This is a genomic window from Alkalihalobacillus trypoxylicola, from assembly GCF_001590785.1.
Lineage (GTDB): Bacteria > Bacillota > Bacilli > Bacillales > Bacillaceae_D > Alkalihalobacillus > Alkalihalobacillus trypoxylicola.
The window spans coordinates 1-461,373 of the sequence record NZ_LTAO01000012.1; the positions used below are offsets into that span (position 1 = coordinate 1).

At 35.4% G+C, this 461,373-nt stretch carries 469 protein-coding genes, 4 tRNA genes, 2 other RNA genes, 8 pseudogenes, 5 riboswitches and 2 other annotated features; of the genes and pseudogenes, 343 read left to right on the plus strand and 140 right to left on the minus strand.

All coding sequences use genetic code 11. The annotated features are described in order from the left end of the window. Window positions 1-553 precede the first annotated feature (553 nt). From AZF04_RS07085 to AZF04_RS07095, 3 genes are all read left to right on the plus strand, one after another. Entirely contained in the window at window positions 554-1,072 is a 519-nt protein-coding gene (locus AZF04_RS07085) for a YfiT family bacillithiol transferase (protein ID WP_061948143.1), read from the plus strand. 389 nt (window positions 1,073-1,461) lie between these two features. Continuing rightward, window positions 1,462-1,656, plus strand: coding sequence for a helix-turn-helix transcriptional regulator (locus AZF04_RS07090; RefSeq protein ID WP_061948144.1), 195 nt, complete (start codon window positions 1,462-1,464; stop codon window positions 1,654-1,656). A gap of 2 nt (window positions 1,657-1,658) precedes the next feature. After that, window positions 1,659-2,096 carry a hypothetical protein gene (locus tag AZF04_RS07095; RefSeq protein ID WP_153017229.1) on the plus strand — a complete coding sequence of 146 codons (438 nt, stop codon included), beginning with the start codon at window positions 1,659-1,661 and terminating at the stop codon, window positions 2,094-2,096. Window positions 2,097-2,721: 625 nt separating this feature from the next. On the opposite strand, the gene AZF04_RS22025 is transcribed toward AZF04_RS07095, so the two are convergent. From AZF04_RS22025 to AZF04_RS07115, 5 genes are all read right to left on the minus strand, one after another. Next, on the minus strand, window positions 2,722-3,099 hold the full coding sequence (locus tag AZF04_RS22025) for a UPF0715 family protein (RefSeq protein WP_082795377.1): 378 nt from the start codon (window positions 3,097-3,099) through the stop codon (window positions 2,722-2,724). A gap of 181 nt (window positions 3,100-3,280) precedes the next feature. Beyond that, window positions 3,281-3,628, minus strand: coding sequence for a hypothetical protein (locus AZF04_RS07100; protein ID WP_061948146.1), 348 nt, complete (start codon window positions 3,626-3,628; stop codon window positions 3,281-3,283). A 38-nt stretch (window positions 3,629-3,666) separates the two neighbouring features. Further along, a complete protein-coding gene (locus AZF04_RS07105) occupies window positions 3,667-4,014 on the minus strand; it encodes a hypothetical protein (protein WP_061948147.1) in 348 nt (115 codons plus the stop codon). Between the two features lie 511 nt (window positions 4,015-4,525). Continuing rightward, on the minus strand, window positions 4,526-5,131 hold the full coding sequence (locus AZF04_RS07110; protein WP_061948148.1) for a DUF2812 domain-containing protein: 606 nt from the start codon (window positions 5,129-5,131) through the stop codon (window positions 4,526-4,528). Next, a complete protein-coding gene (locus AZF04_RS07115; protein WP_061948149.1) occupies window positions 5,128-5,460 on the minus strand; it encodes a PadR family transcriptional regulator in 333 nt (110 codons plus the stop codon). The genes AZF04_RS07110 and AZF04_RS07115 overlap by 4 nt, the downstream gene beginning before the upstream one ends. Before the next feature lie 635 nt (window positions 5,461-6,095). Here AZF04_RS07115 and AZF04_RS07120 point away from each other — a divergent pair. Further along, the gene (locus AZF04_RS07120; RefSeq protein WP_061948150.1) at window positions 6,096-6,488 is read left to right on the plus strand and encodes a RidA family protein; all 393 of its coding nucleotides are present in this window, start codon (window positions 6,096-6,098) and stop codon (window positions 6,486-6,488) included. Window positions 6,489-6,581: 93 nt separating this feature from the next. Here the strand turns inward: AZF04_RS07120 and AZF04_RS07125 are convergent, their stop codons facing one another. From AZF04_RS07125 to AZF04_RS07135, 3 genes are all read right to left on the minus strand, one after another. Beyond that, complete coding sequence (locus AZF04_RS07125; protein ID WP_061948151.1) at window positions 6,582-7,166, minus strand: hypothetical protein; 585 nt, start codon at window positions 7,164-7,166, stop codon at window positions 6,582-6,584. Window positions 7,167-7,234: 68 nt separating this feature from the next. Next, window positions 7,235-7,918, minus strand: coding sequence for a PadR family transcriptional regulator (locus tag AZF04_RS07130; RefSeq protein WP_061948152.1), 684 nt, complete (start codon window positions 7,916-7,918; stop codon window positions 7,235-7,237). A gap of 703 nt (window positions 7,919-8,621) precedes the next feature. After that, complete coding sequence (locus AZF04_RS07135) at window positions 8,622-9,260, minus strand: DUF1349 domain-containing protein (RefSeq protein ID WP_082795379.1); 639 nt, start codon at window positions 9,258-9,260, stop codon at window positions 8,622-8,624. Window positions 9,261-9,886: 626 nt separating this feature from the next. On the opposite strand from AZF04_RS07135, the gene AZF04_RS21150 reads away from it, so the two are divergent. Beyond that, window positions 9,887-10,045, plus strand: a complete 159-nt coding sequence (locus tag AZF04_RS21150) for a hypothetical protein (protein WP_156479544.1) — start codon at window positions 9,887-9,889, stop codon at window positions 10,043-10,045. Between the two features lie 248 nt (window positions 10,046-10,293). Further along, window positions 10,294-11,487, plus strand: coding sequence for a hypothetical protein (locus tag AZF04_RS07140; protein WP_061948153.1), 1,194 nt, complete (start codon window positions 10,294-10,296; stop codon window positions 11,485-11,487). Between the two features lie 100 nt (window positions 11,488-11,587). Here the strand turns inward: AZF04_RS07140 and AZF04_RS21750 are convergent, their stop codons facing one another. Both AZF04_RS21750 and AZF04_RS22030 read right to left on the minus strand, forming a co-directional pair. After that, entirely contained in the window at window positions 11,588-11,713 is a 126-nt protein-coding gene (locus AZF04_RS21750; protein ID WP_268753413.1) for a hypothetical protein, read from the minus strand. A gap of 58 nt (window positions 11,714-11,771) precedes the next feature. Then, window positions 11,772-12,185 (minus strand): UPF0715 family protein, encoded by a 414-nt coding sequence (locus AZF04_RS22030; RefSeq protein WP_082795380.1) that lies wholly within the window; start codon window positions 12,183-12,185, stop codon window positions 11,772-11,774. A 133-nt stretch (window positions 12,186-12,318) separates the two neighbouring features. Between AZF04_RS22030 and AZF04_RS07145 the strand changes: the two genes are divergently transcribed. Continuing rightward, window positions 12,319-12,906 (plus strand): hypothetical protein, encoded by a 588-nt coding sequence (locus AZF04_RS07145; RefSeq protein ID WP_061948154.1) that lies wholly within the window; start codon window positions 12,319-12,321, stop codon window positions 12,904-12,906. 148 nt (window positions 12,907-13,054) lie between these two features. Here the strand turns inward: AZF04_RS07145 and AZF04_RS07150 are convergent, their stop codons facing one another. After that, window positions 13,055-14,056, minus strand: coding sequence for a serine hydrolase domain-containing protein (locus AZF04_RS07150; RefSeq protein ID WP_235599942.1), 1,002 nt, complete (start codon window positions 14,054-14,056; stop codon window positions 13,055-13,057). A 314-nt stretch (window positions 14,057-14,370) separates the two neighbouring features. Here AZF04_RS07150 and AZF04_RS07155 point away from each other — a divergent pair, with 314 nt between their 5' ends. Next, window positions 14,371-14,766: a VOC family protein gene (locus AZF04_RS07155; protein ID WP_061948156.1), complete on the plus strand. Its 396-nt coding sequence runs from the start codon at window positions 14,371-14,373 to the stop codon at window positions 14,764-14,766. Between the two features lie 111 nt (window positions 14,767-14,877). On the opposite strand, the gene AZF04_RS07160 is transcribed toward AZF04_RS07155, so the two are convergent. Further along, window positions 14,878-15,672, minus strand: a complete 795-nt coding sequence (locus tag AZF04_RS07160) for a phosphotransferase (RefSeq protein WP_061948157.1) — start codon at window positions 15,670-15,672, stop codon at window positions 14,878-14,880. 185 nt (window positions 15,673-15,857) lie between these two features. On the opposite strand from AZF04_RS07160, the gene AZF04_RS07165 reads away from it, so the two are divergent. From AZF04_RS07165 to AZF04_RS07175, 3 genes are all read left to right on the plus strand, one after another. After that, entirely contained in the window at window positions 15,858-16,205 is a 348-nt protein-coding gene (locus AZF04_RS07165; RefSeq protein ID WP_061948158.1) for a hypothetical protein, read from the plus strand. A 40-nt stretch (window positions 16,206-16,245) separates the two neighbouring features. Then, window positions 16,246-16,806, plus strand: a complete 561-nt coding sequence (locus AZF04_RS07170) for a sugar O-acetyltransferase (RefSeq protein WP_061948159.1) — start codon at window positions 16,246-16,248, stop codon at window positions 16,804-16,806. Window positions 16,807-17,005: 199 nt separating this feature from the next. Next, window positions 17,006-17,857, plus strand: a complete 852-nt coding sequence (locus AZF04_RS07175; RefSeq protein WP_061948160.1) for an SDR family oxidoreductase — start codon at window positions 17,006-17,008, stop codon at window positions 17,855-17,857. A gap of 711 nt (window positions 17,858-18,568) precedes the next feature. On the opposite strand, the gene AZF04_RS07180 is transcribed toward AZF04_RS07175, so the two are convergent. Continuing rightward, window positions 18,569-18,916, minus strand: a complete 348-nt coding sequence (locus tag AZF04_RS07180) for a hypothetical protein (protein WP_061948161.1) — start codon at window positions 18,914-18,916, stop codon at window positions 18,569-18,571. An 851-nt stretch (window positions 18,917-19,767) separates the two neighbouring features. On the opposite strand from AZF04_RS07180, the gene AZF04_RS21155 reads away from it, so the two are divergent. Both AZF04_RS21155 and AZF04_RS07190 read left to right on the plus strand, forming a co-directional pair. After that, window positions 19,768-19,926: a hypothetical protein gene (locus AZF04_RS21155; protein ID WP_156479545.1), complete on the plus strand. Its 159-nt coding sequence runs from the start codon at window positions 19,768-19,770 to the stop codon at window positions 19,924-19,926. A gap of 355 nt (window positions 19,927-20,281) precedes the next feature. After that, window positions 20,282-21,556 carry an alpha/beta fold hydrolase gene (locus AZF04_RS07190; protein WP_061948163.1) on the plus strand — a complete coding sequence of 425 codons (1,275 nt, stop codon included), beginning with the start codon at window positions 20,282-20,284 and terminating at the stop codon, window positions 21,554-21,556. 113 nt (window positions 21,557-21,669) lie between these two features. Here AZF04_RS07190 and AZF04_RS07195 read toward each other — a convergent pair whose 3' ends face one another. Further along, on the minus strand, window positions 21,670-21,873 hold the full coding sequence (locus AZF04_RS07195; RefSeq protein ID WP_061948164.1) for a hypothetical protein: 204 nt from the start codon (window positions 21,871-21,873) through the stop codon (window positions 21,670-21,672). Window positions 21,874-22,698: 825 nt separating this feature from the next. Here AZF04_RS07195 and AZF04_RS07205 point away from each other — a divergent pair. The 3 genes from AZF04_RS07205 (at window position 22,699) to AZF04_RS07215 (ending at window position 25,218) form a co-directional block, all read left to right on the plus strand. Beyond that, the gene (locus AZF04_RS07205) at window positions 22,699-23,430 is read left to right on the plus strand and encodes a Stf0 family sulfotransferase (RefSeq protein ID WP_235599943.1); all 732 of its coding nucleotides are present in this window, start codon (window positions 22,699-22,701) and stop codon (window positions 23,428-23,430) included. 212 nt (window positions 23,431-23,642) lie between these two features. After that, a complete protein-coding gene (locus AZF04_RS07210; RefSeq protein ID WP_061948167.1) occupies window positions 23,643-24,218 on the plus strand; it encodes a TetR/AcrR family transcriptional regulator in 576 nt (191 codons plus the stop codon). Window positions 24,219-24,246: 28 nt separating this feature from the next. Next, complete coding sequence (locus AZF04_RS07215) at window positions 24,247-25,218, plus strand: SDR family NAD(P)-dependent oxidoreductase (RefSeq protein ID WP_061948168.1); 972 nt, start codon at window positions 24,247-24,249, stop codon at window positions 25,216-25,218. A gap of 9 nt (window positions 25,219-25,227) precedes the next feature. Here the strand turns inward: AZF04_RS07215 and AZF04_RS07220 are convergent, their stop codons facing one another. Continuing rightward, a complete protein-coding gene (locus tag AZF04_RS07220; RefSeq protein ID WP_061948169.1) occupies window positions 25,228-25,905 on the minus strand; it encodes an HAD family hydrolase in 678 nt (225 codons plus the stop codon). A 168-nt stretch (window positions 25,906-26,073) separates the two neighbouring features. Between AZF04_RS07220 and AZF04_RS07225 the strand changes: the two genes are divergently transcribed. The 4 genes from AZF04_RS07225 (at window position 26,074) to AZF04_RS07235 (ending at window position 28,673) form a co-directional block, all read left to right on the plus strand. Then, window positions 26,074-26,286: a WYL domain-containing protein gene (locus AZF04_RS07225; protein ID WP_061948170.1), complete on the plus strand. Its 213-nt coding sequence runs from the start codon at window positions 26,074-26,076 to the stop codon at window positions 26,284-26,286. A gap of 77 nt (window positions 26,287-26,363) precedes the next feature. After that, window positions 26,364-26,492 (plus strand): hypothetical protein, encoded by a 129-nt coding sequence (locus AZF04_RS21755; RefSeq protein WP_268753414.1) that lies wholly within the window; start codon window positions 26,364-26,366, stop codon window positions 26,490-26,492. A 128-nt stretch (window positions 26,493-26,620) separates the two neighbouring features. After that, the gene (locus AZF04_RS07230) at window positions 26,621-27,487 is read left to right on the plus strand and encodes a ComEC/Rec2 family competence protein (protein WP_235599944.1); all 867 of its coding nucleotides are present in this window, start codon (window positions 26,621-26,623) and stop codon (window positions 27,485-27,487) included. Between the two features lie 346 nt (window positions 27,488-27,833). Beyond that, window positions 27,834-28,673, plus strand: a complete 840-nt coding sequence (locus AZF04_RS07235) for an AraC family transcriptional regulator (RefSeq protein ID WP_045485430.1) — start codon at window positions 27,834-27,836, stop codon at window positions 28,671-28,673. A gap of 153 nt (window positions 28,674-28,826) precedes the next feature. On the opposite strand, the gene AZF04_RS07240 is transcribed toward AZF04_RS07235, so the two are convergent. After that, entirely contained in the window at window positions 28,827-30,014 is a 1,188-nt protein-coding gene (locus AZF04_RS07240) for a DUF418 domain-containing protein (RefSeq protein ID WP_061948171.1), read from the minus strand. A gap of 162 nt (window positions 30,015-30,176) precedes the next feature. Here AZF04_RS07240 and nfsA point away from each other — a divergent pair, with 162 nt between their 5' ends. The 4 genes from nfsA to AZF04_RS07260 are packed head-to-tail and all read left to right on the plus strand — an operon-like array spanning window position 30,177 to window position 33,507. Next, window positions 30,177-30,920: an oxygen-insensitive NADPH nitroreductase gene (gene nfsA, locus AZF04_RS07245; RefSeq protein ID WP_061948172.1), complete on the plus strand. Its 744-nt coding sequence runs from the start codon at window positions 30,177-30,179 to the stop codon at window positions 30,918-30,920. A gap of 1 nt (window position 30,921) precedes the next feature. Next, a complete protein-coding gene (locus tag AZF04_RS07250; protein ID WP_061948173.1) occupies window positions 30,922-32,097 on the plus strand; it encodes a pyridoxal phosphate-dependent aminotransferase in 1,176 nt (391 codons plus the stop codon). A 13-nt stretch (window positions 32,098-32,110) separates the two neighbouring features. Continuing rightward, the gene (locus tag AZF04_RS07255; protein ID WP_061948174.1) at window positions 32,111-32,734 is read left to right on the plus strand and encodes a fumarylacetoacetate hydrolase family protein; all 624 of its coding nucleotides are present in this window, start codon (window positions 32,111-32,113) and stop codon (window positions 32,732-32,734) included. A gap of 44 nt (window positions 32,735-32,778) precedes the next feature. After that, window positions 32,779-33,507 carry a glycerophosphodiester phosphodiesterase gene (locus AZF04_RS07260; protein ID WP_412459199.1) on the plus strand — a complete coding sequence of 243 codons (729 nt, stop codon included), beginning with the start codon at window positions 32,779-32,781 and terminating at the stop codon, window positions 33,505-33,507. Window positions 33,508-33,840: 333 nt separating this feature from the next. On the opposite strand, the gene AZF04_RS07265 is transcribed toward AZF04_RS07260, so the two are convergent. Then, window positions 33,841-36,255, minus strand: coding sequence for a glycogen/starch/alpha-glucan phosphorylase (locus AZF04_RS07265; RefSeq protein WP_061948701.1), 2,415 nt, complete (start codon window positions 36,253-36,255; stop codon window positions 33,841-33,843). A gap of 420 nt (window positions 36,256-36,675) precedes the next feature. On the opposite strand from AZF04_RS07265, the gene AZF04_RS07270 reads away from it, so the two are divergent. The 14 genes from AZF04_RS07270 (at window position 36,676) to AZF04_RS07335 (ending at window position 61,272) form a co-directional block, all read left to right on the plus strand. Next, entirely contained in the window at window positions 36,676-37,134 is a 459-nt protein-coding gene (locus tag AZF04_RS07270; RefSeq protein ID WP_061948175.1) for a chemotaxis protein CheX, read from the plus strand. A gap of 481 nt (window positions 37,135-37,615) precedes the next feature. Next, the gene (locus AZF04_RS07275) at window positions 37,616-39,157 is read left to right on the plus strand and encodes a bifunctional GNAT family N-acetyltransferase/carbon-nitrogen hydrolase family protein (protein ID WP_061948176.1); all 1,542 of its coding nucleotides are present in this window, start codon (window positions 37,616-37,618) and stop codon (window positions 39,155-39,157) included. A gap of 67 nt (window positions 39,158-39,224) precedes the next feature. Further along, window positions 39,225-39,647: a FixH family protein gene (locus tag AZF04_RS07280; protein WP_061948177.1), complete on the plus strand. Its 423-nt coding sequence runs from the start codon at window positions 39,225-39,227 to the stop codon at window positions 39,645-39,647. Window positions 39,648-40,123: 476 nt separating this feature from the next. Then, window positions 40,124-41,323, plus strand: coding sequence for an ROK family transcriptional regulator (locus AZF04_RS07285; RefSeq protein WP_235599946.1), 1,200 nt, complete (start codon window positions 40,124-40,126; stop codon window positions 41,321-41,323). A 56-nt stretch (window positions 41,324-41,379) separates the two neighbouring features. Further along, window positions 41,380-43,014 carry a glycerol-3-phosphate dehydrogenase/oxidase gene (locus AZF04_RS07290; RefSeq protein WP_061948178.1) on the plus strand — a complete coding sequence of 545 codons (1,635 nt, stop codon included), beginning with the start codon at window positions 41,380-41,382 and terminating at the stop codon, window positions 43,012-43,014. Window positions 43,015-43,079: 65 nt separating this feature from the next. Continuing rightward, window positions 43,080-44,819 carry a phospho-sugar mutase gene (locus AZF04_RS07295; RefSeq protein ID WP_061948179.1) on the plus strand — a complete coding sequence of 580 codons (1,740 nt, stop codon included), beginning with the start codon at window positions 43,080-43,082 and terminating at the stop codon, window positions 44,817-44,819. A gap of 143 nt (window positions 44,820-44,962) precedes the next feature. After that, on the plus strand, window positions 44,963-46,123 hold the full coding sequence (locus AZF04_RS07300; protein WP_061948180.1) for a galactokinase: 1,161 nt from the start codon (window positions 44,963-44,965) through the stop codon (window positions 46,121-46,123). 12 nt (window positions 46,124-46,135) lie between these two features. After that, window positions 46,136-47,122 (plus strand): UDP-glucose 4-epimerase GalE, encoded by a 987-nt coding sequence (galE, locus tag AZF04_RS07305; protein ID WP_061948181.1) that lies wholly within the window; start codon window positions 46,136-46,138, stop codon window positions 47,120-47,122. A gap of 21 nt (window positions 47,123-47,143) precedes the next feature. Continuing rightward, window positions 47,144-48,667, plus strand: a complete 1,524-nt coding sequence (gene galT / locus AZF04_RS07310; protein ID WP_061948182.1) for a UDP-glucose--hexose-1-phosphate uridylyltransferase — start codon at window positions 47,144-47,146, stop codon at window positions 48,665-48,667. A 353-nt stretch (window positions 48,668-49,020) separates the two neighbouring features. Further along, window positions 49,021-50,439 carry a SpoVR family protein gene (locus AZF04_RS07315; protein ID WP_061948183.1) on the plus strand — a complete coding sequence of 473 codons (1,419 nt, stop codon included), beginning with the start codon at window positions 49,021-49,023 and terminating at the stop codon, window positions 50,437-50,439. Between the two features lie 735 nt (window positions 50,440-51,174). Then, complete coding sequence (locus AZF04_RS07320; protein WP_045485406.1) at window positions 51,175-52,926, plus strand: ABC transporter ATP-binding protein; 1,752 nt, start codon at window positions 51,175-51,177, stop codon at window positions 52,924-52,926. A 15-nt stretch (window positions 52,927-52,941) separates the two neighbouring features. After that, the gene (locus AZF04_RS07325; protein WP_153017231.1) at window positions 52,942-54,753 is read left to right on the plus strand and encodes an ABC transporter ATP-binding protein; all 1,812 of its coding nucleotides are present in this window, start codon (window positions 52,942-52,944) and stop codon (window positions 54,751-54,753) included. A 582-nt stretch (window positions 54,754-55,335) separates the two neighbouring features. Beyond that, window positions 55,336-57,792 carry a septation ring formation regulator EzrA gene (locus AZF04_RS07330; protein ID WP_061948184.1) on the plus strand — a complete coding sequence of 819 codons (2,457 nt, stop codon included), beginning with the start codon at window positions 55,336-55,338 and terminating at the stop codon, window positions 57,790-57,792. A gap of 510 nt (window positions 57,793-58,302) precedes the next feature. Further along, window positions 58,303-61,272 (plus strand): septation ring formation regulator EzrA, encoded by a 2,970-nt coding sequence (locus tag AZF04_RS07335; RefSeq protein ID WP_061948185.1) that lies wholly within the window; start codon window positions 58,303-58,305, stop codon window positions 61,270-61,272. Window positions 61,273-61,304: 32 nt separating this feature from the next. Here AZF04_RS07335 and AZF04_RS07340 read toward each other — a convergent pair whose 3' ends face one another. After that, window positions 61,305-61,991, minus strand: coding sequence for a PspA/IM30 family protein (locus tag AZF04_RS07340; RefSeq protein WP_045485400.1), 687 nt, complete (start codon window positions 61,989-61,991; stop codon window positions 61,305-61,307). Between the two features lie 1,072 nt (window positions 61,992-63,063). Between AZF04_RS07340 and AZF04_RS07345 the strand changes: the two genes are divergently transcribed. From AZF04_RS07345 to AZF04_RS07355, 3 genes are read left to right on the plus strand one after another with little or no spacing between them, the layout of a single operon-like run. Beyond that, window positions 63,064-63,765, plus strand: coding sequence for a response regulator transcription factor (locus AZF04_RS07345; protein ID WP_061948186.1), 702 nt, complete (start codon window positions 63,064-63,066; stop codon window positions 63,763-63,765). Then, window positions 63,762-65,129, plus strand: coding sequence for a sensor histidine kinase (locus AZF04_RS07350; RefSeq protein WP_061948187.1), 1,368 nt, complete (start codon window positions 63,762-63,764; stop codon window positions 65,127-65,129). The genes AZF04_RS07345 and AZF04_RS07350 overlap by 4 nt, the downstream gene beginning before the upstream one ends. Continuing rightward, a complete protein-coding gene (locus tag AZF04_RS07355; RefSeq protein WP_061948188.1) occupies window positions 65,126-65,818 on the plus strand; it encodes a PepSY domain-containing protein in 693 nt (230 codons plus the stop codon). The genes AZF04_RS07350 and AZF04_RS07355 overlap by 4 nt, the downstream gene beginning before the upstream one ends. Before the next feature lie 41 nt (window positions 65,819-65,859). Here AZF04_RS07355 and AZF04_RS20410 read toward each other — a convergent pair whose 3' ends face one another. Then, entirely contained in the window at window positions 65,860-66,006 is a 147-nt protein-coding gene (locus tag AZF04_RS20410) for a YycC family protein (protein WP_064504082.1), read from the minus strand. Window positions 66,007-66,145: 139 nt separating this feature from the next. Here AZF04_RS20410 and AZF04_RS07360 point away from each other — a divergent pair, with 139 nt between their 5' ends. Both AZF04_RS07360 and AZF04_RS07365 read left to right on the plus strand, forming a co-directional pair. Then, entirely contained in the window at window positions 66,146-66,934 is a 789-nt protein-coding gene (locus tag AZF04_RS07360; protein WP_061948189.1) for a PepSY domain-containing protein, read from the plus strand. A 337-nt stretch (window positions 66,935-67,271) separates the two neighbouring features. Further along, entirely contained in the window at window positions 67,272-68,483 is a 1,212-nt protein-coding gene (locus AZF04_RS07365; protein ID WP_045485389.1) for an aminotransferase-like domain-containing protein, read from the plus strand. Window positions 68,484-68,853: 370 nt separating this feature from the next. Here AZF04_RS07365 and htpX read toward each other — a convergent pair whose 3' ends face one another. Beyond that, complete coding sequence (gene htpX / locus AZF04_RS07370) at window positions 68,854-69,741, minus strand: zinc metalloprotease HtpX (RefSeq protein WP_061948704.1); 888 nt, start codon at window positions 69,739-69,741, stop codon at window positions 68,854-68,856. Between the two features lie 14 nt (window positions 69,742-69,755). Beyond that, window positions 69,756-70,307: a LemA family protein gene (locus tag AZF04_RS07375; protein ID WP_061948190.1), complete on the minus strand. Its 552-nt coding sequence runs from the start codon at window positions 70,305-70,307 to the stop codon at window positions 69,756-69,758. Window positions 70,308-70,594: 287 nt separating this feature from the next. On the opposite strand from AZF04_RS07375, the gene AZF04_RS07380 reads away from it, so the two are divergent. Continuing rightward, complete coding sequence (locus tag AZF04_RS07380) at window positions 70,595-70,801, plus strand: alpha/beta-type small acid-soluble spore protein (protein WP_061948191.1); 207 nt, start codon at window positions 70,595-70,597, stop codon at window positions 70,799-70,801. Window positions 70,802-70,861: 60 nt separating this feature from the next. After that, window positions 70,862-71,110 carry a hypothetical protein gene (locus tag AZF04_RS07385; RefSeq protein ID WP_061948192.1) on the plus strand — a complete coding sequence of 83 codons (249 nt, stop codon included), beginning with the start codon at window positions 70,862-70,864 and terminating at the stop codon, window positions 71,108-71,110. 46 nt (window positions 71,111-71,156) lie between these two features. Here AZF04_RS07385 and AZF04_RS07390 read toward each other — a convergent pair whose 3' ends face one another. From AZF04_RS07390 to AZF04_RS21390, 3 genes are all read right to left on the minus strand, one after another. Then, window positions 71,157-72,254, minus strand: a complete 1,098-nt coding sequence (locus tag AZF04_RS07390; RefSeq protein ID WP_045485381.1) for an ABC transporter ATP-binding protein — start codon at window positions 72,252-72,254, stop codon at window positions 71,157-71,159. 133 nt (window positions 72,255-72,387) lie between these two features. Beyond that, complete coding sequence (locus AZF04_RS07395) at window positions 72,388-73,275, minus strand: helix-turn-helix domain-containing protein (RefSeq protein WP_061948193.1); 888 nt, start codon at window positions 73,273-73,275, stop codon at window positions 72,388-72,390. Between the two features lie 316 nt (window positions 73,276-73,591). Continuing rightward, window positions 73,592-73,768, minus strand: a complete 177-nt coding sequence (locus AZF04_RS21390) for a hypothetical protein (RefSeq protein WP_169802515.1) — start codon at window positions 73,766-73,768, stop codon at window positions 73,592-73,594. 344 nt (window positions 73,769-74,112) lie between these two features. Here AZF04_RS21390 and AZF04_RS07400 point away from each other — a divergent pair, with 344 nt between their 5' ends. The 13 genes from AZF04_RS07400 (at window position 74,113) to AZF04_RS07460 (ending at window position 86,912) form a co-directional block, all read left to right on the plus strand. Then, the gene (locus AZF04_RS07400) at window positions 74,113-75,255 is read left to right on the plus strand and encodes a DUF445 domain-containing protein (RefSeq protein ID WP_061948194.1); all 1,143 of its coding nucleotides are present in this window, start codon (window positions 74,113-74,115) and stop codon (window positions 75,253-75,255) included. Window positions 75,256-75,339: 84 nt separating this feature from the next. Next, window positions 75,340-75,693, plus strand: a complete 354-nt coding sequence (locus tag AZF04_RS07405) for a YlbF/YmcA family competence regulator (RefSeq protein ID WP_045485375.1) — start codon at window positions 75,340-75,342, stop codon at window positions 75,691-75,693. Between the two features lie 335 nt (window positions 75,694-76,028). Then, window positions 76,029-76,871 carry an HAD family hydrolase gene (locus AZF04_RS07410; RefSeq protein WP_061948195.1) on the plus strand — a complete coding sequence of 281 codons (843 nt, stop codon included), beginning with the start codon at window positions 76,029-76,031 and terminating at the stop codon, window positions 76,869-76,871. Window positions 76,872-77,096: 225 nt separating this feature from the next. Beyond that, window positions 77,097-77,369: a hypothetical protein gene (locus AZF04_RS07415; protein ID WP_061948196.1), complete on the plus strand. Its 273-nt coding sequence runs from the start codon at window positions 77,097-77,099 to the stop codon at window positions 77,367-77,369. Between the two features lie 32 nt (window positions 77,370-77,401). Next, complete coding sequence (gene yidC / locus AZF04_RS07420) at window positions 77,402-78,157, plus strand: membrane protein insertase YidC (RefSeq protein WP_061948197.1); 756 nt, start codon at window positions 77,402-77,404, stop codon at window positions 78,155-78,157. Window positions 78,158-78,280: 123 nt separating this feature from the next. Then, window positions 78,281-78,664, plus strand: coding sequence for a hypothetical protein (locus AZF04_RS07425; RefSeq protein ID WP_061948198.1), 384 nt, complete (start codon window positions 78,281-78,283; stop codon window positions 78,662-78,664). A 575-nt stretch (window positions 78,665-79,239) separates the two neighbouring features. Further along, window positions 79,240-79,923, plus strand: a complete 684-nt coding sequence (locus AZF04_RS07430) for a response regulator transcription factor (RefSeq protein WP_045485365.1) — start codon at window positions 79,240-79,242, stop codon at window positions 79,921-79,923. Then, window positions 79,920-81,317, plus strand: coding sequence for a sensor histidine kinase (locus AZF04_RS07435; protein ID WP_061948199.1), 1,398 nt, complete (start codon window positions 79,920-79,922; stop codon window positions 81,315-81,317). Before AZF04_RS07430 ends, AZF04_RS07435 begins: the two co-directional genes overlap by 4 nt. A gap of 106 nt (window positions 81,318-81,423) precedes the next feature. Beyond that, window positions 81,424-82,383, plus strand: a complete 960-nt coding sequence (gene yhaM, locus AZF04_RS07440) for a 3'-5' exoribonuclease YhaM (RefSeq protein WP_045485363.1) — start codon at window positions 81,424-81,426, stop codon at window positions 82,381-82,383. 372 nt (window positions 82,384-82,755) lie between these two features. After that, the gene (locus AZF04_RS07445; RefSeq protein WP_235599960.1) at window positions 82,756-83,616 is read left to right on the plus strand and encodes an ABC transporter permease; all 861 of its coding nucleotides are present in this window, start codon (window positions 82,756-82,758) and stop codon (window positions 83,614-83,616) included. Window positions 83,617-83,665: 49 nt separating this feature from the next. Beyond that, window positions 83,666-84,550, plus strand: coding sequence for a carbohydrate ABC transporter permease (locus AZF04_RS07450; RefSeq protein WP_061948200.1), 885 nt, complete (start codon window positions 83,666-83,668; stop codon window positions 84,548-84,550). A 44-nt stretch (window positions 84,551-84,594) separates the two neighbouring features. Continuing rightward, entirely contained in the window at window positions 84,595-86,283 is a 1,689-nt protein-coding gene (locus AZF04_RS07455; protein WP_061948705.1) for an ABC transporter substrate-binding protein, read from the plus strand. A gap of 347 nt (window positions 86,284-86,630) precedes the next feature. Continuing rightward, window positions 86,631-86,912, plus strand: a complete 282-nt coding sequence (locus AZF04_RS07460; RefSeq protein ID WP_061948201.1) for a sporulation YhaL family protein — start codon at window positions 86,631-86,633, stop codon at window positions 86,910-86,912. Window positions 86,913-87,163: 251 nt separating this feature from the next. On the opposite strand, the gene AZF04_RS07465 is transcribed toward AZF04_RS07460, so the two are convergent. Continuing rightward, window positions 87,164-88,078 (minus strand): peptidylprolyl isomerase, encoded by a 915-nt coding sequence (locus AZF04_RS07465; protein ID WP_061948202.1) that lies wholly within the window; start codon window positions 88,076-88,078, stop codon window positions 87,164-87,166. A gap of 242 nt (window positions 88,079-88,320) precedes the next feature. Here AZF04_RS07465 and AZF04_RS20615 point away from each other — a divergent pair, with 242 nt between their 5' ends. Further along, complete coding sequence (locus AZF04_RS20615; protein ID WP_081766675.1) at window positions 88,321-88,404, plus strand: YjcZ family sporulation protein; 84 nt, start codon at window positions 88,321-88,323, stop codon at window positions 88,402-88,404. A 76-nt stretch (window positions 88,405-88,480) separates the two neighbouring features. Next, a complete protein-coding gene (locus AZF04_RS07470) occupies window positions 88,481-88,570 on the plus strand; it encodes a YjcZ family sporulation protein (RefSeq protein WP_061948203.1) in 90 nt (29 codons plus the stop codon). Between the two features lie 80 nt (window positions 88,571-88,650). Here the strand turns inward: AZF04_RS07470 and AZF04_RS07475 are convergent, their stop codons facing one another. After that, the gene (locus AZF04_RS07475) at window positions 88,651-88,830 is read right to left on the minus strand and encodes a hypothetical protein (protein ID WP_045485358.1); all 180 of its coding nucleotides are present in this window, start codon (window positions 88,828-88,830) and stop codon (window positions 88,651-88,653) included. Between the two features lie 167 nt (window positions 88,831-88,997). Between AZF04_RS07475 and AZF04_RS07480 the strand changes: the two genes are divergently transcribed. Beyond that, the gene (locus AZF04_RS07480; protein ID WP_061948204.1) at window positions 88,998-89,567 is read left to right on the plus strand and encodes a YpmS family protein; all 570 of its coding nucleotides are present in this window, start codon (window positions 88,998-89,000) and stop codon (window positions 89,565-89,567) included. Window positions 89,568-89,619: 52 nt separating this feature from the next. Here AZF04_RS07480 and AZF04_RS07485 read toward each other — a convergent pair whose 3' ends face one another. Further along, complete coding sequence (locus tag AZF04_RS07485) at window positions 89,620-90,216, minus strand: HTH-type transcriptional regulator Hpr (RefSeq protein ID WP_045485356.1); 597 nt, start codon at window positions 90,214-90,216, stop codon at window positions 89,620-89,622. Window positions 90,217-90,404: 188 nt separating this feature from the next. Further along, window positions 90,405-90,746: a YtxH domain-containing protein gene (locus tag AZF04_RS07490; RefSeq protein WP_061948205.1), complete on the minus strand. Its 342-nt coding sequence runs from the start codon at window positions 90,744-90,746 to the stop codon at window positions 90,405-90,407. Window positions 90,747-90,828: 82 nt separating this feature from the next. On the opposite strand from AZF04_RS07490, the gene AZF04_RS07495 reads away from it, so the two are divergent. After that, on the plus strand, window positions 90,829-91,029 hold the full coding sequence (locus tag AZF04_RS07495; protein WP_061948206.1) for a hypothetical protein: 201 nt from the start codon (window positions 90,829-90,831) through the stop codon (window positions 91,027-91,029). 21 nt (window positions 91,030-91,050) lie between these two features. On the opposite strand, the gene serC is transcribed toward AZF04_RS07495, so the two are convergent. Then, a complete protein-coding gene (serC, locus tag AZF04_RS07500) occupies window positions 91,051-92,136 on the minus strand; it encodes a 3-phosphoserine/phosphohydroxythreonine transaminase (protein ID WP_061948207.1) in 1,086 nt (361 codons plus the stop codon). A 274-nt stretch (window positions 92,137-92,410) separates the two neighbouring features. Between serC and AZF04_RS07505 the strand changes: the two genes are divergently transcribed. After that, entirely contained in the window at window positions 92,411-92,875 is a 465-nt protein-coding gene (locus AZF04_RS07505) for a GNAT family N-acetyltransferase (protein ID WP_235599962.1), read from the plus strand. Window positions 92,876-93,110: 235 nt separating this feature from the next. On the opposite strand, the gene AZF04_RS07510 is transcribed toward AZF04_RS07505, so the two are convergent. After that, entirely contained in the window at window positions 93,111-93,542 is a 432-nt protein-coding gene (locus AZF04_RS07510) for an HIT family protein (protein ID WP_061948209.1), read from the minus strand. A gap of 200 nt (window positions 93,543-93,742) precedes the next feature. Between AZF04_RS07510 and AZF04_RS07515 the strand changes: the two genes are divergently transcribed. Genes AZF04_RS07515 through AZF04_RS07525 form a run of 3 tightly spaced genes read left to right on the plus strand, consistent with a single transcriptional unit; the run spans window position 93,743 to window position 96,473 of the window. Continuing rightward, window positions 93,743-94,480, plus strand: a complete 738-nt coding sequence (locus tag AZF04_RS07515) for an ABC transporter ATP-binding protein (protein WP_061948210.1) — start codon at window positions 93,743-93,745, stop codon at window positions 94,478-94,480. A 4-nt stretch (window positions 94,481-94,484) separates the two neighbouring features. Next, a complete protein-coding gene (locus AZF04_RS07520; protein ID WP_061948211.1) occupies window positions 94,485-95,705 on the plus strand; it encodes an ABC transporter permease in 1,221 nt (406 codons plus the stop codon). A gap of 24 nt (window positions 95,706-95,729) precedes the next feature. Next, window positions 95,730-96,473, plus strand: a complete 744-nt coding sequence (locus tag AZF04_RS07525; protein ID WP_061948212.1) for an EcsC family protein — start codon at window positions 95,730-95,732, stop codon at window positions 96,471-96,473. A gap of 105 nt (window positions 96,474-96,578) precedes the next feature. Here the strand turns inward: AZF04_RS07525 and AZF04_RS07530 are convergent, their stop codons facing one another. Next, the gene (locus AZF04_RS07530; protein ID WP_045485339.1) at window positions 96,579-97,292 is read right to left on the minus strand and encodes a cytochrome c biogenesis CcdA family protein; all 714 of its coding nucleotides are present in this window, start codon (window positions 97,290-97,292) and stop codon (window positions 96,579-96,581) included. 271 nt (window positions 97,293-97,563) lie between these two features. Between AZF04_RS07530 and AZF04_RS07535 the strand changes: the two genes are divergently transcribed. From AZF04_RS07535 to AZF04_RS07565, 7 genes are all read left to right on the plus strand, one after another. Beyond that, window positions 97,564-97,959, plus strand: a complete 396-nt coding sequence (locus AZF04_RS07535) for a LiaF transmembrane domain-containing protein (RefSeq protein ID WP_061948213.1) — start codon at window positions 97,564-97,566, stop codon at window positions 97,957-97,959. A gap of 20 nt (window positions 97,960-97,979) precedes the next feature. After that, the gene (locus AZF04_RS07540) at window positions 97,980-98,624 is read left to right on the plus strand and encodes a PspA/IM30 family protein (RefSeq protein WP_061948214.1); all 645 of its coding nucleotides are present in this window, start codon (window positions 97,980-97,982) and stop codon (window positions 98,622-98,624) included. A gap of 120 nt (window positions 98,625-98,744) precedes the next feature. After that, window positions 98,745-99,617 carry a DUF4097 family beta strand repeat-containing protein gene (locus tag AZF04_RS07545; RefSeq protein WP_061948215.1) on the plus strand — a complete coding sequence of 291 codons (873 nt, stop codon included), beginning with the start codon at window positions 98,745-98,747 and terminating at the stop codon, window positions 99,615-99,617. Window positions 99,618-99,635: 18 nt separating this feature from the next. Beyond that, complete coding sequence (gene liaF / locus AZF04_RS07550) at window positions 99,636-100,517, plus strand: cell wall-active antibiotics response protein LiaF (protein ID WP_045485328.1); 882 nt, start codon at window positions 99,636-99,638, stop codon at window positions 100,515-100,517. Further along, a complete protein-coding gene (locus tag AZF04_RS07555) occupies window positions 100,514-101,563 on the plus strand; it encodes a sensor histidine kinase (protein ID WP_045485326.1) in 1,050 nt (349 codons plus the stop codon). Before liaF ends, AZF04_RS07555 begins: the two co-directional genes overlap by 4 nt. Before the next feature lie 3 nt (window positions 101,564-101,566). Then, window positions 101,567-102,199 (plus strand): response regulator transcription factor, encoded by a 633-nt coding sequence (locus tag AZF04_RS07560; protein WP_045485480.1) that lies wholly within the window; start codon window positions 101,567-101,569, stop codon window positions 102,197-102,199. 168 nt (window positions 102,200-102,367) lie between these two features. Next, window positions 102,368-104,515, plus strand: a complete 2,148-nt coding sequence (locus AZF04_RS07565; RefSeq protein ID WP_061948216.1) for a transglycosylase domain-containing protein — start codon at window positions 102,368-102,370, stop codon at window positions 104,513-104,515. Window positions 104,516-104,728: 213 nt separating this feature from the next. Here the strand turns inward: AZF04_RS07565 and AZF04_RS07570 are convergent, their stop codons facing one another. After that, on the minus strand, window positions 104,729-105,181 hold the full coding sequence (locus AZF04_RS07570) for a GNAT family N-acetyltransferase (RefSeq protein WP_061948217.1): 453 nt from the start codon (window positions 105,179-105,181) through the stop codon (window positions 104,729-104,731). A gap of 855 nt (window positions 105,182-106,036) precedes the next feature. Then, on the minus strand, window positions 106,037-107,239 hold the full coding sequence (locus tag AZF04_RS07575; protein ID WP_061948218.1) for an EAL domain-containing protein: 1,203 nt from the start codon (window positions 107,237-107,239) through the stop codon (window positions 106,037-106,039). Window positions 107,240-107,549: 310 nt separating this feature from the next. Here AZF04_RS07575 and hemE point away from each other — a divergent pair, with 310 nt between their 5' ends. The 7 genes from hemE (at window position 107,550) to pheA (ending at window position 114,516) form a co-directional block, all read left to right on the plus strand. After that, window positions 107,550-108,584 carry a uroporphyrinogen decarboxylase gene (hemE, locus tag AZF04_RS07580; protein ID WP_082795411.1) on the plus strand — a complete coding sequence of 345 codons (1,035 nt, stop codon included), beginning with the start codon at window positions 107,550-107,552 and terminating at the stop codon, window positions 108,582-108,584. Between the two features lie 29 nt (window positions 108,585-108,613). After that, window positions 108,614-109,546, plus strand: a complete 933-nt coding sequence (hemH, locus tag AZF04_RS07585; protein WP_061948220.1) for a ferrochelatase — start codon at window positions 108,614-108,616, stop codon at window positions 109,544-109,546. Continuing rightward, a complete protein-coding gene (gene hemY, locus AZF04_RS07590) occupies window positions 109,547-110,956 on the plus strand; it encodes a protoporphyrinogen oxidase (protein ID WP_061948221.1) in 1,410 nt (469 codons plus the stop codon). A gap of 160 nt (window positions 110,957-111,116) precedes the next feature. Next, complete coding sequence (locus tag AZF04_RS07595; RefSeq protein WP_061948222.1) at window positions 111,117-111,650, plus strand: Spo0B C-terminal domain-containing protein; 534 nt, start codon at window positions 111,117-111,119, stop codon at window positions 111,648-111,650. Window positions 111,651-111,661: 11 nt separating this feature from the next. Further along, window positions 111,662-112,942: a GTPase ObgE gene (obgE, locus tag AZF04_RS07600; protein ID WP_061948223.1), complete on the plus strand. Its 1,281-nt coding sequence runs from the start codon at window positions 111,662-111,664 to the stop codon at window positions 112,940-112,942. A 231-nt stretch (window positions 112,943-113,173) separates the two neighbouring features. Then, window positions 113,174-113,617 (plus strand): ACT domain-containing protein, encoded by a 444-nt coding sequence (locus AZF04_RS07605; RefSeq protein ID WP_061948224.1) that lies wholly within the window; start codon window positions 113,174-113,176, stop codon window positions 113,615-113,617. Window positions 113,618-113,631: 14 nt separating this feature from the next. Further along, window positions 113,632-114,516, plus strand: a complete 885-nt coding sequence (gene pheA, locus AZF04_RS07610; protein WP_082795410.1) for a prephenate dehydratase — start codon at window positions 113,632-113,634, stop codon at window positions 114,514-114,516. A gap of 59 nt (window positions 114,517-114,575) precedes the next feature. Here pheA and AZF04_RS07615 read toward each other — a convergent pair whose 3' ends face one another. Both AZF04_RS07615 and AZF04_RS07620 read right to left on the minus strand, forming a co-directional pair. Then, window positions 114,576-115,136, minus strand: coding sequence for a transcription repressor NadR (locus AZF04_RS07615; protein ID WP_412459200.1), 561 nt, complete (start codon window positions 115,134-115,136; stop codon window positions 114,576-114,578). Further along, the gene (locus tag AZF04_RS07620) at window positions 115,087-116,244 is read right to left on the minus strand and encodes an IscS subfamily cysteine desulfurase (RefSeq protein WP_061948226.1); all 1,158 of its coding nucleotides are present in this window, start codon (window positions 116,242-116,244) and stop codon (window positions 115,087-115,089) included. Before AZF04_RS07620 ends, AZF04_RS07615 begins: the two co-directional genes overlap by 50 nt. 105 nt (window positions 116,245-116,349) lie before the next feature. Between AZF04_RS07620 and nadB the strand changes: the two genes are divergently transcribed. From nadB to yajC, 12 genes are all read left to right on the plus strand, one after another. Next, complete coding sequence (nadB, locus tag AZF04_RS07625; RefSeq protein WP_061948227.1) at window positions 116,350-117,951, plus strand: L-aspartate oxidase; 1,602 nt, start codon at window positions 116,350-116,352, stop codon at window positions 117,949-117,951. Next, a complete protein-coding gene (nadC, locus tag AZF04_RS07630) occupies window positions 117,917-118,750 on the plus strand; it encodes a carboxylating nicotinate-nucleotide diphosphorylase (RefSeq protein ID WP_061948228.1) in 834 nt (277 codons plus the stop codon). Before nadB ends, nadC begins: the two co-directional genes overlap by 35 nt. Before the next feature lie 2 nt (window positions 118,751-118,752). After that, a complete protein-coding gene (nadA, locus tag AZF04_RS07635; RefSeq protein WP_061948229.1) occupies window positions 118,753-119,865 on the plus strand; it encodes a quinolinate synthase NadA in 1,113 nt (370 codons plus the stop codon). 1,007 nt (window positions 119,866-120,872) lie between these two features. Continuing rightward, window positions 120,873-122,267, plus strand: a complete 1,395-nt coding sequence (gene safA / locus AZF04_RS07640) for a SafA/ExsA family spore coat assembly protein (RefSeq protein WP_061948230.1) — start codon at window positions 120,873-120,875, stop codon at window positions 122,265-122,267. A 298-nt stretch (window positions 122,268-122,565) separates the two neighbouring features. After that, a complete protein-coding gene (locus tag AZF04_RS07645; RefSeq protein WP_061948231.1) occupies window positions 122,566-123,477 on the plus strand; it encodes a YhcN/YlaJ family sporulation lipoprotein in 912 nt (303 codons plus the stop codon). A gap of 96 nt (window positions 123,478-123,573) precedes the next feature. Further along, window positions 123,574-124,110: a BofC C-terminal domain-containing protein gene (locus tag AZF04_RS07650; protein WP_061948232.1), complete on the plus strand. Its 537-nt coding sequence runs from the start codon at window positions 123,574-123,576 to the stop codon at window positions 124,108-124,110. A 132-nt stretch (window positions 124,111-124,242) separates the two neighbouring features. Continuing rightward, window positions 124,243-124,857, plus strand: a complete 615-nt coding sequence (gene ruvA / locus AZF04_RS07655; protein WP_061948233.1) for a Holliday junction branch migration protein RuvA — start codon at window positions 124,243-124,245, stop codon at window positions 124,855-124,857. 39 nt (window positions 124,858-124,896) lie between these two features. Beyond that, the gene (gene ruvB, locus AZF04_RS07660) at window positions 124,897-125,895 is read left to right on the plus strand and encodes a Holliday junction branch migration DNA helicase RuvB (protein WP_061948234.1); all 999 of its coding nucleotides are present in this window, start codon (window positions 124,897-124,899) and stop codon (window positions 125,893-125,895) included. Then, the gene (locus AZF04_RS07665) at window positions 125,895-126,113 is read left to right on the plus strand and encodes a DUF2905 domain-containing protein (protein ID WP_061948235.1); all 219 of its coding nucleotides are present in this window, start codon (window positions 125,895-125,897) and stop codon (window positions 126,111-126,113) included. Before ruvB ends, AZF04_RS07665 begins: the two co-directional genes overlap by 1 nt. Window positions 126,114-126,188: 75 nt before the next feature. After that, window positions 126,189-127,229: a tRNA preQ1(34) S-adenosylmethionine ribosyltransferase-isomerase QueA gene (gene queA, locus AZF04_RS07670; RefSeq protein ID WP_061948236.1), complete on the plus strand. Its 1,041-nt coding sequence runs from the start codon at window positions 126,189-126,191 to the stop codon at window positions 127,227-127,229. A 35-nt stretch (window positions 127,230-127,264) separates the two neighbouring features. Further along, the gene (gene tgt / locus AZF04_RS07675) at window positions 127,265-128,404 is read left to right on the plus strand and encodes a tRNA guanosine(34) transglycosylase Tgt (protein WP_045485774.1); all 1,140 of its coding nucleotides are present in this window, start codon (window positions 127,265-127,267) and stop codon (window positions 128,402-128,404) included. A gap of 44 nt (window positions 128,405-128,448) precedes the next feature. Then, on the plus strand, window positions 128,449-128,712 hold the full coding sequence (gene yajC / locus AZF04_RS07680) for a preprotein translocase subunit YajC (RefSeq protein ID WP_045485772.1): 264 nt from the start codon (window positions 128,449-128,451) through the stop codon (window positions 128,710-128,712). A gap of 48 nt (window positions 128,713-128,760) precedes the next feature. On the opposite strand, the gene AZF04_RS07685 is transcribed toward yajC, so the two are convergent. After that, window positions 128,761-129,138, minus strand: a complete 378-nt coding sequence (locus AZF04_RS07685; protein ID WP_045485769.1) for a TIGR04086 family membrane protein — start codon at window positions 129,136-129,138, stop codon at window positions 128,761-128,763. 186 nt (window positions 129,139-129,324) lie between these two features. Here AZF04_RS07685 and AZF04_RS07690 point away from each other — a divergent pair, with 186 nt between their 5' ends. Then, window positions 129,325-129,987, plus strand: coding sequence for a DUF421 domain-containing protein (locus AZF04_RS07690; RefSeq protein ID WP_045485766.1), 663 nt, complete (start codon window positions 129,325-129,327; stop codon window positions 129,985-129,987). 9 nt (window positions 129,988-129,996) lie between these two features. Here AZF04_RS07690 and spoVB read toward each other — a convergent pair whose 3' ends face one another. After that, the gene (spoVB, locus tag AZF04_RS07695; protein WP_061948237.1) at window positions 129,997-131,553 is read right to left on the minus strand and encodes a stage V sporulation protein B; all 1,557 of its coding nucleotides are present in this window, start codon (window positions 131,551-131,553) and stop codon (window positions 129,997-129,999) included. A 140-nt stretch (window positions 131,554-131,693) separates the two neighbouring features. Here spoVB and AZF04_RS07700 point away from each other — a divergent pair, with 140 nt between their 5' ends. From AZF04_RS07700 to AZF04_RS07750, 12 genes are all read left to right on the plus strand, one after another. After that, window positions 131,694-131,966, plus strand: coding sequence for a post-transcriptional regulator (locus tag AZF04_RS07700; protein WP_045485761.1), 273 nt, complete (start codon window positions 131,694-131,696; stop codon window positions 131,964-131,966). A gap of 109 nt (window positions 131,967-132,075) precedes the next feature. Further along, on the plus strand, window positions 132,076-133,398 hold the full coding sequence (gene secD / locus AZF04_RS20620) for a protein translocase subunit SecD (RefSeq protein WP_081766691.1): 1,323 nt from the start codon (window positions 132,076-132,078) through the stop codon (window positions 133,396-133,398). After that, the gene (gene secF / locus AZF04_RS20625) at window positions 133,388-134,329 is read left to right on the plus strand and encodes a protein translocase subunit SecF (protein ID WP_082795338.1); all 942 of its coding nucleotides are present in this window, start codon (window positions 133,388-133,390) and stop codon (window positions 134,327-134,329) included. Before secD ends, secF begins: the two co-directional genes overlap by 11 nt. Window positions 134,330-134,710: 381 nt before the next feature. After that, window positions 134,711-135,013: a LapA family protein gene (locus tag AZF04_RS07710; RefSeq protein ID WP_061948238.1), complete on the plus strand. Its 303-nt coding sequence runs from the start codon at window positions 134,711-134,713 to the stop codon at window positions 135,011-135,013. Window positions 135,014-135,085: 72 nt separating this feature from the next. Beyond that, window positions 135,086-137,455 carry a single-stranded-DNA-specific exonuclease RecJ gene (recJ, locus tag AZF04_RS07715; RefSeq protein WP_061948239.1) on the plus strand — a complete coding sequence of 790 codons (2,370 nt, stop codon included), beginning with the start codon at window positions 135,086-135,088 and terminating at the stop codon, window positions 137,453-137,455. Window position 137,456: 1 nt separating this feature from the next. Then, window positions 137,457-137,972, plus strand: coding sequence for an adenine phosphoribosyltransferase (locus AZF04_RS07720; protein ID WP_045485754.1), 516 nt, complete (start codon window positions 137,457-137,459; stop codon window positions 137,970-137,972). A gap of 502 nt (window positions 137,973-138,474) precedes the next feature. After that, complete coding sequence (locus AZF04_RS07725; protein ID WP_061948240.1) at window positions 138,475-140,661, plus strand: RelA/SpoT family protein; 2,187 nt, start codon at window positions 138,475-138,477, stop codon at window positions 140,659-140,661. A gap of 20 nt (window positions 140,662-140,681) precedes the next feature. Continuing rightward, window positions 140,682-141,122: a D-aminoacyl-tRNA deacylase gene (gene dtd / locus AZF04_RS07730; RefSeq protein ID WP_061948241.1), complete on the plus strand. Its 441-nt coding sequence runs from the start codon at window positions 140,682-140,684 to the stop codon at window positions 141,120-141,122. 584 nt (window positions 141,123-141,706) lie between these two features. Next, on the plus strand, window positions 141,707-141,889 hold the full coding sequence (locus AZF04_RS07735; RefSeq protein WP_061948242.1) for a hypothetical protein: 183 nt from the start codon (window positions 141,707-141,709) through the stop codon (window positions 141,887-141,889). Between the two features lie 54 nt (window positions 141,890-141,943). Continuing rightward, window positions 141,944-142,171: a binding site (T-box leader), on the plus strand. A gap of 67 nt (window positions 142,172-142,238) precedes the next feature. Beyond that, on the plus strand, window positions 142,239-143,525 hold the full coding sequence (gene hisS, locus AZF04_RS07740) for a histidine--tRNA ligase (protein ID WP_045485736.1): 1,287 nt from the start codon (window positions 142,239-142,241) through the stop codon (window positions 143,523-143,525). Then, a complete protein-coding gene (gene aspS, locus AZF04_RS07745; protein ID WP_061948243.1) occupies window positions 143,522-145,300 on the plus strand; it encodes an aspartate--tRNA ligase in 1,779 nt (592 codons plus the stop codon). Before hisS ends, aspS begins: the two co-directional genes overlap by 4 nt. 67 nt (window positions 145,301-145,367) lie before the next feature. Beyond that, window positions 145,368-145,484: riboswitch (SAM riboswitch) on the plus strand. Between the two features lie 76 nt (window positions 145,485-145,560). Then, entirely contained in the window at window positions 145,561-146,793 is a 1,233-nt protein-coding gene (locus tag AZF04_RS07750) for a homoserine dehydrogenase (protein ID WP_061948244.1), read from the plus strand. Here AZF04_RS07750 and AZF04_RS07755 read toward each other — a convergent pair. Continuing rightward, on the minus strand, window positions 146,770-147,081 hold the full coding sequence (locus AZF04_RS07755) for a hypothetical protein (RefSeq protein WP_235599947.1): 312 nt from the start codon (window positions 147,079-147,081) through the stop codon (window positions 146,770-146,772). The two genes, AZF04_RS07750 and AZF04_RS07755, sit on opposite strands and share 24 nt — an antisense overlap. Before the next feature lie 155 nt (window positions 147,082-147,236). On the opposite strand from AZF04_RS07755, the gene ssrS (AZF04_RS07760) reads away from it, so the two are divergent. The 5 genes from ssrS (AZF04_RS07760) (at window position 147,237) to AZF04_RS07780 (ending at window position 151,760) form a co-directional block, all read left to right on the plus strand. Then, window positions 147,237-147,418: non-coding RNA, 6S RNA (gene ssrS / locus AZF04_RS07760), on the plus strand. A gap of 211 nt (window positions 147,419-147,629) precedes the next feature. Further along, window positions 147,630-148,391, plus strand: a complete 762-nt coding sequence (locus AZF04_RS07765) for a tRNA threonylcarbamoyladenosine dehydratase (RefSeq protein WP_061948245.1) — start codon at window positions 147,630-147,632, stop codon at window positions 148,389-148,391. Window positions 148,392-148,883: 492 nt separating this feature from the next. After that, the gene (locus AZF04_RS07770) at window positions 148,884-149,600 is read left to right on the plus strand and encodes a (Fe-S)-binding protein (RefSeq protein WP_061948246.1); all 717 of its coding nucleotides are present in this window, start codon (window positions 148,884-148,886) and stop codon (window positions 149,598-149,600) included. 16 nt (window positions 149,601-149,616) lie between these two features. Further along, complete coding sequence (locus AZF04_RS07775) at window positions 149,617-151,044, plus strand: LutB/LldF family L-lactate oxidation iron-sulfur protein (RefSeq protein WP_061948247.1); 1,428 nt, start codon at window positions 149,617-149,619, stop codon at window positions 151,042-151,044. Further along, window positions 151,044-151,760 carry a LutC/YkgG family protein gene (locus AZF04_RS07780; RefSeq protein WP_061948248.1) on the plus strand — a complete coding sequence of 239 codons (717 nt, stop codon included), beginning with the start codon at window positions 151,044-151,046 and terminating at the stop codon, window positions 151,758-151,760. The genes AZF04_RS07775 and AZF04_RS07780 overlap by 1 nt, the downstream gene beginning before the upstream one ends. Window positions 151,761-151,816: 56 nt before the next feature. On the opposite strand, the gene AZF04_RS07785 is transcribed toward AZF04_RS07780, so the two are convergent. Continuing rightward, a complete protein-coding gene (locus tag AZF04_RS07785; RefSeq protein ID WP_061948249.1) occupies window positions 151,817-152,458 on the minus strand; it encodes an RsfA family transcriptional regulator in 642 nt (213 codons plus the stop codon). Window positions 152,459-152,764: 306 nt separating this feature from the next. On the opposite strand from AZF04_RS07785, the gene AZF04_RS07790 reads away from it, so the two are divergent. Beyond that, window positions 152,765-154,915 carry an ATP-binding protein gene (locus AZF04_RS07790; RefSeq protein ID WP_061948250.1) on the plus strand — a complete coding sequence of 717 codons (2,151 nt, stop codon included), beginning with the start codon at window positions 152,765-152,767 and terminating at the stop codon, window positions 154,913-154,915. Between the two features lie 75 nt (window positions 154,916-154,990). Here AZF04_RS07790 and AZF04_RS07795 read toward each other — a convergent pair whose 3' ends face one another. Beyond that, a complete protein-coding gene (locus AZF04_RS07795) occupies window positions 154,991-156,286 on the minus strand; it encodes a replication-associated recombination protein A (protein WP_082795337.1) in 1,296 nt (431 codons plus the stop codon). 441 nt (window positions 156,287-156,727) lie between these two features. Between AZF04_RS07795 and cymR the strand changes: the two genes are divergently transcribed. The 22 genes from cymR (at window position 156,728) to AZF04_RS07905 (ending at window position 177,168) form a co-directional block, all read left to right on the plus strand. Further along, window positions 156,728-157,147, plus strand: coding sequence for a cysteine metabolism transcriptional regulator CymR (cymR, locus tag AZF04_RS07800; protein WP_045485711.1), 420 nt, complete (start codon window positions 156,728-156,730; stop codon window positions 157,145-157,147). 559 nt (window positions 157,148-157,706) lie between these two features. Beyond that, entirely contained in the window at window positions 157,707-158,867 is a 1,161-nt protein-coding gene (locus AZF04_RS07805; protein WP_061948251.1) for a cysteine desulfurase family protein, read from the plus strand. 71 nt (window positions 158,868-158,938) lie between these two features. Further along, a complete protein-coding gene (mnmA, locus tag AZF04_RS07810; protein ID WP_061948252.1) occupies window positions 158,939-160,036 on the plus strand; it encodes a tRNA 2-thiouridine(34) synthase MnmA in 1,098 nt (365 codons plus the stop codon). 142 nt (window positions 160,037-160,178) lie between these two features. After that, window positions 160,179-160,841, plus strand: a complete 663-nt coding sequence (locus tag AZF04_RS07815) for a tetratricopeptide repeat protein (RefSeq protein ID WP_061948253.1) — start codon at window positions 160,179-160,181, stop codon at window positions 160,839-160,841. A 7-nt stretch (window positions 160,842-160,848) separates the two neighbouring features. Then, entirely contained in the window at window positions 160,849-163,152 is a 2,304-nt protein-coding gene (recD2, locus tag AZF04_RS07820) for an SF1B family DNA helicase RecD2 (protein WP_061948254.1), read from the plus strand. A 59-nt stretch (window positions 163,153-163,211) separates the two neighbouring features. After that, the gene (locus tag AZF04_RS07825) at window positions 163,212-163,685 is read left to right on the plus strand and encodes a PRC-barrel domain-containing protein (RefSeq protein WP_061948255.1); all 474 of its coding nucleotides are present in this window, start codon (window positions 163,212-163,214) and stop codon (window positions 163,683-163,685) included. Window positions 163,686-163,697: 12 nt separating this feature from the next. Beyond that, a complete protein-coding gene (locus AZF04_RS07830) occupies window positions 163,698-163,892 on the plus strand; it encodes a hypothetical protein (protein ID WP_045485694.1) in 195 nt (64 codons plus the stop codon). 20 nt (window positions 163,893-163,912) lie between these two features. Continuing rightward, entirely contained in the window at window positions 163,913-164,101 is a 189-nt protein-coding gene (locus AZF04_RS07835; RefSeq protein ID WP_061948256.1) for a DUF3918 family protein, read from the plus strand. A 129-nt stretch (window positions 164,102-164,230) separates the two neighbouring features. After that, window positions 164,231-165,316 carry an AI-2E family transporter gene (locus AZF04_RS07840; protein WP_061948257.1) on the plus strand — a complete coding sequence of 362 codons (1,086 nt, stop codon included), beginning with the start codon at window positions 164,231-164,233 and terminating at the stop codon, window positions 165,314-165,316. Window positions 165,317-165,701: 385 nt separating this feature from the next. Further along, a complete protein-coding gene (gene alaS / locus AZF04_RS07845) occupies window positions 165,702-168,341 on the plus strand; it encodes an alanine--tRNA ligase (RefSeq protein ID WP_061948258.1) in 2,640 nt (879 codons plus the stop codon). An 87-nt stretch (window positions 168,342-168,428) separates the two neighbouring features. Further along, window positions 168,429-168,701: an IreB family regulatory phosphoprotein gene (locus tag AZF04_RS07850; RefSeq protein ID WP_045485690.1), complete on the plus strand. Its 273-nt coding sequence runs from the start codon at window positions 168,429-168,431 to the stop codon at window positions 168,699-168,701. Continuing rightward, window positions 168,698-169,114, plus strand: coding sequence for a Holliday junction resolvase RuvX (ruvX, locus tag AZF04_RS07855; RefSeq protein ID WP_061948259.1), 417 nt, complete (start codon window positions 168,698-168,700; stop codon window positions 169,112-169,114). Before AZF04_RS07850 ends, ruvX begins: the two co-directional genes overlap by 4 nt. A gap of 13 nt (window positions 169,115-169,127) precedes the next feature. Further along, window positions 169,128-169,412 carry a DUF1292 domain-containing protein gene (locus AZF04_RS07860; protein WP_144203066.1) on the plus strand — a complete coding sequence of 95 codons (285 nt, stop codon included), beginning with the start codon at window positions 169,128-169,130 and terminating at the stop codon, window positions 169,410-169,412. A 193-nt stretch (window positions 169,413-169,605) separates the two neighbouring features. Continuing rightward, a complete protein-coding gene (mltG, locus tag AZF04_RS07865; protein ID WP_061948260.1) occupies window positions 169,606-170,757 on the plus strand; it encodes an endolytic transglycosylase MltG in 1,152 nt (383 codons plus the stop codon). A gap of 69 nt (window positions 170,758-170,826) precedes the next feature. Beyond that, window positions 170,827-171,465 carry an O-methyltransferase gene (locus AZF04_RS07870; RefSeq protein ID WP_061948261.1) on the plus strand — a complete coding sequence of 213 codons (639 nt, stop codon included), beginning with the start codon at window positions 170,827-170,829 and terminating at the stop codon, window positions 171,463-171,465. 12 nt (window positions 171,466-171,477) lie between these two features. Beyond that, window positions 171,478-172,413, plus strand: a complete 936-nt coding sequence (locus AZF04_RS07875) for a peptidase U32 family protein (RefSeq protein ID WP_061948262.1) — start codon at window positions 171,478-171,480, stop codon at window positions 172,411-172,413. Between the two features lie 14 nt (window positions 172,414-172,427). Next, complete coding sequence (locus tag AZF04_RS07880; protein ID WP_061948263.1) at window positions 172,428-173,672, plus strand: peptidase U32 family protein; 1,245 nt, start codon at window positions 172,428-172,430, stop codon at window positions 173,670-173,672. After that, window positions 173,672-174,307 carry a uridine kinase gene (gene udk, locus AZF04_RS07885; protein WP_153017234.1) on the plus strand — a complete coding sequence of 212 codons (636 nt, stop codon included), beginning with the start codon at window positions 173,672-173,674 and terminating at the stop codon, window positions 174,305-174,307. Before AZF04_RS07880 ends, udk begins: the two co-directional genes overlap by 1 nt. 202 nt (window positions 174,308-174,509) lie before the next feature. Continuing rightward, a complete protein-coding gene (gene greA, locus AZF04_RS07890; protein WP_045485657.1) occupies window positions 174,510-174,986 on the plus strand; it encodes a transcription elongation factor GreA in 477 nt (158 codons plus the stop codon). A gap of 171 nt (window positions 174,987-175,157) precedes the next feature. Continuing rightward, window positions 175,158-175,820: a YrrS family protein gene (locus AZF04_RS07895; protein ID WP_061948265.1), complete on the plus strand. Its 663-nt coding sequence runs from the start codon at window positions 175,158-175,160 to the stop codon at window positions 175,818-175,820. Window positions 175,821-176,143: 323 nt separating this feature from the next. Further along, on the plus strand, window positions 176,144-176,839 hold the full coding sequence (gene mtnN, locus AZF04_RS07900) for a 5'-methylthioadenosine/S-adenosylhomocysteine nucleosidase (protein ID WP_061948266.1): 696 nt from the start codon (window positions 176,144-176,146) through the stop codon (window positions 176,837-176,839). A 92-nt stretch (window positions 176,840-176,931) separates the two neighbouring features. After that, window positions 176,932-177,168, plus strand: a complete 237-nt coding sequence (locus tag AZF04_RS07905) for a YrhC family protein (RefSeq protein WP_045485650.1) — start codon at window positions 176,932-176,934, stop codon at window positions 177,166-177,168. A gap of 203 nt (window positions 177,169-177,371) precedes the next feature. Here AZF04_RS07905 and AZF04_RS07910 read toward each other — a convergent pair whose 3' ends face one another. Further along, window positions 177,372-177,932 (minus strand): hypothetical protein, encoded by a 561-nt coding sequence (locus tag AZF04_RS07910; protein WP_061948267.1) that lies wholly within the window; start codon window positions 177,930-177,932, stop codon window positions 177,372-177,374. A 214-nt stretch (window positions 177,933-178,146) separates the two neighbouring features. Beyond that, window positions 178,147-178,365 carry a hypothetical protein gene (locus AZF04_RS07915; protein WP_061948268.1) on the minus strand — a complete coding sequence of 73 codons (219 nt, stop codon included), beginning with the start codon at window positions 178,363-178,365 and terminating at the stop codon, window positions 178,147-178,149. 1,019 nt (window positions 178,366-179,384) lie between these two features. Between AZF04_RS07915 and AZF04_RS07920 the strand changes: the two genes are divergently transcribed. Next, the gene (locus AZF04_RS07920; protein ID WP_082795368.1) at window positions 179,385-180,875 is read left to right on the plus strand and encodes an MDR family MFS transporter; all 1,491 of its coding nucleotides are present in this window, start codon (window positions 179,385-179,387) and stop codon (window positions 180,873-180,875) included. 52 nt (window positions 180,876-180,927) lie between these two features. On the opposite strand, the gene AZF04_RS07925 is transcribed toward AZF04_RS07920, so the two are convergent. Together AZF04_RS07925 and AZF04_RS07930 are read right to left on the minus strand one after the other, a co-directional pair. Continuing rightward, window positions 180,928-181,551 (minus strand): NUDIX hydrolase, encoded by a 624-nt coding sequence (locus tag AZF04_RS07925; RefSeq protein WP_061948270.1) that lies wholly within the window; start codon window positions 181,549-181,551, stop codon window positions 180,928-180,930. Between the two features lie 816 nt (window positions 181,552-182,367). Further along, window positions 182,368-183,357 carry a lipoate--protein ligase gene (locus AZF04_RS07930; protein ID WP_061948709.1) on the minus strand — a complete coding sequence of 330 codons (990 nt, stop codon included), beginning with the start codon at window positions 183,355-183,357 and terminating at the stop codon, window positions 182,368-182,370. A gap of 254 nt (window positions 183,358-183,611) precedes the next feature. Between AZF04_RS07930 and AZF04_RS07935 the strand changes: the two genes are divergently transcribed. Then, on the plus strand, window positions 183,612-184,784 hold the full coding sequence (locus AZF04_RS07935) for a M20 family metallopeptidase (RefSeq protein WP_061948271.1): 1,173 nt from the start codon (window positions 183,612-183,614) through the stop codon (window positions 184,782-184,784). A 68-nt stretch (window positions 184,785-184,852) separates the two neighbouring features. On the opposite strand, the gene AZF04_RS07940 is transcribed toward AZF04_RS07935, so the two are convergent. Both AZF04_RS07940 and AZF04_RS07945 read right to left on the minus strand, forming a co-directional pair. Beyond that, entirely contained in the window at window positions 184,853-185,227 is a 375-nt protein-coding gene (locus tag AZF04_RS07940; RefSeq protein WP_061948272.1) for a DUF2500 domain-containing protein, read from the minus strand. 172 nt (window positions 185,228-185,399) lie between these two features. Further along, window positions 185,400-186,533 carry a zinc-dependent alcohol dehydrogenase gene (locus tag AZF04_RS07945; RefSeq protein WP_061948273.1) on the minus strand — a complete coding sequence of 378 codons (1,134 nt, stop codon included), beginning with the start codon at window positions 186,531-186,533 and terminating at the stop codon, window positions 185,400-185,402. Window positions 186,534-186,707: 174 nt separating this feature from the next. On the opposite strand from AZF04_RS07945, the gene AZF04_RS07950 reads away from it, so the two are divergent. From AZF04_RS07950 to AZF04_RS07960, 3 genes are all read left to right on the plus strand, one after another. Further along, a complete protein-coding gene (locus tag AZF04_RS07950) occupies window positions 186,708-187,364 on the plus strand; it encodes a spore coat protein (RefSeq protein WP_061948274.1) in 657 nt (218 codons plus the stop codon). Window positions 187,365-187,450: 86 nt separating this feature from the next. Beyond that, window positions 187,451-187,900 (plus strand): DUF2243 domain-containing protein, encoded by a 450-nt coding sequence (locus tag AZF04_RS07955; protein WP_061948275.1) that lies wholly within the window; start codon window positions 187,451-187,453, stop codon window positions 187,898-187,900. Continuing rightward, window positions 187,884-188,681 carry a cytochrome c oxidase assembly protein gene (locus tag AZF04_RS07960; RefSeq protein ID WP_061948276.1) on the plus strand — a complete coding sequence of 266 codons (798 nt, stop codon included), beginning with the start codon at window positions 187,884-187,886 and terminating at the stop codon, window positions 188,679-188,681. Before AZF04_RS07955 ends, AZF04_RS07960 begins: the two co-directional genes overlap by 17 nt. 600 nt (window positions 188,682-189,281) lie before the next feature. Here the strand turns inward: AZF04_RS07960 and AZF04_RS07965 are convergent. Then, window positions 189,282-190,136, minus strand: a complete 855-nt coding sequence (locus AZF04_RS07965; protein ID WP_061948277.1) for a manganese catalase family protein — start codon at window positions 190,134-190,136, stop codon at window positions 189,282-189,284. A gap of 149 nt (window positions 190,137-190,285) precedes the next feature. On the opposite strand from AZF04_RS07965, the gene AZF04_RS07970 reads away from it, so the two are divergent. The 4 genes and pseudogenes from AZF04_RS07970 to AZF04_RS07985 all read left to right on the plus strand — a co-directional run bounded on the left by AZF04_RS07970 (window position 190,286) and on the right by AZF04_RS07985 (window position 193,847). Next, complete coding sequence (locus tag AZF04_RS07970; protein ID WP_061948278.1) at window positions 190,286-191,125, plus strand: MBL fold metallo-hydrolase; 840 nt, start codon at window positions 190,286-190,288, stop codon at window positions 191,123-191,125. Between the two features lie 98 nt (window positions 191,126-191,223). Next, window positions 191,224-191,655, plus strand: coding sequence for a DUF2512 family protein (locus AZF04_RS07975; RefSeq protein WP_061948279.1), 432 nt, complete (start codon window positions 191,224-191,226; stop codon window positions 191,653-191,655). A gap of 282 nt (window positions 191,656-191,937) precedes the next feature. Beyond that, a pseudogene (locus tag AZF04_RS07980) lies at window positions 191,938-192,365 on the plus strand (NUDIX hydrolase). 306 nt (window positions 192,366-192,671) lie between these two features. After that, window positions 192,672-193,847: a GTP-binding protein gene (locus AZF04_RS07985; protein ID WP_061948280.1), complete on the plus strand. Its 1,176-nt coding sequence runs from the start codon at window positions 192,672-192,674 to the stop codon at window positions 193,845-193,847. A 55-nt stretch (window positions 193,848-193,902) separates the two neighbouring features. Here AZF04_RS07985 and AZF04_RS07990 read toward each other — a convergent pair whose 3' ends face one another. After that, window positions 193,903-194,067, minus strand: coding sequence for a gamma-type small acid-soluble spore protein (locus AZF04_RS07990; RefSeq protein WP_061948281.1), 165 nt, complete (start codon window positions 194,065-194,067; stop codon window positions 193,903-193,905). A 205-nt stretch (window positions 194,068-194,272) separates the two neighbouring features. Here AZF04_RS07990 and sigK point away from each other — a divergent pair, with 205 nt between their 5' ends. After that, window positions 194,273-194,995 (plus strand): RNA polymerase sporulation sigma factor SigK, encoded by a 723-nt coding sequence (sigK, locus tag AZF04_RS07995; protein ID WP_045485624.1) that lies wholly within the window; start codon window positions 194,273-194,275, stop codon window positions 194,993-194,995. A gap of 203 nt (window positions 194,996-195,198) precedes the next feature. On the opposite strand, the gene AZF04_RS08000 is transcribed toward sigK, so the two are convergent. From AZF04_RS08000 to AZF04_RS08015, 5 genes and pseudogenes are all read right to left on the minus strand, one after another. Continuing rightward, window positions 195,199-195,984: a CPBP family intramembrane glutamic endopeptidase gene (locus AZF04_RS08000; protein WP_061948282.1), complete on the minus strand. Its 786-nt coding sequence runs from the start codon at window positions 195,982-195,984 to the stop codon at window positions 195,199-195,201. A 125-nt stretch (window positions 195,985-196,109) separates the two neighbouring features. Beyond that, entirely contained in the window at window positions 196,110-196,922 is an 813-nt protein-coding gene (locus tag AZF04_RS08005) for a MerR family transcriptional regulator (RefSeq protein ID WP_061948283.1), read from the minus strand. Between the two features lie 296 nt (window positions 196,923-197,218). Further along, the gene (locus AZF04_RS21160) at window positions 197,219-197,398 is read right to left on the minus strand and encodes a hypothetical protein (protein ID WP_061948284.1); all 180 of its coding nucleotides are present in this window, start codon (window positions 197,396-197,398) and stop codon (window positions 197,219-197,221) included. Between the two features lie 62 nt (window positions 197,399-197,460). Next, a complete protein-coding gene (locus AZF04_RS22035) occupies window positions 197,461-197,565 on the minus strand; it encodes a hypothetical protein (RefSeq protein WP_412459201.1) in 105 nt (34 codons plus the stop codon). A 35-nt stretch (window positions 197,566-197,600) separates the two neighbouring features. Further along, window positions 197,601-197,873 (minus strand): annotated as a pseudogene (locus AZF04_RS08015) (recombinase family protein); the annotation flags it as partial. A gap of 113 nt (window positions 197,874-197,986) precedes the next feature. Between AZF04_RS08015 and AZF04_RS08020 the strand changes: the two are divergent. The 10 genes and pseudogenes from AZF04_RS08020 to AZF04_RS08045 form a co-directional block, all read left to right on the plus strand. After that, a pseudogene (locus AZF04_RS08020) lies at window positions 197,987-198,376 on the plus strand (ATP-binding protein); the annotation flags it as partial. Window positions 198,377-198,386: 10 nt separating this feature from the next. Beyond that, on the plus strand, window positions 198,387-198,476 hold the full coding sequence (locus AZF04_RS21760; RefSeq protein WP_327020389.1) for an ATP-binding protein: 90 nt from the start codon (window positions 198,387-198,389) through the stop codon (window positions 198,474-198,476). 64 nt (window positions 198,477-198,540) lie between these two features. Then, the gene (locus AZF04_RS08025) at window positions 198,541-199,107 is read left to right on the plus strand and encodes a phage antirepressor (protein ID WP_268753421.1); all 567 of its coding nucleotides are present in this window, start codon (window positions 198,541-198,543) and stop codon (window positions 199,105-199,107) included. A gap of 13 nt (window positions 199,108-199,120) precedes the next feature. Next, window positions 199,121-199,288, plus strand: a complete 168-nt coding sequence (locus AZF04_RS21165; RefSeq protein ID WP_156479519.1) for a hypothetical protein — start codon at window positions 199,121-199,123, stop codon at window positions 199,286-199,288. After that, window positions 199,285-199,464 (plus strand): DUF1653 domain-containing protein, encoded by a 180-nt coding sequence (locus AZF04_RS08030; protein ID WP_061948287.1) that lies wholly within the window; start codon window positions 199,285-199,287, stop codon window positions 199,462-199,464. The genes AZF04_RS21165 and AZF04_RS08030 overlap by 4 nt, the downstream gene beginning before the upstream one ends. A 16-nt stretch (window positions 199,465-199,480) precedes the next feature. Continuing rightward, window positions 199,481-199,684 carry a hypothetical protein gene (locus tag AZF04_RS08035; protein ID WP_061948288.1) on the plus strand — a complete coding sequence of 68 codons (204 nt, stop codon included), beginning with the start codon at window positions 199,481-199,483 and terminating at the stop codon, window positions 199,682-199,684. Between the two features lie 195 nt (window positions 199,685-199,879). Continuing rightward, window positions 199,880-200,050 carry a hypothetical protein gene (locus AZF04_RS21170; RefSeq protein ID WP_156479518.1) on the plus strand — a complete coding sequence of 57 codons (171 nt, stop codon included), beginning with the start codon at window positions 199,880-199,882 and terminating at the stop codon, window positions 200,048-200,050. A gap of 291 nt (window positions 200,051-200,341) precedes the next feature. Further along, window positions 200,342-200,542 (plus strand): XtrA/YqaO family protein, encoded by a 201-nt coding sequence (locus tag AZF04_RS08040; RefSeq protein ID WP_061948289.1) that lies wholly within the window; start codon window positions 200,342-200,344, stop codon window positions 200,540-200,542. 1 nt (window position 200,543) lies between these two features. Next, complete coding sequence (locus AZF04_RS21175) at window positions 200,544-200,690, plus strand: hypothetical protein (protein ID WP_156479517.1); 147 nt, start codon at window positions 200,544-200,546, stop codon at window positions 200,688-200,690. After that, window positions 200,681-201,046: a hypothetical protein gene (locus AZF04_RS08045; RefSeq protein WP_153017235.1), complete on the plus strand. Its 366-nt coding sequence runs from the start codon at window positions 200,681-200,683 to the stop codon at window positions 201,044-201,046. The genes AZF04_RS21175 and AZF04_RS08045 overlap by 10 nt, the downstream gene beginning before the upstream one ends. A 501-nt stretch (window positions 201,047-201,547) precedes the next feature. Here AZF04_RS08045 and AZF04_RS08050 read toward each other — a convergent pair. Together AZF04_RS08050 and AZF04_RS08055 are read right to left on the minus strand one after the other, a co-directional pair. Next, window positions 201,548-201,769 carry a hypothetical protein gene (locus tag AZF04_RS08050; RefSeq protein WP_061948291.1) on the minus strand — a complete coding sequence of 74 codons (222 nt, stop codon included), beginning with the start codon at window positions 201,767-201,769 and terminating at the stop codon, window positions 201,548-201,550. Beyond that, window positions 201,751-202,284, minus strand: a complete 534-nt coding sequence (locus AZF04_RS08055; protein WP_061948292.1) for a hypothetical protein — start codon at window positions 202,282-202,284, stop codon at window positions 201,751-201,753. The genes AZF04_RS08050 and AZF04_RS08055 overlap by 19 nt, the downstream gene beginning before the upstream one ends. A 301-nt stretch (window positions 202,285-202,585) precedes the next feature. On the opposite strand from AZF04_RS08055, the pseudogene tnpA reads away from it, so the two are divergent. The 3 genes and pseudogenes from tnpA to AZF04_RS08070 form a co-directional block, all read left to right on the plus strand. After that, window positions 202,586-202,909 (plus strand): annotated as a pseudogene (gene tnpA / locus AZF04_RS08060) (IS200/IS605 family transposase); the annotation flags it as partial. A 650-nt stretch (window positions 202,910-203,559) separates the two neighbouring features. Continuing rightward, on the plus strand, window positions 203,560-204,021 hold the full coding sequence (locus tag AZF04_RS08065; protein ID WP_061948293.1) for a VOC family protein: 462 nt from the start codon (window positions 203,560-203,562) through the stop codon (window positions 204,019-204,021). Window positions 204,022-204,223: 202 nt separating this feature from the next. Further along, a complete protein-coding gene (locus AZF04_RS08070) occupies window positions 204,224-204,409 on the plus strand; it encodes a hypothetical protein (protein WP_061948294.1) in 186 nt (61 codons plus the stop codon). 196 nt (window positions 204,410-204,605) lie between these two features. On the opposite strand, the gene AZF04_RS08075 is transcribed toward AZF04_RS08070, so the two are convergent. Further along, entirely contained in the window at window positions 204,606-205,274 is a 669-nt protein-coding gene (locus AZF04_RS08075) for an O-methyltransferase (RefSeq protein WP_061948295.1), read from the minus strand. A gap of 108 nt (window positions 205,275-205,382) precedes the next feature. Here AZF04_RS08075 and AZF04_RS08080 point away from each other — a divergent pair, with 108 nt between their 5' ends. The 5 genes from AZF04_RS08080 (at window position 205,383) to AZF04_RS08100 (ending at window position 209,430) form a co-directional block, all read left to right on the plus strand. Then, the gene (locus AZF04_RS08080; protein WP_061948296.1) at window positions 205,383-206,282 is read left to right on the plus strand and encodes a LysR family transcriptional regulator; all 900 of its coding nucleotides are present in this window, start codon (window positions 205,383-205,385) and stop codon (window positions 206,280-206,282) included. A gap of 150 nt (window positions 206,283-206,432) precedes the next feature. Next, a complete protein-coding gene (locus AZF04_RS08085) occupies window positions 206,433-207,410 on the plus strand; it encodes a M23 family metallopeptidase (RefSeq protein WP_061948297.1) in 978 nt (325 codons plus the stop codon). Window positions 207,411-207,458: 48 nt separating this feature from the next. Then, complete coding sequence (locus AZF04_RS08090) at window positions 207,459-207,947, plus strand: GNAT family N-acetyltransferase (protein ID WP_045485601.1); 489 nt, start codon at window positions 207,459-207,461, stop codon at window positions 207,945-207,947. Between the two features lie 82 nt (window positions 207,948-208,029). After that, entirely contained in the window at window positions 208,030-208,488 is a 459-nt protein-coding gene (locus tag AZF04_RS08095; protein WP_153017237.1) for a hypothetical protein, read from the plus strand. A gap of 126 nt (window positions 208,489-208,614) precedes the next feature. Further along, entirely contained in the window at window positions 208,615-209,430 is an 816-nt protein-coding gene (locus AZF04_RS08100; protein ID WP_061948299.1) for an ATP-dependent DNA ligase, read from the plus strand. Window positions 209,431-209,716: 286 nt separating this feature from the next. On the opposite strand, the gene AZF04_RS08105 is transcribed toward AZF04_RS08100, so the two are convergent. After that, window positions 209,717-210,673 carry an arsenic resistance protein gene (locus AZF04_RS08105; RefSeq protein WP_061948300.1) on the minus strand — a complete coding sequence of 319 codons (957 nt, stop codon included), beginning with the start codon at window positions 210,671-210,673 and terminating at the stop codon, window positions 209,717-209,719. Between the two features lie 31 nt (window positions 210,674-210,704). Next, complete coding sequence (locus AZF04_RS08110; RefSeq protein ID WP_061948301.1) at window positions 210,705-211,103, minus strand: hypothetical protein; 399 nt, start codon at window positions 211,101-211,103, stop codon at window positions 210,705-210,707. A 125-nt stretch (window positions 211,104-211,228) separates the two neighbouring features. On the opposite strand from AZF04_RS08110, the pseudogene AZF04_RS08115 reads away from it, so the two are divergent. Both AZF04_RS08115 and AZF04_RS08120 read left to right on the plus strand, forming a co-directional pair. Beyond that, window positions 211,229-211,534: pseudogene (locus AZF04_RS08115) on the plus strand (sigma factor-like helix-turn-helix DNA-binding protein); the annotation flags it as partial. Between the two features lie 167 nt (window positions 211,535-211,701). Beyond that, a complete protein-coding gene (locus AZF04_RS08120) occupies window positions 211,702-212,664 on the plus strand; it encodes a peptidoglycan recognition protein family protein (RefSeq protein ID WP_061948302.1) in 963 nt (320 codons plus the stop codon). Between the two features lie 199 nt (window positions 212,665-212,863). On the opposite strand, the gene sda is transcribed toward AZF04_RS08120, so the two are convergent. Together sda and AZF04_RS08125 are read right to left on the minus strand one after the other, a co-directional pair. Beyond that, on the minus strand, window positions 212,864-213,010 hold the full coding sequence (gene sda / locus AZF04_RS20630; RefSeq protein WP_082795310.1) for a sporulation histidine kinase inhibitor Sda: 147 nt from the start codon (window positions 213,008-213,010) through the stop codon (window positions 212,864-212,866). A gap of 242 nt (window positions 213,011-213,252) precedes the next feature. Next, the gene (locus AZF04_RS08125; protein WP_235599948.1) at window positions 213,253-213,576 is read right to left on the minus strand and encodes a CotD family spore coat protein; all 324 of its coding nucleotides are present in this window, start codon (window positions 213,574-213,576) and stop codon (window positions 213,253-213,255) included. Between the two features lie 182 nt (window positions 213,577-213,758). Between AZF04_RS08125 and AZF04_RS08130 the strand changes: the two genes are divergently transcribed. The 6 genes from AZF04_RS08130 to AZF04_RS08150 all read left to right on the plus strand — a co-directional run bounded on the left by AZF04_RS08130 (window position 213,759) and on the right by AZF04_RS08150 (window position 219,414). After that, a complete protein-coding gene (locus AZF04_RS08130; protein ID WP_061948303.1) occupies window positions 213,759-214,487 on the plus strand; it encodes an alpha/beta fold hydrolase in 729 nt (242 codons plus the stop codon). Window positions 214,488-214,580: 93 nt separating this feature from the next. Continuing rightward, the gene (locus AZF04_RS08135) at window positions 214,581-215,888 is read left to right on the plus strand and encodes a serine hydrolase domain-containing protein (RefSeq protein ID WP_061948304.1); all 1,308 of its coding nucleotides are present in this window, start codon (window positions 214,581-214,583) and stop codon (window positions 215,886-215,888) included. Between the two features lie 138 nt (window positions 215,889-216,026). Further along, window positions 216,027-216,905, plus strand: a complete 879-nt coding sequence (locus AZF04_RS08140) for a DMT family transporter (RefSeq protein ID WP_061948305.1) — start codon at window positions 216,027-216,029, stop codon at window positions 216,903-216,905. A 33-nt stretch (window positions 216,906-216,938) separates the two neighbouring features. Beyond that, the gene (locus AZF04_RS08145; protein ID WP_061948306.1) at window positions 216,939-217,499 is read left to right on the plus strand and encodes a hypothetical protein; all 561 of its coding nucleotides are present in this window, start codon (window positions 216,939-216,941) and stop codon (window positions 217,497-217,499) included. A 73-nt stretch (window positions 217,500-217,572) separates the two neighbouring features. After that, window positions 217,573-217,716, plus strand: coding sequence for a hypothetical protein (locus AZF04_RS21395; protein ID WP_169802516.1), 144 nt, complete (start codon window positions 217,573-217,575; stop codon window positions 217,714-217,716). An 825-nt stretch (window positions 217,717-218,541) separates the two neighbouring features. Next, a complete protein-coding gene (locus AZF04_RS08150) occupies window positions 218,542-219,414 on the plus strand; it encodes a cation diffusion facilitator family transporter (protein ID WP_061948307.1) in 873 nt (290 codons plus the stop codon). Between the two features lie 268 nt (window positions 219,415-219,682). On the opposite strand, the gene AZF04_RS08155 is transcribed toward AZF04_RS08150, so the two are convergent. The 6 genes from AZF04_RS08155 to AZF04_RS08185 form a co-directional block, all read right to left on the minus strand. Beyond that, complete coding sequence (locus AZF04_RS08155; protein WP_061948308.1) at window positions 219,683-220,957, minus strand: ATP-binding protein; 1,275 nt, start codon at window positions 220,955-220,957, stop codon at window positions 219,683-219,685. A 422-nt stretch (window positions 220,958-221,379) separates the two neighbouring features. Beyond that, window positions 221,380-222,696: a hemolysin family protein gene (locus AZF04_RS08165; RefSeq protein WP_061948310.1), complete on the minus strand. Its 1,317-nt coding sequence runs from the start codon at window positions 222,694-222,696 to the stop codon at window positions 221,380-221,382. A 75-nt stretch (window positions 222,697-222,771) separates the two neighbouring features. Next, on the minus strand, window positions 222,772-223,200 hold the full coding sequence (locus AZF04_RS21765; RefSeq protein WP_327020390.1) for a MerR family transcriptional regulator: 429 nt from the start codon (window positions 223,198-223,200) through the stop codon (window positions 222,772-222,774). A gap of 59 nt (window positions 223,201-223,259) precedes the next feature. Next, window positions 223,260-223,448, minus strand: a complete 189-nt coding sequence (locus tag AZF04_RS08175) for a hypothetical protein (RefSeq protein WP_061948311.1) — start codon at window positions 223,446-223,448, stop codon at window positions 223,260-223,262. Window positions 223,449-223,821: 373 nt separating this feature from the next. Then, the gene (locus AZF04_RS08180; RefSeq protein ID WP_061948312.1) at window positions 223,822-225,210 is read right to left on the minus strand and encodes an MATE family efflux transporter; all 1,389 of its coding nucleotides are present in this window, start codon (window positions 225,208-225,210) and stop codon (window positions 223,822-223,824) included. Window positions 225,211-225,241: 31 nt separating this feature from the next. Further along, a complete protein-coding gene (locus AZF04_RS08185) occupies window positions 225,242-225,817 on the minus strand; it encodes a TetR/AcrR family transcriptional regulator (RefSeq protein WP_061948313.1) in 576 nt (191 codons plus the stop codon). Between the two features lie 180 nt (window positions 225,818-225,997). Between AZF04_RS08185 and AZF04_RS08190 the strand changes: the two genes are divergently transcribed. From AZF04_RS08190 to AZF04_RS08200, 3 genes are read left to right on the plus strand one after another with little or no spacing between them, the layout of a single operon-like run. Next, window positions 225,998-226,378 (plus strand): ArsR/SmtB family transcription factor, encoded by a 381-nt coding sequence (locus AZF04_RS08190; RefSeq protein WP_045485555.1) that lies wholly within the window; start codon window positions 225,998-226,000, stop codon window positions 226,376-226,378. Window positions 226,379-226,383: 5 nt separating this feature from the next. After that, on the plus strand, window positions 226,384-228,537 hold the full coding sequence (locus AZF04_RS08195) for a heavy metal translocating P-type ATPase (protein ID WP_061948314.1): 2,154 nt from the start codon (window positions 226,384-226,386) through the stop codon (window positions 228,535-228,537). Further along, window positions 228,518-228,904, plus strand: coding sequence for an OsmC family protein (locus AZF04_RS08200; RefSeq protein WP_061948315.1), 387 nt, complete (start codon window positions 228,518-228,520; stop codon window positions 228,902-228,904). Before AZF04_RS08195 ends, AZF04_RS08200 begins: the two co-directional genes overlap by 20 nt. A gap of 202 nt (window positions 228,905-229,106) precedes the next feature. Here the strand turns inward: AZF04_RS08200 and yunB are convergent, their stop codons facing one another. Further along, the gene (gene yunB / locus AZF04_RS08205) at window positions 229,107-229,943 is read right to left on the minus strand and encodes a sporulation protein YunB (RefSeq protein ID WP_061948316.1); all 837 of its coding nucleotides are present in this window, start codon (window positions 229,941-229,943) and stop codon (window positions 229,107-229,109) included. Window positions 229,944-230,292: 349 nt separating this feature from the next. Here yunB and AZF04_RS08210 point away from each other — a divergent pair, with 349 nt between their 5' ends. From AZF04_RS08210 to AZF04_RS08220, 3 genes are all read left to right on the plus strand, one after another. Continuing rightward, complete coding sequence (locus tag AZF04_RS08210; protein ID WP_061948317.1) at window positions 230,293-231,126, plus strand: STAS domain-containing protein; 834 nt, start codon at window positions 230,293-230,295, stop codon at window positions 231,124-231,126. Window positions 231,127-231,281: 155 nt separating this feature from the next. Next, window positions 231,282-231,467, plus strand: a complete 186-nt coding sequence (locus AZF04_RS08215) for a DUF4177 domain-containing protein (RefSeq protein WP_045485541.1) — start codon at window positions 231,282-231,284, stop codon at window positions 231,465-231,467. Window positions 231,468-231,771: 304 nt separating this feature from the next. Further along, a complete protein-coding gene (locus AZF04_RS08220) occupies window positions 231,772-232,995 on the plus strand; it encodes an RtcB family protein (protein ID WP_061948318.1) in 1,224 nt (407 codons plus the stop codon). Between the two features lie 60 nt (window positions 232,996-233,055). Here the strand turns inward: AZF04_RS08220 and AZF04_RS08225 are convergent, their stop codons facing one another. Then, complete coding sequence (locus AZF04_RS08225; RefSeq protein ID WP_061948319.1) at window positions 233,056-233,751, minus strand: lysophospholipid acyltransferase family protein; 696 nt, start codon at window positions 233,749-233,751, stop codon at window positions 233,056-233,058. A gap of 292 nt (window positions 233,752-234,043) precedes the next feature. Between AZF04_RS08225 and AZF04_RS08230 the strand changes: the two genes are divergently transcribed. From AZF04_RS08230 to AZF04_RS08255, 6 genes are all read left to right on the plus strand, one after another. Continuing rightward, window positions 234,044-234,994: a LacI family DNA-binding transcriptional regulator gene (locus AZF04_RS08230; RefSeq protein WP_235599963.1), complete on the plus strand. Its 951-nt coding sequence runs from the start codon at window positions 234,044-234,046 to the stop codon at window positions 234,992-234,994. 89 nt (window positions 234,995-235,083) lie between these two features. Then, complete coding sequence (locus AZF04_RS08235) at window positions 235,084-236,178, plus strand: Gfo/Idh/MocA family protein (RefSeq protein WP_061948321.1); 1,095 nt, start codon at window positions 235,084-235,086, stop codon at window positions 236,176-236,178. A 48-nt stretch (window positions 236,179-236,226) separates the two neighbouring features. After that, entirely contained in the window at window positions 236,227-236,982 is a 756-nt protein-coding gene (locus tag AZF04_RS08240) for a sugar phosphate isomerase/epimerase family protein (protein ID WP_061948322.1), read from the plus strand. Window positions 236,983-237,373: 391 nt separating this feature from the next. Continuing rightward, window positions 237,374-237,862: a hypothetical protein gene (locus tag AZF04_RS08245; protein WP_061948323.1), complete on the plus strand. Its 489-nt coding sequence runs from the start codon at window positions 237,374-237,376 to the stop codon at window positions 237,860-237,862. An 82-nt stretch (window positions 237,863-237,944) separates the two neighbouring features. Further along, a complete protein-coding gene (locus tag AZF04_RS08250) occupies window positions 237,945-238,679 on the plus strand; it encodes a cupin domain-containing protein (protein ID WP_061948324.1) in 735 nt (244 codons plus the stop codon). Window positions 238,680-238,838: 159 nt separating this feature from the next. Continuing rightward, window positions 238,839-239,333 (plus strand): GNAT family N-acetyltransferase, encoded by a 495-nt coding sequence (locus tag AZF04_RS08255; protein WP_061948325.1) that lies wholly within the window; start codon window positions 238,839-238,841, stop codon window positions 239,331-239,333. 173 nt (window positions 239,334-239,506) lie between these two features. On the opposite strand, the gene AZF04_RS08260 is transcribed toward AZF04_RS08255, so the two are convergent. Further along, a complete protein-coding gene (locus AZF04_RS08260) occupies window positions 239,507-239,977 on the minus strand; it encodes a GNAT family N-acetyltransferase (RefSeq protein WP_082795308.1) in 471 nt (156 codons plus the stop codon). Window positions 239,978-240,145: 168 nt separating this feature from the next. Between AZF04_RS08260 and AZF04_RS08265 the strand changes: the two genes are divergently transcribed. From AZF04_RS08265 to AZF04_RS08280, 3 genes are all read left to right on the plus strand, one after another. Continuing rightward, window positions 240,146-240,682: a ribonuclease H-like YkuK family protein gene (locus tag AZF04_RS08265; RefSeq protein WP_061948326.1), complete on the plus strand. Its 537-nt coding sequence runs from the start codon at window positions 240,146-240,148 to the stop codon at window positions 240,680-240,682. A 1,161-nt stretch (window positions 240,683-241,843) separates the two neighbouring features. After that, on the plus strand, window positions 241,844-242,575 hold the full coding sequence (locus AZF04_RS08275; RefSeq protein WP_061948328.1) for a class I SAM-dependent methyltransferase: 732 nt from the start codon (window positions 241,844-241,846) through the stop codon (window positions 242,573-242,575). 46 nt (window positions 242,576-242,621) lie between these two features. After that, the gene (locus AZF04_RS08280) at window positions 242,622-243,041 is read left to right on the plus strand and encodes a hypothetical protein (RefSeq protein ID WP_061948329.1); all 420 of its coding nucleotides are present in this window, start codon (window positions 242,622-242,624) and stop codon (window positions 243,039-243,041) included. A 209-nt stretch (window positions 243,042-243,250) separates the two neighbouring features. Here the strand turns inward: AZF04_RS08280 and AZF04_RS08285 are convergent, their stop codons facing one another. Beyond that, complete coding sequence (locus tag AZF04_RS08285) at window positions 243,251-243,577, minus strand: hypothetical protein (protein WP_061948330.1); 327 nt, start codon at window positions 243,575-243,577, stop codon at window positions 243,251-243,253. A 916-nt stretch (window positions 243,578-244,493) separates the two neighbouring features. Here AZF04_RS08285 and thrS point away from each other — a divergent pair. After that, complete coding sequence (gene thrS, locus AZF04_RS08295; protein WP_061948332.1) at window positions 244,494-246,431, plus strand: threonine--tRNA ligase; 1,938 nt, start codon at window positions 244,494-244,496, stop codon at window positions 246,429-246,431. A 312-nt stretch (window positions 246,432-246,743) separates the two neighbouring features. On the opposite strand, the gene AZF04_RS08300 is transcribed toward thrS, so the two are convergent. Then, on the minus strand, window positions 246,744-247,082 hold the full coding sequence (locus tag AZF04_RS08300) for a YolD-like family protein (protein WP_061948333.1): 339 nt from the start codon (window positions 247,080-247,082) through the stop codon (window positions 246,744-246,746). Next, window positions 247,079-248,308 carry a DNA polymerase IV gene (locus tag AZF04_RS08305; protein ID WP_061948334.1) on the minus strand — a complete coding sequence of 410 codons (1,230 nt, stop codon included), beginning with the start codon at window positions 248,306-248,308 and terminating at the stop codon, window positions 247,079-247,081. The genes AZF04_RS08300 and AZF04_RS08305 overlap by 4 nt, the downstream gene beginning before the upstream one ends. A 304-nt stretch (window positions 248,309-248,612) precedes the next feature. Here AZF04_RS08305 and AZF04_RS21545 point away from each other — a divergent pair. Then, window positions 248,613-249,362: pseudogene (locus tag AZF04_RS21545) on the plus strand (peptidoglycan recognition protein family protein); the annotation flags it as partial. Between the two features lie 48 nt (window positions 249,363-249,410). Further along, a complete protein-coding gene (locus AZF04_RS21550; RefSeq protein WP_235599964.1) occupies window positions 249,411-249,788 on the plus strand; it encodes a peptidoglycan-binding domain-containing protein in 378 nt (125 codons plus the stop codon). A gap of 30 nt (window positions 249,789-249,818) precedes the next feature. Here the strand turns inward: AZF04_RS21550 and ytxJ are convergent, their stop codons facing one another. From ytxJ to pssA, 8 genes are all read right to left on the minus strand, one after another. Next, on the minus strand, window positions 249,819-250,208 hold the full coding sequence (ytxJ, locus tag AZF04_RS08315) for a bacillithiol system redox-active protein YtxJ (RefSeq protein WP_061948336.1): 390 nt from the start codon (window positions 250,206-250,208) through the stop codon (window positions 249,819-249,821). Window positions 250,209-250,902: 694 nt separating this feature from the next. Next, window positions 250,903-251,850, minus strand: a complete 948-nt coding sequence (locus AZF04_RS08320) for an ABC transporter substrate-binding protein (protein WP_061948337.1) — start codon at window positions 251,848-251,850, stop codon at window positions 250,903-250,905. Next, complete coding sequence (locus tag AZF04_RS08325) at window positions 251,847-252,608, minus strand: ABC transporter permease (protein ID WP_061948338.1); 762 nt, start codon at window positions 252,606-252,608, stop codon at window positions 251,847-251,849. Before AZF04_RS08325 ends, AZF04_RS08320 begins: the two co-directional genes overlap by 4 nt. Before the next feature lie 65 nt (window positions 252,609-252,673). Continuing rightward, the gene (locus AZF04_RS08330; protein WP_061948339.1) at window positions 252,674-253,453 is read right to left on the minus strand and encodes an ABC transporter ATP-binding protein; all 780 of its coding nucleotides are present in this window, start codon (window positions 253,451-253,453) and stop codon (window positions 252,674-252,676) included. Further along, complete coding sequence (tenA, locus tag AZF04_RS08335; protein ID WP_061948340.1) at window positions 253,443-254,120, minus strand: thiaminase II; 678 nt, start codon at window positions 254,118-254,120, stop codon at window positions 253,443-253,445. Before tenA ends, AZF04_RS08330 begins: the two co-directional genes overlap by 11 nt. A gap of 1 nt (window position 254,121) precedes the next feature. Then, complete coding sequence (locus AZF04_RS08340) at window positions 254,122-255,399, minus strand: acetylornithine deacetylase (RefSeq protein ID WP_061948341.1); 1,278 nt, start codon at window positions 255,397-255,399, stop codon at window positions 254,122-254,124. Between the two features lie 171 nt (window positions 255,400-255,570). Further along, window positions 255,571-255,674, minus strand: a riboswitch (TPP riboswitch). A gap of 132 nt (window positions 255,675-255,806) precedes the next feature. Beyond that, a complete protein-coding gene (locus AZF04_RS08345) occupies window positions 255,807-256,079 on the minus strand; it encodes an HU family DNA-binding protein (protein WP_045486111.1) in 273 nt (90 codons plus the stop codon). A 288-nt stretch (window positions 256,080-256,367) separates the two neighbouring features. Then, window positions 256,368-256,907, minus strand: coding sequence for a CDP-diacylglycerol--serine O-phosphatidyltransferase (gene pssA, locus AZF04_RS08350; RefSeq protein WP_045486108.1), 540 nt, complete (start codon window positions 256,905-256,907; stop codon window positions 256,368-256,370). Window positions 256,908-257,090: 183 nt separating this feature from the next. Between pssA and AZF04_RS08355 the strand changes: the two genes are divergently transcribed. After that, window positions 257,091-257,867, plus strand: a complete 777-nt coding sequence (locus AZF04_RS08355; protein ID WP_061948342.1) for a phosphatidylserine decarboxylase — start codon at window positions 257,091-257,093, stop codon at window positions 257,865-257,867. Window positions 257,868-257,910: 43 nt separating this feature from the next. Here the strand turns inward: AZF04_RS08355 and mnhG are convergent, their stop codons facing one another. Genes mnhG through AZF04_RS08390 form a run of 7 tightly spaced genes read right to left on the minus strand, consistent with a single transcriptional unit; the run spans window position 257,911 to window position 263,770 of the window. Beyond that, on the minus strand, window positions 257,911-258,366 hold the full coding sequence (mnhG, locus tag AZF04_RS08360) for a monovalent cation/H(+) antiporter subunit G (protein ID WP_064504088.1): 456 nt from the start codon (window positions 258,364-258,366) through the stop codon (window positions 257,911-257,913). After that, window positions 258,344-258,643 (minus strand): Na(+)/H(+) antiporter subunit F1, encoded by a 300-nt coding sequence (locus AZF04_RS08365; RefSeq protein WP_045486102.1) that lies wholly within the window; start codon window positions 258,641-258,643, stop codon window positions 258,344-258,346. The genes mnhG and AZF04_RS08365 overlap by 23 nt, the downstream gene beginning before the upstream one ends. Then, window positions 258,640-259,122 (minus strand): Na+/H+ antiporter subunit E, encoded by a 483-nt coding sequence (locus AZF04_RS08370; protein WP_081766700.1) that lies wholly within the window; start codon window positions 259,120-259,122, stop codon window positions 258,640-258,642. The genes AZF04_RS08365 and AZF04_RS08370 overlap by 4 nt, the downstream gene beginning before the upstream one ends. Before the next feature lie 7 nt (window positions 259,123-259,129). Next, a complete protein-coding gene (locus tag AZF04_RS08375) occupies window positions 259,130-260,614 on the minus strand; it encodes a Na+/H+ antiporter subunit D (protein ID WP_082795298.1) in 1,485 nt (494 codons plus the stop codon). Then, a complete protein-coding gene (locus AZF04_RS08380) occupies window positions 260,604-260,945 on the minus strand; it encodes a Na(+)/H(+) antiporter subunit C (protein ID WP_045486099.1) in 342 nt (113 codons plus the stop codon). Before AZF04_RS08380 ends, AZF04_RS08375 begins: the two co-directional genes overlap by 11 nt. Beyond that, window positions 260,945-261,367 (minus strand): Na(+)/H(+) antiporter subunit B, encoded by a 423-nt coding sequence (locus AZF04_RS08385; RefSeq protein WP_045486096.1) that lies wholly within the window; start codon window positions 261,365-261,367, stop codon window positions 260,945-260,947. Before AZF04_RS08385 ends, AZF04_RS08380 begins: the two co-directional genes overlap by 1 nt. After that, the gene (locus tag AZF04_RS08390; protein WP_061948713.1) at window positions 261,368-263,770 is read right to left on the minus strand and encodes a Na+/H+ antiporter subunit A; all 2,403 of its coding nucleotides are present in this window, start codon (window positions 263,768-263,770) and stop codon (window positions 261,368-261,370) included. A 332-nt stretch (window positions 263,771-264,102) separates the two neighbouring features. Between AZF04_RS08390 and AZF04_RS08395 the strand changes: the two genes are divergently transcribed. After that, window positions 264,103-264,369 carry a hypothetical protein gene (locus AZF04_RS08395; RefSeq protein ID WP_061948343.1) on the plus strand — a complete coding sequence of 89 codons (267 nt, stop codon included), beginning with the start codon at window positions 264,103-264,105 and terminating at the stop codon, window positions 264,367-264,369. Between the two features lie 151 nt (window positions 264,370-264,520). Here the strand turns inward: AZF04_RS08395 and AZF04_RS08400 are convergent, their stop codons facing one another. Beyond that, entirely contained in the window at window positions 264,521-264,661 is a 141-nt protein-coding gene (locus AZF04_RS08400; RefSeq protein ID WP_045486083.1) for a sporulation histidine kinase inhibitor Sda, read from the minus strand. A gap of 431 nt (window positions 264,662-265,092) precedes the next feature. Here AZF04_RS08400 and AZF04_RS08405 point away from each other — a divergent pair, with 431 nt between their 5' ends. Genes AZF04_RS08405 through AZF04_RS08445 form a run of 9 tightly spaced genes read left to right on the plus strand, consistent with a single transcriptional unit; the run spans window position 265,093 to window position 270,992 of the window. Then, window positions 265,093-265,614, plus strand: a complete 522-nt coding sequence (locus AZF04_RS08405) for a YqeG family HAD IIIA-type phosphatase (RefSeq protein ID WP_045486080.1) — start codon at window positions 265,093-265,095, stop codon at window positions 265,612-265,614. Next, on the plus strand, window positions 265,611-266,729 hold the full coding sequence (gene yqeH, locus AZF04_RS08410) for a ribosome biogenesis GTPase YqeH (RefSeq protein ID WP_061948344.1): 1,119 nt from the start codon (window positions 265,611-265,613) through the stop codon (window positions 266,727-266,729). The genes AZF04_RS08405 and yqeH overlap by 4 nt, the downstream gene beginning before the upstream one ends. 16 nt (window positions 266,730-266,745) lie before the next feature. After that, on the plus strand, window positions 266,746-267,597 hold the full coding sequence (gene aroE / locus AZF04_RS08415; RefSeq protein WP_061948345.1) for a shikimate dehydrogenase: 852 nt from the start codon (window positions 266,746-266,748) through the stop codon (window positions 267,595-267,597). Then, window positions 267,584-267,874 (plus strand): ribosome assembly RNA-binding protein YhbY, encoded by a 291-nt coding sequence (gene yhbY, locus AZF04_RS08420; RefSeq protein ID WP_045486071.1) that lies wholly within the window; start codon window positions 267,584-267,586, stop codon window positions 267,872-267,874. The genes aroE and yhbY overlap by 14 nt, the downstream gene beginning before the upstream one ends. A gap of 30 nt (window positions 267,875-267,904) precedes the next feature. Next, window positions 267,905-268,486, plus strand: a complete 582-nt coding sequence (locus tag AZF04_RS08425; RefSeq protein ID WP_045486068.1) for a nicotinate-nucleotide adenylyltransferase — start codon at window positions 267,905-267,907, stop codon at window positions 268,484-268,486. Further along, on the plus strand, window positions 268,464-269,042 hold the full coding sequence (gene yqeK, locus AZF04_RS08430; protein ID WP_045486065.1) for a bis(5'-nucleosyl)-tetraphosphatase (symmetrical) YqeK: 579 nt from the start codon (window positions 268,464-268,466) through the stop codon (window positions 269,040-269,042). The genes AZF04_RS08425 and yqeK overlap by 23 nt, the downstream gene beginning before the upstream one ends. 2 nt (window positions 269,043-269,044) lie before the next feature. Beyond that, a complete protein-coding gene (gene rsfS, locus AZF04_RS08435) occupies window positions 269,045-269,395 on the plus strand; it encodes a ribosome silencing factor (RefSeq protein WP_412459204.1) in 351 nt (116 codons plus the stop codon). Next, the gene (locus AZF04_RS08440) at window positions 269,395-270,255 is read left to right on the plus strand and encodes a CvfB family protein (protein WP_045486060.1); all 861 of its coding nucleotides are present in this window, start codon (window positions 269,395-269,397) and stop codon (window positions 270,253-270,255) included. Before rsfS ends, AZF04_RS08440 begins: the two co-directional genes overlap by 1 nt. Next, the gene (locus tag AZF04_RS08445) at window positions 270,252-270,992 is read left to right on the plus strand and encodes a class I SAM-dependent DNA methyltransferase (protein ID WP_061948346.1); all 741 of its coding nucleotides are present in this window, start codon (window positions 270,252-270,254) and stop codon (window positions 270,990-270,992) included. The genes AZF04_RS08440 and AZF04_RS08445 overlap by 4 nt, the downstream gene beginning before the upstream one ends. A 63-nt stretch (window positions 270,993-271,055) precedes the next feature. On the opposite strand, the gene comER is transcribed toward AZF04_RS08445, so the two are convergent. Next, window positions 271,056-271,877, minus strand: coding sequence for a late competence protein ComER (gene comER, locus AZF04_RS08450; RefSeq protein ID WP_061948347.1), 822 nt, complete (start codon window positions 271,875-271,877; stop codon window positions 271,056-271,058). A 388-nt stretch (window positions 271,878-272,265) separates the two neighbouring features. Here comER and AZF04_RS08455 point away from each other — a divergent pair, with 388 nt between their 5' ends. The 4 genes from AZF04_RS08455 to AZF04_RS08470 all read left to right on the plus strand — a co-directional run bounded on the left by AZF04_RS08455 (window position 272,266) and on the right by AZF04_RS08470 (window position 277,236). Next, window positions 272,266-272,811 (plus strand): helix-hairpin-helix domain-containing protein, encoded by a 546-nt coding sequence (locus AZF04_RS08455; RefSeq protein ID WP_161485258.1) that lies wholly within the window; start codon window positions 272,266-272,268, stop codon window positions 272,809-272,811. Between the two features lie 101 nt (window positions 272,812-272,912). Then, window positions 272,913-274,208, plus strand: coding sequence for a homocysteine synthase (locus AZF04_RS08460; protein ID WP_153017238.1), 1,296 nt, complete (start codon window positions 272,913-272,915; stop codon window positions 274,206-274,208). 137 nt (window positions 274,209-274,345) lie between these two features. Then, complete coding sequence (locus tag AZF04_RS08465) at window positions 274,346-274,924, plus strand: ComE operon protein 2 (protein WP_061948350.1); 579 nt, start codon at window positions 274,346-274,348, stop codon at window positions 274,922-274,924. A gap of 47 nt (window positions 274,925-274,971) precedes the next feature. Next, window positions 274,972-277,236, plus strand: a complete 2,265-nt coding sequence (locus AZF04_RS08470; protein WP_235599965.1) for a DNA internalization-related competence protein ComEC/Rec2 — start codon at window positions 274,972-274,974, stop codon at window positions 277,234-277,236. A gap of 76 nt (window positions 277,237-277,312) precedes the next feature. Here AZF04_RS08470 and AZF04_RS20635 read toward each other — a convergent pair whose 3' ends face one another. Beyond that, window positions 277,313-277,450, minus strand: a complete 138-nt coding sequence (locus tag AZF04_RS20635; RefSeq protein ID WP_045486040.1) for a YqzM family protein — start codon at window positions 277,448-277,450, stop codon at window positions 277,313-277,315. A gap of 1,117 nt (window positions 277,451-278,567) precedes the next feature. Here AZF04_RS20635 and holA point away from each other — a divergent pair. Continuing rightward, on the plus strand, window positions 278,568-279,581 hold the full coding sequence (gene holA, locus AZF04_RS08475; RefSeq protein WP_061948352.1) for a DNA polymerase III subunit delta: 1,014 nt from the start codon (window positions 278,568-278,570) through the stop codon (window positions 279,579-279,581). A 43-nt stretch (window positions 279,582-279,624) separates the two neighbouring features. On the opposite strand, the gene rpsT is transcribed toward holA, so the two are convergent. Continuing rightward, the gene (gene rpsT / locus AZF04_RS08480; RefSeq protein ID WP_045486035.1) at window positions 279,625-279,891 is read right to left on the minus strand and encodes a 30S ribosomal protein S20; all 267 of its coding nucleotides are present in this window, start codon (window positions 279,889-279,891) and stop codon (window positions 279,625-279,627) included. 212 nt (window positions 279,892-280,103) lie between these two features. On the opposite strand from rpsT, the gene gpr reads away from it, so the two are divergent. The 15 genes from gpr to AZF04_RS08555 all read left to right on the plus strand — a co-directional run bounded on the left by gpr (window position 280,104) and on the right by AZF04_RS08555 (window position 297,490). After that, window positions 280,104-281,240, plus strand: a complete 1,137-nt coding sequence (gpr, locus tag AZF04_RS08485) for a GPR endopeptidase (protein ID WP_061948353.1) — start codon at window positions 280,104-280,106, stop codon at window positions 281,238-281,240. 166 nt (window positions 281,241-281,406) lie between these two features. Next, a complete protein-coding gene (spoIIP, locus tag AZF04_RS08490; RefSeq protein ID WP_045486029.1) occupies window positions 281,407-282,561 on the plus strand; it encodes a stage II sporulation protein P in 1,155 nt (384 codons plus the stop codon). Between the two features lie 18 nt (window positions 282,562-282,579). Continuing rightward, entirely contained in the window at window positions 282,580-282,942 is a 363-nt protein-coding gene (locus AZF04_RS08495) for a hypothetical protein (protein ID WP_061948354.1), read from the plus strand. A gap of 144 nt (window positions 282,943-283,086) precedes the next feature. Continuing rightward, complete coding sequence (gene lepA, locus AZF04_RS08500) at window positions 283,087-284,907, plus strand: translation elongation factor 4 (protein WP_045486024.1); 1,821 nt, start codon at window positions 283,087-283,089, stop codon at window positions 284,905-284,907. A 369-nt stretch (window positions 284,908-285,276) separates the two neighbouring features. Continuing rightward, window positions 285,277-286,449, plus strand: a complete 1,173-nt coding sequence (gene hemW / locus AZF04_RS08505) for a radical SAM family heme chaperone HemW (protein ID WP_061948355.1) — start codon at window positions 285,277-285,279, stop codon at window positions 286,447-286,449. A gap of 128 nt (window positions 286,450-286,577) precedes the next feature. Further along, complete coding sequence (gene hrcA, locus AZF04_RS08510) at window positions 286,578-287,600, plus strand: heat-inducible transcriptional repressor HrcA (RefSeq protein WP_061948356.1); 1,023 nt, start codon at window positions 286,578-286,580, stop codon at window positions 287,598-287,600. A gap of 84 nt (window positions 287,601-287,684) precedes the next feature. Further along, window positions 287,685-288,272, plus strand: coding sequence for a nucleotide exchange factor GrpE (gene grpE, locus AZF04_RS08515; RefSeq protein WP_082795233.1), 588 nt, complete (start codon window positions 287,685-287,687; stop codon window positions 288,270-288,272). 40 nt (window positions 288,273-288,312) lie between these two features. Then, window positions 288,313-290,151, plus strand: coding sequence for a molecular chaperone DnaK (gene dnaK / locus AZF04_RS08520; RefSeq protein WP_061948358.1), 1,839 nt, complete (start codon window positions 288,313-288,315; stop codon window positions 290,149-290,151). 235 nt (window positions 290,152-290,386) lie between these two features. Continuing rightward, window positions 290,387-291,505 carry a molecular chaperone DnaJ gene (gene dnaJ, locus AZF04_RS08525; protein WP_045486012.1) on the plus strand — a complete coding sequence of 373 codons (1,119 nt, stop codon included), beginning with the start codon at window positions 290,387-290,389 and terminating at the stop codon, window positions 291,503-291,505. 29 nt (window positions 291,506-291,534) lie between these two features. Next, the gene (prmA, locus tag AZF04_RS08530; protein ID WP_061948359.1) at window positions 291,535-292,467 is read left to right on the plus strand and encodes a 50S ribosomal protein L11 methyltransferase; all 933 of its coding nucleotides are present in this window, start codon (window positions 291,535-291,537) and stop codon (window positions 292,465-292,467) included. Between the two features lie 24 nt (window positions 292,468-292,491). Beyond that, entirely contained in the window at window positions 292,492-293,238 is a 747-nt protein-coding gene (locus tag AZF04_RS08535; protein WP_061948360.1) for a 16S rRNA (uracil(1498)-N(3))-methyltransferase, read from the plus strand. A 5-nt stretch (window positions 293,239-293,243) separates the two neighbouring features. Then, window positions 293,244-294,593 (plus strand): tRNA (N(6)-L-threonylcarbamoyladenosine(37)-C(2))-methylthiotransferase MtaB, encoded by a 1,350-nt coding sequence (gene mtaB, locus AZF04_RS08540; RefSeq protein WP_061948361.1) that lies wholly within the window; start codon window positions 293,244-293,246, stop codon window positions 294,591-294,593. A 144-nt stretch (window positions 294,594-294,737) separates the two neighbouring features. Continuing rightward, on the plus strand, window positions 294,738-295,697 hold the full coding sequence (locus AZF04_RS08545) for an alpha/beta fold hydrolase (protein WP_061948362.1): 960 nt from the start codon (window positions 294,738-294,740) through the stop codon (window positions 295,695-295,697). A 65-nt stretch (window positions 295,698-295,762) separates the two neighbouring features. Continuing rightward, the gene (gene deoC, locus AZF04_RS08550; protein ID WP_061948363.1) at window positions 295,763-296,440 is read left to right on the plus strand and encodes a deoxyribose-phosphate aldolase; all 678 of its coding nucleotides are present in this window, start codon (window positions 295,763-295,765) and stop codon (window positions 296,438-296,440) included. Window positions 296,441-296,515: 75 nt separating this feature from the next. Further along, a complete protein-coding gene (locus AZF04_RS08555; RefSeq protein WP_061948364.1) occupies window positions 296,516-297,490 on the plus strand; it encodes a DMT family transporter in 975 nt (324 codons plus the stop codon). A 14-nt stretch (window positions 297,491-297,504) separates the two neighbouring features. On the opposite strand, the gene AZF04_RS08560 is transcribed toward AZF04_RS08555, so the two are convergent. Beyond that, window positions 297,505-298,446, minus strand: a complete 942-nt coding sequence (locus tag AZF04_RS08560) for a Na/Pi symporter (protein WP_061948365.1) — start codon at window positions 298,444-298,446, stop codon at window positions 297,505-297,507. A gap of 229 nt (window positions 298,447-298,675) precedes the next feature. Between AZF04_RS08560 and rpsU the strand changes: the two genes are divergently transcribed. The 15 genes from rpsU (at window position 298,676) to recO (ending at window position 310,712) form a co-directional block, all read left to right on the plus strand. Beyond that, window positions 298,676-298,849 carry a 30S ribosomal protein S21 gene (gene rpsU / locus AZF04_RS08565; RefSeq protein WP_003323311.1) on the plus strand — a complete coding sequence of 58 codons (174 nt, stop codon included), beginning with the start codon at window positions 298,676-298,678 and terminating at the stop codon, window positions 298,847-298,849. A 20-nt stretch (window positions 298,850-298,869) separates the two neighbouring features. After that, the gene (locus tag AZF04_RS08570; protein ID WP_061948366.1) at window positions 298,870-299,313 is read left to right on the plus strand and encodes a GatB/YqeY domain-containing protein; all 444 of its coding nucleotides are present in this window, start codon (window positions 298,870-298,872) and stop codon (window positions 299,311-299,313) included. A gap of 161 nt (window positions 299,314-299,474) precedes the next feature. After that, the gene (locus AZF04_RS08575) at window positions 299,475-300,806 is read left to right on the plus strand and encodes an NfeD family protein (RefSeq protein WP_061948367.1); all 1,332 of its coding nucleotides are present in this window, start codon (window positions 299,475-299,477) and stop codon (window positions 300,804-300,806) included. 14 nt (window positions 300,807-300,820) lie between these two features. Further along, window positions 300,821-301,843 carry a flotillin-like protein FloA gene (gene floA / locus AZF04_RS08580; protein WP_061948368.1) on the plus strand — a complete coding sequence of 341 codons (1,023 nt, stop codon included), beginning with the start codon at window positions 300,821-300,823 and terminating at the stop codon, window positions 301,841-301,843. Between the two features lie 40 nt (window positions 301,844-301,883). Next, the gene (locus AZF04_RS08585; RefSeq protein WP_061948369.1) at window positions 301,884-302,465 is read left to right on the plus strand and encodes a hypothetical protein; all 582 of its coding nucleotides are present in this window, start codon (window positions 301,884-301,886) and stop codon (window positions 302,463-302,465) included. 143 nt (window positions 302,466-302,608) lie between these two features. After that, window positions 302,609-302,890 carry a sporulation protein YqfC gene (gene yqfC / locus AZF04_RS08590; RefSeq protein WP_061948370.1) on the plus strand — a complete coding sequence of 94 codons (282 nt, stop codon included), beginning with the start codon at window positions 302,609-302,611 and terminating at the stop codon, window positions 302,888-302,890. 27 nt (window positions 302,891-302,917) lie between these two features. Beyond that, on the plus strand, window positions 302,918-304,105 hold the full coding sequence (gene yqfD, locus AZF04_RS08595; RefSeq protein WP_061948371.1) for a sporulation protein YqfD: 1,188 nt from the start codon (window positions 302,918-302,920) through the stop codon (window positions 304,103-304,105). A gap of 5 nt (window positions 304,106-304,110) precedes the next feature. Next, window positions 304,111-305,076, plus strand: a complete 966-nt coding sequence (locus AZF04_RS08600; RefSeq protein ID WP_045485968.1) for a PhoH family protein — start codon at window positions 304,111-304,113, stop codon at window positions 305,074-305,076. 43 nt (window positions 305,077-305,119) lie between these two features. After that, the gene (locus AZF04_RS08605; RefSeq protein ID WP_061948372.1) at window positions 305,120-307,315 is read left to right on the plus strand and encodes an HD family phosphohydrolase; all 2,196 of its coding nucleotides are present in this window, start codon (window positions 305,120-305,122) and stop codon (window positions 307,313-307,315) included. Further along, window positions 307,312-307,782 carry an rRNA maturation RNase YbeY gene (gene ybeY / locus AZF04_RS08610; protein WP_045485962.1) on the plus strand — a complete coding sequence of 157 codons (471 nt, stop codon included), beginning with the start codon at window positions 307,312-307,314 and terminating at the stop codon, window positions 307,780-307,782. Before AZF04_RS08605 ends, ybeY begins: the two co-directional genes overlap by 4 nt. Next, entirely contained in the window at window positions 307,766-308,173 is a 408-nt protein-coding gene (locus tag AZF04_RS08615) for a diacylglycerol kinase family protein (RefSeq protein ID WP_061948373.1), read from the plus strand. Before ybeY ends, AZF04_RS08615 begins: the two co-directional genes overlap by 17 nt. Before the next feature lie 23 nt (window positions 308,174-308,196). Beyond that, entirely contained in the window at window positions 308,197-308,598 is a 402-nt protein-coding gene (locus AZF04_RS08620; protein WP_061948374.1) for a cytidine deaminase, read from the plus strand. After that, window positions 308,588-309,496, plus strand: coding sequence for a GTPase Era (gene era / locus AZF04_RS08625; protein ID WP_061948375.1), 909 nt, complete (start codon window positions 308,588-308,590; stop codon window positions 309,494-309,496). The genes AZF04_RS08620 and era overlap by 11 nt, the downstream gene beginning before the upstream one ends. A 276-nt stretch (window positions 309,497-309,772) precedes the next feature. Beyond that, complete coding sequence (locus AZF04_RS20640; protein WP_082795232.1) at window positions 309,773-309,922, plus strand: YqzL family protein; 150 nt, start codon at window positions 309,773-309,775, stop codon at window positions 309,920-309,922. Window positions 309,923-309,962: 40 nt separating this feature from the next. Further along, entirely contained in the window at window positions 309,963-310,712 is a 750-nt protein-coding gene (recO, locus tag AZF04_RS08630) for a DNA repair protein RecO (protein WP_061948376.1), read from the plus strand. Between the two features lie 363 nt (window positions 310,713-311,075). On the opposite strand, the gene AZF04_RS08635 is transcribed toward recO, so the two are convergent. Continuing rightward, complete coding sequence (locus AZF04_RS08635; protein WP_061948377.1) at window positions 311,076-311,966, minus strand: manganese catalase family protein; 891 nt, start codon at window positions 311,964-311,966, stop codon at window positions 311,076-311,078. A gap of 26 nt (window positions 311,967-311,992) precedes the next feature. Then, window positions 311,993-312,211: a YuzF family protein gene (locus AZF04_RS08640; protein ID WP_045485938.1), complete on the minus strand. Its 219-nt coding sequence runs from the start codon at window positions 312,209-312,211 to the stop codon at window positions 311,993-311,995. Between the two features lie 463 nt (window positions 312,212-312,674). Between AZF04_RS08640 and glyQ the strand changes: the two genes are divergently transcribed. The 9 genes from glyQ to AZF04_RS08690 all read left to right on the plus strand — a co-directional run bounded on the left by glyQ (window position 312,675) and on the right by AZF04_RS08690 (window position 322,993). Beyond that, window positions 312,675-313,562 carry a glycine--tRNA ligase subunit alpha gene (gene glyQ / locus AZF04_RS08645; RefSeq protein ID WP_061948378.1) on the plus strand — a complete coding sequence of 296 codons (888 nt, stop codon included), beginning with the start codon at window positions 312,675-312,677 and terminating at the stop codon, window positions 313,560-313,562. After that, window positions 313,555-315,636 carry a glycine--tRNA ligase subunit beta gene (gene glyS / locus AZF04_RS08650; protein ID WP_061948379.1) on the plus strand — a complete coding sequence of 694 codons (2,082 nt, stop codon included), beginning with the start codon at window positions 313,555-313,557 and terminating at the stop codon, window positions 315,634-315,636. Before glyQ ends, glyS begins: the two co-directional genes overlap by 8 nt. A 73-nt stretch (window positions 315,637-315,709) precedes the next feature. Then, complete coding sequence (locus AZF04_RS08655; RefSeq protein ID WP_045485930.1) at window positions 315,710-316,528, plus strand: pyruvate, water dikinase regulatory protein; 819 nt, start codon at window positions 315,710-315,712, stop codon at window positions 316,526-316,528. 285 nt (window positions 316,529-316,813) lie between these two features. After that, window positions 316,814-317,302: a YaiI/YqxD family protein gene (locus AZF04_RS08660; protein ID WP_061948380.1), complete on the plus strand. Its 489-nt coding sequence runs from the start codon at window positions 316,814-316,816 to the stop codon at window positions 317,300-317,302. Between the two features lie 21 nt (window positions 317,303-317,323). Continuing rightward, window positions 317,324-319,138 (plus strand): DNA primase, encoded by a 1,815-nt coding sequence (gene dnaG, locus AZF04_RS08665; RefSeq protein ID WP_174522646.1) that lies wholly within the window; start codon window positions 317,324-317,326, stop codon window positions 319,136-319,138. Between the two features lie 50 nt (window positions 319,139-319,188). After that, entirely contained in the window at window positions 319,189-320,307 is a 1,119-nt protein-coding gene (rpoD, locus tag AZF04_RS08670; RefSeq protein ID WP_061948382.1) for an RNA polymerase sigma factor RpoD, read from the plus strand. Window positions 320,308-320,660: 353 nt separating this feature from the next. Continuing rightward, a complete protein-coding gene (cccA, locus tag AZF04_RS08680) occupies window positions 320,661-321,038 on the plus strand; it encodes a cytochrome c550 (protein WP_061948384.1) in 378 nt (125 codons plus the stop codon). 124 nt (window positions 321,039-321,162) lie between these two features. Continuing rightward, window positions 321,163-321,870 carry a tRNA (adenine(22)-N(1))-methyltransferase gene (locus tag AZF04_RS08685; protein WP_061948385.1) on the plus strand — a complete coding sequence of 236 codons (708 nt, stop codon included), beginning with the start codon at window positions 321,163-321,165 and terminating at the stop codon, window positions 321,868-321,870. Window position 321,871: 1 nt separating this feature from the next. Further along, on the plus strand, window positions 321,872-322,993 hold the full coding sequence (locus tag AZF04_RS08690; protein WP_061948386.1) for a Nif3-like dinuclear metal center hexameric protein: 1,122 nt from the start codon (window positions 321,872-321,874) through the stop codon (window positions 322,991-322,993). Window positions 322,994-323,312: 319 nt separating this feature from the next. On the opposite strand, the gene AZF04_RS08695 is transcribed toward AZF04_RS08690, so the two are convergent. The 3 genes from AZF04_RS08695 to vrrA form a co-directional block, all read right to left on the minus strand. After that, window positions 323,313-324,260 carry a 4-hydroxy-3-methylbut-2-enyl diphosphate reductase gene (locus AZF04_RS08695; RefSeq protein ID WP_045485909.1) on the minus strand — a complete coding sequence of 316 codons (948 nt, stop codon included), beginning with the start codon at window positions 324,258-324,260 and terminating at the stop codon, window positions 323,313-323,315. Between the two features lie 105 nt (window positions 324,261-324,365). After that, a complete protein-coding gene (locus tag AZF04_RS08700; RefSeq protein WP_045485906.1) occupies window positions 324,366-324,860 on the minus strand; it encodes a CarD family transcriptional regulator in 495 nt (164 codons plus the stop codon). A gap of 104 nt (window positions 324,861-324,964) precedes the next feature. Continuing rightward, entirely contained in the window at window positions 324,965-325,705 is a 741-nt protein-coding gene (vrrA, locus tag AZF04_RS08705) for a VrrA/YqfQ family protein (RefSeq protein ID WP_061948387.1), read from the minus strand. 171 nt (window positions 325,706-325,876) lie between these two features. Between vrrA and AZF04_RS08710 the strand changes: the two genes are divergently transcribed. Beyond that, complete coding sequence (locus AZF04_RS08710) at window positions 325,877-327,235, plus strand: DEAD/DEAH box helicase (protein ID WP_061948388.1); 1,359 nt, start codon at window positions 325,877-325,879, stop codon at window positions 327,233-327,235. A gap of 21 nt (window positions 327,236-327,256) precedes the next feature. Further along, window positions 327,257-328,153: a deoxyribonuclease IV gene (locus AZF04_RS08715; protein WP_061948389.1), complete on the plus strand. Its 897-nt coding sequence runs from the start codon at window positions 327,257-327,259 to the stop codon at window positions 328,151-328,153. 369 nt (window positions 328,154-328,522) lie between these two features. On the opposite strand, the gene AZF04_RS08720 is transcribed toward AZF04_RS08715, so the two are convergent. Further along, a complete protein-coding gene (locus tag AZF04_RS08720) occupies window positions 328,523-328,786 on the minus strand; it encodes a DUF2624 family protein (protein ID WP_045485898.1) in 264 nt (87 codons plus the stop codon). 176 nt (window positions 328,787-328,962) lie between these two features. On the opposite strand from AZF04_RS08720, the gene AZF04_RS21555 reads away from it, so the two are divergent. The 5 genes from AZF04_RS21555 (at window position 328,963) to AZF04_RS08745 (ending at window position 332,580) form a co-directional block, all read left to right on the plus strand. Further along, window positions 328,963-329,421 (plus strand): nitrogen regulation protein NR(II), encoded by a 459-nt coding sequence (locus AZF04_RS21555; protein WP_061948390.1) that lies wholly within the window; start codon window positions 328,963-328,965, stop codon window positions 329,419-329,421. Between the two features lie 14 nt (window positions 329,422-329,435). After that, window positions 329,436-330,086 carry a sensor histidine kinase gene (locus AZF04_RS21560; protein WP_061948391.1) on the plus strand — a complete coding sequence of 217 codons (651 nt, stop codon included), beginning with the start codon at window positions 329,436-329,438 and terminating at the stop codon, window positions 330,084-330,086. Window positions 330,087-330,324: 238 nt separating this feature from the next. Continuing rightward, window positions 330,325-331,023 carry a transglycosylase SLT domain-containing protein gene (locus AZF04_RS08735; protein WP_045485892.1) on the plus strand — a complete coding sequence of 233 codons (699 nt, stop codon included), beginning with the start codon at window positions 330,325-330,327 and terminating at the stop codon, window positions 331,021-331,023. Window positions 331,024-331,146: 123 nt separating this feature from the next. Next, a complete protein-coding gene (locus AZF04_RS08740; protein ID WP_061948392.1) occupies window positions 331,147-331,932 on the plus strand; it encodes a metal ABC transporter ATP-binding protein in 786 nt (261 codons plus the stop codon). Window positions 331,933-332,160: 228 nt separating this feature from the next. Further along, a complete protein-coding gene (locus tag AZF04_RS08745; RefSeq protein WP_061948393.1) occupies window positions 332,161-332,580 on the plus strand; it encodes a Fur family transcriptional regulator in 420 nt (139 codons plus the stop codon). A gap of 218 nt (window positions 332,581-332,798) precedes the next feature. Here the strand turns inward: AZF04_RS08745 and AZF04_RS08750 are convergent, their stop codons facing one another. Further along, the gene (locus AZF04_RS08750; RefSeq protein ID WP_045485883.1) at window positions 332,799-333,377 is read right to left on the minus strand and encodes a nucleotidase; all 579 of its coding nucleotides are present in this window, start codon (window positions 333,375-333,377) and stop codon (window positions 332,799-332,801) included. A 162-nt stretch (window positions 333,378-333,539) separates the two neighbouring features. Between AZF04_RS08750 and AZF04_RS08755 the strand changes: the two genes are divergently transcribed. Further along, window positions 333,540-334,043 carry a hypothetical protein gene (locus AZF04_RS08755; RefSeq protein ID WP_045485880.1) on the plus strand — a complete coding sequence of 168 codons (504 nt, stop codon included), beginning with the start codon at window positions 333,540-333,542 and terminating at the stop codon, window positions 334,041-334,043. 43 nt (window positions 334,044-334,086) lie between these two features. Here the strand turns inward: AZF04_RS08755 and ispG are convergent, their stop codons facing one another. Beyond that, window positions 334,087-335,190: a flavodoxin-dependent (E)-4-hydroxy-3-methylbut-2-enyl-diphosphate synthase gene (gene ispG / locus AZF04_RS08760; protein ID WP_045485878.1), complete on the minus strand. Its 1,104-nt coding sequence runs from the start codon at window positions 335,188-335,190 to the stop codon at window positions 334,087-334,089. 101 nt (window positions 335,191-335,291) lie between these two features. After that, complete coding sequence (locus AZF04_RS08765; protein ID WP_061948394.1) at window positions 335,292-335,639, minus strand: hypothetical protein; 348 nt, start codon at window positions 335,637-335,639, stop codon at window positions 335,292-335,294. Window positions 335,640-335,757: 118 nt separating this feature from the next. On the opposite strand from AZF04_RS08765, the gene AZF04_RS08770 reads away from it, so the two are divergent. The 3 genes from AZF04_RS08770 (at window position 335,758) to AZF04_RS08780 (ending at window position 338,847) form a co-directional block, all read left to right on the plus strand. Beyond that, window positions 335,758-336,963, plus strand: a complete 1,206-nt coding sequence (locus AZF04_RS08770; protein ID WP_061948395.1) for an MFS transporter — start codon at window positions 335,758-335,760, stop codon at window positions 336,961-336,963. A 162-nt stretch (window positions 336,964-337,125) separates the two neighbouring features. Then, on the plus strand, window positions 337,126-338,043 hold the full coding sequence (locus AZF04_RS08775) for a DUF1002 domain-containing protein (protein WP_412459202.1): 918 nt from the start codon (window positions 337,126-337,128) through the stop codon (window positions 338,041-338,043). A gap of 132 nt (window positions 338,044-338,175) precedes the next feature. Next, window positions 338,176-338,847, plus strand: coding sequence for an NfeD family protein (locus tag AZF04_RS08780; protein ID WP_045485869.1), 672 nt, complete (start codon window positions 338,176-338,178; stop codon window positions 338,845-338,847). A gap of 74 nt (window positions 338,848-338,921) precedes the next feature. Here AZF04_RS08780 and AZF04_RS08785 read toward each other — a convergent pair whose 3' ends face one another. Further along, complete coding sequence (locus AZF04_RS08785; RefSeq protein ID WP_061948396.1) at window positions 338,922-339,710, minus strand: DUF1189 domain-containing protein; 789 nt, start codon at window positions 339,708-339,710, stop codon at window positions 338,922-338,924. A 212-nt stretch (window positions 339,711-339,922) separates the two neighbouring features. Between AZF04_RS08785 and AZF04_RS08790 the strand changes: the two genes are divergently transcribed. From AZF04_RS08790 to AZF04_RS08825, 8 genes are all read left to right on the plus strand, one after another. Continuing rightward, window positions 339,923-339,997 (plus strand) — tRNA-Asn (locus AZF04_RS08790). A gap of 6 nt (window positions 339,998-340,003) precedes the next feature. Next, window positions 340,004-340,077, plus strand: a tRNA-Met gene (locus AZF04_RS08795). A gap of 24 nt (window positions 340,078-340,101) precedes the next feature. Beyond that, window positions 340,102-340,178 (plus strand) — tRNA-Ile (locus AZF04_RS08800). Window positions 340,179-340,188: 10 nt separating this feature from the next. Further along, window positions 340,189-340,278: transfer RNA gene (locus tag AZF04_RS08805), tRNA-Ser, on the plus strand. Between the two features lie 259 nt (window positions 340,279-340,537). Next, the gene (locus AZF04_RS08810) at window positions 340,538-341,146 is read left to right on the plus strand and encodes a superoxide dismutase (RefSeq protein WP_061948397.1); all 609 of its coding nucleotides are present in this window, start codon (window positions 340,538-340,540) and stop codon (window positions 341,144-341,146) included. A 187-nt stretch (window positions 341,147-341,333) separates the two neighbouring features. Continuing rightward, window positions 341,334-342,629 carry an MFS transporter gene (locus AZF04_RS08815; protein ID WP_061948398.1) on the plus strand — a complete coding sequence of 432 codons (1,296 nt, stop codon included), beginning with the start codon at window positions 341,334-341,336 and terminating at the stop codon, window positions 342,627-342,629. A gap of 78 nt (window positions 342,630-342,707) precedes the next feature. Beyond that, window positions 342,708-342,887: non-coding RNA, 6S RNA (ssrS, locus tag AZF04_RS08820), on the plus strand. Between the two features lie 97 nt (window positions 342,888-342,984). After that, on the plus strand, window positions 342,985-345,063 hold the full coding sequence (locus AZF04_RS08825) for a peptidoglycan D,D-transpeptidase FtsI family protein (RefSeq protein ID WP_082795230.1): 2,079 nt from the start codon (window positions 342,985-342,987) through the stop codon (window positions 345,061-345,063). A 35-nt stretch (window positions 345,064-345,098) separates the two neighbouring features. Here AZF04_RS08825 and AZF04_RS08830 read toward each other — a convergent pair whose 3' ends face one another. Then, complete coding sequence (locus AZF04_RS08830) at window positions 345,099-345,440, minus strand: hypothetical protein (RefSeq protein ID WP_061948400.1); 342 nt, start codon at window positions 345,438-345,440, stop codon at window positions 345,099-345,101. A gap of 404 nt (window positions 345,441-345,844) precedes the next feature. Here AZF04_RS08830 and AZF04_RS08835 point away from each other — a divergent pair, with 404 nt between their 5' ends. From AZF04_RS08835 to AZF04_RS08880, 10 genes are all read left to right on the plus strand, one after another. Further along, window positions 345,845-346,552 (plus strand): DUF4912 domain-containing protein, encoded by a 708-nt coding sequence (locus tag AZF04_RS08835; protein WP_082795229.1) that lies wholly within the window; start codon window positions 345,845-345,847, stop codon window positions 346,550-346,552. A gap of 14 nt (window positions 346,553-346,566) precedes the next feature. Next, window positions 346,567-349,353, plus strand: a complete 2,787-nt coding sequence (locus AZF04_RS08840) for a 1,4-alpha-glucan branching protein domain-containing protein (RefSeq protein ID WP_061948402.1) — start codon at window positions 346,567-346,569, stop codon at window positions 349,351-349,353. 13 nt (window positions 349,354-349,366) lie between these two features. Continuing rightward, window positions 349,367-351,766: a sugar phosphate nucleotidyltransferase gene (locus AZF04_RS08845; protein WP_061948403.1), complete on the plus strand. Its 2,400-nt coding sequence runs from the start codon at window positions 349,367-349,369 to the stop codon at window positions 351,764-351,766. Between the two features lie 97 nt (window positions 351,767-351,863). Next, window positions 351,864-352,424, plus strand: coding sequence for a hypothetical protein (locus tag AZF04_RS08850; protein WP_153017239.1), 561 nt, complete (start codon window positions 351,864-351,866; stop codon window positions 352,422-352,424). 89 nt (window positions 352,425-352,513) lie between these two features. Continuing rightward, complete coding sequence (gene rpmG, locus AZF04_RS08855; RefSeq protein WP_045485842.1) at window positions 352,514-352,663, plus strand: 50S ribosomal protein L33; 150 nt, start codon at window positions 352,514-352,516, stop codon at window positions 352,661-352,663. Between the two features lie 121 nt (window positions 352,664-352,784). Further along, window positions 352,785-353,351 carry a 5-formyltetrahydrofolate cyclo-ligase gene (locus AZF04_RS08860; RefSeq protein WP_061948405.1) on the plus strand — a complete coding sequence of 189 codons (567 nt, stop codon included), beginning with the start codon at window positions 352,785-352,787 and terminating at the stop codon, window positions 353,349-353,351. A 627-nt stretch (window positions 353,352-353,978) separates the two neighbouring features. Then, entirely contained in the window at window positions 353,979-354,995 is a 1,017-nt protein-coding gene (locus AZF04_RS08865; protein WP_061948406.1) for a ThiF family adenylyltransferase, read from the plus strand. Between the two features lie 570 nt (window positions 354,996-355,565). Beyond that, entirely contained in the window at window positions 355,566-356,948 is a 1,383-nt protein-coding gene (gene nhaC / locus AZF04_RS08870) for a Na+/H+ antiporter NhaC (RefSeq protein WP_061948407.1), read from the plus strand. A 34-nt stretch (window positions 356,949-356,982) separates the two neighbouring features. Continuing rightward, complete coding sequence (locus AZF04_RS08875; RefSeq protein WP_061948408.1) at window positions 356,983-357,204, plus strand: hypothetical protein; 222 nt, start codon at window positions 356,983-356,985, stop codon at window positions 357,202-357,204. A 93-nt stretch (window positions 357,205-357,297) separates the two neighbouring features. Continuing rightward, entirely contained in the window at window positions 357,298-358,857 is a 1,560-nt protein-coding gene (locus AZF04_RS08880) for a rhomboid family intramembrane serine protease (RefSeq protein ID WP_061948409.1), read from the plus strand. Here AZF04_RS08880 and AZF04_RS08885 read toward each other — a convergent pair. After that, entirely contained in the window at window positions 358,854-359,738 is an 885-nt protein-coding gene (locus AZF04_RS08885; protein WP_061948410.1) for a hypothetical protein, read from the minus strand. The genes AZF04_RS08880 and AZF04_RS08885 overlap by 4 nt on opposite strands. A gap of 92 nt (window positions 359,739-359,830) precedes the next feature. On the opposite strand from AZF04_RS08885, the gene AZF04_RS08890 reads away from it, so the two are divergent. After that, window positions 359,831-361,282, plus strand: coding sequence for a spore germination protein (locus AZF04_RS08890; RefSeq protein ID WP_082795414.1), 1,452 nt, complete (start codon window positions 359,831-359,833; stop codon window positions 361,280-361,282). 294 nt (window positions 361,283-361,576) lie between these two features. Here AZF04_RS08890 and AZF04_RS08895 read toward each other — a convergent pair whose 3' ends face one another. Beyond that, window positions 361,577-361,978, minus strand: a complete 402-nt coding sequence (locus AZF04_RS08895) for a YueI family protein (protein WP_061948412.1) — start codon at window positions 361,976-361,978, stop codon at window positions 361,577-361,579. A gap of 138 nt (window positions 361,979-362,116) precedes the next feature. On the opposite strand from AZF04_RS08895, the gene AZF04_RS08900 reads away from it, so the two are divergent. From AZF04_RS08900 to AZF04_RS21915, 13 genes and pseudogenes are all read left to right on the plus strand, one after another. Beyond that, window positions 362,117-362,626: a hypothetical protein gene (locus tag AZF04_RS08900; RefSeq protein WP_061948413.1), complete on the plus strand. Its 510-nt coding sequence runs from the start codon at window positions 362,117-362,119 to the stop codon at window positions 362,624-362,626. 87 nt (window positions 362,627-362,713) lie between these two features. Continuing rightward, window positions 362,714-362,923 (plus strand): YqgQ family protein, encoded by a 210-nt coding sequence (locus AZF04_RS08905; protein ID WP_061948414.1) that lies wholly within the window; start codon window positions 362,714-362,716, stop codon window positions 362,921-362,923. A 17-nt stretch (window positions 362,924-362,940) separates the two neighbouring features. Next, window positions 362,941-363,912, plus strand: coding sequence for an ROK family glucokinase (locus AZF04_RS08910; protein WP_061948415.1), 972 nt, complete (start codon window positions 362,941-362,943; stop codon window positions 363,910-363,912). 125 nt (window positions 363,913-364,037) lie between these two features. After that, window positions 364,038-365,453, plus strand: coding sequence for an aspartate ammonia-lyase (aspA, locus tag AZF04_RS08915; RefSeq protein WP_061948416.1), 1,416 nt, complete (start codon window positions 364,038-364,040; stop codon window positions 365,451-365,453). A 781-nt stretch (window positions 365,454-366,234) separates the two neighbouring features. Continuing rightward, a complete protein-coding gene (locus tag AZF04_RS08920) occupies window positions 366,235-367,341 on the plus strand; it encodes a YqgU-like beta propeller domain-containing protein (RefSeq protein ID WP_061948417.1) in 1,107 nt (368 codons plus the stop codon). Between the two features lie 52 nt (window positions 367,342-367,393). Continuing rightward, window positions 367,394-367,503, plus strand: a riboswitch (TPP riboswitch). A 75-nt stretch (window positions 367,504-367,578) separates the two neighbouring features. Continuing rightward, window positions 367,579-368,202 (plus strand): thiamine phosphate synthase, encoded by a 624-nt coding sequence (gene thiE / locus AZF04_RS08925; RefSeq protein ID WP_061948418.1) that lies wholly within the window; start codon window positions 367,579-367,581, stop codon window positions 368,200-368,202. Between the two features lie 8 nt (window positions 368,203-368,210). Continuing rightward, window positions 368,211-368,408 (plus strand): sulfur carrier protein ThiS, encoded by a 198-nt coding sequence (gene thiS, locus AZF04_RS08930; protein ID WP_061948715.1) that lies wholly within the window; start codon window positions 368,211-368,213, stop codon window positions 368,406-368,408. A gap of 2 nt (window positions 368,409-368,410) precedes the next feature. Continuing rightward, window positions 368,411-369,184 carry a thiazole synthase gene (locus tag AZF04_RS08935; protein WP_061948419.1) on the plus strand — a complete coding sequence of 258 codons (774 nt, stop codon included), beginning with the start codon at window positions 368,411-368,413 and terminating at the stop codon, window positions 369,182-369,184. A 29-nt stretch (window positions 369,185-369,213) separates the two neighbouring features. Then, window positions 369,214-370,323: a glycine oxidase ThiO gene (thiO, locus tag AZF04_RS08940; RefSeq protein WP_061948420.1), complete on the plus strand. Its 1,110-nt coding sequence runs from the start codon at window positions 369,214-369,216 to the stop codon at window positions 370,321-370,323. Window positions 370,324-370,335: 12 nt separating this feature from the next. Then, a complete protein-coding gene (gene thiD / locus AZF04_RS08945) occupies window positions 370,336-371,136 on the plus strand; it encodes a bifunctional hydroxymethylpyrimidine kinase/phosphomethylpyrimidine kinase (RefSeq protein WP_061948421.1) in 801 nt (266 codons plus the stop codon). 133 nt (window positions 371,137-371,269) lie between these two features. After that, the gene (locus tag AZF04_RS08950; RefSeq protein WP_061948422.1) at window positions 371,270-371,860 is read left to right on the plus strand and encodes a hypothetical protein; all 591 of its coding nucleotides are present in this window, start codon (window positions 371,270-371,272) and stop codon (window positions 371,858-371,860) included. Window positions 371,861-371,877: 17 nt separating this feature from the next. Further along, window positions 371,878-372,567 (plus strand): annotated as a pseudogene (locus AZF04_RS21910) (DUF1385 domain-containing protein); the annotation flags it as partial. Window positions 372,568-372,636: 69 nt separating this feature from the next. After that, a complete protein-coding gene (locus AZF04_RS21915) occupies window positions 372,637-372,954 on the plus strand; it encodes an MTH1187 family thiamine-binding protein (RefSeq protein WP_061948716.1) in 318 nt (105 codons plus the stop codon). A 308-nt stretch (window positions 372,955-373,262) separates the two neighbouring features. On the opposite strand, the gene AZF04_RS08960 is transcribed toward AZF04_RS21915, so the two are convergent. After that, a complete protein-coding gene (locus AZF04_RS08960) occupies window positions 373,263-373,694 on the minus strand; it encodes a GNAT family N-acetyltransferase (RefSeq protein ID WP_045486957.1) in 432 nt (143 codons plus the stop codon). A 56-nt stretch (window positions 373,695-373,750) separates the two neighbouring features. Next, window positions 373,751-374,485: an alpha/beta hydrolase gene (locus AZF04_RS08965; protein WP_061948423.1), complete on the minus strand. Its 735-nt coding sequence runs from the start codon at window positions 374,483-374,485 to the stop codon at window positions 373,751-373,753. Window positions 374,486-374,626: 141 nt separating this feature from the next. Here AZF04_RS08965 and AZF04_RS08970 point away from each other — a divergent pair, with 141 nt between their 5' ends. After that, window positions 374,627-375,178 carry a phosphatidylglycerophosphatase A family protein gene (locus tag AZF04_RS08970; protein ID WP_045486962.1) on the plus strand — a complete coding sequence of 184 codons (552 nt, stop codon included), beginning with the start codon at window positions 374,627-374,629 and terminating at the stop codon, window positions 375,176-375,178. A 67-nt stretch (window positions 375,179-375,245) separates the two neighbouring features. Then, entirely contained in the window at window positions 375,246-375,428 is a 183-nt protein-coding gene (locus AZF04_RS08975; RefSeq protein WP_045486966.1) for a hypothetical protein, read from the plus strand. A gap of 543 nt (window positions 375,429-375,971) precedes the next feature. Here AZF04_RS08975 and fumC read toward each other — a convergent pair. Beyond that, on the minus strand, window positions 375,972-377,384 hold the full coding sequence (fumC, locus tag AZF04_RS08980; RefSeq protein ID WP_061948424.1) for a class II fumarate hydratase: 1,413 nt from the start codon (window positions 377,382-377,384) through the stop codon (window positions 375,972-375,974). A 247-nt stretch (window positions 377,385-377,631) separates the two neighbouring features. Between fumC and AZF04_RS08985 the strand changes: the two genes are divergently transcribed. The 4 genes from AZF04_RS08985 to AZF04_RS09000 all read left to right on the plus strand — a co-directional run bounded on the left by AZF04_RS08985 (window position 377,632) and on the right by AZF04_RS09000 (window position 381,379). Beyond that, complete coding sequence (locus AZF04_RS08985) at window positions 377,632-378,585, plus strand: ABC transporter permease (protein ID WP_061948425.1); 954 nt, start codon at window positions 377,632-377,634, stop codon at window positions 378,583-378,585. Continuing rightward, window positions 378,575-379,522, plus strand: coding sequence for an iron chelate uptake ABC transporter family permease subunit (locus AZF04_RS08990; protein ID WP_061948426.1), 948 nt, complete (start codon window positions 378,575-378,577; stop codon window positions 379,520-379,522). The genes AZF04_RS08985 and AZF04_RS08990 overlap by 11 nt, the downstream gene beginning before the upstream one ends. Then, the gene (locus AZF04_RS08995) at window positions 379,516-380,274 is read left to right on the plus strand and encodes an iron ABC transporter ATP-binding protein (protein ID WP_045486977.1); all 759 of its coding nucleotides are present in this window, start codon (window positions 379,516-379,518) and stop codon (window positions 380,272-380,274) included. Before AZF04_RS08990 ends, AZF04_RS08995 begins: the two co-directional genes overlap by 7 nt. Window positions 380,275-380,395: 121 nt before the next feature. Then, on the plus strand, window positions 380,396-381,379 hold the full coding sequence (locus tag AZF04_RS09000; RefSeq protein WP_061948427.1) for a siderophore ABC transporter substrate-binding protein: 984 nt from the start codon (window positions 380,396-380,398) through the stop codon (window positions 381,377-381,379). A gap of 252 nt (window positions 381,380-381,631) precedes the next feature. On the opposite strand, the gene msrB is transcribed toward AZF04_RS09000, so the two are convergent. From msrB to AZF04_RS09020, 5 genes are all read right to left on the minus strand, one after another. Continuing rightward, on the minus strand, window positions 381,632-382,066 hold the full coding sequence (gene msrB, locus AZF04_RS09005) for a peptide-methionine (R)-S-oxide reductase MsrB (protein WP_061948428.1): 435 nt from the start codon (window positions 382,064-382,066) through the stop codon (window positions 381,632-381,634). 7 nt (window positions 382,067-382,073) lie between these two features. Then, the gene (gene msrA / locus AZF04_RS09010) at window positions 382,074-382,607 is read right to left on the minus strand and encodes a peptide-methionine (S)-S-oxide reductase MsrA (protein WP_061948429.1); all 534 of its coding nucleotides are present in this window, start codon (window positions 382,605-382,607) and stop codon (window positions 382,074-382,076) included. Between the two features lie 187 nt (window positions 382,608-382,794). Further along, entirely contained in the window at window positions 382,795-382,938 is a 144-nt protein-coding gene (locus AZF04_RS20655; RefSeq protein WP_081766727.1) for a YvrJ family protein, read from the minus strand. 8 nt (window positions 382,939-382,946) lie between these two features. Beyond that, window positions 382,947-383,168, minus strand: coding sequence for a DUF2922 domain-containing protein (locus AZF04_RS09015; RefSeq protein WP_045486986.1), 222 nt, complete (start codon window positions 383,166-383,168; stop codon window positions 382,947-382,949). Between the two features lie 22 nt (window positions 383,169-383,190). Further along, entirely contained in the window at window positions 383,191-383,397 is a 207-nt protein-coding gene (locus tag AZF04_RS09020; protein ID WP_061948430.1) for a DUF1659 domain-containing protein, read from the minus strand. A gap of 247 nt (window positions 383,398-383,644) precedes the next feature. Between AZF04_RS09020 and AZF04_RS09025 the strand changes: the two genes are divergently transcribed. From AZF04_RS09025 to AZF04_RS09050, 7 genes are all read left to right on the plus strand, one after another. Next, window positions 383,645-385,423 carry a PAS domain S-box protein gene (locus AZF04_RS09025; protein ID WP_061948431.1) on the plus strand — a complete coding sequence of 593 codons (1,779 nt, stop codon included), beginning with the start codon at window positions 383,645-383,647 and terminating at the stop codon, window positions 385,421-385,423. A gap of 262 nt (window positions 385,424-385,685) precedes the next feature. Further along, a complete protein-coding gene (locus tag AZF04_RS21400; protein WP_169802502.1) occupies window positions 385,686-385,859 on the plus strand; it encodes a hypothetical protein in 174 nt (57 codons plus the stop codon). Window positions 385,860-386,120: 261 nt separating this feature from the next. Continuing rightward, entirely contained in the window at window positions 386,121-386,924 is an 804-nt protein-coding gene (locus AZF04_RS09030) for a transporter substrate-binding domain-containing protein (RefSeq protein ID WP_061948432.1), read from the plus strand. A 36-nt stretch (window positions 386,925-386,960) separates the two neighbouring features. Next, complete coding sequence (locus tag AZF04_RS09035; protein WP_061948433.1) at window positions 386,961-387,617, plus strand: amino acid ABC transporter permease; 657 nt, start codon at window positions 386,961-386,963, stop codon at window positions 387,615-387,617. Continuing rightward, window positions 387,610-388,332 (plus strand): amino acid ABC transporter ATP-binding protein, encoded by a 723-nt coding sequence (locus AZF04_RS09040; RefSeq protein ID WP_061948434.1) that lies wholly within the window; start codon window positions 387,610-387,612, stop codon window positions 388,330-388,332. Before AZF04_RS09035 ends, AZF04_RS09040 begins: the two co-directional genes overlap by 8 nt. A 133-nt stretch (window positions 388,333-388,465) precedes the next feature. Continuing rightward, window positions 388,466-389,455 carry an aromatic acid exporter family protein gene (locus AZF04_RS09045; RefSeq protein ID WP_235599950.1) on the plus strand — a complete coding sequence of 330 codons (990 nt, stop codon included), beginning with the start codon at window positions 388,466-388,468 and terminating at the stop codon, window positions 389,453-389,455. Window positions 389,456-389,489: 34 nt separating this feature from the next. Beyond that, entirely contained in the window at window positions 389,490-390,002 is a 513-nt protein-coding gene (locus AZF04_RS09050) for a L,D-transpeptidase (protein WP_061948435.1), read from the plus strand. A gap of 63 nt (window positions 390,003-390,065) precedes the next feature. Here the strand turns inward: AZF04_RS09050 and prli42 are convergent, their stop codons facing one another. Continuing rightward, the gene (prli42, locus tag AZF04_RS20975; protein ID WP_153017240.1) at window positions 390,066-390,155 is read right to left on the minus strand and encodes a stressosome-associated protein Prli42; all 90 of its coding nucleotides are present in this window, start codon (window positions 390,153-390,155) and stop codon (window positions 390,066-390,068) included. 84 nt (window positions 390,156-390,239) lie between these two features. On the opposite strand from prli42, the gene mce reads away from it, so the two are divergent. Together mce and AZF04_RS09060 are read left to right on the plus strand one after the other, a co-directional pair. Continuing rightward, entirely contained in the window at window positions 390,240-390,656 is a 417-nt protein-coding gene (gene mce / locus AZF04_RS09055) for a methylmalonyl-CoA epimerase (protein WP_061948436.1), read from the plus strand. 76 nt (window positions 390,657-390,732) lie between these two features. Continuing rightward, on the plus strand, window positions 390,733-391,851 hold the full coding sequence (locus AZF04_RS09060; protein WP_061948437.1) for a M20/M25/M40 family metallo-hydrolase: 1,119 nt from the start codon (window positions 390,733-390,735) through the stop codon (window positions 391,849-391,851). An 80-nt stretch (window positions 391,852-391,931) separates the two neighbouring features. Here the strand turns inward: AZF04_RS09060 and AZF04_RS09065 are convergent, their stop codons facing one another. Next, a complete protein-coding gene (locus AZF04_RS09065; RefSeq protein WP_061948438.1) occupies window positions 391,932-392,129 on the minus strand; it encodes a hypothetical protein in 198 nt (65 codons plus the stop codon). Window positions 392,130-392,532: 403 nt separating this feature from the next. On the opposite strand from AZF04_RS09065, the gene AZF04_RS09070 reads away from it, so the two are divergent. From AZF04_RS09070 to AZF04_RS09100, 7 genes are all read left to right on the plus strand, one after another. Beyond that, window positions 392,533-394,161 carry a Na/Pi cotransporter family protein gene (locus tag AZF04_RS09070; RefSeq protein WP_061948439.1) on the plus strand — a complete coding sequence of 543 codons (1,629 nt, stop codon included), beginning with the start codon at window positions 392,533-392,535 and terminating at the stop codon, window positions 394,159-394,161. Window positions 394,162-394,550: 389 nt separating this feature from the next. Next, window positions 394,551-395,783 carry a DNA polymerase IV gene (locus tag AZF04_RS09075; protein ID WP_061948440.1) on the plus strand — a complete coding sequence of 411 codons (1,233 nt, stop codon included), beginning with the start codon at window positions 394,551-394,553 and terminating at the stop codon, window positions 395,781-395,783. Window positions 395,784-395,870: 87 nt separating this feature from the next. Beyond that, window positions 395,871-398,051, plus strand: coding sequence for a hypothetical protein (locus AZF04_RS09080; RefSeq protein ID WP_061948441.1), 2,181 nt, complete (start codon window positions 395,871-395,873; stop codon window positions 398,049-398,051). Then, complete coding sequence (locus AZF04_RS09085; protein ID WP_045487022.1) at window positions 398,048-398,347, plus strand: EscU/YscU/HrcU family type III secretion system export apparatus switch protein; 300 nt, start codon at window positions 398,048-398,050, stop codon at window positions 398,345-398,347. The genes AZF04_RS09080 and AZF04_RS09085 overlap by 4 nt, the downstream gene beginning before the upstream one ends. A 58-nt stretch (window positions 398,348-398,405) precedes the next feature. Continuing rightward, a complete protein-coding gene (gene fliS, locus AZF04_RS09090; protein ID WP_174522648.1) occupies window positions 398,406-398,828 on the plus strand; it encodes a flagellar export chaperone FliS in 423 nt (140 codons plus the stop codon). 15 nt (window positions 398,829-398,843) lie between these two features. Continuing rightward, window positions 398,844-400,223 (plus strand): flagellin N-terminal helical domain-containing protein, encoded by a 1,380-nt coding sequence (locus AZF04_RS09095; protein WP_061948442.1) that lies wholly within the window; start codon window positions 398,844-398,846, stop codon window positions 400,221-400,223. Window positions 400,224-400,335: 112 nt separating this feature from the next. Then, window positions 400,336-400,779 carry a YaaR family protein gene (locus AZF04_RS09100; protein ID WP_061948443.1) on the plus strand — a complete coding sequence of 148 codons (444 nt, stop codon included), beginning with the start codon at window positions 400,336-400,338 and terminating at the stop codon, window positions 400,777-400,779. Between the two features lie 622 nt (window positions 400,780-401,401). Here the strand turns inward: AZF04_RS09100 and AZF04_RS09105 are convergent. Next, window positions 401,402-402,001, minus strand: a complete 600-nt coding sequence (locus AZF04_RS09105; protein ID WP_061948719.1) for a CPBP family intramembrane glutamic endopeptidase — start codon at window positions 401,999-402,001, stop codon at window positions 401,402-401,404. A gap of 47 nt (window positions 402,002-402,048) precedes the next feature. On the opposite strand from AZF04_RS09105, the gene AZF04_RS09110 reads away from it, so the two are divergent. Next, on the plus strand, window positions 402,049-402,516 hold the full coding sequence (locus AZF04_RS09110; RefSeq protein ID WP_061948444.1) for an SRPBCC family protein: 468 nt from the start codon (window positions 402,049-402,051) through the stop codon (window positions 402,514-402,516). A gap of 99 nt (window positions 402,517-402,615) precedes the next feature. Here the strand turns inward: AZF04_RS09110 and AZF04_RS09115 are convergent, their stop codons facing one another. Together AZF04_RS09115 and cbpB are read right to left on the minus strand one after the other, a co-directional pair. Further along, window positions 402,616-403,584, minus strand: a complete 969-nt coding sequence (locus tag AZF04_RS09115; protein WP_061948445.1) for a DMT family transporter — start codon at window positions 403,582-403,584, stop codon at window positions 402,616-402,618. A gap of 113 nt (window positions 403,585-403,697) precedes the next feature. After that, window positions 403,698-403,841, minus strand: a riboswitch (FMN riboswitch). Window positions 403,842-403,916: 75 nt separating this feature from the next. Beyond that, window positions 403,917-404,354: a cyclic-di-AMP-binding protein CbpB gene (cbpB, locus tag AZF04_RS09120; protein WP_061948446.1), complete on the minus strand. Its 438-nt coding sequence runs from the start codon at window positions 404,352-404,354 to the stop codon at window positions 403,917-403,919. Window positions 404,355-404,488: 134 nt separating this feature from the next. On the opposite strand from cbpB, the gene AZF04_RS09125 reads away from it, so the two are divergent. The 6 genes from AZF04_RS09125 to cysC all read left to right on the plus strand — a co-directional run bounded on the left by AZF04_RS09125 (window position 404,489) and on the right by cysC (window position 408,765). After that, a complete protein-coding gene (locus AZF04_RS09125; protein WP_061948447.1) occupies window positions 404,489-404,731 on the plus strand; it encodes a hypothetical protein in 243 nt (80 codons plus the stop codon). A gap of 159 nt (window positions 404,732-404,890) precedes the next feature. Beyond that, complete coding sequence (locus AZF04_RS20660; RefSeq protein WP_081766724.1) at window positions 404,891-405,037, plus strand: YezD family protein; 147 nt, start codon at window positions 404,891-404,893, stop codon at window positions 405,035-405,037. A gap of 112 nt (window positions 405,038-405,149) precedes the next feature. Continuing rightward, the gene (locus AZF04_RS09130) at window positions 405,150-405,863 is read left to right on the plus strand and encodes a phosphoadenylyl-sulfate reductase (RefSeq protein WP_061948448.1); all 714 of its coding nucleotides are present in this window, start codon (window positions 405,150-405,152) and stop codon (window positions 405,861-405,863) included. 18 nt (window positions 405,864-405,881) lie between these two features. After that, window positions 405,882-407,027 (plus strand): sulfate adenylyltransferase, encoded by a 1,146-nt coding sequence (gene sat, locus AZF04_RS09135; protein WP_061948449.1) that lies wholly within the window; start codon window positions 405,882-405,884, stop codon window positions 407,025-407,027. A 26-nt stretch (window positions 407,028-407,053) separates the two neighbouring features. After that, window positions 407,054-408,130, plus strand: coding sequence for an inorganic phosphate transporter (locus AZF04_RS09140; RefSeq protein ID WP_061948450.1), 1,077 nt, complete (start codon window positions 407,054-407,056; stop codon window positions 408,128-408,130). A 26-nt stretch (window positions 408,131-408,156) separates the two neighbouring features. After that, window positions 408,157-408,765: an adenylyl-sulfate kinase gene (gene cysC, locus AZF04_RS09145; RefSeq protein WP_061948451.1), complete on the plus strand. Its 609-nt coding sequence runs from the start codon at window positions 408,157-408,159 to the stop codon at window positions 408,763-408,765. A gap of 452 nt (window positions 408,766-409,217) precedes the next feature. On the opposite strand, the gene AZF04_RS09150 is transcribed toward cysC, so the two are convergent. From AZF04_RS09150 to AZF04_RS09160, 3 genes are all read right to left on the minus strand, one after another. Continuing rightward, window positions 409,218-410,990, minus strand: a complete 1,773-nt coding sequence (locus AZF04_RS09150) for a S8 family peptidase (RefSeq protein WP_061948452.1) — start codon at window positions 410,988-410,990, stop codon at window positions 409,218-409,220. A gap of 124 nt (window positions 410,991-411,114) precedes the next feature. After that, a complete protein-coding gene (locus AZF04_RS09155; RefSeq protein ID WP_061948453.1) occupies window positions 411,115-411,897 on the minus strand; it encodes a divergent polysaccharide deacetylase family protein in 783 nt (260 codons plus the stop codon). A 115-nt stretch (window positions 411,898-412,012) separates the two neighbouring features. Then, window positions 412,013-412,315 (minus strand): MerR family transcriptional regulator, encoded by a 303-nt coding sequence (locus AZF04_RS09160; protein WP_045487057.1) that lies wholly within the window; start codon window positions 412,313-412,315, stop codon window positions 412,013-412,015. A gap of 286 nt (window positions 412,316-412,601) precedes the next feature. Here AZF04_RS09160 and cobA point away from each other — a divergent pair, with 286 nt between their 5' ends. The 5 genes from cobA to AZF04_RS09185 all read left to right on the plus strand — a co-directional run bounded on the left by cobA (window position 412,602) and on the right by AZF04_RS09185 (window position 417,497). Further along, window positions 412,602-414,074: a uroporphyrinogen-III C-methyltransferase gene (cobA, locus tag AZF04_RS09165; RefSeq protein WP_161485259.1), complete on the plus strand. Its 1,473-nt coding sequence runs from the start codon at window positions 412,602-412,604 to the stop codon at window positions 414,072-414,074. A gap of 2 nt (window positions 414,075-414,076) precedes the next feature. Continuing rightward, window positions 414,077-414,862 (plus strand): sirohydrochlorin chelatase, encoded by a 786-nt coding sequence (locus AZF04_RS09170; RefSeq protein WP_061948455.1) that lies wholly within the window; start codon window positions 414,077-414,079, stop codon window positions 414,860-414,862. Next, on the plus strand, window positions 414,855-415,484 hold the full coding sequence (locus tag AZF04_RS09175) for a precorrin-2 dehydrogenase/sirohydrochlorin ferrochelatase family protein (RefSeq protein ID WP_061948456.1): 630 nt from the start codon (window positions 414,855-414,857) through the stop codon (window positions 415,482-415,484). The genes AZF04_RS09170 and AZF04_RS09175 overlap by 8 nt, the downstream gene beginning before the upstream one ends. A 76-nt stretch (window positions 415,485-415,560) precedes the next feature. Beyond that, the gene (locus AZF04_RS09180; protein WP_052340192.1) at window positions 415,561-415,857 is read left to right on the plus strand and encodes a hypothetical protein; all 297 of its coding nucleotides are present in this window, start codon (window positions 415,561-415,563) and stop codon (window positions 415,855-415,857) included. A gap of 266 nt (window positions 415,858-416,123) precedes the next feature. Further along, window positions 416,124-417,497: an aspartate kinase gene (locus AZF04_RS09185; protein ID WP_061948457.1), complete on the plus strand. Its 1,374-nt coding sequence runs from the start codon at window positions 416,124-416,126 to the stop codon at window positions 417,495-417,497. A gap of 25 nt (window positions 417,498-417,522) precedes the next feature. On the opposite strand, the gene AZF04_RS09190 is transcribed toward AZF04_RS09185, so the two are convergent. The 4 genes from AZF04_RS09190 to proB all read right to left on the minus strand — a co-directional run bounded on the left by AZF04_RS09190 (window position 417,523) and on the right by proB (window position 422,029). Then, on the minus strand, window positions 417,523-418,353 hold the full coding sequence (locus AZF04_RS09190) for an ion transporter (RefSeq protein WP_045487074.1): 831 nt from the start codon (window positions 418,351-418,353) through the stop codon (window positions 417,523-417,525). Window positions 418,354-418,747: 394 nt separating this feature from the next. After that, the gene (gene proC / locus AZF04_RS09195) at window positions 418,748-419,578 is read right to left on the minus strand and encodes a pyrroline-5-carboxylate reductase (protein ID WP_082795241.1); all 831 of its coding nucleotides are present in this window, start codon (window positions 419,576-419,578) and stop codon (window positions 418,748-418,750) included. A gap of 9 nt (window positions 419,579-419,587) precedes the next feature. Further along, window positions 419,588-420,835: a glutamate-5-semialdehyde dehydrogenase gene (locus AZF04_RS09200; protein WP_061948458.1), complete on the minus strand. Its 1,248-nt coding sequence runs from the start codon at window positions 420,833-420,835 to the stop codon at window positions 419,588-419,590. Between the two features lie 63 nt (window positions 420,836-420,898). Next, the gene (gene proB, locus AZF04_RS09205) at window positions 420,899-422,029 is read right to left on the minus strand and encodes a glutamate 5-kinase (protein WP_061948459.1); all 1,131 of its coding nucleotides are present in this window, start codon (window positions 422,027-422,029) and stop codon (window positions 420,899-420,901) included. A gap of 59 nt (window positions 422,030-422,088) precedes the next feature. After that, window positions 422,089-422,302, minus strand: a binding site (T-box leader). Window positions 422,303-422,428: 126 nt separating this feature from the next. On the opposite strand from proB, the gene AZF04_RS09210 reads away from it, so the two are divergent. The 3 genes from AZF04_RS09210 (at window position 422,429) to AZF04_RS09220 (ending at window position 426,576) form a co-directional block, all read left to right on the plus strand. Next, a complete protein-coding gene (locus AZF04_RS09210) occupies window positions 422,429-423,211 on the plus strand; it encodes an SDR family NAD(P)-dependent oxidoreductase (protein ID WP_235599951.1) in 783 nt (260 codons plus the stop codon). Between the two features lie 502 nt (window positions 423,212-423,713). Beyond that, window positions 423,714-425,561 (plus strand): asparagine synthase (glutamine-hydrolyzing), encoded by a 1,848-nt coding sequence (asnB, locus tag AZF04_RS09215; RefSeq protein WP_045487087.1) that lies wholly within the window; start codon window positions 423,714-423,716, stop codon window positions 425,559-425,561. A 277-nt stretch (window positions 425,562-425,838) separates the two neighbouring features. Beyond that, window positions 425,839-426,576 (plus strand): SDR family NAD(P)-dependent oxidoreductase, encoded by a 738-nt coding sequence (locus tag AZF04_RS09220; RefSeq protein ID WP_061948460.1) that lies wholly within the window; start codon window positions 425,839-425,841, stop codon window positions 426,574-426,576. A gap of 53 nt (window positions 426,577-426,629) precedes the next feature. On the opposite strand, the gene AZF04_RS09225 is transcribed toward AZF04_RS09220, so the two are convergent. Both AZF04_RS09225 and AZF04_RS09230 read right to left on the minus strand, forming a co-directional pair. Beyond that, window positions 426,630-428,159 carry a hypothetical protein gene (locus tag AZF04_RS09225; RefSeq protein WP_061948461.1) on the minus strand — a complete coding sequence of 510 codons (1,530 nt, stop codon included), beginning with the start codon at window positions 428,157-428,159 and terminating at the stop codon, window positions 426,630-426,632. Window positions 428,160-428,207: 48 nt separating this feature from the next. After that, complete coding sequence (locus AZF04_RS09230) at window positions 428,208-428,801, minus strand: xanthine phosphoribosyltransferase (RefSeq protein ID WP_061948462.1); 594 nt, start codon at window positions 428,799-428,801, stop codon at window positions 428,208-428,210. 91 nt (window positions 428,802-428,892) lie between these two features. After that, window positions 428,893-428,994: riboswitch (purine riboswitch) on the minus strand. Between the two features lie 153 nt (window positions 428,995-429,147). Here AZF04_RS09230 and AZF04_RS09235 point away from each other — a divergent pair. Further along, entirely contained in the window at window positions 429,148-429,435 is a 288-nt protein-coding gene (locus AZF04_RS09235; RefSeq protein WP_061948463.1) for a holin, read from the plus strand. A 339-nt stretch (window positions 429,436-429,774) separates the two neighbouring features. On the opposite strand, the gene AZF04_RS20665 is transcribed toward AZF04_RS09235, so the two are convergent. Beyond that, on the minus strand, window positions 429,775-429,861 hold the full coding sequence (locus tag AZF04_RS20665) for a YjcZ family sporulation protein (protein ID WP_081766753.1): 87 nt from the start codon (window positions 429,859-429,861) through the stop codon (window positions 429,775-429,777). Window positions 429,862-430,124: 263 nt separating this feature from the next. Between AZF04_RS20665 and AZF04_RS09240 the strand changes: the two genes are divergently transcribed. Beyond that, window positions 430,125-430,649, plus strand: a complete 525-nt coding sequence (locus tag AZF04_RS09240) for a PTS sugar transporter subunit IIA (protein WP_061948464.1) — start codon at window positions 430,125-430,127, stop codon at window positions 430,647-430,649. Window positions 430,650-430,736: 87 nt separating this feature from the next. Then, window positions 430,737-431,303 carry a DUF2179 domain-containing protein gene (locus AZF04_RS09245; RefSeq protein ID WP_045488353.1) on the plus strand — a complete coding sequence of 189 codons (567 nt, stop codon included), beginning with the start codon at window positions 430,737-430,739 and terminating at the stop codon, window positions 431,301-431,303. A gap of 264 nt (window positions 431,304-431,567) precedes the next feature. Here AZF04_RS09245 and AZF04_RS09250 read toward each other — a convergent pair whose 3' ends face one another. Beyond that, window positions 431,568-432,494, minus strand: a complete 927-nt coding sequence (locus tag AZF04_RS09250; protein ID WP_061948465.1) for a translation initiation factor eIF-2B alpha/beta/delta subunit family protein — start codon at window positions 432,492-432,494, stop codon at window positions 431,568-431,570. A gap of 194 nt (window positions 432,495-432,688) precedes the next feature. Here AZF04_RS09250 and AZF04_RS09255 point away from each other — a divergent pair, with 194 nt between their 5' ends. Next, window positions 432,689-433,327 carry an SDR family oxidoreductase gene (locus AZF04_RS09255; RefSeq protein ID WP_061948466.1) on the plus strand — a complete coding sequence of 213 codons (639 nt, stop codon included), beginning with the start codon at window positions 432,689-432,691 and terminating at the stop codon, window positions 433,325-433,327. A gap of 428 nt (window positions 433,328-433,755) precedes the next feature. On the opposite strand, the gene AZF04_RS22040 is transcribed toward AZF04_RS09255, so the two are convergent. The 3 genes and pseudogenes from AZF04_RS22040 to AZF04_RS09270 all read right to left on the minus strand — a co-directional run bounded on the left by AZF04_RS22040 (window position 433,756) and on the right by AZF04_RS09270 (window position 436,954). Continuing rightward, a complete protein-coding gene (locus AZF04_RS22040; protein ID WP_153017245.1) occupies window positions 433,756-433,878 on the minus strand; it encodes an IS3 family transposase in 123 nt (40 codons plus the stop codon). 10 nt (window positions 433,879-433,888) lie between these two features. Next, window positions 433,889-435,241 (minus strand): annotated as a pseudogene (locus tag AZF04_RS20675) (IS3 family transposase). 516 nt (window positions 435,242-435,757) lie between these two features. After that, the gene (locus tag AZF04_RS09270) at window positions 435,758-436,954 is read right to left on the minus strand and encodes an MFS transporter (RefSeq protein WP_268753415.1); all 1,197 of its coding nucleotides are present in this window, start codon (window positions 436,952-436,954) and stop codon (window positions 435,758-435,760) included. 118 nt (window positions 436,955-437,072) lie between these two features. Between AZF04_RS09270 and AZF04_RS09275 the strand changes: the two genes are divergently transcribed. Then, window positions 437,073-437,960: an AraC family transcriptional regulator gene (locus AZF04_RS09275; RefSeq protein WP_061948467.1), complete on the plus strand. Its 888-nt coding sequence runs from the start codon at window positions 437,073-437,075 to the stop codon at window positions 437,958-437,960. Window positions 437,961-438,144: 184 nt separating this feature from the next. Here AZF04_RS09275 and AZF04_RS21405 read toward each other — a convergent pair whose 3' ends face one another. Beyond that, entirely contained in the window at window positions 438,145-438,315 is a 171-nt protein-coding gene (locus tag AZF04_RS21405; RefSeq protein ID WP_169802529.1) for a hypothetical protein, read from the minus strand. A 427-nt stretch (window positions 438,316-438,742) separates the two neighbouring features. Between AZF04_RS21405 and AZF04_RS09280 the strand changes: the two genes are divergently transcribed. Further along, complete coding sequence (locus AZF04_RS09280) at window positions 438,743-439,123, plus strand: YkvA family protein (protein ID WP_061948468.1); 381 nt, start codon at window positions 438,743-438,745, stop codon at window positions 439,121-439,123. 126 nt (window positions 439,124-439,249) lie between these two features. Here AZF04_RS09280 and rpsD read toward each other — a convergent pair whose 3' ends face one another. After that, window positions 439,250-439,852 carry a 30S ribosomal protein S4 gene (rpsD, locus tag AZF04_RS09285; RefSeq protein WP_061948469.1) on the minus strand — a complete coding sequence of 201 codons (603 nt, stop codon included), beginning with the start codon at window positions 439,850-439,852 and terminating at the stop codon, window positions 439,250-439,252. 435 nt (window positions 439,853-440,287) lie between these two features. Between rpsD and AZF04_RS20680 the strand changes: the two genes are divergently transcribed. After that, window positions 440,288-442,495, plus strand: a complete 2,208-nt coding sequence (locus AZF04_RS20680; RefSeq protein ID WP_235599968.1) for a sensor domain-containing diguanylate cyclase — start codon at window positions 440,288-440,290, stop codon at window positions 442,493-442,495. Window positions 442,496-442,567: 72 nt separating this feature from the next. Here AZF04_RS20680 and AZF04_RS09295 read toward each other — a convergent pair whose 3' ends face one another. Beyond that, window positions 442,568-443,059: a GAF domain-containing protein gene (locus AZF04_RS09295; RefSeq protein ID WP_061948471.1), complete on the minus strand. Its 492-nt coding sequence runs from the start codon at window positions 443,057-443,059 to the stop codon at window positions 442,568-442,570. A 211-nt stretch (window positions 443,060-443,270) separates the two neighbouring features. Here AZF04_RS09295 and refZ point away from each other — a divergent pair, with 211 nt between their 5' ends. Further along, on the plus strand, window positions 443,271-443,933 hold the full coding sequence (gene refZ / locus AZF04_RS09300) for a forespore capture DNA-binding protein RefZ (protein WP_061948472.1): 663 nt from the start codon (window positions 443,271-443,273) through the stop codon (window positions 443,931-443,933). Between the two features lie 3 nt (window positions 443,934-443,936). On the opposite strand, the gene hisJ is transcribed toward refZ, so the two are convergent. Then, window positions 443,937-444,749 carry a histidinol-phosphatase HisJ gene (gene hisJ, locus AZF04_RS09305; RefSeq protein ID WP_061948473.1) on the minus strand — a complete coding sequence of 271 codons (813 nt, stop codon included), beginning with the start codon at window positions 444,747-444,749 and terminating at the stop codon, window positions 443,937-443,939. Window positions 444,750-445,399: 650 nt separating this feature from the next. Between hisJ and ezrA the strand changes: the two genes are divergently transcribed. Together ezrA and AZF04_RS22045 are read left to right on the plus strand one after the other, a co-directional pair. Next, window positions 445,400-447,100 (plus strand): septation ring formation regulator EzrA, encoded by a 1,701-nt coding sequence (gene ezrA / locus AZF04_RS09310; RefSeq protein WP_061948474.1) that lies wholly within the window; start codon window positions 445,400-445,402, stop codon window positions 447,098-447,100. A 110-nt stretch (window positions 447,101-447,210) separates the two neighbouring features. Beyond that, the gene (locus tag AZF04_RS22045; protein WP_369691768.1) at window positions 447,211-447,303 is read left to right on the plus strand and encodes a putative holin-like toxin; all 93 of its coding nucleotides are present in this window, start codon (window positions 447,211-447,213) and stop codon (window positions 447,301-447,303) included. A gap of 187 nt (window positions 447,304-447,490) precedes the next feature. Here AZF04_RS22045 and AZF04_RS09315 read toward each other — a convergent pair whose 3' ends face one another. The 3 genes from AZF04_RS09315 to AZF04_RS09325 all read right to left on the minus strand — a co-directional run bounded on the left by AZF04_RS09315 (window position 447,491) and on the right by AZF04_RS09325 (window position 449,643). After that, window positions 447,491-447,853 (minus strand): hypothetical protein, encoded by a 363-nt coding sequence (locus AZF04_RS09315; protein ID WP_061948475.1) that lies wholly within the window; start codon window positions 447,851-447,853, stop codon window positions 447,491-447,493. Between the two features lie 202 nt (window positions 447,854-448,055). Then, entirely contained in the window at window positions 448,056-448,532 is a 477-nt protein-coding gene (locus tag AZF04_RS09320; RefSeq protein WP_061948476.1) for an SRPBCC domain-containing protein, read from the minus strand. 259 nt (window positions 448,533-448,791) lie between these two features. Continuing rightward, a complete protein-coding gene (locus tag AZF04_RS09325; protein ID WP_061948477.1) occupies window positions 448,792-449,643 on the minus strand; it encodes an aldo/keto reductase in 852 nt (283 codons plus the stop codon). Window positions 449,644-449,915: 272 nt separating this feature from the next. On the opposite strand from AZF04_RS09325, the gene AZF04_RS09330 reads away from it, so the two are divergent. From AZF04_RS09330 to AZF04_RS09350, 5 genes are all read left to right on the plus strand, one after another. Further along, window positions 449,916-451,058, plus strand: coding sequence for a cysteine desulfurase family protein (locus AZF04_RS09330; protein ID WP_061948478.1), 1,143 nt, complete (start codon window positions 449,916-449,918; stop codon window positions 451,056-451,058). Window positions 451,059-451,097: 39 nt separating this feature from the next. After that, complete coding sequence (gene thiI, locus AZF04_RS09335) at window positions 451,098-452,300, plus strand: tRNA uracil 4-sulfurtransferase ThiI (RefSeq protein ID WP_061948479.1); 1,203 nt, start codon at window positions 451,098-451,100, stop codon at window positions 452,298-452,300. A gap of 87 nt (window positions 452,301-452,387) precedes the next feature. Further along, complete coding sequence (locus AZF04_RS09340) at window positions 452,388-452,591, plus strand: alpha/beta-type small acid-soluble spore protein (protein ID WP_045481078.1); 204 nt, start codon at window positions 452,388-452,390, stop codon at window positions 452,589-452,591. A 108-nt stretch (window positions 452,592-452,699) separates the two neighbouring features. Further along, window positions 452,700-454,280, plus strand: a complete 1,581-nt coding sequence (locus AZF04_RS09345; protein WP_061948480.1) for an amidohydrolase — start codon at window positions 452,700-452,702, stop codon at window positions 454,278-454,280. A gap of 353 nt (window positions 454,281-454,633) precedes the next feature. Continuing rightward, window positions 454,634-454,879: a hypothetical protein gene (locus AZF04_RS09350; RefSeq protein WP_061948481.1), complete on the plus strand. Its 246-nt coding sequence runs from the start codon at window positions 454,634-454,636 to the stop codon at window positions 454,877-454,879. A 274-nt stretch (window positions 454,880-455,153) separates the two neighbouring features. On the opposite strand, the gene AZF04_RS09355 is transcribed toward AZF04_RS09350, so the two are convergent. Next, window positions 455,154-455,951: an NAD kinase gene (locus AZF04_RS09355; RefSeq protein WP_061948482.1), complete on the minus strand. Its 798-nt coding sequence runs from the start codon at window positions 455,949-455,951 to the stop codon at window positions 455,154-455,156. A 149-nt stretch (window positions 455,952-456,100) separates the two neighbouring features. On the opposite strand from AZF04_RS09355, the gene sppA reads away from it, so the two are divergent. The 6 genes from sppA (at window position 456,101) to AZF04_RS09385 (ending at window position 461,030) form a co-directional block, all read left to right on the plus strand. Further along, entirely contained in the window at window positions 456,101-457,102 is a 1,002-nt protein-coding gene (sppA, locus tag AZF04_RS09360; RefSeq protein WP_061948483.1) for a signal peptide peptidase SppA, read from the plus strand. 18 nt (window positions 457,103-457,120) lie between these two features. Next, a complete protein-coding gene (locus AZF04_RS09365; protein ID WP_235599952.1) occupies window positions 457,121-457,696 on the plus strand; it encodes an RDD family protein in 576 nt (191 codons plus the stop codon). 106 nt (window positions 457,697-457,802) lie between these two features. Next, on the plus strand, window positions 457,803-458,468 hold the full coding sequence (locus AZF04_RS09370) for a DUF2953 domain-containing protein (RefSeq protein ID WP_061948484.1): 666 nt from the start codon (window positions 457,803-457,805) through the stop codon (window positions 458,466-458,468). 16 nt (window positions 458,469-458,484) lie between these two features. Next, complete coding sequence (ytfJ, locus tag AZF04_RS09375) at window positions 458,485-458,922, plus strand: GerW family sporulation protein (protein ID WP_061948485.1); 438 nt, start codon at window positions 458,485-458,487, stop codon at window positions 458,920-458,922. A 286-nt stretch (window positions 458,923-459,208) separates the two neighbouring features. Beyond that, window positions 459,209-459,709, plus strand: coding sequence for a thiol peroxidase (tpx, locus tag AZF04_RS09380; RefSeq protein ID WP_061948486.1), 501 nt, complete (start codon window positions 459,209-459,211; stop codon window positions 459,707-459,709). Window positions 459,710-460,040: 331 nt separating this feature from the next. After that, window positions 460,041-461,030 carry a class I SAM-dependent methyltransferase gene (locus AZF04_RS09385; protein WP_061948487.1) on the plus strand — a complete coding sequence of 330 codons (990 nt, stop codon included), beginning with the start codon at window positions 460,041-460,043 and terminating at the stop codon, window positions 461,028-461,030. Window positions 461,031-461,373: the final 343 nt, after the last annotated feature.

Genomic DNA, 461,373 nt, shown 5'->3' on the forward strand with positions numbered 1-461,373 from the left:
GGAGATGACCCAGGCAGCTTAAATTCATTTTCAAAAATCAATAAAATGAAAATTGGATTCTTGCGTGATTCATGAGATAGGCTTTATGAAATTGATTCAGATACAAACTATTAAAAATAAATTTATCTTTTAATTATAATTTATTTATTGAATTCATTTTATAATCTTTAAACAAATAAAACTATAGTAAAAAAGGAAATGAATTTATAGTAAAAATAGAAATGATGTAAGAAAAGAGAAGACACACTTAATTAACTGAATCAGAATGAATGAGAGTATATACAACTAGTTCTCAGAAGGGCAGGATATGAACCTGGTACAAGGGTTGTTTCTTAGAACAATATATTATCGATTATTTTGATAAGTTCAAGTGAATCAATTTCATCATTCATATCTTATAATGAAAACCGAACGATTAGATTTTTGATTTTCACTTTAGGTAATGATGCTATACTTTTGAAAAGGCGAAATTCAATGAGATAGAATTACTTTTTTTTGAAATTTCATTTAGTTATCTCCAAAAATTACAAAGAGTTTTTAGGAGGAATAGTAGATGGATTTGAAATATCCAGTTGGAAAATTTGAATTTAATCATGAGATTACTAACCGTGTTACAGAGGATTGGATAAACGAGATTGAAGCTTTACCAAATTTATTACGGGGTGCTGTAAAAAACTTGGACAATGAACAGCTTGATACACCTTATCGCCTGGAAGGGTGGACTGTTCGACAGGTAATACATCATCTTGCAGATAGTCATATGAATGCCTATGTTCGCTTTAAATGGGCTCTTACAGAAGAAAAACCTGTAATTAAACCATATGACGAAACGGAATGGGCGGAACTTTACGATTATAAATTACCAATCGATATTTCACTATCACTGCTCGAAGCCTTGCATAAGCGCTGGACCCACCTTTTACTTAGTCTTACTCCTGCTGATATGGAAAAGACATTTATGCACCCAGAATCAGGAGAAGTTTCAGTAGGTAAAAATATTGGAATCTACGCATGGCATGGTCGACATCATCTTGCGCATATTACTTCTTTGTGTAAACGAAAGAACTGGTAAGAACTTTGTGAATGATTCCACTTAAGGTATGAGTGTTAGTTAACAAAACAAAACGTTGTTTCCTTGAAGATAATAATCACTATGTGTGGTAAGTGGTATCCAATAGGAGCCAACGTGTTGAAACTATGTCATCCGAACAAACCTTGCATGCACCATTCTATTTTTGTGCTTTACACCTTATTCGATGTTACTGTTTCACATCTTGATCATGTAAATTTGGACGTTTTTAAGAAGGTTCAAATTCTAGGTGTAAATTTTAAAAACATGAGAGAAACAAAGAACTCTTCTTAAAGGAAGGGTTTTTTGTTTGATATATATGACTAAATGTAAATTATAATTGACATTATGTGATTTTTTATATATTTTAAATACAGAAGGAGAGGTTTTCTTTGAAAAATATAAAAATGAAGAGTGCCCGAGCTGAAGCAGATTTATCTCAGGAAAAGTTGGCTAATATGGTTGGTGTAACTAGGCAAACCATTAATTTTATAGAAACTGGAAACTATAACCCAAGTCTAAAATTGTGTACAGCAATATGTAAGGCTTTAAATAAAACATTAAATGATTTGTTCTGGGAGGAATGATGGTGAATACCATTAAGTTTTTAAAAGAAAAGAAATTAACCGTAATTTTATTGTTACTTGTTAGCAGTGTTCTTTTTGTCGCTTGGTTTATTCTTGAAACAAGGAGTATTACGTATATTAATAATCAAGTGTTCTTAGCACTATCACTTATTCCCTTTAGTGTAGCGTTAGTCTCTTTCTTAAAAATATTTAAAATTAAAAAGGATCCAAAACTAATGGTTTTAGAAACAGATGAGAGAATTGTAGCCGAAAGAAATGAAGCAAATGCAAAAACTTTGAAAATACTTCAAGTGATTTTGTTACTAGCTTATTTAAGTTATACCGTTAGTAACCCTGAGGATATTTTTAAAACCCTAGGTTGGTGGGTAACGTTATGTATTTTGCTTTTATCTCTATTTATGCCATTGGTATTCCGCCATATTTCGAGAAAAAATTATTAATATTCAGGTTAGTTTTCAAATAATTCAAAAAATTTTCATTCAACAATAAAAAAAAGAGATTTTTAAACAATCAAATGTTCACACATACAGTGAGGTGAGAGTACATGATTAAAGGTATGTTTTTGTTAATAACCGTATTAACTACAGTTATTATTATAAAAAGAAAGAAACAAAAATAGAGGCGTCAGTCATCACAAACAAGGATATCTGGTTTTGACTGTGACTTCAAGGATTCAAATTATCGTATAAGTAATAAAGAAAAAAGGCAATAATTAGAATCATTTAACTTAGGCTTTTACTTCGAAATGAAGAGAGTGATGGAGTTTGTCTATAATTTTAAAATATACTCTAATAGTTGTAACTTTATTAACTTTACTATTGATCTTTTCTCTGTTTGTAAAATCGTATTTTAATTATCAATTAATTGATAATGCGACAAATACTTGTTATGAAACGAGTGGTATGCCAGTTGTATCGAAAGGCCGTTTTTTATTGAATTATTCATTTACATGTGATTATAGTCAGAATTAACGTATGGACTGACGAAATATTTGATCCTTGTTTTCTTTAAAGCTGAAAAAGAAAAAGTCTAAAGCTACAATGTAGAATAGACTTTTTTGAACTATCATAATATGTAATCCTCATCAAGAATGATAGAGTCTAGTAACCAAAAAACAATAGCATTATAGATACCCATTTTTAATAGCACTAATAAATCAGATGTTGTAATGGAGGAAAGACTTGTTATAAACAAAATAGAAAAAATGAATGAACCAATATAAGCAATAATAATATAAATAAAGAGATACTTAATAGAGAATCTTTTTGGTTTTATTCTAAGTATTATTTGTGTTGGTAAAGCAATTACAGAAAATGCGATAAAATAAAAAGAACATATGTAAATCAAAGCTAGAAAACTGAAGCCAGGAGTTAAAAAAATAAAATAATAAGTACTTGCCAATAAAGAAGAGCCTAATAGGCAAAGGAAAATAAGACCAATGATAAATAAACACCTCCTTTTTTAAAATTTTAGCTTTTATAAAATAGAATGGTTTTATCTACTTATCTAAAGGTAAGTCATAATAGTTTATTAATTAACTTTAAAACCCTCTACTGAGGGAGCTTCAATATAGTCAACTTCTTTTTGGTGAGTTCATTTTTTATTTAAATGACGCAAGAATTGATCATTGAATATTCTCCGGACTGTTTGTTCTCATGGAGTTTATGTAGTTTATCTCTACTAAATTAAACGTACTATTTTCAACCCTTTTTTCATACTCTGCAAAATACATAATGTCTTCTTTAAGTAAATTCCAAGTACTTTTGTCTTTAATAAAAATATCGAATTCTTCTATATAATAGTCGGACAGGTGCGGATTCACAACGGTGATATAAAAGTCGCCCTCATCATTTTCACTTTTTTCTATAATGGTTATGTAGGAAGCGATATTAGTGGTGTTTGCAAAGTACAAAAAAGTTATGAATAAAATAATGATGATAAAAACGATCATTCCCCATATCTTCAATTTCATAGAACTTCAAACCTTTCTTTTATTTATGAAAGAATCGATCATTGAATATTCTCCGGACTATTTGTTCTCATGGAGTTTATGTAGTTTATCTCTACTAATTTAAACGGACTATTTTCAAACCTTTTTTCATAAGTTGCAATATACATGATGTCTTCTTTAAGTAAATTCCAAGTGCTTTTATCTTTAATAAAAATATCGAATTCTTCTATATAATATTCAGGAAGATGCGGATTCACAACGGTGATATAAAAGTCGCCCTCTTCATTTTCACTTTTTTCTATGAGCGTTATGTAGGATGTGGAATTAGTTTTATATGTAAAGAACGCAAAAGCAGCAATTATTATAATAATGACAAGAATAATTATGCCCCAAATTTTTAATTTCATAGAAATTCAAGCCTTTCTTTTATTTTTCAATTATGGATACTAACATATTTTTACTGGTGGTGTAAAACTCTGTATGACTGTGGAAAGTCTTAATTTTTGAAGGTAAAAAAAGTATTTTGATAGATAGGGTGAAAGGATAGGAAAAATTAAAATTCTTTTGACAGTAAGGGATTAATAGATGAAATGGGAAAAATATTTTTAAGAGGATTTAAGTGACTAATTATGATGTTCTTCTTATTGTTCTATAAAAAAATCTCTTAGATAGACCATGTTTCTGTCTATCTAAGAGGGGAATGAGAACATACTATAAATACAGTTTATGATTAGTTTGTAGAGCTACTTAATTTAGATATGATTGATCAGTTTGATTTTATCTATTTACAGGTGTTTTTCCCATTACAATAAATTTAAACGATTCACCTTGATGACAATCCACTAACCCAAACGACTTCTTGATAAAAACTCCCTTCCCAGATGAAATTTAATTTAATGAATGTATGAATACACTATTCTATTTTTCCAGCTGCTGTTTAAATAATTTATTAGCTTTGAAAGCGAAAGAGAAATTAACCAGAATGGTGAAAGGAAATACCAGTAGGAGAAACAGTCTAATTGTAGAGAAGAATGTTTCAGGAAAAAAGGTTCTCCAAAATTCTGTCCAGTTTTTCCCCCATAATTCCGATGCAAATAAGGGAGTGCCATCATTCCAATTATTCATCTCTAGCGTGACTATGACTGCCCAAATAGGTAGGAGGCAATAGGCTATTGTTGTTAATTTGTCAGACAGTCGCTTATAACGTGCTGCCCGAGACTCACCGTCTGAAAAAATATCATCGCTTGCATGGTCTTTAATTTGCTTAAAGTACTGATGACCAGAACGGTAAGTGCCACTAATATGCTTCCAACCACTATCTTCAAACAAAGCAAGATAATCTTCGTAATCTTCATGTTTTTTGAAAACACGATAGTCAAGTTTAATTTTAGTGTTCTCTGGTTTGCTAGGAGTGAATTTGTAGCTCCATGAGGTTGATTTAATTAGTTGAAATCCCTGCTTGGCCATATCATTTAACCATTTTTCTTCACTGTTAAAATCATAAAAATGTTTGAATTTCTTCATCTATTATCCTCCTCTTCATTATTTAACAATGATGTGGTTACGTTAATCATATGTTGCATACGATTTTGGTCTAATTGGAGAATTTCACGTCCTTTTTCTGTTATTTCATAAACCTTACGCCGACTGTCTTTGCTAGCAATAGGCTGAATAAACTGTAGCTTCATTAAATTTTCAATGGCACCGTATAAGGTTCCTGCTGCCATTTTAACCTGACCATTACTGAGTTGATCAATTTTTTGAATAATTAAATAACCATGTGCAGGTTCGATAACGGCTAGTAAAATGTAATAGACTGTTTCGGTTAACGGTAACTGGCGGTTTCGCTCCATAATAATCCACCTTTTTAAATTATAATATACAGTTAAACTATATAGTTACACTATATACAGTTTAACTGTATAATGCAACTTGATAATAATCGTCTTTTGATAAGTTAAAGTTCATTGGCGATTTAAGCTGGAGAGGAGACTAATGATTTTACGTCAAACAGAGAGTTTGAATATGATATCATAGCCAATAAGCATCACAAATTAGTTGAAGCTGCAGCAGATGAATGGTTAGAATTAGAAACAGTTAGATAGGAGAAGACGTTATATTAATATTTGTGTGAATGCTGTAATGAGAAGGGGGATTTATGGAAGTAAGAATAAGGAGTTTGTAAATTAGACTTAATTTATGGTACCTTTTTTAAATAACTAAGTTCCCGTTAGTTTAAGAAATATCTGTTAACCGTATAATCTATTTGGTATAATTAACTTTGATAAATTTATCCTTAAATTTTTAAAATATATTGCCCTCATTATAAAGAAAGGAGTGTCCATACTATGAAAAAGAAAATGCTTTTGTTTTTATCAATGGGTTATGGATACTCAACTGCTGTTTTTTATTGATTAGATAATAATTGGTGAAGTATATCTAATATTGAGAAATTCGTAGAAAAAATATAGTGAGTGAGGTAATATTTATGGAAAAAATCATTAGAAATAACCCTGTATCAATGCCTGAGCCTGTTGGGAACTATAGTCATGTTACCAGGGTACCAAAAGGTGCTGGCTTAATTGTAACTTCTGGTCAAATAGGGACAGATATAAATGGTAATGTTCCTCAAAATATAAACGACCAAATAACGAACACTTTTGCTAATATGAAACAAGTTCTTGAATCAGAGGGGTTGTCACAAGATAGCGTTATTAAAGTTAATATTTGGGCTACAGAAGAAATAGACTGGGATTATCTATACCTTAAATGGGATGAATTTTTTGAGGATGAATATCCTTCTATGACAATTGCATATATTTCAGCATTAGGATTACCTGAATTAAAGATAGAGATAGAATTATGGTGTGCTGAAGTTTAAATTTTAGAAAAGGAACAGTTTTTTCACTGTTCCTTTTGGTTTACAAAGTGAAATTCTTGATCTAGTTTTCTTTTATATTTTTAATGCAAGATTTTATTTAGCTGTATGTATTTTGGTGAAAATCATTCTGCCTAAACCCATACATAGTGTCATAATAACAATAGATAAGATAAATCCAAGCCTCCAGCTTGCGGGACAATGGATAAGCATATAAATGATTAAAGCCACTATAAATAAACCGATGATAAAAATAGGGATTCTCAATTTAGAGTTGTATTGTTCGACTAATCTCATATCACTTGATAAGAAGATATTGCTAATTACCATATAAGTGGCAGCTTCGACCAAATGGAAGAGGGAAAAGGAATAGAGAAAAAAGATGAATAATGTGTTTTGTAAGTCTGTAAGCAGTAAAATAATAGATATTGGAATACCGAAGATTAGATTAACGACAATACCGCCAATCCCAACAATGTAGAGTTGTTTATGATTCAGTGATTTGGCCTTATCTTCGTTCACAGGTCTTGGTGTAGAAAAAAATAAGTAAAATGGCACATGAACTTTGAAAGGATTGTCTTTGCATTTGTATTTTGCGTACATAACCCCATGACCCACTTCATGTAGCCATATGACTGAATATAATGCAATATACCCAATAATTAAATATAATAACATCAATTATAAATCACTCCCATACATTACTTATTTCTTAAGAATAACTGCGATTATTTACCTTTTATTTAAAATTAAACTTCATCTACTATATCTGCAAAATACTTTAAGAGGACATCTTCAACTTCAGTAAAAGGAATAGAAGTGGTATTTTGTGATTCAACATTTTCAGTGCTAGGTGTCAGATAATCATCATTTTTTTCCCAAAGATATTTACAGTATTCAACTAAGCTTATGGTCTCTTCACACCATTTAATATATTGTTTTTCTTGTTCGATCCCACGCCTTAGAACGGCTGATGCCATTAAAATCCTTGCTGTCATCACGTTTCTTTCTTTTATACTTTCTAATTTCTCTTTTGACATTATCTTCATAATCTCTAATCGCTGCCGACGTTCTTTTTTTTGCATATTAAGCTTAAGAAGAACTTCATCAACTGGGATATTATCCAGAAAAAAGGTTTGCATGAGGAAAGAGTCTTTTATTTTAGGAATTTCGTTTGACTCAAGTAACCATTTTAATAAAACCTCTCTACCATCTTCTGTAATGGAATAAATCTTTTTATCTGGCTTCCCCATTTGTGGAATAAGCTTACTGCTTATTAAGTTCTCGTTTTCAAGCTTCTTTAATTCAGGATAGATTTGCGAGAGGTGAGTATGCCAAAAAATACTCATAATATCATGAAATTCTTTTTTAATATCGTAACCGCTAGCTTCCCATTTACTTAATAAACCAAGTGTGGCATAACGTAAAGACACTTTAATCATCCTTTCAACATTTAAAAATATAGTTAGTAAGACCAAATATTCTGACAGTTAGGTTGTTAGATATAGTTTATCTTATAATTAATTATATGTAAATGTTTATATATAATAATTTGTATATAAACTACTTGCGAACTATATTATCTCATTTGACAAAGGAGATAATAGGTGTTGAAGTAAAAGAAAAACCTTTTTGGGAGATAACGGCTCTATAATGGATGAAAAAGTAGATAGGGGAGATATATGAATTCAGAATGTAGTATTATTTATTTTAAAAAATCAAATCTAGTTAACACCCTATGAACTACTGGAAATTTAGCGAAATGAAATTAACTAAAAAACACTATTCTTATTACGATAACCTGCGAGTTTGCAAATATAAAAAGGGCATCCCTTTTTAAATAAGGGATGCATAATAAATATTTTTCGATTTATCATCTTAAAACATGCTTATTTTCTTGTTCACGAAAAGTCATACTATAAGATGTTTTCAAAAGTCTTATTAGCCATATAATCGTTACCCAACACTATCTAGGGACAAGATTTTATAAACGGACATTTAAGAAAAGAGTAAGCTACATACTGATAGATGCCAGAGGCATATTTCTTAAACTGAAAACTCCTTTTTAATAGGTGTATTTTGTTTAAATTACTTATCTAAAATAGTTGCTACCAGCTAAAAAATGTTAGAAAGAACTTACAAATACGCAGATGTTGGATCATTATCAAGCTCTGTTATTGTAATAAAATCAATGCGTACTTCTTGTTCTTTCCCTTGAGGACTGCAGGCATAGACTCCTGCTAAAACAGTTGATTTTACAGGCACGTCTAAATGAGCGATTCTAATTTGATTCCATTCCTCTCCATCCCAAGAAAAATCCACATAACAATTTTGCTCAATTTTGGATATGCGATAATATAGTTGTACTTCTTGACAGTCAACATATTGAGTAGACCAGTCCGAATAGCCTCTATTGGTAACAACTGCACCCAGTTTGCTTAAACCATTCGGTATGTATTCTAAAGAAGTTTTCACCCAAATATCTTTTGAAAATCTAATCATTAGTCCTGCTTGGTCATATTTTGATTTTGGCAAGACTTTAACTTTTGTTGTTATTCTAAAATTCTTGTTCGTTTTTGTATAGAGAAAATGTCCATTATCAACCTCAAGACCGTAGTGAGTTTTTTGCCAATAATCGGTTTCTTGATCGGTTTGGAAAACAAGTTGAGAAGTGTTTTTGTCTAAAAACCAATTCTTTGGTTCACATCTCCATGTAAGCATTTCATTTAAACTTTCATTATTAAAATCTTCTTTTAGTATCCAAGTTTTCTTCACTTTTTTCCTCCTAGTACTACCTACGTTTTATTTCACATTAACCAACCAAGTTTGTGACATAAGAATAGTATAACTCTCTTTAAAATGGTAAGTCATTTAATAATGGTTGATGCTCAGTAAGTTTGATCGATAGAATTACTTATCGCTTTCGTATCTTCATCCATTCTTTTATTTTCGGAGATTAATTATTCACTCATTACTTTAATTACTTTGAACTACCAATATTAGGGACTACTGAACTTACAACAACCACGATATTTGAAATAGTAGTTGTACTTGTTGTTGTTCCAGTCGTATTAATTATAATTTATACGATTAGTGAGGATGAAGCTTTCTAGTGCTAAAATTAATAAATAGTATATGAATCTCTATATAAGTCATTTAAAACGATGAAAATAAATAGGCATTCTTGATGATAATTCTTATAAAAGACTTCCCTTCATAATGTAGAAGTCTTTAAATTTCTTTAGTATATTTTACTATTTTTGATTTTGAACATTTTAAAATAGTTAGCATTTTTACATATTTATGTGTTTTTGATTAGTTAAATATGGGAATGAAATTAAAAAGTTTTTACTTAAGGCAGGTGGGTGTGTATTTCATATTTCAGGATGCTGACAAAGGTATTGGCTGGTGCATTAATAGGATTGATAATACTTTTAGCTTACCATTGGTTGGCTAATCCAACCGTATCAGTTCAAAGCACTGTAATGACGGGAATCATTGCTACGGCTTTAATTGCTGTTATAAGTATGATTTATGTATTCGTCAAAAATAAAAAGTGAGTGAATGTTCGTGAAATCCTTGAAAAAGGGTTTCTTTATTATTGTTTTTAAACGTATGTGTAGTATTATGTATATTCTGTATAAAACTATGTTACTATTTTGATGATTTTTGTTAGTGGAATTTAACAAATAAACCCATATTTATGCTACTGTTTAGAACATGTATTAATTTTCATATTTTTATATATTAATACTAATAAATAAAAATCTTTTAGATCAGTCATATGAGACAGCGGAGGAGAGCGATTATGAATAAAAAATGGAAATATGGCACGCTTGCAGTTTTATCTACGCTTTTATTAAGTGCATGTGGGGCAAATGAGGATTATACAGCATTAGAAAATGAAAGCATAGAAGACGAAGTGAGCGAAAGTGTTCAAGATGAAGAAAATGAAAGTGATCAAGAAGAAGAGAATGAAAGCACGCCAATGGAGGCTGGAGGATACAGCCTAACTGAAGAAATTGCTGTAGATGGACATGTTTCCGACCCGGTTTTTTACATAAGTGGAAATGGTGATACTGTACTATGGGCTGAGAAGCCAGGACAGTTTACGCAAATTGAAGGTTCAAAGGTTTGGGTTGATGGAGATACTAAAGAAGCTGATATACCGGAGCGTGACCCGGCGATCCAGCCAATGCTTTCTGAAAGCGGAATGATTGTCTATTCTCATTCTGATCGTGATAAACCAGTCGAGGAACGCTACTGGGTAGCCGAACTTAATCCATCAACTGGCGAACTAAATGAGTACTATATGGATAATGACTGGGATAATTATATTACGACGTTGGGGTCTAACTATTCAGAAAATCCGCGACAGGTTATCGGTATTCTTAATCATTATGATGAGGAAGTCGTACAAATGTATATTTGGGATATAGATGCAAATGAGATTAAGGAACTGGATGTGACAGAGACGGTAGCCAATGAAGTAGATCTTGATGAGCTAACAAGCTATCCTCACGGTGCCATTACAAATGATGGGACGGAGATGTATGCGACTGTTGCTGATGTTGGAATTTTCCACTATGACTTAGAGAACGATACTGCTGAATTTATCTATTCAGCTGAAGAAGGTTTCTTTTCAAATAATGAGAAATCAAAAACATCGATTCTTACAGCAGATGATCGTTTTATTCTATATGCAATCGTTGAAGAGCGTCAAATGACTCACTTTGCCTATGAGATTGAAACAGGTGAATCTGTGGAATTAGGGGAGGGTATTGCGACATACCCACTAGCAGATAGCAGCGTCATGATGTTCAACTATGATGATGAATTCATTCATTTTAATTTAGATGATGATACTTCAACAGTTGCTCACACACCGGAGCTAGGTGAAGATGACAAAATTGACAGCTTTACTGTTAGTAGAGATGGTTCGACACTTGCTTATGTTGTAAGGGATAACGACAAATCTGTTATCCGATTACAACAGCGATAAATACACATTAAAGATGAACGGTAACTCAAATATTGGACACTTAAAAAAGTGAACAATATTTGGGTTTTTTTATTGAAGTAACCTTCTGGTTCCAATAGAATTAATTAGATGTATAGCCAACATAAGCAATCATTAGTAAAAAAACAACAAAGCAAATTAGAAATAAAGCTAGGGTACTACAAAGAATATAAAAAATGACAGTACCAACCTCATTAGGTTCTTTCATCATAATCACCTCAATTTAAAGTTTTAGAACAGGAACCATTAATTTTCACAAAAATAATCTAGTCATCTAATACTATAATGGAGTCTAATAACCAATAAACAGTAGCGTTATATATTGACATCAATAATAGTTCAAAAAAAGTTGATATAGTAATAGAAGAGAAATCAAATAAGAATATGCTAGAGAAAATAAAAGTACCTACAATAGCGACGCCTATATAGACAGATAAATGCTTTAAAGAGTATTTTTGGGGATCTCTTCTAAGTAAAATCTGAGTTGGTACGGCAAACACCATAAATAAAATGAAGTATGTAGTAGCTATATAAATGAAACCCAAAATACTAAAATAAGGATATAAAAAGATGAAATAATAGACACTTGCAAAAATAGATGAGCCTAATAGACAAAGGAATATAAAACCAATGATAAATAAACACCTCACTATAATAAATATTCTAGGCTTGTCATACACACCTTATAAAGGCTTGAATTTCTTAAGTATAGTTTATAAATAAATATCCATTTTCACACACAAAATATGATTGACACATTCTTAAGACGCAAAGTTAAAAAGAAAAAAAGTGAACTTTTTAGGAGGAGTTAAGGTGTTTGTTTCCTTAAATGTATATATATCGAATAATGAGAGCTTTGAAACGGTATTACCAATTCGTATAAAGTCAATTCATAATAGAATCATTGAGTTAGCGTCCTATAAAGAGGCTAGTTTAAGCTCTGGTTATGACTTCTTTCCTTTATTAAAAAAATTAGTGAATGTTGCTTATTCTGATAGTCATTATTTTATATATCTTGAGACATATTCAAGTGAACTAGTAGAAGAGTTGCTGCAAAAAGAATCCTTACATTATACAATCTATCATGAAGGTGAAAATACGAAGATTTTTAAAGTTCGCATTCAGCGTATACGAGATTTAGAGATTATTTACCCAGCGTTAACTGTTTCTGGGCTTGATTCCTTATTTACTTTAGTTGTTCATGAGTTAGATGATGGTAAAATGCTCAACAAGTTAGAGGTTAGTATTACTGATGAAATGCAGAAGCCTGCTTTTACATTTCACTATGATTTACAAGGAATATTCATTTTAGGAACTGATGAATGGTTAGATAGTCGTTACATCAAAAATAATCTATTGTCTGATTCAGAAATTATAGATGAATTAACAATAAAACTATAATTTAATATAATCTCAGAAAATGAAGAACTAGCAATACTCTAGTGAAGCTTAATATTGAAACTTCTTAGAAGAATTATATATTTAAGGAGTGTGAGTTCTGGGGGAGTATTATTAATTTCTTTTTTTCCTTAAATTAAAACTTCACCCTCTATTGAAACATCGGCATAATGTGACTTCTAATCAATTCAATTCTATCCTTGGTGCGTGGCATAAAGCGAGAGGCAATGGCAATAACTATTTCTTTTTGGGGGCTTATGAAAATGATATTTCCGCCATCGCCTAAAGCCGCATAACCATCCTTTAAAATCCACCACAAGTAACCATAAGATAGCTCTCTCCATCGACTTTTTTCCATTGTACTGTCCACAATCCATTTGGTTGAGAGAATTTCTTTGCCATTCCACCTGCCTCCATTTAAATATAATTGCCCTATTTTGATCATATCTCTTGGGGATAAAGTAAGCCCCCAGCCAGCGGTATTCACACCCTTAGGATCAGCTATCCAACCAGTGACATATTTATCCTTAAGAAAAGCTAAATAATCTTCTTTATTTTGTATAAATGTAGGTTTAGGAGCGTCGATTCCTAAAGGCTTAAAAAGGTTCTGTGTAGCAAAATCACTCACAGATTGACCAGTTGCATTCGAAAGTATACCTGATAAAATATTTGTGCCAATCGTAGAATAGTTAAATTCACCAACTTCATTTTTTCCCCCTAGTAAATCTAATGCAGATTTTACCCAATCATCACTTGAATAAACCTTTGTATATGGCTCTGACTTGTATTTATAAGGGGCAGTCATCGTTAATAAATGCTTAAGGGTGATAAGTTGTATATATTTTTCGCCACGCCTAATTGTATAATCAGGAAAAAATTCTAATACTTTTTGTTCGATATTTTTTATATATCCTTTATCTATTGCAATACCAATAAGGATAGATGTAATACTTTTTGTTACAGATGCTACATGTACTAGATCATCCTTTGTATACCGATCAAAATATTTTTCATAAACTAAATGGACATTCTTAGAGATTACAATTCCTGTTATATTTGAATAATTTTTTGTGATTAAATCTTCAAGATTAGTAATAGATTCAGGATTCATCCATCCTTTTCGTATGGACATATTGACGTCAAATATATCCACACATTCCTTTCTTTAAATGACTCAATATTGATGTAATAAAGAATAATTTATTATAAAATTATTTTCAATCCTATTAAAAAATATATTTCTATTATGTTTTTAAATGAGTGACGGTAGGTAGTGACTCCCAAAGGATCAGCTAACTCTGACGACGCTCTGCATAGTCAGAGTTAGCTGAAGGCAAGCCATTGGGAAAGCATCTACCTAAAGTGAAAATCAAAAACCAAATCGTTCGGGTTTCATTATAAGATATGAATGATGATGTTATAAGCCTTGTTAAAAGGATAAAGTAATTAGGTAGAGGAAGTGCTCAAATGTCAAAAGGTCTTATTCACCATATTGAAATTTATGTTTCAGATTTAAAAAAATCAACCCACTTTTGGGGTTGGCTTTTAGAGGAATTAGGATATGAATCTTACCAAGTATGGGGAACTGGTCACAGTTGGAAATTAGGAGAGACCTATCTTGTTTTCGTACAAGTAGAAAAACGGTTTATGGACATTCCTTATCATAGATGTCGAGTAGGTTTAAATCATTTAGCATTCCATGCAAGTTCACGTCAACACATAAACGATATGACAAGAAAGCTAGAAGAAAAGGGTGTTGAAATTCTTTATAAAGATAAGCATCCTTTTGCTGGTGGAGAGAACCATTATGCCGTTTATTTCGAAGACCCCGACCGAGTTAAAGTTGAACTGGTTGCACCTTAACCAACAAATGTCCAGAGCTAACACCAAATTCAAATGATAATGTGAATAAGAATGAGCATGATGAGCGCGATGAAAAGCATTTAACTCGGCAACTGATTTTATACGGATGTCTTATACCCAATTTTCTCCTTCTTGGCTAATGAATGTAATATCTTGCTCATAATGTTGTAAGTGCCCTTCTTCTATCATTTTTTGAAAGGCTATGTCACCATTTCTTGCTTTTCTTTTAATCGTATTACATAAGCCTTTTAATCGAAGTAAAACCATTTCTATTAATCGAATATCTACTCTCTTAAGTCCGTAGGATTGAAAAAATAAATGAATTCTTTCTTTTTTAGTGGAAGCATCCTTTGAATGATAGTAGACAGCTTCCCCTTTTTCCGTATAGTATAGTCTGCTTAAAGGAACGCATGTGTATAAAGTGTAGGCGATATCCCAAAGTTTTGGGCCTGGTCCTGCTACATCAAAATCAATAATTCCTACTGGCGTTTTGTGAGCAAAAATAATATTGTATATGGCAAAGTCATTATGACAAATCACCTCAAATGGCAGAGGAGTGTTGTCGATTGGCTGCCAGCTTTCGTCAATGGGAAAGTCATTTACAGCATCATGATAGCCACGAAGCATTTTAGCTATTATTTCTAGAGCATCATTAGACCACATGTAATTTTTTATAGAACCGCTTCCAGCCTCTCCTTCGATATAAGATAATATTTCTCTACCGTTTTCATCAATACCTAAAAACGTAGGTGCATAATCATAATTTTTGCTTTCGAGGTGTTTTAGTAATTTATGAATATGGGTACTCTCTGGTTTCAATTCTCGTCGAACAGTATTTCCTTTACGGTAAACATTTGAGATATTTCCTCCAGCTAACCTTTTTTCGTTCTCAAATTGATGTTTCATGGAAAAATGCCCTCCCAGCTAGTAATTATATTAATAAAGGTGGATTTAAAATTACACCAAAATGGTATACTGTTCTTGAATAAAAGCATAGCACAGGTTTCATAGAAAGGAAGGTTTTGGTTATAAAAAAGATACTGATACATGTTTTTTTATTTATTTTACTTTTCATGACAGGTTGTGCAGGTATGTATAATCCTTCCTATGTTTTAGATGACCATTATTCAATCATGTACACCTCTGCGCATCAGGCAAACTTGATTTATGATGAAGAAGGAGAGCATCTAAGTGGTAAAAAAATAACTCAGGCTAAAATTGTAAGAGTAAATCTTGATGAAAATTATATTATTATGGAACGAGAAAAATTAGATAGTGATGGTAAACCTAATGGAGAATTAGATTATTTCATAGAAGATAAAAACCAGCGTGCTTTAGTTGGTGCGAGTTTGTCACAGTCTGAGTTTAATGAGTTACTAGCTGAATTAAATATTGAGCTGGAACTATTAAAGGTTACAGAGTTTGAAGAAATAGATTAAAGATAAAAAAATATTTTTTTATAGAAAGTAGGTACATCATATGAGAACAGAAAAAGAAAAAATGATAGCTGGAGAAATGTACGATCCCGCTGATTCAGAGCTAGTAAAAGACCGTGTAAAAGCGAGACGTATGGTGAGATTATACAACCAAACATTAGAAACAGAAGAAGAAATGCGTAAAAGTATGTTGAAGGAATTACTCGGTTCAACCGGAGAACATGTATATATGGAGCCGAATATACGCTTTGATTACGGCTATAATACACATGTAGGAGAAAACTTTTTTGCGAATTTTGACTGTACGATACTAGATGTTTGTGAAGTTCGTTTTGGAGATCATTGTTTACTAGCGCCAGGTGTACAAATTTATACTGCAACTCATCCAATTGACCCAATAGAACGAAATTCAGGTAAAGAATATGCGAAACCAATCGTTTTTGGAAATAATGTTTGGATTGGAGGAAGTGCAATCATTAATCCAGGTGTAACGGTAGGAGATAATGTTGTCATCGCATCAGGTGCAGTCGTTACGAAAGATGTTCCAGATAATGTTGTGGTAGGTGGAAATCCAGCAAGAATTATAAAAGAACTAAATACATAATTTTTTGAACGAAACCCTACGTGTTTGAGTAAAAACGAACATTTGGGTTTTTTTAATTATATTGATGAAGCTCCTAAAAAATAATTACGATCACTTATAAGTTGTAAACGTGTTGACAAAACGGTTACATGTAATTATTATAATTACATGTAATGATGTTTGTTTCAGGTTGAATAAATAACAAATGGAGGAATAGACGATGAAAATATTAGTAACAGGTGCAACAGGAAAATTGGGCTCAAAGATAGTAGAGTCATTATTAAAAATGATACCTGCAAGTGAGTTAGCGGTAAGTGTGAGAAACCCAGAAAAAGCAGAAGACCTTCGTAAACGAGGGGTAGAGGTTCGTTATGGAGATTTTGACCTTCCGGAAACCTTAGATACGGCTTTTAAGGGAATTGATCGCTTATTAATAATTTCGGCTGATGGGGATAATGAAACAAGAATTCATCAGCATACTAATGCTGTTCAAGCAGCAGAACGGGCACAAGTTAAATTTATTGCTTACACAAGTTTGGCTAATGCAACCGAAAGTCAAAATTTAATGGCTCCTCCCCATGTAGCGACAGAAGCAGCCATTGTGAAAACGGGTATTCCTTATTCTTTTTTAAGAAACAATTGGTATTTAGAAAATGAAATCAGTAGCATTCAAGGAGCTATAGCTGGAGCCACTTGGATTACTTCTGCCGGAAAAGGTAAAGTGGGCTGGGCATTGCAACAAGACTATGCAGATGCTGCTGCTGCCGTTTTAGTTGAAAGTGGTCACGAAAATACGGTGTATGAATTATCGGGTCCACTATTAACACAGGACGAATTGGTCTCTGCCCTTGGTAAAGTATTAAATAAAGAAATCCCTGTCCAACAAGTGAGTGACGAAGAATATGCAGAGATTATGAAAAGCTTAGGGTTACCAGAGTTTATCATTCCGTTATTAGTAGGAATTCAAGAAAGTATTCGGAATGGCTCATTAGATGTGGAAAGCAATGATTTTGAGAAAGTTCTAGGACGCCCAGTTACACCAATCAGTGATGCATTAGCTAAATTAATATAATAAAGAATGTAGTTACATTAGAGAAATTAAAAATGCGGTAGGTTTTATGTATTTAAGTGATTAAAAATAATAAAGAGAATGGGACAATACGCATGAATCAATGCATCCAAATATTGTAGGTGTCCAGCTGTTCGCTCCCGGTAATGGGATTGCGCGCTTTCCGCAAAAGGGCGTTGGACTAATCGTCTTGCTGGTGTCTTTCCACTTGTTCTTTCCTCTTGCATGAGTCGGCATTCTCATTCCTTCCACTTAATTAAGTAAAAGAGAGGTTTGCTAGCAGTAACTTCAAAAATGAGCTATTTGGGCACTGGAAAAACACATAATTTTCTATGGACTGAGGTGGCTGGGACAAAATCTGATTTAAAACATCACTTTAGAGAAATTCGAAAAAATGTGTAATGGATGCAAACATTAATAATGAACGATGAACCCTCCTTTTTTGGAAAAAGGAGGGTTTTTTGAACGAATAGATTCTCTATGAAAGACGTAAACTAGCGGACACAAGACACGGAGACTCCGGTGGGAAGTAGTGGCCATGCCGAAATCCACTCGCCACCCCACGGATGAAGTGTCTTGGGTGAGCGAACTGGCGGGGAGCTAGAATGGTATAATCAATTATTCGTGAGTTTTGTCTCTGCCTCCTTGTTTGTTTAGTAATAAAACTAGATTAAGTTTAAGGTCGGGTTCATAATTAAAGAAATTAGGCTTCAATTATTGCAATTCTTCCTTGTTATTTGATTTCATGGAGGAAATGTAGTCTATTTCTCTTAAAATATATGGACTATTTTTAAACTTTTTTGTAAAACTTGCGATATACATGATGTCTTCTTTCAGTAAATTCCAAGTACTCTTGTCCTTAATATAAATATCAAATTCTTCTTTATAGGCTTCGGATAGGTGCGGATTGACAACCGTAATATAAAGTTCACCTTCAACATTTTCGTTTTTTTCAATAATCGTTACATAGGAGACACCACTGTTACTGTTTGCAAAGAGAAAAAACACTGTAAGTAATACAACTATAATTAACAGGAAAGTGCCCAACATTTTTATTTTCATAAGTAGTTCAAACCTTTAACTAATTTATTATAAGATACTAGCATAATTTCATGAATTTGGTAAAATTCCGATGTGGTGAAGTTCTATGAAAAAAACACAGCATATAATAGGTGAGCTTGTGAGAGGAGCTGAGAAAGAAAAATAGGTAAAGGAGGAGAATAGTTCTTCGATAGTTTAATGATAACTACTGTGGAAGTAAGTTGGAAAGGACATATAACTAATGGAATTTTCCTATATTCCATTTTTACTATTTATACCTAATAGAAGGTGGAGAATGATAAAATAGGAATAATCATGAAAGACATCGTTATCAGTGAACTCGTTATGGAAAGAAGGTAATATATATGAATTGGTATCATCTCTATCTCGAATATTTCAAAAATAATATCTATCTGTATGTAATGCTAATCTTATTGTTAGTGTTAACAGTTGGGTTGTGGTATTGGATACCTTTTTATTTATTTACTGTGCTTTCTAATCTTACGCTCCATTTAATCATCTTTCACTTATTTTTAGGGTGCTTCTTTTCAATATTTCTTCTCAATATTAATTTAAAGGCTTCTAAAGCGTTTCATAAGCAAAAAAGTTATATTACCTTATTTCTAAAAATACAAGGAAGTACGATATTTTTATTTACAGTACTTGCGTTCATAGTGAATTATTTTTATTGGATCAGGTTTCTCTAAATGAATGAGAGTTTGTTTCCTTTGAATCAATACCTGTTGTTTACAAGAAAAGCTTAAAGGGTAATTTTAAATAACAAGGAAAATGATAGGTCTTATCTAATCGGGAAAATGGGAGATTTGCGTTAACCTTTCACTCTAACGATAAATGTTAATATGGAGGATGTTATGTCTTTAAACGCAGTCTTAATTGCAGTAGTTGCAGGAGTTTTAACTTTTATTTTAAGTTCACCGGATGTATTGAATCCCTTAATTATCACCAATATTTTATTAGGATTAATTGTCGGGAAATTGATTGATCAGAAGGGAAATAAAAGTAAATCATAATTTAAAATGAATAACCTCAATTAAGAAAACTGTTATTTCGCCCTTGGGATAACGGTTTTTTTGGTTCTTCTTGATATGAGTGAATTTCATAAAATTAACTTCTTGATTGAAACGGTAGGTAGTGACTCCCAAAGGATCAGCGCAGTCTGAAGATCCACTCTGGTGAAGCTCTGCGTAGTCAGAGTTAGCTGAAGACAAGCCCTTGGGAAAGCATCTACCTAAAGTGAAAATCAAAAACCAAATCGTTCGGTTTTTATTATAAGATATGAATGATGAAATTGAGTCATATAGTAAAGCTTATGAAACTTTTATTATTTGATAATCGTAAATATTAAAAAAGAAAGGGGATCAACAATTGAAAAAACCTTATATTGTCGTTCATCCTTTACATTCTAATTTTGATGAGGAGATCGAAATTTCTGTAAAAGGGTGTAATCCAAGTGATGAAATTTCCATATTAACCTACATACATGATGATCGAGACGAATTGTTTGTATCTGATGCTACATTTATCGCAAATAAAAATGGTGAAGTACATATAGCCAATGAAGCTTCCATTAAAGGGACCTATACTGGTATAGATAGAAATGGTATTTTTTGGTCTGCAAAACACGTAAAGAAAAAGCATGATGATTATTTCCTTAAAACGAATATAAATGCCTTAACTATTAAAATGCAGCTAAAGATACGTGATGAATTGGTACATGAAGTTGCATTCGAACGAAGCTTCTATAAAAACGATATTCATGTTGTTGAATTGAATCAAAATCATATAATCGGAACTTTGTATCTTCCAAAAGAAAAAGGCGATTACCCAAATGTTTTGCTTTTAGCTGGATCGGACGGTGGTAAGCTTGACCCCGCTGCCTCTTTACTTGCAGCAAAAGGTTATAATGTTTTAGATTTAGCTTATTTTAATCAAGATGGTGTTCCAAAGGATTTAGAAAATATCCCGTTGGAATACTTCTATAATGCCTTACAGTTTTTGAAGGAACAAACGAACAATCGAAGTAAAGTAATCGTTATTGGCTATTCAAAAGGAGCAGAATTAGCTCTTCTACTTGCATCAGAATATGATGAATTTTCTGCTGTTATTGCTGGTGCTCCAAGTGCATATATTACTTCAGGAATGAGGAATGGTATTTTTGCTCCAATCCCTTCATGGACTATAAATGATCAAGCAAAATCGTTCCTTAAAATGCAACATAAGTTCAGTAATATGCTACCCGTCCTTAAACAAATGATTTTAAAAAGGCCTGTTTCCTTTTTTAATGTGTGGGAAGATAGTTTAAAAAAGGATAACAATAGATTAGAGGATGCTAGAATCAAAGTAGAGAACATAAAGGCACCCGTTCTACTAATTTCAGGAGATAAAGATGGTATATGGCCATCCTCTACTTTTTCAAATGAAATCAAATCCAAACTTGACTCTATAGAGCATCTACAGTTCAAAGAGGGGGGACATTTTGTTTCATTCCCTTATGCATTACCCCATTTGCCAGCTAATGTTTATGAGCATTTGGGTGGGAGGACTATTATGGATTGCGGAGGAACAAAAGAGGCGAATGCCGATGCTGCTATTCAGTCATGGAATTATATACAAAATTTTATAAAAAAACATTCAGAGTAAGTAATGTGTGAGTAGTTTAATTTACATTTATCCCTATAATTAATCGCATTTCATGGTAGAAAAGCAGCCGGACGAAATAGAATCATAAAATGAATAAAATTAAACCCGTTTGCCTATTGAGAGTTAGACTTTTTCTTTTTTAATTTAATAACAATGGTAAAACCAATGGTTAATCCAATGGCTGTTATCAAGTGCTCCATCCAATTATGAACAAGACTATAGTCACCACTTTCTAAAAGATAACGCAAGAAATATGTAAGAAAAAATGTGGTAACAAATACAAATATAGCATTAAGCCAAAGATTATTTATAATCATAGTAACCTCCATAAAGTTCCAGCATTATCGTTCTTTACCCCTCTGCTATGGAATAAAACATGATGAATTTATTAATATGGTTCGAAAATAATGAATGATTCACCGTTAATTAGGCTATGTAAATCACAAAAATGTTCATACAGAAGTAATGAAAGGCATGTATAAATGAATCCGACTTTCTCTATGGAAATCATATCGCATTCCTAATGTCTTTTCTGGTCGAATATTTAACGGATACAGATTATTAAGGTTTTTTTGATAAGGATGGATGAATGAAGATCATGATGAAGTTTTTAAGATATTTCGCGTATTTACTCATTGTGAGTACAGTTAGTTATTACGTTTCAAAGTATATTACATATGATAAAAAATGGATAAGTATGGTTATAGGGTTTGTCATAATGTTCAGCGTAACTTTTTCATTGTTATGCTTAGAAACGTTTAAATTTAGTAAAAAAAAGAATAAACAGGTTTAATTTAACGAGCATTTTTTTGAGCTGGATGGTCATTTAACCGCCCTTACTAAAGTATTTTGAAAATCAAAACGGAACGATTAGGTTTTTGATTTTTACTTTAGGTAGATGCTTTCCCGAGGGCTTGTTTTCAGCTAACTCCGACTACGCAGAGCTTCGTCAAAGTGGATCTTCAAACGGCGCTCATCCTTTGGGAGTCACTACCTACTGTTACAATCAATAAGTTTATTAAAAATATTCAATAAATTTTCATAATAATTGTTCGGTTTTATTTACTTATAGAGCATTGATGAAATTCACTTACTTGATAGAAATTAATAACAAATGCTAATTCCAAAATAAGATTTAGGGAGTGAGGAGTTTGAAAAAACCTTTGAAAAGTTACACGATTTGGTTTTCTCAAAGAACTGGTTCTACGTTGTTAACTAAAGCGCTTACTTCGACAGGTATTGCCGGTAATCCGGCAGAGTTATTACATTTTAGAAACCCAAATAACATAACCCAGGACGGCATAGAAAAAATATGGGAAGAAGGCACGACCTCTAACGGTGTTTTTGGATTGAAAACAGATCTTAATCGAAAATGGATAACTAGTCTGAGAGAGTTTTACAAGCTGCCCATTGAAATGACAGAAGCTGAAGTATGGAGCTCAGCTTTCCCTAATTGTCAGCATATTTGGATGACTAGGAGAAATAAAGTGCGATTAGCGGTATCTTGGTGGCGTGCTATCGTTTCAGGTGAGTGGCATCGGAAACATGGAGAAAAACCAAAAGATGTAGATTTAATAGAAGAGTATAATTTTAATGCGATTCATCATTTATTCATTGAAAGTACTATGTTTGAGGCTTCTATAGAAGAATTTTTTACAGAGGCGAAAGTGGTTCCTCTGACTATCGTTTATGAAGATTTTATTCGAGACTATGAAGGAACAGTATTAAAAGTATTAAAATTTTTAAATCTCCCTACTCAAAATATCGATATTTCTCCTCCATATTTTGAGCAAATTGCAGACGATGTCTCAGAGCAGTGGGTTCAAAGATACAGAGAAGAATGTCAAAAGGGATGGGAGCATATCCGATGGTAAACGATAAGAGTAAGATATTTTGTTCATTATAGATCATGTAAATAACATTTATACCATACTAAAAAAAGACATTGTTTGCTAATGCAAACAATGTCTTTTTTGGAACAAAAATTTTAAATTTGAAAAAAGTATTGACTAGTCAAGTGTTCATTATATATCATATGTTATATAACGTATGATATATAATGTGTTGTATTGAAAAGAGGATGATTATGCCCCCGAAAAAGAAGTTTTCCAAAGAACAAATTGTCGATGCCGCTTTTGAAATAGCAAGAGTAGAAGGGTTAAGTAAAATAACTATTAGAAAGGTTGCTGACAAATTAGGAAGTTCGATTGCCCCGATTTATGTGAACTTCAATGATGTGGAAGAACTTATAAATGATGTCGTAAAAAAAATGATTACTATTAATCAACAAATGATTCTAGAACAAAATAGTGGGGATACATTTCGTGATATAGGTATTGCTAGCCTACGTTTTGCAAGTGAATATAGTGTTCTTTTTAACGAGTTAATGATGAAACAAAACGAGTATTTAAAGGACTATAACCAAGAGATAGGGAATGACCTTGTTTCAATGATGAAAGAGAGTGTTACCCTTGAAGGGTTTACAGATGAGGAATTAATGAATATTTTATTGAAAATGCGAATTTTCCAAGGGGGTCTTTCCATAATGGTCGCTAATGGGTTGCTTCCGAAAGATTTTACGAATGATAAAGTGGTAGAGCTTCTAGATAGCACGGCCGAGGATGTTATTGTAGCTGCGCGTTTACGTAAGAATAGTAAATGAACATAACCTTTAGAAAAGGAGCAATAGAATGAAAAATCGTATTGTTATGATTACAGGTGCAAACTCGGGGATTGGGAAGGCTGCTGCTAAGCAATTTGCTAAAGATGATTATACCGTTATTATGGCTTGTCGGAATATCGATGCTAGTCAAAAAGCTCGAGAAGAGATTGTTACATCTACACGTAATACTAAGGTTGAAGTGATGAAATTAGATATATCGTCATTCGAATCAATCTATCAATTTGTCAATGATTTTAATAGTAAATATGATAAATTAGACATCCTAATACATAATGCAGCTTATTTTAATCATGGAGCTAATCATACTCTTAGTAAAGAAGGAATTGAATTGACCTTTGCGACAAATGTAGTCGGTCCCTATTTACTAACAAATCTATTAGTGAAACAATTAAAAAAGTCTAGTGATGCAAGAGTACTTAATGCGGGTAGTAACATTATTAAGCACTTTTTTGATCCTAAAAGAGAGATCGATTTAGACAATGTAACGGGTGAATATAAAAGTAGTGAGAAATTTACTGTGTATAAGATGTACTGTCAATCGAAAATGGCATTGACTATGCTCACTTTTAAAATGGCGGAAGAATATAAGGCTGAAGGCATTAAAATCACTGCTTTACAGATTAACGGGGCAAAAATGTCAAAGGAAACATTACAGAAAATAACGCTAAAATATAGAATGGTGGCTTTACTCCAAAACTTATTTTTTCGTCCTCCTAGCTATATGGCCCATAATTATTATGAGATATGCACATCTGATCGATTTAAAGACAGTACAGGAATATTATTCAATGATAAATTAGAGATGATGACCCCAGCCTTAGAAGAATCACAAGGATTTATTAAGGATATGGTTCGTGTAATAGGTAAAAGTACATATCCAACTTATGCAGAAAATAAAGAAATGAGAGAAGAGATTATGAATGTATGCAAAAACCTGACAGAGTCAACTCTCAATCATCAAAGTAGCATATCAAAATAGCTCATACCATTATTCGATAATATGAAATAACTCATCTAATTGGCTAATCTGTAAGTCGCTTGAAAGAACTTCCTTTCCTCCATTGCGGTTTAACCATATAGCGGTGATAGGTAAACCTTCACAGCTTTGAATATCAGTGCGGTAATCATCTCCAACATAATAATGAGATTCTTTAGCTGACGTCGTTTCTTTGATTGATATTTCAAAGATTTGTGGATTCGGTTTTGCAAAGCCTATATCGCTAGCAAAGCCTAAGTAAGAAAAATAATGGATGATATTTGTTTTAATAAGCTTTTTTGTTTGCTGTTCTTTGTCTCCATTACTTATGATTCCTAATGGAATATTATGGTTCTTTAAACGTTTTAGACATTCTAAAACATCATCAAATAAAACCCAATGATTTTCATAGCTATTTAAATAGTACTGAAAAAATAAATCGGCTTCGTGTTCTTGTATTTCTTTAAAGAAATGAAGGATACGGAGTCTTTGCTGTTGTTTAAAGCTAATTTGTTTCTCTAAAAATAGATGAAAATATCTTTCGGATACGCTAAACCATTCTTTTTCAAAATGTTTATAGGTTTGAAACCTGTTGAGCTCATTTCGATACTTATTGAAAAAGTCTTCTAATGCTGACTTGCTAGCAAATCGATGATCGACTAAGGTATCATCGATATCAAAAAAAATCATCAAAAACACTTCCTTAAAATGGTGATGATAGCCTACAAATTTACATTCTAATTATAATCTATACCTTATTAACCAGCAAAATCCTTTCATTAAATCATTTTCACAAATCGCTTGAACGAGAACGTTTGTTCGTATTATAATGGATGTATGAGAGATGAGGTGTTTGTTTTGAAACAACAGTTAAAGCGAGCCATTTCTGATAATAAAATCATTGTCATGATTTATCTTGATCAAAAAGGAAATTTCAGTAAAAGAAAGGTGAAGGTTTTAAAGCTTAATCATTCTTATTTAATTGGATATTGTTATTATCGACAGCAAAAAAGATTATTCGCAATTGAGCAAATATTATCCATTGAATTTGTTCAAAGTAAAATAAGCTAAATGATGATTTTTATAAAGAAATTGGTTTTCTTTCTAAGATTAGAGGGTACACTCTTCTTTGGGAGGAGGTTCCCAATATGAATACAGATAAAAAAATGGATCTCTTAGTAGAATACTTTGAGAAAAAATATGAGAAGACATTAAAAAAAGTAGAAAAAGAACAAATTAAATTATTTTTATTACAAGAAAAAGTCATTAAAGATTAAGCATTTTTAATGGTTGTTGATAAATACCCCAAAACAAATTGAGCCAATTCTCTCTTGACAGTTTTACTTTCTTTCTTAATACTTAATCTTTTGTAAAAGATAGAAAAGCAGGGTAGAGGGGGATTTATTTGATAAAAAGATTGTCAGTATTACTAATAATTATGAGTACTATTTTAGTAGCTTGCTCGGTCTCAGATTTGGAGAGCTGGTTAATTGAAGATAGTGCGAAGGTTGTTCCAGTAGTAAATGGAGAAGCTATTTACCATTTTTTAGATGTCGGCCAGGGCGATAGTACGTTAATCCAATCTAATGAAGCAACGATTTTAATCGATACTGGTAGACATGATTCAGATGTCATATTTGAATATTTAAATCAGTTAGGTGTTATTGAAATTGATTTGTTAATACTTACACATCCTCACGCTGATCATATAGGAAATGCTGATCAGATTATTAGACAGTATAGGCCTAGTGAGGTTTGGATGGATGGTAATCAGGCCAGCTCCAAAACGTTTGAGCTTTTAGTTGATGCTTTGATTGAAACAGATACAGATGTTGTTGAGGCCCGTTCTGGTTTAGATGTAGAAGTAGGGGATTTTTTAATCGAAATTATTCATCCTACTCATTTAACGGGGGATTTTAATAATGATTCTATTAGCGGGATGATTACCTATGGAGAGCTTCGTTTTCTCTTTACAGGAGACGCAGAGGAGAGAAGTGAATTCGAGATGCTAGATAGCGGTTTTGATTTAGAGGCTGATATCTTTAAGGTTGGACACCATGGGTCTTCCACATCAAATACACGAGAATTTTTAGAGGCTGTTAATCCTGAAATAGGTATTTATTCAGCTAGTGAAAATAATTCATATGGTCATCCTCACATTGAGGTCGAATCGCTATTTAACGAATTAGGTATTGAATTTCTAGGAACAGCTGAACATGGCACCATCAAGATAGTCACTGATGGTGAAAACTATACGGTTGAGCTAGAATAGTAGTAAAGAACAGCAAAGAAGGTTTGTAACGGTTTTAATTTGAAACATCGAACAGATTTTTTTATATTTTTTAAAAAATAAAAATATAATTATTTAACTAGCTTACTTAAAAGTAGCTAGTTTTTTGAATTTTTTATGATTATTTCATTTTATTATATAAATGAGCATTTTATTATATATAAATGAAAATGAAAACGCTTTATAATATGAATAAGTCAATAAAACCGATACGGGATTTTTCATGAAAATATAAAACTATAATCTTTTACTAAATTATAAGGAGGGAAAGATATATTTTTTTGAGAAGTTAAAAACTATTTGGTTTTAAGGGGGAGGGAAAGGTAGGATGGAGCAAGTAAAAAAAAGATATTCTTTTTCAACATCAGAATCTTTTTTGCCATTATTTATTGAAAGTATAGGCTTTAATCCAACTGAATTCGATATAAAGCGACCTAATGGATACCCATATTTTCATTGGTTGCAAACGGTAGAGGGAGAAGGACGATTTAGTTATAATGATGAAGAAATTCTCTTATCAAAAGGTAAAGGAATCCTTCTTTTTCCGAATACACCTCATGAATATCATCCAAATGGGAGCGAATGGTCCACTATCTATGTTACTTTTGGAGGAGCATCGACTGAATCTATTCTAAAATCATTACAGATTAATCGTACGGCTGCCTATATGGAAACGGAAAAAGTCTCCTTTCAACAAATCGTCTTAGAAATGCTGCAAACGATTGAGCAAGAAGCTAGTTTTTCTCAATTTGAAAATTCTAGAGATTTGTACCATTTACTCATAATGATCAAAAAATTCGGGCAAATGAATAATCAACCGTCTTTATCACAGTCCTATGAGAAAATTAAGTCAGTTGTTAAATGGTTAGAAGAGCAGTTATCTGAAGATATTCGTTTGCCTGATATGGCTCAATATGCCAAAATGAGCTCACAATATTTAAATTTATTATTTAGAGAATCTTTCGGAATGAGCCCATACTCTTTTCTTATACAGCTTCGAATTAGAGAGTCGAAAAAATTATTGGTTTCCGATTCAGGACTTTCTTTAAAGGAGATTACAGAGAAGGTAGGATTTAAAGATGTGAGCCACTTTGTTGCTACTTTTAGAAGGAAGGAAGGGATTACTCCTAAAAAGTACCGAAACCTTCATAAAACAGCTACAACATAATAGAAGTATGGTTTCTCTAATGAAGATAAAGGTAGTGGGTAGGAGTATTGACTTTTAATCCTATCCGCTATTTCTTTTAAGAGTAATATGTAATAAAGCTGGTGACCGTTTCTGTTGAAAGGGTCGCCAGCTTTTTTTTGATGAAGCGTTTTTTTATTTATGCTTTTTAAATGGAGGAATGGATAAGTATGTGCCTGCTCTCCAAAGCCATTCGATCGGTCCAATTCTAAAATGGTTAAGATACCATTTACTGATGAGGATTTGAATGATAAAGAAGGCAATCGATACGAGCATGCCTAAGAAAAATCCGAGCTTGCCAAATAATGAAAATCCGTATCCATAAAATAGAGTAGTAAAAATGAGTGATTGAAGTAAATATTGACTAAGAGATAATCGTCCAACATATGCAAAAGGCTTGAGAATCTGGCTTCCTGTTTCAGTGTTCGCTAATAATGAAATAGAAGTCGCATAAAAAATGGCTGTCAATGGACCGCCGATATATGTCATCAATCCTTCGGCTGCGATACTATTTGAAAAAAGAAAGGGAACCTTAGAGCCAAAACCAATTAATAGAGTGAACCACCATATTCTTTTCAAAAGTTTTTTATGCTGATTTACTTCTATCAGCCATTTTTTTCTAGCTACAAAAGCTCCTAATAAAAACATCCCAATAACCGTCAAAACTGTCGCAGCCTCTAAAAATACGTCTTCCAAAATTCCTAGACCATAAAAGTCTGAATGTAAACGAAACATTAACACATCTACGTAGCTGCCATTTGTTAGAACTTCTTTTTCTTCTACTGAATACGTATAAAACTCAGAGCTTGTATCATTGAGATTAGTCTCTCCAGGAGCTATAGCGCTAAGTGACATAATTCCAAGAAATATGAGAGCAGAAATAAGAAGACCTTTAGCTTGAAACCTTAAAAAGAAGAAAAAGAGAAACGATGTTAAAGCATAAGAAACTAATATATCGCCTTCCCATATGTATACACGATGGAGAAGACCTATGAGTAATAAGAGGAGAGCTCGGCGCCAGTAAATAGCTGCAAAGCTACGGTTTTTTTGTTTAGAACGCTCTTGTAAAATAACCATTCCGTAACCAAATAAAAAGGAAAACAACGTATAGAAGCTCGTTCGAATAAATAAATACAAAAAGCCTTCGGTGAGCTGATCGAAGATACCGAGTGGATAAAAATCATGTAAAGAAGGAATGAGAAAAAGTCCGTATTGAAAATTCATCGTATTTACTAGTAATATCCCAAGTAAAGCAAAGCCTCTCATCATATCTAATGAGTGAATACGCTCGTTTGTATTTAGTGGATTTAATGTTTCTTTCATTTTAACACCCTTTTCATAGTAATCGTGCATTCAATAATAGATTAATAGAACAAAGGATGAGTGACAAGCACAAGTTGAATAATTAATTTAAATTTTATATATTTTCACTTTTTTTTGGTAAAATGAGATCGTATTCTTTATTAATTACAAGGAGTGTTGTTCATGTCAGGCCGTTTGTTTAACGAAGTCATTCAAAATCATCGTTCCATTAGACAATATACAGATCAACAAGTTAGTGACGAAATCATTAAAGACCTATTACAATCAGCAAAAAGTGCTTCTACGTCTCATAACGTTCAAGCGTACAGTATCATCATTGTTCGTGACGTACAAAAAAAGAAAAAGCTAGCCGAACTAACAGGAAATCAATCTTATGTAGAAAAGTGCCCCGTTTTCTTTGTTTTATGTGCAGATTATTATAGATTAAAAAAAGTAAGTGAGTGGCATAATCAACCTTTTGAAGTAAACGAATTAGAGCAGGTATTAGTTGGTGGTGTTGATACGGCGTTAGTGGCTCAAAATCTTTTGTTAGCTGCTGAAGCCTATGGATTAGGTGGAGTGATGATAGGTGGAATTAGGAATCAGCCAAAAGAGGTTGCAGAGCTCTTAAACCTTCCTAAGTATACGTTTCCTGTTATGGGTTTATGCATCGGCTATCCAGCTCAATCACCAGAGCTAAAGCCAAGACTGCCTGAATCAGCTACTATATTTTACGATGAATATAATGAAGACCAATTAGAACAAGCAATAAAAGAATATGATCAAGTAACAGAAGCCTATTACGGTGCAAGAACGAATAGTCAAAAGGGTGAACCTTGGTCGAAGCAAATGGCACAGCATTTGTCTAAGCCTAATCGAGCGCATTTAGAATCATTTATCAAAAATCAAGGCTTTTTAAAAAGCTAGTATGAAAATTTTTAAACAATCAGATACCTTAAATCAACTGCCCGATCAATTTTTTTCTAATTTAGTGAAGAAAGTAGTTACACTATCCAAACAATACGACGACGTGATAAATCTTGGTCAAGGGAATCCAGATCAGCCAACTCCCCCAGCAATCGTAGAAAAATTACAGCAAGCGGCTGAAAATCCGCTTTACCATAAATACTCTCCCTTTGAAGGGTTTTCCTTTTTAAAGGAAGCCGTCGCGGAGTATTATCAGCGCGAATATGGTGTCGAGCTTGACCCGTATGAAGAGGTAGCCGTATTAAATGGAACCAAAACAGGATTGGTAGAGGTTAGCCAATGTTTGTTAAACCCGGGAGATGGAGTTCTAATGCCAGACCCTGGATATCCGGATTATTGGTCAGGTGTAGCACTGGCAAAAGCAAAAATGATCCCGTTAAAGCTGTTAGAAGAAAATCAATTTCTTCCAGTATTTTCAGAGCTTAAAAAAGAAGATTTACAAAGTGCTAAGATGATGTTTTTAAATTATCCTAATAACCCAACTGGGGCGACAGCGACACCGAACTTTTTCAATGAAGTCATAAAAGTAGCTGATGAACATCATATATGCGTCGTTCATGATTTCGCATATGGAGCAATTGGCTATGATGGAAAGAGACCTATTAGCTTTTTACAAAACGACGGAGCCAAAGATGTAGGGATTGAAATGATGACTTTATCGAAAACATTTAATATGGCAGGCTGGCGAGTCGGTTTTGCAGTTGGAAATAGAAGTGTGATAAAAGCAATCGAGCTTCTACAAGATCATTATTATTGCAGCATTTTTGGTGGTATTCAGGAAGCGGCAGCACATGCATTATTAAATGAGCAAGATTCAATCCAAGAGCTGGTGGCTATGTATGAAGCAAGAAGAAATGTTTTAGTCAAGGAAGCATTAAAAATTGGCTGGGAAGTCATAGCGCCAAAAGGTTCCTTTTTTGCTTGGTTTAAAGTTCCAAAACCTTTTACCTCTGAACAATTTGCTGATATTTTGTTGAAGCAAGCTCATATAGTCGTAGCACCCGGTGTAGGTTTTGGACAATACGGGGAAGGTTATGTTCGGATTGGTTTACTAACAGATGAAAATATCCTAAAAGAAGCGATCGATCGAATGAAGAAGCTCAATATATTTCATTAAAAAGGAGAAAGTCATGGAAATCAAAAATATTTTTTGTATAGGTAGAAACTATGTGAAGCATGCAGAAGAGCTAGGTAATGAAGTGCCAAAACAACCTATTTTATTTTCTAAACCCACACATGCTTTAACTAAAGCCGATGGCAGGGTGTTATCATTTCCTAAACTATTAGGTGAGATTCATCATGAATTGGAAATCGTTTTACATATTCATAAAAATGTTGAAAAAGGCGACTTGATTGAAGATGTGGTTGATAAAATGGCTTTAGGTATAGACTTAACGTTAAGGGATCTGCAGTCGGAATTAAAAAGAAAGGGACAGCCGTGGTTAAGAGCTAAAGGATTTCGTGAATCTGCTATACTCACTGACTTTTGGGATTTTCCAGGAATTGAAGAATGTAAGAAGAATAGCTTCTCTTTAACGAATAATAGTGAAATCGTTCAAAAAGGAACAATAAACGAAATGATATTCTCCTTTCAAATGATATTAGATGAACTAATAAAAGCATTTGGAGTGAAGGCTGGAGATATCATATTTACAGGTACACCAGAAGGGGTAGGTCCCTTAGAAGACGGAGATGACTTTAGTTTATATTGGAACGAAAAAAAGGTAGGAAATTTTCTTGTCGATAGAAAATAAAAAAAACAATTTCAATTGTAGGCTAATAGATAGGAGTGGGTATTTTGAAAAATTCAGTCCAGATCTTTGCACATCGAGGCTTCTCTAGTCAATTTCCTGAAAATACAATGAGTGCTTTTCAAGCTGCTCAAGGTTTAAATGTAGATGGTATAGAACTAGATGTTCAATTAAGTAAGGATGGCGTTCCAGTTATTATTCATGATTTGACTTTGGAAAGAACGACAAACGGCAGTGGCTATGTACGTCAATCAACCGTTAAGGAGCTTAAGCAGTTATCAGCGGGCTGCCAATTTTCCGATTCTTTTATTAATGAAAAAATTCCAACTCTCGAAGAATTTTTGCTGTGGATGAGTGAACATTCTTTTGTATTAAATATAGAACTCAAGGGGTTTGTTCAAGATAGAAAAGAAATTATCCATTCGGTTACTTCATTAGTGAAGGGTTCTCAATTAGAGAAGCGAATTATTTTTTCATCATTTGATCATCGTGGTTTATATGATATAAAAGAGAAATTACCTAACATTGAAACGGCAATTCTAGCAATGGAACCACTATTTGAACCACAGTCTTACATGGAGAAAGTGGGAGCTAGTGCTTATCATTTCTATGCTCCAACTTTATTAGAAGATGAAGTGAGAGAATTACGTAAATACCTTATTTTGAGGCCATTCACGGTTAATCATTTGGAACAAATGAAGAACTTTATTCATTGGGGAGTAGCAGGTTTGTTTACTGATTTTCCTGACAGAGCATTGAACATTAAGGATTTGTGAAAATATGAAGATGCAGGGACAGTACGCATGAATAAAGAACTCCACCGATGTTAGGTGCCTGACTGTTTCGTTCCCCGAGGCACTCCGCGTCTGGTGAGGTGCAGGTGCTGAAGTGGATTTAGGAATTGCCTACTCATCCAACTGGAGTCTCCCTGACTTGTGTCCGCTAAGTTATGACAAAGAGGTTTATTCATATTTAACAGTCCCCCTTTTTTTATAAGAAGGGGGACTGTGCGTTATTTGTGTATTCATCCAAATACATATCATTTCAAATTTACTACATAAAAATGAGCCTTACGTCGATGACCTTCCTTACTAACCTTAGTCAGTTTTTTACATAGGGTGAATGTTCCAAATTTCGTTCGCATACTCTGAAATCGTTCGATCGCTAGAAAATTTTCCGGAGTGTGCAATGTTCGTGATACTTTTCTTATTCCATGAAGATTCGTTCCGATAAGTTTGTTCTACATGCTGATGTGCTTCTACATAACTATCAAAATCTTTTAAAACAAAATACTCATCATTATTATAAAGTAAAGAATAATAGATATTTTTGAATTCAACATCATCTTGGAAAAAGGATTGGTTGACTAAAGTATCCATTACAGCACTTAAACGCTGATCGCTATTATAAACATCTCTTGCTCGATAGTCTCCATTTTGTTGGTATTCAAACACTTCTTTAGAGTTTAATCCAAAAGTAAAAATATTTTTAGGACCGACCATATCTCTAATCTCGATATTGGCTCCATCCAGAGTACCTATCGTTAAAGCTCCATTCATCATTAATTTCATATTCCCAGTACCTGAAGCTTCTTTACTAGCTGTTGAGATTTGTTCACTAATATCAGCAGCTGGAATGATTTTTTCAGCTAAACTTACATTATAATTTTCTAAAAATATTAATTTTAATTTATCTTTTACAAAGGGATCGTGATTAATTTTGTCGGCTGCAGCGGTAATTAATTTAATTACTTGTTTGGCGAAATGATATCCTGGTGCGGCTTTTGCCCCGAATATAAAGGTCCTCGGGGTAAATTGTACATTTGGGTTTTCCTTGCATAACTGATACAAATGAAGAATGTGAAATAGGTTCAGTAGCTGTCGTTTGTAGCCATGTAATCGTTTGATGTGAACATCAAATAGAGAATTAGGATCAATCGTAATTTGATATTCATCTCTTATATACTTCGCTAATTTCTGCTTGTTCTTTAATTTTACTGAAGAAATTTCATCTTGGAGTGAAGAATCATCTGTATATTTAATAAGGTGAATGAGCTTTCTAGGCTCTTTTATCCATCCATCTCCTATAGTATTGGAAATAAGCTGCGCTAAAGAAGGGTTGACGTTTAACAACCAACGACGATGTGTAATTCCGTTTGTTTTATTATTAAAACGCTCTGGAAAAACACGGTAAAAATTTTTCATTTCACGTTTCTTTATAATTTCAGTATGCAGCTTGGCAACACCATTTATTGAATGACTACCAACAATAGCTAAATGAGCCATATGAATTTGTTCGTAGGAAATAATCGCCATATTAGCTATTTCATTACGCAATGCGGGATGCTCAAAATATATGGATTGGCAAAAGCGTTCATTAATTTCCTCAATAATCATATAAATTCGTGGTAATAAGCTTTTGACCATATGAACAGGCCATTTTTCTAATGCTTCTACTAAAGTTGTATGATTGGTATAGGCAACGGTTTGTATGGTGATGTCCCAGGCGTCATCCCAGCTTAATTTTTCAATATCCATAAGCAAACGCATAAGTTCTGGTATCACTAAACTAGGGTGAGTATCATTAATTTGAATGGCTATTTTTTGAGGAAATAAAAGGAAGTCGTTATGCTTCTTTTTGAAGCGTCTAATGATGCTTTGTAAGCCTGCTGAGACGAGAAAATACTGCTGCTTTAATCGTAATAGCTTACCTTCATAATAAGAATCATCTGGATAGAGAAATTCAGAAATTTGTTCTACCGAGCGCTTATAGTCTAAATAATGATAATAGTCGGTGCCTTTCTGGGAATGGAAATGAAAGCTATTCGGCATAGATTCAGCGCTCCAAAGCCTTAAAGAATTCACAAACTGATTATCATAACCAACAATCGGTACATCATAAGGTATAGCAAGAACCCTCTCGTAATCTGTATGCTCTACTTGAAGATGACCGTCAGCTGATTGGAGCTGAACGTTGCCAGCAAAATGGACCTCAATCGCTTTTTCAGAACGTTTTGTTTCCCACATATAGTCATCTTTAAGCCAATAGTCGGGTAGTTCGACCTGATAGCCGTTCACCATTTTTTGCTGAAATAAGCCGTATTTATAGCGAATCCCCATTCCGTGGCCAGGGAGATTTAAAGAGGCGAGTGAATCCAAAAAACACGCGGCTAAACGGCCGAGACCGCCATTTCCTAATCCTGCATCCAGCTCTTCAGAAAATACCTCTTCAGGCTTAAAACCGAGTTCTATTAAAGCTTCGACACAAATTTTTTCAAGTCCAGTATTAATGAGGTTACTTTCAATGAGTCGGCCAAGAAGAAACTCCATGGAGAAATAATACATTTGCTTTTCATCTTTTTCTCTTTGTTTATTTTGAGTTTTTTGCCAATTTCTCAATATCATATCTCTTAGTATTAAGCTTACGGTTTGATAGGCTTCTTTATTTGTTGCCTCCTCCATTGATTTACCAAAGGAAGTCGTAAGCTTATCTTGAAAGCTGCTAATAAATTCTTCGCGACTCATGACCAAGCGTAACACTCCTCTCCTAGCACTCCTTATTTTGTTGACAGGTTATTAAAACGTTCCTTTCCTAAGTATCGACAGGTGAGAAGAAGTAGGGATATGTCGATAGGCTACTAATTCGAGAGTGAACGTTTATTTCCTGCTTTTCTACTCTTTTCTTATGGTAAATAATCTACATTTTAGTAAGAGAAAGTAGCTTTTACATATTTATGTTGCAAAACCTGTTTACTATTCCGAATTTTAGCCGATAGTACAATTGTATCACTAACTAATTAACTATAAATCAGTGAAAAAAATACAATATTTATTGTTAAAACGTGTTATAGTAGGTACATAGTATGTTATGTCGAAATTTGTGGTAAAGTTTTTATATCTATATACCTATTTGTATAAAATATATATTTGAGTGGGGGAAAAGGAATGAACGTTAAGCATATTAACGCCATTTGTGATGCGACAAAGCAAATACTATCCAATCATTTTGGAGTTGTGGTAAAGCCACTATCTCCTTCAGCAAATTCTGGTGCTTTATTAGCAAATGATGTATCTGTTATTTTAGGAATAAAAGGACAGCTAAATGGTCAGATTATCTGTACATTTTCTCAACAAACGGCTTTTAGCATTGTTGGGGTTATGATGGGAGGATTAAAAGTAGAAGCTTTAGATGAAATGGGCTGGAGTGCAGTCCAAGAATTCGGAAACTGGGTTGCGGGTACAACCGCAACAGAATTATCGAAGGAAGGCTGTTTAATAGATGTAACACCACCAATTGTAAATGGAGGAGATTCTCAATACCATTCGAGTGTTCCGTTCATATCGATACCTTTAGAATCAGCGATTGGCGAAATAGGTGTACATATATCTGTAAAAGAAGCATAAGATTTCTTCAAAATATACTTAATGCTAAAGTGTTAAAGATTAATGAAATAAGCGAAGACAAAAGTAGATAAACAAACAAAACGAAGAACATTCCTAACCAGAGGGACGTTCTTCGTTCGTTTTTTAAAGGAAGTGAGCAGTCCGATGTTTAGGGAAGGAGGCTGAAGCGGAGCCGGAAAAAGGAAGCTCGTTCCAATAGTGCTCAACTCAGTATTTTTAACTCATTCATACCTCCAGCTCCGGCTTGTATAATTTCCCTAGATTTTAATGTGAATGTATCACCCTTCTATTGTCTATCGATACTTAATTCTTTGTCCCTTTATTTTATTCCAATAAAACAGTATTCAAAAGATAAGAAAAAGGGTAAACTCTTTTCGAGGAATATTCAATGATAACGAAAATATTTATACTTTATACTTCGTTCAGATGCATGTATAAATAATCAATCGTTCATGTTTGGAAAGAAGAGGAGTGGACACATATGTCATCAGAGATAGATGTTTCGAAATTTGAAAAGAAAATGATTATACGGGAAATACAAGAAAAAGATTTTACATCCATTATTCAAATGCAGAAAATTTGTTTTCCTAATATGGAGCCTTGGGAATATAGTCATTTAAAGAGTCATATTGATATTTTTCCAGAGGGTCAAATTTGTGTTGAATATGATGGTGAAGTCATAGGCTCTTGTTCAAGCCTAATCATTAATTTTGATGAATATGACGATCAGCATACATGGGATGAAATAACTGACAATGGCTATATTACAAATCATGATTCAGAAGGTTACAATTTGTATGGTATTGAAATCATGGTACATCCTTCTTATCGAAGAATGAAAATAGGAAGACGATTATATGAAGCAAGAAAGAATCTTGCTCGTGAACTAAATTTAAAAAGTATTATTATAGGAGGAAGAATTCCTAATTATTATAAGCATTCAAAAGACCTTTCACCGAGAGAATATGTGGAAGAGGTTACGATGCATAATATTTATGACCCCGTTTTAACTTTTCAAGTTATGAATGGTTTTTCGTTAAAAAGAATTAATCGTAATTACTTAGATGATGATCGGGCTTCTTTAAAATACGCCACATTAATGGAATGGAATAATATTGACTATCATCCAAAGGTACCTAAGAGGCAATTTAAAACCTCTTTTCCTGTAAGGATTACAAGTATACAATATGAGATGAAAAAGATATCATCATTTGATGATTTTGCCGTACAGTGTGAATATTATACAGATGTTGCTGCTAGCTATGTGTCTGATTTTGTTGTATTTCCTGAAATTTTCACCCTACAGTTACTTTCTTTCTTACCAGAAAAAAGCCCAAGTCAAGCGATTCGTCGTTTAACTGAATTTACGGAAGAATACATTGAGCTATTTACGAATTTAGCCGTTAAATACAATGTTAATATAATAGGCGGCTCGCACTTTGTGGAGGAAGAAGGAAAAATTTATAATATCGCTTATTTGTTCAGAAGAGATGGAACCATTGAGAAGCAATATAAGATTCATATTACACCAAATGAAAGAAAATTTTGGGGAATATCTGGTGGAGACAAGGTAAACGTTTTTGATACCGATTGCGGAAAAATAGCGATTCAGATTTGTTATGATATCGAATTCCCTGAGCTAGGTCGAATTGCCGTTGATAAAGGAGCCAATATTATTTTCACTCCTTTCTGTACCGATGATAGACAAGGTTATTTACGAGTGAGATATTGCTCACAAGCAAGAGCGATTGAAAATCAAGTTTATACGGTTTTATCAGGCACTGTTGGAAATTTACCTGATGTAGAGAATATGGATATTCAGTATGCACAATCAGGTATTTTCAGTCCTTCTGATTTTACATTTGCAAGAGATGGAGTAGTAGGTGAGTGTAATCCTAATATCGAAACGGTAGTAGTTGGTGATGTCGATTTAGAGATTTTAAGGCGTCATAGAAGAGCTGGTAGTGTTAATCAATTAAGAGATCGTAGACATGATATTTATTCAATCAATTACTTTCAATAAAAAAACGAATTCCTTTGTTTAATTCTCGCTTGTTATGACTAAGCTGAGAATGAAATGAGGGATTGGGATGGATTTAGAAAAAAAACGACTGGAAATTCCTTTTATATCTCCTATTCTTTTTCTTGGCTTAATTAGCCTTTTATTAACGATAAGTGTTATAACTAATAGCTCTATTGGAAAACAGGAGATAATGAACTGGGAGGTAAAGTTAGCTGATGAACAATTAATTTATCCAGTTGGAAAGACCTTTGAACTACACCTATTTGTTCTAGACGAAAATGGAGAACCATTGCCTGATGTTAATGTTATCACTGAGTGGTTTTTTAATGATTATTCGCATAAACAGGTAATGCACCATATTGAATCAGGACTTTTCGAAGCGGAAAAAAAGCTACCAGAAGAGGGAGAATGGACTTTATTAGTAGAAGTAGAATCTAAGAGACAATATTATGAGCAAGTACTTTCTATACAAGCTATTGAAAAGTATTGACCCCCCTTTACTAAATAAAGGAATGGTAAAGAACAGAAAGTCTATGTTTCAAGTAGGTCTGGACAAAACCTATTTTTAAATCATCGCTTTAGAGAAAATTGAAATGATGTGTAATGGATGCAAACATCAAGAACAAATCAGAACCCTCCTTACTGAGAAACAAGGAGGGTTTTTTTGAACGGGTAGATTTCTTATGAAAGACGTAAGCTAGCGGACACAAGGCAGGAGACTTTAGTGGGATGTGACCATGCCGAAATCCACTTTTTCAAAAAGTAGTTCAGCGCTATCCCACCGGACGCGAAGTGTCTTGTGGGAACGACTAGCCAGGCGCCTAAAATATTTGGAAGCATTGGTTTATGAGTATTGTATGGTCTCACCCTTTTTTAGAGCTGTAAAATGACTTTTCATTTTGTTTCTCTATTTCTCATAATTAAGGTAAAATGATTAAAAAGTAAGGTTTAGAAGGTGAAAATCTAGTGTCTTCCAGTAAAGGTAGTTTTCAATTAATGAAATCATTAAATAAGTCGCTGATCTTGAATGTTATTCGGCAAGAAAAACAAATTTCTCGTGCTGAAATTGCAAAAAAAACGCGACTTACTCCTCCGACCGTTACAAATATCGTCAATGAGCTTCTCGAAGTGGGTCTCGTAAAAGAATCGACAATGGGTGTTTCAAAAGGGGGACGTAAACCGATTTTACTTACAATAGATGAGAAGCATTCTTATATTGTAGGTGTAGATGTAGGTGGACATAAATTAAGAGCTATATTGACCGATTTAAATGGTAATAATCTCGTACACTATAGTCAAGAGTTACCAAAGAACTTAACAAATGACTTTTTCCTTCGAGTATTAACAGATGCTATTGATAAAGTACTAGCAGATAGTCATATTCCTATTGATAAAGTAATTGGAATTGGGGTGGGGATGCACGGCATTGTGGATAGTGAAAAAGGAATCTCCATTTTCGCTCCGAATTTTCAACTAGAACAAATTCCTATAAAAAAGCATATTGAACGGAACTTTTCATTACCCGTTATCGTAGAAAATGATGCAAGGGCTTTTGCCTTAGGAGAAAAATGGTTTGGTCAAGGTCTGGAGCATAGTACGATCATGTGCGTAAATGTTGGGGTTGGAATTGGAGCAGGGATTATTTTAGATGGGAAGCTATATAGAGGACACAATAGCTTAGCCGGTGAAATTGGGCATACGATGATTGATATAAATGGGAAGCTATGCACCTGTGGCAATGAAGGCTGCCTACAAACAGTCGTTGGTGGTGACAGGTTAATCGAACGTACTATCGAAAAGTTAAAAAAAGGCCAGAATTCTATTTTACAGAATAACAAAAATTTGACTGGCTATGATATTCATCAAGCAGCTATACAAAATGATCCATTAGCGGTAGAAGTATTAAGGGAAACAGGTACTTATTTAGGGATCGCATTAACGAATTTTATTCACTTATTTAATCCTTCACGGATTATTATTGGTGGTGGTGTTGCAAATTCGGGTGATTTTATCATGAAGCCATTAATTCATTGTGTAAAAGAACGTGCGTTAACGATTGAAGCCAAAAGTACTGAAATTGTTCGCTCGAACTTAGGAGAATACGGAACAGCTATTGGTGCTGTAACTCTTATTCTAGAAACTATTTTTGCGGTGAAAGATGATTAAATCCCACGTAAAGTCCTCGTTTAAACATCAATGAGAGGCTGGAAAGGACAAAAGAAATGAATCATTCTTTTTCAAGTGAAAACAGAGAAAATATGAAAAATGAAATGAAAACAGGCGTTATCGATTTATTAATCATCGGTGGTGGTATTGCAGGGGCAGGGATTTTATTAGATGCACAGGTAAGAGGGGTTTCATCGGTCATATTAGAGATGAATGACTTTGCTTCAGGAGCTTCTGGGCATTCTACTAAGCTATGTCACGGCGGTTTTAGACATACTAAGCAGTTTGATATGAAGAGATCGGCTGAATTAGCAAAAGAGCGCGCTATTATACACGAGAACGCCCCTCATTTAACGAGGCCTGAGCCGATGCTAATCCCTATATATAAGGAAGGTCCATTTGATCGCTGGAAGACTTCTATTGGCTTAAAGATGTTTGACCATTTAACAGATGTTAAAAAAAGAGATCGTGGAGAAATGTTATCCAAAAAACAAACGCTAAAGATTGAGCCTTCTTTAAATGGAGACCGCTTAAAAGGAAGTGGACTTTATATCGAGTATCGAATGGAGGATGCAAGGCTAACTCTTGAAATTATTAAGGAAGCGGTTAAGCGTGGCGCAAAAGCATTGAACTATATGAAGGTTGAATCCTTTATTTATGAAAATGGAGTAGCGATCGGAGTCATAGCGGTTGATTTAACATCGGGAGAGGCGATTAAACTTTATGCGAAAAAGATTGTCAATGCAACAGGTGCTTGGCTTGATCGATTAAGAGAGCAGGACCGTTCGCTTAATGATACTAAGCTAAAACTTGTTAAAGGGTTGCATTTAGTTTTTGACAGTAGCGTTTTCTCATTAAAATATGGGGTGTATTTCAAATCTAAAATGGACGATAAAATGATTTGCGCTGTTCCTTATCATAATAAAATTTATGTAGGAATGTCAGAAACAGATATTGAGGATGTAAGTGATGTAGCTAGTTATTCAGAAAGTGAGAGAGATTATCTCTTAGAAAATTTAGGTCACTTTTTTCCACAGCTGAATCTTGAAAAAGAGGATATTATTTCTTATTGGACTGGGGTACGTACATTTGTACAAAAATCCACAAAATCAAAAAATGATGAATATAGTAATCATGAAATTATCATTTCGGATTCAAAGATTATTTCTGTTATGCTTGGAACATTAACGGCTTATCGTATAACAGCTTCTAAAGTAGTGGATGGAATTTGTGAGCAGCTTAAAATAACAAACCCATCAGAAACAGAATCGATTACCCTTTCTGGAGGTCATGTAGGTGGTTCTGATTTATTCTCAAATTACGTCAAGAAGATGACAAAAGCAGGAAAAGAATTAGAACTGAGTGAGCAAAAAATAAATCAACTTGTTGAAAGATATGGCTCAAATATCGGGAATATTTTTGCGAAAATGAGAACGAATAAAAGGCATGCTAAAAGATGGGATTTACCATCTGATCTTTATGCAGAAATTCGATATGGAATAGAAGAAGAGATGGTGATGAGCCCGCTGGATTTCTTTAGTAGAAGAACAAGCTATCTTTATTTTGAGCCACATTATGTGAAGGAAAATTATAAAATGGTTCTACATTATTTTAGTGATTATTTCCATTGGTCACCAGAAAGGCTTCAAATAGAAACCAATCGTATGGAAGAAGCTTTAGCATCATCTTAGAGACATTCATTATTGAGTATGAAAATGATATAATAGCCTTTAAAAAGACAAAGGGAGGAAATGTAATGGAGTGGAAACTAGAATATGAAAAATGGAAGAAGCATAGTCAATTTGATAGTGAATTAAATGAAATGCTCTTAAAAATAGAAAAGAATGAAACAAGTTTAGAAGATTGTTTTTATAAAAACTTAGAGTTCGGAACAGGTGGAATGCGAGGAGAAATTGGTCCTGGACCTAATCGTATGAATGCCTATACGGTAAGAAAAGCGGCGGAAGGGCTTGCTCGTTATATTGAAGCAAATGGTAAGGATGCGGTGGAAAGAGGAGTTGTTATTGCCTTTGACTCGAGACATAAGTCTCCAGAATTTGCAAAGGAAGCAGCTTTAACTCTTGGTAAACATGGAATAAAAACCTATGTATTCCACGATCTTAGACCAACACCTGAGCTTTCTTTTGCTGTTCGCTATTTAAATACATATGCTGGAATTGTCATTACGGCTAGTCATAATCCTCCTGAATATAATGGATTTAAGGTATACGGTCCAGATGGGGGACAGCTTCCTCCAGGTCCTGCCGACGAGCTTGTTCGATATGTTAGTGAAATTGAAAATGAGTTAGAAATTAAAGTAGGAGATGAAATGGAGCTAAAGGGTGAACGCTTATTTCAAATCATTTCGGAAGAAGTAGATGATGCCTACAACGAAAAGCTTAAGACTATTGTTGTCAATCATGATATTATTGAACAATTTGGAAAAGACGTAAAAATGGTGTTCACACCACTTCATGGTACGGCTAATGTACCGGTCCGTCGTATCCTTGAAGATGTTGGTTTTGAACAATTGACCGTAGTTCCAGAACAAGAGTTACCTGATCCAAACTTTTCTACGGTTACTTCTCCTAATCCTGAAGAGCATGCTGCTTTTGAAATCGCCATCAAATATGCTGAAAATATCGATGCCGATCTTTTAATAGCTACAGATCCTGACGCTGATAGAGTAGGGCTTGCTGTTAAGGACAATAACGGAGAATATATTGTCTTAAGTGGAAATCAAACAGGAGCACTATTACTAGAATATTTATTATCACAAAAAAAGGAAGCTCAATCGCTTCCGGATAATGGAATTGTAATGAAAACGATTGTTACCTCAGAGCTAGGAAAAACGATTGCCAATAAATATGGTCTAAAATCAATCGATACATTAACAGGCTTTAAATTTATTGGTGAAAAAATTGCTCAGTTTGAAGAAAGTAAAGAACAAACATTTTTATTTGGGTATGAAGAAAGCTATGGCTATTTAATTGGTGATTTTGTACGAGACAAAGATGCTGTGCAGGCTTGTTTACTTGCTGCAGAGATGAGTGCCTATTATAAATCAAGAGGTAAAACCGTATATGATGGCCTATTAGAGCTTTATCAAAAATATGGATTTTACTTAGAAGGTCTTCAGTCCTTGACGTTAAAGGGTAAATCAGGTATAGAGAAAATTAATCATATTTTGACGAGCTTCCGTACGAATCCCCCAGAAGTAGTAGCAGGTGAAGCGGTCTTACAAATTGAAGATTATCAATCAAGTGAAACAACGCAAATGAGTAATGGTTTAGTAGAAAAAATAGAGTTGCCAAAATCGAATGTTTTAAAATATAAATTATCAAATGAAACATGGTTTTGTATACGTCCATCAGGTACAGAGCCAAAAGTTAAGTTTTACTTCGGTGTTAAAGAAGATGGCTTAGCAAAGGCTGAAGAAAAATTACAGCTTGTAAAAGAATCAGTCATGAATATTGTTCATGAGTATCTCTCATAGTTTAAAAAAACTCCTACAATTATTTACATATTTGTAGGAGTTTTTTGATAAAAATACAGCAAAACTTATACACACAAAAGAATAAAAATATGGTAGAATAAATTAATTAAATTAATTAATAAAGTTGAAGGCGAGGTTTTTTTATGGAAAATCAATATGTGGAGAAGTTTTTATCGATTTTTGAAGGTGAGCAGCAGGAAGTTCATACGTTTTTTGCTCCTGGAAGAGTCAATTTAATTGGTGAGCACACAGATTATAATGGTGGCTTTGTTTTTCCAGCAGCCTTAACGATTGGAACTTATATGGTGATTCGCTTGAGAGAGGATGGCTATTTTCATTTAGCTAGCGCCAATTTCGAACAGCGTATTAGCTTTCATCAATCAGATTTAACCTTTAAAAAAGAAGATGATTGGGGAAATTATCCAAAGGGAATTTTATCTCAATTTGAAGCATTAGATTTCGCTTTAACTGGAGCAGATATATATTATATTGGTCATATACCTAATGGTTCAGGCTTGTCTTCTTCCGCTTCAATAGGTATGGTTACAGCTTTTGCATTTAATGAATTGCTGAAGGGGTCTCTTAGCAGAGTAGAGTTAGCTAAATTATGTCAGCGCATGGAAAATCATTTCATGGGTGTGAATAGTGGAATTATGGACCAATTTGCTGTTGGTTTAGGGAAAGAAGACCACGCTCTATTTATAAACACTCACAATTTGGAATTTGAGGCTGTCCCTTTAACGCTAGGAAATTATAAAATTGTGATTTCAAATACGAATAAACGAAGAGGATTAGCAGATTCAAAATATAACGAAAGACGTTCTCAATGTGAGGAAGGTCTAAAGCAATTACAAGAGGGTGGAATACAAATCGAACATTTAGGTGCTCTAGGTCAAGATGAGTTTGAGAAGCATCAATCTTTGATTAAGGACTTATTAATATTAGCAAGAGTTCGCCATGTAATTACAGAGGATGAGAGAGTACTTAAAGCTGTAGCAGCTCTTAAATCAGGAGATTTATTGCAATTTGGTCAGTTAATGTGTGAATCACACGATTCATTAAGAGATGATTATGAAGTAACTGGATTAGAGTTGGATACTCTTTATACAATTCAAAAAGCTCAATCAGGTTGTATTGGGACGAGAATGACAGGTGCAGGCTTTGGTGGTTGCACAGTAAGCCTTGTAGAAGATAGTCATGTAGAAAGCTTTTGCCAAAATGTAGAGGCAGCTTATGAGAAGGAAATAGGCTATAAGCCTACGTTTTATTTAAGTGAAGCTGGTGAAGGTGTCAAACTTATATAGGGGGTTTTAACTATGGCAATTCTAGTAACGGGCGGTGCTGGTTATATCGGTAGTCATACCGTTTTATATTTAAAGGATCAAGGAGAAGAAGTGGTAGTTTTAGATAGTCTAGAAAAAGGTCACTTAGATGCTGTACAAAATACAACCTTTTATCAAGGTTTTATACATGATGAGCCTTTATTAGATCAGATTTTTACGAATCACCAAATTGAATCTGTTATTCATTTTGCTGCCTCTTCTTTAGTAGGAGAAAGTGTCGAGAAGCCTTTAGAATATTATCAAAATAATGTTTTAGGAACCTTTTCCTTAGTAAAGAAAATGGTTGAGCATGGTGTCAAGAATATCGTTTTTTCATCTACAGCTGCTACTTATGGAGAGCCTGACAATACCCCAATTGTGGAAAGTATGATGACCAATCCTACGAATCCGTATGGAGAAACAAAATTAGCGATAGAAAAACTATTAAAATGGTGTGAGCCAGCCTATGGATTGAAGTCTGTTTGCTTACGTTATTTTAATGCGGCTGGTGCCGATCCAAAGGGGACCATTGGAGAAGACCATCAACCTGAGTCACATTTAATTCCTATAGTTTTACAAGTTGCACTTGGACAAAGGGAGCATGTTTCTATTTTCGGTGATGACTATGATACCGAGGATGGAAGTTGTATACGTGATTATATTCATGTAATGGATTTAGCCTCAGCTCACTACTTATCCTTGAAGAAATTGAAAGAAAGCAATAAGAGCAACATATACAACTTAGGAATTGGAAATGGTTTTTCTGTCAAAGAAGTAATTGATGTTTGTAGACAAGTAACGGGCCATGAAATTCCTGCTCAAATTGCACCGAGAAGAGCGGGCGATCCAGCTGTACTCATTGCCTCTCCAGAACGTGCAAAGAAGGAGCTTAATTGGAAGCCTGAATATACACATTTAAGAGAAATCGTGACACACGCTTGGAATTGGCATGTAGCTCATCCGAATGGCTATAGCAAATAAGCTGGAGAAAGGAAGATATACATGAGTGTCAACATTTATGAGCAAATAGAACGCTTAATACAATTTGGTCAAAAAAAGGGTCTACTATCTAAATGGGATGTAGACGAAACCCGAAACCGTATATTAGCTGTTCTTCAGTTAGATGATTTTCAAACACAGAAAGTAGAGGATGAGGAGCTACAAAGTCCAGTACCTATTTTAGAGCAAATGCTAGATTGGGCAGTAAACCAATCTTTAATAGAAGAAAATACCGTTACTTATCGTGATTTGTTTGATACAAAAATTATGGGTTGCATGACTCCCAGGCAATCAGAGGTTATTCGTCATTTTAATGAAAACTATCATTCAGTTGGTCCAGAGAAGGCCACGGAGGATTTTTATGAACAGTCAAAAAATTTACATTATATTCGAACAGACCGTATCGCCAAAAATGAACATTGGTATACCAAATCAGATTATGGTGATTTAGAAATTACGATTAATTTATCAAAGCCTGAAAAGGATCCAAAAGCGATTGCAGCAGCTAAAAAGATGAAGACTAGTGAATATCCATTATGTTTACTTTGCAAGGAAAATGTCGGCTATCAGGGAAGAATCAATCATCCTGCTAGACAAAATCACCGAATTATTCCTGTTGATTTAATAGAGGAGCAATGGTATTTACAATTCTCTCCATATGTTTATTATGAGCAGCATGCGATTATATTTCGTGGTGAGCATGTGCCAATGAAAATTTCAAAGAAAACATTTGAAAGATTATTAATGTTTATTAAACAATTTGATCATTATTTTTTAGGGTCTAATGCAGATTTGCCTATTGTTGGTGGCTCTATCTTAAGTCACGATCATTTCCAAGGAGGCTATCATACTTTCCCAATGGCCGTTGCTGAGGTTGAACATAGCTTTGATTTAGTTCATTTTCCTGGAGTGACAGCTAGTATAGTTCGTTGGCCTATGTCAGTTATTCGTTTACAAGGAATAGAAATATCCGCCCTTATAGAGGCAGCTGATTTTATATTCAATCGTTGGAAACAGTATGAAGATCAATCAGTCGAGATTATTCCTTTTACTGGTGATGAACCGCATAATACGGTTACGCCTATAGCTAGAAAGAATAATGACACATATGAATTAGATTTAGTTTTAAGAAATAATCGTACATCTGGAGAATTTCCAGATGGAATCTTCCATCCCCATCAAGAGGTTCATCATTTGAAAAAAGAGAATATCGGGTTGATTGAAGTGATGGGACTTGCAGTTCTGCCGGGGAGATTAAAGGAAGAATTAGCCTTACTAGCTGAAGCACTTTTAGAGTCTAATCCAAAAACAGTCATTGAAAATCATCCAGATATTTCAAAGCATTTAGATTGGGGTCTTAAAATAAAAGAGCAATATCAGGGTCAGCTTAATGAAAATACAGTAATGGATATATTAAAAAAAGAAGTTGGCTTAACATTCGAGACAATCTTAGAGCATGCAGGTGTATTTAAACGGACTCAAGAAGGTACGGAAGCTTTTATTCGTTTTATGAAACACTTAAATTGAAAAATGATTGCTTAAATAAAACGGAAAGAAAGACCAAAGCGAAGAACATTCCTAACAAGAGGGTGTTCTTCGTTTATTTTTAAAAAGGAAAAGGAAAGGAGAATATCGAGACTATAAGGTAACAGTAAGTGTCTGAAAACTCTTTAGTGGCAGTTGACAGGGAAGGGTGCTGAAGCTCTGACCAGGAGAGCCAAAGTTTCTCCTGTAGCGATTTTGTTCTACATTTTAAATCAATTATTCGTCATTCTAAGACTTGTTTTTGGCCAAAATGTCTTCTTCTCTTGTTTTCCTTTTTCATCTTTTTGAATGTCACGACATAAAGTGTAAAAAGCGTGAACAAGGAGGGACTATTCATGACAAGCAGTGATTGGAAGGAGTTAGAGGGCGCGATTTCTGAAATTACAGAGATTGCCTCGGGATTTGGCCTAGATTTTTATGAAATGAGATATGAAATTTGTCCGGCTGAAATTATTTATACATTTGGTGCGTATGGCATGCCAACAAGATACTCACATTGGAGTTTTGGAAAACAATTTCATAAAATGAAGCTTCAATATGATTTAGGGCTTAGTAAAATTTATGAGTTAGTCATTAATTCTGATCCCTGCTATGCTTTTTTATTAGATAGCAACAGCTTAATTCAAAATAAACTAATTGTTGCTCACGTCCTTGCACATTGTGATTTTTTCAAAAATAATGTTCGTTTCTCAAACACTCGTAAAGATATGGTTGAAAGTATGGCAGCAACTGCTGACCGTGTCGCACATTATGAGCATGTTTATGGTAAACAAGAGGTTGAGAACTTTCTAGATGCTGTCCTTGCTATTCAAGAGCATATAGATCCTAGCTTAATTAGACCCAAATTATCTTGGAGTCTCGACCAAGAAGAAGAAGAAATCAAGCCGCGGCGAACAGAATATGATGACCTGTGGAATTTAGATAGGGAGAAGACTGCTACCGAAAGTCAGCAAGGGAAAAAGAAGAAAAAGAAATTACCACCTAGTCCAGAAAAAGATTTATTGCTTTTTATTGAGGAATATAGCCGGGAATTAGAGCAATGGCAACGAGATATTTTGACGATGATGAGAGAGGAAATGTTATATTTTTGGCCCCAATTAGAAACAAAGATTATGAACGAGGGGTGGGCCTCTTTTTGGCACTCAAGAATCTTAAGAGAAATGAACTTAACTAGTGATGAAACGATTGAATTTGCCAAGTTAAATGCAGGTGTTGTACAGCCATCTAAAACCTCTATTAATCCATATTATTTAGGACTCAAAATCTTTGAGGATATTGAAGAAAGATATAACAATCCTACCAAAAAAATGATGGAGGAGCAGGGGGTTACAAAGGGCTCAGGTAGAGAAAAGATGTTTGAAGTAAGAGAAATTGAATCTGATATGTCCTTTATCAGAAATTACTTAACAAAAGATTTGGTTTCCAGAGAGGACATGTATCTATTTCAAAAACAGGGAAGTGACTATAAAGTTATTGATAAAGAGTGGGGGCATGTTCGTGATCAGCTCGCCAATTCAAGGATTAATGGAGGCTTTCCTTATTTAGTAGTAGTAGATGGTGATTTTTTAAAAAGTGGTGAATTGTATATCAAACATGAATTTGAAGACCGAGAGCTCGATATCACTTATTTAGAGAAAGTGCTTCCTTATATTTATCAACTTTGGGGCAGACCTGTTCATTTAGAAACAACCGTAAATGAAAAACAAATGATTTATATACATGATGGGAAGAAAACACATCGAAAATACTTATAGGAATTAGGGGCTGTTCCAAAAGGTGAGGAAATAACCTTTGAGGGATTCAGTCCCTTTTTAAACGTATGAATAGGTTGATGATTTCAAAATAATCTAAGCTACATTTGAATGGAGCAGGCGTGGAAGTAGTATAGAAAAAGTCGGGATGAAACCTTTTACCAAAAATTGTATAAGAGGTGCTATAACCTGTTTGATTAGAAAAACTTGGACAAATTTCTAATGAAAAGAAAAAGTTCTAATAATAAATAGGGAATCAATCTCCATCTACATGTCATAAAAATAGAGAAAAAATCGAAGAAAATTTTTTCTGAAAAAAACAAGTAAAACTAATTGACAATTAAGAGTAATCTGTTAGGATATTTAAGAGTCAAAAACAATTGAGGAGAATTGTAGTGAATTTGATGTAATTTATTGAAAGTAATTATAATAATTTGAAAATAAAAAGAGGTGTTTAACAAATCTTATTATGTTGAAGTGTATCAGAGAATTAAAATTTATCAGCTCAACTGCTATGGAAAATTGTATAAGCTAAAGGAGTGGTCAAGGAAAGAACGGCAAATGCTTTTCGATCTGATTTCAGAAAATTAGCAAAAGACAATAGGTAACTATAACAGGATAAGGGTATGATGATGATTTCTTATTTATAATTACTTCGAGTCACTAAATTTCTTAGACAGGTCTGTTCATATGACAACACAGAATAGTTCGATTTTGTAAGAAAAGGTGGGGGGATTTGTGGACACTTTTAAACGTCTAAAAGAATTTTATTTACCATTTAAAAAGTACTTCTTCTGGTCGTTAATTTCTTTGTTAGGTGTAACGGGGATGACAGTAGTTTATCCAATTATTTTACAGCAAGCGATAGACTCTGTTTCATTAGGAGATTATAGCATTATACCTAGCTTAGTCATTGCTTTAATAATTGCTACGCTCATTAAAAGCGTAACAGCTTTTATTAATCAATATTATGGCGATTTATTTGGGATATCTTCCGTTTATCAACTTCGTAAAGTACTTTATAAAAAGCTTCAATTTTTACCTTTTAAATATTATGATAATGCTAAAACTGGTGACTTAATGTCACGACTAACGGCTGACGTCGAAGGATTTCGTTTCTTTTTATCCTTTGGTTTTGCTCAATTAGTGAACTTTGTCTTACTTGTCACCTTTAGTTTTGGCGTTATGTTTTTTTATTCAGTTCCATTAACTTTACTAACCATGGCCACACTACCTTTCTTAGTAGTAGCTGTTTACATGTTTGATAAACGTGTTCATCCTCGCTTTCGTTTAATTCGAAAATCGTTAGCAAATCTGAATACAAAGGTTCAAGAAAATGTCAGTGGTGTTCAAACAGTAAAGGCACTGTCTCAAGAAGAGGAAGAGTCGAAACGATTTGATTTAAAAAATGAAGATTATCGATCAAAGCACATCGATATTGCTCATGTTTGGGGTAAGTACTTTCCTTTCATGGAGATTATAGGAAATATGTCTTCTGTAATCCTAATTGGTTTTGGAGGATATTTAACCATCACAGGCAGTATGACTCCTGGAGAGTTTGTTGCTTTCTTTAGTTTAATTGGATTTATTGTGGGACCGATTATGCAATTGGGCTTTATTATGAATACGTTTTCTCAATCGAAGGCATCGGGTGAGCGGTTATTAGAAATTTTAGATGCTGAAGAAAGAGTGGATGAAAACAGGTTTGATAAAAATAAAGTTCGATTAATAGGTGAGGTCGAATTCGAAAACGTTGATCTCTTATATGATAAAGAGCAAAAAGCGCAAGCCTTAAAGGATGTTTCTTTTAATGTTCATAAGGGAGAAACGATTGGTTTAGTTGGAGCAACAGGTTCTGGTAAATCAAGTATTATTCAATTGATTACAAGATTTTATCAAAAATCAGCTGGAGAAATTAGAATTGATGGAAAACCAATTGAAGATTATTCGATGAAGCAGCTTAGAAGTAATATAGGAATTGTCTTACAAGAAACCTTCTTGTTCTCATCTACGATTAAAGACAACATTGCATATGGGAATAGTGAGGCTACAATGGATGAAATAATAGCAGCTGCCAAGAGGGCGGATGCACATGAGTTTATATCAGAGCTTCCAGAAGGCTATGAGACAGTCTTAGGTGAAAGAGGATTAGGTCTTTCAGGAGGACAAAAGCAGCGGATTGCTATTGCACGTGCGATTATTATGGATCCAGCCATTTTAATAATGGATGATGCAACAAGTGCTGTTGATATGCAAACAGAAGTGAAAATTCAGAAAGCGTTCCGTGAAGTAATGAAAGGAAGAACCACTTTTATTATAGCTCACAGAATTTCTTCTGTTAAACATGCCGATCAAATTATCGTATTAGATAAGGGGCAAATTGTAGAACGGGGTACACATGAGGAATTATTAGAAAATAACGGTGGAATTTATCGCCGTATTTATGATATTCAAAATCAAGATCAGCAGTATGTACTCCAACAGGCATAAGGGAGTGTAAGGTGAATGAGTGAAAAAGCAATGAAAGCTAGAAAAACTCGTTTTCATTATACGGTAGAAAATATTATTGAAAAACCGTTTAATTGGAAACAGATGACACGTTTATTACAATATATGAAGCCTTATGCGAAAACGTTATTACCTAAAACCATTCTGATGATGTTATTTGCTACGGCTGTTCGATTATTTATTCCTTTTGTAGCCGGTTTTATGGTAATCGAATATGCCATTATACCAGGTGATTATAGGATGCTTGCCATCCTTACGGGGATTGTTCTCGCGCTCTATATTTTATCTTATTTTGCTAATATGTTTCGAATCAAATGGATGAACGAGCTTGGACAACATATTATCTTTGATATTAGAGAAGCCCTTTTTAAGCATATTCAAAAATTGTCACATCGTTTCTTTGACCAACGATCTGCGGGCTCTATTCTAGTCCGAGTTATTAATGATGTCAATTCACTTCAGGATTTATTTACAAATGGTGTTATTAATTTAATTATGGATATCGTAATGCTATTAGGGATTGTGGTCATTTTATTCTCTTTAAGTCCTGAATTAGCTATTCTTGTGTTAATAATTGTACCTATCATGTTTTTTATTTCTACAAAACTTCGTAGGAAAATAAGACGTGCGTGGCAATTTGTTCGGGTAAGGCAATCTCTTTTAAATTCGCATTTAAATGAAAGTATTCAAGGTGTTCGCGTGACACAAGCATATGCACAAGAAAAAGAAAATATGGAGTTTTTTGAAGGTGTAAACCATGAAAACTTTAAAAGCTGGAAAAATGCTACGAAACAGAATGCATTATTTCGTCCGTTTGTAGAATTAGCCAGTGTTCTAGGAGCAGCTATTTTGATTTGGCATGGCTCTAATCTTATTCAAAGTGGGTTAGAGGTCGGAATATTTGTTTCGTTTGCTTTTTACTTAGGAATGTTTTGGGAGCCTATCTCAAGACTAGGTCAGGTTTATAACCAGCTTTTAGTTGGGATGGCTTCGTCAGAAAGAATTTTTGAGTTTTTAGATGAAAAGCCATCTGTTCCAGAAAAACCAAATGCAATAACTCTTGGTGATGTAAAGGGGAAAATGCAGTTTGAAAATGTTGAATTCGCTTATAATGAAAAACGTAAAGCTCTAAAAGGAGTGAACTTAACATTTGAAGCTGGTCATACAATAGCCCTTGTCGGTCACACCGGATCAGGTAAATCAACGATTGTTAATTTAATGAGTCGATTCTATGACCCAACAGCTGGAAGAGTATTATTAGATGGAAATGATTTGAGGGATCTTAAGTTAGATGAGCTGCGAGCTAATGTTAGTTATGTCCTGCAGGATACATTTATTTTTGCAGGGACCATCATGGAAAATATCCGCTTTGGGAAACCAAGTGCTACTGATCAAGAGGTAAAAGCAGCAGCTGAGGCCATTGGAGCTCAAGTATTTATTGAAAGACTAGAGAAGGGCTATGATACTGAGGTGGAGGAAAAAGGAAGTGTGCTATCAGTAGGGGAACGGCAATTATTATCCTTTGCTAGAGCATTACTTGCTGACCCTAAAATCCTTATCCTAGATGAAGCGACTGCTAGTATTGACACAGAAACAGAACTGAAAATTCAGGAGGGCTTAAAAAAGCTATTGCACAATCGTACAGCGATTATGATTGCACACCGCCTTTCTACAATTAGAGATTCAGACTTAATTATTGTTCTTGATCATGGTAGTTTAGTCGAACAAGGAACACATAATGAATTGATGGAGAAGCATGGAACGTATTATCAACTAGTCAAATCTCAGTTTTCAGCTATTAATGATTGATCGTATAAAGTAGAGTCTAAGACCCTTCGTATAAATAAGGAACTCAACAGATGTAAGTTCCTCTGGTCTTCCCTCCCTCAAGACACTACACGTGTCTGTGATGGGGTGGCGCCAAATTAACTTTTCTGAATGTAAGTGAATTCAGCAAGGCCTGCCCGCTAGAATACGACTTTTATAAAGATTCTACCAATTCAACAGGACTCTCCTTCTTTTGGTAAGAAGGAAGGTCCTGTTTTTATTTGCGTATGCATGTATTGCAAACCATTTCAAGTTTCACTACATGTAATAGTTTAAAAAAAGCTTTCGTCTCAGCTTTATTTGTTTTATACCTGAGTGAATTTCATTAGCTGAAAACAGGCCCTTGGGAAAGCATCTATCTAAAGTGAAAATCAAAAACCTAACCTCTGGGTTTTCATTTAAAGATAGGAATGATGGAATTATTTCATCTAATATTATGAAACGATTTAATCCATTTGTACGTATATAATAGAGCAAACATAGAGAAGTTCATTCTACATCTTTATTCAAGCTGTTTTTTGCTTTATGATGATAGTATGTAGTTAGAGGCATGGAGGCGACGTAATGAATCGAAGAGGTTTTATATTAACGTTTTTTATCATCCTGATTAGTTTTTGTATACCTTTTTATGCAGAAGCAGCATTAGAAATAAGTGATGATGGACAATTTTTTACATCAACAGAAATAAATAATCTAGAAAGTGATTTTCGAAATTCAGATTTCGATTATTTTTTACAAACAGTCGAAGCTGTAGAAGGTGACTCAATTGAACAGCAAGCGGAAAGCTTGTATGAGCAATTGGATGTTGATGCGGTTATTTTAATGTCACAGGAAGGAGAAATTTATTTATCTTCCTGGGAAGGGTCCACTATTGACCAGGTCATTAATCAATTAAGTAATTCGTATGACCCTTATGAGGCTTTATTAGATGATACATTTATAGAATACGCAAAAGATGGGGAATTTGCTCTTGGGATAGAGACGTTGGTTAATGAAATTGAAAATGCAGCATTAAATTCATCCGGTGTGAATCAATCTAATCAGAGCGATTCAGGAACTTCTGTTACAAGTTCAAGCTCTATTTCAGCATTTGATGTTATTTTATCACTGAGTATTGTAGCCGTGTTTATAGCTATAGTTATGGTCATATTTAGAATTCGCTCTAAAAAGAAAATCGAAAAAGAAATAGATGATTTGAAAAAGAGACAGCAAAAATTACTTTCTAAGGTCTTAAATCCTTATAATAAAGTTAGTGAAAGATTGAAGTTAGCGAAAGGTGATACAGAAAAAAGTCTCAATGTATTAAGCCAAGACTTTTTTGATATTTTACAAGGTGCAAAAGATAGAGAGCAGGCTTTAACAAGGTTGGGGATTCCTAAGAAATATATTGAACTGATAAAGGAAACAGAGCCTATTCAAGAGCAAACCCAATTAGCAGAACAGAGGCTACCTCAGCTAGAGCAACAGATGAAAGAGTTCTTTGAAAAGGAATTAATCATCACAAAAAATATCAAGGAAGCCATGGCTGAAATGGATGATTTACAAAAAGAATTTAAACAATTTACGAACAGCCGTAACGAATCTTACCCTGTTTTAGAAGAGAGAATATTGGTCTTAACGGAAAGAATTCAATCAGCTAAGTCAAAAGAGAGTGGCTTTGATTTTATCGGTGCAGAAAAAATATTAAATACTACTTTAAAGCCATTAGAAGAGCTGAAACAAGATTTTTTTTACTTAAAACAAATGGTAACAGAGGTTAAGCGGATCTCCGAACAAATAAAGGAGCATCAAAATCATTTGTTTAATAAAACCAATCAAGAAAAGCTTAACCATCTAAAGAATATTCTTACCCGCTACTACACTGAGGCCCAAGCCATTTTAGAAAAAATGAATGAAGCCATCACATTAGGAGACGTTTTTAAGATTAAATCCGATCATGATGGAATACAGGAACAATTAGAACAAGCAACAGAAACAGTGGAGAAGTGGATAGAAGCTCGAGATTTTAGCTTGCAGCAGGTCAAAAATTTGAATAAAGAAAAGGAGACGTTCAATGAACAAAGCTCCTCACTACAACAAGAATTGAATAAGCTTCAGTCTCATTATCATGACGATCATCGATTAGATTTAGAAGATTATCTAATGACGATGAAACAAAACATTGACCAGCTTGAAACACAATTACCTGCTATTCAACTACTTTTAGATGAAGTCGATCCTAATTATCTAGAGATAGCTAAACATTTAAAGCCTTTAGTGAGTAACCTTGAAGATTCAGAGCGTTTTAAAGAAATGATTCGTAATCGATTTGATGAATTAGAAGGCAGAAAACGTAGCCTCTTAAAAAGCACTTCTGAATTAAAAAGAAAAACAAATGCTTTACTAGAAAAGGCTCGTTCTGAAGCTCTTAATATTCAAACAGAAGCATTAACTACGATAGTGAGAGACTGTAAGAGCCTAGAGCAGGATATGGAGAGCACAGACAAACATTTAGTAAAAGCTGAAAATAAATTAGCGGAAATGAATGAAGGCTTTCAAAGAATTAACCGTATAGTGGAAGGTGCTTTGAAAGAAAAACGAGATGCGATGAGAGAGTGGCAATCTGTAAGTAGGTCTTATCGTGATGCGCAAAGTCAGTTTGGATTACTGTCTTCAAACTCTTACCAAAATAAATATTTAAGTAATGAGCAACAGGTAAAACGTTTGCTCTCAAAGGGAGATTATCGAGGTGCTATTGCACAAATGGCACTTATCAGCCAATTAACACAGACTATGAGAACTGACCATCAAAGAAGGCTGGACGAACAACGGCGCAGGCATAGTCAAAACTACACCTTTAGAAATAACAGCGGTTCTTCAGGCTTCGGTTCTAGAGGAGGCGGCTCAAGCTTTGGCTCTAAAGGAAACACTTCACGTGGAGGCGGTTCGAGCTTTGGTTCAAGAGGAGGAAGTTCACGTGGAGGCGGCTCAAGCTTTGGTTCACGTGGTGGACGCTCACGTGGCGGAGGTAAAAGGTTCTAAATAGGAACGGTTCGATTTCTATAAAGGTAGGGAAAATAAATAGCTGTTTTTAATAATCATCTCATATTACAAAACTTGAAATGATTTGTAATGGATGCAAAAATCAAGAAGTAACCATGAACCCTCCTTACTGTGAAAAAGGAGGGTTTTTTTGAAAGGATAGATTCCCTGTGAAAGGCGTAAGCTAGTGGACACAAGATACGGAGACACCAGTGGAAATAAGTGGTCATACTGAAATTCACTTTAAAAAAAGTTAGTTCTTGCGCCACCACTGGACGCGAAGTATCTTGGGAAAGCGAACAGACACGCACTTAAAATGAGTGGAGTTTTTCATTCTTGCGTATTGTCTCAGCCAATAATATTAAATGCTGTGATAAAAGTAACGTATTTTAATAAAAAGATTTAAATTCAGTAGGAATAAAAGATAAATATAAATATATTTACATAGTACATCTTTATTATTAAAGAGAGATGATTTATGATAATAGTAAAAGAATTAAGGGGGAAAAAATGAAAAAAAGGCATATTCTTGGCGGACTATTATTTTTGTTTGCTTTATACATAAGTAACCCAATGAATAGTATGGCAGCTTTAGTAATAGAGGAAGATGAAGAACTATTTTTTTCAACAGAAGAAATCGAATATTTAGAAGAAACCTATACCGACAGTCATTTTGATTATTTAATAAAATCAGTATCTCAAATGGAAAATGAGGCGATAGAATCAGAAGCAGAAATGATTTTTTTGGAAGCTAATGTAGATGCTCTTTTGTTAATCCATCAAAATGAGGTTCAATTCCAAACAGCGGCAGATTCTGCAATAGAGGATGCTATTTTACAAGGTCAAGGTTCAAATGCATATGAAGAAATCCTCAATGATACATTTATAAATGGTGCGGAGCAAGATGATTTTGTCCTTGCCGTGGAAAGCTTAATTAATGAAATAGAAGAAAGATTCGTCAATTTAGAAATGCCTAATGAATCCGGAGAAATGATTGAGGAAGAGACGATTGAAAGTGAAGCGATTACGATTCCAAGCACTGCAAATAATGGCCCGAATATAACGTGGTTTAGTACGATTTTATTTTTGGCTATTTCACTAGCTGTTCTTACCGGTGTGCGAATCGTGCTTAAAAAACAATCAGATAAGAAAAGAATAGCCGAATTGTCAGCACTGCAAGAAAGACAGAAGAAGTTACTCTCAGGAGTTTTACAGCCATACAATAACGTGAGTGAACGATTAAAGCTATCTAAAGGACAAACTGTTGTGGCATTGAAGCAGCTAGAAAAGCAGCTGTTTTATATTTTGACAAATGCAAAAGAACGAGACAATCACATAGAGGATTTATTAGGACAATCTTTAAAAACAGATGACTATGCGTTACAGGTAGAGAATATAGAAGTGGAAACGGAAAATGACGAGCGGTTATTTACTGAGTTGACAGAAGAAACAGATACTGTCATGAACAGCGAAAAGAAGGCTTCAGAGCAAATTAACCAATTAAAAGAGAATATAGGAACATTTGAAACAAAATTCCAATCCAGTATTGCTTCTCAAACAAACTCATTTTCTTTCATTTCTTCAACCTTAGAAGAGGTTAATATAGGGCTAAATAAGGCTGAGGAATTAGAGAAGCATCTCGATTATGTTGGAGCCTCTCAGTTATTGGAAACGTTAACTGAGCGTTTTAATGAGATGGACCGAGATTTTTCATTGCTTCAAGATTTAAAGGATTCTTTGTCTTCTATAAAACAGAATATGAATAAGCAAAAAGAGCTGTTAATGAATCAAATTGCTGATGAGAGTTTGCATACGATCGTTCATCAAGTTGAACAGGCCTTTATTAAAATAGAACAGGCTTTCTCAAACCTATCAAACGATGTAATGGAAGGGAAGGCTAAAGCAGCTGAGGATGAAAAACGTTTTATAGATAAACAATTAGAAGAAGTAAGTGAATTAGTAGAGAGTCTAATTTTCAAAAGAGATCATAGCTGGCTCAATTTAGAGAAGATGGAGCAAGAGCTTCTTTATTTTAAAGAAAAAGAGAGTGATTTTGATCGAGAATTGAATCGATTACAAAAGCAATATAATCAAGTGCATTGGCATGATTTACAATCTCTATTCTATGAGCTTAATAATCGGATACAGTCTATAAAAACCGTCATGGGTGAAGTAAAACGATCTCTTGATGAACAACATTATGAGGAAGCATATGAAGAAACGGAACGACTTAAATTTGAAATACAAGAAATAGATCAAATGTATGTCCAATGCTTTGCAAGATTTGAAGAGCTAGAAAGCGAAAGAAAACAATTGCTTGACCAAATGAATCATTTAGAAAGAGAAATTTCAAAGCTATTGCACACAGTTAATTTGGAAGCTATTCCTATGGACACCTTAGATATCTCGAGATTATTAAATCAAACGCAATTTGAGAAAAATGACTTACAGCAAGGGATTGTCCATTTAGGGGAATTTCAAGAAAAAGTAAGACAATTAGAACAGCAATATGAAAAATGGCTAGATGAATTAACTTTCTGGAAAAAGAAAAAAGCAGAGCTTGACCGCCAATGGTCCGTGGCAAAAAGAAGCTATGAAAAAGCGGAAAGACGTTATGAAAAGGATATGCCGATTCATAGCTATCGTAGAGAGTTTTCTTATTGTGAAAGAGAAATTCAGCGCCTACTAGCAGCTGGACAATATAATCAAGCTAGCAATCAACTTCAGCTTTTGGAGCAGATTCCTAGAGATATGAAAAAGGATTATGAACAATTCAATAGAGATATAAGGAGAAGCTCTTCTCGATATGAACAAGATGATTATTATGAAGAGGATCATAGGCAGTATGATGATCAGTATAAGCCTCTTCAGAAAAATTTAGACCAGAATATTCATCATGCGACGATATTGAATGCCACTCAAAATTCGGTCACATTTATTTCAGATGATAGAGACCATGATGGTTATCATAGACACTATGATGATAGAGATTATGAGGATGACTATAATCGTTCAAACAGAGACTATAATGATGCTAGAATTCAGAAGAGCGGTTCCAAACATTCTTCAAAAAGAGGTAGTTCAATAAGAAGCAATGATGGAGAACGAGCAGTTAAGCCTAAAGCCCGTTCAAAATCTAATGAAGCAGGAAAAAACTCAAAGGTTGCTCAAGTTAAAAAGGAAAAAGCTACTGCTCGTAATAAAACGAAGCGAGATTCAGGAGCAAGCTCCTTACGAGGTCAATCAACCACTGCAAAGTCAAGACCAACTTCAACAACTGGCGGAGCTAGTAGCTTTAAAGCGAAGTCTCCTACCCGTGGTGCTACTAGTAGCTTTAAAAGCGCAAGTACTAAAGGGAGCTCAAGTAGCGCTAAATCTAGTCCAAGATCTAGTTCAAGTTCAAGGGGAGGCTCAAGTAGCTTTAAATCAAGCACTAGTTCAAGAGGAAGCTCAAGCAGCTTTAAATCAAAGAAAAAATAAAAAAAGAAAAACCTCAAAGAGGTTTTTCTTTTTTAGTCATTAGCAGGCTCTTCTTTTTTACTGTTTAATTTAGCTTTTAGAGCCTCAAGCTCTGAGTCTACACTAGAGGTAGAGGTTAATGCTGCTAGTTCATCGTCTAATGAACGATTTACATTGCGAAGCTCTTCTGAACTAGCTGCTTCTGCTTCACTTTGCATAACCTTTTGTTCCATTCTGTCAAACCCAGCTTTTGAACCACCAACACCAGATAGTGAGCGATTAACTTTGGTTCTAGCTTTCGCGCTTTCTGAACGTGCTTTAAGAGAATCTTTTTTCATACGCATTTCTCTTAACTCTTCATTCATTTCACGTAACTTATCTTTAAGCTCTTCTGAAAGCTTATGAGCTTCTCCCCAAGATGCTTTTAAAGATTCTGCATGGTCATTGTGTTTATTTTTATCTTCTAATGCTTTTCTTGCAAGGTTCTCATCGCCAGCTTCAAGAGCTGCCATTGCTTGTTCCTCACGCTTGCTTACTAATGCAGCTGCTTCTTCGTATTGTTTGTTTAACAGCTTTTCATTGGCTATTTGCTTAGCTACAGCTGCTTCTACCTCTGCAATATCATTCTCCATATCAAGAATAAATTGATCTACCATTTTTACAGGGTCTTCAGCTTTGCTTAACAAAGAGTTGAGTTCAGACGAAACAATAGTACGTACTCGATTAAAAAAACGAAACATGTGCATCCCTCCAAATAATAATCAAACGATCACTTTTCCCTATTACAATGGGAATATACAGTGTTGTATGATACATGATATAGTTTCTATATTCCTTATTTTAACACAATGAAGGAAGTATAGGTTATTCTTATTATTACTTACGTTAGAAGTTTATAAAAGGTTTCATTATTTTTTTATCTAAATCAATTTCATCATTCATCTATTTTGGTTTTTGATTTTCACTTTAGGTAGATGCTTTCCCAAGGGCTTGTCTTCAGCTAACTCTGACTACGCTGGGCTTCGTCAGAGTGGATCTTCAAACGGCGCTCATCCTTTGGGAGTCACTACCTACCGTTTCAATCAACGAGAAATTTGCAAACATTCGTCTTTTAATGAAAACCGAACAATTTGGTTTTTGATTTTCACTTTAGGTAGATGCTTTCCCAAGGGCTTGTCTTCAGCTAACTCTGACTATGCAAAGCGTCGTCAGAGTGGATCTTCAAACGGCGCTCATCCTTTGGGAGTCACTACCTACCGTTACAATCTGCGAGTGAATTCGCAAGCATTCGTCTTTTAATGAAAATCGAGCGGTTAGGTTTTTGATTTTCACTTTAGGTAGATGCTTTCCCAAGGGCTTGTCTTCAGCTAACTCTGACTACGCAGAGCTTCGTCAGAGTGGCTCTTCAAACGGCGCTCATCCTTTGGGAGTCACTACCTACCGTTACAATCTGCGAGTGAATTCGCAAGCATTCGTCTTTTAATGAAAATCGAGCGGACCTACCGTTACAATCTGCGAGTGAATTCGCAAGCATTCGTCTTTTAATGAAAATCGAGCGGTTAGGTTTTTGATTTTCACTTTAGGTAGATGCTTTCCCAGGGGCTTGTCTTCAGCTAACTCTGACTACGCAGAGCTTCGTCAGAGTGGATCTTCAAACGGCGCTGATCCTTTGGGAGTCACTACCTATCGTTACAATCTGCGAGTGAATTCTCGAGCATTCAATGTATTTTCATAATAATTATCGGTTTTATTCACTTATAGAGCAATGATGAAATTCACTCATCTAATAAAAAAGTATGAAGAGGTGTTTGTATGCATCGAATTTTAATTATAGAAGATGAAAAAAAAATATCACGCCTGCTTCAATTAGAATTAGAGCATGAAGGATATCAAACAACCATGGCTAGTGATGGTTTAACAGGCTTAGAGCTTATTCAGAATGAAGAATGGGATTTAGTCATTTTAGACGTGATGCTGCCAGGGCTTAATGGAATTGAAGTACTGAGGAGAGTTCGAGTAAATAACCAGTCACTACCTATCATTATGCTTACAGCACGAGATAATGTCATTGATAAAGTAACGGGTTTAGATTATGGAGCAAATGATTATTTGACTAAACCATTTGAGATAGAAGAACTCCTAGCTAGAATAAGGGTTTGTTTAAGAACTCAAACTTTAATCGAAAAACCAATAAATCAAAACGAAAATAGTCATTATCAATTAAGTGATTTAGTGTTAAATGTTCCTAATCGGACCGTTTCAAGAGAAAACCAAGAAATTTCATTAACTCGTCGGGAGTATGACTTACTCCATTATTTATTACAACATGAGGAACAGGTAATGACTCGAGAGCAAATCATCGAACATGTTTGGGGCTTCGATTATTATGGAGATACAAATGTAGTGGATGTGTATATTCGTTATTTAAGAAATAAAATAGATAAGCCTTTTCATTCACCATTGATTCATACGATTAGAGGGGTAGGTTATGTCATAAAGGAGATTAAGAAATGAATTTATCGAGAAAACTAACATGGTTTTCGACGGGGTTATTACTTCTTCTATTAATCGTTGTGAATATTGGCATTTATTTTATGTTTTCTTATAATTCACAGCAAGCAGAATTAGAAAGAGGACTAAATCAGGCCCATATTATCTCTAAACAAATTTCAGAGCAGGCTACAGTAGAAGAGGCTACACAACTATTTGAGCTGTCAGTTGTCCACGATGGAGTTATTCGGTTAATTGCTGAAGACGGTTTGCCCTATTTACAAACGACTTTAAATTTATCTTTGCTACGCGATTTGCCCTCTATTTATACGATTAACGAGCAAAGTGAGTCTATGATTCATAAAAATGAAAGATATGGTGTAGCAAGAATCCCGATCATCTGGGCGGATGGATCCGTATTGACTTTAGAATATGTTGAAAGAATGAATATTCATGAGCAAACGATGCAGATGCTGAGGATTGTCCTAATCATAGCGACTGTTGCCATTTTAATTCCTACTTATTTTGCAGGAAAAGCGCTTAGTCGAATCATTGTAACACCGATTAAAAATTTAACGAAAACGATGGAGTCTATTCGTAAAAGTGGCACATTTAAAAAAATAACATTACAAAAAGAACAAGGAGATGAGCTTGTTCAAGTTGGTCATACATTTAATCATATGATTGAGTTGCTAGAACAAAATTTTAAAAATCAACAGCGTTTCATATCCGATGCTTCTCATGAATTAAGAACACCTTTAACGGTTATTGAAAGCTATGCAAAGCTTCTTAAGCGTTGGGGTAAAGCTAAGCCAGAGGTTTTAGATGAATCCATTGAGGCCATTTATTCGGAATCATTGAGAATGAAAAGCTTAACGAATCAGCTTTTAGATTCGATAAAAAATCAATCCTATCTAGATTCTCACGGTGAGTTTACTTCATCTATTGAAGAAGTATTGTCAGAGTGTATAAAAAATCTTAAGCAGGCCTATCAAAGGGAATTCAAATGGTCAGGGATAAAGGAAGGTTTATTGGTGCAATTGAATCCTTTGGAATTGAAACAAATATTTTATATTTTGTTTGAAAATGCGATTAAATATAGTGATGGAAATATTGAAGTGACGACAAAAAGAGAAGATCAATATGTGGTCATCTCTATTAAAGATCAAGGTATTGGAATTGAGCCGGATCACATCCCATTTATTTTCGAGCGCTTTTATCGTGTTGATGAAGCTAGAAGTCGAGATACGGGAGGAAGTGGGTTAGGCTTAAGTATTGCAAAAGGTCTTGTAGAAAAGTATAAAGGGGATATATTAGTAAAAAGTGAGCCAGGAAAGTTCACCATTTTTACGTTGAAATTACCTATTGGTAAGGGGGTTATCCAATGAAAAAGTGGATAATCATGATTGTAACCATAATGATAATCTTACTACTTGTTCTTATTTTATTTCCTTTTAATCACGAACTAAGCATGGAGGAAATCGAGGAGGTAGTATTAAAAAGGTACTCGGGTCAAATACAATCAATCGAATTAAGCGGCTCTGATTTATACGTTGTCCATTTACAGGTTCCAAGAGGAGAATATGAAATACAAGTCAATGCTCTTAACGGAGAAATCATTTCTCTTCAACAAGTGAAGACTGAAAATGAAATAGGGCAGGGTGAAAATGAAATGCAGGAATGGTCGGAAGACGAAATGATATCTTATTTGGAAAATGAGACGCAAGAGCCTGTTATCAGAATTCTTGAATCGAAGATAAATGAGCAAAATCGAATGATACAAATTAGAGCAGAACAAGTAGATGGTATAGCTTATATAGAAATAGATGCAAATTCTTTAGAAATGGTTCAATTTCGTAAAGAAAGAAAAGATCTTTCGTTTTTAACTGAGAATGAAATTACAGATATAGTTAGGACAGAACGGGATGAAGATATAGAAATTGAAGATATAGAATTAGAGGAGGATGGTGATTGGTACTATTATGAGATCGAGTTCGAGGATAAGGAAAGAGAACTTGAGTACATCATGATTATTGATGCTTTAACTGGAGAAGTGATTAGTACAGAAGAAGATTAATAAATAAAACAATAACGCTACTAATGTATAGGAGTCAGAATTTATTCTGACTCTTTTTCTTTCTTTTCCAGCTCTGCTAATTTAGCAATTAAAATATGCTGAGGCATATGCATAATTTGTTCAATTGGTATATTCAACGACTTGGCTAGTTTTTGTGCGGTTTCAGCCGAAATTTGTAATGGTCTCATCAATTAAAAACCTCCTTTCTATTATTTTACGAACTTCCCTGTTTTTCATCAATCATTTTCTCATCAAATTCTCATTTTATTTTCATATCGTACTCATATTCCTTCTTTATAGTTAAAGTATGAAAAGGAGGAAATAAAAATGAAAAAACTAATGATAATAGGTATGAGTCTCGTTTTTGTTGGTCTTACAGCATTTGTCGTATCTGCAAAGGAAGAAAGCCATTCACCCCTTTTGTTAAGCTCTGAGCTAGCAGTTAATCAAAATCAAGGTCATAATCAAAATGAAAATCAAGAGAACATCTCAAAAGAAGAAGCTTTAAAAATAGCTGAATCATTTGTAGACGGTAAGGTGAAGGATGTAGATTTAGAAAGAAATAGAGGACGTTATTATTATGAAATTGAAATGGAACTTAACGGTCATGAGGTTGATATTGATATTGATGCAAAAACAGGAGAGCTAATTAAGATAGACGGTGATTTATCAGAAACGTTTATGGGTGAGAGTGAAGAATTTGCTTCTGTTCAAAAAGCTACGGATGAAATCAAACAATTATTCCCTGATTCTATAATGGATGAAATGGAATTAAAGAAAGAAAAAGATGGAAACTTTTATTATGAAATTGAAATTGAAAACTTCGGTGAGGATGGAGAGATTTATTTAAATGCTCAAACCTTAGAGATTCTATATATCGATAGTGATATTAAACCATTTCTAAAAGGAGAACAAACGGTGGCTTATGAGATCGATCAACAAAAAGCAATCGAATTGGCTATTGAGCATGTAGGTGAGGGAGTAGTGGAAGATATAGAAATTACTTTTAAAAAGGGAAAAGTTGTTTATGAAATAGAGATAGAAGCAGGTGCGAAGGAAGTTGACATTTATATAGATGTAAATAATGGTGATGTGGTCCATGAAGACTGGGATTAACTTCTTACTAATAAGAAAGGTTTATTCTCAGTTGATAGGTGGGCTCATAAGCTTGTCGAGAGGTTTGATTAAAAACCAATCGGCAAGTTTTTTTATAATGACTAGGTTTATTATTTGAAATTGGAAATAAACTCTGCTAGCTCTAGGTAGATTGCTTATATCTCTTGTTTTGATTGAATGAATAATAAACCTTCCGAATAAAGTAGTGATATTCATTTCTAATTGTATTTGATCAAAAATTTAAAAAATGTTGTTATATTTATTGACAAATAAACGAAATAGGTTAGTATTGATTTAATATTCAAAAAATTAATCAATTAATAGAGGTGTCAGTCACATGAAATATGCCTTCGCAAAGCGAGTACGCCATTTACAATCCTCAGCAGTTAGAGATATCTTAAAGGTTGTTGGCCGAGGAGATATCATTTCCTTTGCTGGTGGTCTTCCAGATGATGAGTTATTTCCTTTTAAAGGAATTGAAGAAGCGTTCTCTCGAGTTTTTGCCGCAGGAAAAGGCTCGGCTTTGCAATATGCTGAAACCGAAGGGTATCGACCTTTACGTGAAAGTATTTTAGAAAGAATGGAAGTAAAAAAGGGAATTAAAAATTATTCAAATGATGAAATACTCATTACAACGGGTTCTCAGCAAGCTATAGATTTGTTTTCACGTATTATGCTTGGACCAGGAGATGTTATTTTAACAGAAGACCCAACCTATCTCGCTGCATTACAGGTTTTCCATTCATATGAAGCCAATGTAGTAGCGGTTGATTCCGACGATGATGGTATGCTCCCCGAAGATCTTGAATTAAAAATGAAACAATTAAAACCAAAGGCCGTGTATGTAGTGCCGACTTTTTCTAATCCAGCTGGTAGGGTGTGGTCGTTGGAAAGAAGAAAAGAGCTCGTAGGGTTAGCACATAAATATAATGTCGTTATTTTTGAGGATGATCCTTACGGTGAGCTACAGTTTTTAAAGGATGAGACCTATGTTCCTTTAGCAGCTCTAGATGATGGAAGCCATGTCCTATATACAAGTACTTTTTCTAAAATCGCAGTACCTGCCCTTCGTACGGGGTGGATTATGGGACCTTATCAAATTATCCGCATGATGTCACAGGCTAAACAAGCTAATGATTTGCATACAAATTCGTTATCTCAGCAAGCCTTGTATCAATTGTGTACGAATTTCGATTTAGATGGTCATATCGAGCATCTATCGAAAGTATATAAAGAAAGAATGGAAGTAATGGTAAAGTGTCTAACGCATTCAAACCTATCGGGGATGTCTTTTGTAAAACCAAAGGGTGGAATGTTTTTATGGATTGAACTGAGCGAGCGCTTGAACACCACTATATTATTAAATGAAGCAGTCAAAAATGGAGTAGCTTATGTACCCGGAGAGCCTTTTTATGCGGGCATTGCTAAAAAGAATACGATGCGGTTAAATTTTACTCATTCTTCTCCAGAAACGATTCAAAAAGGAATTCAGTCCTTAGTAACCGTTTTATCAAAAAATGTTGATGAGCAAGAGCATTTCTTTGTTTAGGAATTCGTAATGGATTTATTCTGAAAAATGAATGATCAGAGTAAAAAAAGAGGCAAAGTCAAAAGTCATCACATATATCGAACTTAAATTGATGTGAAATGAATGCAAACACAAATAACGAAAACAGAACGCTCCTTCTTTTCACAAGAAGGAGCGTTCTGTTGACTGTAAGATTCTCTATGAAAGACATAACTAGCGGACACAAGGCACGGAGACTACACTGGGAGGAAGTGACCATCCGAAATCCACTTAAAAAAAATTAGTTCAGCAGCACCCCACCGGACGCGTAATGTCTTTGGGGAGTGACTAACCTAGGTACCTAAAATGTGCGGAATCATTCATTTTGAGTATTGTTTTAGTATTTTTTATATTACATATTTTTAAGTCGATGAATCCGTTCTTGTGCAGGTGGATGAGTTGAGAATAAGTTTTTTGTTTTCTTTTTTAACGGGTCAGCAAAATATAAAGGAGCAGAAGTGCTTGATGCTTCTTTTACAGGTGCTGAGCTAGACGTAATTTTTTCTAATGCAGATGCTAATGCATAAGGATTACGAGTCAAATCAGCAGCAGATGCGTCCGCTAAGTATTCACGGTTTCTAGAAATGGCTAAACGAATAAGCGTCGCAATAATCGGTGCAAAAATAAGCAGAATAATGGCGAGAAGTTGAATAATCGCTCCAGCATTATTATCTTTACTGTTTCGTCTGCTATGCCTAGTATAATAAAGCATTCTACTGCCAAAATCACTAAGAAGAGCAACGACGGAGACAAGAGCTATAGCAATGGTAGCCAAACGGATATCATAATTCTTAATATGAGCGATTTCATGTGCTATTACACCTTCTAACTCTTCACGATTCAAGCGTTCTAATAAACCTGTCGTAACGGCTACAGCACCCTTATCAGGAGAGGTTCCTGTTGCAAAGGCATTGGGACTTGCATCCTTTATTATAAAAATCCTTGGCATTGGAATCTGTGCTGCAAGAGAAAGTCCTTCTACTGTATTCCAAAGAAACGGATTTTGATTCGTGCTTTTTATTTCATGTGCGTGATTCATTTTCATGACTATATTAGTGCTTGAGAATATCATCATTAAGGTGTATCCGAGCCCTAAAACCGCAGCAATCACCATGCCACTATAGTATTCACCTGTTTGAATATATGTAAATGCGGCACCAACCAATAACACAAAAAGGATAAAGCCCGCCACAATGACAATGGTTAATCTCTTATTTCTTTCAATTTGTCGATAAAGAATCATATCTGCCTCCGTTAAAATTGCACTTTAACATTTTTTCGTTCTTCTGGAGGAGTAGAAAGGACATCAGTTTTTGCAAATTGATGCAGAGATGCCACGAGGTTACTAGGAAAAGATTCAATCTTCGTATTATATTCACTAACCGTTTTGTTATAAAGCTGCCTAGCATAAGCAATTTTATTTTCGGTGCCTGTTAATTCTTCTTGTAACATTTTAAAGTTTTCATTGGCTTTTAAATCTGGATAATCCTCACGTAAAGCAAAAAGCTGCCTTAAGGATGAAGATAATTGATTATTCGCTTCCATCTGTTCTTCTCTTGTTGCACTAGTATCCCCCATTTGATTACGGAGAGAAACAATTTTAGCTAGCGTTTGTTCTTCATGCTTCATATAACCTTTTACCGTTTCCATAAGGTTAGGAATTAAATCATATCTTCGTTTTAACTGATTATCAATCTGAGCCCAAGACTGCTCAACCCAATTACGAAGCTTTACAAGTGAGTTATAATTTGCTATCCAAAAGATAATGAGTAATAAAACAATAATGCCTCCAATTATAAATCCCATCTTTATCATTCTCCCTTCTTAAGTTATGTACGTTATATATATCCATAAAGTTACAAAGTAAATTATACATGTAAAAAAGAAAGGTTGAGAAGAGATTTTTTGAAATTTTTAGAACAAGCTGTAAACAACCAAGAAATTGATAGGAAATAAGAGATTTTATTAGCTTTTTAGAGATATTGAAAGTTAAAAAAGATTTAAGATAAAATTTCCGTTTATTACTAATTAATTTCATACATAAGAAGCTAGAAAAAATACAAACTATGATTACATAAGGAGGTGAAAGAAACATGGCTAACAACAACAGCGGTAATTCAAATCAACTTGTTGTACCTGGTGCACAACAAGCTTTAGATCAAATGAAATATGAGATTGCTTCAGAATTTGGTGTACAATTAGGACCAGACGCTACTTCTCGTGCTAACGGTTCTGTTGGTGGAGAAATCACTAAACGTTTAGTACAAATGGCTGAGCAACAATTTGGTGGACGTCAATAATAAAAGTGGATGTAAGAGGTGAGTATGTCTCACCTCTTCTTATCTTTTTAGGAGGGGAACATGAGCATTTGTCCTGTTTGTAATGGATTTGTTAAAGTAAATAATATTTGCTCAGCATGTAGCCAAGCAGAATTAATTGATTATGGTCGGATAAGTGATTATGAGGATAAATATAGTGCGTACGAAGAGATTGAAATAAAGAAGATAAATAATCAACTATCTCATGATGCTGAGATGAAGCAATGTGCTCATTTTTTATATTGTCCAGAATGTAAAAAAACAAGCATGATATTAATAAATGAAAATTAAAAAGAACCCCATTATTTATTAATAGGGTTCTAAAATATGGTTATAATTAACGAATTCTTAGTTCAGAATCTGCATCGAAGAAATGTGCTTTATTCATATCAAAAGCTAATTCGATAGATTGACCATTTTGAATATCAGTGCGAGAGTCAACACGTGCAACAAAATCTTGACCTTCCACAGTAGAGTAAAGGATTGTTTCAGCACCAAGTAACTCAGCTACATCAATTTGAGCTTTTAATTTAGAACCAGGAGACGCTTCAATAAATACTAATTCATCATGGATGTCTTCAGGACGAACTCCTAATACTAATTCTTTATCTGTATATCCTTGCTCACGAAGAGTTGCTAATTTACCTTCTGGAACTTTAAGTGAAAATTTACCAACTTCAAAAAGGTCTCCGTTTAATTTACCTGATAGGAAGTTCATAGAAGGAGAACCAATGAAACCACCAACAAAGATATTTTCAGGATTATCATATACTTCTTTTGGAGAACCTACTTGTTGAATATAACCATCCTTCATAATAACAATACGTGTTGCCATTGTCATAGCTTCCGTTTGGTCATGCGTTACATAAATGGTCGTTGTTTGTAGACGTTTGTGTAATTTTGTAATTTCAGCACGCATTTGTACACGTAGCTTTGCATCTAAGTTAGATAAAGGCTCATCCATTAAGAATACTTGAGGGTCACGAACAATCGCACGTCCAAGAGCTACACGCTGACGCTGACCACCAGACATTGCTTTTGGTTTACGGTCAAGCATTTCTTCTAGTCCTAGGATTCTTGCTGCGTCTTTAACACGACGATCAATTTCGTCCTTTTTAAATTTACGAAGCTTAAGTCCAAATGCCATATTATCATAAACATTCATATGAGGATATAGGGCATAGTTTTGGAAAACCATCGCGATATCACGGTCTTTTGGTGCAACATCATTCATTCGTTTATCACCAATCATTAAATCGCCTTTAGAAATATCCTCTAATCCCGCAATCATACGTAAAGTTGTAGACTTACCACAACCAGATGGACCTACAAAAACAACAAACTCTTTATCCTCGATATCAAGATTGAAATCTGTTACCGCTTGCACATCACCGTCATAAATTTTATAAATATTTTTTAATTGAATACTGGACATAATATGTACCTCCCTTTAGTTGTTGATATTATTGTAAACTCTTTCATTTCCATTTCGCTATAGGAAGCTTGCACAAAGATTTTTTATTTTTTTGTGCAAATTGTACACGTTTTCATAACTGGTACGAATGGCTTTAGATTTTATAATGAATGAGCTGAAGCAATGAGGATAAAAAAGCAGCTTGAGGAAATTGTTTTATATCAATCCCCGTCTTATCAATAAATTTATCTATTCGATACTGCAGGCTATTTCTATGCATATGCAAGGCCTTTGCAGCGGAGGAAAGATTTAAGTGATTTTTTAAGTATACCGAAACACTTTTCAGTAATTCTTGATCCTCTAATAATTCTTTATTAAAAAAATGCTCAATGATCTCTGTTCGATCGTGACTTGGAATAAACGAAAGTAAGAAAATAGCTGATACTTCATGTTCATCAAAATATTGTTTCTTTTGATGGTGTCGTTTAGCTATTTCAAAGCACTTCTTTTCCCATAAAAATTGACTTTTAGAGTTAGAAGCCGCTGTCTGTGACCCCATTAATAAAGATAAATTCACATAAAAATCGGTTGACATTGCTTCTATTAAGCTTTGATATTCTACTTCATCATCTAATGTATCATCGATATGAATAACGATTCCATATGTTGGACTAATCCAAATGATCGAAGTAGTTTTTTCTAATAAACTATCCCAAATTTCATGAAAAGCTTGATAATCATCAATAGATTTATCTAATAAAAAGTGGATAAATCGAACTTGAGATTTAATTGGAGGTGAAGGACTATCATGAATGAGCCAATTTCTCCATTTTTCTTCTAGTTGAGATTGAGGGGCTGGAATAGTAATTGGTTCATTAAAAAGCTCTTTTAATAGAAGAACTTCTTTTTCGGTTAAAAGCTCTAGGTCAAAATGAATAACTTTTTCTTCAATCATTAATCGCAATGTATTGTTAGAAGCTTGTGAAGATGAATTTTTAATAATAGCACTATCAAATAAGCGTAGAAGTTTCTCTGTGTTCATTCATCTAACTCCTTTTTTAGATTCTCTAGTTTTCATTATAACAAAATGACCTTACAGGAGAAATGAAGAACATAAAAAGGCGAAGATATAAGTTGTTTTTAAATCATCTCATGTAGCGACGTTTGAAATAGTTATGTAAATGCATACACAGAAAAACGAACAGACCCTTCTCTTTTGCTAAGAGGGGCCTGTTGAAATGAAAGAACTTCTTTTAATCAATAACGTAACTTAACGAAGATAAGCGACTCCATAGAAATGAGATGACGATAAGAGTTAGTTTGGCGTCTTGGGTAAAGTGTACAGCTAAGTTATCTATTTATTTGTTTTTTTTCGGTGGGTCCTCTTTTTCTAAATCTCTGGCTTCCTCTATCCAACCAGCTTGATTCTCACTTACGGTTCCAGACCCTAATCCTTCGTTAATCATTCTTTCTATGTCCATAAAATATTCATCTCGTCCTTCATGCTGTGTATCCTTGTTTTCTTTATTGACCATATAATAATCCTCCCTTCTTTTTTATAGGATTGAACAGAACCCCCAATTTATTCTTGTTTGAGTGAATTTCATCATTGCTCTATAAGTGAATAAAACCGACGTTTTTTATAAAATATGTCTTGAAGCCCTTGGGAAAGCATCTACCTAAAGTGGAAATCAAAAACCTAATCGTGCAGTTTTCATATCAGATAGAAATGATTAAATTGTTTCGTTGTTAAAAAAGATAAAATAGTGAATGATAAAGGATGGTACCTCTTTTACTAGTAAGAAGCTTATTTTTTAAGTATAATAATCGAAGTATGTGTATCCCTCTGTTAACGGAGAATGTGAAGGAGTGAAATGCAGTGGGGGAATTTGGAATTATTTTATTTATGATGATTGTTGGTGCGGCTGTAGGAGGTTTAACCAATTTACTTGCTATCAAAATGTTATTTCGTCCTTATAAAGAAATGAAAATTGGCTCCATTGTCTTACCATTTACACCAGGTCTTATCCCGAAAAGACGATTAGATATAGCTAATCAACTGGGTCAGACGGTTTCGAAATATTTAGTTACTTCAGAAGGGATTGAACAGAAACTTAATAATCCGGCCTTTCAGCTTGAAGTGACCAAATGGGTACAGGTAGAGGTTGATAAACTTTTGAAAACAGATCTTCCGTTGTCCTTGATTCTAGAAAATAGCTTACATGTAAAGGAACCAAAAAAATGGCTTTCGAACAAACTGGAAGAATATTTAGGACAAGCGTATGACCGTATGCTTTCAAAGTATGAACACCTTACAATAGATGAGGTATTACCAGCCAACCTTCAAGAAAAGGTCGAAGACTGGATTCCTGCGCTTAGAGAAATGGTGCTTAATCAACTAAAAGAGTATCTGAGCAGCAGTGAAGGAAAAGAACGAATGAATCAGATGATCGAACATTACTTGCTTAATAAAGGTACAATCGGCAACATGCTTAAAATGTTTTTAGGAAATGATCGTTTAGTAGATAAAATTCAACCACAATTAAATAAATTATTGACTGATTCTCATACTGAGGAGATGGTGGAGCGACTTATTCGGAAAGAATGGAAGAAGTTAAGAATGAAGCCAATATCTCAACTAACTCAGTCCTTAAATAAAGAAAAAGTAATACAATCTTTTCTTCCAACAATTAAAGACGAGTTACCAGTATTTAAATGGTTAGATGAACCTTTATCAAAAGTAATAAAGCCCTATCAGCCACAAATTATCGAGCAGTATATCCCTTCATTTACCGCTTTTATTTTAAGACAGGTGAAAAAGCATTTGACAAGTATTTTAAAAAGCTTGCAATTAGATGTCATTGTAAAAGAGCAGGTAGAACAATTTCCTTTAGATAAGCTTGAAGAAATAGTCGTTTCCATTGCAAGGAAGGAATTAATGATGATAGCTTATCTAGGTGGAATTATAGGAGGGTTAATTGGGGTTGTTCAAGGACTAATTGTTATCCTATGGAGTTTTTAAGTTTAGACTGAATAGCTTAGAGATGATTTATTTTTTTATACATGTTATAGTCGGTAGGACTAATTTTTTGAGGAGGCCAATTCAATGGCAAATGTGTACGACAAAGCGCAGGAACTAAAGCAAGCAATTGCTGAAAGTGATGATTTTAAGGAGTTAAAATCATTACACTTACAAATTGATGAAGATGAAATTGCTAAAAAAATGTTAAATAATTTCCGTCAGCTGCAATTAGATTTACAAAGAAAGCAAATGCAGGGTGAACAGATTTCTGAAGAGGAAGTTCAAAAAGCACAGCAGCAATTTGAACTAGTTCAGCAACACGAACTAATTTCTAAATTAATGGAAGCAGAACAACGTTTAAGCGTTACAATTGGTGATGTGAATAAGGTTATCACTGAGCCTTTAGAAGAAATTTATGGTAACCCTGACGCACAATAAAATCATGTAATAGAAAGTCGTCATTTAATGATGACTCAGACCTTAGAAAAAATGCCTTTGAGAAAATGATTCTCAAGGGCGTTTTTGCGTCTATTTTCTGTTCGGGATACTGGGGATGAGTTTTTCCAGTGAAAGTTGTATCTACCATTGTGCTAATTCGTTCAATGCCCTTCTGCCGAAAATCTACCCAAGGTTCGGGGAGTGAGGAGCCATCTCGTAACAAAATAAAGGAGCTTTTGCATTCTCAACTTGTTCTAACCATTCTTTCTCATACATATCTATAATTAAGGAATTCTTATATTAACTAATATAGACACCTAGAGGAGGAAAACACTATGATTTACCGTATGTTGGCTTTAAACATAGATGGTGCCATCATTCAATCAAACTCTAAGATAAGCCGACAAACAAAAGCAGCCATTGATTATGTGAAGAGTAAAGGTGTAGTCGTGACCCTTGTGACTTCAAAACCTTTCTTGTATGCAGCAAAAATGGCGAAAATTTTAAAGGTAGATGGATATTTAGTAACGAGTGATGGAGCATTTGTTGCAAAAGAAAAGGATCAACCTTTTTATTACCAAAGAATAGAAGAAGTACAAGCTGAAGAGATGGTCGATATTTTGGAAAGATATGAATGTCATATTCGTTTATATCATGAAAATTATTCCTTAGGAAATAAAATGAAAGAAAAAAAGCAGTTATTGGCGAAAATGACTCTTGAATTAGATGAACCAAGGTTTTATCCATTAACTTTTGTAGATTCTGTCTATGAAAAGTTATTAGAACAGCCAATGGCGCCATTAAAAATTCAAGCACAGTTTTATCGAGAAAATGACCGTGAATTGGCGATTACCCAAATCAAGAAGATGAATCAATCTTTTTTAATAATGAAAGGCAAAAACAACCAATTGGAAGTTATGAACGAAGGGGTATCAAAAGCTCAATCTCTACGTATGTTAGCTCAATTTCTAGAAATAAAATTAGAAGACATGGTAGCAGTTGGTGTTTCAGAAAATGATATTGAAATGATACAACAGGCCGGTTTAGGAGTAGCAATGGGTAATGCTAGCCATAAAGTAAGAGAAGAGGCTGATTGGATTACAAGATCTACGGAAGAAGATGGAGTATCTTATATGATAAAAGAGGTTTTCAGAAAGCAATTGCGTGTTCAAATTTAATGGGTTAATTAATTTTCGTTACACATAAACGCCTTGAGATGTATCTCAAGGTGCTTTTTTATGGTGCTTGTCAATGAACAGAGGTTAAGAGGATAAGTTAGTTGAAAAAATGGATGATTATGAAGATTCCATATTGGGAATTTTTTGGAAGGGAAAAGTTGTTTTTGTATTTTAGGATAAATATGATAGGATATATTTATTAGTATTGAAGGGAGGGACGATAAAATGTTTGAATTAATTATGGATGCATTTTCATTTTGGCTTAGTATCCTTTTTACTGTTTGGGTAGTCACAGCATATGGAAGGTCTATTTTATATAAATTTGAATATGACTATTCATCTAGTTGGTCTAAGAAAAAACTACGGTTAAAGTCAAAGTTAACATCTTATTTACCTTTATCGCAAATCATTCAAAGATTATATCGTCCTAAAATCCCTTCCTTTCATGATCATCATAATGATAGTGATGAAGAAGACGCCCTTATTGGATTTACGTAAACGACTATCGTAAACCAATAAGGAGGATTATTGTGAGTAAAAAAATTAAATTAATATTATTAGGTGTATTTTTGCTGCTTCTTTTGACAGCTTGCGCTACCGATCAACCGATCAACGCTGAAACAACGGGGATTTGGAATCACTTTTTTGTCTATCCTATGTCTTGGTTGATTATACGTACAGCTACTATTTTTCAAGGTAACTATGGAGTGGCGATTCTTCTTGTAACACTTGTAATACGCTTCTTATTATTACCATTAGTATTAAAACAACAAAAAAGTACAAAGGCTATGCAGGTACTAAAACCTGAATTAGATGAAATACAAAAAAAGCTACAATCTAGTAAGGCTGATCCAAAAAAACAACAAGAATTACAAGCTGAAATGATGACACTTTATCAAAAACATGGAGTCAACCCTATTGCAGGATGTTTGCCGATGCTTGTACAAATGCCTATATTGATGGCCTTTTATTTCGCTATAATGCGTACGGAGGAAATAGGAGCAACGTCCTTTCTTTGGTTTAACCTTGGACAGCCTGATATGATTCTTCCTTTTGTTGCTGGTTTAACAACGTTAATTCAGTTAAATATGTCAGGCGCACAAATGCCTAAACAAATGAAACTAATTATGTATATTATGCCTGTTATGATTATATTTGCTGGATTATCGCTTCCATCAGCATTGTCACTTTATTGGGTCGTAGGAAATATATTTACGATTTTACAAACTTATTTTGTGATTGTGCTACCAAATAAACAGCAGCAGCAATCATTGACAAAAGCTTAATAGATGCAGAGAAACCTTCGGAATTCCGAAGGTTTTTATTTATGATCATCCACTAAATCGTCCAAACACCTATTTCTTTTTATTGAATACATTAAGATATCAGCCTATTTAAGGAGGAACAAAATGCAATATTATAATGATGTATCTCAATTAAAAATGCAATGTGAGCAATATATGAATCAGCCTGTTTCGGTACAATACCAAGGACAGCAAATAAATGGTGTGTTAGAGCATGTCGATCATGAACAAATATATTTAATGGTTTTAGTGGATGAAAATGGTCAATATATGGATTTAGCCCAAGCTATGCAGCATCAACAAATGAATGATGGGTACCCACATCAGCAATCTGGCCAAATGCATTCAAACTACCACCAGACTCGAAACCCATTTTTTCCTGGCCAAGGCTTTTATCCAGGTTATTTTCCTGGTTATTATAATCCAAGACCTAATTGGAATCGACTCGTTTTACCTTTGGCTGCATTAACAGCAATTGCACTTCTTTAGATTAAAGAGTTTGATTAAATCCGCAGAATAATTTATGTTGCAAGGTCAGAGTAGATAGACGGATAAGAACGTACGACTGACTATCCAATGGAAATAAGAAACTCCGGCTGTTCGCCCCACCCCGCTGGACTCAGAGTATCTTGGGGAAGTGAACAGCCGGGCACCTAACATTTGTGGAATCTTCCTTTCATAAGTATTGCCTCCTCCTCCTCTTGTTTTTTTGTGTATGCACCGATTACACCGATCTTCGTAATTACTTTATCTAAATAATTCCAGACTATGTGTAACAATTATTCAACTAGTCATACTATCCTATCAAGGCCATAAAAGGCCTCTCAATATAGTAGGTCATAATGTTTAAACTAATTTCATTAAAATACCACAATCAGCTATATAAATCCGCAGATATTGCATAAAATATTGTGATTTTGTTGAAAGTAGTGCGTTTTTCCTGTAGAAAAGGTATGATGAGTAGACAATTAACGTTTCAATAGCGTTCATAAGTGGAATACTAAATTTGATTGTTAAATGAAATAAAATCTAGGGGAACTTTTTTTTATTGAGGAGGATGCAAGTTGGGTGACTATCTCGTTTATTTAGTAGAAGATGAAGAAAATTTATCAGAAGTGATTAAAGCATATTTAGAAAAAGAGAATTGGCAAGTTAAGGTATTTAATAATGGACAGGATGCTGCTAACGCGGTTAATGATAAACCCCATTTATGGATATTAGATATCATGCTTCCAGGAATGGATGGATATCAATTACTTAAAATGATTAAACAAGATGAAGATACACCTGTTATTTTTATCTCTGCAAGAGATCAAGACTTAGATCGTGTTCTTGGTTTAGAAATGGGAAGTGATGATTATTTAGCTAAGCCGTTTCTACCACAAGAGCTTATTATACGTGCTAAAAAAATTATTAATCGTGTTTATGGTTCAGCAGGACAAGAGCAAAAGAAAATTGAAATCAATCAATATGTAGTCGACCCTATTGGACGTACCGTAGTGGATATGGAGGTCGGTGAAGAGGAATTAGTTGACCTAACGACAAAGGAAATGGATTTAGTACTTTTATTGACAGGAGATATTGGAAAAGCTTTCTCTAGGGATAAAATTATTGAATTTGTATGGGGAGACAATTACTTTGGTTCAGAACGTGCTGTGGATGATGTGGTTCGACGAGTTAGAAAAAAAATGCCTAGAGTACATCTAGAGACTTTATATGGTTATGGTTATCGAATACTGTCATCATGATTAAAGTAAATTTAACTCAACGGATATGGTTAGCGTTCATATCTCTCATTGTTTTACTTGCACTATCAGTAATCATTATTTATCCTATCTCTATAAAGGATACATTAACAGAAGAAACGTACCGAATGATAGAAAGAGAGCAGGATCGAATATTAACCTACCCTTTGTTTGATTTTATCGATCCACCACAGGACAGTGGACAGTTTTTTGAAAATGCTGAAACGGATTCGGTTGGTCACTTTTTCATCGAGGATACCCTTAGCAAAGGCGCGAAAGGAGATTTACCTCCTGCTGATATATTACGAGAAATGGCTACTAATGCCTTTAAGCAAGAATCAGTTAGAGGAAGATATGAGCTTCAATTTGATGGGGCCACAGCCTTTTATGTCATAAAAAAAGCGAATATTATTGGTTTACCAGCTTACCACATTTCTTATATGTGGGATTCTTATCGTGACCAAATGGTAAATAAGCTTTGGGAGCGTCTTTTATATTTGTTTTTACTAACAAGTGTTTTAAGTTTATTACCTGCTATATGGCTTAAGCATTATTTAAGACAACCTTTAATTATTCTCGGTAATCACCTAGAACAAATAGCGAATCGAGATTGGAAGGATCCGTTACAATGGAAAGGTGATGAAGATTTCCAACGTTTATCCGATCAATTTGAAAGAATGAGACGGAACCTAAATCATTATGATCGAGCACAAAAAACCTTTATACAGCATGCTTCACATGAACTAAAAACACCAATTATGGTGGTGAAAAGTTATGCACAATCAGTGAAGGATGGTATTTTACCAAAAGGAAACCTAGAAGAAACGATGGACGTAATTATAGAAGAAAGCAATCGAATGGAGCGAAGGGTCATTGATATGCTTTACTTTACTAAATTAGACTCTCTAAAGGAAGAAACGTTAACTCAAGAAGAGATCATTTTTGGATCATTAGCTTTCAATATTGAGGAACGTTTCCGTGCGCAAAGAGACGATGTGAAAATCTACGTAGAAAATTCAGATGTTCGTCTAAAGGGAGACCCGAAGCAATTAGAAGTTCTCCTTGAGAACTTAATAGAAAATGCGTTACGATATGCATTGACTTCGATATGGATTAGAGCAGAATTGAAAGAGGATACGATTATTCTTTCTGTTGAAAACGATGGAGAAAAGATTCCTGAACAGGATATGTCACAATTGTTTAACCCGTTTTATAAAGGCAATAAAGGGAAGTTTGGATTAGGCTTAGCGATTGTAAAAAGAATTTCCGAACTTCACAACGGACATCCTGAAGTGGAGAATACAGATTTAGGGGTTAAAATAAAGGTATTTTTACCTCATGTAGTCGAGGCTCCTAAACCAAAAGTCAAAAAGAAAAACAAAAAAAATGAAAAGTAAGCCCTTCTGTTCGAAAAGGAGGGCTTTTCTCTATCTAATGACAACCGCAAGAATAACTGACAAAATATGATATAATTATATCAACAATGTGTAATGAGGTGATAGGGTGAATAGAGGAATTAGGTATCATCAAGTAGGGGATAAAATAGAAAAGTATTTTTTAATCAAAACGGCTACGAAAGGGATTGCTAGTAATGGAAAACCTTTTCTAACATTAATCCTAGGGGACCATACTGGGGAAATAGAGTCTAAGTTGTGGGGTTGTTCCAAAGAAGACGAAGAAGCATTTGTAAGTAAAGTAATCGTACATTTAGTTGGGGATCTAATTGAATATCGTGGTCGAAATCAATTAAAGTTACAGAGCATAAGACCATCTAATGCGATTGATAATGTAAAAATCGCTGATTTTGTACGTTCGGCCCCTATGGCCCCAGAGGAAATGCTCGATCAAATTACTCAATATATTTTTGAAATGAAAAATCCAAATATACAACGAATCACAAGGCACCTATTAAAAAAGCACCAAAGCGATTTTCTCGAATCACCTGCAGCGACTAAAAATCACCATGAGTTTGTTTCAGGTTTGGCTTTTCATGTTGTATCCATGCTGCATATTGCTAAAAGCTTGTCCGAATTATATTCATCAATTGATACGGACTTATTGTATGCAGGAATTATTTTACACGATTTGGGGAAGGTTCGAGAATTATCGGGACCGATTGATACTGCTTATACACTAGAGGGAAATTTACTTGGACATATTTCAATTATGGTTAATGAAATCGACGAGGCTGCAAAAGAATTAAACATCGAAGGGGAAGAGGTTTTAATTCTTCAGCACTTAGTCCTGAGCCATCATGGAAAAGGAGAATGGGGAAGTCCTAAAGCTCCTTTAGTAAAGGAAGCTGAACTCTTGCATTTAATTGACAATATTGATGCGAAAATGAATATGATGGACCGCGCATTAGAACGAGTTCAACCGGGAGAATTTTCTGAAAGAGTAATGGCTATGGATCAACGGAGTTTTTATAAACCAACTTTTCATGAGCCACCATTAGATTTATAAAAAAAGCTATTTATGCATGTTCATTAACATGGCATAAATAGCTTTTTTTTGTGGAATTCACTTTTTTTGAACTGATTTTTTAACTAAATAGTGCGGTATTTTATGTAAGCGGTTACTTATATAATGAAATTGTATTTATAAGGTGATTTCAATTTAAAAATAAAGAAGGGATTACATTCACTATAACTCGTTGTGTAAGGAGAGATTTTTTATATGAATAAGAATCGAAATACTGTTGGTACTGAAACAAATCTACCTGTCACATCGACAAACTTAGGATTAGGAAAAGGAGGAAAAAAACCTCAGCTTTCTAATAATGTGAGTAGAAAAGGGTATTGGCACACGATAAAAAATCAAAAAATTCTGATTTTAATGTCATTACCCTTTGTGATTTGGTTGATTGTCTTTAGATATATCCCTGTAGCTGGCTGGACGATGGCTTTTCAGGATTATCGACCGCAGAATTCATTATTGGATCAAGAGTGGGTGGGCTTACATCACTTTCGTGAGCTTTTTAGGGAGCCAACCTTTTATCGAGCTTTAGAAAATACGTTAGGTATGGGGATTTTAGGAATCGTTTTTGGAACATTAGCGGCTATCGTATTTGCTTTACTCTTAAATGAAATAAGATTTATGTTCTTTAAAAGGATTACACAAACCCTATCTTACTTACCCCACTTTGTATCTTGGGTAATCGTAGCAAACATTGTGATTACGATGCTCTCTGTTGAGGGACCTATAAATGGATTTCTTATGAATCTAGGTATAATCGAAAGACCGATATCGTTCATGTCAAATCCAGATTTATTTTGGGGGATAGTAACCATCGCTGATGTTTGGAAGGAGACTGGCTGGAATGCAATTATTTATTTGGCAGCCATGGCAGGAGTGAATCCCCAATTGTATGAAGCGGCAAGGGTTGATGGAGCTTCAAGGTTACGCCAAATGTGGCATATAACCTTACCTAGTATTCGTCCGGTGATTATTATTTTACTGATTTTAAGCATTGGTAATTTAATAAATATAGGTTTTGAAAAACAAATGCTTCTAGGAAATAACATAGTAGCAGAAAAAGCATTAGTTATTGATTTATATGCTTTAAATTACGGTATTGGAATGTTTCGTTATTCGTTTGGGACAGCCATCGGGATTTTTAAATCGGTTATCAGTATTATTTTAATTTTAATTGCCAACTCTTTAGCGAAAAAATTTGGAGAAGGTAGAGTCTTTTAATGAATAACCATTTTAAAAGATAAAAGACATGCTAGGAGGAGCAGATATCATGGTAAATCGAAAAATTACGTCCTTTGATCTAGTGCTGCTCATTATTATGGTGGGCGTCATGATCATTACTTTGTATCCATTTTTAAATATACTCGCTATCTCATTAAACGATGCAACGGATACGGTAAGAGGGGGAATTCATATATGGCCAAGACAATTTACACTAGCTAATTATAGTGAAATTTTCGGAAGCAATGATCGTTTAATTCAAGCATTCGGTATGTCGGTACTTCGTACGGTAGTTGGAACCGTTACTGGGATTATTGCAAGCACAATGCTTGCTTATACATTAAGCCGTAGAGATTTTATTTTTAATCGATTTATAGGCTTTATATTAGTCATAACGATGTTTATTAGTGGTGGCTTAATACCAGAATATATGTTGATTCGTGAACTAGGCTTAATTAATAACTTTTGGGTATATATTTTGCCTATGTTAATTTCGGCTTTTAATGTCATCGTGATTCGCTCATTTATGGATGAAATCCCTATTGAGCTGACTGAATCAGCCAAAATTGATGGAGCGAATGATTTTACGATTTTTGCGAAGGTTATGCTACCACTTTGTATTCCTGTCATCGCAACTATTTCATTATTTTTAGCAGTAGGACAATGGAATAGCTGGTTTGATACGTATTTATACGCAAGGGCCAATATAGATTTAACGACCTTACAGTTTGAACTGATGAAAATCTTAGATAATGCGAATATATCAAGTGGTCAAATTACGACCCAAAACGCAGAAGTTATCGCTAATCAAACGAATCCAAATTCTATAAAAATGGCGATAACGATTATTGCAACGGTTCCTATTTTAGTTGTTTATCCATTTTTACAAAAGTACTTTGTTACTGGACTCACATTAGGAGCCGTAAAGTCTTGATATTAATGAAAATTAATATAAATGAAAGATTGGAGGAAAATAAAATGAAAAACAACTGGTTATGGATGGGCCTCTTTTTAGTAGCCATGCTCGTTTTTGTTGCTTGTAGTAATGAAACAGGAGGGGATGAGGAAGTAGAAGGTTCCGAGTCTCCTGAAAATTCTGAAGAATCAACGGGAGAAGAGCCTATCACATTAACGTTTTTTAATGCTGATGGTGAAGAAAAAGTATTTGATGATCGTGTTGCAGAGAAAATTACGGAAGCTACTGGTGTTGTATTAGAAATGGATTATCCGGTTGGTGGCAATGATGAGGCCATCCCACTTATGATCGCAAGCGGAGAGTATCCTGATTTAATTTTTGCAAAAGGTGACATTGGGAAGTTAATTGAAGCAGGTGGTGTTATTGCACTAGACGATTATATTGAAGAAAAAGGGGATAACCTCAAGACAATGTATGGAGAGCAACTAGACCGTTTAAGAAACTCTTTATCAGATCCAAGCATTTATACAGTAGGAACCTATGGAGTGGAAAATGCCTTTTGGGAAACTAGTGGTACCTTTCAAATACAGCTAGATGTATTAAGGGAACAGGGCTATCCAGAAATAAAGACATTAGACGATTTTGAAGCAGCACTTACGGATTATTATGAAAAAAACCCAGAAATAAATGGTCAACCTACAATTCCTATTTCTTTATTAGGTAGTGATTGGCGTTGGTTAATTACCGTTGGAAACCCTGCGGGATTTGCAGCAGGTATTCCTGATGATGGTCAATGGTATGTTAACCCTGACACAGGTGAAACAACCTATAAATTTCTAGAGCCAGAATTTAGAGAATATTTTAAATGGTTAAATGGCTTAAACGCAAAAGGGTTATTAGATCCAGAGTCATTTACTCAAACCTATGATACTTATATTGCCAAGCTTTCTTCAGGTCGAGTACTAAGTGTAGCTGATCAGAATTGGAATATAGGGGATGCTGACCAAGCATTAGTAGCTTCTGGATTGGAAGAAAGAACATATGCACCACTTCCTGTTACGTTAGGAGAGGAATACAAATCTCAAGGTTTAAAAGACTATGGTTTTGCAGGAGGTTGGGGTATTGCCATTTCCTCAACAAGTGAGCATCAAGAAAAGGCCTTTGAATTTTTAAATTGGATGGCTTCTGAAGAAGCACAAATCTTATTAAATTGGGGTATTGAAGGAGAAAATTATGAAATAGTGGATGGAGAGCGTGTGATGTTTGATGATGATCGACAAAGAATGAATTCAGATTCAAATTACTCCAAAGAAACAGGAGTAGGATATTATGTCTATCCTTTTCCGCAATGGGGGAATGGTTCTTTAGATTCTAATGGTCAGTCGATTACACCTCATTCTGAAGAAGACATTATAGAGAATTTTAACTCGGTTGAGAAAGAAGTTTTAGCTGAGTATGGAATGGACAACTGGATTGATTGGTTTCCAGCAACAGAAGAATTAGGTAGATCTGAGCACGGGACGGTTGCAAACTTTACCATTCCGCCAGGTGGGGATATTCAGATTATTCAGCAGCGCGCAGATGATATTACAGAACAAAGGATTACCCAAGCGATATTGGCAGATCCATCCGAATTCGACAACCTTTGGGATTCAATGCTTGATGAATTAGAAAGTGCGAGGATTGATACAGCAAACGAAGCAATGACACAAATGACAAAAGATATTTTGGAGTTATGGGGAACAAACTAGAGGTAACAGGAATAAAGAAACTGAGAAAAAGTAGATAGAACGACCAAACGAAGAGCATGCCTATAAAGAAGGTATTGTTCTTCTTTTTCTTTTAAAAGGAAATGAGCAAAAAAGGGATTCAAAGGTTTCTGACGGAGAGAAAGTGTATGAGGGCTCTAAAGTGGAAATATTTAAGACGGAGACTGAAGCTGCTCCTCATTGAAGACGGAGGAGTTTTTCTGTAGCGATTTCTTTAAATGGTTCGTCTTTCCTAAGCTGAATTATTATCATTTAGAGCGTATCTTTTTCGTTCTAAATTAGAAATACAAGCATATAGTATGATAATTAGAAGTTATGGGAGGGATAGTATGAACTCTTCAACTAAGACAAGCCAAAGGGTAGCTGTTGTATTATTAGTAGCCTTAATATTAGTTTTTATCTTTACTCAAACAAGCATTCTCTCAGTTTTACTAGCAAGTCCATGGTGGATTTATCTCGTTATAGCAGGGATTATTTTTAGTGGTTACATGAGTATGAGGTATATGCTAGAAGACCATGAGGTAGAAAACGAATATATTGAAAAAGAAGGTAGTGTTTTTATTGAGAGAATGGAAGCAGAACGAGAAAAAAGGAATGTAGAAAAGATATAATAAAAAAGGTTCGGGACAAGACTCTTGATTGAATTTATATCACCTATGTTTGATGCCCGGCTGTTCGTTCCCCCAAGACACTTTGAGTCCGGTGGGTGGCGCAGAACTTATCATTTTTTAAAAAGTGGATTTTGTTATGGCCACTTTCTTCTATTGGACCTTCTGTTCATTGTGTCGACTAGCTTACGGTTTTCATAGAAATAAACCCTCCTTCTTATGAAGAGAAGGAGGGTTCAATGTTCGTTATATGATTATTCTGCTGTTTCCTCGTTATCAGAATCAGCATCAAATAAGTCTTCGTATTGAGAATTTCTAACGTCAATATCTGCATTAGAAATAATTTCTTCTAAAACTTGATTCGGAGTTTTAGCTTGTTGAGCAGCAAGTGCTTCCTCGATTTCAGCTTCAAAATCCTCATAAGATTCTTTTCTGTCTGTTACCTTAATGATGTGGTATCCATATGGAGATTGAACAATCTCACTTACCTCATCAATGTCAAGTTCAAAAGCAGCTTCTTCAAATTCTGGTAGCATTTGACCAGTACCAAAGAAACCAACAGAGCCACCATTAGCTGCAGAGCCATCCGTAGAATGCTCTTGAGCTAATTCAGCAAAATCTTCACCATCGTTAATCTTTTCTAAGATTTCTTCTGCTTCCGATTCCTCTTCCACTAGGATATGACTAGCCTCAACTTGCAAGCTAAACATATCTTCATTTTCTTCAAAGTAAGCTCTTTTTTCTTCTTCTGTAATGTCTACATCTTGGCTACCTAAACGTTCGATAACAAGTGGCGGGATAATATATTCATCGATTAGTTGATCAATACTAGTCAGTTGAATATTAAATTGAGTGTTTAGCAAATCTAATAATGCCTCATCATCCTCAACTTGGTATGTACTTCTGAAATAATCTAGCTCTTCTTGAATTTCTTCATCCGTAATACCGGCAGTTTCTAATTGCTCATTTAGAAGCTTACGTTGTACCATTTCCTGTAAAGTAGCCTCTGCATAACGTTCTTTTAGAGTATTAACAAGTTGACCTTCTGTTATCTCTTCACCATTAACCACTACAACTGGAGTATCATCAGTTGCCGCCTCATCATTGTTACAGGCTGCTAAAACTGTGAACGCAGCTAGTCCAACTGCAGCAAGCATTTGCTTTTTCATTGAATTTCACTCCCCTAAGTAAGTAAAAAAAGTCATCAAAAGTGACTACAGCACCTACTATACCATAAATAGATATGAGATAAAAAGCTTTTTCTATATAAGTATATAAATGTCTTAACAATTATTGTAAAAATTAAGAAACAAAAAGAATTAGGTTTTCCCCCTAATTTGGGTAAAACGCCCAGTACAGAACAAAGGCATTTGCATAATATATCTTAACAAAGCAAAGAGGAGGTGTAATTATGTCTCACGCATACCAAGGTGGATTTGCGTTGATCGTAGTATTGTTCATCTTATTAATCATTGTAGGTGCAGCTTGGTTGTAAGCTGGCAAAGACATCTCTTTTTAGCAAGCACATATTTTTAAAATAAAAAACACTTAACATCAAGGAGGATTTTATAATGGGTCATTCATATGGAAATAGTGGTTTTGCGTTAATCGTTGTATTATTCATCTTATTAGTAATCATCGGTGCTTCTTGGGTTTGCTAATAACTAAATTAATATCAAAAGAGTGAGCTTAAATAAGCTCACTCTTTTTGGTTTTATCAGCTACTAAACGAACCATGCACTTACGTAAATAGAATTTTGAAATAAGTAGATGTTAATAAAATCGTCATCAAAATATTTATTGTTCTAAAGATTTGGGGGTGTTTTTCAATAGGTATTTCACGACGTTCGCAAAGTGCATCGGTCATCGAGTTAATAGAATATAAGATAAAGACCGCAAAAATGATGATATAGAAGACCATAGTCTCCCTCCAGTCTAGCCAATGTTATGATTAAACTTTATCAAATCTTATAAAAAAAAGATAGAGATAAACCTTTTTTTATCTTAAGCTATTAATATGAAGCAATTTGAAATAGGGGATAACGTATGAAATCATTCATATCGTTATAAATAAGGAGAGATGTTGGGATGACATGGAAAAGAGCTTTTTTTGGCTTAGTTTTATTTATTGTTCTCGCTTTTGTGGCTCTTTTTATTTTTATAAGGGTACAATTGCCGGATGTCCCAGAACAAACGGAAATACCGGTTCCTTCTATTGATGGAGAAATGGTCATGGAAATGACAAGTAGTCGTGAGAGAATCAATTATTTGATTCAAAGCTTTATTGAGGAGTCAAATGAGCCTTATCAATTATTTATAGGAGAACAATATGTAGAGTATCGTTCTTCCATACCAATCTTAGGCAATAATGTATCGTTTGTAGCACAAATGAGTCCTGAAATAACCGATTCTGGAGGATTACTATTATATGTTGAGAATATTCAATTAGGATTATTCCAGCTTCCAGCTAGTACAATCCTTTCTTGGATTGACGGACAGTCAGAATTTCCAGATTGGGTTTACGTAGAAGCTGCCAATGAACGCTTACGTATTGAAATATCTGAATTTGTAATAGCTGAAAATATGATGATAGCTTTTAGTGAATTTAATATTACGGAAGACCAATATAGATGGGAGTTACAGCTTCAAAATGAATAGGTTTATTGATATAAAAGAACCCCTCACTTATTTTAAGCAAGGGGTTCTTTAACTAGCTATTAGCGCTAATTTCTAGCTCTAATGAAGCTTTTTTCTCTTTTCTTTTTAACATTCCTGTTTGATCTGAAAAGTCATCTTCTAATTTCATCAATGATTGCTCAAATGTATCCACAAAGTCAGGACCATAAATATGACGAACGATTGTCATAACTTCAGAGAACTCTGGAAATTTTCCATACAAGTCTTTTATAGGTAATGCCCCATCTAAGATGCTATAAGTATTTAGCTGATATGCTTCCATTGTTTCTAAAAAAAGGCTTTTTCCTTCTTCCGATAAACAAACATAAGTATTTCGTTTATCGTTTTCTTTTTTTGAAAAGGACAAATAGCCTCTTTCTTCTAACTTTTTTGAAAAATTAAAAGCTGTTGAAACATGCATAACACCAAATTTAGCAATGTCAGAAATGGAGGCACCATCCATTTGATAAGCTATCCATAAAATATGGTGCTCATTAATATTTAAGTCAAATGGCTTAATCCAACTTTGCCAATCCTTTTCTACAGATTTCCATAATGCTTTGCTTAGTTGAGCTACCTTGTGACTAAATACGACTGATTGTAAAAGTGAACCGGCTTCATGATGCTCCATCTTACTCCTCCCATCCAAAAAAGGTTTCTTTTTCTCTCTCTCATTTAAAAAAATTATTGCTATATACTTTCACTTCTTATTATGACAAGAAATGATGAAAAAAGAAAGAGCAAAACCTTTCTTTAACTAAACTTTTTTGAAAATTTCAATAGTTATATTTCCTTCAGTTCCAAATATTTCTTAATCATTCATTTTCCTTTGATATCAATATTTTTTTCTAAATCAGAGATGTCTCTCTTTATAGATTGGATTGATGGCTCAACATCATTTTTCCATTTTTCGACTGAATCCATTAACTCATTACTAAGTTCTTTTACCGCTTGATGGCCAATCTGGGTTGTTACCTTTAATTGTTCTATAAGCTCTTGACCATCATTTTTAATTTGGATAAAGTTCCTTTGGGTCGCATTAGCCGAACTCTTTATAGAGTGACGCAGCTCTTGTCCGGATTTTGGAGCTAGTAACAAGCTAGCGACAGCACTGATGCTAACTCCCGTTACAAAACCAGTAATATACGATGAGAATTTCATTAGCTTTCAATCCCTTCTATAATGATTCATATTCTTTTTTTTGAGTAAGATTCATACATATTGATCTAAAAGGGGGAAGTTTATGGATGCTCTTATTTTTTTTCTTTTATCTATTTCTTTATTGAGCTTATATAGTAGTATTTATATGGTCAAGCAGCTTAATCGTACGGATGAAAAAGATGTGCGTGCCAAAATGAAAAATCGAATTTATTTTATGATGATTATGACGCTTTTATCCGGGTTGGTTTTCTTCTACTTTATCATCGTTTCTTTTTCTTCATAGCACGCAGCATCTCGCTTTTAATTAATTCTTCTTTTGAAATTCTTTCATTAAATCACAAAGAGCTAAACAAGCCTCAAGGGGAACGGCGTTATAAATAGAAGCTCGACATCCACCTACAGAACGGTGTCCATTCAATCCTACAAAGCCTCTTTCTTTAGCTAGTGCAAGAAACTTTTTATTTAATTCTTCTGTTGCAAGATTAAAAGTAATGTTCATGTTTGAGCGAGAATTTCTTTCTGCATGTCCCGTATAAAATCCGTTACTTTGATCAATTGCTTCGTAAATACTTGCAGCCTTTTCATGATTCCTTTGTTCAATTTCTGATACTCCACCTGAATGCTTGAGCCATTCCAATACATTTCTAAGCATATAAATGGAATAAGTAGGTGGGGTGTTAAATAAGGAATTTGCTTCTAAATGAGTGTGATAATTAAGCATCGTTGGAATATTCTCTTTTTTATCACTTAAAAGATCCTCTTTTATTATGGCAACTGTAACTCCTGATGGACCAAGGTTTTTTTGAGCCCCAGCATAAATCATTGAAAAATTTTCAATATTTATTTCTCTTGAAAGTATATCACTTGACATATCAGCTATAAGTGGAGATTTCAAGCTATCAGGAAATCCCTGGAATTGTGTACCGAAAATCGTATTATTAGAAGTTATATGAATATAAGCATCATTTGGCTGAAGTGACCATGTAGAAGCTTCTGGTATGAAAGTATAGTTCGAACCTTTAGAAGATGCTGCAACGGTCGTTTCACCTATAAAAGTTGCTTCCTTTAATGCTTTTTCTGACCAAGCTCCAGTTAGGACGTAATTCGCTCTTTGACCACTAGATAAGAAATTCATAGGAATCATTGAGAATTGAAGGCTAGCCCCACCTTGTAAAAAAAGAATTCGATAATCTTCTGGAATTCCCATTAATTCTTTTAATAAAGATTGAGCCTCATTATGAACATCTTCATAAACTTTACTTCGGTGACTCATTTCCATTAGGGACATTCCACTATCTTTGAAATTTAGAAATTCTTTTTGTGCTTTCTCTAATACAGGCTTAGGTAATGCAGAAGGACCTGCATTAAAGTTATAAATTGTTTTTACCATGCTCTCCACTCCTGTCCTCATATGAAATAAATCCGAAAGATATTATCACTTTAATAAGTGATTGTTTGTCTTTTGACCGAGCTGCCTTTTCATTCTTAAAAAAATAAAGGTATTGGTCAAGATAATACGAATATAGTAACATAATTTATCTATAAAAAGATCAGCTTTTTTAGATATTTTCAGAATGTTTAGTCTGGTAATGGATTTTATTAGGGGATAAGTATTGATATAATGATTAACAGAAAAAGGGTGAAGGGAGTCAAGCAAGTTGAAAATGGTAAAACTACAAAAAAGAGATTCACTTTTTGATCGTGCTGTTCAAGTATTCTGGCAGGAGTGGGGTGAAGAAGATAATTTCTCATTCTACTATGATTGTATGCTGCATTCCTTGAATACAAGAGATCATATACCTAGCTTTTATGTTGTAATGGAGAATTCTGAAATAATTGGAACATTTGCCTTAATCAGAAATGATATAAATAGTAGACAAGATTTATTTCCGTGGTTAGCTTGTTTGTATGTGAAGGAAGAACAAAGAGGAAGAGCAATTGGTTCTCAAATGTTAGATTATGCTTTACAAGAAGGTGCCAAACTCCATTTAGAAAAGCTCTATCTCACATCAGAACTAGAAGACTACTATGAAAGATATGGATGGGATCACAATGGTTTTGCGTATGGTCCTACAGGAAAAAAAATAAAGGTTTATGAAAAGGTTTGTAGGAAAGAAGTGAGTAAATAGAGCTAAATATTTTCAATTAGTATAGGAAGATGAAAAGACATGTATAGATGAGCTAATAGTGGAAGAAACCATATCATACTCCCTTAGGAGGAAGTGGCAGACCGAATGTTACTTTGGATAAATTGTTTGTTCGGCACCACTTCACAGGGACAAAAGCTAAAAATTCGGACTTAATGATTGAAATTCTATTTGCTAATTTTTTTACTACATTTCAATAATAGGAGGATTTTGATCGTTAGTTTATTTGTGCAGCTATAGCATCTGCCATATTTTTCAAATCTTCCGTGCTATATTCTGAGCCATGCTCTTTCCAAACTGCGCCAAAGCCATCTCCTTTTCCATATCGAGGAAGAAGATGCATGTGATAGTGGAAAACGGTTTGACCAGCAGCCTCTCCATTATTATTAACAATGTTTAAGCCGATCGGCTCGAAGGTATCTTTTAAAGCTTGAGCAATAAGAGGAACTTTTTGATAAAGAGAGGCAGCTGTTTCCGTTGTTAGTTCAAAAATATCCTTTTGATGTTGTTTAGGGATGACTAATGTATGACCTTTAGTAACTTGGCTAATATCCATAAACGCTAGTACATCATCATCTTCAAAAATAATAGCAGCAGGAATTTCCTTTTGGATAATTTTACAAAAAATACAATTAGGATCGTGCTTCAATGGAATTCATCCTTTCTGTTCATGTTTGAGATTTGATGTATTCAATATATACGACTTGTTTAAGGAAATGCAACTTTCTATCTTTAAAATCGTATGATAAGTAGCCTCTAATTGGCTTCCGTTTCAAGAGAATGCTAAACTAAGATGAAGAATTAAAAACGATAGTTGACAGGTAACGATTAGGATTAGGAGGTATAGAAATGACAGAAATGTTGGAAATAAAAAAACTTACGGGTGGGTATCATCCAAAAAAGCCTGTACTTCATGAAGTAGATTTCTCTGTTCAGTCAGGAGAGATTGTGGCTTTGATCGGTTTAAACGGAGCAGGAAAAAGTACAACGATCAAGCATATTTTAGGCTTATTAGATCCTAGTAGCGGAGAAGTAACCATTAACGGAAAAAATTTTCATGATGATAAAAATACATATAGACAATCATATGCATATATACCTGAAACACCTATTTTATATGATGAATTAACATTGTGGGAGCACTTGGAACTAACAGCTCTTGCTTATGGAATTGAAGAGCAAGATTTTTTAGATAGAGCAGAGAGACTATTAAAGGAATTTAAAATGACAAAAATGAAAAAGTGGTTTCCTAGCCATTTTTCTAAAGGGATGCGTCAAAAGGTTATGATAATGAGTGCTTTTTTAACAGAGCCCCCTATGTATATTGTTGACGAACCTATCGTTGGTTTGGATCCGGTTGGGATCCAATCTTTTTTAGATTTAATCTCAGATGTAAAAAAAGATGGTGGAGCTGTGCTTATGTCTACACATATTTTAGCCACAGCAGAGCGTTATTGTGATCGATTTGTAATTCTACATCAAGGCAAGGTGGTGCTAAAAGGAACCCTGGAAGAAATGAGAACTACCTTAAAAATGCCTGATGCAACACTTGATCAAATTTATCTTGAAATGACAAAGGATGAATAAAAGTATGGATAATAGTATGAGCTTATGGAAAGGAAGAGTAAGTACTTATTGGAATGAAGCAATTAGATACTTGAGATTAATTGCAAATAGTGGATTTCTGTTCACTGTATATGTTCTCATTTTGATTGGGAGCTCTTACTATAGTCAAATCTTAAAAGAGCTTCCTGAGCAATTTCCTACAATTTGGATTTTTACTATATTATTTGGTCTTTTCTTAACCAAAACTAAAATAAGAACCTTTCTAAAGCAAGCAGATATTGTTTTTCTAATTCCTTATGAGTCTAACATGAAATCTTATTTTAAAGCTTCTATTATCTATTCATGGGTTTGGCATATCTTTTATCTATTTTTACTTTTTGTGCTTTTATTGCCGCTATATCAGCTACGACTTGCGGAAGAAGCAGGGGATTTTTGGTATGTATTCATTTGGCTCATTTTTGTAAAGGGCTGGAATGTCATAACAAGCTGGACGGAGCAAAGGTTACAAAGTGAATCAGAGAGAATCAGTCATTTTAGCTTAAGACTCATTGTTAATCTAGCTTTGACTTATTTACTTTTTTCTGGGGCAAATTTTATTTATTTGCTTTCTATCATTATTTTAATGGCTACTTTATATGTGTTTTATTATCAAGCAATTGCAAAAAAACGCTCCTTAAAGTGGGACCGACTAGTCGATGTGGAAGAAAGAATGGTCATGTTCTTTTATCGCATTGCTAATGTTTTTGCAGAGGTTCCCCAATTAAGAGGCAAGGTAAGACATCGCGTTTATTTAAATCCAATTGTGAATGGATTGACTGGTTCAAAACGTTCTGTGTACCAATATTTATTCAGTCGTTCTTTTATTCGTTCTAATGATTACTTGGGAATTTATATTCGTTTAGTGGGTATTGCCGGGTTATTTTTGTATGGTTTTCAAATTAGCTGGGTACAGATGATATTGTTCTTACTTTTTACTCATATGGTAATGATGCAATTGTCAACATTATGGTTCCATTATGATACAAACATTTGGGTCGATTTATATCCTATAAATGAAGATGATAAAAAACAGGCACTGACAAAGCTTAGCTTTCGAATGCTTATGATTATGACTCTTTTCTTGTTTATTATTTTATTATGGTCATCATCTATCGGTTCAGCGCTTATGATTCTTATTATAGGTATTGTATTTAGCTATATTGCAAGTCATCATTTGATTCATAGGAGGAAACGAAAGAGGGCTTAGTTTTGAAAAGGAGCTGTTAAAAAAGTGACATATGAGGAGCAGGTACAGGAGGAACTGATTCGTTGGAAACGTAAGATAAGGAAAAACCCCTCAATGACAGGGCGATTCACTAAAAAATGGCAAAATAAATTTAATGGCATGATACCTGAGAAGTTTCATCAAGTTGTAACGTCTAGTATAAAAAATATGGTTCAAGCGACCATTTATGGAACCGATGTCACCTCAAAGGATAGCCGATTACGAGCACTCCCTTTACAGGAGCAAGAAGAAAAGGCCAAACAGTTAATAGAAAAGTTTAAAAAAACTGCAGCGGTAGAAGGGGCTGGGACTGGCTTCGGAGGAGTTTTGCTTGGTATGGCTGATTTTCCTCTCTTGCTGAGTATAAAGATGAAGTTTTTGCATGAGGTTGCTTTAATTTATGGCTATGATGTTCGGGATTATCGTGAACGATTATTTTTATTATTAATTTTCCAATTGACTTTTTCGAGTGATGAACAAAAACAGGTCCTATTAGACAGAGTAGAAGAATGGGAGAAAGAAAGAATAAAACTACCTGAAAAGGATCAGTATGTGGCTCATATAGATTGGAAGGAATTTCAGTTATCTTATCGTGATTATATTGATATACCGAAGATGCTTCAATTGATTCCTGGATTTGGAGCAATTGTCGGTGCGACCGTTAATTATCATTTTCTAGATTTATTAGGTGAAACAGCAATTAACTGTTTTCGAATGAGGGCTTTTAGGGAAGAAAGTACAACTAACTAAATAAAAAATAGCAGACAGAGTCATGATTCATTCATGCTCTGTCTTTTTCTATATAAAAAACTTGCCGATTCATTTTTTCGGCAAGTCTAAAAGGTATAAAGCGATTTAAATATTAAATGGAATATATTGAGCTAAACGATTTGAAATAATAGCAAATTGTCCGGTAATGAGCAAAATCCCTAAAATAATCATTACAAAACCACCTGTTTTCTGAATTCTCGGTAACCATTTGTTGAATTTTTTTAGACGGTCCAATGATTTCGAATAAAGCAGGGCTACTAATATAAAGGGAATGCCAAGCCCTAATGAGTAAAAGAATAGGTAAAAAACAGCTTCTGTCATTCCTGCATGCATCGCCATATATAAAATAGCTCCTAAAGTTAATCCGATACATGGAGTCCAGGCAGCTGCAAATACAAAACCTAACAGCAACGAACCCATAAAGCTATTTTTCTTTTTAGGCTTAACGTTTAACCTTTTTTCACTTAATAAAATTCTCAAAGATATAATACCCATCATTTGTAACCCGAAAATGATAATGACAATCCCACCTAAACGTTCAAGCAGTAATCGATTGTCCAAAAATAAGCCCCCAATAAAAGTAGAGGATGCCCCCATTAATAAAAAAATAATGGTAAATCCTGCTATGAACCCAAGACTTCTAATGAGAATAAGCTTAGTTGACGCATGAACTTTATTATCACTAATAGACGACCCGGTTAATTGTGCTAAGTAGGCTGGGATGAGTGGGAAAACACACGGTGAAAAAAAAGATGCAAGTCCAGCTAACAAAGCTAACCATATCGTTACTTCTACCATTCTATAACCTCCTAATTAGACCTTTCTCTAATCTATGATTTATCACACAAAGAATATGTATTTAATAAGGCTGATTTTCATTATAGATCTCCTACATTATAAAGGAAAGTCATTTAAAACCAAAAGCTTCTAGCAAAGTTTCACGAAAGAGTCACAGAAGGAGGAGAAAAAGATCAGCCTTGAGGAGGAGGAGAAACCATTCTTAAGCTCGGCTTCAAATACAAAGCCTCTGTATATACTTGAAGTAAGTTAAAAAAAGGAGGGCAGTACAATGAAACTTGCTATTAAAGTTATGGGTGGGGCATTACTTATCTTTATTGGGCTATCCATTATACTAAGTTTATTAGGAATACATCTAGGTGGTTTGTTTGGACTTATAGTAGGAGCGAGCCTATTATATTGGGGCTATACCCGATATAAGGAAAAGAACGAGTGGAGTGTAACCACGATTATTATTATAGCTGCTGGAGTTCTCATGACTTTTGGTGGAATTGGTGGAATCATCAGCTTATTAATTGGGCTTCTATTATTATATGGAGGATATGAATTAATAAAAGGGAAAAAAGAGAAAGATGAGTTGTTTGATGTTCAATACGAGGAGTCGATAGTGACGAAAAGTCACTACGACCCATTAGATGAAGAGTTTAACCGTTTAATGAAAAAATAAAAAATCAGGAGGGAAAATCAATGTCATTAACAAGAATACGTCGTTTTATCTCAGCTTCTATTAACGAGGGGTTAGAGAAGGTAGAGAATCCGGTTATGATGATTAAGCAATACTTACGCGAAATAAAAGCTGAGGTTCAAAAAATAGAAAAGGAAATGGAGAAGCAAGAGCAACTTCAGGATATGCTTCAACGAGATAGAGAGCTAGCTTTACAAATAGTAGAGAAGCGAGAATCACAAGCTAAAATCGCTGTCGATGCTGATCAAGAGGAGTTAGCAAGAAAAGCTTTATTAAGTAAAAAAGATGCTTATAATCAAGCAAAAAGATACGAAGAATTGTTATCTAAAAGTAAAGAACATGTGTTGGAATTAAAACAAAAAGTGGAAGTACTCAAAAAGAAATATCATGCTTTAAGAGATAAGAAAATGGAATTATCTTTAAGATTACAAGCAGAAAGAGCGAATAAGCAATTAAGTCATTCGGTCCATTTATCAAATAAAAGCTATAATGATTTTGACCAATTAGATGAACAAATGGAAGATTTAGAATGGTCCCAATACGAGCCTCAATCCTCTAATCATGAAATAGAAAAAGAAATGTATCAAGCAGAAATTGAACTTGAGCTACAGCAATTAAAAAAATCAAATGAGGCTGTAAAAAATTAATGACGAGTAACAGGAATAGTATGGTACTATCTTCATAAAAGAAAGTGAAAAATAGAATGGTGGAAAGAGGCGAGATGATATACTCGCCATTCTTTCTGTTTAAAGAAAGGGGGGGAGGTATTGAAGAAATTAGTTGGTATCGTTTTTATTATATTAGGTATAGGTTTAGTGTTATCTGTTGTCTTTCAAATCGTTCGTTTTTCTACAACCTCTGAAGTTGATTATGTAGAAAAAGCAGCCAATCAATATAAAGCGATCATTATTAAATCAACCTCAGTAGATTGGGAGGTTCAAGAGTCTGATGATGAAAATATTAGGGTGGAATTATTAAATCCGCGAAAAAATCAAAGCCTGGAAGTAAGAGACCGTAATCAACTAGAAATTGAAGTGAAGGAAAAAGGATTAGGCTTGAATTTTTTTAACTTTCAAAATCAAAATACGAAATTACTTGTAAAGCTTCCAAAACAAATGACGGCTGATTTGGAATTTCATGGAGTATCGGGTGATATAGAAGTCTTAGGTGAGATGATGGCTCAAAAATTATTCGTTGAAACCGTTTCAGGAGATATTCATTTTAATCATAAATTAAGTTTAGAAGAACTGTCTTTAAGAACCATTTCAGGCGACATAGTCGTAGGATTACTAGATAGTAACCAAATGGACTTTCAAACAACCTCAGGTTCTATCGAAGTTGAAGAAGCTAGTGGAGATGTATCAGGGGAAACGGTGTCGGGAAAAATAAATATTCGACTTCCTCATCATCATAAAGATATAGATGTCTCTACTGTATCTGGCAATATTGAGCTTGAGATAGGTGATCCAAATGCTAAGATAGAATTGGAAACTGTTTCTGGGAGACTAGACCTTGACCAAGCATTAGAGCAAATGACAGAGTCATCTCGAAAGCTTTCTGGTACAATAGGTAGCGGTGACTATCAAATAAAAGCGAACACTGTTTCGGGAAATATATATTTAAAAAGTATTCTACACTAATAGTAAGGAGGCGGGGTTATGAATAAGAAGACATTATTCGGTTTATTCATTTTAATTATAGGGATTAACATCTTTTTTGGCGCCTTTCATATAACAACTGGATCTTTATTTGCTCCGCTTCTGTTTATCATTATAGGCTATTATTTTTCAAAAAAAGGAAGAAATGTCCTTAGTAAAATATTTTACTTGCTTAGTGCTATTATTTTCTTAGACCAGTTTTTAGGTTTAAATTTCTTTGCCTTGTTTTTTGCAGGCTTATTTTTGTTTTATGGAATTAAGTTTATAAAAGAGCCTTCTAAAAAAAGGGATCGTCGTCGTACGGATAAAGAAGAGCGAAAAAAGCGCTATGAAGAGAAGGAGAGTGACACGAGGAAAGTAGAAGAAGATTTGATCGATAGTCCATATCATCAATCAACCTTTATGGACGATAACGATTTCAATTATAGCGAAAAATATCTGGAGAAAGAGAGTTTAAATGATACTCATTATTCTTCGACCTATCAAAACCAGCATAGCCACGAACATTATACACCTATCGTTAGAAGGAATATATTAGGTGACATTCATTATAATCAAGAACAATTTGAATTACAGGATATGACGATTTGGAATGTAATTGGGGATGTGAAAATAGATCTTTCGAGGGCGATTATTCCTGAAGGAGAACATGTCATAATCGTGCAGGCTTTTATTGGTCAGATTGATATTTATGTCCCTGAGGATATAGCTGTAACCGTGCAAACCTCCTCTTTAGTTGGAGAAGTGACCTTATTTCACGAAAAATATAGTGGCTTTAATCATCAAGTTCAAAAAGCACCAAAATATTATAAACAATCACCGAGAAGAATTAAACTCATATTATCTACACTAGTTGGTGAAGTGAGGGTGAGGGAGTTGTGAGAAAAAAATTAGCTCGACTAAGATGGCAGTTTGTTCGATATAATGTCGTCTTAAGCTTTTTAACGGTGCTCCTCATTCTCATTTTATTTACATATGATGTTGAAAGTGGTTTTCTATTTATTTTTCAAAAAAAAATCCTAGAACTACCTCTTATTGTATGGTTACTCATAGTGATTCTTTTAATGGGGGGAATAAGCGGATTTATTCAATCGGATTCAATAAAAAAAAGAATAGACTCCTTATTAGATAGTACAGTCCGTTATGCTAGGGGCTCTTTTTCACATCGGATGGAGAGCACAGGTGATGATGAGATTACAGAATTAATGGAGCAAATGAATAATATGGCCTCTCATATTGAAGAACAAGTGATTTCCCTTCAACGTTTATCAGCAGAGAGAGCAGAGCTTCAGGAGACGATTAAAAAGACAGCTGTAACGGAAGAACGACAAAGGTTAGCTCGTGACTTACATGATGCTGTAAGTCAGCAATTATTTGCTATTTCTATGATGATGGCTGCTTTAAAAGAAAGTCATAAACAAAATCAATCCACGATGCATACGCAAATAGAGATGGTTGAAAAGATGGCAAATGCTGCACAAGCGGAAATGCGGGCGCTCCTTTTACACCTACGTCCAGCTCACTTAGAAGGAAAAGAGCTAAAAGAAGCCATACATCAATTAATTGAAGAGCTGAAGCAGAAACAAGAGATGCTTATAACTTATGAAATGAATGTAGAGACAAACATACCAAAAGGAATTGAGGAGCAATTATATCGATTAACTCAAGAGGCTTTTTCTAACATATTAAGGCATGCTAAAGCTTCAAAAATAGAGTTTCATTTAAAGCAGCTCTCTCATGAACTGAGGTTAAGGGTCGTCGATAATGGAGTAGGCTTTCAAAATCAAGAAGTTCAAAACCATTCTTATGGCTTACAAACAATGAAAGAGAGAATGAATGAGGTTGGTGGGACTTTAGAAATCGTTTCAGTTCCAAAGAAAGGTACTCAAATCATTGCGAAAGTACCTATAACTTGGAAGGAGGAATAAATGATGATAAAGGTATTGTTAGTGGATGATCACGAAATGGTGCGAATGGGACTTAGTGCTTTTTTATCTACTCAGTCAGATATGAAGGTTGTGGGAGAAGGCAAAAATGGCTTAGAAGGGGTCCAATTAGCACAAGAGCTTCAGCCTGATGTTATTTTAATGGACTTAGTGATGGAACAAATGGATGGAATTGAAGCTACAGAAAAGATTGTTGCAGCTCTTCCAAAAGTGAAAATCATCGTATTAACTAGCTTTATTGATGATGAAAAGGTTTATCCAGTTATAGAAGCCGGTGCTTTTAGCTATCTACTTAAAACAACTACCGCAGCTGAGATTGCAGAGGCGGTACGATTGGCTTCTAAAGGAGAATCGATAGTAGAATCTAAAGTCACTAAAAAAATGATGAAAAGAATGCGTGGAGACAAAGAAGAAAAATTGCATTTGCAGTTAACACCTAGAGAGTTAGAGGTTCTTAAATTAATTGGCGACGGCAAAAGCAATCAGGAAATGGCCGACACTCTCTTTATCGGGATTAAAACAGTTAAAACTCATGTTAGTCATATATTAGATAAGCTACAATTAGATGATCGTACTCAAATTGCGATTTATGCGCATCGTCATCGACTTGTTGAATAAATGAAAACCTGAAAGAATATTAAGCCCCATTTCCTTAGAATGAGGCTTTTTCCATGGTTATCAGTAGGTCGAATTTAGTAGAAAAATAACCAATGATGAAACTTTTTGAAAGAATCATACGTAAATACATATACTAAGGATAAGAAGAGGTCAGAGGAGGAGTTTAAATTGATAAAAAAATTAATAGTAGCAGCTTCCCTCATTTTAACCACTTTTTTGTTTGCTCTTTTTGGTTATATGGCTATTATTTTATTCGGAAATTATGCGATTGATGAGGAGAAGCTTGTTTTGAATCAGGCAAGCACGATTGTTGATGAATCTGGACAACCTATAAGTAAAATTTTTTTAGAGAATAGAGAAATGGTGACGATTAATCAAATTCCAGAACATGTTCAGGATGCTTTTGTGGCTGTTGAAGATGTAAGGTTTTATGAGCATAATGGCTTTGACCTTCGAGCAATTGCTCGCGCTTTATATAGGGATATTCAATCGGGTTCAAGAGCAGAAGGCGGAAGTACCATTACGCAACAATTAGCGAAAAATTTATTTTTAACAAACGATAAAACATTTTTAAGAAAAACGAAAGAAGTATTAATCGCCATGAATCTTGAAAGACGCTACAGCAAGGATGAGCTGCTGGGATTATATGTGAATACTATTTATTTTGGTCATGGTAAGTATGGAATTCAAGCAGCTTCCCAGCATTTTTTTAATAAAAATGTTGAAGATCTCAACCTAGAAGAAGGAGCTCTGTTAGCGGCTATCCCAAAGGCTCCTAATCAATACTCTCCATTTGTTGACCAAGAAAAAAGTGAGCAACGAAGAAATCTAGTATTATCATTAATGTCAAAATCAGGTTACATTACGGCCGAGGAAGCGACAAGACTGCAAGGGAAAATAATCACCTTGTATGCTGAAGAAGAAAGAGAGGATGAGGCTTTTTACACCTACTTAGATATGGTTCTCAAAGAAGCTAGTGAAAAGTATCATTTATCTCAAGAAGAAATTTTAACAGGTGGGTATAAAATCGTGACACCTATTGAAAAAAACTTACAGCAGCATTCTTTTCAGTTACTTCAAGACGATTCTTATTTTCCATTAGGAAATGAGGATGCAGAGGCCGCATTCGTTCTTATAGATAATGAAACGGGTGGTGTTTTAGCTGTTCATGGAGGGAGGCAATATGTCAGGTTAGGGTTGAATCGTGTTACTGTACCGCGACAACCAGGATCTGTGCTGAAGCCTTTAGCTGTTTTTGCACCAGCTTTAGAAAAAGCAAATATTGACCCGTATACATTATTAAACGACGAACTTCAAGTCTTTCATGATGACTACCAGCCAAGAAATGCAAATGGAATTTATAGTGGTCAAATAACCATGTATGATGCTCTTAAAAACTCGACAAATGTTCCAGCGGTTTGGTTATTAAATGAAATAGGTATTCAGCACTCTGCTCAATATTTAACTAAATTTGGATTAGAAATAGATGATCGTCATTTAGGTGTTGCATTAGGAGGATTAGAAAAAGGCGTTTCTCCCCTTGATTTGACAGCAGCTTATCGGTCCTTTGCATCTAATGGAAAAAGGGTAGAACCATTTTTTATTAAAGAAATATACGACCAGCACGGTCAGTTAATAGCAGAACATAAGGAAAATGAAACAAAGGTGTTAAGTGAACAAACGGCTTGGAATATGACCAGAATGCTTGAATCAGTCGTTACGGATGGAACGGGCAAAGCTGGGATATCTCACTATTCTTTAGCGGGAAAAACGGGTACAACTTCTTTCGAAAAAGTTGAAAACGCCACAAGAGATGCATGGTTTGTTGGGTATAATCAGCAGATTGTCGGTTCTTTATGGATGGGCTATGACCGGACTACTGAGGAACATTTTTTAAATGGTGGAAGTGAGTATCCAACGAAGCTATTTAAGGATATCGTCAATAAGGTCCCCGATTATTACAAACAATTTGCATGGGACATTCCAAACGAAGTAGAAGATTTGCAGCCACCTGTCGAATTACCTTTAATCGAAGATTTAGTGGCGGTACAATCATTTGGAGGGGAAGGTTTATTAAGTATCCAATTGAAATGGACCCCATCCGATGACAGAAGAGTTCATTATCAGGTGTATGAACTAAATGGACAAGAAAGGACCTTGTTAGCAACAGTAATTGGTATGGATTATTTCTATCAACCAAAATTAAACATTTTCTCAGAGCACCAGTATGAAGTAGTTCCTGTTGATACGGTGACTCAGAAAGTTGGAGCCCCATCTAATTTGGCTGTCTCCTCATTTCGATTTGGTTTGCATTGAACCATATTTCGGATGTATTCACATACAAAAACAGGACCTTCCTTCTAATTATAAGAAGGAAGGTCCTGATGCATTATTTGAAAATAGACCATTAATAAATCTACTTTTAGTTTTCACGCTTCGAAAGCGATGAGAAAGCACTATCCACTTCTCCCTGACTTCGACTTTCAGTATAGCCTTTTAAATATCCGTTTAACTCTAGAATCTCTACATTTATGACAATTCTTTCACCATTTTTACAATTTCCTTTTGATAGCCTAGATGCTCATATAAACCTACAGCTCTATTATTATCTAGAAAAACATCTAAAATAACTTCTGAAAGCCCCTGATCGATGGCCCATTCTTCCGCCTTTGCCATGAGAGCTTTGCCTATTCCTTTACCTTCACCTTTTTCGGATACAGCTATTGCTGAAATGTAGGCTTGTTCTTTTCCAGTAAAGTAGTCCTTTTGAATAGCTAGCTCTAAATAACCTAAAATCATGCCATTATTTTCTGCAATGTATATATTCTCTTTATTGTCAGTCAAGGATTGTAATGCCATTTGTTCTTGTTTTTTAGCCATTGCATCCTGGTCTCTATGCTTCATATAATCGATATGATTGAATCTTTCTGCTAATGCTAAAATAACGGGATGATCTTGTTCGTGATATTTTCTAATAATCATTCGTATACCTCTTTTCAAATGTGTTTCCTTTTTATACTTGAGTGAATTTCATCATTGCTCTATTAGTGAATGAAACCGAACGTATCTTATAAAATATGTTTTGTAGGTTTGTGAATTCACTCGTTGATTGTAACGGTAGGTAGTGACTCCCAAAGGAAGAGCGCCGTTTGAAGAACTACTCTGACGAAGCCCTGCGTAGTCGGAGTTAGCTGAGGACAAGCCCTTGGGAAAGCATCTACCTAAAGTGGAAATCAAAACCTAACCGCTCGATTTCCATTATAAAAATGTACTGAATGTTTGCGAATTCACACGTTGATTGAAACGGTAGGTAGTGACTCCCAAAGGATGAGCGCAGTGTGAAGATCCACTCTGACGAAGCTCAGCGTAGTCAGAGTTAGCTGAGGACAAGCCCTTGGGAAAGCATCTACCTAAAGTGGAAATCAAAAACCCAACCGCTCGTTTTTATAAAAAGGCGAATGTTTGCAAATTCACTCGTTGATTGTAACGGTAGGTAGTGACTCCCAAAGGAAGAGCGCCGTTTGAAGATCCACTCTGACGAAGCTCTGCGTAGTCGGAGTTAGCTGAAGACAAGCCCTTGGGAAAGCATCTACCTAAAGTGGAAATCAAAACCTAATCGTTCGGTTTTCATTATCAGATAGTAATAATGAAATGGATTCACTTAAAAAAATAGAGTAAAAAAAGAAGTCTTGTATGTAGTAGAATTCAAAGTATTCATATATGACGCCAAATAATTCCATTATAACAAATGTCTGCTAACTTGGTCAGAAGTTTTTTTATGTGCCTTGAATCGTTTTGAATTCATGTAATTGGGTAAAATGAATAAGAAGAAAGAATTTACATCTCTAAACTAATATCAATAAACAAAAATGTATCATCCGGTAGTGGATAAGAAAAAGTATAAATAGATTGATGATATTCTATATCTAAGTATTTATCAGAAATTAACCCAGAACTCATCCTCTTCATTTGAACGATATTTTTTAAGAAATAGGGTCGCCAGCTCCAGTTTTTTTGCTGTGTATGAGTGATGGCCTGCCAAGCTTTATTCATTTTTCGAGTGTGGTTTTTAGATAGTTGATAACCAAATTCGTTACAAATATATAAGCGGAAGCAATATGGAGGAATTTGATTTCTTAAAGATAATAAAAATTGCTCATGATCTAGCATTTTATGAAAATCTTGCAGTAAGTAATCAAACATTAAATTTAGTTGCTCTTCGAACTGATAGAGCTTTTTTAATTGTAAAAGCTCAAGGAAAATCATTTGCTCTAATGCGTTCGTTGTCTCATTTTTTATTGAGATGGAGCTTATCATTGTTGGCTTTGGTTTTGAAAAATAAAAGCCTTGATAATACTGAGCGCCATTTCTCCAAGCATTTTTAAGCATTTGCTCTGTTTCTATACCTTCAAATAAAAGCTGAGCGCCTGATTTTTGAGATAGCATAGATAATGCATACAGAACATCTAAATGCGCCTGGGAATATTCACTTTTTTGAACTAAGAGCATATCTACTTTTAGTATATCAGGTTGAATAAAGGCAATTCTCTCAAGATTGCTGTAGCCTGTTCCTAAATCATCTACAGCTATTTTGCACCCGAGAGCTCGATACTTATTTAACTGTTCTAAAAAATGAGCGCGATTGTTCATAAAATTTGATTCCGTAATTTCTAAGACTATTTGCTCGCCTAATAGGTATTCCTGATCCAGCAATTGTTTAATCTCTAAGTAAAAATTTTGGTCGTCTTCTGCTGAAAAAAATGTAGGGTCTAAATTAAAAAAATAGGATAGTTTCTTCTGGTTTTGTTCACGTATTTTTGATAAAGCTTTTGTGCGAATGGTATTGTCAACAAATTGTTTATCCTTTAAAGAGACTTTTTCATTATGAAAGAAAGACCCTAAGCTAGTATACTTTTCATTTTTCATTAATCGACCAAGCACCTCATAGCCGACAATTGATTGTTGATCAGACCCAATAATAGGTTGGAAATGAGGAGATAAATCAGAGGGCTGAAAAGGTAGAGCTAAGTCACTAATCATATAATAACTCCTTTTAGATTATGATATTAGGATCTCTTACTAAAAATTGTAACAAAACCCATGGCGCTTCTCTTTCTTTATGTGAAATGATTTTACATAGATTAAAAAAAGCGATAAAATCTTTATTAATAATCATTACAATTTAATAATAACTAAAAACGAACGAATTTATGACAGATTTCCAAAAGACTATACAACTTAAGCGGATAACTTTATAGTTATACTTGGGCAAAATCGTTTAATATAGAGGTTCTTTATAGTTGGTATTGATGATTTATACATATAAGTGTTAAAAGGGAAGGTGCTTACGTTGAAGAAGAATTTTAATGATACTTTTATAAAGGCATGTTATGGACAGTCGCATAACCATGTACCTGTTTGGTATATGAGACAAGCAGGGAGGTCACAACCTGAATATCGTAAAGTAAAAGAGAAATACTCGTTATTCGAAATCACTCATGATCCAGAATTGTGCGCATATATTACGAAATTACCGGTCGACCAATATAATAATGATGCTGCTATTTTATATAAAGATATAATGACACCACTTCCTTACATCGGTGTAGATGTAGAAATTAAAACAGGAATTGGTCCTGTGATAGATAATCCGATTTCGACAAAAGTGGATGTAGAAAGATTAGGTCAGCTTACACCAGACCAAGATATTCCTTATGTTCTAGATACGATTAAGTTACTTCGCCAGCAATTAGAAGTGCCTTTAATTGGATTTAGTGGAGCTCCATTTACTTTAGCTAGCTATATGATCGAAGGAGGTCCATCAAAGAACTATAATAAGGTAAAGGCTTTTATGTACAGTGATACTGAAGCTTGGTTCTTATTAATGGATAAATTGGCTGAAATGGTCATTACTTATGTAAAAGCACAAGTACAAGCAGGGGCACAGGCTATTCAAATATTTGATTCTTGGGTAGGGGCATTAAATGTTGCCGATTATAGAGTGTATGTAAAGCCAATTATGAATAAAATTTTTACAGAATTAAAGAAAGAACAAGTACCTTTAATTACTTTTGGTGTTGGTGCTAGTCATTTGGCTAATGAGTGGAATGAGCTTCCGGTTGATGTAGTCGGACTTGATTGGAGATTGTCTGTTGAAGAGGCGAGAGAACGTGGAATTCAGAAAACAGTTCAAGGCAATTTAGATCCAGCCGTCTTATTATCAAGTTGGTCCGTTATCGAGGAAAAAACAAAGCAAATATTAGAACAAGGTATGAAATCCTCGTCCTTTATTTTTAACCTGGGGCATGGTGTTGTACCTGAAGTGAAGCCGGAAACCTTAAAAAGATTAACTGCTTTTATTCATGATTATTCTACCAATAGATAATGCAATAGTTTCATTATAAGGAGATGAAAATGATGAAGAAAAAAACGGGATTATTAGTAATGGCTTATGGAACTCCTAGGTCAAAAGAGGAAATAGAGCCATACTATACGCATATTAGACATGGAAGAAAGCCTTCAGAAGAAGCATTGGAAGATTTAACCAATCGTTATGAAGCAATAGGGGGAATTAGTCCTTTAGCGAAAATCACTGAAGATCAAGCATCAAAATTAGAGAGCTTTTTAAATGAAGTGGTAGAAGACCGAGAATTCAAAGCTTATTTAGGGCTTAAGCATATCGATCCTTTTATTGAAGATGCAGTGACGAAGATGAAAGAGGACGGAATTGAAGAAGCAGTCAGTATTGTTCTAGCTCCTCATTTTTCAACCTTTAGTGTGAAGTCCTACAATGGACGAGCAAAAGAAGAATCTGAAAAAATCAATGGACCGACGATACAAAGTGTGGAAAGCTGGTATAAAGAGCCAAAATTTATTCAATATTGGAGTAATCAAATTAAGAAGACAATGGAGCAAATATCTAATCCAGAAAAAAGCTGTGTGATTTTTTCTGCTCATAGTCTCCCTGAGAAGATTTTACAAAATGGAGATCCGTACCCTGAACAGCTAAGAGAAACAGCAGAGTTGATTGCAAAAGAAGCCGGAATTAATCAATATGAAATCGGCTGGCAAAGTGAAGGGAATACTCCTGAACCTTGGCTAGGCCCAGATGTTCAAGACTTGACTCGTACGTTATTTGAAAATCATGGATACACCTCAATCGTCTATTGTCCTGTTGGTTTTGTTGCCGATCATTTAGAAGTTCTTTTTGATAATGATTATGAATGTAAAGTGGTGACAGACGAATTAGGGATTGACTATTATAGACCAGAAATGCCTAATAGCAAGCCTGAGTTTATTGAGTGCTTAGCAACGGTTATTCAAAAGAAATTAGCGGAGTCTAAATAAATGAATGCAAAGAGGAAAGTAGCCATTATCGGTGGTGGATTAACAGGACTCGCTGCAGCATTCAAATTACAATCCTTTATAGATGAGGGGCAAGACTTGGATTATGATTTGTTTGAATCGACTGACAGACTAGGTGGGAAAATTCAAACGGTACAAACGAAAGGATTTGTTATTGAAAAAGGACCAGATTCATTTTTAGCTAGAAAAAAAAGCATGTCAAGATTAGCAGATGAGGTTGGTTTAGCAGATGAGCTTGTTTTCAATGAAACCGGACAAGCTTATATTATGAAAAAAAATCAATTACATCCTATTCCAAAGGGTTCTGTAATGGGGATTCCGACGGACTTTAATGCATTTATTTCCAGTCCATTATTAAGTCCATTCGGTAAATTGAGTATCTTAAAAGACTTTATTCTACCTACTTCTACTCAGGAGGAGGTCGATGTATCAGCTGGTTCATTTTTCAGAAAGAGATTAGGTAATGAGGCGGTTGAATCACTGATTGAACCTTTGTTATCAGGTATTTATGCTGGAGATATGGATAAATTGAGCTTAAAGGCAACCTACCCTCAATTTCAGCAGCTAGAAAAATCGCATCGTAGTCTTATAAAAGGTACCTTACAAAATCAAAAACAACAAAAAGCTCTTTCAGGTGAAAAAATGAAAAAAAATGGAGCTTTTCTTACTTTTAAAAGAGGATTAGAGTCTTTTGTAGATGCTATTGTACGAAGGTTACCAGAATCTAAAATAAAGCTACAGCATTCCGTTCAAAATATAACAAAACGAAAAAATGACTATGAAATGGTGATGAAGGATGGAAGGCGACTCTATTATGAGCATATTATCATCACAACACCTCCGCAGGTTAGTGGTCAAATGTTGAATTCTTATAAGGAATTTGATTATTTAAGAAAAATGGATTCATCATCGGCTGCTACTGTTGCACTTGCCTTTAAGAAAGAAGATGTAAAAAATCCCTATGAAGGGACAGGCTTTGTCGTATCAAGAAAGAATGATGTAAATATTACTGCCTGTACATGGACTGATAAAAAGTGGCCACATACAACACCTAAAGGTTATACTTTATTACGTAGTTATGTAGGAAAAGCTGGAGAATCTGAAATCGTAGACCAATCAGATGACGAAATTGTTCAGACGGTGTTAAAGAATTTGAATCAGGTTATCGATATAAAAGCTCAACCTCTATTTTCTTATGTAACAAGGTGGAAAAATGGAATGCCACAATATTATGTGGGACATCCGTATAAAATCGAAAAGCTCAAGGATGATTTAAGTAGGAATTTTCCTGGTTTATACATAGTAGGTGCCGGTATTGATGGTGTGGGATTACCAGATTGTATTGATCAAGGAGAGTATGCGGCTGCTGCTATCCTTAAGTCGTATCAATAGATGTTAAAAGGTAGGAATCGAACTGCTGATTGCCTACCTTTTTTTGTTGGTCTAGTCATTTTTTTATGAAAAAAAAGGATGAATGAACTTTCTGTTTCAAATTATGATATGATAAAAGTCTAGTAAATGTATTCACTAAAACGGCGAGGAGAAAAAGTGAATGGCGAAAAATAATGAAATCTTGGAGGCACTTCGTCATAGTCGTCATGATTGGCTGAATGTTTTGCAGTTAATAAAATCAAACCTAGCTTTAAAAAAATACGATCGAATTGATGAAATTATAAGTCAGAGTGTTCAACAGTCTGTTAATGCGTCTAAATTATCGAATTTAGGAATTCCTCGGCTAGCCACTCATTTATTAACGTATAATTGGCAAAATAACAAAATGAAGCTTGAAGTGAATGTAATTGGAGATGAAAGAGATTTACAAGCGTACGAAAACTCCTTAGAGGTCATTTGTTTTCAAGTTTTATCTCTATTCAATTCTAATTCCGTTTGGACGACAGAAAATCAATTATTACTTACTTTTATTTTGAAAAATTATGAATGTGAGCTGTTATTTGATTTTGAAGGACAGTTAAAAATAGAGGAAAAACAGTTAGAAGAATTTTTAAGCTTACAGGTCCCCATAAATACTGAAGTAGAATGGGGAAAAGATACTTGCTTCTTAAAAGCAAGTGTAGAATTAAATTGAGGTGAATTGAAATGTTTGTAGATAAAGTTAAGGTGTATGTGAAAGGTGGAGACGGTGGGAATGGTATGGTCGCTTATCGTCGTGAAAAATACGTGCCGGACGGAGGTCCTGCTGGTGGCGACGGAGGAAGAGGAGCAAGTGTAGTCTTTGAGGTAGAGGAAGGACTTAGAACCTTAATGGACTTTCGTTATAATCGTCATTTTAAAGCTACAAGAGGAGAGCATGGGCGCTCTAAAAGTCAACACGGCAAAAATTCTCAAGATATGATCGTAAAGGTACCTCCAGGTACTACAGTAATGGATGAGACGACAGGACAAGTCCTAGCAGATTTAACGACTCATGGGCAACGAGCCGTCATCGCAAAAGGAGGTCGTGGCGGAAGAGGTAATATTCGTTTCGCTACCCCTGTAAATCCAGCTCCAGAAATCGCAGAAAACGGTGAGCCTGGTCAGGAAAGAGAAGTGGTGCTTGAACTTAAGGTGCTAGCGGATGTCGGTTTAGTAGGCTTTCCAAGTGTAGGTAAATCTACACTGCTTTCTATCGTTTCAGCAGCAAAGCCTAAAATTGCAGAATATCATTTTACAACGATCACTCCTAATTTGGGAGTCGTCGAAACAGATGACCATCGAAGCTTTGTAATGGCGGATCTTCCAGGGTTAATTGAAGGGGCTCACCAAGGGGTCGGTTTAGGTCATCAATTTTTGAGACATATTGAAAGAACAAGAGTAATTGTTCACGTTATAGATATGTCTGGTTTAGAGGGACGAGATCCTTTCGATGATTATCAAAAAATCAATGAAGAGTTAAAGCAATATAATTTGCGTTTGTTAGAACGTCCTCAATTAGTTGTGGCTAACAAAATGGATATGCCGGATGCTGCTGATAACTTAAATAAGTTTAAGGAACAACTAAATGAGGATATACAAATTTTCCCACTATCAGCTGTTACAAAGCAAGGAATTCGTGAATTATTGCTTTCAATAGCCGATAAAATAGAAGAAACACCAGAATTTCCTTTACATGAAGAAACAGAAGAAGCTAGAGTGGTTTATCGTCATGAGAAAAAGGAAACACCATTTATTATAACAAGAGCTAGTGATGGTGCGTTTGAATTATCAGGAGCAGAGCTTGAGCGCCTCTTTAAGATGACCGACTTCTCAAGGGATGAATCGGTTAAACGTTTCGCTAGGCAAATGCGCGGTATGGGTGTAGATGAGGCATTGAGAGAAAAAGGAGCAAAAGACGGAGATTTAGTCCGAATTATGAAATTTGAGTTTGAATTTATTGAATAAAATCAAATGATGGTAGGAGGCATGGTGCAGTCATTGCCTCCTTTTGTTTTTTGCTCTATTTAAAATTGTCAATCAGAAATGTACAAAAGTCTCTCTCATTTAGACATTTTTTCTTAATATGGTTGTCAAAATGAAAACTCAATTCTATAATAGTAAGAACATTTACTTTATATTCAGACATCTTGACAACAATTTATGAAGATAATGGGTAAAAGGGCGAGGGGAATATATATGTCAGAAAAGCAATTTTTTCTTGTTCGTGAGGATATATTAACAGATGCTATGCAAAAAACACTTGAGGTTAAATCTTTACTAGAGTCGGGGAAAATAAAAAAAATTAATGAAGCCGTCCATCATGTTGGATTAAGTCGAAGTGCTTATTATAAATATAAAGACGGAATTTTTCCTTTTCATACAATGATGAAAGAAAAAATTATTACGTTATCCTTGAATTTAGTTGACCGCTCTGGTTCATTATCACAGTTATTAAGTATAATTGCTGAATCTGGTGCAAATGTATTAACGATTAATCAATCGATCCCTTTGCAAGGAAGGGCCCATATTACTTTGTCGATTAATACTTCCTCAATGGAAAGTGATTTAAATCAATTAAAACTGAAAATTGAACAACTAGAAGCAGTAGAAAAAGTAGAGCTTGTTGGATCGGGTTCATAAAAGGAGAGAATATTGTGGTAAAGGTAGCATTCTTAGGGCCGAAAGGAACATTCACAGAAATGGCAGCAAAAGCTGTATTTCAGCAATTCGACCATATTCCCTTTCAGACAATACCAGGATGTATGGATGCTGTAAGTGCTGGTGAAGCTGATATTGCTGTTGTGCCTATAGAAAATGCAATAGAAGGTTCTGTCAATTTAACATTGGATTATTTAATTCATAAGAAACGACTTCCTATAATCGGAAGTATAACGGTACCAGTGGCCCAGCATTTGTTTCAAAATAAACAGCAAAGTCATTTGAATTTTGAGCCTAAAAAAGTGATTTCTCATGCGCACGCAATTGCTCAATGTCATGATTATTTACAGTTAAGATATCCAAATATTGAGTTTGAATATATGAACTCGACTGCCACTGCTGCAAAGTGGATAGCAGACCATCCAGAGGAGGCAGTGGTCGGTATTGGAAATGAGTTAGCAGCAACTGAATATGATTTGAATATTCTAGAAAGAAATATTCATGATTTTGAACATAATCGAACAAGATTTCTCATTTTAGCAAAGCAGCAAAATAAACACGAAGTCAAAGGTCCTTACAAAATAAGTGATAAAACAACTTTGATGGTCACTCTTCCTTCCGATTACTCTGGTGCCCTTCATCAAGTTCTATCTGCATTCGCTTGGAGACGATTGAATTTATCTAAAATTGAGTCACGACCTACAAAAACAGGCTTAGGAAATTATTTCTTTATTATTGAAGTAGATCAATTGGTGGATGAAGTTTTAATACCAGGCGTTGTAGCTGAGCTAGAAACACTCGGCTGCGGGGTCGATATTTTAGGAAGTTATGAAAGCTTTTCATTAACTAAAATGGTGGAAACACAACAAGCTAGTTCATAAAGTAATTAAAAACGACGGAATGGTTAATAGTCATTTCGTCGTTTTTTGTCTAATTGGACTTAATCCTCTATTAGAAGAAACCCATGTTCATTCAATCCTTGAATGGCCTGTAAAAGAGCTTCTTCAGTAGATGCTTCTAATGTGTGCAAATGTACTCCTTTCGTTAAATCAGAAAGAAGTGAAGCATTTGTTTTTTGTAACTTATCACAAAATTGTTCAACATCATGTCTAGAAGATAAACGCAGTGACGCTGTGATTTCCCCATAAATAGGGTGTTCAACGGTTACGTCTTTCACCATCACTCCATGGTCTACTAGTATAAAAAGTTCTTCTTTGGTTTCTTCAGGTGTATGGCAGCAGGCGACCATTTTACTAAAAGTTTTAGGTTCTTCATTTTGGTACAATAAATAACCTTGTGCTGTAGCCAAGATAGGATAATTTTTTGCTTTTAGAATAGAAATGTCTTGGACTATTACTTGTCTGCTCACATTCGTTCTTTTAGAAAGCTCCGTGCCAGTCAAAGGAATTAAACTTTCTTTTAACCACTTTATAATCATTTGACGTCGATTTTCACCGAGGAGTTTTTTCGATTTGTCCACAATAGCCCTCCTTAAATTCATTTGAGATATGAATTAACTGCTTTATTAAAATTTCAATATCTTCCTCAGTTGTGTGCTTTCCAAATGTAATTCTTACATATTCATGTGCTTCTGAGCTTGTTCTCCCGATAGCTAACATAGAAGCTGGCGGTTCTGATAATCCAGCTCTACATGCGGAGCCTGTTGCAATAAGAAGCCCTTTCTTTTGACATTCTAGCATCAAAAACTGACCTTCCATTCCTTTTCTTCGTAAAGCTAAATGAAAAGGAAGCCTATTTATAGCATCTCCTTCAAAATAAAAGAGAGAATCATGCTTTAAGCTATTTACAACTTTTAAACGCAACTTTGTTAATCTTTCTTGCTCCTGTGGTTGTTGCTTCATAATTTCCTCAACAGCTACAGCAAAAGCCATAATAGCTGGAACATCTACCGTACCTGCCCTAAAACCATTTTCGTGACTAGTTCCTCGTAAAAAGGATTGATAAGGGGTTGAAGAAGAGATATAGGCAGCCCCACAGCCCTTTGGTCCATAAATTTTATGGGCAGAAATCGTACATGCATCAAGAAAATGTATCGGTATTTTTATTTTTCCAAAACTTTGGACGCAGTCGCTATGAAACAGTATATCATTTTCCTTTAAGATGTTAGAAATGATTTCTAAATCTTGAATGGTTCCTAGCTCACTGCTAGCATGGGCAAAAGTTGCCAATATGGTCTCTTCTTTTATAGAGTCGATCAGTGCTTCTATGGATATTTTCCCATTTGAATCGAGAGGAACATACGTAATATCAAAACCTTGCTCCTTTAAATAGTGTAAAGATTGTTTAACGGAGTGATGTTCAGATTCAATGGAAAGTATATGATTTCCTTTTAGTTTTTGAGCTTTAGCAAGACCTGTAATAATTAAAAAATTAGCTTCCGTTCCACAGCCTGTGAAAAATAATTCTTGTTCCCTAATATTGAGTGCATCTCCGATCGTTTCTCTAGCTAGTTGTAGCATTGCTTCTGCCTCTTGTCCAAATTGATGAATACTACGACTGTTCCCGAAATATTGGCTGGCAGCCAACTGATAGGTAGATAGTGCTTTCTCGGACATGGGAGTTGTAGAGCTATAATCAAAAAATATCATAAAATCTCCTGCCTTTACCTTAATAAAAAAATAGTTGTTATTATTCTTATTTTATGTAAAGATAGGTGACAAGACAACTGTAAACTATTTGAAGGAGTGCAAATCATGTCAAAAAAAGCAGGAGTCATTATTATTGGTAGTGGAATTGCAGGACTTATGACTGCCCATTTATTAGCAGATTTTTGTCATGTGATTTTAATCACAAAGTCAAAGCTTAAAAAATCAAATTCTTATTTAGCTCAAGGAGGAATTGCGGCAGCTATTGATCGAAATGATCATTGGCACCATCATTTCACTGACACATTAAAAGCAGGATATGGGCATCATGACGAAGCAAATGTAGAGGAAATGGTTAAGCAAGGTCCAAATATAATAGCGCAGTTAATGAAAATAGGAGTGAAATTCGATACAAATGAACAAAATCAAATTTTATTAGGAATGGAGGGAGCTCATCAAAAAAGAAGAATCGTTCATATTAATGGGGACCAAACCGGTAAAGAGATTATAAAACAAATGATGGTAATGGTTCAAAATCGAATTACGATAAAAGAAGACACTTTAGCCGTTCAATTATTGAAGCGAAATCAAGAAATAATTGGGGTCAAAACGAATAAAGAATTAATTTATGCTGACTACACGATCATAGCGAGTGGTGGAGCAGGACAAATTTATGAAAATACCTCAAATTGTCAAGAGGCAACTGGTGATGGCATGGTACTCGCTTATCAGGCAGGTGCACAATTAAAAGATTTAGAATTTGTTCAATTTCATCCTACTGTTTTGATGAAGGAAGGAAAACCTCTTGGCTTAGTAAGTGAAGCTGTTCGTGGAGAAGGTGGAGTATTAGTAACAGCAAATGGTATTCCACTAATGTCTAATCATCCACAGAAGGATTTAGCCTCTAGAGATGTGGTTAGTCGTGCTATTCACCACCAAAACATAAATGGAGAAAAAGTGTATTTGGATATTACTTCGATCGAAAATTTTAGAGCACGCTTTCCTTCTATTACAAAACTATGTGAAAAAGCAAACATACAAATTGAGTCTGGATTACTTGAGGTACGTCCAGGTGCCCATTTTTTTAATGGGGGAATTCAGGTTAATAGTAATGGCAATACCACGTTAAATCGATTGTACGCCGTAGGAGAAGTCGCCTGCACCGGAGTTCATGGTGCAAATCGCTTAGCAAGTAATTCATTATTAGAAGGCCTTGTTTTCTCAAATAAAATAGCAAATCACATAAGAAACAGAAGAGATTTCATTAGTGGAATAAAAATAGAAACTAACTTTTTTGGAAGAGATTTAGAAAACCAGGTGATGTGGCTTAACAAAAGCCAAATTCAAGCTTGGATGAGTAAGTACGTAGGAATTTTTCGAACAAAAGAAAGTTTAGAAATCATGCTAAGTAAGCTTAGACCATATGAATCACTATTAAATAAGCCTACTGATTATATGATTCATACTAGAGAACATTTAGAAACCATCCATCTTTTACAGCTTGCTTTTCTGATCACGGAATCTGCTTTATTAAGAAAGGAAAGTCGGGGAGGACACTTCCGTGACGATTATCTTAATAGTGATCCAGATTGGACGAAAACCTCAATTATATGGAAAAGAGAGAATGAAATGAACGAAGCGAAAATAGAAAAAATACAGGCTAGGGGAGAACAAGATGAATCGCATCAAATTAAGGAATCAGTTAGGTGAATTTTTTAATGAGGATATCGGTGATGGTGATTTAACAAGCATGGCTTTACCTCAAAATCAAATAAAAACAGCGGAAATAATCGCAAAAGAAAAAGGAATTTTTGTAGGAAAAGAAATCATTACTGAAGGATATAGCCTCTTAAATCCAGAGCTAAAAACAGAAATTGATTTCGAGGATGGAGAAATTTTTGAGAAGGGTCAAAAAATAGCTACTGTTGTCGGGCCTGTCGATCAAATTCTTTTAGGAGAACGAGTCATTTTAAATGTGATTCAACGTCTCTCAGGTATAGCGACGATGACTTATCAAGTGATTAAAAATCTTCAAGATTCTTCTATACGAATATGTGATACAAGAAAAACCACACCTGGTTTAAGAATGTTGGAAAAATATGCTGTTAAATGTGGTGGAGGCTATAATCATCGCACTAGTCTCAATCACAGTATTTTATTAAAAGAAAATCATATAGAAGCATATGGAGGAATAAAAGAGGCGATATCGGCTGTAAAATCTAAAACAGGACATATCGCCAAAATAGAAGTCGAAATAACCAATCAGAAACAATTAATAGAGGCTATTGAAGAAAAACCGGATGTTATCATGTTTGATAACTATTCACCAAATGACATTCAAGAGCAAATCCAACTAGTGCCAAGTGAAATCGTAACGGAGGCTTCTGGTGGGATAAATTATAAGAATATTGTTGAGTTCAGAGGCTGTGGAGTTGACTACATTTCCTTAGGTTTTTTAACTCATTCTATTACATCTATAGATTTTAGCATGTTAGTTAAGGGGGAATAATCATGGCTAGCTTATTACAAGAAATGACTACATTTAAAAGGCTCCCAGAGAAATATAGACAAATGTCTACAGAGGAGAAGGTTAGAAGAATTACTTCGATAAAAGAAAAATTTGGTGAGAAATTATTTATTCCAGGTCATCACTATCAACGAGATGAAGTCATTCAGTTTGCTAATGTAACAGGTGATTCTTTACAGTTGGCACAATTATCTGCTGATAATAAGAAGGCGGATTATATTGTGTTCTGTGGAGTTCATTTTATGGCAGAAACGGCAGACATGTTAACAAGCTTTAATCAAAAAGTGATACTTCCAGATTTAAAAGCTGGCTGCTCGATGGCAGACATGGCTAATATTAACCAAACAGAAACAGCATGGGGAAAGCTACAAAATATTTTTTCAGATACGATTATACCTTTAACATATGTAAATAGTACTGCTGCTATTAAAGCCTTTTGCGGAAAGCATGGGGGTGCTACGGTGACTTCATCTAATGCAGTCAAAATGGTTGAATGGGCCATGACTCAAAAGGAAAGACTGTTATTTTTACCTGATCAACATCTAGGCAGAAATACGGCTTTTTCGTTAGGAATTGAACTAGATGAAATGGCTATTTGGGATCCTAATGAGGAGAAGTTAATTTATAACGAGAGTCTGCCATTGGAGCAAATTAAAGTGATACTTTGGAAAGGCCATTGCTCAGTTCATGAAAAGTTTACGGTTCAACAAATTGAAAATTTCCGCCAGAATCACCCAGAGACAAAGGTATTAGTACATCCAGAGTGTACTCATGAAGTCGTGCAAGCTGCTGACTATAATGGCTCTACCCATTATATTATTGAGAAAATAAAAAAAGCAGAACCTGGTACATCTTGGGCTATAGGAACAGAGATGAACTTAGTGAAGCGTCTAGCAAAGAGTCACCCTGAACTATCTATTGTATCTCTAAATCCTACTATGTGTGCTTGTTTAACAATGAATAGAATTGACTTAGATCACTTATTATGGTCATTAGAAGAGTTAGAATCTGGACATTTAAATTATCAAATTTTTGTTGACGAAGAAACAACTCAAAATGCCGTATTGGCACTTGAAAGAATGTTAAATAGGAAATAAAAAAGTAGCTTTATACACATGAATCAATTTCATCATTCATATCTTATGATGAAAATCGAACGATTAGTTTTTATGATTTTCACTTTAGGTAGATGCTTTCCCAAGGGCTTGTCTTCAGCTAACTCTAACTACGCAGAGCTTCGCCAGAGTGGATCTTCAGACTGCGCTGATCCTTAGGGAGTCACTACCTACCGTTACAATCATCGAGTGAGTTCAGAAACATTCAGTACATTTTCATAATGAATGGTCGTTTTATTCACTTAAACCCACTTCATCATTCATATTCTTAGACGGTTAGGTTTTTGATTTCCACTTTAGGTAGATGCTTTCCCAAGGGCTTGTCTTCAGCTAACTCTAACTACGCAGAGCTTCGCCAGAGTGGATCTTCAGACTGCGCTGATCATTCGGGAGTCACTACTTACCGTTACAATCAAGAAATTCATTCGCAAACGTTTAAATCATATTTTATAAGAAACGTTCGGTTTTATGCGTTTATAGAGCATTTATGAAATTCACTCACATACAGTAACAAGTCCTCCTTCTTTTGAAAAGAAGGGGGTCTATTGAATGTAAAGAACCTCTATGTCAATGACTTAACTTAACTACATAATTCACGGAGTTCCAGTGGGATGAGGTGGATATTCTGAAATCCACTTAAAAAAATAGTTTGGCAACAAAGTGTTATGGAGGAACGAACAGCTAAAGCAGCTTTCATTACCGAGTACCTTATTTATGATTTTTTTCTCTGTCGCTTTCTATAACATCACTTGAATTAGATGTAAAATAAGTTCTCGTTTTAAAACAAAAAGTAGCGTTTTTAATCTAGGAAGAAAAAAGCTGAAAACAATAGGTTCGTACAATGGTCTAAAAATAGTTGCTTTCACATACATTTTGGCAAAGGAAGAATCGCTTCAATTTACTTTACTGATAAATTGGGCGTTTTTACAGTGTCAAGATGCCTATCGACTCATACAATGTAATGAATGGTAAGAGGAGGGAGTATAAACGTGAAAATTCATATTGTCCAAAAAGGAGAGTCACTTTGGAAAATAGCCCAAAAGCATGGGGTTTCCTTTGAAGAGTTAAAAGCAGCTAACAGTCAATTATCTAATCCTGATGTTATAATGCCTGGAATGAAAATAAAAATTCCAACAGGCAGTGTCCCTGTAAAGAAAGAAGCACCGATTGCTAAACAATCTGTAAAAGAACAGCCTGTTAAAGAGCAACCTGTTGTAAAGGAACAGCCTGTTATGCCGATTCAACAAATGCCAATGATGCCGCCACCACCACAGCCACACATTCAGCCTGATACCCATAAAAATTATGAAACGAATATGAATGTTTATTTATATAATCCAAAACCTAAAAAAGTAAAAGAACAGCCAAAAGTCCAAGTAAAAGAAACAGTAAAAAAAGAACAGCCTAAAGTACAGATTCAAAAAGAGCAGCCGATAGCACCTAAAAAGCAACCAATGCCTAAGCCTGTTCAACAACCAGTTGCGATGGAACAAGCAAAGCCACAAATGGAATGTAGTCCGCAACCGATTGAACATTGTCCGCCTCAGCATATTTATCCTATTAGTCCTGTCATGCCTGGTTGTGCCAATTGTGGCTATCCACAGCACCCAATAGCATATCAGTCAAATTTTGCACAAAACCATCAACATGGTCATATGCAGGGGTTGAATATGCCAGGCTGGGATAACCATCATTCTGTTCAATCCTATGGTCAATTTCAGTCAGATGAAGGGATAAAGAACTGGTCACCAGAACATCATGGCGAGCATGCGAATATGTGGCAGGATTCCTTATCTAATGGTGAGCAGGAGATGCCGTGGCAAAATGGGATGATGCCAATGCCTGGACAGCAGGAAGGAATGCCGTGGCAAAATGGGATGATGCCAATGCCTGGACAGCAGGAAGGAATGCCGTGGCAAAACGGAAAGATGCCAATGCCTGGACAGCAGGAAGGAATGCCGTGGCAAAACGGGATGATGCCAATGCCTGGACAGCAGGAAGGAATGCCGTGGCAAAACGGGATGATGCCAATGCCCGGACAGCAGGAAGGAATGCCGTGGCAAAATGGGATGATGCCAATGCCTGGACAGCAGGAAGGAATGCCGTGGCAAAATGGGATGATGCCAATGCCTGGACAGCAGGAAGTAATGCCGTGGCAAAATGGGATGATGCCAATGCCTGGACAGCAGGAAGGAATGCCGTGGCAAAATGGGATGACACCAATGCCAGGTCAGCAAGGAATGATGCCATTTCAACCACAAAACATGATGCGAAATCGTCAGCAAAGATTTCATTCGAATGGCACTCCTTATAAACTTGCTCAGCCTATGCAGCCAAAAGAACAATTAAATCATTATAATGAGCAGGACGATTACGAAGATTAATGGTAATGAAATTGGAACATAAGCTTTTAATATGAAAAAAGTGAAATGGAAAAGAATCCATTTCACTTTTTTGTGTTATTAATGGGAAATTCTTTATAAAAGGTAAATATAAAAAATCTCTTTCTTAGTTTGTTCAAAGCTTTAAGATGCTTTTTGCTTAAGGAACATAAAATTTCAGACAATCCACGTCTTTTTAAAGATTTTTTAAAAAGGAAATTAACGGAACTCAATTCAAGATGTAACAGATTAAAAGCAAGCTAAAAAAGCCAAGATAATATTGAAAGGGGGGCTTTCAAATATGAAAAAATTTGCTTTGTCATTTGCATCAACTTTAATGATAGTAAGTAGCTTAGCTGCTTGTGGTGGAACAGATAATAATCAAGCCCAAGATTACAATCGAGGCTATGCTCCATCTGGGATGCATTCTGAAGATATGCGCTCAAGTAATCATCGAAATATGAGAGGTCAAGGTCCTGTAACAGACATGTTTACAGATGATGACCGATATGGTAACACACAGCAAAGACAAACTCGTGCTAATGGATATAACCATTATGGTGCAAAACAGTTTGGTAGAACAAACCAATCAGGACAACATGGTTATGGTTCTTCTAATGGATACAGAGCTGCTGGACAATATGGTGGTCAGACTGGTTTTTGGAGCAGAGGTTATACAGGTGGAGATCGACCAGGAATGGTTGATACCGATGGCGTTATTAAAGAAAGAGCTTATGGCAATCGAGTAGGACATGTAGGTATACAATCAAATCGTAATCAGCACGGTATGATGAATATGGAAAAAGGGCATAGAGGCCAAAATCAACATGGTCGAGCTAATCATTCTGCTCGAAGCAATCAATCTGGTAGTCAGCAAGGATATAACGAATCAGCTAAAATTGCTAAGCACGTAAACTCGATTGAAGGTGTCGAAAAAGCTCGAGTAATTGTTCATAATAACGATATAATCGTTGGTATCCAAGCAGACGAAAATAACCAAGACCTTCATAACAAAGTTAAAAATACGGTTGAACAATTAGCTTCAGATTCAGAAGTTCATGTAGTAACTGACCGTAATATGTATAATCGAATTCAAAATGTAGATGATAGAATTCGAAATGGTGAAGCGATGGAAGAAGTTGGGTCTACTATTGAAGATATGGTAACGGATATCGGACGAGCCATTCAAAGACCGTTTGAACATTCACGCTAAAGAAATTAATCAATAATTGAATGAATGAAACCATTTGTGGGAAGCCTTACCATAAGTGGTTTCTTTTTTTAATCGTCAAGAAATGGGTGAATAATGATGCTACAAACTCTTAAATGGGTAAAAGAAAAAAGGTATATCGTTCTATTGCTCCTGCTTGTTATGGTATTTGTGATGATTTTTTTATCTCAAATAATAGTGAAAAGTGAGGAAAAAAACATACCAGTATTAGCACCACAAGTCTTGCAAGTTAAATTAGAAACCGTTTATCTAGATGGATTAAAAAAAGAAGAATACATTGATGAGACTATTTTATCAATGGAAGATTTTTGGGCTTATTATGAAGATTGGGATTTAATTGAACAATCCCTAGAAGAAATGGTTTTTAGAAAAACAATAAACGAGCTATCACCTGTCGTACAAATTCATGGTTATTTTGGTATGTCAGAAGATGGAAAAATACATATTTATGATGGGCTCCCGGAGGATGAGCAAATTATTCAATCCTTTTTTCAGATTGACACAAGGAAATTAAAAGGCAAATTAAAAGAGGAATTAGCCCAAGGGATAAAGGTAGAAGACAAAAGTCAATTTAACAAGATGGTCAAAGAATTTCGAAATTTACAGCCTTCCTAATAATGGTTTAAAACGACTCGTTAATGGTGGAGTATCGCCTATTAGCGAGTTTTTTAAAGGTTTCATTCCAACCTTCATTCCTATATGCTAAAATAGAAATAAACGTTCGTACTTGAGGAGAGTTGTAAACCTGTGATTGAATATGTTAAAGGTCAATTAGTTGATATAGAAACGCAATATGTGGTCATTGATTTTAATGGGTTAGGGTACCAATTGTTTTGTCCTAATCCATATGTTTTTGAAAGAAGCTTGGAACAAGAAATTCAAATTTATACCTATCATTATGTAAAAGAGGATTTGATTCGTCTTTATGGCTTTCAAACAAAAAAGGAGAGAAATTTATTTGAACGACTTTTAAATGTTTCTGGTATTGGTCCAAAGGGAGCTTTAGCTATATTAGCCTCTGGAGCACCTGATCAAGTAGTAGGTGCTATCGAGAAAGAAGATGAAGCTTTCTTAGTTAAATTTCCTGGTGTAGGAAAAAAAACAGCTCGACAAATGATTTTAGATTTAAAAGGGAAATTAGAAGATTTTATAAACATTCCTCTTCAAGCAGATGGCCAATTAGCAGCGGAGCCTTTAGCATTTTCTTCCTCCAATGATTCTTTAGAGGAAGCAGAAGAAGCACTTCGGGCATTAGGTTATGTAGAAAAAGAAATAAAAAAAGTAAGGCCAAAGTTAGAAAAAGAAAATTTGTCTACAGATGCATACATAAGAAAAGCATTGCAACTCATGTTAAGGCTTTAATTAGAAACAAATGTTTAGTGAATGAACGGGGTGCTTGATATGGAAGATAGAATGGTTTCTGCTAATGAGCAAATAGAAGATAGTTTTACGGAACCATCAATACGGCCATTAAATTTAACAGACTACATTGGACAAACGGATGTAAAAAGAAACCTAGAGATATTTATCGAAGCAGCAAAATTAAGGCAAGAATGCTTGGATCATGTCCTCATTTATGGACCACCAGGACTAGGAAAAACAACACTTTCCACCATTATAGCTAATGAAATGGATGTACAAATTAGAACAACATCCGGTCCAGCTATTGAAAGACCAGGAGACTTAGCCGCCATTTTAACGGCACTTGAACCAGGCGATGTTTTATTTATTGATGAAATTCACCGTTTAAATCGCTCAGTTGAAGAGGTTCTTTATCCTGCGATGGAGGATTATTGTTTAGATATAGTCATTGGGAAAGGACCTACCGCTCGATCGGTTCGTCTAGACCTTCCTCCTTTTACTTTAGTAGGTGCTACAACTCGTGCTGGGATGCTATCTGCACCATTGAGAGATCGTTTTGGGGTAACAGCGCGTCTTGAATATTATAATCACGATGAGCTTTCAGAAATCGTGGAGAGAAGTGCAAAAGTATTAGAATTAGAATTAGACTCAACCTCAGCATTAGAAATTGCAAGGCGTTCTAGAGGTACTCCAAGAATAGCCAATAGACTCCTTCGAAGAGTTCGTGATTTTGCTCAAGTAAAAGGGGATGGAGTAATCACGTATTCATTATCTACACACGCTCTTGAAGAGCTTCAGGTTGATAAATTAGGACTTGATCATATCGATTATAAATTTCTTTTTGGCATAATGGACCATTTTAAAGGTGGACCAGTCGGATTGGAAACCATTTCTGCAACAATAGGGGAGGAAGCGGAAACGATTGAAGATGTATATGAACCCTACTTATTACAAATAGGTTTTATCCAACGAACACCAAGGGGCAGAATGGTCACGCCTTTATGTTACCAGCATTTTAAAAGGGAGCTACCTAGCTAATGGGATTTTTCCCGAAATTACTTATAACTTTAGGTGTTATTCTGATTATTTTAGGTATTGTTTGGCAAGTAATAGGTCGATTTATCCCTCTCGGAAAACTACCTGGAGATATTCTTATAAAAGGTGAGAACTCTACTTTTTATTTTCCTATTGTAACTTGTTTAGTCATTAGTGTTTTATTGTCACTTATTTTTTTTATTTTAGGTCGATTTCGTTAAATTCTTGATTATTTCGTTCAGGTTCGATAAAATTATCAAGATGTGCAATTGAACCGTTTAGAAAAGGTGACTAAAATGAATGTGGAACAATTTGACTTTCCCTTACCCGACGAATTAATAGCTCAGACGCCACTGTATGATAGAACGGCGTCTCGTTTGCTTGCGTTGGACAAGGTTTCAGGAGAAATTAAAGACGGTACTTTCTCAGATATTATAGAGTATGTTCAGAGTGGAGACTGTCTAGTTTTAAATGATACAAAAGTGTTACCCGCTCGACTTTTTGGTATTAAGGCTGATACAGGAGCTAAAGTGGAAGTGCTTCTTTTAAAGCAAATGGAAGAAGATCAATGGGAAACTTTAGTAAAGCCTGCCAAACGAGTAAAAAAGGGAACTGAAATTACATTTGGTGATGGTCTTTTAAAAGCAATGTGTCTTGAAGAATTAGAGCACGGAGGTAGAGTTTTTCGATTGGAATATGAAGGGATTTTCCATGAGGTTTTGGACCAGCTTGGTGAAATGCCTTTACCTCCATATATTAAGGAACAATTAGAGGATAAAGAAAGATATCAGACTGTGTATGCAAAAAATAGAGGTTCGGCAGCAGCTCCAACCGCAGGGTTGCATTTTACAGAAGAGCTTCTTCATGAGATAAAGGGCAAAGGTGTAAACGTCGTTATGGTTACCTTACATGTAGGGTTAGGAACCTTTCGACCTGTTAGTGTTGACAAAATTGAAGACCATGAGATGCATGCTGAATTTTACCAAATGAATGACGAAGCTGCTACAACACTTAACGAAGCAAAAAAAAGCGGAAATCGCATCATTGCAGTAGGGACAACTTCTGCTCGAACTTTAGAAACCATTATGGAAAAGCACGGAACATTTTGCGAAACATCAGGGTGGACTTCCATTTTTATTTACCCAGGATTTCAATTTAAAGGATTAGATGCTTTAATCACAAATTTTCATTTACCTAAATCTACATTAATGATGCTTGTCAGTGCACTCGCTGGAAGAGAGCATATTATGAATGCCTATTATCATGCTGTTGAAAAAAAATATCGTTTTTTTAGCTTTGGAGATGCGATGTATATAGGAAATGAAGTCAAAAAGTGATTTTTATAGCAGCTTAAAAGGAGGAACGGCAACGGATGGCGGCAGTCACCTATGAATTAATAAAAACTTGTAAGCAATCAGGAGCTCGTCTTGGTAAAGTTCACACACCACATGGTACAATAGAAACACCGATTTTTATGCCAGTTGGTACGCTTGCGACAGTCAAAACGATGAGTCCTGAAGATTTATACGATATGAATGCTCAAATCATTCTAAGCAATACGTACCATCTCTGGTTACGACCAGGTCATAAGATTATTGAAGAAGCAGGAGGCCTTCATTCATTTATGAATTGGAAACGTCCTATCTTAACAGACTCAGGAGGTTTTCAGGTCTTTAGTTTAAGCGATTTACGAAAAATTGAAGAGGAAGGTGTCCACTTCCGTAATCATTTAAGTGGTGAAAAGCTATTTTTAAGCCCAGAAGAAGCGATGTCCATTCAAAATTCCTTAGGCTCAGATATTATGATGGCTTTTGATGAATGTCCTCCATATCCAGCTGATTATGATTATATGAAGCAATCAGTGGAAAGAACTAGTCGTTGGGCGGAGCGCTGTTTGTCTGCACATAAACGACCTGACCAACAAGGCTTATTCGGGATTGTTCAGGGTGGAGAATATGAGGAACTGCGCAAGCAAAGTGCGAAAGACCTTACATCATTAGATTTCCCTGGTTATGCGATAGGTGGATTATCTGTAGGTGAGCCTAAAGAGGTGATGAATCGTGTTTTAGAATTCACAACTCCCTTGTTACCTTCAGACAAAGCTCGCTATTTGATGGGAGTAGGTTCACCTGATTCCTTAATTGATGGTGCGATACGTGGTATCGATATGTTTGATTGTGTGTTACCGACTAGAATTGCTAGAAATGGAACGTGCATGACGAGTAATGGACGATTAGTCGTTAGAAACGCTAAGTATGCTCATGATTTTAGACCTCTTGATGAAAACTGTGATTGTCATGTTTGTAAAAATTATAGTAGAGCTTATATTCGCCATTTAGTAAAATGTGAAGAAACGTTTGGTTTCCGACTAACGTCTTACCATAATCTTTACTTTTTATTAAATTTAATGGAACAAGTAAGACAAGCCATTAGAGAAGATCGCCTATTAGATTTTAGAGAAGAATTTTTCGAACAATATGGATTTAATAAACCAAATGCGAAAAATTTCTAATCATAAATAATGAAGTTTACTAACTGAAAGGGGGGAAATGAATCATGGAAATGATAGCAACTTTAATACCTTTGTTGTTAATGTTTGTAATTTTTTACTTCTTACTAATTCGACCACAACAAAAGAAACAAAAACAAATTCGTGAAATGCACGATGCTTTAAAGCGTGGCGATAAAATTGTAACCATTGGTGGTTTACATGGTACAATCGATGCACTAGATGATGAAGTAATTGTCATCTTAGTTAATGATAATCGTAAGCTTACATTCGACCGCAGTGCGATTCGAGATGTGGTAAATCCTGATTAATTAAATGCTAAAAGGATTCATTGTGTTCATACACAATGAATCCTTTTTTTACTGTTCTCCAAATAAATTAACACCTATCATTCCTCCAAAGGCGCCCACTAACAAATAGCCTCCATGGTATAAATATTGCTCCGTCGTAAATGCTTGATCATAACCTAAATATTGAGCTAAAAAAATCACTAAGGTAAATAAGATAGTTGTTAAAGCACCGATTAATAATCCTTTTGATTTCGATTTAGCTCCTGCTACCATTCCACCCATTAAAATGGCAATAAATGCAACCACTTTTATAAGCCAATCAAGTGAATGCTCGGTTAAATTAGTCATTGATAAAAGAAGCGAAGCCACTAAGCTGAACACAATAGCGATAACAAAAATAGTAAACAATCCAAAAACAACGGCAGGGGCATATGATCTTGCTAGCATATTTTTTCCTCCTTCTAAGACTTCCATTTATACAAGCTTATTCAGGCTTGTATTTTTTAAGAATAAAAATCTGTAATTTATGTCATATTCTCTATATGATTTTCCAAAAGCTACATGAAAACTTTTTCTGTAATCGGAAAAACTAATCATTACAGAAATGTTGTGGAGAGGTAGAGGAGATTAGCGATGGACATATCTACTATAGTTATTCGAACAGTGCTTATTTATTTTATTATTTTAATCGTATTACGATTTATGGGTAAGCGTGAAATCGGTCAGTTATCTGTATTGGATTTTGTTGTATCCATTATGATTGCCGAGCTTGCTGTCATCTCTATAGATGATGAAACCTCTTCTATGCTTCATTCCATTATTCCCATTGTTTTGTTATCGGTCATTCAAATTATCTTTGCCTTTTTGTCCTTGAAAAGTGAAAAGCTACGTAAATTAATTGATGGGAAGCCGTCAGTCCTCATTAATGCAGGCAAAATTGATGAGCAAGAAATGAGAAAGCAACGCTATAATTTCGATGATTTACTAATTCAGCTACGCCAAAATAAAATTAGTAAGCTATCCGATGTAGAGTTTGCTATATTAGAGCCTTCTGGTAAGCTTTCCGTTATAAAAAAAGAAAAGGAAAGTGGTGCTTCGGGGAAAAAGGTATCGTTACCGCTCCCACTCATTTTAGATGGTAAAATTCAAAATGATCATCTAGAGAAAATGAACAAAACACCTCTGTGGCTCAGACAACAGCTAAGAAAGCTTGGATACAAAGATATTAAAAAGATATCCTATTGTTCCATAAAAGATGATCAAACGTTTTTTATTGATGTAAAAGATGAGAGATAAATGTAATGACTATGATTTAAAAAGCTTTCCTATTACAGGTAGACGAATTAATTCTCTGCGATGAATGAGTTTCAAACTTATCATAAAAAGCAAATAAAAAGCGGTTGTTAAGCTTATTGAAATGAAAGTATCCATGAATAGTAAGTCAAATTTATATAAGTAATTTGAACAAAATATTCCAACCATTGCAGTTGCAGAAATAAGTAAGATTACCTTTAAAACTAAACGAACTTCAATGGTGAATCCAACTGTCTTTACAACAGAAGCGAAATGTAATAATGTCACAAGGATAAAGCCAATCACAACAGCTAAAGCAGCCCCCATAATGCCAAGTTCAGGTCTAGTCGCTAATGCAAAGATAGCGGCTGTTTTTACGACAGCTCCAAATAAACTATTCATCATAGCCGCTTTTGCTAAATCTAATGCTTGTAATGTAGCTTGAAGTGGACCTTGTATATACAAAAATATACTGAAGGGTGCCATGATTTTAATATATGTGGCAACTTCTGGAGCATTATACATGAGCGTCATAATCTCGTGAGCAAATACGTACAAAACAACAATAGAAATACCACCTGAAAGCATAGCTAAGCGCATAGCTTGGGTTAAGCGGTGATGAATGAGCTTATAATGCTTTTGGGCTGCTGCCTCACTTATTGCTGGAACGAGTGATACGGATAAGGATGTTGTGATAAAAGTAGGTAGTAATAATAGAGGAATAGCAAACCCGGCTAATTCTCCATATTGTTTAGTTGCTACAATCGTAGTAACACCTGCTAAGGCTAAGCTTTGCGCCACCACAATCGGCTCAAAAAATAAGGATACTGAGCCGATCATACGACTACCTGTAGTTGGGATCGCAATTCGTAATAAATCGGATAATGTTTTTTTGCCTTCCTTTGCGAATTGAAAAAACTGCTTACGAACCCGGAAGGGTTTTTTTCCTTTAAAAATAAAAATCATATATAACAAGGAAATGAATTCTCCTGCGACAACGGATATCATCGCACCTGCTGCAGCATATTCTACACCTAAAGGTAAAAATGCTGTGGTTGTAACAGCAACTAAAGTGATACGAACCACTTGTTCTATGACTTGTGATATCGCTGTAGGCTTCATGTTTTGTTTTCCTTGAAAATATCCTCTAATTATAGATGAAACCGCAACAATTGGAATGATAGGTGTTACTGCAATTAAAGGGTAAAAAGCTCGTGAATCTGTTAAAAGCTTTGCTGAAATAAATGGTGCAAATATGATGAGTAGAGTAGTAAACACGACGCTTAGTATGGTGGTGATACTAATAGAAACGACTAAGATTCGTTTAACTCGCTTCTGATCACGATTAGCTTCAGCTTCTGCTACTAACTTCGAAATCGCAACAGGTAGACCGAACTGAGTTAAATTCATGACTAATAGCATAGTAGGAATGGCCATCATATACAGGCCAACTCCCTCTGAACCCATAATTCGAGCAACAACAATTCGGTTTCCAAAACCAAGGATTCGAGTAATGAGACTTGCTATTATTAAAATGAAAGCTCCTTTTAAAAAGGTTTGCTTTGTCATAATTCGACCTACTTTCTAAAATAATGATGGAAATTTTGCGTTATTATATATATGCTTAGTAGTGGGGCAAGCATGACAAGTTGTTTTTTACAAATAGCTAGAGATGAGTATTCATTTTTTAATTTATGAGGTGATTCCGCATGGAAAAGCAGCAATTTGAAGCGTGGCGAGAAGTGGTTGAACCTGCTCTTCAAAGTAAGGTTGATGAGTTTCATTTATTAGGTTATGAACGCGTTACAGACCAAGAGGTTTGGGAGTGTCTGATGTACCAATTAAGAAAGTCGAAGGAATTTATGCACTTAAATCAATTTGTCAATCACCTACTATCATTAAAACCGCAGATTTATATGAATTGGCTAACTATTCAGTCCTATCAAGAGCCAACAGATTGGTTCCGAGATTTTGAATCTTAAAAGGAAAAAACCAGGTGATTATGACTTGGTTTTTTATTCTCGATTTACTGTGGTATTATAGTAGAAAAACAAAGAGCATCATTTTACTTAAGGGAGGTACTAGAGAGAGATGGCAAAAAAAGGTCCATTTAAAAAGGGTCCAATTGCAACTTTTTTCTTAATTATTATCTTACTTGCTGCGGTCATTAGCCAGACGGTTATGGGAGTAGCGAAAGATATTAGTTTAGGATTAGACCTACAAGGGGGCTTTGAAATTTTATATGAAGTAACACCTGCAGTAGATGGGGATGTTATTGACCAAAATGCGTTAACAGCGACAGTATCGGCACTAAATCAGCGTGTTAATGTGTTAGGTGTATCAGAGCCTAATATTCAAATAGAGGGCGAAGACCGGATTCGTGTTCAACTCGCAGGAGTAGAAGATCAGCATACGGCAAGAGAAATGCTATCTACAGAAGCACAATTAACGTTTCGTGATGTTAATGATGAGATTCTTTTAGATGGTACCGACTTACAACAAAATGGAGCCAGTACCGGATTTGACCCCAATACAGGAAATCCGATGGTTACACTAACTTTAAAGGATGCAGCACGATTTGCTGAAGTAACAAATGATATTCGATTAAGACCTCCAGGTGAAAATTTACTTGTGATTTGGTTGGATTTTGAAGAAGGTGTCGACTCCTACCAAGAAGAAGTGATGAAAGAGGAGCCGAAATTCCTTTCAGCAGCTTCTGTTGATAGAGTGATTGATTCAAGAGATGTTCAAATTACTGGCCCTAATTTTACAGTAGAAGAGACGAATTTTATTTCGGAAATCTTGAATGCAGGTTCATTGCCTGTTCAATTAGAAGAGATTTACTCGAACTCTGTTGGAGCTTCTTTAGGGGAGCAAGCTATGGAGAAAACGATTTATGCTGGTTTTATAGGCGTAGCATTAATTTTCCTCTATATGATTATCTATTATCGTTTTATGGGAGTTATGGCGGTCGTTACTTTAAGTGCTTATATATACCTTGTTTTATTAGTATTTAATTTAATGAATGCTGTTCTTACTTTACCGGGTATTGCTGCTTTAATTCTAGGGGTAGGAATGGCGGTTGATGCTAATATTCTTACATATGAAAGAATAAAAGAAGAGCTACGAGTAGGAAAGTCTGTCATGTCTGCATTCAAAGCGGGAAGCAAGCGTGCCTTGACGACGATTATGGATGCAAATATCACTTCTTTATTAGCCGCAGGTGTGATGTTTGTTTATGGAACAAGCTCAGTACAGGGCTTTGCCGTGATGTTAATAGTCGGTATACTGGTGAGCTTTGTGACGGCTGTATATGGAGCAAGATTGTTGTTAGGTTTGTGGATAAATAGCCGAATTTTGAATAAGAAATATTGGTTATTCGGAGTAAAGGAGGATGAAATCGATGAACTTTAAAACACATAATCTCCAATTAGATTTTGTGAAGCATCGGAATAAATTTTTCCTCTTTTCTGGGTTATTTTCATTATTAGGAATGATTCTTCTTTTTACAATTGGCTTCAACCTAGGAATTGATTTTAAGAGTGGTTCCAGAGTTGAAATATTAGCTCCTAATACGATAACTGCTGAAGAAATTCAAGAGCAGTTTGAACGGATGGAAGGCAATTTAGTACCAGATGATATTACACTTGCAGGTGAATCTAATGAAATCGCAAATGCAAGGTTTACGACGGTATTAGATAATGAAACAATCCAAATGGTTCAAAATCATTTTGCAAATGAATATGGAATAGAGCCTAGTGTAAGTACGGTATCGCCTTTAGTTGGAGAAGAGTTAGCCAAAAATGCTTTTATTTCCGTACTCATTGCAGCGGTGGGAATAACCATTTATGTTGCTTTTCGATTTGAGTTGTTATTTGGGATAGCTGCCATTGTTGGTCTATTACATGATGCGTTGTTTGTTTTAATGATGTTTAGCTTATTTCAAATTGAAATTAATATTCCATTCATCGCAGCTATCTTAACCGTTGTAGGATATTCGATAAATGATACGATCGTTACGTTTGATCGAATCAGAGAAAATGTAAAGTTTTCTAAGAAAATAAAAGGTTTTCAGGATTTAGCGAATATTGTTAATAAAAGTATTGTCCAAACGTTGGCACGCTCTATTAATACCGCATTAACGATTGCGTTTGCTGCAGTAGCTATTATGATATTTGGAGGAGAAGCAGTTCGTTCTTTTGCCTTCGCTCTCGTCATTGGATTAATTGCGGGAACGTATTCTTCGATGTTCTTATGTGCACAGCTTTGGGTTGTTTGGAAAGCGAAAGCGATAAAAAATGAAAACAAGAAATCAAAAAGAAAAGAATTAGAACCAACACCTTAATCGGATTATAAAAATTAAAGAGTAGCCTCGAGTCTTATAACTCGAGGCTTTTTAGTTGTTCATATAATGATGCTAGGACAAAAAGCGATACTTGAAAGGGTGTGTATTGAATAACGAAAAAGTTTGTTTGTCTCCACCACCACTGTACAACCGAGGTCTTGGAGGAGCGAATTGCTGAAGCATCTAAATCTGTGGAATAATTTTTACTTGATACGTATTGTGAGAGCCTCTTTTTAGCTGTTCAAACCATACCATTACTAAGCATATAAAACAGAAGAAGTATAAATATCAGAAATAGAGAGAGTTTAAAAATGGAGCAGAGGTTTATGAACAGGTGATAAAAGGGAATAATAGAATAGAACATAGTAGGAGGTGCTTCTTATGCGAGGACAATGGTATATGTTGATTGGATTAGTTTTTGCTCTTATCATAGCTGTTTTTGCTGTTATTAATGTGGAATCTGTAAGAGTTAATTATTTAATTGGTGAGGCTTATTGGCCACTAATTTTAGTCATATTGGGCTCAGTACTAATGGGGGCATTAGTAGTAGGTTCATTAGGTCTATTCAAAATCTATCAATTGCAATCAGAAATCAAACGATTAAAGAAACAGCATCAGAATCAAGATTTTAGTATTGAAAATGAAACAGTGGAGCCTTTAGAAGAGAAAGAGCCACTGTCATAAAAAGGGTTCCTTAATCAAAGATTGTCACCTCTCGACCTCTCCTGTATAATAGGTAGGTCGAGGGGTGTTTTTATGTTGAATCCAAAGGCAAGATGGAAAGTAGAGGAACAGCCAGAGGAGCTAGTTCAGGAATTACAAAAGTCGAAAAACCTATCACCTTTAGTAGCAAAGCTATTAATTAATCGAGGGTTTACGACTGCTGAGCAAGCGGATCAGTTTTTAAATAAACAAAAAATGAACTATCATGATCCATATTTGTTAAGTGGAATGTCAGAAGCTGTTTCACGAATTAAACAGGCGATTGATAGTAATGAAAGAATATTAATTTTTGGAGATTATGATGCTGATGGTGTGAGTAGTACAGCAGTAATGGTGTACACTTTTCGCATGCTTGGAGCAGATTTCGATTATTACATACCAAATCGATTTACAGAAGGATACGGTCCAAATGAGCCGGCCTTAAGGAAAGCCAAGGATGAAGGTTTTAGCTTGGTTGTTACCGTTGATACCGGTATCGCTGCTGTGCATGAGGCCGATGTTGCGAAGGAATTAGAGCTTGATTTTATTATTACGGATCATCATGAAGCACCGCCAATACTGCCAGATGCTTATGCAATTATTAATCCAAAAAAACCAGACTGTCCTTATCCTTTTAAAGGACTAGCAGGTGTAGGTGTAGCTTTTAAAGTTGCGCATGCTTTATTAGGAAGAATTCCTGTTGAATGCTTAGATATTGCTGTATTAGGAACGATTGCAGATTTAGTTCCTTTAGTAGATGAAAATCGCTTACTAGCAATGGAAGGCTTACAGGCTCTTCAAACAAGTGCAAAGCCAGGAATTCAAGCAATCAAGAAAAAAGTAGGCATAGGAAAAGACCCAATTGATTCGGAGCATGTTGGCTTTGCGATAGGTCCAAGATTGAATGCTGCTGGACGCTTGGATTCGGCCGATCCAGCTGTACGTCTTCTAATTTCAGATGATATGGATGAAGCTGAGGAGCTTGCAGAGCAATTAGATCAATATAATAAAGAAAGACAAAAGGTTGTCTCAGAGATAACGAAAGAAGCCGTTGAAATGGTGGAGACGCTCTATCCTCCTTCCGAAAACTCCGTATTAATTATTGCTCAAGAGGGCTGGAATCCTGGTGTTATTGGAATAGTTGCTTCTAGATTAGTGGAAAAATATTATAGACCTACGATCGTCTTGAATATTGACCGCGAAAAGGGAATCGCTAAAGGTTCTGCAAGAAGTATAGAGGGATTTGACATGTTTGCTCACCTTTCAAAAAGTAGGGAAATCTTACCTCATTTTGGTGGTCATCCTATGGCAGCTGGCTTAACGATGGAGTTAGAGCATGTAGATGAATTAAAAAGAAGACTAGAAGAGCAAGCAAAGGAAACTCTTAAAGAAGAAGACTTCATCCCGATAAAAAAGGTTGATTTAAAAACATCTGTAGATGAAGTTTCTATTGACATTATCAAGCAATTGGCACAGTTGGCTCCTTTTGGTGTTGGAAATCCGACCCCTATTATTATGTTAGAGCAAACTAAAATGACCGAAATTAGAAAGATAGGTAGTGATTCAAATCACCTAAAGATTCAATTCGGTCAAGGTCAAAAAAAGCTAGATGGAATTGGCTTTCATTTAGGCTATCTGTATGAACAAATGAATGTTCAGGATTCGATATCGGCAGTAGGTAAATTATCTATTAATGAATGGAATGGACATAGTAAGCCACAATTACTAATACAAGACTTAGCGATAGATTCGTGGCAGCTTTTTGATTGGAGAAGTGTTCAGAAGGCAAAGCTAGCGGAGAAGCTAGAAAAAATTCCAAATCCTAAAAAATACTACATTGCCTTTCAAGAGCAGACAAAGGTAAAATTAGGTTTAAGTACGTCTAATTTGAAGGTTTGGACTCCTGCAGATTTTGATGATTTAAATCGATTTGATTCGTTTGCCGTTGTTCTGTTAGATTTACCGAATCATCATGACGATTTAAAGAAGCTTTTCCAGTTGAAGGGACAGGCTAGTGAAATTTATAGTCTATTTTATCAAGAGGAAGATTCATTCTTTTCAGCAAGTCCAAATCGCGAGCAATTCAAATGGTTTTATGCATTTCTAAAATCGAAAACAACATTTAACCTAAATGAGCAAGGACTACAGCTGATGAAATTTAGAGGATGGTCAAAGGACACGATTCAATTTCTAATTACTGTTTTTGAAGAGTTAGAATTCATTAAAAATGACCAAGGCGTTTTAACCTTAGTAGAAAGTCCAGCCAAAAAAAGTTTAAATGACTCACCCTCTTTTCAGAAAAAAGAACAACAAAGACAATTAGAAAATGATTTTGTATATTCTTCTAATGAGCATTTAAAGAATTGGTTTAGTGATTTGTTTAAGCAAATAAAACAAGAAGTACATGTCAAGGAGAGAATGTAAAATGGATTTTAAAGAACATTTAACGATTGTAGAAAATTTCCCAAAAGAAGGAATTAGTTTTATCGATATTACAACATTGATGCAAAATGGAGAAGCCTATTATGCGGCAATTGAAGAGCTCACTCAGTTTGCAAAAGAAAAGGAAGCAGATGTAATCATTGGGCCTGAAGCTAGAGGGTTTGTTGTTGGTTGCCCTATCGCCTATTCATTAAAAAAAGGTTTTGTCCCAGTAAGAAAAAAAGGGAAATTACCACGTGAGGTTATTTCAGTCGATTATGGACTAGAGTATGGAAAAGATTCATTAACTATTCATCGAGATTCAATCAAAAAAGGACAGCGTGTTTTAATTGCAGATGATTTATTAGCGACAGGTGGAACGATCGAAGCAACGATTAAAATGGTTGAAGAATTAGGTGGAGAAGTAGCTGGAATTGCCTTTTTAGTAGAATTGGATTATTTAAACGGTAGAGACCGTTTGAAGGGCTATGATATTTTTTCTTTAACTCATTATCAATAAGTAAAAGGTAAGTTTTGCTAGACCTGTACGAGTGCAAACATCAAGAACGAAACCATGAACCCTCCTTATGTGAAAGGAGGGTTTTTTGAAAGGTGAGAAGAAAGGCGTAAGCTAGCGGACACAAGACACGGAGACTCCAGTGGGAGGAAGTGGCCATGCCGAAATCCACTTTTAAAAAAGCTAGTTCGGCGCTACCCCACCGGATGCGAAAGTGTCTTGGGGGAGCGAACAGGCGGGTACCAAAACTGGTGGAATTATTCATCCGTGGGGTATTGTATCGGACTCTTTTTTATATCAAAGATAGATGTAATCCACATTTCCTTTCAAAATTTTAATTTATACAGAAAAAGGATATGTACCTTAAAAATTCCTTCTCACACAACATTTAAACGCTTACATCGCAACAAAAATAGCAGAAACGACAAAATTCTTTTCTTTCTCTTTACATACCTGTTAAGATTAACGATAATAGAAGAAATATTGAATCAAAATAGGTGATTCCATGACAATTGATCAAGTGATAGAAAAAGCGAGTAAGTATTTAAGTGAAAGTGATATCGCTTTTTTAGAGAAAGCTTATTTATATGCTGAAAAGGCACATACGGGCCAATATAGAAAATCAGGTGAGCCTTATATTTTGCATCCCATCCAAGTAGCAGGAATAATTATCGGGCTTGAGCTAGACCCTAATACGGTTGCCGCTGCTTTTTTGCATGATGTAGTTGAAGATACGGACGTAAAAGTAGAAGATATAAAAAATGAATTTAATGAGCAAGTGGCTATGTTAGTAGATGGTGTCACGAAGCTAAAAAAATTCAAATATAAATCAAAAGAAGAACAGCAAGCGGAAAATCATCGCAAAATGCTTGTTGCAATGGCAAAGGACATCCGCGTTATTTTGATTAAACTTGCCGATCGCCTTCATAATATGAGAACACTGAAGTATATGCCTCCAGAGAAACAAAGAGTGACATCTAATGAAACTCTAGAAATTTATGCACCTTTAGCACATCGACTCGGAATTTCGACCATTAAATGGGAATTAGAGGATACCGCTTTGCGTTATTTAGATCCTCAGCAGTATTATCGAATTGTCAACTTAATGAAACGTAAGCGTGCTGAACGAGAAGATTACTTATCCGGGGTAATGGAGCTGATTGAAGGCGATTTATCTGAAATTTTTATTGAAGCTGAAATGTCAGGTCGTCCTAAGCATATTTATAGTATTTATAAAAAAATGGTTTTACAAAATAAACAGTTTAATGAAATTTATGATTTATTAGCTGTCCGAATCATCGTACAAAATATTAAAGACTGCTATGCCGTGTTAGGTGTCATACACACATTATGGAAGCCGATGCCTGGTCGTTTTAAAGATTATATTGCAATGCCAAAAACGAATATGTATCAGTCATTGCATACGACCGTTGTCGGGCCTTACGGTGATCCTCTAGAAGTTCAAATAAGAACGGAGGAAATGCACCGAGTCGCTGAATTCGGGGTAGCAGCTCATTGGGCTTATAAAGAAGGCAAAACGGTTGAAAGCAAACAAGATTCTTTTGAAGATAAATTAAGTTGGTTTAGAGATGTCATAGAATCACAAAACGATACAAATGATGCTCAAGAATTTATGGAATCTCTAAAGATGGACCTTTTTGCTGACATGGTATTCGTATTCACTCCAAAGGGAGATGTTATTGAACTACCAAGAGGTTCTGTTCCCTTGGATTTTGCTTATCGTATTCATAGTGAAATCGGAAATCGCTGTATAGGTGCGAAGGTAAATGGAAAAATGGTTACTTTAGATCATCAACTGAAAACAGGAGATATCGTAGAAGTAATGACTTCTAAGCATTCCTATGGACCAAGCCAAGATTGGCTTAAGCTTGCACAGTCCTCTCATGCCAAAAATAAAATTAAACAATGGTTTAAAAAAGAGCGAAGAGAAGACAATATTATTAAAGGTCGTGAGCTTGTCGAGAAGGAAATTAAGGCTATGGACTTTGAGCCTAAGGAAGTATTAACAAACGAAATTATTATGGAAGTCGCAAATAAATTCTCATTCGCTGGTGAAGAAGATATGTTTGCAGCTGTTGGCTATGGCGGGATTAGCGTTAAGCAAATTGTAAACCGCATGACAGAAAAAATTAGAAAACAGCAAGACCAGGAGCAAGAGGAACAATCTTTAGCTGAAGCTCTCTCTGAGGTACCTTCCTTTACACCAAATAAGAAAACGAGTTCAGGAGTAAAGGTAAAAGGTGTGGATAACTTATTGATTCGACTATCTAGGTGCTGTAATCCAGTCCCTGGAGATGAGATAGTAGGATACATTACGAAAGGTCGTGGTGTCTCCATCCATCGTTTTGATTGCACGAATGTGCAAAACGAAGAGCTACAGAATCGCTTGTTACCGGTAGAATGGGAAGGGGATTTTAATCAATCCAAGTCTTATAATGTCGATATTGAAATTACGGGATTTGACCGTAATGGCATGTTGAATGAAGTGCTTCAAGCTGTTACCGAATCTAGAACCTCTATTAATGCTGTTTCAGGTCGCTCTGATAACCGTAATAAGGTTGCAACTATTCATATGACGATTTCGATTCGAAATGTTGATCATTTACAGAAGGTTGTCGACAAAATTAAACATTTAAAAGATATCTATTCAGTTAGAAGAATTATGCATTAAGCAAGTTGAGGTGTCACTCAGTGAAAATTGTATTACAAAGGGTTAAGAATGCACATGTAAAGGTTGACGAGACCATTGTTGGTGAAATCCAAGCGGGAGTCTTGCTATTGGTTGGAATTACCCATGATGATACGGAAGAAGATATATCCTACTTAGTTGATAAAGTAGCCAATCTACGAATTTTCAATGATGAAAGTGGTAAATTAAATCTTTCTTTGCTGGATATTCAAGGACAAGTTCTTTCTGTCTCACAGTTTACTCTCTATGGTGATTGTCGTAAGGGGAGAAGACCAAACTTTATGAATGCTGCAAAGCCTGATATAGCAAAGAAATTGTACGGTCACTTTAATGAAAAATTAAAAGAAAAAGGTCTAACCGTGCAAACTGGTCAGTTTGGAGAAATGATGGACGTTTCTCTACTTAATGACGGGCCAGTCACTCTAATATTAGAAAGTAAATAAAAGTTTGAATATCTGGTTCAGCCTGTCGACAACGTCTTGTAAAAACGAGACAGTCGACAGGCTTATTTATATATAGCGAATTGTCATGAGAAAGCTTCCCTATGCAGGGAGATGGGATAAGCTGCTTCTAGCAGAACTTCTTTTTATTGTGTAAAACAGTTTTAGAAAGCAGAAAAAACCTATCGGAAGGAAAAAGTTGCCGGGCAGAAAACGGTCGAAAGGGAAGCTCCTATAGGACAGAAATAGTATTAGGAGCAAGAAAAGGGTCAAAAGGGAAAGCTCTATTAGACTGAAAAGACTGCAGAAAAAGGAAAAAGATCAAAAGAAAGCCTTCTATTGTTACCGAAAAGAGCAAATCTAGAAAAACGGTTAAAAGAGAATTTCTCGAATATCCTCAAAAGTAAATTGACCGAAACAACGGTAAAAAACCACTCTTTTTTTGAATCAATTTTTCAAAGAGGTTTTGTCTGCGGTCTCAGTTAACAAATCGGATTCGAATACTGATAAAAAAACGATACTTATTAACAATTAAGGGGTTGAAATATAATTTTTTCGGAAAAGCTATGAAAAAGAGGGAGTGATGAATGGATATGCGAAATAGTTTAAAGCAACAAACACACCTTCATAACTTGCAACCCATTTTTCATGTCGATTATCATAGCTTTATTGAGAAAGAGTCACAACAAACTAATTTTGAATTGGCTCATGAATTCGGAGTTTCATTGCGTGATATCAAAGTTTTAAAACAAAAGCTTTCAAGAAATTAACCTATTGACATTAATGGTATTCATTCGTATGATAGAAATCAATATAAGAATAAAATGAGTCCGGTGATAAGGAATAGTAATTAGGAGTTTAAATATTGTAGAGAGGAAAGGTCTTGGCTGGAAGCCTTCCATATTTACCTAATGAATGAACACCTTTGAGGAGCTTTTCTGAAAACTTTCGTAAGTAGGAAAAGACGCTGACAGGCGTTATATGTTTAAAGTGGAAGTATCGAAAAGGATGCTTCAATTAGGGTGGCACCACGGGTAAATCTCGTCCCTGATGATTTTTCATCAGAGACGAGATTTTTTTATTTTTTATAGTAGAGATGGAATTGTAGGAGGCACGGTTATGAACATTCAAATCCCAAGAGGGACACAAGATATTTTACCAGGTGAAGTAGAGATATGGCAACACATAGAAAAAACAGCAAAAGAGGTTTGTGAACGATTTAATTATCAGGAAATTAGAACGCCAATTTTTGAATCAACTGAATTATTTTTACGTGGAGTTGGAGACACAACGGACATTGTTCAAAAGGAAATGTATACATTTAATGACAGAGGTCAAAGAAGCTTAACGCTTAGACCAGAAGGCACAGCAGGAGTTGTTCGATCATTTGTAGGAAATAAAATGTTTGGTTTGCCTAGTCAGCCTGTAAAATTGTTCTATACCGGTCCTATGTTTCGTTATGAGCGCCCCCAAGCAGGGCGTATGCGTCAATTTGTTCAATTTGGAGTGGAAGCCTTAGGAAGTGCTGATCCTGCTATTGATGCTGAGGTACTTAGCCTTGTAATGAGTATTTACAAACAACTAGGTGTCAAGAATCTAAAATTAGTTATTAATAGCTTAGGTGATAATGAAAGTAGAAATGCACATAGAGAAGCATTAATCAATCATTTCAAAGCAGATATACAAGACTTCTGTTCGGATTGCCAAGAACGACTAGAAAAAAATCCATTACGAATACTAGATTGTAAAAAGGATGCTGATCATCCGTTAATGCAATCAGCACCATCGATTCTTCAATATTTAACAGATGAATCAAGGGCTTATTTTGAAAAAGTAACCTATTATTTAGACCAAATAGGATTAGATTATGTGGTTGATCCAACCTTAGTAAGAGGGCTTGATTATTATAATCATACTGCTTTTGAGCTAATGTCTGAAGGTGAGGGCTTTGGGGCCATTACTACATTATGTGGTGGAGGACGATACAATGGTTTAGTTGAGAGTTTAGGTGGTCCTTCAACAGCTGGTATTGGTTTTGCCTTTAGTATAGAACGACTTATTATGGCATTAAAAGCACAGAATGAAGTTCCCGATTTAAATCAACCACTTGATTGCTTTATCGTGACACTAGGTGAAAAAGCAAAGGATAAATCAGTAGAGCTTCTTTATACACTGCGACAAAATGGTTTGAGAGCTGATAAAGATTATTTAGATCGAAAAATGAAGGCTCAATTTAAAGCAGCCGATCGTTTGAACACTAAATTTACGGCTATATTAGGAGATAATGAGCTTGAGCAAGGATTTATTAACATAAAGAACATGGAAACAGGTTCACAAGAGGAAGTATCGTTAGAAGAGTTTTGTACCTATTTGAGCAGAGAGATCCAAGGAGGAAGAGAGAAATGAGTGTAAGAACAGATGCTGGTTTGATTCATGAAGGAATGGTCGGAGAAACGGTTTTTTTAAGTGGATGGGTGCAAAGGAGAAGAGATTTAGGTCAAGTTATTTTCTTGGATCTTCGTGACAGAACGGGTTTAGTTCAGATTGTATTTAGTCCTGAAAAGAATCAGGAAGCATTAGAAATAGCCGAAAAGGTTAGAAACGAATATGTAATTGAAGTAAAAGGAACGGTAGTAGCTAGAAATGAGAATACGATTAATACTAAAATTGCGACTGGAAAAGTTGAAATTCATGTCGAGCATTTAACGATTTTAAATGCTTCTAAATCGTTACCTTTTCAAATTGAAGCAAATACAGACGCGTCAGAAGATATCCGTTTGAAATATCGTTACTTAGATTTGCGTAGACCGGATATGCAAGAAACCTTTAAAGTCCGTCATCAAACGACAAAGCTTATTCGTCATTTCTTGGATGAACAAGCTTTTATGGAAATTGAAACGCCTATGCTAACAAAGAGTACACCTGAGGGAGCAAGAGATTATCTTGTACCTAGTCGTGTTCATCCAGGTGAATTTTATGCCTTGCCTCAATCTCCACAAATTTTCAAACAGTTACTAATGGTATCTGGATTTGAGCGTTACTATCAAATTGTTCGTTGTTTCCGTGATGAAGATTTACGTGCTGATAGACAGCCAGAGTTTACGCAAATTGATATTGAGACATCTTTTATGGACAAAGAAGATTTACTAGCCATGACTGAGAAAATGATGGTTCAAATTATGAAGGAAATTAAAGGACTTGAGACAAGCACACCGTTTCCTCGAATCACCTACGATGAAGCGATGAACCGATATGGTTCTGATAAGCCTGATACTAGGTTTGGTATGGAGCTTATTGATTTAGAGGAAGTGGTTAAGGATACCGATTTTAAAGTCTTTAAAACCGCTTTAACTACAGGTGGAACGGTTAAGGGATTAAATCTTGTCGGAGGAGCTGAACAATTATCACGAAAAGAAATTGATAGTTTAACCGATTTTGTCAAGCAATATGGAGCAAAAGGGTTGGCATGGTTAAAGGTAGAAGATGAAGGATTGAAAGGACCTATTGCTAAGTTCTTTACAGAAGAGCAATCTTTGTCATTAAGAGAAAAAATGGAAGCAAAATCAGGAGATTTATTATTTTTTGGTGCAGATAAAAAAGAAGTAGTTTGGGATAGTCTAGGAGCTTTACGTTTAAAATTCGGAAAACAATTCGAATTAATCGATGAAACTAAATTCAACTTTTTATGGGTGGTCGATTTCCCTCTCGTTGAATTTGATGAAGAAGCGAAGCGCTATGTTGCCTTACATCATCCATTTACAAGTCCTAAAAAAGAGGATCTAGCTCAATTAGAAACTGAACCAGCCCAAGTTCGAGCAGAAGCATATGATCTTGTTTTAAATGGATATGAGCTAGGTGGAGGTTCACAACGTATTTATAAACGCGATATTCAAGAAAAAATGTTCGCCGCACTTGGTTTTACTAAGGAAGCTGCAACAGAAGAATTTGGCTTCTTATTAGAAGCGTTTGAGTATGGTACGCCTCCACACGGAGGAATTGCATTAGGGCTCGATCGTTTAGTCATGCTGCTATCTGGAAGAACGAATTTGCGAGATACTATTGCATTTCCTAAAACAGCAAGTGCGAGCGATTTACTGACAAATGCACCGAGTACGGTTAGTTTAGAGCAGCTTCTTGATTTAAACCTTTCTGTTATTGCCAAGAAACAAAAGGAAGCTTAATTAAGAAAGCATTGACAAGACAAAGACAATCAAATTATAATCATACTAATTAAAAAAGATAAAGTAAGACTTATCAAGAGTGGTGGAGGGAACTGACCCTTAGAAGCCCAGCAACCGGTTTGTTAGCCAAACAAACAAAGGTGCTACTTTCAGCAAAATGTTCAAACATTTTGACAGATAAGTGAAGGCTTAGAAACCTTTCCTTATTAGGAAAGGTTTTTTTCTTTAGAAATTTAAAGGGGAAAGAGAGGAAGGAACGTATGAAAATTGGCTTATTAGGCTTTGGAACAGTTGGAAGAGGAGTAGTAGAGCGCATACAAATGACTAATCAGCAGTTAACAAACACATTATCACAACAAATAAATATAGAGGCAGTGTTAATAAAAAACCATCAGAAGCATCAAGCAGAGAAACAAACTTTGTTTGTAACAAATGATTGGCAGGTATTTTCGCAAAAGTGTGATTATGATGTCGTTTTTGAAGCTATAGGTGGCTTAGAGCCCGCCTATGAGTATACGAGATTCTTTTTGGAAAAAGGGATTCCGGTTGTTAGTGCAAATAAAAAACTAGTAGCTGAAAAAGGAAGCGAGTTAGAAGAAATTGCAGAAAGCAGGAACATTTTTTATAGCTATGAGGCAGCAGTTGCTGGAGGAATTCCCATTATAAATTTGTTAGAAGGAAGCTTGTCTACTACGCCCATCTCTAAAATCACTGGTATATTGAATGGAACAACCAATTATATTTTGACAGAAGTAAAAGAAAAAGGAGTAACGGTAGAAGAAGCCTTATCGCAAGCCCAGCTGCTAGGTTATGCAGAAAGTGACCCAAAGGATGATATAGAGGGGTATGATGCTTGGTATAAAATTCGTATTCTTGCAAAGCTCTGTTTCGGTAGTTGGTTAAATCCAAATAAAGTGGAACGCAAAGGCTTAAACGATGTTCAGCAATGGCACATTGAACTTGGGCAAAAGCTAGGTCTTACCTTAAAGCTAGTAGCAGAAGCAGCTTACTTAGGTGATGGAGAAGCGAAAGCGGAAGTTGCGCCCGCATTTATTTCAAATGATCATCCTTTTACTTATGTTAATGGTGTAACGAATGCCATTCTGATTGAAGGTCCTACAATTGGTCAATTATGTTTACAAGGACCTGGAGCAGGAAAAGAAGCTACTGCGAATAGTATGGTAGAGGATTTGCTTTTCCAATCTAATTACGAGGGTAAAAGATCAAAAAGTTCCGGTGTACAATCTGAAGTAGCTAACTCCTTCAATCATTATTTTATTTTTGTTGCAAATGAGGATTTACAAGAAGGTATATTAGAAGTAGAAAAGGATGACAACCAAATTTGTGCTCAATATAGTCATCCCGAGGGGGAAGTATATGTCGTTAAAGGTCAAGATATAACTAGTCCTTTTCCTGTTATCAAAATAATCGGAGATTGGGATCCCGCTCAAGTCAAGGTTGAGACTGAGTCAGCCATACTGTTCAGTCTCTGAACGAATTTTCTTAAAGATTTCAATAAAATAGGTAGGATCCTCACGAATATGGAAGGTTCTCACTCCGTGTATAGTATGAAGATAGAGATAGCCAATAGAGGATTGTTTTTGGTCAATACGATAGGAGATGTCTAATATTTTTGAGATAGGAATTTTTTCGTCCTTTATAAGCAATTGTTTTTTGTCTAGAATGATATGAAATGAAGATTCTATTATTCTTTTCTCTGTCCAATGTATTTCTTGTCTAATTTCTACACATTTTTGCTTAACGATAGGTAGCATTAGCATATTCAGCTCCTTTTAAACCTTACTGTTAATAAGAAAATACTGTTATTTTTTAATGTACCATAACGAATGAAATGAGCCAAATGGTTTAATTTAAAAACAAAGCTTTTAAAGTCTTGTATCGTTATGCTTAAGACTTTATAATAGATATAAGCTATTAAATCCTGAGATGTACGTGGCCAATAAATTATTTTGAGCCAACGTTATTTGATAGGGAGCCTGAAGTTGTATTTCCGATTACAAGCCTCGTAAGCTGAGGACGTAAAAAGTTAGACACAAGGCACCCACCTGCTAAGGCAGGTTCAAAGCTTTATTGGAGAACGGCATTATCGGGATTCTACTATTCTTCTATTTTATATATAAGCTCTAAACCTTCTGGATTTTTAATCCAGAAGGTTTTTTTATGTTTGGTTAGTTGGTTAGTGAAGAATTCCTATAATCCATGATATGTAATGAGCTTGAACAAAGAACATTTAGACTTTTTTTTGTGGCTATGATATAGTCAAAAACGGGAATTATCCTTGATTTGTAATAATGGAGGGATTAAATAGATGCTACATCAATTTTCTAGAAATGAACTTGCCATTGGTCATGATGGCTTAGAGTTATTAAAAAATAGTACAGTCGCTGTTCTTGGAATAGGTGGAGTCGGCTCTTTCTCTGCAGAAGCACTGGCTCGTTCAGGTGTAGGTAGACTAATATTAGTAGATAAAGATGATGTGGATATTACGAATGTCAACAGACAGATTCACGCTCTTTTATCAACAGTCGGTAGACAAAAGGTTGAGTTAATGAAAGAAAGAATTGCCGATATAAATCCAGACTGTGAAGTTATCGCCTTAAAAATGTTTTATACAGAGGACACATATGAACAATTTTTTTCCTATGGATTAGATTATGTGGTTGATGCAAGTGATACGATTTCGTACAAAATTCATTTAATTAAAGAATGCTTGTCTAGGAAAATTCCTATTATTTCAAGTATGGGTGCCGCAAATAAAATGGACCCTACTCGTTTAAGAATAGCGGACATCTCCAAAACAAGCTACGACCCCATTGCAAAAGTCATCCGTACAAAACTGCGTAAAAGCGGTATTCATAAAGGTGTCGATGTCGTATTTTCTGATGAGCAGCCTATTAAAATTAGAGAAGACATTAGAAAAGAAATTGTTCCAGAAGCTGCAGAGCAAGGTAAAATCCGTAAGGCTAAAATGCCACCTTCTTCGAATGCTTTTGTACCATCTGTTGCCGGTTTAATTATGGCGGGACATGTGATTACGAATCTATTAGAGAATATTGAGATTAATAGATAATATATTAAAGGTAAAAGGCCAGGAATGAGTAGGTATTAAAATGTTATAAAAAGAGTGGGACAATAGGCATGAATGAAGAATCCTACAAATGATAGGTGCCTAGTGGTCTGCTCCATCAAGACGCTCTGTGTTTTGTCTTTCATAAAGAAACTACCCGTTCAACAGAACCGTCCTTCTTTTCACAAGAAGGACGGTTCATTGTTCGTTTGTGTGTTTTCATCCATTACAAGTCATTTTAAGGTTTAGCTATACGAGCTATTTAATAACAGTTTTTGTCCCAACAGCTTTCAATAAAAAGAGTAAAATATCATACACTTAGTTCGAACACGGTCTTTCTTATAAGGACGGTTTTTGTTGCAGGCTTATTTTTTATAAAGACGTTTTATTTGAACAGATACCCTTGAAAGAATGAAGAATTTTTTATATACTGAGAGCACTTACATTTAGTGATCAGATCACCTTATAAGTGATCAGCAGAAAGAAGGAATGAAAATGAAGGTATCCTTATTCGTAACTTGTTTATCTGATATTTTTTATACACAAGTGGGAAAAGATGTTGTAGAGGTTTTAGAGCGCTTGGGGTGTGAAATAGATTTTCCAAAGCAGCAAACCTGCTGTGGACAGCCAGCTTTTAATAGTGGTTATCATAAAGAAACGCGAGAGGTAGCTAAAAGTATGATTAGTGCCTTTAGCCACTCAGAATATGTGGTGACTCCTTCAGGCTCCTGTGCAGCGATGCTTCATGAATATCATCATTTATTCAAAGATGATGCACAATGGAAAAAGAAAGCAGATGAATTAGCAGCAAAAACGTATGAGTTTACTCAATTTATTGTAGAAGTGTTAAAGGTAGAAGACGTAGGGGCAAAATTACCAGTCACAGCCACTTACCATACTTCCTGTCATATGACTCGTTTATTAGGCGTTAAGGATGCACCTATGACTTTATTAAATCACGTAGAGGGATTAGAGTTTACTAGCTTACCAAATAAAGAAAATTGCTGCGGATTTGGTGGAACCTTTTCGGTAAAGATGGTACCTATTTCAGAGCAAATGGTTAACGAAAAAGTTAGCCATATTGAATCCACAAAATCAGAAGTACTAATTGGGGCAGATTGTGGCTGTTTAATGAATATCGGTGGAAGAATAGATCGTCAAGGTAAACCTATTAAGGTAATGCATATTGCACAAGTTTTAAATTCTAGATAAATGGAGGTGTATGGCTATGGCTATGAAAATAGGAGAAATGGAGTTCAATGGTCGTGTAGATAAGGGTGTTAAAGATACATTTATGCGTAATGCTGTCGTATCTGCTCAGGAACGATTAAAAAATGGACGTATACACGCAGCCGAAGAATTAGGAAATTGGGAAGAATGGCGTGATTTATCAGAAGAAATACGTCAGCATACTTTAGAGAATTTAGATTATTATTTAGAGCAGCTAGCAGATGAAGTCCAAAAGCAAGGCGGTCATGTATTTTTTGCTCAAACGGGTGAAGAAGCAAACGAGTATATTAAACAAGTTGTCCAACAAAAAGAAGCAAAAAAAATAATAAAATCTAAATCTATGGTTACAGAAGAAATAAGTATGAATGAAGCGCTTGAAGCAATAGGCTGTGAGGTCATTGAATCGGATTTGGGTGAATATATTCTGCAAATTGATGATCATGATCCTCCTTCGCATATTGTTGCACCTGCCCTTCATAAAAATAAAGAACAAATTAAAGATACATTTTCACAAAAAAAGGGCTATACAAAATCTTCAAAGCCTGAAGAATTAGCTTTATTTGCTAGAGAACAGCTAAGACAAGAGTTTTTAAATGCTGATATAGGAATAACAGGCTGTAATTTTGCTGTGGCAGAAACAGGAAGTATTTCTTTAGTAACGAATGAAGGAAACGCAAGGCTTTCGACTTCCTTACCAAAAACACAAATAAGTGTAATGGGAATGGAACGTATAGTCCCAACTTGGCAGGAGCTTGATATATTAGTGAGTATGCTGTGTCGAAGTGCTGTTGGACAGAAGCTAACCAGTTATATTACTGGTCTTACAGGACCTAAAGGACCGAATGAAGTGGATGGACCAGAGGAATTTCATTTAGTCATTGTTGATAATGGACGTTCTAATATTTTGGGGACAGAGTTTCAATCAGCTCTTCAATGTATTCGTTGTGCAGCCTGTATCAATGTTTGTCCAATTTATCGCCATATTGGTGGACACGCTTATGGGTCTATATATCCAGGTCCAATTGGAGCTGTACTGTCACCGCTATTAGGTGGCTATGATGATTATAAAGAATTACCGTATGCTTCTACATTATGTGCGGCTTGTACAGATGCTTGTCCAGTAAAAATTCCACTACATGAATTATTGATAAAGCATCGACAAAATATCGTAGAAGAACAAGGGAAGGCAAGTGTGGGAGAAAGATTAGCTATGAAAGGGTTTGGTATGGCAGCTAAATCTCCTAAATTCTTTAGTAGTGCGACCAAATTTGCTCCAACAATGGCAAGCCCCTTTGCAAAAGGTGGAAAAATAACAAAGGGTCCTGGACCAGTTAAGCCTTGGACGGATATTCGAGATTTCCCTGAACCAGCGAAAGAATCTTTCCGAAATTGGTTTGAAAAGCGGAAAAAAAGGGAGGATTCATAATGAATCAAGGTACGATCCATAACCAAGAAAAATTTTTAAATCAAATAGCTGCTAGCTTAGGTAGAGAGCGAAAGAGTAAAGACGTTATTAGACCTAAGTGGAAAACAGAGCCACAAAGAAAAGTTTTCTCTGATGAATCAACAGACCAGCTTGTAAAACGTTTAGAAGAGCAATGTACAAGAATCCACACGACTTTTGAACGGACGACTAAAAATAAATTAACAGAAGTTTTAATGAAAGTTATTGAGCGTTACGAAGGAGAGAAAATTATTTATTGGGATGATGATAGATTTAATCAATTCGGCTTAAATACAGCTTTCCATGAATGGGGAAAAGACCGCGAATTTTTTAAATGGGATCATACAAAAGGCAAAGAAAATATTCATTTTGCAGAACAAGCAGATATTGGCATTACTTTTTCTGACATAACATTAGCTGAATCTGGTACGGTCGTATTACTTAATAATGAAGGCAAAGGGCGATCGGTTAGTTTACTTCCAACTAGCTATGTGGCGTTAATTCCTAAAAGTACAGTAGTAGCAAGAATGACTCAAGCAACCGATGAGCTTCATAAATTGGCTCAAAAGGAAGGTGCTTTTCCAACTTGTGTAAACTTTATATCAGGCCCTAGTAATAGTGCAGATATAGAAATGAATTTAGTAGTAGGGGTCCACGGTCCAATTCGAGCAACGTATATTTTATTAGAGGATTGTTAAATAAAAAAGGCGATGAAGGGATCCTTCACGCCTTTTTTTCGTTTTTTTAGAAGTAGCTATTTTGCGACACGTTCTAAATTTCCGTTTTTATCCATTTTGAATGTGGGGTGATGAATGGAATCCTCATCCTCTTCTAAAACAGCCATTCTTCTAGCTCTATTCATAATTTGAATAAGAGACTGATAATCTTCTTCAATTGTACTAGTATCTTGTTTTAGTTTATTGAGTTCTCTTTGTAATGTTTTCACTTCATTTTGCAGCTTTTGATTTTCATGCTCAAGTGATTCAGCTTTACCCTTCCATACGGAGGTTGATTGATTTGAGTGAACCATCGATTGTAGGAATCGAATGACATCTTGTAAATCTAATTCTTCAGATGCTTCCATCTCATCAAATGTGGTGGCCATTTTTGGTTTTGCCCATAATGGATTAGCAGGAGGAGCTGCATAATAATAATTATAGCTAGCTGCACGTTTTCTCTCTTTTCTTTCTTTCTTTGCTTGTTCTATTTGATCAATATAACGGTTTCGTACAACTGCATTCCATCTAAAGCCACAAGCGGCAGAAGTTCGATTTAATTCGTCTCCCACTTCATCAAATGCTCGTAGCTGAGTACTTCCTTCTTTAATATGCTTTAAAACAGTGTCTGCTAATAATACATCATCTTCATGTGACCATGCGTCTTGTCTAATTTTCATCACTATCTCTCCTTTAACCTTCATTTCTTGTAAATTTTTCGTTTATTAAAGAGTTTTTAGAACGTGCGAATTCTGAGGTTCTAGTAGTTTATAATCTTGCCAAATTATTCAAAAATTATACGAGAGAGATAAAAAAAGACAAGAACAATAGGAAAAGGAGTATTTTATGTTTAATAAATAGATAAAAGTCCTTAAAAAATGGACCTGTATATGAAATCTTCTTTTTTTATTGAGTGGAAACGTGTAGAATGAGATGATAAGATATATTATTAGATTTCTTTCGACATAATTCGAGGGGACGATGCGATGTTCAAATCATTAAAAATGAAATTATTTATATTATTTTTCTTTGTGACGATTTTGCCAATGGCTTTCGTTGCCTATATAACTTATCAATCTCAAAGAGAAGATATTAAACAACAAACCGACCAACTACTCTTTGCTTTAGGAGATAGTGCGGCTGTTAGTTTAGATGATTTTATTCAAGAAAGATTACAAGATGTAGCAACGATAGCACAAAATCCAGTCATTCAAAATCCTGATTCTGACTTTGATGACATACAAAAGGAATTGAAGAAATTTGTCGAACTCAATTCCATATATTTTGGAGCTATTTTTATAGATACAGATGGAATAATAACTGTGGATGTTGATGATACGGTCATTGGTACTGATTTATCTGACCGGAAATGGTTTCAAAAAACTCTTAGAGGTGGAGTTCATTTATCGGACATCTATATATCAGATGTAATCGATCGTCAGATTCTTAATATGTCAGGCTCTGTACAAGATGAAAACGGTCGGATTCATGGAGTGGTTTCACCGTCCTTTGATTTACAGTATTTGTGGAGAAGAATCGACTTATTTACGAGGCAGCAGCAAAGTATTGGCCTTGGTGGTTATGCATTTTTAGTAAACCAAAACGGAGACATTGTTGCTCATCCAAATCAAGATATATCAGGGCGCCAAAATTTCTTTGAGGATTATGATTTAAGTACGGAGCAGTTTAATCATATTGTTCAAAATCGACTTATTTATACACATGAAGAATCGGAAATGCTGCAAACTTTTGTGAAGCTTGATAAGAAAAATGGCTTTGAAAATGATTGGTATGTAGGTATAGCAGTACCGCTAGCTAATATTCAAGACCCGCTTAATCAACTTTTAACCAAATATCTAATCCTTTTCAGTTGTGTGTTACTAATTGTCATTATTGGCGTATTTAAATTATCTAATTATATTGTAAAGCCATTACAGAGACTAGTTTTTGCAACCTCAGACTTTGCATTTGGTAAGAAAGTTTACCCACTTTCTACGAATTCTTATCATGAAGTAGATACCTTAACTAGAACGTTTAATATGATGATGAGACGACTGGTAGAAAGAGAAAAAAGCCACCAAAAGTCAACATTAATTTTAGAAACGACAGATAATGGAGTACTGTCCTTCCAAAAGGACAGTAGACTTATAACGACATTTAATCGAACATGTGAAGAATTGTTCGGAGTCAAAAAAGAATCAGTCATTGGCCTAAAAATAGATGATTTTATTAAATTTAATCCGGCTTTTCAGCAATTTTACCGTTGTGCAAAATTACAGGGAATAATTGATAAGCAACAATTCAATACTCAATTTGAGTTTTTATGTAAATTTAAGGATGCGCCACGTTACTTTTTTATGAGCTTATCACCTTTAAAGGATTTAAATAATGAGCAAGAATTCGAAGGCATTTTACTAGTTTTTAATGACACAACCGATAAGCGTGAGATGGAAATGAAATTAAATCGCTCCGAGAAATTACAAATGGTTGGGCAGCTTGCTGCTGGTTTTGCTCACGAAATTCGTAACCCTTTAACAACGATAAGAGGCTTTATTCAATTGTTTGTTCGTTCAGATGAGGTATCTGAATCACAAAAAACACACTATGATGTCATTATTAAAGAAATAGATCGTGTCAATGAAATTATCAGTGAGTTATTGAATATGGCAAATCCAAATCATGTAACAGTACATGAAGAAACGGATATTGTGAAACTGATTAATGAAATAAATATTCTGTACAAGACAGAGGCAGAATGGCGAAGAGTCGATTTTCGAGTAGAATGTGAATCACTTCCGCCCGTTTGGATTAAAAAGAATAAACTTCACCAAATATTAATGAATTTAGTCAAAAATGCACTAGAAGCTATTCAAGAAGAAGGAGAATTAACGATTTCTGCTCAGGTCGACCCGACAGAATCATTTATAAAACTAACCGTTGCTGATAATGGAGGAGGTATGGATCCTAATACGTTAGCTAAATTAGGTACACCATTTTTCACAACGAAAGAATCAGGAACAGGCTTAGGTATTATCACATGCTATCGTCTAATCGAGGAGTTAGGTGGAACGATGGAAATTGAAAGTGAACAAGGTAGAGGAACGACATTTATTCTTTTTATACCGATTGAGAGATAGTTATGAGGAAAAAGTAGTATGAAAATAACCGGTGATTTAATCTGTTTTCTAACAGATTAAGTCACCGGCTTTTTGTTAAAGCTCTTTTTTTAATTGTTCAAGCTTATGATACACTTTCGATAAAATCTTCTCTTGTCCACTTTCCTTTGGTTGATAATATCTTTTCTCTTTTAATGTATCAGGTAAGTATTGTTGATTTACCCAAGAGTTCGGATAATGATGTGGGTATTTATAATCTACACCTTTTCCTAATGCTTGTGCACCCTTATAATGACTATCCTGTAAATGAGAAGGTATCTCACCAATTTGACCATTTCGAACATCTTCTATAGCCGAATCTAATGCAGTATAAGCACTGTTAGATTTTGGAGAAAGACATTGCTCAATAACTACATTTGCGAGTGGGATTCTAGCCTCAGGTAAACCAAGTCTTTCTACGGCTTGAACAGCCGTTACCGTATGAACAGCGACCTCAGGTGCTGCTAAAGATATATCCTCATAGGCAATCACGATTAGCCGTCTACAAATGGCAGATAAGTCACCGCCCTCAATTAATCGTGCTAAATAATGAAGGGCTGCAGAAGTATCGCTTCCTCGGATCGACTTTTGTAGACTTGATAATAAATTATAGTAAATATCACTTTTTTTATCATGAGTAAAGCCTTTATTTTGAATACATTCTTTAATGATATCTATTTCAATTTTATAGATACCTTTTTCTATTTCCTCAGCTGCTTTAAAGGCTTCTTCTAAGACAGTAAGCGCGGAACGAGCATCACCACTAACGGAGTCAGCTAAAAGCTCTATAGCTTCTTTGGTCATATCCAATTGATACTGACCAAGTCCTCGGTCTTTATCAGCAAGAGCTCTTTGAATCAATTCAACGATATCTTCTTTTGTTAATGCTTTTAATTCTTTAATCTGACCACAGCGACTTCGAATCGCAGGATTAACCTCATGGAAAGGATTTTCGGTCGTCGCTCCAATTAAAGTAATGAGGCCTCGTTCTACATGAGGAAGTAAATAATCTTGCTGAGCCTTGTTAAAGCGGTGAACTTCGTCAATGAACAGAATTAAATTTCCTTCTCCTTTTGCTTGAACGACAGCATCTTCAATTTGCTTCTTGCCAGCTGTTGTAGCGTTAATGGCTAAAAATGGCTTATGAACAGTCCCTGCGATCGCTTTTGCTATAGATGTTTTTCCAACTCCAGGAGGTCCATATAACAACAAAGAAGGAACATAACCTTTTTTAATCATTTTCGTCAAAGCGGTTTGTGGACCAATAATATGTTTCTGGCCAGCAATTTCATCAATGTTGCGAGGACGCATACGATACGATAAAGGCTCTTTAATTAATGAATCAAATAACACCTTAATTCCCTCATTTCCAAAATAAACATAAAACGTAAGCTTCTATGAATGTAAGTGTAGCGTAAATAAAAGCAAATGCCAATCATTTGAAAACGATTTAAGGTCAAACCGTTACCATAAAAATGCATTTTCATGCTATAATAGCTAAGAATTTAAAAGTAATGATGAAACCGATGTAGTAGAGAAGAACGTTCGTCATATCATTTGTAATGATCGTAAAAGGCCCTAAATCTATACATTAAAATAAGGTTGTGTAGCTTTTAAAATAGTTGGACAGGTATCCTTTGAATAGTAAGTTTATCATTTCCTTGTTTAATTTAAAGGGATAGGGGAATAATCGAGAATAATCTGGGTTTTTGGATAAATTTTATCGGCTTTTACCAAGTTTGTACTTTAGATTATAAATAAACGTTTCCATTTTTTATAGAAAGAGGGATAAAGATGAAAATTTCAACTAAAGGTCGGTATGGTCTTACCATTATGATGGCTTTGGCGAAGAAATCAGGAGAAGGTCCTGTATCATTGAAGTCTATAGCGAAAGAGTACGATTTGTCAGAGCATTACCTTGAACAACTTATAGCGCCGTTACGAAATGCCATGCTTGTAAAAAGTGTTCGTGGTGCATATGGTGGCTATATGCTGTCTAAAGAGGCGAAGGATATTACAGCAGGCGATATTATTCGAGTGTTGGAGGGGCCAATTAGTCCAGTAGAAGTCATGGAAAATGAGGAGCCAGCAAAAAGAGATTTATGGATAAAAATTAGGGATGCTGTAAAAGAGGTATTAGATCAAACAACTCTTGATGACCTTGCTAACTTTGATTCGGATGAGGAACAAGAATATTATATGTTTTATATTTAAGTGAATTTCATAATGGCTCTATAAGTGAATGAAACCGAACGTTTATTAAAAAATATGTCTTGAATGTTTGTGAATTAACTCTTTGATTGTAACGGTAGGTAGTGACTCCCAAAGGATAAGCGCCGTATGAAGATCCACTCTGACGAAGCTCTGCGTAGTCGGGGTTAGCTGAAGACAAGCCCTTGGGAAAGCAACTACCTAAAGTGGAAATCAAAAACCTAACCGTTCCGTTTTTATTAAAAGACACAGGTTTGTGAATTTAATTGTTGATTGTAACGGTAGGTAGTGACTCCCGAAGGATGAGCGCCGTATGAAGATCCACTCTGACGAAGCTCTGCGTAGTCAGAGTTAGCTAAAGACAAGCCCTTGGGAAAGCAACTACCTAAAGTGGAAATCAAAAACCTAACCGCTCGGTTTTCATTATAAGATATGCATGATGAAATGGATTCATTTAAGTTAAAGTCTTACTAATTAAAAGACCCATTAAAGGAAGTGAGATAGCTATGGCGGCTACTCACTTCTTATATTGATATGGATGATTGATTGAGGTGATAAATGAATGGAAACGATATATTTAGATCATGCCGCCACTTCTCCTATCCACCCAGAAGTGGTAAAGGTAATGATGGAAGTTTATGAAGATAATTACGGAAACCCATCTAGTATTCATCAAACAGGAAGAAAAGCGAGAAGCTCTCTAGATAAGGCTCGTAAATTAATTGCCCAATACTTATGCGTTTCAGAGAGTGAGCTTATTTTTACAAGTGGTGGAACAGAGTCCGATAACTTAGCGATTATTGGTTATGCTCTTGCTAATCAAAAGAAAGGGAAGCATATTATTACCTCCTCGATCGAACATCATGCTACGTTGCATGCTTGCCAGGAGCTCGAGAGAAAAGGATTCACTGTCACTTATTTACCAGTAGATGAAACGGGTAGAGTTTCTTTATCAGATTTAAAAGAGGCATTGACGGCAGAGACCATACTTGTCACAATCATGTATGGAAATAATGAGGTAGGTACTTTACAACCTATTAATGAAATATCAGAACTTTTAAAGGATCACCAAGCAAAATTTCATACTGATGCAGTACAAGCATGTGGGGTTATTCCTTTATTTTTAAACGAGCTAGCCATAGATTTAGTCTCTATTTCAGCTCATAAGCTTAATGGACCAAAAGGGGTTGGGCTTCTTTATATCAAAGAGGGAACGGTTATACAACCAGGAACATTTGGTGGAGAGCAAGAAAGAAAACGGAGAGCTGGTACTGAAAATGTTGCAGGAGTAGTAGGCTTTGCTAAGGCATTTGAAATCGCACAAAAAAATATGGAAATAAAAAATGAGCAATTTAAAAGCTTTTCAAGGGCATTTTTTGATATTCTAGAAAGGTCGGGTATCGATTTTCTTTATAACGGAAATCAGAATCATCAGCTACCTCATATTTTTAACGTTAGTTTTCCTCATGTAAGTGTTGAAGCTATGCTTGTTAATTTAGATATGGAAGGAATTTCTGCTTCAAGTGGTTCAGCTTGTACAGCAGGATCCATCGAGCCTTCTCATGTATTAGTTGCCATGTTTCCGGACCATAAAGAAAGATATGAAAGTGCTATTCGATTTAGTTTTGGTTTGAACAATACATTAAAGCAGGTTGAAGAAGCCGCACATAAAACAGTTAAAGTGGTAAAGCGACTTCAAAAAAGTCAGCCCTTTATTGTATAACATTTCTTTCACCTTTAATGAAAGTAAATGATTACACCGTATTCAATTACGGTAATTGGTGGTGAATTAATATGAAGAAAAGCCCTCAAGAAACTAGGGTGGTTGTAGGAATGTCTGGAGGAGTGGACTCCTCTGTGACAGCATTAGTTCTCAAGGAACAAGGCTATGATGTCATCGGAATATTTATGAAAAATTGGGATGATAGCGACGAAAGTGGTTTTTGTTCGGCGACTGAAGATTACGAAGATGTTATTCGTGTTTGTCAACAAATTGGTATCCCTTATTATGCCGTTAATTTTGAAAAACAGTATTGGGATAAAGTATTTAGTTATTTCTTAGAAGAATATAAATCTGGACGTACTCCAAATCCAGATGTAATGTGTAATAAAGAAATTAAATTTAAAGCGTTTTTGAATCACGCTCTATCACTAGGCGCTGATTATGTTGCAACGGGACACTACGCACAAGTTCAAGAGCAAGATGGAGAATTTCAGCTCATAAGAGGTGTAGATGATAATAAGGACCAAACGTATTTTTTAAATGCTTTATCACAGCAGCAGCTTTCTAAGGTTATGTTTCCAATTGGTCATATACCTAAAAAGGAAGTAAGAGAAATAGCAAAAAAAGCTAATTTGGCTACTGCTACGAAAAAAGATAGTACAGGGATATGCTTTATAGGAGAAAGAAATTTCAAGGAATTTTTATCTGAATTTTTACCAGCTCAACCTGGTGAAATGCAAACGCTAGATGGAAAAGTAGTTGCGCAGCATGATGGATTAATGTACTATACATTAGGGCAAAGACAAGGACTTGGCATTGGTGGCCCAGGTGAGCCGTGGTTTGTTATCGACAAGAATGTGGAAGAGAATATTCTATATGTTGGACAAGGGTATCATCATGAAGGATTATATTCCGAAGGTTTACAAGCCATAAAACTTAATTATATAGGGTCAAATGAGTTTCAAGAGCCGTTTGAATGCACAGCGAAGTTTCGATACCGCCAAAAGGATGAGCCTGTTACGGTTTATCCAAACGGCAAGGGAGAAGCAACTATTCGTTTTCATGAAAGACAAAGAGCGATCACACCTGGACAAGCAGTCGTTTTTTATGACGAGGAGCGTTGCCTAGGTGGAGGAACGATAGATAAAGTCATAAAAAAATGGGTGTAAAAGCACGTAGTAAAAGGACCATTTTAACAAAGTAAAAAAAACTGTTTGTTACCAATTGGGGAAAATGCTTATATGCGTTTTCCCTTTCTGTTTTTTGCTGTAAAATAATAAGAAAATGCTTTGAATTGAAAGGTGATTAATCATGAAATGGAACAAAGAAGGAATAGAAGCTATGAACAAAGGAGAATATGAAAAAGCTGCTGCGGCCTTTACTAAAGCCATTGAAGAAGATAAAAAGAACCCTACTGGATATATTAACTTTGGTAATTTGTTAGGAGCTGTAGGGGAATTAGACAAAGCACTAGTCTTTTTCGATAAAGCGATTGAATATGATGAAAAAGCCGCTACTGCTTATTATGGAGCAGGCACCATTTATTATAAGCAGGATCAGTTTGAGAATGCGATTAAAATGTTTAAGCAGGCTCAACAATTACATTTAGAAGAAGCAGATTTATACTTTATGCTAGGAATGAGCTATTATCAGCTAGAAGCATTAGCCTATGCTCAGGCTAACTTCCAAAGAGCAGTTGAGTTAAATGATTCAGATGTAGACGCACGATTTCAGTACGGACTTGTTTTAGCTCAATTAGAAATGATTGATGAAGCGATCGAGCAATTGACGACTGTTATTCATAAAGATCCTCAATATGCAGATGCCCATTTTAATTTAGGGGTAGCCTATGCTTATCAAGAAAAATGGAATGAAGCATTAGATAGCTTTGAACGAACATTAGAAATTCAACCAACACATGGTTTAGCAGCAAATGGAAAGAAAACGATTCAACAAGCAATGAATCAAGGGTGAGGTTATTATGAGCGAACAACCAAATGAATCTGTTCAATCACAATCTACGGAAGAAATTGAACGACCTTATATAAAAGGAGAGGTTGTTCATATTGTTTTTCAAAATGAGGAAAATTATTATACGGTTGCATTAATTCGTATTAAAGCAACAAATGAAGATTTTAATGAGAAAAAGATAACAATTGTCGGAGTGTTACCTCAATTAGAGCCAGGAGAAACATACTTCTTTTATGGTCAAATGTCCAATCATCAAAGGTTTGGGTGGCAATATCAAATTGAAAGCTATAAAAGAGCACTTCCTCAAACTAAAAATGGAATTATCCAATACTTATCAAGCGATCGTTTTCCAGGGATAGGTAAAAAAAGGGCAGAGACGATCGTTGAGACATTAGGTGAGCATAGTATTTCTAAAATTATGGAAGATCGCTCTGTTCTGAAGCTTGTCCCAAAATTACCTCCAGAAAAAGCAGATCAGCTCTATCAACAGCTGATGGACCAGCAAGGAGTGGAGCAAGTTTTATTAACGCTCTCAAAATATGGATTTGGATTGGAACTTTCAATGAAGGTGTATCAAGCTTATAAACTTCAAGCACTCGATATCATTAAAAAGAATCCCTATCAATTGATCCAGGATATTGAGGGAATTGGATTTAGAAAGGCAGATTTATTAGGAGCGGAAATAGGAGTGACTGGAAATCATCCAGACCGTATTCAAGCAGGCTGCTTCTTTTTATTACAAGAGCTTTGTATGCAAGAAGGTCACATGTTTTTGCTTGAGGAACCATTCATTCAACAAGTGACTCAGCTTCTTTCGACAAATAAGCAACGTATTACTAATGAAGAAGTAGCCGAGCAGATTATGAAAATGAGCGAAGAAGATTTGATTGTATTAGAAGAAGATCGTGTCTATCTAAATACGCTTTTTTTTGCAGAAAAAGGGATTGTTTCGAATGTTCGCCGCATTTTAAGCTCAAAAATAGAAGAAGAGTTTCCTGAAGCTGAATTCTTAAAAGAATTAGGAAAAATAGAAGAGGAATTACATATAGAATATGCCTCTTCCCAAAAGGATGCGATACATACAGCATTAGCCTCTCCAATGATGATATTAACAGGGGGACCAGGAACGGGAAAGACAACCGTGATTCAAGGGATTGTAGAGGTTTTTGCAAGGATGCATGGAATTTCGTTAGACCCTAAGGCTTATACAAGAAGTAATCCTTTTCCTGTATTACTAGTCGCTCCTACCGGAAGAGCTGCTAAGAGGATGAGTGAGGCAACAGATTTACCCGCAACAACGATCCATCGGTTACTAGGATGGAAGGGTGCCAACGGGGGATTTGAACGTGATGAATCACAGCCACTAGAAGGGGAGTTATTAATCGTTGATGAAGTATCTATGGTCGATAGCTGGATAGCTAATCAATTATTTAAATCGATTCCTAGAAATATGCAAGTCATTTTAGTCGGAGATCAAGATCAACTACCTTCTGTAGGCCCTGGTCAGTTGCTAATGGATTTAATTGATTCAGAAGTTATACCTACTGTGCATCTTCATGATATTTATCGTCAAGCTGAAGGTTCTTCTATCATTGAAATGGCTCACAGTATCAAATCTGGAACATTACCGACTGATTTAACCGAGCCTAAAACCGATCGGCGATTTTTCCCTTGTCAGACTGACCAAGTGAAAGAAGCGGTTTGGCAAATTTGTGAGAATGCTATGAATAAAGGCTATACAGCAAAGGATATTCAAGTTCTAGCTCCTATGTATAAAGGGCCTGCAGGGATTACCGAATTAAACACCATGCTTCAGGAATTATTTAACCCTAAAGAAAAACAAAGAAGAGAGATTCAATTTGGCGATGTATCTTACCGGACAAAGGATGTTGTTCTTCAGCTTGTTAATAACGCCGAAGAGCATGTATATAATGGAGACCGTGGTGAAATTGTAGCGATATTTTATGCAAAGGAAACAGAAGAAAAGCAGGACCAAATTGTGATTTCCTATGATGGAACTGAAGTTATCTATCTAAAAAAAGATTTAAATCAAATTACACATGCTTACTGCTGTTCGATTCATAAGTCCCAAGGTAGTGAATTCCCTATTGTAGTCATGCCCATTGTTCGAAGCTATCATCGGATGCTTCGAAGAAATTTAATCTATACCGGAATTACACGAGCGAAGAAGTTTTTATTACTATGTGGTGAATTATCTGCTGCTCATACAGCTATTTCTAAAAAAGAAGAGCAAATTAGACATTCAAAATTAAAGGATAAACTAAAAGAGCTAATGGATACTGGAAATTCCTGACCAACATAAATGAGTTCAATTTACACAAAATAAAAATGTTCGGAAAGGTGGAGATAGCTTTGCGAACATTCTCAATGGTTGAAGGGCTTCCTGTTATTCACAGTCATACAGGTAAAGAATATGGTGCTGTTTTAGATTTAATCCTTGAAGAAGGAAAGGTTCACAGTTTATTAATTAATAAAAAAGGCTGGTTTAATCAGCATATAACACTTCCTATCAAGGCAATTGATTCATTAGGAATGGATGGAATTATGATAAAAGAAGAGAACTATTTCCATCCTTATACGAAAAGAAATCGTCATCGGCTTCACCTAAAGAGAGGAAAGGAAAGAATTTACGGCAAACTCCTTTTAAGCTCAGAGGGTGAGAAGCTTGGATTGGTAGAAGATGTATATTTTCAGGAAGAATTGGGAACCATTACAGGATATGAAGTGACAGATGGATTATTAGCCGACTTAGTGGAAGGAAGAAAAGTAATTGTTCATAATAAAGCATTAATTGTCGGTAAGGAAAGAGCCATCCTGTCTCGTTAAGGAGGCCTGTATATGCGTTGCCCAAATTGCCAGACAAAGGATATTGGGAAGATTGGAACCAATCAATATTATTGTTGGAATTGCTTCGTTGAAATGAGCTTGTGTAATGGTAAGCTTTCTCTTCATCAAGTAGAAGAAGATGGCACCTTAAGTTCACTGGATGATTTGTTTGAAGACGTTGACCTTCAAGTAAGAGATGTAAACTAACCAACAGGATGTGAATGTACATGCGTTCAACAGCGATAAGCTCTTTAGTTGCCATTGGTATTGGTGCTGCTGCCTATTCAATGACTAGCAAAAAGAATAAGCGAAAAATGTACTCGATGTTTAAACCCATGAAATCCTTCGAACTAGGTCAAATAATTGATAAGAAAAGCTGGAAAAAAACGAAAAATAGATTTTCAAAAATGTTTTAACATGCTAATCCGTAATTGTAGCTCGGGAAGAGAAATCTTTTCGAGCTTTTTTGCTTCTAATTTTAGCTTTTACATTAGTTATGTGTAAAAAAAGGATAATCAACATACACTACTCCTGAGGTGAGTGGCTTGGAACGTGAGAAATTGATGAAGGTTGTTCTTTTTTTATTTATTTTTTTACTCATTTTAGCTAGCTTAACATTATTAATGCTGCTTTCTCCGTTAATGGAGCCGATATTTCAAGTAATAAAAGCTATCAGTTTGCCGTTATTATTAGCTGTTCTCATTACATATTTATTTCATCCACTAGTTGAAGGCCTTCACGAATATGGACTTTCAAGAGGGTTAGCCGTTTTATTCATGTTTTTATTTTTAATAACCGTAAGTGGATTTATTTTATTTTTAGGACTTCCTTTTATTGTTGAACAAATACAAGGGGCGTTAAAGCAAATTCCACAGCAAATGAACGATATAGAAAATTGGTTGATGGGGATAGAAGCTCAGCTTAATCACTTACCTGCACCATTACACGAACACGCTGATCAATGGATCAAACAACTTCAAGTGTATGGAACAAAAGGATTAGATCAAGTGGAAGGTGTTCTTATAAATGTATTGAAAAAATCCCTTTCGTTCGTTGTTATTCCCTTTATTGTTTTTTATTTATTAAAAGATTATCATATGGTTCAAAAAGCAGCTTGGTATATGACTCCTAAAAAGTGGCGGCTCTCTCTGCAACGTTACATAAAGGATGTTGATCATTCGATTGGTAATTATATTCGTGGTCAACTTCTTGTATCTTTTTGTGTTTTTGTACTAGCAACTATTGGGCTTTGGATATTAGGCGTTCCTTATGCGGTTTTATTAGGTTTATTTATTGGAGCAGTAGATATCATTCCTTATTTTGGACCTATTATTGGAGCCATACCAGCTGTCTTGTTTGCATTTATGAATTCATTCCAAACGGGGATTTTTACAATTATTGTATTATTTGTGATTCAACAAATAGAGGGAAATATTTTATCGCCATTAATAGTTGGCAGAACTCTTCATATGCATCCGATTTTTATTATTTTTGCTTTGCTTATAGGAGTTGAGGCAGGAGGTTTGTTTGGTTTACTCTTAGCAGTCCCCATTTTAGCCGTCATTAAAGTAACCCTTTGGCATATTCGACTTCATTTCTTAAAAAAAAATCAAGGAAATTCAATGGTTTAATCCATTATAATGGTAAGATTTGCTTGGAGAATGATTGACATTTTAATAGGAGCTTTTTATAATTGAATAGCAACTATATAATGAGTAAGACGTTGAAGGAATGAGTATGTATACGACCATTTAAGAGAGGAATTTCCTTAGGCTGTGAGAAATTCTATGTCAATCGTGTGCAGAAAGCTACTCTGGAGTGTAGAAAACCTACCGTTAGCTGCGTTAAGGCACTTAAGATACAGCAATATTTCTATTGTTTGTAAATTAGGGTGGTACCGCGTGATAACATCTCGCCCCTTATTACAGGGGTGGGATTTTTTTATGGAAAAGACCGTTTAAAGGGTCCTTTTAAAGAACATGCTGATATTGTATTGAAAAAGGAGAGTATATGAGAATGAAAAGATTATCTTCTGCTGAAGTGAGACAAATGTATTTAGATTTTTTTAAAGAAAAAGCTCATGATATTGAACCAAGCGCATCACTAGTACCACACGAGGATCCATCCTTGCTATGGATTAATAGTGGAGTAGCTACATTGAAGAAATATTTTGATGGACGCGTTATCCCTAAAAATCCTAGGATTGTTAATGCTCAGAAATCAATTCGTACTAATGATATTGAGAATGTTGGAAAAACAGCTCGTCACCATACTTTCTTTGAGATGCTCGGTAATTTTTCGATCGGTGATTATTTTAAGAAGGAAGCGATTGAATTTGCTTGGGAATTTTTAACCGATAAAAGATGGATCGGATTTGATCCTGAAAAGCTCTCAGTAACTGTACATCCTGAGGATCATGAAGCATACGATTATTGGCATAATGAAATGAAGGTGCCTGCTGAAAGAATCATTCGGTTAGAAGGGAATTTTTGGGATATTGGGGAAGGACCTAGTGGCCCAAATACGGAGATTTTCTACGATAGAGGCCCTTCATATGGAAATGATGAAAATGATTCAGAATTATATCCTGGTGGGGAGAATGACCGTTATTTAGAAGTATGGAATCTTGTTTTCTCACAGTTTAACCATAATCCAGATGGTACATATACACCTTTACCGAAAAAGAATATTGATACAGGGATGGGACTTGAACGAATGGTATCCGTTATTCAAGATGTTCCAACGAATTTTGATACGGACTTGTTTTTACCAATCATTGAAGCAACCGCACAATTAACGACCATTAATTACGGTGATTCAACAGAATCCGACGTATCTTTTAAAGTGGTCGCTGATCATGTTCGTACCGTTGCTTTTGCCGTTAGCGATGGTGCTTTGCCTTCCAATGAAGGAAGAGGCTATGTGCTTAGAAGGCTATTGCGTCGTGCAGTTCGTTATGCAAAATTAATAGAAATACATGAACCGTTCATGCATCAGCTGGTACCAGTAGTTGGTGAAGTCATGAAGGATTTTTACCCAGAAGTACTAGAGAAAAAGGAATTTATAGCGAAAGTAATTAAAAATGAAGAGGAACGCTTTCATGATACATTGAACGAAGGTCTTTCTATTTTAGAAAAACTGATGAATGATGCGATTAAAGCTAATCAAAAGAAAATAGCGGGAACAGATGTATTCAGACTTTATGACACGTATGGTTTTCCTATCGATTTAACGGAGGAGTATGTCGAAGAGAAGGGCTTACAAATAGACCGTGTTGGCTTTGATGAAGAAATGGAAAAGCAAAGAACTCGTGCAAGACAAGCTAGGCAGGAATCGGGCTCTATGCAAATTCAAGATGAGCTTCTTGGTCAATTAAAGGCTGAAAGTACATTTGTTGGATATGAAGCGCTTAAGGTAGATACAAAGGTTTCTGTTATAATCGTGGATAAACAAAATGTAGATATTGTTTCAGAAGGAGAGAAAGCCCAAATCATCTTAGAAGAAACGCCTTTTTACGCTGAAAGTGGAGGTCAGGTAGCCGATAAAGGAATTCTTAGCGGGAATGGCTTACGAGCTAAAGTAGTGGATGTGAAAAAAGCTCCGAACGGACAACATTTACACACGATTTTCGTAGAAGAAGGAAAGCTTTCTTTAGGAGTTCAGGTCGAGGCAATTGTTCAAGAAACAGAAAGAAATCGTATCGTGAAAAATCATACAGCCACTCATTTATTACATCAGGCTTTAAAGGATGTTCTTGGAGCACATGTAAATCAAGCTGGTTCATTAGTATCAGAAGAAAGATTGCGCTTTGACTTTTCACATTTTGGTCAAGTGACACAGGATGAGCTGAAGAAAATAGAAACGATTGTTAATGAAAAAATTTGGGATGCTATTGATGTTTCAATTTCTAATAAGAATATTGAAGAAGCTAAAGCAATGGGAGCAATGGCCTTATTTGGCGAAAAATATGGAGATATTGTCCGGGTTGTTCAAATTGGTGATTACAGCCTTGAGCTTTGTGGGGGCTGCCATGTAAGTAACTCTGCTGAAATTGGTCTTTTCAAGATTGTGTCAGAATCAGGTATTGGTGCCGGAGTAAGAAGAATAGAAGCGGTAACTGGCCAAGGTGCGTACCAGTTTATGAAAGAACAATTAGACTTACTACAAGAAGCTGCTGATTTAATAAAAGCCAAAAATGTGAAAGAGGTTCCGTCACGAATAGAGGCTATCCAACAGCAAGTACGTCAACTGCAAAGAGACAATGAATCTCTCTCTGCAAAGTTAGGAAATATGGAAGCAGGAAACTTGGTTTCTGAAGTAGAACAAATCAATGGAGTATCCGTTCTAGCCAAAAAAGTGGAAGCTAGTGATATGGATGGCTTACGTTCAATTGTAGATCAGCTAAAGAAGGATATAGGATCAGGTGTGGTAGTACTCGCAGCTGTTAATGGTGAAAAGGTTAACTTAGTAGCTGGTGTCACAAAGGATTTAATGGGTGAAGGTTATCATGCTGGTAAAATCGTTAAAGAGGTAGCAACTCGCTGTGGCGGAGGCGGTGGTGGTCGTCCTGATATGGCTCAGGCTGGTGGGAAAAATCCTGGTCAAGTTGAAGAAGCTCTTGCATATGTAGCCGAATACGTAAAATCAATTTCCTAAATGAATTCATATAGTGTACAATAATAGTAACCAGGCTTGTTTGAATAAATATTAAACAAATGGTGAATATAGAAAGAGGTGTTTGTGATGAGCTCTATGGACAAAACGATGCAATTCAATTTCCCTGACGATTCGGTAGATGTTGATGTCCAAGAGGTGTTGCTGTCTGTATATGAAGCTTTAGAAGAGAAAGGCTATAATCCTATAAATCAAATTGTAGGTTATCTGCTCTCTGGTGATCCAGCTTATATACCAAGACATAAGGAAGCACGTACATTGATTCGAAAGCTAGAAAGAGATGAGCTGATTGAACAACTAGTAAAATCATATTTATCACAACATCGTAAGGAGAATGAATGAGAGCTTTAGGTTTAGATGTAGGGACAAAAACAATCGGTGTTGCTTTAAGTGATGAATTAGGCTGGACAGCACAAGGTCTTGTAACTTTGAAGCGCTCTGAGGATGATGTTGATGCCGATTTATCGAGCGTTTCAAAGCTTGTGCAAGAGCATAATGTAGAAGTCGTGGTTATTGGACTTCCGAAAAATATGAACGGTACTATTGGACCTAGTGGTGAAATGTGTCAGTCCTTTGCAGATCGTTTAAAACAGGTTAACCCAGAAATAGATGTGAAGCTTTGGGACGAACGTTTAACAACGGTCGCAGCTGAGAAAATGCTCATTTCTGCTGATGTTAGTCGAAAAAAAAGAAAAAAAGTGATTGATAAAATGGCCGCTGTTTTAATTTTACAAGGCTATCTTGATTATAAATAATAAATGAGGTGTAATAATGACTGAAGAAAAGGATCGCATTGTCATTCCAGATGAAAATGGGGACGAGCACTTATTTGATGAATTATTTAAATTTACCGTAGATGAAACAGGTAAATCTTATATTTTAGTTACTCCGGTCGGTGAGGAAACAGAAGAAGAAGAGGATGTAGAGGTTTTTGCTTTCCGTTATGAGGATAGAGAAGACGAGGAAAATGATATAGCCTTATTCCCAGTCGAAAGTGATGATGAGTGGGAAATGATTGAGGAAATGCTCAATACTTTCTCTGAAGACGAATAGGCTTAAGCTTTTCTGTACGAGCTCTTTTCATGCAAATGACTGCATGAGAAGAGCTTTTTTTGTGAAAATCTCTAATTGATACGAAGAAAATCGAGATTTTGATTAAAAACAAGAGAAATCGACAGGATTATTGAAATTCATAATGAATTTTTTTGAAGTTATAGTATAATGGAACGGTGTAAGGAGGGGGAACATGTCCGATTCTAAAGAGAATAAAGGAAAGAATGAATTATATGAGGAAAGAGTCTCACAAGCAAAGACTGTGAGAAAAATCGTAGTATGGACATTATTCATTTTATTGATTGTCGGAGTTATTGTAGGTCTAACGGGTTATAATTACATAAAATCTGCGGTTGGTCCAATGGACTCAGATAATCCTGAACATGTGGAGATCACGATTCCAATTGGCTCTACGGCTTCTCAAATAGGAACCATTCTAGAAGAGGAAGGCTTAATTCGAAATGGAACCGTATTTCGTTATTACGTTCGTTATAAAAACGAATCTGGCTTCCAAGCGGGAGATTATCTTTTGACTACAGGAATGAATTTCGATGAGCTGATTAATGAGTTAAAAGAAGGCTCAATTATGGAAGATGCAGAGTTGATCTTTACCATTCCAGAGGGTAGATGGCTAGTCGATATGATTGATATCATTGCTGAAAACACAGAGCATAGCTCTGAAGATATTCTTGCCGTAATAGAAGACGAAGAATACCTTCTTCAACTAATAGACCGATATGATATGCTAACAGATGTTATTTTGGATGATGAAATTAAGCAGCCATTAGAAGGATATTTATTTCCTGCACGCTATGATTTTATGGAGGAAAACCCTGAAATAGAAGTTATTATTGAGTCGATGCTTAATCGAACCCAAAATATCATTAACAAACATGCAGAATTAGTGAATAACAGTGAATATTCTGTTCATGAATTGCTAACACTAGCTTCTATTATCGAACGTGAAGCTCAAACAAGTGAAGACCGATATATGATATCAGGTGTTTTGTATAACCGTTTAGAGAGGAACATGAGATTGCAAGTCGATCCAACCGTTGCCTATGCGATAGGGGAGCATTTATATATTACGACATTTGCTGATCTTGAATATGATTCACCTTATAATACGTACTTATATGAAGGCATTCCAATAGGTCCTATTGCAGGTCCTGGTGAAGATTCATTTATTGCTGCCTTGCAACCAGATGATGTTGAGTATTTATTTTTCTATGCAAGAGTTAGTGGTGAAGTGCTATATTCTAATACTTATGAAGAGCATGAAAATATAGCCGAGCAATATCGTCAAGAGTGGCGAGATGCACAGGAAGAAAATAGTGGAGAATAAAAAAGATAAGGGATGTGGATAATTTTTATCCACATTCCTTCTGTTTGAAAGAAAGTAGTAGGTGATAAAATGCTCGATAGCAAAGTGGAAAATTATTTGAAGAATTTAGCCCCAAAGCGTACAGAAATCCTTGAGGAAATGGAGCAGTATGCCATTGAGCATCATATTCCGATTATGGATTTAGTTGGAATGGAAAGCCTTTTACAAATTCTTCAGCTCATTCAACCAAAACGTGTCCTTGAAATAGGTTCGGCTATTGGATATTCAGCGATTCGAATAGCCTTAACTTTTCCAGATGTTGAGGTTGTGACAATAGAACGTGACCAAGCAAGGTACGATGAAGCTATCCAGAATATAAGTAAGGCGCAATTGCAAAACAGAGTCGTTATTAAGCAGGGTGATGCTTTAGATGTGGCAGATGTGATTACATCATTTCCACCATTTGATGTGCTGTTTATCGATGCGGCTAAAGGTCAATATCAACGCTTTTTTGAGTTATATAGTCCTTTAGTTCAATCAGGTGGGGTGATTTTATCAGATAACGTTTTATTTAAAGGGCTCGTTGCAGAAGATGAGATAGAAAATAAAAGAATACGAGGGATGGTTAAAAAGCTACAAAACTATAATGAATGGCTAATCAATCATCCAGATTATGAAACAAGAATCCTTCCAGTTGGTGACGGACTCGCTATTAGTTTGAAGAAATAAGAGGTGAACAGAATGGAAACATATAAGCCGGAGCTTCTAGTCACACCCAAAAATCTTGAGGCCATTTCTTTATTGAGTGAGGCAGGTGCAGACGCATTTGTGATAGGTGAAGAACGATATGGTCTTCGTTTACCAGGGGAATTTAATACTCAAGAGATAGAGAAAGCGGTCAAATTAGCCCACGGTTTAGGAAAAAAAGTATATGTCTCTATGAACGCCATTTTTCATAATGATAAAGTGGAAGAATTAGCTGATTATGTCGAGTTCTTAAATAAATGTTCTGTAGATGCGATTATTTTTGGAGACCCAGCTGTATTAATGACTGTAAGAGAATTTGCTCCAAACATGAGACTTCATTGGAATCCAGAAACGACAGCCACCAATTGGTTTACAGCTAATTATTGGGGACAAAAAGGAGCTAAACGGGCAGTGATGGCTAGAGAAATTAATATGGACGCTCTAGTGGAAATAAAGGAAAGAGCTGAGGTTGAAATAGAGGTTCAAGTACATGGTGCGACTTGTATGTTTCAATCCAAACGTATGCTAATCGGAAATTATATGAGCTTTCAAGGAAAATCATTAAAAGTTAATCGATCCGATAAAGAAAAAGGCTTGTTCCTTGCCGATCCTGAAAGAAAGGTTACCTACCCAATTTTTGAGGATGAGAACGGTACTCATATTTTAAGTCCTCATGATATTTGTATCATAGATGAGCTAGAGGATTTAATAGATGCTGAAATGGATTGTTTTAAAATTGATGGATTAATGAAAACAACGGATTATGTCGTAGCTGTAACAAGAATCTATAGAAAAGCGATTGATTTGTGCTTGAGTGAACGAGATAAGTATCAGGAAGTAAAATTTCAACTATTAGATGATTTAGAAGAGTTACAACCTGAAAATCGCCGTTTAGATACTGGGTTTTTCTTTAAAGAGACCGTTTATTAGAGGAGGAGAACTGTATGCAACAGTTGGTGGAAGCTTCGAAAACAAAAAGAAAGATTACCAAAAAACCTGAATTATTAGCACCAGCTGGAAGTTTAGAGAAATTAAAGGTTGCTATTATGTATGGCGCTGATGCAGTTTATATTGGTGGTCAGGAATTTGGTCTTCGTTCAAATGCTAGTAATTTTACGAAAGAAGAAATGAGAGAAGGCGTAGAGTTCGCTAACCAATATGGAGCAAAAGTATATGTCACCACTAATATTTATGCACATAACGAAAACATGGATGGACTAGCGGAATATTTAGAAAGTTTACAAGAGGTAGGCATAACAGGTATTATTGTGGCTGACCCTTTAATTATAGAAACCTGTAAACGAGTAGCTCCTAAGGTAGAGGTCCATTTAAGTACTCAACAATCTTTAAGTAATCATCTTGCAGTCAAGTTTTGGAAAGAGGAAGGCTTGCACCGAGTTGTTTTAGCAAGAGAGGTTAGCTTAAATGAAATGCTTGAAATGAAAAAGAAAGTCGATATAGAAATTGAAACATTTGTACACGGTGCTATGTGTATTGCCTATTCTGGTCGTTGTGTGTTGAGTAACCATATGACTGCACGCGATTCAAATAGAGGGGGTTGCTGCCAATCCTGTAGATGGGAATATGATTTGGTCGATGAAAAGGAAAATAGGCTAAGTGACCAAGATGTTCCTTATACAATGAGTCCGAAGGATTTGAATCTAATTCAGTCGATTCCGAAGCTCATTGAAGCAGGAATTGACAGTTTGAAGGTCGAAGGTAGAATGAAGTCGATTCACTATGTAGCAACAGTTACAAGTGTATATCGAAAGGTCATTGATGCTTACTGTGAAAACCCAGATGACTTTAAAATTAAAAAAAGTTGGTTAGATGAATTAGAAAAATGTGCCAATCGCGATTTCGCACCGCAGTTTTTTGAAGGTATGCCTACCTATAAAGAGCAAATGTTTGGAAAGCATCCAAAGAGAACGAGCTATGATTTTTCTGGACTTGTTCTAGAATACGATGAGAAATCAAAAATAGTCACACTGCAACAGCGAAACTATTTTAAAAAAGGGGATGAAGTCGAGTTTTTTGGTCCTCAAATTGGGAATTTTGTTCAAAAGGTGGATACAATTTGGGATGAAAAAGGAAATGAACTCGATGCAGCTAGGCATCCTTTACAGATTGTAAAATTCAAAGTTAATCATCATGTATATCCACAAAATATGATGCGTAAAGAGGTTTAATTATGACGAAGCCAATAATTATAGGAGTAGCAGGTGGAACAGCCTCAGGCAAGACGACTGTTGCTAATGAAATTTTTTGTCAGTTTAATGAGAAATCAATTGTATTGATTGAGCAAGATGCATATTATAAGAATCAAGATCATTTACCTTTTGAGGAGCGATTGCAAACGAATTACGATCATCCTTTAGCTTTTGACAATGATCTGTTATTATATCATTTAGAAAAGCTTGTAAAGAGGGAGTCCATTCAAAAACCGGTTTATGATTATAAAAGGCATACACGCGCTAAGAATACCATTGATATTACTCCAAAAGATGTGATTATTATCGAAGGTATCTTAATTTTGGAAGATGAGCGTCTACGTGATATGATGGATATAAAATTATTCGTTGACACGGATGCTGATTTAAGGATTATTAGGCGTTTAGCACGCGATACAAAGGAACGGGGGCGTTCTTTAGACTCTGTAATTGAGCAGTATACGTCCATTGTTAGACCTATGCATCTACAGTTTGTTGAGCCAACTAAGCGTTATGCAGATATAATTGTACCTGAGGGTGGGCAAAATAGAGTCGCGGTTGATTTAATGGCAACAAAGATACGCACAATTATTGAAGAAAAAGTCATTTTGTAATAGGATAAGTAAAGCGAGGTTGGTTTTTCCAACCTTGCTTCTTTAAAAGTAAGTTAGAGTAAAAATAGAGTAAAGCGGATACATTTGGTTGTCGATGGTCATGTATACATTTAATTGCCAAAACTCGATCTACTTTACGAACTAATGACTGAAGAACATGAATGCAATAATTTAACAATGATTATATTGAGGAGTGAATCTAATGGCTGAAGAAAAAAAGCATTATATGACTGAGGATGGAAAACGAAAATTAGAAGAGGAATTAGAATATCTAAAAACAGAACGCCGAAAAGAAGTAGTAGAGCGTATTAAAATAGCAAGAAGCTTCGGGGATTTATCTGAGAACTCAGAGTACGATTCAGCAAAAGAAGAGCAAGCATTTGTTGAAGGTAGAATTGCTCAAATCGAAAAAATGATTAGAAATGCTGTGATGATTGAAGAAGAAGAGGGAAGTGGGAACGTTGTCACGCTTGGTAAGACGGTTCGATTCATCGAATTACCAGATGGGGATGAAGAAGAGTATACGATAGTAGGTAGTGCAGAATCAGATCCAGCTGAAGGAAAAATTTCAAATGATTCTCCAATGGCTAAAAGTTTATTAGGAAAAACGGTTCATGATAAAGTAGTGGTGAATACACCAGCAGGTGATATGGAGCTTGAAATTTTAGAAATTAGCTAATAAACAATGGGGGAACAGGCTGATAGTGATTCTAACAGTCTGTTTTCTATTTGTTATAGGCAGCGAAAAGGATAATAGAAAAATGATTAAATGGTTGGACGATTGATGGACCTTATTTCGTTATAATAAAAAGAGAAGAACCTAATCGTTTGATGAGAGAGGAGTCTTTTTATGCAAAGATCGACAAGAACGAATACAAGAAAGAAAGAGCGATTAAAAGGAAGTATCTATAATATATCGATTGCGCTTGTTGTTTTATTAATAGTAGTAGTAGCGTATCAGATTTTTTGGTCAGACGGAGAGAGCGCTGTAAGTGATGAAGAGCAGGAGGGGGAAATAGCTTCAGAAGAATTAGAATCTGAGCTCATTGAAAGTGAGCTTGATGAAGAAAATAATAATTCTTCGAATGATCAAATTCCGAACCAAACCTCTAACAACGGAGATGAGGGAGAAGAGCTTCGGGAAGAAGACGAGGATGAGCAAGGAGAAGAAGAGGAAGCTAATGAAGAGGAGCTCGAGTTGTTGGAGCCTGTCGAAGATGGAAAGTGGCAGCCAATTGGGACGAGACAAAGTGGAGAGTTTCACCATGACTTTAATCGTGAGAGCGTCAATTGGCAAGAGATGGAGGTTGCTTTGAAATATGCAACAGGATTAGAGGACATCATTATATGGCGCCTTGAAAATGGAGGAGCTTCTAATCGAGCTGTAGGTGTAGTTAGTAGTTTGACAGAGCAGAATGAACCTTATCGAATTACGATTGAATTTATTGAAGGTCAAGGCTGGTTACCAGTAGAGAAAGAACAGCTTCAAGAAAATCCATACAAAATATCATAATTACAGCAACTAGGCCTTGACTAGCTTCTATCATAAATAAGTGAAATGGAGAGTATTCTCTTTTTCACTTATTTTCGTTTTATTATAGAAAAAGCAACCTTTATGAGGCATGCTTGATGGCAAACCCTCTAATTAAATATCAGAGCTTTTGCGGTCAGAGAAGAGCTGAGTATTTATGTCTAAATTATAGATTTCTATTAGCTGGTTTATCATCTATCCACATCTAGCAGAATTGAAAAGATGGTAACAGATGCTTGTCTTCTCAAAAATGTGTATACTGTAATAGATATTAAAGAAAAGATTGATTAAAGGTGGTAAATGAATTGACAATTGGTATTATTGGAGCAATGACAGAAGAGGTAGAATTATTAAAAAGTAAGCTTACAAACCGAGAAGAAATGACTGTTGCTGGCTGTTCTTTTTATAAAGGGTTCATTGAGGAAGTAGAAGTCGTATTATTAAGGTCTGGCATTGGTAAAGTGAATGCGGCAATCGGTACAACCTTACTTATTCAGTTATTTAAGCCAACTAAAATAATAAACACTGGATCAGCTGGTGGTTTTAATCCAGCTCTTAAAGTGGGAGATATTGTAATTTCTGAAGAGGTTCGTTATAACGATGTGGATGCGACCGTTTTTGGTTATGAATTTGGACAAGTTCCGCAAATGCCTGCAGCATACTTACCTGACCCGAATTTAGTCACAATAGCATTAGAGGCTGCACAAGAAGTCGGCATTGACTCAGTATCAGGCTTAATTTTGTCTGGGGATTCTTTTATGAGTGACCATGAAAAAGTAGAAGAACTAAAAAGATTGTTTAATCATCCAGAATGTGCGGAGATGGAAGCAGGTGCGATTGCTCAAGTTTGCTATCAATTTAAAATCCCATTTGTCATCATTCGAGCGTTATCAGATATTGCAGGACAAGATGCTAAATTGAGCTATGATCAATTTTTACAAAAAGCTAGTGTGCATTCAGCTAAACAAGTTTTACTAATGGTGGAAAAATTAAGTCTTTAAACTGGTTTATTTATCCTTCTTTTCCTCTGCTTTCATAAAATTGCCCGTACTATCTCATGATAAAATGATAGATGTGAATAGGAGGGAAGAAAATGAAAGATAAAGTAGAATTAGAACTTCAAAGAAAAATAGAAGATTATCAACGGTTTAGTTTTATTTTTGTTTCGTTAAGTTTTTTTATGTTTTTAGGCATTATTATTCCTTTAGAAGGCAAAAATAATGGGGTTGATTCTATTTTAGTTTTGGGGGTTTTTGCTATGTTACTCCTAGCTTGTACATGCCATTTTACTTCCAAAAGGGCGTTAACTCAGTTATTAGAGCGAGATTAATTGATTAAGAATACAGATGATAGAGCCGAGCTTCCATTTTGAAGCTTGGTTTTTTTAGACAGAAGTATCGCACATTCAGGTTATTATATTCACCCCTAACAACGTATTAACCGTTTTTAGTTTAAACGAATATCATCTTATTTAATTATTCAATTATAAAAAATAATAAGAGCCAAGGGATATAAATACTTGGCTTCTTCCAGTTAGTTAGCATTTATTTCAAATATTAATGCTTTTAATCTGCTTAGACTATCCATTTTAATTAATTTTTCTCTAAAAGAAATAAAATCTTTAGCTGCTTTAATTATTTCAGTTAAAAATACTTTTTCAACAGTAACCATTTTCGTCTCTTTGTAAGTTTCATAAAGGTTTGTTCCTTCAAATAGCAATGGGTTTCTTTTCACTTTAATTATTATCTTATTCTCGGGTTTTGTAAGGATTCTTTTGAAACTCCACTCATGGCTATTCATAGCCATACTACGGACTCCGAAACCTGTCTTTTTATAATCCAAAATCATTTCTAGAATGCCAATCCACATAAAATCGATATCATCCCAATCCATAAAGCTCGTAATTGTATGATTTGATATTTCAATAAATACAACACCATCCAACTTATGTCCTTTATTTTTTTCTAAACTTTTATTAGCCACTTGAACAGATAAACTATTATTCAATGAAATAAAATAATCTCTAGAGCTTGTTTGAGTGAAGAAAAAAGAATCTATAGTTTTCTTTTCAATGTAAGTAATTATATTTACCATAAAGTACTCCATTCATAACTTCATTCTATATACGAGGGTAAAAAGTATTTACTCTCCAATTATTTATAATTAATGAATACGGTTGTCCATCTATCCTAACATCTATTATTTGATTAACCATTATCTCTTATTTTTACATTTATTGAAATTGATTATTGAAATTACTTTTGCACGTACATTATAACAGAAAGGTTAAAGTGGACAGATGATTTTCTTATAGTTCCTGTTCCATATAAGGGATGGTGATTGTAAGAATATGATTCATACTACTGTTTTGTAAGGCTACAGTTTGACCAATACCAATAGGTATATTTGTAGGATTGAAAAATTTTAGAGCATTTCTTGCTTTTTCAGGTGCTTGTTTTGTAAACGTTCTATTTCCAACTTTTACTACATACCTACCACCAACACTTCCAACGGTATGCCACAACAAAGGTTGAATTTCACCTATTTATTAATTACTTCTATACCATACTCTCTTTGTATAGCCTCTAATTCAAATTCATCTAAATTTAACTCTTCATTATCATTAAAATCTTTACACTCTTATCAATCAGTGTCTCATACCATTGTACTTGATCAAGGTCTAAAAGCGTTACTTGTTTAAACGAAAGCTTTATCGATATAATGAGCAAAAGCTATTAAAATTTGTATTCGGAGTGGATTTCAGAATTGCTCTATAAACGAATAAAACCGAACGTTTCTTATGAAATATGTTTTAAAACGTTTGCGAATTTAATTCTTGATTGAAACGGTAGGTAGTGACTCCCAAAGAGCGCAGTGTGAAGATCCACTCTGACGACGCTCTGCATAGTCAGAGTTAGCTGAAGACAAGCCCTTGGGAAAGCATCTACCTAAAGTGAAAATCAAAAACCAAATCGTTCGGTTTTCATTATTAGTTATGAATGATGAAAATGATTCATTCTAAAGAAATAAAGGGTAAACAAGTAAACAAATAAATAATAGATATTATTTTTTATGCTATCTTATTATTGTTAAATTTAATTTAAATTGTCTAAATGTTCATTTTTTTCATTTTCAGTCTAGTCTTTTTGTTTTTTGCTTTTAATGTGTCTGCAGATGGAAAATATTCAATTATGACTCCCGAAGAATATAAGGAGTATTTAATAGAGTCTGAAGAACCAATATCTTTGAATGTATTAAGAGGATTTAGTAATCTTACATATTATACTCTGATGATTATATAAAAATACTAGTAGATGGCTAAAATGGTGAAAATGATACCGACACTTTGATGGCAAATGATATAGAGGTTCCTATATTAGTAACTTCAGATAGTGGTAATTTTGATTTTCAACCTTTTAATATCACATACAGAGTGACGACAAAAATTAAACTCTGAAATTATTAAATCGACTATGCCATTTATGGTAAAATGAAGAGACATGAATCATTACATCTATGAAACTTATGAAAAATACAGGAGAAAAAATGAAACAGAATAAACGTCCTTTTATATTATTTGCTATTATGTTAGCCATGTTTGTATCGGCAGTAGAAGCCACTATTGTTGCAACCGTAATGCCCGGAATAGTCGCTGATTTAGGTGGTTTTTCTTTATTTAGTTGGGTCTTCTCAGCTTATTTATTAATGCAAGTGATGACGATTCCGATATATGGAAAGCTTTCAGATATGTATGGGAGAAAAATTATCTTTTCGATTGGTATGTTTTTTTTCTTAGTAGGCTCCTTATTATGTGGATTTTCAACTTCTATGGAAATGCTCATTATTGCTCGATTAGTTCAAGGGCTAGGTGCAGGTGCCGTTCAACCAATGGCTACCACAATTGTTGGAGATATATATACGAAAGAAGAAAGAGCGAATATCCAAGGCTATCTTTCTAGTGTTTGGGGAATTTCTGCTGTAGCAGGGCCTTTGTTAGGAGCCTTGATTGTATCTTATTTTCATTGGGCATGGGTGTTTTGGGTAAACATTCCTCTAGGAATTATGGCCGTTATCTTAATCTTAGTTTATTTAAAAGAACCAGTTACAAAAGAGAAGCGACAAATTGATTATTCAGGTGCTATCTTATTGCTAACAGCGATACTACCAGTCATGCTTTTATTTATTCAAACAGGGATCAGCTGGAGTTGGAAAGAACCTATTTTTTGGATATTAATTTTAATATCATGTCTCAGTTTTGGTTTGTTTTTACGGCAAGAGAAACGAGCAAAAGAACCCATTATGACATTATCACTTTGGAGAGAAAAGGAAGTTTGGGTGTCTAACATCGCATCTTTTACTACTGGAGCCGTTCTTTTAGCGATCTCTAGTTTTTTACCGACCTTTGTACAAGGGGCTTTATTAGCGACTCCATTAGTTGCAGGGTTAACTTTAACGGTCATTTCGATAGGATGGCCACTGTCAGCAATGATTGCAGGTAAATTAATGATCAAATTAGGTTTCCGCAAAACCGCTTTAATAGGAGGTATTTCTTTTGTAATTGGTTCTGCCTGGTATTCTTTGTTACATTTTCTTCCGTACCCACTTTTAGCAGGGTTTGGGTCCTTTTTTATTGGAATGGGTATGGGCTTTATGACAACCACTTTTATCGTCATGATTCAATCAAACGTTCCTTGGAAATTAAGAGGAGAAGCGACTTCATTAAATTTATTTATGAGGCAGCTTGGTGGAAGTGTGGGTGTTGCTTTTTTAGGGGGGTTACTTAATTTTCAAATAAAGCGCTCTTTAGAAAGTAATCAGGATCAATTAAGCATTGAGCCATCACTTGATTCGATCAGCTCTCTTTTAGAAGGAGGGGAAGAAACTACTATATCAGCTTTTGAACAAGGAATCATTCAACAGGGGTTATCAAGTGGTTACTTGCTATTATTTTCTATGATCGGCGTATTAGCGGTCATTAGCTTATTATTTGTACTATTTTTACCAAAAAAAAAGCCTGAAAAAGATTTAGCTCAATAGTGAAAGTGAGAGGAGAATGATTGTACTTTTTCAGTATAATGATTCTCCAAAGCTATTTTGTTAAGTTTAAAAAATGATGTAATATTTTAGCGGTTAATCCCCAAATGGCATAGTCTTTAAAATAGTAAAAGTATTCTTCAAGAATCATTCGGCGATTTCGATAAGCGTCACCGTTTGCAATCTTATGAAATGGAAAATCGTTATTGTCAGAAATAGTCATTTCGATTTGATGTGTTTGAACGTTATAATCGTATAGAAAATCAAGCGGAATAGTAAATACATGATCGACTTCCTCTTTATTGATGGTGATAGCTGCAGTAGGCTTGATTATGGCTACAAATGGATAGATTATTCCGCGAGTATGGTGAACGATATAATCTAGTGGAAATACCTTAATAACCTCTTTTGAAGAAATACCTACTTCCTCATTCATTTCTCTTAAAGCAGCTTGTTCACTTGAAGTATCATCTGTATCAATACGTCCACCTGGGAAGCAAATTTCACCAGGCTGACTTCTCAGTGAATAGGCACGAACTTCAAATAAAAGAGATAAACCCTGCTCGGTTTCTATAATAGGTAAGATAATCGCTGCATTTAGATTGGAATCTTGCCCTAAAACGGAAGGAACATGATGAACAAGCTTTTGGGTTAATACCTCGACTGTGGGATATGTCATACTTACCTCCTGATGATTAATATAATCTTTAAATTCTTATATTAGTTGAGTGAATTTCATAATTGCTCTATAAACAAATAAAACCGAACATTTCTTGTGAAATATGTTTCAAACGTTTGTGAATTAACTTCTTGATTGAAACGGTAGGTAGTGACTCAGGATCAGCGCAGTCTGAAGATCCACTCTGGCGAAGCTCTGCGTAGTCAGAGTTAGCTGAAGACAAGCCCTTGGGAAAGCATCTACCTAAAGTGAAAATTAAAAACCAAATTGTTCGGTTTTCATTATAAGATATGTAATGTAATGGATTTCTTAAAGGAATTCTAAAGAATTCCTTTATTTGCCGATTAGTTTTATCAATTGAAATGGTGTGTTCTAAGTGCATACACCGACAAAACAGCCCCTTCCTTTTTTGATTAGAAAGGGACCTGTTAAATGTCTTTATGGAATTCGTAAGCTAACAAACACCTAACATCTGTAGAATTCTTTATTCATATGTATGGTTCCAAACAAATTAAAGGAAGGTGGGGGTGCCCAGAGCTGAAGCCTTCCTCCTGTATCATCTATAGTGTTTCAACTCAACCTCTTTAAATCAATAATCATTCCTAGTTCGGTGCTAAGCTTAAAAAAGTAACAAACTACAATCAAAAAAATGGTGATTCAAGAATTCCCTGTAAGAATATGTTACAAAACAGATGGATTTTCTTTCGTTATACGATATATTAAGAACAGGAAAGGTCAACGACCTAGCTTCCAAAAATGTTCTCTCTACTCTCCCCCATTGGAGCGATTCATCCGTTGAATCGCTCATTTTTTTGATTAATAGAATAGACTTAGGAGCTCTTCTTTCGAGAGGGCACCAAAATAATGTGAAATGTTCACATTAGAAAATAATTGATTCAGCGCTTCTTTTTCATGCTTGACTCCAATTAGCCTTTGTTCAAGCTCAGCTACATCGCCCACACCAAAAAAATCTCCGAAAATTTTGCAGTCTGTAATCTTGCCTTTTTTGACATTAAGACGTATATCAATTGAACCAACTGAGAAGCGCTGAGAACGTTGCAAATCAAATGCAGGAGACTTTCCATAATTCCAATCCCAATTGCGATAACGTTTTTCAGAAATTTTATCAATTTCTTCCCAGTCCTTTTCTGTTAAATCAACCTTTGGTATGTTCTCAGAGGAACCAAAAATAGATTGGATTAACTTAGACTTTAATTCATCTACCGATAAGGGCTGGTTTAAAAATTCTTCTATATTTGCTACGCGACTGCGGATAGATTTAATCCCCTTTGAGCGTATTTTTTCGTCCTTTACCTTAAGTGCAGACACAACATTCTCTATTTCGGAAGAAAGCATTAGTGTGCCATGACTAAACATTCTACCCTTAGTAGAAAATTGAGCATTCCCAGAAATTTTTCTTTCGCCGACATGTAAGTCATTTCGCCCGCTTAATTTTGCTTCAACCCCTAATTCATTCAATGCTTGTACAACAGGCTCAGTGAATTTCTTGAAATTATGAAAAGAATTTCCGTCGTCCTTAGTAATAAAACTAAAATTAAGGTTACCTAAATCATGGTAAACAGCTCCACCACCTGATAATCGACGAACAACATGTAAATCATTTTCATTAACATAATCAATATTGATTTCTTCAATCGTATTTTGATTTTTGCCAATAATAATGGAAGGTTCATTTACATAAAATAATAAATATGTATGTTCTGGATCAAGATTTTTTAAGGCATATTCTTCTATCGCTAAATTGATTCTAGGATCTGTTATGTTTTGGTTATCAATGAATTTCATCATTAAGCTTTTCACTCCCTCTTTTTCATACTAACAGTATAAACAGATTTAGAAGGATAGTACAGCAATCCAAAGGCTGTTTCTTTTTTAAATGACTTTAGTTTATGTTTAAATTTAAATAATGGAATAAGTCGCTTCATTAGAAAATTCAGTTAATTCCGCTTGTAAAATATGAAAAGTCCGCTACAATTATAAAGGAATACGCATATCTTAATAGTATGAATCTTATTTAAAAGATGATGAGGGGAAGCAAGATGGACGTTAGGAAGAAAGAATTAGAGATGTTAAGACTTTTAGAGAGACTAGTCAATACGGATAGTGGCTCCTATGATAAAGTAGGGATTGATCAATTAGCGAATATACTTAAGCCGTATTTTACCGAATTGGGATATTCTATTGAAACAAAGGAACAGGATGTTTATGGGAATCACCTTGTTATCCAGCATCCGAAAGTTAGTGACCCAGAGATTTTAATTGTGGCTCATATGGATACTGTTTTTGAGAAGGGAACGGCTTCGCTAAGGCCATTTTCTGTAAAAGGTTCAAAAGCATTTGGACCAGGTGTGATTGATATGAAAGCTAGCTTAGTTTCTTTGATATATGCTTTGAAGGATTTAAAAAACCAACGAAATAAGGCTTTACAGCATGTGAAAATTATTCTTAATAGTGATGAGGAAATAGGTTCACCAAGCTCTCGTCGAATTATTGAAGAAGAAGCTAAAAAGGGTATTCGTTACGCATTAATTATGGAGCCGGCTAGGAAAGATGGATCGTTAGTGACAGAAAGAAGAGGAAATGGTCATTATGTAATGGAGATTCAAGGTAAGGCAGCCCATTCAGGAATTGAACCCGAAAAGGGTAGAAGTGCTATACAGGAGTTGGCTTTAAAAATAGTTAAACTTCATGCCTTAAATGACTATGAGCATGGCATATCGGTCAATGTTGGAATGATAGAGGGCGGCGATGCAGTGAATACGATTTCTGCTCATGCAATTGGCCATATTGATGTGCGTGTCTCTACCTTAGAGCAAATTGAAGAATTAGAGCATAAAATTGAAGAGGTTTGTTCGACTTCTGATGTAATAGGAACAAAAATTGATTTGAGTGGTGATATTAGTCGCCCACCTATGATTAAAAACCAGCAAATTAGCGCTTTATTCGAAATTGTACAGCAGGTTGGCAAGGAAATTGGTATAGAAATTAAGGATACAAAAACAGGAGGGGGCTCTGATGCTTCTTTTACAGCAGCCCTCGGCATTCCAACCATTGATGGTCTAGGTCCTGTTGGCGGAAATGCTCATAGTGAAAAGGAGTATTTAGATATTCCAAGCTTGTTGGAAAGAACTCGATTGTTAAGTAAATTAATTATGAGGCTGACGAACGAGGAAAATCAATCGGCCAATAGTTTTATAGCCAAAACTAGCTAATATTTATAAATACAAAAGACATCATTCATTAGAATGGATGTCTTTTGTGATTTCTCTATTTTGGGGTTTTAAAGAGGATGATCGCCTGTCGATTTTTTTAATTCAAAAACTTTGAACCTTGTTCCTTTATGAGTTAAATAGCCAAGATCGCCTTCTGCTAATTGCCCATATTCTTTTCCAGAAACCCTACATTCTAATCGACTTTGATCCTCTAAATCAAAAGTTGCATAATATAAAGTTGAAGAGCTAATATGGTGATCATTTCCTGATGTGCGATGCTCCATTCTTTTCGTTAGTACCTTTGCCGATACAGTCTGAAGAGGTTGTTGATTATTATAAGTCCACTGTTTGAATTCTTTTATAACGGCCCATAAAATGATTACAATTACGATTATAAAGAAAAAAGGAATGATTATTCCGGCAATAGAAAAGGTATCTAACATTGTAAATCGCCTCCGTATTTTGTGAAATAAAAATGTTGAGATGTATATTATACGTTAAAGAATTGATATAGGTTTCTTTTTTTAGGGAGATTCCACAAAAATAAAACAAACAAAAAGAGCGACCACTGTAGGAGTGATCGCTGCTTCTTACCATACTAAGTTAAAGGAATATCTATGGCTTTAGAATGACTTTAATACAATCATCTTCTTTATTGTTAAAAATGTGATAGCCATGTGAGGCTTCTTCAAGAGGAAGAGAATGGGTGATGATTTGAGTGGGATCTAATGAGCCCTTCGTAATTTGTTCATACAAGTAAGGCATAAAGTGACGAGCTGGTGCTTGCCCCATTTTTATATTAATGTTTCTCATAAAAAACGGTCCTAGAGGAAACATGTTATATAACCCACCGTATACACCAGTGATCTGCAAGGTTCCACCTTTTCTTACAGCCTTGGTCGCTATTTGAATAGGACCCAATGTTCCACCTTGTAGCTTAAGTTTTTGTTCCACCCACTCAACAGGTGATTTTTTCCCATCCATACCAACGCAATCAATAACTATGTCAGCTCCACCTTTAGTTAATTCTTTTAATTCTTCCCCCATATCATCAAAGTGTGTAAAATTATAAATCTCGGTTTTATTAATATGCTTGGAGTAATTAAGGCGATTTTCAATATAATCTACTGCAATCACCCTTTCAGCCCCTTTTAACCAAGCGAATTTTTGGGCCATCAAACCGATAGGACCACAGCCTAATATAATGACGGAATCACCCTTTTTCACTCCTGCATTTTCAACACTCCAATAAGCAGTCGGAAGGACATCAGATAGAAATAACAGGGATTCGTCTTCTAGTTCACACTCTTTTGGAATAACAAAGGGGGTATAATTACCAAAAGGAACTCTCAAATACTCCGCTTGTCCTCCTGGATGATTTCCATATTTTTCTGAATAACCAAAATAGCCTCCAGAATCATAATGTGGATTAGATCGATCACACTGACTTTCTAAATCATGCTGACAATAATGACAGGTTCCACAGGCAACCGTAAAAGGAATAACGACACGATCACCTTTTTTTACTCTCGTTACATCAGGTCCGACCTCTTCTACAATTCCCATAGGCTCATGACCAATAATATAATCAACAGGTAAAGGGAGATTTCCTTGGTATAAATGAAGATCTGAACCACATATCGCTGTAGAGGTTACTTTAATAATAATATCTTCACGTTCCTGTATTTTAGGGGTACTTACTTTTTTAACGGCCACAGAGTGTTTGCCTTGATAAGTAACTGCTTTCATATCATTCCTCCTTAAATGACAGCTGCTTTTCTCAACTGTGTTTCTTATAATATTACTTTCTTCTGATTAAAATAATCATGGTAAATTCTTAGAAGCAATATTTAATAAGAGGTATAAGGAGACATAAATGACTAATACTAAATGGGATGAATTTTAAAGGAGGAAATATACAATATGCAATTTCAACAGCCAGAAAGTCAACAAAATATGAATACAGGTGCTATTCCAAGTGCATTGAATCATGGTGGACATGAAATGTTTGATGTACATGAAGTGCTTGCGGCAGCCATAAATACAATCAATATATATACGGTTGCTAAAGGCCATATCCAGGATTCAGAGCTTTTAAGTATTTGTGAAAGACAAATACAGTTCATGAGTGATGAATATAATATTACCTTAGATTGCTTTAAGACTGGGAAGGACCCAATGAAGCATACCGAGGCTTACATGATGCAGCAAAATCATGATTTTATCTACGGGACAAAACCAAGTACACAGCCTCAAAAACCAGTGAAATCTACTACTGAATTAAACGATCAAAATCTATCTCAAATGATGCTTAATGCTATAAAAGCAAGTGGTGGTTTAAAAGCGCAGGCGGCTATGGAAGTAACAAACCCTGTTGTTAGACGTGTCATTGCTGATTCGGTACCAAATTGCATTGAGCTTGCTTATGAAATTTCTTTATATCAAAATAAGCATGGATATTATCAAGTTCCTCAACTTCCTCAACAGGATATGATGAATATGCTAAATGGATATGGAGCCACTACAATGAATAATCAAAACAATTCAAATTCTTTCAATCAAGCTCCTCCTACACATTAATTGTCATAGTTCAAGAAAATGAAACCATGATTTTAAACAAATCATGGTTTTTATTCTATGTTACAAAAAGAAAGGAATAGTTAATAATGACAAAGCGAAATATTTGGTCGGGAGTTCTTTTTGGAGTTGGGTTAGCTGCATTTGTAGATGAAGTACTGTTTCATCAGCTTCTACGGTGGCATCATTTTTATGATCAAGCGACCACTGATATAGGTCTCATTTCTGATGGTCTTCTTCATGCATTTAGTTGGTTCGCAACGATTGGCGGGTTGTTTATTTATGCAGATTTAAAAAGGAAAAGTAGTTGGAAAGCATCTAAGTGGTGGGGAGGTGTGTTATTAGGTGCTGGTGGGTTTCAATTGTATGATGGGACTGTTCAACATAAAATCATGAAAATTCATCAAATCCGTTATGTAGATAATGTCCACATCTATGATTGGGTTTGGAATATATTAGCTATTATAATGATTGTAATAGGATTTATCTTAATGAAAAATAATATAAAAACAAGGAAAATTAATGAATCACATGCCTAATAACATTCCACATATTCCATCTATTCTTGTTTCCTGTTTGCTTGGATTTCTGCTATTTGGTTATATACTGGCTGTTTTGATAACAAATAAAAGAAATAAAAAGTGGCCTCGTTATCGGTTATTATGTTGGGTAATAGGTATCTTTTTGGTACTGTTTTCTTTTGTAGGACCTTTAGCAGAGCGTGCCCATCAAAGCTTTACTTATCATATGTTAGCTCATCTATTTTTAGGAATGTTAGCACCATTATTATGGGTGTTAGCTGCACCAGTGACCTTATTACTTAAAACGATAAAGGTATCTACAGCAAGAAGAATAATGAAAATCTTTCAAAGCAAGCTAGCAAGGCTCATAACCCATCCAATGTATGCAACCATAATCAATATCGGAGGTTTATGGCTACTGTATACGACTAGCTTGTATCATTACATACATGAAAGCATGATGTTGTATCATTTAATTCATACTCACACCTTTTTAGTAGGGTACTTATTTACTAGCTCGCTCCTTTATATCGAGCCTATTTATCATAGGGTTTCTTTTAAAACTCGTGCCATTTTCTTAATTTTGGCTATTGCGGGACATGGAATATTATCAAAATATTTATATGCACATTCTCTAAAGGGGATAAGCGTAATCGATAGCGAAAAAGGTTCTATGCTTATGTATTACGGTGGAGATACCATAGATATGTTCATCATCATCATTTTTTGCTATCAATGGTACAAAGCTGTTCGTCCAAGGCATCCCTTACATAAAAGTAATCAAAATATCTTCATGTAAAACTTTTATATATTTCAGCATAACTTTTCTCATTGAAAAAAATTTAAAGCGAGGATAAACATTATGTGGGTAGAATCATTACTCGATTCCACCCACTAATCTTAGTATGTTTTTATAAAGGTTTATCATCATTAGCTATAATTGAATCCATTTCATCATTCATATTTTATAATGAAAATCGAACGATTAGGTTTTTGATTTTCACTTTAGGTAGATGCTTTCCCAAGGGCTTGTCTTCAGCTAACTCTGACTACAAAGAGCGTCGTCAGAGTGGATCTTCACACTGCGCTAATCCTTTGGGAGTCACTACCTCCGTTACAATCAACAAGATGATTCATAAACATTCAGTACAATTTTATAATAAAAATCGAACGATTTGGTTTTTGATTTTCACTTTAGGTAGATGCTTTCCCAAGGGCTTGTCTTCAGCTAACTCTGACTACAAAGAGCGTCGTCAGAGTGGATATTCACACTGCGCCGATCCTTTGGGAGTCACTACCTACCGTTTCAATCAACGAGTAAATTCGCAAACATTCAATACATTTTTCTAATGAATGTTTGGTTTTATTCACTTATAGAGCAATGATGAAATTCACTACATTAGTGATTTAAGTCTTTTAAGCCGGGGCTGTGTTCATTGGCGATTTCAGGTAGTTCAGGTACCGGAAATCCTGCAGGTGGTGGAGTTACGGTCAACTCTCCTCCATTTCGACTTGGAGTTTGGCCACTAAATATGTCCGCTATTTTGGTTTCGTCTAAACGGAAATTAAATTGGGTGTTATGGTAGCCCATGTCTACAAATTTTTTGCATTCAGGATATTTATTAATATCATAATTGGGAACAGGGAATGTTTTCGCCCAATCTACCCCTAGCGTTTCAAGAGCTTTTGCAAAAGCGTTTTGATGAGCATTATCACGAACGATTAAAAATCCTAGTGTTTCTCGTAAAGATTGGTTAGAGCTCATTTCATAAATTCTTGTTTTTTCGAGAACGCCCGTAGATTCTAGCACCACATTATTTAGTAAATCTGCAATTAAGTTACCGTGGTTATAAACCCAAGAACCGTTCCATGGGTTTCCTCCTGCATCTACTGGAAGTGAGGATTGAGCAGCAGCAATAAAATGGTGAGGGTTTGCATGTAAAACCGCATCATCGAGAGGAGCTTGATCTTGTGCAACATTTCCAACCCCTTGCCCTCCAGATTCATCAAGCAATGCATTAATCGTGCTTTGTACAAGCTCTACATGGGCAATTTCCTCTAAGAAAACCCCTCTTAAAAGATCTCGATATTTTTTATCTTTACCACGGAAGTTAGAGCTTTGAAAGAAATACTGCATCATCGTTCTCATTTCACCAAATTGTCCACCTAACGTTTCTTGTAAAACCTTTGCTGCCGCTGGGTCTGGTTGATCTGGCTTAATGATGTTAATCAATTCTTCTTTATAATAATACATCCCTATTTACCTACCTTCATTTAAAATTTGACTAATAGTAATCCTTTTTTATCATGTCCAACTAGTGAAGTTTTATTGCTGTTATTACATGAAATAGCAAACGTTACACCATACTAAAAGTAAATATAAAGGTGAAAGGATTACACATAATGGAACATAATATGTTTTATGGACAAGATTATAAGGTTTTACCCATAACATCCATTAAAGATGGGAAAATCCTTGAAATCAGCGATGATCTGTTTTGTTATACCAATCATATTGTGAATATCGTATTTATTGGAGGAAGAGAGGAAGAAGAATTTGTACTAATTGATAGTGGATTACCAAAAAGCTCCAAAGAAATTATTAAAACAGCTCAATTTATTTATGGAGAACAATCTAAACCAAAAGCGATTATTTTGACTCATGGTCATTTTGAACATGTAGGCTCCATTATTGAACTGATCGAATATTGGGATGTCCCAGTATTTGCTCATGAGAAAGAAATCCCTTATTTAACAGGCGAAAAAGCGTACGAAGAGCCTGATTCAACAGTAGAAGGAGGTTTAGTCGCTAAACTAGCTGGTTTCTTTCCAAATGAACCTATTCATTTATCAACTCATGTTCATGTGTTAGAGGAAGGAACCGTTCCTTTTTTGAGTGAATTTCAATGGCTGCATACTCCAGGCCATTCACCAGGCCATATTTCTTTGTTTAGAAAGCGAGATGGGGCTTTAATTGTAGGAGATAGTTTTATTACAGTAAGACAGGATTCATTGTTTAAGACTTTCGTACAAAAGGAGGAAATGAGTGGTCCACCAAGATATTTTACTACAGACTGGCCACTGGCTTATGAATCTGTAAAAAAGCTTCAACGATTAAATCCTAAGCTAGCTATTACAGGTCATGGAGTTCCAATAAAAGGGGATAAATTAAAGCAAGGTTTGGATGAGCTAATAGAACATTTTAATGAGATAGCTATTCCTGATTACGGTAAATATGTTTAATTCTTTATTACTTACTTTTTAATAAGCCTGAATAAGAGTTTTCTTTAAATCAAACCCTAAAATGAGCAGGAAAAAAGCTCAGAAAGAAGGGAGAAAAGATGTATCTAAAAGCATTTCTAATGAAGTGGGTTATGATTACATTGGTGATTGCTTTAGTGTTTGGACTATTTGCTCATTTTAGCTTTGGAAAAATTTTGACGATAAGTACGATTTTATCTCTTGTAGCTTTCGTAGGTGATCTATTTATCATGCCTAAAATTAGGAATATATGGGCGACAGTGAGTGACTTTGCATTAGCTTGGATTGGAATTGCCGTTATTGCAGATTTGATTTCAAATAGTCCCATTTCAATAATGGCTTATTCATTTTGGGCAGCACTCATTATCGCAGGTGGAGAATATTTTTATCACCGTTATTTATTGAACCATGTATTCAAAAAACATTCAGACATGCACCACTTTGGGAATATGCAAACTGAATTTGGAGAAGAGCTGGAATTAAAGAGTAGAATAAACCCTGATAAAAAATAAACAAACACTTGAAGGTATCGAGAAACATATCGATATCTTTTTTTATTTCAGTATAAGCATGTATGATTAAAATGGTAAAATAAAGAACTATTAAAAGTAGTATTCTATATGTAGTTTTTGGTAAATTATTATCATTGAGCTTAAATAGTAAGAATTAATGTATTTTCGACTAACGAAACGGATTTAAAATGATTAAGCTTTATGATATTAGGCTACAAGTTTCTTACAACGGATGAAGTAAAAAGGTAAAAAAAAGAATGGGTACGATTAGGAGGGTTAAAAGTGAAACGAGTGGATGTGACCTATGTGCTTCTTTGTGATGAAAAAAATGAGAAGGTACTATTGGTTAAAAATAGGGGGAAGATACTTCTTATTATACGCTTCCAGGAGGAGCTGTTGAGAGTGGAGAAACTCTGGAAGAGGCAGCTATCCGTGAAGTAAAGGAAGAAACAGGATTGGATGTTAAGGTTAAGGGGATTTTTTCTATAGGGGAAGCCTTTTTCGAAGATAGAGGACATCATGCTATTTTCTTTACTTTTAGAGGAGAAATAACAGGAGGGACTCTCCATATTTCTAGACCAGAAGAAATTGATGAAGTCATTTGGATGGATGCCCGGGAAGCAGAGAAATATATACATATTACTAATGAAACGGAACCTTCAATAAAAAGCATCACTTCTGTTCCTTACTTTCTTAGAGAAAAAAGTTAGGAAAGAGGATTGCACCAAAGATGATTTTAAATAGTTCATGTATTGAATTTTTAGATTTTATATAAAAGCTAGCGGACACAAGTCAGGACTCTAGTGAGATGAAGTGGCCTTGCCGATATTCACTTTTAAAAAAGTTAGTTCGGCGCTACCCCACCGGCCGCGTAGTGACTTGGGGAGCGAAGAGCTGATGACCTATCATGTATGGAGTCATTCATAGTATTTACCCCAGTTTCTTTAAATTGACAACGAGATGAAGAAGAGATATCATAAAGCGTAATAATTACGATTAAAGGGCGGGGATTTAAAATGAATATACCTGTTACGGTTTTGAGTGGTTATCTAGGTTCGGGGAAAACAACTTTACTACAACATATTTTACATCAAAAAGAACATTTAAAAATAGCGGTTATTGTTAATGACATGAGTGAAATTAATATCGATAGCCAAATGATTAAAAAGCATGGAGTCATTAGAAGTGACGAAAAATTAGTCGAGCTCCAAAATGGATGTATTTGTTGTACTCTTCGAGAGGATTTATTATTGGAGGTGGAAAAGTTAGTAGATGAAAACTATTTTGATTATATCGTCATAGAATCTTCAGGGATAAGTGAGCCTATTCCAGTGGCTCAAACCTTTACATATATGGATGAGGAGCTAGGAGTCGATTTATCCAAAAAGTGCCGCTTAGATACAATGGTCACCGTAGTCGATGCTGAACATTTTTGGGAGCATTATTCTTCTGGAGACTCATTGATTGAACGGAAGCAAGCTGTTAGTGAAGAGGATGAAAGAGAGGTTGTCGATTTATTAGTAGACCAGATTGAATTTGCTAATGTTATATTGTTAAATAAAGCAGAAATGATTGATAAAGCTAGCTTACAGCTTTTAAAGAGCTTTATGCGTAAGCTCAATGCAGAAGCCGAAATCATCGAAACTACCTATTCTCAAGTGCCTTTAGAAAACATTTTAAATACCCGTTCTTTTCAATTCGAAAAAGCGAGTCAATCGGCAGGCTGGATAAAAGAATTAAATGAGGAGCATGTCCCAGAAACAGAAGAATATCGCATATCTTCGTTCGTATTTAAAAGTAAAAAACCCTTTCATCCTACTAGATTTATGAATTGGTTAGAAAATTGGCCAACAGAGGTGGTTCGTGCTAAGGGCTTCTTTTGGTTAGCATCTAGAAATGAAGAAGTAGGGCTGCTTTCCCAAGCGGGTATGAATGTGACCATTAGTGGAGCTGGAAATTGGGTAGCGACTTATCCATTGGAAGAAAGAGAAAGTTTACTAATAGAAGACGAGAAATTGAGGCAAACCTGGGATCATCAATATGGAGATCGACTAACGGAATTGGTATTAATCGGTGTCTCTATGTCACATGAGCAAATAGCGAGCTCTCTTCAGGAATGCGTACTTACAGATGCTGAGATGAAAAGTAATTGGAAAACGCTCGCTGATCCGTTACCTTTATTTAGGGAGTAGTAATAAGCTAGTATAAAAGGAGAAGGCGCATCTAGGTGCACCTTCTCCATTTTTATTATTGATTTTTTTGAGATTGAGATTGTTGGTTTTGCTTTCTCACTTCTTGGGCATCTGTTTCGCTAGCAAATTCAGTTTGCTGGCTTTGTCCTTGTTGAGAAGCTTGGTTTTGTTTTCTTACCTCTTGAGCGTTTGTTTTAGACGGATTATTATTTTGAGCCATTTCATTCACCCCCCTGACCAGTAGATTAACCATCTATAGATTTTCTATACACATGCTGGGAAAAAATGTTTTAATGGTCTTTTAAGCATTTTAATTGGTTTGTAAAGAAGTTGCCTTTCCGTTGGTGAAAAGAATTTAATCCGTACAGACACAATCAAGCCTAGTTCGACATAATTATAAAAGAATGAGACTTGGAGGTGAGACAATGTCTGGATTATTAGTGGCTGTATCTTATTTTGTGAAAGAGATTGTTGTTTTCGTTTCTTATGTAAAAAACAATGCGTTTCCTCAGCCTTTAAAAAAAGAAGAGGAAAAAAAATACCTTGTCTTAATGCAGCAGGGTGATGAAGAGGCGCGTAATAAGTTAATTGAACATAATTTAAGGCTAGTAGCACATATTGTGAAGAAGTTCGAGAACACTCGAGAGGATACAGAGGATTTAATTTCGATTGGGACGATTGGTTTAATTAAAGCGATCGAAAGCTTTTCAGAAGGAAAAGGCACAAAGCTGGCAACCTATGCGGCGAGGTGTATAGAAAATGAAATACTCATGCACCTTAGAGCCTTAAAGAAGGTAAAAAAAGATGTATCTCTGCATGATCCGATCGGCACAGATAAAGAGGGGAATGAAATCAGCCTAATTGATGTATTGCAAGAAGATAGTGATGATATTGTTGATGTAATCCAAACAAAAATGGAGAAGAAACAAATATATGAATATATCCATGTTCTTGATTCAAGAGAAAAAGAAGTGATTGTAGGACGGTTTGGATTAGACCTAGAAGAGGAACGAACTCAAAGAGAAATAGCAAAGGATTTAGGGATATCGAGGAGCTATGTGTCTAGAATTGAAAAGAGAGCCCTAATGAAATTATTTCACGAATTTTATAAACAAAGTCAAGGTAAAGGAACAGGTAGTACCGGTTAAAAAAATTTAACATATGAAGATTAGTGGGTAAGATTTGATATGCTCCCTTAAGATAGACAGATTAAAAATCTGTTTTACCTTAAAGGGAGTTTTATATGTCTTAGAAATTATATTCAAGTAAATTTAAATACGAATAGAAATATCAAGATAGATAATTTTTAAAACATAACCTATAGTGGGGAATGAATTCCCCACCAGCAGTGTTACGTCCTTTTATCAAAACATTTCTTGTGATGGATGATGATTAATAGAACGGCTAATAGTAAATAGAAAAAAGAGGTTATCGGGAGGATATGTAGTATGTACCCTGTTTGAATAGCCATAAAATAATTGAAAAGCTGATGAATCAGAATAGGAATTAAAAGGTTATGATTCAAACTATAAAATACGGATATGATAATGGATACAGAAATAATTGAAATCAGAAAATAGATGATATATTGTAGCAGCTGGACGCCTGTTAGATCAGATGCTATAAGCCATAATGGCGCATGCCAAAATCCCCAAGCTACCCCAACGATTATAGCCGATTTTACTAGATTAAAATCTTTTCTTAATTCATTAAAGAGAAATCCTCTCCAACCTAATTCTTCTCCCAGTGGTCCAAGAATCAAATTGTAACCAAACATGATAAGGAGGGTTGTCCATGAAGTTTCTATTAACTCGAAAATCGGTACGTTCCATATCATTTTAATAGTAGCAATAGTGATGATGAAAAGGGTACATTGAAGCAAAATAATCCAAATAATCAACATCATATTTATTTTTTGTTGGAAGAGGCTTTTAATAAAGTCTTTTCGATTACAATGAGGATACCATTTTTGAAACAGGCATAAAAAAACAATTGTAGATGTCCAAGCAGATAATACAATCAATAGTTCAGATATGAACTGATTTTTTAACAGTAACATAGTAAATCCTATTAAAATAATAAAAACGAAAAATAACACATAGGTCCAAAAAATATACTTCTTTAATAACGGTCTCAACCTGGAATTTCCCCCTCTATGCTTTAAAAATACTAAAACCAACGGAACAACTTTTGAAGTCGTCTATTGGTTTCAACGTTAAACTATGGTGTTACCCCCAGGTCAATAGGTTAAAAAACATTCTTTTATGATTCTTCTATTGGAATAAAAATCTCTAAAAAAACTCTTTCTTGATGGTCAAGGTATGTAATAAGACGAGTATTTGCAAACGCACACCCTTTAAGTAACATTCCTTTCTCTTTTGCCCATTGTATAGTAGAAGTGAAAATAGAATCTTTGATATCAGAGTGATCTCCATTCCTTCTTTTATCCTCTACAATCGTATAAATACATGTTTGATAGTCTAGCGTATTTGTCGTTTTTGCTTGATCCTTTGTTTCCTCTTCTTCAACGATATAAATATGGGTATCTATAATTCCATTTTCATTGAAAGAGAATTTTCTAACCATATTACTTAAAATATCTTCCATGTTTAAATCTATTTTCTCTAATAGAATAGGATACTCAAGAAATGCATCAAAATCAGAAATTTCCCCCTTTATTCGGTATAAAGGGAAATTCTTAATGGAAAATTGATTTAAATGTCTACTTATTTTTTCACAAAATTGTTTTGTCTCCTTAATTTTCTTAAGCTTCATTTCACTTAAGCGGATACTTTCATTAAGTTCTTTTTCTTTTTTGTCTAATACATTGATAAGGTCATCGGTTTCAAAACCGTCTTGTAATCTTTTGATTTCTTTTATTGAAAAATTCCTTTTTTTATAAAAGTCAGCAACCATAATCGTATATAAATCATAATAATCGTATTGCCTATAATTGTTTGATTTTGTTTGATTAGGTTTTAAAATACCTTGCTCTTCATAGTATCTTAGAGTGTCTCTTGAAACGCCTAAAATGTTTAATAATTGTCCTGTTCTATATGTGTAGTCATCTTTCATATAACGGCTCCTTTTTTGGTACACCCTCAGCTTAATCATTTGTTTTATTAAGATTTCTAGGAAACTTAGGGTATAGGACTAACTCGAATTGGTCTCTCCTTTGATGCTTTTCTTTTTTGTATTCAGCTTTTTCAAGTACGGATTTTAATCATTGATTCTTTTTTTTCGGATCAGATAATTCACTATAAACCTTTAATATATGCTTGAATTTTGGAATGAAACTTACATGTGGTTGGTTCTGTTTTTGTTCGTCAATTGTTGTTTCTAGCTCTACCTTCCGTATGCTCTGAAGGTTTTCATCCATTTTGATCTGATAATAGTTGAAAGCGTTCTAGAAAGATAGCTTCTGTATAAACATCACGCTCTAATAATTCATGAAGATGATTTTCTGTAAGGTTCAGCATAGCCTGTTTTTTTATTATAATCATATCATCAGTATTGAAATTCAACACTTGTTTTGTACCATTGAGCTTCATAGTAACAAAGCCATTTTTTTAATGCAGCTAAGAGCTTATTTTCCACAATGGTTAGATGGGTGTCAATTGCATTGTTGATTCGTACAAATAATATGGTCATTTTGTTTTGAATAAGGACGACGAGCCATTTTTTTACCGCACTTCATACATGTGATTAATCCAGCCAAAGGATTTACGGTTCCACGTGCTAGTGGAGAGGGTACATGACACTGCGTCCAAGTCTGTTTATATCCATTACCAGAACAGCATCAAATTTTTTCTCTTCGACTTCTTTTAGGAGCTCTAACATTTCGGGGCGATGGATGAGGCTTTCGCCAGAAACAATTTCCTGTCTAATTTTTATAATCTCTAAATTTTGTTGCTCGGCAACCTTAAGTAGCGTCTTTTTATGCTTTGTTAATGTTTCTCCTTCACCACGAGCCTCTGCTTCTAAGTCAGCACGTGATTTTCTAAGATACATGACCACTCGTTTCATAGCATTCACCTCAAAGGATAGTTGCTATTAAATATATTAAAAAAAATGACGTTTATACGAGAATTATTCAAGAAAAGGGCGTGTAATTGGGTGAGGCGTCAAAGGACTATCACACACATCTAGCTACTTCTATCGGTATCGCAGCGGCTAAAAAGAGGACAAGTACGTACTTTATTAAGTGCCATGACTTAATCGTAAACCTGAAACGAGCGAAGCTCGAAAATCGCTTAGAAGCTCGTTTAAAACATTACGGAAAATATCGACTCTTAATTATAGATGAACTTGGCTATTTACCTATTGATAAGGAAGACGCTAAGTTATTCTTTCAACTTATTGATTTAAGATATGAAAAGAAAAGCACCATCTTAACGACAAATATGAGCTTTAAAGAGTGGGATGGCATATTTCAGAATACTAAAATTGCCAATGCCATCCTGGATCGGCTTTTACACCATGCGACTGTCGTCAATATTGTCGGCCAATCTTACAGGATTAAGGACCATCTAAAAAATCCTGGATCGGCTTTTACACCATGCGACTGTCGTCAATATTGTCGGCCAATCTTACAGGATTAAGGACCATCTAAAAAAGGACGATAGTTGAAATTGTATATTCTTACGTAATCAAAAATGTACATACAAAGCTTGACGTTTACAGTGGAAAGCAGATTGTTTCGGTTGTGAATGAAGCTGGTTTATACAAATTAATCTTTCGTAGTGAAAAGGAAGAAGCAGAAGCGTTTACGGATGAAGTCTTGCCAACGATTAGAAAGACAGGGCATTTCGAGTTTCAACCTTCTTACATGATTGAGGATCCAGTTGAGCGTGCCAAACGGTGGATTGAAGAACAGCAAAAGGTTCAGCTGCTCGAACAACGTGCAGCGCTCTACGAAGAGAAGGCAAATTATGTAGATGAAAAATTGAAATCAAAAAATACGGTCACTACAACACAAATTGCCAAGGATTATGGCATGTCAGCGAGGAGTCTGAATCAAATTTTAAAAGAGGAAGGCATCCAGTTTAAACATCGCGGTCAATGGCTCCTTAAATCGGCTTATCACGATAAAGGTTACACTAAATCTTATACAGTTGATATCGAACGGTCGGACGGGACAATGAGTGTAAGAATGAACACTCATTGGACTCAAGAAGGGAGATTGTTTATTCATAAAATTTTGCAGCAACGTGGTTATGTAGCAACGTTGGACCAGGGTGATTTAGTTGGAAATGGGTAAGAGGGGAAATTAGATGTTTAGAATCGAGATTGGAAGTAAAAGTGATGGCGCCAGGTGGGAAGTTGAAGAACTATTTACATTGGAAGATGAAGCGGAAAATTTTATCGGAGTTTTAAAACTGTCTTTCAGATCAAGCGATTATACTTTTGTAATTGTTCCGATTAGAAAGAGTGAAAAATGAAAACTTATAAAAATTATAAAGGGCGTATTAATAAGCTGAACGGTATCGCAAAACATTCCGAACCGGAAGAAGAAATGGCTGTCGATGAAGATTTAAATGGTCAGATGTGGGTAAGACCTCGCTCGATGTTCAAAAAAAATCTTGTTTCTAGTGAAAAATTTGATGCGAAAGGCTAGAGAAGGAATGATAACTATGAATCAAGCTACTCAACATATCCCAAATACAGATATTTTAGGGAACGAGATTAATATCGGAGATAGAGCTATTCTATTTTCTCCCCGCGGTGTCCATTATCAAGGAATTATCAAACAAATTGGCGATAAACGCTGGTTTGAAGTCGATGAAGGCTTTCGTATTGGTGGTATCGGTAACATGTTTATTATCAAATCTAAGTGAAGTGTTGAGGGAAACTGTTAAGGAGTGAGTTTTTCAATAGAGAAGTCGAAAAGTTACTAAACAGAGCAGGAATTTGGGAAACTAGGTCAAAAAAAGCTTCTTTAAAAGGCGATTATGATAAAGCGGGAAGATTAAGAACAAAAGCTCTTATTTTAGCAAGTAAGGCTCTTGAAATTGAAAAGAGGGGGAGTTAAAATGAACGAAAAATATTTTGAAGTTATAAATGACAGTTTTTACATGGTGGGACAACTAATTATGGAGTCGCCTAAAACGTACCTGCTGCAATTCAATTTATCACCAAAATTAGGAGGTCTTCATAAGGTAATGTTTTTCAAAGAAGAGGTTAGAGAATTTTCTATGGTGTAATTTCGCAGTACGTACACACCGCGCGTTGAAATCTTTAAATAGGTGGGTTGATAATGAAAAACTCTTATATGATGTTTTGTGGATATTGCGGTATGCATCACGTTATTTATGACGACATTTAAAGAGAAGTTTTTTCGATTGCATCTCATGTCAGCTGTCACCATTGTCATCGAATGAACAGGATACTGCAGCGGTTACAGTATGAACCGATGAAGTTAAAGGAGAAATAAAAAAACGTCCCTCTCTGAACGTCTACCAACCTTATTATATCACATTCGGGAGGGACTGCACATGCGCTTGAAAAATGTAGAAATAAACCATCAATATGGTGAAATGGATTTAGGACTTATGGAGTTAGATAGTCCATGTGTGATTGTTATTAGTGATGGTAAAGCTAGGTTAGCTAAATTACCTGACCATGGTGAGACTAGAGTTGTCACACATCAGGGGAAGGTAAAAAGGGTTAAATTTGATGAGGGGGAGGAGTTTTAAGTTGGATTTAAGTAATATAGATTTGGCTAATCCATTAGCTGTAATTTTGGGGGCGATCATAGCGCTCGTAAGTAGTTGGTTAGTTGAAAATCAAAGATTTAAAAACCAAGAAAAACGCGATAAAAAAATAGATATCTTATGGAGGTAAGAACTTTTTCCTTGATATCTCCGTCTTTTAAAAAAATAATATATTCTTTGAAAGAATTCAAAGCAAGTAATTATGATGGTCATATATCACAACTGAAGTTAAATGTAGAACGTGAAATAGATGTTTTGGAAAGTTTAAATATTGAATATATTCCAATTGCTTTGGTTATTAATTTTTGTGAAATATTAGGTGATTTGAAGCATTTTTCTCGTTTTTGTGATGAAGAAACTTGGGATGATTTCTTTGAAGCAAACATGGATTTTCTTATGAATCAAACAAATGCACTCGATAAACTGTTAAATGATTATTTAAATAAACATAATGAATACGTGGGCAAATTAAAATTAACAAATTAAAGTTCTACCAGTCATCTGGAGGACACTGAACGATTACGGTTATTAGCAGTGGTCTGGCAAGTACTATCATATAAAGAAAGTAGCTATTTTTACAATTGATGCTGAGTTAGGAATGGTATAAAATGTGTTTTATATCATAATGTTATTTTATAAACTAGTAAAAAGATGAGAAATAACTAAACAATTCTAAAGAGGATAAATTATAGTCTAAGAGATTTTTAGAAAAAAGAAAATCTGAACTAAATCGATTCCTTAAAGAAGAATTTCGATTAATAGTCCGGCTTTTTCTTTACCTATAGATCTTTAATTTTAGCGTTTTCTGTCTCATTGGAAGGTTAGTTATTGGCTTACAGGGTTAAATAACCCTGCAACACCAATTATAACAAATACCAATAATATCCCTATAATAATAAAGATAATTTTCATAGTTTTAGACAAACTGCTACTTCCTCCTTTTTAACTCGTTAAATTTCTAAATACAAGTCTATTGTACACTTATATTTAATTTGGTCCAGCAGCTGTCCAGAAACTACCACTTTTCTTGCCACTTTGGTCTCCTCTAACTCTAATTTCAACAGTTCCTAGTTGTGCTCCCCATCCAGTTCCTATAACACCAATTTTATATGCAAAGCTACCTTCACCATAATATTGGCCACCAGAAATATAACCTGTGTCATGAATTTTAGAATGAGTTACAGTTGGATTTACACTCCAAGAAACCATGCTCTATTACTTAATACTTTACTCGCACCTCTATTGTTATATTCATACTTACCTTCAATCTTATAAGTTTGCCTTGTGATACCTAAAAGTTTCAATTGACCTTGATGTGCAACAGTTCTACTTGTAGAAAAAAGACTAATTGGACTATCGTTTATTATTGTTTCCTCTTCAACGTATTCTAAATTAGGATCGTTTCCTTCGATAGAGTTCTCAATCATTTCTTGGGGATTATTCATGTATTCTAAAAATAATAATTGGTCATCAGTATTTAAATTTTTAAATTCCTTTAATGTGATTTTTGATTGTTCTACTGCCTCTTTCGCAGACGATTTATCAATACCTAAATTTATTGCTTCTTCGTAATCATAGTTTTCTAAGTAATGAATATAACTTTCTGGTGTAGCAAGAGGAATTTCTGTTATATCTGAATTATTCGCAGAAGCTGTTCCTGTTAATAGGAAAGTAAATAGGAATAAAGCAATTGAAGCAATGAAAATCTTAAATAGTTTAATCAAATTAAGCACCTCATTATAATAGTGTACTAACCAAATTTAAGTGTCCTATGCTTCCCTCCTTTCAGTAAATTAAAATTCAATTAGTTAATACCTAATTCTACAAAAATGTTATTATCCTTCTATTATTATGAAAATTTTGGTAAAAATGTAGTTTGTAGTTAATTAAAATAACGATAAAATATCGCATAAGTGGGGGAGAAATAAAACTAAAAAAATATAAGCTAATGATACAGAAGTAGACACGCCTACCTCCTGTATCAATGGCGTACCGGGGTTATGCAAAGTGAGTGTTGACGGTCGTGTTGTCATTCATGAAGCCAATGCTTGTCCCGACCACATTCATATGTTAGTAAGTATTCCTCCGAAATGAAGCGTATCTCAATTTATGGGTTACTTAAAAGGAAAGAGCAGTCTCATGATCTTCGATAGACATGCCGATTTAAAGTATCGATATGGAAACCGAAAATTTTGGTGCCGTGGCTTCTACGTTGATACAGTAGGCCGAAACAAAAAGAAAATACAAGAATACATTCGAAATCAGCTAGTAGAGGATTACCGAGGTGATCAGTTAACATTGTTCGAAGAGTTTGATCCATTCACAGGAGAAAAAAATAAAAAGAAATAAAGAGATTCTTTAGAATTGGTGAGTGAATGTGGTGCAAAAGGGAAACCCTTTCAGTGGGCTTTTAAAGCCGAGGCCGGTAAAAGAGGCTTTCAGCCGCAGAGTAAACCACCAGTTCACACTGGTGGTTTTGATTTCATCGTTAGAAACACGATTAGATAGACGAATAAGTAGAATCTGTTTATTTTATAAAAATTTTGATAAAAGCTGAGTGAATTTCATCATTGCTCTATAAACGAATAAAATCGAACGTTTCTTAAAAAAATGTTTTAAACGTTTGTTCATTAACTTGTTGATTGAAACGGAAGGTAGTGACTCCCAAAGGACCAGCGCAGTCTGAAGACCCACTCTGACGAAGCTCTGCGTAGTCGGAGTTAGCTGAAGACCCACTCTGACGAAGCTCTGCGTAGTCGGAGTTAGCTGAAGACAAGCCCTTGGGAAAGCATCTAACTAAAGTGAAAATTAAAAACCAAATCGCTCGGTTTTCATTATAAGATAGGAATGATGAAATGGATTCAGGTGTAGTTTAATTTATAAAATAGTTTAAATGATACATCAAAAGTCGTAGAAAAAGTCAGTCTACTATCTAGTTAAAATAATGGATATAGATGTTATTCTTACCTTAACAAAAGAACTTCTGGAGGTTATAAACAATGATTAAAGGACTATATGAGGCTCATTTACCAGTAAGTAATTTAGAACAATCGATTTCATTTTATCAGCAATTAGGATTAACATTAGACCATGTTGTGGATAACAAATTAGCTTTTTTATGGATTGAGAAGGATAAAAGCTGGTTAGGGTTATGGCAAACGGATAAGGTGGAGTTAGAGTATCATCCGTCTATCAGACATATTGCCTTTCAAGTATCATTAGAAGACTTGAAGAATTCTGTAGCATGGTTGAAGGATAAAGGGTATGAGCCAAGAGAAGCTTTTGGTTTCTTGCCTATCGAACCCTTTGTAATTGCTCAAAAAGAGTATGCACATGCGAAAATACATTTTAATGACCCCGATGGAAACAGCTTAGAATTTATTTGTAAAATAGCAAATTCAACTGGTATAAAGAAAATGATGTATTTAAGTGAATGGGAAAGCCTCCTCGACTCATTTTAGATTCTCGGTTTGATTAGGTTGTTATGATATAAAAAAGCTGGTTAACTTATTGGAAAGTTACCGGCTTTTGTTTTGTCGGATGAAACTTAACTCTTATTCTATTAGGCTTCCGAGGGAATCAATACTAATTTTATTTTGTGATGTTTTGTAAACTAGGGCAGTCCCTTACTTAGGAGCTCATATACTATTCTGAGGTGATTGAATGACAAAGGATAAGTATGAAGCTACCTTTCATTTTGAACATACGGTCGTTCATGTTGTTAGTCCAGAATATGTCACTGAGAAAGAATCACAGCAGCTTTTAAATTCTTTTCATTTAGCAGGTTGGAATGCATGGAACTCTTTGAACACAAAGCAGCAAGAAAGATTGAATCAAGATGAGGAGTAAAAAAGAATACTTGGACAATTATTAAAATCCCGAGTTGGAAAAAAGAATGATGCTAGCGAAAGCCTTCACTTTGCGAAGGTAGGATTTTCATTGTTCTTCTTATAGCTCCATAAAGAAAATATAACGATAAGAAGAGTTGGATGATTTAAAGTTAATCTATCCAACTCTTTTTGAGTTCTTTTAAGCTTACCCTTGCTTATTGAACAATTGTCAGGACGAAGCCGTCATATCCTTTTTCGCCAACCGTTTGAAGAGCGACGGAATCGGCACGTTGATCTTCGGAAAGGATGTCAACAAACTTTCTGACTCCAATCACCCTTTCATCTGTACTGTTTTTATTGATTACTTCGCCGTCACGAACAACATTATCTGAAATAATGATTGCTCCTTTTTTAGCTAATGCAAGCGCCCATTCTATATAGCGTGGGTTATTAGGTTTGTCTGCATCAATGAAAATAAAATCAAAATCACTAAAGCCTCTTTCCTTTAAGGTTGGCAAGGTTTCTAATGCGCTTCCTTCTATAATTGTAATTTTGTCCTCTAACCCTGCTGTGTTTATATTTTTTTGAGCTGTTTTAACATGAGTGGGGTCTACTTCTAGTGTAACTAATTTGCCGTCTTGAGGTAGTGTTTCGGCCAACCATATTGTGCTGTAGCCGCCAAGTGTTCCAATTTCAAGGATATTTTTTGCTTCTTTAAGCTGTGCGAGCATCGCGATGAATTTTCCTTGTGGAGGAGTGACATCAATCTCAGGAAGTCCATTTCTTTGATTATTCTTTCTTACATACTTCAAATTTTTACTTTCTGGCTGAAGCTTTTCCGTAAAAAACTGTTCAACTGAGCTCCAAGTATGATCGTTTCTCATGTAACCAACTCCTTATTGGATTATATATTTATTTTAAAGTATCATTTAAGATAAATAAAATATATGTTTTTTATATTTATATAAATAAAATTTATGATAGGTGATACAATGAATCTTCATGGACTAAGATTGTTCCATTATGTAGCTAAAACAAGTAGCTTTACTAAGGCTGCGGACATTTTACATATAAGTCAGCCGGCTGTTTCAAGCCAAATAAAGAAATTTGAAGGAGAGCTGGATATTCCTTTGTTTCATAAAAATAGTAGAAAATGGACCCTAACCCCTTTTGGTGAAGAACTTGCGGAAAGAGCAGAATTGTTTTTTGCTCATGAAAAACAGTTAGAACAATTTGTACAGGACTATCAATTGGCGAAAAAAGGTAGACTTCGTATTACAGCTACCTATTTGCCTGCCAATTTCTTAATACCTCAATGGACAGCTGCATTCAAAGCAGAAAATGAAGAAGTTGAAATAAGTATAACGACAAGAAATTCACAGGACGCCTTTCATGATTTGATTCACTTTAAGGCTGATATGGCAATGTATGCAGGCGGATTGGAGGGACAGAGGGAAGAGGTAGAATGGCGGCATCTTTTTCAGGATGAAATTTGGTTTGTCGTATCTCCACAGCATAGGTTAGCAAATTGTTCCGTATCACTTGAGGATGTTATAAAGGAGCCTTTCATAATGAGAGAGGCAGGAAGCTCAACAAGAGAAAGGCTCATTTCTTTATGTCAAACATATAGGGTTTCACCACCAAAAATAGCCTTGCAGTTTAACGGTTTAAATGAAGCAATTCGATCTGTTATGACAGGGTATGGTGTTAACTTTGTATCTTCATTAGTTGTAAAGAATTATGTGGATACAGGTCAGCTTGCTAGAGTTTTTGTTGATATCGCACCCGTGAAAAATATTATTGCAATTTGCACTCGTAAGGGAGAAAAGCCTTCTCCTATAGTAGAAAGGTTCATTCGTTTATGCATGGAAAATAGCAAAAACAATCAATAATACTCAAAGACAGAATGAGAAATATTGAAACTTAGTTTTGGTTCACACCGTATAACAAATAAATGAAGGATTGCAGAAATTTAAACGTTCATTGCTCTAGTTTTTACCTTGAAGTGGAGAGGGAGCTCATAAAAGAGTGGGGAGGATATTATGGCGAAAAACGAAGTCAATCCAGACAACTTTATAGAACTTTGGATTGATGAAAAATATGAGGTCATCTATCGTAACTGTAGTGAAGATTTTAAAAAAATGATTGCTTTCGATCACTTTATTAATCTAGCAAGGTCTTTTAATGAAGATGTAGAAAAATACACGTTATTCGTAAGTACAGAGAGCTTAAGAGAAACCAAGCAATTTGTTTGGATAGATGATAAAAAGGAAAAAGCTATTAGCGTATCTTTTAATAAAAAGAATCATATTGTTAGTCTTTATTTAAAGCCATTTAGTGAGGGTGAGTCATCAGATAGTATTTTGACAAAAAATCATTATAACATGCCTATAAACAGCCAATGGTATGTTTTTTGGGGTGGAACAAACGAATTTATTAATTACCATTATGAATTAGAGAATCAAAGATATGCTTACGATTTAGTAAAAGTGAATAGAGGAAGCACTTTTAATCATAAAGGTCTAAGAAATAAGGATTACTACGCATTTGACCAAGAGATTGTCGCCCCATTTGATGGAACAGTCGTTAACATTCAAGATGGAATAAAGGATAATGTTCCAGGCCTTTTTAATAAGGAGAAACCAGCGGGAAACTTTATCATTATAAAGCATGCTAATCAGGAGTATAGTATGATCGCGCATTTAAAAAGAAACTCGATCATGGTTGCTGAAGGCGACTCTGTATCTAAAGGACAGTTCATTGCTAAATGTGGTAATAGTGGAAACTCTTCAGAACCCCACATCCACTATCAAATAATGAATACACATGATTTTGAGAGAGCAAAATCTATTCGTATCCAATTTACATTTGAAGAGCCTATTAAAGGAGATTATGTGCTTGAAAATGATAAGGTAATGATCGATAAATTTGATGAACGATTTGACAAAATCGAAAGCTCATCCTTTTTCCTAGATTTATTTTTAGTCTTGAGAAAAGCTATTGTACAATTTTTTACTTAAATCATATTTTATTGGATGGCTCTTAAAAAGAAAGGACTGACGAAATAAATGGAAGTTTCTATTAAAAAGGTAAAAAAATCGGAGGAAGTTATTTTACGAAATTTATATTCTTTATACTTACATGAGCTATCAGCTTTCACATCCTCAATAGAGATTGGAACTGATGGTTCGTTCGAATATGAGAGTTTGGATAAGTTTTGGAGGACAGAAGGAATTTCTCCTTATTTTATTAAGCGGGATGAACATCTTATAGGGTTTTTATTATTATTAGAACGTCCATTTTTAAAAAAAGAGTATGATTTTGGGATTAACGATTTGTTTATATTAAATAAGTATAGAAATCAAGGAAATGGAAAGCTAGCTCTTAAACCGTTATTTCAAAGAAATAAAGGAACATATTTTGTTATTCAGCTTAAAAAGAATGAACCTGCTGTTTTATTTTGGAAGAAACTATATAAAGAATGGACGATTCAATATAATGAAAAACAAGAGCTTATTGATGAGGAGCATTGTCTAATTCAATCGTTTCAAATATAGCTCTTTTGCTTAATAACTCTAAACATTTTAATAGCTAGTAGGTTAAACGTTTATACTAGTGTCAAAAGAGAGGAATATGAAATTGAACAACAAAGTGTTAAATATCATCATAATGATCCTTTTTTTGGGGGGGTTATTTTATCATGGTGGTCATTTGTTTATGGTTTGGTCACAGCTTCCGAGTATTTTGGAACCACATGAAATGGATCAGGGAATTTCAAAATATGTCCTTTTCATCCTTCCGATTTTAAGTTTATTCAGCTGGTATTTCTTGAGTCTATTAGCGAAAAATCCTCAAAAACTAAATTATGTCAACTTAACAGAAAATAACAAAGAGGTACAGTATACAAATGCTATTAAATTAATGACCTTATTAAAGGGTTTTAGTAGTCTAGCTCTAGTCGCTTTAAATGAGGGTTTTTTAAGAGATATGCTAGGTATGAATTCGTCTATTTTTATTTCTGTGTCGATAATCCTTTTGATACTTTGTGGAATTGTGTCTATATTATTTTTGTTTTGGGCGGCAACCTTAAAAGATTAAAGATGGATTTGTTAAAAATTGTAGCACTACTACCATTCATTACTTCTATTTTATTCCTCCTATCCCATCACCATCATAATGATTTCATGGTTCATTTATCCTTACAATGGTTATGAGGTGATTATAATGTTCGTTCCACCGATGCTTTTACATCAAATCCATCAACCTTTAGAAGATGACTTGAGCTATATTACGGAGTTAAAGCTTGATGGTGTTCGCATCATACTCTCAACATTTAATAATAAAACGTCTTTATACACTATAGAGAATCAAGATGTTTCTCATCTATTTCCTGAAATACATAGCCTTCCTCTACCTAACGATACGATTTTAGATGGTGAGCTAGTAGCTATTGATGAATCGGGTAGACCAGATTTTGAATTGCTGATGAAACGGTTTAATACAAAAAATGAAATTCGAATACAACTAGTTGTTTTCGATATTCTGTATTATAGGGGCGAAAACATAACGAATCTTAAACTATTAAATAGAAAAAAAGTTTTAGAGCAATTGCAATATAATGACTGCTTAGTTCCCGTTCAATTTACAGAAGGGAATTCTGAGCTGTTTTTTAATGTCGTAAAAAAAGAAAATCTTGAAGGTATTGTATTGAAGGACAAGTATTCCTATTATTATCCTAATCATAGAAGTAAAGACTGGTTACAACTAGTCAATGAACCATCTGATTGTTTTTATTTAACTGCTATTAGAAAAAAAGAATTTGGTTTAGTCGTTTCTAATGAACGAGTGAGTGGTTTATTGAAATCAATGCCGACACAAGCATTAAAACTGCTGTATAAAAGCTATTCTAACTATATTACACATGAAGATGAACAATATATATATGTAGAGCCTTATTTACGATGTATGGTACAGTATCGCTCTATTACAAGTAGACATCAGTTATCGAAGCCAACCTTTATTAATTGGATTCAGGATTAAACAATAAAAGCAATGAAGTAAAGGTTTCATTATGGACGACCTGTGTATATAATATAAAAAAGAGTAAATGCCTCTGTAGCTCTAGGAGGGAAGAGCGCCAGAAAACAATTGTGCCAACTGGGTCGCAAGGCAAAGGTTTCAGAAGCACCGAAAAGCAAAATGAGCTGAAACAGGTGAAATTCCTGTTGGTGAAATTCAGTAGGGAAGCGTGTTGCCCTTAGCCTATGCTTACGAAAGGAGTGCGGGTTCGAATCCTGTCGGAGGCTTTTTTAGGGAAGAACAAAGATTAATAAATCTTTGTTCTTTTTAAATGGAGTAATAGCTGTGAAATAATTGCTAGAATGGGAAGCTCTAATAATGGGCCAATTATGAGAGCTAGTGCAATGGAGGGTTGATTAGGAAAGACTGCTAGTACAATTGCTAAGGCAATAGGTGAATTTCTAGCGAGAATCGTCATACATAAGCTTGCTGTATCCTCATATCGATATTTTAAAAAATGGCCAATCAATAAAGCGATTATAAAGTTAATTATATAAAAGGAAAGAAAAGGTAGTAGAATTAGAAAAAAAGCATGTCCATTTTCCATAAGATAGGAGCTTTGTGAAGCAAACATAGCAATAATAGCTAGGCATAGAAAAAGTAATTGATTAGCGATCATAAAGGATACCATTTTGGTCTGCCACTTTTGAGGCTTTCTTAACATAACAAATCGAGTAAGACCTGCGAAGACTAGTGGAACGATTAGCACCGTAATGACGCTTTCAAGAAGAAAAGGCATTTTCACCGTCTCCATTGTATGTGTGAAAATATATATATAGACTGGTAATAGAATAACTTGTAAAAGTAGATTAACAGGTAAAAGAGTTGTAGATAATGCAAGATTCCCTTTTGCGGTTGAGGTGAAAATTAAATACCAGTCTGTACATGGAGTGACTAGTAATAAAATAAAACCCAACCATATAGCTGGATGATTTATTAAAAAAAGATAGCCTAAAACCCAGGCTAGAAAAGGAGTCCAAATAAAATTAATGATGATACTAGTTGTTAGAAATGATCTATTTTTTAGTGCTTTTTTTATTCCCTTTAATGGAATGCTGAGAAAAATACCATATAATAAAAGTAATAAAAAAGGTAAAATGAAAGACTCGGCATGCGATTCAAAGAACGCAAATTGACCAAGTAGTAGTCCAATCGCAATCGCTAATAAAATAAAAAACGTTTGATATTTTTCAAAATTATTCATTTTCGTTCCTCTAAAAATCCTCTTTTAATTTCTAATTTTTTGCTTGCTCAATTTGATAGGAGGTAATGTTTTTTATTTTGCCTGTCTTAGAAGCGTTACTAAATGTGTATACATCTGAGAAATGTAAGGATTGACCATCTTTTAGAAGGGCTCTTCCATTAATGGAAGCGTATTTGCCGTGAGTAAGAACTGTCTCAATATCTAATCTCTGTAAATGATCGGAATATTCCTGAAAAGCATCCGCCATTTCCTCTACTCCTGAATAGCTAATCTTACGACCAATTGCAGTGAATAGAACATCGCTAGCAGAAAATTCCTGCAAGTAGTTTCTATTATTAGTAAATAATGAAAGCGTAAAATCAATCAAAATTTGTTTTCTTGGTGCATTGTCACACCCGCTAGGTACATGTAATTCAATGTCTGGTTTCATAACAGAAACTCCTCCTAAATTTTCTTAGCTTTTTTATTATAACAAAATTAAGGAGGTGGAAAATGAGGGGCTTTGGATTTTGGTGGTCTTTTATTTTCTCTTTTTTAAACAGATAACCTATAGTGGGGAATGAAATCAGCCTAATTGATGTATTGCAAGAGGATAGTGATGATATTGTTGATGTAATCCAAACAAAAATGGAGAAGAAACAAATATATGAGTATATCCATGTTCTCGATTCAAGAGAAAAAGAAGTCATTGTAGGGCGGTTTGGATTAGACCTAGAAGAGGAACGAATTCAAAGAGAAATTGCAAAAGATCTAGGGATATCGAGAAGCTATGTGTCTAGAATTGAAAAGAGAGCTCTGATGAAATTATTTCACGAATTTTATAAACAAAGTCAAGGTAAAGGAACCGGTAGTATAGGTTAAAATAGTTTAAGAAAGGGCTATCATTAAAAGGTAGCGCTTTTTTTGTTTTAAATAGTAAGTTGGATAGGTGGTTTATAAAAAAGTGAGTAAAGAAAATAAATATAGTAAGCACCTGTCCACACCAATATTGCAGCTTCTTAATATAAAATAGTAAGGAGCTGATATTGATGAGTAATAAACCAACCATTCTTCAAACGGATTTACGGTTTAATGGGACCTTAACCCCTCTTCAAAGAAATCGAATCACTAAATTAGTACAACATCATATGGCTAGTCAAACTTGGGATATTAATCAAGTTCATGCTTTTCATCGTGATAGTAATAGATGGGCAGGTATTGGTTATAATTGGTGGATTGCTTTTGATGGTACCATTTATCAGGGTAGGGGCTGGCATGTTGGTGCCCATGTAAGTGGATTTAATAGTACGACATTAGGAATTGGTTATCAGGGAGACTTCACTAAACAGGCAATGACAGAGGCACAAGTTGAGGCAGGAGCCGCTTTAAACGCTTGGCTCATGTCTGAATGTCCGAATGTTCGAAGTGTAGCTGATATTATAGGGCATAGAGATTTAGCCCCAACGATTTGTCCAGGACCAAATTTTCGTATGGATGATTTGAAAAATGCAGTAAATCAACCAAATGTACAAAATCCTGTAGTGACTCCCACTCCACCGAAAACAGGAGGGACTCAAGTTGTTACAACACCTACCATCAGAAGAGGTTCCAATGGGGCTGCTGTTGGTCGAATGCAAAATCGATTAATGACACATGGCTATTCTTTACCAAGGTTTGGTGCGGACAATGATTTTGGGGCAGAAACCGAAAATGCTGTAAGAGCCTTTCAGCGTGATAAAGGCTTAACTGTTGACGGAATAGTTGGTCCTAAAACATGGGCGGAATTAAATAAAGCCCCTTCTAACCAACCTAAATATAGTCGTTTATTAAGAATAGCAAGTCCGATGATGCGAGGAGAAGATGTAAGAGCTGTACAACGTAAGGTTGGAGTTAATGCAGATGGAATATATGGCCCTCAAACAGAAAGGGCAGTAAGGTCCTATCAAGCTACACATAATCTTGCTGTAGATGGTATGGTTGGACCGCAAACATGGGTCCATATGTTTAGATAAAAGAAAGGTCAGGCTATGATGCCTGACCTTTTTAAATAAAAGAATAAGTTGTATTCCATATACTCATTCAAATATAATGTAAGTAAATATCAAGAGACATAGAAAAGGAAGTGGAAGTTTTATGGATGAAAGTCTCTCAAAGCTCATTCATTTTTTTGTCAATAAATTAGGAAGAGAGTTAAAAGCAGAAGAAATAGAACTACTTCGAAATCTCGTTAACCGTAATAATTCCTCTAGCGAGTAACTCTTCTTCTAAAATTTTTATAAAATCACGATCAAGATTATGATCGATTGCTTCTTGATAAGATTGTAGTAATAGTGAATCACTAATTAGATGAAGTCCCATAGTTGCCCCCTTGTGTCTTAATAGTAAGTATCATACTTTAGGTTCTCTTTTCTGTTGTACTTTCATTAAATAAAGTGATATCTTTATTATACTTTAATTAGAAGGAAGTTAAATAGTCCGAATTTTCTTATATTTGATTCGGGCTAACTAGCTAAAAATTAAAAAGTCAGCTTTTGCTAAGCTGACTTCATTTCATAAAAAGTATGCTATTTTTTAATAGAGAGATTAAAATTATCTAATATTTAACACCATTTTGGCTTACAATGATTCTTTGGTGGACATACACAATAGTGCTCTTCTGAGACAGAATTGACGACTGATACAGTGTTTGGATAAGAGTGGAAATATTTATAGTTAGTATGGTTCACTTGTGTTGTTTGAGTAGGGTGAATCATTGGTACATGTACATCTTGAATGACATGTTCTGTTATTTGATTGATCGGCGATTGTTGTGCTGGCATCGTTTTGGTTGGTAGCTGTTGCACAGGCTTAGGCTGCGGATATCCACACTGACAATGCTGTTTATTCTGACATTTACAATTTGTATGTCTGTTGTAGTTGTACATTTTAAACTCTCCTTTCATTAGGGATATAGTTTATACTATGATGGTTTTACCTATAGGATTGTACGAATGAACTAATCAACATAATATTTATATGGAAAACTTAAATTTATTTAAATAAATGAATGAATAAATGTATCTTATCAATCCTAATAGGTCTTTTATATGAAATTAAGGAGTTAAATATGAGTAGAAGTCCATGTATTTTATTTCAAGAAAAACAATATTTTGTGAAAATAGTAGGAAAAGATCATCAGAAACCAACGATTGTTATGGAGGCTGGCTATGGAGATGATTCGTCAACCTGGGATTTAATCCTTGAAGAGATTTCGCAGACTTCTAAAGTTATGGTTTATGATCGTGCTGGACTTGGAGGAAGCAAACGACTATCAAGTTTGCGAACAAGTGAAGAAATGGTTAAAGAATTATATTCTTTATTAAAGCATCTAGAGCTAGATCCTCCTTATTTATTAGTGGGTCATTCATTTGGCGGATTGAATATGCGTTTGTTTGCTACAAAGTATGAATCTTTAGTGTGTGGGTTATTGCTCATTGATTCTACTCCAGAGGAGTACATAGAAAGATTTTTACCAATCATGCCAGAGAGCTTTCAAAGAGCTTACTATAAACAATTTACTCATGAGGGTAATACGGAAGACTTTATGGAAAGCTTAAAGCAAGTAAAGTTATCTAAAAGACGCTTATGCATCCCGATGATTGTCCTTTCTGCTGGTAAAAAAATGCATTATTCGAAAGAAGCACAGCAGCTGTGGCATAAACTTCAAAAGGAAACATTGAATCTATCAAATAACGGAAAGTATCAAATCATTCAAGATAGTGGCCATTATATTCATCACGATCGACCTGACATAATTATTCAATCTATCAAAAAGTTAATAGATAATTCTTTGTGAATCATTCATTTTTCATATTTAATATTCTTCTTAAAAAGTGTAAAAGGATAATGAAATTATTTATAGAGAGTGAGAGATGGTGAATTTTAGAATATGGAGAATTTGTTAGAGCATTATAATAGTAAAGGTTATTTAAACGGGTCGATTCTTATAGCATCAAATGATAAAACATTAATAAATCAAGGGTTTGGTTATGCTAATCTCGAACATAAAATATTGAACAAACCTACTACTAAATTTCGAATTGGTTCACTCTCTAAAGCATTCACTGCATATGCCATTTTTCAACTACATGCAAAGAAGTACATTAATATAAATCATAAAATTAGTCATTATTTAGTAGATTATCCAAATGGTGAATTGATAACAATTTATCACTGTTTAACAAATTCAACAGGTATATCAAATTACACCTCCCAACCGAATTTTTGGATTACTGATATGAGGTTATCTCTTTCTTTGTCTGAATTAATTAATAAATTTAAGGACCTTCCATTAAAATTTAAGCCAGGGACAAAATTTGAATATTCAAATTCTAATTATGCAATTCTAACTTTTATCATAGAGAAGGTTTCCGGTATGTCATACGAGGATTATATGATGAAAAATGTTTTTCTTCCTTTAGGATTGTATAATACTGGATGTGATAATGGAAGCAGAGTTATTAAGGATAGTGCCTCAGGCTATTCTATCTGGGAAGATATAATTCAAGCAGAATATACAGATATGTCGTTTCCTTTAGGAGCATATGGACTCTATTCAACTACAGAAGATTTATATATTTGGGATAAAGCTTTAAGAAATATTGATTTTTTAAGTGAAGAGTTAAAATATAAAATGTTTAAACCTAATCACGGAAACTATTCATGTGGCTGGATGAATTCAAATATCTTAAATAGAAGTTGTTTACATCATTTTGGTGATATAAGTGGTTTCACTAGTAGCTTTCACCGATTTATAAATGAACAAATTACTGTCATATTCTTAAGTAATCTTAATATAACTCCAGTATCAAATATAACGAAAGAACTGCTGAAGCACATTTGTGAAGAAGACCCTGAACCAATTGTTTCATGGCGAGAAATAATGATTAATAACCGTTTAGATTTTGAAGGTCATTATAAAATGACAAGTAATAATTTTAAAATGAATATGGAAATATCCAAAAAAAATAACTCTTTATTTCTAACAGTCCCTAAATTGTATGGTGCTCTTTATAAATATCGGCTTATTCCTATAGAAGAGGATTTAAAGAGTATTACTTTTAAAACTGAATTTGTTAATGAAACGCTAACAGTATACTTTAATGGAACTACTATAGATTTAATTAAATATACAGATTGTTATAGTATTACATACAGTGGATTAAAAATAGATCAAATAAATGTTAAAAATAATTAGCAAAAAACTAGGGCAGAGCTAAAGCTTGGTCCTAGTTTTTTTATTTTGAAAATTTTTAAAAATGGAAAATTTTATATTGCTTTTGATTTGAGTGTTTGGTATTCTGAGATCTTATTTCTTTTTAGGGAGGTGATGGTATTGAAGAAAGGGATTTCCTTAAATGTGGCTTCGGTGATGATTATGTCTTTAACTCCGTTGCTAAATAAATTCTCGTTAGATTATTTTCACCCTTTGTATGCCGCTTTGCTTAATTGCTTATTTGCTGGTTTGTTCTGTTTCATTTACGCTCTCATTAAGAAAGAGAAAGTGATCTGGATTATGAATAAAAAAATCTGGATGATTGGATTAACAAATGCCGTAGGACTCGTGTGTTTGTTTATTAGTCTTGATTATTTAAGCCCCGTAACAGTTGGTTTCTTAGGTCGATTTTATACGATTTTCGCGATTATTTTAGCTGTACTAATTCTAAAGGAAAAGCTGAAGCGCCTCGATATGATTTTAATATTGATAGCTATTCTTGGCACCTTCTTATTTGTAGAAAAAGGAGCTACGATGGATAGCTATTTAGGAATAGCCGTTGCGATTTTCTATACGTTTTTCTTTGCTTTAACGAATACATTAGTGAAGATATCACTCAAAGAAGTAAGTGCAAATATGCTATTGTTTTATAATAATATGATTTCTATTCTCTTTATTTTCCTTTTTATGTCGGTGACAGGAAATTTATCCTACATAAGCTTCAACGTGAATGGAATGTTATTTATTTTCATAGGCGCACTTTTGAGTGGATTTCTAGGTCTCATTTTATTTTATGAAGCATTACGTTATATTCATTTTTCTTTGGCAAATTTAATCAGAGCAACGGGGCCTATTCTTGTGGCTATTTATTCATACTGGTTTTTCCCTGTAGAGCTTACGTTTTTAAACATTTTAGGTGCCGTTTTGTTATTGTGTTCGATTGTTCTTATATCTATGAAACCTAAACAATTGTATAAAAAGAGGAAAGCAAGCGTCTAGATTTTGAATTGAAAAATGTAAGGAGTAGTGAAAATGATTAACACTTTACATATGATTGCTCAAACTTTGAACCGAAATCAAATTCAGTGGGGATTAGGAGGCTCCTTTTTACTCTATCTACATCACATCATCGATAAACCGAATGATATTGATCTAATTGTAGCAAGAAAGGATATGCCAAGATGTAGAGAGCTTTTAAAAAACGTAGGAGAAGAAAAACAGGTTGAAAAAAAATCTCCTTTTCGAACAAAATCTTTTTACCATTTCAAAGTAAATGATGTTGGTGTTGATGTAATGTGTGATTTCGCAATAGAACATCTTAGTGGGGTTTATACGATGTCTCTAAATGAAGAGCATCTTACAGTTAAAATGATCAACGATGAAAAAATTTTCTTATGCTGTTTAGAAGATTGGTATATCATGTATCAATTAATGCCCGAAAAAACAGAAAAAGCAGAGTGGCTTGAACACTATTTTTTTATGTATAATCAAGTAAATACGTTCATTCTTCGAAACGCTCTTAAACAGCCATTACCTGATTTTATTTCGAATCGTGTTCATCAATTGTTAGAGAATATGGAGTATAAAACTTAGTAAAAAATAGTATGTATAAGGTTTTGAAGATAATGACTTAAGCGCCTTTAATCTGAAAGGAGTGGTTTATTTTATGAATAAAATAATAGGAACAAGAGGGGAAATACACGAAATACGACTTATTTTAGTGACAATCGCTTACTATATTACCTTTAAGAAAATAAAAAAATTAGAAAAAGCGAAAAAGAAATTACAGGGCACTTTTATTCCTTATTAAAGCGAGGCTGTGACAAAACCTGTTCTTAAATCATTACATGAGAAAAACTTGAAATAATGTGTGTAATGGTTGCAAACATCCATAACGAACCATGAACCCTCCTTACTGTGAAAAAGGAGGGTATTTTCCCTATAAAAGATGTAAGCTAGCGGAACTGGGCACGGAGACTTCGGTGGGAGGAAGTGACGATGCCGAAATCCATTCAGTACCCCACCGGATGCGAAGTGACTTGAGGTAGCGAATAACATCCCGGCGCCTAATATGTGTGGAACTATTCATTCGTGAGTACTTTCACAGTCTCGCTTTTTTGTTTGGAATTATTTATGACAATTAATAAATTAGTTGAGTGAATTTCATAATGGCTCTATTAGTGAATAAAACCGAACGTTTCTTATATAATATGTTTTGCAAGTATGTGAATTCACTCTTTGATTGTAACGGAAGGTAGTGACTCCCAAAGGATGAGCGCAGTGTGAAGATCCACTCTGACGAAGCCCTGCGTAGTCGGAGTTAGCTGAAGACAAGCCCTTGGGAAAGCATCTACCTAAAGTGAAAATCAAAAACCAAATCGTTCGGATTCATTATAAGATAGTAATGATGAAATTGAAAAAATTATTTTTAATTCGTTTTTTTCTTTGAAAAGATGGTCAAAATAAAGGGAGAGAGGGTTAAATGATTGAAAAAAGCCTATACATTAAAGGTTTTTACCAGTGGAAACTTTTTTTGTTGGAGAAAATAAGTTTTCAAGTGTGTAAAAAGGTTTCTATAGACCCACAATGAATCCACTTGCTATGATGCTATTAGTAAGTGAGGAGGTAGCACTAGATGGTAGAGGAACAACGCTATAAGGATTTAAGAAAAGGGGAACGTGGTGCCATTATAAGCATTGTTGCCTATCTTATTTTAGCTATTTTAAAATTAATTGTCGGCTTTTATGCAGACTCTTCTGCACTTAAAGCAGATGGAATAAATAATGCAACAGATATTGTGGTATCAATTGCTGTTTTAGTAGGGCTCAGGATGTCTCAAAAGCCACCTGACCATGACCATCCGTATGGACATTGGAAAGCAGAAACTGTTGCTTCACTTGTTGCTTCTTTTATTATTATGGTTGTAGGGATTCAAGTTCTAATAACCGCAATACCTGCTCTATTTTCTTCTAATCAGACAGCACCAGATTCTATTGCAGCATGGGTCGGTGGATTTAGCTTTATTGTCATGATTTTTGTGTTTCGTTATAATCGTTATTTAGGAAAAAAAATCAATAGTCAAGCCGTAACAGCTGCTTCGAAGGATAACTTATCAGATGCACTTGTGAGCTTAGGAGCTACCATAGGGATTATTGGTGCACAATTTGGATTAGCCTGGCTAGATCCTTTAATTGCCGTTTTAGTAGGTTTTGTTATTTGTAAGACTGCCTGGGATATCTTTAAGGATGCCACTCATTATTTGACGGATGGATTTGAGAAAACGGAATTAGATGCCTTTAAAGAGACGGCATTATCCATAGATGAAGTGAAGGAAGTAAAAGAAGTGAAAGCTAGGTATTATGGAAATAGTTCAATCATTGATATTGTGATTTTAGTAAATGGAAACTTAGATATTCGAGATGCTCATGACATTTCAACTAAAGTAGAAAACTTGTTATTAGAAAAGCATCAGACCTTTGATGTACATGTTCATGTAGAACCGGATTGAAAGAATAGTTTGTGGAAAATAAAAAGAGTCCTTTAGAATCGGACTCAAAGCCTGTCGATATCGTTTCGCAGTAGCGAGATGGTCGACAGTTTTTTCTTTTTGAAAGATTTGTACATAGCATCGTTTCGAACCGCTTCCTAGATGACGGACGCGCATGCCGCAGTTATGATTTAATAAGTTCATATAATGGATGATAAAAGCGGATCCTGAAAGTAGCCTCCACATTTTAAAGAGGAGGTGTTAATCCTCTTGCATGCTCGTTTTGGTTTTATCTGAATCCGAATTGTTCATCTTCACCATCTGTCCACCATTCTCCACGTTTGCTTTTCTTGAATTCTTTTTTCATAGACTGAATGATTTGATCGACATGTACCTTTTGATATTGATGCCATTCAAGGGCACAGCTAACAAATAATTCTTTTAATTGGGCGAAAGAAAATCCGTTTGTTTTTTGTGACAGCTGATGCATTTCTTCTTCGTTTAAAAAAGCTTGAAACCCACTTTTATGAATGAACTTTAATCTTAGCTCTTGATTAGGTAAGCTGATTTCGTAACCTCGATCAAAGCGCCCGGCTCGATTTAATAGCCCAGAATCAATTCTTTCAGGGTAATTGGTTGTTCCAATAAGGAAGATACCTTCCTTTGAGGTAGCTCCATCTAAAGTGTTTAAGAAATAAGAACGTGATTCTGGAGGTAGAGAATCGATATCCTCAATGACTAATACCATTGGAGCAAGTCTGCGAGCCGAACGAAAAACCTCCGTTATCGATTCACTAGAAGTGTGTTCTGTTATTTGCCAATATGCGACTGGTGCATTAATGGAGTGAGCAATCGATTTTACAATCGTTGTTTTTCCATTTCCTGGGGGTCCGTATAATAAAAGGCCTCTTTTATAGGGAATATTGTATTGGTGAAAAAAGGAAGTATCGGCCGAAAAGAATTGATCTAAGCCAAGATAAATCTCATCCTTCATCGCTTCGTCTAAAACGACATCTTCTCGAGTAATAGAGCGGTTAACAGGCTGATGCTCCTGTAGCAAACCTTCTTGTCCATCCGTATAAACAAGAACTTCATTTTGGCTTTTATTCCAAATGCGCTTTCGAATAGATAAAAGAAATTCCCTCATATTTTCATTACTTATGGCAAGTACACAATTCATAGAATAAATGCTTGTGTCATCAAACACAGGGATTCTGGCAAAGGCAACTCCTGCTTTAGGATAGGCAAATACATGATTGTTGATTGCCTGCTGTACATGATAGTCTGGCTCGTCAGCTTCTTCGTCATACTCAAACGTATGAGATTCTAGTTTTTCAAAAATTTGAGCGACATGTTCAACCTCTGTACTTTCCTTTTTAATATCTTCTTCTAAAATCGTCCACAATTCAAAATTTGAATCATCTGTTCGATAAGGCTTATAATCGACTTGATATTTTTCTTTTAATTCAACTTGGATACCAGACATTATGCGAGCAAAGGCAGGATAACCCTTTATCACTTCTGAATCCTTTATATCTGGTTTATAAATAAAGTTATTCCCCACAAAAACTTCCCCTTTTATGTATATGTATTCGGTTCATTTTATCACATATATTTTAATATATGGAAATATTTTTATATTGCTTTTCCTATAGATTAGATCGGGACAAAGCTCACGAATAAATGAATCCACACATTCAAGCTGCCCGCCTGTTCGCTCCGTCAAGACACTTATCGTCCGGTGTGGTACCGCCGAACTAACTTTTTTTAAAAAAGTGGATTTCAGCATGGCCACTTCCTCCCACTGGAGTCTCCGTATCTTGTGTCCGCTAGCTTACGTTTTCAAAAAAACCTCCTTTTTTCAAAGAAAGGAGGGTTCATGTTTCGTTATGGATGTTTGCTTCCATTACACATTTTTTCGATTTTCTCTAATGTGTTGTTTTAAATCAGGTTTTGTCTTGGCCTTGAGTATGATTATTTACGTTATCAAAAAGGCTCAATGCTCTCTGCTGCATCGGTTAGCTTTTGAATTTCGATGTAATGAAGCTGGCGTCCGTGACTTTCATGAATAACAAAAGAAAAGCCGGCATAATCTACTTTTGAACCAATCGTTGGGTCTAAATTCTGAGTTAAAAACCAACCACCAATTGTATCAATATCCTCTGCTACGATAGAAGTTTGTAACAAGGTATTTATATCTTCTAACAACAACTTCGCATTGACAATATAATGGTTTTCGCTCATTTTTCTAATATCAGAAATTTCATCCTCATCAAATTCATCTCTTATCTCACCGACAATTTCTTCTAAAATATCTTCAACCGTTACTAAGCCGGTCGTTCCTCCATACTCATCAAAAAGAATTGCAATATGTGTTCGTTCCTTTTGCATTTTTACTAGTAAATCATGGATATGAATCGTTTCAATCACGTGAATAATAGGGTTGATTAATGTTTGTAAATCTTTATTTCCCTCTTGATCGATATGGTTGGTAAGAAATTCTTTTACATTAAGAAATCCAACAATATGGTCTTTGTCTTCGTTTGTAACAGGATATCTTGTGTATTTACCATCTTTTATAATCGTTAAAATTTTCTCGATAGAATCATGAACAGAAATAGTAATGATTTCTGTTCGAGGAACCATAATTTCCTTAGCAACTCTTTCGTCAAATTCAAAGATATTATTGACATACTTAAATTCATTTTGATTGATTTCACCACTGCTATAACTTTTGGCAACAAGCTGTCTTAATTCTTCTTCAGAATGAGCTAATTCATGCTCAGAAGCAGGCTTTAAACCTAATAATCCAACCAAAATTTGCGCTGACCCGTTCAGTAACCATATAAAAGGGTAAAGGATTCGATAAAACCAAATGATAGGTTTAGAACACCATAGTGCAACAGCTTCAGCCTTTTGGATAGCAACCGTTTTAGGAGCTAATTCACCTACAACAACATGTATATATGTGACAATCAAAAATGCTATAGCAATAATGAGTATATGTCGGTACGCTTCAGAAATACCAATCATATCAAATAGAGGTGCTAAAACAACCTCAAAGGTCGGTTCACCAATCCACCCTAAACCTAAGGCTGTTACTGTAATACCAAGCTGACAGGCAGAAAGGTATTCATCTAAATTAGTAATAACATGCTTAGTCGCTATTGCTTTTTTGTTTCCCTCTGCCACTAGTTGATCTATTTTTGTAGAGCGCACTTTTACGATGGAAAATTCTGTTGCCACAAAAAATGCAGTTAAAATAATTAAAATCACAAAAAGAATCAAATTCAAACTGGTCAATATAGGGCCTTACATAATGGTAAGACCTACACCTCCTTTATTTTCTTAACAAATGATATTGACTTAAAATGTGTTTTATTTTACTAAGGTAATAAGAGATTGAATTAAAGAAAAGCTTTCTTTAGAAATATTTTTTTTAATTTCCTGTTGATCTAAGGAGTTTAACTTGCCTATAACCTCCGAAACATCACTCTCTAAATTCTTTATTTTTAAACGAAGCTCCTGCAAATCAATATCTTCAGAGTGGTTATCTATAATATTCTTTTTGATTTCCACTAACGACATACCTTTTTCTTTACAATTTTCAATATAGTGAAGCCTTTCAATAGAAGTTTCATCATAATAACGATAATTAGAGGAGGAACGTTCTACTTTTAATAACCCTAAATTTGTATAATAATCAATTGTTCGTTTGGTTACATTTGATTTGACCGCTAATTCACCGATTTTCAGTTTCCTATTCCCAAAAAAACCCCTCCATTCTAAAACGTGATAGTTAGTAATTTTATTATACTCTCATTCGTCTAAAAGACAATGAAATCGTACGTTAATTTTGAAGGTTTTTAAAGAAGTATTACAACAAAAAAAGCGACGATTAAAATGACTGGAATTAGAATAATATAAATAAATGAAAGGTTATTAAAGCTTTTGGTTGTCGAATAAGAAGAATCATCAGCGTTTAATCCAGCAAAAATGGTAATAATTAAACCGATGATGCAAATAATAGCAGCAAAAATAATCAAATAAGTCATTTAATCTATAGTCTCCTTCCCATGTATTCTTACCGTTATATACTTAAGAAATGTATGTATTGTTGTCTTTTTTTCGTATTAAAAAAACAACAAGGATCGTCTGATTCCATTTAAAACATCTACTTTATGTTACTGAATATATGTAAGTTCTACAAGGGTGAAAGAGCTGGGACAATATGCATAATGAAGAACTTTTTAATGATGTTTGACGCCACCTTATCCCACTGGAGTCTTCATGACTTGTGTACAGCTAAGTTGAGTTCATTTCATAGAAGTTCTTCAAATTCAGCAGGGCCACCTTCTTATCAAAAGAAGGAAGGTCCTGTTTGTTTTCTAGTATCCACTCATTACACGCTATTCCAAGCTTTGCAATCTATTTGATCGGTGTATAAAAGTTCTCGGAAGGCAGATCCTCCGGTGATTTTTGTTTTTGGATGTATCGTAAACGAACGAAAAATCCAATTGCAGCACAGGTCAAACCAATTGTAATCCCTATCCAAAAGCCTTTTGGACCTAAGCTGGTAAAGGCTGCTAGAGTATAACCAACAGGAATGCCAATAATCCAATATGAGGTAAAGGCTACGATAAACGGAATCTTAACATCTTTATACCCTCTTAGAACTCCTTGCAGACTTGATTGGATAGCATCAGATATTTGATAAAAAATAGCAATAATGAAAAATTGACCAGCTAAAATGATGACTTGAGGGTCAGAAGAATATAATCTTGCAATTTGCTCTCTAAATAAAAACAAAAAGATAGAAGCGATCCCTAAAATTCCTGCTCCTCCTAAAACTCCAACTAACGTATATTGCTTAGCTGATTTGTACTTTTGACCTCCTACTGAATAGCCAACTAAAATGGTTAAAGCCATTGAAATACTTAAAGGGATCATAAATATTAAGGTAGTAAAATTCAAGGCAATTTGATTTGCTGCTATCGTAATAGTGGAGAACATCATGCCAATTAATAATGTCATAACGGCAAAAATACTAGCTTCGAAAAAAATGGATAATCCTATTGGAACACCAATCGATAATTGCTTTTTCCACTCACTAATCGAAGGCTTAGCCCATTGTATAAATAGCTTATAATGTCTCATCGCTGAAATTTTAAAGGTCATAAGGATGCTAATTAAGAAAATCACCCAATATGTTATACCAGTGGCGTAGCCTGCACCGATCCCACCTAAAGCGGGAAATCCGAAATTCCCGAATATTAAAGCGTAATTTAATAAAGCACTAAGTGGAACACCAATGATGGTAATGAACATAGTGATACGTGTAAAGCCTTGGGCATCAAAAAAATTACGAATGACATTAAACATAAATAAAGGAATGATTCCAGTAGATAACCCAATGAGATAATGAAAAGCTACGTGATGAACTGCATCATCTAAATTCATAAGGGATAAAAGTGGATCTAAAAAAAGACTCCCAATTAAGATAACGAGAAGAGCGAGAATAAGCGAAAGATAAAGAAATTGATTAACCGAGTATCTTATTTTGTGATTTTCTCCTCTTCCTAAAAACTGAGCGACAATCGGTGTTACAGCGAGCAAAATACCATTAATTCCTGTAAATACTGGCATCCAAATACTTGAACCTATTGCCACTCCTGCTAAATCATCTGTTCCCACTCGACCACTCATAATCGTATCCACTAATGTCATAGCATGAAGACTTAATTGTGTAACCATGATAGGCCATAAAATAGTAAGAAATAATCCTAATTTTTCTTTAAACGTTTTTGCATGAAACATGTTTATTCCTCATTTCTAGCTGCTTTAAATTCTACGGAGTCGTTAGACCTTTCCAAAAAATCATCCATGAAGCCTCTAATTTTCTTCTTGTCCGGGCTTCGCCACCATAAACAAGCTCCACTAAGGTAGAATCGATTAAGGCAGAAAAAGCTAACGTTGCGGTTTGGGGCAACTGACTAATATTTTGAACTTCATAGGCTTTCTTAAAAGTAGTTAAGTATAATCCATCCACAAGGTCGATGTGTTGATAGAGAGCCTTCATTACTTCGTCGTATAAATGATTCGGCGGGAAAAATGAAGCTCTTAGAAAAAACTTTAAATGATGATCATAAGAAAAACGTTCTATATAGCTTTCTAATAATGGAAGGAGACAATCATAAAGAGGCTTATTCATATGAATCTCCAAATAATCTTTAATCCGAGCCTGCTCAATGAGAAACGTTTCATTTAATAGCTGTAAAAAGAGGGCATCTTTGCTTTTAAAATGCGAGTAAATAGATTGTTTTTTTATTCCTACTCTTTCAGCAATTTGCGCTAAAGAGGCTCCTTCGTATCCATGCTCTGAAAATAGCTTTAACGCTACATTTTTTATCGAATCATAACTCATGACTTGCTCCTTTTATTATAAAACTGACGACCGTTCGTTAGGTATTCTATCAGAGCTTCAACAAATACTCAATCTTTTTTTGTTTTTATTCAAATGAACGTTTGAATATTGACAAGGAGAAATTTTCCTTATAAACTAATAATCAAATAAGTGTTTGAATAATGGAGAGAGGTAGAAAAAATGTCATCTAAAATAAAAAAAAATCCGGATGTATGTGAAGTGTTTCAATATGATGAGAAAAAAGTGAAGCGGGTTTCCTCTGTTATAGAGAAGGAAGATATGGTACCCGTTGCGGCTATTTTTAAAGCACTATCAGATCCGACAAGAATGAAAATTACTTATGCACTTGTTCTAGAAGATGAATTATGTGTATGTGATATTGCTCATATTATTCAAGCAACAATAGCCACGACATCTCATCATTTACGTTTATTAAAAAATTTAGGAATTGCCAAAAGTAGAAAAGAGGGAAAGCTAGTTTTTTACTCTATTGATGATCACCATATTACTCATTTAGTACAAACGGGACTTATTCACAGTAAAGAAGATAGAGGGAAGTGAATAGTATGAGTGAACAGGAATTTTATTTGAAGGGGCTTTCATGTGCTAGTTGTGCAGCTACTTTTGAGGAAAATTTAAATGAACTAAAAAATGTTAAACAGGCGAAGGTGAACTTTGGAGCATCGAAATTGACTCTCATAGGTGATGCCAGTATTGCTGAAATTGAAAAAGCCGGTCAGTTCGACGGAATTAAAATTGTTAGAGAATCAGAAGAAAAATCATCCGATGATGTTAGAACAAAAATGATTTCATTTTTTAAGAGCTATGCTAATGTCATGCTATCTATCGTCCTCGTTCTACTCGGTCTTTTTATCCAGTTAGTTGTGGGAGAAACAAATCTTTTTGCCATGATTGCTTATTTAAGTGCAATGGTTATAGGTGGATATTCGTTATTTATTACAGGGGTTAAGCATCTTTTTAAAATGAAATTTGATATGAAAGCACTTATGACCATTGCCGTAATTGGTGCAGCCATTATTGGTGAATATATAGAAGGTTCAATTGTTGTTATATTGTTCGCTATTAGTGAAGCATTGGAGCAATATTCTATGGACCGTGCGAGACGTTCCATTAAAGATTTAATGGATATTACACCTAAAAAAGCACTAATCAAAAAACGAGATCAAAATATTGAAACACCAGTACAGGATATTCAAATTGGCGACATAATGATCGTAAAGCCTGGTCAAAAATTGGCGATGGATGGAGTCATTAGGACTGGAGCAGCATCGATTAATGAAGCAGCTATTACAGGAGAGTCATTACCTGTAGATAAAAAAGTGAATGATTTAGTTTATGCTGGAACACTTAATCAGGATGGACTGCTAGAAATTGAAGTAACCAAGTATGTAAAAGATACAACAATTGCTAAAATTATTCATTTAGTTGAGGAGGCACAAGCAGAGCGTGCTCCATCTCAAGCCTTTGTGGACAAATTTGCGCAATATTACACTCCAGCTATTATATTAGTAGCGATAATGGTAGCGATTTTACCACCCCTTTTTATGGGGGGGAGCTGGAATGATTGGATTTATCAAGGATTAGCGGTCCTCGTTGTTGGCTGTCCTTGTGCTCTCGTCATTTCAACACCTGTCGCGATAACAAGTGCCATCGGAAATCTTGCCAAACAAGGTGTATTAGTAAAGGGTGGAGTACATCTAGAAAGCATTGGTACAATTAGAGCAGTTGCCTTTGACAAAACCGGAACTTTAACAAAAGGGACGCCCGTTATTACGAATTTTGTCCCTTTAACAAAAGAAATCGATGAAGCTCTTTTGTTTAAACAAATGACAGCTATAGAAGATCAATCCACACATCCGTTATCGAAGGCTTTTATTACTAGAGCAAATGAATGGGAGCTTGCTTATCAGGATATAAAAGTGGAAGCTTTTCAAGCGATAGCCGGAAAGGGATTAATCGGTAAACTAAATGAAACGATTTATATGTTAGGAAATTTAAGTTTGTTTGCTCAGAATATAAAGGAAGAAACGATAGAGAAAATCAAGCAATTACAGAATGAAGGGAAAACAGTCGTTCTATTCGGTACAAAAGAAGAAGTTCTGGCGTTGATAGCAATAGCTGATCAAGTACGTTTAGAAAGTAAAAAGGTCATTAAGAAGCTTCATCAATTAGGTGTTACAGAAAGTATCATGTTAACAGGAGATAATCAGCAAACCGCAGAAGCGGTAGGAAAGCAAATCGGAGTAACTTCCGTTCAATCTGAACTTTTGCCAGAAGATAAATTAAACGTGATGAAGCAATTGAAAAAGCAACACGCTGTCGCTATGGTAGGTGATGGAATTAATGATGCACCAGCCCTAGCAACGGCAAATGTAGGAATTGCTATGGGAGGTACAGGAACGGATACAGCTCTAGAAACGGCTGATATTGCTCTTATGAGTGATGATTTAAATAAAATACCTTTTACCATTAAAGTGAGTCGTAAAGCATTGATCATCATTAAACAAAATATTGCTTTCTCATTAGGGATTAAAGCCCTAGCGTTATTGTTAGTTATTCCTAATTGGCTTACTCTTTGGTTGGCGATTTTAGCGGACCTCGGTGCGACTCTTCTTGTTACCTTAAATGGAATGAGATTAATGAAAATGAAGGATCATGATAAAAAGGGAGAATCAGAAAATGAATTTTACAATGAATAAAAACAGTTTCTCAACCCAACTGGAATATGGAGAACTAACGATTTCAGGAGACGAAACGGAAGGCTTTAGGCCATTTCAACTTCTTGTATCAGCCGTTGCTGTGTGTAGTGGTAGCGTCTTTCGTCAGATTATTGATAAAAAAAGAATTTCGTACAAAGATATTCATATATCGACGACAGTCATTCGTGATCAAGAGCAGTCTAATAAAATTACGGATATTACCGTACACTTTCAGCTTATCGGTATGAATACTAGTGAGGATACGATCAAAAAAGTGATGGAATTAACAAAAAGAAATTGCCCAATTGTTCAATCGGTTAAGGATAGTATTAGAGTGGAGGAGACATTTGAATTGATAGCAGAATAAAGCTAGCTTCAAGTAAAAAAACTTCTTAACGAAGAAAAACGGTATTGCTCTCGTGTTTTTAAAATATTGCTGTTTCTGTGGGATATTAAGAACTAATTTTCATTTGTCTTTAATATGAAGAGTTGTGACATTTAAAGAAAAAACCGAAAGTACGAGTCCGGTATCTTGATCGGACTCGTTTTTTAGTGCTTAATTTGTTTGATCAGTTAGTATCGTTTGGTAATAAATCATTTGGAGTGAAATTCTCTAATTCTTCCCCGTTTTGCTCATTTTGTTCATTTGAAGGAGACGGTAGAGCTGGAATCATTCCCCCTCCACCAGAACCGCTGTAGTATTGTGGTACTTCACCTGGTATAAAGGTCATCGCAAAAGGAATCGTTGTGACAACAGGATTTTCTAAAGTTGTAAATGGAATAATAATTTTAGCGTTCACCTTTAAATCAAGAGCAATAATAATCATCGTATTATTAATCCCAGTTGTTTGAATATCCTTACGAAAGTCGATATCCACATCAGCAATGGCCGTAAGTTCAATCGGGATTTTAGGGCCTAAATTAGCTAAAAAAGCATTTCCGGTAGCATGACCTAAAGGAATAGAGTAAAGAAGTCCGATTTCAGGTACAGAATCATTATTGTCACGATTCACAAATTGCATATTGGGAATTTCATCAGCTTCCATCATTGCAATATACGTTTGGGCATTAGTAATCGTCTTAGAAAGAATTTGATTGTATTGCTGCGGATTAAAATTGTAGGATTGGACCTTCCCATTATCATCATACAGTACCTCGTGTACATTATTCATATCCACATCTTTTAACGTTTCAGTAACAGCAAAATTAATTACGCTTGTTCCTATTTTCTGAGTTTCCATGAGAGCAATTTCTTCTATAGTAGGACGAATACTTTTTTCTACGATAATAAAGCTTAAGAAGGTAAGGCCGATAAAAAGAATAAAGGATATAAATAGTCGTTGCGGAAAGGTAAGCTCTTGTTTATTTCGATTAAGATAGTATTTTTTCTTAGGAAGCTTGAACACAGCAACCCCTCCTTAAAAACTAATGGAAAAAATAACAGCTTATTATTAATCTATGCATAAAGTAAGAGTGACTTGACCAACAAAAAGAAATAATCCATTTTTCAGGGTCTAGAGGTTGTAAATTTCTTCATAAATATGAAAATTGGTTAAAAAGAAAATAGAATGACATAAAAAAACAATAGTATCAAATCAGAAAAAAATTAAAAGAATGATGTTTAATGGTTTGTATAGAGGGGTATAGGCAAAATAGCTCTATGATAAACATGATTCTAAGTTTACCTAATTATTCAAAATCATAATCGTAGAAAGTATGTACTAGAGACTATTATAAGAGGGGTCGTTAGAAAAAATGAATTCATTTTATCATTATTTAAAGACAGAAATTCCTAATCTTACTGAGCAGTGGTATGAACAATTAGATAAGAGTTTAGACGGGGTTTATGGAACAACCGATGAAAGGCAAATTGAAAAACTAAAAGAGCATAACAGACAGTTTCATCAAAATTTTGCTGAATTGTTTAATGAAGAATCAGGTGAGATGACTACAAGGCTTAATAAATGGATTAATGAAATAGCCACAGATAAAGCTCATTTGAACACACCACTTGATCAAATAATTGGTGAATTTTTTAATGTTCAAGAACAGTATTTTCAAATCGTTCAGCAATATATTGAAACATTGAGTGATTCTCCAACTCATCGTGAGGTTCAGGGTTTGAATCATGTTATTTTCACTACATTCAATTCGATTATTCGTGAGTTCAGTCGAAGAAATATTATTGAGTCTGAAAAATTATTAAAGTCTCAACAAGAAATGATTTTGGAACTCAGTTCACCCGTCATTACGGTCATGGAAGGTATAGCGATATTACCGTTAGTTGGTGACATTGATACACATAGAGCACAGGTTATTTTTGACAAAACACTAGCTCAATGTAATGAAATGCAAGTTCAACAGTTAGTGATTGATTTGTCAGGAGTTGCGATTGTTGATACAATGGTTGCAAGTAAAATTTTCCAAGTAATTGAAGGATTAAGGTTAATTGGAACAGAAGCTAGCTTAACAGGTATTCGCCCTGAGATTGCTCAAACGGCTGTACAGTTAGGTATTAATTTCAAATCTGTTTCTACCTATTCATCTCTTGCCCAGTATTTTGCCGTTAATAATGTCTTAAATCAATAAAATTACATAAAAAGCTTTCTGTATTCTTAAGGGTATAGCCAATGGCTGTACCATTTTTTCTATTTTACATAGTCTGAAACACTTTGGTTTAACATAATAACTATTAATACGATATGAAAACCAATGATTATGTGAATAGATTGGAGGTTTGTTTATTGTACGAATATACATTTAAAGTCATTCCATTAACCACTTTAAAGAGTGAGCCTTTAGAGGATTATCATGATGTTATACATGAATATGCTGCAGTAGGCTGGAAATTGGTTCAGATTTTTGCGCCAAGCACAAAATCTAATGGGATGGCAGGTTATTTTGAATTAATTTTTGAGAGAGAAAAATAAACAAACACGATAATTAAAATAAAATAAGTGAATTTCATCATTGCTCTATAAGTGAATAAAACAGACCATTTAATAATGCCCTGGATGTTGGCAAATTCACTTGTTGGTTGTAACGATTGTTGTGACTCCCAAAGGATCAGCGTCGTTTGAAGATCCACTCTGACGACAAGCCCTTGGGAAAGCATCTACCTAAAGTGGAAAATCAAAAGCCTAATCGATCGGTTTTCATTATAAGATATGAGTTATGAAATTGATTCAAAAAAAATTTAGAAACAGAAGTTTTTTAGTGGGAGGATCATAGCAGATGTATCAAGAAATAGAAGGAGTTAGAGTTTGGGGTCAGCCTTTAGAGAATGCAGTAAAGCAGGCCATAAACTGTGCCCATTTTGGTCAAGTAAAGAAAGTTCTCTTAATGGCTGATCATCATTATGGATACAGTCAGCCTGTAGGTGGAGTGGTTGTTTATGAAAATCAAATTTCGCCCTCTGGTGTAGGTTATGATATTGCATGTGGGAATAAAGCAGTTCGTACGAATGTGAAATATAAAATGATTCAGGATGATTTAAGTGTAATAATGGACGAAATTGCTAAAGAGATTTCATTTGGAATTGGCCGCCAAAATCAGGAGAAAGTCGATCATGAAATGTTTGATGATAGTGATTGGCAAGTATTTAAAGAGATTGGTCATCATGAGCATGATCAACTTAAAGCTCTTGCACGAAAGCAATTAGGTACCGTTGGTTCTGGAAATCATTTTGTTGATCTTTTTGTAGAAGAAAGTACAGATGATGTTTGGATAGCGAATCATTTCGGTAGTCGTGGGTTTGGTCATAAAACAGCAAGTGGTTTTTTAAATCTTGCAAAAGGAAAAGGTTTTTCAGAGCAGATTAAAGGAGAAAAAATGGAGGCTGCTCCTACTTTATTTAATCTTGATTCTCCGTTAGGAGATTTATACTTTCGGGCGATGAATCTTGCTGGGCGATATGCTTATGCAGGTAGAGATTATGTAATTGATAAAGTTTTAAGTATTTTACAAGCGAAAGCAACCTATTCTGTCCATAATCATCACAATTTTGCATGGAAAGAAACACATAACAATAATGAATATATCGTTGTAAGAAAAGGGGCTACGCCTTCTGCTCCAGGTCAATTAGGCTTCATTGGAGGGAGTATGGGAGATTATTCAGTCATTGTTGAAGGAAAGGATTCAGATGAAAATAAAGAAGCCTTTTATAGTACCGTTCATGGAGCAGGTCGGATTATGAGCCGAACTGAAGCAGCAGGAAAAATGAATTGGAAACTGAAAACCCGAATGGGTGGTAAAATAACGGAACAACAAATGCAGGATGCCGTTAAACAATTCGGAGTAGAGCTCAGAGGAGCAGGAACAGATGAAAGTCCATTTGTTTATAAAAAGCTGGAAAGTGTCCTTGAAGCGCACAAAGAAACATTGACGGTTAAACATAAGCTTAAACCAATAGGTGTTTGTATGGCAGGTGCAAATGAACATGATCCGTATAAAGACTAACCTTATCTAAAAAAAGGGCTAACGAAAAAAGAAAGAATCTTTTTCGATAGCCCCGAACAATCAGCTTAATCCTGATTGAATGGTTTTTTCTATTTTTTGATTAAGTGAAGAAATAGATTCATATTCGTTAGGGTTAATGGCGGGATGAATAATGACGGTTACTTCAGCTGGCTTTATTTTGCCATTTTGTTTCTCCATAATTTTATAAGAATCTTTTATGGTGATAGGTAGGACCTTGACACCTGATTTTTTAGACATTCTAGCTCCTGAATTCCCAAACTCTCTCATTTTTGTTCCTTTACTTCTATGACCCTCGGGGAAAAGAGAGATGGGTGTTCCTTCATGCAACCTCTTTGTAGCCGATTGTAGCTGCTTTATGGCTTCTCTCGGCTTATCTTGATTAATGAACACACAACGCTTGTTGGCCATCCATTCACCAAACAAAGGTATGTTCTCTAAAGATTTTTTAGAAATAAAGGATAAGTCCTTCTCTACATAAGCTAGTAAAATAGGTATATCAAAATTTCCTTGATGATTAGATAGATAAAGATAATTTTCACCTTGCTCCTTATGTTCAAGGCCTAATACGGTGACTTTAGTTCCTGCTACCTTTAATGTGTTTTTCGCTAGAGTTTCAGCTAACTTATTAGTTGTGTGATATTTAATAGGTTCACTTTGATGACGAAGCCATAACATTTTCGGAAAAATTTTAAGTAAGTAAAGCCCGGCATAGCCAAACGAAGCAATGGTACGCATAAACCTCGCAGACCTCCTTTAAATCAAAATAAAAGTGCTAAGATAAAAACGATTATAGTCTGAATGTAATGAGAAAACAAGTGATGTAACGTAAGAGAGTCGTGACTTTTAATTCACCTTCTCAAATGAGACTGAAATGTTTCTTTATTAAAGGCATGTTAAGATATATGGAACAACATAAAAAAGCAATTACATGTATCATAAAAATACTATTGATTTTATAAACGATGCTGTGTAAGATGTAATTGTAAGCGATAACAAAAGAGAGGGAAGGGTAGATGATTTGGCTACAATGAAAGATGTCGCCATTAAAGCTAATGTATCTGTTATAACCGTTTCTAGGGTCATTAATGAGCCTGAAAGAGTAAAGGAATCGACTAGATTGAAAATTCTGCAAATAATGAAGGAATTGAATTTTCAACAAAATCATACGGCAAAAGCTCTTGTGACAAACAAAACACGAACGATTCACTTATTCAATCCGAAATTTATTGATTCTTCTGAACCTTATACAATGAAGCTAATTGCTGGAATTAGCTTTGAGCTCAGTCGTAACCATTACTCATTTTTGTTACGGCATGAATGGAGCTTTCCACATAAATGTGATGGAATTATTGCAATGGGATTAAGAGAGGGAGAAGAAGAACTTGTTCTAGAAAAAATGAAGGAACCGACCGTATTGTTTGGTCGTTCTCACCATTTGGATTGGGTCAATATTGATGATGTTCGAGGAGCCTATGAGATGGTTCACTATCTCATATCGCAGGGTCACCGAAAAATTGGTATGATAACAATTCGTGATTCTCAGCTTTTTCCTGAAGAACGTTTAAAAGGATATAAACTTGCATTAGGGCAGCATCAAATTAACTTCGACCCAGATCTTATCCGATACGCTAGTATGAGTGAAGCCTCAGGATATGAAATGGGCTATGAATTAATACAAAAAAGTGATGTAACGGCTATTTTTTGTATGAATGATTTATTGGCAATAGGGGCTTTGCGAGCAGCAAGAGATTTACATAAAAAAGTTCCTGATGATTTATCTATAGGTGGTTATGATGGAGTTGGTTTAGAATTCTTTGCTGAACCGCCGCTAACAACCATGGTTCAGCCTGTATATGAAATGGGGAGAGCATTAGCCAAACTTTTATTAAAAAGAATTGAACATCCAGAAAAAGAGCAAGAATTTGTTGTTTTTCAACCTAAGTTGAAAAGTGGGAAATCTGTACAGCGTAGAATTTAATCTTATTTTTTCGACAAAATGTTAACGATAACATTAGATTGTGTATAAGTGAAATAAAAATGATAGAAGAACATTAAATGGAGGTAAAGATGAACAAATTAAAAGTAGGTTTAATTGGTTGCGGTAATATTAGTGAAATTTATTTAAAGAATGGAAGAGACCGACTAGAGTATGTAGAGATTGTAGCTTGCAGTGATATTGACATGAACCGAGCTAAGGAAAAAGCGGAGGCTCATGGTATAGAAGCTTTAACGGTTGATGAGCTTCTTACTGCTCCTCATATTGATATGATTTTGAATTTAACAATACCTGCTGTACATGCAGAAGTCAGTTTAAGAGCTTTAGAGGCGGGTAAGCATGTTTACTTAGAAAAGCCCTTAGCAATTGATATAGAAGATGCTAAGAAAGTGATTGATTATGCAGAAGAAAGAGGATTAGTCGTTGGGTGCGCTCCTGATACATTTTTAGGCGGAGGGATACAAACATGTAAAGAAATTATTGATAGTGGTTTAATTGGTCAACCAGTAGCAGCTACAGCTTTTATGATTTCACATGGACCTGAGAGCTGGCACCCAAACCCAGAGTTTTTCTATCAAAATGGGGCAGGACCATTGTTTGATATGGGTCCTTATTATATAACGACATTAATCCAGCTAATTGGTTCTATTAAGCGCGTTACATCCTCGGCACAAATCAGCTTTCCTGAGCGCGAGGTGTTAAGTGAACCGAATAGAGGACAGAAAATTTCTGTTTCAACGCCTACTCACGTAGCTGGAGTACTAGACTTTGAGAATGGCGCGGTTGCTTCAATGATTATGACCTTTGATGTATGGGGAACAAACCTACCGAATATAGAGATATATGGAACCTTAGGAAACATTCGAGTACCTGATCCGAATACATTCGGAGGAAAAGTATTAGTGAGAAAAGCGGCTGATTCAGAGTGGAGCGAAGTACCGTTAACCCATGGAAATACTTCGAATGCTAGAGGTATTGGGATGAATGATGTCGCTCAAGCGATATTGGAAAAAAGAGAACCTAGAGCATCGGCTAAGCTAGCTTACCATGCTTTAGAGGTCATGACTGGACTATTAGAATCTTCTAAAAAAGGAGAGCATTATCAAGTAAAGAGTCATTGTCCTTCACCACAGCCAATGCCATCTTTAGAGGAATCCCAAAAATAATCTATTAAAATAGGTTTTTACACGAAGGATCATAGAGGAGGATTATAAATGCTACCTATAGGACTACAGCTTTATACGATTAGAGAAGAAACAGCCAAAGATTTTATTGGTGCTTTAAAGAAGGTAAAGGAAATTGGTTATCAAGGTGTTGAATTTGCAGGCTTTGGTAATCATAGTGCGGCTGAGATTAAAGAAGCGATAGATGATATTGGTTTAAAGGCAGTTTCTAGTCATGTGCCTTTAGAGAGACTAGAAAATGAATTAGAACAAGTAATAGAAGAGCAAGTAACGATTGGCTCTAAATCAGTCGTTTGTCCGTTCATTCCAGAATCCTATTGGAAATCGAAGGAGGCGTATGAAAAGTTAGCTGAGTTTTTAAATACAGTGGGGCAAAGATGTAGGGAGCATGGTTTACAATTTGGCTATCATCATCACTCCTTTGAATTTGAAAAATTTGGAGATGAATACGCGTTAGATTTATTGCTTCGATTAACGGATCCAGATTTGGTTCACTTACAATGTGATGCGTATTGGGTAGAGTATGCAGGTTTATCTGCCGTTGATTATATTAAAAGATATGAAGGGCGTTGTAAAATTATCCATATGAAGGATATGCAATTGGAGCCAGAAAAGACAGATATAGAACTAGGGAAAGGAGTTCTTGATGTTTCAAAATTAGTTCAAGTTGCTAACGATATAGATGCTGAATGGTTACTAGTAGAAATGGATCATTGTAAGTTACCACCCTTCGAATCGATTAAAGTTAGCTTTGATAATTTGGAAAAGATAGTCAAAGATATTTAAAGAGAAGTCAATAAATATAGGGACTGATACAAAAGTAGCTAGACCAATTTAAAAGACGAACATTCCTAAAAAAGGAACGTTCGTCTTTTTTTAAAGAAAATCTGAGGACAAAATACACTTAGGAGCTTACAGTTGAAAGAACCTAGAGACTTGTTTTCTTGAGCGAGATCCGGATATTTTAGCATTCTTTATAACGCTACAAATCCGTAATTTTTATAGTTTGTTTTTTCAAGTCTGCTTTTAATGTATTTCAAATGATTTTTAAAATAGATATTTTTACATAATTAGACTAAACGAAAAAAAAGGAATAAAGGAGAAAAAAGTCGAATTATAGTAAAAAATGTAATTTTTTATTGTTGTGTAGTTTTTTTGAATTGAGGAGAGAATCATTTTGAACAAGAATTGGATTTTGCTATTCTGCTTAACTTTGGTGATTTTTGGTCTAGCAGGCAGCTATTTTTATTTTACGAGTATATCACCATTGCTAGCGCATAATAGTGATACTTTTTATGTGGAAGAGAGGGAAGGTCAATTAGTGACGTTAGGTAATCGAAGCTTACTAGGTTCGATTAAATTAGATAAAGTGAAAGTAAACCAAAACCAGTATCCATCAGAGGCTTTTGTCATTAAAAGCTCTATTAAGGAAGGATTACCGATAAGTGAATTCGAAAGTCATGAGAAGGTGGATATTGAAGAAGTGGTGATGAACCGTCACGCAAATCCACAAAAACAGTTAGAGGAACTAAGGAGTGGTAAACTTAAAGAAGAGGAGGCGGTTGTGCACGGTCTCTACGTTTTACATAGTGAAGAAATTAATCAAATTCTCATTTCATATTCTATCTTAGGAATTTCCTATGAGGAACATTTAATTATTCCATAAAGGTATTGTGTTTCTATTCAACTGTCACATATTTGGGCGGATTCAATATATTATCCATATAAGATGAAAAGGAGGAGATAAGATGGCCGTTTCTTATATGGATTTTACTGCAGCTGATGTACAGTTTTTTGATGATGTGCAGAATAACCGTCTTTTCACAAGAAATAACCAAAACTATATTAATGTCCTAGGGAGAAATCAACTAAATACATTAGGGAATGTATCGCTGTTGGATATTTATTTGAGTAATGAAAAGGTGGTTGAACCACATATTCATCAAAACGCTACTGAATTGGTGTATTGTATTTCGGGTTCAGCCGTAGTATCACTTATGAATCCATTTACAAAAGAAATCATCAATCTACCTATTACTCCAGGTCAAGTCGCTAATGTTCCGCAAGGCTGGTGGCATTATGAAATAGCCAATGAAGATGATACTCACTTATTGGCTGTTTTCGATGCTCCTTATCCTCAAGTAATATTAGGTTCAGATATTTTAAGGCTTACACCAGCGAATGTTCTCGCGCACACTTATTGTTTAAATGAAGAAATGGTGAAGGATACTTTGGCACCTATAACATCCAGTGTTTTTATAGGACCTGAAGATGAATGTTCTAATAGGTATGCCCCAATTGATAACCAAACAAATCCGATTCATCATCAAGATTATTCACCTTCTATAAATCAAAGTCATTACCAAGCAGCGCCATATCCTGCTACCTATAATCAGTCTAGTTATTATGTCAATCAAGCACCGGTAAGACAATCTTATCGAAATTACTCATATCCATACCAAGGAAACCACTCTTCACAATGAAAAATCTAACTTTGAATGAAAAGTAGGCAAGAGAGGTATTTTGCCTGCTTTTTTTATGTGAAATAATCAAAAATCTCTTTAATCGTTAAGGTAAAATATCTTTCTCTGAAGTATGATAAAATAAGAGGCGTTTTATCGTTAAAAAAGGAGTGGGTTATTGTGCGTAATCGATTAAAGATGATAAAGGTGGATGCTAGTAATATAACGCTATTCAGTCAGATTCTTTGTGAAGCGGCAAGCTGGTTACACCAAAAAAAACAACCGTTGTGGGAAATCAATGATTTGAGTCCTGAGCAGTTGCTACAAAATTATTCATATGGAGAAATGTACGTAGCTTACCTTCAAAACAAGCCAGCTGGTACAGTAATCATACAAGATAAAGATCCATTATTTTGGCCAGGCGCAATAGATGATGCCTTATATATTCATAAGCTCTCGATAAGGAGAAGCTTTGCATCAGATGGGGTTTCAAGTGAGATTTTACAATGGGTAAAGAAGCAAGCAGTTAGTAAAGAAGTCCAATGGGTACGACTAGATTGTGCATCTGATCGACGGAAGCTTAGAAATTTTTACGAAAAAAATGGCTTTTCGTTTGTGAAGGAAATAAAAGTTTTACAAAAGTATGAAACGGCTCTGTATCAATATAAAGCCTAATTCATTAGAGGCTGTTTCTGTTTTTAATTATCTTAATATAGTGAATGTAAGGGGTGAATATTAAGCAATTGAATAAGTTTTAGCATTTTTTTGGAGCATACCATAATAGTATTAAAGAAGACCCTTTGAATTCGATTTCTATATATCCTAAATAAATAGTTAGTAGAAAATAATTATTGAATCATAATCAGAAAATCAATTTTTCCAACTTGAAAGCTGGCAACCTCTTTGAAGTGAAATTTTTGATATAACTTAATGGCTCTTTTATTAAATGAAGCAACGGTTAGTCTTAATCGATAATTCGGCTGCTGTGTTTGAATAAATTGACTGACTACATTAAAAAAAGAGTATCCCATTCCTTTTCCTGTCAATTGAGGATGTAAGCCTAAGCCGATATCGATACAAGGATAGTTATATAAGCCTTGATGATGTTCGGCAGGAACTTGAGCGGATTTTCCATAACAAAAAAAGCCTATTAAATCATTAGGTTTACAGCAAACCACATAATAAGTTCCATTCATTAATTCAAAATAACTATTTAAGGTATTCGGCATATTATAAAAGTCATAAGGCTTATCATATGTCCACTGTAAAATTTGTTTAGCATACATATCACTCATAGGTGCAATAATTAAATCACCCAAGGCTCATCCCCCCTCTTATTTTTCAATCGATCCAGTATATGGAGTAAGAAAAAGGTCTATACTTTTTTTCTGTATCCTTCCTATTTTGAAATCATATAATACATGAAGAAACACTTCCATTTCTATTAACTTGCGAATCTGTAAGGAAAGAAGTAGGTGGTTAAAAAGATGAATAAACCTCTAAATCTTACTTTTGAAAATTCATATGAGAAAAATTTAACCTTTGATGATGTATTTCAAAGAATTCTAGCCTTTATGAGCCGCGATCCAAATGGGAAATATCGATTAATGCTTGGGACGGATAGTCATGTTCATTCGTATAACAAAGGAACAAAGTTTATTACGGCTATTGTAATCGCACAACAAGGAACAGGGGTGTGGGCTTGTATAAGAAAAAGGACCATTCCAAAAAAGTTTTTAAATTTGCATGAAAAAATCTCGATGGAAACCTCTTTAACGGAGGAATTAGTCTCGTTGTTTACGGAGGAAAAGATGAATCAATTAGTCGATATCATCCTACCTTCTATATACAATGGTGCTAGCTTTGCTATAGAGGGCCACTTAGATATTGGTAATGGTGAGCGTAATAAAACGAGATTACTTGTAACAGAAATGATAGCAAGACTAAAATCAATAGGTATTGAGCCTAAAATTAAACCTGATGCCATTGTGGCTAGCACATATGCTAATCGTTATACAAAATGAACGATGCTTTATCCGGCTTTGGAGTAAATTCACATTACCATTAGAAAGGCCTTTTTCGCATCAGGATAAAGGGGGATTAGCATGGGTCTTTATGTGAGTATGTTTCCTTTAATTTCTATTTTACTTTTGTTGTTAGGTTTTTCTCTAAAGGAAAAGAAAGTGCTTCAGAGAATGTGCTTCCATCTGGGAATTGTCGGGTTATGTGTGTTTGCTTTTTTTTATTTCTTACTTCCTAAAATCACAATTTTTACCTTAATTTTCGAAAAGTTATAATATGAGTAGTTACGAAAAAAAATGAATATTTAAATAGCCATTCAATTAGCTTATAATTTATGTATATGAACCAATTTCATCATACATATCCTTTAATGAAAATCGAGCGGTTAGGTTTTGATTTTCACATTAGGTAGATGCTTTCCCAAGGGCTTGTCTTCAGCTAACTCTGACTATGCAGAGCTTCGTCAGAGTGGATCTTCAAACGGCGCTTATCCTTCGGGAGTCGTTTCAATCAGCAAGTGAATTCGCAAACATTCAAGACATTTTTATAATGAATGGTCGGTTTCGTTCACTTAACCCCATTTCATCATTCATATTTTATAATGAAAATCGAACGATTAGGGTTTTGATTTCCACTTTAGGTAGATGCTTTCCCAAGGGCTTGTCTTCAGCTAACTCTGACTACGCAGAGCTTCGTCAGAGTGGATCTTCACACGGCGCTTTTCCTTTGGGAGTCACTACCTACCGTTTCAATCAACGAGTAAATTCGCAAACATTTCACTACATCTTTATAATGAAAATAGAGCGATTAGATTTTTGATTTTCACTTTAGGTAGATGCTTTCCCAAGGGCTTGTCTTCAGCTAACTCCGACTACGCAGAGCTTCGTCAGAGTGGATCTTCAGACTGCGCTCATCCTTTTCACTTTAGGTAGATGCTTTCCCAAGGGCTTGTCTTCAGCTAACTCCGACTACGCAGAGCTTCGTCAGAGTGGATCTTCAGACTGCGCTCATCCTTTGGGAGTCACTACCTACCGTTACAATCTACGAGTGATTTCGGAAACATTCAAGACATTTTTATAATGAATGGTCGGTTTCGTTCACTTACAAAGCAAATCTGAAATGGACTCATATTGATAAATATTATGTGGGAGGATAGAGTAACTTTGAGACAAAATAAATATGATGACGAGCATTTTTTTAATCAGTATAAAAGGTTACCTCGGTCCCTTTACGGGCTTGATGGGGCTGGAGAGTGGCATGTGTTAAAACGCTTAATGCCTGATTTTAATAGTAAGAATGTTCTAGATTTAGGTTGCGGGTTTGGCTGGCATTGCCGTTATGCTAGAAAGCAAGGTGCAAAAAAGGTGATAGGAGTAGATTTGTCTACAAAAATGATTAACGAAGCTAGAAAGCTAACGGATGATGACCATATTACTTACTTTCAGTCAGCAATAGAAGATTATGAAGCTGAGGATGGATATTTTGATGTGATTATGAGTTCTTTAGCTCTTCACTATGTAAGCGATTATTCACAAGCTGTTCGTAAAATTTGGCGTTTATTAACCAAAAATGGTGTTTTTTTATTCTCTGTAGAGCATCCGATTTTCACGTCTGTAGCTTTACAGGATTGGATATATAATCATAAAGGTGATAAGCTTCATTGGCCAATTGACCATTATCAGGAGGAAGGAATAAGAGAAACCCAATTTTTAGAACAGAATGTCGTTAAATACCACCGTACGCTTTCTACATACATGAATACTTTACTATCAGTTGGATTTAAATTAGAAGTAATAGAAGAACCTCAGCCTTCATTAGAGATGTTGGAATTTTCTGAGGAGATGAAGCATGAAATGCGTAGGCCTATGTTTTTACTTGTGAGAGTGATTAAATAACATTTTAATAGAATAATAGTTAGGTGTAGGAGGAGAAATTCTTTAAATGATAGCTTTTTTAGTTGTGACTCTTTTTTTCTTTATAATTAGTATTATGGGGTGGGCGGTTCAGTTTTTCCCTATGGAAGTATTTTTTATTTTAGTTTCGTCTTTTGGCTTTGTATGGATTATTTTTGGACTTTGTTATTATTTATACAAGAAATCAAATACGACTGTTGAACATGACCAATCAACGGGTACAGAGGAGGTTGCTGCTACAAGTGTAAAGTCGAAGGTTTCTGAGCAGCAGCGTTTAGTTTACGTGATAGGATTGATTCTTTTCGGCGGCTGGTTTTTGGCCTCATTTACTGTAGATAGCCCTAAAGTAGATGCTCAAGAATTGCTAGAGTGGCGACTATCCGTGCTAGTCTTTTTTATAATCTACAGCAGTCTTAATTGGTTATTAGGATTTCGTTCAAGAAGATAAAAAAGTGCATATTTCTAACTCCTTTTATTATATTAACATAACAAAATTTGGAGTTTAGTGATGCTGTCACAAAAGTAGATGGATCGATTAAAAGGACGAACATTCCTAAAAAATAGGAACGTTCGTCCTTTGGTTTTTCCTATACTAGTGTATATCAATCGGCTAATCAAATCTTGTTTTTAAAAGTGTTAAAATCACTATTACTTGTTTTAATGGTCTTGGTTTTTAGGCTCTGAGGGCTGCTCTTTTTTCACTAGTAAAGAAATCACACAAAAATTAATTAAAGTAATTAAAGGGATAAAATAAATGAGTGTGTAGATGCCTAAATTGGCAAAAAAGAGATTGCTTTGGTTTATAAAAATATTAGGATCGCCATTATACACAATAGGAGTTGCCGTTACTAGTATGACGAGACTAATAATAAATGAAAATGATAAGGCAACATATTTATTTCTACGCTTTTTCATTACGATTATCGTACTGAGTAGTGATAGGAAAAGAGTAGCTAAAATAATAATTATAAATAAACTATTCAAAAAAAACCCTCCTGTTTGGCTCGTTGATATTGTAAATCTTAACAAATTTTAATCGAGATTCCACCTTTAAATCAAAGAATTTTGTGACGTTTTCATGTGAAGAGGAATGCATAGAATTTCTAGCTATTCGAATCAATTTCATCATTCAAATTTTATATTGAAAACGGAACGATTAGGTTTTTGGTTGATTTTCACTTTAGCTGAAGACTGCGCTGATCCTTTGGGAGTCACTACCTACCGTTACAATCAACAAATGAATTTGGAAATATTCAAAACTTCTTTAAATAAATGGTCGGTTTATTCATTATTTCCTATAATTTCAAAAAAATAGTTGCATTTTTAAAAACTTGTGAGTATTATATATTGTAATTCAAAAGAAATTGTTTGGAAAGGCTTTGAAAAGGACATGAATGATTGCTTGAGCTTTTAGAGAGGGAAGGGTGCTGTGAACTTCCTAGCTTTCAATCAGTTATTTACCACCTTGGAGCTGCATGGGGGATTATTGAAACCATTGCCGTAGCTTGCTTACGTTACAAGCACCTAAGCCATTACTGCATAGATTCATGCGTGATGATGGAAAGTAGGGTGGAACCACGAATTAACACTCGTCCCTTGGTTGGGATGGGTGTTTTTTGTTATATAACGAAATAAAATAAATAACGATGACGAGGACATGATCGGTAAAACCGTGCTTACAGAGAGGGAAGGGTGCTGGAAACTTCCTAGCAAAAGGGTTACCTTTTACCACCTTCTGAGTTGTATTGGGGAAGTTAAAAACCAATACCGTTTTAATTGACGTTATCAATTCCTAAGCTATTCATGCAGATTTGTATGGTGGGAAGTAGGGTGGAACCGCGAATAACATTCGTCCCTTGTGGGGATGAGTGTTTTTTTATTTTTATAAGGAGTGATAAAAATGCGTGAAAAGAAAATAGTGGTTGTGTTAGCAGATGGAAGGAAAAAAGAGGTAGAGCAGGGATGCTCTATTTTAGAGGTGGCAAAATCAATTAGTTCCCAGTTAGGAAAAGAAGCAATTGCTGGTGAGGTAAATGGGAAGCTGGTGGAGCTTTCTTATCTATTAGAAGAGCAGGTTTCTTTAAAGGTTATTACTCTTTCCTCAGAAGAAGGGCTAGCTATTTTACGTCATCATTGTACTCATTTGCTCGCTCAAGCCTTACAGAACTTGTATGATTCGGTTCAATTAGGAGCTGGATCTGTTAATGGTTATAGCTTCTATTATGATGTTCAACTTAACCGTTCTCTAACAGAATCTGATTTAAAACAAATTGAAAAAGAAATGAAAAGACTTATTGATGAAAATGCATTAATTGAGCAAGTAGAGGTTCCGTTTGAAGAAGCGAAACAATGGTTAAAAAAAGAGGGAGAGATATTTAAAGAAGAGCTATTAAATGATCGCTTAGGGGAGAAATGGGTCCGTTTTTATAAGCAAGGTGAGTTTATCGACCTTTGTCACGAGTCTTATCCTCTACTTCCTTCTCTTTCTTTTATTAAAGCTTTTCAATTAACTCATGTTTCAGGGGCATATTGGCAGGGGAATTCAAACGGAGAAGTTATGCAAAGAGTGGCTGGTGTTGCTTTTGCTCATAACAACGATTTAATGAATCATGTTAAGGATTTAAAAGAAGCGAGCTTACGCGACCATCGTAAATTAGGAAAACAATTAGAGCTTTTTATGTTTTCAGAAGAATGCCCTGGAATGCCTTTATATTTACCAAAAGGCCAAATTCTCCGTAATGAACTCGAACAGTTTTCTCGTGAAATTCAGTTAGAGGCTGGCTATAAAGAAGTCAGAACTCCTTCTATGATGAATCAGCGCCTTTGGAAGCAGTCAGGGCATTGGGAGCATTACCAAGAAAATATGTATTTTTCGGAAGTGGACCAAGAAATGTTTGCCCTAAAGCCAATGAATTGTCCTGGGCATATGTTGATTTTTAAAAATCAGCTCATTTCTTATCGGGATTTACCTATTCGCTATGCGGAATTTGGTCAGGTACATCGTCATGAATTTAGTGGTGCATTAAATGGACTACTTCGAGTGAGGACGTTCTGTCAAGATGATGCTCATATTTTTGTTAGTGAGGATCAAATTGAAAGTGAAATAAAAGGAGTATTTGCTTTAATTGAAGTGATGTATCGTACTTTTGGCTTTGAATATTTCATCGAATTATCGACTCGTCCTCAAGATTTTATGGGTTCTGAACAATTATGGAGATCTTCAGAGAGGGGCTTAAAAAAGGTTTTAGATGATTTAGAGCTTCCATATCAGGTGAATGAAGGAGACGGAGCCTTTTATGGTCCTAAAATTGACTTTCATATAAAAGATGCACTAAATCGTAATCATCAATGTGCAACGATTCAGTTGGATTTCCAAATGCCTGAAAAGTTTGATTTATCTTATATTAATGAAGAGAATGAACGAGTTCGTCCCGTTGTGATCCATCGCGCTATTTATGGCTCCATTGATCGTTTTTTAGCGATTCTAATAGAGCATTATGCAGGTGCTTTTCCTGTGTGGTTATCACCTGTTCAAATCGAAATTATTCCGATTTCTAGTGCGCATTTTGAATATGGACTTTGGCTCAAACAGGAATTGAAGAAAGTAGGAATAAGAGTGGAGTTCAATCAAAGTGATGAAAAGCTAGGGTATAAAATTAGAACTGCTCAACTGTTGAAGGTTCCATATGTTGTCATTGTTGGTGATGAAGAAATAAAAAATAAAAGTGTCAATGTTCGTAAATATGGTGAAAAGCAATCAAAAATGGTAGATTTTGAAGTATTCTCTCAAGAAATTTTACGTTTTATTCAGGAAAGAAGCTTGAATGTGAATGTTTAATGGCTCCATCTATTCTTTATTACTTAAAATGAAAAAAAGCTGGGACATAACCTGTTCTTAAATCTTCTCATATAGCGAAACTTGAAATGCTGTGTACTGGATGAAAAACAACCCTCCTTCTTCTCACAAGAAGGAGGGCTCTGATGAACAGGTAGATTCTTTATGAAAGACGAAATCGAGCGGTTGATCAAGTGGTCATGCACTTTTTAAAAAAGTTAGCTTGGCGTCACTGGCCGCGGAGTGTTTTGTGGGAGAGCGAACAGTCGGGTGCCTAGCCTGTGTGGAGCTCTTGCTCCGCCCTTTTAATCTTACTTAGAGAATTTCTACATGGATAAGGAAGCTGAATTTAATCTGTAAAGTAGAGTGAGCATCACGAAGGATAAGTGACTGGTTGTGTTCATCAACACGAGCAATAATGCCACTTTCTTCTTTTAATTGCCCGTCATCCCAATAATGAACTTTAACAGAAAGAGTATGATTCAATGCATTTAACACGGTCATACCTAATTCCTCAAAAGCTTGCTCATCAAGCTCTGGTTTAGGTACTTCTTGTTCCGTTTGCTTTAATTTTAATAGTGCTTCTTTATGTTCAGGAAGAAACATCCGGCTGCTCTCCCATAGTAAATTACCTCGTTTTAGGTGTTCACTCATTGATAGTGTCCTCCAATCTTAGCGGATCGATCTTTTGCCTGACTCGCTGGCAGAAAGGAAGTAGCACGCCTAATGGTGGTTTTCCCAAAGCGTGAATTGATAGAATCCATCGTATAGCCGACCTTTAAAAGCTGATCTCGGTCTTTCTGAAAAAGACTTAATTGAATGTTTTGATCGCTTGAAAGGCTAGAAAGCGAAACCGCTAAGCGTCGAATCGGGTAATTTTCCCAAAACGTATCAAGTAATCGGCTCGCGGCTTGGAAGAGCTCTAGCGTTACATTAGACGGCTCTTCTAGTTTAACTTGTCGGTGGAAGCCTTTAGGAATTTCATAGCTAGCTCCGGAAATACTGAGACTGACTGTTTCTCCCATCACCTTCCTCGAACGCGCCCTTCTACAAACCTCTTCGCAGAGTTCTAAAAGAACGACTTTAATATCATTTTTTTCTTCATAATCACGAGGTAAAGTCATGCCATGACCAATCGCTTTTTGCCGATCATGTGAGCTATTCGAGACTGGAGAATAGTCAATTCCGTGTGCATTCATCCATAAGACATGCCCTGGAATTCCCCACTTCTTTTTGAAGTATTCCAGAGGGGTCTCGGCAAATTGTCCAATGGTTCTAATTCCCATATTTCGAAAATGCTTAGTGCGCTTGCTACCAACTCCATAAAGCTTATCAATAGATAGGGGCCATAGTTTTTGAGCAAGCTCTTCTTTTTTTAACCAGTCAATTCCGGATTGAGATTTTTTGGCTAATAAATCACAAGCCATTTTTGCTAGAACTTTGTTTTCGCCTATCCCAATGCGTGCGCGGACATGAGTGGAGCGCCAAACCTCTGCTTGGATAGCTTTAGCCATCTGTTCGGCAGAGCTAAATAAATGCTGACTTCCTGTTACATCAAGAAATTGTTCATCAATGGAAAAGGGCTCTACTAAATCAGTATAGTGATGAAAGATTTTCGTTATTTCAATGGAAATGTCTACATAGTCCTGCATGTGGGGGCGAACGACGAGCAGATGATCACATTTTTGCTGAGCTTCCCAAAGCCTTTCTGCATTTTGAATTCCATAGGATTTAGCAAGTGGACAAGCAGCTAAAATCACGCCACTCCTTCTGGCGGGGTCTCCCGAAACAACTAGTGGTTTATCGAACGCCTCAGGATAGCGCGTCTTTTCAATAGAAGCATAAAAGGACTGCATATCAACTAGGAAAATGACACTCATCTAACGACCCTTCTTTCAATAAAATATGTTTATATAAGGGAACTTATATTCGTATTTTTATTATATGCGAATATACGTTCGTTATTCAATCAGAAAATAATGGAAATATAATGAAAGCGTATCAGAAATAAGAAATAGTCTATGCTTGGAGAAATAACCACCCACTTTTTACTATTTTATTCGATATAAAAAGGGAAAGATGTTTACCAGATTGTCCTAGCACTAGTGAATTTTTAGCATACCTTGAAGTAAGAGCTACTTTACCTTCTGAAAAAAGGAAGTGGTAAAAGGGAGGAGGAGAAAGATGATTATTAAACAGGATTTTATTCCTGAAACCAATGCAAATAGACCTCGAACTAAAATGAGTCCGAGATTTATAACCGTACATGAGACGGCCAATCGAAGAAATGGTGCTAATGCTCAAATGCATGCACGATATGTCAAAAATCCAACGACACCTGTAAGCTGGCATTATACAGTCGATAATCATGAAATGGTTTTTCAGCATTTACCTGTTGACGAAATAGGCTGGCATGCTGGTGATGGAGGATCAGGTCGAGGGAATAGAGAATCGATCGGTATTGAAATTTGTGTAAATAGTGATGGAGATTTTATTAAAGCCATGGAAAATGCGATTGCTCTCATAAGATTTTTAATGAAGGAGCACTCGATTCCTCTTGGTCAAGTAGTGCCACATCAATATTGGACAGGGAAAAATTGTCCTGCTACGCTATTAAAGACATGGGATTTCTTTAAAGAAACATTAAAAAACAGTGTAGAAACAGATGTAAGGATAGTGACTCAAATAGAAGAAAAAAACAGTACCAAGCATCCTACCTCGTTTTTGTTGAAAAAAGGAAGTCAAGGAGAGGCAGTGCGACAGCTGCAAGAGAATTTAATAAAGGCGGGGGAATTACACCATCATTTTGTGGCAAGTGGACATTTTGATTTAGAAACAGAACGTGCCGTTCGCTCTTTTCAAAAAAAAGCAGAATTAAAGGTGGATGGCATCGTAGGCTCACACACGCAAGCGGCATTAAAGGAAATACTGAAAAAACAACCACAACCGACACCGAAAAAGCAAAAGTTTACTAAAAAAATTATGTCGGGAAAAGATGTTCGATATATTCAGTTTGTAGTAGGGGCGAAAGTAGATGGAGTATTTGGCAAAGAGACAAAGGAAAAAGTAAAAGTTTATCAAAAAAAGCACGGACTAACAGTAGATGGAATAGTAGGCCCTAAAACTTGGGGTAAAATCGACCAATTAGCAAAAAAGACGGTTTATAAAAGGCCACTATCCCTGAAAAGTCCTTATATGAATGGGGAGGACATTAAAATGGTTCAAGCTTATTTAGGAGTCATAATGGACGGACTATATGGACCTAATACAGAAAGAGCCGTTCGCCATTATCAAGCAACACATAAGCTTGTGGTAGATGGAATAGTAGGCCCTAAAACTTGGACACAGCTATTTTCATAATAATAGGATGAGGGAGCCCTCATCCTATTATTAGGTCATTTTTTCACATTGCTTCATGTTGCGAAATGTAATGTCTTGATGATGATCGCACCAGACAGAATCTTGATCTTCGACAATGATTAATTGTGGCGATTGATGAGTAACTTCTAAATCATTCGCAATCTCATTGGAGATTTGTTTAAAATCAATAACATCTAGAAGATAAAAATCAGCATCTTCTTTATCATAAGTAGCAGCAAACTTTTGATATTCTTCATAAGCTTCAACGCAAAGCTGACACTGTTTATTTAACTTTAAAATATACGCCTTTCTTTCTGAAGACAAATGATAAATTTTTTTCCACTCGTCCATAGATTTAATTTCTTTTATTGCAGTCATCATAAGCACCTCTAATTTATAAAATCGTTTTAAGTAAGTCATTGCAATTTACCTACTAGTGTCTATACCTTTTCTTTCCCATACTTAACCACAAATTTTAGAGATTTGTTAAAGAGGGAAAAGAATAAACCATTAATAGGATTACTATACATATAATTCATATCAACCTTAATATGTCTCCGCGCTTGTCAAATTATCCAACAGAATGGACGAATAATCAAGAGCTAATGACAAAAAATTCACTCCTAATTTTTTCCGTTAAATACCTTCAAGACAATAATATATATCCCTTACGAAAAAAAATCAACACTTTTAAGACATTTTTTATTGAATTGTACTAAAACAGTAATCAAAAAAACGAAGGGCAGGCTAGTCAGTATGCATAAAAGGCCTTTGAAAAAATTTTTTCAAATAAGTGAATTTCATCATTGCTCTAAAAGTGAATGAAACAGAACGTTTCTTATAGAATATGTTTTGAATGTTTCCGAAATCACTTGTTGATTGTAACGGTAGGTAGTGACTCCCAAAGGATGAGCGCAGTCTGAAGATCCACTCTGACGAAGCCTTGCGTAGTGGGAGTTAGCTGAAGACAAGCCCTTGGGAAAGCATCTACCTAAAGTGGAAATCAAAAACCTAAACGTTAGTTTTTCATTATAAGATATGAATGATGAAATGGATTCAAATAAAAGAAAAAACCAACCATTTTAACATAGAAAATAGTTGGTTTTATCATTACTTAATTTTGTTCATAGTTGGATAGTAGCCATTGCTTTCCATCATCCCAATGAGCTTGATCGAAGCTACCGAAAGGTTCGTTAGGACTTTCCATTTTTTCTAGCAAAATATCTAAGCTTTCTCTCTCAACAGATTCAATTAAAGGGAAATTCCCTTCATCTTGATTTTGTAAAAGAATATCTAAACTTCCATAGGGGTCTTCTTTCATATCTGAGTAGCCTTTCTCAGCCGCGCTCCAAAAAGCATTTACAATATCTTCATTTTCACTTAGAAAAGAAGAATTCGCAATAAGGACTAACTCATAATACGAGGGAACACCATAATCAGCAGGGTTTAGGTAATCTATATCGAAGCCCTTATGTTGTAGTACAGGATACTCGTGATTAATATAAGCACCAATAATAGCGTCCGTTCTTTCACTCATAATAGCAGGACCTAATTCAAATCCAACATCAATTACATTAACTTTAGAAAAATCGCCCCCATCTAATTCCACCATTGTTTTTAAATATAACTCATTTAAGGCAATCCCTGAATAACCTACCGTATGTCCTTCTAAATCTGCTGGGCTATTAAAATTCTGGCTACTAAGAAATAAAAGGTGATTTAAAGGGCTACGAACAATAGGAGCTACAACCGATACAGGCAAATCCTCTTCCTGAGCTAGAATGATATTATTTTGATAACTAATGGCAAATTCAATAGCGCCAGAGCCAGCTAATTGAATGGGATCAGAGGGGTTGGCAGGAAATACAATGTCCACATCCAAACCTTCCTCCTCAAAGTATCCTTCTTCTAATGCTACATATAAAAAGGTATGGACCGCATTTGGATACCAATCGAGCATTATTTCAACCTGTTTTAAGTTATTTTGAGCTTCGGTTTGACAAGCGCTTAAGAAAATAAGAGTACTTACTACGGCTATCATTTTTATTTTCAAGAATTTCATCTAGTTCTCCTCCACTTAAATCCATATTTTTCTATAATGGTTACTAATAAAAACCCAGTAATACCAATTAAAGATAACCATACAATAGGGGCAAATACTCCAGCCCCATCAAACTGAGTCATCATGCGGCGACTGAAATACCCAAGCCCTGCATTTGCACCGAGCCATTCTCCTATAGCAGCTCCAATTACGCTTAAGGGAATAGCTATTTTTAAACCAGATAAAAATGAAGGCAGAGCAGAAGGTACGTATAATTTTGTGAAAAGATTCCATTTGTTTGCTCCTGCTGTTAAAAACCATTCTTTCTGTTCGGATGATACCGACCTAAATCCATCGAACGTATTGACAGTAATAGGGAAAAAGGTAATCAAAATGGTCACCACCACTTTACTCCAGATGGAGTAGCCAAACCATAAAACAAAAATTGGAGCAAGGGCAATAATCGGTATTGTTTGAGACGTAACTAAAAGGGGATATACGGCTCGTTCTAGAATTTTAAAGAGATGCATACAAATAGCTAAAACAACCCCAAGAATGGTAGATAGAGCAAGTCCAATCCCAACAACAGTAAGAGTCGCAGGAAGATGTACATAGAACAGTATTTCGTGAATGTCAAAAAGCTTAAATAAGATAAGAGAGGGAGAAGGGAACATATAAGGCATGTTGAGATGGTCTGCTACAATCTCCCAAATTAGTATTAAAATAATAATTAAAAACAAAGCACTTAACCTTTGTTTTACGGCATGAAAAAAATACATAAAGTATCTCCTTTAAGAGGTTGTCACTTAGTGTGTACGCTATTGTTATGAACGATTTAATTCATTCAGAAAAGTTTCTCTTTTACTAATGAATGTATAGGAGGTGCTTCTGTTAATTGCTGAACAATCTCTTGTTTCCATTCAAATAATTCGTTTTTCATTTGTCGTGGTCGAGTTTCTTTTATTACACATTGATTATATGAAGAGAGTGGCTTTTTAGAAAATATGAACACTCGATCGGCCAAAAGTAAAGCCTCATCAATATCATGAGTAACAAAAATAATCGTTAATTTCCATTTTTTCCACATCTGTAAGAGCCATTCATGCATAGTCATTCTTGTCATGGCATCTAAAGCGCTGAAAGGTTCGTCTAAGAGTAGAAGGTCTTTACCGCTAAGCATGGCACGTAAAAAGGAAACTCTTTGCCTCATACCACCAGAGAGCTGATGAGGGTATTTGTGACTATGTTGATGAAGCTGAAATTCTTCTAAATAACTAGAAGCCATTTTTCTCGCTTTTTTTTTGTTTATTCCTTGAAGCTCTAAAGGAAGAGCCGCATTGTCTAATATGGTTCTCCATTCTAGTAGTAAATCACGCTGAGGCATATAGCCAATCTTTTTCATTCCTTCGGCGATCGGTTGATTGCGAAAGGAAATGGTACCAGAAATTGGTAATTCAAGAGAAGTCATCAGGCGAAATAAAGTACTTTTGCCTGTTCCACTTGGAGCAATAAAGCATACAAATTCTCCTTCAGTAATTGAAAAGCTAAGCTCATCAATAACTAATTCAGATGTTTTCGGATAAGAAAAAGAGACCTGCTCAAAATCAATAATACTACTTCTCATCTAAAGGCCACATCGCTTTTTGATAAGACATGTCCCAAAACATGTATTCAAAACGACTCGTATTTAAAAAGATTTCTTCTAACTGATTCTTTTCTTCTTCAGAGCTAAAGGTAGTGAATTCGTTTAATAAATTAATTTGCCAAGAAGCAACTTCTCCAAATTCAGGAGACTGATACATTTGTACCCATTCACCATACCATTCATGCTCCATAGCCCCGGGTATTTCACTTAATTTTTTCCCTATTTCATAATAGCTCCAAGCGCAAGGCAAGACAGCTGCTAATAATTCCTTAATAGAACCTCTTTGTGCGATATTTAACATGTACGAGCTATAAGCAATAGTAGTGGGAGAGGGCTTTGTATTGGTTAGCTCACTTTCAGAAATACCAAGTCGCTTTGCATAAGCACGGTGTAAGGCCATTTCCTCATTTAATGTTATGTGGAGCATTTGAGCGAAGGTTTGCATAACATCAAGTCGGTCTGCTTTTAAGCTACCCAGTGCAAATAAGCGAGCATAGTCAATCAAATAAATATAATCCTGACACATAAAGAATTTAAATTTATCGATATCTAATGTACCGTGTCCGATTCCTTGAACAAAAGGGTGATGATGACTTTGATTCCAAATAGGCTTAGCTGTCTCATAAATACGGTCTGTGAATTTCATTTTATATTTCCTCCTTCGGTAAATTACACCATTGATAGATGAATTGAATAAGAGATTTACAATAGTCGAAAAGTTCATCAATAGATAGCTCTTCATTAAGAGAATGGGCTTGTTCTAACTTACCTGGACCATAGATAACGGTTTTAATGTTCGCTTCTGATAACCAGCCACCATCTGTAACAGATGGAGACATGGAGACGTTTACATCCTTATTAAAAACTTGTTTGTGCGTTTCTTGAAGCAGCTGGACCCCTTGCCAATTTGGACTCACTTCAAGAGCAGGAAATATTTCTCCTCTATCCTCAATCATCGAATTACCTCCCCAGCGGAAGGCAGGAGGGTTTTTCCTTAACCATGGGTCACTACTAGCTACAGCCATTAGATGCTCTTCAATTTCTTGTGTAACGGATTCGTAGGATTCATTAGGGTAAAAGTGAACCGTAATCCATAATGCGCATTGATTAGGTGTGAAGGCTGGATGAATCCCTCCTTCAATGACTGCTGGATTTATCGTATTACTTCCTGGCAAAAATCCAGGATATGATTTGGTTACAGCCCAATGTCTTTCTAAATCCTGTAAACCATTAATCATTTTAGTCATTTTCTCTATAGCATTAGCAGCAAACAGACCACCGCCAGCATGGATCATTTTACTTCTTGTACCGTCATGATGAGTCGTAGGGCTTTCGATCGTAACCCAGCCCGTAATAACGCCCCCTTGACCTTGAATTTGACATTCACTTGTGTCAGCAACAATGGCAAAATCGCCACTGTAGCCACGATTTATACATTCTTTTGTGCCGGCTTCGCCGACCTCTTCACCAATAACTGATTGTAAAATGACATCTCCTTTTAATTCGAAACCTTCCTTTTTGAGAAGAGATAAACAAAAGAGACAGGCAGCTAAACCACCTTTCATATCTGCTACACCTCTACCAAAGATAGAGTTATTGTTAATGGTCGCTTCAAAAGGCGGGGTGTCCCAAAGCTCCTTATCTTCAATGGCAGCAACGTCAATATGTCCATTTAAAATAAGGCTCCTGTATTCATTGGAGTTACTTCCTTTTTTCGTTCCAACAACATTGAAATCATTGTGGTAAATTTCCCACATGTCCACATCAGCACCTAAATCTTTTAAATAATCAGCGATAAATTTTTGGGCAGGCAAGGTATTTCGGGCTGGCGGGCTCTCAGTTTGAAATGATACTAATTTAGTAAGTAAGGAAAGAAGTTCCTCTTTATGCTCCTCTACTAAATTAGATAACGGATTAGAATTCATTGGTTCCTCCTCTTTTTATATACTCGTAACCAATGGGGGAAGGGGAGTGATTTAAAACATAAAAAAACCTCCAGGCGAAATTCGACTGGAAGTGTTATTGGTCCGTATAAATGTACCAAGCTGCAAAAGCAACAGGTGCACTAAAATACAAATCTATTCATAAATCTCTCATGAATAGTTGACCCACTTCCCTCCGCTAGTATTATCTAGATCAGGTATAAGGGTTAAGGCATCAAAACCTCTCTCAGCAAAAAATTGCACCCCTAGTGGTTAAAACGAGTATGTAATTATATTCATCCATACACTATCATATTTAAAATAGGAAAACAAGAATAATTGCGAAAATTAAAAATAACAAAGAAAAAAGAAGTGATGGCTATTAACCATCACTTCTTTGATGCTTCCAATTAGTTTACAGCGTCTTTAAGCTGTTTACCAGGCTTAAATGCTGGATTTTTAGTAGCAGCAATTTCGATTTCTTCACCAGTTTGTGGGTTACGTCCTTTACGAGCTGAACGCTCACGAACTTCAAAGCTACCAAAACCAACAAGTTGTACTTTTCCACCTTCAACTAAAGTAGTGGTAATGCTTTCGAATACAGCGTCAACTGCTTTTGAAGCATCCTTTTTAGAAAGTTCTGCTTGCTCAGATACTGCGTTAATTAAATCTGTTTTGTTCATCAAAAAAACTCCCTTTCATACCATGTTTAGAAAAAACTTGTTTTCAAATCTTTGAAAACAAAAGCTCATTCTGACTTTTTAGCAGCGTGCTTCATATCCAATAAAATCACCTGCACTTCAAATTTACTCTTGAAGCCTAATACTGTCAAGCCTTTCGGAGGAAAATCATTCATAATAAGCCATTATTTTCACGATTTTTGATATTTGTTCAAGAACTTTATAGAAAATCACACGGAAAAGTCACTAGTTATGTCGAATATTAACAATTCTATTGGAAATAAAAGCGCTTTACATTTTTTTGATTTTGAGAGGACTAATCATGGAAAGGGCGAGAAATAAGCAAATGAACATAAACAAAAATTCAGGTAAAAAACCAACAAATAATGAAGTAAAAGTTAGGATACATCCAGCTAGTGTTATGGGAACACCTACAAAGTAACAAGTGGATTCACTTACATTGAATTTTGCTAATCTAATGGCTCCACAAATAATAAAAACAATTGCAAAAAATGCTCCTGCAAAGCCAAATTCAACGAGTACCGCTTCATGTATAAGGAGAGCGGGTGCAACACCGAATGATATAATATCACTTAATGAGTCCAATTGCTTTCCGATGTCAGAAGTTGCATTAAACTTTCTTGCAACGGCACCATCTAATCGGTCGAATACGGCAGCTATTGCAATAAACAGTAAAGCAAGTGTTAATTCACTTTGTATGGTATAAAGGATTGCAAAAGCACCTAAAGTAAGATTTAATAGAGTCAAAACATTTGCAATTTGTCCTTTCAGTTTCTTACGTGTGTTATCTAAACGCTGTAAAAGAAACATAGAATTCACTCCTTGCAGAATAATAAATAAATTTTAAAATAAACGAAGTTCAAGAACGTAGTATGAGTGATCTGATTCATTACTATTATTAAAGTAATATCTTATCACATCATTGATGATACGACTACAAAAAGGACCTTGTTTGTTGAAATAAATTACGACAGTAAGTCGAAAGGAGAAGCTATGAAACAAAGAATCTATAGAGCATTTGTCGAATTAAGCAATAATCCATTTCAAACAAAGCTTCTAAAAAAGTTTGCTCAATCAAAGCTAAGTAAACCGATGATTCCTTCTTTTTATAAAACTTTTCAGATTAATTTGGAAGAAGCAGAAAAAAATATAGGGGAGTATAAAAGCTTACATGAGTTTTTTATTAGAAGGTTAAAGAGGGAAGTGCGACCCATTAACCAACAGCTTACAATGGTCGTTAGCCCAGTCGATGCGAAAGTAGCTGCTTTTGGTGAAATAGACCAAGAGCAGAATTTTTACGTAAAAGAGCAATACTATTCTTTAAATGAATTACTCGGAAGCAAACAAAAAGCAGAGGAGTTTCAAAGGGGATCTTTTCTTATCCTTTATTTAAGCCCTCGAGACTATCATCGTATTCATAGCCCTCTTGACGCTACAATTAACCAACAACAAACATTAGGGGGGAATTCCTATCCCGTTAATGATGCAGGCTTAAAATACGGTAAACGGCCTTTATCACGAAATTATAGGGTTATTACAGAGCTAGAGGATGATGGTAGAAAGTGCTTAGTCATAAAAGTAGGAGCTATGAATATTAATACAATCGAAGTCACTCATTCTGAACAACATATAAAAAGAGGAGAAGAGCTTGGTTATTTCTCTTTTGGATCAACAGTAATTCTTTTGTTTGAAGAGAATTTTGTTACATTTGATGATATTAAGGTGAACCAATCCATTCAAATGGGACAACCAATTGCTGTTAAAAAATAAAAAAACGTCGCTTAAGCCTCTGGCTTTTGGCGACGTTTTTTTGTTAAAGCTCACGATTACTATTTTCTTCACGTTTACGATCAGCTAATGCTTTGAGCTTTTCACCTTCTGCTCCCTTTTTTCTTTCTAGCTGCTTTAAATAACGTTCTTTACGCTTTTCAAGAACTTCCTTTAAGTCATCTCTAACGGCATTTTCCCACTGAGGTATACCGGAAAAATACGCAGCACGACTAATTAAATGCCCAGCCACTGGAGATGAAATAAAGACAAAAATAATTCCTAATATAATGCGAGCGTCGAACCCATAAACAGGATAGAAGAAAATTAACGTTGCAATTAAAATGAGTAATACTCCTAATGTAGCACTTTTACTAGCTGCATGAGCACGAGTATAAGTATCTGGAAGACGAATTAACCCGATCATTGTAATAAATGAAATTAAAGCACCTATGACAACAAAAATTCCAACGGCTACATCAATGATTACGTTTCCGTTCAAGAACAACACCCCTTTCAATAAACTTTGCAAAAGAGACGGTTCCTATAAAAGCTAAAGCACCGACAAGTAAAATAACCGTTAAAAATGCGGATGTTCTTAAAATCATACAAGTTAAGGCAGTTAAAGAAATTAAATTAATCCCTATTGTATCAAGAGCCATTAATCGATCAGCAGGAGAAGGTCCTTTTATAATTCGATATATTCCTCCTACTAATCCTAGTGAAATGACCGCTGCACCAAAGTACAGAAAATAGTCCAAGGTTGATTGAATAATCATGTTCGGCTCACCTCCAAAATAACTTTTTGGAAGGATTCTTCAATATGATGGATACTGCTTTCAATATCATCAATATTCATTGAATGAATATACATTTTTTGTTTATCATGTGAAACATCAATAACGACAGTCCCTGGTGTTAATGAGATTAATAATGATAATAATGTAAGCTCCCAATCGGAGTTATAAGAAACGTGTAACGTAAAAATACCTGGTTTAATATCTAATTTTGGTTTTAAAATGAGTCTCATAACACTGTAATTGGAGATGATAAGCTCCCGAATAAATACAAATAGTAAATGAACCACTCCATACACTCGGATAATGTACAACCTTGATGGGAAAATTCTTCTCATCAAGAATAGAATGATGAATCCGACAATATATCCAATAATGAAGGTCGGTAAATCATAGGTGTTATACAAGAACATCCAAGCGATAGCAAGAGCGAAGTTTATGAGTAACTGAAAGGACATCATAATTTACCTACTCCTTTAATACGGCTTCTATATAGAGCTCTGGATTTAGCAATGTTTCGGTAGCATCAGAAATGTACGGTACGATTGCTTCTGCTCCCATTCCCATGATAAAGGTTAAGAAAAGCAAAATCATACTAGGATAAAGAAGTCCTTTAATACTTACCTTTTCGTTCATGGTTTCATAATTTTCTTCTCCAAGAATCACATTAAAGAAGATTCTCATTACTGAATATAAAATTAATAAACTAGCTAGTATTAATATGATTACGGAGAAATACTGTCCAGCCTCAAAGCCACCTTGAATAAGAAATAGCTTTCCGAAAAAACCACTAAAAGGTGGAACTCCCGCTAAAGATAAGCAAGCTACTAGAAAGGACCATCCAACAAGCGGATGCTTTTTAATAAGGCCACTTGCTTTATGCATCGAGGATGTTTTCGTAATGATAATCATTGCCCCAACCAATAAGAATAGGGCAGCTTTTATAAGCATGTCATGAAGCAGATAGAACGTTGCTCCAAAAATCCCTGCTTCATTAAAAGAGGAGATACCGAAAATGATAAAACCTACTCCAGCAACTACATTATATACTAAAACTTTTTGTAAATCTGTATAAGCGACTGCACCGATGACCCCTACAATCATTGTTAGGACTGCAAGTACCTCTAGGGTAAGATGCGTTATTTGCGGCTCGTGATAAAAAACAATCGTAAATATTCTAAAGATGGCGTAAATACCAACCTTTGTTAGTAAGCCTGCAAAGAGTGCTGTTATGACAGGCGGCGGGGCTGCATATGAGCCTGGAAGCCAGAAGAACAGTGGGAAGATAGCTGCTTTCATCCCGAATACAATTAAGAATAAAAAGGCGATAACTGTTAAAATACCAGGCTGTCCAACCTCTGCAACACGAGAAGATAAATCAGCAATATTCAAAGTGCCTGTAACGGAATATAGAAGAGCTATAGCCATTACGAAAAAGGCAGATGAAATAACATTAATTAATACATATTTAATCGACTCTCTAAGTTGTGCCTTTGAACCACCAAGTGTAATTAAGCCATATGAAGACATTAATAGAACCTCAAAGAAAACAAACATATTAAAGATGTCCCCAGTAAGGAAGGCCCCGATTACACCAGTCATTAGAAAGTAAACGAGTGGATAGAAATAAAATTTTGTTCTAATTTCATCAATTCCGCGAATGGAGAATAGTAAACAGACTAATACAACGATACTCGTAAAAAGAACAAGTAAGGCTGAAAGTGAGTCAGCCACTAAGGCGATACCAAATGGAGGCACCCAGCCACCAAGATTATAGGAGTACACACCATTTTGTAAAACGTCGTAGGCAAGTAATCCACTTACAATGACAACCGCGATTCCGGCAATAATACTAATAATTCTTTCAACAGTGACGCTCTTTCTAATAAAAAGAAGAATGACAGCCGTGAAAAAAGGGATGAGAATAGGCAAAATTATTAAGTTAGTCATCATCAATCATTCCCCTCAATTTTTCCATGTCATCTGTTCCATGTACTTTGTAGGTTCTATAAGCTAGAACTAATAGAAAAGATGTTACACCAAAGCTAATAACGATAGCAGTTAAAATTAATGCCTGCGGTAATGGGTCCGTATAGGCCGCTTCCTCATAACCAAGTAGAGGTGCGGCACCTAGCTTTAAGCCGCCCATTGTTAACAAAAGCATGTGAACGCCATGACTTAAGACGGCTGTTCCAATAATAATTTTCGTCATATTTTTTGAAAGAATCAAATAGGTGCCAATTGTAAAGAGGATACCACTTAGGATGGAGATAATAATTTCCATTAATGTTCCTCCCCTATTGTAAAGATTATTGATAAAACAACAGCAATAACTACAAGGTAAACACCAATATCAAAAAGTAAGGCTGTTGCTAACTCTGTATTTCCTAATAAAGGTAAATCAAAATAGTCAAAAGTTTGCCATAAGAAATTTTCGCCAAAAATCATCGAGCCTACTCCCGATAAACCGGCAATGAGAAGGCCTGTTGCCATAATATATTTATAGTCAACTGGAATCATTTTTCTAACCGTTTCAATGTCAAAAGCAACACTTATTAATATAAAAGCACAGGCCGTTGTTAATGCCCCTATAAATCCTCCACCAGGATTATGATGTCCTGCTAAGAAGACGTAAAAGGAAAATATAACAATGATAAACGATAAACATTTCGTAATGGTTTGAAGAATAACGTCATTAGGATGCATTTACAAACCCTCCTTTTCTTCCACTTTCCCTTTAATCATGGCGTAAATCCCTATAGCAGCGATCACAAGCACAACGATTTCAAAGAAAGTATCAAACCCACGAAAATCTACTAGAATGACGTTTACCATGTTCTTACCACCAGCTTCGTCATAGCTGGCATTAACGAAAAACTCGGTAAGTGGCTCAAATAATTTATTGTTATGTGAAGATATTGCGAGTAGGGTGACAACAAGACCCACTCCACTTGCAACAATTGCATTTACAATTTTTGAAGGCTTTGAATCCTTCGTCTCTTTGTATAGAGGTAAATGGTAAAAGCAAAGTAAAAATAAAACGGTCGAAACAGTCTCGATTACGAGCTGGGTCAAAGCTAAATCAGGTGCTCTAAATAAAACGAAGAATATAGCCATTCCAAACCCTAAACTACCTAAGCCTGCTAATGCAGTTAATCTCGTTCGAGCTAATGCTACCGTAATAGCTCCAGCAATCATGACGACGACTAAAGTAATTTCATGAATAGAAATTTCTGCTGTCCTTTCAGGGACTAAGTCAATAACGTTAAGTCTGACCATCATAAATCCTAAAAATAGAACCATAAAGCTAAAGATATAGATTAAATATCGGCGGAAGCTTTCTGTCATATAAGCGTCTGTAAACTTCTTACCGCCTGATGAAAGGGTAAATAAAGCTCCGTCATAAAATCGGTTAAATGGATCGCGCTCACGTTTATAAATAGATAATTGAATCCATTTTTTCATCAACGCATATAAAATGACCCCTAGAATGACTACGCCGAATGTCATAAACAATTCCGTATTAAATCCATGCCACATGTAAATATCAACACCAATTTCCCCGGCAGTTAAATAAGGTAGGACCGATGCGACCGCTGGCTCAATGAGAGATTTAGACAGGATGTTTGGAAAGAGTCCAAATATAACGACTAGTGATACTAAAACAACAGGACTAATTAGCATGCCAATTGGTGCTTCATGAACAACCTTTTTAAAATTAGTCGGCTCAAATTTTCCACTGAAGGTCTGGAAAAAAAGAATACAACAATATAAAAAAGTAAAAACACTGGCAACCCAAGCAATTACTGGGAAGGCAAGACCAAACGTTTCCATGTTGAAGATTCCAAACTCTGTAGCATTTACAACAGCTGTAAAGAACATTTCTTTACTTAGGAATCCATTAAAAGGAGGTAACCCGGCCATCGCAGCAGTTCCAATTAAGGTGATGGTAAATGTGACTGGCATGATGGTCATCAAACCACCAAGCTGACGAATATCACGAGTGCCTGTTTCATGGTCAACAATTCCAGCAGCCATGAACAAACTTCCTTTAAAAGTGGCATGATTTATCAGATGGAAAATAGCGGCAACAATAGCTGTATAGTACAAGCTATTTGCTTGACCGTCATTAAAGTATAGTGCAGCTGATCCTAAACCGAGTAAAGACATAATCAAACCAAGCTGACTAATTGTGGAAAAGGCTAAAATTCCTTTAAGATCCTTTTGACGAACTGCTGAAAGGGAGCCCCACAATAAAGTGGCCATTCCAAATAAAGAAAGTATCCAAAACCATGTTTCTGATCCTCCAAAAACAGGTGTAAATCTAGCTACTAAATATATTCCCGCCTTAACCATAGTAGCGGAGTGTAGATAAGCGCTAATAGGGGTAGGTGCTTCCATCGCATCAGGTAACCAAATGTGGAATGGAAACTGAGCTGATTTAGTAAAAGCACCTATAATAATGAAGAGCATAGCCGGAATAAATAGCTCATGACTTGATATGATATCAGCTTGAGAAATTATTTCGCGTATGCTAAAAGTATTGGTCATGATATAAAGTAGAATAATACCCGCAAGCATCATGAACCCACCAAAAACGGTAATGAGCATAGATTTTTGTGCACCATAACGAGATTTTTCTCGCGTTGACCAGTAGCTGATTAGAAGTGCTGATGCTAAACTAGTGAGTTCCCAAAAAGCGTAAAGAACAATTAAATTATCTGAGAGAACAACGCCAAGCATTGCACCCATAAACATTAACAAATAGACATAGAAATTATTTAGTTGTTCCTTCGTTTTTGATAAGTAAAAGATAGAATAAAGGACTACGAGTGCCCCAATTCCACTTATCAGTAATGCAAACAATAAACCTAGTCCGTCTAAATAAACATTAAAATGAATCCCAAGTGAAGGAATCCATGGAATAGAGTGTTCAATTACTTCGCCACTTGAGGTTGTAGGAATAAAACTCAAGAAGTAAACAAATAACACTGTAGGTAATGCTAATACAAACCAACCAGTATGTATTGAACGTGCATACTTATAGATAAATGGAATAATGATGGCTAACAATAGGGGTGAAATCGTAGCCCAGTGTAAAGCGTTAATCACATATATACCTCCTTAATTAAAGTAAATTCTAATTGGGCTCTTGTTTTAAACTCCCTTTAATTTTTGCGAATTCTTTTTCGCGCTATTTAAAAGTATAACCTAATTTGTATAAAGACGCATTAAACATGCATTTAGTGTTTACATGAAATGGCCTTTTTATTTCATTTTTACTAAAAAGTTAGTAGCTAGAATTCTTCTGAATATGACAAGCCTTGAAACTCGTTCACCCCTTTCTGTTTGTAAGCGCTTAAGGGGTCAAATGTGTATATTTATTGACGTTTTTGGAGAGGGTATAGAAAATAAGTCATATAAGGAAGGGTAGAGATTCTATGTCGAATCGAAAAAAACTACTCATTAGTTTTTTTTTGTTTCTATTTCTTTTTATCGGTGCATGGATTATAAATGATAATAGCCGTTATGAAGAATTTCAAAACGGTGGAGGAACATTCCAGCCACTTGAAGAGCATAAAAAAAATCGGAACCAACCATCTGGACGCTTTGAGCCAAGGGAGTATATTCGTATTTACCCTAATTCAGGAGAAAAAAAAGAAGAGCGTCGTTTAGAAAACGATACTCTTCATAATACTAATGATTAAGGCTTGTAAAAATTCAAATATATAAGCTAAGTTTTAATAAATGTCATATTTACTATCCCTTTTATAATTCTTTAATCATTTAGAGAGAGCCGTTACGAGCTACTCTCTTATTTTACATTCAATCCCTTAAACCGCAACATGTTCCTTGAACTTAAGAGCTTAATCTTATTTTATCATGTAACGAACGTTTGTGAATTTCGCTTTTAATTAATTCAATAAAGTCAGGATTAAGCTCCAATTCAACTGCTTTATAAAACGTTTCTATCAATAGTTCATCTGAAAGGTTTTGCATGATTTCCTGTCTATGCTATTTAGACAGGTTCACCTCCTTGAAAGATGTATTTTTTACTACGCAAACGTTCTAACCACACATTTTCTTTCATATGCTATAAGTTAATCCATTAATTAAGCTTATCCTACCATGTAACAGCTAATAGAACAACCGTTCGTTTTATCCACAACTAAACGTGGATAACTTGTGGGTTAAATGTGATTAACTGATTGGAAGTTAAGGTTTAAGGGTATTTTTGACGTTAATAACTTTATCCACATTCAAAAAAATGTGATTCTTGTCGAAAAGTATTTAATTTTCTGAATACATAATGTTTTTGTATATTTATTAATAGATTCATCATAATTAGCTTATTTTATTGAAAATATTAGAAAAAGAAGGTATAGTTAAAGATTGGTTATAGATGAAGAAAATATAGTGGGGTGCGCATTTTGTTTAAAAACCTTTTTCCGAACCAATATGTAAAAAGTATTTATGAAATTAATTTAACTGAATTAAAGGAACTTGGTATTAAAGGAGTCATTACAGATTTAGATAATACATTAGTCGAGTGGGACCGTGCTTTGGCGACGACCGAGGTAAAAGAGTGGTTTAAAACTATTGAGAAATTAGATATGAAAATAACGATTGTATCCAATAATAATGAAAGGCGAGTAAAAGCCTTTTCCGATCCTGAAAAAGTAGTTTATATTCATAGTGCAAAAAAACCAATGCGCCGTTCTTTTTTGCGAGCGAGTAAAGAGATGGGCTTGAAACCAAGTGAAGTGGTCGTAGTGGGGGACCAAATATTTACCGATGTTTTGGGTGGCAATAGAGCTGGACTTCAAACCATTCTTGTTGTTCCTGTTGCAAAAACGGACGGGTTCTTTACAAGATTTAACCGTAAAATGGAAAGAGTCGTTTTGAATCAAATGAGGAAAAAAGGACTGATACAATGGGAGGAAGAATCATGAGTGAAGAAACTCAATATATATGTGCTGGCTGTGGTGTGAAAGTTCAAACTGAGGATAAAATGGCACTAGGCTATGCACCTCCATCTGCCTTACAACGCGATGTGATTATTTGTCAGCGCTGTTTTCGTTTAAAGCATTATAATGAAGTTCAAGATGTCTCATTAACAGATGATGATTTCTTGAAAATTCTTCATACACTAGGACAAAAAAGGGCTCTTATCGTAAAAATTGTTGATGTGTTTGATTTTAATGGGAGCTGGCTGAATGGTTTGCATCGATTCGTTGGAAAAAATGAAGTATTATTAGTTGCGAACAAAGTTGATTTATTACCGAAGTCTACCAATCGTAATAAATTATTGAATTGGTTAAGAAAATCAGCTAGTGATTTAGGGTTAAAGCCAATTGATGTAAAGCTAATGAGTGCTGCTAAGGGCGAAAGTGTTTTAGATATAGCCAATAGCATAGATGAGTATAGAAAAGGGAAAGACGTATACATAGTAGGGGCGACAAACGTAGGAAAGTCAACCTTTATCAATCGAATAATTCGTGAATTTGAAGGAGATGAGGAACAGATGATTACGACATCTCACTTTCCAGGAACGACTTTGGATATGATTGATATCCCTCTTGATGATGGTCAAACCCTCTATGATACTCCAGGAATTATTAATCACCATCAAATGGCTCACTATATTGATAAAAAAGAATTAAAAATCATTACACCTAAAAAAGAAATTAAACCAATTGTTCATCAATTAAATGAAGGACAAACCCTTTTCTTTGCCGGACTTGCTAGAATGGATTTTGCAAAAGGAGAGCGAACCTCTTTTGTTTCCTTTTTCTCGAACGAGCTAAAAATTCATCGAACTAAAATAGAAAAAGCAGACGAATTATTCTCTAACCACTTAGGAGATTTATTATCTCCACCAGGGACAGAATCGGTCAAAGATTTCCCAGAAATGGTGAAGCATACATTTAGAGTTAAGAATAACAAGGTCGATCTTGTTTACTCAGGATTAGGATTTGTTTCAATAAATGGAAGTGGGTTAGATGTCATAGCATATGCACCAAAAGGTGTACATGTATCTATTCGAGAATCTATTATGGCAAATTAAAGGTGGTCGGAATATCATGGAAAAACTCTATGGACTGTTAGGTTACCCTGTTGGTCATTCTATGTCTCCAAGTATGCATAATAAGGCATTTGAAGATTTAAAAGTGGCTGCTAGATATATGGCATTTGAAGTAGAGCCTCAAAATCTCCAAAATGCTGTTGAGGCTATTCGTTCTCTACAGCTGGGTGGATGTAATGTTACCATTCCTCATAAGGTTGAGGTTATGAATTATCTAGATGAAATAGATGAAGAAGCACTGGAAATAGGAGCGGTGAACACCATTGTGAGAGAAGGTAATAAATTAATTGGGTACAATACAGATGGTAGAGGCTATTTACAGTCATTATTAGAAGTTCTAACAGGTGAGCTCTCTGAAAAACAAGTAGCCATTATTGGGGCTGGGGGGGCAGCAAGAGCAGTTGTAACAGCATTAAAAAATAATCATACAAAAAGGATAGTAGTGGCCAATCGGACGATAGAAAAAGCTGAGCAATTATTGAATAGACTTCATTCGCCGGTTTCTCTTTTGGAAGCTCAAGAAATAAAAACAGTTGAATCTAATTTAGAACAATTTGATATTGTTATAAATACCACCTCTGTTGGAATGAGTCCGCAAGTAGAGCAGACACCTATCTGTTTGGACAAGCTGTCCAATAAAAGTATTGTAAGTGATTTAATTTATAACCCTATAAAGACGAAATTTTTAACAGAAGCAGAAGCTAAAGGTGCTACGATTTTAAACGGGGTTGGAATGTTTGTGAATCAAGGTGCTTTATCTTTTGAATATTGGACAAAGCAGAGTCCTAATCGTAAGCTTATGACAAAAACAGTTCTTCAACAACTAGGAGGTTACTATGTTAACAGGTAAACAAAAACGTTTTTTGCGAGCGAAAGCTCACCATCTTTCACCTATTTTTCAAGTTGGAAAGGGTGGAGTAAATGAAAATATGATCCAACAAATCATTGATGTATTAGAAGTAAGAGAATTAATTAAAATAAGTGTTCTTCAAAATTGTGAATATGATAAAAGTGAAGTGGCAGAAAGCTTATCCACAGGAGCTAAGGCAGAGCTTGTCCAAATAATTGGCAGCACAATTGTTTTATATAAAGAATCAAAGGAAAATAAGGTTTTAGTGCTACCATAGATAAAAAGAGAAAAAGGGGCTATCTTAAATATGAAGGAAATTGGATTGTTTGGAGGAACATTTGATCCACCACACATCGGTCATATGATTATGGCTCAAGAGGTCTTAAATCAATGTCATTTAGATGAAATTTGGTTTGTGCCCGTTCATACTCCTCCTCATAAAAAGCGCGAGTCGCAAACTTCAAATGAAGACAGGCTTAAAATGCTAGAAGCATGTGTTTCAGATGTGGAGAATTTTTTTATTTCTACGGTTGAATATGAACGGAAAGGAATATCCTATACCTTCGATACGGTGAAGCACCTTCGTAGTCAGTTTCCTGATGTGAAGTTTTATTTTATTATTGGTGGAGATATGATCGAGCAACTATCAAATTGGCATCAAATAGAAGAGCTGAAGGATATGATAACCTTTATTGGTGTTCATCGCCCTGGTAGTGATGTAGTCAAAAGTGAAAATATACTCCAAATCAAAACGATTCAAATAGATGTATCCTCAAGTTTGATAAGGAAGCGTATTAAAGAAGGAAAGCCTATAAAATATTTAGTTCCTGAGCAGGTAGAGAGAATGATAAGAAAGAGAGGGTTATATGGAGAGGGAGCAAGCACTTGAACTCATTAAACCTCATTTAACTGAACATCGTTTTCAGCATACTCTTGGAGTCATGCAGACAGCTATTACGCTATCAAAAAGATTTGGAGCTGACCCTAAAAAAGCAGAGCTTGCTGCTATCTTTCATGATTATGCCAAGTTTCGCGACAAAAATGAAATGCGTGATTTGGTAAAAAAGAAGTTGAAATGGCAGGATTTGCTACACTATGGTGATGAACTACTACATGCACCGTGTGGAGCGTACTATGTTCAACATGAAATAGGCATTACCGATTATGATATATTAGATGCTATTGCCTATCATACGACAGGTCGTCCAGAAATGAATGAGCTAGAAAAAATCATTTTCTTAGCAGATTATATAGAGCCAGGAAGGCAATTTAAAGGCGTTGAAGAAGTACGTATAATAGCCCAAACGGACTTAGATGCTGCTATTATTCAATCTTTGGAAAATACGATTGCTTTTCTTTTAAGGAGACGCCAACTAATTTTTCCTGATACGCTCGCCACTTATAATGCATTAATAAAAAATCAAAAAGGGAGTCGTGATATTTAGTGATTAACGATCAAATTTTCTCATTAGCGGTGCAAAGTATTGATGATAAAAAAGCTCAAAATATTGTTGCTTTAAATATGCAAGGAATTTCGCCCATTGCAGATTACTTTATTATTTGCCAAGGGAATTCAGAGAAACAAGTGCAAGCTATTGCTCATGAATTAAAAAAGGTGATGCAAGAAAACGGTCTAGACATTAAACGTTTAGAGGGCTATGATACAGCACGCTGGGTGCTTATCGATCTTGGTAATACAGTTGTTCATATTTTTCATAAAGATGAGCGTATTTATTATAATTTGGAAAAATTATGGGGAGATGCGCCCGTTATTGAATTAGAAGGTGTTTTAAAATAATGGAGTTTAAACCGGGTTATAATGTTACATTGCCAGTGGAAAGAAAGACGAATTTTGGATATTTTTTAAAAGCGGATTCAGAAGATATCTTATTACACAACCATGATGTAACAACAGATATAGAAGTTGGTCAGAAAATAAATGTTTTCCTTTATCATGATCACGAAGGTCGATTAGCTGCCACGATGGAAGAGCCGATTATATCAGTTGGTGAATATGCTTGGTTGGAAGTGGTAGGAGTTCGAACTGGACACGGTGTCTTTTTGTTTAATGGAATTCGCCGAGATCTCTTCTTATCGATGGACGAACTTCCAAGCGACCGTGGCTTCTGGCCTGTAAAAGGTGATAAACTGCCTGTCACTATCACTTGGGACAAAAGAGGTCGTATGATGGCAAAGCTGTTAAGAGGAAAACCAATTGAAGAGCAGGCTACGGAAGCTCCTGAAACGCTCTTAAACGAAGAGGTATCAGGTTTTGTTTATCATTATTTGGATGATGGAGCATTATTATTATCGAAAGAGGGTTATTTAGGCTTTATACATCACGATGAAATGACTGAAAAACCTCGTTATGGTCAATTTATAACGGGAAGAGTAGCATATGTCCGTCCAGATGGTCGTATTAATTTATCCTTAAAGCCCATACGCTCTGTTCAGCAGAAGGAAGATTCTGAACGAATTTTCTCTTATCTAATTGAACGTGGAGGAGCGATGCCTTATTCAGATAAAAGTAACCCTGATGATATTAAGGCTCGTTTTCAACTAAGTAAAGGCGCTTTTAAACGAGCGTTAGGAAAGTTATTAAAAGAAGGTAAGATTGAACAAAAAGATGGCTGGACTTATGCAAAGGAGCAGAAATGAATTACATGATTTTTGCTGCTTTATATGACCATCTAATGTCAGAAGCTCCTTACGACAGATGGCTCGACTATGTCAAAAATAATAGTAATCCAGCCTTAAAAGGTTTAGATATAATGGATGTAGGCTGCGGAACTGGCGAAATGGTGATTAGGTACGGGCAAGAGGGAGCTAATGTCACAGGGATAGATTTATCTTCTGAAATGCTTTTAGTGGCAAAAGAAAAGACAGACAAACTTGGTTTAACTCCTTTTTTAATAGAGCAGGATATGGCGAGTCTCCCTTTTATAGGAGAGTTTGACGTCATTACGGTATTTTGTGATTCTTTAAATTATTTAAAAACGGAAACAGATGTTAAATCGGCCTTTACCTCTTTTTTTCAGCAACTAAAAACGGGTGGTATGCTATTATTTGATGTTCATTCTCCTTATAAAATCACTAATGTTTATAGTAATCAGACGTTTGCTGATGACGGAGACGAAATATCGTATATATGGAATTCCTTTGAAGGGAAAGAAGTATTAAGCATCGAGCATGAACTAACCTTCTTTGTAAAAAATGAGGACAACCTTTATCAAAGACATGAAGAATTACACTTTCAAAGAACTTATCCTATCGCTAATTATAAAGAGTGGCTTGAGGAAATCGGCTTTGTAGTGGAAAAAATTGAAGCTGATTTTCGAGCTGAAGCACCTTGTGAAGAAAGTGAAAGAATTTTCTTTAAAGCTGTAAAAAAGTAGCAGGAAAGAAGCTGTCCATATAGAATTATTAAAAAAGGTAACCATTAGAAGGTTACCTCTTTTTTACTCTTGGAAAAGTTGATTAATTTTGATGCGTTCTTGATCATACTTTGCATGTGTTTGTTGAAATAAATGGTCAAACAGAGACCCTAACTCATTTTCCAATACCTTTAATCCCTCTCCCGTAATTCCTCCAGGGACACAGACCCTTTCCTGTAAAGTAGTGAGAGTAAAGTGCCTTTTCTCTAATAGCTTTCCCATTCCAATTAACATATCAGTGGCTAAAATGGTTGCTTCTTCTTCTGAAATGTTTGTTTGTCTTACCGCTCCATATATGAATTCTTGTAGTAAATAACTGAAGAACGCAGGACCGCAGCAAATAATATCAGATGCTACTCTTGTTATGTCCTCTTGAATAAGTAAAGGTTCCGAAATACTGTTCATTAATTCTTTTAGGATTTTTTGGTCACTTGCTGTACAACTATCGCCAAAGCTTATTAAAGAAGAGCCGGACTGAACTCGATTTAAAATGCTCGGAATAGCCCGAGCCACTTTGCAATCTATTTGCTCTTCCAGCTGTGAGACTGTGATTGGACTCGTGATCGAGACGATAAAATGGTCTTTAGTAGCTACCTCTTTTATTTCATTGATTACAGTTGGAAATTGAGGTGGTTTAACACAAATAAAACAAATATCTGACTGACTCAAAACTTGCTTTGCATTTGTAGCTACAGTGATGGAGGGAAATCTATTCTCAATTTCAGCTGTTTTTTCGTGACTTCTATTATATATAATGAATTGCTCAGAACATATTTTCTTTGAATCTATCCATGACTCAATTAAAATGGTCCCCATGCTACCTGTTCCGATTATTCCTATCTTCACCTTTTCCCCCCCTTTTTTCTCATTTGAGTGAATTTCATAATGGCTCTATAAACGAATAAAACCGAATGTTTCTTATAAAATATGTTTTAAACGTTTGCGAATTAACTTCTTGATTGAAACGGTAGGTAGTGACTCCAAAAGGATCAGCGCAGTCTTCAGCTAACTCTGCACTAGTACTAAATGTATGTGGAAATGGTTTAGTTATGATAAAAATTTATTCGTAAAGTCGATTGACTCATTCATGCGGCAAATCCAAATAGGGTTCGAGTACAAATGGAAAGGGTTTAATTTTATGAATCAAATAAAATGGTTAAAAAAGGAAAATGCCTGGATGCTGGTTACTATTGGGTGCTTATTACTTATGGTTTTAATAGGAGGGAGCTTTTTTATGAAATCTCATAATCAAGCAAAGAGTGATACGGATTGGCTATTTCTCACTGAATCAAAGGATATAGAGAGTAGTTTTGAGGACGAAGATGCTCAAATATTACCACAAGAAATCGTCGTTGACCTAAAGGGAGCTGTCAATATGCCAGGCATATATTTAATGAGTGATGGTGGAAGGGTCTATGAGGTTATCGAAAAAGCTGGTGGTTTAAGAGAAGATGCAGATGAGCAAAGAGTGAATCTAGCAGCCCTTTTAAAAGATGAGATGGTCCTCTATATCCCAACAGAGGGGGAAATGGAAGGAGAGGAAGCGATAGCAGCAGGAATTTTTGAATTAAATGAACGAGATGATGGAAAAGTAAATATTAACACAGCAACTGAAAGTGAATTGCAGCAACTTTCTGGAGTAGGTCCTGCAAAAGCGGGACAAATCATACAGTATCGTGAACAAAATGGTCCATTTGAAAAGATTGAAGATTTAAAGAAGGTATCAGGTATAGGAGAAAAATCTTTTGAACAATTAAGAGAATCTATTAAGGCTCAATAAAAAAGAGTGAATTTATAAAAAGTTCTGATAAAATGAATGTAATCATCTAATACGATGATAATTATAGCATATGGATGAAATGTGATGTGAAGGGAGAGTAAATCATGACAGACAAAAAGAGAGCATTGGAAACGATCGCTATTCATGGAGGTCAAGAGATAGATCCTACTACACAATCGAGAGCATTACCGATATATCAAACGACCTCTTACGGATTTAAAAATAGTGATCATGCGGCCAATTTATTTGGCTTAAAAGAATTTGGAAATATTTATACGAGAATTATGAACCCGACTCAGGATGCGTTTGAAAAAAGAGTTGCCGAATTAGAAGGTGGTATTGGTGCCCTTGCTACAGCAAGCGGAAGCTCTGCTATTCATTTAGCTATTTTAAATATTTGTGAATCGGGAGATGAGCTTGTTTCCTCTAGTGGTTTATATGGAGGAACCTACAATTTATTTGCTCATACATTTAAAAAACTTGGAATTACCGTTCATTTTGTAGAAGGAAATAATCCAGAGGATTTTAGAAAAGCGATAACCTCTAAAACAAAACTCGTTTTTGCTGAGATGATAGGGAACCCTAATGGAGAAGTTTTAGATGTTGAAAGCCTCTCGCAACTGGCTCATGAGCACGATCTACCATTAATGGTAGATGCTACTTTAGTTACCCCTTTTTTATGTCGGCCTATAGACTTTGGTGCTGATATTGTCATCCATTCTGCTACTAAATTTATGGGAGGGCACGGGACTTCGATTGGTGGTGTGATTGTAGACAGCGGAAAATTCAATTGGGGAAATGGTAAATTTCCAGGCTTAACAGAACCCGATCCGAGTTATCACGGTTTAGTTTTTACGGAGGCTCTTGGCCCATTAGCCTATATTTTAAAAGCAAGGGTACAATTGTTACGAGATTTAGGTCCTGCCATCGCTCCTATGAATGCTTTTTTAATTATGCAAGGATTAGAAACGCTCCATTTAAGAATGGAAAGACATTGTGAAAATACGATAAAAGTTGCTCGTTATTTAGAGACCCATGAATTGGTAGAGTGGGTTTCTTATCCAGGGCTGAACTCTCATAAATCGTATGACTTAGCGCAAAAATATTTACCGAACGGTCAAGGTGCCATATTAACCTTTGGTATAAAAGGAGGCATTGAAGAAGGGAAAAGATTTATCGATGCTTTAGAACTGTTTTCTCATGTTGCAAATGTAGGGGATGCTAAATCTTTAGTAATCCATCCTGCAAGCACTACACATCAGCAATTAAACGAAGAGGACCAAAGAAAAGCAGGAATTAAGCCAGAGCTTATTCGTTTATCAATTGGGATTGAAAATAGTGCTGATATTTTCGCTGATTTAGACCAAGCTTTAATGAAAAGTCAATATTTAGAATAAACCCAAAGTTACTAACTAAGTCAATCTATGATGGATGAATACTACTAATTTTTAGGTTGATCTTGACGGTTATTAGCTCTTTTCAATAAACTATGGTTAGACAGAAAAGAGCTAGCTAACCTAGAGGAGTGGACAAGTTGGAACGAATTTCATGGAATCAATATTTTATGGCGCAAAGTAAATTATTATCATTAAGAAGTACCTGTACTCGTTTAATGGTGGGAGCAACGATTGTTCGAGATAAAAGAATCATTGCAGGAGGCTATAATGGTTCTGTTACGGGCTCCGAGCATTGTATAGATGATGGTTGCTATGTTGTGGATAATCACTGCATCAGAACCATTCACGCTGAAATAAACGCCCTCCTTCAATGCTCCAAATTTGGTGTTCGAACCGATGGTGCAGAGATTTATATTACTCATTTTCCTTGTGTACATTGTACAAAGGCAATTATACAGGCTGGGATAAAAAAGGTTTATTATGCGGAGGATTACAAAAATCATCCTTATGCAGAGGAACTTTTTTCACAGGCTGGAGTAGAGTTGATTCAAGTTGAGCTAGATGAAACGGTTTTAGATCGTGATTTTCAAAAAAAGCTTCAATTAACTACAGATTTGCTACATAAGCTTGAAGAGGCTGGAATTGAACAAAGTGAGTTAATGGACCTTATTGATCAGACTAGAGCTCTTTATACACCAAATCCTTCTCACTCATAAGGAGGTGTGTTTTGAATTCAATTATTATAGCTTGTATATGTTCAACAGTGCTCGGATTATTCTTGATAATCAAAGGTCCGAGCCTTCTTCTTTTATTTTGTTTTTTTCTCCTCGTCGTATACCTTCTTTTTTTGAAAAACCTTTCATATGTAAAGTGGATATATTCCTTGGCTTTTTTCCTAGTATTCATTGGTATTGCTTTTATACATGAGCAGACAAACGAGAGCATGTATAAGGAAGGTTTATTAGAAACGACTATTGTTCCTATCATGATACCTAGATTAGATGGAGACCGGCTTTCAATGACCGTTCGAACTGAAGAGAACGAAAAGCTACAAGTAGTCAGCTATATAAAAGAACAGAAATATAAAGAGCAACTTGAACAAATAAAACCCGGAGAGCGGTGTAGGGTCAAAGGGAATTTAGAAATCCCTTCTTCTGCTACAAACTTTTATGCTTTTGATTATGCTGAATTTCTTTATCAAAACAAAATACATTGGGTTTATAACATAGATGGTCCTATTAGCTGTAAGAATACGAATCCATCTCTTTACTATAGCTTTCAGCAATATAGACAAAACCAAATGAAGAAACTAGAATCTCTTCATTTGGAAATGTCTAGTTTAATGATTGCGCTGTTATTTGGAGACCGTTTTTACTTTGAGACGGATGTCATTAATGCTTACCAAAGGCTAGGGATTTTACATTTACTTGCTATTTCAGGGCTGCATGTCGGTATTATTGTTGCTGCGTTATTTTATTCTATGATTAGAATAGGTATTACGAGAGAAAGAGCACAAGAGCTGCTTTTAGTATTCCTTCCAATTTATGCTATTTTCGCTGGAGCTGCCCCACCTGTATTAAGAGCTACAGCCATGACTTTTATAGCGATTTGCTTTTGGCGGTTTCAAAAGAAATTAGAGCCCCTTTTAAGTATTTCCATTGTCTTTTTTCTATATTTAATGCTCGATCCTTATGCGATCTTTCAATTAGGGTTTCAGCTATCCTTTGCTATATCCTTCGGTCTTATTCTCTCCGCTACTTGGATACAAAGCTTTTCCACCCATTATTTTTATCGATTAATAGTCGTATCTGCATTATGTCAGTTTCTTTCTTTTCCATTTATTGTGTATCATTTCTACGAGCAATCTTGGTTCCAGCTGCCTTTAAATCTTATTTATATCCCTTTTATTAGTTTAATTGTTTTACCTTTTGTGTTAGCGAGTTATTTACTTTATTTAATTCTTCCAGTGATAACTTATCACCTCATTCATTTTATAGACCCTGTTATGTTGTTCATTCATCGATTTTTAATTTGGATAGAATCACAATTGAATGTATATATCTTATTTGGAAGGCCGTCTAGCTTCGTTCTATTTGCTTTATGTACCATAATGATTTATACACTCGTGCTATTAGAAAGAAAGCCGCATTATTGGATACGAAAACTATTGGTTGTGTGGACTGTATTAATAACGTTTCATTTCATTAACCCTTACTTACAAAGCCATGCAACGGTTACTATGATTGATGTTGGTCAGGGGGATAGCATTTTAATTGAATTTCCTTATCGTAAAGCTGTTTATTTAATTGATACAGGTGGAACGATATCTTTTCCTAAAGAGGAATGGCAAATTAGAAATTCTGCATTTGAAGTAGGGGAAGATATTCTGGTTCCTTTTTTAAAAGCAAAAGGAATTCGTAAGATTGATAAATTAATCTTGACGCATGGTGATTACGATCATGTAGGTGGAGTTGAAGGATTATTAAAACACATAGCCGTTGATGAAATTATATATCCGGTAGGAGAATTAGATGAAGGTGAGATAAATTTATTTAAAATATGGAGTCAACATCAGTCAAACTTAACTTTTGTAAGAGAAGGGGATAAATGGAAAGAAGGGAATGCCTACTTTAAAGTACTGTCTCCATCTGGAGATGAGGAAGGTAGAAACGAGAGATCAATTGTCTTATATTTGTACATGGAACGAATCTCGTTATTATTTATGGGTGATTTAGAAGAAGAGGGTGAACAAAAGGTGATCGAAAATTATCCTCAGTTAAAAGCGGATATTTTAAAAGTAGGTCATCACGGTAGTAAAACGTCAACCACGATCCCTTTTGTGAGCCAAATAGAACCAAGTCTAGCATTGATTTCTGCGGGAAGAAATAATCGTTTTGGCCATCCCTATCCTAAAGTGATTGAGACACTTGAAGAACATCAGGTTACTATATATCGAACCGATCAAGATGGTGCGGTAGAGATTAAATTAAAGCAAGGAAAGATCAATATAAATCAGATGATGCAATGAAAATATTAAGGCAAAAAAAGGACTTTCTATGCATGCGGCAAGAAGTCCTTTTTGCTTTTGGTTGAATATGTACCTTCTACAGATGGCTGAACACATCAACCGCTGATGCGACTACAAAAATAAGCGCAAAAAATACGAATGAAACAACGAAGCCTACACCAGAATCTATAGCGTCATTGCGTTTCTCTTGAACATCTTCTTCAAAATGATTCATCTGGTATCCCTCCTTATTCAACTTTAAGTATACGTGATGATTCATGAAAAATCTAGTTTGTTTGTGACGAGATTGTTAAGAAATATCATGTTTTATACGGGTTTTTCTCTGTTTATTGATCTATTCTTTATTTTCGGTTAAGGATCCTTTCTTATACCAGCTTTCTTCTACCTGTATTGTTAAGAGTTGTCACCTATAGTTTAAATTTGCATAGGATATCCTAACAGTATGAAATTGATTATCGTCGAAAAGAAGGATGCCTAGGTACTTCTCTTTTGACGTTTATCATAAATGGGGTTTAGCTTTTAGAGAGCTAAGCCCCTTCTCAATTTTCTGACTTGATTTTTTGTTTCATTTATCTCCATAATTAGCTTGTACAATAAAGGGAAATTAAATAAGCTATTAATATGAATCCATTTCATCATTCATATCTTATAATGAAAACCGAACGATTTGTTTTTTGATTTTCACTTTAGGTAGATGCTTTCCCAAGGGCTTGTCTTCAGCTAACTCTGACTACGCAGAGCGTCGCCAGAGTGGATCTTCAGACTGCGCTGATCCTTTGGGAGTCACTACCTATCGTTACAATCAACAAGTTAATGAACAAACATTCAAGACATCTTTATAACGAAAACCGAGCGATTAGGTTTTTGATTTTCACTTTAGGTAGATGCTTTCCCAAGGGCTTGTCTTCAGCTAACTCTGACTACGCAGAGCTAAGTCAGAGTGGATCTTCAGACTGCACTGATCCTTTGGGAGTCACTACCTACCGTTATAATCAACAAGTGAATTCAAAAACATTCAAGACATCTTTATAACGAAAACCGAACGATTTGTTTTTTGATTTTCACTTTAGGTAGATGCTTTCCCAAGGGCTTGTCTTCAGCTAACTCTGACTACGCAGAGCTTCGCCAGAGTGGATCTTCAGACTGCGCTCTGATCCTTTGGGAGTCACTCCCTACCGTTATAATCAAGAAGTGAATTCGCTAATGTTTAAAACATATAAGAAACGTTCGGTTTTATTCGTTTATAGAGCCATTATGAAATTCACTCAATATAAAATAAAGATGAATGAAACGAAAAATTTACGATACAGTCACTGAATTGGGGAATGAATATGAATTATTTATCACAGAAAAAAGCTATAAAACAAGGGAAAATCGAATCTGTTTATTTTATACATGGTAATCAATCGTTTTTGATGGAGGATTTTTTGCAACAACTTATAAACTACGTACAAACGAAAGAACAGCAACCAAACATCTTGAACTTTCCATTATCAGAAACCCCAATAGAGGTGATCGTGGAAGAAGCTGAAACGATGTCTTTTTTTGGAGGAAATAAAATAATCGTAATTAAGGATTTTTACGCAGTCTCCAGTAAAAAAATCGACTCAAAATTCGATCATGATTTCAAACAATTGGAAAGATACTTAGAGAATCCAGCGCCAGAAACGATTCTTGTCATACTAGCTCCATATGAAAAGCTTGATGAAAGAAAAAAATTAACAAAGCTATTGAAAAAAACAACGGTTGTTGAAGCTAATACTTTCGATGAAAAAACATTAAAAGAATGGTTGATTACAGAAGCGAAAACACGAAATGTGACGCTCGAGATGAATGTAGCTGAACAAATGATGGAGAGAGTTGGTACTAATTTACTTTTGCTCACTCAGGAAATCGATAAGCTAGCACTATATGCGGGTGAAGGTGAAGAAATTACAGAAGATATGGTAAAGCTTCTTGTGTCGAGGACGTTAGAACAGGATATATTTGCTTTAATTGATTTAGCGATTACGAACCAGACGGAAAAAGCCCTTATCATATTTCATGATTTATTACGACAAAAAGAAGAGCCGTTAAAAATATTATCGCTTTTAACGAGGCAAATTCGAATCTATTATCAAGTGAAGGAGCTTTTAAAAAGAGGGTACTCACATAAGGAAATGGCACAATTAGTCAAGCTCCATCCGTATGTAGTAAAATTAGCTAGTCAAAAAGTACATTTATTTGAAGAAGCCCAATTAAAACAGCTAATGAAAGAAGCGGCAGAATGTGATTATTCAATCAAAACCGGTAAAATTGAGAAAGCACTTGCCGTAGAATTGTATATTTTTAAATTAGCTCATTAAAATAAAAAACGACTCGAATATTCGAGTCGTTTTTTATATTCAATTACGCAGTTAAACCGTTTAATTTCTTCGCAAGACGAGATTTTTGACGAGAAGCTGCATTTTTGTGAATAAGTCCTTTATCTGCTGCTTTATCAAGCTTCTTTGTAGCAGAAACAAAAGCAGTTTTTGCGTTTTCAGCATCTCCAGCTTCTACAACAGCTTCAAAGTTTTTAATCGCAGAGCGTAAAGCAGATTTAGTCGCGATGTTTTGTGCGCGTTTTTTATCATTTGTTTTTACACGCTTAATAGCTGATTTAATATTTGGCATATCTTTCACCTCCTGCATGTAACAGTAGCTGTTTTTGATCCATTTTAAATGGTTTCATTTCCTTTATTAAAGGCATGATACTATCACGAATATCATCAGTACAACAATCTGCATTCTATCAAAAACAGACGAGAATTGCAATAGAAGAATGAAAAGTAAAGTAGCAGGAAACGCTAATGATAGTGGATGAAAAGCTGTGAGGAGGAAGAAGAATGTCTAATAATGACCATCTTAATTTAGAAAAATACCAACTTAGAACAGACTTAGCACTAGAAGCTCATCAAATTGCTCTAGAAGAAGAGGAGAAAAAGCAAGAGGTAGAACAAACCAAGCAAACGCCCTCTATAAATGGTGTACTGGTTAATGAACAAGAGGTAGATGGAATTTTAATTACAAGGGTCGAAATTACGGAGCAAGGGGCCGAGCGATTAGGCAAAAAACCAGGTAAATATTTATCTTTTGAATCTCAGGCAATTAGAACACAGGATACTGAAAAACAGGATGTAATGGAAAAGGTATTTGCTGAGCATTTTCATCAATTTTTAGTCGAAGTCGGAATTCAAGAAACGGATTCTTGTTTGGTTGTTGGTTTAGGTAATTGGAATGTTACACCTGATGCATTAGGCCCTATTGCTGTTGAGAATTTACTGATTACAAGACACTTATTTGAATTAGCTCCTGAGCAAGTCCAAGACGGATTTAGAGCTGTTAGTGCTTTATCGCCGGGTGTAATGGGGTTAACTGGAATTGAAACAAGTGATGTGATTTTTGGAATTATAGAAAAGACGAAGCCGGATTTTGTTATAGCCATTGATGCACTTGCTTCACGGTCTATAGAACGAGTAAATGCGACGATTCAAATTTCAGATACAGGAATTCATCCTGGAAGTGGAGTAGGAAATAAGCGCAAAGACTTGAGTAAAGATACTTTAGGGATCCCTGTGATAGCAGTTGGAATTCCAACTGTTGTAGATGCAGTCTCGATAACGAGTGATACGATTGATTTTGTACTAAAACACTTCGGGAAAGAAATGAAAGAAGGAAGAGCTCCATCTAGAGGTTTAGTACCTGCTGGGATGAGTTTTGGAGAGAAAAGAAAATTAACAGATGACGATTTACCATCAGAAGAAAAAAGAGAGACCATTTTAGGAATCATTGGCAACTTAGAAGAAGATGAAAAAAGGCAGTTGATTCAAGAAGTACTAGCCCCTTTAGGTCACAATTTAATGGTCACACCTAAAGAAATTGATGTATTTATAGAGGATATGGCTAATGTTATTGCAGCAGGAATGAACGCAGCGCTACATAAAAACATTAATCAAGGTAACGCAGGGTTTTATACTCATTAAGAAGACAGGTTCAAGTAACTACGGTTGCTTGGCCTTTTTTAGTTTGAAGTATTTATATGATAAAAACCGAAATCATTGGTTCTAACTGTGTTTTCACATCATATTCTTTTAATAGTACAAGCCTTTGGCTTTATTTCAAAGGCTAGGGATTGGAAAGGGTGTAACCATGAAGCGTAGACCAATTGGAATCTATAGTAAACCCAATACGAGTGTGAAAAAAATAGTAGCCTTTATGATTATAGGTTTAATAGGGCTCTTTATTATAACAGGAATGCTAACATCCGTTGCTCCCGATCAAGCCCTTAAATCTTCGTCACTATATAAATGGTCCAATGACATGACAGGAGCCCATTTTTTGCAACTAATGGGAATGGAAAATCAGTATTTTGCTTCTGTGCTTCCAGAAGGAAGTGAAACCGTACAAGTTGGACAAGCATTTTTTGAATTAGTGACGAATATTAAACCAAATGATCCTCGAAGCTTACTAGGTAGAGAGCTACCTGGTTTGAGTTACTATGGCGGAGAAGTTATTATTGCCAGAGATGGGACAAACTATACGGACGTTATCAGTGAATCTGCTCCCCCATTAGAAGTGATTTTAGCGGAGAGGGAAGCAACTAAAGAAGGCTTAGCAAAGCTTGAGGAATTAGAGAAAGAAAAAGAGGAAAGAGAAAGTCGAACACCTGAGGATAAAAAGTCCGTTTATATTATTAACGCTCACAATCACGAATCCTATCTTCCGGAGTTAGAAACAAATGTACCGAATGAGGCGAATCATTCCAAAGTTAATGTTACTTTAGTGAGCGAAAAAATGGCTGGGGAACTTGAGGACCGTGGAATTGGAACAATTGTTGAGGAAAGGGATGTTCAGCGACTAGTAAAAGAAAGAGGCTGGAAGTATAACCGTTCTTATGTGGCATCTCGTGAGTATATAACAGAAACACTTGATCAAGAGGAAGAAATTCAATATGTAATCGATATCCATCGTGATAGTGCAAGAAGAGACAAAACGGCTGTGACGATTAATGGTGAAGAATATGCGAAAATTATGTTTGTTGTAGGTGGGAACCATCCAGATTTCGAAAGTAGCCTAGAGCTTGCTAAGAAAATTGAACAAATGCTAGAAGATCAATACCCAGGAATAAGTCGAGGAGTTATCTTACGAGAGGGTCCTGAAACAAACGGAATTTTTAATCAGGATTTGCCTGTTGACTCATTATTGCTTGAAATGGGTGGAATTGATAATAGTTTAGATGAAGTATATCGAAGCACAGAAGCCATTTCGAAGGTATTTTCTGAATTCTTTTTTGAACAACAGTAGACGTAATGGAGGGGCTTTATGAAAAAGATGATGGTGGTCGTCGCATTAACTGCTCTTACCTTACTATTAGGTGCTTTATCAATGGCTCAATATATGAATGAAAAAGCAGAGCTCTCTGTTCCTGTACCTCTAGAATGGTCAACGAAAGAGCAGGCTTTAGAAGTAGAAGAAAAAGAGAAGGATAAAAGTCAAGGGATTCCGCCAACTCAAGATTTGATTGCTAAGAAAAAACAGACAGAGGAAATCGGATATTACAATTTTTTTTCAGATATTGGTGGTCAGCTATCAGAAAGCTTTAATACGATTAGTCGAAGCTTCTTGGCTAGTATTATGTCTTTTTTTGAAGAGGTATTAAATGCAGAAAAAAATAACGAGTCTTAAATTTAGGAATAGATATTAACTCTACTTTGATGATGGGCTATTGCTTATTTAGAACATACGATTGAAACAAAAGATTGAACAGTACTTCATCGCTTGCTATAATGAGGAATAGTTTATGCTGTACGTATATTAGGAGTGACGTGAATGAATAACGAACAAAGGCGAGCAAGACAAAATAAAATTAGAAACTTTTCTATTATTGCTCATATTGACCATGGGAAATCTACCTTAGCTGATCGTATCCTAGAAAAAACAGGTGCACTAACAGAGCGGGAAATGAAGGAGCAAACGTTAGATGCCATGGATTTAGAGCGTGAGAGAGGTATAACCATTAAATTAAATGCAGTCCAGTTGACTTATACGGCAAAAGATGGAGAAGAGTATATTTTTCATCTAATTGACACCCCTGGGCATGTTGATTTTACGTACGAGGTTTCAAGAAGTTTAGCGGCTTGTGAAGGTGCTCTTTTAATTGTAGATGCAGCACAAGGAATAGAAGCACAGACGTTAGCCAATGTATATTTAGCATTGGATAATGACCTTGAAATTCTACCGGTCATTAACAAAATTGATTTACCAAGTGCTGAGCCGGATCGTGTGAAGCAAGAAGTAGAAGATGTAATCGGATTAGATGCATCGGAGGCCGTATTGGCATCTGCTAAAAATGGTATCGGGATAGAGGACATACTAGAGCAGGTCGTAGAAAAGGTTCCGGCTCCAACGGGTGACCCTGAAGCTCCATTGAAAGCATTGATTTTTGATTCTTTGTATGACTCTTATCGTGGTGTAGTTGCTTATATAAGAATTATCGAAGGAACGGTCAAGCCAGGCCAAAAAATTCGGATGATGGCAACTGGAAAAGAATTTGAGGTAACTGAATTAGGAGTATTTACGCCAAAGGCTGACAAAAGAGATGAACTAACTGTAGGGGATGTTGGATTTCTTTCAGCGGCGATAAAAAATGTTGGAGATACAAGAGTTGGTGACACGATTACAAGTGCGAAAAATCCAGCTTCTGAACCTTTACCAGGCTATCGAAGAATGAATCCAATGGTTTACTGTGGTTTATATCCAGTAGATACAAATGAATATAATGATTTAAGAGAGGCTTTAGAGAGGCTAGAGCTAAACGATGCATCTTTACAATATGAACCAGAAACCTCACAGGCTTTAGGGTTTGGATTTAGATGTGGCTTTTTAGGGCTTCTTCATATGGAAATTATCCAAGAAAGAATAGAGAGAGAATTCGGAATTACTCTTATTACTACAGCTCCAAGTGTTATCTACAATGTCACAATGACTAGTGGAGAAGATTTAAAGGTCGATAATCCAGCGAATATGCCTGATGCACAAAAAATCGAGTATGTTGAAGAGCCTTATGTCAAAGCTAAGGTTATGGTTCCTAACGATTTTGTTGGGGCAGTTATGGAGCTTTGTCAAGGTAAGCGAGGGATTTTTGGTGATATGCAGTATCTCGATGAAAATCGCGTGCAAATTGTCTACGAAATTCCTTTATCTGAAATTGTTTATGATTTCTTTGACCAATTAAAATCTAATACAAAGGGATACGCGTCCTTTGATTATGAATTAATAGGCTACAAGCAATCGAAATTAGTGAAGATGGATATTTTACTAAATTCTGAGACAGTGGATGCTTTATCCGTCATCGTTCATCGTGATTCTGCCTATGAACGTGGAAAAATTATCGTCGAAAAACTTAAAGAGTTAATTCCACGTCAGCAATTTGAAGTGCCTGTGCAAGCGAGTATAGGACAAAAAGTTATTGCTCGCTCTACTATTAAAGCGATGAGAAAAAATGTTTTAGCTAAATGTTATGGTGGAGATATATCACGTAAAAGAAAATTGTTAGAAAAGCAAAAAGAAGGTAAAAAGCGTATGAAGTCAGTTGGTAGTGTAGAAGTCCCTCAAGAAGCCTTTATGGCGGTTTTACGAATGGATGATTAATGAGGTCATGCTTAGCACACCTTAAGTGACTGACAGAGTTTCCAACCTATTGGTAAGATTAGTTGGGAACATTCTCTCATAAGTTTTTTTTGGTCTAAATTAGAATCCCCTACTTTACAGCCGTTGGCAAAAAAATAGTGGGGGTTTTTTTGTTTTACAATCTTTTTTTAAAATGAGGAATCCGAATCTGACATTCTTTTATTGATAAAGATAAATGGACAAACAAGCTTAACGGCTTGCTACTTCTATAGATTTCCTATAAAATACAAATGATTATAATGGAATTCTTATTTACTGTTAACAGCATTTAAATGACCGCAGGAATTAGCTCCTGCGGTTTTTCAATCAATAAAGTAAGGAGGCGATTGGATGAGTAAAGCTTGTTATATCCACATCCCTTTCTGTGAACAAATTTGCTTTTATTGTGATTTTAATAAATTTTATCTTGAGAACCAGCCTGTAGATGAATATATTGAATCTCTTATATTAGAAATGTCATTTAGTCATAGAGATGCTAATGAGCCATTAAAATCGATTTATATCGGTGGAGGAACTCCAACAGCTCTTTCAGCAGAACAGTTAAACCGATTATTAGTAGGGGTCAAACAGAATCTGCCTATCGGACAAGTAAAAGAGTTCACCGTGGAAGTTAATCCCGATAATGCTACAAAGGAACGTTTAAAAGTATTAAAAAAACACGGAGTCAATCGATTAAGTATAGGTGTTCAGTCATTTGATGAACATTTATTAAAAGAAATTGGTCGTACTCATGATGAAGAAAATATATATCGAGCTATCGAGAATTGTCGAGAAATAGGCTTTGACAATATCTCATTAGACTTAATGTTTGGTCTCCCGCATCAAACGATTGAGCAATTTAGACAATCCGTTGCAAAGGCTATAGCTTTGGATGTCGAGCATGTATCAGCTTATTCATTAAAAATTGAAGAAAAGACAATTTTTTTTAATCGTCAAAGAAAGGGTCAATTAACATTACCCCCAGAAGACGATGAGATTGTCATGTACAAAGTTTTGTGTGAAGAAATGAGGAAAAATGGTTTACGACAGTATGAAATCAGTAATTTTGCAAAGCCGGGATTTGAGAGCAATCATAACCTTGTATATTGGAATAATGAAGAGTATGAGGCATATGGTGCAGGTGCGCATGGCTATATAAATGGTTATCGATTTCAAAACCACGGTCCTTTAAATAAATACTTAGAATCGATAAGAAATGGTAAGTTACCGAGGCTATTAGAGCATAAGGTAACCGTTGTCGAACAAATTGAAGAAGAAATGTTTCTAGGTTTGAGGAAAAGAATAGGGTTAAATGACCGTAACTTTCAACAGAAATATGGATATAAAATGAGGGAGTTATTCGATGCACAAATTGAAGACTTACGAAAACGTGATTTGATAGAGGAAGAAGATGGAAACATTCGACTTACTGAGGATGGATTATTACTAGCAAATGAAGTATTTGAGGCTTTTTTGGCTGTTTTAGATGAGTCAAAGCTTTCTTTAAGAGAAAGAAATGATTAATTTCTTTTCTTGAATAAATAAATTCTTTTTTTGTGCGAGCATTTCTTATTGACAAATCAAAGGCTTTTTGATAATTTATCAATAGATTTAGCACTCGGTATGTATGAGTGCTAACAGAGGTGATGAAGATGCTAACATCAAGACAATTATTGATTTTACATGCAATAGTTGATGATTATGTCCGTTCTGCCGAGCCAGTAGGCTCTCGTAGTATTTCTAAACGAGAGGATATTTCCTTTAGTTCAGCCACCATTAGAAATGATATGGCGGACTTAGAGGAGCTTGGTTTTCTAGAAAAGCCTCACAGCTCGGCTGGTAGAATCCCATCTCAACTTGGTTATCGTTACTATGTTGATCATCTTTTAATGCCGCAAAATTTAACGATAAAAGAAAAAGCAACGATTCGCTCTTTGTTTACTGAGAGAGTTCAAGAAATGGAAGATGTTATCCAGCTTTCCGCTAGGATTCTGTCTAACATGACTAGTTATATTTCGATTGTGTTAGGTCCAGAAGTATTTGATTCTAAATTAAAAAACATACAGATTATTCCATTATCTGATGTTTCGGCTATTTTAATTCTTGTAACTGACACCGGTCACGTTGAAAATCAAACGATTGCGATTCCTTCAAATATGGTGGGCGAAGATATCCAAATCATCGTCAATATATTGAATGAACGCTTAGTAGGTGTACCGCTCTATCAGTTAGCAAAGAAAATTAAAACGGAAGTATCTGAAGTGATGAACCATCACCTGAGAAACTCGAATCAAGTACTGAGTGTCATTAGTAGGACTTTAGAGCTTGAAAAACAAGATAAAGTATTCTACAGTGGGAAAATGAATTTGCTCAATCAACCAGAGTTCCGTGACCTTGATAAAGTAAGAGTGATTTTAGATATACTAGAACAAGATCACATAATGAATCAGGTCGTTAGAGGCAAAGAAAATGGTCTGCAAATAAAAATAGGGCATGAAAATAAGCATGAAGCCTTTGATAACTGCAGTATGATTACAGCAAGCTATACAGTGGCTGGGAAGCATATGGGAACGATTGGGATAATAGGTCCTACACGAATGGAATATCGAAGAGTGATTGGAGTTGTAGACACGATATCTGAAAATCTTACTTATTTTTTAAATAAGTTATATTAATATTTTTGAAACCTAATCATTTTTATCGCGTATGGTAAAAATGATTAGAATGGCTTTTTTTGAATTTATGAGGAGGTGAATACATTGGACAAAAATCAGACGGAAGAATTTGAAACTCAATCAAAATCCGCAGAAAATCAAACAGAAAATGATTTCGAGAATGAAACAGAGAATGAAGATTTTGTAGAAGAAGCTTCTGAAATTATAGAAGACAGTAGCCAATCATCTCGAGAAGAAGAATTAGAAGCGCAATTGGCTGAGGCTAATCAACGTACACTTCGTGTTCAAGCAGATTATGACAACTTTAGAAGACGTTCACGTGAAGAAAAGGAATCAGCTGCTAAATATAAATCACAATCTATTATAGAAGGTTTATTACCTGTGCTAGACAATTTCGAACGAGCACTTATGGTAGAACCAGGAACTGAAGAGGTTAAATCTCTTATGCAGGGAATGGATATGGTTTATCGACAATTACAAGATGTTCTAAAGAACGAAGGTGTAGAAGTCATTCCGACAGTTGGAGAAGAATTTAATCCCCATCTACACCAAGCAGTTATGCAAGTTGAAGAAGAGGGTTATGAATCTAATCAAATTGTGGAAGAATTACAAAAAGGGTATCAGCTTAAAGAACGCGTTATACGACCAGCGATGGTAAAAGTAAACGCATAGTTTATTACATAAAACTGAATGATTTAGGAGGCACTTTGCAATGAGTAAAATTATTGGTATTGATTTAGGTACAACAAACTCTTGTGTAGCTGTAATGGAAGGTGGAGAAGCAACGGTTATCCCAAATCCTGAAGGAAACCGTACTACGCCGTCTGTTGTTGCTTTTAAAGACGGAGAGCGTCTAGTTGGGGAGGTAGCTAAACGACAAGCGATTACAAACCCAAACACCATTATTTCTATTAAACGTCATATGGGTACTGATTATAAAGAAACAGTTGATGATAAGACTTTTACACCACAAGAGCTTTCGGCAATTATTCTGCAAAAATTAAAATCGGATGCAGAAGCATACTTAGGTGAGACTGTTACTAAAGCAGTTATTACTGTACCAGCTTATTTTAATGATTCTCAGCGTCAAGCGACCAAGGATGCAGGTAAAATCGCTGGTTTAGAGGTAGAACGAATTGTCAATGAACCAACAGCTGCTGCATTGGCTTATGGGTTAGAAAAAGAAGAAGACCAAACGATCCTCGTTTATGACTTAGGTGGTGGAACATTTGATGTTTCTATCCTTGAGCTTGGTGATGGTTTCTTCGAAGTAAAAGCAACATCAGGTGATAACAAGCTAGGTGGAGATGACTTTGATGAAGTGATCATCGATTACTTAGTAGAGCAATTTAAAAAAGAAAATGGAATCGACTTATCTCAAGATAAAATGGCTATGCAACGCTTGAAGGACTCTGCTGAAAAAGCAAAGAAAGATCTTTCTGGTGTTACACAAACACAAATTTCATTACCATTTATTACAGCAGACGCAACAGGACCAAAGCATTTAGAGGTTAGCCTTAGTCGTGCTAAATTTGAAGAACTTTCTTCTGATTTAGTTGAACGCACTTTAGGACCAACTCGTCGTGCTCTTTCTGATTCTGGCTTATCAGCATCTGAAATTGATAAAGTGGTTTTAGTTGGTGGTTCAACTCGTATTCCAGCTGTTCAAGAAGCGATTAAAAAATTGACTGGAAAAGACCCTCATAAAGGGGTAAATCCAGATGAAGTAGTAGCACTTGGTGCGGCTGTTCAAGCAGGAGTTCTTACTGGTGATGTGAAGGATGTTGTATTACTAGATGTTACTCCATTATCTTTAGGTATCGAAACAATGGGTGGAGTATTTACTAAATTAATTGAACGTAATACAACGATTCCTACTTCACAATCACAGGTATTTTCTACAGCGGCTGATAATCAACCTTCTGTTGATATTCATGTACTTCAAGGTGAACGAGAGATGGCAGCTAATAATAAAACATTAGGTCGTTTCCAATTATCAGATATCCCACCTGCACCTCGTGGAGTGCCTCAAATCGAAGTAACTTTTGATATTGATGCTAACGGAATTGTAAATGTTAAAGCAAAAGACCGTGGAACAAACAAAGAACAATCGATTACTATCACATCTTCTTCAGGTCTTTCAGATGAAGATATTGAACAAATGGTACAAGATGCAGAAGCGAATGCTGAAGAGGATAAAAAACGTCGTGAAGAAGTAGAGCTACGCAATGAGGCAGATCAGCTTGTATTCCAAACGGAAAAAACTCTAAAGGATCTTGGTGAAGGTGTTGATCCAGCTGAGAAGGAAAAAGCTGAAGCAGCAAAAGATAAAGTAAAAGCAGCTCTTGAATCAAATAATTCAGAAGAAATCCGTGCAGCCAAGGATGAGCTACAAGAAGTGGTGACAGCTATTACAACTAAGATGTATGAGCAAGCAGCACAAGCAGCTCAAGCACAACAAGGTGCTGAAGGTGGTCAGGAGCAAACTTCTAATCAGGACGATAATGTAGTCGATGCAGATTATGAAGAAGTAAATGACGATAAAAAGTAAATGGTTTGATAGAAAAGTCAAAGTCAGCGTTTATGACTTTGACTTTTTTCAAGACGACATAAATCATTACGAAAAAGTTTCACCATTCGCGCTCTAGAACCACTTGCACTACCTTTGAATATGGTGGTAAGATGAACGTTATGTGGATTAAAAAGGGTAAAAAAATCGTAAATAGATGAAATGAACGCATATTCAGGTAGGATATGGGATGAAATAGATTCAGGGAGTGGATGACATGAGTAAAAGAGATTACTATGAAGTCCTTGGTGTTGATAACGGCGCCTCGGTTGATGATATGAAAAAAGCGTATCGTAAATTAGCAAGAAAATATCATCCAGATGTAAATAAAGCACCTGATGCTGAAACGAAATTTAAAGAAGTGAAAGAAGCTTATGATGTACTAAGTGACCCACAAAGAAAAGCCCAGTATGATCAATTTGGACATACTGATCCAAATCAAGGCTTTGGAGGCGCTGGCGGTGCTGGTGATTTTGGTGGATTCGGAGATATTTTTGATATGTTCTTTGGTGGTGGAAATGGAAGAAGAAATCCCAATGCACCAAGACAAGGAGCAGATTTACAATATACGATGACACTTGAATTTAAAGAGGCTATCTTTGGTAAGGATACTGAAATCGAAATTCCTCGTGAAGAGAATTGTCAAACATGTGATGGTTCTGGAGCAAAACCAGGAACGAAGCCAGAAACCTGTTCACACTGTCAAGGTAGTGGGCAAATGAGCGTAGAGCAAAACACACCTTTTGGACGAGTCGTCAATCGTCGTGTTTGTCACCATTGTGATGGTACTGGTAAGCAAATCAAGCATAAATGTTCAACCTGTGGTGGAAAAGGTAAAGTACGTAAACGTAAAAAGATTAGCGTAAAAGTTCCAGCAGGTATTGATCATGGTCAGCAATTAAGAGTATCTGGTCAAGGAGAACCAGGAGCAAATGGAGGTCCTCCGGGAGATTTATTTGTTGTTTTTAATGTGAAGACTCATGAATTCTTCGAACGTGAAGGTGACGATATTTATTGTGAGATGCCTTTAACCTTCGCGCAAGTTGCGCTAGGCGACGAAGTAGAGGTCCCTACCTTAAAGGGTAAAGTTAAATTGAAAATTCCTGCAGGTACACAAACAGGCACAAGCTTTCGTTTGCGTGGAAAAGGAGTTCCTAATGTTCATGGAAGAGGACAAGGAGATCAACATGTGCAAGTAAGAGTTGTCGTACCTAAGAATTTATCTGATAAAGAGAAGGATATTATTAGAGAATTTGCAGAGCAATCTGGAGGAAAACCTGAAGAGCAAAATGACGGTTTTTTTGAAAAGCTAAGAAGAGCATTTAAAGGTGATTAAAAGGATATAAGGATGGAGTTGGAGATTTAATGAAATGGTCAGAATTCAGTATTCACACTACGCAGGAAGCTGTAGAGCCTATTTGTCATATTTTACATGAGGCTGGTGCAAGTGGAGTGGTAATTGAGGATCCGTCAGATTTAGTGAAGGAATGGGGCACTCATTATGGTGAAATCTACCAACTCTCTCCTGATGATTATCCAGAGGAAGGCGTTTTAATAAAAGCTTATTTTCCTGTAAATAGCTTTTTAGCAGAAACAATAGATGAAATAAAAAAATCGGTTAATGCTTTAACAGAATTTGATATCGACATAGGTTTTAATAAAGTACATTTAACAGAAGTAAAAGAAGAAGAATGGGCACACGCCTGGAAAAAGTACTATAAGCCTGTAAAGGTATCTCAAACCATTACTATTGTTCCAACATGGGAAACTTACGAGCCACAACCTACAGAAATGATTATCGAGCTTGATCCAGGAATGGCCTTTGGTACCGGAACACATCCTACGACTGTCCTCTGTATACAAGCATTAGAGCGTGTTTTACAAGGTGAAGAGAAAGTGATAGATGTGGGGACTGGTTCGGGTGTTTTAAGCATCGCTGCGGCAAAACTTGGTGCAGAAAAGATTTTAGGATTGGACTTAGATGAGGTTGCAGTTAATAGTGCTAAAATGAATATTGAACTTAATCAACTGAGTCAATCTATACAGGTAGAACAAAATAATTTGCTTGAAGGAATTCAAGGAACTTATGATGTAATTGTAGCCAATATTTTAGCTGAAGTTATTGTGAAATTTACTCGAGATGCGGCAGCGCTTCTTAAAACAAATGGTCGATTTATTACATCTGGAATTATAAAAAGGAAAAAACAAGAAGTAAAAGACTCTTTAATAGAAGCAGGGTTTGTCATTGAAGAAGTCAATGAGATGGATGATTGGGTAGCCATCGTGGCAAGAAAATAGACCTGCTTAGAGAGGGACAAGCACATGCAAAGGTATTTTGTTGATTCTATTATCGAAGGAAAAGTAAGGATTTCAGGTGATGATGTCAAGCATATTTCAAGAGTGATGAGAATGGATATAGATGATTCAATCATATGTATCTCTCAAGAAAAAGGCCCATTTTTGTGTAAAATAACAAGCCTTTCTGGCGAAGAAGTAGTAGCAGAGGTAATGGAGCACATCGACTCAAACACCGAACTACCTGTAAATGTATCTATTGCACAAGGATTAGCAAAGGGAGATAAACTTGATTATGTCATTCAAAAAGGAACCGAGCTGGGAGCATACGACTTCTTCTCTTTTACGGCATCTCGTTCCATTGTTAAATGGGATCAAAAGAAAGCGGTGAAGAAGCAAGAGCGGCTACAAAAAATCGCTAAAGAAGCGGCTGAACAATCTTATCGATTGAAAATACCAGAAATTCACCCACACCAATCTTTTCCTGAATTACTGAAGAAAATGAAAAGCTTTGATGCCGTTCTCGTTGCTTATGAAGAGCAATCTAAAATGCAGGAAAATAGTCAATTTGTCAATGTGTTGACAAGTTTAAAGTCTCAGCAATCGTTATTAGTTATTATTGGACCAGAAGGTGGGTTCGATGAAACAGAAATACAAGCATTAATAGAGCATGGTGCTATTACATGTGGGCTAGGTCCAAGAATATTACGGACAGAAACAGCCTCACAATATGTGTTAGCTGCGATTTCCTATCAAACAGAGTTATTGAGGTGATTAAAATGCCTTCAGTTGCATTTCATACATTAGGATGTAAGGTCAATCATTATGAAACAGAAGCGATTTGGCAATTGTTCAAAGAGAGAAATTATGAGAAGGTTGAATTTGAAAAAAGCTCGGATGTATATGTTATTAATACATGTACAGTGACAAACACGGGTGATAAAAAAAGCCGACAAGTGATTAGACGAGCGATCCGGAAAAATCCAGATGCCGTCATTTGTGTTACGGGATGTTATGCACAAACTTCACCTGCTGAAATTATGGCTATTCCTGGAGTCGACATTGTAGTTGGAACTCAGGACCGTGTGAAAATGCTTGATTATATTGAGCAATTTAAAAAAGAGCGTCAGCCCATAAATGCCGTAGGGAATATTATGAAAAGTCGTGTATACGAGGAGCTAGATGTCCCTTCTTTCACCGATAGAACAAGAGCGTCGTTAAAAATACAAGAAGGCTGTAATAACTTTTGCACATTTTGTATTATTCCTTGGGCACGTGGTTTAATGCGTTCAAGAGATCCGCAGGAAGTGATTAAACAAGCTCATCAGCTCGTAGAGGCAGGCTATAAAGAGATTGTCTTAACGGGAATTCACACAGGTGGCTACGGAGAAGATTTAAAGGATTATAGTTTAGCGAAACTATTACTTGATTTAGAAAAAGTAGAAGGCTTAAAACGAATTAGGATTTCTTCAATTGAAGCAAGTCAGCTAACGGATGAAGTAATCGATGTTATTGATGCTTCCAATAAAGTCGTTCGTCATCTTCATATACCTATACAATCTGGGTCAAATACGGTTTTGAAAAGAATGCGTCGAAAATACACCATGGAGTTCTTTGCTGAGAGAATAGATAGACTAAAAAAAGTATTGCCTGGTTTGGCGATTACATCAGATGTAATCGTAGGTTTTCCTGGTGAAACAGAAGCAGAATTCCAAGAAACCTATGACTTTATATTAAAGCATAAATTTAGTGAACTTCATGTCTTTCCTTATTCTAAAAGAACAGGGACTCCTGCAGCGAGAATGGATGACCAAGTAGATGAGGAAATAAAAAATGAGCGAGTTCATAAGCTTATTCAGCTTTCGGATCAGCTTGCAAAGGAATATGCCTCTAGCTTTGAAGGGGATGTATTAGAAATGATCCCTGAGGAAGAGGATAAAGAATCTCCACAAGGTGGTATGCTTATTGGTTATAGTGACAATTACTTAAAGATTAAAGTAAACGTACCAAAAGAAATGATTGGTAAAATTGTAAAAATTAAGCTAACCAAACCTGGTTATCCATATAGTGAAGGTGAATTTGTTCGAGTTTTGGAGGATGAAACGAGCTTCAAGCAAGTAGCAAATTGACCGATATAAATGAACGTCTTTCGAGATCCATTCTCGAAGGCGTTTTTTACTTTTTCTTTGACATCTTAAAGAAACTCAATCTAATTTATTCCAAATATGTTAACATAAACAGAGAGTTTTTATGAAGTGAAGGGTGTGAATAGTTTGACAAATACTAATCTAAATATTGAAAAACATTATCTAACAGTGAATGGAGCAAAGCAAGGGCTAATTATGGAGAGTACCGATGAGGAATCTCCGGTTTTATTATTCCTACATGGTGGGCCGGGCTCCCCTATTTATCCCATTATGGAAGACCGAAAAGTAACTCTATCCTCACTTTTTACAGTATGTTATTGGGAGCAAAGAGGCGCAGGGCTTTCATATGTACAGAAAGAACAACAACAAACGATTTCACTGGAGCAGTTAGTCGAAGACGCTAAGGTGATAACGGAATATTTAATAAAAAAATATAAAAAAGAAAGAATATATATTATGGGACATTCATGGGGGACGATGTTAGGTGCTTTTACAGTGAAAAAGTACCCTCAATTGTATGAAGCCTATATAGGAGTTAGTCAGATTGGTTATGGATTAGATTCAGAAAGAGAAATTTATCAATTTATTTTAAAAGAATCCAAAAAGAGAAATGACCAAAAGGCCATAAAAGAGATTGAAAGCGTCGATTTCAATTCCAATTATTATAAAAACCAATCTTATAATACAGTAAGAATGAAATATATTAATAAATATGGTGGTGGCTTTGTAAAAGAAGGCTATTCCCTTATGAAAAATCTTAAAAATACATTTTCCTGTAAGATGTATACATGGAAAGAAAAGCTTAATACTGTAAAAGGCGGCTTTGTAAGCTATCAACAGCTTGGTGAAACGTTAGCTAAAACAGATTTGAAACAAGAAGTGACTGAATTTCAAATTCCTATTTTCATCTTCCAAGGCAAAAATGATTATATGACCACCTATCAAGAAGCAGAAAAGTGGTACCGTGAAATAAAAGCCCCTTTTAAACAATTTATCACGTTTGAAGATAGTGCTCATTCTCCATTTTTAGAGGAAACAGATGCTTTTTTATCCCACTTGCAAGAAAAAGTTTTAAAACCCGAATAGTGGATTCTCGAAAAAGTAGACAATTAATGATAAACTACAATCATTAAGTAAAAGGAGTTTTTATTATGATTGAGAATATCTCTAGATTTATTGACCATACTGCGTTAAAAGCAGATACAACAGAACAAAGTATTATTGAATTATGTGAGGAAGCCAAGGAATATCGTTTTGCCTCAGTTTGCGTAAATCCTACCTGGGTAAAGCTTGCCTCTAAACTGTTAGAAGAAGTAAAAGAAGAGGTGAAGGTTTGTACGGTAATCGGATTTCCTTTAGGGGCATCGACGATTGAAACAAAAGTGTTTGAAACAAAAAATGCGATTGATAACGGTGCTACAGAAGTGGATATGGTTATTAATATAGCTGCTCTAAAAGACGAGAATAATCAATTGATTTTTGATGAAATTGAGGCTGTCGTTCAGGCAGCTAAAGATAAAGCCTTAACTAAAGTCATTATTGAAACAAGCCTTCTATCCGATGAAGAAAAGGTACGTGCTTGTCAGATAGCAGTAAAAGCAGGCGCTGACTTTGTAAAAACCTCAACAGGCTTTTCTACAGGAGGAGCTACAGTAGAAGATATCAAGCTAATGAGAGAAACAGTAGGGCCGACTATTGGTGTGAAGGCTTCTGGCGGAGTTCGCGACCTAGAAGGAGCAAAGGCCATGATAGAGTCAGGTGCTACAAGAATTGGAGCTAGCGCAGGGATATCTATTGTTCAAGGTTTAGAAGGAGCATCAGATTATTAAATAAAGAAAAATGCATCGTTTATGAACCGGTGCATTTTTTTCTATTGTTATATAGAGAGAGAAAGGGTGGTCGAGTTGAAAGCTATCATGGTAGGAATTATAGCCTCGATATTTTTTTCGTCAACATTTATCATCAATCGTTCCATAGATTTAGAAGGTGGTAGTTGGTACTATAGTGCATCTTTGCGCTTTTTCTTTATGATTCCGTTTTTATTGCTCATTGTATTTTTTAAAGGTGGAATAACTCCAGTTATTTCTGAAATGAAAAAAAATCCTAATCAATGGCTGCTTTGGAGCTTTATAGGGTTTGTGCTTTTTTATGCACCACTTACTATTGCAGCGGCATATGGACCAGGCTGGTTAGTAGCTGGAACCTTTCAACTTACGATAATAGCAGGAGTCTTATTGTCGCCATTATTTTTTATTTCTAATGAAAAAAATGGCTGGCAAAAGCAGGTTCGTCAAAAAATTCCTATAAAAGCACTGTGGCCATCGCTTTTTATCTTATTCGGAATATTTTTGATTCAAATGCAACAAAGTGAATCTATTACATGGACGATCCTTCTAGTAAGTACCCTTCCTGTAGTCATTGCTGCATTTGCTTATCCATTAGGTAACCGTAAAATGATGGAGCTATGTGAGGGCCGATTAAATAGCTTTCAAAGAGTATTAGGAATGACTATGGCAAGCCTACCTTGGTGGCTTTTATTATTTCTATATGGTTTTTCGAAGGAAGGAGCACCTCCAACCCATCAAATTTATCAAACCTTCTTAGTAGCTCTCTTTGCAGGTGTGATCGCTACCGTTTTATTCTTTTATGCGACGGACCTTGTTCGAAATCAGCCTGAAAATTTAGCAGCTGTAGAAGCGACTCAGTCAGGTGCTGTTTTTTTTGCTGTATTAGGTGAGATGGTCTTACTTGCTGCTCCAATACCTGGATTGTCGAGTTTAATTGGGTTGGGCTGTATTATTGTAGGTATGATTGTTCATAGTTTTATTACCTCTCGTAATCAGAAATTAATGGCTCAAGGGCGAATACTAAAAAGCTGATCAAGCCGCCTTCATTATTCTTCTGCTTCTGTTAGAGGATGGATGTACAGTAGAAAACGAGTAAACAATGATACAAAAGGTAAAATCAAAACAGAACATACAATATTAAAAATTAAACTAGAGTGAGCAACTTGCATCATTGGATTGGTCGTTAATGTCATGACAAACTCACTAAATAACTGAATAAAGGGTATAAATAAAACTACCCCAAAAACATTAAGCCATATGTTAGCATAGGCAACGCGCTTTGCGCTCTGACCTGCACCTAAACTAGCTATATAGGCGGTCATACATGTTCCGATATTAGCTCCTAGCATAATCGAGATAGCAGCAGGCAATGTAAGAATATGGTCATTAATAAAGCCCATTGCAATGGCAACCGTAGCCGTACTGGAGTGAATGATGGCTGTCAAAACAGTACCCACTAATATTCCGATAAAATGATGCTCATTCGTTATATTAAAAAAATTGTGTACAAATGAAATGGACGCAAGAGGATGAGCGAGTTCCTTTAGCCCTTCCATAGCTATGAAAATACAAGCAAGTCCAAAAGTAAGGCAGCCTAAGGCATACGGAAGCTTACCAGGAAGTAGAAAAAACAAAAAACCAAAAAGTAAAAAAGGTACAATAAAGCTCGAAAATTCATAGGCAATTAATTCAGTTGTCACTGTTGTTCCTATATTGGTGCCAAGTATGATTCCGATAGAATGCTTAAAAGTTAATAATTTACTTGCAACTAAAGCAATGGTTATAACCATAACAGCAGAGCTACTTTGGATGAGCGCTGTAATAATGATTCCGATTAGGAGGCCTTTCCAAGTAGAATTCGTCATTTTTAAGATGACTACTCTAATTTTTTCTTGTCCTATTTGAGCAAAGCCATTTCTTAAAATAACCATGCCAAATAAAAATAACCCAATAAATACGGCAAGCAAAGAGAATACTTCTTTTATCATCTCGCACCTCCTCTTCCATTTATATGGAGAAAAGGAAGGATGCATGTCTATATTTTATGATAAATCTTCTTGAAATTCACGAAAGAATGATGGACAAACGTATAAATACAAGAAATGACAGCATTTCTAGTTGACCGATAGTAAGGGATATATTATAATTTAACAAGACGTGCATTTATAGCTTTGTTTTGTACGTTGGAGTTGGTTGTTTCGGAGGGAGGGATATATTATGGCAGAAACTCGTGTTCGCAAAAACGAATCGATTGATGCTGCACTTCGTCGCTTCAAGAGATCGCTCTCTAAAGAAGGTACGTTGGCTGAGGTTAAAAAACGTAAGCACTACGAAAAGCCTAGTGTGAAGCGTAAAAAGAAATCTGAAGCAGCAAGAAAGCGTAAGTTCTAATTATTGAGAGGGTGGATTCATTGAGTCTTCTTGAACGCTTAAATAATGATATGAAGAGTGCGATGAAAAACAAAGACAAATTAAAGCTCTCTGTTATCCGTTTAGTGAAAGCTTCGTTGCAAAACGAGCAGATTAAAATCGGACGTGAATTAACGGACGATGAAAGCTTAACGGTATTAAATCGCGAACTTAAGCAACGCAGGGATTCCCTCCATGAGTTTGAGCAAGCAAACCGTGAAGACTTAGCTACTAAAATCCGTGATGAAATCACAATTTTAGAGATTTATATGCCAGAACAGCTTTCCGAGGAAGAGCTTAGTCAATTAGTAAAAGATACAATTGCTGAGGTCGGTGCTTCTTCAAAGGCAGATATGGGTAAGGTCATGGGTGCTTTAATGCCCAAGGTTAAAGGAAAAGCTGATGGTAGTTTAGTGAATCGTCTCGTGCAACAACACTTATCATAATGAATTTGTTGAATAAAACGCTCTGTTTCTACGATGTAGTAGAAGCAGAGCGTTTTCTAGGTTTATTGAAACATTTATGGTAATATGAAAAAAGAATGAAACCTTTCATTGAGGTATCTCGTAAGCATGTTATGAACATCGGATCGAAAGGAGGTATAAACTTGAGAATTTCGAGGATGGTTGGGTATTTATTATGTCTTATGATCGCTTTTATTCTTTTACCACTATCATCAAGTGGTGAAGCAGGACATGATGATACAATCGTCTACTATATCCCTGTTGAACAAACGGTAGAAAGAGGTTTGGAAGCGTTTTTAAAACGTGGCTTTGAAACCGCTAAAGAACAAGGTGCCGATCATATTGTATTAGAGATTCATACTCCAGGAGGAGCTGTAGATGCGGCAAACAATATTGCTAGACTGATGTCGGAATCCGACATTCCCATTACTGCTTTTGTGAACCGCGATGCGATATCTGCGGGCGCTTTTATTGCCTTAAATGCCGATGATATTGTCATGACGCCATCAGCTAACATGGGGGCTGCTGGAATAATAGATGGTGCTGGAAACGCAGCTGATCAAAAGGCTCAATCTTATTGGTTGAATCGAATGCAGGTGGCTGCTGAGCAAAATGGTCGTGAACCTTTATATGCGCTTGCTATGGCTGATAGTAGCATTGACCTTCCAGAATACAATGCACCAGAAGGTACATTTTTGACATTGAATGCTCAGGATGCATTAGAAGTCGGCTATGCAGAAGCTATTGCTGAAAATCGTCAGGAGCTATTGACTTATCTAGGAATTGAAGATGCCATAGAGGTAGAGATGACCGTTAGTCTAGCGGAGCAAATTGCTCGTTTTGTGACAAATCCGATTGTGATTTCTGTTTTAATTACAATAGGTAGCCTAGGCTTGATGATTGAGTTGTTTTCTCCAGGTTTCGGAGTTCCAGGTATATTAGGTATTTCTTCTCTATTATTATTTTTCTTTGGCCATATGATTGCAGGTTTTGCAGGTATGGAATCTATTTTACTATTTGGATTAGGGATTATATTAATATGCATAGAAATCTTTTTTAGTGGCTTTGGTATATTTGCCCTTTTAGGAATAGGATCTATCGTTACAAGCTTTTTATTGGCCTCTTATTCAACGGTTTATATGGTTTCTTCTATAGCTATAGCCATTGTCATTACAGGCATTGTCGCGATCGTCATGTTTCGTTATTTCGGTAATGTAGGTCCGTGGAAAAAGATGGTCTTGCAAGAAACCTTCAGCATAGAAGAGGGGTACATTTCTAATCGTTCTAGAGACGATCTCATTGGTGAAATAGGAGAATCGTTAACTACATTAAGACCAGGTGGCTCGGCTCTAATTAAAGATGAATACCTTGACGTTGTGACTGAAGGAAGATATATTGAACAGGGTAGAAAAATTAAAGTTGTGAAAGCAACGGGCTCGCACATTGTCGTTCGTGAGCTTAATTCTAATCATTAGAAGGAGGAATTATTATGCAAATTGATGAAGGTACCATTGTTATTCTTATCGCATTAGCGGTTATAATTGTATTACTTTCTGTCTTATTCACTTTTGTACCGGTAATGCTTTGGATTTCTGCATTAGCAGCTGGAGTGAAAATCGGAATTTTTGAATTAGTCGGAATGAGGCTTCGTCGAGTTGTTCCAGCTAGAGTTGTAAACCCGTTAATTAAGGCGGTAAAAGCTGGAATAGACTTAGACACATCTCGATTAGAGGGTCACTATTTAGCAGGTGGTAATGTTGACCGAGTTGTTAATGCATTAATTGCTGCTCAGCGTGCAAATATTGAGCTGTCTTTCGAAAGAGCTGCAGCGATTGACTTAGCTGGACGTGACGTATTGGAAGCCGTTCAAATGAGTGTAAATCCTAAGGTAATTGAAACACCGTTTATCGCTGGGGTAGCGATGGATGGAATTGAAGTAAAAGCAAAAGCAAGAATTACGGTTCGTGCTAACATTGACCGCTTAGTCGGGGGTGCTGGTGAAGAAACGGTAATTGCTCGAGTAGGGGAAGGAATTGTATCGACAATTGGTTCTCAAGATTATCATAAAAAAGTGCTTGAAAACCCAGACATGATTTCTCAAACCGTATTATCAAAAGGGTTAGATTCAGGGACAGCTTTTGAAATTCTATCGATTGATATTGCCGATATTGATATTGGTAAAAACATCGGTGCAGAATTACAAACTGACCAAGCCGAAGCAGATAAGAAAATCGCACAAGCCAAGGCGGAAGAGCGTCGTGCTATGGCCGTAGCTCAAGAGCAGGAAATGAAGGCTCGAGTGGAAGAAATGCGCGCGAAAGTTGTTGAAGCTGAAGCAGAAGTACCAATGGCATTATCTGAAGCGTTACGAAAAGGGCATATGGGTGTAATGGATTATATGAATTACCAAAATGTGCTTGCGGATACGGATATGAGAGATTCTATTAGTAAATCAACTGATGATAGTAAAGGAAATCAAGGGAATCAAGGAAACCAAGGCAATCAAAAATAATGACTTGAAACGCTAACTCTCTTGAAGGGAGGAATTATGCTTGTCTATTATAGAATTTTTATTAGCTAATCCGTTGCTGTTACTTTTCCTCTTGTTCTTTTTATTTGGTAATATTTTTAAAAAACCAAGGCAGCAACAACAGCAAAATGAAACGCGGCAGAGACAGCAAACCAATCAACCGCAGCAAAATAGGCCTAGCCCTAGTTCTACAACGCAGCAGCCGAAACCAGAAATCCAAGATTGGCGAGATATTTTCTTTGAACCGGAAGTAAACGACTCAAAGCCTAGTCCTACTCCAAGTAAAAGTACAGAGAAAATAGAACGATATCCAAGTTTAGATCATGATCAATTCGCTACTGCTAACATCGACCATTTAGATGAGAAAAAAGAGCTAGAAGAGCGTTACAACCAATTAAGTAAGAAAAAAGAAGCGGCAGCTGAGAGATTTAAAAGGCATCAGCAGCAGCTACAAAACAATCAGAAAAGCCAAAACAAATCAATTGATTTAGGCTTGAACAATTTATCAGGGCAAGAAGCCATGAAAGCTGTTGTTATGGCTGAGATTATAGGACCTCCGAAAGGTAGGAAGCTTAGGGGCTCCTATCAGTCTATTAGAAGGTAACTAAATGAATGGAAATAGCTGTTTTTTACAAAGCGGAAGTTTTGTAGAAAACAGCTTTTTTGTATGTTAAAAAAGGAAATTTGATTGGAAAAATGTGATAACCTTCTCTCTTCACTCATAAAATGAAAGGAGGGAGGGGAACTATGAAAAAAATTAGACAGAAACTTCGAACATGGGCTACGAACACATGGCAGCTACCTCCAGATGTAACAATGGATTTACCTAGAATAACGATGGTCGGTCAACTTCATATATATATTGAAAATCATCGAGGAGTATTAAGATTCTCCAACCAAGAATTACGTTTGCGACTTAAGCAAGGACAGCTATTGATTAAAGGACATTCTTTTATTATAAAAACGATATTACCGGAAGAACTTCTTTTAGAGGGGAAAATTGACCAAGTTATTTACTTAGATGAGTAAAAGAATTCATAAGGAGGAGAGACTGTCATGAAAAATAGCTTTATTAAAAAATGGAATGGATATGTAAGAGTAACAATAGACGCTCCATTCCCAGAGCATTTTGTCAATCGATGCTTAGAGGAAGGAATCGAGATATGGAAACTGAAAAAGATTGCTGATAAAAGACTGTCTTTTTATATGAATTTAGAGGATATTCGTGAAATCAAGCCAATATTAAGACAATCTGAAGCAAAAATTCGCTTTTCGTCTCGACATGGGATGCCTTTTCTTTTAAAGGCGATGATGACAAGAGCAGGATTTTCCGTAGGTCTGTTACTATGTATATCTATGCTATTGTTAGGAACGAATATGGTTTGGGGTATTGAAATTAAAGGAGCATCTCCTCATGTCGAAGTGCAATTAAAGAAGCTAGTGAATGAAATAGGTATCAAAAAAGGAAAATTTCAATTTCAATTACCAACAGAAGAACAAATTCAGACGATCGTGACCGAACAATTAGAAGGAGCTACATGGGTTGGTGTGCGAAAAAAAGGGACGACCTATGAGTTTGAAGTGGTTGAACAAACACTACCTGAGAGAGCCGAATTGTTAAGTCCAAGAAACCTAGTATCTAATAAAACAGCCATTATTCACGATATTTTCGTTAAGCATGGTCAAGCGCTTGTGGAGCCAAATGATTTTGTCAAAAAAGGAGAAGTACTGATAACTGGACTAATTGGTAAGGATGATAAAAAGGAGGTAGTAGCTGCTGAAGGGGTTGTGCGTGGCGAAATTTGGTACGAGTCTACAGTAGAAATTGAACTCACTAGTATGTTTACAAATCTTACAGGAGAAAAGAAGGAGAAAAGTTATGTGAAGTTTGGAGATTTCGCTGTACCGATTTGGGGATTCGGTCAACATCAATTTGATGAATCTCAATCCTTTGAAGAAGAACATCCTTTTAAACTTTTTAAATGGGAGTCTCCAATTTCCTATAAAAAAGAAACCATTTATGAAACCAATCCATTTGAGCGAACGTATACGGAAGAGGAAGCAATAGAAAAAGGAATGGAACGGGCAAAAGAAGATATGCTAAAACGTATACCTGTAAATGCAGAAATTATAGCGGAAAAAGTTTTGCACGAATCCATTGAGAATGGTAAAGTTAAATTACAGATTCACTATAAAGTGATTGAGGACATTATGATTGAACAACCGATTATTCAAGGAGACTGAGGCTATTGCGTGAAGAGAAAGTGCTAAAATTAGATGTGAAAAACACCAATGAAATTCAAATGTTATTTGGACCTCGTGATCGATTTTTAAAACAAATTGAAACGTTATTGTCCGTTTCGATCGTTACACGAGGAGAAGAGGTAACAATTAATGGCGATACAGAAGCTCAAGATACGGTCGAACAGACTTTACAAGCTTTAATAGAATTAATTAGAAAAGGCATCACTATCTCAGAAAGAGATGTCGTCTACACGATTCAATTAGTAGAAAAGGGTCAAGTAGACGAGCTTTTTGATTTATATGATGAGAAAATCACAACGAATATAAAAGGCAAACCAATCATCGCTAAGACTTTGGGGCAGCGTCATTATATTAGTGCCATTAAACAAAAGGATATGGTTTTTGGTATTGGTCCAGCAGGAACAGGAAAAACCTATTTAGCCGTAGTGATGGCTGTAGCAGCACTAAAAGATGGACATGTAAAAAGAATTGTATTAACAAGGCCCGCAGTAGAGGCTGGAGAAAGCCTAGGTTTTTTGCCGGGTGATTTAAAAGAGAAGGTTGACCCATATTTAAGACCGATATATGATGCGCTTCATGATGTTTTAGGGGTCGAGCATACGACCAGGTTAATGGAAAGAGGCGTCATTGAGGTTGCACCTCTTGCTTATATGCGGGGTAGGACTTTAGAAGATGCTTTTGTCATTTTAGATGAAGCCCAAAATACAACAAGTGAACAAATTAAAATGTTTATTACAAGATTAGGCTTTGGTTCAAAAATGGTGGTTAATGGTGATTTAACTCAAATTGATTTACCAAAAGGGAAAAAATCCGGATTGAGAACAGCCATTGAAATCCTAGAGCCAATTAAAGCTATTGGCTTTATTTACTTACAACAGGTAGATGTAGTGAGACATTCTCTTGTTCAGAGAATTATTAGTGCTTATGAAGAAAAAGGAACGGATTCATAAATGGTATGTTAAGAGATAAAAGGGAGATGGAGGTGAAATACTTTTGAAAAAAAGTGGAGCTATTGATCGAATGAAATGGTGGAAAAAAATAAGAGACCATCGATATATTAAAGGAATTCTACTATTTATTATGGGGATTTTACTTTATTTTTTAATGTTAGGGAATGTTATTCCTGAAAAGATGGAGATTCACTTATCACAATCAGTCGATCAAGATATCCGTTCTCCAATTTCTGTTGAAAATAAAACCGCTACTGAAGAAAGAAGACAAGAAGCGATAAATGCGATTGGACCTGTTTATGAAAAGAAGGATTATTCACAAAATCAGGTTGGAAAGGTCAATGACATTTTTGAGCTTGTTCGTCAAGTAGCTGCAGAATATGAAGCTGAGCAGGAGGCTTTGGAAGAACAATTAGAAGAAGGGGAAGAGCTTCCAGAACAGCCTTCAGAAGAGGAAGTTCTAGAAGAACAATTAGCATACATACATGAAACATTATCAATTGGTACAAGCAATGAGCTGTCCGATGAAACGATAACAACCTTGCTCAAATCATCAGATTCACAATTACAAATTGCTCAAGAAGCTACTTCAAATGCTGTTTTTGATATTATGAGAGAGCAAATTTCAATTAGAGACTTAAATGATGCAAAAGAAGAAGTTAATGATAAAATTGTTATTTCTACCGTTAGTCATGACTTATTAGATGCAATGGTTGAAATTGCGAAGTTTGCGATTATACCTAATTATATTTATGAAGCTGAATCTACCGAGAGGCTAAGGCAAGAAGCGGCAGAAAGTATCGAGCCTGTTATGATCAGGGAAGGTCAGCTTCTTGTTAAGGAAGGGGAAATCGTCAATCACGAAACCTATGAGCAGTTAAGGCTTGTAGGACTATTAGAAGACACGAATAATGTATACCCTTATGTAGGTTTAGCGATCCTTATTTTATTATTAATAACTGTAATTGGTTATCATATAAGCGAAACAAAGACGAGTTTATGGGTAAACAACAGTCACTTTTTAATGTTCACACTCATATTTATTTTAACGGTTGTTATTGCGAAGGTTGTTAGTTTACTTGATGGTATTGGAATTACTGGATTAGGTTATGCCGTTCCTATTTCTGTAGGAGCTATGCTATTAGCTCTTTTATTAGATAAACGGATTGCCGTATTTATGAGTTTTATTTTTGCTATTATCGGAAGTGTTTTTTATAATTTAGATTCAGCAGGCCCTTTTAATTTCAATTATGGATTTTATTTGTTTTTTAGCTCCGTTTCGGCGGCCTACTTTTTAGGAGAGTCTAATCGCGTTTCCAGAATTTTAAGAGCTGGCTTATATGTATCAGGGATTAACATATTAGCTGTGTTAGCTCACCTTTTCATGAAGGCCGTTCCGACGAGTTGGATTGAGCTTGGTTCACATGTAGGGTTTGCTTTCTTATCTGGATTTACGGCAGCGGTCTTGACCCTAGGACTGTTACCTTTCCTAGAGGCAGGCTTTGGAATTTTATCGACAACGAAATTGATCGAGCTATCAAACCCTAACCATCCACTATTAAGAAAAATTTTAACTGAAGCACCAGGAACTTATCATCATAGCGTAGTGGTCGGTAACCTAGCAGAATCTGCAAGTGAGACCATTGGAGAAAACGGATTATTAGCAAGAGTGGCTGCTTATTATCATGACTTAGGTAAGACAAAGCGACCGCACTTCTTTATTGAAAATCAGATGAGGATGGACAATCCCCATGATAAAATTTCTCCTCAACTTAGTACAACGATTATCACAGCACATCCATACGATGGAGCTGATTTATTACGACAATATAAAATGCCTAAGGAAATCATTGATATTGCTGAGCAGCATCATGGAACAAGCTTACTTAAATTTTTCTATCACAAGGCCAACCAAGAAAGTGAAACAGCCTTACCGGAGTCACAATTTCGTTATCCGGGTCCTAAATCGAAAACAAAGGTTGCCGCTATTGTACAAATTGCCGACAGTGTTGAAGCTGCCGTTCGTTCTATTCAAAAGCCAACACCAGATAAAATAGAAAATCTAGTGAGAAAGATTATTAAGGATAAGCTAGAAGATGGTCAATTTGATGAATCGGACTTAACACTTAAAGAGCTAGATCAGGTCGCTATCTCTATTTGTGAGACATTAAAAGGTACATTCCATCAACGAATTGAATATCCAGAGGATGACAAGAAAAAAGGAGAGAAAAAAGCATGAATATGACGATAGACATCGTTGATGAAACATCAAGCTTAACCTCAGAACATCAAAAGCTTATCGTTTCGTTGCTAGAGGATGCAGCAAAAGCAGAGGGTTTAACAGGTGAATTAGAACTCTCTCTGACTTTTGTTACAGATGAAGAAATTAAAGAAATTAATCATCAATATCGAGATAAAAATCAAGTGACAGATGTTATTTCATTTGCTTTAAACGAACAAGGTGAAGGTGAGCAAGCTATTATGACCGAAGGCTTACCGAATGTATTAGGAGATATTATTATTGCGGTTCCAAGGCTAGAGGAACAAGCAAAGGAATACGGACATTCATTTGAAAGAGAATTGGGTTTTCTCGTTGTACATGGCTTTCTTCATTTACTAGGTTATGACCATGAAACTGAAGAAGAGGAAAAAAGAATGTTTTCTAAACAAGAAAGCATTTTAGAAAATTATGGGCTTACAAGATAGACAAAAAAGAGGATTTAGACGTTTTATTCGTTCCTTTGCATATGCAATCGAGGGCTTAAAGCACGTAATCAAAAAAGAACAAAATATGTTTGTTCATATAGGGTTTGCGATCATAACAATCTTATTTGCGTGGATGTTAGACTTCCCCATTTTGCACTGGATGATATTATTACTCGTCATTGGCGGAATGCTTTCCTTAGAGATTATGAATACAGCCATTGAAAGAACGGTCGATTTGATTACAGAAGAGTATCATCCTTTAGCTAAAAGAGCAAAAGATATTGCAGCATCTGCTGTTTTTGTCTTCGGTATCTTTGCTGCTATCATTGGGATTTTACTGTTTCTACCACCGTTAATTGAATGGTTTCAAATCGTATTCGGTGGAGTCTAGAATAGTGAGGGAGAGAAATGAAAATGGAAGAAAAACAATTAATACAATTTGCTAAAAATGCTCGTGAAAATGCTTATGTTCCTTACTCTAAATTCCCTGTAGGTGCAGCACTTCTAATGGATGATGGACAAGTCGTTTTAGGAGCTAATATTGAAAATGCTTCTTTTGGATTAACAAATTGTGCTGAAAGAACGGCGCTTTTTAAGGCTTATTCGGATGGCCGTACGAAAGTAAAGGCTATTGCAGTAGTGGCCAATACAGATGGACCTGTTTCCCCTTGTGGCGCCTGCCGTCAAGTAATGGTCGAATTATGTGACAAAGAGACACCTGTTTATTTAAGCAATTTGAAAGACGAGACATTAAAGACTACTGTAGAAAAATTATTACCAGGAGCTTTTACATCGGAGGATTTACATGAAGAATAATGAAGAATTCAAGTCAGGTTTTGTTTCAATCATAGGCAGACCGAATGTTGGGAAATCAACTCTTATTAACTATGTGATTGGACAAAAAATCGCGATTATGTCAGATAAGCCACAAACGACTAGAAATAAAATACAGGGCGTTTATACACAGGACGATGCACAGATTGTATTTATTGATACACCAGGAATTCATAAGCCAAAGCATAAATTAGGCGACTTTATGATGAGTGTTGCTAAGAATACATTAAAAGAGGTTGATTTAGTTTTATATGTCATAGATGCCACAGAATCTTTTGGTCCTGGTGAAGAATATATAATAGAAAGATTGAAGGAAGCAAACGCTAAAACCTTCTTAATCATTAATAAAATTGATAAGATTCAGCCAGATGATTTGTTAGGTGTAATCGAAACATATCGAACTAAATATAATTTTGAGGAAGTAATTCCTATCTCTGCTTTACAAGGGAATAATGTTAATACCTTATTAGATCAAATTATTCTTCAAATGGAAGTCGGTCCGCAATATTACCCGAGTGATCAAGTAACCGACCATCCTGAAAGATTTGTCGTAGCTGAACTTATACGTGAGAAAGTGCTGCATCAAACTCGAGAAGAAATTCCTCATTCGATAGCTGTTGTTACCGAGCAAATGAAAAAGAGAGATAATGATATGATTTATATTGGAGCGACCGTTATTGTAGAACGTAACTCACAAAAAGGTATTATTATTGGAAAGCAAGGAAAAGCTCTGCGAGAGGTTGGCAAAGAGGCGAGGAAGGATATTGAAGCATTGTTAGGATCAAAAGTTTTTCTCGAATTATGGGTAAAAGTCCAAAAAGATTGGCGCAATAAAGCTAGTCATTTGAGAGAATATGGATTCAAAGAGGATGAATATTAAGTCAGCCCAAAACTCCAAAAAATGGGCTTGTCAAATGACTGATTTTAACAATGGCTATGCGAATAGCCATTGTTTTTTGATCGCAAATATCAGTATAATAATAAGACGATGATTATTTTAGAGTGATCAAAATAATCCATTTAAATTCATGAAAAATAACCAATGTCAAGCAAAAAAAATTAGAAATAATTCCATAACATGAATTGGGCAAACAAGGTCATGATATTGAATAGGACGTGTTAAATTGAAATCTTCAGAGAAAGGTGGAATCTGATAATGCTCGATTTTTCTTGGAAGGTCTTTTCAATGACAGGAAATGTTGACATGTATTTGTTAATGAAAGAGTTAGAGAGAGAGTCAGATGAGCAATTCGAACAAGAATCAACTTCAATAGGTGAAGATTTAAGCGGACCAGCCAGTCATTAAAATGTTTGCACCACTATGTTAAGATCGCGTGGTGAAATAATTGCTACACAAAGTTGAAGGTATTGTGATTAGAACTTCTGTTTATGGGGAATCAAATAAAATTGTTACTTTATTTACTCGGGAATTAGGAAAGATAGGTGTTATGGCTAGAGGGGCAAAAAAACCTAAAAGTCGATTATCTTCCGTTTCTCAATTATTCATGTATGGTCATTTTTTAGTTCAAAAAAATCAAGGTTTAGGTACGTTAAATCAAGGCGAAATCATTGATTCTTTTAGAGAAGTGAGAAATGATTTATATTTGGCAGCCTATGCAAGCTATATCGTTGAATTATTAGACCGTTTGACGGATGAATCTGAGAAGAATCCTTATTTATTTGAGCTTTTGTATCAAGTTTTACATTATTTAGATGAAGGAATTGACCCGGATGTATTAATGAGAATATTTGAAATGAAGATGTTAGCGGTAGCAGGTATAAAGCCAGAATTAGATCAGTGTGTAAGTTGCCAAAAGCAACACCTACCCGCTGCATTTTCAATAAAGGAAGCAGGTTTTCTGTGTTCAAACTGTTTGTATAAGGATTCGTATGCCTATAAAATGACAGAACAATCAGCAAAGCTACTAAGACTTTTCTTTTATATGGATTTAAATCGACTTGGAAAAATTTCCTTAAAGGAAGATACAAAAAAGGCTTTAAAAACCATTATACAAGCTTATTATGAAGAATATTCCGGTGTAACACTCAAATCGAGAAAATTTTTAGAACAACTAGAACGAATGAAAAATATTTAAACTTTCTCTCCAAAAAGAGAGGTCGGGACAAAACTCACGAATAAATGATTCCATCCTTCTAGATCCTCGACTGTCCGCTTCCCCAAGACACTTCGCGTCCGGTGGGGTGACGCCGAACTAACTTTTTTTAAAAGTGGATTTCGGCATGGCCACTACTTCCCTCTGGAGTCTCCGGGTCTTGTGTCCGCTATCTTACGAATTTCATAGGGAATGTATCCTTAAAAGAACCCTCCTTTTTTGAAAAAAGAAGGGTTCCTAATTCGTTATTGATGTTTGTCGTCATTACACATTATCCCTATATTCTCTAAGGTGATGTTTTAAATGAGGTTTTGTCCCAGCCCCTTCTTTAATGTTTTACCGATTTTATAAATTGGCCTTGAGTCGTTTTAAAATCTTCTGATAATCTTCTGGATTTAGTCCGGGAGAGAACATTTCTGGTTTTTCTTCAAAGTCAGGAATAGGAGCTCCCTCAGGAAGACCATCAATGACTTTTAAAGGCTCTCCAGTTTCAGGATTTTCTCCTTTCCAAATTTGATTAATGTCCCTATATTCTGGTTCGCCCCAAGTATATAGGACATTATATAACCCTTGTTCCATATATTTCTTAGCATGATCAAAGGCGTTATTGTCAGGTCTTGGAACAGGTAGCATTTTGCCAATTTCTACACCAGTTGCGACTTGAATGGCTTTAGCATAAGCAATAATATGGGTGCCACCTCTAACTAATAGATAGCCACATAATTCACGGGCGGTAGGATTAGTTGTCATTTCATATACTCTCATTTTGTGTAAACGAGCGCCGATTTCTAGCATATAATTATGCAGTAAATCCTCTACTAACGCTCCACTGGAATGGACAAACATACCATTCCAAGGTCTACCCATACCATCCATTGGAAAAGAGGTTTGAGCCGTTGTAGTAAAATGGTGAGACATGCGTTTATCCTTAGCAATCTGTAATGGTGCTGTATCAGGGTCACCAGGATGTGTATTTCCATATGACATGAGATTAACCGTATTAGCTACTAATTCTACATGACCAAATTCTTCTGCTGTTATACTTGCAATTAAATCATAAAAGGGCTTATATTTCTTTTTACCACGAAAATTAAAAGACTGAAACATATAATTGTTTAATGTAGACATTTCACCAAATTCTCCACCGAGAAGCTCCTGAACAACCGAAGCTCCATTAATATCACCATGCTCGGGAACGGGCAAAGAGATGGCTAGCCTATTCACTCTTTTCATCATGACTATATCAAGCCTCCTTTCAACCTTTAGCGATCTTTAACTGGAAAGTACCAGACAACTTGAGCAATGCGAATATGAAATGGAGTACCCCCCATCTCGATGACAATGTGGTCTGGTTGAACATCGAGCAACAAGCCACGAACCGAGCCTTTTGTCGTTAATGCCTCTACTCGTGATTGTTTTAAATTTAATAAGCTATGATAGACGTATGGATCATTGAGGGACCATGCAAGATTCTCAGTCAATTTTCTTCCTCCCGTCTCGCTTTTATTAACAGTCAATACAGTATATTGAGAGGACTTATCCATTATTCGATTTATCATTTATCAATCATTTGCGATTATAGGTTTAAAGCTAGAAAAATCGCTTATAATAGAAAATACTAATGAATTTATATAAAAAGGATTGACAGTCTTTTTTTTGATTTAGTATGATGCTAGTAGATAGAAGGTGCATTGAAGGAAAATAGTACTCTCAAATTTACATGAAAGCGAACCTAGGATGGTGAGAGCTAGGGCATGTGTTTGTTAGGAAGGCATTCTGGAGCACTACGGAAAAAAGTGATTTACGATTCAGTGCTTGGATTGTAAATAAGTAGGGTGGAACCGCGGGAGAACTCTCGTCCCTATGCTGTAACAGCATAGAGATGAGGGTTTTTTTCATTTTTCTACTGTTACAAAAAATGAAGAAATATTGGAGGAAAAAGCAATGAATGTACAAAACATGATATTAACACTGCAGCAATTTTGGTCTAAGCAAAATTGTATGATTATGCAAGCCTATGATACGGAAAAAGGAGCAGGAACAATGAGTCCGTTCACTTTACTTCGTACAATTGGTCCTGAACCTTGGAATGTTGCCTATGTAGAGCCATCAAGAAGACCAGCAGATGGAAGATATGGAGAAAATCCTAATCGATTGTATCAGCATCACCAATTTCAAGTAATCATGAAGCCATCTCCTATTAATATTCAAGAGCTTTACTTAGATAGTTTGAGGGCTCTAGGAATTAATCCATTAGAGCATGACATTCGCTTTGTGGAGGATAATTGGGAAAATCCTACGTTAGGCTGTGCAGGCTTAGGCTGGGAAGTATGGTTAGATGGAATGGAAATTACACAATTTACTTATTTCCAACAAGTAGGAGGATTAGAAGCTAACCCTGTATCTGCTGAAATAACCTATGGGTTAGAAAGATTAGCCTCTTATATTCAAGATAAAGAAAATGTCTTTGATTTAGAGTGGGTTGAGGGGTTTACTTACGGTGATATTTTTAAACAACCAGAATACGAACACTCAAAATACACATTTGAAGTATCAGACACAGATATGCTTTTTCAACTTTTTTCGACTTATGAGAAGGAAGCTAAGCGAGCTCTCGAAAATCAATTAGTTTTTCCAGCCTATGATTATATACTAAAATGCTCTCACAGCTTTAATTTGCTTGATGCTAGAGGAGCTATCTCTGTTACAGAAAGAACGGGCTATATCGGACGAGTACGTCAGCTAGCTAGAACAGCAGCCAAGCAATATTATGAAGAGAGAGAAAAGCTAGGATTTCCTATGTTAAAGAAGGAGGGAAAGCCAAATGAGTAAACAAGATTTTTTGTTAGAAATTGGTTTGGAAGAATTACCAGCACGTTTTATCAATAATGCTACTGCTCAATTAAAGCAGTTATTTGAAAAATGGTTACAGAAGCAAAAGCTTGAGTATGAAAAAATTGAAATCATGTCAACTCCTAGACGATTAGCTGTATTAGTAAAACAATTAAGCGATAAGCAGCCAGATATTTCAGGAGAAGCAAAAGGACCGGCAAAGAAAATAGCTTTAACAGAAGATGGAGAATGGTCTAAAGCAGCACTCGGCTTTGCACGTGGTCAAGGTGTCGATAAGGAAGATTTATTTTTTAAAGAATTAAAAGGAACTGATTATGTTTATGCTCGTACTTTTACTGCTGGACAAAAAACGAATGAGCTTCTTAAAGAGGTAAAGGAACTAATTTTATCGATCCATTTCCCTAAAAATATGCGATGGAATCAATATTCATTACGCTTTGCTAGACCAATCCAGTGGTTAGTTGCATTGTACGGTAAAGAAATTATTCCTTTTAGTATTACTGATATCACTACAGGAAATGAAACGTTTGGCCATCGATTTTTAGGAGAAAAAATATCCATTGATCAGCCTGCACATTATGAGCAATTATTAGAAAAGCAGTATGTACTAGTAGATGCTGACAAGAGGAAAAAGCTTATAGAAGAGCAAATTCAACAACTAAGTAAAGAAAAAGGCTGGAACATTCCTGTTAATGAAGCACTTCTTGATGAGGTAAATCATTTAGTGGAATATCCAACTGCGTTATTTGGACATTTTGACACTTCGTTTTTAGAAATTCCAAAAGAAGTACTAATCACATCAATGCGAGAACATCAAAGATACTTCCCTGTTGAAAATCATGAAGGGGAGCTGCTTCCATACTTTGTCACAGTTCGAAATGGTAATGATCAACATTTAGAAAATGTGGCAAGAGGAAATGAAAAAGTATTACGAGCTCGTTTAGCGGATGCAGCGTTCTTTTATAAAGAAGATCAAAAATTAACGATTCCATCTGCCTTAAGTAAGTTAGAAAATATTGTTTACCACGAGGAACTTGGCTCTATCGCAGATAAAGTTCGTCGAGTGAAGCTTTTGACAGAAAAGATATCATCAAAGCTCACACTAAGCGAGGAAGAAACTAAAAAAATCAATCGTGTAGCGGAAATTAGTAAATTTGACCTCGTTTCCCAAATGGTCTATGAATTTCCTGAATTACAAGGGAAAATGGGGCAGAAATATGCACAACTACAAGGAGAGGAAGCAGAGGTTTGTTTGGCGATTAATGAGCACTATATGCCTCGATTCTCAGGAGATCAAAGTCCATCTACTTTGATTGGAAGCGTAGTTAGTCTTGGTGAAAAAATGGACACGATTACTTCATGCTTTGCAATAGGACTAATACCTAGTGGGTCACAAGATCCTTATGCGCTTCGTCGTCAAGCAGCCGGAATCGTACAAATATTAGTAGAATATAAGCTTGAAATAACTCTTGAACAGTTAATTAACATGAGCTTAGAGGTAATTAAGGATAAAGGGTTATTAAAAAGAGATAGTGAAGAATTGGCAAAAGAACTATTAGACTTTTTCTTTTTAAGAGTAAAGAATCTTTTGCAAGATAAAGGGAGTCGCTATGATGTAATTGATGCAGTCACTTCTGTTAGCTATAGTCATGTGACAAATACGATTAAAAAAGCAGAAGCAATCATGAAGCAAGTTGATCATCAAGACTTCAAAGATAGTGTTGAGTCATTAAGTCGAGTGACAAATATTTCTAAGAAGCATACAGGAGATAGGAATCTAGACACCTCTCTTTTTGAAAAAGAGGAAGAGAAGCGTATGTATGATAAGTATGTTTCAGTTAAAAATAACGTCGAAAAAGCCTATTTAAATGGAGATTTTGAAGGGATACTTCATGAGTTAGTCCGTTCAAGAGAAGAAATAGATGCTTACTTTGACTCGATAATGGTTATGGCAGAAGATGAATCATTGAGACAGAATCGTTTAACACAAATGAAAGAATTTGCTCAAGTTATTGAGTCCTTTGCGAAATTTCAGCAAATTGTTTTTAGCTAAAAAAGGAAAAAATGAAGAACAGTAAGGAAATATCCTTACTGTTCATTTCTGCTAATCCAAAAGAGGTGTAAGCATGGAAGAAATCAAAAATCGTTCTGTCGTATATATTGTATCAGATTCTGTTGGTGAGACGGCAGAGCTTGTAGTGAAAGCAGCAGCAAGCCAATTTCGAGATGCAGGCTTAGAATTGAGAAGAGTTCCGTATGTAGATGATAAGCAAACGATTGCTGAAATTGTCCGACTAGCGGCAAAAGCAAATGCAATTATTGCCTTTACTCTAGTTGTTCCCGAAATAAAGCAGTTTTTAATTGAAACAGCTAAAGAGCTTGAGGTGCGGACTGTAGATATTATTGGTCCAATGCTCACGACTATTAAGCAACATGTTCAAGTTGAGCCAAGATATGAGCCAGGACTGATTTATCGACTCGATGAAGATTACTTTCGAAAAGTTGAGGCGATAGAATTTGCGGTCAAATATGATGATGGACGTGATGCAAGAGGGATTCTCAGAGCTGATATCGTATTAATCGGTGTTTCAAGGACTTCCAAAACACCATTATCTCAGTATTTAGCTCATAAAAGAATAAAGGTAGCGAATGTGCCATTGGTTCCTGAAGTTAAGCCTCCGGATGAATTGTTCAAAGCATCCCCCAAAAAATGTATCGGATTAACCATAAGCCCAGATAAATTAATTAATATTCGAACAGAGCGTTTAAAAGCACTTGGTTTAAAAGCAGAGGCTGACTATGCCAATATTGAGCGAATCAAAAAAGAGCTGGCTTATTCAAAGACAATTATGGAAAGAATCGGTTGTCCCGTAATAGATGTATCTAATAAGGCTGTAGAAGAAACAGCTAATCAAATTTATAGTATGATTCGTAAGCAACTTTAACAAGCTGTGAATTAAGTGAAAATAATCAAAACGTTTTACTAGTCAAGCTTGGACTTTTTGCGTATAATAGTGAATTGTGTTGCTTGTTTTAAATTATCCATAAGTAGGCATAATTTAAAAAAGAACAAATAAATTTAAAAAGTCAAGGTTTTTTCTTGTGTTTTTGGTAATGATAGTAAAGAAAATTAGGATTTTAGGTATGCAAGACCTATTTCTTCGACAAATCTCAACGAAATTCTTTTTGACGGCAGCAGGAATTTAGAAGGAGATGTTGAATGTATTATTATGGATAAAGATTATTTTACGATTTATGTAGATGCTGATTCTTGTCCGGTTAAGGATGAGGTCTTGTACTTGGCTGAAAAGTATCAGGTAGCAACTGTTTTTGTTTCATCATATGCACATGAATTAAATGTACCTTCCTTTGTTAAAAGGGTAACAGTAGATACTGATAAAGAAGCCGTTGACTTATATGTCACGAATCATATCAAGGGTAATGATGTGTGTGTAACTCAAGATCATGCTTTAGCTTCTATTTTATTGGCGAAAAATGCCGTTGTCATTTCGCCAAAGGGTGAGCTATATCGGGAAGAGACGATACAACAACTTTTGGATTATCGTTTTCTATCGCAAAAGCAAAGACGAATGGGAGGGAAAACAAAAGGTCCTAAAGCATTTACAAACCAAAATCGACAACTTTTTTTTAATGAGCTAGAAAAAGTTATCAAAAATGAGCAGGAAAATGAGAAAAAAGCTAGAAATAATAAGACTTAACATGAATTTTAAAATTTGGTGATGACAGTGGGAAATGGTCGAATTCCAGAAGAGCTCGTTGAAAAAATTCGACAATCGTCCGATGTTGTTGATGTAATCAGCGATTATGTACAATTAAAAAAGCAAGGAAAGCAGTATATAGGACTATGTCCTTTTCACGGTGAAAAGTCGCCATCTTTTTCGGTCTCACAAGATAAACAGTTATACCACTGTTTTGGATGTGGAGCTAGTGGTAATGTGTTCTCGTTTTTAATGAATCATGATAACTTAACATTTGTTGAATCAGTAAGGCATCTGGCTAAACGCTCTGAAATTGAATTGCCTAAAGAAGTGACTTCTATAGAAGAACGAACCTCCATTCCTCATAGTGAAATGATGGCAGGACACGAAATGGCGTCAAGGCTATATCATCACATTCTGACTTTATCGGAAGAGGGGAAAATAGGGCTCGATTACGCGAAAGGTCGAGGCTTTACTAAGCAACAAATCGAGCATTTTAAAATTGGCTTTGTTCCAAATCGTTGGGATACGCTTGTTACGATATTTAAAAAAAGAAATTTTAATTTACCGGAAATGCAAAAGGCAGGGCTGCTAGGCCAGAGAGATTCTGACCAACAATATTATGATCGATTTAGAGATCGCTTGATGTTTCCAATTTGGAACCATCAAGGAAAAGTCATTGCTTTTAGTGGTCGTAGTATTGGTGATGAGAAACCGAAATATTTAAATAGCTCTGATACACCAATATTTCATAAAGGTCAGGTATTATATGCCTTTCACCTAGCAAGACCAGCGATTCGCAAAAGTAACGCTGCTGTGCTATTTGAAGGAGCAGTTGATGTGATTGCTGCTTGGGGTGCAGGTGTTAATCAAGGAATTGCAACGCTAGGTACAGCTTTGACAGAAGAACAAGCAAAGAGTATTCGACGTAACGCTGAGGTAGTTACGATTTGTTATGATTCTGATAAGGCTGGAGTTGAAGCTGCTGTGCGAGCTGCTAGCATTCTTGAGAATGCAGGCTGTATGGTAAAAGTTGCAGTAATGCCTGAAGGAAATGACCCCGATGACTTCATCAAAAAATTTGGAGCAGAGCGCTTTAAAAATGATGTAATAGGGGCAAGCTTAACATTAATGGCTTTTAAGATGAGATTTTTACGAAAGGGTAAAAATCTTAATCATGAAAGTGAACGAATGTTATATATTGAAGAGGTGTTAACGGAAATAGCTACATTATCAAAAGCTATTGAACGGGATCATTACTTAAGACAATTATCGGAAGAATTTCAATTATCACTAGAAGCATTAAAGCAGGAACAATATCGAATTTTCCGTGAGAAAAAAAAGCAATCCACTTTTCAAAGAAATGATCATCAGCAGCCTAAAGAAGCCAAAAGAAGTTTTGAGAAAAAAAGACTTTTGCCAGCTTTTCAAAATGCTGAAAGGTTATTATTATCTCATATGATGCGAAGTGAAGATATTGCTGAAAGAGTAAGAGAGCGTATAGGTGGTCAATTTAATCTTGATGAGCATCATGCCATTTCTGCTTATTTATATGCGTATTATGGAGAAGGATTTGAACCAGACCCGAGCGCATTTGTACAGCGAATATCGGATGAAAGCATTAAAAGACTAGCATCGGAAATCGCTATGCTTTCTGTAGATGAAGAAAGCTCTGACCAGGTTATTGAAGATTATATAAAACAGATTGAAAACTATCCAAAATGGGTAGAGATTCATAATAAGCAACTAAATTTGAAGCAGGAGCATGACCCGATTATGTTTGCCAAGCTTCAAATGGAAATTATTCAGATGAAGAAAGAGTTACAGTCTTTATAAGAAGTAGGAATGGTAGCATCGTTTTTTGAACAATGGAAGGAGGGGATCGAATGGCAGAGAAACCACTACGTCCGTTAGCGGATGGTGAGTTGTCGATCGATCAAGTAAAGGAACAATTGGTGGAGCTCGGCAAAAAAAGAGGAGTCTTAACTTATGTTGAGATTACAGATAAATTGGCTGGCTTTGACCAAGATTCAGATCAAATGGATGAATTTTATGAATACCTTGGTGAACAAGGTGTTGAAATCATAAATGAAGGAGAAGAAGGGCCTTCCGTTCAGCAGGTAGCAAAAGAAGAGGAAGAATTTGACCTCAATGATTTAAGTGTGCCACCTGGGATCAAAATAAATGACCCTGTTAGGATGTATTTAAAAGAAATTGGCCGAGTACCTCTATTATCTGCCGATGAAGAAATTGAGCTAGCTAAAAGGATTGAACAAGGTGATGAGGAAGCTAAAAGAAGATTAGCTGAAGCGAATCTCCGTCTTGTTGTTTCCATTGCGAAGCGTTATGTAGGTCGAGGAATGCTATTTCTTGACTTGATTCAAGAAGGAAATATGGGGCTTATAAAAGCGGTTGAGAAATTTGATTATGATAAAGGATTCAAATTTAGTACGTATGCTACTTGGTGGATTCGTCAAGCAATTACGAGAGCCATAGCCGACCAAGCTCGTACCATTCGTATTCCAGTTCATATGGTTGAGACCATTAACAAGCTCATCCGTGTTCAGCGTCAGCTTTTACAAGATTTTGGTCGAGAGCCAACTCCAGAAGAAGTGGCAGAAGAAATGGAATTAACTCCTGAGAAAGTAAGAGAGATTCTTAAAATTGCTCAAGAGCCCGTTTCATTAGAAACGCCAATTGGAGAGGAAGATGATTCACATCTTGGCGATTTCATTGAAGACCAAGATGCATTAGCTCCTTCTGATGCTGCTGCTTATGAATTATTAAAAGAACAACTAGAAGACGTTTTAGACACTCTAACGGACCGTGAGGAAAATGTTCTTAGACTTCGTTTTGGATTAGACGACGGTCGTACGAGAACATTGGAAGAAGTAGGTAAAGTTTTTGGTGTTACTCGTGAGCGTATTCGACAAATCGAAGCTAAAGCGCTAAGAAAACTGCGCCATCCAAGTCGCAGTAAACGTCTAAAGGACTTTTTAGAATAGAGTCTAAATGTCTATGTATAAGAGAGTGGTTATTTCTTAATAGAAGTAGCCACTTTCTTTTCTAAAATTTACTATTCTTTTCATTATTTTACTGATTTTCTAATTGAAATGCAAATTCCATCATAAATTTTTTTGCAGATTCGATGTCTCGATTTGATGAGTGATGATTAGCCATTTTGGAAAGGATAAGTAATAAAGCTATACGATAGGTCAAATAAGTGACAAAATAAGCAAAACCATGAGATTCCCTTTTCAATAAAACGTTTTTCGAGTACAATAAGAGGGGTATTTCTTGGCAATCTACATATGATGTCAAAATTTTTTATTATGTATTATTAAAAGGAGGGTTAGTAATGAAGGGACAACCTCTCATTCCATTTGCAATTATTGCCATTGTAGGCCTTCTTCTCATTACGATATTATCGTTTGTCGGGTTAAGTGAACGAGAAGCACGAGAAGCAGAAGAAAATGGAGAAGGAACAGAAGAAGAAGTAGTAGAAATTGATGACCCTATTACAGCAGGTGAAGAGCTTGCCCAGCAAAGCTGTATTACCTGTCATGGCGGAGATTTAACAGGAGGAATGGGACCAGATATTTCGAATTTAGAAGGTACTTATTCTGTTGAAGAAATTCAGGACATTATTTTAAATGGTTATGAAAGTATGCCAGCTATTCCTGTGAATGAAGTAGAAGCTGATGCAATAGCTCAATATCTATTATCCGATCAATAATAATCTGAAAGCGAGAGTATTTACTCTCGCTTTTGTCATGTTAAAAAATGAAAAAACTTGATTCTAAAAATTAGAACTTGTTATGATATACATAATGTAAATGATAAAGGGGTATGTGAAGTACATGAATGACAAACAGCTTTCTGAAAGACTTTTAAAAGTGGCATATTACGTGCCAAAGGGTGCTAAATTGGCTGATATCGGATCAGACCATGCATATTTACCAACGTTTTTGGCACATCGTGACCCCACATTTTCTGCTATTGCAGGAGAGGTCAATCAAGGACCATTTGACAGTGCTAAAGAGCAGGTAATGCATTCAAACCTTACGAAACAAATTGAAGTTAGAAAGGGTGACGGATTACAGGTCATTGAAATAGAGGATCAAGTAACAGTCATTACAATCGCTGGAATGGGCGGTGCTCTTATTCAATCTATATTAGAAAACGGCAAAGAAAAATTGGAAACCGTAGAAACCCTTATATTACAGCCGAATATTGGTGCGGTATTTATTAGAAAATGGTTAAGTGCTAATGGGTGGAAACTCACTCACGAGTCTATATTAGAAGAAGACGAGAAAATTTATGAAATACTAGTTGCTTCAAGAGGCGATGAGCATGGACTGTATGCTGAGGATGTCGAAAAGAAATGGATGTTAGGTCCTTATTTGATGAAAGAAAAATCGGCTGCTTTCCAAAAAAAATGGAAACAAGAATTGCAGCACTGGAAAAGCATTGTTCAATCCATTGAGAAGGCGGGTCATGATTCGAAAAATAAAGAACGTATTCATGAGCTTAAAAATAAAATTACATTAGTTGAGGAGTGTTTGTAGTATGAGTCAATATGTACATGCGCAGCAGCTAGTTCAACATTTTGAGGGCTGGGCACCGAAATCACTAGCGGTTGAAGGTGATAAAAATGGGTTAATGCTTGGAACTTTAAATAAAAGAATTAAAAAAATCATGGTTACCTTGGATGTTTTAGAGGAAGTAATCGATGAAGCGATAGAAGAAAAAGTTGATTTTATTTTTGCTCATCATCCTCTATTGTTTCGTCCTGTTAAACAAATTAATCTTGAAAAAGCTCAAGGAAGAATTATAGCTAAGGCATTAAAGAATGATATAACGATATATGCTGCTCATACGAACCTTGATATTGCCAATGGCGGTGTCAATGATATGATGGCTAAAGCTTTAGGGTTAAAGAACACTCAAATATTGGCACCTACTAGTACAGAAAAGCTAGTGAAAGTTGTTGTCTTTGTCCCAAAATCTCATCAGGTGGAGGTGAGAGAGGCATTATCGAAGGCTGGAGCTGGACATATTGGCGCTTATAGTCATTGTACATTCAATTCGGAAGGAATAGGCACCTTCAAACCATTAGAAGGAACAAACCCTTATATTGGTGAAAAAAATGTTTTAGAAGAGGTAGAGGAAGTAAAAATTGAAACGATTATACCAGAAGCCAAGAAAAGTCGAGTTATTCGGGCAATAGTTGCTTCGCATCCATATGAAGAGCCGGCTTTTGATATTTATCCTCTTGAGAATGAAGGAAATACTTATGGACTTGGTCGAATAGGGGAAATATCTCAGGAAATGTCTTTAAAGGATTTTGCTTATTTAGTTAAAGAAGCATTTCATGTAGATGGAGCAAGGGTCGTCGGCGACTTAAATAAAACGATAAAAAAAGTAGCAGTACTAGGTGGAGATGGCAATAAGTATTTAGCAACAGCACTACATAAGGGAGCAGATGTCATTGTGACTGGTGATGTCTATTATCATATGGCTCATGATGTCATGATGGAAGGATTATCTATCATTGACCCAGGTCATCATGTAGAAAAAATTATGAAGGTGGGTATGAGTGACTTCTTTCAAAAAATGATTGCTGATCATCACTTCCAAACAGAGGTTATCATTTCCAAAGTGAATACAGACCCTTTTCAGTTTGTTTAAAAGCAAGGCTGATACACTACGCATGAATGAAGAACTCCACATATGTTATGTCACGGCTGTTCACTTCCCTAAGACACTTCGCGTCCGGTGTAGCGTCAACTAACTTTTAGTGGATTTCGGCATGGTCACTTCCTCCGACTGGGGTAACTTGTATCCGCTAGCCTACGATTTTTATAGGGAATCTACCCGTTTAAAAAACCCTCCTTTTTTCAAAAAAGGAGGGTTTTAACGTTAATTTAGTATTCATCCATTACAAATTTAGAAATAGGCTCTTCTTTAAAAGTAACTTTTGTTTCAGCCTCTTCACATTTTTTTTCAACTATTTCTTTTTAGCGCGAACCTTAGGTAAAATTCTTTCAAGCTTAATTTTATTTTGACGATCCCACGTTTCCTCATCAACTGGATTAAATTGTTCAATAAATGTTATCACTTCTTTTGTTAGAGGAGTAGGAGTAGAGGCACCAGAAGTAACACCTACTGTTTCAACACCTTCTAACCATTCTAGCTTTAGCTCAGAAACATCGCCTATACGAAAGGCTTTTGTCCCTGCTATTTCTTCGGAAACTTGTGCTAATCGATTTGAGTTATTGCTTTTAGGATCTCCTACTACAATGACTAAATCACATTCTTTTGCTTGCTCAGCAACAGCTTCTTGTCGTACTTGAGTTGCCATACAAATTTCGTTATGAATTTGTGCGTGAGGAAAACGTTTAATGGCACTATTCATAATCTCTGATACATCCCATTGACTCATCGTTGTCTGATTTGTAATGATAATCTTATCCGTATCTAGGTGTAATGAATGGACATCGTCAACATTTTCGACTAAGTGTACTTTTGTTGGGGCGACCCCTATGGCACCCTCTGGCTCAGGATGTCCCTTTTTCCCAACATAAATAATATCATAGCCTTGATCCGTTTTTTCTTGAATTAAATTGTGCGTACGAGTCACATCTGGACAAGTAGCATCCACTACCGTTAATCCTTTATCACGAGCTAATTGACGAACTTCAGGAGAAACTCCGTGAGCAGTAAAAATAACCGTTCCTTTTTCAACCTCTTTTAAGATTTCGAGGCGATTAGGGCCATCTAATGATTGAATTCCGTCTTCTTCAAAAGCATCCGTTACATGTTGATTATGAACAATCATGCCTAGAATATAAATAGGACGTGGTAGGTCTAAATTTTGTGCTGCTTGTCTAGCGAGCACCATAGCATCTACAACCCCGTAGCAGTAACCACGTGGTGAAATTTTAACAACTTTCATGACAGGCAGGCCTCCTAAATATGAGAGAACCTGTTCCTTCAAACAAAGGAACAGGTTTGTCTGTTACGCCTATATTATAATAGAGATTGTTCAATGTGACAATAATTATGCACTATGATCATCGATTAAAGATTGATCGATAAATTCATATGCTTGTTCCTCAGTCATATCATTCATTAATATAAGTTCACTTGCAATCATTTGTTTTGCTTTTTGTAAGTGATTTCTATCTTGAATATGAAGACCATTCGAACGTTCCGTTTGTTTTTTGGATAAAGAGGAAATAAGGTGCGCAGCGTCGATAATACTGCCACTTTTCAGTAAGTTTTCCGTATCTCTAGAAAAATGACTGGTAGAAGGAGGTTGATCAGGTCCATTTTGTAGGGCTTGAACTAAATCTTCTAGTTCCTTTTGTGCAATGACTTTACGAAGTCCAGATTGATCAATACGACTTTCAGGCAACATTAGCTTAACATCAACAAGTGGGAAATGGAGAACATAGTAGGAAAGTGTTTCACCTAATACATCTTTTTCTTCAATGTCCTCGATTGTTCCAGCACCATGGTAAGGATAAACAACATGATCACCAATTTTAAACATGGGCACTCCTCCAATTCCTGTAATATTTCTAGTATATCACAAAAAGATACAAATTAAAAATTTTACTATTTGAAGAGCTTTATGTCAACAAAAATATCCCGAAATTAAATATATAATTTTGGAACAGGCATATTTGGCTCAATCGAATGACTGTATTTCGAATCAAAGGGCCTTTCGTTAGGAGAAACAGGAGCTTTTGATTGATTAACATCCTCTACAAAGCTAGCTTGATTCAGGGTAGTTTCTGAAAAGCTTTCTGCTTCGAAAGAATGGTTCTGAGTATGGTTTTGAGTATCATCGAACGATGCAGTCGAGTTTTCTGGATGAGAATCATGATTATTTTCTACTGAGTCACCTTGAAAGGAAAAACTATCTAAATCAACCCCTTCAAAAGCCGTCGCTTCATCACTTGATCTCATCATTCTCCAGAGTGTCGGAAGATTTCTTACAATTGGTCCATATTGCTTCACCATCGGTACTACCTGTTGGGTTAAACCAAGCACCCTCTGTGAATGATCTAATATAGTAGTAAGATTAAACGAGCTCCCACCAGTCTTTCCTAAAGTGCTAGCTATATTTCCAGCTCCTGATAAGCCTCTACCTCCACCAAACAGTCTAGCTAATAATCCTCCTCCTCTTTGAGCTTGTGCTCCTGTGCGAGCAATAGAGCTTAAAGCTCCACCACCTCCCCAAGAACCTAAAGCTGGACCTCCTACTCCAGGCATACTAGGTGGAATTGAAAATCCAGCTCCTGGATACATGAATGGAGCTTGAGAGAAAGCATGCATTGGCAATGAAGATTGAATCGGAATAGAGGTTAGTGGTGGTCCAAAAAAACGATTCATAATTGTTCACCTCTTTTTATAACGACTACTAAGTCCTTATTACTATATATGTAATAACTTTGATATTGGTTTCTATTTCTCCTAAATATTTCAGAGAGGATTCGCTTTTTATATAAAAAGTGTGATAAAATGAACAATTGCATAGAGAAACGGTAGAAAGTAGGAAAATAAATGAAACAAACACAATTTACACGCTTCGATTTGAAAACATATTTGATAGAAGCATTAAATTCACAAAATATTACAGCGCCAACAGAAATTCAAGAACGGTTAATTCCAGCGATAAAAAATGGAATCGATGTGATAGGACAATCGCAAACAGGAACTGGTAAAACTTTAGCTTTTTTACTGCCGATTCTTACCAATCTAGACACAAGTAAATCAGAAGTACAAGCTATTATTACAGCGCCTACTCGAGAATTGGCTACTCAATTATTTGATGTTTTATCCTCTTTATTAGAGAACGATGAACAAGAGAATAAGGTCGTTGCTAAACTATTAGTAGGAGGAACAGATAAGCAAAGAAACATAAGTCGATTGAAGCAGCAACCACACATTATTGTAGGAACACCTGGTAGAATTAATGATTTAATTAAGGAAAATGCTCTTCTAGCCTACACAGCAACCACCTTAGTAGTAGATGAAGCTGACCAGATGTTAGATATGGGATTTATTGAGGATGTAGATAAAATAGCGGCGAAAATGGCTGGTCAATTACAAATGCTCGTTTTTTCAGCGACCATTCCTGAAAAGTTAAAACCATTCTTAAATAAATATATGGACAACCCTCGTCACGTTCATGTTGAGCCTAAGCATGTGACCGTAAAAAAAATAGACCATCGTCTTGTTTCATTAAGACATCGTGATAAGCTTCAATTTGTTGTTGAGCTTGCTCAATCCTTTAATCCTTATTTTGCGATTATTTTTACGAGTACAAAGGAAGAAGCAGAGTTAGTTACAGAGAAGTTATTAGAAGCTAAATTAAACGTCGGAAAACTTCACGGTGGGTTACAGGCACGAGAAAGAAAACAGGTAATGAAGCAAGTTCATGATTTAAAGCTTCAATATTTAGTAGCGACTGATTTAGCTGCAAGAGGAATTGATATAAAGGGAATTACTCATATTATTAATTATTCACTTCCGAAGGACCTTGATTTTTATATTCATCGTGTCGGTCGAACAGCAAGGGCAGGAGCAGAGGGCATAGCTTACACGATTTACGAATTGAGTGACCAAAAAGCAATAGAAAAATTAATCAGTAAGGGAATTACTTTTACTTACCATGATTTTAAAAAAGGAGAATGGATTAAACTGGATAAGCCGCCATTAGGAACACCTGGAAAAAGAGTTGCTTCAAAAACAGCTGATAGTAAAAATCAGCAAAAAGAAGAACCGAAAGCGAAGCAAGGAAGTACCGGAAAAGCAAAAGCAAAGCCGAAAAAGGTCAAGCCAGCTTATAAAAAGAAAGCGCGCTTTAAACAACAAAAAGAAGATCAAAGACAGAGAAGAATAAAGAAAAAAGGAAAATAATCATAGAGGGAGAAATCAGAGATGGACGTGAAATTAGGTTCTCATGTGTCAATGAGTGGGAAAAAAATGCTACTTGGAGCAAGTGAGGAAGCCTTATCATATGGTGGAAATACGTTTATGATTTATACAGGTGCACCTCAAAATACTAGAAGGAAGCCGATTGAAGAGTTAAATATCGAGGCAGGCTTAGCTCATATGAGTGAAAATAGCATGGCAGATATCGTTGTACATGCTCCGTATATTATTAATATTGGAAATAGCATTAAACCTGAAACATTTGAGCTAGGAGTTAATTTTCTTCGTTCTGAAATGGAAAGAACAGAAGCTTTAGGAGCAAAACAAATTGTTTTACACCCTGGTGCGCATGTTAATGCCGGAGTAGATGAGGGCATTGCGAAAATTATTGAAGGTTTAAATGAAGTTTTAACGATTGACGGTTCAGTTCAGATAGCTCTCGAAACAATGGCAGGTAAAGGTTCTGAATGTGGAAGGAACTTTGAAGAACTCGCTAGAATTATCGACGGAGTTAAAGAGAATCATCGCTTATCAGTATGTTTTGATACATGTCATACCCATGATGCTGGTTATAATGTAAAAGAGGATTTTGATGGAGTCCTAAATGAATTTGATAAAATAATAGGTGTAGACCGAATTAAGGTTCTTCATATTAATGATAGTAAAAATGTTCAAGGTGCAGGTAAGGATAGGCATGAGAATATTGGATTTGGACATATCGGCTTTGATGCTTTACACTATGTTGTTCATCATCCACAGCTATCAAGCATCCCAAAAATTTTAGAAACTCCATTTGTTGGTGAAGATAAGAAAAACAAAAAAGCACCCTATCAACACGAGATTGCGATGTTAAAAAAGGGGCAATTTGATTCACAGCTAAAAGAAAAAATTATTCAATCTTAAAATAGTCTCTGTTTAGGCATTTGTGAAAAAAAGCTCAACTAGAAGTGGCTGGGACAAAATCTGATTTAAAACATCACTTTAGAGAAATTCGAAAAAATGTATAATGGATGCAAACATCAATAATGAACGATGAACCCTCCTTTTTTGGAAAAAGGAGGGTTTTTTGAAGGGATAGATTCCCTATGAAAGACGTAAGCTAGCGGACACAAGACACGGAGACTCCAGTGGGAAATAGTGGCCATGCCGAAATCCACTTTTTAATAAAAGTTAGTTCGGCGCCACACCACCGGACGCGAAGTGTGTTGGGGGAGCGAACAAGCGGGGACCTAGAATGATATAATCATTTATTCGTGAGTGTTGTCCCTATGCTTATAAGTATTTTGAAAATTGGCTCATTAACTGTTGCACCACACTAGCTACATGTGGATCGATTTCAACCTGCAAACGATTCAAAATACGATGTAATTGTTCTGTATTCGATACATCAATTTTTTCGGAACGAAGAATTTGAACGACCTTAACAGCTTGTTGCTCATTTAAAGGAACTTGATATTGTTTAGATAGTGTTAGCAGTTCTCTCGGTGTAATTCCATTTACTTTGTTGTTTACCATTTGTTGGATAAAGGGATTCATAAAGAAAAACCTCCTATTAATCTTTGGGCGCACACAAGATGTTTTATTATATGTTGCAAAAAATAAAAATGTGAATAAAAAAAGGAAATCCTTCCTTTTATCTCGAATATTTCTTTAATGTATAAATTAAGGGATATTTACAAATTGATGAAATAGGAAAATGGGGTGACTACAATATGGAAAATCATCATACCTATGGTCAGGGTGCCCCTAGAGGCAATAACAGTATGGCTGCGGATCAAACGACTGAACAATACCGTTATCGATCACATGAAATATGGAAAAGTAAGGATAATAATAATATGAAATATCTTGAACAAATAGGAATTCCCTTTATCAAAATGGATTATCAATATAATGTTTTAAAATGGAATCAGCTATTTTTAGACATTGTAGATGTTTCAAAAAAAGATCTTTCTTATCATCGATTAAATGATTTAGCGGATCAATCTTTTTTAATGGAAACGATTTATGACCTTATGAATGAATCTGTAGAATCAGGTGAGCTAGAAGAAGAATATTATGAGGATAAAGAGTTTATTTTCCATTTAAGGGCATTGCCATTAGAGGATGAAGAAATGGTTTATGTTTTGATAGAGGATCGCTCATTACAAAAGCAATTTGAAAATTATTAACTTTTCATCACCAAATGGAAGCTGTTTCACATATTGCAGCAGGTGTAGCACACGAACTGAGGAATCCACTTTCAGTCATTAAAGGATTTTTGCAATTAGCACAATTAACAAATGACTTCCAAAAGTATTATGACACGATTCTTGCCGAACTAAATAGAATGAATGCCATCATTGAAGATTTTTTATCTGTTTCGAGACGGAAAATGGACCGTAAGCTTCAATCACCCGTTCAAATCATGAAATCATTAGTTGAAATTATGAAAGCGGAGTGCTTGCTTCATGATGTTGAGTTTGCTATGAACTTAAAAGAAACGGCTTTACTCATTAATGTAAACGAATCAATTATTAAACAAATCATGTTAAATTTATTGAGAAATTCAATTGAAGCATTTGGTAAATCAAACCAAAATCGAAAATTTAAAATCACGACTGCTATATGTGATAATGAGTATTTTATATTAGTAAAAGACAATGGCAAGGGTATGCCTGAGGAAGTGCTTAAACAGCTAGGAAAACCATTTTTCACAACAAAGGAAAGTGGTACAGGGATAGGAATTCCCCTTTGTAAGAAAATGATTGAAGACCATGGAGGAACCTTTAAAATCGAAAGTACATTTAACGTTGGAACAACGGTCATTTTAAGCTTACCTTTAATTACCACTTAAGCTTTCCTTGATTTAATAGAAAGCTTTTTTGATGTAAGAAGTGAAATAATGGTGAAATAGCTAGTATTTCTTAGAATCTGCTAGTAATAAAGAGTCTAATACATAGTTTCTTTATATGGTTCTTTTCTTTCCATGTTATTTACTGTTATTTCAAATACTATAGAGGTTGTCTAAAATCTCTATTTTTCTGTATGATAATAAACGTTGTTTAAATGACTCTTATTTAGGAGGGAATAATATGAAGCAACGATTATTCGTTAGTACAACCATTGGCTTATTAATGGTGCTAGCTTTTCTCATCGTACAGAACGAACAATTGAAGGAACAATTAATATCAGCTGAGATAGAGAAAGAACAGTATATGGCTAAACAAGAGATGAAGGAAATGAGACAATTTTTCTCAACTCAACCTATAAATTCAGATATAGCGATCAATTACCATTCTTGGATACAATCAAAAAATATATCTAAGCAGCTATATAAAGATAGTGAAGGATTATTTCAGGAAGAGTGGGGAATATTCCTTGGTGAAATAGCCCAACAAAAAGATATAGACCCATACATTGTCTATGAGCTTTTAAAGACAGAAACGGGAGGCACCTTTAATCCGGAATTGGTCGGTCCTCATACGAGATATGGCCAAGCATATGGAATGGCTCAATTTATGGAAAATACAGCTCCTTGGATAGCAGATATGGCTGGGTTAGACTATGATCAAAAGCTATTATTCGACCCTTTATACTCCATTCAACTCTCCATTGAATATTTAAGCTTTCTGTATGAGAAGTATGAAGACTGGGATTACGCCTTAACAGCCTATCACCGTGGGATGTATGGATTAGAAGCATACATTGAAGAGCATGGAAATGCTCAAAGCTGGTATGCTGTTGAAATACAGGAAAATGCAGAACAATTTAATTATCTAGTTGTTCGATAATAGTCACAGCTCTCTGTGGCTTTTTTTGTTTTTTGGGCAAGAGGATTGAAAAAAAATTAAAATACTATATAATAGGAAAAGATGTTCTAAATCGTAATCATTCTTAATTTAGGAGGCTTAAAAATGAGTCAAATAAAGTCTCAAATTGCACCGATAGAACTTAGAAACGTGTCCTTTCAATATGGTACGAGAAATGTGTTGGAGGATATTTCATTTCAAGTAAAACCGGGAGCTTTTATTGGTCTAGTAGGTCCAAATGGTTCAGGTAAGTCTACGCTAATGAAAATTATATTAGGGTTGTTAAAGCCTGGACAAGGTGAAGCTCGCTTATTTGGAGAGAAGGTATCCAAATTTCATAAATGGGATAAAGTGGGGTTTGTCTCACAAAAAGCAAATAGTTTTAATACGGGATTTCCCGCTACTGTCTTTGAAGTCGTATCAATGGGGCTTTTTGGTAAAGTCGGCTTATTTCGATTTCTCAAAAAAACACATAAAGAAAAAGTTCATCAAGCGATAAAAAGTGTAGGAATGGAAGAATATACGTATCAAAATATTGGACAGCTTTCTGGAGGGCAACAGCAAAGGGTATTTATCGCTCGTGCACTTGTTAGTGATCCAGAGCTATTAATATTAGATGAACCAACAGTTGGAGTAGATGTTAAAAATGTTCAGCAATTTTATTCAATGCTAAGGCACTTTAATCAAGAGAGAAAGATGACGCTTATACTAGTAACTCATGATATTGGGGCAATGTCTGATTATGTGACAGATGTTATTTGCTTAAATAAAACGATTCATTTTCATGGAAATTCACATGAATTTGCTTCGAATCCGGATTTATCTAGTTTTTATGGCCATGAGGTTTCAATGATTACTCATAATCATGAGCATGAAGAGGTTCATACTTAAAATTCGAAGCTTTCCTTTGTTTTGAAAGTTTAGAGGATTTATCGTCATTCTTGCTAATCGATATTCTTGCAACTTAGTCGCTAAATTAGGTGGTTATGAATATAGGTGATGAGCTCTCATATAACGCTTTAGGAGTATTGTAGCAAGTTTATATTGGTTAGCCTTACTAATAAAAAAGTAATGGGCCAGAGTGGGATGATTAAAGCAAGCTCATAGGGGGTGAAAGAGTTGAACCTTTTAGAGGCAATGGATCAGCTAAAAGAAAAAGGTTACAAGCATACAGGAAAAAGAGAGGAAATGTTAAGGCTTTTTTCAAGAGAAAAAAGGTATATTTCAGCTAAAGATGTATTAGAGGCGATGAATCTACAGTATCCAGGCTTAAGCTTTGATACGATATACCGAAATTTATCTCTTTTTGCACAATTAAATATATTAGAGACCACAGAATTAGATGGTGAGAAAAAATTTCGTTTCCGATGCTCGACTCAGGAGCATCACCATCATTTAATTTGTCTTGATTGTGGCAAAACGAAACATATTAAAAGCTGCCCGATGGAGTTAATAAAAAGTCATAAAACCTTTTCTGATTTTGAAGTGACTGGGCATAAATTTGAGATTTATGGGCGTTGTAATCAATGTCAGCCTTAGATATGTCTGGTACAATCTGTTTGTATAAGCATCAAAAGATATAAATTGCTTCCTCAAGACACTCCTCTACTTTCGGGTGAGCTGTACTCCAAACTAACTTATTTTAGTGGTAAAGCCACTTTATTTACTGATAGGTTACCAATTATAAAGAAGAATTAGGACCTTCCTTCTTGTCAAAAGAAGAAAGGTCCATTTGTGTATGCAATAATAACACATTATTATAAAATGCTTTGTTTTAGCCAGGAGTCCACCCAAATTTGGGCTTCGTGCCAACTTTTTGTCCGAATCACATTACTTGGAATAGGAAGTCGATTGTAGGGAGTATCCATTAAAATAACAGGAATTTGAAACTCCTCGGCAATGGCTACAGCATTATCGTGTTTATCTTCAAAAAAGATATCTAGCTGATGTTGGCGTATTGCCTCTATTTTATCATGCTTTCCAACCATTTCAATATGTTGATAGGGAACATTTTGCTCTGAAAACCAACTTTTCGTGATATCAAATAAATGACTTCTTCTTGCTGTTATATAAATTAATTCATGATTTTGATTCCACTGCGTGATAATGGAGTGAGCATCAGGTGCTAGTGGAGCTTCACGATAAATTTTACCTTCGTTTAATCCCATCCATTCCCAAAAGTCATCGTCGCTAATTTTAAGAATAGAAGTTAAATCATATTCGGTTAAATCATTTAAAGTTAAATTTTTCTTAAAATCTTGATTTAAATAGGGAATGAAGGTAGCGGGATCCGTTATCGTTCCATCTATATCAAGTCCAAAACGTTTTTTTTGCAAGTTGATCACCTCTGATAAAATAACTCGTATCCGTTAACAATACATGATTTTAGCGAAATGGTCTAGCTTGTTTCCTAAAGAAGAAAAGATTTACTGCGATAATTCATCGGTTCTAAACCATACTAAGAGTACTCCCCGAAAAAAAGAAAGTGAGGGATTCGTATGGAAAATAACGAAAAGCAGAAAACGGATCCAGTTCGTTTAGTGGATGAAAATGATCCATCATTGACCTTTTTAAATACTCATGCAGATGGGCGCAGAGACACGCGTCCACTGGATAAAGTTGAAGAAGATACAAGTGAGGATACGACTATTGATGCCGTGAACCAAGAAAATGGCCGTTTCAATGAGGAAACGGCTGCTGAATTTGCGGCAGTAAATGGAATGGCTACAAATGGAGATGCCGTTCATGATGAAACATTAAATAGTCGTCACGAAGAGGAGCATAGAGCTGAAAATGATACAAGGTCAGGATTTGGTATCGGGACCTTTGCGATCGTTCTCTCTATTCTTTCACTGTTCTTCTTGCCAGTATTGCTTGGAGCAGCTGGTATCATTGTTGGTTTTGTTTCAAGGCGCTACGGTGCGAAAGCGATTGGTAATTGGGCGATAGGGATTGGTGCCTTATCAATCATCTTGACCGTCTTTTTTTCACCCTTTATTTAGATTATTCGGGGAGTATGGATAAAAGAAAAAGCATAAGCGTAGCTTATGCTTTTTCTAATTCTTTCTGCTTTGCATAATGTTCCTCTGCAAGCTTATCAATTTCAATTTTTAATTCTTCAACCATGGTTTCTTCGGGAACCTTACGAACGGTTTTCCCTTTCATAAATAGAAGACCTTCTCCTCTTGCACCTGCAATCCCAATATCCGCTTCTCTCGCTTCACCTGGTCCGTTTACGGCACAGCCTAAAACGGCTACTTTTAATGGAGCTTTAATTTTTGAGATATATTCTTCTACTTCATTAGCAATGCTGATTAAATCAATTTCAATACGTCCACAAGTTGGACATGAAATTAAGGTTGCAGCATTTGAGGCTAATCCAAATGTTTTTAGCAGCTCTCTAGCTACTTTTACTTCTTCTACAGGGTCAGCACTTAGAGAAATTCTCATCGTATTACCAATCCCCATATTTAAAATAGCACCTAAACCTGCAGCACTTTTAACGGTCCCAGCAAATAAAGTACCACTTTCTGTAATACCTAAATGAAGTGGATAATCAAATGCTTTCGCTGCTTTCTCATAGGCCTCTATTGCTAAATGAACATCTGATGCTTTCATCGAAACGATAATATCATGGAAATCTAAATCCTCTAATATTTTTATATGATGAAGAGCACTTTCCACCATGCCATCAGCTGTCGGATATCCATATTTTTCAAGGATTTTACGCTCTAATGATCCTGCGTTTACTCCAATTCGAATAGGGATTCCTTTTGCTTTTGCTGCTTGGACAACAGCCTCTACTTTTTCTCTTCTTCCAATATTTCCGGGATTAATTCTGATTTTGTCAGCTCCACCCTCTATTGCTTTAAGTGCGAGTTTATAATCAAAATGAATATCTACTACAAGGGGAATATTGATTCTTGCTTTGATATCAGCAATTGCTTCAGCTGCTCTCATATCTGGACATGCTACTCGGACGACTTGGCAACCAGCTTCTTCAAGTCGGTTAATTTCTGCGACCGTTGCTTCAACGTCGTGAGTTTTTGTTGTTGTCATACTTTGAATAACGATTTCATCATTTCCACCAATCGTCAAATTACCGACCTTGACTGGACGTGTTTTTGTACGATGTGTTAATTCGGTCATTGACCATTCGCTCCTTTTATTACGAGGACTGTAAATCTACTCGCTTAAGTTACAGTTTCATTTTATCAATGACCTTCTCTATTTGGCAAGAATAAACTTCTTTAGGAATCGTAGAGTGGGAAATAATAGGATTGACCAATTTGAATATGCTCTGGTTCTGTCCCGTTATTTAATTGCTTGAAATCATAAATGACCTCCTGGATTGTCGCTGGAATTGGGCCAGTATGTAAATGTTCAACTATCGATAATACGGTATAGCCAGGTTCAACAATGACTTCTTGAAAGGGTATAGGGTCTTGAAGTAACTCATTACTCCCCGCTTTTTCTGGCTGTATATCGTCAGCGATGGCAACTTGATCATTTTTTCCGGGTAAAGTACCTATCGTCAGATCATAATAAAGACTAGAGATCGTTACAATCACGAAAGCTAAAATCAATAATTTTTTCATAACTTGTCCTCCTCTTCATAAAAAAGATGCTCGTAGTAGTTTATGCTGAATTGGATATTTTTAGTACGAATATTTTTCTTGTAAAAACGACAAGTACATGAGGGAGGGAGCTCAATCGATGGAAGACACTAAATGGGTCACTTTTCATGCAGCTATACTAGGCTTGATTCCATTCATTATGGTTTTAGGGAATTCATTGTTCATACCCTTAGTACCTGATCTGCAAAAATCATTTGAGTTATCAGCATCAGAAGCTAGTATTTTCTTAGTTTCTTTTTCTTTACCGGCTGCTCTTGTCATTCCAATGAATCGATGGTTTTTATCGCGTCTGTCTCTTAAAGCCTTTATTTTTATCTCGTTAATAGTCATCATAGGGGGGATTGTTCTCTCTTTGTTATCTTTAATTCTTTCTTCCTATGTAGCTTTATTGACTGGACGTTTTATTCAAGGTGTTGGAGCTGGGTTAATAACTCCATTAGCTATGATGATCGCAGCAAATTGGTATGAAGGTAGAAAAAGAGGAGAAGTATTAGGGATTATAGAAGCATTTAATGGGTTAGCGAAGGTGGTGAGTCCATTAATCGGGTCATTTCTTTTGTTGCTAGCCAGCTGGTATTACAGTCTAATGGTTTTTCTGTTTTTTGTACTTATCACTTTTGCTGCGATGAGCTATTTATTTTCTGCTAATAAACAAAAAGACCATCAGCTTATAAAAGATAAAAAAGAATTTAGTGTTCTGGATTTCTGGCTTGAAAATCGATTTTTAGTTTTGCCGATTTTTGTAATTGGTGGTAGTGGAATGTTTTTATTATTCGGCTGGCTTTATTTTCTTTCCTTCCAAATGGAAGCTATGCATTTCTCGCACTTAATGATAAAAGGTTTTCTATTTGCACTGCCTTTAGCTATCTTTACTCTCTCCACATTTTTTATGGGTCGCTATATGTTTCAAATACCAGAAAATATCCTTTCTGCTATGAAAGTGACGGTAAGCTGTATGGTGCTAGCTTTTATTATTCAAATTTTATGGAATACTTTTTTTGGCTTGCTGCTTAGCCTTTCCGTCTTTTCGTTGAGCTTTGGAATGTTTTTACCTTTGGCAAGTCAGTGGATGGCAAGTCAACTTGCATCAAAAGATAGAGCCTATGCATTTACTTGGTATTCGATGATTAGATTTCTTGGAGTAGCATTGGGTCCGTTGTTATTTGGTCAGTGGCTTGAGAATGTTCTGCGCATGCAATTTTATTCATTAGCGATTATCGGTGTTAGTTTATTGTTTTTGCTTACATATTTGGAGCCCGATAAATCATGGATGCAAGAAGCATAATCTTCGATCTTTGAAAGAGTTTGATATTTTATGGAGATAAAAGCCTATGCTTTTTACAATTTTACAAATGTTAAAAGAGTGTTTTTAGGTCAAAAGACCCTTTTATTTTGTTGTAAAAAAATGTTTCCTAAGAGTAAGGCTCATTTATAAGTAGAAGGAAAAATGAGTCAAGCAGGTAAACTGCAAAAAGGGGTCGATGAAATGATAAAGAGAGCGAAATCAATTTTTCTAAGTTTATTAATTCTAACTTTATTATTACCTTCAGTAGCGCTAGCTGATGCAATTGAAGGTGAGGTCATTGTGACATTAGGTGAAGACTTAACTTCTGAACAGAAGCAAACTGTTTTAGATGATATGGGTGTGAAGGAAAGTGAAGTTGAAATTATTTACGTTTCGAATCAAGAAGAGCACCAATATCTAGGTGAATATGTTAATGCACAAACAATAGGTACAAGAGCCATTTCCTCTTCTAAAATTACGTTAGCAGGCAGTGGTGATGGAATTGTTGTAGATACTAATAATATTTATTGGGTTTCTGAAGGAATGTACGCGAATGCCCTCATTACGGCTGGAGTAGAGGATGCTGAAGTTTATGTGACCGCACCGTTTTCTGTGTCGGGAACGGGAGCATTAACAGGCTTAATTAAAGCGTATGAAGAGGTAACTGAACAGGAAATACCTGAAGAACAAAAACAAATCGCAAACGAAGAAATTGTTAAAACATCTGAACTTGGTGAATCGATTGGTGTTGATGAAGCAACAGAATTAATGAATCAAATTAAAGAAGAGATTGCAAATAATCCAGTCGAATCTGAAGACGATTTAAGAGAACTAATAAGAAGATTAGCCGAACAGCTTGGAGTGACACTTACAGACCAAGAACTTGATGGGTTAGTTTCGTTATTTATGCGTATGCAAAATTTAGATATTAACTGGGAGAATGTAAAGGATCAAATTTCAAAAGTTCGAGAGAATTTAGATGATATTTTAAGTAGTGAAGAAACGCGTAATTTTATTGATCGAGTTTTAGGTTTTTTCTCAAGCATCATTGATTCCATTAGAGGATGGTTTAGTTCATAATAAAAAGAGGGATTATCCCTCTTTTTTTTGTTTGTCCTATAAAGCAAGAAAAAGAACTGCTATAATAAATGTATAAAAGATGAAACAAAAATGATTTTGCATCGTATATGTAGTAAAGGAGGTTGAGAGCTGATGGAATGGCTAGATTATGGAGCAGTTGGTTTTATTGTCATTTTATTAGGTACATTGTTTTTGTTTGGTGAGCTTCTTGTTAAAGCAAAAGGATTATTTGCGATTTTAGGTATTGCCATTATGGCTACGTACTTTTCCTATCACTTAACAGGAGATACAGGCTTTTGGGTGATCATTTTATATGTAGTCGGATTAACGCTCATTATGATTGATGGTAAGTTTATTACAGATGGTACAGTTGCGATGATCGGCTTAATATTGATGATTGCTGGGCTTGCGATACCGTCACCGTCGTTTATATACGGATTATTAGTATCGATGGGCTTTTTAATGGGAGCTTTTGGAGCATTTTTATTCCTTAAAGTATTTCCTTCAAGACATATGTGGGATAAGATGACATTAAAAAATAAGCTTTCAAGTGATATGGGATACAATTCATTAAACGAAAGCTATAAAGAGCTGGTTGATAAAACTGGAACTACTCTAAGTCCTTTTAGACCAACAGGTACAGTTGAAATTGAAGGAGAAGCTTACAGTGCAACAAGTGGCGCTCATTGGGTAGAAGCGAATGTGAAAGTAAAAGTTGTTTCTGTTGATGGAACAAGAATCCTAATAAAAAAACTAGAGGACGAACCAGCACCAGAAACTCAGGATACTGAAAAAGTAGAGTAATTCGTTTTTAAACAAAACAAAAAAGTGAAATGGAGTTCGCTCCATTTCACTTTTTTTATTACTGTCTCTAACTATTATTGAGTGTGCTTTTGTATGGGGCGTCTTTTCGTTTTGGGTAAAGGAATTTGTCGAATAGCAATAAATATGAAGAATATCGCCATTATGACTAGAAAAATGGGCTGAAGACTTATAAAGGGATCAAGCCAGCCATATAAAATAATCGGTGTTGTTGATGAAAAGGCACTAATATTCCAAATTTGTTTATAAGTTAAAAATGTTCTTTTTCCTTTTAACAAAGGACCTAGGAGTGCTAGGATACTAATTCCTAAAAAAGCTAGTCCGAGTAACCCGGCATATATTAGAACAGAAATAACCGGTATTAAAACAGGGAGGAACCCTGTTAAATTGGAGATTTGCTCTTTTAATTCAATACTAGTCATCTCTTGAATTCCTAAAATCGCGTAAGAGAATTCTTGAGCTTCTCCACTATCAAAGGAAACGAGACCGTTTTTTTGAATAGCAACGCCTTTTTCATAATCATGTAAGTTTTCTAGAGTCAGGTCATTTTGAGGGTCGAAAATTAAATATCCGGTCGTATCAGAATATTCAATGGTAGGTTCGACTTGCTCGCTTATTAATTCATTCCATTGAATGGTAAAAGGGGGCAATTCATTTTCTACTAACGTATTTAATTGATTTAAATGGTGAGTTAAAGAAACAGCTAATAAAATGATGAAAGGCAGGCAAGCTATAGCTACTGTTATTGTGACATGAAGGATAGCTTTTGTAATAGGTAAAAGTCGACTATATGCCATCACCTTAAATTTGTACAAGGTTTGATAAAATAGTGAAAAAAAACTCATTGGTTTCTCCTTTCAAAAGTAAAGCACCTCAATTATCATATCAATTTAAATGAAATGCGACAATTAATATAAAACTAATTTAATCGTATTGTGAACTCGTACTTGTTGTTTTTTAGTACGTATGATACATTAATAAAGAAGTTGGAAAAAGTTTTTTTGAAAAAAGTATTGCTTAATTATCAACATCATGTTAATATAATTCTTGTCGTTATTCCACAGTAGCTCAGTGGTAGAGCAATCGGCTGTTAACCGATCGGTCGTAGGTTCGAGTCCTACCTGTGGAGCCATAATAAGGCGGTGTAGCTCAGCTGGCTAGAGCGTACGGTTCATACCCGTGAGGTCGGGGGTTCGATCCCCTCCGCCGCTACTTACAAGCATACATATACAGCATGGACCCTTAGCTCAGTTGGTTAGAGCACTCGGCTCATAACCGATTGGTCGTAGGTTCGAGTCCTACAGGGTCCACCATCTTGTTTTTGGAGGAATACCCAAGTCCGGCTGAAGGGATCGGTCTTGAAAACCGACAGGCGGGTTAAACCGCGCGGGGGTTCGAATCCCTCTTCCTCCGTTTTAAAGAAGTCGTCATGATTGACGGCTTTTTTTGATCATAAAAAGGATTGAAAACGATCGGATAAGGGAATAGTAAACGAGGAAACAAAGTAACAAATAAAATAAAAAAAGTTAACTTTTTAAAATTTAATGAGCATTAGGATTGCAGAATATCAGAAACTCTGATAATGTAATAATTGCCAGACTTAATAAACATTTTTGTTTAGAAAGTCAGCTGGAATTTAAAATTTTGATGAACATTTAAGGAGGATTTTATTATGGCATACGAATTACCACAATTACCTTATGCAGCAAACGCACTTGAACCTCACATTGATGAGCAGACAATGAATATTCATCATGGAAAGCACCATCAAACATATGTAACAAAATTAAATGCAGCACTTGAAGGGCATGAAGCACTAGCAAGCAAAAGCATTGAAGAGCTAGTAGCGAACCTAGACGCTGTTCCTGAAAGCATTCGCACAGCTGTTCGAAATAATGGTGGTGGACATGCTAACCACACATTATTCTGGGAGCTTCTTTCTCCAAATGGTGGTGGCGAGCCTAAAGGTGAAGTAGCCAACGCTATTACTTCTACTTTTGGAAGCCTAGACACTTTCAAAGAAAAATTTGCTGATGCAGCTGCTAACCGTTTTGGTTCTGGTTGGGCATGGTTAGTTGTATCTAACGGTTCGCTTGAAATTACAAGCACACCAAACCAAGATACTCCATTATCAGAAGGCAAAACGCCAATTCTTGGATTAGATGTTTGGGAGCATGCTTATTACCTAAACTATCAAAATCGTCGTCCTGACTACATTGGTGCATTCTGGAATGTAGTAAATTGGGATAAAGTAGAAGAGCTTTACCAAGCTGCAAAATAACCATTCGCTTATAGCAAAGGGCTACCTAAAAAAGTCATGGAAACTGACTTTAAGGGTAGCTCTTTTTTATCATTCATAAAGTTTAAGAATGAAGAGATTTCTCTTTTTAACTCTTTTAAATACCAATTATTTGGAAAGTATAACGCTATCTTCTTAGAACAAACTAAGTTTGAAGGTGGTGGAGCTTTTGAAAAAAGCCTTACTAACAAAAGTTATAGGGGATGTAGAAGTAACAAAGGATTTGATTTTGCTTTTAGTTATTGGTGGTTTGTATGCTTTAAGTATTGCGTTATCAAATACCTTTGTAAACGTTTATTTATGGAAGCAATCAGGTGAATTTATTGACTTGGCGCTTTATAATTTAAGCTCGGTCATTTTTCAACTACTTACTTTTATTTTAGCAGGCCGTTGGGCGAAGAAGTTTGATCGAATTATTGTGTTACGCTTAGGGGTTATCTTTTTATCGATCTTTTTTTTTACGGTTCTCTTTTTAGGAACGCAAGCCAATCAATACTTAATCCTCCTAGGAGCTTTAATAGGAACCGGATTTGGCTTTTATTGGTTAGCGTTTAATGTGTTAACCTTTGAAATAACTGAACCTGATACGAGAGATTTTTTTAATGGCTTTTTAGGTCTGCTTACTTCATTTGCAGGAATGATTGGTCCCATTCTTTCAGGTGTAGTCATTACAAGAATGGAGCAGTTTACTGGCTATACCGTCATTTTTGCTGTTTCATTAGGTTTATTTGTACTTTCCGTTTTATTAAGCTTTTTACTAAAAAGAAGATCGGCAAAAGGCCAGTTCTTTTTCAAGAGAATTGTGCAGGAGCGGAAAAATAATAAAAACTGGCGTCACATTCTTCATGCTCATTTCTTTCAAGGTTTACGAGAAGGAACCTTTATGTTTGTAATTACGGTCTGGGTTTATATTGTTACGCAAAGTGAGCTTGCATTAGGTACATATGGTTTGGTTGCCTCCGCTGTCCAATTTTGTGCTTATTATGTAGTCACAAGGTTTGTAAAACCCAAATACCGTAAAAAATCAATTTTATTAGGCGGGATTATTCTGTATGCAGCAATTTTCCTTATTGCATTTAAGCTGTCTTTTCCCCTTCTAATTACTTATGGAGTGGTGATCTCAATTGCCTATCCATTACTCTTAGTGCCGTATTTGTCTTTAACCTACGATGTGATAGGGAAGGCATGGAAAGCGGCAGAAATGCGAATTGAATATATTGTAGTCCGTGAGGTATTCTTAAATTTGGGGAGAATGATTTCAGTGTTAGCGTTTATTTTGACGATTTCTTTTTTTCCAGAAGAAAAAGCCATTCCCATTCTTTTATTAATTTTGGGAGCAGGACATTCCGTCATTTATTTCTTTGTTCGGCATATCCGTTTTCCAAAACCAAATGAAGGAAGACCAGTCCCATTTTCGACACAAAGAAACGGTGAAAACGGAAGTACGGGAGGCACGACGGTTTAATAAAATCGACACAATAAGGAAGGTCTTGTCCCTTTGACAGAGTCGATCATTATGTTATAATTTAAACTACAAACAAGGAATAGCCTGCCATGTTAGTGAGCTTTATTTTGTTTCGAACCTTGTTTTCAAAAAGGGAGCTTTATATGCAATGTTAGACAACATGCCAATTACTTTGGACGTTGAACGATATTCTGCGAGCACCCACCTACGAGTGTAGGTTCATGAAACAACGTTAGCAACGGCATACGCGGGTTTTGACTGTAGAAGTGATGAATAGGCACCTTTATATTAGGTGTCTATTGTTTTGTATACATAGAAAGTAAGTGGGACTTTAAAGCAATAAGAGGTGAATGAGTTGGAAAAAAAGAAGCAGCCAAGAAAGAAAAGGCAAATCCCAGTTCGATTAAATGTATTATTTTTTGGTGTTTTTATATTGTTCTCCATTCTTATATTACGGCTTGGCTTTGTTCAAATTGTTCAAGGGGAAGAGTACTTAAAAGAATTGGAACGAACGAGTAATTCAACAGCTAGAATTGATGCTCCAAGAGGGATTATGTATGATAGTCAAAATCAAATTGTCGTAGATAATGAATTAGTCCTATCGCTAACCTATACGAATCCTTCCCAACAAACGAGAGCTCCAGAAATGATTGCTTTAGCGGAGAAGATAGAGGAGCTCATTGATATTGAAACCGATAGTGTGAGAGACTTTACTAAGCGAGAGTATTTGCTCGCTCGTAAGACGGTGGAGGAAGTAAATGCTCTTACCGAAGACGAGGACGAGGAGGATCTCAAAGGTCTCGAACCAAATCAGATTTTTAGATTGCAAATTGACTTAATACCAGAAGAAGAAATTGAAAATTTAACAGAGCAAGAGCTACGAGTGATTGCTATTTATCAAGAGATGGCAAGTGGTTATGCGAATACGCCACAGCGAATCAAAAAGGATATTACGGCAGAAGAAGCCCACATCGTGTCCGAGCGATTAGATGATTTGCCTGGAATTGATATTTTAAGAGATTCAGAAAGAAAGTATGTGTATGGAGATACGTTAAATACGATATTCGGTAGAACAGGTGCGATTCCGAGAGAGCAAATTGATTCATATTTAGCGAAAGGCTATGCTCGTTCTGACTTAGTAGGCACAAGCTTTTTAGAGCTTCAATATGAGGATGCGCTCCGAGGCGAAAAAGCGGTCGTTGAGAATATTACGACAACGAGTGGCAATACAACAAACCGAGAGACGAATGAGAAATTAGGTAGTCGTGGTAATGACCTCGTTTTATCAATTGATATGGAATACCAGCAGCTACTAGAAGAGAGCTTAGAAAAGCATGTAAACGCAGGAGCACGAAGCTTTATTTATGATCGCGGTGCTTATGCGATTGCGATGAATCCAACTACAGGAGAAATCCTTGGTTTAGCTGGCTATCATAACCCTGTCAATGAAGAAGCTTATTTTGATTATAATGGGGTCATCAATCATAGCTTTGAAATGGGCTCAACCGTCAAGGCGGCATCGGTGCTTACCGGCTTTCAAACCGGTGTTATGACGGAAGGAACGTATGTAAATGATAGACCGCTTACTCTTCCAGGTGCTACGATTCAATCTGTTACTCGAATGGGTAATGTCAACTATCAAACGGCGTTAGAGCGCTCCTCGAACATTTATATGGTCGAAATTGCCCTACGACTTGCGAAATATAACGGAAGCTTTAATCCGGATAATTATTTACCAGTGTTTGATACAGTCCGATATTACTTTAATCAATTCGGCTTAGGAGTGGATACAGGTGTTGATTTACCATCCTCGGCAATCGGATTAAATGGTGGGTATGCATTGCCTGGTAATTTAGGCTATTTTATGATAGGTCAATTTGATACGTATACATCACTACAAATGGTTCAATATATTTCGACGATTGCTAATGGCGGCTATCGTATGCAGCCTTATTTCGTTTCGGAAATTCGCGAGCCTTCAACAAATAAGGATGAATTAGGGGCGATTATTAAAAAAAATGAACCAACGATTCTTAATCGAGTTGATATGTCCGATCAAATGATTTCTAATGTTCAATCAGCATTAGAGCGAGTCGTTCATAGTAGCCAAGGAACGGCGAGTAGTAGACCAAACAACCCTTATCGTTTAGAGACGATGGTTAATCATGATTTTCGTCATGCGGCCAAAACAGGAACAGCTCAGGTGAAGGTAACGGTTGGAGATGGTTCAACGAGAGATGGAAACAATCAAGCGCTTGTTGGTTATGCACCAGCCAATAATCCCGAAATTGCTTATGCAATCGTTGTTCCGGGTGTAGTAACTCAAGGTGCATCACAAATTAGTCAGCAAATTGGTGCAGATATGATCAATCACTATTTCGACTTAAAAGAATCAAGACAGGGTGCAACTCCTGTTGAAAATGAAGATGAATAAGAAAAAAAGCATTTGTCAACAAGACAAATGCTTTTTTAGATTTTGTCATTTTTCATAATCGAGGTGACTTCATCTTTTGTTAAATTGGTTTCAGATGCAATTTGTTCGAGCGTATATCCCTTCGTATAATAGAAAAAAACATCCTCTGTCAGCTTTGCACGAGCTGTTTTTTTATGTGCGGGCTTTTTTTTGTCTGGTAGTATGATTTGGCTTTCGAGCTCAGATAAGCGCTTTTTTAATTGATAAACATCCTGCATATGAGTAATCGTTAGCTCATCAAGCTCTTTTGCTAGTGTTTTCGTTCGATCTTCACGAAAGTAGGAGAGAATGATTAATAAAATGGCAAAAATCAGTAATGCTAATATAGCCCATGGCATAGTGACACAACCTTTCACACTTTACACGTCTTTTTGTTTATATCGGTTTATTGTCATGAAATTAAATGACAGGAAGAAAAACTAACAAACTTTTTTCCAACAAAAAATATAAGAATTTTTATGTAAACGCTTTAAACAGGCTAGAGAAAATAAAAACAGCTGAAACATCGACATCTCGACAATAATCTACGTATGAGACGAGTGGTTTTTCGACAAAGTTCCAGTTGTTTTTTATGTCGAAATATTTTTATTCTTAGGTTTAACGCTGGATTTAAGGCTATTGTGATTTTTCGACAAAGTTCCGATCTTTTTATTTGTTGATCTACCGTGTATGATAATAATAACCTTTAAGAAATAGATAGTTTAACTTTGTAATGTAAAAAAAGACAACTTAAAAATAGGAGGTGGTTGATCTGATCGAAGAAGTGATTGAACTACGAGAGAAAGGCTATTCATTTCGTAAAATTGCTGAAAAATTAGGAACGACAGTAGGAAAAGTTCAATACCGTTATCATAAATTTCACGAGCAATACCAAAAGCAGAATCCTCACACTCAACAAACACTAGAAAAAACATTCATCAATCAGCAACAAAAACAAATATTACCACACAACCAAACTTTATGCAAAGCCTACCAAGAGCCACCTTCATTTTATGACGAAAATCAAATCTCACTCTTTTCGAAAAATTCCTTTGTTTTATATACCTACTGGGATTTTAAACAATCAACTCAACATATGCTAGAGCATCACCTGCGCCAGAAATGGTCGAATATCGATAAGAAATTAATCGTTTATGATATTACAGCGATTCATTTTGATGGACACAACGCTCACCAATATCAATGTATTTCACTACCCGAAATGACGAATAATTGGTTTATTACGGGTGTAAAGCCTAGTAGGACATATATTGTCGATTTTGCGATTGAAACGGAACAAAAGCGTATTTTAACCGTTTTACGGTCAAATCCAATTGATACTCCTCGTTTGAAGGAGACTGAAAAAGGCTTATTAGAGCAAAGCGTTCATAATTGGAAAACAGGACAAGTACAAGAGGTAGAATGGTTAGAAAACTTTAGCTCGTACAGTTATTATGATTTTGTGAAATAGGAGTTGATTGGAAGATGAAGGAAGGTTACTTTTCGCTTGTTCTTCATGCTCACCTTCCTTATGTTTGTCATTTAGAGGAAGACCGATTAGAAGAACGTTGGGTATTTGAAGCATTAACTGAAACATATATTCCCTTAATTTGGGCTTTAGAATCAGCTCAGGTAAAAGGAGCGGTGACAATTTCTTTTTCACCTCCTCTAATGGAGATGCTAGCGGATCAAAGAATACAAGAGCGGTATTGGAAACATCTAGAAAACACAGAGAAGCTGATTAAAAAAGAATTAGAACATACAGAAGAAAAGGAGCAACAAAGGCTGGTTGAATTTTATCAAAGCCGTTTTCATAAAATAAAGACTTATTTTCGAAAATATAATCGGAATATTCTGAATGCTTATTGTGATCTTAAGGAAAAAAAACTGGTAACGTTAATGACTTCAGCTGCCACTCATGCTTTCTTGCCTTATGTACAAAGTGAAGCTGGAGTGCGTTCCCAAATAAGAGAGGGTATTCGTTGCTTTGAAAAGCATTTTAATGAAAAGCCTTTAGGCTTTTGGTTGCCAGAATGTGCTTTTGCTCCAGGTATCGATAAAATTTTAGTAGAAGAGGGTATCCGCTATACCTTTGTTGACGAGCATGCGATATTAAGTGCTGATCCAAAACCAGATAAAGATAGTAGAGCGCCTATTTATTCACCACACGGATTAGTCATGTTTCCGAGGCATACAGCACTATCAAGTAAGGTTTGGAGTTCAACATTTGGCTATCCAGGTGATGTTGATTATCGAGAATTTTATCGAGATATCGGCTATGACAGAGATTGGAATTATATAAAGCCATTTGTACATCCAGAAGGCATTAGAGTGGATACGGGGCTCAAATTCAAAAGAGTAACCTCTCATGAGACGGAGGAGAAGGAGAATTATGTAAGAGAATGGGCGATGAACAAAGTCCAGCAACATTCCTACGATTATATTTACTCTATTAATGAAGAAGTAAACAAACATGGCGATCAACATTATCCACCCTATTTGATGGTCGCACCGTTTGATGCAGAGCTTTTTGGACATTGGTGGTTTGAGGGGCCTGAATGGATTGAGGCACTGTTAACAAATGGAAAAGAATTGATATCCTTTATTACCCCAGAGGAGTTCGTTCATCGGCATTATTATGATTTTACAACCTCTCATCTTTCTTTTTCTACCTGGGGAAGGGACGGTTATGGTGAAGTATGGCTTAATGAAAAAAATGCTTTTCTTTATCGACATTATCACCAAATGGAGAGAAAGCTTATTCAGGCTCTTGCTCTTTTTTCAAATCCTCATCACGAACAGAAAAGGGCCATGCAGCAAATGGTTAGAGAATGGATGCTGGCAGTCAGTAGTGATTGGGCATTCATATTAGATAATCAGAGTGCTTCTCAATATGCAAACGAACGGTTTAGTGTACATTTACAGCGATTTAATGACTTACAAGAAAAACTGTATACAGGTAAGTTAACTTCATCTTATTTAGAAGAAATGGAAAATCAATTTCCTTTTTTAATCGAGATAGATGAGCAAATGTTCCTTTCTAAGCATGATCAGTATAGTCAAAAGAAGATTGATTATGAGCACAACCCAAATAAAGGAAAGAAAAAAATCCTAATGCTGTCGTGGGAGTTTCCTCCAATGATGGTTGGTGGACTTTCAAGGCATGTATTTGATTTAAGTAAGAAGCTCGTAAAAAAAGGTCATGAAGTACATGTCATTACCACTCATATTGAGGGATATCCGGCTTATGAACGAAATCAGGATATTCACGTACATCGCATAAAATCCTATCAGCCAAAAGCAGAAAACTTTTTCGATTGGGTTGGAAGCTTAAATTTTGCTATGGTAGCAGCGGTTGAAAAGTTATCACGAGCGATAACCTTTGATATCATTCACGCACATGATTGGCTCGTTTGCGTAGCGGCAAAGTCGTTAAAGAAACAGCTTCAAAAGCCCCTTCTTGTGACCATACATGCTACGGAGCATGGAAGAAATCATGGCATTCATAACTCTTTGCAATTTGATATTAATCAAAAGGAATGGGAGCTTACTTATGAAGCCGATCGACTAATCGTTTGTAGTCGCTATATGTATAAAGAGGTAATCGACATTTTCTCCTTACCAAAAGAAAAAATAGCCATTATTCCAAATGGTGTTGAGTATGAAAGCTTACAAAGGAATGAAATCAATCATACTCATCTTAATCAAACAATGACGGTTTTTTCGGTCGGTCGGATCGTAAAAGAGAAGGGATTTGAAACCATCATTTATGCAGCGGAAAAAATTAAGCATCAAAATCTGCCATTTACCTTCAAAATTGCAGGGAAAGGGCCAATGCTTGATTATTACCGCCAATTGATAAAGGAGAAAAATCTAGAGAATTATATAGACTTTCTTGGATTTGTTACAGATGAAGAAAGGAATAGAGCGTTTTTATCTTGTCATGCCGTCTTGTTTCCAAGCTTATATGAGCCCTTCGGTATTGTGGCATTAGAAGGGATGGCGGCAGGTAGACCAACGATTGTATCGGATACGGGTGGTTTTGCAGATATCATTCGACATCGAGAAAATGGATTAAAAATGATACCAGGGCATGTGGATAGTTTAATCGATCAATTACAGACTTTATATCATGATCCGTTATTAAGAGAGTCTCTAGTTGAAGAAGCTTTATATGAAGTACAGCACCAATATAATTGGGGTACTATTGCGGATCAAACGTTAAAAGAAATGGAACAATGCTTATCAACTAATCTAATAGCAAAACCATAGAGGAGGCGGTAGTGTGAAAGGTGTCATTATGGCAGGTGGAAAAGGAACAAGACTTAGACCTTTAACTTGTAACAGACCAAAACCAATGGTCCCATTATTAGAAAAGCCCGTTATGCAATATAGTATTGAGTGGTTAAAAAGATATGGAATTACCGAAATCGCTGTAACCATTCAATATTTACCTGATGAAATTAAAGATTATTTTGGGGATGGATCTGATTTTGGTGTGAAATTAACCTATTTTGAAGAAACGACACCTTTAGGCACTGCAGGAAGCGTCAAACAAGCGGAATCCTTTTTAGATGAACGATTTGTGGTTGTTAGTGGTGATGCGCTAACCGATTTTTCTTTAAGTGATAGCCTTGAATTTCACCATCAAAAAAATAGCTTAGTCACTATTTTAATGAAACAAGTGGAGGACCCTACAGAATTTGGCGTCATTATGACGAACAAAGAACATGAAATTATTCGTTTTTTAGAAAAGCCAAATTGGAGTGAGGTATTTAGTGATACGGTGAATACTGGAATTTACATTATGGAGCCTGAAGTGTTTCATTATATTAAAGGAAATCAAATGGTAGATTTCAGTAAAGATGTTTTTCCTGAAATACTAAAATCGAATAAAAGATTTATGGGGTATCACGCAAAGGGCTATTGGTCTGATATCGGTAATATTGAGCAATATCGCCAAGCACAATTTGATATGTTGAATGGTAAAGTGAAGGTCGAACTACAAGGTAAGTTAAAAGGAGCTTCAACCTGGGTTGACCGTGAAAGCAACATTGAAGATGGGGTTGAATTGATTGAGCCTGTCTATATTGGTAAAAAAGTGAAAATCAAAAAAGGAGCAAAAATTGGTCCTTTTGCGGTAATTGGTTCACATACTATAGTCGATCATTTATCCTCGATTAAGCATTCCATTGTTTGGGATCATACTTATATAGGAAAACAGAATGAAATAAGAGGGGTAACGATTTGTGAACAGACGCAAACTCATGCCAATGCTCAAATGTATGAAGGAGCAATCATTGGCTCGCATGTTCACATTGATGAAAGAGTGACGATAAGACCTGATGTTAAGCTTTGGCCATATAAAAAAATTCTAGCAGGATTAACCGTTTCTCAATCTTTAGTTTGGAATGAAAGAAAAGTAGTGAATTCTCTTTTTAAAGGACATCGACTTGAGGGTACGGCTAATGTAGAGATGACACCAGACTTTGTTTCAAAGGTAGGTTTAGCATTTGGTGGGTTAGTAAAAAAAGATAAAAACATCTATTTAGCCGCAGACGGTCATGCCTTCTCCAATTTATTAAAGCTATCGATCTCGCAAAGCATTCAGGCGACAGGAAAGGATATTCGTGATATTGGAAAAACAGCCCTGCCCATTTTCCGTGCAGTTGTAGAGCATGAAAAAGGGGCTGGTGGTCTGTTCATAAAGGTGGATGAGGAAAATCCAAGAAATATAACACTCGAGTTTTATGGGGAGAAGGGATTACCTCTTCACTCTAAGGAAATACGTGAAATGGAAAAAGCGATAGCTTCAGACTCTTATCACTTAGCATCGTATGAAGATGTAGGAGGATACGCAAGAGAGATAGCAGCAGAACAACAGTATATTAATCGATTAACCTCTGCTATTGAGGTCAGTCCTATTCGCAATCGTTCATGGAAAATAGCAATCATTGAAAAAGGAAACGTTGAAGCGATTCAGCTTTTATTTCATACTTTAAATGCGCATATTGTGACAGCTCCTTCGACTTTTTCAGAAGAAGAGTTTTCTCAATTTGTTGTGTCACATCATGCAGATATTGGCTTTATATTTGACCAAAATTTAGAATTTGTAAAATTATTTGCTCATGATGGTTCTAAGGTTAAGGAAGAGGAACAAATGGCTTTGTTTGTCTATCTAGAGTTACTAAAGGGAGAGAGAGATACAGTTGCCATCCCTATCTATCAAGGTGAAACACTTGAAAAGTTTGCGGCTAGCTTTGAAAAGCAGGTTGTGCGTACGAAATTGACAAGAAGGTTAATAATGGAGGCAGAAGGTACCGTTCAAGTCTGTTCATTTGATGCTATTTATGCAGTTAGCCAATTATTGAACACATTGACCATCCATTCACGATCTTTAACGGATGTTGTGATAGCTTTACCAATTGAAACGATTTATCGAGAAGAAGTGACGTGCCACATCGAAAAAAAAGGCATGGTTATGCGTAAATTAATGGAATTATTTAAAGGAAAGCAATTAGAAATGTCAGAGGGCTTAAAAGTTTCTCATCAGGAAGGAGGTTGGACATTCATTGTACCTTCTCAGGATGAACCCATTTTTACCATTTACTCAAAAGCACCAGAACTCATTATGGCCAAACGCTTTACCCAAAAATACGTGGAAGAAATTAAACAAATCAAGTAGTAATCAGCAGTATTGGAAAAAAAGCTATCCTCATTTACAGCCTAATCTTACATTTTATTTACCTCAAACCCATCTAAAAATGGAGACGGGGTTATGGGTGAATCATGAATGTACATGGCTTAATGAAGAGGAGTGGATTATTTCTGTTGGAATCAATCAAACCAATACATGGGTTAGAAGTACAGCCTATCATAAAAAATGGAAAATCCATTTAAATTTTAGAGATTATTGGATGAAAAATAGAAATACGTTTATTCGAGAATTCGAAGTCAGTAATCAAGGAGAAGCTGAAAAAAATATTCAACTATTGATTCATTCGTTTTCTTTTAAAGGTCAAGATACTCATGATGCAACCACCTACTACTCTGCTAAAAACGAAGCATTAATTCATTATAAAAAAAACCGATATTCCTTATTTAGTGCAAGCCTAGAGCCATCTCAGTTTTTATTTTGTAGTGCAGGTAGCATCCGCAAAATTTGGGACGGAGAAAAAGGGAAGTTATTGTATATGCCTCTATATTCAGATGGTCAAGAAAGCCTCATTTCAATGCCTATGACGATTCAACCTAACGAACAGAAAAAAGGAAGGGTATGGGGGATTACTGACCATTGCTTGTTGAAAATATTACGAGAGCATCTATATGTTCAAGCAAATTAGCATGCTGTAAAGAAAAAATACTTGATTGTAAGAGGTAGTTTTGCTAATATAGAAAAGTATGAAGATTGCATAGTTTGGAGGGATAATAAATGCGCGTACAAGTCACTCTTGCTTGCACTGAGACAGGCGACCGTAACTATATTACTACAAAAAATAAACGTACGAATCCTGAGCGTATCGAGCTTAAGAAATACAGCCCAAGATTAAAGAAACACACGCTTCACCGTGAAACAAAATAAGCAGCTGGTTTCCAACCTGCTTATTTTTTCACATATGCTAAATAGGAAATGAAACATACTCCCTTAATTTATTTATGGGAGTATTTTTAATGAAATAAAAGCAGTGGTTTGGGGTGGTCTCATGAACGAAAAAAAATGGGTAAGAGAACGAATTAAAAGTAAGTTATCTCTTCTTGAAAGCGAAAAAAGAACTTCATATAATCAAGGAATATTACAACAATTACAGCAATTAGATGAATGGAAATCCGCTAACACGATTGCTACACCGATTTCGTTTCGAGATGAAGTCGATACATATGAGCTTTTAACTAAAGCCTGGGAACAAAATAAAACAATCGCGATACCAAAAACCGATTTTTCGACAAAGGAAATGAGCTTTCATGTTATAACTTCCTTAAAGGAGCTAGAGTACACAAAATTGGGTCTTTTAGAACCTAGAAGCGAGGAATACAGAGTTACATCAAGTGAAATCGATTTAATGATCGTACCTGGCCTTGCTTTTTCTAAAGAAAATGGAACAAGATTAGGATACGGAGGGGGTTTTTATGATCGTTATTTGAATGATTATACAGGACCTAAAATTTCATTAGCCTTTCCTTTTCAAGTGATTCCAACTGTACCAAGTGAAAAGCATGATGTAAAAGTAGATAAAATTGTTTGTCCTCTTCAAGTTATAACTTATAAATGAGTGAATTTCATCATTGTTCTATAAGTAAACGAAACCGAAATCTATGCTAAAAATGTCTTGAATGTTTGCGAATTAACTCGTAGATTGAAACGGTAGGTAGTGACTCCCAAAGGATGAGCGCAGTCTGAAAACCACTCTGACGAAGCTCCGTATAGTCAGAGTTAGCTGAAGACAAGCCCTTGGGGAAATATCTACCTAAATTGAAAATCAAAAACCTAATCGTTCTCATTAAAAGACAGAGATGATGAAATGGGTTTTAGTAATTCAAACAGACCATTCATTATAAATATGTCTTGAATGTTTGTTCATTCACTTGTTGATTGAAATGGTAGGTAGTGACTCCCAAAGGATCAGCGCAGTCTGAAGATCCACTCTGACGAAGCACTGCGTAGTCGGAGTTAGCTGAAGACAAGCCCTTGGGAAAGCATCTACCTAAAGTGAAAATCAAAAACCTTTCGGTTCGATTTATAAAATAGGAATGATGAAATTGATTCAAATAAGAGCGAACAAAAAATAATCATTCATTTTAAGTGATGGTTATTTTCAACTAGCGCATTTTTGTTTTCTCGTTTTCGGGATACTGATAAAATAAAATGAAAGAAACTTCTGGATAGGAGAGAACTATATATGGACCAAAGCTTTGAACGTTATTCAAGACAATTACTTTTTCCAGGCATTGGAGAAGAAGGACAGCTTCGTCTTTCGAAAGCAAGAATTTTAATTGTAGGAGTGGGCGCTTTAGGAACTGTTCTTGCTAATCATTTAGTTCGTGCAGGTGTTGGGTTTGTCCGTTTAGCTGACCGTGATTATGTAGAAAGTAGTAATCTACAAAGACAAATGCTTTTTGATGAGGCAGATGTTGAAGCTTCTTTACCAAAAGCAATTGCGGCAAAAAAACGATTAGAGACTATTAACTCATCGATTGAGATAGAAGCGATTGTCACAGATGTTAATCAAGACAATATTGAACAACTAATAGAGGGTGTAGATTTAGTTTTAGACGGGACGGATAATTTTTCGACACGCTTTTTACTAAATGATAGCTGCTTTAAACATCAAATTCCATTTGTGTACGGGGGAGCAGTGAGCTCTAGGGGAATGTCTGCATTATTTATTCCTAACGAAACACCCTGTCTTAGATGTTTTATCGATCATGGTGACACACAAGGTCAAACCTGTGACACGATAGGAGTGATTAGTCCTGTTGTTGATATCGTAGCTTCCTATCAAAGCGTAGAAGCCATTAAATACTTAGTAGGAGCTACCGATAAATTGCGTGGTTCCTTAAAAACATTTGATATATGGCATAATCAGCAGTATGAATTGAAGATGAAAGATAGTAAAGCCAATTGTCCGGTTTGTCATCATCAAGAATATCCCGCTTTGACTAAGGATTTTGACGAGGTTGTCTCTTTATGTGGGAGAGAAACGATTCAAATTAAACGAAAAGAAAAGCTTGATCTTAAAGCGTGGGCAGAAACCTTAAAAAAAGTAGCGGACGTTACGGAAACGCCATTTTTATTAAGAGCGACACTTGATGAAGGAGAAAAATTGGTGCTGTTTCCAGATGGACGAGTATTAATTCAAGGTACAGATGACATGGTAAGAGCCAAAACGCTTTTTAGTAGATATATAGGGAACTAAAGGAAACATTCAGTCACAACGCAAATTTTTCCGAGCCTTCAAGAAAGAGACTTAGACAAAAGCTGTTTTTAAATAGTTCTTGTAGCAAAACTCGAAATGATTTGTAATGGATGCAACATAAATAGCGAACAATGAACCCTCTTTCTTTTCACAAGAAGGAGGGTTCATTTGGGTTTATTTTTTTTATGAAAGGCGAAATCTAGCGGTAGATGAAGTGGCCATGCCGGTATCCACTTATTTTAATGAAATAGTTCCTGCGTCAACCCACCAGCGCTGAGTGTCTTGGGGGAGCGCAGCCACGTACCTAACATGTGTGGAGTTTTTCGTACCATGTATTCTCCTGGCTTCTTACCTTTTTGCGTTGAATGGTGATATGCCTCACACCTCGAATAGGCTGTTCTATTAATTTATTGCTAAAAAAGCTTAAGAATTGCGACTATTTGCATGACTATTGACGAAATGAGTTAGCTGTAGTTAAATAGCATGTAGTCATTATCACTTTAGTAGATAAAAGCTTAAAAGCATAAAAGTACGAAAGTGAAAAGGGATTTTAGCGAGGAGAAGAATAAAATGAAACATAATCATCAAGTGTTATCTAAAATAGAAGCTATTTTTTGTATGGTAATGATGCTACTTATCATGGTGGGCGGTATTTTTATTCTTAAGGTCGACCCACATATTCCTTTATTAATATGTGTTAGTTTTTTACTAGTAATGGGATTAAAAAATAAATTTACTTGGGCTGAGCTTGAAAAAAGTATGATCGATGGACTGATAGTCGGAATAAAACCACTAATCATTTTGGCATTAGTAGGGATGGTCATTGGTGTATGGATGATGAGTGGTACGGTTCCGACATTATTATTTTATGGATTACAAATCATTACGCCTCAGTATTTTGCTATAAGTGCTTTACTAATTTGTATTGTCATTTCAAGCTTTACAGGTAGTTCTTTCACAACGGTTGGAACAATAGGGATTGCGTTGTTTGGTGTCGGGACCGCTCTTGGACTAAATCCAGCACTAGTAGCTGGAGCAGTCATTTCAGGAGCTTGTTTTGGAGATAAAATGTCTCCATTATCAGATACGACGAATTTAGCGGCTGCCATTGTAGAAATAGATTTGTTTGAGCATATTAAGCATTTAATGTGGACGATGGTTCCAAGCTTGCTAATAACGATGCTATTTTTCTTCTTTTCGGGTGTTCAAACAGAAGCCATTTCTTCTGCACAAATGGAAAATTTGTTAACAAGTATTCAGGATAACTTTCAAGTTAGTGCTCTGACTCTTCTTTCTCCTTTGCTTGTTTTATTTTTAGCCTTTAAAAGATGTCCGACTATCCTTATTATAAGCAGTGGAATTCTTTCAGGAATTATTACGACAATAATCGTACAAAATGTTATCGACATTGGAGAGCTATTAATGGTTTTACAATCAGGATTTCAAGCAGATATCGCTGACCCGACTTTGGCAAATATAGTCAACCGTGGAGGGTTACAATCTATGATGTGGTCGATTTCACTAGTGATGATTGCCTTAGTATTAGGTGGGGTTTTTCAAAAGGTTGGGATTTTACAAGTGCTTATTAATGGATTAAGTGCAATATTACGAAAGGAAGGAAATGTAATAGCCGCAACTGCTACGACCTCTATTGCTGTTAATGCAATGACGGGAGAGCAATATTTAAGTATATTAATCCCAGGGAAAATGTTCAAACCTTTTTATTCATTGATTTCTTTGCACCCGAAAAATCTATCGAGAACACTAGAGGATGCTGGGACGTTAGTAAACCCACTAATACCTTGGGGAGTAAGTGGAGCTTTTTTTGCAAGTGTATTAGGTGTATCTGTCATTGAATATACACCATATGCGATTTTTCTATTTGTATCTCCTTTATTAACGATACTATTTGGTTATTTAGGAATTGGGATAGCAAGAACGAATAAAAAATAACTGGAAAGTAATAATAGTACTAGGGGGTTATTCGATGAGAACATTTATTTATTTTATGGTTAGCTTTTTAGCTTTTTACTTGAGTATGAAATATCGATATAAAATGATGAATCAATTACTGAGAAGAAGATGGTTAAGAAGGATATCGGTAAGTCTAGCGATGCAAATTCCTTTTATTCGCGAAAGATTTATGAAAATCATTTTTTCTCCTCAATCCAAAACGGATTCAAAGGAAGCAGCTCACTTATATAATTGAGCTGTTTTTTTAATGTTCAACTTTCTTTTCATTGTTGAGCTCGTAGCTTATGATAGAAGATAGATTAGGTTTCTGAGGAAATAGGAGGTTAACATGGACCAACAAAAGCCGGATTATTTATTTTGGCGGATTGTCCATCACTTTGTTTCATTACAAAGTTGGAGGCTCGTTTACCAACAGGGTAAAGAGGTTTGGGTTGAAAATGATACGGTTAAACCGATACAACTCATTCGTATTGTAAGAGAAGATTATGATTGGGGTAATCGCTTAAAAGAAGATCATTTCGAAACGGCCAAAAAGATGGAACTGATACGGCGCCAACGTGGTTACAAAGAATTGAAGGCGGAAAACATTTATATAAGTCATTTACCACCAGTAGATGATTGGAGTATCATCCAAAAACCAATTTATGTAGGGAAAAAGAAAAAAACCTTACTACAGGCAAGCTTCATTTATATGCATGAGGAAAATAATCAATATGTTATAGATAATGAGCGTCCGCATAGCTTTTTAAAGGAAATCAATGATAAATTATTAACTCACACAGCTACAGAGCCCTACCAGTTAGAAGAAAAGATATTAGTGTTGAAGCACTCTATTAAGCAAAAGGTAGAGAAAAAGGCGAATGAAGAAAAAGGGGTTTTTACATATGGTAAACCAATATTTACAATCCTTTTTATCATTTTAAATGCATTGATTTTTCTATTAGTAGAGTGGCAAGGAGATAGTCAATCCGTCCTAACCTTAATTGAATTTGGTGCAAAGTATAATCCATTAATTCTAGAAGGAGAGTGGTGGCGTCTCCTTAGCTCGATGTTTTTACATATCGGCTTTTTACATGTGTTGATGAATAGCATAGCGCTATATTTTTTAGGAACATTAGTGGAGAGAATGTTTGGCAGTACTCGTTTCCTTATTATTTACTTTATATCAGGTTTCTTTGGAACATTAGCTAGTTTATGGATGAATATTTCGATTGGAGCAGGGGCATCAGGTGCTATTTTTGGATTGTTCGGTGCTATTTTATATTTTGGAATCATTCATAAAAGGTTATTTATAAGAACAATGGGTAAAAATGTCCTCTTCATTTTAATGATTAATTTAGCGATCGGATTCTTTATTCCAGTTGTAGATATGAGTGCACATGTTGGTGGGTTAATAGCTGGATTTTTTGCAGCGATGCTCGTACAATTACCACATCAGAAGAAATCGAGAGTTCAATTATACAGCTTAATGCTTCTAGTTTTGGTCCTTCTAAGCAGTTATTTAATGAAAGACCTCTTAATGCAAAAAGAAGAACACGATTACTTAGAAGTACAAGTCGCACAAGAATATATAAATGATGAGCAACATGAGCAAGCAGAACTAGTATTGAAGCGAGTACTTGAAAAGGATACGTCTGTTGCAGAAGCTTATTTTTTGTATGGTTACTTGCTAGCGACAAAAGAAGATTACTTAATGGCTAAACAGATGTTTGAGCAGGCGGTTCAATTAAATCGAGAGCTTCATAGTGCCTACTATAATTTATCGTTAATTGCTGAAGAGTTAAATGACATGGATGAAGCTATTGAGATGATACAGCAGGCTCTTATGATTGAACCGAATAATGAACAATATCAAGAAAGACAAGAACAGTTAAATGAAAGTCGTTAGCTTATCGCTTGTCTTAATAAGATCGGCTCTCCATCAGCTGTGCGAAGTAAGATGAGCACTTCTTTTGCTTCTTTTGCTTCTTTTGAAAAAAGAATATAAGGTGTAGTACTACCGATGGGGCTAATTAAGCTGCCGTCCTCTTTTTCAATGCTGAGCACATACTCTTGATAGAGACCTTCCCAAAGACCACCAAGAAATTGGCTGGTCTTTTCTTTATCTATATATGGGTAACCTTCCTCTTCATAAAGTGGAAGATCGGTTAAAGAAATAATTTGAAAGTCGTCACTATTTAGTTGAAAAGTTTCTAAAAGACTTTTTAATTCAATTTTTTGTCTTTCATCTACAAGGTAATCAATCGTTCTTTTCGTTTCTTTTTCTTCTAAATTATTAGGATTCTTAAAAGCACTTATTTTTTTTAATGGACTGTCTATCAAATAGAGATAAGTGGAACTTAAGGTTTGGACACTAGTGATCGGTTGGTTATCCTGGTGTATTTCAGCATGATGAAAAGTGATACTGCGATATTGACCTATATCCTCTCCCTTTACTTCCTTTGTTTGAATAATGGCTTCGGTATTTTCTTTCCATGTTGATTGAATGTCTTTTAAGTACCCATCCTCAAAAAGTAATGATACGTCTTGTCTTAAATAAGCATTTTGTTCTAACAGTGATTGCGTAGTCCATTTTAATTTATATTGATTTTCATCGATAACCGATTCGAGTTCTAAATTTGTAAAAGCTTCTGCATAGCTTAATTGAGGATGAGGAGGAAAATAGGTTAAAGTCTCTTTTAAAGAATAAGTTGTGAAATAAAAAATGAAAAATAAGAACACACTAATAACAAATAATAGCGGTAGTAGAGTTGAGGCTTTTCGTTTCATTAGGCTCCTCCATTGAAATGTTTGCTGTCATGTATATGAGAGGTTGTCTACTTTTATGCTCATTTTAAAAACAAATAATGCTTGGAGGTATCATGATAAAAAAAAGAGTATCATCACATTATCAAAGTAATATTGATTATTTAAAAGTAGAGCTTGGTGTAGATGAAAGCTTTGATTTAATTCAACTAGAGATGTTTCATGGTGAAAGAAAAATGGCATTTTTTGCTGTAGACGGGTTTGCAAAAGATCAAGCCTTAACCGAAATACAGAAAGCACTGTCTAACACAACTAGTGAAAAGCTTGGTAGTGATGCACTTGAAGTATTAATTCGAAATCGAATTCCTTACTTAGAAATTGAAGTTGAAGAAGATTTAGATGCGGTTGTCGATCAAGTCCTCTCAGGACCTGTTGCATTAGTTGTGGATGGCATAGATTCTGTCATTTTAATAGACACTAGAGAATATCCTGTGCGCGGACCAGAGGAACCTGATACAGAACAAGTCATTAGAGGGGCAAAGGATGGTTTTGTAGAAACATTAGTGATGAATGCAGCTTTAATTCGGCGACGAGTGAGAGATCGAACGTTTCGAGTACAATATGTTCAGGTAGGAAGGCGTTCTAAAACCGATATATCTCTATGTTTCATTGGAGATATTGCCGATAAAGAATTTGTGAAGGAGCTTAAGACTTCAATAGAAAAAATAGATACCGATGGTCTTCCTATGGCGGATAAGACGATTGAGGAATTTGTTTTTGGTCATCATTATCAGCCTTATCCACTCGTCCGGTATACGGAAAGACCAGATGTAGCTGCGACTCAGCTTTTTGAGGGACATGTTTTAATTTTAGTAGATGGCTCTCCTAGTGTCATGATTGCGCCAACTACTTTTTGGCATCATTTACAGCATGCTGAAGAATATCGGCAAAAGCCTATTATTGGAATTGGTTTACGGCTTGTGAGGTTTGCCGCAGTTTGGAGTTCTTTATTTTTAATGCCCTTATGGTTTTTACTAGCAGAAAATAGTCAGTTTGTGCCAGAATTCTTATCTTTTGTTGGTGCAGAGGAAAGTGGCGCGATTCCGTTAATTGCTCAATTCATTACCGCAGAGATTGGAATAGAAATGCTAAGGATGGCTTCTATTCATACACCAAATGCATTAGCTACTGCTTTAGGGTTAGTAGCAGCCTTACTAATTGGCGAAGTGGCGATAGAAGTGGGGATGTTTTCTCCTGAAGTTGTCCTATATTTGGCAGTAGCTGTAGTAGGCTCTTTTGCAACCCCAAGTTATGAATTAAGCTTAGCCAATCGTTCTATACGAATCTTTTTATTAATTAGCACGGCATTATTTGGTTTAGGTGGACTGATGATTGCCAGCACATTGTGGATAATGATGCTCGTGCGTATTGAAAAGTTTTCGACTCCTTACTTTTGGCCTTTTATACCTTTTAATGCTAGAGCGCTAAGAGATGTTCTTTTAAGAGCTCCGATGCCTTTAAAAAATCGACGTCCAACAGCTATTCATCCTCAGGATCCTGACCGTTAAATCGACTTTTTTACGCAAGATGTCCTTATATTTTAGATGACGCTGAATAGGCCCTTCCTTCTTTTGATAAGAAGGAAAGGCCTGTTCAATTTGGAGAAAATCTCTATGTAATAAAGTAACTTATCATGCACAAGTAACGGAGACTCCATTGGGATGTGGTGGCTAAGCCAAAATCCTCTTATATAATAGTTAGTTTGGGAGCCAACCGCTCAGCAGGCACCGAACATCTAAACATTCATGACTATGGTCTCGGCGACTTTTCTATTTGAAGTCGCTTTTGATTTTGCATCTTTTTTAATTCTTAGCCTCTTCCATATCTCTTTCAAACCATTCATCTTCAATAAAAATTTGCTCTCGGTCAATTGCGGTATTTTTAGTAGCTAAAACTAAGCCAAAAGGTGATTCATGAGGAGGAGTTGTAATCGTAAAAGCAATTCCTTTCGAATTAGCTACTTTCACATATTTAGAATAAGTAGCGTAGCTTAAATTTCCATTAATATATAAGTGCAGGTTTTTCTCTTGATTCATTTTTTCTAATACAGGATTATACATCATATCACGCTGAACTTGTTTTAACGTTAAAGCATAATAAATTCGTTCAACAATCGTACTTAGAAAAAGGTTTCTTTCTTCAACTTTTACCTGAGGAATACCATATAAAGCATGATCGATTTTTTGTTGTACTTTTTCATTCATGAAATTCACTCCAATCCATTGCAATTTCTTGTCCTTTTTTCTCTTTACAAACATATCATAACATAAGAACCGTTTTGGAATGTAATGGGAATGTGACAGCTTACAGAATATACAAAATACAAAAGGAGCTGATTTGATATGATCCTTACCATGCTATTCTTTGTTTTTATAGTGGGATTATCAATAGGGGGATTATTAGCTGCCAATCGCCACTATCCTCCTTTGTTTGTGTATGTATTTTTTGTGCTTTATTTTTTAGTGAGTGCTTATATAGGTATGATTATAGGGATGCTCTTTCCTTCCTTTTTAATTGGCTTTTTTATTACGGAATTTTTAGTTTGTACAGCGACCTTCTTATTTTTAATTGCTGTTACGCTAAAATATCACCCATCTTTAGGTTTTTTCTATTGGCAGGAAAAAATCGTTTTTATTTTATTAGGAAGTATCTTTTTTTTAATGGGGTTTCAATGGGGAATTTTTGAATTCCGGTCCTTTTTTACCTTTTTTTCTTGTTTATTATTTGGTTTAGCACTCTTTATTGGCCTTTTTATTCAAATACAAATGAAACAAAAGTTTTGGCGTTATCCATTAGCCGTTTTTTTGCCATGTATATGGCTATTTCTCATAACACTCATAAAGCTATTTTAAATAAGAATTTACTAAAGTGCTGTTTTCCGATGTAAATGCCTTTTCGTCATGCACTAATAGCTGTATAATAAGCTTGAGGTGAGCAAATTGCGAACTTTTTATGATGTATTGCAGCTATTAAAAAGGTTTGGCATTTTTATTTATACAAGAGATCGCTCGAGTGATCTTCAGTTAATAGAAAAAGAAATGAACGAACTACATACATGGGGAATGGTTGATACCGAAACCTTCCAAAGTGCTATTCTCATTATAAGACGTGAATTAGCACAATTATCGGATAAAGAGAAAAAAGAGTAAAAAGGTGGCTGGGGAAGATGTCAAATAAATGGCTTGTAGGGGTCGATATTGGTGGTACGACGATAAAAATAGCATTCGTTTCTGAAACGGGTGAATTAATCAAAAAATGGGAAATTCCTACAAACACTTCAGATAACGGCGTATTTATTACGAAAGAGATTGCAGATTCTATCGATACGGAAGTCAAACAATTACAGGAAACAAAAGACAAGCTTTTAGCTATAGGGTTAGGCGCACCTGGATTCATAGAAATGGAAACAGGCTTTATTTATGAAGCTGTGAATATAGGCTGGAAAAATTATCATTTAAAGGAAGATTTAGAAACGATTACACAATTACCTGTTATGATTGATAATGATGCAAATGTGGCAGCTTTAGGAGAGATGTGGAAAGGTGCTGGAGATGGAGCAAAAGACTTACTTTGCGTTACCCTAGGAACGGGAGTTGGTGGTGGGGTCATATCGAATGGTCAAATTATCCATGGTGAAAACGGTATGGGTGGTGAAATTGGTCATATTACTTCTATAGTAGAAGGGGGTGCACCTTGTAACTGTGGAAGAACAGGGTGTATTGAAACAATAGCCTCCGCTACTGGTATTATGAGAATCGCTCAAGAAGGGTTATTACATCATCCCGAAAGTAGATTACAGGCAATTGCTATCAGGGAAGGAGTATTAACAGCAAAAGATGTTTTTGAAGCTGCTTTAATCGGCGATGTGTATGCAGAACAAATTGTAGAGAAAGTGACCTTTCATTTAGGCTTAGTGATTGCAGGTATAGCTAACACTATTAATCCTAAGGTTATTGTGATTGGTGGAGGAGTATCAAAAGCAGGTGAACAATTATTGAAACCATTGAGGACTCATTTTAATCGATTCACCTTGAAAAGAGTTTCAGAAGCTGCTGATTTTAGAATCGCAACCTTGGGAAATGATGCAGGGGTGATTGGCGCTGCCTGGCTTGCAAAAGAGTATGCACGAGCTCTATAAAAAAGCATATTCTAAAGTAAAAGGACAACTCTAATGGATTTAGGCAATAATGGGAATGATAACGGTGAACATAATAGATAGATGATAAAACAGCAGATTGATAGATGAAGGAGAAGAATGAAGAAATGACAGATTTTCGTACTGAACGTGATTTATTAGGGGAAAAAAATGTACCTAAAGAAGCTTATTATGGGATTCAAACAATGAGAGCAAGGGAGAACTTTCCTATTACTGGGTACCCACCACATAAAGAATTAATCAAAGCATTCGGATATGTAAAAAAGGCAGCGGCGATGGCAAATAGAGACGTAGGAGTGTTGCAAAAGAAAATTGCCGATGCGATTATTCAGGCTTCTGAGGAAGTAATATCGGGAAAGCTAGATGATCATTTTATAGTCGATTCTATCCAAGGTGGAGCAGGTACTTCTTTTAATATGAATGCAAATGAAGTCATTGCGAACCGTGCTATCGAAATATTAGGTGGACAAAAAGGTGAGTACTTAAAAGTAAGCCCGAATACACATGTAAATATGGCTCAGTCCACAAATGATGCTTTCCCTACAGCTATCCATATCGCTTGTCTTCATTTATCTAAAGGTTTAATTTCTACTTTAGAGCAATTAATTGAAACGATAAAAGAGAAGGAAAAGGAATTTGATCATGTTTTGAAGATGGGAAGAACTCATTTACAAGATGCAGTGCCTATTCGGTTAGGACAAGAGTTCGGTGCTTATCGTCGAGTTTTAACTAGAGATTTAGTAAGAATCAAACGTTCTGTAGGTCATTTATATGAAATAAATATGGGTGCAACTGCAGTAGGAACTGGTTTAAATGCAAAACCAGAATATATTGAAAAAGTACCTGTTTATTTAGCTGAAATTACAGGATTTCCATTAAAAAAAGCAGAAGATCTGGTTGATGCTACGCAAAATACCGATGCTTATACAGAATTATCAAGTGCACTTAAAATCATGGCCATAAATCTTTCGAAAATTGCTAATGATTTACGCTTAATGAGTTCAGGTCCGAGAACAGGTATAAATGAAATTAATTTACCACCAAGACAGCCGGGTTCTTCGATTATGCCTGGTAAGGTAAATCCGGTCATGTGTGAAGTAATCAACCAAATTTCGTTTCAAGTGATTGGCAATGACCATACGATTAGTTTAGCCTCTGAAGCAGGTCAATTAGAACTAAATGTGATGGAGCCCGTACTTGTATTTAATTTATTACAATCCTTCTCTATTCTACAAAATGGAATGGATGTATTCCGTAAGTATGCAGTAGAAGGAATTACAGCTAACATTGAAAGATGTCAAGAAATGGTCGAGCACAGTGTTGGAATTATAACCGCAATTAACCCGCATGTCGGTTATGAAGTAGCTTCAAGAGTAGCAAAAGAGGCAATAAAGACCAATCGTTCTGTTCGTGAAATTTGTTTGGAAAGAGGCATATTATCCGAAGAGGAATTAAATGAAATTCTTGACCCGATGGAAATGACGAATCCTGGAATAGCGGGAGCAAGATTTATTTACGGCTAATGTAATAAGGATTATATCATAAATCGAGTAGCGTATAGGTTGCAAAGCCTATACGCTTTTTTGAGAACCAATTCATATGAACGGAATGAGCATAATTGTCAAAGAAAAATAATAATTACGATCTATTCGTAAACCGAGATATGGTAAGATTTAATTGTTGAATCCACTAATTTTTTATTTTTCGTCTAGATGAGTGAATTTCATCATTGCTCTATAAATGAATAAAACCGAACATTTCTTATAAATATGTTTTAAACATTTGTGAATTAACTTCTTGATTGAAACGGTAGGTAGTGACTCCCGAAGGATCAGCGCAATCTGAAGATCCACTCTGACGAAGCTCAGCGTAGTCAGAGTTAGCTGAAGACAAGCACTTGGGAAAGCATCTACTTAAAGTGAAAATCAAAAACCTAACCGCTTGGTTTTTATTAAAAGATAAATGTTTGTTAAAAAACTTCTTGATTGAAACGGTAGGTAGTGACTCCCAAAGGATCAGCGCAATCTGAAGATCCACTCTGACGAAGCTCAGCGTAGTCAGAGTTAGCTGAAGACAAGCCCTTGGGAAAGCATCTACCTATAGTGAAAATCAAAAACCGAATCGTTCGGTTTTCATTGTAAGATGTGAATGATGAAATTGATTCCGATTATAAAAAAATGAAACATAATGAACAGTAAAACCGTCTAATATGGAGGAGACTATTTAAGAAATAAAAATTCTAATATTACATTGATTTTTAAGTAAATGATTTTAAATCATTTTTCAAAAAAAAGGGGGAGTCCATTGAAACAGAAGATTTTATTTTTTTGTCTGCCTCTTCTTCTTTTTCTTTGGGGCTGTCAGTTCGTTAGCCATCCTTCACCTAGCATAGTTAATGAAGAAAGAGCTCAAAAGAGCAAGGGTGCAGAAAAAATAGATACCATTATACCTTATTCAAGTAAGAGTGCCTTTTTAGAGGTTCTTGGTTGGTTTGACTCAGAGACTGTCGTCATCTTTGAAGAAGATGAGAAGAGTGCAAAAGTATTGAAGTATCATATTTATTCTGGAGAAGTGGTAGAAATTTTTCATACGGATGCTTCTATTTTAGAAGTAGAGTGGTTTTATTCATCGATGATATTAGCGGTCCAAACAATGGATGACGAAGCTGAGCAAGCCGATTTACTATTTATTAATCAAATGGGAGAGCGATTAATGACGCTTAATCAATTTGGTGACCAATATTCAGTCATTTTAAATCCTTTTAATAAAGATGTGTTGGTCGTTGTTTCTTATTTACCTGATTGGCAATTAGAAAGCTATGTCATTAATTTACCTAAAAGTGATATTACTCCTTTACATTTAACCGAGCACGATTATCAATGGCTATCAGATGGCAGTTTAACCTATTTAACAAAAGAAAATGAATGGTTTTCATCTCTACATCGATATACAATAGAGAATAATCAAGAACAGTTATTAAACGAGAGACTCATTCAATTTTTTTCTTTTAGTGATTTTGTTTATTTAGGCATACATGCGGATTCTCCCCAAGAGCAAACGATGAAGTATACTTTTTATCAAGGCGAGCAAGAAATAAGTACGCTAGATGTGCCGATTTTAACGACACATTCAGAGGAATGGTGGATACCTTTCTTTGATTATAATCCAGAAAGTAAGAGCTTTTATTACATGAAGCCTAAATATAGTAGTGATTTTTACCATTATGATGATGGATTTGAATTAATGAAATATGAAATGAATAATCAATCCACGAACAAAATCTTAGAGTTAGAGGATTTTGTGCCATTTCAAGTTTCTCCAAATGAAGAATATCTCTTATATGGACAACAATTTCACTATTTATATTCTAATGAAAAGAATGAAGTGATTTCATTAGTAGAGGGGCAATAACTTGATTTTTGTCTATCATCTGTCATAATAAAGATAGAAAATTTCATATGATTGTGGAAGCTAGGGGTGCTTATCTTGAATAAGCTGAGAAAAAGGTGTGTTCCTTTTACCCTTGAACCTGATCTGGTTGATACCAGCGTAGGAAAGTGACTGCTACTTAAAATATTTACGTTGATTTTGTGTGGTCGTACTCTTTCCCTAGAGTACGGCTTTTTTTATGGAAAAGGAGAGATTGAAATGAAAAATTTCCGTTTATATGCGATTACAGGTGAAGAATTTCATCCCGAAAGAGATTTAATAGACGTTATGGAGCAAGCCATTTTGGGGGGAGTCGATATCATTCAACTCCGTGATAAAACTAGTTCTAAAATGGTGGTATTAGAAAAAGCGAAGCGCTTAAAAGCCTTGACGGACCAATATCATATTCCGCTAATCATAAACGACCATATTGATGTCGCTTTAGCAGTTGATGCAAGTGGTGTCCATGTAGGTCAAGATGATTTGCCTTTAGAGGAAGTGAGGAAAATTATAGGAAAGGACAAAATCATCGGAGTCTCGACCCATCAATTAACAGAAGCCAAAAAAGCCGAAGCCAATGGTGCTGATTATATTGGAGTTGGACCTATTTTTACGACGAAAAGTAAAGTCGACGTCGTGGATCCAGTTACCACTACTTATATTTCTGAAGTCGTGTCTGAAATTAGCATTCCATTTGTGGCGATAGGCGGTATAAAGCTGCACAACGTTCAGCAAGTAATAGAAGCTGGAGCTACCCGGGTATGTATGATTAGTGAGATTGTTGGTGCATCGGATGTAAAAGGAGTTTGTCAAGAATTTATCCGAATATTAGAGAGAAAGTAGTGATTGAAATGAATTTGCTGGTAAATGGGGAAGAGCATCAATTAGAGGTTAAAAATCTGACAGAGCTCATTCAATATTATAAGCTAGAGCCTCAATTAGTAGTTGTGGAATTAAACGGTGTAATCATTGAAAGAGAAAAATGGGAAGAAACTGTCTTAGAAGAGAATAATGAAATTGAGTTAGTTCATTTTGTAGGAGGTGGTTGATTATGAAGAAAACATTAAACATTGCCAATCGCCAATTATCATCCCGTTTTTTCTTAGGTACGGGAAGGTATCCGAATCCTTTTGTGCAAAATGAGGCCATTAAAGCCTCAGGAGCCGAGGTTCTTACTTTTGCGATTAGAAGAGTGAACTTAGATGCACCAATGGAAGATGCTATTTTACAGCATTTAGAGGTAGAGAATTTCACCTTTTTACCTAATACATCTGGTGCTAAAACAGCGGATGAAGCCATTAGAATTGCTCGATTAGCTAGAGCCTCCGGAATTAGTGATTGGATAAAGGTTGAAATTAGTGCAAATGAGAAAACCTTATTACCAGACCCAATTGAAACCTTAAAAGCAACCGAAACATTAGTTAAGGAAGGCTTTGTGGTTCTTCCTTACACTTCAGATGACCCTATACTTTGTAAAAGACTTGAAGAAGTTGGTGCAGCTGCCGTTATGCCTGGTGGAGCACCTATCGGTACAGGTCTTGGAATTCTGAACCCTTACAATATTAGCCTAATAGTAGAGGAGTCGAATGTTCCTATTATCGTTGATGCAGGCTTAGGAAACGCTTCAGATGTGGTATTAGCGATGGAGCTTGGAGTAGATGGTATTTTAATGAATACTCCTGTTGCAAAAGCGAAGGATCCAGTTAAAATGGCCGAGGCAATGAAAGGGGCCATTGAGGTTGGTCGACTGTCCTATGAAGCTGGTAGAATTCCTAAGAAAAAATATGCGACCGCTAGTAGTGCTTATCAAGATTTAATGTTATAGATCCTATCGTATGGAAAGTAGGGAAGGTTTTGGCTGAGAATATTTGTATATTAGGTGGAGGAGTTATTGGTTTAGCCGTAGCCTATGAGCTAACAAACAGGGGGTTTACTGTAAAAATATTAGAGAAATCTAAGTGTGGCGGTCAAGCATCTGGAGCAGCTGCAGGAATGCTGGCACCATTCTCTGAAATAGGTGAAGACCCTGATGATTTTTTTCGGCTTTGTTTAGAAAGCTTACGCTTATATCCAGATTGGATTAAAAAAATAAAGGAAGATTCAGCATTAGAATTCGAATATACGAATAGCGGTAGCCTTTATGCGGTCTATCATGAAGCAGATATTTTAGCTCTAGAAACGCGGAAAAATTGGCAAAACCGATGGGGAGCCAATGCCGAGCTTTTAATCGGGGATGAATTGAAAAATGTTGAACCTGAATTATCTGATGAAATAATTGCTGCCCTCTACTACCCTCAAGAAGGTCATGTTTATGCACCAGGCTATGTAGCTGCTTTAGAAGCCGCTTGTAGAAAGAAGGGTGTAGAAATTTACGAAGACCTCGGCCATGTGGAACTAATTGAAACCCAGCCTGATTATAATGTGCTCCAATCTAGTAATGGACAAACTTTTACTGAAAAGCAGCTCATCATATGTTCAGGCGCATGGGCGAAAGAACTTGAGGACGTTCTATCTATCAAACTACCAATCTATCCAATTCGGGGACAAATATGTGCCTATCAATCAGCAAATCAGTCGATATCTCATATTGTGTATAGCAGTCAGGGATATATCGTTCCAAAAGAAAATGGAACGTTAGTTAATGGTGCATCAGAAGATATTGCAGGCTTTCAAACAACTGTAACGGAAAAAGGGATTCAACGATTAACAAATTGGAATCACAAAATGTTCCCATTTTTAAAAAAGGAAACACCGTTTCATCATTGGGCGGGATTAAGGCCAGCAACACAAGATGGCTATCCGTTTATCGGTTTGCTTCCTAATCAAAAAATTATTTTTGCAACCGGACATTATCGAAACGGCATTTTATTAAGTCCTGTCACAGCAAAGATTATTGCTGATCTAATAGAAGACAAGCAACCAGTAGTTAGTATAGAATCTTTTCAACCATTACGTTTTACATAAGGAGGGTTAAAAATGAGGGCAAAAGCATTAACCATTGCAGGTTCTGACAGTGGGGGTGGAGCTGGTATTCAGGCTGATATCAAAACGTTTCAAGAGCTAGGTGTTTTTGGTATGAGTGCGATAACAGCTATAACGGCACAAAATACATTAGGAGTTCATGGGGTTTACCCACAATCGTTAGACGCGATAGAATCTCAACTAGATGCTGTTTTATCAGATATAGGAGCGGATAGTGTAAAGACAGGGATGCTTTTTTCAGCAGAAATTATCCAACTTGTAGCTAAAAAAATGAAAGAATATAGTAGTCAAAATATTGTCGTGGATCCTGTCATGATTGCAAAGGGAGGTTCCACTTTATTACAAGAAGAAGCAATAGAAGCATTAATTTCTGATTTGCTTCCGCTAGCAACCGTAATAACACCTAACCTACCAGAAGCAAAAGCTATTTTAAATTGGCAAGATGAAATAAGCACAACAAAACAAATGGAAGAATTGGCGATCGCTCTTTTTGAGTTAGGTCCCAAATATATTTTGGTCAAAGGAGGCCACTTGTCAGAAGGTCCAGCGATCGATTTATTATATGATGGAACGAAAATGACTACTTTTCATTCAGAAAGAATTCCAACGAAGCATACACATGGGACAGGATGCACCTTTGCAGCAGCGATTGCAGCAGAATTAGCCAAGAAAAAATCTATAGAAGAATCCGTTCAAGTAGCTAAGGATTTTATTACAATGGCAATTACTCATTCTTTAAATATTGGTAAAGGTATTGGACCAACCGACCATAGTGCGTATCGTCAATATCAATAAAAATGCTCATAAAACATTCTCTCTTTTTAATCATTTGATGGGAGAATGTTTTTAGTTTCGGAATTGATGGTGCTTCCTGTATAATGTAACAGTGTAACGGAAATTGTATCGGAACGAGAGAAGGAGAATTACGATGCTTGAAGGAAACAAAGGTTTATGGATTATGCCAGGTATTTTGGTGATCATTATGATTCTTGGTGGTATTTATTACGTGAACGATAGCGATCAGGTTTCTAATGAAGAGCTTATTGAACATATTGAATTACATGCTGATTTGCAAGAGACAGACGACGATACATATGTATTGGAAGTGGAATGGGATTGGACGATTACACCTCTTGAAGGCTTATTTGGAGATGACTATTTAGGTATTGTGTTTTATGATGAAAATGATCAAATAATAACCGACGTAGATATTGACCAGGCAACATTACATTTATATTATTTAGATGAGGTCATTGAGACAAATCAAGCAGAGCATGCGGATAATGGTCTTATTTTTTCTTTTAGTAATAAGTTAGACGAGCATATTAGCTATGGCAATATTGGAAAGGCGCAAATCTTAGTAGAATCAGAACATATTGAATATGCGACGGTTCATTTATTACATACATGGATGAACCATGCACCACTTATTTCAAAGGACGCTACCTTTTCTAAAGTAGAGTTTGATGGCGCATCTGGAATTCCATATTGGGTAAAGAAGAAATCCTCTAATGATTAAAGGAGAATGGATTGATAATGGCTACGATACGAGGATTATCCTATCAAAAGGGGATTTTTTTTATCGGAGAGCAATATATTTCTTGTTGCTATATAGAGAATGGTCGGCGGAAGAAATGGATTGAAAAAATATCCTTTTTAAGCTTTTACCGTATAAGTATTCAATTACTAAAGGCACTTCCCGTTTCACTTCGTATTTGTCTATTTCTTTTTTTAGGCTTAATGTTCGTGCCAAAGCTTTTCTACCTTTTTCAGATAAGTAGCTTTAAAGGTCTACCTTTTTATCTTATTTTTCATTTAATATTTGGAACCCATCTTTTCTTTCCAAAGGAATTAAAGAAATATCATGGAGCAGAACACAAAGTGTTCAGTGATAGAGGAAGAAAAACGAGGGGAAGGATAGAGCAGATTCAGAAAGCAGCGATTACTAATCGTAATTGCTCTACCAATTCGGTAGTCATTTATTTCTGTTCATTTTTATCGCTCATTCCAATTATTTATTTAGGATTTGGGTTAGCCTTGTCAGAATCGATTATGTATAGCTCTTATCTTTCTTTCGTTACTGTTTTATTGATATCTTGGCTAATCAAACAAAAAAAGATGTCTTCTTTAAGACAGGCTGTCTTAAAGCTATCCTATTATTTTCAAAGAAAATTAACCACTTTAGAGCCAGATAAAAGTCACTTAATTGTTGCTATTGAATCGTATCGACAATTAGCTAAAAAAGAATTTCCAGAGCATTTAATTGTGAAGAGAAGAAAAAGAGAGGTGAAACAAATGGCTATTGCTGATATTACGATTATTCCTATTGGTACGGAGTCACCAAGTGTAAGTTCATATGTAAGTGAAATACATCAAGTTCTAAGTCAGTATAATCATAAAGTAAAATACCGATTAACTCCAATGTCTACGATCATTGAAGGAGAATTAGCAGATTTATTTGAGGTTATTCAAACGCTACATGAGGTTCCATTTAAGCATGGTTGTATGAGAGTGGCTACAAATATTCGAATAGATGATCGTCGTGACCAAGAATCAACGATGGAAAGTAAAATGCTAGCGGTTGAAAATAAGTTAAATACCGTTGAAAAGTAAACAATAGAAAAGGACGGGGACAAAACCTGTTTTAAATCATCCATGTAAATAGGCCCCTGCTTCTTATTAAGAAGCAGGGGCCTATTGAATTTGAAGGATCTCTAAGTTATGACATAGCTTAGTAGACACAAGTCATGAAGTCTTCAGTGAGATGAGATGACTTGCCAGAATTCACTTTTTAAAAAATAGTTTGGCAGCTACCCATCCGGACGTGAAGTGAATGGGTGAGCGAACAGCCAGGCACCAAATATCTGTAAAGTTTTTCATTTATGTGAATGGTACAGGCTTCCCTTTTTAATAATTCGTTATTATGACCATTCTTTTGTCATCGTAACATGAGGAATACCCGCATCTAAAAACGTTTCTTTGGAGATAGTTTCAAAGCCTAATCGCTTATAAAAATTCTCGGCCTGTGTTTGAGCGTTAAGTTTTGCTTTTTTGATTCCTCTTGATTGAATTTCATCTATCACAAACAACATTAATTGTTTACCTGCCCCTGTGCCTCTTTGTGACTGGTCAATACAAACCCGTTCAATTTTACCATAGCCATCAACCTCACGTAACCGAGCTGCACCGATCACTTCATTTTCGTCTGAATAAGCAACGAAATGGGTTGCTGCGTCCTCAAATTGATCGATTTCTTCTTCTATTGATACTTTTTGTTCTTCTACAAACACTTTTTTACGAATAAAAAAGGCATCCTGTAATTGCTGTTCTGACTGAACTTTTAAAACCTTCACTTGTTGTAACCTCCAGCATTTATTCTATAGAGCATAATTTAGTATTTTAACACACCTTAAGAGAAGCTTAAAAGTTTTTTCAATCCATTTTCAAGATCCTTTTGCCAATAAGTCCAAGTATGATTACCATCAAACTCATGATATTCATAATCGAGAGTATGATTTTCCAAACACTTCTTTAATTGCCGATTAGGCTCTAAAAAGTCTAATACTTGACCATCTGTTGTTTTAACCGCTGTTTCTTCAAGACCAATGACATGATAAATAGAAAGTCCATCGATATTAGAAGTATTTTTAATCGTATGCAATACTTTTTCGTCAACATACGGAGAATGAAGCATAACTTGCCCGAAAGATTGCGGATATTTAAATGCAGCCATCAGTGATACGGTAGCTGCTAAAGAATCACCCGCTAAAGTGCGACCGTGAGCAAGTGGATGAATAGGGTATTGTTCTTCTAAATAAGGCATTAATTCATGCAGTAAGAATGACAGATAAGCTTGGAATTTATCTCCATCCGGATGATAACGCTGACGACGTTCTTTGACAGATGGATAGGGGACTCCAACTACAATCGTGTCACGTATCTCGAAATCTTTTATTAAAGCCTCAATTTGTCTAGGAATTCGTCCGAGCTGAAAATAATCCTGCCCATCTTGACAAATTAGTAGGTCATACGTTTTTAGTGGAGTAAATTCGGGTGGAGCATAAATCATTAATTTTTGCTCTTCATTTAAATAGTTACTTTGGATCGTAGTTTCTGTTAAGTTGCCTTCAAGTCGGTTCGACATAATTTTAAGCCTCCTAATATTGTATCATAGGTAATTATAAAGTAGCACTTTTAGGAATTTCACTTATTTTATGATAAAATAATAAACAATTCAATAGATGATAGAGATTCATTTTTCTATTGAAAAGGAGGAGGTTTTAGCATGAAAAAGCCAGTCCCATGTGAAGTAGTAGAAAACGCAGCAAGGAAGAAATTAAAAGAACGTGGAGTAACGATTGATGATATTGCTAAAGTAGTTTTTGCCATGCAGGAACCTTATCATCCCCATTTAACATTAGAAGAATGTTATGAAAGTACAGATGCGGTTCTAAAAAAACGCGAAATTCAACATGCGATATTAGTAGGCGTAGAACTTGATGTTTTAGCAGAAAAAAAACAGCTATCAGAGCCTCTTCAATCCTTAATTGATAGTGATGAAGGTTTATTTGGAGTAGACGAAACGGTCGCATTAGGTTCTGTTTTTGGATTTGGAAGTATAGCTGTAACCACATTTGGTTATTTAGATAAACAAAAGGTTGGAATTATTCGTGAGCTTGATGAGCGTAAGGAAGAAGTGCACACTTTCTTAGATGATATGGTCGCAAGTATTGCTGCAAGTGCATCGGCGAGACTTGCTCATCGATTAAGAGACATACAAGAAAATCGCAGAATTGAAGATATTAAAAACCGAGAAGATGAAGAACTAATCGGATAATGATATAGGTAAAGATAGCCTATGATGAAAGTAGGTGGAATTACTATAGAAAGGTACGGGATTTCTAATGAAAAAAGCAGCACCTAAATGGATTTATTATAAACGGCTGTTTCATTCTCGTTTTCAGGCAAGCTGTATAAAAGCTAAAATCGAAGATAATTGGACAAATGGCTATGAAATTGGTCCATTAGTGGAAATACGAAAATTAAAAACAAATAAGTATGTCGTACGTTACACCTATGATGAATAAAATGAGATTGCTCTAAATACTACCTGAGGCAGGTGACTATTTAGTAGAAATCACCGGTTTGCCTGTTGACAAATTTCCGCAAAAGCGAAATGGTTGACAGGCTTATTTATGTTTAGGGTTTGAAATGAGATAACTCGCATCGAAAGGCTACAGATGAGGCAAACTTTTAGCACAAGGGAGTAAAAAATCTGGCAGCCAGGTGACATTTCACTCAGTTTATACCTTTTGATGGATTTGTCCCCTTTCAGTATAAAAGAGGGTTTTTTATTCGCCTAGAAAAAGCTCAATACAGGAAAAAAAAGAAAAAGGAGTCCCTCTCATTCCCATTAAAAGCTTATGAGAGAAATATCGCCAAAAGAGCCTTTGGGAATCATTTTCTCAAAGGCTCTTTTACTATTTTGTTATGTTTTGACATCTATGGGTAAGCGAGCAGTAATCTTATAGTCATTGTCTGTAAAAATCTGACTTCAGAAAGGTTCCAGTGAGTGGCACTTAATTGCTCAAAATGGCTAGAAGCACAAATAATGATTTCCGAAAAAATCATCATTTGGAATCTTGTTCTGGTTTTTTAACACATACCATTTCTTCAGGCTTAACGAGTAAATCAAATTGTTCTGGTGTTAGAAATCCCAATTGCTGAGCAGCTTCTTTTAAGGTGATATTTTGCGAGAAAGCAGTCTTTGCTATTGAAGCGGCTTTTTCATAACCAATATGAGGATTTAATGCAGTCACAAGCATTAATGATTGCTCAACATTTTTTTTCATTTTTTCTTTATTAACTTCTATTCCAATTAAACAGCGATCATGGAAGCTTTTAAGGCCATCTCCTAACAATCGAATGGACTGTAGAACATTAAAAATAATGACAGGTTTAAACACATTCAGCTGATAATGGCCTTGACTTGCAGCAAAAGAAATCGTTGTATCATTTCCAAACACTTGACTGACAATCATAGTCATCGCTTCTGATTGAGTTGGATTAACTTTTCCAGGCATAATAGAGCTTCCTGGCTCGTTAGCCGAAATCAATATTTCATTAATTCCTGCACGAGGACCACTGGCTAATAAACGGATATCATTTGCAATCTTAAACAAATCTGCGGCTAGAGCTTTTAAGGCTCCATGATAATATGTTAATTGATCATGACTTGTTAAAGCATGAAAGTAATTTTGAGCCTTTTGAAAAGTGTGACCAGTTTGTAGAGATAATTGCTCGCATACTTTTTCTCCAAACTTATACGGAGCATTTAGGCCTGTTCCAACAGCGGTTCCACCAATGGCTAATTCTCTTATCGAATCTAAGCTGTTTTTCACCATTTTTTCTGTTTTTATTATCATTTCGGTCCAAGCGCTTATTTCTTGTCCAAATGATAGGGGAGTAGCATCCTGCAAATGAGTTCGTCCAATTTTTAGTGTGCTAGAAAATAATTGTTCTTTTTTTAATAAAGTATGCTGCCAGCGTTTTAGCTCTGGTAAAAGGACTGTCTCCGTTTCAGTTATCGTAGCGATATGCATAGCTGTAGGAAAAGTATCATTAGAGCTCTGTGAGCGATTCACATCATCATTTGGATGTACTATTTCCTTTATTCCCTTTTGTTTTAAATATTGATTGGCGATATTCGCAAGCACTTCATTCATGTTCATATTCGTTTGAGTTCCACTTCCTGTTTGCCAGACGACTAGAGGAAAATGGTCGTCATAGTTCCCCGTTAGTATTTGTTCTGCAGCATATACAATGCTTTCAACCTTTGCTTTTGATAACTGATTCAATTCTCCATTTACGATCGCACATGCTTTTTTAAGCTCAGCAAGTGAAAATAGTAGAGGTCGAGGCATTTTTTCTTCTCCAATTGGAAAGTTTTCTAGACTTCTTTGTGTTTGAGCACCCCACAGTTTCGTAGCTGGAACGTTCATATTTCCAAGAGTATCTCGTTCGATTCTAAATGATTGATCCATCTCTTTTTCCTCCTATTCACAGAAGCATTCAGAGGTATTATTACCGTTAAACTTAGTGAATAAACGAATGAATCCGTAATAAATTACTCAAAAAAGCTGAAATTTAGAAAAGTATTATTCGTCATCGTTTTGTCGAAAAAGAACATTTTGTATGTTGACATTATAAATGATAACTATTATCATTGTGGATGTGATTGATAATCATTATCGTTATTTATATAGAAAACCGTTTTGAAAAGGATTGCTTATGAAAAACTTAATTCTACTTATTGCCTGTCTACTTTTAAGTATTGCTTCTATATTTATAGGGGTAAATAACTTAAATCTAGCTGGAATCATTCAGTTAGACGAGAACCAATTACATACTCTACTTCATAGTCGATTACCTAGATTAATAAGTATCATCATTGCCGGTTCTAGTATGGCGATATGTGGATTAATCATGCAACAGCTAACAAGAAACAAGTTTGTTTCACCAACAACAGCAGGGACTATGGATTCTGCTAGCTTAGGAATTATGGTATCAATGCTAATGTTTGCTTCGGCAACCATGATGCAAAAAATGATTGTTTCCTTTCTTTTTGCTTTAGTAGGTACATTTATTTTTATGAAGATACTAGACCGAATTAAATTTAAGAATATAATTTTTGTTCCACTTGTAGGGCTCATGTTTGGAAACATTGTCGGTTCTATTACAACCTTTTTTGCTTATTCAAATGATCTCATTCAGAACATATCGAGTTGGTTACAGGGAAGCTTTTCGTTAATTATAACGGGGCGTTATGAGATGCTCTATATAAGTATTCCACTACTAATCATGGCCTATTTTTTCGCCAATCGATTTACGATTGCTGGTATGGGTGAGGAATTCTCTGTAAATTTAGGATTAAATTATAAGCAAGTGGTGAATGTCGGTTTAATTATTGTTGCAGCGATTACCTCTGTTGTGGTTTTAACAGTGGGTATGATTCCGTTTCTAGGCCTCATTATTCCTAACATTGTTGCCATTTTCCAAGGAGATAACTTAAGGAAAAACCTTCCAACTACAGCGCTTTTAGGTGTTGCTTTTGTTTTAGCCTGTGACATTATTGGAAGAGTGATTATTTACCCTTACCAAATACCAATAGGGTTAACGGTTGGTGTAATCGGAAGTGCTATTTTCCTCTATTTGTTGATAAGGGGGAGAAGGCATGGGTATTAAAACAAGAATTTTACTATTATCTTTATTAGCTATTTTGCTAACAGGGTTATTTCTATTCTATGATTTAAGAAGCTGGGAGTATGCTCTACCAAGACGTGGTATTAAAATTTTATCCATTATTGTAACTGGGGCTGCCATTGCTTTTTCAACAGTAGTCTTTCAAACGATTACGAATAATAGAATTTTGACACCTAGTTTAATAGGCTTAGATTCTCTATATCAGTTGTTCCAAACATTTATTATTTTTACCTTTGGTTCGATGAGTGTTCTGGTCTTAAACCAATATTTAAATTTTGCCGTTTCGACTATATTAATGATTATTTTTGCTATGATTTTGTACCAACTATTATTAAAAGGTGAGGGTAAAAATATCTTCTTCCTATTATTAGTAGGAATTATAATGGGAACATTTTTTGGGAGTATTTCAACATTTCTTCAAGTTCTTATCGATCCGAATGAATATTTAAATGTACAGAATCGTTTATTTGCAAGCTTTAATAATGTTCATTCTGAATTACTTTGGATTTCAATTGGTATATTTATTTTCGTGACGATTATATTTTACCCGCAGTTAAAATATCTAGATGTGCTTTCACTAGGAAGAGATCAGGCAATTAACTTAGGGGTGAATTATGATAAAACGGTAAAATGGTTACTTATTTTTATTGCAATCCTTATTTCAATTGCAACAGCACTTGTAGGTCCTATTACGTTTTTAGGATTGCTTGTTGCCAATGTTGCTTATGAAATGGTTAAAACGTATAGACATTCAATCATCATACCAGTTGCCATGTTGATTAGTATTATTGCTTTAGTTGGAGGACAGCTTTTAGTGGAGAGAATCTTTAGTTTCTCAACCCCCATTAGTGTGATTATTAACTTTATTGGTGGTGTCTACTTCTTATATCTTTTATTAAGGGAGAGTAAAAAATGGTAGAGGTATTGAATGTATCAAAATTATTTAATAATAAAGCAGTTGTGAATAATGTCTCCGTTAAAATAGAAAAAGGAAAAATAACTTCGTTTATTGGACCGAATGGGGCAGGTAAAAGTACGCTACTATCGATGATTAGTCGTTTGACTGTAGCTGATTCAGGAGAAATTCTCATTGACAACTCGAAAGTAGCAGATACTAAAAGTAGTGAACTTGCAAAGAAAATCTCGATTTTGAAGCAATCTAATCATATCAATATTCGCTTGACCATTCGTGAGCTAGTCTCATTTGGGCGATTTCCATATTCGCAAGGAAACTTAAATAAAGAAGATTTGAAATATATTGATGAAGCTATTGCTTATATGGAGCTTGAGGATATCGAGGATAAATACCTTGATGAATTAAGTGGTGGGCAACGCCAACGTGCTTATATAGCAATGGTTATTGCTCAGGATACAGAGTATATTTTACTTGATGAGCCTCTGAATAATTTGGATATGAAGCACTCTGTTCAAATTATGAAGGTACTTAAAAGAATGGTAAAGGAATTAGGGAAGACGATTGTCATTGTTTTACATGATATTAATTTTGCTTCTTTTTATTCTGACCATATTGTGGCGTTAAAAGATGGTGAAATTGTTCATGAGGGTCCAACACACGAAATCATTAATAATGGTGTTTTAAAGGATATTTACGATATGGATATCACGATTAATGATATAAATAATCAACGTGTTTGTGTTTATTTTGTTTAATTATGTATGATAATTAGGGTAGATGTGTGTGTAAATACGTCGACGTAAAAGGGATACAATCCATTTGCCACGCTATCTTTAACCCTTTATTATAAAAAAAATACCATAGGGGTGTATGTAGATGAAGAAACTTTGGTTATTAATGTTAGCTGCATTTGTCGCAATAGTGTTAGCAGCTTGCGGTTCAAATAATGAATCTGATAATGCGACTGAAGGCTCAGCTGATGATACAGATACAGAAGAAACAGCTACTGAAGAAGAAAGTACGCTTACTTTTGAGCATGAATTAGGGGAAACAACCGTAGATAAAAACCCAGAAACAGTTGTCGTTTTTGATATGGGTATTTTAGATGCGTTAGATGGTTTAGGTATTGAAGTTACAGGCCTTCCACAATCAAATGTCCCTGAGTATTTATCAAAATATGAGGGAGATGAATATACAAACGCTGGTAGCTTATTTGAACCAGACTTTGAAGAAATTTTTGAACTTGATCCCGATTTAATTATTATTAGTGGCCGTGCTGCTGAAGCATATGACGAGTTAAATGAAATTGCACCAACGATATATATGGGATTTGATAGTGTAAACTTTTATGATTCATTTAAAAATAACTTGGATATGATTGGACAAATCTTTGATAAAGAAGCAGAAGTAGAGGAGAAGTTAACTGAAATAGATGCTAGCATTGAAGAAGTTCAAACATTAGCAGAAGAACAAGAAGCAAAAGGTTTATTACTTATGGTCAATGAAGGTAGCTTATCTGTTCATGGTCCTGGTGGACGTTTTGATTACTTACACAGCCTCTTTGGAATAGAGCCTGTAGATTCTTCTATTGACATGGCAAGACATGGACAAGAGGTTGATTTTGAATATATCGAGATGCAAAATCCAGAATATTTATTTGTTATTGATCGCGGTGCCGCTGTATCAACTGGAGAAGAGTCTGGTAATGAATTATTAGAGAATTCATTTGTTCAAAATACACAAGCATATGAAAATGATCATATTGTCTTTTTAGATTCTATCTATTGGTATATTACAACAGGTGGATTAACTTCATTCGCTGGTATGATTGAAGAAGTTAAAGAGGGTTTAACGGAATAATAGGATAATAGGTGTTCGCAGCTGTTTCTGAACATGCTCCGTTTTTCGCTTCCTCCAAGGTACTCAGTGTCCTGTGGGGTGGCACCGAACTACCTTTTTTCAAAGTGGATTTCGGCTTTCATAAAGATTCAAGATTTTACAAATCCAATAGGACCCTCCTTCTTCTTATCAAAAGAAGGAGGGTCCTATTCGTCATTATTGTATACATCCATTACATACCATCTCAAGTTGCCCCAGCATCTTCTAACAATTTTAATCGAATAATTTAAGATAAGGTTTGTAGCCTTTTTCTTCTAGTTGTTTCTTTGGAATAAACTTTAAGGCTGCCGAATTTATGCAATAACGTAAACCACCGCTTTCAGTTGGTCCATCAGGAAACACATGACCTAGGTGAGAATCGGCTTCTTTACTTCTTACTTCAGTTCTAATCATAAAATGACTACGATCTTCATTTTCCATAATTTCTTCCTGCTCAATGGGTTTAGTAAAGCTTGGCCAACCACAGCCCGCATCATATTTGTCTAGTGAAGAGAACAGGGGTTTTCCAGAAATAATATCTACATAAATTCCTTCCTCATCCAGTTCATAGTATTCATTTTTAAATGGTGGTTCAGTACCGTTATTCTGTGTTACCTCATATTGAATAGGAGTTAGCTGTTTTTTTAATTCATTTTTAGTTGGCTTCATTTTTTCATCAATCCTCCCAATGATTTTTTATGAATTTCATTCTACCAGAGCCACGTTGATACATTTCATATCGTATCGGATTCTTTTTATAATAGTCTTGATGGTATTCTTCAGCATGATAAAAGGGTTTAGCTGGAAGTATTTTGGTGGCTATAGGTTGCGAAAAGCGACCACTTTTTTCTAATTCTTCCTTTGATCGTTCAGCCTTATTTTTTTGCTCATTGTTTTGATAAAAAATCGCCGATTGGTAGGATTGACCTCGATCAAAAAATTGCCCTCCTGAATCAGTAGGATCGATTTGCTTCCAAAAAATATCGAGTAGAGATTCGTAGGAGATAATCTGAGGATCAAAAGTAATTTGTACCGCCTCATAGTGACCTGTTGTTTCCGAACAGACTTCTTCATAAGTCGGGTTTTCTGTCATTCCACCTGTGTATCCAGAGAGTACTGAATGAACACCATCATAACGATCAAATGGTTTCACCATACACCAAAAGCATCCACCAGCAAATATAGCTTTTTCATAGGATGTGTTACTCATCATTTCTCACCTCAATTTTAAACGTTTCCTCATTATAACATGTATATAGGCTAGAGATGTTAATCCTGCTCTTAACATCTTACTGCATAGTCTTATACCTTTTCATTAAAAAGTGTGACATAAAAGCTTGTAAAATATTCATCTAAAAAGAGATGGCTGCTAAAAGCCCCATCTCTTTTTTCCGTTTTTATTTTTTAACATCCCAATTGCGAGGGATTTGCTCAACGGCCGTAATCACATGGTCTAATTTTTGTTCTAATCGATGCAATAAATAGAATGTAACCACCACTGGAAAACTGTATTCAGCAATATAAGGAAGCCAATGCTCAATGCTATTCATTATTCAGGCAATGAAATAGTCTCAACTTGACGATCTACTAAACGAGCACCACGAATAGCTTTAAGTCCACCATCAGCTGTTGTTATAACATTCGATTGAATCATATCTAACATGGAGCTTAAAACATCTTGAGGATTCACAGGTTCAATAGGAAAATCGATAGAAATCGTAACTTGTCTTCCTGCCTCGTTTTCAAATAAAAGCTCTAATTTTTTATTCATATTTCTCTCCTTTTCAAAATTGTTATGAAATTGCAAATTGATTCGTCCTAGTAATCGTTTCTAATGGCAATTTTTGTAGGCTAGCATAAGCATTAGAAAAGGTAATAAGCTCTGAATCTAATGAATGACCATTGATGTTATTAAGGTTACGATTGAAAAATAGAGGAGTTCCATCCTCATCGGCACTCTCTAAAAATGATATACGCAGTCTAGTTTGTTGATTTTCCATATTATCACCTCCTTTTGCTATATAAATCGAGAGAAAAAATGAAAAAGGGGAGGTCATTTTAAAGTTTATTTAGATTTCTCTCGTTATTTGAAAATATTATTAATTAAAAGTAAATATAAATGAGATTGTTGAAAAATGTCGGGAAAAATTTAATGATTGCTTGTCAGTTTTAGAGGAAATCAACAACGAAAGAGAGAAATATATAACATAAATGTCAGTAAAGGAAGAATTCGTTAGGAGAATGAAAATGAATACAATGTTATATCAAGAATGCTTTAATGCAAGTCCTGTCTGGCAGTCTATCCTAAATCAAAGAGGAGAATTTATTGAGGTAAATAACGCATTTTGTCAACATTTAGGGTATTCAAAAACACTATTATTAAAGCAATCCATTAAATGTATTTTACCTTTACAAGCACAGCAGGATATAAAAAAAATAAAAGAGGCGTATTCCACTCACTATACAAAATTTATTCATGCACAAGGTCAGGTTATTAATGTCAAATTAATGGTTACTAGATTTGAGATGAATGATCAAGAAACTTGCTATTACTTACTACAATGTGAGCCACAACTAAAAGAACAACATGTAAATCAATCCTACTATTTAGAAACTTACAAGCAAGAATTGCCAGAAGGAATACTTGATAATATTAAGGAGGCTATTATTACCATTAGACTTGATGGGCAATACGTCTTTTTAAATGAAAATGCGGTTCAAATGTTGGGAGGAAAGGTTGAGGATTTACAAAAAAACAATTTCTGGTCTTATTTAGAAATAAAAGAGCAAGAGCTATCGAACAAGTTTTATCAATTGTTGACTAATTCAAGTTCGATTGAGCTTGAGTATTATATGAATCAATTAGATAGCTGGTTTGATATTCGTGCTTACCGAAATAAAGATTTAATAACGATTGTTTTTTTAAATATTTCTAAGAGAAAAAAAGCCGAACAACTATTACGTGATAGTGAAATGCATTATAAAAATTTAGTTGAGCATATTCCTGAAACGATTACGGTTCATGATGGGAAGAAATTTATTTATATGAATCCGGCTGGAATAAGGTTATTTAAAGCTCGAGACAAAAAAGAAATGATTGGCTATTCATTATTGGAGTTATTTTCTAATCATGAATACCGCAGAGTAAAAGAGAATATTAGGCTCTTATTAACGGGAAAAAAGAAAATTACAACGACTATTTTTCGAGTACGCTGTTTAAACGGTGAATATATGGAAGTCGAGGCTACAACGACAATTATATTGTATCGAGGAAAACCTGCTTTTCGTACTATTTTTAAGGATGTTTCAGAACGAAAGAAAATGGATGACCTAATTCGAAAATCAGATAAATTGTCTGCTGTTGCCCAATTAGCCGCAGGCGTTGCTCATGAAATACGTAACCCTTTAACGTCAATAAAAGGTTTTCTGCAATTATTCCAAAGGGAGGGGCAATATGACTCTCATTTTATCTCCTTAATAATGGATGAATTAAATAGAGTAGAGTCTATTATTTATGAATATTTAACATTAGCGAAGCCAAACTATGAAACGACTTTTAACAAAGTAAATTTACAAGAGTTAATTGAGCAGACGATTACCCTATCAGAAACTCAATCAATATTGAAAAACATTTCATTATATTATGAATTCGAAAATGTACCACCTATCTATGGAAATGAAAAACAAATTAAACAAGTAGTCATGAATCTTATTCGTAATGCCATTGAAGCTGTAGAGGTAAATGGCCAAATTCGTTTAAGGTTAATTAATCACTCAGAGGATCAGGTTTGTATAGAGGTCGAGGATAACGGTTGTGGAATCTCCAAAGATCGAATCGAGCGTTTAGGAGAACCTTTTTATTCTACAAAGGAAAAAGGTACAGGACTTGGACTAATGGTTTGCTATAAAATTTTAGAGCATCATAATGGGGTTATGAATGTCCATAGTGAGATAAGCAAAGGCACCAGAATAGAAGTGATATTGCCCGTTTATATTCATATACCAAAGGAGGTATTACTTACTTAAACTGTTATCGTCCTTCTTTGTAGCTGAATGGTCACTTATTAGAGGCGTGAAATTCGAAACATTAAAAATAATCTAACAAATAAGGTGAAAAATGAAAAAATGGTTAGTGATGTCTCATATTTGAATGTGAAACTGTTGATCTATTTGTGAAAAGTTGTAAAGTGCAAAAAAAATGTTATCTCTGACTGAAACGAGGGGTATGTAATGGATAAGTTGGAAGCACATCAGACTAAATTCCAACATAACTAAGGAGGAGTTAGAGATGAGCAAAAAACTATTGTATACCGTATTAGCAGGAGCACTATCAGTAAGTGTATTAGCAGCGTGTGGAGATGGGACAGATGACCCAAATGATCCAAACGCACCAATGGATGACCCAGCAATGGGCACAGAGGATGATTTAGGTGACGGCCTTGATGATGGGGCTCCGGAATAACCTACTACTTACCTAAAATAGAAGAATAGTAGAGAATGGAAAGGCAACCACGGGATTAAGAGCGCTCCCGTGGTTTCTTTTCTGTAAAAAATTTTGAGACCATTCAACGAGCTAATCACACCATTAAATGACAGAAAATTCCCACTTCGTTATTTTGGTATATTTTTTAACAAAAATAGTTTAAAAACAAAAATACGTGTGTTATTATGCATATGGCAGTATAAATATTATCTTTTTAATAATGAAAGTGGAGGGAAAGTTATGAAAAAACAATATAAATGGGCAAAATTAGGATTTACAGCTGTCCTATCTTTAGGAGTTTTGGCAGCATGTGGAACGGCAACAGACAATGATGATGATACAGCTACAGGTTCGGATGAAAATGCAGAAACAACAAAAATAGTAATGGGAACATCTGCGGATTATCCTCCTTATGAATCTTTAGATTTAGAGACAGAAGAAATTATTGGTTTTGATATTGATATCGCTAAACATATAACAGACGAGTTAGGTTATGAATTAGAAATTCAAGATATGAATTTTGATAGTTTAATTCCGGCTCTTCAAAATAACCGAGTTGATTTTGTCATGGCAGGAATGACTCCGACAGAAGAACGAAAAAAGAACGTCGATTTTAGTGATGCCTATTACGCCGCTAATAATTATTTAGTATTTCAATCAGATAATGAATGGACGAGTGTTGATGAGCTAGAAGGCAAAAATATTGGGGTTCAATTAGGCTCTATCCAAGAAGAAGCAGCTGATGAGTTAGCTGAGCTACACGGATTTGAAGTGAATAAATTAAACCGTATTCCAGAAATCATTCAAGAGCTTAATACAGGCCGTATTGATGCGATTTTGATGGAGGATATGGTAGCAGAGGGATATATCGAATCACAAAACTTAAAGTTTTTCCCTGTTGAAACAGATGAAGAAACATCAAATGCGATTGCCTTTCCAAAAGATAGTGAGTATACAGAAGAGTTTAATGAAGTATTAGTGGATATGATTGAAAGTGGTAAAATTGATGAGCTTATTGAAAAGTGGTTTTACAGCGAGGAATAAGTAAAATAACTTTCGAGCATAGGAAGGAAATGTAGTATGGATTTAGATTTTAGTCAATTGGTACCTCATATTCCTTATATATTAAGAGGTGTCATCGTCACCCTTCAATTCGTCTCCGTTTCATTAATAATCGGATTGGTATTAGGGGTATTATTATCGATTATGAAAATTAGTCGGTTCACACTTTTGAAGTGGATAGCTGATGCGTATACGTCTGTTTTTCGTGGTACCCCATTAATTTTACAGCTTTCACTGTTCTATTTTGCAACACCGCAATTTGGAATAGATATTACACCATACCAAGCTGGGGTATTAGCGTTTGGATTAAATTCAAGTGCATATGTTTCAGAAATTATTCGTGCAGGAATACAAGCCGTGGATAAAGGTCAAACAGAAGCAGCACAAGCTTTAGGTGTTCCTTATCGCTCAATGATGCTAAAAGTAATATTACCACAGGCCTTTAAAAATATATTGCCGGCGTTATTTAATGAGTTTATTAATTTAACGAAAGAATCAGCTATCGTATCAACGATTGCTGTCGCAGATTTGATGCGAAGGGCGCAAATTGTCAATGCAGGAATCTTCCGATACTTTGAATCTCTCCTTTTTGTTGGACTTATTTATTATTTATTAGTAATGGGTCTCACTATAATAGGACGGATCTTAGAAAGGAGATTGAAGCGAAGTGATTAATGTTATTGATTTAGTGAAAAACTTCGGGAAAAATGAAGTGTTAAAAAATATTTCAACAAGTATCAATAAAGGTGATGTAGTCGCGATTATTGGTCCTTCTGGTTCTGGAAAATCAACATTATTGCGTTGCTTAAACAAGCTAGAAGAACCTACCTCTGGTAAAATTATGGTAGGTGATATCGACATAACGAGTCCTAAGGTTAATATCTTAAAAGTGAGACAAAAAATAGGAATGGTTTTTCAGCACTTTCATCTTTTTCCTCATATGACGGTTTTGGAAAATATTATTTATGCTCCAATGACTGTAAAAGAATTAAAAAAAGATGTAGCTATTGAAAAGGCAGACGAGCTTTTAAATAAGGTTGGATTGTTTGAGAAAAGAGATTCGTATCCAAATCGTCTTTCAGGCGGTCAAAAGCAACGAGTGGCGATTGCTCGTGCATTAGCCATGGAGCCAGAGATTATGCTGTTTGATGAGCCTACCTCTGCTTTAGATCCTGAGATGGTTAAAGAGGTTTTATCCGTTATGAAGGATTTAGCCGAAACAGGTATGACGATGGCTATTGTCACCCACGAGATGGGCTTTGCTCGTGAGGTTGCCGATCGAGTGCTATTTTTAGATCAAGGTTTTCTTTTAGAAGAAGCCCATCCAAAGGAGTTCTTTCAGAACCCTACTACTAGTCGTGCAAAAGAATTTCTAGAGAAAGTCTTATAAAAGAGCCTGAGCTTATATTTTTATTAAGTCCCCCTAGGTCTTACGATTTAGGGGGACTATTCTTTTTAAGGAAGAGATATACTGATATGGGTATGATAATATGAGCATATATATCAAATGGAGAAAGTAGCGGATGTTTATGAGAAGTTTTCGTATTGGATATCGAACGTTAAAAACAGCGGTGGGAGCAGGTGTTTCGATTGCTATAGCTTCTTTACTAGGATTAGAATTTTATTCTTCCGCCGCCATTATTACTATTTTATGTATTTCGGTTACACGGAGACATTCGCTTTTTATTTCATGGGCTCGCTTTATTGCTTGTATTATCGCTCTATTAATGGGTGCCGCTCTTTTTGAATGGCTTGGTTATACGCCTTGGGTTTTAACGTTACTTTTGTTAATTTATATACCCGTAGTTGTAATGTTTAAGGTTCAAGAAGGGTTCATTACAAGCTGCGTCATTTTATTGCATTTATATGTACTAAATGAATTTTCTTGGGGGATTTTTTGGAATGAGCTGCAATTAATTATTATAGGTGTCGGGATCGCTTTGTTGGCTAATGTCTATATGCCTAATGATGAAAAGAAATTAAGGGAATATGTAAAAGATATAGAAGCTACCTTTTCTATTATTCTTAAAGAAATCGCGTTTTATTTAAGAGAAGGGGATAGTCAATGGGATGGAAAAGAGATTAATGATGCGATTGAGCTTTTGGAAAAAGCGAATCATTTAGCTGAAAAAAACGTTCAAAATCATTTGCGTAAATATGAAGATCCTTATTTTCATTATTTTCACATGCGAAGTAAGCAGTTTGAGGTACTTGAGAGATTATTGCCCTTTGTTTCTTCTATACAAGCCAACTCGAAACAAAGTGAGATGATTGCCGATTTTGTCGAAGAGTTATCAAAGGTCATTAGTCCTGCTGATTATGGTCATTATTACATAGATCAGTTAGATAGTATGAGATTAACGTTTAAAGAGATGGAATTACCAGCGACGAGAGATGAATTCGAAGAACGGTCACATTTGTTTTATATAGTCTACGAACTGAATCAGTATTTAGCTCTCAAAAATCAATTATGGAACCATGTGGATAAAACAGAATATCTCCGCACAAAATAAAAGAAATTTTATAATGTGAATAGGAGTAATGGTCATGATTAGAAATTTTACAATTTGTTTTATGGTTTTGATGCTTTCTTCACCTATATGGCCAATAGGCGATCAGCCGATGCTTGGAGATCCTTATATTATTGTCAATAAATCCAGTAACCAACTGGCATATATAACAAATGGGAAAATACAAGAAATTTATGAAGTAGCAACAGGTAAGGCGAAAAATGATACGCCAAATGGCGAATTTACGATTACAGTGAAAGCAAAGCATCCTTATTATCGTAAAAAGAATATCGAAGGTGGAGATCCTCATAACCCTCTAGGTACTAGATGGATGGGCTTTGATGCACTTGAAACTGATGGACGTATTTATGGTATTCATGGAACGAATTCTCCTGAACAAATTGGTGCTTATGTTACAGCTGGCTGTGTCAGGCTTCCTAACCAAAGTATAGAAGAGCTATATGAGCAGGTAAAGATAGGGACTAAAATTTTCATTACAGATGAAAATCGTTCTTTTGAAGACATAGCCTCTGAAAAAGGGGTTATTTAGAAAGAAAAAAAGCCAACTTAAGAGTCGGCTTTTTGTTTATGGTCATGACTGAGATTCTACTTTTTAAAGAATACTAACGCCCATTAATAATGTACCTGCAACCATCGTAACAATCATAATATATATAATGGCTTTTTGAAATTTACGTGGCATTAAAAACCCTCCTATTAAATCACTACCTCTATTTTACTTTGTATTCGCTTTATGAACAAGTCTTTTCTTAAGAAAGGAGATTAAATGGACAAGAAATTAGGAAAAGTCGCTCATATTGGAATTGCCGTCCGCTCGTTAGAAAAAGCAATCCCTTTATATACTCAACAATTTCAATTGAAATTAATCAAAAAAGAAATGATTGAATCACAAAAAATTACGGTTGCTTTATTGCAGGCTGAAAACATCGTCATCGAGCTAATACAGCCAACACATGAAGATTGTTCGGTTAACCGTTTTATGGAAAGGTTCGGTGAAGGGTTACATCATATGGCATTCTCGGTAGAAAACCTAGATGAAAAAATCGAGGATGTTTACAAATCTTCTGAACTTAAATTAGTGGATGGTAAAAGTCATATAGGGGCTCATCAATCTAAAATTTCATTTATCCATCCTCACTCCACGATGGGAGTCTTAATAGAATTGATTCAAATGAAAGAATAATATGTGTATGAGGTGAATTTATTTACAAAGTGTTGTATGATCAAGTTTGAGATTTGTATTATTGGAGGAAAAAATAATGGTATTGAATGAAGAAAGACTTTTAAATGGTTTTTTAGAGCTCGTAAAAATTGATTCTGAAACAAAGCATGAAAGAGCTATTGCTGACTTCTTGAAACAAAAATTTGTAGAGCTAGGACTTGAAGTGCTGGAAGATGATTCAGCAAGTAAAACAGGTCACGGCGCCGGGAATTTAATTTGTACACTGAAAGGTGAATCGGCTGCCGATCCGATTTATTTTACCTCTCACATGGACACGGTTGTGCCAGGTAAAGGTATTAAACCTGCTATTGAAGGTGATTATGTGGTCACAGATGGTACTACCATATTAGGTGCTGATGATAAAGCGGGTATCGCAGCCATCCTAGAAGCTCTTCATGTCATCAAGGAAACTGAGTTACAGCATGGCGATGTTCAATTCATTATAACCGCTGGAGAAGAATCAGGATTAGTCGGTGCTAAAGAGCTTGATTCATCGTTAATAAAAGCAAAATATGGATTTGCTCTAGATAGTGATGGTCCAGTAGGAGATATTATTGTTGCTGCTCCTTATCAAGCTAAAATAAAAGCAGTGGTAGAAGGTAAAACGGCACATGCCGGAGTAGCGCCAGAAAAAGGAATATCGGCCATTTCTGTAGCAGCAAAAGCCATTTCGAATATGCCGTTAGGTCGAATAGATGAAGAAACAACAGCTAATATTGGTCGATTTGAAGGTGGAACACAAACAAATATTGTGTGTGACCATGTCGAAATATTGGCTGAAGCTCGTTCTTTAGTTGAAAATAAACTAACAAAACAAATTGAAAAAATGAAAAAAGCATTTGAGGATACAGCCCAAAATATGGGTACAAATGCTACGGTTGATATAAAACTAATGTATCCTGGCTATAAACTGTCAGATGGTGATACAGTAGTAGAAGTAGCTAAAAAAGCAATAGAAGCAGTAGAACGTTCTCCAAAGCTGTTAAAAAGCGGTGGTGGAAGTGACGCAAATATTATCTCAGGTTTTGGTATTCCGACCGTAAATTTAGCGGTAGGTTATGAGGAAATTCACACCAAAAATGAACGTATGTCCATTACTGAGCTCAATAAGCTTGCAGAATTGATTATTAAAATCATTCAACAAGTCGCTCATTAAGATTATAACAAAAAAACCCCCTAATTATAGGGGGTTTTTGTTTCGATATATGAAAAAAAAGATATTGGTTACACTAAGCATTATTGAAAAACTAGTTTGTTCACATCGAAATTTCCAAATTCCAAGCATTCTAAAATAAGCTCTTCTGATTGTCCTGTTAAAAATGAAAGATCAGTTATAGTTAGATGCTCTAGCTCACTCTTATAAACGATGATGATGACATGTTCATAGAGATTGGTGTAAATGTTAGACTGAATTTGATCCTTTTTGGTATTCATTCTAGCGACACCCCCAATAAAAGTGGTTGTTTTGAACTTGTCTCATACTTACAACATAACTTACTTAAGCCAAACATGCAAACTAATCGTAAGCTGATTTCTATAAATAAGCCGTTTTAAATCAATACTAAAGTACGGATTAGAAGAGGTTTTAATTAAAATAAATAATAAAAATGTAAAAATTGTAAATAACAAAAACCAGAACAATTCGTAGGGTTCTGTCGTTATTTTTCAAATAAAGATTAAAAATTTCCAGTTATTAGTGTGGAAATGTTAAGTTTTTGTAAAGATTTAATTCTGTTTATTAAATATATGTAAATCAGTTTTTGGACTCTTTACACGAAAATAAAAAACAGATATGCTTGTTTACGGAAATGAGAAAAAACCTCTAGGAGTGGACGTAATGATCGATATTAATATCCAAGAAACGATATTTTATTTTCTTGGTGGTTTAGGTATATTCTTGTTTGGTATTAAGTTTATGGGTGATGGGTTAAAGAATGCGGCTGGAAACCGTTTAAGAGAAATTTTAGATAAAATGACCTCTAATCCATTTAAAGGAGTATTAGCGGGGGTATTAGTAACCATCTTGATTCAATCAAGTACTGGGACTACTGCTTTAACAGTTGGTCTTGTTAGTGCAGGATTTATGACACTAAGACAAGCGATTGGTGTTATTATGGGAGCTAATATTGGGACTACTGCAACTGCATTTATTATTGGTATTGATATTGGAGAGTATGCATTACCAATTTTATTCGTTGGAACAGCACTTATCTTCTTTTTTAAAAAACCAGTTATTAATTATGTTGGACAAGTCTTTTTTGGCTTTGGTGCCTTATTTTATGGTTTGAAATTAATGAGTGGATCCGTCAAACCTTTAGCAGGACTAGATGCCTTCCATCAATTAACCTTATCAATGAGTGATAATCCTTTATTAGGTGTGTTAGTTGGAACCGTCATGACCGTTATTATTCAAAGTTCAACAGCGACAATTGGAATACTGCAAGGGTTTATGACTGAAGGTGCTATGACTTTGAAAGCAGCCCTACCAGTATTATTAGGTGATAACCTCGGAACAACAGTTACAGCGTTGTTAGCAGCAATTGGAACAACCATTGCAGCGAGAAGAGCAGCTATGGTTCACGTTGTGTTTAACTTGATTGGTGCTGTTATGTTTTTGATATTATTAGCACCATTTACTTTATTAATTGAATATTTCCAGCAATCATTAGGTTTAAATGGAGCTATGACGGTTGCTTTTGCTCACGGCTCTTATAATGTGATGAATACGATTATTCAATTCCCGTTTGTAGGTGCATTAGCTTGGATTGTAACCAAAATTATACCAGGTGAAGATAAAACGATTGATTACAAAGCGAATTTAAGTCCATTATTACTCGAGCAATCCTACTCTGTTGCACTAGGACAGGCAAAAGAAGAGGTCCTTAGAATGGGTAATTATGCTACAGAAGGTCTAAATGAAGCAGTCAAATATTTAGATACAAAAGATAAAAAATATGGTGAATTAGTTATGCAATACGAAGAGGCGATTAATCACTTTGACCATAAAGTAACCGATTATTTGGTAAGTATGTCAGGTCATACTATGTCAGAGTCGGATACTAAGCTCCACACCGTATTAGTTAATTCTGTACGAGATATCGAACGCGTTGGTGACCATATGGAAAATGTCAAAGAATTGGTCGATTATCAATTATCAAATAAGTTTGAGCTCTCTGGTAGTGCATTAAAGGAACTAGATGAAATGTTTGACTTAACCATTAGTACGTATAATGATTCGTTACAATCGTTAAGTACTTTAGATAAATCCTTAGCAGAAGAGGTGCTTCAAAAAGAAGAGAAAATTGATAAAATGGAGCGCAACTTAAGGAAAAAGCATATTAAACGATTAAATGATGGCATTTGTACAGGAAGTGCTGGGATTGTCTTTGTTGATATTATTAGTAATCTTGAACGAATAGGTGACCATGCCGTTAATATCGCAGAAGCGGTATTAGAGGATAGTTAAAAACATCACATTAGACTATGAACCCTCCTTTTTTAAAAAAGGGAGGGTTTTTTAAAAGATAAATTTCCTATGAAAACTTAAGCTAGCGGACACAAGACACGGAGACTCCAGTGGGAAGTTGTGGCCATGCCGAAATCCACTTCTTAAAAAGTTAGTTCGGCGGCCATCCCAATGACTGATGTGTCTTGGGGAAGCGAACAGGCGGAAACCTAGAATATGGAATCATTTATTGTCCCGACCTCATTTTTTTTTTGTTGAAAAAATAAGGGTAAAGTATCATGCATTTAAAATTGAAGGAATGAATCGTACATGTTACGATTTATAGGAAGAATAATAGTGAATGATGTTGATTTCATGCCTAAACAAACATCACACAAGAGGTGATTACTATGAAACATAAAGTTATACTTCATATTGATATGAATAGCTTTTATGCTTCAGTAGAAATGTCCTATGATCCTAAATTGAGAGGAAAACCAATTGCTATTGCTGGAAATGTGGAAAAAAGGAAGGGAATTATTGTAACGAGTAGTTATGAAGCGAGAGCAAAAGGGGTTCAAACGGCTATGCCGGTCTGGAAGGCACTGAACCTTTGTCCTAAGCTCATATTGTTACCTCCCAACTTTGAAAGATATAAATCTGCTTCTAAGGCTATGTTTGATATTTTAAGGTCGTATACAGATTTAGTTGAACCCGTTTCTATTGATGAAGGATATATGGATGTTAGCGATTATTTATCTAAAGGCCATCCTTATCAACTTGCAGAGGAAATACAACGTCGGCTTCAGTCTGAGCTTGACCTTCCTTCAAGTATAGGGATAGCTCCTAACAAATTTTTAGCAAAAATGGCTAGTGATATGAAAAAGCCATTAGGAATTACGATATTAAGAAAAAGAGATATTGAGAGTAAACTATGGCCTTTGCCAATAGAAGAGATGCACGGTATAGGTAAAAGAACGACCGAAAAGTGGAAGAAACTTCAAATTAATACAATTGGAGATTTAGCCAAAGCAAATGAAAGAACGATAGAACTGCATTTTGGTATAAATGGAATAAGACTATTAAAGAAAGCAAATGGCCATGATGAACGACCTGTAGACCCTAACTCCATACATGAATTTAAAAGTGTGGGTCATTCCACGACGCTACCTTTTGATACGAATAATGAAGGTAAAATCTTAAAAGAGATTGGAAAACTTGTACAAATGGTACAGCAGCGTTTGAAAAGAAAAAAAGTATGTGCTTTTGGAGTACAGTTAATGATCCGATATCACGATTGGCGAACCATTACAAGGAGTAAAAAAATAGAAGAACCACTTCAGGAAGATGCGGCTATTTATTCAATAGCCATGAAGTTGTTTAAGGACCATTGGAACGGAGAATCGATTCGTTTAATTGGAATTAGTACTTACGACATTGTTGACCAGAAATATGCATACAAGCAATTAGACTTGTTTGAATATGAAAGTGAAGAGAAGAAATATAGGTTAAATGAAACGGTAGAGCAATTGCGAGAAAAATTTGGAGAAAAAGTGTTTCGAAACCTCCAAGAAATAACGGAGGATGAAAGCACTCCTAGCCCTATAAGAACAAGCTTTCAACGTGATTTTCTTGAGCATTAATTTGTTCAAGAAAATCATTTTTTTCGTTAATACTTGTCCAATTTCTTCCGATATAAGAGATAGTGATAAAGGAAGGTGCAAATACTTATGCAGATTCATGCACAGCTTATTCAAAACCAAAATCGTCAGGAGCCAACTTCTTCTCTCAAAAAGGGAGAGGTTCACCAAGCCGTTATTAAAGAAAAACTGTCGGAAGAAGAAGCCATTGTTTCCATTAAAGGTAAGGAAATGAAAGCGAGGTTTCAGGGGGGAGTTCCTTCGTCTCAAAGGGCTTCCGTAGAAATTGTATCTATCGAAGATGGAGATATAGAGTTAAAGAGTCTACCACACTCAAAAGCACCCAGCGAACATGATTCAATCAGAGCATCGACGCAGGCTGCACAGCAAAAGCTAGAATCATTAATAGGAAATCAAAAATTAACACCGGAGTGGAGACAAGCTCTGCAATTACTACAGAAGCATCAAGTGTCTTTATCGAAAGAGAGAATTCAAGATATTCAGCGTTTTTTACATGCTGGAAATGATATATCAGACCGACTTCAAACACTACATGCATTACTTACGAAAAAGCTTGAGCCTACGTCATCGCAGCTACAAGCGATTCATCAAGCATTACATGGACAAGCTCTTGTCGATGCTGTGACTAACTTAACTCCAAGTCAATCAACAGCAATAGTCGAACAAAGTCAGTTAAAAGAGATTATTACTCAGCATTACAGTCAATTATTAAGTAATCAATCTTCCAATGGGCAACAAATGTTACTCAATGAATTAATGGATAAAGTACAAGCAAGTGGTTTAAACATCAATCAAAAAGAATTAGAGGCTTTGGTCAGTCAATTGAGAAACGATGAACCAGCAAAGACAGTTTCTTCTTCTAGAAACGATTCAGCCATTTTAAATAAAATAAGCCAACTTCTTCAAAGGCAGCCAGATATTTCAGTTATAAGTTCTGAAATTAAAAGTCTTTTATTAACAGAGGAAAACCATCTTCCCTCTAAGCATTTGAACTTACTAGAGGGAGCGTTAACGAAAGCTGAAAAATGGTCTGAGCAAGGAAGAGAATTAACGGCTAGACAGGCAATTTTGTCGGCATTACAAACAATCGAGAATTCAGCAGATTCATCGAACTATGGAAATGTCAATCTACCGCCAGCTGAAAGTAAAATGATACAAGTAACAACGGTCACTGAAAAAATGGCCGAATTAACAAATCTATTTAAACGGTCACAGCGCGAGATTAATACGACCCTTCAATTGATTGTTCAGCAACAAAGTTTGCTACCTAATTCTAAACAATCTGTCCCTTTGCTAGAAACCGTGATTAAAAAACTGGATCATGCGATTATGAAGAGTGAGATGATGTTGTTTACCGATATGAAAACAGAAAGGTCCTTATTACAGGCGAGTAGTCAGCTACAGGAAGCGAAATCACTTTTACAAAATGGTCAGTTTCAGCAGGCTCAGCAGCTAGTAAGGGATGTACAAAGGCAAATCCAACAAATTCAATATCAGCCATCGGAAACGAAAGTTCATCATGTAGTTGCTGAACCAAAAAATGAAGCGATTCCTCAACATAGAGCGCAAAGCTTGGATTGGCTAAAGTCGTCTTTAAATCCAGAAGGAAGCTCTCGAAATATGTTTGAGATGATGAGACAAATGGGGTTAAGTAGAGAAGCGGATATGGCTCATCAACTCATCTCGCAAAAAGAATCTCAACAGTGGAATCAAAACTTGAAAAACCATCTTATGAATTTGGCAAAGGGAGATGAAGATGGAAATAAAGCACCTTCATTGGCGCAACAAGCAGTCCAAAATATTACAGGTCAACAACTTCTAAGTAGACATGAGCCTACAAATCATCTACAAAGTATGATGTTTAACCTACCCTTTCTCCTTGAAGATAAGGTAGAGAACATTCAGTTGTTTTTGAAGGCTAGAAATGGTGGAGATAAATTGGACTGGGAAAATTGCTCATTATACTTTTTAATGGAAACAACGAAATTGGGCGAGATTGGAATCTCATTATCGGCTAAAAATCGTTCGCTTTCTATTATTTTAAAAAATGACCAATCTGATTTTGAAGTGAGAATGAAACCATACGTAGATGAAGCTCTTGAGCGATTATCAGAGATAGGATACTCGATTAATGGGATGAAGTTTGAAGCTTTAACAAAGGAAACTCCTCCTTTAAATGGTGAGAATAAAGCGCCAGAGCAAGAACAATTACCATTTTTTACAGAAGAAGGGTTTGATTTTAAAATATGAACCATTATCAGTATATTAACCAAATTAAAGGTCAAAAGCAGAACGGAAAAAGCGCGGCCGTTATTCGATACGATGAACAAAATGAGGAAGCACCAAGAGTTGTGGCACAAGGTAGGGGGATGGTTGCAAATCAAATTATTCAAATGGCGAAAGAGCATGATATTGATTTACAAACGGAGCCTAGCTTGTTATCTAATCTATTAGAAGTAGATTTAGGAGAGCAGATTCCTCCACAACTATATTCTGTAATGGCGGAAGTGTTGCTTTTAATTGAGAAAATGGAAAAAAATTATTAAAGCTTTTGTTATCTGAAACCGATAAAGAAGTATTGATGCGTATGAGGAGGGGGATTACTTGGTAGATATAATGACGGATGAATGGTTATATCATAAAACACCTCAGCAGTTAACGAGTTTGCTGTACGAAGCCTGCTATAATCACTTAGAAGATGCAAAAACGATGATTAAAGAAAAAGATTATATCGGTGCCAATGAACGTCTGCAAAAAGCAAATGATGTCATACATAGATTAGGGGTTGGAATTAATTACGAAGCGGGAATTTTATCCGACCAATTAGAGCAGATTTATCAATATATGGCTGATAGGCTAATTGTCGCCAATCTCAAAAAAGACCTGGCTATTATAGATGAAGTACAAAAGATGATCGAGGAAATTATGAATGCGTGGAATACAGCATTGAAGGTGAAAAAAGACCGTGAAAGCACAAGTGTGAAATTGAAAAAAAATCGCTATGAACAACAAGCGATATACGAATAAGAGGAGCTGTTTTAAATGAAAATTAATAATAATATTCAAGCGCTTAATGCCTATCGTAACTTATATCAAAACCAATTCCAAACCTCTAAAAACCTAGAAAAGCTTTCTTCTGGCTTACGTATTAACCGTGCGGCTGACGATGCTGCAGGATTAGCGATTTCAGAAAAAATGCGCTCGCAAATTCGCGGGCTGAAGATGGCAGAACGAAATGCGATGGATGGTATTTCATTAATGCAAACTTCAGAGGGAGCCATGCAGGAAGTACATACGATGCTTCAGCGAATGAGAGAGCTTGCGGTTCAAGCAGCGAATGATACGAATACGGAATATGACCGCGAGCAAATTCAAAAAGAAATTGACCAATTAATGACAGAAATTGATAGTATTTCAGAAAAAACGGAATTTAATACGAGAAAACTATTGAATGGTTTTAGTGCGGTTCTAACCACTTATCAAAATGATGCTAATTCCCAAACTAACCTAATTGGTTTTCCTTTAGTGACGGATGCCAATATTAAATCAGGTGAATATAGTCTTGTCGTATCTGGCACTAGTCCTGTTTATACAGTCACTCAGCCAGCTGCTGGGTTAGGTAGTGATGATGAAGATATCGTTTTTACAGATGCAGATGCTTCCATGAAGTATGGTGAATATACGATTATGGTCCGAAATGTAACAGGAGAAGATGCGACAATTGAAATCCTTGATCCGGATGGTTTGTCATTAGGAACAAAAGCGGTAAAAATTGGTACTGAAGTAGAGGGAGAAGAGCCAGTTGATGTATTCGGTTTATCTATTGACACAAGCAAAATCTCCCAGGCCGGTACGGTAAAAGTTAAAATGGAAGCAAGTGCTACTATTCAACTAAATGATGCTGATGGAAACACGATTCATGCTGCTCGTGAGCTCACGAGCGTTAATGGGAAATTCAAACATGGCGGAGTAGAGTATCAGTTTATGAATAACATGAGTAATGGTACGATGGATTTTACGATTACAAATAATGCTCTCAGCTTTCAAATCGGTCCAAATACGAATCAAAATGTGATGATTGATATTCCTCGTATGGATGTGGTGACACTTGGAATTGAAGGAACTAACGTATTAACAAACAGTGATGCCAATCAAGCGATTTTTAGTATTGACCAAGCGATAAATAAATTATCTGATGCTCGAGCGAAATTAGGTGCGGTTCAAAATCGATTAGAGCATACGATTAATAATTTACAAGTTACTCATGAAAATTTAACGGCATCTGAATCAAGAATTCGTGATGCGGATATGGCACTTGAAATGACTGTCTTTACACGAAATAATATTTTAAATCAATCAGCAACTGCGATGCTAGCACAAGCTAATCAACTTCCACAAGGTGTGCTTCAATTGCTACAATAAGCTTGCTAAAAGAAGCGAATCACCCTTTCGCTTCTTTGCTATTTTCAAATGATTCGAGAAAGCTTCTAATTTTGCTATAATGGTCATGAATTGTAGGAAAGGACGAATATAGATGGATGTACAAAGAATTGCCGCAACGGGCTTAGGGAAACCTCGAAATAAAACCAATCAATCTGAAACAGGTGCTTCGATTCGCTTTAAAGAGGTTATGTCTAATAAGCGTGATGAGCAAGCTCAAGAACGACTTACTGCGTTAGTAGGGAAAATTGAAGAGCAAGGGAAAGCTTTAGCTGAATCACGCACGGTCGAGGAGTTAAGAAAATATAAAGCATTAATTAAAGAGTTTGTAGGAGAAGCCGTCGAGCATGGGTTAAGCTTAGAAGAAAAAAGAGGATTTAATCGAAGAGGACGGACAAAAATTTATAAAATAGTCGAGGAAGTTGATAAAAAGCTTTTAGCTTTAACAGATGCGATGCTTGAGAAAGAAAAAAGTGGATTAGAGATATTAGACATGGTCGGAGAAATTAAAGGCTTACTCGTTAATATTTATGCGTAATAGAGCACTTTTTAAAGAGATGTAAAAGCTATTTATAATTACTTTTGTGGATGCTAGCTTCGATTTTAATATAGAATCAATCTCATCTTGCATATCTTTTAATGAGAACCGAATAGTTTGGCTTTTGATTTTCACTTTAGGTAGATGCTTTCCCAAGGGCTTGTCTTCAGCTAACTCCGACTACGCAGGGCTTCGTCAGAGTGGATCTTCAGACTGCGCTAATCCTTTGGGAGTCACTACCTACCGTTACAATCAAAGAGTGAATTCGCAAACATTCGTTACATTGTATAATAAATGTTTGGTTTCATTCACTTATAGAGACATTATGAAATTCACTCATATTAAAAATGAATGGGACAAACGTTATTTTTAAATAAGCTCATGTAGTGAAACTTGAAATAGTTTGTAATGGATACACAAATGACGATTAGGGCCTCTCTTCTTCTCAAAAGAAGGAAGGTCTATTTATTCGTCATTTGTTAATGAAAGATGAATTCTAACGGACAACCAGGCACTAAATATGGTTGTATTTCTTTCTTCATGAGTATTTTTCAGTCTTTTTTTGAAATGTATATGCTTGCTGGAACAAAAGACTGAAATTATGCTACTTTAGTTTTTTCTTTTATAACAAAGGGAATAAGACAAGGAGAAATAAATTAAATATAGTATGAGAAGCGATGGCTACCCAAATGTTTCTACTCACATAATAAAGGTAATTCCAGACGAGTCCAGAGATAAAGGCAGCTAATACAAGTAACAAAGAGCCAGAAAAAAGATGAGCTAAGCTATATAAAAGGGACGCGAGTATAAGAGCCTTCATAGTGTTAAAGGACTTTAAAAGCTGATTGAGAAAAAAGTATCTCCAAAAAAATTCCTCCGCTGGAATAATCAAACAAAATAATAAAATAAAATGTAGAAAGTGAGTCGGTTTTACTAGTGAGTAAAGTGTTTCTAATGAATCAACAAGTGGAATGTTTAGAAATTCTAAAAGCTCTTTTCCAAATGCAAAGGCTAAATATAGCAATAGGCCACTCATAATCGCTAAAAGCCAATACTTAAGCCCATTTTGATTATTAGTAGTCGTCTCCTTAGTAAATGCAAGTCCATAAACCATTAATAAAATTAAGCAAATGGGAAAGATGATCCAAAAGGAAATAGGTTGCCATAAAAAACTAATAGCAAGGAAGAGGCATGCTAGTAACCAGCCAGCTAATGAAATCATATTCAAAATTAATCCATCCTTTAACCAAAAAATAGGGGGAGATAAAAGTGAATAAAAAAGTATTTGTTTATCATACCATTTTACCAGCTTCTATTGAGTTATCCTGGGATTTTTTTTCAAATCCAAGGAACCTTGAAAATATTACGACGTTTCCAAGTGTAGATGTTCAAGCTATTCATACCTTAAAACAAGGAGATATAATAGAAATGGAAATGAAAGTAATGGGTTTAACGAGAAAATGGATTGCAGAAATACAATACTCTGAAAGTCAAATAGAATTTATAGATAAAGCACTGAACCCACTTTTTCCTATGAGAGCATGGCAGCATAAGCATACATTTATTGATTTAGGACATAACACCTTAATGGTTGACACAGTCGAATTAGAAACCATTTTACCGTGTAGATTGCTTAATATAGGGTTAACCGCCATGTTTAAGCAACGCGAAAAGAAGATTCACAAGATTTTTTCTAAAGCTTTTAACCAAAAAGAAACTTTTTCGGTGCCATTTTAGTTTGTTCTTGAAAAAGAAAATCCCTCGATCTACTCGTCTTAAAACGAGGTCAAATCGAGAGACTAAGCCTGATAGTGTATCAGGCTTTTTGCTATTCTCTTAAGTGGTGCGGAACAGCTTTTTTGTTTTCATATATTTTGTTTTATTTTGCTGTGAAGATAAATAAAACAAAGTAAACCAAATGAGTAAAAATCCAATGAGCTGTGACCAGGTAATGATTTCATTAAAAAAGAACCAGTTAACCATTAAAGCTACCGCTGGAAAGCTTAATTCAGCTATGGTAGCATGAGAGGCTTTTGTATTCCTTAATCCTCGGTAATAAATAAGGATACTGAGTAAGCCTGGTATTAACGCTGAGGCAGCTAAATTAATAAAGACAAGTGAAGTGGATTCTCCTGATGAAGGCAACGTCCAAGGGCTTCCTTGTATCGAAACAATTAAACTGAGTAATGGGAGGGCCAGAATAAACCTTAGAGCTGTTACACTCTCATACTTTAAATCCTTTAATAAATATCTACCCATAACGGTTGAACCACCCCAAAGAGCGGCGGCAGCAATTGATAATAAGCTTGAGACTTGGATAAAATCACCCAACGACTGAAAAGGGAAATGGAATCCAAAGGCTAATAAATACGTGCCTATTAAAGCGATCATTACGATGGCTAGAAAGTTTTTTGGAAGAGCTTCTTTTAGTAAAATTCTAGCTAAAAATATAGCGAAAAGTGGTTGTAACTGCTGAAGAAGTAAAACCACATTTAAATTTCCATAAGTTAATCCCATTGTAAATAGAATCGTTGCTAAAGCTGAGCCTCCCCAAGCGATAAACAAAATAGCACCTAGGTGTTTGATTTTTATTTTTTTTAAATCTTTTCGATTAAACCATAGTAAAGGAAGAGCGATAAACATTAATAATATATGCTCTAATAGTACAATTTGAGAAGAGGTGAAGCTATCTAACAATAATATTCTAAAGAGGGGATTAATCCCCCAAAAAGCAGCTCCAATAGCTACTAACCAAAATCCTCTTCTACCTAATACTTGCTGTTTGTTTCCTTGCTGTCTGTCCATTTGTCAAACTCCTTCTGTTTGAACATGGAATCTTATCAAAAGAGAGAGCCTTCTTTTATCAAAAAGAAGGCTCACCAAATAATCGTACCTATAGTCATTTACAGGACGTGCTATTTAATCTCCTCCCATCCGGACTTTAACCGTCGGCCTTGGAATTTAACCAAGTCAGTCTTTTATTAAAAAAAGAGTCGCGGGCTAAGAAATGTTAAGATTTCATCACCGCCGGTAAGGAATTTCACCTAACCCCGAAGATCCATATTCATTTTTCATAGATACAATCATAATATGCGATGCAAAAAATATCAATACTTACTTTTATTTAGTGAAAATTTTCAGCTATGTAGGAATCGGCTAACAAGGGCTAAAATCGAGCGTCTTGTTAATATACCTAAAAATTCATTCTTATCATTCACTACACAGAGAAAAGGATGGTTAATTGATAAATTTAACGCTCTCGAGAAAGTATCCTCTCTTTTAATAACCGGTACATCTGTATTCATAACATCACTGACAATTTGATTAGAGAGTCTTTCCATTTCGAATTGTTCTACGCCAAGTATAGAATCTAGGATTAAGGAATGACTAATCATACCATGCAATTTTAGACTTGGATCTAAAACTGGAATGACTGTATACCCGGATTTAATTAAAACGAGTAGCGCATGCTCTAGTGGATTCTTAAGCTGTACATGTGCCACTTTTTCCATCGGGATAATTAAACTGGAGAGCTCTTCTTCCATTAACGTTTTGTTTTTTAAATGCTGAACCATGTCATCACTTCTTCTTTTCTTATTTATAAAATATCCATCTTAATTATCGTACCTTTCAAAAAAAGGCATTGTCAAGAATTAAGAATGATTTTTTATCTTCTGGTGATAATAAAGAAAAAAGCTAAGGAGATAATATGCACTCTAAACAAACCGTTACATATATTTGTGAAACTTATTTATCAGGAAATCAATATTATTATAAAAAGGAAATGATCACTTTTGATTGTTGGCAAAACCTTCAATCCTTGGGATGGTCGGCTCCGCGCCCAATTAGTAAAAAAACATTTGAAAAACGAAAAAAAGAAGGCTATAAAGTGATTTACAAAAATATAAATAAGAATCCAGCAGAAGTCATTTTTTTAGCAAAAAAAGGATAAATGGAAATATGCCTATTTTTCCGAAAATTCTAGATCTATCGTTGACAATTTTGTCAATGATGGATAGAATACTATTAAACTAATAAAACATATAAAAATACAAGGAATTAAATGATCAATCCTCTAATGGAGTTAATTTACAATGACAGGGGGAATTGGATGGAACATCATGAGAATTCTTTCAATGAAATCGCTAGTAGATTGCAAGATTTATTGAAAGGCCTCCAATATGGCTCAATAACGATCGTGGTGCAGGACGGTAAAATTGTTCAGTTAGAAAAAAGTGAAAAAGTGCGGGTGAAGTAACGAGCTGACTAGACAAACTAGAGGCGGCGTTGACACGAGTAGGGAGGAAATCCTTATTGTGTTAACGTCGTTTTTTCATTGAGAAAAAACCAACTATGGAGGTGGGAATGCATTGACTTTATCTTATCAAAGCTTAAGTGAAGATGATTATCTTACAATTAATAAAAAGTTAGAGCGTAGTGACAGCATAGAAGTGTTGAAGTGGGCTTATCAAGAATTTGGGAACGAGCTTGTGTATTCCTGTAGCTTTGGAATAGAAGGAATGGTTTTAATTGATTTAATTTATAAAGTAAATAAGCAGGCAAAAATTATATTTTTAGATACAGATTTTCACTTTAAGGAAACATACGAATTAATTGAACGAGTGAAAAAAAAATATCCTAGCTTACAAATTTCGTTAATAAAACCTGAATTAACTCCAGAGGAGCAAGCAGAACAATATGGAGAAGAATTATGGAAGCGAAATCCAGATCAATGCTGTCAAATCCGAAAGCTGATTCCATTAGAGAAAGAATTAAGCCTTCATAAAGCTTGGATTTCAGGATTGAGGCGCGAACAATCACCAACAAGAGCGAATACACAATTTGTAAACCAGGATCATCGGTTTCAATCTATAAAGATTTGCCCACTTATTCATTGGACAGAGGAAGAAATTAGTATGTATGTCAATTTACATCAGCTTACTTATAATGAGCTACATGATCAAAATTACCCAAGTATTGGCTGTGAATATTGTACAAAACCAGTAAAACCAGGTGAAGATCCAAGGAGCGGACGCTGGTCTGGTACAACCAAAACAGAATGTGGCTTACATCAACCAAAATAATAAATGGAGGGTCATACAATGGCAACAATTGCAGCACACGGAGGAACATTAATCCAACAATATCAGTCGAATTATGATTATCATTCATTAACGAAGGAAATTGAATTAGATTCTTTTGCTTTATCAGATTTGGAGTTAATTGGAATTGGTGGTTTTAGTCCTTTAACAGGCTTTATGAATAAAGAAAATTATCAATCAGTCGTAGAAAATATGAGGTTAAGTGACGGAACAATTTGGAGCATCCCGATTACGTTGCCTATTACTCCAGAAAAAGCTGCATCCTTAGAAGTTGGAGAAGAAGTAAAGCTTGTATTTTCTAAGGAAGTATACGGTACGATTATCATATCTGAAATATATGAGCCAGATAAAAATAAAGAAGCGATTAATGTTTACCGGACAGATGATTTGAATCATCCAGGAGTACAAAAGCTTTTTAGTCGTCCATCTCTTTATGTAGCAGGAGATATCGTGTTAGTGAATAGGGTGAATCGTGGTCGTTTTCAATCCTATCATCAAGATCCAGTAGATACTCGTGCGAAATTTGCAGATTTAGGATGGAAGAAGGTCGTAGGCTTTCAGACAAGAAACCCTGTTCATCGGGCGCATGAGTATATTCAAAAGTCTGCACTTGAAATTGTGGATGGATTATTTTTAAACCCTTTAGTTGGTGAAACCAAATCTGATGATATACCAGCAGATGTTAGAATGGAAAGCTATGAAGTGTTGTTAGAGAATTATTATCCAAAGGATCGGGTATACTTATCTGTTTTTCCAGCTGCTATGAGATATGCGGGACCACGAGAGGCCGTTTTTCATGCAATTGTTCGAAAAAACTATGGTTGTACTCACTTTATTGTCGGGCGTGATCATGCAGGCGTTGGAGATTATTATGGTACCTACGATGCCCAACTCATTTTCAGTGAGTTTAAAGAAGGTGAACTTGAAATATTGCCTCTTTTCTTTGAGCATAGTTTTTATTGTAAGGCATGTGGAAATATGGCATCAACGAAAACATGTCCTCACGAAAAAGAGGATCATGTGATTTTATCAGGAACAAAAGTAAGAGAAATGTTAAAGAACGGAGAGGTTCCTCCTCCAGAATTCAGTCGAAAAGAAGTAGTTGAAGTACTAATAAGAGGAATGCAAGAGCGTGTTGAAGTTTGATGTGATAAAGAGAGGGTGGGACCGATATGCTTGAAATTATAGCATTTGCCATTGCGTTATTTTTTGCCATGAACATTGGAGCGAGTGGAACTGCTGCAGCTATGGGTCCTGCTTATGGAAGTGGAGCTATTCCTAATAAAAAGTTGGCGATGCTACTGGTTGGAGTTTTTGCCTTTTTAGGAGCATTAGCTGGCGGAGAAGTTGTTCGTACGATCGGGAGCGGCATTATTCCTCCGGATATAGTGACCGTTGAAATCGTCATCATTATTTTAGCGTCTGCTTGCGGAACGTTATTTGTAGCCAATTTATTAGGAATTCCTTTATCTACAAGTGAAGTGGTTGTTGGTGCGATTGTGGGAGCAGGTATTGCTTATCAAGCTCTATTTTTAAATCATTTGCTAATTATCGTTTCTTTTTGGATTATAACCCCATTCTTTGCCTTTTTTTTCGCTTTACTAATTGGAAAGCTTACTTTAAAAGCTGAAAGAAAGTGGCCGTATTTAAAAGGGAAAGGAAAGTGGAAAAAACCATTAGTTTTCTTTTTAATAGCATGTGGCTGTATTGAAGCCTATGCAGCGGGAATGAATAATGTCGCAAATGCTGTTGGTCCATTAGTGGGAGCTGGGTTAATTGAGGTAGATACAGCAGTCATTTATGGAGGACTTTTTGTAGCAATCGGTGCTCTTCTACTAGGTGGTAAAGTATTGGAGACAAATGGAAAGAAAATTACCCAACTTTCTCTATTGCAAGGTAGCTCAGTTTCGTTAACAGGAGGCTCGCTCGTTATTGTAGCTTCCATATTTGGACTACCAGTTCCACTCACTCAAATTACGACATCTGCGATTGCTGGTATTGGAACAGCAGCTGATGGTTTTAAGCTTTGGGAAAAAGGAATCATGATGCAAATTATAAAGGTTTGGGTCGTATCACCTATTTTTTCTTTAGTTATATCCTATGGCTTAATATTACTGTTGCAGCATGCAGATTATTATACATTATTCGTTATTGTAAGTGTCTTTATCGCCACTGTTGGGTCATACAGTCTTTATCATTCAAGCAGAAAGGAAAAAAGATCGACCTATGATGAGGGTGGTGGAATTTAAATATTTTTAATTTCAGGGAGGAAAGTATGACACTGAAAAAGGTAGACAACATTGTTTGGCATGAAACGACCATCAAAAAAGAAGAACGAAACAAACAAAAGGGTCATAAAAGTACGATCCTATGGTTTACAGGGCTATCTGGTGCTGGTAAATCAACCTTAGCGAATGCTTTAGAACATCATTTGTTTCAAAAAGGATTATCAAGCTATGTCTTAGATGGTGATAATATTCGTCATGGTTTAAATAAAGGATTAGGCTTTAGTGATAAGGATCGTAAGGAAAATATCCGACGAATTGGTGAAGTAGCGAAGCTATTTGTTGATTCGGGCACGATCGTATGCACAGCATTTATTTCTCCATTTAAAGAAGACCGCCAATTGGTTAGGAAGTTAGTAGATGAAGAAGAGTTTATTGAGGTTTATGTGAGGTGCTCCTTATCGGAGTGCGAATCAAGAGATCCGAAAGGACTTTACAAAAAAGCTAGGTCAGGAGAAATAAAGGATTTTACAGGGATTAGCTCTCCTTATGAGGAGCCGGAATTTCCTGAAATTACAATTGATTCAGATTTGTTGTCGATAGAAGAATCGGTTGCACAAATCATACAATACTTACAAGCTAAACAAATAATATCTTAATGAGCTTATAGAAGAGGCTTTCCGTTGCATGATGTAGCGGAGCTTGATTAGAAGAACACGATGATAAGCGGAAAGGGGTCAAAAACGAAATTCAGCTGATGCTCTCAATACTCCTAATGAGCCAGTAAATTGTGTGTAATGGATGCTAACATCGATAACGAACAATGAACCCTCCTTCTAGAAAAAAGGAGGGTTATTTTAAACGGGTAGATTCTTTTATGAAAGACGAAAGCTAGTTGACACAAGGCACGGACACTCCAGTGGGAGGAAGTGGTCATGCCGAAATCCACTTTTAAAAAAATTAGTTCGGCAGCTCCTAACCAAACGCGAAGTGTCTTGGGGGAGTTGGGTACCTAACAAGTTTAAAATCATTCATTCGTGAGTATGGTCACAGTCTTATAGACTATTTTATTTAATTTAGTTTGATGATCAAGCTGCTTTTTCTTCTTAGATTATTGGCTTATAGATTGAAGGGCTTTTTCTATGTTGATTTGACCATGTCCGTAATACGCGTCTTTTCCTTTTGTACCTAAATCGTCAGCTGATGATGTGATGACATCATAAACTTCTTGATTACTGAGGTCTGGCCTTAAGGAACGAACTAAGCCTGCTAAACCAGCTACATGAGGTGAAGCCATAGAGGTTCCAGACATGACTGTGTATTCATTATTAATAAATAGACTCGGTATATGTTCGCCAGGGGCAGAAATATCAACATGATTACCATAATTAGAAAAGAAGGCACGATTATTATTTTGATCAACAGCCGCAACGGTTAATACTTCAGAATATTGAGCGGGATACATCGGGTCTTCCACATTATCGTTTCCAGATGCAACTACGATCACGACATCACGATCATAGGCATATTTAATTGCGTCATATAAAATCTCTGAATCGTAATAATCGCCTAAACTCATGTTAATGACGTTTGCTCCTTGATCTACTGCCCAGTAAATCCCTTTTGCTACATCGTAGGAAGACCCTTCACCTTCATCATTTAAGACTTTAACGGGAAGAATGGTGCTATTCCATGATATTCCTGCTATACCCGTAACATTATTAGTCATAGCGGCAGCCACACCTGCTACATGAGTTCCGTGTCCATGTGCATCTGAAAAATCGTCTGATTCATCAAATGCATTGTAACCTGTTTTTATTTTATCTTTTAAATCTGCATGATTTGGATCTACACCAGTATCAAGAATGGCAATCGTTATATTATTTCCACCGGATAAATCCCAACCACCACTTGTATTGATTTGTTCTAGATTCCACTGATAGGGCTCAAAAAATTCATCATTTGGTTTTGTAAGTCCTTGTTTGTTAAAAAGATAAATCGGTTCAGTAAATGCTAAAGAAAAATCATTTTGTAATCTTTCAAGGAGCTGCTCCGTTGTTTCATTAGGAGATGAAACGACATAATAAGGTAGATTTTCCTTAACGACTTGTAATTCAGCATGCTCCTGTAACCAATCAGTAGCTTTTTCATGATCTTTAAATTTGATTACCACTTGATTTTCAATATAAGATTTTTGATTAGCCTCAGGTTTATGTTCATTTGAATGTACAACAATTTGCCAGCCTAGTTCAGGAACTGTTTGAGAGCGAAAGCCGTTTGGTACATCGTTCGTTGTTTCCCATTGAACGGTAGGATCATCACCTGAAACAAAAAAGCTTCCATTTGCATCTGCTACTGAAGCCATCCCCATTACGAACGACTGGATAAAGGACAAATCTACTTCTGCTAATATTTTTCGATTATCTGAAAGTTTTTCTCCCATTAACATGTAGTTTTTCCCGTCTTTTGAGAATGGATCTGAAAATTCACTTTTTAAATGAGTGTGAGTCAAAAGTGAAAAATCAGGATTAATAATATCTCCAATTTCTTGTTCGATGTTTTGATTGTCAAAAATAATAAAACCATTAATATGAGGGTGTTCTTTGATTTCTAATTGGGATTTTTCTATTAGTTGAGTATCAGAGAAATCCTGTTCTGCCCAGCTGTTTAACTGAGTTGAAAGCTGATCTAAAAACATACTCGTTGTAATAGATAAGTCTTCTGCTAATAATTGATCCATCGCCCTCGAATCGAGAGTTTGTGGGATATCCTTTTCTAACGCGTATGGCGGCTGCTCATTTGAATCGATAAATAACCGACCTATGACAGCGATGCCAATGCCGAGAAAAGCAATGATTAGTACGGATTTAAACATGGTTTTCATTTTCTTTAACTCCTTTATTTTCAAGTAGTGATTTTATGCTCCCTCTAAAAGCGTCTGGGCCAACTTTAAAGGATAGGCACAATCAAATATAAATGTTACAGCTTCATAAAGATGAACAATCGTTCTAATGATTCGAGTCATACTGAATATGGTGGAGCTGGTGAGTGAGAGGATAGTCCATTAATTCTGAAAGAAAAACAAGCTTCATTTCATTTTGTTTGATTTTTTTCCAGCCATTTTCAACAGCAGAAAAAGTTTCAAACCCTTTTACTCCAACATGGCCTATCCCGACTGCTTGTCCATTTCTTTGTGAAATTTTCATGAGTTTATCGATTTGCTGTTCTACTTCATATTGTGACGACAAGCTATCATCGATAAAGATGTCTCTTTTAATAAAGGGAATATTCATCTTTTCTGCCAGTTCAGGGATAACGGATTCGTTACTTGTACCACTGTCTAGAAAATAAAGCTTGTTTTCATGAACCACTTCTAAAATGGATTTCATAATTTTCTGGTCTTCTACAATTTTTGAACCCATATGATTATTCATTCCTACTGCATAAGGAACATTTTCGATGGCTTGCTGGACTCGTTTTTTTATTTCTTGCTCTGTTAAGTCTGATGTAATGGCATTCGGACCAAGCCAAGAAGCTTTTCCTTGCTTCGGTTCCATTGGCATATGAATGATTACTTCTAATCCTGCTTCGTGTGCTTGAATAGCCTGTTCCTTCGCATGCTCGTGAAAAGGCATAATCGCAACTGTAATCGGGATTTCACCAGCTAGAAACGGTTCTACTCCTTTCACATCACCACCAAAATCGTCTATAATAATCGCCATTTTAGTCGCGTGAGCTTGTGGAGATAGGAGAAAAAGGAACAAGAGAGCTAAAGATATCGTTTTTTTCATCATACATAACTCCTTATAAAAACGTTGATAGCTTAGTTTGCCGTAAGGAGGAGAATTCTATGTTCTAAAAAACAAAAAAAGATGTGCTTAACAAAAATCGTTAAACACATCCTTTTTACTTTCGAATATTAAATGCGGCATTAATTTGCCCACGCAACATTCTTTCGCGTACTTCTTGTTTTTTCATGGCTTTTTGTTCCATTCTTCTAATTTCAAATGTTTGCATCCCATCTTCCATTTTGTTGGCTATGTCAATGAGACGTTCGACATCCAAAAAAGAGTATTTCCGAGTTCCGCCTTTTGTGCGTTCTGGAAACAATAGCTTTCTTTCTTCGTAATAGCGGATCTTTCGTTCAGATAATCCCGTCAGTTCACTTACTACTCCAATTGTAATCACTTTTTTATCTTTATAAGACAATCCACTCCACCTCACTGGTCAATAAGTAAGAATGTTCGCACCTTTTGTAATACTATATCACATCAATAGAAAAGTTGTGATTGTCAATGTAAGATTATCTTACATTTTTTCTGAATGACAGATAAATTCGATTAAAATATTGCTCGAGTATTTACAATATATGCTAAAATGATAAACATTCAAACTCTTATTGATAGTAGATGAGCTTTTATATTATACTTTATAAAACATATAAAATTAGTCGGTTTTTAAAACTCAATGCGACTAAAAATGGATGGTGTTCAATTTGGGAGAAGAAGTAAAAAAAGGTAAGGTTTATCTGGTAGGAGCAGGTCCAGGTGATAAACGCTTACTCACTATAAAAGCACTAGAGGTTTTGCAGATTGCCGACGTCATCTTGTATGATCGATTAGTCAATCCACTTCTTTTAGAGAGCAGCAAAGTCGATGCTGAGCTCGTGTATTGTGGAAAATTACCTGATAGACATATATTAAGGCAGGAAGCGATCAATGAAAAATTAGTTCAATTCGGTAAAGAAAATAAAATTGTTGTCCGATTAAAGGGTGGAGATCCAAGTGTTTTCGGCAGAGTAGCAGAAGAAATAGAAGCATTAGAGACGGAGAATATACCATATGAAGTCATTCCTGGAATTACTGCCGGGATTGCAGCAGCTACCTATGCTGGAATATCAGTGACCCATCGTCAACATGGAGGCTCGTTCGCTGTTGTGACAGGTCATAATAAAACAGAGGATGGAAAGCCGACAGTTGATTGGCATTCTTTAGCTAAGGGAATCGATACGATCGCTTTTTATATGGGTGTTAGTAATTTGTCCTATATTTCAAATCAACTATTATTAAATGGAAAAAAAAGCTCGACACCTGTTTCTATTATTCAATGGGGGACACTAGGAAAGCAGAAAGTGGTCACGGGTACATTAGAGAATATTACAGAAAAAGCTAAGCTACATCATATACAAAATCCTGCAATTACATTAGTAGGAGACGTAAATCAATTAAGAAAAAATAAGAGTTGGTTTGAAAAGCAGCCTTTATTTGGTCGACACATTCTTTTTGTAAAAACGTCGAGTGAGCACAGTGAAACGGCACAAGCTTTAACGGATTTGGGTGCTGATGTGTTCGAATTTCCAAGATGGAACTGGAACGAGGTTCATTCAAAAACACCTTTATGGTCTGATTATGAAGAAATATTATTTCTGTCTCCAACGATAATAGATGCTTTTTTTGAAAAAATTCGAAAAGAGCAAATAGATATAAGGTTTATTAAGGCGAAATTCCTTTGTTTGAGCGAGCTTTCAAAAAGACAACTACAAAAATATGGCTGTCAAAGTCAAAAGATTAGACATTGGGAACCAACTGAACAGTCCCTTGTTATTGGAGATGCTATTTACGATCGACAAAAATGGCAAGAGAAATGGAGTAATGCGGATTATGTTTCGTTAGGATATCAGGAAATAGTGCCACAATCGATTCAAACGTTTCGTCGATTATGGGATGAAGAAAGAATTGAAACCATTGTTTTCCCTAATATTAAAGCCATTAAGGTTTTTGTAGATGCTTTGAAGGAAGCCTCTTTTTCTGTTGAAGATGTTTCAAAATGTACAGAGATTATATGTTATAGTGAAGAAATTGCCAACATTGCAAGAGCTTATCAGTTTAAAGCTGCAAAAGTAAATGCTACATTAAAAGATAAACATCAGCTAATAGATAGGCTGTTGACGATAGAAGGGAAGGGGTAAATGTGGAAGCAATCCTTTATGTGGGACATGGTAGCCGTGTGCAAGAAGGAAATGAACAATTAAGAAACTTCGTAACTCATTGTAAAAAAAGATTTCCGAATATTCCAATTCAGCACACCTGTTTTATTGAGCTAGAACAACCCTCTATTTTAGAAGGGATAAAGAATTGTGTCGATCAAGGAGCTACTGTCATTGCTGTCATGCCTATTTTATTATTAACGGCGGGACATGCAAAGGAAGATATTCCAAAGGAAATTTCAAAAGCGAGGGAGTTATACCCTTCCATAAAATTTAAATATGGACGTCCTTTTGGAGTCGAAAAGTTAATTGTTGATGTGTTAAAGCAAAGATTAATAGCTACTGGTTTGAAAGAGGAAGCAACAGATGGAAAATCAAGTGAAAATGAAAGACAATCTGTAGCCGTTTTATTAATTGGTCGAGGAAGTAGCGACCCTGATGCGAATAGTGACTTATTTAAAATAGCTAGACTGCTATGGGAATATACACCTATTCAGCATGTAGAATGTGCTTACCTAGCAGCTACCACTCCTACTGTTGACCAGGGACTAGAGCGATTATTAAAAGAACCTGTGGATCAGGTGATTCTCTTACCTTATTTATTATTTACTGGGATATTAATGAAAAGCTTAGAGCAAATAAGAAAAGAAAAACAGATGTTAACGAGTAAAGAGCTATTATTATCTAAGTACTTAGGCTTTGATGACCAATTAATTGAGATTTTAAAAGAAAGAGTTGAAGAAGTACTATATGGAGAAAGAGATGAATAGCTTGATTCATGTAAGTTTAAAGGTGAAAAATAAAAAGGTGATGATAGTAGGCGGTGGGAAAATAGCGGAAAGGCAAGTAAAGCGTTTTATGAATGCTGGTTCCTCTGTTTTGGTTATTTCACCTTCTCTAACAGAGAGACTGAATCACTGGTGGAATCAAGGAAATATACAATGGCAGCAAAGAGAAGTTTCAAGTACGGAATCATTCCAATGCGATATTTTATGCTTAGTGACCAATAATCACTCTTTGCATCATTTACTTCAATTGAATAATCAACATGTTTCGATTATATATCGTGCCGATGATTATTCCTTAAGTGATATTGGTTTTATGAATAAAATCGAAGAAAAACATTTCACTGTAGCTTGGACCACTCATGGTGCTAGTCCGATCTATGCCAAAATATTGAAGAATGATATAGAAGAGCGATTACCTTTAAGGAAATATGATTCTGATCTAGCATTCTTGGAAAAAGCACGTAATATGATAAAAGAATCTACTCTTTCAGAGAACTTAAAATGGGAATGTTTAAATGAGATTTGTACAAAAGAATTTTTGGAAAGCGAAAATCGGAGCGAAAATGTACACAAATTGCTTCTTTCTCTTCAAGCAAAACACTAAGTGAAAACCATTGCTTTAATATTCGACTCATATTAAACTACTATTGGAAGATAAAAAGAAAGTAGGCTTAAAGACAATGGATAAAGTAAAATTTGCAAGTATATTCGGAACAATTGGGATTATTATATTTTTAATTGTTGGATTTACGGTGCCACTCATTGCAGAATCTAACCCTAATAACCGTGTGATTATTGATAATACACTAGGTGAATATAGTGCTCCAGCTTGCTTTGATGAAGCAGGGTTTACAAATAATATTGATGAAATGATTTTGAAGGATGCTATAGAATATGATTTTGTACCAGAATCTTCATGTACAGAATCAGAGCTACCATTTGAGAAAAAGCCACTTTTTTTAGTTTGGTTTTCATAAAAAAAGCTGATTCATAACGGTATGAGAATACTCGTTAAGGGTCAGCTTTTTTATTGATATTACAAAAGCTCTTGAAGTTTACCTATAAACATAGGTGAGATAGAGCCATATATTATCTCTGCCTTAGCTCATCAGTTATGAAGCGAGAAGAGATATTAATAGGAGGGGAGGAAGCGTGTAACCCCTTTTGCGAAAGGAATTAATCTATGATATAGTAAGAATGTTCTAATAATTTAATAGTTAAATAATAGGAGCTGGAGAGAATCATGAAAGTTGCAAAATTTGGAGGGAGTTCAGTTGCAAATGCTGAGCAAATAAAGAAAGTAGCAGCCATTATTAAGCAAGATCAAGAGAGAAAAGTTGTGGTCGTTTCGGCTCCGGGTAAAAGAGACGAAAACGATACGAAAGTGACTGACCTTTTAATAAAATTAGCAGATGCTTGTTTAAATGGAGAATCAGGTGAAAAAGAACTAGTCCATGTTGTGAAAAGATATCAATCTATTGCTGAGGAGTTAAATCTTAGTGAGAAAATCGTCCGAATTATTGAAGAGGATTTAAAAGCAAGAATGGCTTCATCTAAAGAAGATTCTAGAATCTTTTTAGATCTTTTAAAAGCAAGTGGTGAGGATAATAATGCAAAGCTTATCGCCGCTTATTTTCAGAGCATTGATTTAGAGGCGGAATATATAGACCCAAAGGAAGCGGGGTTATATGTTAGTGATGAGCCTGGTAATGCACAAGTGCTTGAAGAGTCTTACATACGTTTAAGTCATTTAAAGGATCATAAAAAGATTGTGGTTTTTCCAGGATTTTTTGGATACTCAAAAGAAGGGGTATTAGTGACGTTTCCACGTGGGGGATCCGATATAACGGGCTCTATTTTAGCTGCAGCGGTTCAGGCTGATTTATATGAAAATTTTACCGATGTAGATTCAGTCTTTGCTGCCAATCCTACGGTGGTTCATAATCCTGTAAAAATAAAGAAAATGACGTATAGAGAGATGCGTGAGTTATCATATGCTGGTTTTTCTGTATTTCATGATGAAGCATTAATCCCAGCATTTAAGAATAAGATTCCCGTTTGTGTAAAGAACACAAATAATCCATCTTCTTCGGGCACAATGATTATATCCGAGAGGGAATACTTTTTAAATCCCGTAATTGGAATAGCAGCCGATGAAGGGTTTGCCACGATTTATGTAAGAAAATATTTGATGAATAGAGAAGTAGGGTTTGGGAGAAGATTATTGCAAATCTTAGAGGACGAAGGCATTTCTTACGAGCATATTCCATCTGGAATTGATGATACTTCTGTCATTTTGCGGGAAGAGCAATTAAATGAAGAAAAAGAGAAACGAATTGTAGAGAGAATTAAAAGTGAGTTAGAGGTTGATGATGTTTATTTTGAGCATGGTTTTGCTATGATTATGATTGTTGGAGAAGGAATGCATAATACCATTGGGTTATCTGCTAGAGCGACAGCTGCATTAAGTAAAGCCAATGTGAATATTGAAATGATTAATCAAGGATCTTCAGAGGTTAGCTTAGGGTTAGCTGTTCACCAAGAGGATGCAAGTGCAAGTGTTAAGGCTTTGTACGAAGAGTTTTTTGGTGGAGTCAAAGAAGAAACGGTTTCATAATAATAGTGCAAAGTAGCCTAAATGGCTACTTTGCACTATTTTTTTCATTTTCTAGATTTTTTAAATAATGTTTAATTTCAGCAAGCTCTTCCCGGACTGCGACTAGCTGCTGTTCCGTTTTGTCGAGCTTTTCTTCTGGAGGTTCCTCAAGTTCATTAGCCTTTTCTACATTATTAACAATAACCCCGATAAATAAGTTAAATATAACGAATGTTCCTACTAAAACAAAGGAAATAAAATAAATCCATGCCCATGGAAGAGAATCCATAATGGGTCTCATAACTCCACTGCCCCAAGAATCTAACGTGACAATCTGAAATAGTGTCAGCATTGAACTTTGTAAATTCTCAAAGTAATGGGGAGCCACTTCATGGAAAAGCATCGTTCCTAGTACGGCAAATATATAGAAGATGATACTCATTAGAATAAGGATGTTCCCAAGTGCGGGAATCGTAAGCATTAAAGCATCTACTAATCTTCTTAATGATGGGATGACTGATATTGCTCTTAAGACTCTCAACACTCTGAGAATACGTAAAACCGTAATAAAATGACCACCTGTTAAGAGGTGACTTGCTAAAATAATTAATAAATCAAACCAATTCCATCCACCCTTAAAAAAGTTGCGATGAGGAACGGTTGCTAGGAATCTAGCTAAAATTTCAAAGGTGAAAATCCATAGTAGAATACTATCGACTAAATGAAAAAAAGAACCGTATTCTTTCCGTAAATCAGGATAGGTTTCTAAACCAACTAAAACAGCATTAACGAGTATAAGTAATATAATCGATACCGTAAAATAACGATGATTTACGATTTTTTGGCAGAAAGTTATAAGTTTAAAATGATTATTCATTGATTCTATTATCGCCCTTTCCTGTCATTGAACCTTTTCCATTATATCATGGTTATACTTTTTTGAGAGAGTAATAATAAAGCGGCTTAAACAAAATGAACTCATGTAGAGATGGTATATAATGAGTTCATACAAAGATAACAAACAGGCCCTTCCTCCTTTTGGTAAGAAGGGGCCTGTTAAAATGGAAGAACCACTTTGAAATTTGTAAACATAGCACAAGTCACGGAGACTCAATGGGATAAGGTGGTCAAGCCGAAATCCATTTTTTAAAAAGTGCGTTTGGTAGCACCTCACCGGGCATAGTGTCTTGAGGAAGTGAACAGCCCGTTATCGACCAACTGTGGAGTTCTTCATTCAAGCTTATGGTCCCACTACCGTGAAAAACTATTTTTTATTCGATTTTATGACTGTAAACGGAGCCTAGTTCCACTGAGCGTTGTATCGCTCGTTTAATTGCTTTTATAAAATGCTGTTGTAATTGTTCTTCCTCTAAAATTTTAAAACCAGCTTCTGTCGTTCCTTTTGGACTCATAATTTCTTGGTAAAGCTCTTGGGGACTTTTGTTCGTTGATTCTAATTTTTTTCCAACCCCTATAATCATTTGCTTAATTAACGAATCTGCTTCATTTTTTGTAAGGTTCGCTTCCTCAGCGGCTATATACATCGCTTCAATGAAATAGTAAAAGTAAGCAGGCCCACTACCGGCAATTCCTGTTGCTGCATTTTGCTTTTCTTCTTCGATAAATAATACGGAGCCAATTGCTTCGAATAATTCCTTTGCATATTCCATTTGTTTATGATTTGCATAGGCACCTTTACTCATTGATGTGGCTGATAGTCCGATTGAAGCAGAAGTATTAGGCATAGTTCGAATCACGGCAGCGTTAAATTCAAGCAAATCCTCAATATAAGAAGTAGGAATTCCAGCTAGGATGGAAATAAATAAAGCTTCCTTATTACAGTAAGGCTTGATTTCTTTAATACATTCCTTAATTCCATAAGGCTTCATTGCAAATATAATAACATCTGCTTCTTTTATCGCTTCTATACGGCTATGCGTCGTTTTTATTTGGTATCGTTTCTTTAAGCTTTCTAATCTCTCAGTGTTTTCTAAGTTTGTAGCCGTTATATTAAGAGGGGAAACGGTCTGAGTTTTTAGTAAACCTGAAATAATCGCTTCTGCCATTGAGCCTGCACCTAAAAATGTAATGTTTTTGGACAATTTTTACACCTACTCTTTAATTTGACCTGTTCCTTCAACCAAGTATTTAGTTGAAGTAAGTGCTTCTAACCCCATTGGACCTCTTGCATGTAGCTTTTGTGTGCTTATTCCTATTTCTGCACCAAAACCAAATTCAAAGCCATCTGTAAATCTTGTAGAAGCATTATGGTACACGCTCGCTGCATCGACAGTATTAAGAAAACGTTCAACATTAAAAGGGGTTTCACTAATAATTGCTTCAGAATGATAAGTACCGTATTTTGCGATATGAGAAATCGCCTCATCGACTGATGGTACTACTTTTAAGGCAACCTTTAAATCTAAATATTCATTTGCCCAATCCTCCTCTGTTGCTTTTTGAACGGAAGGGAACGAGTTTATCAAATCGTCTTCACCGAAAATTAAGACGTTTTTTTCTTCTAAAGCGTTAATGAGTGTTGAAAGGTGTGAGTCTGCCCATTTTTCGTGAACTAATATGGTTTCTGCTGCATTACAAACAGAAGGACGCTGAGTTTTACTATTGATACTAATTGAAAGGGCCATGTCTAGTTTAGCTGTTTCATCGATATAAACATGACAATTTCCTACACCGGTTTCTAACACTGGAATGGTAGCATTTTTAACAACTGATTGTATTAATCCAGCACCTCCACGTGGTATTAATACATCGACATATTCATTTAATGTAAATAATTTTGTCACGGTTTCACGACTAGTGTCTTCTATTAGTTGAAGAGATTCTTTAGGAATGCTCGTCTTTTCTAATGCTCTATGAAGTACCTCTATAATTGCTTTATTGGAGTGAATCGCTGAAGAGCTACCACGTAATAAAACAGCATTTCCTGCTTTTAAGCATAAGCTTGAAGCGTCAACGGTCACGTTAGGGCGGGCTTCATAAATCATTCCAATCACACCTAGTGGAACACGAACTTTTCTAATATTTAGTCCATTAGGGCGTGTGAAAGTATCGATTTCTTGCCCAATTGGATTTGGAAGAGAAGCTACTTGCTTTAAACCTTCTGCCATATCATAAATTCTAGGTTCATTTAGAGTTAGTCTGTCTAATAAGCCATCAGAAAGACCATTTTCTTTCCCGTTATCCAAATCTTTCTTATTTTCTGTCATAATAAAATCCGTTTCAGCTAATAATTGCTGAGCCATTTGAAAGAGTGCTTCATTTTTTTGCTTCTCTGTTTTTTGTGAAAGAATAGTGGTTAATTGCTTCGCTTGTTTAGCCTTTTTTATTAGTTCAGTCATATCATTCACTCCTTATATAAGATTATGTTAAAAAAGAGTACTTTTAGTACCAGTCATTTTTAATTATGGTTCATAGATAAAGGGCTTTGGTAAAGCAACCCAATTGTTTCGATGTATGACTTCGGTTTTTTGTTTTTGTAACGTTGTTTTGACGACAGAGCTAGAATGTCCCTTCACTTGCTCAATTTCATTGGAATGATAATTGGTTGTTCCTTTACCGAGTAAATATCCAGATTCATTATATACATTAATGACATCTTGACTGGAAAATGAACCTTCTACTGATTTAATTCCGGCAGGCAGTAAACTCTTGCCTAAAAAAAGCAAAGCGTGCTCAGCACCACGGTCGATGATAATGGAGCCCGCTGATGTAGAGTGAAGAGCGATCCATTGCTTATTCGTAGGCATCGAAGCCTCTGATTGAAAGGAGCCTATATAGGTCCCATCACCTTTCCCTTCCATAATATCGAGTAGTTTCGTCACGCCAGTGCCTTTTCCGATGAAAATATTAACTCCTAAGGATAGCGCAGTATGAGCAGCACTAATTTTGGATTTCATTCCGCCAGTACCAACTTTTGAGCCTTTTTCGTCTGCAACCGCCAGTAATTCAGGCTTAATTTCCTGCAAGTAAGTATATCTCTTGGCTTGTGGATTTTTTAGAGGATTTTCATCATATAAACCATTCACATCTGTCAAAATACAAAGAATGTGGGCGTGTACAAAACCACTTACTAAGGCCGATAGCATATCATTATCTCCAAAAGTCAACTCCTGAATCGATGTTGTATCATTTTCATTAATAATAGGGATCGCACCTTTTTTTAGTAATTCACTAATAGTAGAGTAGGCATTATTAAAGCGATGTCGATTAGAAAAATCATCTCTAGTAAGAAGCATTTGAGCTGGGATGAGGTTCTCTTTTTGAAATTGCTCTAAATAACCTCTCATTAATAGCCCTTGGCCGACCGCAGCAGCAGCTTGTTTTCCGGAGATTGAAGTTGGCTTTATAGGATAACCGAGTGCTGAAAAGCCTGCAGCAACTGCACCGGAAGAAATTAAAATAACTTCATGCCCTTTCTTTTTTAGCTCCGATATTGCTTGAACATGCTCCGTTAATTTATCCATACTAAGCTGTCCGTTTGGATTGGTTAGCGAGCTACTGCCAATTTTGACGACGATTCGTTGACGTCTCATATTGAAAATCCTCTCTTCACTAAACTAAAATCACGTAAAAAAAGCTCTCCCATCCTATATAAAAGGACGGAAGAGCATACTTTCCGCGGTACCACCTTGTTTGACATGTATCACCATGTCCACTCAAACCCGTAACGAGGGTAACGATTAGTTTGCAGTAACTAATAAGCTCGAGGGCAGGTTCAACTTGTACAGAGGTCAAGGATCTTTCAGCCGATGAATCCTCTCTCTAAGACTTATACATCATTTACTAATCCCTTTCAACACTATGGTATATTGAAATGTATACATGTAACGTTAAGATAATTTATTATAGTATATAGTGATGAATAAACGACGTCAAGATCGAAATTACTTTCTGAAGTAGTGGAAAAAGTTATCATAAAGGTGTTGAATGATTTGGTAAAGAATAAAACAATCTGGATTACAGGTGGAACGAGTGGCATTGGGTTAGAAATGACAAGACAGCTACTAGAGCAAGGAGCAACCGTCATTGTTCTAGCACGTAATGAAAAGAAATTGCTGCAATTACAAGATGATGCTACTTTAAAAAAAGGAAATTTAATGACCCAAATGATTGAAATGAGTAATGAAGATAGTATTAAGCAAGCAGTTAAAACGCTTTTTAATAAAGGAATCATTGTAGATGTACTAATTAATAACGCTGGTATAGGGATATTCGACCATATCCTTGATAGTAAAAGTGAAGAGATTCGGGAGATGTTCGATGTTAATGTACTTGGTAGCATTACATTAATTAAGGAAATTCTGCCGCATATGCTTAAAAATCAAAGAGGTCAGATTATTCAAATTGCCTCACAAGCAGGGAAGCTTGCAACGCCTAAGTCAAGTGTATATGGTGCAACCAAGCATGCCATTTTAGGATTTTCAAATGCCCTTCGACTGGAACTTGCTGATACTCCCATTCAAATGACCGTCGTAAATCCAGGTCCGATACGTACCCCCTTTTTCAATGTCGCAGATAAATCAGGGACTTACGTCACTAACATGGAAAAAATAATGCTGAAACCAGAGATTGTCGCTCAAAAAATTATTAAAACGATTGGCTCCTCCAAAAGGGAGTTGAACCTTCCTTGGTGGATGAATTTTGGTGCAAAAATTTATCATTTAATGCCTGGGGTTATTGAGAAAATAGCTTCTAAGCAATTTAATAAAAAATAATCATTGAAAAAGCCTCTGTTAATTTTAAAGAGGCTTTTTTTGATAAGTTTTTTTTAAGTGAGTCTATTACATCATTGCTTTATAAGTGAACGAAACCGAATATCTATGATAAAAATGAACTGAATGTTTGCAAATTCACTCGTTGATTGTAACGGAAGGTAGTGACTCCCAAAGGATGAGCGCCGTTTGAAGATCCACTCTGACGACGCTCTGCGTAGTCGGAGTTAGCTGAAAACAAGCCCTTGGGAAAGCATCTACCTAAAGTGAAAATCAAAAACTTAATCGCTCATTTTTTATTAAAAGATAGAAATGATGAAATTCATTCAAGTAATGAAATTAGCAAAGTTCTTAAGTCCAAACACTGATAGACTCCTTTACTCAGTCCATTTTTTTTGAAAACAGCACTAATGAGTATTTGTGTGAATATGATAAGGAAGAGGGAGCCCATTTACAGGGGTAGAGAGCGAAAAAAACGGAAATTTTCCCAAAAGGGGCTGGTTAAATGTGTGGAATCACTGGATGGGTTGATTGGAAACTAGATATGAGACAAGAGAAACCGCAGTTAGAGAAGATGGTCAAAACACTAAAGAAAAGAGGGCCAGACGAAGAAAATATATGGTTAAGAAAGCATGTTGGTTTTGGTCATGCAAGGTTAGTCGTTGTTGACCCAGAAGGCGGTAAACAGCCAATGGTCAGAGAGGTTCATAATAAAACATACACGATTGTTTATAATGGAGAATTATATAATACGGAGGATATTAGAAAAGAGCTATTAAAAAAAGGACATCAATTTTCAGGGCATTCTGATACAGAGGTGCTTTTAAAATCTTATATTGAATGGGGTTATCAATGCTTAGAAAGATTAAATGGTATTTTTGCCTTTGCTATATGGAATGAGGAAGATCAATGTTTGTTCATGGCAAGAGACCGATTAGGAGTGAAGCCTCTCTTTTATACGGTTTCACAGGGACGAATATTATTTGCCTCTGAAATAAAAGCATTATTAGCTCATCGGGATATCGAACCTATCGTAGAAAGAGATGGTTTGGCTGAGGTTTTAGCATTAGGACCATCTAGAACACCTGGTCATGGTGTATTTAAAGATGTAAACGAATTACGTCCCGCTCATATGTTAATTTATGATAGAAATGGAGCAAAAATTAGTCGCTATTGGTCTCTAAAGGGAAGAGAGCATACACATTCGACGGATGAAACGGCACTTTATATTCAGGATTTATTAAAAGATATTGTAAAGAGGCAGCTATTTGCTGATGTTCCTGTTGGTATGTTTTTATCGGGAGGAGTCGATTCAAGTGCGCTAACTGCTTTAGCGGCTAACATTTATGAGAACGAAGGTAAGGGATCGGTTAGAAGCTATTCGATTGATTATGATGAAAATGATAAATACTTTAAAGCTAATGATTTTCAGCCTAATGCAGATGGGCCTTGGATAAAGAAGGTATCGCAAGCATTAAAAACAAATCACTATAATGCCATTATTTCGATTAATGAATTAGCGGATCTATTAGATGAAGCCGTAACGGTGCGTGACTTACCTGGAATGGCTGATATCGATTCGTCTTTATTATGGTTCTGTAAAGAAATTAAAAAAGATGTAACGGTAGGGTTGTCAGGGGAATGTGCTGATGAGATTTTTGGAGGTTATCCTTGGTTTCATCGAAAGGATTTGATGGACTTAGATTTCTTCCCTTGGATGCGCTCTATTGAGGAAAGAGAATCGTTATTAAACGCGGAATGGAAAAAGAAATTAGATTTAAAGGATTATGCTTATCAAAGTTATAAGGATACCATTAAAGAAACACCAAAATTTTATAAAGATTCTCCTGAAGAAGCGAGGAGAAGAGAAATTTCATACCTAAATATGACTTGGTTTATGACCAATTTACTTGATCGAAAAGACCGGATGAGTATGGGGGCGAGTTTGGAAGTGCGTGTGCCTTTTTCAGACCATCGTCTAGTCGAATATGTTTGGAATATCCCTTGGCAAATGAAACAATTAAATGGAAGAGAAAAAGGAATTTTGCGAAAAGCGCTAGAAGGTATTTTGCCGGATGATGTACTGTATCGAAAAAAGAGTCCTTTTCCAAAAACCCACCATCCTCTCTATACGAATGCTGTTACCGTAAGAATGCAAAATATATTAAAAAAGAAAGATTCACCTCTGTTTGAATTCATTAAGAAAGAAAAACTCCAAGAAATTGCAGAATCAGGTGGATTACCAGCAGGTAAGCCGTTTTTTGGTCAATTAATGGCAGGACCACAATTACTAGCTCATTTCATCCAAATGGATTATTGGTTAAACTCGTACAACATTAAAATAAAAGATTGAACAAAGCGTTGAGGATGAGACAGAAGTTGCTTTGAAAGAAAATTCTTTTGCATAATTTGATGCAAACATCAAGAACGAACCATAAACCCTCCTTACAGTGAAAAGGAGGGTTACTTTGAATGGCGTAAGCTAGGAGCGAACAGGCGTGGACCTAAAATGGTGAAATCATTTATTCGTGATGTATTGTCCCAACCTCAATTCTTTTTATCATCTTTTTATAAGTGTAAAGAATCTATTTCCGTTATAATAGAAAAAAAGCAAAAAAGGAGACGATAAAATGCCTTCAAAAATAGTAGTGGTTACTGGAGCAGCGAGTGGGATTGGTCTTAAAATTGCAGAATTTTTTGCTGAAAATGGATATACGGTTTGTGCACTCGATTATCAGAAGTCTGAGCTTGCAAAACAAGTTAACATTCTTCAGAACGAGGGATTACATGTAAAAGGATATGTATGTGATGTAAGTAAGGAAAGGGAAGTAATTCAAACGATTGAACAAATTATAAAAGAGGAACATACCATTGATGTTCTAATAAATAATGCTGGAATTAGTACCTTTCAATCTATCGAAGAACTTACATATGAAGAGTGGAATAGAGTGATTCAAACGAATTTATCCAGCATGTTTTTATGTACAAGAGAAGTTTTGAAGGTTATGAAGAAAAACGGGAGAGGGAGTATCGTAAATATTAGCTCTACTCGTGCATTTATGTCAGAACCTGAAAGTGAAGCATATGCAGCTTCAAAGGGTGGGGTAATTGCTTTTACACATGCACTAGCAGCATCTCTTCAAAAATACCAGATTACCATTAATTCGATTAGTCCAGGATGGATTCATACAGGAACAGAAGATGTACGAGAAATGGATCATAAACAGCATTTTTCTAACCGTGTCGGAAGACCAAGTGATATAGCTAGCGCATGTTTATTTTTAACAGATGAAGAAAATCGATTTATCAATGGAGAGAATCTGATTATTGATGGAGGAATGACCAAAAAAATGATTTATGAGCATTAAGATAAAAAGCAGTTAACCTAGATATCTAGATTAACTGCTTTTTTGTCTTTAGTCTAAGCACTTCTTTTTGTAGAGCTTGATTGTAGCTCAGAGTGTTCAAGTTTAGTTTGATTTTTATTAGCAAAATACAAGTAAACAAAGAAGACGGCTATAATCATATATCCTAATGTAAAGTCCGGTGATGCATTAATTGCTAGTGATGGGGCGTGCATCAGTCCAATAAAAGATAAGCCCGCACCAATTAACGTGAATATACTAGCTCTAATGAAATCACGATCGATGATACATACCGTAATGGAACCAATTATAATAGCAGTAAACATAGCTCCGTTTCCTAATGGAACAATCCCCTCAGAAATATTCGCAACGACTTCAGGTGCGGCATTATTAAATCGGGTCATCATATAATTAGCTAAATAAGGAAGCATCGCAATCGCAACAGCAGGATAATATTTCTTTTCATTAGAAGAAAAGCTTGTGGAAACCATAGAAATTCCGACAAATACAAGAATAGGTGCAATAGCAGCCATTGGGATTAGAGCTGACAATATAGCAATAGCTCCTGTAAGGGCTAAGAGGGCAAAAACAACTGCATTTAGAATACTGTATCCTCGACCAGCACCCATCTTTTTAGAACCAACAGTAGCGATATAGACAGTAGTTGGAAATAAACCACCGAAAAATGCACCAATAACAGTTCCCATACCATCAACAGCTTGGCACTCACGTACGTCATAAGAATCTCCTTCAGCTGACATCGCATCTACATTGTTCATCGTTTCAACCGCATTATATAATGAAATAGGGATAAGGACAGCAAATAATCCAACTAAAGCTCCAAATAAATAGGTGTAGCCTTCAAAGAAAGAAAAAGTTGGTAAAAATGGATAGAATCCAATGTGACCAAAAGCGTCAGAAATATCTGAGAAAGATTGATAACCTAATACGAATGCTAAAATAGTACCGATAATAATGGCAAATAAGGAAGTTGGAATTTTGAAAGGCATGGCAATTTTTCCGATAATTCCTACGATAATGATAGCCAGTGATACAAGTCCAACAACTGGTAATGAAAACGTATGAAAAAGCATTTCACCAGCGACGAAAGTTAAAGCTACACCTGCTAATGCTCCTAATAAAGCAGCACGAGGTAAATTTTTACGAACCCAATTTCCAGTAAAGGAAACAGCTACTTCAATAAGACCACTAATTAAAGCTGCAGCCACACCAATTTTCCAGGCTAGCTCATGGTCACCAGTTAGTGCAAGAGCAGGTCCTAAAATCCCGAATAAAAAAACAAACATAACAGGGGTACTAATCCCGTAAGATAAAGCTGTCACATCTGTTCGATTTTCTTTTTTAGCTAATCGATTAGCGCTATAAGCGTAATATAAATTTCCAACAATTACGGCCACTGCCGCACCAGGAATCACTTTTCCAAAAACTATACTGGCAGGAAAGCCCATTCCTAGCATTGTAACGGCAATTAATACGAAGTTAGCTAAATTATTTTGCAATAAAGCGAAAAAGGCATCAGTATCCTCTTTTTTATACCATGGATAAATAACTCTTTCTGTTGTCATGATTCTCTCCTCTTCATCCCCCAATGAAACCATGGATGTATGTTCTATTTATGATTTGGCTTTTGATAATTCATCCGTAAAATATACTTGACCATTTTTTAAAGCATGAATTCTTGCTAAAGATTCAACTCTATAGCCGTCTTCTTCAAGTTTTATACGGCCATCCTGAAACGATTTTTCAATAACAATCCCAAAGCCTGCTACTTCTGCTTTGGCTTGGTTTACAATGTCAATTAAACCTTTTGCTGCTTGTCCATTTGCTAAGAAGTCATCAATAATTAAGACACGGTCTCCTTCTTTTATAAAATCTTTAGAGACTGTAATATCATTTGTTTCACGTTTCGTAAAAGAGTACACTTGGCTCACATACACATCGTTATTCATGGTTAAAGATTTTTTCTTTCTAGCGAAAATTAATGGTGCTTCTAATGTGTGAGCAGCCATTAAGCTTGGGGCAATCCCTGAAGATTCAATGGTTAATACCTTTGTTACTCCATCGTTTTTATATAGCTCCGCGAATTCGCGACCGATTTCAATCATTAACTGAGTATCAATTTGATGATTCAAAAAATAATCTACTTTCAATACATCACTTGAAAGAACCTTTCCTTTTTCTCTGATTGCTTGTTTTAATAACTCCACACAGCATAACCTCCTTCGTTTATTTCCATTAAAAAAAGCCATTTATTCACAATAATAGTGAATAAATGGCTTTTTTAAGTACAGAAAAAAGAACCAATTTTTATTCACCCATAGTCAAACTATTTACGGTAGTTTGGTAGAAACTCGCAAGCCTTATTCTTGCTATTATATGAGCTTTTAAAATGTTATAACAAACGTTTATAGTCGTAAGTATAGAGGAAAAAGGCGAATATTTAAAGCTTTTTTTTAATAGAATGAAATTAAATAATAAATATGAATATTCCAACATTGTAAATGTTCTATATAGATAAAGGGATAAGACTAGCTCTTTAGGAGGTCAATTATAATGGAGACGGTTTTGATATTTGCAACAGTATTAAGTCCAATCATTTTAGCATTAGTAGAGTTGGTCAAATCAACGGTTAATGTATCAAAAAATTATATTCCACTAATGGCATTCATTATTGGGTTAATAATTGGTGCTTTAGCCTATCCTTTTACAGATTTGGAGTTAGTATTACGTTTGTGGGCAGGAGGAATCGCCGGTTTATCGGCTACTGGTTTGTTTGAACTAGGAAATGAGCGTAGGGGGAAAACGAGAGATAAACGAAACGACCATGATATAAAAAAATGAACGTATTTAATGCAAGAATTTCTCTACTCTTTAAAATAAAGTAAATATAATCTTTACATGACTTTCACAGTAGCTTGAAAATGATCGGTTACACTAAAAAAGAAAACCAGTAATACAGAGGAGTGAACAATATGGAAATCGCTAAAGGTACTTTTGTAGGACTTTTATGGGGCAGTCTGTTAAGCTTTCCGATTTGGTTCATGTTAATCGGTATTTTTATTTGGTTGTTTGGGGTATAAGGAGCAAGGTATTATACCTTTATTAAAAAAATAACGAGTTATTGAAGCTCTCATCATAATAAAAAGCCAGTTTATCTAGAAAACTGGCTTCTTTCTTTATTTAGTAGACGTAGGCAGAACCTACGATTACTAAAAGAATGAATAATACGACGATAAAAGCAAAGCCACCTTGGAATCCGTAACTCATTCTTTTCAGCTCCTTTCTAACTTTTCTTTATACAATATGGTTATATTCCTAATTTGGATTGGGCGATTGTAACAATTACTTGTAAAATCGTGTTTATGAATTTTTAAAATGGGAAAAACCTATATAAGTAGTTATGAAAGCGGATAAAGAATGTAATTGCATTTTTTATATTTGCGCTTCTATTAATTCTTACGTTATGATGAAGCTTGAGCATTATAATGATGCAAGAAACTACTTAATTAAAATGGTAAGAGGTGTTAAATTTGTTAAAGAAATGGTTAGGCTTAGATAAAAATAAAAGTAAAGATGAAACGGTACAATCTGCAACGAAAACTGTAAAAATATATGCACCGATTAGTGGTACTTATATGAATATAGAAGAGGTTCCTGATCCAACATTTTCACAAAAAATGATGGGCGATGGATTTGCAATTAAGCCAGAAGAAGGGCAGGTTCTTTCTCCTATTAATGGTGAAATTGTTCAAGTGTTCCCAACCAAGCATGCTATAGGCTTAAAATCTAACGAGGGTGTAGAAGTTCTCATTCATGTAGGCTTAGAAACTGTCAACATGAAAGGAGAAGGATTTGTCGCTCACGTATCTGAGGGTGATAAAGTGTCTGTCGGGGATGTACTGTTAGATTTTGATCTAGCTTTAATTGGAGAAAAAGCAGAAAGTACAATAACACCTGTTGTGTTAACGAATCAAGATGAACTATCCTCTATTGAAAAACTTGAAGAAACGACTTTAAAAGCTGGAGAAACAGTCATCATACAAGCTGTTAAGTGATTTTGTGGAAATAAGGATAAAAGGTGTTGTTCATGCAACACCTTTTTTTATATAAATCATTCATTCATAAGGTAGGAGGTAGTTTCTATGGTCTTATCCGCTCTTATTATCTTTTTTGCCCAGCTATTATATGTTCCTATACTGACAGTACGTACGATCATGATGGTAAAAGGGATGAAACAAAAGGCTGCTACGATAGGGGTTTTAGAGGGAGCCGTTTATGTTGTTGCATTAGGACTTGTATTTAGCGATCTTTCTAATTACCTCAATATGATTGCGTATGCTTTAGGTTTTGGTATTGGTTTATACATTGGTGCTATGATTGAGGAGAAGCTAGCGATTGGATATGTATCGTTAGAGGTCAATATCATGAATCGTAATGATGAGCTTGTTCATCGTTTAAGAGAAGTAGGATTTAGTGTATCTACTTCGGAGGTTCAAGGGATGAATTCGGTTCGATATTTATTGGATTGTACAGCAAGAAGGGATCGAGAGAAGGAATTCATTAAAATCGTTAGTACATACGAACCTAATGCATTTATTGTATCCTTTGAGCCAAGGAATTTTAAAGGTGGATATATAACAAAAGCGATGAAAAATAGGCGAGAAAAGTTTATTAATAAAAAAAATAGTCAAAATAAAGATAATAAGTAAGAATTTATAAGAACGGTGAAAAAAGAGGCAGAGACAAAAGTTGCTTTTAAAGAAGATCCTATTGCGAAATTTAATATGAATTGTATTGGATAAATACAAAATAACGATAGAACCCTCCTTTTTTTGCAAAAAGGAGGGTTTTTTAACGGGTAAATTCCCTATTAAAAGCGTAGGCTAGCGGACACAAAACACGGAGACTTCAGTGGGAAGAAGTGGCCATGCTGAAATCCACTTTTAAATAGAGTGAGTTCTTTACAGCAAGGGTTAATAAAGTATTAATCCCTGCTGTATTTCTTTATAGTGAGAGATAAAGTGATTGTAATCGCCTAAACCTGCGTCCGTTATGAATCCATCGATATAATCAAAGGGGACATATTCGTGCATATAAACAGAATCCTTGTAATAACGAGAAGGAGCTGTTGGTGCGATAACGTATATGGGAATTTCATTCTCGTAGGCTAGTTTCGCTAAATCATAACTTCCTTCTGGAAATAAAGGTTGAAGGTCATGATCTAAAGCATTAAAACAAAGAAGAACAGCACTTATAATATTGGAGTGTAAGTGGTTTTGCTTAATCCAGCTTGTCGTTAGTTGAAGATTTTTTAGTTTTACTTTAATCAATGTAAGGTTTTCGTCATGCTCGCCTAGAAAATAGGGGTGTAATGAAATACCCTTTTGTTTAGCTTGATGGACAATCGACAAAACGGGGTTAGGAGAACGGTTTGTCGCGTTTATAAAAAGGATGTTTTGTTCATTTTTAAATAATTGGACAGTGTGCAGTCCTAAATTTTCCCACATCAGATCCCAATTCTTCTGTTGTAAGTAAACTTCAGATAAAGCAATCTCTTTGGCCTCTTTTACATTCGTTGCTTTTTGGACGGAAGCAACCAATCGTTTTAAAAATTGATGAAATGATAGAGAATTCATACTAGTGGCTAAATAGAGGCTTTGTTGCTCAAATTCATCTAAAAATAAAGGTAATTGATTGGAATGTTTGGAATGAGCCCATAAAGCTAGACCATAACCAGCAACTAAGCAAATATCCTCATCTCCAGCCACTTTCAAGAAATTGATACTTTGCCAAACCTGCTCAATATTAAAAAGGTTTTCAAAGGATATTTTATTTGGAAGTTGTTGATGATTTAAAATCGTTAGATGATCTTTTTGCCAAACTACTGTTTCTAAACTCATAGCGTTCCTCCAACAAACGAATTAACTCATGTATGAGACATGAATCATAATATTGATTATATGATTACATATGTAGATCATGATATCTATATATTACTTTAACACATTATTCTGATAATAGGTTAAATGAATGATTGAATGTTTAAGCTACATTGAAGACGGGAAAAAATAAAGAGCAAAGGAGTGAGTACAAAATGAACATATTAGTTGTTGGTGCAAATGGTCAAGTAGCTAAAGAAACAATAAAAGAACTAAAAGCTCAAGGACATCAAGTAAAAGCGATGATTAGAAATGAAAAGCAATCAGATTTGTTAAAGAAGCAAGGTGCGGATGAAATCGTGATAGCCGATTTAGAAGAAGATATCACACACGCTTTTGTGGATGTAGATGGAGTAATTTTTGCCGCAGGATCAGGTGGTAAAACAGGAGCTGATAAAACCATTCTAATTGATTTATGGGGAGCAATGAAGGTCATTGACCAAACGGTCGCTCATTCTATAAAACGATTTGTCATGCTAAGCTCTATGGGCACAGTGGACCCTGATAAAAGTGATCAAATTCGTCACTATTTAGTGGCAAAAAAATTAGCCGATGATTACTTAAAACAAACGGATCTAGATTATACGATTGTAAGGCCGGGTTCTTTAACGAATGATAAACCGACTCATCAGATTAAGCTTGAGGAAGAAATAGAAGTAAGAGATAACACCATTACTCGAGCAGATGTCGCTTCGGTTCTTGTTGCGGTTTTAGAAAAAGAAAATACGTATCAAAAAACATTTGAAATATTAAATGGTGATGTTGATATAAATACAGCAATAGAGCAAATATAAAGCATTAAGTGCTGGGTTCGCTTTGACATAAAATAACAGATTAGTAACCATGTAACTATTAAACAGGATCTTCCGTCGATGAAATGAAGGAAGGTCCTGTTACATTTTGACTGAAAAAGTGGCATGGTCAAAATTTACTTATAATCTTAGACTAAGACATAACCTGTTTTTAAATCAACTCATAAAGCGAAACTTGAAATGATGTGTAATGAAAGCAAACATAAATAACGAAAAATGAAACCTCCTTCTTGAAAAAAGGAGGTTTTTTTTTGAATGGGTAGATTCCCTATGGAAGACGTAAGCTAGCGGACACAAGGCACGGAGACTCCAGTGGGAGGAAGTGGCCATGCCGAAATCCACTTTTAAAAAAGTTAGTTCGGCGCCACCCACCGGACTGAAGTGAACCCCAAAAGTTAGACAGCTTATGTTTAAGAAAACTGTTGGGCAAGAGTTCGGTACTGTATRGGACTCTTGCCTTTTAGTTTGGTCTTAATACGTTGGTTATTATAGTAATCCATGTATTCTTTTAGTTCCTGTTTAAAATGATGAATGCTTTCAAAGTCAAGGACTCTTGCCTTTTAGTTTGGTCTTAATACGTTGGTTATTATAGTAATCCATGTATTCTTTTAGTTCCTGTTTAAAATGATGAATGCTTTCAAAGTCAGTAAGATATAGGAATTCCGATTTCATAATCCCAAAGAAGTTTTCAATGACGGCATTATCGTAACAGTTTCCTTTACGTGACATACTCTGTGTRATTCCGCGCTYCTTTAAAGCATGGCCATACGTCTTCATCTGATAGTGCCATCCTTGATCCGAGTGAAGAACGAGCTCATCYTCGTCTTTTAATCGTTCAAAAGCCGTCTTTAACATCTCTGATACAAGAGAAAAAGAAGGTCGRGAACCGATCGTATAGGTGATGATTTCGCCATTATACAAATCAAGAATAGGAGATACGTACCATTTCTCCCCAAGTAGGTTGAATTCTGTGATGTCTGTGACCCATTTTTGATTRGGCTTATCTGCTTTAAAGTGACGGTTTAAGAGATTGGGCGCTTTCTTTCCGACAGTTCCTTTGTACGATTTATATTTCTTTATTCGAACGATAGATTGGAGACCCAGTTCCCTCATGAKACGATAGACTTTTTTATGGTTCACATGAAATCCTTGTTGAACAAGCGCTTCCTTGATACGMCGATAACCATAACGWCCCTTGTGTGCATGATAAATCGCTTTGATTTGATTTTTTAAACCCTTATCAGGGTCAGGTTTATGGATCTTTTGAACAAGATGGTAAAAAGAACTGCGSGCCAATCCAGCYATCTTAACTAATTGATTGACTGAATACTTATGCCTTAGCTCCATGATCACTTCTACTTGGTCCTCTTTTGAGAATTTTCCTTTTTTTGAACTAAGGCATTCAACTTTTTTAGATATTCATTTTCCATCCGCAGGTATTCTAATTCCTTCTCCATACTCTCAAATGAGCCGTTAGAGGTTTTGTTTTTTTTATGAGATGTCATCGTGAATAGCCCCTTCTCCTTTGGTTTAAGGGCAGCCGCACCGCCTCGTTCCCACTTGATTTTCCACCTTCGCACCGTAGAACATTGAGGAATGTGGAACAAAGCAGACGCCTCTCGAATGGAGTACCCTTTTTCCTCTATAAACTGTATGACTTTTAGTTTAAAGGCAACCGAATACTTTGTATAGAGGAATGTGGAACAAAGCAGACGCCTCTCGAATGGAGTACCCTTTTTCCTCTATAAACTGTATGACTTTTAGTTTAAAGGCAACCGAATACTTTGTATAGGGAAAAACGAAGGCCTGATCTCCATGATACTCGACTAACTTCACCCAATAACGAAGAGCAGAGTAGTCTATTCCTATTTGTTTAGCTAACTGACGGTAGCTCATCGTACTCGTTAAATAACGTTTAACCGCTTCATGTTTTTCTACACTTGTAAACTTTTTTCTCACAATCAAACACCCCTATTGTTTAGATGACTGTCCAACAATAGGGGTGCAGTTCAAATAACGTTTAACCGCTTCATGTTTTTCTACACTTGTAAACTTTTTTCTCACAATCAAACACCCCTATTGTTTAGATGACTGTCCAACAATAGGGGTGCAGTTCAGTCCGTGGGGTGACGCCGAACTAACTTTTTTTAAAAGTGGATTTCGGCATGGTCACTTCATCCCACTGGAGTCTCCGTGCCTTGTGTCCGCTAGTTTCATCTTCCATAAAGAATCTACCCTTTCAACAGAACCCGCCTTCTCATTAAGGAGACGGGTTCATTGTTCCATGACTCATCATACTAAGTTTCTCTACATGAGATAATTTACAAAACGGTTATTTCCCAGCAGCTTTAATTAAATGTAAGATTGTGCTCCATGTTTTTATGTATTAACTGCCAATCTAATGACCGAAAATTAATCGGTCATTTTAAGCTCCTTGGCAGAGTGAGAAACAATTCCTGCAATAATCACTAACACTAATACGATACTCATAGCATTGATTAAGCCAATATGTTCACCAATAATACCGAGAATTGGTGGTCCAACTAAAAATGCTAAATAACCTGCAACTGAAACAAAGCCTACTCTAGCGACTGCTCCTCTAGGATCATCGCTTGCAGCTGATAAGCTTACAGGAAAACCTAATGATGCACCTAGCCCCCATAAAGCAACTCCGATAGAGGCGAAAACTAAGTTCGTTGATAAAATGACCAATGTTAATCCTATAATGGCAAGGCCGGCCAATATTCTCAAAACGATGACTCGGCCATATTTATCTAAGAAATAACCTCCACTTATTCTTCCTAAAAACATAGCTGATAGAAAAATGGCATAAATAGCTGTTCCAATTGTTGGTTCTACTAGAAAACCATCTACAATAGCAAGCGGTAGCCAATCATTTGCTGAGCCTTCAGCAAATGCCATTCCAAGTACAATTAAACAAATCAATAAGGTTCTTTTTTCCTTCCATAAATTCACTTTTAATGGGGTTTTTATTTTTTCATTCGTGATAATAAATTTACCTGTTCCTTCAGGAATAAAACGATAAGCGCTCCATACAATCGTAAGAATGATTACAATTATAAACGATAAATGAATATATATTGGTAATTGAATGAATATAGCTAAAGCTCCTAAACCTGCTCCAACTAATGTACCTGCACTAAATGATGCATGCAGGGCTGGTAAAATAGTCTTTTTAGCTATTTTTTCTAACTTAGCACCCTCTACATTTGTAGCTACCTCTACTAATCCGTAACCAACCCCAAATAGAACTAGTCCTAAAAAAACAATTGTACTAGTTGCTATTAAAATCCCAATGGATATAATGGATAACCCAATAGATAAAAAAATAATACTCGATATAATAACAAACCTACCTCCGGTTTTGAGAATAAATCTATTTGCACTTAAAAGGCCGAATATGGAGCCGAAAGCTAATCCAAAAATAATCCATCCCATCATTGCTGTTGAAATATCAAGTATTTCTCTTATTTCTGGAGTTCTTGAAACCCAAGAAGCAAAGGTCATTCCAGGCAAGAGGAACACGGCAAAAAGTGCATTTCTTCTTAAGATTAATTCTTTTTTACTAATTATAGTATGATTGCTCAAATTATACCCTCCTACATTACTTGTGCATTTTGTAATTATAATGTTGTTTTGTTATTATAAATAGTATTATTATAGCTATTTTTTGTACTATATTATGAAGTAGGAGAGTTTAGTATTAATGAAGATATCTAAAATCACTAAAATTATTAAAGATCATAATAATCGAGAGATGCTTTTTCATGGGTCGATCTCCTTTCCAATTGCCTTATACTATGATGATATTAAAAAATATGATTTAGAAATGATAGATTATCATTGGCATAATGAACTAGAAATCGTAGTAATGGTTGAGGGAGAAGCTGAAATTACAGTCGGGTCTAACAGTATCATCTTAAAAGTCGGGGAAGCACTATTAATCAATTCAAAAGTATTGCATAGTATGAAATCCTACAATAATACGAACGCTGTCTTTTATACGATTGTTTTTCATACTGATTTACTAGGTGGAAGGGATTCTGCGGTTTTTATTAAATATTTAGAACCATTTATTAATAATAAGAGTTTAAAAAGCCTTCCATTTGATTCAAAACAAGATACGCAACTGTTTAACTTTATCAATCAGATATTACATGGTTTTGCTAACAGCAATGAGTTAACGATTACAAAATTAATGTTTTGTTTATGGGAATGTATCTATTTCAAATACAACGAGACACATATGATTAAAAATAACGAAGAAAGTAAACTGGATAAAAGAATGAAGTTACTTCTAAACTATGTACATGAGAACTACCCAAATAAATTTTCATTAGAGGATCTGGCAAAAGGAGCCTATATGAGTGTAAGCGAATGCTGTAAACTATTTAACAGTTATATAGCAATGACACCTTATCAATATTTGACTTATTATCGATTAAATAAAGCAGCCGAGTATTTGAAATCAAATAACTATTCAATAGGAGAAATCACTTCATTAGTTGGCTTTTCTAGTAATAGTTACTTCTCAAAAAAATTTAAAGTTCAATTTGGATATACCCCAATGGAAGTAAAGAAAATGAAATCATAATTGAGACATTATAATTCGTATATTTATGAGATGTATTGATTAAAGAAAAAGACCTTGAAAGGTTGATGAAACAATCTTTTCAAGGTTTTTAAGTGTTCGAATAGAACCTTAGATAAAAGGTGTGAAGAGGTGCAAATACAAAAGGTTACAAACCGAAATGAGTTTGCTTGCAAGTAAAAAATCTCTACAGTTTATTGGTAGATATTTTTAGTTCTTGAGTTGTTTTATCGAGGTATACATCTAAATATGTATGGTCTTCAAATTTAATGACTACCGCTTCCTTTGTAGCAGTAAAGTCAGATACGGTTTTCCCTTTTAGTCTTTCAGGAGTGACTGTACACTCTTCGTTTGCCATTACTTTTACCTCCCCTCAAATAATTATTTATATAATATCTAATTTATAGTGGGTGATTCACATCTTAATGAATTCTTTATAAATCAAAGGATGGTTAGAGGTGAGAATTACAAAGAGGAGTTTCATAAATAGGTAAAATAAAAATAGTTTTAAAAGCCTCCAGACATTCATTGATTTTCAGAATACATGTATTTGGAAAGAATAAAATCTAATCATTTTGAATGATTATTCGAGGTGTAACTGTATAAATCGGTTTAATATTTATATATAATGGTCGTGCGGAACTTATTGTATTAGTGGGCTATTATCTGGTATAACAGAGGTTGTGAATGTTTGTACTTACTTTAAAGTAGAAGGAAAATTGAAGTAATAATGTTATATTAAATATAAAGATAAAGTATTGAATTTTATATGGGGAGAAAGTTTTATGGGGAAAATAAAGGCTTGGGCAAAAAATTTAAAACAACAAATTTTTGTCCTTTACTTAGCGAATAAAGATGAAAGGGTACCTTGGTATGCTAAATTATTTACAGCTTGTGTCGTAGCGTATGCCTTTAGTCCAATTGATTTGATACCTGACTTTATACCAATCATTGGTTATTTGGATGATATTATTATCGTACCAATAGGAATAATGTTTGCAATAAAGATGATACCTAATGAAGTAATACTAGAATGCGAAGTTAAAGCAGAAGAAATGATGAAAAATGGCAAGCCAAAAAACTGGATAGTAGGTTCACTCATCATTATGTTATGGAGCATCATTATGTTATGGGTTATTCTAAAGGTTTACCAGTTATTCAATTAATTGACCAGATTGTGGAGTAGCTATTCTGTTCATTTTAGAGGATATTAGTGAAAAGAAAAAGCCTTGAAACGTTGATTGAACAACATTTTCAAGGCTTTTATGTTTCTTAAAATCAATCCAATTTTATTAACGTGAGTAGAACTCAACGATAAGAGCTTCAGTAATTTCTGCAGGAAGTTCTGAGCGCTCAGGGTAACGAGTGTAAGAACCTTCAAGCTTATCAGCATCGAAAGAAACATAAGCAGGAACAAAGTTGTTCACTTCTAAAGCTTCTTTAACAACATCTAAGTTGCGTGATTTTTCACGTACAGAAATAGTTTGGCCTGGTTTTACACGATATGAAGGAATGTCAACGCGACCTCCATCAACGGTAATGTGACCGTGGTTTACTAATTGACGAGCAGCACGACGAGTACGTGCAAGACCTAAACGGTAAACAAGGTTATCTAAACGAGATTCTAAAAGAATCATGAAGTTTTCACCATGAATTCCAGTCATTTTACCAGCATCATTAAAAATGCGACGGAATTGACGCTCATTCACACCGTACATGTGACGTAGTTTTTGTTTTTCTTGAAGCTGAACACCATATTCTGATAGCTTCTTACGTTGGTTTGGACCGTGTTGCCCTGGAGCATACGGACGTTTTGATAATTCTTTACCAGTGCCGCTTAAAGAGATTCCTAAACGACGAGATAGTTTCCAAGATGGACCTGTATATCGAGCCATAATTTGACTCCTCCTTGTTATTTTGATGTTGCAAAATAACAACAGAAAGTTTTTTACTTATAAATGATTTTGTCTTCATGTACCTTCGCTTCGACAGCATGAAGTTACGTGATACACCTCAATAGAGAGGAACAAAATCAACCTTATAAACAAACACTTAAGCTGTCATATTTCACACAAATTCCATTGTATCTGTTTTTTTGGATGAAGTCAATCTCTAATGGAAGTATGAAAGTTTATTAAATGATTATTTAGTAGAAAAAAGCCAATGAAATGGTAGTATATTTTTAGTAAATGCTTTATAATAGTGAAAAAAGACCTACTACTTTTATTTGAATATAGGTAATAAGACGAGAAAGGTTACTTTAAACCTTATTTATACCTAATGGGATTCTTTTAATAAAAATGAATGGGTGGTGAGATTTTTTGAATGGAATGATACATGCACATGAAGGAGTCACAAGTAGTGAATATCAAACTTTTGTAAAGGTGGTTAACCAGCTTCTTTTACATATACCACTTACTCCATCGATGGCAATCTTACTAATTCAAGATTCAACACTTAAAATTTCATATGACCGTGGTATAAGTCCTGAAATAAAACTCACTATACAAAATAAATGCATCGACTTAGAAAAAAAGAAGGATTCCATCTCTTTAGATGGGACATTTGAATATATGGTAAAAGAGATTTTATATGAGGGGGAGCTTTCAACCTTATGTATTGTCTTTCCAGAGCAGCTTTGGAATACTTTTGAAAAACAAACCGTATTAAAATCTCTTACTGATGAAGTACTTATTACCTCACAACATGAATCTTTTTTAGAAGAAGCAACTACAAAAATTTTAAAGCAAACCAATTATCGGATAGATTGGACGTCTTTAGCAGATGGTTTAGTAGACGTTGTTAAAAATACCTATTATCAAACCGTTAGTGTAACGATCCTTGAAAAAGTAGGAACAGATCTCATGATTACAGCTACTACAAATGAGGTTTTTCAGAACACAGATTTTGTGCCTATTACTACTATTAAACAAAAGAATTCGCGTGTTTTTTATACGATTATAAAAAATGTTGGCTCATTTCAGCATTTTTTAGCAATAGCGTTAAAAAAAGATTCAGCTTTTTACGGTTATCTTTTATTTGGGAGCAGTCCTTCTTTTACTAGAGACCAATCCTTTTTGAGAAAAATTGAAAAACATTCGAATGACATGATTGAACTATTTATTCAAGGTTACGAACTCGAAAAGGCTCAATATCATTCACGAAATCAAGACCTTCTTTTACAGGTAACCAAAAAGCTGCATTCCTCTATGAATATTGGAGAGGTCCTTAATGACATAATTGAAGTAATTAAAGATGTTTTTCCTGGTTTTTCAGTAAAGGTTATGCTTTCTCATGAATGGCAAGGCGATGAAAGTATGAATATTTATTTACTCAACTACCGTGATAATGAAGAGAACAAAACCGTTGAAAAAGTTTATTTAACAGGGACAATCGAAATTGATGTAAATGAAAAACATAATAAAAAATCCGTATATGTGCCTTTAAGAGGTAGACAGGGAATTTATGGAGTATTAGAAATCTCGTCTCTGCAGCAGCAATTCTTTACTAAAAGTGAGCTTTCTTTTATAGAGCTATTAGCAGATATAGGTGGAAATGCATTCGAAAATACAGAGCTTTATCAGCAATCACAAAGGTTAATACACGATTTGCAATTGATAAATGAAATGTCTCAGGAAATAAACTCAAACTTAAAGATGTCAGATACGGTTCATTTTATTATTTCTCAAATTGTTGATTCATTTCATGCTGAAGAAGTCGGTATTTTGATGATGAATGACAATCAGGCTACACTTATTAAAGGAAGTACAACCTATTTCGAAAAACAAGGAATTAATGAATATATCGATCGATTAATTAAGAAAGTGATAGAAGAGCAGGAAGCGGTATATCTTGGGGACAGTCGAAAAGAGAGAGGCTTTGAAAGCTTTGATTACCAATCTATATTAGCTATCCCTATGAAAAGGATGAAGGAGTTAAAGGGTATTTTTATTGTCATGCATAAGAAGCCTTTTCATTTTAGCTTTGATAATTTTAAATTGTTACGCTCCTTAATTCATCACTGTACCTTAGCCTTTTCTAATTCTATCATGCATGAAGAATTAGAGCGCTTAGTCATTACCGATCATTTGACAGGTCTATATACAAGGAGTTATTTAGATGGTCAGATCGAACAATCTTTAGCTAATGATATGAAAGGTACTTTTCTTTTATTAGATATTGATAATTTTAAAAATATTAATGACACCTTTGGACATCAGGTTGGAGATGATATTTTAAAGCAGGTTGCGCAATTAATGAAGGATAAAACAAGAGCTCATGATATTGTGGCTAGATGGGGTGGAGAGGAATTAGCCATCTATTTACCTAGAATTGATAAAGAGGCAGGTCATCTTATTGCACAAAGGATTGTTGAGTCTGTTGCTTTGCACACAGAGCCGAAAGTGACGGTTTCCTGTGGTGTCGCGCACTGGGAAGCGAGGAATATCGATCAAATAGGAGTCAAAACACTTGTTGACCAAGCAGACAAAGCATTATATGTCGCAAAAAATGGTGGGAAAAATCAAGTTATTTCCTAGTCAAAGGCTCATTACGAATTTTATGGTTAAATAGTGAAAACGATGGAGGTTATTGCCTCCATCGTTTTTTATTTATGAGGCGCTATCTAAATGCTTCTCTAATATTTTTACGAAATTTTCTAATAGACTTGCTTCCTCAGCATGGAAACGATTTGTAATAGGACTATCGATATCGAGTACACCGATTAACTCACCGTTTTTACGAATAGGGATGACGATTTCTGAGCGGGAAGCCGCATCACAAGCAATATGTCCAGGGAATTGATGGACATCCTCTACCACTAACGTTTGATTTTTCTCTATAGCTGTGCCACAAACACCTCTCCCAAATGGGATTCTCACACATGCAGGCAGTCCTTGAAATGGTCCAAGTACTAACTGTTCCTTTTTGATTAAATAGAAACCTACCCAATTTATATCCTTCAAAAATTGATTCAATAACGCACTTGCATTCGCAAGGTGTGAGATTAAATCCTCTTCCCCTGTTAAAAGAGCATCTAATTGTTTATGAAGGAGCCGATATTGCTCCTCTAAAGTTCCAGAATACTGAGATTGTTCAAACATACTATCCTTCTCCTATCTCTTTAAGCAAAATAAAGCTTTTTTTGTTAGTTTACATGATTCGTCATTAGACTTCAAAAATGGAGGATTTTTAGGCGAAAGCAGGCAATTACTGTAGAAAGATTTTTGGGAAATGTCGAGCTTTTTTACAAGGAAAGTGCTAATAAAAAAAGAAATTGTAAAAAGATGCAGTCAAAAATTGGAGGGAATCAAAATGAGCTCAGCGACAAAGGAAAAAATGCTAGATGCTGCTATGACTCTTTTTCATGTACAAGGATATGATGGAACAACCATCCGTCATATTGCAGAAAAAGCAAAAGTAAATGTCGCACTTGTCTCCTATTACTTTGGTGGAAAAAAAGGTTTGTTTGAAGAGCTTATGGTTCGTTTTTTAGAAGGGTATTTACAAAAGGTAGAGGCACAAAAAAGCATTTCATATGAAAATGAAAGAGAACGTCTCGCTCAATTGATAAAGGAATTGTTAATTTATCAACAAGTCAACCATCATTTAGCAAGAGTGGTTCACCGAGAGTTAACCTTAGATTCAACACTAGTAAGAGAATTGATGTCCACTTATTTAAGAAAAGAAAAGCATGAGATTGAAATCATTTTAAAAAAGGGGATGAAAACAGGTGAATTTGTGAAGCAACCATTAGATTTGCTTACCATTCACATACGAAATCTCATTATCATGCCTTATTTGTACCCACATTATTTACAAGAGCTATGTCAGCTATCTACAACAGAGCAATATTTTATGAGAAGATATATTGAGCAAGTCAATGATTGGATTAATAAATGTTTGTGTAAAGAGGAGGGGCAAGGCTTGAAAAAAAATAAAATAATGGTACCCCTCGTATCTACTGAAGGAAAGTAGTATTTATGTGGAAAGCATGGTGGTAGGAATCACTTCTTTACCTGCCATCATTGCTTTGACCTGGTGAGCATCAGAACCGTAAACAAGTGGGATTCCTTCTTTAAAAGCTATTTCTATTATTGGCAATGGAGGATAGGTCTCTTGACATAATGGTTTTAAAGTACCTGCACCATTCAAATCTAAAGACATCTTTTCTTCTTTAATAAGAGGAAAAAGCTCGCTTACTTTTTCACTTAAAGGGTAGGTTTGTGCTTGGAATTTTTGTTTGAACTTTTGTGTTAACGTAATATGGCCAATTCTTTTTGGTTTATAACGACCAAGATCTGTTATAATCGACTTTTTTATCGTCTCATAATAATGATCATGAACAAGCTCAACTGTGCCTAAAGAACGAACCATACGTTCAAAATGCTCAGGGCTATAATCGATACATATATACTCATTTTGATGCTTTAAAAAATGAACAGATAAAATACTATCATCGAGTTCTGGTCCTACCTCATTTAAAAAAAACTTCGTCTCCTCTTCGTAACCTTCAATAAAATCAACTTCTAATCCAACTTTAATTGAAAGTAGGCTTTTATACTTCTTTTTGACTCTTTTGACTTCATTTAGATAAGGATATAAATCTGCTTTTGCCATTGCACTATCTTGGTTTGGAACAGGATCAATAAAAGAGGATGGCAAAGGAGCGTGCTCTGTAAAGGTAATTCCCTTTAATCCTAGCTCGAGCGCTCTTTCACAATAAGCTTCTAACGGGTCTTTTGTCCCGTGTGGACAAAAGAGGGTATGAAGGTGACCATCATATAAAATCATTCTCATTTAACTCCTTTTCATTCTAATTGTGAAGCTTTTTTAATGAGTAAAATACATACAAATATTTGTTTTCATGGTATCATATTAACAAGAATAAAAGATAAAAAAAGAAGTTTTTGTAGAATTAAAGAGGATTTATGCCTTTTTTGGAGAAAAAGTTCTCTATATAGATAAAAGTGATTGAATTAAATTAACTGATCAATGATGATAGAAAATACATGAGTGAATGTCATAATGGCTCTATAAGTGAATAAAACCGAACAATTCTTATAAAAATGTCTTGAATGTTTGTTGAGTAACTTGTTGATTTGTAACGGTAGGTAGTGACTCCAAAAGGATGAGCGCCGTTTGAAGATCCACTCTGAGGAAGCTCTGCGTAGTCAGAGTTAGCTGAAGACAAGCCCTTGGGAAAGCATCTACCTAAAGTGAAAATTAAAAAAACAATCGTTCGATTTTCATTATAAGATATGAATGATGAAATTGATTCACATAGAAGAATTTTCGAATGAAATTTTAAGGGTGTTTTCCGTGTTATACGAAAGGATATAGGATGGGAGTCTTTAAACTTTTCTCAACTTACTGTCAGAATCAGAATCATTTTTCATTCTTTTTAGTCATGAATAGCTAGTACTTTAGAAGGGAGTCTTTGAATGTTTTACTATATTCTTTATAGTTTAATTATAGTAATTGTCGCCGTATTTGTTGTGGGTATGTTGTTTAGAAAGAAAATTTATCGAGAGGTAGATAAGTTAGAGCTCTGGAAAAATGACATTTTAAATCGAGCTATACCTGAGGAGATTGGAAAGGTCAAAACATTACATATGTCTGGAGAGACAGAGGAACGATTTGAACTTTGGAGAAGTGAATGGGATGAAATCGTAGGTACTATTTTACCTGACATTGAAGAAGAATTGTTCAATATAGAGGAATTTGCCAATAAATATCGCTTTAAACGTTCCAAAAATTTAATTGACCTTCTGAATAATCGTCTAAATAGTATTGAAGAGCAGTTAAAAGTGATGCTTGGAGATATTCAAACGTTAGTTGAGAGTGAAGAGAAAAATCGTAATGAAATTGGTGAAATTCTTACTCAGTTTGAAAATCTTGAAAAAGAGCTTATACGTAAAAGAGGTTCTTTCGGGCAAACGATCAAATCCTTAGATACGATGGTAGAGAATATTAAAAAGGTTTTTTCAAGTTTTGATGAAGCGACCAACAAAGGAAATTACCTTAAGGCTAGGGGATTATTAACAGAAGTTCAATCACAGTTAACTTTATTACAAGAATACATAGAGAAATTGCCGAGTTTACTTGTTCAAATTCAGGTGACCATTCCAAATGAGTGTAAGAATCTTCGATTAGGTATCCAAGAAATGGAGGACTCTGGTTATTATTTGAAATCCTATGAATTTGAAAATCAAATTCAGGTGATCGATAAGGAACTAGAGAACTTTACTAAAGATATTCAAAAGCTTGAATTGGAAGGTTTAGAAGAAAAGTTGACTAAATTGAGTGAAAAAATTGACTCGATGTATGGTTTACTAGAGGACGAGGTTGATTCCAAAAAGCAAGTCACCGAACAAATTCCAGTCCAAAAGGAAAATCTACTTCAGCTAGATGATAAGCTACAAAAGTTAATGGCAGAAACCAACCATGTCCAGTTAAGCTATCGCATAACAGATGATGAGTTAAAAAAGCAAGAAAATATCCGTAAAAAGCTACAAGATTTAACAAAGCAGCTACAAGTGATTGTGGATGTCACTGAAAATGAGAAACAGACTTTTACTTCTATCCAAGATATGCTTGAGCAGTGGGGAAGTTCGATTGTAGAAGTGAAGACTAATATGGAAGAAGCTAAAGCTCGTCTTGACACGTTAAGAGAAGATGAATGGAAGGCAAAGGAAACAATTGTTCAGCTTAAACAGGTATTAGTTAATAGTAAGCGTATGATTAGAAAGAGCAATATACCTGGCTTACCCGTTCATGTTATGGAAAAATTAAAGCAGGGTGAAGAGATTATCAAAAAGACCACTGCTCAATTAGAACAGGTACCTTTGGAGATGGGGCGTGTCAATGCTTTAATCAACGATGCAGTTAAAATGGTTAAAGATAATGAGGAATCGATATTAGAAACAATAGATGAAGCGGAATTGGCTGAAAAATTAATTCAATATGGTAATCGCTATAGAAGTCAATCTGAGGGGATTTATGAGGCATTAACAGAAGCAGAGAAGCTTTTTAGAGATTTTCATTACGAAGAAGCGATAGAAGTGACCATTTCTGCAGTGAAAAAATACGATCCGAATGTAGAGAATAAATTTGTTAAAGAGGAAGAGGTCACAGCAAGCTAATCAAAAGAAGGATAAACGACCTCCATCTTAAAAAACGACTGTGTTATAATGGAATGGATAATAGTGAATAACTCATAGTTGGGGTTGGCACACCTTCTTGAAGGGAGGTGATGCCTCTGGTCAGTATAGCGGAAGCGTTGACATTAATGATTTCCTTTGGGATGTTAATCTTAGCGATTGTATCGTTAGACCGAAAAAAATAAGCCCCCTATGAGTTAGTGGCTCAAAATAGGGAAGCTTATTTCTTTATTGTTTAGTTAGCCAACCCTTCTAAAAGGATTCACTATTTCACGCCGCTAATGTGTCAGCATTAGCGGTTTTTTTAATGTATGATTCCTTACTAGAATTATACGCTATAATCATGAATTTGCAACTGTCTATACCATCCAATTAGTTGGAAAAAATTTTTCTTACATTAAATTGAAGAATTTCTTCTAAATCATCGATAGTAACGAGGAAATATTGAATCGTATCTAATGATTGGTTTGAATCACTATATCGACTTAAAATATCCTTTTTTAATTGTTCTATATCTATAGAATAGTGAGTAGGTTGCTGTGAGCTTCTAGTAAGACAGCCTTGAGGGACGGTTATAAATGCAAGGGATTCATGAAAATCCTCTTGAAAGAACCTTTCATATGGCATGTTCAAAGTATAGGTACAATATGAATGAGTAAAATCTGCTGGTAGAAGCATCCACTGAGGATAAAGGTGCCCATCGATTTCATCATAATAAATACTCGCTTTTTTCAACTTAACATTTCCCTCTCTTTCTTTACAAATGAAAAGGGGTATGACAGGAAGCTTGAATGAAGAACAGCATAAATGTATGATGCTCCGGCTTCCTGTTCGTTTTTGAATATAAATATTATACACCCTATTATTTTACTAAATAAATATGAAACAGGTTCTTGAATCAGATAACCTTTACAACTGGAAAACGTTTCAGTTTTTTTTATTGCTCAGTGAACAAAGCAAGGTTTGCTAAAGTAGATTGTAAGCCTGTAAGATGGTCTTCTTTACGTACTCCAGTCGGTACATCATAACAATTAACCGTCACTTTCGTTCCTTCAGATACTTCTTCTAATAGCCATTTTTGAATCATTTCACCTTGGAAAGCTGGATCGGTTGAATTAAAATGTACAGTCATGACAATACGCTCATTCTTTACTAACTCTAAAAATAACCCTTGGGTTTCATCCGTATTATGAGAAGTTTTACCTAATGTGGCATCTGCAACATAGGTAAGTGTCATTTTATAAGCTCCTCCTTCACGGGGATCAAATGATACAATCTGTCCTGTCATTCCTTGAGGCGGTAGCCATGATATGAATGATTTTGGTTTCAAAAATGCCTGATAAATCGTTGGAGGCGGGGCTAGTATTACTCTTGAAGCAGAGTCTATTCTCCTGTTTGTTGATAAATGATTCATAATAAAATCCTCCTCTACATTATTTTTATCTTTATTTTATCATTTTTAATGATAGTTGATTTCTTAATAATTGCTTAAAAATTAGAAGTAAGTATAAATAGAATAAGAACAACGAATTTTAGCTAGAAAGTATGGTTTTAAAAAGTGAAACACGAGCCCGAACAGTGATCGGCCTCGTGTTTTTATTATTCAATTAGGGAATGGCAGCTAGTTGTTTTAGAAATGACTTCTTCAAGCTATTTTCATAATAGCTTTTTTATTAAAACTCTTCATAAGTGGCAGGATCTTGCTTATGCAAACGACCATTTTCTCTTGTTAAGGAAGATATAATCTCCATCTCTTGTTCCTGTAATTCGAAATTAAAAATGGAAAGATTCTCTTTTTGTCGACTAGCATTTCCTGATTTTGGGATAGCGATAGAATCAAGCTGGTAATGCCAGCGCAAAACGATTTGTGCTAGCGATTTTTGGTATTTGTTAGCTAGCTCCTGAAGCTGTTTGTTTTCAAAAAGTTCACTACCTTCTTTTGAACGAACAAGAGGGCTCCAAGATTGTGTTTGAATATTATGCTGTTTATGGTATTCTCGTTGATTTTCCTGATTAAAGAATGGGTGGAGCTCAATTTGATTAATAGCAGGCTTTATACCAGTTTCCTTCATAATCCTATCCAAATGCTCAGGAAGGAAGTTACAAACACCAATCGAACGAATATTCCCTCTTTTTTGTGCCTCTATAAGAGCTTGCCAAGCTTCAACGTATTGATCCGTTATCGGATTGGGCCAATGAATGAGATATAAATCATAATAATCTAAATCAGCTCGAAACAATGATTCTTCGACAGTCGTTAATGCTTTTGAATACGCTTGATAACGTCCAGGCAATTTTGAAGTAATATAGAGTTGTTCACGTGGAAGGTGTGTACGCTTTACTGCTTCACCAACCGTTCCCTCATTTTCATAATTGTAGGCTGAGTCAAGCAAACGATATCCAGCATTTAGGCCTGTTAATAAAGAGTTAACACCTGCTTCACCCTTTAATTGAACCGTACCTAAACCAACAGCAGGTAATACATGACCATCATTCAAATTAATAGTAGGTATTTTTACTTCCATGTGTAACACTCCTTTCAATGATTTAATGGAAATTATACCATTAAGTACCTTTGTATATATGTTCTGCCTTAGTAAATGGTGTATCCATTAACTGTAACCTTTTAAAGGAAGAATTAAACTATTTTTGCAGAGAAAACTTTAACTATATGAGTTATAATTTTGTTAAAAAGAAGTCAATAATTTTATAGCTGAACTGCTTGTTATTTCAACATATTATGCTAACATATAGTGATGCACAAATGTTGTACGGATTTAGTAAAGGGGTTATTACTATGATTTATTTTGATAATAGTGCGACAACAAAACCTCATGAACAGGTTTTGACATCATATACAAAGGTAGCTAGTGATTTTTTTGGTAATCCTTCATCACTTCATACTCTTGGTCTTGAAGCCGAGAACTTATTGGAAAAATCTCGTAAGCTTATGGCGGAAGAGTTTCAAGTAAAAGCAAAGGAAATTATGTTCACTTCTGGTGGCACAGAAGGAAATAATTTAGCGATAAAAGGGACTGTGTTTGCTAAAAGAAAAAAGGGTCACCTTATAACGACAATGATTGAGCATGCTTCTAGTTATGAGGTATTTCAAGAATTAGAAGCATTAGGTTATGAAGTCAGTTATCTTTCGGTTAATCATGAAGGCAAAATTTCAGTGGAAGAATTAAAACAAACGATTAGGGATCATACGATACTCGTTTCCGTTATTCATGTAAACAATGAAACGGGCTCGATACAACCTATAGAAGAAGTGGGTAAGTTCCTAAAAAACTATCCTCAAATTCGATTCCATGTCGATCATGTACAAGGAGCGATAAAAGTACCTTTAAAGGTTTATGAATATGGAATTGATATGTGTACCATATCTGCCCACAAATTTCATGGACTAAAAGGAACAGGAATGCTATATGTCAAAGAAGGTCATCGCTTGTCTCCATTATTGCATGGTGGAAGTCAGGAGCTTAAATTTAGAGCCGGAACGGAAAATACAGCTGGAATCGTGGCCATGACAAAAGCATTTCGTTTAGAACGGGAAAGACAGCTTCAAGGTAATTTAAAGTTAAATCATTTAAAGAACCTATTAATAGAAGGCTTAAAGGCAATTGAGCATGTCACGATCAATACACCGTCCGAGGGAAGTGCACCGCACATTGTTAATTTTTCTGTAGGTAATATTAAACCTGAAATACTCATTCAAGCATTAGCCAAAGAAGAAATTTATGTTTCAACCCGTTCAGCATGTTCGTCCAAAATCTCCCAGCCAAGCCGCGTTCTATTAGCAATGGGCTTAGATGATACCAAAGCGAACAGTGCGATCAGAATTAGCTTCTCTTATGATAATACAGAGGAAGAGGTAGAAATGGTGCTAAATCATTTAAAACAATATATTCCTCATTTTTTATCTGTGACGAGAGTTTAATGAACATGAACAAAGAATAACAAACGGAGGATATCAGCAATGGAATATAATCATATATTAGTTAGATACGGCGAATTGGCACTAAAAGGAAAGAATCGAAATCTTTTTGAAAAACAATTGCAGCAAAATATTCGTTATGCACTAAAGTCATTTGAAGAAATAAAGGTAAGAAGAACTTTTGGTCGAATAATCGTCGAATTAAATGGCGAAAAATATCAAGATGTTGTTGAAGCTCTTCAATTTGTATTTGGTATTCACTCATTAAGCTTAGCGATTAAAGTGAATAATGACTTAGAGCAAATGAAAAAAGCAGCTCTACAATTATTAAAAGAAAATGAAGAACCCGTTCAAACCTTTAAAATCTCAGCGAGACGTGCGTATAAGCCTTTCCCAATTGATTCACAATCGTTAAATCATCATATTGGCGGATTTGTTTTAGCGAACACGGAAGATGTAACGGTGGATGTCCATAATCCAGGTCTTAATATATCTGTAGAGGTCCGTGAAACGGCAACGTATATTACTTCAGGGGTTTATTCGGGCGCTGGCGGTTTGCCTGTTGGTACAAGCGGTAAGGTTTTACTGATGCTTTCTGGTGGGATTGATAGTCCTGTTGCTGGGTATCAAATATTAAAAAGAGGAGCTAAGTTAGAAGCTATTCATTTTCATAGTCCTCCTTATACAAATGAACGTGCTAAACAGAAAGTAATAGATTTAGCCAAATCATTAACCAAATTTGGTGCGAGTATCAAATTACATTTAGTCCCTTTTACAGATATTCAAACGTATTTAAACAAAGAAGCGCCAAGCAATTTCCAAATGACGTTAATGAGAAGAATGATGCTAAGAATTAGTGAAAGAATTGCCAACCAAAATGGAATCCTTGCCCTCGCCACTGGTGAAAGTCTTGGACAAGTAGCGAGTCAGACGTTACACAGTATGAATACGATTAACGAAGTAACCAATTTACCTATTATAAGGCCATTAGTAACGATGGATAAATTAGAAGTAATCGCACTTGCAAAAAAAATCAATACGTATGAGACATCCATTTTGCCTTTTGAAGATTGCTGTACTATTTTTTTACCAGCAGATTCTAAAACAAGACCTAGAAGAGATCAAGCACAAAAATTCGAAAGCTTTTTAGAAATTGAGCCATATTTACAGAGAGCTGTTGAAAATACGGAGACTTTATTTATATCAGCTAAATCGAATCAAATAGAAAGCGAAGAGTTGTTCTAGAAGTGTTTCCATAAAAATTACCAGTTTTTATTTTGCATGTTTTCCTTCTTCCTGTGCATTCTATTAGTACAGAAGGAGGTGAGAGATATGGCAAATAACAATAGCTCTAACCAACTTGTCGTACCAGGTGTACAACAAGCACTTGACCAAATGAAATATGAAATCGCTTCTGAATTTGGAGTTCAATTAGGACCAGATTCAACAGCTCGTGCTAACGGTTCTGTTGGTGGTGAAATCACTAAACGTTTAGTACAAATGGCTGAACAACAAATGGGTGGCTATCAAAAATAATAATTAATGGATGAAAAGAGAGAGTGGGTAACTACTCTCTCTTTATTTAATTTCAATATAAAGGTAAACTATATAAAAAATCAGTACATCAGCTTGGGAGTTGAGAAAATGGGTACACTTTGGCACAATGCCATCTTTTATACAATGGAAAAAGAACAAGAAACGGTTGAAGCGGTATTTGTAGAAAATGGCGAAATCAAAGCATTGGGATTATATGATGAGCTGGAGAAGCGATATCGAGACGATATTCTTGAAAAAAGAGATTTAAAAGGCGGATATGTTTATCCAGGTTTTGTTGATAGTCATTTACATATGCTTGGTCATGGTGAAAAGCTACTTCGTTTAGATTTATCTGAAATATTTTCTTCACAAGCGATGCTAGAAAAAATTCAAAAGTCTGTTCATGATGATTCTAGCTGGATTATTGGCGAAGGCTGGAATGAAAATAATTTTATTGATCGAAAAATATTCCACCGTGAAGAATTGGACACCATATCAAATGATAAACCGATGTATTTATCAAGAATTTGTCGACACGCTGCTTTGGTTAATACAGAGGCTTTACATATAGCTGGAATTACTAAAGAAACCGCTAATCCAAGTGGTGGTGTAATCGTAAAGGATGCAGATGGAGAACCAACGGGTTTATTGTTAGATGAAGCCGTTGAATTAGTCAAAAAGCATATGCCAAAATGGGACCCAAAACAGCTATCCAATGTATTACGTACTTCAATTAAGGATTTACATAGAGTAGGTTTAACAGGTGGACATACAGAGGATCTTTCTTATTATGGAAACCCTTTAAAAACCTTACGTGTATTTGAAGAGGTTATAGAACATTCCCATGAGCATACTTTCAGAGCTCATCTATTGGTTCATCATAAAGCTCTGGAGCAATTAAAAGATGATTCCTTGAACCAAAAAAGAAAGTATGTAGAGACAGGTGCAATGAAGTTTTTTACGGATGGTGCTTTAGGGGGAAGAACGGCTCTATTATCTGAGCCTTACACAGATGATCCTAGTACTTCGGGAGTAGCGATTCATGAACAATCACAGGTCAATGAATTAATAAAATATGCACGCGAAAGAGGCCTAAATATTGCTGCTCATGTAATTGGTGATGCGGCTCTTGAGATGACTTTAAATGCGATAGAAGCACATCCTTCTCTTCATGGACGAGACCGTTTGATCCATGTTCAAGTGTTAAGAAAAGATTTACTAGAAAGAATGAAAAATCTCCCGCTTATTTTGGATATTCAACCAAGATTTGTAGCTTCCGATTTTCCTTGGGTGCAGGAGCGTTTAGGGATGGAAAGATTGCCTCTTTCTTTTGCTTGGAAGACTTTATTAAAAGAAGGATTTATGTGTGCAGGAGGATCAGATGCCCCTATAGAACCGGCCGATCCTTTGTTAGGCATACACGCAGCTATAACAAGAAGAAAGCCAGAAGATGGTCACCAAGGATATAATCCAGTCGAGCGCTTAACGGCATTTGAGGCTGTTCAATTGTTTACAGCAGGAAGTGCATTTGCCATTAGTGCAGAGCAAACAAGAGGAAAAATAAAAGAGGGTTATCTGGCAGATTTTACCGTGCTATCGAAAGATATTTTAACGGTAGACCCTGATGAGATTTTGGAAACGAATGTTTTATATACTATTATTGATAATAAAGTGGTTTATCACAGGTAGCCGAATGCGTTCAATTTAGTTCCAAGAGGGTTCTGGATGCATAGCCCATCTGTTAATTACTTAAATTCCTTTCATTTTAGCTTTGGTCAGTCAATTAGCATGGTCAACTATTCAAAAATAAAAGTTAAATATGTTTATTTCTAATTCATTTAAGGTATAGAAAAATATACGAAGATGTTATGTACTAAAAAATGATTTGAATTAGTTCGTTTAACTGGAATCTTTGTTATTGGCTCTACTTTTAGTGTTTCTGCAGAAGAAATCAAATCACTAAAGTAGAAGGAAAATAAAATGCTAGAGAGTAAGGTCATTACTATGCCTTGCTCTCTATTTTAGTCAAAGGAGAGAATGGTTTGAGTAAATTAATGATTGGTTCTACGTTTATAATTGTTGGGGTTTTAATATACCTTGGAATTTTTTTAGTTACGGCAACAATACTCGCTAATTTAGTAAATGCACTCGGTCCTGAAGCTGTATTAAGAGAAACGTGGTTATATTACCCTAATCATTACATAGCGGCAGTAGCATTTGTAATAATCGGAATTCTTCTATGGGTATGGCATATTGTTGAAAATATCATATCATCAAAAAATAAATGAGGCTATAATAAGATAAGTGAAAGCTTCCTCCTCATCTTCCGGTTTCTCATCCGTCTGAAGCAGCTCTCCTTCTACTACGGCATCCAAATTCAATTTCCTGATAAATGGTTTTTTATAATCCTGGATACGAAAAAGTCGCTTTCAATGCAATGTTTCTCCAGAGCGTTGACTACTTCGAAAGCCTGTTCCTATTTCCCGAACTAATAATCCAAGTGTTATACCATTTAACCCCCACCTTTATTTTAGGCAAAGGTAGGGGTTTTCTTCAATCATGCTATAGAAATTTCCTTTGAACTCGATGCCAAAAAGAGTTGTCTTTTAGCTTCAACACCTTTACTTGTCGATTAGCTAATTTTATTTGAACCTGCTTGGCTTTGCGAATAGAAAGAGCTTCATTATCAACGCCGATAATTGGATGCTCATTACCGGTTTGAACGACCTTTAGCGTTAATAATCTTTCTGAACCTAGTATAAAGGAAGTTCCTAATGTTCTAAACTCATTATTATTTAAAGAAGAGACCTCACTTACCTGCATCGATGGTAACTTCGGGTCTATGATTGCCCCGCCGACCGATTTATTATAGGCTGTGCTACCAGTAGGGGTAGAGACAATCATACCATCTCCACGAAACGTTTCGAAATGGTGATCATCAATAATGACTTCTAATACGAGCGTCTTAATAATACTAGAACGAATAGAGCATTCATTGAGACAATAGAATGGACTTTTGTTATCAACCGATACTTCTAAAACGGGATATCTTCTTACATCTTGCTCGCTTTGTTGAAGCTCATGGATGAGAGGCTCTAAATCGTTAATCATAAAATCGGTATAAAAGCCGACTTGGTCTATGTTTACTCCTAGATACACATTGTCATTTCGGAAGCCAGTTTTTCTTATGGCTTGTAAAAAGGTGTTGTCTCCACCGATACTTATGATGTATGAAGCATCGTGAGGAGTTGAACATGGAATGAAGCCGTTTTTTTGGAGTGCATTCTTAACTAGTTCGGCGTGTGAAATCATTTCTTCCGTTTCTTTATAAAATAGATAGACTTTTTCTTTCGTTTCCATGTAACATCTTCCCCTCTACTGAATAAATACGTATATTATTTTTAACCTTATTACTTTCTATGTTATCATAACCTTTGATCAGGAAAAAGAAACCAAATGGTGAACGGAAAATTGAATGTTCAATTTTTTGTAAAGAAAGGAGAACTTGAATGAACGGAAAAAGATGGATGGCTTTAGGAGCAGTAGCTTTTCTATTAATGATTGCGGTCATAAGTAATATCTATTCATTTGCACGAACAACGATGGAGGATATAGAAGGAATGGGTTCTATGTTCTCGCCTACTCTTGAAGAAACAGTCGAAATTGGTACCGAACCAGGAAAGATTGTATTAATGGAATTAAACGGTATTATTCAAGACACTGGTGGCAGTGGTGGAATATTCGCGGTAGATACATATAATCATCAGCAATTTTTAGAGCATTTAGAGTATGCGTCGCAAGACCCTCAAGTAGAAGGAATTGTAATCCGAGTGAATACACCTGGTGGTGGTGTCGTCGAAAGTGCTGAAATCTATGACAAAATTTTGAGTGCAAAGGAAGAGTATGAAATTCCTGTTTATATCTCAATGGCGAATATGGCGGCTTCAGGCGGCTATTATATAGCGGCTCCAGCTACTAAGATTTTTGCTAGTGAGCAAACGATTACAGGTTCAATTGGTGTGATAATGGAATCAATTAATATTGCAGGGTTAGCAGAGCAATTTGGTATAGAAGTGAATACGATTAAAAGTGGAGAATATAAAGATATTATGTCTGCTACAAGAGAAATGACTGATGATGAAAGAGATATTCTGCAAAGTATAATAGATGAGTCTTATGAAGAGTTTGTCCGTATTATTGCAGAGGGTCGTCAAATGGATTCGGAAGAGGTTCGGGAAATTGCAGATGGGAGAATCTATACTGGAAATCAAGCTTTTGAATTAGGATTAGTGGATGAATTAGGAAATACAGACGATGCGATTGCGGATTTAAAAGAAATGATAGATGCAGATGTTTCAGTCGTTAAATATGGTGGAGGTTCTTCATTCTCAGACTTATTTAAGCTACTAGCTCCAAATGCTTCATCTAAACCAGAACATGAAATGGCGGCTATTTTAGATTATATCTCAGAACAGCGTACGCCAACTTTAAAATATCTTTATTCGGAATGATAGGAGGAGCGAACGATAATGATAGTAGAGCAAATGACTCAACAAAAACAAGGTCGCTCCGTTCATTCGAAATTAAAAGCGAGAACAAGAGCTAGAGCGTACAAGTCTATAGATAAAGAAATAGAGAAGGAAGAGCACTTGATCGAAGAAAAGCAAATACTTGTTAAAGAGCAAAGATATGCTGGATTTTGGTTGCGGTTTTGGGCATTTCTGTTTGATTTAATCGTGTTATATGCCATTAATCAAGTCTTGTTAAAGCCAGTTATACAAATGGCAGGTTTAGAATCACTACATATTATAACGTTTAGTGCTGGTTCTATTCTGTATGCGATTAGTTTTTTTGCTTATTTTGCATTGATGACGAAATATACAGGGCAAAGTTTAGGGAAAATGATTATAGGTATTAAAGTCATTTCTATTGATGGAAAACCATTATCTTGGGGAACGGTCCTATTTCGAGAAGGTGTTGGTAGACTTATACATCAAATCTTCTTCTTCACTAAATTCATATACATTGTGATAGCTTTCACTCCAAAAAAACAAGGAATACATGATATGATTGCGCAAACTGCGGTTATTCATGTGGAAAAATGATTTTAAATAAACCTTTTAATTGTCTTTCAATTAAAAGGTTTATTTTTACATTTCGAGGAAATGATAGTAACTAATGAATGGATGAACCTAAAAGTAGGTGAAGGAAATGATTTGGTTCATATTAGCTTTTGTTTTTATTCTTTTGCTGGTTACGTTAATGAGTACAAAGCTAAATATCAATATTCAATACTATCATCATTCTTACAATGATCTGTTAACAATATCAGTAAAACTGTGGGCTATGCACATTTATACATTTTCATCCCCACTTATGAACATAGAACCTTCAAATCTAACTGTTGAAATAGATGAACAATCCAATTCACCTTTAGGTAACAAAAAAGATAAAAAAACGTTTGATTTAAAATGGTTAAAAGAAAAGCTCATTTTGTCAAAGGACTTTTTAGAGCATGTTCAAGGTTTTTACAAAATTTCACGAAGGTTTTTAAAAAAATGGCAAGTACATAATCTAGAATGGAAATCCGAAATCGCGACGGGAGATGCTGTTTTAACGGGGATGCTAGCTGCTGGTTTATGGTCAGTAAAAAGCTTATTTGTTGGAGTTACATCACAATTTGTTACTTTAAAACGAATGCCAATTCTACATATCCAACCTGTTTATCAAGGCAAATTTACAAAAACTGATTTTTCATGCATGTTCTCTTTTCGAATCGGACAAGCTATCATTGCAGGACTATTGATCGTCAAGCATTGGCGCAGTATGAGGAATAAAAAAACGAATATTTCTTCTTCTGCTAACCATTCAATTTAAAAAGGAGGAGACTTATATGGCTGATCATCCAATACAAGGCTTAATGATAACAGCAATGGAAAATTTAAAAGAGATGGTAGATGTGAATACCATTGTTGGTGATCCCGTTGAAACACCAGATGGTAGTGTGATTTTACCTGTTTCTAAAGTTGGTTTTGGATTTGCTGCTGGAGGAAGTCAATTTTCTGTTGAACAAAGTCATAGTGATCATGATTTACCTTTTGGTGGAGGTAGTGGTGGAGGAGTTTCCATTACTCCAATTGCATTTTTAATCGTTAATAGCTCAGGGGTTAAAATGGTTCATTTAGATAATAGCACGCATTTATACGAACGCCTTTTGGATTTTGCACCCCAAGTAATTGAAAAAATACAGAGTATGATTTCTCAAGACAAGCATGACCAACACAATGATCACCACCGTGATTATTCGCCTAAACAACAACCGCCACTTTAAGGCTAGCATATTAAGTTTCTTATTCTTATCATGATAAAGTGAAATGGGGTGTGCTCCGTTTCACTTTTCTAGTTTACTGAATTCACCTGATAAGACCCTATCAAAAGATGGTCTTATTCTACAACAAAAGTATTGGATAAAACTGATAGCCGAATTACCCTCCACTGTTTGAAAAAATTGAAACTGATGAATTATTGAATGTAATATATATAAAGGGCTTTTCTTGCTTACTCTTCCATTTTTCATGTATCATAAAAGAGTATTAGTACATAAGGGAGGAATGAGCATGGCAAACGTAACATTTAAGGGAAATAGTATTCATTTATTAGGACAAGAGGTGAAGGTCGGAGATACAGCGCCCGATTTTACCGTATTAGCGAATGACCTTTCTGAAATTCATTTAAGTAACTATGAAGGAAAAGTGAAGCTAATAAGTGTAGTACCTTCTATAGATACAGGAGTTTGTGACCAACAAACAAGACGCTTCAATACAGAAGCGGCAGGATTAGAGAATACGTCCATTTTAACGATTAGTAATGATTTACCTTTTGCTCAAAAGCGTTGGTGTGCGGCAGCAGGAGTAGAGAATTTAGATACGTTATCTGACCATCGAGATCTCTCGTTTGGAAAAGCATATGGAGTAGCCATCGAAGAGCTACGTTTATTAACGAGAGCTGTGTTTGTTGTTGACTCTCAAAATAAAGTGGTTTACGTAGAGTATGTTCCAGAAGCAACGGATCACCCTGATTATGAAGCGGCGCTTGAAGCAGCCAAAAATGCTCATTAAAAATGAGACGGAAACAAAAGTAGATAGAATAAACCAAACAAAGAACATTCCTAAGAAGAGGGACGTTCTTTGTTTGGTTTTAAAGGAAGTGAGCAGAGGGGGAGCTGAATACACCTAAGGAATAGCTTGTCTAAAGACTCTGGAGTTGGTTCAACTCGACCTTTTGATATCCATTTATTACTAAGCTAGGCTTATAAGATCTTATAATTGAGATAACAAAAATAGTTATAATTAAGGTTCAATCATTATTGAATTGGGCAAAAATAGACTATGTAGTAGACAAAATGGGGAGATTTTGTTTATGGTAGTAGAGATGAAACGGAGGTAGATTATGAAAGACAAACAATTAGAGGATTTGTATGACTTTATCGATAATAGTGCCCATATGCTAAGTGAACAGGAGGATATTCTCTATCTAGATGCTTTAGCTGAAGTTGGAGACCGTTTATTCACTAGCAAAATGGTTGAAATACATGATTCTTTTCAAAAAAAGAAATTAGAGAAACTGTACCAATCCATCACATTTGAAGATTATGAGCAAGAAATAATCAGAAAAGCATTACAGCTAGCGGTTTTAAAAGGCATGAAAGGAGCAACCCAACCGCATCATTCCTTAACACCAGATGCTGTAAGTTTATTTATTTCTTATTTAGTCAATAAAGTGTTAAATCAACCAAAACCTTATATACTTGCTGATTTAGCTGTTGGTTCTGGTAATTTATTAACCGCTATATTAAATCAAAGTAATAAAGAGATTAAAGCACTAGGTTTTGAAGTAGATGAAACATTACTGCATTTAGCTTATGTGAATGCGAATCTACAAAAGCACGAGGTAGAGCTTTTTCATCAAGATAGTATTCAAAAACTACCAAACCTTGAAGCTGATTTAGTTGTGACGGATTTGCCAATAGGATATTATCCGAATGATGTGGTAGCCCAAGATTATGAAGTGAAGGCTCTAGAGGGGCATTCTTACATCCATCACTTAATGATCGAGCAAGCTTTAAAACAGACCAAATCTGGTGGCTATTTATTCCTTTTAATACCTAACTTCTTGTTTCAAACCGACCAATCAGAAACCTTGCATCAGTTTTTAAAGAAAGAAAGTGTAATCCTAGGCTTATTACAATTGCCAAGCTCCATGTTTATAAATGATAACCAAGCGAAGAGTATATTAATGTTGCAAAAAAATGGAGAAGGTGTGAAACAAATTCAACAAGCTTTATTAGCAGAGCTTCCTTCCTTTTCTAAAAAGTCAGCACTTGCTGATATGGTTAATCAGATTGATCGATGGTTTCAGAGCGAATTGAAGCTTTCTTAATATTTCTTTTGAAAGGCTTGGAAAAAAGCTGATATTATATAGATCATGTAGAGAAGTTTGAAATGATGTCATTAATGCAAACATCAAGAACGAACCAGAACCCTCCTTGCTGTGAAAGGAGGGTTTTTTGTACTTCTAGATTTCCTATGAAAGACGTAAACTAGCGGACACAAGGCACGGAGACTCCAGTGGGAGGAAGTGGCCATGCCGAAATCCACTTTTTAAAAAAAGTTAGTTCGGCAGCACCCCACTGGACGCGTAGTGCCTTAAGGGAGTGACTAGCCTAGAACCTATCTTATTTGGAATATTGTTTCAATTTTTTTTGATAAATGCTTTTATATAG

Excerpts from the sequence above, each read along its gene's own strand:
- AZF04_RS08690 (WP_061948386.1), top strand. The coding sequence starts at position 321,872 with ATGAGTCAATATGTACATGCGCAGCAGCTAGTTCAACATTTTGAGGGC.
- AZF04_RS09060 (WP_061948437.1), top strand. The coding sequence starts at position 390,733 with ATGGTATTGAATGAAGAAAGACTTTTAAATGGTTTTTTAGAGCTCGTA.
- alaS (WP_061948258.1), top strand. The coding sequence starts at position 165,702 with ATGAAAAGATTATCTTCTGCTGAAGTGAGACAAATGTATTTAGATTTT.
- AZF04_RS07685 (WP_045485769.1), bottom strand. The coding sequence starts at position 129,138 with ATGCTAGCAAGATCATATGCCCCTGCCGTTGTTTTTGGATTGTTTACT.
- AZF04_RS07725 (WP_061948240.1), top strand. The coding sequence starts at position 138,475 with ATGACAATTGATCAAGTGATAGAAAAAGCGAGTAAGTATTTAAGTGAA.
- AZF04_RS08110 (WP_061948301.1), bottom strand. The coding sequence starts at position 211,103 with ATGAAACCAGACATTGAATTACATGTACCTAGCGGGTGTGACAATGCA.
- AZF04_RS08075 (WP_061948295.1), bottom strand. The coding sequence starts at position 205,274 with ATGAGAAACGATCATACTTGGAGCTCAGTTGAACAGTTTTTTACGGAA.
- AZF04_RS07465 (WP_061948202.1), bottom strand. The coding sequence starts at position 88,078 with ATGAAAAAGCAAATGCTTGCTGCAGTTGGACTAGCTGCGTTCACAGTT.
- ytxJ (WP_061948336.1), bottom strand. The coding sequence starts at position 250,208 with ATGACTTACTTAAAACGATTTTATAAATTAGAGGTGCTTATGATGACT.
- yhbY (WP_045486071.1), top strand. The coding sequence starts at position 267,584 with ATGTTAACAGGTAAACAAAAACGTTTTTTGCGAGCGAAAGCTCACCAT.
- AZF04_RS07560 (WP_045485480.1), top strand. The coding sequence starts at position 101,567 with ATGATAAAGGTATTGTTAGTGGATGATCACGAAATGGTGCGAATGGGA.
- AZF04_RS08830 (WP_061948400.1), bottom strand. The coding sequence starts at position 345,440 with ATGCCATGGGCTATATTAGCATTACTGATTTTTGCCATTTTATTAATC.
- AZF04_RS07895 (WP_061948265.1), top strand. The coding sequence starts at position 175,158 with ATGCAAAGATCGACAAGAACGAATACAAGAAAGAAAGAGCGATTAAAA.
- AZF04_RS08755 (WP_045485880.1), top strand. The coding sequence starts at position 333,540 with ATGGAAAATAACGAAAAGCAGAAAACGGATCCAGTTCGTTTAGTGGAT.
- prli42 (WP_153017240.1), bottom strand. The coding sequence starts at position 390,155 with ATGCCACGTAAATTTCAAAAAGCCATTATATATATTATGATTGTTACG.
- AZF04_RS07870 (WP_061948261.1), top strand. The coding sequence starts at position 170,827 with ATGCTCGATAGCAAAGTGGAAAATTATTTGAAGAATTTAGCCCCAAAG.
- AZF04_RS08910 (WP_061948415.1), top strand. The coding sequence starts at position 362,941 with ATGTCAAATAAATGGCTTGTAGGGGTCGATATTGGTGGTACGACGATA.
- sda (WP_082795310.1), bottom strand. The coding sequence starts at position 213,010 with ATGGGACTTCATCTAATTAGTGATTCACTATTACTACAATCTTATCAA.
- galT (WP_061948182.1), top strand. The coding sequence starts at position 47,144 with ATGAGTGTCAACATTTATGAGCAAATAGAACGCTTAATACAATTTGGT.
- AZF04_RS20680 (WP_235599968.1), top strand. The coding sequence starts at position 440,288 with ATGATACATGCACATGAAGGAGTCACAAGTAGTGAATATCAAACTTTT.
- tenA (WP_061948340.1), bottom strand. The coding sequence starts at position 254,120 with ATGAAATTCACAGACCGTATTTATGAGACAGCTAAGCCTATTTGGAAT.
- AZF04_RS09125 (WP_061948447.1), top strand. The coding sequence starts at position 404,489 with ATGCACTCTAAACAAACCGTTACATATATTTGTGAAACTTATTTATCA.
- AZF04_RS08030 (WP_061948287.1), top strand. The coding sequence starts at position 199,285 with ATGAAAACTTATAAAAATTATAAAGGGCGTATTAATAAGCTGAACGGT.
- AZF04_RS08210 (WP_061948317.1), top strand. The coding sequence starts at position 230,293 with ATGAATTCATTTTATCATTATTTAAAGACAGAAATTCCTAATCTTACT.
- AZF04_RS08620 (WP_061948374.1), top strand. The coding sequence starts at position 308,197 with ATGGAAGAAAAACAATTAATACAATTTGCTAAAAATGCTCGTGAAAAT.
- msrB (WP_061948428.1), bottom strand. The coding sequence starts at position 382,066 with ATGAAGCCAACTAAAAATGAATTAAAAAAACAGCTAACTCCTATTCAA.
- AZF04_RS09175 (WP_061948456.1), top strand. The coding sequence starts at position 414,855 with ATGAATAGCTTGATTCATGTAAGTTTAAAGGTGAAAAATAAAAAGGTG.
- AZF04_RS08080 (WP_061948296.1), top strand. The coding sequence starts at position 205,383 with ATGAATCTTCATGGACTAAGATTGTTCCATTATGTAGCTAAAACAAGT.
- dnaK (WP_061948358.1), top strand. The coding sequence starts at position 288,313 with ATGAGTAAAATTATTGGTATTGATTTAGGTACAACAAACTCTTGTGTA.
- refZ (WP_061948472.1), top strand. The coding sequence starts at position 443,271 with ATGAGCTCAGCGACAAAGGAAAAAATGCTAGATGCTGCTATGACTCTT.
- AZF04_RS09220 (WP_061948460.1), top strand. The coding sequence starts at position 425,839 with ATGCCTTCAAAAATAGTAGTGGTTACTGGAGCAGCGAGTGGGATTGGT.
- AZF04_RS07295 (WP_061948179.1), top strand. The coding sequence starts at position 43,080 with ATGGAGTGGAAACTAGAATATGAAAAATGGAAGAAGCATAGTCAATTT.
- AZF04_RS09225 (WP_061948461.1), bottom strand. The coding sequence starts at position 428,159 with ATGACAACAGAAAGAGTTATTTATCCATGGTATAAAAAAGAGGATACT.
- hisS (WP_045485736.1), top strand. The coding sequence starts at position 142,239 with ATGAACATTCAAATCCCAAGAGGGACACAAGATATTTTACCAGGTGAA.
- AZF04_RS08135 (WP_061948304.1), top strand. The coding sequence starts at position 214,581 with ATGGAGAATTTGTTAGAGCATTATAATAGTAAAGGTTATTTAAACGGG.
- AZF04_RS21400 (WP_169802502.1), top strand. The coding sequence starts at position 385,686 with ATGAGCAAAAAACTATTGTATACCGTATTAGCAGGAGCACTATCAGTA.
- cccA (WP_061948384.1), top strand. The coding sequence starts at position 320,661 with ATGAAGGGACAACCTCTCATTCCATTTGCAATTATTGCCATTGTAGGC.
- rpsD (WP_061948469.1), bottom strand. The coding sequence starts at position 439,852 with ATGGCTCGATATACAGGTCCATCTTGGAAACTATCTCGTCGTTTAGGA.
- AZF04_RS08365 (WP_045486102.1), bottom strand. The coding sequence starts at position 258,643 with ATGATTATTCAATCAACCTTGGACTATTTTCTGTACTTTGGTGCAGCG.
- AZF04_RS07395 (WP_061948193.1), bottom strand. The coding sequence starts at position 73,275 with ATGAACACAGAGAAACTTCTACGCTTATTTGATAGTGCTATTATTAAA.
- AZF04_RS07105 (WP_061948147.1), bottom strand. The coding sequence starts at position 4,014 with ATGAAATTAAAAATTTGGGGCATAATTATTCTTGTCATTATTATAATA.
- AZF04_RS07970 (WP_061948278.1), top strand. The coding sequence starts at position 190,286 with ATGGAACATAATATGTTTTATGGACAAGATTATAAGGTTTTACCCATA.
- AZF04_RS22045 (WP_369691768.1), top strand. The coding sequence starts at position 447,211 with ATGCCTCTGGTCAGTATAGCGGAAGCGTTGACATTAATGATTTCCTTT.
- gpr (WP_061948353.1), top strand. The coding sequence starts at position 280,104 with ATGTCTAATAATGACCATCTTAATTTAGAAAAATACCAACTTAGAACA.
- deoC (WP_061948363.1), top strand. The coding sequence starts at position 295,763 with ATGATTGAGAATATCTCTAGATTTATTGACCATACTGCGTTAAAAGCA.
- rpsT (WP_045486035.1), bottom strand. The coding sequence starts at position 279,891 with ATGCCAAATATTAAATCAGCTATTAAGCGTGTAAAAACAAATGATAAA.
- AZF04_RS07450 (WP_061948200.1), top strand. The coding sequence starts at position 83,666 with ATGGTAAATCGAAAAATTACGTCCTTTGATCTAGTGCTGCTCATTATT.
- AZF04_RS07300 (WP_061948180.1), top strand. The coding sequence starts at position 44,963 with ATGGAAAATCAATATGTGGAGAAGTTTTTATCGATTTTTGAAGGTGAG.
- AZF04_RS08890 (WP_082795414.1), top strand. The coding sequence starts at position 359,831 with ATGATAAAAAAAAGAGTATCATCACATTATCAAAGTAATATTGATTAT.
- AZF04_RS07325 (WP_153017231.1), top strand. The coding sequence starts at position 52,942 with ATGAGTGAAAAAGCAATGAAAGCTAGAAAAACTCGTTTTCATTATACG.
- AZF04_RS07385 (WP_061948192.1), top strand. The coding sequence starts at position 70,862 with ATGAGCATTTGTCCTGTTTGTAATGGATTTGTTAAAGTAAATAATATT.
- AZF04_RS07215 (WP_061948168.1), top strand. The coding sequence starts at position 24,247 with ATGAAAAATCGTATTGTTATGATTACAGGTGCAAACTCGGGGATTGGG.
- AZF04_RS07290 (WP_061948178.1), top strand. The coding sequence starts at position 41,380 with ATGAATCATTCTTTTTCAAGTGAAAACAGAGAAAATATGAAAAATGAA.
- AZF04_RS08240 (WP_061948322.1), top strand. The coding sequence starts at position 236,227 with ATGCTACCTATAGGACTACAGCTTTATACGATTAGAGAAGAAACAGCC.
- AZF04_RS07220 (WP_061948169.1), bottom strand. The coding sequence starts at position 25,905 with ATGATTTTTTTTGATATCGATGATACCTTAGTCGATCATCGATTTGCT.
- AZF04_RS07835 (WP_061948256.1), top strand. The coding sequence starts at position 163,913 with ATGCGTTCAACAGCGATAAGCTCTTTAGTTGCCATTGGTATTGGTGCT.
- tgt (WP_045485774.1), top strand. The coding sequence starts at position 127,265 with ATGGCGGCAGTCACCTATGAATTAATAAAAACTTGTAAGCAATCAGGA.
- AZF04_RS07875 (WP_061948262.1), top strand. The coding sequence starts at position 171,478 with ATGGAAACATATAAGCCGGAGCTTCTAGTCACACCCAAAAATCTTGAG.
- AZF04_RS08990 (WP_061948426.1), top strand. The coding sequence starts at position 378,575 with ATGGGTATTAAAACAAGAATTTTACTATTATCTTTATTAGCTATTTTG.
- glyQ (WP_061948378.1), top strand. The coding sequence starts at position 312,675 with ATGAATGTACAAAACATGATATTAACACTGCAGCAATTTTGGTCTAAG.
- AZF04_RS07270 (WP_061948175.1), top strand. The coding sequence starts at position 36,676 with ATGAACGTTAAGCATATTAACGCCATTTGTGATGCGACAAAGCAAATA.
- AZF04_RS07155 (WP_061948156.1), top strand. The coding sequence starts at position 14,371 with ATGTCAAAAGGTCTTATTCACCATATTGAAATTTATGTTTCAGATTTA.
- asnB (WP_045487087.1), top strand. The coding sequence starts at position 423,714 with ATGTGTGGAATCACTGGATGGGTTGATTGGAAACTAGATATGAGACAA.
- mltG (WP_061948260.1), top strand. The coding sequence starts at position 169,606 with ATGTCCGATTCTAAAGAGAATAAAGGAAAGAATGAATTATATGAGGAA.
- ruvX (WP_061948259.1), top strand. The coding sequence starts at position 168,698 with ATGAGAGCTTTAGGTTTAGATGTAGGGACAAAAACAATCGGTGTTGCT.
- thrS (WP_061948332.1), top strand. The coding sequence starts at position 244,494 with ATGCGTGAAAAGAAAATAGTGGTTGTGTTAGCAGATGGAAGGAAAAAA.
- thiD (WP_061948421.1), top strand. The coding sequence starts at position 370,336 with ATGAGGGCAAAAGCATTAACCATTGCAGGTTCTGACAGTGGGGGTGGA.
- AZF04_RS20665 (WP_081766753.1), bottom strand. The coding sequence starts at position 429,861 with ATGAGTTACGGATTCCAAGGTGGCTTTGCTTTTATCGTCGTATTATTC.
- AZF04_RS09115 (WP_061948445.1), bottom strand. The coding sequence starts at position 403,584 with ATGGACAGACAGCAAGGAAACAAACAGCAAGTATTAGGTAGAAGAGGA.
- AZF04_RS07615 (WP_412459200.1), bottom strand. The coding sequence starts at position 115,136 with ATGAATTTAAGGAGGGCTATTGTGGACAAATCGAAAAAACTCCTCGGT.
- AZF04_RS09095 (WP_061948442.1), top strand. The coding sequence starts at position 398,844 with ATGAAAATTAATAATAATATTCAAGCGCTTAATGCCTATCGTAACTTA.
- AZF04_RS07735 (WP_061948242.1), top strand. The coding sequence starts at position 141,707 with ATGGATATGCGAAATAGTTTAAAGCAACAAACACACCTTCATAACTTG.
- hemW (WP_061948355.1), top strand. The coding sequence starts at position 285,277 with ATGAGTAAAGCTTGTTATATCCACATCCCTTTCTGTGAACAAATTTGC.
- AZF04_RS08370 (WP_081766700.1), bottom strand. The coding sequence starts at position 259,122 with ATGATGTCCTTTCAGTTACTCATAAACTTCGCTCTTGCTATCGCTTGG.
- AZF04_RS09365 (WP_235599952.1), top strand. The coding sequence starts at position 457,121 with ATGATAGTAGAGCAAATGACTCAACAAAAACAAGGTCGCTCCGTTCAT.
- sppA (WP_061948483.1), top strand. The coding sequence starts at position 456,101 with ATGAACGGAAAAAGATGGATGGCTTTAGGAGCAGTAGCTTTTCTATTA.
- AZF04_RS07975 (WP_061948279.1), top strand. The coding sequence starts at position 191,224 with ATGTATCTAAAAGCATTTCTAATGAAGTGGGTTATGATTACATTGGTG.
- AZF04_RS08320 (WP_061948337.1), bottom strand. The coding sequence starts at position 251,850 with ATGAAATTCTTGAAAATAAAAATGATAGCCGTAGTAAGTACTCTTATT.
- AZF04_RS07665 (WP_061948235.1), top strand. The coding sequence starts at position 125,895 with ATGGGATTTTTCCCGAAATTACTTATAACTTTAGGTGTTATTCTGATT.
- AZF04_RS09025 (WP_061948431.1), top strand. The coding sequence starts at position 383,645 with ATGAATACAATGTTATATCAAGAATGCTTTAATGCAAGTCCTGTCTGG.
- AZF04_RS08560 (WP_061948365.1), bottom strand. The coding sequence starts at position 298,446 with ATGATAAAAGAAGTATTCTCTTTGCTTGCCGTATTTATTGGGTTATTT.
- AZF04_RS21750 (WP_268753413.1), bottom strand. The coding sequence starts at position 11,713 with ATGAAAGAACCTAATGAGGTTGGTACTGTCATTTTTTATATTCTTTGT.
- spoVB (WP_061948237.1), bottom strand. The coding sequence starts at position 131,553 with ATGACAAAGCAAACCTTTTTAAAAGGAGCTTTCATTTTAATAATAGCA.
- cysC (WP_061948451.1), top strand. The coding sequence starts at position 408,157 with ATGACACTGAAAAAGGTAGACAACATTGTTTGGCATGAAACGACCATC.
- yajC (WP_045485772.1), top strand. The coding sequence starts at position 128,449 with ATGGAAATGATAGCAACTTTAATACCTTTGTTGTTAATGTTTGTAATT.
- AZF04_RS21755 (WP_268753414.1), top strand. The coding sequence starts at position 26,364 with ATGAATACAGATAAAAAAATGGATCTCTTAGTAGAATACTTTGAGAAA.
- AZF04_RS09370 (WP_061948484.1), top strand. The coding sequence starts at position 457,803 with ATGATTTGGTTCATATTAGCTTTTGTTTTTATTCTTTTGCTGGTTACG.
- AZF04_RS09150 (WP_061948452.1), bottom strand. The coding sequence starts at position 410,990 with ATGAAAACCATGTTTAAATCCGTACTAATCATTGCTTTTCTCGGCATT.
- AZF04_RS08900 (WP_061948413.1), top strand. The coding sequence starts at position 362,117 with ATGATCCTTACCATGCTATTCTTTGTTTTTATAGTGGGATTATCAATA.
- AZF04_RS08700 (WP_045485906.1), bottom strand. The coding sequence starts at position 324,860 with ATGTTTAAAATTGGTGATCATGTTGTTTATCCTTACCATGGTGCTGGA.
- AZF04_RS08880 (WP_061948409.1), top strand. The coding sequence starts at position 357,298 with ATGGACCAACAAAAGCCGGATTATTTATTTTGGCGGATTGTCCATCAC.
- mce (WP_061948436.1), top strand. The coding sequence starts at position 390,240 with ATGGACAAGAAATTAGGAAAAGTCGCTCATATTGGAATTGCCGTCCGC.
- glyS (WP_061948379.1), top strand. The coding sequence starts at position 313,555 with ATGAGTAAACAAGATTTTTTGTTAGAAATTGGTTTGGAAGAATTACCA.
- AZF04_RS08235 (WP_061948321.1), top strand. The coding sequence starts at position 235,084 with ATGAACAAATTAAAAGTAGGTTTAATTGGTTGCGGTAATATTAGTGAA.
- AZF04_RS09000 (WP_061948427.1), top strand. The coding sequence starts at position 380,396 with ATGAAGAAACTTTGGTTATTAATGTTAGCTGCATTTGTCGCAATAGTG.
- AZF04_RS07380 (WP_061948191.1), top strand. The coding sequence starts at position 70,595 with ATGGCTAACAACAACAGCGGTAATTCAAATCAACTTGTTGTACCTGGT.
- recD2 (WP_061948254.1), top strand. The coding sequence starts at position 160,849 with ATGAGCGAACAACCAAATGAATCTGTTCAATCACAATCTACGGAAGAA.
- hrcA (WP_061948356.1), top strand. The coding sequence starts at position 286,578 with ATGCTAACATCAAGACAATTATTGATTTTACATGCAATAGTTGATGAT.
- AZF04_RS09180 (WP_052340192.1), top strand. The coding sequence starts at position 415,561 with ATGGATAAAGTAAAATTTGCAAGTATATTCGGAACAATTGGGATTATT.
- rpsU (WP_003323311.1), top strand. The coding sequence starts at position 298,676 with ATGGCAGAAACTCGTGTTCGCAAAAACGAATCGATTGATGCTGCACTT.
- AZF04_RS08785 (WP_061948396.1), bottom strand. The coding sequence starts at position 339,710 with ATGAGTTTTTTTTCACTATTTTATCAAACCTTGTACAAATTTAAGGTG.
- AZF04_RS08345 (WP_045486111.1), bottom strand. The coding sequence starts at position 256,079 with ATGAACAAAACAGATTTAATTAACGCAGTATCTGAGCAAGCAGAACTT.
- AZF04_RS08770 (WP_061948395.1), top strand. The coding sequence starts at position 335,758 with ATGGAAGACACTAAATGGGTCACTTTTCATGCAGCTATACTAGGCTTG.
- recJ (WP_061948239.1), top strand. The coding sequence starts at position 135,086 with ATGTTGAATCCAAAGGCAAGATGGAAAGTAGAGGAACAGCCAGAGGAG.
- AZF04_RS09325 (WP_061948477.1), bottom strand. The coding sequence starts at position 449,643 with ATGGAAGTAAAAATACCTACTATTAATTTGAATGATGGTCATGTATTA.
- AZF04_RS08380 (WP_045486099.1), bottom strand. The coding sequence starts at position 260,945 with ATGGAAATTATTATCTCCATCCTAAGTGGTATCCTCTTTACAATTGGC.
- AZF04_RS08495 (WP_061948354.1), top strand. The coding sequence starts at position 282,580 with ATGAAAAAGATGATGGTGGTCGTCGCATTAACTGCTCTTACCTTACTA.
- AZF04_RS07805 (WP_061948251.1), top strand. The coding sequence starts at position 157,707 with ATGGAAACGATATATTTAGATCATGCCGCCACTTCTCCTATCCACCCA.
- AZF04_RS08065 (WP_061948293.1), top strand. The coding sequence starts at position 203,560 with ATGATTAAAGGACTATATGAGGCTCATTTACCAGTAAGTAATTTAGAA.
- AZF04_RS07940 (WP_061948272.1), bottom strand. The coding sequence starts at position 185,227 with ATGTTAGATACCTTTTCTATTGCCGGAATAATCATTCCTTTTTTCTTT.
- AZF04_RS07710 (WP_061948238.1), top strand. The coding sequence starts at position 134,711 with ATGCGAGGACAATGGTATATGTTGATTGGATTAGTTTTTGCTCTTATC.
- AZF04_RS07540 (WP_061948214.1), top strand. The coding sequence starts at position 97,980 with ATGTCATTAACAAGAATACGTCGTTTTATCTCAGCTTCTATTAACGAG.
- AZF04_RS21170 (WP_156479518.1), top strand. The coding sequence starts at position 199,880 with ATGAACGAAAAATATTTTGAAGTTATAAATGACAGTTTTTACATGGTG.
- AZF04_RS09295 (WP_061948471.1), bottom strand. The coding sequence starts at position 443,059 with ATGTTTGAACAATCTCAGTATTCTGGAACTTTAGAGGAGCAATATCGG.
- AZF04_RS08035 (WP_061948288.1), top strand. The coding sequence starts at position 199,481 with ATGAATCAAGCTACTCAACATATCCCAAATACAGATATTTTAGGGAAC.
- AZF04_RS20615 (WP_081766675.1), top strand. The coding sequence starts at position 88,321 with ATGTCTCACGCATACCAAGGTGGATTTGCGTTGATCGTAGTATTGTTC.
- AZF04_RS07575 (WP_061948218.1), bottom strand. The coding sequence starts at position 107,239 with ATGATTAGTGACTTAGCTCTACCTTTTCAGCCCTCTGATTTATCTCCT.
- AZF04_RS09045 (WP_235599950.1), top strand. The coding sequence starts at position 388,466 with ATGTTTATGAGAAGTTTTCGTATTGGATATCGAACGTTAAAAACAGCG.
- AZF04_RS08220 (WP_061948318.1), top strand. The coding sequence starts at position 231,772 with ATGTATCAAGAAATAGAAGGAGTTAGAGTTTGGGGTCAGCCTTTAGAG.
- AZF04_RS08190 (WP_045485555.1), top strand. The coding sequence starts at position 225,998 with ATGTCATCTAAAATAAAAAAAAATCCGGATGTATGTGAAGTGTTTCAA.
- AZF04_RS07905 (WP_045485650.1), top strand. The coding sequence starts at position 176,932 with ATGAAAGATAAAGTAGAATTAGAACTTCAAAGAAAAATAGAAGATTAT.
- AZF04_RS09100 (WP_061948443.1), top strand. The coding sequence starts at position 400,336 with ATGGATGTACAAAGAATTGCCGCAACGGGCTTAGGGAAACCTCGAAAT.
- AZF04_RS07475 (WP_045485358.1), bottom strand. The coding sequence starts at position 88,830 with ATGGTCTTCTATATCATCATTTTTGCGGTCTTTATCTTATATTCTATT.
- AZF04_RS08100 (WP_061948299.1), top strand. The coding sequence starts at position 208,615 with ATGTTCGTTCCACCGATGCTTTTACATCAAATCCATCAACCTTTAGAA.
- AZF04_RS07360 (WP_061948189.1), top strand. The coding sequence starts at position 66,146 with ATGAAAAAACTAATGATAATAGGTATGAGTCTCGTTTTTGTTGGTCTT.
- AZF04_RS08130 (WP_061948303.1), top strand. The coding sequence starts at position 213,759 with ATGAGTAGAAGTCCATGTATTTTATTTCAAGAAAAACAATATTTTGTG.
- AZF04_RS07100 (WP_061948146.1), bottom strand. The coding sequence starts at position 3,628 with ATGAAATTGAAGATATGGGGAATGATCGTTTTTATCATCATTATTTTA.
- AZF04_RS08090 (WP_045485601.1), top strand. The coding sequence starts at position 207,459 with ATGGAAGTTTCTATTAAAAAGGTAAAAAAATCGGAGGAAGTTATTTTA.
- AZF04_RS07650 (WP_061948232.1), top strand. The coding sequence starts at position 123,574 with ATGCTACAAACTCTTAAATGGGTAAAAGAAAAAAGGTATATCGTTCTA.
- AZF04_RS09185 (WP_061948457.1), top strand. The coding sequence starts at position 416,124 with ATGAAAGTTGCAAAATTTGGAGGGAGTTCAGTTGCAAATGCTGAGCAA.
- AZF04_RS08860 (WP_061948405.1), top strand. The coding sequence starts at position 352,785 with ATGAACGAAAAAAAATGGGTAAGAGAACGAATTAAAAGTAAGTTATCT.
- AZF04_RS09275 (WP_061948467.1), top strand. The coding sequence starts at position 437,073 with ATGAAGATATCTAAAATCACTAAAATTATTAAAGATCATAATAATCGA.
- AZF04_RS07490 (WP_061948205.1), bottom strand. The coding sequence starts at position 90,746 with ATGAAATTCTCATCGTATATTACTGGTTTTGTAACGGGAGTTAGCATC.
- AZF04_RS07520 (WP_061948211.1), top strand. The coding sequence starts at position 94,485 with ATGGATAATAGTATGAGCTTATGGAAAGGAAGAGTAAGTACTTATTGG.
- AZF04_RS07425 (WP_061948198.1), top strand. The coding sequence starts at position 78,281 with ATGCAATATTATAATGATGTATCTCAATTAAAAATGCAATGTGAGCAA.
- nadC (WP_061948228.1), top strand. The coding sequence starts at position 117,917 with ATGAATCGCATCAAATTAAGGAATCAGTTAGGTGAATTTTTTAATGAG.
- AZF04_RS09140 (WP_061948450.1), top strand. The coding sequence starts at position 407,054 with ATGCTTGAAATTATAGCATTTGCCATTGCGTTATTTTTTGCCATGAAC.
- AZF04_RS07515 (WP_061948210.1), top strand. The coding sequence starts at position 93,743 with ATGACAGAAATGTTGGAAATAAAAAAACTTACGGGTGGGTATCATCCA.
- secD (WP_081766691.1), top strand. The coding sequence starts at position 132,076 with ATGGCAAAAAAAGGTCCATTTAAAAAGGGTCCAATTGCAACTTTTTTC.
- AZF04_RS08695 (WP_045485909.1), bottom strand. The coding sequence starts at position 324,260 with ATGAAAGTTGTTAAAATTTCACCACGTGGTTACTGCTACGGGGTTGTA.
- AZF04_RS09245 (WP_045488353.1), top strand. The coding sequence starts at position 430,737 with ATGGTCTTATCCGCTCTTATTATCTTTTTTGCCCAGCTATTATATGTT.
- AZF04_RS07920 (WP_082795368.1), top strand. The coding sequence starts at position 179,385 with ATGAAACAGAATAAACGTCCTTTTATATTATTTGCTATTATGTTAGCC.
- AZF04_RS08230 (WP_235599963.1), top strand. The coding sequence starts at position 234,044 with ATGAAAGATGTCGCCATTAAAGCTAATGTATCTGTTATAACCGTTTCT.
- pssA (WP_045486108.1), bottom strand. The coding sequence starts at position 256,907 with ATGTTTCTTTTACAGCGTTTAGATAACACACGTAAGAAACTGAAAGGA.
- AZF04_RS09280 (WP_061948468.1), top strand. The coding sequence starts at position 438,743 with ATGGGGAAAATAAAGGCTTGGGCAAAAAATTTAAAACAACAAATTTTT.
- AZF04_RS08655 (WP_045485930.1), top strand. The coding sequence starts at position 315,710 with ATGGAAGAAATCAAAAATCGTTCTGTCGTATATATTGTATCAGATTCT.
- AZF04_RS07410 (WP_061948195.1), top strand. The coding sequence starts at position 76,029 with ATGATTTACCGTATGTTGGCTTTAAACATAGATGGTGCCATCATTCAA.
- AZF04_RS07470 (WP_061948203.1), top strand. The coding sequence starts at position 88,481 with ATGGGTCATTCATATGGAAATAGTGGTTTTGCGTTAATCGTTGTATTA.
- AZF04_RS07485 (WP_045485356.1), bottom strand. The coding sequence starts at position 90,216 with ATGGAGCATCATGAAGCCGGTTCACTTTTACAATCAGTCGTATTTAGT.
- AZF04_RS07955 (WP_061948275.1), top strand. The coding sequence starts at position 187,451 with ATGACAAAGCGAAATATTTGGTCGGGAGTTCTTTTTGGAGTTGGGTTA.
- AZF04_RS08265 (WP_061948326.1), top strand. The coding sequence starts at position 240,146 with ATGAATAAACCTCTAAATCTTACTTTTGAAAATTCATATGAGAAAAAT.
- AZF04_RS08995 (WP_045486977.1), top strand. The coding sequence starts at position 379,516 with ATGGTAGAGGTATTGAATGTATCAAAATTATTTAATAATAAAGCAGTT.
- AZF04_RS08125 (WP_235599948.1), bottom strand. The coding sequence starts at position 213,576 with ATGTACAACTACAACAGACATACAAATTGTAAATGTCAGAATAAACAG.
- AZF04_RS21390 (WP_169802515.1), bottom strand. The coding sequence starts at position 73,768 with ATGGTCAATAAAGAAAACAAGGATACACAGCATGAAGGACGAGATGAA.
- queA (WP_061948236.1), top strand. The coding sequence starts at position 126,189 with ATGAATGTGGAACAATTTGACTTTCCCTTACCCGACGAATTAATAGCT.
- AZF04_RS21915 (WP_061948716.1), top strand. The coding sequence starts at position 372,637 with ATGGCTATTGCTGATATTACGATTATTCCTATTGGTACGGAGTCACCA.
- AZF04_RS08970 (WP_045486962.1), top strand. The coding sequence starts at position 374,627 with ATGAAAAAGCCAGTCCCATGTGAAGTAGTAGAAAACGCAGCAAGGAAG.
- AZF04_RS08185 (WP_061948313.1), bottom strand. The coding sequence starts at position 225,817 with ATGAGTTATGATTCGATAAAAAATGTAGCGTTAAAGCTATTTTCAGAG.
- AZF04_RS07340 (WP_045485400.1), bottom strand. The coding sequence starts at position 61,991 with ATGTTTCGTTTTTTTAATCGAGTACGTACTATTGTTTCGTCTGAACTC.
- AZF04_RS09080 (WP_061948441.1), top strand. The coding sequence starts at position 395,871 with ATGCAGATTCATGCACAGCTTATTCAAAACCAAAATCGTCAGGAGCCA.
- hemH (WP_061948220.1), top strand. The coding sequence starts at position 108,614 with ATGATGAAGAAAAAAACGGGATTATTAGTAATGGCTTATGGAACTCCT.
- cymR (WP_045485711.1), top strand. The coding sequence starts at position 156,728 with ATGAAAATTTCAACTAAAGGTCGGTATGGTCTTACCATTATGATGGCT.
- AZF04_RS09020 (WP_061948430.1), bottom strand. The coding sequence starts at position 383,397 with ATGGAAAATCAACAAACTAGACTGCGTATATCATTTTTAGAGAGTGCC.
- tpx (WP_061948486.1), top strand. The coding sequence starts at position 459,209 with ATGGCAAACGTAACATTTAAGGGAAATAGTATTCATTTATTAGGACAA.
- AZF04_RS07700 (WP_045485761.1), top strand. The coding sequence starts at position 131,694 with ATGGAAAAGCAGCAATTTGAAGCGTGGCGAGAAGTGGTTGAACCTGCT.
- AZF04_RS08150 (WP_061948307.1), top strand. The coding sequence starts at position 218,542 with ATGGTAGAGGAACAACGCTATAAGGATTTAAGAAAAGGGGAACGTGGT.
- secF (WP_082795338.1), top strand. The coding sequence starts at position 133,388 with ATGAACTTTAAAACACATAATCTCCAATTAGATTTTGTGAAGCATCGG.
- proB (WP_061948459.1), bottom strand. The coding sequence starts at position 422,029 with ATGAGACGTCAACGAATCGTCGTCAAAATTGGCAGTAGCTCGCTAACC.
- AZF04_RS07210 (WP_061948167.1), top strand. The coding sequence starts at position 23,643 with ATGCCCCCGAAAAAGAAGTTTTCCAAAGAACAAATTGTCGATGCCGCT.
- AZF04_RS08765 (WP_061948394.1), bottom strand. The coding sequence starts at position 335,639 with ATGAAAAAATTATTGATTTTAGCTTTCGTGATTGTAACGATCTCTAGT.
- AZF04_RS09075 (WP_061948440.1), top strand. The coding sequence starts at position 394,551 with ATGAAACATAAAGTTATACTTCATATTGATATGAATAGCTTTTATGCT.
- AZF04_RS07935 (WP_061948271.1), top strand. The coding sequence starts at position 183,612 with ATGGACGTTAGGAAGAAAGAATTAGAGATGTTAAGACTTTTAGAGAGA.
- nadA (WP_061948229.1), top strand. The coding sequence starts at position 118,753 with ATGGCTAGCTTATTACAAGAAATGACTACATTTAAAAGGCTCCCAGAG.
- AZF04_RS08070 (WP_061948294.1), top strand. The coding sequence starts at position 204,224 with ATGACAAAGGATAAGTATGAAGCTACCTTTCATTTTGAACATACGGTC.
- AZF04_RS21160 (WP_061948284.1), bottom strand. The coding sequence starts at position 197,398 with ATGAAGCTCAATGGTACAAAACAAGTGTTGAATTTCAATACTGATGAT.
- AZF04_RS07595 (WP_061948222.1), top strand. The coding sequence starts at position 111,117 with ATGGCGAAAAATAATGAAATCTTGGAGGCACTTCGTCATAGTCGTCAT.
- AZF04_RS07355 (WP_061948188.1), top strand. The coding sequence starts at position 65,126 with ATGAAAAAGTGGATAATCATGATTGTAACCATAATGATAATCTTACTA.
- obgE (WP_061948223.1), top strand. The coding sequence starts at position 111,662 with ATGTTTGTAGATAAAGTTAAGGTGTATGTGAAAGGTGGAGACGGTGGG.
- AZF04_RS08810 (WP_061948397.1), top strand. The coding sequence starts at position 340,538 with ATGGCATACGAATTACCACAATTACCTTATGCAGCAAACGCACTTGAA.
- thiE (WP_061948418.1), top strand. The coding sequence starts at position 367,579 with ATGAAAAATTTCCGTTTATATGCGATTACAGGTGAAGAATTTCATCCC.
- AZF04_RS21165 (WP_156479519.1), top strand. The coding sequence starts at position 199,121 with ATGTTTAGAATCGAGATTGGAAGTAAAAGTGATGGCGCCAGGTGGGAA.
- AZF04_RS07345 (WP_061948186.1), top strand. The coding sequence starts at position 63,064 with ATGCATCGAATTTTAATTATAGAAGATGAAAAAAAAATATCACGCCTG.
- AZF04_RS08865 (WP_061948406.1), top strand. The coding sequence starts at position 353,979 with ATGGACCAAAGCTTTGAACGTTATTCAAGACAATTACTTTTTCCAGGC.
- AZF04_RS07880 (WP_061948263.1), top strand. The coding sequence starts at position 172,428 with ATGCAACAGTTGGTGGAAGCTTCGAAAACAAAAAGAAAGATTACCAAA.
- AZF04_RS07455 (WP_061948705.1), top strand. The coding sequence starts at position 84,595 with ATGAAAAACAACTGGTTATGGATGGGCCTCTTTTTAGTAGCCATGCTC.
- mnmA (WP_061948252.1), top strand. The coding sequence starts at position 158,939 with ATGAAGAAAAGCCCTCAAGAAACTAGGGTGGTTGTAGGAATGTCTGGA.
- AZF04_RS08895 (WP_061948412.1), bottom strand. The coding sequence starts at position 361,978 with ATGAATGAAAAAGTACAACAAAAAATCGATCATGCTTTATATGGTATT.
- AZF04_RS07720 (WP_045485754.1), top strand. The coding sequence starts at position 137,457 with ATGGATTTTAAAGAACATTTAACGATTGTAGAAAATTTCCCAAAAGAA.
- AZF04_RS09035 (WP_061948433.1), top strand. The coding sequence starts at position 386,961 with ATGGATTTAGATTTTAGTCAATTGGTACCTCATATTCCTTATATATTA.
- AZF04_RS07790 (WP_061948250.1), top strand. The coding sequence starts at position 152,765 with ATGTTCAAATCATTAAAAATGAAATTATTTATATTATTTTTCTTTGTG.
- AZF04_RS08965 (WP_061948423.1), bottom strand. The coding sequence starts at position 374,485 with ATGTCGAACCGACTTGAAGGCAACTTAACAGAAACTACGATCCAAAGT.
- AZF04_RS07445 (WP_235599960.1), top strand. The coding sequence starts at position 82,756 with ATGTCATTACCCTTTGTGATTTGGTTGATTGTCTTTAGATATATCCCT.
- AZF04_RS07170 (WP_061948159.1), top strand. The coding sequence starts at position 16,246 with ATGAGAACAGAAAAAGAAAAAATGATAGCTGGAGAAATGTACGATCCC.
- yqfC (WP_061948370.1), top strand. The coding sequence starts at position 302,609 with ATGAAAAAAATTAGACAGAAACTTCGAACATGGGCTACGAACACATGG.
- AZF04_RS08775 (WP_412459202.1), top strand. The coding sequence starts at position 337,126 with ATGAGTCAAGCAGGTAAACTGCAAAAAGGGGTCGATGAAATGATAAAG.
- AZF04_RS07120 (WP_061948150.1), top strand. The coding sequence starts at position 6,096 with ATGGAAAAAATCATTAGAAATAACCCTGTATCAATGCCTGAGCCTGTT.
- AZF04_RS07365 (WP_045485389.1), top strand. The coding sequence starts at position 67,272 with ATGAAATATGCCTTCGCAAAGCGAGTACGCCATTTACAATCCTCAGCA.
- AZF04_RS09015 (WP_045486986.1), bottom strand. The coding sequence starts at position 383,168 with ATGAATAAAAAATTAGAGCTTTTATTTGAAAACGAGGCAGGAAGACAA.
- AZF04_RS08440 (WP_045486060.1), top strand. The coding sequence starts at position 269,395 with ATGGAGTTTAAACCGGGTTATAATGTTACATTGCCAGTGGAAAGAAAG.
- AZF04_RS07240 (WP_061948171.1), bottom strand. The coding sequence starts at position 30,014 with ATGAAAGAAACATTAAATCCACTAAATACAAACGAGCGTATTCACTCA.
- lepA (WP_045486024.1), top strand. The coding sequence starts at position 283,087 with ATGAATAACGAACAAAGGCGAGCAAGACAAAATAAAATTAGAAACTTT.
- rpmG (WP_045485842.1), top strand. The coding sequence starts at position 352,514 with ATGCGCGTACAAGTCACTCTTGCTTGCACTGAGACAGGCGACCGTAAC.
- AZF04_RS07160 (WP_061948157.1), bottom strand. The coding sequence starts at position 15,672 with ATGAAACATCAATTTGAGAACGAAAAAAGGTTAGCTGGAGGAAATATC.
- AZF04_RS08400 (WP_045486083.1), bottom strand. The coding sequence starts at position 264,661 with ATGCAAAACCTTTCAGATGAACTATTGATAGAAACGTTTTATAAAGCA.
- greA (WP_045485657.1), top strand. The coding sequence starts at position 174,510 with ATGGCTGAAGAAAAAAAGCATTATATGACTGAGGATGGAAAACGAAAA.
- AZF04_RS09320 (WP_061948476.1), bottom strand. The coding sequence starts at position 448,532 with ATGAATCATTTATCAACAAACAGGAGAATAGACTCTGCTTCAAGAGTA.
- era (WP_061948375.1), top strand. The coding sequence starts at position 308,588 with ATGAAGAATAATGAAGAATTCAAGTCAGGTTTTGTTTCAATCATAGGC.
- AZF04_RS20635 (WP_045486040.1), bottom strand. The coding sequence starts at position 277,450 with ATGAATCATTTTGAAGAAGATGTTCAAGAGAAACGCAATGACGCTATA.
- AZF04_RS08085 (WP_061948297.1), top strand. The coding sequence starts at position 206,433 with ATGGCGAAAAACGAAGTCAATCCAGACAACTTTATAGAACTTTGGATT.
- spoIIP (WP_045486029.1), top strand. The coding sequence starts at position 281,407 with ATGAAGCGTAGACCAATTGGAATCTATAGTAAACCCAATACGAGTGTG.
- AZF04_RS07115 (WP_061948149.1), bottom strand. The coding sequence starts at position 5,460 with ATGGAGCGAAACCGCCAGTTACCGTTAACCGAAACAGTCTATTACATT.
- cbpB (WP_061948446.1), bottom strand. The coding sequence starts at position 404,354 with ATGGTTCAGCATTTAAAAAACAAAACGTTAATGGAAGAAGAGCTCTCC.
- AZF04_RS07280 (WP_061948177.1), top strand. The coding sequence starts at position 39,225 with ATGGATTTAGAAAAAAAACGACTGGAAATTCCTTTTATATCTCCTATT.
- galE (WP_061948181.1), top strand. The coding sequence starts at position 46,136 with ATGGCAATTCTAGTAACGGGCGGTGCTGGTTATATCGGTAGTCATACC.
- AZF04_RS07750 (WP_061948244.1), top strand. The coding sequence starts at position 145,561 with ATGAAAATTGGCTTATTAGGCTTTGGAACAGTTGGAAGAGGAGTAGTA.
- AZF04_RS07755 (WP_235599947.1), bottom strand. The coding sequence starts at position 147,081 with ATGCTAATGCTACCTATCGTTAAGCAAAAATGTGTAGAAATTAGACAA.
- thiS (WP_061948715.1), top strand. The coding sequence starts at position 368,211 with ATGAATTTGCTGGTAAATGGGGAAGAGCATCAATTAGAGGTTAAAAAT.
- AZF04_RS07315 (WP_061948183.1), top strand. The coding sequence starts at position 49,021 with ATGACAAGCAGTGATTGGAAGGAGTTAGAGGGCGCGATTTCTGAAATT.
- AZF04_RS07180 (WP_061948161.1), bottom strand. The coding sequence starts at position 18,916 with ATGAAAATAAAAATGTTGGGCACTTTCCTGTTAATTATAGTTGTATTA.
- vrrA (WP_061948387.1), bottom strand. The coding sequence starts at position 325,705 with ATGAATCGTTTTTTTGGACCACCACTAACCTCTATTCCGATTCAATCT.
- AZF04_RS07390 (WP_045485381.1), bottom strand. The coding sequence starts at position 72,254 with ATGTCCAGTATTCAATTAAAAAATATTTATAAAATTTATGACGGTGAT.
- dnaG (WP_174522646.1), top strand. The coding sequence starts at position 317,324 with ATGACAGTGGGAAATGGTCGAATTCCAGAAGAGCTCGTTGAAAAAATT.
- AZF04_RS08180 (WP_061948312.1), bottom strand. The coding sequence starts at position 225,210 with ATGTTTCATGCAAAAACGTTTAAAGAAAAATTAGGATTATTTCTTACT.
- AZF04_RS07780 (WP_061948248.1), top strand. The coding sequence starts at position 151,044 with ATGAATCAAGGTACGATCCATAACCAAGAAAAATTTTTAAATCAAATA.
- aspS (WP_061948243.1), top strand. The coding sequence starts at position 143,522 with ATGAGTGTAAGAACAGATGCTGGTTTGATTCATGAAGGAATGGTCGGA.
- AZF04_RS07335 (WP_061948185.1), top strand. The coding sequence starts at position 58,303 with ATGAAAAAAAGGCATATTCTTGGCGGACTATTATTTTTGTTTGCTTTA.
- AZF04_RS08340 (WP_061948341.1), bottom strand. The coding sequence starts at position 255,399 with ATGAATTCTAATCCGTTATCTAATTTAGTAGAGGAGCATAAAGAGGAA.
- hemY (WP_061948221.1), top strand. The coding sequence starts at position 109,547 with ATGAATGCAAAGAGGAAAGTAGCCATTATCGGTGGTGGATTAACAGGA.
- thiI (WP_061948479.1), top strand. The coding sequence starts at position 451,098 with ATGGAATATAATCATATATTAGTTAGATACGGCGAATTGGCACTAAAA.
- AZF04_RS08875 (WP_061948408.1), top strand. The coding sequence starts at position 356,983 with ATGAGAACATTTATTTATTTTATGGTTAGCTTTTTAGCTTTTTACTTG.
- AZF04_RS08395 (WP_061948343.1), top strand. The coding sequence starts at position 264,103 with ATGTCGAATCGAAAAAAACTACTCATTAGTTTTTTTTTGTTTCTATTT.
- AZF04_RS21550 (WP_235599964.1), top strand. The coding sequence starts at position 249,411 with ATGTCGGGAAAAGATGTTCGATATATTCAGTTTGTAGTAGGGGCGAAA.
- AZF04_RS09050 (WP_061948435.1), top strand. The coding sequence starts at position 389,490 with ATGATTAGAAATTTTACAATTTGTTTTATGGTTTTGATGCTTTCTTCA.
- AZF04_RS07690 (WP_045485766.1), top strand. The coding sequence starts at position 129,325 with ATGGACATATCTACTATAGTTATTCGAACAGTGCTTATTTATTTTATT.
- AZF04_RS07495 (WP_061948206.1), top strand. The coding sequence starts at position 90,829 with ATGGATGCTCTTATTTTTTTTCTTTTATCTATTTCTTTATTGAGCTTA.
- AZF04_RS08105 (WP_061948300.1), bottom strand. The coding sequence starts at position 210,673 with ATGAATAATTTTGAAAAATATCAAACGTTTTTTATTTTATTAGCGATT.
- AZF04_RS07505 (WP_235599962.1), top strand. The coding sequence starts at position 92,411 with ATGGTAAAACTACAAAAAAGAGATTCACTTTTTGATCGTGCTGTTCAA.
- AZF04_RS08445 (WP_061948346.1), top strand. The coding sequence starts at position 270,252 with ATGAATTACATGATTTTTGCTGCTTTATATGACCATCTAATGTCAGAA.
- AZF04_RS21395 (WP_169802516.1), top strand. The coding sequence starts at position 217,573 with ATGAATAAAATAATAGGAACAAGAGGGGAAATACACGAAATACGACTT.
- AZF04_RS08885 (WP_061948410.1), bottom strand. The coding sequence starts at position 359,738 with ATGAAACGAAAAGCCTCAACTCTACTACCGCTATTATTTGTTATTAGT.
- AZF04_RS08975 (WP_045486966.1), top strand. The coding sequence starts at position 375,246 with ATGAAAAAAGCAGCACCTAAATGGATTTATTATAAACGGCTGTTTCAT.
- AZF04_RS08225 (WP_061948319.1), bottom strand. The coding sequence starts at position 233,751 with ATGCGTACCATTGCTTCGTTTGGCTATGCCGGGCTTTACTTACTTAAA.
- fumC (WP_061948424.1), bottom strand. The coding sequence starts at position 377,384 with ATGGATCAATCATTTAGAATCGAACGAGATACTCTTGGAAATATGAAC.
- yqeK (WP_045486065.1), top strand. The coding sequence starts at position 268,464 with ATGGAGAGGGAGCAAGCACTTGAACTCATTAAACCTCATTTAACTGAA.
- AZF04_RS08195 (WP_061948314.1), top strand. The coding sequence starts at position 226,384 with ATGAGTGAACAGGAATTTTATTTGAAGGGGCTTTCATGTGCTAGTTGT.
- ybeY (WP_045485962.1), top strand. The coding sequence starts at position 307,312 with ATGAATATGACGATAGACATCGTTGATGAAACATCAAGCTTAACCTCA.
- AZF04_RS08305 (WP_061948334.1), bottom strand. The coding sequence starts at position 248,308 with ATGAGTGTCATTTTCCTAGTTGATATGCAGTCCTTTTATGCTTCTATT.
- AZF04_RS08840 (WP_061948402.1), top strand. The coding sequence starts at position 346,567 with ATGAAGGAAGGTTACTTTTCGCTTGTTCTTCATGCTCACCTTCCTTAT.
- AZF04_RS08720 (WP_045485898.1), bottom strand. The coding sequence starts at position 328,786 with ATGAATCCCTTTATCCAACAAATGGTAAACAACAAAGTAAATGGAATT.
- AZF04_RS08050 (WP_061948291.1), bottom strand. The coding sequence starts at position 201,769 with ATGGTTTCTTGGAGTGTAAATCCAACTGTAACTCATTCTAAAATTCAT.
- aspA (WP_061948416.1), top strand. The coding sequence starts at position 364,038 with ATGACAGATTTTCGTACTGAACGTGATTTATTAGGGGAAAAAAATGTA.
- yqfD (WP_061948371.1), top strand. The coding sequence starts at position 302,918 with ATGAAAAATAGCTTTATTAAAAAATGGAATGGATATGTAAGAGTAACA.
- AZF04_RS08660 (WP_061948380.1), top strand. The coding sequence starts at position 316,814 with ATGGATAAAGATTATTTTACGATTTATGTAGATGCTGATTCTTGTCCG.
- AZF04_RS07620 (WP_061948226.1), bottom strand. The coding sequence starts at position 116,244 with ATGATATTTTTTGATTATAGCTCTACAACTCCCATGTCCGAGAAAGCA.
- ytfJ (WP_061948485.1), top strand. The coding sequence starts at position 458,485 with ATGGCTGATCATCCAATACAAGGCTTAATGATAACAGCAATGGAAAAT.
- AZF04_RS09105 (WP_061948719.1), bottom strand. The coding sequence starts at position 402,001 with ATGATTTCATTAGCTGGCTGGTTACTAGCATGCCTCTTCCTTGCTATT.
- AZF04_RS07645 (WP_061948231.1), top strand. The coding sequence starts at position 122,566 with ATGAAAAAATTTGCTTTGTCATTTGCATCAACTTTAATGATAGTAAGT.
- AZF04_RS07815 (WP_061948253.1), top strand. The coding sequence starts at position 160,179 with ATGAAATGGAACAAAGAAGGAATAGAAGCTATGAACAAAGGAGAATAT.
- msrA (WP_061948429.1), bottom strand. The coding sequence starts at position 382,607 with ATGAGTAACACATCCTATGAAAAAGCTATATTTGCTGGTGGATGCTTT.
- AZF04_RS07985 (WP_061948280.1), top strand. The coding sequence starts at position 192,672 with ATGAATATACCTGTTACGGTTTTGAGTGGTTATCTAGGTTCGGGGAAA.
- AZF04_RS08005 (WP_061948283.1), bottom strand. The coding sequence starts at position 196,922 with ATGAAAGATGACTACACATATAGAACAGGACAATTATTAAACATTTTA.
- AZF04_RS08330 (WP_061948339.1), bottom strand. The coding sequence starts at position 253,453 with ATGAGAAGTAGTATTATTGATTTTGAGCAGGTCTCTTTTTCTTATCCG.
- AZF04_RS09255 (WP_061948466.1), top strand. The coding sequence starts at position 432,689 with ATGAACATATTAGTTGTTGGTGCAAATGGTCAAGTAGCTAAAGAAACA.
- AZF04_RS08385 (WP_045486096.1), bottom strand. The coding sequence starts at position 261,367 with ATGCATCCTAATGACGTTATTCTTCAAACCATTACGAAATGTTTATCG.
- yqeH (WP_061948344.1), top strand. The coding sequence starts at position 265,611 with ATGAGTGAAGAAACTCAATATATATGTGCTGGCTGTGGTGTGAAAGTT.
- nadB (WP_061948227.1), top strand. The coding sequence starts at position 116,350 with ATGTCAAAAAAAGCAGGAGTCATTATTATTGGTAGTGGAATTGCAGGA.
- AZF04_RS08040 (WP_061948289.1), top strand. The coding sequence starts at position 200,342 with ATGCGCTTGAAAAATGTAGAAATAAACCATCAATATGGTGAAATGGAT.
- AZF04_RS09330 (WP_061948478.1), top strand. The coding sequence starts at position 449,916 with ATGATTTATTTTGATAATAGTGCGACAACAAAACCTCATGAACAGGTT.
- AZF04_RS07850 (WP_045485690.1), top strand. The coding sequence starts at position 168,429 with ATGAGCTCTATGGACAAAACGATGCAATTCAATTTCCCTGACGATTCG.
- AZF04_RS07930 (WP_061948709.1), bottom strand. The coding sequence starts at position 183,357 with ATGAAATTCATTGATAACCAAAACATAACAGATCCTAGAATCAATTTA.
- AZF04_RS08045 (WP_153017235.1), top strand. The coding sequence starts at position 200,681 with ATGGAGGTAAGAACTTTTTCCTTGATATCTCCGTCTTTTAAAAAAATA.
- AZF04_RS09065 (WP_061948438.1), bottom strand. The coding sequence starts at position 392,129 with ATGAATACCAAAAAGGATCAAATTCAGTCTAACATTTACACCAATCTC.
- holA (WP_061948352.1), top strand. The coding sequence starts at position 278,568 with ATGAATTATTTATCACAGAAAAAAGCTATAAAACAAGGGAAAATCGAA.
- AZF04_RS09155 (WP_061948453.1), bottom strand. The coding sequence starts at position 411,897 with ATGAAAAAAACGATATCTTTAGCTCTCTTGTTCCTTTTTCTCCTATCT.
- AZF04_RS08200 (WP_061948315.1), top strand. The coding sequence starts at position 228,518 with ATGAATTTTACAATGAATAAAAACAGTTTCTCAACCCAACTGGAATAT.
- prmA (WP_061948359.1), top strand. The coding sequence starts at position 291,535 with ATGAAATGGTCAGAATTCAGTATTCACACTACGCAGGAAGCTGTAGAG.
- AZF04_RS07265 (WP_061948701.1), bottom strand. The coding sequence starts at position 36,255 with ATGAGTCGCGAAGAATTTATTAGCAGCTTTCAAGATAAGCTTACGACT.
- AZF04_RS08535 (WP_061948360.1), top strand. The coding sequence starts at position 292,492 with ATGCAAAGGTATTTTGTTGATTCTATTATCGAAGGAAAAGTAAGGATT.
- AZF04_RS07480 (WP_061948204.1), top strand. The coding sequence starts at position 88,998 with ATGACATGGAAAAGAGCTTTTTTTGGCTTAGTTTTATTTATTGTTCTC.
- dnaJ (WP_045486012.1), top strand. The coding sequence starts at position 290,387 with ATGAGTAAAAGAGATTACTATGAAGTCCTTGGTGTTGATAACGGCGCC.
- AZF04_RS08175 (WP_061948311.1), bottom strand. The coding sequence starts at position 223,448 with ATGACTTATTTGATTATTTTTGCTGCTATTATTTGCATCATCGGTTTA.
- nfsA (WP_061948172.1), top strand. The coding sequence starts at position 30,177 with ATGTCAGGCCGTTTGTTTAACGAAGTCATTCAAAATCATCGTTCCATT.
- AZF04_RS08120 (WP_061948302.1), top strand. The coding sequence starts at position 211,702 with ATGAGTAATAAACCAACCATTCTTCAAACGGATTTACGGTTTAATGGG.
- AZF04_RS08425 (WP_045486068.1), top strand. The coding sequence starts at position 267,905 with ATGAAGGAAATTGGATTGTTTGGAGGAACATTTGATCCACCACACATC.
- AZF04_RS09235 (WP_061948463.1), top strand. The coding sequence starts at position 429,148 with ATGGAGACGGTTTTGATATTTGCAACAGTATTAAGTCCAATCATTTTA.
- AZF04_RS07785 (WP_061948249.1), bottom strand. The coding sequence starts at position 152,458 with ATGAAAATTAGACAAGACGCATGGTCACATGAAGATGATGTATTATTA.
- AZF04_RS07765 (WP_061948245.1), top strand. The coding sequence starts at position 147,630 with ATGCTACATCAATTTTCTAGAAATGAACTTGCCATTGGTCATGATGGC.
- AZF04_RS21555 (WP_061948390.1), top strand. The coding sequence starts at position 328,963 with ATGGAAAATCATCATACCTATGGTCAGGGTGCCCCTAGAGGCAATAAC.
- AZF04_RS08280 (WP_061948329.1), top strand. The coding sequence starts at position 242,622 with ATGATAGCTTTTTTAGTTGTGACTCTTTTTTTCTTTATAATTAGTATT.
- AZF04_RS07235 (WP_045485430.1), top strand. The coding sequence starts at position 27,834 with ATGGAGCAAGTAAAAAAAAGATATTCTTTTTCAACATCAGAATCTTTT.
- AZF04_RS21405 (WP_169802529.1), bottom strand. The coding sequence starts at position 438,315 with ATGGCAAACGAAGAGTGTACAGTCACTCCTGAAAGACTAAAAGGGAAA.
- AZF04_RS08250 (WP_061948324.1), top strand. The coding sequence starts at position 237,945 with ATGGCCGTTTCTTATATGGATTTTACTGCAGCTGATGTACAGTTTTTT.
- AZF04_RS09355 (WP_061948482.1), bottom strand. The coding sequence starts at position 455,951 with ATGGAAACGAAAGAAAAAGTCTATCTATTTTATAAAGAAACGGAAGAA.
- AZF04_RS07460 (WP_061948201.1), top strand. The coding sequence starts at position 86,631 with ATGAACTCTTCAACTAAGACAAGCCAAAGGGTAGCTGTTGTATTATTA.
- sigK (WP_045485624.1), top strand. The coding sequence starts at position 194,273 with ATGTCTGGATTATTAGTGGCTGTATCTTATTTTGTGAAAGAGATTGTT.
- liaF (WP_045485328.1), top strand. The coding sequence starts at position 99,636 with ATGAATAAGAAGACATTATTCGGTTTATTCATTTTAATTATAGGGATT.
- ispG (WP_045485878.1), bottom strand. The coding sequence starts at position 335,190 with ATGACCGAATTAACACATCGTACAAAAACACGTCCAGTCAAGGTCGGT.
- AZF04_RS09070 (WP_061948439.1), top strand. The coding sequence starts at position 392,533 with ATGATCGATATTAATATCCAAGAAACGATATTTTATTTTCTTGGTGGT.
- AZF04_RS08735 (WP_045485892.1), top strand. The coding sequence starts at position 330,325 with ATGAAGCAACGATTATTCGTTAGTACAACCATTGGCTTATTAATGGTG.
- AZF04_RS09085 (WP_045487022.1), top strand. The coding sequence starts at position 398,048 with ATGAACCATTATCAGTATATTAACCAAATTAAAGGTCAAAAGCAGAAC.
- AZF04_RS20660 (WP_081766724.1), top strand. The coding sequence starts at position 404,891 with ATGGAACATCATGAGAATTCTTTCAATGAAATCGCTAGTAGATTGCAA.
- ezrA (WP_061948474.1), top strand. The coding sequence starts at position 445,400 with ATGTTTTACTATATTCTTTATAGTTTAATTATAGTAATTGTCGCCGTA.
- sat (WP_061948449.1), top strand. The coding sequence starts at position 405,882 with ATGGCAACAATTGCAGCACACGGAGGAACATTAATCCAACAATATCAG.
- AZF04_RS07570 (WP_061948217.1), bottom strand. The coding sequence starts at position 105,181 with ATGATTATTAGAAAATATCACGAACAAGATCATCCCGTTATTTTAGCA.
- AZF04_RS07330 (WP_061948184.1), top strand. The coding sequence starts at position 55,336 with ATGAATCGAAGAGGTTTTATATTAACGTTTTTTATCATCCTGATTAGT.
- AZF04_RS08615 (WP_061948373.1), top strand. The coding sequence starts at position 307,766 with ATGGGCTTACAAGATAGACAAAAAAGAGGATTTAGACGTTTTATTCGT.
- AZF04_RS20410 (WP_064504082.1), bottom strand. The coding sequence starts at position 66,006 with ATGAGACCATTACAAATTTCGGCTGAAACCGCACAAAAACTAGCCAAG.
- floA (WP_061948368.1), top strand. The coding sequence starts at position 300,821 with ATGCAAATTGATGAAGGTACCATTGTTATTCTTATCGCATTAGCGGTT.
- AZF04_RS07415 (WP_061948196.1), top strand. The coding sequence starts at position 77,097 with ATGTTTGAATTAATTATGGATGCATTTTCATTTTGGCTTAGTATCCTT.
- AZF04_RS07990 (WP_061948281.1), bottom strand. The coding sequence starts at position 194,067 with ATGGCTCAAAATAATAATCCGTCTAAAACAAACGCTCAAGAGGTAAGA.
- mtaB (WP_061948361.1), top strand. The coding sequence starts at position 293,244 with ATGCCTTCAGTTGCATTTCATACATTAGGATGTAAGGTCAATCATTAT.
- AZF04_RS08740 (WP_061948392.1), top strand. The coding sequence starts at position 331,147 with ATGAGTCAAATAAAGTCTCAAATTGCACCGATAGAACTTAGAAACGTG.
- nhaC (WP_061948407.1), top strand. The coding sequence starts at position 355,566 with ATGAAACATAATCATCAAGTGTTATCTAAAATAGAAGCTATTTTTTGT.
- hisJ (WP_061948473.1), bottom strand. The coding sequence starts at position 444,749 with ATGATTTTATATGATGGTCACCTTCATACCCTCTTTTGTCCACACGGG.
- AZF04_RS20640 (WP_082795232.1), top strand. The coding sequence starts at position 309,773 with ATGCTCGATTTTTCTTGGAAGGTCTTTTCAATGACAGGAAATGTTGAC.
- AZF04_RS07830 (WP_045485694.1), top strand. The coding sequence starts at position 163,698 with ATGCGTTGCCCAAATTGCCAGACAAAGGATATTGGGAAGATTGGAACC.
- AZF04_RS07165 (WP_061948158.1), top strand. The coding sequence starts at position 15,858 with ATGTATAATCCTTCCTATGTTTTAGATGACCATTATTCAATCATGTAC.
- AZF04_RS07435 (WP_061948199.1), top strand. The coding sequence starts at position 79,920 with ATGATTAAAGTAAATTTAACTCAACGGATATGGTTAGCGTTCATATCT.
- AZF04_RS07770 (WP_061948246.1), top strand. The coding sequence starts at position 148,884 with ATGAAGGTATCCTTATTCGTAACTTGTTTATCTGATATTTTTTATACA.
- AZF04_RS09385 (WP_061948487.1), top strand. The coding sequence starts at position 460,041 with ATGAAAGACAAACAATTAGAGGATTTGTATGACTTTATCGATAATAGT.
- aroE (WP_061948345.1), top strand. The coding sequence starts at position 266,746 with ATGGAAAAACTCTATGGACTGTTAGGTTACCCTGTTGGTCATTCTATG.
- AZF04_RS08950 (WP_061948422.1), top strand. The coding sequence starts at position 371,270 with ATGCTTGAAGGAAACAAAGGTTTATGGATTATGCCAGGTATTTTGGTG.
- AZF04_RS07965 (WP_061948277.1), bottom strand. The coding sequence starts at position 190,136 with ATGTATTATTATAAAGAAGAATTGATTAACATCATTAAGCCAGATCAA.
- AZF04_RS08710 (WP_061948388.1), top strand. The coding sequence starts at position 325,877 with ATGAAACAAACACAATTTACACGCTTCGATTTGAAAACATATTTGATA.
- AZF04_RS08780 (WP_045485869.1), top strand. The coding sequence starts at position 338,176 with ATGGAATGGCTAGATTATGGAGCAGTTGGTTTTATTGTCATTTTATTA.
- AZF04_RS09190 (WP_045487074.1), bottom strand. The coding sequence starts at position 418,353 with ATGAATAATCATTTTAAACTTATAACTTTCTGCCAAAAAATCGTAAAT.
- ruvB (WP_061948234.1), top strand. The coding sequence starts at position 124,897 with ATGGAAGATAGAATGGTTTCTGCTAATGAGCAAATAGAAGATAGTTTT.
- AZF04_RS07110 (WP_061948148.1), bottom strand. The coding sequence starts at position 5,131 with ATGAAGAAATTCAAACATTTTTATGATTTTAACAGTGAAGAAAAATGG.
- AZF04_RS07925 (WP_061948270.1), bottom strand. The coding sequence starts at position 181,551 with ATGACATATCCCACAGTCGAGGTATTAACCCAAAAGCTTGTTCATCAT.
- AZF04_RS07950 (WP_061948274.1), top strand. The coding sequence starts at position 186,708 with ATGCAATTTCAACAGCCAGAAAGTCAACAAAATATGAATACAGGTGCT.
- AZF04_RS21155 (WP_156479545.1), top strand. The coding sequence starts at position 19,768 with ATGTCTTTAAACGCAGTCTTAATTGCAGTAGTTGCAGGAGTTTTAACT.
- AZF04_RS09200 (WP_061948458.1), bottom strand. The coding sequence starts at position 420,835 with ATGACTGAACTAATAAAAAAGGCTAAACAAGCGAAGCAATTAACCACT.
- AZF04_RS08985 (WP_061948425.1), top strand. The coding sequence starts at position 377,632 with ATGAAAAACTTAATTCTACTTATTGCCTGTCTACTTTTAAGTATTGCT.
- AZF04_RS07775 (WP_061948247.1), top strand. The coding sequence starts at position 149,617 with ATGGCTATGAAAATAGGAGAAATGGAGTTCAATGGTCGTGTAGATAAG.
- AZF04_RS07195 (WP_061948164.1), bottom strand. The coding sequence starts at position 21,873 with ATGATTATAAATAATCTTTGGCTTAATGCTATATTTGTATTTGTTACC.
- rpoD (WP_061948382.1), top strand. The coding sequence starts at position 319,189 with ATGGCAGAGAAACCACTACGTCCGTTAGCGGATGGTGAGTTGTCGATC.
- AZF04_RS07250 (WP_061948173.1), top strand. The coding sequence starts at position 30,922 with ATGAAAATTTTTAAACAATCAGATACCTTAAATCAACTGCCCGATCAA.
- AZF04_RS07605 (WP_061948224.1), top strand. The coding sequence starts at position 113,174 with ATGTCAGAAAAGCAATTTTTTCTTGTTCGTGAGGATATATTAACAGAT.
- AZF04_RS08715 (WP_061948389.1), top strand. The coding sequence starts at position 327,257 with ATGGACGTGAAATTAGGTTCTCATGTGTCAATGAGTGGGAAAAAAATG.
- AZF04_RS08375 (WP_082795298.1), bottom strand. The coding sequence starts at position 260,614 with ATGATGACTAACTTAATAATTTTGCCTATTCTCATCCCTTTTTTCACG.
- AZF04_RS21560 (WP_061948391.1), top strand. The coding sequence starts at position 329,436 with ATGGAAGCTGTTTCACATATTGCAGCAGGTGTAGCACACGAACTGAGG.
- AZF04_RS07945 (WP_061948273.1), bottom strand. The coding sequence starts at position 186,533 with ATGAAAGCAGTTACTTATCAAGGCAAACACTCTGTGGCCGTTAAAAAA.
- AZF04_RS08300 (WP_061948333.1), bottom strand. The coding sequence starts at position 247,082 with ATGAGTGAACACCTAAAACGAGGTAATTTACTATGGGAGAGCAGCCGG.
- AZF04_RS07275 (WP_061948176.1), top strand. The coding sequence starts at position 37,616 with ATGTCATCAGAGATAGATGTTTCGAAATTTGAAAAGAAAATGATTATA.
- AZF04_RS09250 (WP_061948465.1), bottom strand. The coding sequence starts at position 432,494 with ATGAGTTTAGAAACAGTAGTTTGGCAAAAAGATCATCTAACGATTTTA.
- AZF04_RS08635 (WP_061948377.1), bottom strand. The coding sequence starts at position 311,966 with ATGATGAAAAGAGTGAATAGGCTAGCCATCTCTTTGCCCGTTCCCGAG.
- AZF04_RS07375 (WP_061948190.1), bottom strand. The coding sequence starts at position 70,307 with ATGGGATTTATAATTGGAGGCATTATTGTTTTATTACTCATTATCTTT.
- AZF04_RS07535 (WP_061948213.1), top strand. The coding sequence starts at position 97,564 with ATGAAACTTGCTATTAAAGTTATGGGTGGGGCATTACTTATCTTTATT.
- AZF04_RS07405 (WP_045485375.1), top strand. The coding sequence starts at position 75,340 with ATGGCAAATGTGTACGACAAAGCGCAGGAACTAAAGCAAGCAATTGCT.
- AZF04_RS07255 (WP_061948174.1), top strand. The coding sequence starts at position 32,111 with ATGGAAATCAAAAATATTTTTTGTATAGGTAGAAACTATGTGAAGCAT.
- AZF04_RS07960 (WP_061948276.1), top strand. The coding sequence starts at position 187,884 with ATGAATCACATGCCTAATAACATTCCACATATTCCATCTATTCTTGTT.
- AZF04_RS09340 (WP_045481078.1), top strand. The coding sequence starts at position 452,388 with ATGGCAAATAACAATAGCTCTAACCAACTTGTCGTACCAGGTGTACAA.
- AZF04_RS07910 (WP_061948267.1), bottom strand. The coding sequence starts at position 177,932 with ATGGTAAATATAATTACTTACATTGAAAAGAAAACTATAGATTCTTTT.
- AZF04_RS07085 (WP_061948143.1), top strand. The coding sequence starts at position 554 with ATGGATTTGAAATATCCAGTTGGAAAATTTGAATTTAATCATGAGATT.
- serC (WP_061948207.1), bottom strand. The coding sequence starts at position 92,136 with ATGGTAAAAACAATTTATAACTTTAATGCAGGTCCTTCTGCATTACCT.
- AZF04_RS08685 (WP_061948385.1), top strand. The coding sequence starts at position 321,163 with ATGAATGACAAACAGCTTTCTGAAAGACTTTTAAAAGTGGCATATTAC.
- AZF04_RS08145 (WP_061948306.1), top strand. The coding sequence starts at position 216,939 with ATGATTAACACTTTACATATGATTGCTCAAACTTTGAACCGAAATCAA.
- AZF04_RS07175 (WP_061948160.1), top strand. The coding sequence starts at position 17,006 with ATGAAAATATTAGTAACAGGTGCAACAGGAAAATTGGGCTCAAAGATA.
- AZF04_RS09345 (WP_061948480.1), top strand. The coding sequence starts at position 452,700 with ATGGGTACACTTTGGCACAATGCCATCTTTTATACAATGGAAAAAGAA.
- AZF04_RS07140 (WP_061948153.1), top strand. The coding sequence starts at position 10,294 with ATGAATAAAAAATGGAAATATGGCACGCTTGCAGTTTTATCTACGCTT.
- AZF04_RS09030 (WP_061948432.1), top strand. The coding sequence starts at position 386,121 with ATGAAAAAACAATATAAATGGGCAAAATTAGGATTTACAGCTGTCCTA.
- AZF04_RS08355 (WP_061948342.1), top strand. The coding sequence starts at position 257,091 with ATGAAACAAAGAATCTATAGAGCATTTGTCGAATTAAGCAATAATCCA.
- AZF04_RS07350 (WP_061948187.1), top strand. The coding sequence starts at position 63,762 with ATGAATTTATCGAGAAAACTAACATGGTTTTCGACGGGGTTATTACTT.
- AZF04_RS07530 (WP_045485339.1), bottom strand. The coding sequence starts at position 97,292 with ATGGTAGAAGTAACGATATGGTTAGCTTTGTTAGCTGGACTTGCATCT.
- AZF04_RS08935 (WP_061948419.1), top strand. The coding sequence starts at position 368,411 with ATGAAGAAAACATTAAACATTGCCAATCGCCAATTATCATCCCGTTTT.
- AZF04_RS08455 (WP_161485258.1), top strand. The coding sequence starts at position 272,266 with ATGAAATCTCATAATCAAGCAAAGAGTGATACGGATTGGCTATTTCTC.
- AZF04_RS08325 (WP_061948338.1), bottom strand. The coding sequence starts at position 252,608 with ATGTATTTTTTTCATGCCGTAAAACAAAGGTTAAGTGCTTTGTTTTTA.